The organism is Paenibacillus enshidis (assembly GCF_042136365.1).
GTDB classification, from domain to species: Bacteria; Bacillota; Bacilli; order Paenibacillales; family Paenibacillaceae; genus Paenibacillus; species Paenibacillus enshidis.
The window spans coordinates 1-461,373 of record NZ_JBHHMI010000001.1; the positions used below are offsets into that span (position 1 = coordinate 1).

Genomic DNA, 461,373 nt, shown 5'->3' on the forward strand with positions numbered 1-461,373 from the left:
AAAATGGGAATGGATGTCTTCTTTTTGGATGGGGCTTGCCGGCAAGGATGAAAAACGGCAAGTTCTTCAGTGGCCTCTGCCGGTGCCCAACCCTTTTTTGTTGATTCTCAATCTGAGCCATTAGAATCTGAGTTTGATCAGGGATCGAGATAGAAAGGTAACTTGGGCCGCAGACAGCCGTGAGTGCGAACCCCAAGCGCACATGAAATCCCCGGGAGATTCGCACCACCAGATTTCATGCAGCTTTTCACGGTTTTTCTGAAAAATGGCCTGCTTTAAACGGTACCTGATTCGGGGATTCGCACTTTTAAGCCCACGAGCCCTTACGGGGCAAGGGCCGAAACGGCCCGCTGTTACTCCCCTTGCGGGAGTATGGATTGAAACAAACGTCGGTGTGCTGGACACCAAAGGTACATTCAGTTACTCCCCTTGCGGGAGTATGGATTGAAACAGGAACAATTATTTCACTTACCAACCAATAAAGTGTTACTCCCCTTGCGGGAGTATGGATTGAAACGCAAATGCGGTCATAGAAACTTTGAAGTTCTTTAAGTTACTCCCCTTGCGGGAGTATGGATTGAAACGGCATGGCCGGCAAGACGATCGGCGCCCTGCGGCGAAGTTACTCCCTATACGGGAGTATGGATTGAAACGGTTTTGCTACACATCATTTGATGGGCCACATCAGTGTTACTCCCTATACGGGAGTATGGATTGAAACCTGGATATCAGCGAAAAGCTGGTGAGTACTGCTGGTTACTCCCTACACGGGAGTAACATGGAACTCCAAACGAGTGAAATAAATTAAAGGCTCCAATCACTACCTCCCCAAAAAAATTCTCTTCCACCTTCTTGCAGGTGAAAAATGACGGCCATTTGGCATTTATATAGAACTTAGCGATAACCCGCAGCATTCGCTGGTTTGCCCGCCTCCTGCACCTCTACAAGATAACGCCAGCAGTCCGGCTGGGAGCCATCGAGATCATAAAAACCATATACCTGTGCGAGCTGACCACTTGAAACCGAATGACCGTTCCAGCGTGCTGCTTCCGGATCTGCAGCTAGAGCGGCCACAGCACGTCCGACAAAGTGGGGTGTTTCCGAGATGATAAAATGAGGTTCCTTTGCCGTAGCATCACGCCAGTTTTCTTCTGTAACGCCAAAGTGATCAAGCATAATTTCAGACCGCATCCAGCCCGGAGTCAAAGCTACCGCGGTGCAGTTAAATGGCGCAAGCTCATGGGCTAAAGCCTTAGCCATTCGAATAACAGAGGACTTGGCCAGATCGTAGAACAGTGATGAACGGTAGTTTTGATCATTGTACTCTGCCGTGCCGTCAGTCATTTCAACGACCAGTCCGTTTTTGTTGCGGATTAACAGCGGCAGGGCAAAATGGCTTGTTATAATATGCGTGTCAACCGCAAGCCGCAGCATGCGCAAACCCCGTTCCAGCGAATGCTCCCATACAGGCACGTCCCATTCTGCCAAATATTCGGATCCCCACACATCGTTGACCAGAATGTCCAGTTTTCCCTGTTCATTTTCAATTCGTGCCATTAGAGCTTGAACCTGGTCAGGATTCAGATGGTCCACTTGAACTGCTATTCCCTGGCCGCCTGCGCTGCACACCAGTTCGGCGGTTTCTTCAATCGTTTCGGGGCGATTATACTCGGAGCGCTGCGTTCTTGTCGTGCGTCCTGTCACATATACCGTGGCACCGGCTGCTCCTAATTCGATGGCGATTCCGCGGCCTGCGCCGCGTGTTGCGCCTGCCACCAAAGCTACTTTTCCCTCTAGAGGTTTCATCATTTGTTGCTCCTTTCGTGTTCTGTCTCCTACATTATGGGCTTTAAATATGTCATCTAGTGTCATAATAAAATTGCCTGTCATCGATTCACTCTGGAACCCTTCCAGTACAGCAAGGTTGTATAAGCTGAGGGGAGAGGGTATAGTTTTGTATGTATTATATTTTGTATGAAAGAGGTTAATATGGCGACAATTCACGATGTGGCTTTAAAAGCGGGGGTATCTGTCACGACCGTATCCCGTGTTATGAATAACCGGGGATATATCAGCGAAACGACCCGCAAAAAAGTGTTCGACGCAATGGATGAGCTTAATTACCAACCGAATGAAATCGCACGTTCCCTGCTCCGCAAGCAGTCCAATATTATCGGCCTGATTATTCCGAATGTTGCGCATCCTTTTTTCAGCGAGCTTGCCAATCAGGTGGAGTATTATGCCTATCAGCATGATTGCAAGGTGCTGCTGTGCAATTCACATATGGACCCTGTTAAGGAAAAAGTATATATCGACATGCTGAAACGCAACCGGGTCGATGGCATCATTATGGGCAGCCATACGCTGGAAGTGGACGAGTATCGTCACCTGAATTCACCGATTGTGACATTTGACAGACAAATTGATCCGCATATTCCTTACATTTCTTCGGACAATTACCGTGGGGGCGAGCTGGCCACGGAGCTGCTTATTCGCAAGGGCTGCCGGAAAATTGCGCATATATGCGGAAATCTGGAGCTCAACATGCTGTCTAATCAGCGGACAGACGCATTCCGGGATGTTGTGAACAAGCATGGTGCAGAGCGTGTGATCGTGCAAACGGATTTGAACGTGTTCGCGCAGAAGGATTACGAACGCATCATCCGTCAGCTTGTTCAAGAACATCCGGATGTCGACGGAGTCTTCGCAACGAGTGATATCATCGCTGCAGTTGCGATGAAAGAATGTATGCGCACAGGTAGACGTGTGCCGCAAGATGTGCGCATTGTAGGCTTCGACGATGTAAGCGTTGCATCCTGGCTGACGCCGGAGCTGACATCGATAAGACAGCCGATCGCGGATATCGGCAGACTGGCGGTTGAGCTGATTCGTAAACAGGCGGAGGGAGAGAGGGTAGAGCCCATGAATCTGCTGCCGGTTGAGCTTATTGAGCGGGCTACCACCTAATTGCCTAATGAGATGGGAAAATCCCGGGAGGTTCATTGATTGGAGAGTTCCTTGTTGGTGTTCTGAGGCACTACGAGAACGAAGCATTCCTGCAATCGCTGTTGACCCTTCGGGCCAAAGGCGAACGCTCCGCTTTTCCGGAATTGCTGCGTGTATATCCATACTTGAAAATCGAAAGAAGCAGCCGTCAATCAAAGGAACCACTCGCGATTTCTGAAGAAACCTACCTCTCAGGCTTTTGTACGAAAAAACGTACAACTGAGGTCCTGAGGGGCCTCGGTCCCAGGCTTTTGTACGAAAAAACGTACAACTGAAGTCCTGAGGGGCCTCGGTCCCAGGTTTTTGTACGAAAAAACGTACAAATGAAAGCCCGAGCGGTCTCCATCCTACGCTATTGTACGAAAAAACGTACAAACGAGAACCTGAGCGAGCCCCGTCTAAACGTGGTCTGGCTTCTGTGAACATACGTCGATAGACGTCTTCCTAAAGAGTGTCAAAGGTTTAACATGTCAAACGATTGACATAAGTCAAACCTTTGACATATAATTCGTCTGTAAGCGCTTCACAATATACTCAGATCATTATGAAAATAGGGGGATAACAAGTGACGGCGAAATTCAAAAGGGTTCAATGGATGGTCATGCTGCTTCTTTTGGTAATAGTGGTGTCTGCTTGCGGCGGCTCTGCAGGAGAAAGTAATTCGGCGTCCGGAGGAGCAACAGGGGATTCGGGAAATGTGAAAATTACGCTGCTGAACTCCAAAGGTGAAATCCTTTCACAATTGGAGGATGCCGCCAAAGCATTTCAGGAGGACAATCCAGGCATTACGTTGGAAATCCAGCCGGTTGCGGCCGGTACATCTCCATTTGAGCGTGCTTCGGCATTATATGCGTCAGGCAACCCGCCAACGATGATGATGCTGGATACAAGTGATGTCGAGAAATTCAAGGACCGCATTCTCGATCTGAGCGGGGAGAAGTGGAATGCGGATACGCTTGAGAACGCTGCCAATGAAACTACGTTTGACGGTAAAAACTACGCTTTTCCGCTAGCTATAGAAGGCTACGGATTCATCTACAACAAGTCTGTTGTTGATAAAGCGGTGGGCGGAAGCTTTGATCCGGCCACAATCAAAACCAGAAATGATCTCGAAAAGCTGTTCCAGCAAATTGAGGCATCCGGGAAAAAAGCACTGGTGATCTCGCCGATGGACTGGTCGTTGGGCGCTCATTACTTGCCTTTGGCCTATGCCGGACAGAACAAAGACATGGTGGAAGTGGACAAATTCATAACTTCACTGAAGGCAGGCCAGGCCAACTTGGCCAACAATCCGGTATTCAACGGTCTGATGGATACCTTCGACGTGATGATGAAGTATAACATTGACCAGGCTTCTCCGCTGGCAGGAACGTATGAACGGGGACCGGAGCTGCTCGGCAAAGGGGAAGTCGGCATCTGGTTCATGGGCAACTGGGCATGGCCGCAAATTAGCAGTTTTGATACCGCAAACCAAGAATACGGTTTCCTGCCTGTACCGATCAGCAATCATGCCGATGATTACGGCAATCAGGAAATTTCGTCCGCCGTATCCAAACGTATTGTCATTGACAAGGAGAAAGCTACCCCGCAACAGCAGGAGGCGGCGAAGAAGTTCCTGAACTGGATCGTTTATGATGAAAAAGGTCAGGATTTCCTTGTGAATAAAGCAAACATTATCCCGGCGTTCAAAAATATTACACTGCCTGCGGCCGATCCGCTCGGCAAGTCCATTCAGGATTACATGGCAAGAGGCAAGTCAGAACCTTCGATGAGTATGCTGCCTGCCGACCATTGGGCAAAGACGGGAGCGTCCATGCAAAAATATTTGGCGAAACAGGGCGACCGCGCAACGCTGGCCAAAGAGATCGAAGACTACTGGAAAACCGTAAAATAAGATCTTTTCCAACCGCCTCAAATGGGAGAGAAAACCGGAATAAAGAGAGGGATCATCATGATTGCGGAAAAAGGAGTGTGGAACCGGCTGCGTTTACGGCTACTGTTTACCGGACCTACCTTGTTTGCCTTCACTACGGTAATGATCATTCCGTTTTTATATGGCATTTACCTGACGTTTACGAACTGGGATGGTATTTCGACAACACAATCATTGGTAGGTATGCAAAACTACCTGGCTGTTTTCCGGGATGCTGACTTTTGGAAATCGTTTGGTTTGACGCTGAAATATGTGTTTTATACCGTCGTGCTTATCAATGTCATCGCTTTTATGCTGGCATACGTACTCACCAAAGGGTTGAAGGGGCAGAGCATTTTCAGGGCAGGATTTTTCCTGCCCAACCTGGTCGGCGGTATTGTGCTCGGTTTTATCTGGCAGTTTATTTTCAACTTTGTGCTTGTTTATTTGGGTCAAAATGCCGGCATCCAGTCCCTTAGCGCAACTTGGCTGGCTGATCCTGATAAAGCGTTCTGGGCGCTCGTCATTGTAACGGTGTGGCAAAACGCTGGTTACATGATGGTCATTTACATCGCAGGCTTGACTGGTGTGCCGGATGATATTATGGAGGCTGCAAGCATAGATGGGGCGAGCGGCTGGATCAAACTACGGAAAATGGTGCTGCCCCTGATGGTCCCTTCATTCATCGTATGTATATTTTTGTCCCTGCAGCGGGGATTTATGGTCTATGATGTGAACCTCGCGCTCACGAAAGGCGGGCCGTTCGGCAGTACAAAAATGGTGTCGATGCATGTGTATGAAAAGGCATTCCTTTCCCGTGATTATGGTGTGGGCCAAGCCGAAGCATTCGTGCTTTTCCTGATGGTTGCCCTCATTACGCTGCTGCAGGTTTATTTTAGCAAGAAGCTGGAGGTGGAAGCGTAATGGCAAGCCAAAAAGCTGCCTTCAGTGTGCTTAAATTCATGGTGCTGACCGTCATGCTTATATTGTTTATCGTGCCGTTCGTTTTCCTGCTGATCAATTCGTTCAAGGAGAACACGGCCATCACCGCTAATCCGTTATCGCTTCCTGACAGCTTCAAAATGGCCAACTATACGTATGCGCTCGAGAAAATGAATTATATCGACGCTTTTACCAACTCATTGATGATAACGGTGTTAAGTGTCCTGTTGATCTCGCTGTTCGCGGCGATGACAGCTCATTATTTTGTCAGAAACAACAACAAAGTAAACCAATATACGTTTCTGCTGATGGTGGCTTCCATGATCATTCCGTTTCAGGCCATCATGATTCCATTGGTGAAAATTTATGGATCACTTGGTCTGCTGAACAGCAAGTGGTCATTGATTTACATGTACATCGGTTTTGGCAGCTCGTTGGCTGTCTTCATTTATCATGGGTTCGTAAAAGGGGTTCCGAAGGAACTGGAAGAAGCGGCTCTGATGGACGGCTGTACGCGGCTTCAGACCTTCTTCCGCATTGTGTTTCCGGTACTGATGCCGACGACAGCGACCATTTCCATTCTGAATGTGCTGTGGATTTGGAATGACTTTCTGCTGCCTTCACTTATTCTTGTCGATCCGGAGCAAAGGACGCTGCCGCTGTCCACATATAACTTTTACGGAACCTACACGGTGGATTACGGTCCGCTGATGGCCAGCCTGGTATTGACGATTTTTCCGGTCATTATCATCTACCTGTTCGCCCAGAAGTATATAATTCGGGGTGTGATGCAAGGTTCGATTAAATAAACGAAAAGGGTAGGATGCCTTATCAAACAGACTAGAAGGTATACGAGAGAGCAAGCTGATCAATTTATCGCCCAATCGGAGCATTTGCTTCGTCCAGATTACAGGCTGAACTACCATCTGATGGCCGAGTATGGCTGGATGAACGATCCGAACGGATTTATCCACTATAAAGAGCAGTATCACTTGTTCTACCAGCATTACCCGTATGAGCCGGTATGGGGACCGATGCACTGGGGGCATGCCGTCAGCCGTGATCTTATGAAATGGGATTACCTGCCGGTTGCCTTGGCTCCCGACGGTGTGTTCGACCGGGACGGCTGCTTCTCCGGCAGCGCCATCGAGCAGGACGGCAAGCTTGTCCTCATGTATACGGGGCATGTCGTGACCGGACCGGACAAAGATCAGGATTACAAGCAGTCACAGGGCATTGCCCTATCGGAGGACGGGGTGACGTTCGAAAAATGGGAAGGCAACCCGGTTATCGGTTATGATGCTGTTCCGTCGATGGTCAGCCGTAAAGATTTTCGTGACCCTAAAGTGTTCAGGCATAGCGATCAATATTACGCTGTTCTTGGGTCGAATGATGCCAAAGGAAACGGATTGGTATTGCTATACCGCTCAAATGACCTGCGCAGCTGGACATATGTCAATGTGCTTGCTAGGAGTGACGGGCGTTTCGGCGACAATTGGGAATGCCCGGACTTGTTTCCGCTTGGGGGCCGGCACGTATTTATGCTCTCCCCGCAGCGCATGCCAGCCCAGGGAGAAGCTTACCGCAACCTGCATTCGACCATGTACGGTATCGGTGATTTTGATCCGGTTGCCGGGACCTTTACGGCAGAGCGGTATGCGCCGGTAGATCACGGGTTTGATTTCTACGCCCCGCAGTCGACGGTGGATGACAAAGGACGGCGTATCATCATCGGTTGGATGGATATGTGGGAGTCGGACATGCCGACCCAGCAGGGGCATCATTGGGCTGGTGCGATGAGCCTGCCGCGTGAGGTGGTCATCGACGGCGGCCGGTTGCTGTTCCGCCCACTGGAAGAGACAGAGAAATACCGTTCCAATCTGTTCGAGCAGCCTGTTACGGTGCTGACAGGCGAGCAGACTCTGGAGACGGGGGGCGACAATTATGAACTGCAGGCCGTATTTGAATTTGAAGCCGGAAAAACCGAGGAATTCGGTTTAAAGCTGCGGGTGGGCGGCGGCGAGGAGACGGTGCTGTCGTACCGTCCCGGCGACGGCCTGTTCCGTTTCAACCGTGACCGTTCTGGGATCGGGCCTGGGGGCGAGCGGAGAGTGTACCTCGGACAGGATGATGGCCGTTTGGAGCTGCGCATTTTCGTCGATAAAAGCTCAGTGGAGGTATTTATCGGCGATGGCGAATATGTCCTTACCGGCCGGATTTATCCTGGCCCGAAATCGCTGGGCATTTGCGCTTTTGCCGAAGGAGCTTGTTCACTCGTCTTATTCCACAAGTGGGATATCGTCACATAATGTTATGGCGGCAGGAGCCTGGCGGAAAAGCCGTTGAAAATACGTATCTTACCCTTACGTTGCAAAAGGAATTGACACGTAAAACGTATTATGTAAAATGAGGATATGTTGAAGACGGCAGGTGCGAACCCCAAGCGCACATGAATTCCCTGGGAGATTCGCACCACCAGGTTTTACGCGGCTTTTCACGGTTTTAGCCTAAAATTGACCTGTGTAAAATCATATGAAATTCGGGATTCGCACTTTTGGGCCTCGGAGCCCTTATGGGACAAGGGCTGAAAAAGCCCGCTGTTACTCCCCCTGCGGGAGTATGGATTGAAATGAATGCCTCCAGTAGGTGGAATAGTAATGGATCGTGTTACTCCCCCTGCGGGAGTATGGATTGAAATCTATGCGGAGGGGGTTTATGTTTGGACGGCGACGTTACTCCCCCTGCGGGAGTATGGATTGAAATTCCAAAAATTTGGCGCTAACCAAAATGCCGGCAAGTTACTCCCCCTGCGGGAGTATGGATTGAAATTCCAAAAATTTGGCGCTAACCAAAATGCCGGCAGTTACTCCCCCTGCGGGAGTATGGATTGAAATCGCCCAGCAATCCCCCGACGCAAGCGAAACCGAAGTTACTCCCCCTGCGGGAGTATGGATTGAAATGCCGAATCCTCATATGAGGAAAAGGCTCGCGCCAGTTACTCCCCCTGCGGGAGTATGGATTGAAATAACGATCGATAAACAACTGCTGATCCATGACAAAGTTACTCCCCCTGCGGGAGTATGGATTGAAATGTAAAAAAGACACCCTCCTGTTCGTTGTACAGTTCGTTACTCCCCCTGCGGGAGTATGGATTGAAATTGCGTGTGCCAGTACCCTTGCCTTACGGAACGTCGTTACTCCCCCTGCGGGAGTATGGATTGAAATATGCACACAGCACCCAACCCTCATTAGGGTTTAGTTACTCCCCCTGTGGGAGTATGGATTGAAATTATGCTTAGATTCTGATTAGTAAAAAAATCCCGACTTTGCTAGAGCAAGAGGGCATTTCAGTGCACTTTAGTGCAGGGTGGTTTAGAGAGCAAGGCGCTTTCTAAGTCTCAATAATCAAACTGGTTATCCCAAGGCAGAGTAGAGATAGTAAATCAAAAGTAATAAAATGGTACAGAAAGGTGATAAGTATGGAAATAAAATTTGGTCCTTTCCTTGATGATAATGAAAATCTAAAAAGCTATTCAAAATTATCAACAATTTCATTCTTATTTATAGATGAGTTTTTAGAAAACGAAATTTTAAAAGAAAATCAATATGATGCATTATTATCGTCACTTTTATTTACGGCTAAACACATCAGCTACAGTATACGTTATCTTATCAGTTGGGGAATGCTCTATCCAGCTATAGCACTAGCAAGAGTACGTTTGGAGCAGACAATAGTGTTTTCATATCTACTCTATGAAGAGCCAGAAAAGGGTTTAATACCTTACATATCTCAATTTCCGATAAACCTCTATCATGGGGCAAAACGTGCAGTGAATGATGCGGATCTTTCAAAATATTTTAAAACAGATATGGATTTATTTAAAAAGGCTGCATATTATTCTCAAAAAAGAACAGTTCCTGATTTTGATGAAAATGGCGATAAATTCACGAGGAAATGGACTAAATTGGATTTGTTATCTATGGTAAAAAAGAGAGATGAGATGGCTAAAAACACTAGTATAATTTCGAGGCAACGATTAGAAATTAATTATCAGTCCATTTATTCTGATTTAAGTTCAATAATCCATTCCGATTGCAATTCAACAACAACATTTTTAAAGCATTTTTGGAATGAAACAACAGGTCAATTTGTGATTTACCAAGATTATGAATGGATAGATATAATTCTTACATTATGTGCGCGTCTTGATATATTACAGTCTTATGAATATTTAATATATCGAGAATGCCAGGCTGAGGAAGTTTTTCTTGATCTTCATAACCAATTAGTAGATTTAATAAAAGTCACTTATAAAAAATAGCCAAGCCATTTAGCTAGACGTAAAGCTGCTTCAGGTTCAAAGACTTCATATAGCGAAATTCATTTGAATGTGTATTCAAATTGTACATCACCAAACGAATTTTGGGTTTGCTTGGGTAATGAACGCTGTCGTGTCGCCAGCCTGCAAGCGATTAGGTGAACATAACTCTATGATTCGTAGAACTACATTAAGGGGTGAGTAAGATTCCTATAAACAAAAATGTTGATATAATTGCACAGTTTGCAGATCAAGCTTTTGACCAAAAAGATATTCAAACTTTAAAAAGCATAGCGGAAGATAGTCTTGAGAAATTCAACTCCCCTGAATATTCTAAATTAGATAGAGCAATTCTGGTGTATCATGGTGCAACTTCTTATGCCAACTATATTTCATTAGTTCATAACGGTGTAATGCAATATTCTGAAGAAAGTAATAATGAATCTGATTTTGAGTTCTGTATATATTTATACAGAAAAAGCTTAGATTTTTTTAGAGCTTTTAGAGAAAATAATGATTCATGGAATAAGGCTGATGCTATAGAAAAACAATATTATTCGAACTATTTGCAAATGCTATATGTCAATTATGCAAATGACCTAAATCAGTGTGGTAGATTATTACAATCTATTTCGCAATTACAGCATGGAGTTGCTAGTCACTTTTCGATGGCTGTTGGAAATATGGCAGCTAAATTGATCACTTATGGGCAATATGACTATGATATTGGGCATAGTCATATCTTTTTTAAAGAGGCTCACCACTTATTATTAGAGGCGCTAGAAGGGGATTTGCATGAAGATGCACGGCTCATTTTTTTAAGGCAAAAAGAATGGTTAGAGAAATACTTCCCTGAAGATTTCTTAGAGGAACCATATAGTTTGAAAGACATATCTTTGGGGGAGACAAATGAAGAGAAGAATTATAGGATGTGGTGTTTAGAGAACACATTTTTTTTAAATACCCTTAATGATGCTTTTTACTACCCATTGGTTGCTCATGATTGTATTCATCTTCCCGAAATTGTTACAGATATTCAAACGGGCTACAAATTTCATGGACTGTTCAATCAATTGAAGCAAGAATATGTTTCTGCTAGGTTTATGATTTATGATGGGTTACATAACCGGGGTGAACATTACTCAGACAAAGATGTTCTTATGTATAATACGCTTGACTATCCTATATATGGATTAAGTATTGAGATGGTTAAGTGTGCATTCAGGAGTTTGTATTCCTTATTCGACCGTATAGCATTTTTCATTAACGACTATTTTGAACTTGGAATTAAGGAACGAGACGTGTCTTATAAAAGTATATGGGAAGGAAGAAAAGGTGGAAAAGGTGGATATGAATATAGTTTAGATTTGAAGAAAGCAATGACAGGGACAGATACGTATAACCTTCCGCTCATAGGATTATATTGGCTGTTTAAAGATGTAGGGAAGAAAGAGATTAAACACGATTACCTAGAACCGGCTATCAAGCAGATTTCAGATATAAGGCATTCACTCGAACATCGTTATTTTAAATTACACGATTCACTGTTTGTTCCTCATGAAGAACCAGCATTAAGTGATACATTGGCTAAATCTGTGAAAATTGATGTTTTCAAAAGTACCTGTATGCAATTGTTACGGTACTCAAGGGAAGCAATTATACTTTTAGTCTTAGCTGTTCATCGAGAGGAACAGCTAAGAAATGAACAAAGAGATGCAAATAGATTGGTGGCACATATGTATTTGGATAAGTTTGAAGATACATGGAAGCAGATATTTTAGCAATAAAAATATCGGACATGAATGCTGCTAGGGCGCTTCTTTTAAAAGTAATCACATAATATTGATAACCAAGATAGAAAAGAGAGCAGAGAGAAAGAGAGCACCGAGGGGACGGTAAAATCTCTAAATCGTATTTATGATGAATTTGGAAATCTTATTCCATATGGTTTTTCTAACGTAAAACTACATAATGATTTTATAAAGTCTTTGAAAGAAGAGCTTCCAGAAGGGAAGCAAATTTTATTCCAAGGAAGTTCGGTGACTGGAGTGAATCACAAAAAAGGATGACCATTTGACCAAGGCAGAAAAAGCGATTTTGATATTGCATTGGTGAATGATGATTTATTCTTGGAAACGTTAGAGATTGGAAGAAGTGGTGGATTTAATTTCCAAATATGAGGTCTAACTTCATCGTCTTTAGACGGTATCCGCTTTTAGCCTTAAACGATCTGGACATACTTTTCGTAAGAGGTGAAAGTATGGAAGGATATCAGAAAAGCAGCCATGCGATTTATGATCTAAAGTATCACGTCATCTGGGTAACGAAATACTGATACAAAGTACTGAAAGCGCATTGGCCGTAAGAACACGGAATTAATTCGTCAGGGATGTGAAGCTAGAGGAACCGGAATCTTACAGGGAAGTGTGGGAAGGAGCATATCCATTTGTTGTTGTCCTGTTCACCATGCTGGCGCTGAGTAAAATGGTGCAATATCTGAAAGGTTGGTCATCTCGATTGCTGCAGGAAGATTTTCCTGAGTTGAAGAAGAAATATTGGGGACAACACTTGTGGGCACGGGGGAATTTTTGTGCAACGGTGGGAAGTGTTACGGAAGAAATGATACAGAACTATATCGCGAATCCGTTCACAGAAGAAAAGGACGAAATCTTCAGATTGAGGACGAGTTTTAGTCGGAGTTGCAAGGGGCTTTCAGAAGAGCTTTAGTCTTATGAAACGACTTTAGTCGTCGACATTTAGGGACTGTAGTGAAATAAACGCCCTAATAAAACACACGTAGAACTGGAAATGAGCGAAGCATGATTCAGCAATATCTGATAGACTGGGAGAAACAACGGTTTGGCAGGAGAATGCCCTCCAATCCGAAGGAGGAACCTCACATGCAGAATACGTTGAAGCAACGTTACGAACAATTGCGGCCCTTTCTGAATGAACTTCAAAGACGATTATTTGCGGCAACAGAAGCACTCGCCTACGGGCGTGGAGGGATCGCATTCGTCGAACGAGAATTGGGCATCAGTCATAAAGTCATCCAAGCGGGTATTCGGGAATTGAAGAACCCCGAGCAGATCGACCCTGAACGGATTCGGAAGTCGGGTGGTGGGCGTAAGCGTACCGTCGATACGGATCCAACGCTACGGAGCGATTTGGAGAAGTTGATTGATCCAGCTACACGGGGTGAACCCGATTCTCCGCTACGCTGGACAAACAAAAGTACGCGTAAACTCGCTGCTGCCTTGAACGAAATGGGACACAAAACAGACAACAAGATGATAGCCACGCTATTGCACGAACTCGGCTATAGTCTGCAAGCGAATCGAAAAACAGAAGAAGGCGGTCGTCATGAAGACCGTGATGCACAATTTCAGCATATTCACGATCAGGCGCAGGCCTTCCAAAACGAAGGAGAGCCGGTCATCTCGGTCGATACCAAGAAAAAAGAGCTGGTGGGCGACTTCAAAAACGGGGGTGTCGAGTGGCAGCCGAAAGGCAGTCCAGAGAGGGTACGCGTTCACGACTTTCAGATCCCCGAGCTCGGAAAAGTCAATCCCTACGGTGTCTACGATCTCAGTGCAAATGCCGGATGGGTGAGCGTAGGCACGGATCACGATACGGCGGCTTTTGCAGTGGAAAGCATCCGGCGCTGGTGGACGACGATGGGTCAAGCCACCTATCCCAACGCCACGAAACTCCTGATCACAGCAGATGGAGGCGGAAGCAACGGCTCTCGTGTACGGCTATGGAAGACGGAATTGCAGACGTTAGCAGACGAAACGGGATTGTCTATATCCGTCTGCCACTTTCCTCCGGGAACGAGCAAATGGAACAAGATTGAGCATCGTCTGTTTTCGTGCATCACCCAAAATTGGCGGGGAAAGCCGCTAACCAGTCATGAGGCCATCGTCCATTTGATTGCGTCTACAACGACAACAACCGGGCTGAAGGCGCAAGCCGAATTGGACACAACATCATATCCGAAAGGGATCAAAGTAACCGATGAAGCCCTGGCACAAGTGAACTTAGAAAAAAATGACTTTCATGGAGAATGGAACTACACAATTTCGCCTAAAAACAGGTAGTTTATTTTGCTACAATCCCTTATGTCAAAATCCATCTGCTTTGAGCAGGTAGTTGTTTAAGGATAAAAATAAGACACAGGAATAGGTTTTCTTACCCTTACGTTTCAACTCAATCAGTTGTTGATGCTAATCAATAACCCGATCCTGTTCCCGCATTTGGCTTATGTGAGATATTCAATTCAAACGTAAAACGTATTATGTAAAATGAGGATATGTTGAAGACGGCAGGTGCGGAACCCGAAGCGCATATGATTTCCCTGGGAGATTCGCATCACCAGGTTTGACGCGGCTTTTAGCGGTTTTACCCTAAAATTGGCCCATGTAAAATCATACAGAATTCGAGATTCACACTTTTGTGCCCCGGAACCCTTATGGGACAAGGGCTGAAAACGCCCCAGTTACTCATCCTGCGGGAGTATGGATTGAAATCGGCGCATAATCACACCGTTATGATCCTAGGTCAGTTTTCCCCTTGTGGAAGGAACCTATCCAGTGAAGAGAGGGGCGTCTTGAGTGTCCGGCAGATGTACGAGCCAGAAAGTGTATCTGGGCAATCAAACATAACCGGGATTCCGGCGCTTTCTGTTCCAATGCTTACAAAAAGCAAGTTTGGAGGTCGGCTGGCTTTGGTTTGTCCACAATCTGACGAAGAAACAGAAGTGGATGAAAAAATAAACGGATCGGCAATGATGAGTTCTTTGCCTGGTCCGTTTTTTTGATTTTGATTCCGCAGGCCGTCCTTTGACTTTTTTTCAACAGTAGAGCTCCCTACAGAACATTGACAGGGGACAGAAAAGTATTTAGAATAAAAATTGATTGATCGACCAAAATAAAAAATGAACAATCAAATAACAAAAAGGGAGATGAATAAATGGAAAACAAACAATCTTTGATAGCTGATGCGCGGAGAGAACAAATCATTAAAGCTGCTATAGAGGTTTTGACGGAAATTGGATATAACAGCACAAGCCTTTCCAAAATAGCAAATAAAGCGAGTATAAGTACAGGACTTATATCTTATCATTTCTCTGGTAAGGAAGATTTGATGAGAAATACTTTGATGTATTTGGTTGAGCAAGAGCGAGCCTTTATTAAGGGAAAAGTGGAACAGAAACAACCGTATATGGAGAAATTAATGACTTTTATAGAAGCAAGCTTGGCATATCAGGGTACAAACCGTGGATATAACAATGCGTTACTTGAAATTATTTTTAATGGTCGCACACCAGACAACGTCCCTTATTATCGGGCAGAAGTTCATGAGGAAGATGAATTAAATGTTTTGTTGAGAGAGATTCTTTATAAAGGACAAGAAGCTAAAGAATTTGGTGACTTCGACCCTCAAGTGATAGCAATTGTCATTCGAGGTGCCATATCAGGATCGATGTCATTGCCTCAATATGAAAATAAGCTAAACCTTGAAGATTACAGTGAAAAGATGATTAAGAGCGTTTTAAAAATGATCAAATAAAAAAACGAGAGTGAGATATATAACGTCGTTGTGAACCCAACGTTGGGGAGTGAGCAGCTGCAGTTAACCAAAGTTTTTGCGGCAGGCCTTTGTCACTGTTCTTCAGAATATTCCAGTTGAAAGGAGCCTAAAATGATCAAGAACCATAAGTGGCGCAAAGCTGCGCAACGAGTCAAGGCAGGGAACGGGCGTTCACTAAAGCCTTTTCGATGGTGGCAACCGCTCAACCGTGCCCTGTTTTACCTCACGTTGACCAACGATGATGGCCGACAAACGGTCTTCGCCGTTGACGTCCCGTATTGGCAACAGTTTCAGACGGACGACGGTAAGGGCAAGGCCCACCTGTACCTCGATGGCAAGCATCACGCCGAGTCCAAACTCCCCGCGGCCTTCCCCGTGCCGGGAGGAATGATTATCGTAGAGGGCTCAGTTTTCGGCCTTAAGCGTTGCGACTATGTTACCACCGAGGGAAGCAAGCAGCAGCTCTCCCCGGACGAGCGTTCCGCCGAAGGACGGCGCGCCCGTCTTGAACGCGAGCACCCGGCGTTGAGCCGCTGGATCGGATTTTTGTCGCTGATCATGCTCATTATCCCTATTCTTCTTGCTATCCCTCAGGTCATTGATGCAGTCTCTCAGGTGCCCCCGATAGCTGAGCGCTTCGGGAACTTCAACTCGCCCATTGCTCTGCCGATCTGGCTCAACATCACGCTCGGGCTCTGCGCCGTTGCAGCCAGTATGGAGCGCGCAACACGATTGCGATGGAACGCGTTGCTAGACGGTAGCTCTTAGTATGTAGCTGCCTATGCAATTCAATTTATCTGTACACCCCGGCATGTTTCATGGCTCAATTGAATTGGAGCGCCACGAGGTGCTGCATAGAAAGATTGATATGGCAAACAAACTTGATGAATTTTTTCAGAATGACGGTGGACAGACTTATTTTGTTATGGTCGGTTCCGCACATGTTGTGATTGATCCGAGTGTCCCAGGTGAACTCGAGAAAAAAGGATACAAAATCGAACGCATATATTAAGGCATGTGAGCCGGTATATGTTTACGGATTGGATTCGGCTAACAACGTTTATATGTGCTGTTATATCCGAACATTGAGGAGAGAATTAATCATGAACAATAAAAAGTGGTATTTTATAGGAATCGCACTGATCGTCTTGAGCTTCGCCGGAACGGCTTGTCAGTCGCTCGATGTTGTCGACAAGTTGCCCGCTCACGAGCAGAAATGGACGTTTGCGCAGGACGAGCTGAGTACGCTCGTCGTCGATAGCGAGTATGATGTGGACATGGAGTTTATCGCCAGCCCCGACGGCTCCAACTACGTGGAAGTCAGCGGCAATATGCAGCAAAACACGATCGATCAGTTGAAAGCGACAGAGATCACGGGCAATGGGCTGGAGCTGCCACTGCAGAGGGATGTGAAATTAGTCTCTCCCAACTACAAGTCCATTAAGCTGCGGATGATTGTAGCGCTGGCGGATGACGCCCGGCTGCAGCAGATCAGCTATACATCGGGCTCCGGCAAGACCAGCTTTACCGGCTTGAAGGCGGAAAATATCGACTTGTCCGTTTCTTCCGGCAATCTGCGCGCGGAAGCGATCACCGCCGGACGGTTGAGTCTAACTTCCAAATCCGGGGATATCACGGCGGAGCGGGTCCAGGGGGATACGGAAATCCAGCTGCACTCCGGCGATATCAAGGTGGAAGGCCTGAAGGGCGCCCTGAAGATGCAATCGACTTCCGGCAGCATTACCGCCGTTGATGTCGACGGCTCGGCCGATACCACGCTGCATTCGGGCAATATCAAGTTTGACCGGTTTACCGGAAAAGGTGTGTTTAAATCGACCTCCGGCAACATTACCTTGACAGGGCAACGTTCGGACAGCCTGGATATCTCCGTCCGTACGGGTGATGTGACTTTGTCGCCCGATCCGGAGTTCAAGGGATTCTTCGACTTGAAGACCACTTCCGGACATATCAAGGCACCGGATTCCCGGCAAGAGACGACGGATGTAATCAAAGTACGGGCAACTTCAGGTGATATTCGAATCCAGTGACGGGGGCTGCAGTGAAGACCCGGGTAAAAATTCTTCATGATGAGTGGTGCTGCAGAGCGTAGCCTTCGCCTTTTGTATGAGGTGAGGGCTCTTTTTGTGTTCATTTGCTTGAATGAGGTCCTGTTACGAATAACAGGAAATCGGTTTGCTTACCTTTACGTTTTAGCTCAATCAGTTGCTGATGCTGATCAATAAGCCGATCCTGTTCCCACATTTAGCTTACGTGAAGATGTTTAATTCAAATGGAATTGACACGTAAAACGTATTATGTAAAATAAGGATATGCTGAAGACGGCAGGTGCGAACCCCAAGCGCACATGATTTCCCTGGGAGATTCGCACCACCAGGTTTGACGCGGCTTTTAGCGGTTTTACCCTAAAATTGACCCATGTAAAATCATACGGAATTCGAGGTTCGCACTTTTGGGCCTCGGAGCCCTTATGGGATAAGGGCTGAAAACGCCTGCTGTTACTCCCCTTGCGGGAGTATGGATTGAAACTGACATCAGCTTGTACCTCCTTGGCCCGCTCGCTCGTTACTCCCCTTGCGGGAGTATGGATTGAAACCCCGGTACATTACCGGAATGCTCTCCATACGCTCACGTTACTCCCCTTGCGGGAGTATGGATTGAAACAAATAAATAAACTGTTTGACAAAGTAAAACAACAGTTACTCCCCTTGCGGGAGTATGGATTGAAACCTTAATAGGCGCACCATAGCATGCAATGTGAGTCGGGTTACTCCCCTTGCGGGAGTATGGATTGAAACATCTTCGAAACTGTAGCGGTTGGCACCCAACACAACGTTACTCCCCTTGCGGGAGTATGGATTGAAACCATAATGGATTGTTTTCTACAAAGGGATGCTCCGTTACTCCCCTTGCGGGAGTATGGATTGAAACTGCATACCGGGGATGACCCCATTCAGGATTTCGTCAAAGTTACTCCCCTTGCGGGAGTAAGGATTGAAACGCAAATGAAGTTGCGGATCGTTTCGATGTGGATGCTGGTTACTCCCCTTGCGGGAGTATGGATTGAAACAACCAGCGCAGATCTGATTCTTCGCGGCGATCCGCGTGTTACTCCCTTTGCGGGAGCATGGATTGAAACTTGTGCTCCAATCGTGCAAGTAAGCCTTCTTGAATCCCCGTTACTCCCCTTACGGGAGTATGGATTGAAACTTTCTGGATGAACAGTCATTTTATAACGCTGGGGTTACTCCCCCTGAGAGAGTTAGCAATTGTGCGACAAGTCAGGCTATGTAGAGTTATTCCTCGCATGGGCTGGCTGACTACTGTTATCAGTTACGAAGCGAAGAGTCCAGACAGGAACTCCTGCGGAGGGTTCCTGCAGAAGCAAGGCTTTCATCTCTTTATGAGGCGAAAGCTTTTTTATCTTGATTTGTCCATTTATAATATCCCACACAAGCTTCCTCAAACAATGTTATTTCGAGCCTGTTTTGCGAATTCAATAGCTCATTTTCTAGTTGAAAGATTTCAGTTGATTTTGACAATCATTATCAATTAATATATAGGGAAGTGATAACCATTATCAGTCAGCAGTGGATTTCAAGTCGTTTAGTTCCTCTGCCTAAGATCTGGTTTCGTCAGATGGGTTGATGGTCGCGAGTCAGCCCGCAGTTAATGCGAAGACATAAAGAAAAGTACAAAAAAGGCGATTACTTAATGAAATTGGGGGAAATGACAGAGATGAAAAAACAGCTTAGCGTAGTAATGCTCACTCTAGTAGTCATGCTAATTATGGCCGCATGTGGCAATTCAAGTGCCGGAAATACGAGCACAGCAAAAGATATAAATAATACAGCATCTGGAAATACAGTAGCAGCTGATGAGACTTCATCAGCAGGGCCTATTACAATTAAACATAACAAAGGTGAGACGATACTGGAGAAACCGGCACAACGTGTGGTTGTGCTGGAATGGATTTTTGCAGAGAACCTTATTGCGTTAGGTGTGCAACCTGTTGGAAATGCCGATAATGCAGAATATACGAAATGGGTCACTGCGGATGCGGCATTAGCTCCTGATGTTCAGGATGTTGGCTTGCGCTGGGAGCCCAATTTGGAGACGATTGCAGCTTTAAAGCCTGACTTAATTATTTCGAATACGGACAATAATGCTGCGATTTATGACCAGTTAAATGCGATCGCTCCAACGATTGAATTTGACCCTTATCCGAATGAGGGCGATGCCTATACCGAGATGGAAAATATCTTTAACAAGACCGCCCTTGCCGTAGGCAAGACTGCCGAAGCGGAAAAGGTGTGGGCAGACCTTGATCAGTATTATGCCGAAGCTAAGGAAAAGCTTGCTGCTGCAGGCAAAGCGGACTTGAATTATGTCATTGCCCAAGCATTCAGCAGTCAGGAGGCCGCAACTGTGCGTTTGTTTACCGACACATCTACGGTGTCTCAAACCTTAGATCGCATTGGACTTAAAAACGATTGGAAATCGGAAAAATTCGAAAAATACGGATTTACGGATTCAACGATTGAAGCGCTGCCTTCAGTAACAGACTCGAATTTTATTTATATCGTGCAGGACGATGATAATGTGTTTGGTGAACCGGTCAAAGATAACGCGGTTTGGAACGGGCTGAATTTCGTAAAAGAGAAACGGACTTACCAGATTGATGGAAGCACCTGGACTTTTGGCGGACCCCTCTCATCCAAAGCACTTGTAGAACGTGTTGTTGATTCTTTAACGAAATAATGGTGCACATGGATGAATGAGATGATGAATGAGAAAAAAATATTTCACGACCACATCGCCTGGAAAATCATCGGCGTATTCGGGGGCGGCATCGCCGCCCTTTTTATTCTATTTTTTGTTAGCTTATGTTTTGGAGAAGCAGAAATTGCTGTAAAGTCTGTCGTTGATGCGTTACTCCATCGGCAAGATGTGCCTAATCACAACATGATCTGGGATTTGCGAATCCCTAGAACTGTACTTGGTTTTTTGACCGGGGCAGGGCTGGCTGTGGCAGGTACGTTGCTGCAGACGATTACAAAGAACCCGCTTGCATCTACAGATACGCTTGGTATTAATTCTGGAGCTTATTTTGTAGTTGTGCTGGGAACGGCATTTTTCCCTTCCGTGCTTTCGTCTTCACCTCTCCTGTTTGCGGCGGCAGGTGGCATGTTAGCTGCTTCCATCGCTTATGTTCTCGGTGGGGGCAGAAAAGCGACTCCGATCCGTCTAGTGTTGGCAGGCATGATTGTTTCATTGGTCATTGAGTCGGTTACAAGAGCCATACATATTTTCAAAGCGACGGAAACACAGAATTTGTTTTTATGGGGCGCTGGCAGTTTAGTGCAGATGGATATGGATGGCGTTTATTATGTATGGCCATGGGTAGCAGGTATTTTGCTTGTGGCATCCGTGTTTGGCAGATTCTTTGATGTGCTTGATTTGGATGAAGCGACAGCGCGTTCGTTAGGTCATAAGGTGGATCTGACGAGATTTATAGGTCTTGCCCTGGCAGTGCTTGTTGCCGCTGTTGTTGTAAGTGTGGTCGGCCCGATTGGTTTTGTTGGTTTGGTTGCTCCGCATTTGGTTCGATTGGTCGGATTTCGGAAACATAGCTGGCTGCTTCCAGGCGCGGCTTTGTGGGGAGCGGTTTTAATTACAACAGCGGATGTATTATCCCGGGTTGTCAAAAGCAGCGTCGGGGAGATGCCTATTGGAGCGGTAATGGCGCTGATCGGAGCCCCGTGCTTAGTCTGGCTTGTGTTAAAAAAGATGAAAGGGGTAAGCGGTTCCGGAGGGCAGCATTCACTAGGGGCAGGCGTAAGGCCGATAAAAATAGGGTTCCCACCTCTGGTTGCTCTATCGTTCGTTCTTGTCATTGGTTTGATTTTAATCAGCATGACGATGGGAGGCACAACGATTCCGCTCGGACAATTGTTCCGCGGCCTCTTTGGAGCAGATGATGCGTCTTCTTACTCTGTGCTCTTGAATTTACGATTGCCTCGGACGTTCGTGGCTGCCGGAGCAGGCATAGCTTTGGCTGTAAGTGGAGTGCTTATCCAGGCTGCGGTACGAAATCCGCTGGCTGATACATCGATTGTTGGCATCACCTCGGGGGCAGGCTTCGGAGCCATGCTTATTTTAATTGCTTGGCCGCAAGTACCTATCCACTTCATGCCTGTAGCCGCTATAGCAGGAGGATTGGCTGCTGCTGCGATTGTCTTCATTTTCGCTTGGCATAAAGGACTGAATCCTTCTGTGCTGATTTTGCTCGGCATCGCGGTATCTGCTTTTGGATCTGCGGGCATTCAGGCTTTGATTATCCGGGGTTCGTTATGGGGCAGCTCAGGTTACATATGGTTAACGGGTTCTACGTATGCCCGCACATGGGAGCATGTCAAGCTGATCTCTGTGTTTTTAATTATATTGCTGCCCATTGCGTGGTACCTCGGCCGTAGATTTGATCTGCTTGCGTTTGGTGATGAGAGTGCTACCGGGATGGGCTTGTCGGTTCGCAACACGAGGTTGGCCGCTATGGTTGTTGGCGTTCTGCTGGCGGCGGGGGCTGTAGCAGTAGTCGGAACGGTCGGTTTCCTTGGCTTGATTGTTCCGCATGCGGTGCGAATGATTGTAGGTCATAATACGCGGAAGTCCATCATCCTGTCCAGTTTGTTCGGGGCTTTGTTGTTAGTCTTGACGGATACGATCGGACGAACGGTGCTCGCTCCAGTCGAGTTGCCATCTGGCATGTTAATAGCGTTGATCGGGGCACCTTATTTCTTGTTTTTAATGTTCAGATCCTTTAATCTGAAATCATGATGGATGGAAACTTGGGCCTATGTGAAAGAAATTCACATGTAAGACTTATGATGTAAAATGAGGACATATGAGGGCATGTTCCGAGGTGAGGATGGCTGGTGCGAACCCCAAGCGCACATGAATTTCCCGGGAGATTCGCACCACCAGGTTTTATACGGTTTTTCACGGTTTTAGCTTAAAATGGCTCTATGTAAAATCATACGGAATTCGAGGTTCGCACTTTTGGGCCCCTGAAGCCTTGTGGGACAAGGGCTGAAAACGCCCGCTGTTACTCCCCCTGCGGGAGTATGGATTGAAATTCGTCGGCATGGAAAAATTTTTTGGACAGTACTACGTTACTCCCCCTGCGGGAGTATGGATTGAAATCCACCAAAGCCGTCGGATATTGTGGGTAACTACTACGTTACTCCCCCTGCGGGAGTATGGATTGAAATAAGCCGGTGCGGCACCGGATGCAGCTCCTGGTGAATCATGTTACTCCCCCTGCGGGAGTATGGATTGAAATTGATTGATCGAAGCTGGCGTAAGATTGTGCAGATTGTTACTCCCCCTGCGGGAGTATGGATTGAAATCACTCGTGAAGGTGCATATAAAATAATCAAAACAGTTACTCCCCCTGCGGGAGTATGGATTGAAATACCGAGGCCCTTGGAGTGCACAACGGCGCGTCCGTGTAACTTCCCACACAAGACGCAGAAAAAAAATACGCTTGTGCTGCAAGCACAGAGTAAGTATAATAATGTAAATTTAACGTCCGTGAACGGGAGAGTAGTCGTATAAGTCCCATTGCAGCGAACCGGGGTGGTGGGAGCCGGTATGAGGCATATGGTGAAGCGCACCCTGGAGACGGCAGGTCCAATACGGGAGACCGTAGGCAGGCCTGTCCGGCCGACTGCCGTTATCAGTTGCGAGGGGGAGAGCCGTAATAACGGTTCTGCACGAAGAGTGGTACCGCGGAAGCGCAGCTTTCGTCTCTTTATGAGGCGAAGGCTTTTTGTTTTTCTTAGATATACTAGGCAAGAAAACAACCTCCCAGGTTGTTGTACGAAAAAACGTACAAATGAGAGTCCGAGCGAGCCCGTCTAAACACCGTCCGGGTTCTGTGAATGTACGTCGATAGACATTTTCCCTAACTCCAGAAAAAAAGGATGTGTACGCCCATGATTATGAACATTGCTGCCCGCGTGCTGAGCGGGCCTACAGGTTTATCCGAGCAGGAGCTGCTGCAACTGTTGGAGCAGCCCCCGAATCCCGAGTGGGGGGATGCGGCTCTGCCTTGTTTTGTGTTTGCCAAATCACGCCGCATGGCACCACAAAATGCAGCGGCCGAGATTGCCGAGGAACTTGCTCAGGTGCATGGTGTACAGGCGGAAGCAGCCGGACCTTATGTGAACCTGAAGCTTGATCCGGCTGTGTACGCCCCCGCGCTGCTGGAACAGATCGGTGCCGAAGATTTTGGCAGACTCAACCTCGGACAGGGCAAGCGGTTAGTCATCGATATGTCTTCCCCTAACATCGCCAAGCCCTTTGGAATCGGCCATCTGCGCTCCACTGTGATTGGCGCTGCCTTATACCGCCTGCTGGCCGAAACGGGTTATGAGACGGTAAGTGTCAATCATTTGGGCGATTGGGGGACACAGTTTGGCAAACAAATCACCGCCTACAAGCGGTGGGGCAAGGATGAGGAGCTGGCCGGTGACCCGATCGGCGAATCGCTGAAGTTATATGTCCGCTTCCACGAGGAAGCGGAGCAGGATGCTTCGCTTGAGACGGAGGCGCGTGACTGGTTCCGCAGGCTGGAGGAGGGAGATCCCGAGGCGCAGCGGCTGTGGCGTTATTTTGTGGACATTAGCATGCAGGAATTCAACCGGATGTACAAGCGGCTGGGCGTCACCTTTGACCATGCGCTGGGTGAAAGCTTTTATAACGATAAAATGAAGCCAGTCGTCGAAGAGCTGCGTGGCCTGGGTTTGCTGGAAGAAAGCGACGGAGCGATGGTGGTAAGGCTGGATGATCTGGACTTGCCGCCATGCCTTATTCTGAAAACGGACGGCACGACCATCTACCCGACACGGGATTTGGCTACAGCGATTTACCGCAAAAAGGAGATGGACGCCGAACGTCTGTTGTATGTCGTAGGGGCTGAGCAGAAATTGCATTTCCGTCAGGTATTTGCTGTGCTTGGCAAAATGGGAGCCAACTGGGCGTCACAATGCGAGCATGTGCCTTTTGGGCTGATGCGGTTTGAAGGCAAAAAGATGTCCACCCGGCGGGGCAAGGTCGTCATGTTGAATGAGGTGCTGGACGAAGCGGTGTCCCGGGCTTTGGCGGTCATCCAAGACAAGAATCCTGATCTCCCCGACAAACATATGGTCGCTGAGCAGGTAGGGATCGGAGCGGTCATTTTTGGCGATTTGAAAAACAACCGCAGCAACGAGGTCGATTTTTCACTGGAGGATGCGCTACGCTTTGACGGGGAGACCGGACCTTACGTTCAATACACACATGCCCGGATAAAAAGTGTACTGAACCGGTTGCAGGGACAGAAGACAGACGGTGAAGCTGGTCGGAATGCAGAGCCGGATACCGGGCCGCAGCAGCAAATAGCAGAAGGAGACACCAGCCTGCTGGGAGACGCTGGCTGGTCACTGCTCAAACAGCTCAGCCGTTACCGGGAGGCGCTGGAACGTGCGGTGGACCGGCTGGAGCCATCGGTCATGGCCCGTTTTGCCCTGGATACGGCCCAGTCCTTTAACCGGTTTTATCATCATGAAAGAATCGAGGACGGTGGACCTTTGCGGTTGCGGATCACCGAGCTGACGGCAGAGCTGCTGGCACGCTCGCTGTATCTGTTGGGACTTCATGCCCCGAATCAGATGTAAGAACAAGGGGCGCCGATTCATATAAAAAGATGTTTTTTTCCATCTGGTGAAACATTTTCACATCATGGCCCGTCTGAGAGTACAGAAGTTGATTAATTTTGGAGGTGTCGGTTGTGAAAAAACATAAAAACAAAGTGATCGGATTTATTGCCGTTGCTTGCTCGCTCGCGGCAGCGTCTTCCGCATTTGCTTTCAGCGACTTATCTGGTACACAGCAGCAGCAGGTGGATGCTCTCAAGTCTAAAGGTATCGTGAATGGAGTAACGAAGGACAAATTTGTCCCATCCCGCACACTGACCGTAGCCGAAGGAGTACAACTCGCTGTAAAAGCGATGGGATTAGAGGCAAAAGCGGGCGCTGTGGAAGCAACTTACGCCAACATTCCGGCTAATGCATGGTATGCGCAGGCCTTCCGCATCGCTGCCCAGAACGGGCTGCCAGTTTCCGGGGATGTGAACCCTGCCTCGTCCATGACAAGGGAGCAATTTGCGGACATGCTTTATGAAGCGATTAGTGCAACCGGACAGTATCCGGTCATCAAAATGTACATTGAAGTTGCGGATGAGAAGGACTTCGATGCAACCTCTCTTGAGGCTATCCAGTTTCTGCTGCTGACGAAGATTACGAGTCTGGATGAGCAGAGAAATTTCTATCCGGACCGGGAAATTACCCGAATCGAGGCGGCGGAAATGGTGTATAATGCCGTAAAATATGTAGAAGAAATGAAGGCCATTGAACCGGCAGAACCACTGCCTATACCGGAGCAACCAGAGCAGCCGAACCAACCTGAACAACCTGACCAGTCGGATAACGCACAGGATCAGGTGACGATGTCCACCGAACCAGTCAGCAGCACCAAGAACAAAGTCACCTTGACCCGTCATGAAGCCCCGAATCCGGGCTATGGCATCGCTGTAGACCGTGTGGATTATGTCAGCGATTCGGAAGCTGTCATCTATTACAAGCTGACGAGTCCGAAGCCAGGGGAAATGAACATCCAGGTGATTACGGATACGCAGACAAGCGTAGAGCTGGACAGCAAATATGAGAAGGTCAGCATCAAGCCTGCGGATAGCAGCGCAGATACATCTGCTCTTCATTTGCGCCAATAAGACAGGTCTGTTCTGAAATGTAATGGACCATGCTTCATTCATCAGTGTGCCGAAGTGACAAGAAAAGGTCGGGAACAGGAGGAACTTGCTCTTGTTCTCGACCTTTTTTAATACAAAAATCCAAGGCGGGGAGAAAAGCCTACCGACCCAGCCCCCGGAAAAACGTCTCAATGGTGAAGGAGATCAGCTCATCTCTGGATTCCATATCCGGACCATAAAAGCTAAGAAGAAGCGATGTCAGACCGTGCAGCATGCTCCAGATGCTTTGTGCGGTTAACCGCTCATCAGTAATAGTCAGATAACCTTCATCAACTGCTTTTCTGATACCGACCCCCAGCATTTCAAATCCTTTGGAGCGGTCATTTTCAATGATCGCAATGGAGCTTGCCCCCTCCAGATTGGTGGTGAACAGGATGTTGTAGTATCCCGGATGCTCAAGTCCGAAAAGGATGTACGACTTGCATACGGTTTTCAGCACATCCATGGCATGTAATCCCTCTGCCCTGGCTTCCTGCTCTCGCTGCTGAAGGGCCTGCAGGAACAAGGCATAACCTTCCTCGAGCAGTTCACGGACGACAGCTTCCTTATTTTCGAAATAGTGATAAATAGTGGTCGGTGAGTATTCAATCCGGTCCGCAATCTTGCGCATGGATACTTCCCCATAACCATGACTTAGAAAAAGATCACGAGCGGCCTCGATAATTTTACGGCGGATTTCATGGCTTTCACGTTCGCGGCGTTTGATATGCTTCATAAGTAGTTTGTTTTACCCTTTCTGCCTGCCCCAACTTGGCGGCGATGCGATCAGCTTCCATTATACCCGAGCTGATTGCTCCTTGAAAACCGCCTCCCGGCTGCGTCCAGGCGCCCACAAGAGACAGACGGTGCAGCGGCGCTGTCCGTTTCAGCCGTTTGATGCCCGACTGGCGGACAGTTTGCGCGAAGCCGTATACGGCACCCGCAGGATTGGCGGTATAACGTTGCATGGTACGGGGAGTTCCTAATTCAGCAACCGCCACTTTACTGGCCAGCCCCGGATAATGCTGCTCCAGCACCTCCAGCATATGGCGTGTGACTTCAGCCTTTTTGGTTCTGTATGCGGCACGGTCAGCAGGCCAATTCTCCATATTATCCGGGAAGGTAACGGCAATACAGCCTTTTCCCGGCTCATTAAGCGTAGAGTCCATGGCGTTGTAATTGGTAATGCTCCAGTTGCATTTGGTATATTCACCGCGCATGGCTGCTGCGTAATCCGTTTCAGAGTCTGGCTCATGATACAAAATCAAATCCTCCTGCGTGATGCCAAGCTCATGGGGTTCGCAGGTCAGTCCCAAGTATAGCTGAGTCAGCGAAGTCCCGATTTCAAGCGTGTTCAGCTTCTCCATTTCACGCTTGGCAGCAGGCTCGTGTTGCAGCAGACGGCCGTAAGTTAACAGTGGGCTGATGCCGGACACAATCCAGTTGGCGTCGTACAGCTCCCCTTTTTTCAATTTTACCCCGTTTGCTTTCCCATCTGTGACCACAATTTCCGACACCTCGCTGCGCAGATGCACCTGCCCGCCAGCAGATTGGATGACGTCAACCAGCGCGTTGGACAACGCTTGGCCGCCGCCCTGAATGTAATAGGTGCCCTCAAGATGATAACCGAGCCATGGAATAAAAAAATACAGAGCCGCCAGCCGTTTCGGAGGCAAACCATAATAGGGCCAGAGTGCGGTGAAAAATTCTGTGAATTTATCAGATAGTCCGAATTGTTTTACCGCTTCCCATGCTGTCATTTGCGTCCAGCGGAAGAAGGTGCCTGCCTTCATCAAGCCTGCAGCTTTCCGCCAAGGGGAGAGGGGGGAAGTGAAGGCGGAGAAGCCTGCCGCAAAACGGTGGATGCCTGCAAACAGCCTGTCAATGCCTTTCTGCTCGGCAGGGAACATTTTTTTGAGAAGCTGCACATACGCTTCGGCGTCGGACGGGATATCGATGATTTCCTCTTGCCAGCGGATGGAGTAGGGATGCTTTTTGCGTAAGGGCACGATGCCTTGATCTGCTCCGCATGCCTGCAGCATTTGGCCGAAGCTGCCATTTTCCAGCCCGCCCACACCGTGGAGAGCGACGTCGAAGACATAACCCTTGCGCCGGAATTCTGTTGCATAACCGCCAGCGAGAGTATGACTTTCGAATACTGCCGTCCGGTAGCCGAGCGTGGACAATCTTGCAGCACAGGACAAGCCGCCGAGACCTGCGCCAATGATAATAACATCATATTTACTCATTATTTCCACTCCTTTTTTCGTTAACATAGTTATTTAAATTAACGCTGTTAAGTTAATCGCATTATAGACCATATTTCATGAAAAAAGAAGCCTTTTATTAAAATCAAAACTCAACTTTCGTAGCATGGAATCATCAAATAGACCCTGAGATAACGGAGTAAAACGGAGATATACTGCTGGGGTTGACACTGGATCAAAGCAGACTGGTTTTTGCTAGTTTTCTTGCAAGAAGGAGATTCGACTCCCGCAGAGTCTAGTAGCCAGAGTGAGATAGGTGTCTATAGGGTGCGATGTGTGGCGTCCGGTATTTGGTATTTGGTGTCCGTTGTCTGCTGCCTCCATACAGCCTTGCACGATTATCCCTTTCGTTCAGAATGCAGGGGTTGAGGATTGGGGATCGGGGGGACTAGGGAAGGAAAGAGAAAAGAAATAAGAAAAAAGAAAAAAGAGGCAGCTCAAGTGGAATGTTTGGCTTGAAATAAGAACATATGTTTGGTACAATGAAACAAGAACTTATGTTCGATGATTATGGATTTGGGGGCGAGCAGACATGGAAGTCCAAGCAGAAACGGAACTTCAACCGTTTAGCAGTCGTTATCACAACGAGAAGACCTGCATGGAGGCGCTGATCGCGATGAAGTGGCCGAGCGGCTTCGTCTGCCCGCGTTGCGCCCATACCCGCTGCAGTCGTCTGACTTCCCGTCGCATCCCCTTGTTCGAGTGCGCAAGATGTGCGCACCAAACGTCAGCTTTGGTTGGCACGATGTTTGAACGAACGCATCTCCCCCTGACCAAGTGGTTCCAGGCGCTGGAGTTGTTCCTGCTGCCTGATGGCATCTCGGCAATGCGGCTGAGCCAGGTGATTCAGGTCACCTACAAGACCGCGTGGTTCATGCTCCAACGCATTCGCCATGCCATCGGGGAGTTCGACGCCCGGGAGCTGCTCCGCGGAGACGTGAAAGTGAACAGCGACCTGTATGGGCGTAATCCGTCCCGGCCTCAGTTTCCTCATCCGTATGCTTCGGCAGTCGTTGCCGGGTGCACAGTCACGGAGTCGGGCGAGCCGGAGCAGGTCAAAATCCGCCTGGTCCCGCAGATGAGGGGAGAGGGGAACAGAGCGAATCGTCACGAACTCGCTGCGTTCATCCGTGAACAGGTAGATGTCCGTGCATCGGAGGTACAATCGTTCCCTCAAGCCTATCGACTGTATATGCCCTTGCGGAAAGTGGTGAGAGAGGCGTGGAAATCGCTGAAGCGTACGTATGTAGCCTTGGGCCTGAAGCATCTGCAGGCGTATCTCAACGAGTACACCGGACGCCGCCGACTGCGCTTGACCGAAGGGGAAGAAACGATGTGGCAGAAGTTGCTGTACATGTGTGTGGCGATTCCGGCGATCCCTTACCGCCGACTGATCGCGCGCCAACCGGTTCAGCCTCTTGCGGCTGCGTCCTGATCGCGGGGCTTGAACGAGGAAAGGTGAGCATGATGTGTGTTGCTGGATCGGTGCGGGTCAGCATGAACGCGGACATCGGAACATTCGGGTTCAAGCCGCAACGAGGACCAGAGTCTTTTTATTTTTCCGATGCCTTGCTCCACTCTTTCCGTCTCTCTCGGTCGGTTTCACATCACCTAAACGCTCTGCTTTCTCCTAAGATCGTCTCATGACCTTGAACCGATCTGCTTCTCGATAAGGCACGATCAAAAAAATAATAGACCCATTCGATTATCCTGAATCGCGTAACCAAAGGCACTTTCGTGCTTCATTTGATCTGTTATTTTCTTTAACGTACCTAAAGTATTTTCGGCCGCGGGTCGCTGTTTTTTGCACCTGATCCAACGGGATAATCGTGCAAAGCTCCCGAACAGCGAGTTCATATGCCTTGCCGCGATCCGCTGGCGGCTTGACTGTCAAGCACGGATGATTAGGTTGAACTTAACTTTTGCAGCATGAAATCGGCAAATTTGCATGAAGAGGATTCGAATTCCTCAGAACCCAGTAATAAGAAAAAGCGCCCTTGGAGAGACACGGGAAACCTTAGATCGGTTATATCCATGTCAGGCTCCAAAGAGCGCATTTTTTGCGGGTGATTACGTTAGTTGTTCCGTGCCATGCTGCAGCTTCACGAGTTACGCCTGATTCCCCGGATAAGACACTTTTCCAGAGATACCTGCTGCACCTGCCGTCACGGGAAGCTGCTCTGTGGAAGCTGCAGGTTGTTCTGCAGCTGCCGCAGAGCCTTGCTGAAGCTGGTACATCTGATAATAACGGCCACGAAGCTGCATGAGCTGCTCGTGATTGCCTTTTTCTACAATCTGCCCGCGGTGCAGGACCAGAATCTGATCGGCGCTGCGGATCGTGGAGAGGCGATGGGCGATGATGAAGGTAGTGCGGCCTTTCTTGAGCACCTCCAGCGCGGATTGAATCAGCGCTTCCGTCTCTGTATCAATGTTGGCCGTCGCCTCATCCAGAATGAGAATAGCCGGATCAAACGCCAGGGCGCGGGCAAAGGAAATGAGCTGCCGCTGTCCGGCGGACAGGGTGCTGCCTTTCTCGATGACAGGCTCATCAAAACCCTGCGGCAGGTGAGAGAGCAGATGGTCTGCTCCTACATCGCGCAATGCCTTTTCCACCTGCTCACGGGAAATCCGGCTGTCCCCGAGACTGACGTTGCCCGCAATCGTGCCTGTAAACAGATAAGGGTCCTGCAGCACGATGCCCATATGGCGGCGAATCCACTGCTTCGGCAGCTCCCTGACGTTTTGGCCGTCAATCGTAATCGTTCCCTGCTGCGGATCATAGAAGCGGAACAGCAGGTTGATGATGGAGCTTTTGCCTGAGCCGGTATGGCCGACCAGCGCGACGGTCTGTCCTTGCTTGGCAGAGAAGGAGATATCCTTTAACACGAAATCCTTCTTGTACGCAAACGATACGTTTTTAAATTCAACGTTGCCTTTGTAACGGGGCATATCACCGTCCGTCACCGGCTCTCCCGTTTCATCCATTAGCTGAAAGACACGTCCGGCGGATACAATCGACGTATCCAGTGCGGCAAGCTGGTTGACCATGCCGGTGACAGGCTGGAAGAGTCTGCTTAGCACATCAACAAAAGCGTACAGCACGCCAAGCGAAATGGCAGTAGATCCGGTGATGGAGCCTGCGCCGAAATACCAGAGCACCACGGCAAAGGACAGATTTCTGAGCACATTGACCAGGTTGTGGGAGGTCAGGGCGTTCAGATTCAGCATTTTATTCTGATGCTTCATGTAATCATCGTTCAGATCCTCAAATTCCTGCATCGTCTTTTGCTGACGGCGGAAAATACGGATAATGGACATGCCCTGAATCGACTCGTTAATAATGGCGTTGATTTCGCTCAGGCGTGAACGAATGATCGTATTATAACGGGTTGCCACCTTGCGGTATAAAATGATCCACAGAATGAGGGCAGGAACCAGGAACAAGCAGATCAGCCCAAGCCGGACATCCAGCAGGAAGAGGGCGACATACACCCCGGCAATGGTGACGATGCCTGAACAGAAATTGGACAGTACGGCGACGAACAGATCCTTGACCGCCTCCGTGTCATTGGTTACCCGGGAGACGACCTTGCCTGCAGGCAAATTATCGAAGAAATAGACCGGCAGCCGCTGAATCTGCGCATACAGGTCCAGCCGCAGCCGCTGGATCACCCGGTTGGCTGACGACTGCAGCCAGTAGGTTTTGCCAAATTCCGCAATAATCGAGATGAACAGAAAAACAAAGTACAAGCCGATTAATTGCGTTATGCCGGGCAGCTCCGGCTTGTAAAAGCCGTACAGCTCATCCGAGCTTAATGGTTGCGCCGGATAGGAGGCAGCTTCCCCGCCGCGTGTGATGATCATCATGCCGTCCTGGTAACGGCGAACGCCGCCTGCTTCGGCAACGGGAGCGTCCACAAAGTAGAAGGACGTCCCCGCCTGCAAAATGCGCACTTCGCGCCCTTTGGCTTCCCCGGCAGCAAAGCGGTCCCCGTTTTTAAACAGTTCATTGTTATACTTTGCGGCTCCAGCCGGATCATTCGTTTGATAATAAGGCCGTTCAATGGCCAGCATATGTCCGTCAATCATCTGTTTGGCGATGAAGGGACCGGCCAGCTCGGCGGCCACGCCGATGGCAAGGGCAATCAGCGCTACGATAAAAGTGTATTTGGCTGTCATGGCGTATTGGAACAGCCGTTTGCCAATGTTCGGTTTCAAATCAGCTTACCTCCCCGGAGGAAAGGCCCGATTCCAGCTGCTGCCGCTCATACTGCTGGCGGTACCAGCCGTCCCGCTGCAGCAGCTCGCTGTGCGTGCCCTCCTCGATAATCCTACCCTGCTCCAGCACGACAATCCGGTCCGCATGCTCGACAGCGGAGAGGCGGTGGGTGGAGATCAGGGTCGTTTTGCCGGAGCGCTTGCTCCGGATGTTGTCAATAATGCGAGCTTCCGTCCTGGCGTCCACGGCGGAGAGCGCATCGTCCAGAATCAAAATGTCAGGATCGCCGATGAAGGCGCGGGCAAGGGACACCCGCTGCTTTTGTCCGCCCGACAGGGCAATACCCTTTTCACCAACGATGGTATCAAGACCGTCGGAGAGGGTGCCCAGATCGTTATCGAACGCGGCGGTGCGGATGGCCTCCATAATATCGGCATCCGTTGCGTCCGGTTTGCCGAAGCGGATGTTTTCACGTACGGATTTGGAGAACAGAATCTGCTCCTGCGGCACATAACCGATCCAGCTGTGCAGCCGCTCCGCAGCAATATGCTCAATCGGCGTACCAGAGATCAGAAGGCCGCCGCTGCCTGACGGGTATTCGCGCAGCTGCTGCTTCAGCAGCGTTGACTTGCCGCTGCCGGTACGGCCGACCACGCCCAGGGTTTCCCCGCGCCGCAGGCTGAGATGAATATGCTGCAGATTATCCGTTTGTGAGGTTGGATATCTGAAGGTGACGTCCTTCATCACGATGGACTCGGCAGCCGCGACCGCTTCGGGATGCTCAATATCCCGAACGTCCTGGGGGGAGGACAGCGTCTCATTGACACGATCAAGTGAGGCGCTGCCGCGCTGCATGATGTTGATCAGCTCGCCGATGGCAAACATCGGCCAGATCATCATCCCCAGGTACATATTGAACGATACGAGATCCCCCAGGGTGATTTCATTGCGGAACACAAGGATCATGCCATAACCGAGACCGATCACATAACTTAAACCGACGAAGAGACGAATGGTAGGCTCGAAGAGAGCATCCATACGCGCGACCGCCAAATTTTTGCGATAGACGTCATCCGTAATATCCGCGAACCGTTTTTCATCCAGACGCTCCTGGACATAAGCGCGGATCACCCGAATGCCGGCCACCGATTCCAGCACCTGATCGTTCATGTCACCGAAGGCGTCCTGCGCCAGTGTATAGCGCTGATGCACTGCTTTGCCGTATATGCTCATGGCCAGCGCAATAAAAGGCAGCGGAATGATCGCTGCAAGCGTTAATTTCCAGCTGATCAGAAAGCCCATCGCACCCAGCACGACGGCAAGATATATCGTTGAATCCGTCAGAGTAAGCATGCCGAAGCCCGCCGTGGCCGCAACGGAACGAAGATCGTTCGTGGCGCGGGCCATCAGGTCGCCTGTACGGTTGCGCTCAAAAAATGGCGGCGTCATGCTCAGCAGATGTCGCATAAAGCGGGAGCGGAGCAGCCGTTCCACGAGGTTGGCGCCGCCAAACAGCCTGTGCATCCATATGTAGGTGATGTAGTAAATGAGTACAAGCATCCCCAGGATGTACAGGATCGACCGCAGCAGCGAATTCCAGGTTACGGAGCCGCTCACAATCTGATCAATCGAATCTCCCAGCAGGCGGGGAGGCACAAGCTCCAGGAAACCGACCAGGATCAACATGGCCAGCCCGATGGTGTAGCGTTTCCGTTCCTGATGGAAGAACCAGCCCAAATCTTTTAAAACTGTAAACAAAGTATCCCTTCCTCTCGTAATCAAGACTCGGCCGCAAACTACGAACTGCTGAAGACAGCAAAAAGGACATACCGTCCGCAAACGATATGTCCTGTGTTCGACATCATATGGTATGCGCAGGTAAACTCGGCGGAAAACGCACAAGTCCTGCTGCATTTTCAAACAGGTACGCGGCTATAGCAGGGTCAGAAAGACTGACCGACCGGTATGCGGCAGATGTGGCTCCTCCGGTATGAAGTTGAATATTTGGTTTGCTTAAATACAATTGCTTTATCCAACACCGGAATCACCCTTTCTTGAGCATTGTAAGTAATTTCAAGTTTTGATCTCGTATGGTTGCATCTTACCATCCAGTTTTGCGAAATGTCAAACCTTTTTCAAATTTGCATGTTTCAGCAGGGATTGGGACGGGTTTGGTATTCTTTGGCGGGGATGCTATGATAGGATATGTTTAAGAGGTAGTTCAAAAAGTCATCTTTTGATCACGAAGTAAGTCAGGAAGCGGACTCGACATCGAATCTTGAATTCAGCCGGGCCTGAGCGGATGCTTCCGAAGCATGTTTCCTACGGAAACATTTCAGGTGCTCACGTACCTCACGTACCTCAAGTACGCTCCGCTCCTCAGTCCCTAGCTTCATCCAACTCCAGCGTTTTGAAAAAACGCACTTCGGAAGCATAAGCTTCGGTGCTGAAAACCTGACTTTTTGAACACGCATTGTAGGCTGAAGAATATGCATTTGGTTAAGGAGTTGAGCAGAATCGATGAGTATATATGTATCAGAACCTGCTGCTGAATGGTATAAAAAAGAGCTCGGCTTAAAATCCGGGGATCATGTCCGTTTTTTTGCGCGCTACAGCTCAGGCGGAGGGCTTCATCCCGGCTTTTCGCTCGGTATTTCCGTTGAGCCTCCTCAGCATGCGGCGCTGCGCACGGAATCTGGCGGTGTTGTTTTTTTCATGGAAGAGCAGGATGAATGGTATTTGAAAGGGTATAAAATCGAGGTCAAATACCTGCCAGAGCATGACGATATCATTTATGAGTATAGTCCTGAATAGACAAGCTTAGCTGCAGAGAAATTCAAAACGGCGGAGCTGCGGGCCACAGGCGTATGAAGAACACGCTGGGACCGGCAGTCCGCCGTTTTTATGCGTCATGGTAAATAAATGCCTTCCACGGCAAAATCAAAGTCCTCGATATCATAGACCTGCACCGGTACGGAAGCTTCAACAATACGCTCGATCCAATCCGTCTGGTCGGTCAGAATCGGCAAACTTTCCCGCTGCGCGGTCAACAGAAGCTCGGTTTCAATCGGGTCGAAATATTCTCCGTACTGGGCGTTATCCACCCCGTTAATGATGGTAAAGGCTACGGAATTGCCGAATAAAATGGGCAGGCTTTTGGCCCAGGGCACCTGAAGCGCCCGGTTGATTTTCTTCTTGTTCAGGGGCTCCTCCAGATATTCAATCAGTTCGGCCACTTTCTCTTTTACATGCTTGTCTTCGGCCGGATTGTCCATAAGCGGCTCATCGCTGGAACGAAATTCGTACAATTCCAATAGGGTGGTATAGGGCACAATGTATTCTACCGCTGCCGCCGGAGCCAGCAGTTGGCCGTAAATCGCTACCATGACGGCTTCAGTTACAAACTGTTGGGACATCGGCTTTCCTCCTGCGATGTGCAAATATGCGGTGTTAAATCGAATTGAGTATACCATAATGCTGTCCCAAAAACAGCATGGCAGCAGGCTATTCCTATTTTCAAGGCGTCAAAATGGACAAAAGACTTGCATCTCGGGTGATCTAGGACTTGCCAAGCAAAAGGGAAAGGATGCCGGCAGCGATCAAAGGACCGACCGGTACCCCTTTAAAAAAGGCAACGCCGAGCACAGTTCCGATCAGCAGTCCGTTGACAACGGCAGGCTGGGAGGACATCAGCGTCACTCCGCGCCCTCCCAGATAGGCGACCAGAACGCCAACCCCGATGGCCAGCAGCGATTTCCAGTGCAGGAAGGATGTTAATACCTCCTGCACGGTAATCCGCCCGCTTGCCAAAGGGGTCATAACGCCAATCGTCAGCAGCACGATGCCGACCGTCAGGCCGTATTTCTCCAGCCAGGGGAAGGTTTGATGCAAATTCATCACCCGCAGCAGCAGCAGGACAACCATGGCGATCGTTACGCTTGAGTTGCCGCTGAAAATGCCGAGGCCTGCAAGCACAAGCAGCAGCAGGGCACTGTAATCCATGGTAGCAACTCCTTTTCCGGCCTGCTTACGGGTGCTCATGACCGGCATCTGTCTGTACAATATGCTCCGCAATCATCCTGCCATGCCACCGTCCGGATTCGATGAACACTTCATTGGCGTTCCGTCCGGATGCGATTACGCCTGCGACATAAACGCCCGGTATGTTCGTCTCCATCGTTTCCGGGTTAAAAACGGGTTTATCCAAATCCTCAGCCAGCTGCACGCCGACCGATTCAAGCAGCTTGCGGTCCGGGCGGTAGCCGGTCATGGCAAGCACAAAGTCGTTGTCCAGCTTGAACTGGCTGCCATCATTGACGGTGACGGTAATATCGTGCGGGCTGATTTCTGTTACGCGAGAGCCAAGATGAAGGGTGATCTTTCCTTTGTTGACCAGGCTTTCAAACAGAGGTCTGACCCACGGTTTGATATGCTCGGATAAAACGACGCCCCTGTATACCATATCGATATGTGCACCTGCCTTGGTCAGTTCCATGGCTGCATCCACCGCGGAATTACTGCCGCCGATAATGGCGACACGGGTGCCTGTATACGGGTGTGCTTCCCTGAAATAGTGGGTTACCTTGTCCATATCCTCTCCGGGAATGCCGAGAACATTCGGATGGTCAAAATAACCTGTGGCCACAACGACATGGCGGGTCCGGTATTGGTTGGAATGCCCGCGTTTGTCTGCCGTATGCACAGTGAAGGTCCCGTCCGCTTCCTTGACGATGGAGCCAGCCTCCTCATAAGGACGAATGTCGAGCCCGTAATGTGCCGCTACCCTGCGGTAGTATGTAAGAGCTTCGTGCCGGAAAGGCTTGTCATTGGGGGAGCTGAAAGGGATGTCTCCGATTTCGAGCAGCTCGGCTGTGCTGAAAAACTGCATATTGGTCGGGTAAAGATAAATCGACTGCACAATATTGTGCTTCTCAATAATAAGCGGCTTCAACCCGCGCCGTCCGCATTCTATGGCCGCAGACAGACCGCAGGGGCCGCCGCCGATAATAATAATGTCTTCCACAGTATTACCTCCAAATAAAACAAAATTGCCCACGTTCGGCAAGCAATTTCATCCTACCTCATTCATAGAGCAAATGCCAGCCGGTTTCGCCCATTTAAGTTACAGAAAATGGTTGACAATGAACAAATGCTGTCATATTATTAGATATATATCTAATTAAAGGATCGTGAAAACAATACAGCTGGATAAAATCGTGAATTATCACAAGGCCCTGGCCGATCCGACAAGAATGCGCATTCTGCTGCTGCTGGCCGGAGAAGAGATGAACGGGCAGGCGCTCGCGGAGAAATTGAATCTGTCCCCGCCGACCGTCACGCATCATGCGGCGAAGCTGCGCGAAGCGGCGCTCGTCAAGGAGCGCAGGGACAAGAACACAGTATATTTTACGCTGAATGAGGATTTTATCAGACAAAATGCGGAAGCTTCCGTAAACTTCATATTCGGCAAAGGAGGCAGGGAAATGGAGAAAGAAGGAGTTCAAGAGCCGCTGGCCGCTTCCGTCATGCGTAATTTTTTCGCCAAGGATGGAAGGCTGCGCCAAATCCCGTCCCAGTACAAGAAGAAGCTGATCGTGCTGCAGCACCTGGCTGAACAGCTTGAACCGGGGCGAAAGTACAGTGAGCGTGAATTAAGCGATTGGATGAAAAATGTTCATGATGATTTTGCAACCCTGCGCCGTGAAATGATCATGCACCAGTTTATGTACAGGGAAAATGATATTTACGAACTGAACCCGCGGGAAATGTGGAGCAAATGGGAGGATGTCAGATAAACAAAATCAGCATTGACAAGAAAAGCCTGGAAGACGTATAATCAAGAAAATTTTGAAGGAGGCGATGTTATATGAGCAAGCACATCATCGGATTGGTTTTGCGTCGTAACGTCGTCTCCCTAACGGACACACTCGGGTAAGGCCGCAGTAGCGGTCTGCCCGCCGGTCGGTACCGACCGGACATCCGCAGGGAGCTATTCTCTGCGGATTTTTGCATTTTCCAGGCATCTTTATGCCTGTTTACAGGCCTATCAGGTCTTTTAATGCAGCCGCAGGAGCATCCCTGCGGTTTTTTTGTGCTTGTCCGCGAGGTTAGGGAGACGATAGCAGGAGCAGGAAATTGAACAGCAGCACGAAGTTGGAAAGCTAAAATGATCGGAGGACAAATATGCATTTGGAGAAATATGGCTGGTCGGAAACATGGCAGCAGCAATGGGAGCAGCTTGCGGCTGCGGCAGTTCGGGACATCGAACTAAAACCTGCCAGGGTAACCGCCGACTTTGGACAAAAAATGAAAATTATGACAAGTGAAGGCGAGCGCTGGGCGGCGCCTTCCGGTAAACTGCGCCATGATACGCTGGAAGCCGCCGAACTGCCGGCAGTCGGGGATTGGGTGGCGGCCGCTTATTCGGCTACGGCCGACGATGCCGTTATTCATGCCATGCTCCCGCGCAAGAGCCGCATATCGAGGCAGGCTGCGGGATTTGAGACGAAGGAACAGATTATCGCTGCCAATGTGGATACGCTGTTTTTGGTGCAGGCGCTGAACGGGGATTTTAATGTGCGGAGAATGGAGCGTTATCTCGTGATGGCCTGGAACAGCGGCGTTGATCCGGTCATCGTGTTGAGCAAAAGCGACCTTTGTCCAGACCCGGACGGATATGTGGCGCAGATGGAAATGGCGGCGCCGGGAGTTCCGGTGCTGATCGTATCAGCCTGGGACGGAAGAGGAAGAGATCAACTCGAAGCGTACTTGCGGAAGGGGCGGACGGTGGCTTTAACCGGCTCGTCAGGCTGCGGAAAATCGACGATCGTAAACTGGCTGTCAGGGGAAGAGCTTCAGGCAACCCAGGGCATAAGGGAGGATGACAGCAGGGGGCGGCATACGACGACACACCGGCAGCTGTTTCCGCTGCTGCATGATGCCGTCCTGGTCGATACGCCGGGGATGCGGGAGCTTAGCCTGTGGAGCGATGAGAGCAGTACGGAAGCTGCGTTTACCGATATTGAAAGCCTGGCGGCGCAATGCAGGTTTGCGGATTGCCGGCATATGCGTGAGGAAGGTTGTGCCGTGAAGGAAGCGGTCAGCAGTGGAGCGCTCTCCGCACCGAGGCTGGACAGCTACAGAAAGATGAAGCGGGAGCTGGAATATCAGAACCGCAAAGAGAAGGAAAAAGCCCGTAAAGCCAAAGCGGGGAAAGCCTCCCGTTCCTACGGCTCAACAGGCTGGCGGCACGACATGGAGTGGTAAGGACATTTGCGGTGATCTGTCATAGGATAAGGCAGAAGGGGGTAAGACCATGCCGAATTACAGCATTACTGTAGACCTGTCGGATCATCGCTTATATCTGATGGACGGAGGACGGGTCGTCAAAAGCTATCCGGTTGGAATCGGCAAAATAGCCACGCAGACCCCTCATGGACGATTTACCATTGTGAACAAACAGAAGAATCCGGGAGGCGCCTTTGGTGCCTTCTGGATGGGGCTTTCGGCTCCCCACTACGGCATACACGGCACCAATGCACCGTGGAGCATCGGACACTCGGTGTCTCACGGCTGCATCCGTATGCAGAACAGCGATGTATTGGAGCTGGCAGGAATGGTGGGGGTGGGCACACCTGTAGCCATCCGCCCGTAACAGATCATACAGCCTGTTTGGGCGCATAAGGGAGGTTACTTAAGACCATGCTATATGCAGAAAACGGGCAGGGGAGAATCCGGACGGATTCTCCCCTGTTTGCGTGATATAATTTTAGTAGAGTGACAGAGCCAGTGAGTCATTCTCGCTAACGCTGTGCAGAATGGCTTCGCCGCCAATGACTTCAATGCTGATCAGAGAGTTCAGGCATTTTTGCAGAGCGCGCTTGCCTGTCGCAATTTTGTTTTCCAGCGTGTTGGACAGCAATCTTAATGTCTTTTGGACAGGCTGTTTGTTTTCTTGATTAATATACACAGGAATTTTTTTGTTTTGGAAGATTATTAGTGTTCTCATAGAAATCACCTCACTGGAGTTATTTCATAGTACTGATTGTAGATTCTGTTGCTTAAAAATACCTTAAAAATACCTTATAAAAACATAAAGGTCAGAAAATTTTACAAACTGTTCACATTTAGCTTTGAAAATAAAGAAATAAAACTATAGTCTCTTCCAGTATTAAAAAATATACCATTAGTCTTATGATATATGCTTAAGTGGGTAGTTTGTAACAAATTGACAGAATGAAAGCGGTCATGTAAAGTTACATTAATAGTTTTTATCACCTGAAATAACGGGAGGGGAGTCTATGATCCTGACCGTGCTTGCGGGAAGACAGGAGACCGATTGGTTCGATATAGAAGTGGATGATGTATATGCCGTGCAGCATTTAAAGCTGATGCTCGGCCTGCGCATATTTGGAGAAGCGCCCGGAGAAGGCGTACAATATATTATGGAGGCCAAATTTCCCGAAGGGCTGTGGTTTCCGGTGGAGGATCACCAGCATCTGACCGGGGCAGGCCTGCGTGAGGGCTGCATGATCCGCATTCAGCGCGCTTTTTCTACTACTGAAGAAGAGGCGCCTGTATTTGGACGCAGATCCCTGTTTCAAAATGCGCAAAATGGGTAATATCACTGCAGATCAAGCTAAAACTGGGTACTGCTGATCAACTTTCAGGAACCTGAGAATGGAAAGGGGGACTTTTGACGTGAACGCTTTGTATCAACGATCCCCGCGAATCCGCCCCGCTCTGTATGATGAGAAGCTGGAAATTTTGCGGCCCCCGGCCGAACCGGGCAAGCCTACGTTTTCCATGATATCCCTCATTATTCCTTTAATAATGACCCTGGCTACAGTCGGTTTTTATATATATATGAGCAGAACAGGGAAAATGGGCAACAGCAATTATTTTATGTTTCAGATGCTGACACTCTTCATGATGGTTTCCTCTTATACCATTCCATTTTTTGTATACCTGCATAACAAAAAAGAATACCGGCTCAAGCTTGCGGAACGGGACCGCATGTACAGACAGCAGCTGCAGAAGCACCGGGAGCAGCTTGAGGAGAAGAAGAAGGAGCAGGTCCGCATTTTATATGAAATTCACGGCGATCCGCAAGGCTGCACCCAGATTGTGAAAAGCCGCAGCAGCTCGCTTTGGGAACGTTCGCCGGAGGATGATGATTTTTTGCAGGTGCGAATCGGAACGGGGGAGGTTCCTTTTCACATCAAGGTGCAGGTTCCCCGTGCGGAAGGATATGAACGTGAACCGCTGCTGGAAGCGGCCCATGAACTGGCTGATGATTTTCAGACGGTGGAGGATGCTTCGATTGCGCTTCCCCTGTATCAATCCAAAGTCATAGGCATTGTTGGCGAGCGTACAAATACGCTGGCTGCGCTGCGGGTTATCATGTCCCAGATCGCTGTCAGGCATTCGCCCGATGAGGTGAAGGTGGCGGCTTTTTATAATGAGCGCGAGCAGCAGGAGTGGAGCTGGATGCGCTGGCTGCCCCATGTGTGGGATGATGACCGCTCTCAGCGCATGATGTCAGATCGGAACAGCAGCGCTCACCAGCTGGCCGATGATCTGTTTTCACGTTTAAACCGCCGTAGGAACCGCAAGGATCGTGTGGGCAGAAATATGGAGATTCCATGTTATGTAGTCGTGCTCTCAGATGCACAGCTGATTGAGGAGGAACCGCTTCTTCCTCTGCTGCTGGAAGACGGGGCGTATGCGGACAGCTGCACCATCGTGCTTGCCTCACGCAAGGAGGCCTTGCCGATGCAGTGTCAGCTGATCGTCGAAGCAGGACCGGAAAACGGGGTGTATACCCTGAAGACGGAGTCGTCGAATATTACACAAAAGAGCTTCCGTATGGACTGGCTTACTGTGGACGAAGCCGGTGTCCTGGCCAGATACATGGCCCCGATCCGACTTAAGCGCTCTTCCGCTTCCGATATCCCACCCGTACTCACGCTGTTTGATATGATGGGGGTAGAACGGGTAGAAGAATTGAACGTGCTGTCCAGATGGCGGGAAATGAGACATCCGGATACGCTGCCTGTTCCTATGGGGGTTCGCGCAGGCGGCAAGAAAATTATGATTAATCTGCACGATAAGATTGAAAGGCAGGGGCACGGTCCGCACGGTCTGCTTGCCGGGACTACCGGTTCAGGCAAAAGCGAGGTGTTGCAGTCCGTCGTCGCATCCCTTGCCGCCGAGTTTCACCCTCATGATCTGGCTTTCATGCTTATCGACTATAAGGGTGGCGGCATGTCCAACACATTCGTTGATCTTCCTCATGTTGTCGGCACGATTACGAATCTGGACAGCAATCTGATCGAGCGGGCCAAGATTTCATTGAAGGCAGAGCTTGTGCGCAGGCAAAAAATACTGAATGAGGCAGGTAACCTGCAGCATATCGACGAGTACTACAGGCTTCTGCGCCAGCGCCATGCACAGCCGCTTCCGCATTTGGTCATTATCATTGATGAGTTTGCGCAGCTCAAAAAAGACCAGCCTGAATTTATGGATGAATTGATCAGCATTGCGGCCATTGGCCGGACCTTGGGGGTACATCTTATTTTGGCGACCCAGAAGCCGGCAGGCGTGATCGATGACAAAATATGGAGCAACTCGCGGTTCCGCATCTGCCTGCGTGTCCAGAGCGAAGGCGACAGCCGCGATATGATCAAAATTCCGAATGCCGCCTGGATTACGAAGCCAGGCAGAGGTTATTTCCAGGTGGGCAGCGATGAGGTATTTGAGGAGCTGCAGTTTGCATGGAGCGGCGCGCCCTACCGGGTCCATAACGGCAGCCCCAAGGTGCTGCCGGTGAATGAGGTCCGCCTGAACGGCAAGCGGGAGCCGTTGTTAACTGGCGATCGGGCGGCAACGGCTTTGCAGGGCGGTGAACCGCCCAAGCAGCTCCAGGTCATGATCGACTATATCGCTGCCCAGGCTGCAGCGGCGGGCATCGAACGGCTGCAGGGACCATGGCTGCCACCCCTGCCGGAAATGCTCGATTTGACGGCACTGCCCGCAAAGGGCGCCGAAAATGGCCTGTATGGGCCGGCAGAATTGCGGCCGGTCGCGGGTCTTGTGGACGATCTGCCCAACCAGCGGCAGGAGCCGCTTCATATTGCCATGGATCAGGGACATTGGGCGGTATACGGAATGCCCGGGATGGGCAAGACGACCTTTGTGCAAACCCTGCTTGTATCCATGGCGCGTGCTTATACGCCGGACCAATGGAACGGCTATATTATCGATATGGGACGTATGATGCGCGATTTTACGGACTTGCCGCACATAGGCGGGGTCATGATGGGCGAGGAGGAGGACCGCATCAAGCGGCTGTTCCGCTTCCTGTTCAAATTGTCTGCACAGCGTAAGGAACTTATCGCCGAGTCCGGCGTCAAAACAATAAACGCTTACCGGCGTTCCGCCGCAGGCACTGTGCCGCAAATTGTGGTCATTATTGACGGTTATTCGAGTTTCAGGAATGCATATCCAGAAGAAAACGAGCTTCTCGAGGCTGTTCTCCGTGAAGGAGGAAGTCTGGGGATTACGTTTGTCATTACGGCCAACCGCATCACCGACCTGTTCGAGAAATTCCGCAGCAACATTCCGAATGCTGTAAGCTATGAGCTGGCGGATCCAAGCGATTATTATTATGCTGTTGGCAGGCCTGCCAAAACACCGGGACCGCTTACTCCCGGCAGGGGGCTTATCAAGGGGCAGACGCCACCGCTGGAGTTCCAGACGGCGCTGCCTGCGGTTGGTGAAGATGAAGCCAAGCGTTCGGCCGAGCTGCGCCGGAGCATTGCCTATGCGGGACAGGCATGGAAGGGAGAAAGGGCGCCTGCCATTCTTCCTCTGCCCAACAAGGTTCCACTGTCCGGGCTCATCCGTTCATGGAAGCGCACCGAGGGAATGGAAAGGGAGTATCCGTTCCAGGTGCCTGTTGCGATACATATCGACGATCTCGCGCCATTTCTACTGAATTTGAAGGAAGGCCCGCATTTTATTGTGGGAAGTCCGATGGAGGGCGGGAAAACGTCATTCCTGCTCACCTGGATGCTGTCGCTGGCCTATTATAATTCCCCGGACAAGCTTGAGATGTATACGGTGGACACTAGGTACGGAGGAGGGGGGCTGTCCAGGCTCCGGCATCTCCCTCATGTGAAGGCGGCAGCGGAAAGCGAAGAGGAGCTTGCTCCTCTGGTGGCCATGCTTTATGAAGCCGTTCAGCGCAGGACGAAGGACGGGAGTGATCCCGAGTTGCTCCTCATCATTGACGATGCGGACCTGCTCAGTAAACAGTTAAATGATTTCACGGTCAAGGATCAGCTTACCTCTATCGTCCGTCTGGGACGGGACCGCAACGTGCATGTGGTGCTTTCCGGAGTGCCTCAGGATTTTCCAACGTTCGGTGTGGATTGGTTCAATGATGTGAAGGCAAGCCAGAGCGGGGTCCTTTTTGGAACCCTTGATCCCAACGATTTATCCTTCTTCCGCATCCCTTATTCAGAGTCCAATAACGGCTCGGGAGGGTTGAAAGTCCTGCCTCCGGGGCAGGGATATTACATCAGACGCAAATTCAGCAGGATTAAAGGGGCAATTCCTTTTGATGAGGGGCATAGCTGTGAGGATTGGATCGTTGAAATTCGTGACCGATGGCATGTTGTAGTTTGAAGGGAGGTGGCACATAATGTTAACGTTTCAGGTTTCCCAACAGAAACTGATTACGCTGAAGTCCAAAGAGTTGTTTTTTCTGGCCGGTGTATTGGGGTCCAACAGATTGCTTGGCGTTGAAGATCCATTTCAAGGATTTCTTGCGGAAGAATTGACGGCGGAGTGGGATTTGGTGAAAGCTTCCCTGATGGACAAGGGCTATCTTCGCCAGGTAGAGGACGGGGGAGAGCTTGCCATCCCGCCGACTGTTTTTTCCAGAGTTGCTATTGCGGGTCTTTCCAGCAGAGCATGCCGGTACAGATATACGAAGGATGGCGCACAGTTAGAAGGATATCTTCACTGTACCAACGAAAGAGTGGTTGAATTGTCACCCTCCGAGGAAATGGACGACGAATACCGGCTCAGCGATCTTGGAGACGTGACAGCGGCTTGTGACACACTGACGGATAAAATGGGATGGCGTGAACAGGCTCAGGAAGAAGTGCCTGCCCTTATGTTTTCCCAAAAAAAATTCCGCGAGATCTATGATCTTGCCGGAAAAGAAGATACACAATTTCTCGCTTCGAGCTTTTCGGAAGCAAGCGGTGATCCGGAAGGCTCGCTGAAGCTGGCGCAAACGCTAAATGCGAGAATTTCGGACGGAGAGCTGCAACTGCTGGTTTGGAATGGGCGGGAATGGGAGGCACAGCGGGCTGCTTTTGCCGTGAGTGAATCCATGAGCTGGCTGTTCCGAATGAGTTCGGGCGGTAACGGGGATTGGCTGATTGCCACATTAACGACACGTGCTCAGTTTGTTGATTTGCTTTTAAATTGGTTAAGACAGTCTGCAGGTGCAGAGGAAAGGTGATGTACATGCGCATTCGTGTGGAGCCGGATGTGCTTCGGACGCTGAGTGGCCAGCTACAGAACGCGGCGGAGCAGATTCAACAGATTACAGGCGGGCTGGAGCAAACGCTGCAGTCTTTGGAATGGGACATGTCTGCCCGTGAGGCAGTCATGGATCAGTGGAGACAGGGCAAACGTTTGTCCGAGCAAATTCATGTTTGCCTGCGGATGCTTGGTTCGCAGCTGAACAGCAAGGCGGATCAGTTTCAGGCGGCTGATCAGAGCTATAATACGATTTTGGGCAGCATGAATCTGGGCCGGCCGGCCGCTCTCTTTCAGCAGACCATTAGCGCTAGCCCTTCCATCCTGTCCGACTCGGATCAAAATGCAAGCCGCATCTCCGATCCACTGTCCGTGATCAGTGTTATTGGGGGAAAGGGAGCCGAATCGGATGCGCAGGTGAGCGACAGCATTCTTAAGATGGCTTCGTTGCAGCAACCGCAGGATTGGCGTTTTTCCGACCCAAGCAGCAATAGAAACGCACCTGAGGCTTCACTTTAGATTAACGTGAAGAAACAAAGTGCGAAATATCGGTCTTTGGTATGCATAATAACGACAAAAGTCGAGAAAATGACTCGAATCATGGGGGTAATTTGGATTAGGTCCTTCGCCATTTGTGACATGAAACAGTACTATAGTACAATTAAATCCATACATTACATTGCCAAACATTTTTTTTGAATTCTTAAGGAGGACTCATTACAATGGCAGGAGGCATTTTAATTACCCCGGAGCAGGTTGATCAGGTGGCAAACCAGTTTAAGCAGAGCAGTGAGCAAAGCCAGCAAATCGTTTCCAGCCTGAATCTGTCTATTCAAGGTATGGAAGGCCAATGGGATGGGATGACAAAGCAGCGCTTCTTCCAGGAGTTCCAGGAGGCCAGTAAGCAAATGCAGTCTTTTGTTCAAACACTGAACAGCATCAGCCAGGAACTGACGGCCATCGCCAATAAATTCCGTACGGTCGACCAAGCGAAATAATTATCGTTTCTCGGATTGCAAGAGAAGCTTTGAAGATATTGCTGTTTATTATATAATGCTAGTAATGAAGTTTAGCAAGAAAACCGGGCGCTCCTAGGACACCCGGTTTTCTTGCCATGCAGGATAATAATCTCGCTTCCGCATGAACCTGATTCAATCAAAAGAGAGGGATGTCGCATGTCTTTTCAACCCAATCCAGGAGACGAACTGATCATAAACGATGAGGTCTATGTTGTCGGCAGCCACCCGGCGGCACCCGGTCTTGCTTACGCACAGGCTGGCAGACAAGGCATTGTTTATCAGCTTCTGGATAAAAGCGGAGTGCCGCATAAGGCCAAAGCTTTGAAGGTATTTTTTCCGAAATTCCGAATTCCTGCTATGGTGTACCAATCCGAGTACATGGAATCTTATGGTGATATTCCAGGCTTGCAGGTCTGTAAACGCGACGTGCTCACTCCAGAAAGGAACGGAGATTTAATTGCGGAACAGCCGGATCTGCTGTACGCGGTGTTAATGCCATGGGTTTATGGGAAAACCTGGTTTGACTGCCTCACCGAGCAAAACCGGCTTGAACCGTCCGACAGTCTTGCGCTGGCCAAATCGCTTGCTGCCATTGGCTCTGCCATGGAGCAAAAAGGGGTGGCGCATTGTGATTTGTCCGCACCTAATGTAATGATTCCGTTTTTTTCTGAAGTTGAACTGCCTGAAGGAGTATCTCCGGTTGAGCTGGTGGATGTCGAGCAAATGTACAGCACGAAAATGGATCGGCCCGACACGCTGCTTGCAGGCTCGCCAGGATACGCCGCCCACAGAACGGTGCACAGCGGCTTGTGGAGCGCATATGCAGACCGCTTTGCAGGTGCCGTCATTATTGCTGAAATGCTGGGCTGGTCGGATCAAACCGTGGTGGACAGAGCCTGGGGGGAAAGCTATTTCGATCAGCTCGAAACGCAGACCCCGTGTGAGCGCTATTACATCCTGCGCAAATCGCTTGAATCCCGCTGGGGCAGCCGCTTGTCCGAGTTGTTCGTAAGAGCGTGGGAAAGTCAGGATCTCAGCAGCTGTCCTACCTTCGGTGAATGGCTTGTCGTCCTGAATTCGCTTTCGGCCGAGCAGATTCCATCCGTTATACCAGTTGAACCGGAACCGGAGAAGGAGGCACCCGTCTTAGCGGGGGCCGTGGCGTCCGCCGAAGTCTCTCCCGTTGTGGCATCGCCCGCAGTCCCGGAAGGCGCGCGTGGAGATAAAGAAATCATAGATCGTTTGTTCCGGCAGGCACGGGAGCTGGAGGAAGCCGGCAAGCCGGAAGCTGCTCTTGAGGTATATCGCTCGCTTTATCATTTTACCGAAGAAGGAAGCCCGCTTCAGGTGGAAGTGCAGGCCGCCATTCAGGGTCTGGAGCAGCAACTTGATCCGTCGCATCCGGCTGAACCGGTCAAGCCGGTCTGGCATCGCTCCAAGAAAGTGATGATTTCTGCAGCGGCAGCCATTGTTATATTGGCCGGAACCATTCCGACGGTACAAATTTTGGCCGATCGGGCAAATACGAAGCAACTGGAAGCGGCCAGGCTTGCCGAGGAACAGAAGAAGCAGGAGGCCCAGTGGCAGGCTGAGGAGGCGGTCAGGCTGAAGGCGGAGGAAGAGCGGAAGGCCAAGGAAGCCGAGGCGTTCGCGCTTGCCGAGAAGAAAGCCGCAGAAGAAAAGGCGCAGCAGGAGGCCGCTGCCGCCGAGCAGGCCAAAAATGAAGCTGAACTCGCAGCACAGGAGAAGCAGCAGCAGGAGGTTGCCAAGCAGGAGCTTCAATCCAAGTACGACCGGCAGGCCAAGTATGAGCAATATCTTGTCTGGAAGAAAGAGCGTGACGAGCGTCTGGCTGCCGAAGCTGCTGCTGAAGAGAAAAGAAAGGCCGAGGAGGCAACGGCTGCCGCCAAAGCAAACCAGGCTGCGGCCAAGGTAGCGGTTGAACGCAAAGAGAAGGTGCTGAACCTCATTTCCCTGTATAACAAAGCATACAGCTCGCAGGAAGGCGGCAGAGAGGATAAAGCGCGCAGCTTCGCCACCCAGTTCGCCAAGCTGTATGAAACGAATTCTTCTTATTTTCATACCGTTGGAGAAATGGGATACCGGGCCACATCTGTTTATAAATATTTAAGCGACAGTGATTTCAGGCTGCCGAAAATCTAGCAACGCTTGACCGAGGTGACAATAGTCGTATGAACTACAGTATTCAGGCATCCCAACGCACCCCTGCCTTAATTATTTATTTGGTAGATATCAGTGCCTCCATGAATATGCTTATGGATGGAAGGCGGCGTATGGACGTCGTCTATGAGGCGCTTTCTCTGGCGATACGCCAGATGGTTTTCCGGTCCACCAAGGGCAACAGGCTTACTCCAAGGTACCGGATCGCGCTTTTGGCATACAGTGATGACGTTTATGATTTGCTGAACGGAATTAAAGGCATTGACGAGATTGCCGCCATCGGTTCGCTGCCGGATTTGACGCCGAAGCGGTTCTCGGATTCCGCCAAGGCGTTTTTGCAGGCTGAACGGATTTTACAGGCTGAAATCCCCCATATGAAGGATTGTCCGGCACCCTTGGTATGTCATATGACGGACGGTGTATCCACGGGTGATGATCCGGAGCCGATTGCCAAAAGAATTATGAATATGAGCGTGCCTGACGGGAATGTGCTCGTGGAAAATATCTTCATATCCGACAAGCTGCTGGATGCCCCGATTCCGGAACCGCGCCGCTGGAAAGGTATTACGGCCGAAACGATGCTGCAGGACGAGCATGCGAACAAGCTGAGAAACATGTCCTCCGTCCTGCCTGAAAGCTACCGGGAAATGATGTTCGAAGCCGACTACCAACTCGGCAAAGGCGCAATGATGATGCTGCCGGGGACATGTGCCGAGCTGGTGTCCATCGGATTCCAGATGTCGGCTGCCACACCTGTAAGGTAAGGAGGTTATGGCATGAAGCCACTGCTGTCCCTGCTCTCCATGGTCAAAAAAAGAGGGGATTTGATGAAGCGAGACTGTTTTACTTATATAAGCTCCCAAACCTCAGAACAGCCGCTCAGCAGTTATGAAAGCAGATTCCGCTGCCGATACGGTTATGGCCGTTCGTCCGACTCTGCGAATGCAGGAGAAAGCGGTCAGGACTTTGCCGCCCTCCAAATGGAAGGTCCCGTGTGCACCTTTGTGTTATGCGACGGAGTGGGGATGAGCTACCGCGGGGAGTTCGCGGCTCGTTATCTGGGGCAATCCCTGCTGGATTGGCTTAATGCCGATACCGAGTTGAACCCTGCACGCCTGAACGAATGTCTTCGGCTGTGGGCTGTGTCTGCAGCGGAAGAGCTGGAGAAAGAACCGATCCCCCATAGGTCGGATCTGCTTCGCAATGTACTTGAAGAGAAACGCAGGCAGGGCAGCCAAACGATGTACATATGCGGTAGAATCGAGCTTCCGTCCCGTGGAAGGAAAGGGAAAATGACGCTGGCCTGGCAAGGGGATTCCCGGATCAGGCTGTGGAAGGGCACGGAGGAAGCTGGGGATATTTTCGGGGATACATTCCGCACCGCAGAGCGTTGGTCAACGGTCCGCGGGCCAGTAGGCGGGCAGCCGCACTGGTATGAGACCAGACTGTCGGCGGGGGAACAGATGAGACTACAGATTTATACGGACGGCTTGGCCGACCTCGACCCGATCCGGGAGCAGCTTCCGGATGACCAGATTCAAATTCTGCTTGATTCCAGACACACGGATGGTCTGGATGATGACGCTGCCTTTCTTGAGCTGCAGTGGAATGAATAACCTGAGTATGAGCTAACGCCGGCAGCATAAATCCGCTGCCGGCGTTTTTTGCACAAAGTTAAGTAGTGTAGTATACTTTTTATACTGAATAACGAAAAAAATTGTTATGGAGAAGGAGGAGTGCGGCGATATGCGAAATCGAAAAAGCGGTTATGGGTCCTGTCCTGCCGGTTGTCCGGTGGAGTCTACGCTCGATGTGATCGGCGGCAAATGGAAGGGGATTATTCTGTACCATCTGATGAGCGGCACAAAGAGATTTAATGAATTCCGGCGGTTAATGCCGGGTTTGACGCAGCGTATGCTGACACTGCAGCTGCGCGAGCTTGAGGAAGACGGAGTTGTGCACCGGGAAGTGTATCCTGTAGTCCCACCGAAGGTGGAGTATTCGCTGACTGAATTCGGAATGACCTTAAAGCCAATTATTATGCTGATGAAAGACTGGGGAACGCAGTATGAGCAAATAAATTCGCAAAAACTCACGGAAAGCCAAAATATTTAGCGGCTATGTTTCATTCAAACGGGTTCAGGAGAGTTTATATAGGGGTTCTTTTTGGGTAATCTTGAGAATACGGCTGTTCTCAGCATTATATATAAAAGGAGCGTGTACATATGAGCTACTCTGTGGCCGTTGGAGCCGCGTTTGAAGGGAAGACGGCCATCGTTACAGGTGCGGCTTCGGGAATTGGCAAGGCCGCTGCGCTGCGGCTGGCAAAAGAAGGAGCCAATGTTGCCCTGTTTGACTTGAACCATGACCGCACCAAGACAACCGAGAAGGAGATTAACAGCATCCGCACAGGGGCCGCGCGTGCCTTTGAAGTGGATATTTCCGATCCGCTCCGGGTGGAAAAAGCGGTGCTCGAAACGGTTGAGCTCTACGGAGGGCTGGATATTGTCTTCGCCAACGCCGGCATTAACGGTGTGGTCGCCCCTATTGAAGAGATCGGTATCGAGGACTGGCGCAGGACGCTGTCCACCAATTTGGACGGGACTTTCCTGACGATGAAATACACGGTCCCCCATTTGAAAAAGCAGGGCGGGGGCAGCATCATTATTACGAGCTCGATTAACGGAAATACACGTTTTACCAGCTTTGGCATGTCCGCATACAGCACATCCAAGGCCGGACAGACCGCATTTGCCAAAATGGCGGCTTTGGAGTTAGCGAAATTCCGCATCCGGGTTAATGTCATTTGTCCGGGGGCGATCTCCACCAATATCGATGATTCCACGATAAAGGCAGAAGATCTGAAAGAAATCGTCATTCCCGTTGAATTTCCGGAGGGAGGACAGCCTTTGGCGGGTGGCCCGGGCCAGCCGGAGCAGGTGGCTGATCTCGTGTGCTTCCTGGCATCGAGGCAATCCAGTCATATTACGGGGGCGCAGATTGTCATCGACGGAGCGGAGTCGCTGTTGTTTTAAGAGGAATAGGCCTGCAGCGCCCGCATGTTCTCCTCGGTCAGCCTTACCGGCTCTGCAGGCAGTCTGCTCATATCAAAGAGCGGTACCAGTTCTGCTGCCGTAATAGGAAGAGGCTCGGGAGCAAGGCCGCTCATGAAGGCAAGCCAGCCGACAACCGTCTCGGGACGGACGCCACGCTCGCGCATGGCCTGCAGGGCAATGCCTCCATGCCGTTTGGCGAGGCGGCGTCCGTCCGGGCCATATACGAGTGGTACATGCGCAAAGCTGGGCGGGGTATGCCCCAGCGCTTCATATAGCAGCAGCTGGCGCGGTGTGGAATCCAGCAGGTCGCTTCCCCGCAGGACATGAGTGATCTCCATCTCGGCGTCATCCACCACTACGGCAAGCTGATAGGAGTACATGCTGTCCGCGCGCTTCACAATAAAATCACCGCCAGCGGAGGCAGGGACGGATACGCTTCCTGCCACTTGATCGTAAAAAATGATGACACGCTCCGGTTCGTCCGGAACTTTCATCCGCAGAGAGGGCGTTTTATGCCTCTCTTTTTCTTTTCTTTCTTCTTTGCTGAGACAGCGGCAGGTTCCGGGATATGCCGGGCCTTCTCCGGCAAGCCCATGGGGCGCGCTGGCTGCCCCCAAAATATCCGCCCGGCTGCAAAAGCAGGGATAGAGCAGCCCTTGCTCATACAACTTGTTCAGAGCCGCCTCATATCGCTCCAGCCTTTCGCTTTGCGTATATGGCCCGAAAGGCCCCCCTTTATCAGGCCCTTCGTCCCAGTCCAGGCCCAGCCATTGCAAATCCTCCAGGATGGCCTTGACCAGATGGCTGCGCGAGCGGGTCATGTCGATATCTTCAATCCGCATAACATAGGCGCCTCCTGCGGCGCGAATCTGCAGCCAGGAGAGCAGCGCCGTCCTTGCGTTGCCAAAATGCATCACCCCCGATGGTGTGGGGGCGAAGCGGCCTCTGATCGTAGATGTGCAATCATTCATTTGTACACCCCGTTTCAAGATGTGAACTACATAACCCTATTATAAAGTGAGCGCCTCCGGATTGCATGCGGACAGGACAGGAAGGATAAGATGACATTGAAAAAAGAACTTCCCATTTATCATATACTGCCAGAAATAAAGGATACACTTCGGAAAAGGCCCTCCGCCGTGCTGGTCGCCGAGCCGGGCGCCGGCAAAACGACCGTGGTTCCACTGGCCCTGCTTGAAGAGACCTGGCTTGATGGCAGAAAAATCATTATGCTTGAGCCGCGGCGGCTGGCCGCCCGCTCGGCTGCAGCCCGTATGGCTGATGCCCTGGGAGAAAAAGTCGGGGAAACGGTCGGCTACAGGGTGCACATGGATACCAAAATCGGCCCGTCCACGCGTATCGAGGTTGTCACCGAGGGCATTCTGACCCGGATGCTGCAGGGAGATCCGGCGCTGGAAGAAGCGGGGGTGGTCATATTTGATGAATTTCACGAACGCAGCCTGCATGCCGATCTCGGTCTTGCCCTGGCCCTGCAGGCACAAAATCTGCTGCGGCCGGATTTGCGCCTGCTGGTCATGTCGGCTACGCTCGAGACGGAGCCGGTAAGCCGCCTGCTCGACGGAGCGCCTCTGCTGCAGAGCTCAGGCCGGACCTATCCGGTGGAGACAGTCTACGTCCCGAAGCCGAAGGCAGCTCCTTTGGAAAGCTTTGTGGTGGAGCAGATAACGAGGCTGCTTCCCAGGCATGAGGGAGATGTGCTCGTATTTCTGCCCGGAGCACGCGAGATTCACCGGACTGAAGCCGAGCTTATGGCCCGCGGTTTGCCGTCCGGCACCTATGTGCGCAAGCTGTACGGCGCTCTTTCGCTGGGAGAGCAGGATCAGGCGGTGCGCCCTTCACCGGCGGGACAGCGCAAAATCGTGCTCGCCACCTCTATTGCCGAGTCCAGTCTTACAATCGAGGGCGTGACGGTCGTCGTGGACAGCGGACTGCGGCGTGAGCCTGTATTTTCCCCGCGCACAGGCATGAACCGGCTCGAAACGGTCAAGGTGTCCAAGGCTTCGGCGGATCAGCGCCGGGGGCGAGCAGGGCGGCTGGGCCCCGGCACATGCTACCGGCTATGGAGCATGGAGGAGCACGGGGGGCTTACCGATGCCGGACGGCCGGAAATTTTGTCGGCTGATCTGGCTCCCCTCGTGCTTGAAGCAGCGTTGTGGGGAGCGGAGGATGCAACTGAGCTCGACTGGATCGATCCTCCCCCCGCGCCTGCGCTCAGACAGGCGGGGGAGCTGCTGGAACGGCTCGGCTGTCTTCGTGATGGAAAAATCACGGAGCATGGAAAAAGAGTAGCTTCCATGGCGGCTCATCCCCGGTTGGGCCACATGCTGCTCAAGGCCGCGGAGCTGGGATATGCGGGACAGGCGTGCTGCCTGGCGGCTTTGCTGCAGGAGCGCGATCCGTTCAAATCCGGGGCCGATCTGCGTCCCCGCATGGAGAGGATCTGGAGCAGCCTTGCCGACAGCCCGCGCAAACTGGAGGCCAATGCTTCCGTTGACCGGGAGCTGCTGAGCCGGATTGTGCAAAACAGCCGCCATTTGCTGTCAGGGCTTAAATCTGTTATAGGTGAGCGGAGCCAGGATCTGAAGCCTGCTTCCTGCGGGCTGCTGCTGTCCTTTGCTTATCCCGACCGGATCGGACGTTCCCGCAGCGGCGGCAAATATCTGCTGAGCAGCGGTCGCGGAGTCAGGCTTGCCGGTGAAGAAATGCTGTCCAGGTCGGAGTATTTGGTAGCTGCTTCGGTTGAGGATGCGGGCGCGGACGGGACCATCAGGCTTGCTGCGCCTGTCGAGGAACGGGAGCTGACGGAGCATCAGCCCGCGTTGATCAACGAGGAGACGGCGGTGTATTGGGACGCTGGCGCGGGAAGTGTACGGGCGCGCAAAACCGTCAGGCTTGGCGCCATCGTCCTGAAAGAGCTGGCGTACGAAAATTCCCCGCAGGACCAAATTGCCGCAGCGTGGATGGATGGGCTACGGGAGCGCGGACTTGAGCTGTTGACCTGGACGAAAGCGGCGCGGCAGCTGCAGCAGCGCCTCATTTTTATGCACCGCAAGCTGAATGACTGGCCTGCAGCGGAGGATGCCGATCTGTTGACTGCCCTGGAGGAGTGGCTGCTGCCATATGCGCAGGGGGTGCGGAGCTTGTCCGATCTGAAGAAGCTGCATGTGGAAGGCCTTCTGCTCGGCATGCTCAGCTGGGAGCGGAGGCAGGAGCTTGACCGTGAGGCTCCGACCCATATCCGTGTGCCAAGCGGCTCCAACATCCCCGTGGATTACAGCAATCCGGATGCCCCGGCGCTCTCTGTCCGGCTGCAGGAACTGTTCGGCATGAGTGCAACCCCCCGGCTCGGCAGAGGGCGTGTGCCGGTCGTTCTGCACCTGCTGTCCCCTGCGCAGCGTCCCGTGCAGGTGACCTCAGACCTTGCAAGCTTCTGGAAAGAGGCGTATTTTGAAGTGAAAAAAGATCTGAAGGGTAGATATCCGAAGCACTACTGGCCGGATGATCCTTTGCAGGCCGTTCCGACCAACAGGGTCAGACCGGGAAAATAGCTCAGAATCTCATAGCTTTCAAAAGGGGTCATCCCATTGGTCATGTCAACGACGGGGACGGCCCTTTTCTCGGTCACCTCATTTTGACCAAAATGTAACATGGAAAATGTTTTGTGCTTTTTCCGATGCTCATTTCATTTACGAAATACGAACAGCGATTATAATGAATGGGTAGACATCGAGAGAGTTGGGGGAAAACGATGAGCAAAAAGGAGAGAGTGCCGGAGATCGGAGTTTTGCGTGGCCTTGCGTTTGCAGCCGTGGTGCTGCAGCATTCCATAGCGCATTATTCTATTGTGCCGGGGGTTACCCTGACGGATGGGGTGCTGATGGCGATTTTGCTGCTTGCGGCGAAATTTGCGGTGCCTGTGTTTATTTTTATTACCGGGCTGGTGCTGTTTTACAACTACGATGGCAGATTTTCCTATGGAACATTTCTTGCCAAGCGTTTTAAAGATATTGTCGTGCCTTATATAATTTGGTCTGCGGTCTTTGAAGTCGGCAATGTGCTCGCCTCAGGAGGAGGCTGGGGCTGGGATGCGCTGCTGCTGTATGGCCAAAAGCTGCTGACCGGCAAAACAAGCTACCATTTATGGTACATCGTCATGATTATTCAATGTTATTTGCTATTTCCGCTGCTGCGGAAAGCGTTTCGTGTTATTGCAACCGCCATTCCGGCTAGAATGGGTCCGGCGGCCATTATCGTCGCGGGTCTGCTGTACACAGGACTTATGTTCTGCATTGGCCCGATTTCCCGTCTGTTCGAGGCGGCGGATATCCCGGTGCTGACACCGATGTTTACCGTTTATGCTGACCGGAACGTCCTGTATTTCCTGTTCTATTTCTTTCTTGGCGCGTCCGCCGGCATGAACATAAGCCGCTGGAACGAGTGGGTCCGTAAAATTGGATGGGTTTACTGGAGCCTCTTTGTGCTGTTGACCGGCATTCTGCTGTTCAGACTTATCGGAACCTTTCAGACCGATGAAGGACTGCTCATCGGCTTCAATTCGGTATCGCTGCTGCGTCCGTTGATGGCAGTGTACTGTATCGTTTTGATTTTTGCGGTATACCGGACAGCCATGGCTATCACTGCCACAGGCTCTAGTGTGGTGCGCTGGATTTCCTGGCTGGGCACGGTTTCTTATGGTGCATATCTGATGCATCCGTTAATGCTGAGGCTTACCTACCTGCCTGACCAGCAGTGGTTTGCTGGCTGGAATGTCACAGTCAGAGTATTGATTTCCTTTGTGCTCTGCACTCTGCTCTCAGCGGGAGGCGTCTGGCTGCTGTCCCGGCTGCCCTTGGGGCGCTGGACGGTGGGGCAGCAGACGCGGCGGCCATCCACAACGGCACGCAAGCCGACAGGCTTGCCGGGGCAAGCTTAACTGTTAGTACTGATTTCGATTTCGTCCCAAAAGTATAGTATGATGAACCTATACTATCTCTCTTTAATGGAAGGGGCCACAACATGATTCAATCCATTGTCCATGTCGCTATTGTCGTAAAGGATTATGATGAAGCCATCGAATTTTATACAAAGAAGCTGAACTTTACTTTAGTGGAAGATACATATCAACCCGAACAAGATAAAAGATGGGTTGTAATATCGCCGCCAGGTTCAGTGGGGACCACATTAGTGCTTGCAAAAGCATCGACTCCGGAACAGGAGGAGTTTATAGGAAACCAGACGGGTGGCAGAGTTTTTCTATTCTTGAACACCGATAATTTCTGGAGAGATTATGAGGATATGCGATCAAAGGGAATCGAATTTATTCGTGAGCCCATTGAACAGCCTTATGGTACGGTTGCCGTTTTTAAAGATCTATACGGGAATCAGTGGGATTTGTTGGAGTTAAGTAAAGACATGTGATTTCTGCAAAAATAAAATAGTCTTTTAAAAGATTGTGTTCACAATTGTACAAGGAGCAGATCAAGGCGGACTTGGAGAGATGTCTCGGCATATTGCACAAAGCTGAACAGGACAACTACTAAACCAATACGGGAAGGATGAGGAAGATGACCCGGAAATTGAAGTGGGGAGTTATCAGTACAGCGGATATTGCAAGAACAGCCGTGATTCCGGCCATACAGGAATCGGAGCGGGGAGAGGTCGTCGCCATTGCGTCCCGGAATGCGGATAAAGCGCTGGAGATGTCCAAGCAGTATAATATAGAAAAATCGTACGGAAGCTATGAGGAGCTGCTGCAGGACCCGGAGGTTGAGGCGGTTTATGTACCGCTGCCCAATCATCTGCATAAGGAATGGACAATCCGCTCGGCCCAGGCAGGCAAACATATACTGTGCGAGAAGCCTTCCTCTCTGAGCGCCGTCGACACCGCCGAAATGGTTGAAGCCTGTAAAAAGGCGGGTGTGCTCTTCGCCGAAGCATTCATGTACCGTTATCATCCGAAGCATCAGCGTATTAAAGACATCATCGCCAGCGGCGAGATTGGCGAGATTCGCAGCATCCACTGTACGTTCACCTTCAACAGCTCTGATCAGCAGGATAATGTCCGCTTTAACAAGGAGATGGGCGGCGGTTCTATTTACGATGTGGGGGTCTATCCGATTTCAGCTGCACGTATGTATTTGAAGAGCGAGCCGGAGGCCGTGAGTGTGCGTGCGCTGTATTCCGAGAAGCACGGCGGTGTCGATATGATGGCCTCCGGGCTAGTGGAGTTTCCGGGAGACATTACTCTTACTTTCGATTGCGGCATGTGGGCTGCAAGTCGTTCCAACATGGAAATCCTGGGAACGAAAGGCACGATCGCCATGCCGAAAATGTTCGGCTGGGAGAAGACGTCTGTCGTTCCGCAAATCTTCGTCCATGTGGGAACGATGACCCGCGAGGAAAGGCTGAAGGGCCATAACTCCTTCAAACTGCAGGCCGAAGCGTTCGCTGCTGCTGTATTGGATGGAACGCCGCTGCCTTATGAGCCGGAGGATTCCATTTTAAATATGAAGGTGATTGACGCCTGTCTTGAATCGGCTGGAAGCCGAAAGAGAATTGTTGTGGGCTGATCTGCCGATTGCCACTTTTCTTGGTTGTATCAGATAAAACAGAGGATGAAGAGCGAAAATAAGTGAGCTTAAACAGGCTGTCCGCTGGACAGCCTACTTTGTAAACTCAACGCTTCTACATATCATTATAGTCTTTCACATCCCGTAAGGCCAAGCGCTGCGGGAGAGGTTCGGTTTTATTCCCGTGTCGAAATATGTTATAAAAATAAAAGAAGCTAAGGAGGTCGTACTGATGGATGAATATATGAAACGCAGATTAGAAAAGCAAAAACAGCTTTTTAAGCAGCTTGGTATACAAATGGACGCGCTTTCCATTCACCAAAAGCAGTTTAAAACCAAAATGCGCGGCTATGATCCGGATGAAGTCGATGCCTTTTTGGATGAAGTCATTAAGGATTATGAACGCTTTTATGCCAATATCGCGGATTTGATGGATAAATGGCAGGAACAGCAGGCTTTAATCAAGGAAATGAAAAGCGCCCCCAAGCCGGCTTCCGATTTTAATACGATTGACCGCAAGCAGCTTGAGGAGGTTGTTATGCAAATGGAAAACAGCCTGCGGCTGCTGAAGGTACGCTTGCGGCCAGAAAATGACTACTTCCCGGAGTGAAAGGATATGATAATTATCGTAATTTCCGGTACACATATTTCGGCGGCGGCGCGGACTGCCTTCAGCTCTTGGCGGACTATTTGAAACGTTCAGAGATCCCACCCGTAAGCATTCATAAACTTTGATGCAGAGGAGTGCTTGCACATGAAAATCCGCAAGAGAAGAATCGGACAGGCGGCTGCAGCGGTCGTTATGGGAATCAGTCTTGCGCTGGCAGCTGGCTGCGGTGCTGTTGACAGTGTCAATCAATCCCTGAATTACGCGAATGAAGCAACCGGATTTGTTACGGATATCAGCACGGCTGGCACGGAGCTGCAAGGTTTAGCGGAACAGGCCGTATCCGACCCGCAGGCGCTCGCAGACCTGAAAAATCAGCTGCAGGCATTGCGTGACGAGGCACAGCAGTTTACACAGGTAGAGGCGCCCGAATATGCACAATCCATCCATGGGGAAATCAGCGGTTATGCCCAATCCCTGAGTGAAGCGGCAGATTCTTTCCTGCAGCGAATGGAGCAGCAGGGATTTACCATTGAAGCCTGGCAGCAAACCGAAATTGCGCAGCTGATTCAGCAAATTACGGAATTGAAGGGCCAGATTAATCAGCTGGGCGGTTGAGATTTTGTTGTATTTCATCAATACCACGATACCAGGGAGGCGAAAACGATGTCCCAATCCGAAAAACAAGCGGAAAAGCTGCAGCAACTGGGCAACCGCGATCATCCCGAGCAGTATCCGACCGATCAGCCAAGTTTGTTTGACCTTTATGAAAGCGAGCTAAATGTGGACCCGATTCCGATGGAAGACTTGACGATAGAGCAGCAGGAAGAAAATCGCCATGGGGAAACTAAGCATCAATCCTCCAGCGAGAACAAGTATAAGTGATTTTTCGAAACAAACCTTCTATGTATAAAAGACTCTCCCAGCCTGGAGAGTCTTTTCAATTTGCAACAACTGTCAGTACTTGTCAACAAGAGCGGATAAATTTAGAATATTGACAGTTAGAATTCTAAATGTTAGAATTCGACTAAAGATTTATGTTTTAAATAAAAACGGAAAGTTGGTAAAAAACACATGGATAAATTAAAAGGGAAAGTAGCGATTATTACTGGATCTTCCAGAGGAATTGGACGTGTCATAGCCGAGCAGTTATCCGATTTAGGTGCTAAAGTGATTGTCAATTATTCCAGTAGTCCAGATGAAGCAGCAGCGGTAGTGGAAGCTATTATTCAAAAGGGCGGTGATGCGATAGCGGTTCATGCTGATCTCGGTAAGGTTCATGAGATCGAGGAAATGTTCGCAAAAGCACTGGCCAGGTTCGGCAGAGTGGATATTCTAATCAATAATGCGGCAGTGATGATAACCAATCCCCTTGCCGAGGTAACAGAGGCTGAGTACGATAAACAATTCGCAGTAAATGTAAAAGGTATCTTCTTTGCTTGTCAACAAGCAATGAAACATATGGAGAACAACGGAAGAATCGTTAATATCTCCACAGCCGGAACAAAACTAATGTTTCCTGAAATGAGTGTATATACGGGCACAAAAGGGGCGGTTGAACAACTCACTCGTCAGCTCGCGAAGGAATTCGGCCCCAAGCAAATAACCATTAATGCAGTGGCGCCCGGTCCTGTTTTTACCGAACATTTTAAAGAAGGGAAGACGGAGGAAGAAATCGAGTTCATGAAAAGTATGAATGCATTTGGCCGTATCGGTATACCTAAGGATATTGCAAACGTTATTGAATTTCTAGTTAGTGATCAATCCCAATGGGTGACAGGTCAAACCTTGCATGTGAACGGAGGACTTAACTAAGGCTCTTCCTGAGTCCCCTCTTCCTTGGTTGTATAAGTAATGAGACCACCTATAAACGGCGGTCTCATTTTTTGAGTTCTAGTCAGCCGTGGCCTCAAAGGCATATTTCTCGCGAGCCTGTTTGGTGGCTTGCACCATGTTGCGCAGTGCAGCGATCGTTTCCTCTGCCTTTCGTGTCTTCAGGCCACAGTCCGGATTGATCCAGAACTGATCAGGGGACAGCACCCGCAGGGCACGGTCGATCATAACCGTCATTTCCTCGGGCCCCGGGACGCGGGGGCTATGGATGTCGTACACACCGAGGCCGATACCTTTCTCGTACGTTTGCTCCTCGAAGCTTTCAATCAGCTCTCCGTGGCTGCGTGAGGTTTCAATGGAGATCACGTCGGCGTCCAAGGCGCTTATCGCTTCAATGATGTCATGAAATTCGCTGTAGCACATATGTGTATGAATTTGCGTCTCTGGCTTCACCGTTGCGGTGGACAAGCGGAACGCACGAACGGCCCAATCCAGATAGGCTGGCCAATACTCCCGCTTGAGCGGCAGCCCTTCGCGCAGCGCCGGCTCATCCACCTGGATCATGCCAATCCCCGCAGCCTCGAGCGCCTCTACTTCTTCGCGCAGCGCCAGCGCAATCTGATAAGCAACCTCCTCCCGCGGCTTGTCATCCCGTACGAACGACCAGTTCAGAATGGTAACCGGACCGGTCAGCATTCCCTTTACCGGCGCATCCGTCAATGACTGGGCAAACACGGTCTCCGCGACGGTCATCGGCTCCGTAAGCTCAACGTCACCATATATGATCGGAGGTTTTACGCAGCGCGAGCCGTAGGATTGTACCCAGCCGTTCGCCGTAAAAGCGAAGCCGGCCAGTTTCTCGCCGAAAAACTCGACCATGTCGTTGCGTTCGAATTCGCCGTGCACGAACACGTCGAGCCCAAGCTCCGACTGCAGTCCGATCCAGATCTTGATTTCCGCTTGAATGAAAGCTTCATACTGCGCACCGCTCCATTCCCCCTTGCGCCACTTCCTGCGGGCGCTGCGAATCTCGGGTGTCTGCGGAAAGCTGCCGATGGTCGTCGTTGGCAGCAAGGGCAGGTTCCAGCGAATCCGCTGCGCCTCACGCCGTTCTGCGAAGCTTGCCGAACGGGATGCAGACTGCGAAGCCAGGCCGGCGGTTTGCTCATTCACCCGCTTGCTGTTGCGGGAAGGGGACCGCTGCAGCGCAATGCGACTCCGGCTGGCCGCTTCCAGCTCGGAGCGGATCGCATCCTGGCCCGAACGGCCCGCCTTTGCCAGCAGCGCAAGCTCTTCCAGCTTCTCGTCGGCGAAGGCAAGTGCTTCGCGCAGCGTTGGCTCAAGTGCCGCCTCCTGTTCGGCACTGACGGGCACATGCAGCAGGCTGCAGGATGGCTGCACGATGATGCGATCGGCGGCAACGAGGCCGGTCAGCGCTATTAGCGTCCCCAGCTTGCTCTCCAGGTCCGCCCGCCAAATGCCGCGTCCGTCGATCAGGCCCGCACCAAGCAGCTTATCGACAGGGAAGCCATAATCGCGTATGGCCTGCAGATTACGCCCGCCATCGTGCACGAAGTCCAGACCGATGCCGTGGACCGGCAACGCGGTGACCGACTCGTAATGGTCGACTGCTTCGAAGTACGTCTGCAGCATCAGCTTGATGCCGGGCGCCTCCGTTCTCAGCCTGTCGTAAATGTGGGAAACGTGCTTCAGCTCCTCCGCCTCGAGCGTCGTGGACAGGCTCGGCTCATCGATCTGCACCCATTCCGCTCCCGCTGCTTCCAACTCGCGCAGCACCTGCCCGTACAGCGGCAGCAGCCGGTCGATCCAGCTCCCAAGCTGCTCCGCTGCGTAGCCCTTGGACAGCTTTAGAAATGTGTACGGCCCGACAAGGACCGGCCTGCCCTCGATGCCAAGTTCTGCCTTCGCCTCGAGATAGGCGTTGAGCGGTTTGTTTTTGGTTAGTTTAGGCTCAGTGTCTTCAAGCTCTGGTACGATATAGTGATAATTCGTATTAAACCATTTCGTCATTTCACATGCTGTCGCTTCGCGGGTACCACGAGCCATAGCGAAATATACGGATAAATCCGGCTCGCCTCCGGCATAACCGAAGCGTTCGGGGATAAGACCGAACATGACGGCCGTATCCAGCACATGATCGTAATAAGTGAAATCACTGACCGGGATGACGTCGATACCCTTTTCCTTCTGGGTCTGCAGCCCCCGCAAACGGATCGCCCTCAGCTCCGCATGCAGCTCCTCTTCCTCCAGCCGGCCGGACCAATAGGCCTCCAGCGCCTTTTTCCATTTCCGGTCCTGCCCGATACGGGGATAGCCCAAGTTGCCGCTTTTCATATACGCTCTCTCCTCTGTCTTCCATGTTCGAATCGATAAGAGAAAGATAACATATCTTGTAAATCAACACGTAACTCCAAATAACTATAGCCGATCATAGCCGGAGGCTATAGTGAGAATGTACGCCTTTCTTTTTGCGGTTATTTCATGCCTGGGTAGGTGAAAATAAGTTTGAAAATGTGTGAACGGTGTACATAACCATTACAGGATTGTTCACAGAATGTGGTTTGCAGAGGAGGAAGGCAAAAAGTGAAATCATACGACACGATCATTATAGGAGGGGGTATCGCCGGACTGCAGGCTGCCATCCAGTTAGGCCGGTATTCCACCATTCGCACCCTGGTCGTTGATTCGGGTAATGGCAGGTCCACGTTATGCCGGAATTATCATAACCTGCTTGGTTTTCCAGACGGCATATCAGGCGAGGAATTAAGACAAAGAGGACAAGAAACGGCATCAGGCCTGGGTATTGAGTTTTTCTGGGGCAGGGCTGTTAATGCTTCCAACCAAGGCGGTGAATTTCAAATTACAGTGGAAGGAGGAGAGGTCTATCAAGCACCCACACTGCTGCTGGCAACCGGAGTGACGGACCGTTTTCCCGAGCTGCCCGGGCTGGTCCCTTGTCTGGGCAGCAGCATTTATATATGCCCTGATTGTGACGGCTATGAAGTTCAGAACCGCCTCACCGTCGTATTGGGGGCGGGAAAAGCTGGCGCGGATATGGCCGTTGTGTTGTCAGACCGGACGGAAAGATTGATTTACATTAATCACGAAATGATGGAGGTGCCTGCAATCCTGCTGGACAAGCTGCGGAGCAAAGGAATTCGCTATATTGAAGCCGCAGCAGCCGAAGTGGTTTGTCCAAGTGAGGGACAATTGTCAGGAATTAGGCTGGAAAACGGTGAATTGGTCGAGGCAGAGCGGGGCTTTATCGCCTTTGGCGGAAATCATGTCCATTCTGGGCTTGCCGAGCAACTGGGTGTCGAGCTTATCCATAACAGGCATGTAGTCACAGATGCCCGCACTAAAATGACCAATATCGAAAACGTGTGGGTCGCGGGTGATCTGGGGGCTCATTCGGAGCAGGCGGCGGTAGCGATGGGTGAGGGGTTGCTGTCCGCCATCTGGATTCATAAAGCGCTTGTAAAAATAAAGCAAAAATCCGCCGTATCTCTGTAAGCAGCAAAAAATAACCGTTCGCGCACCCATCGATTGCGGACGGTTATTTTTGGTGATGTATATCTAAATCCCGATCTGTCATGACAAATGGAATCTGCTGATGTGGTCGTGCAATCCGAACTTGCGCAAGATTTCGAGCTGCTTCTGTCCGAGAAGATCAAAATGTGGATAGCTTGCGCGTTTATGAATATAGCGGGGATTCAAGCCGTTCTCCCTGCACCATGTGCTGAGCCGTTTCTCATCCGAGCAGCCCACCTTGGTAACGGTTCGGATTTCCGGAAAACGGGGGTCCAGCCAGTAGTGGGTGAGAAAAGCAATTTCTCCGCGGCTGACAGCCTGCTTCCATTCATCGAGCTCCCCGCGGTTTATCCCAAAAGCCATGGATTGAATTCATCCTTTCAAAGCAACAATAATTCATCCTAGCATGCAGCCCCAAGCAAGCGCAACCTTGCGTCTGTTTTCCCGTATTTTTTGGTATGTATTTTTTTGTCGGGATCAATATAAAACAGAGCCGATGCACGTCTTTCTGGGCGAATGAATATATTTATCCCATCATCCACCCAGAAAGGCGGGATAGCGTGCGATCCGACAGTGTTATGACAGCCCTTCAATCTCCTTCTTTGAATCTGTCTTTTGACTTAAGAGCAAAGCCGTTTTTCGTGCAAAATCCGCAAAACTTCATTCTGCAGCAGTTCGCCGAACAGATGCCTGTGATGCAGAACCTTAGCCTGCTTGACATCTATCTGAGTAAAGGACACAGTGTGGAAGCTCATTGGCATCCGAACGCAGCCGAACTTGTGTATGTTATACAAGGGGAAGCAGATATCTCCGTTCTCAACCCTTTCACCCTGCAGATACTCAGTTACCGTGTCAAACCGCCGCAAACGGTGTACATTCCGATGGGGTGGTGGCATTGGGAAATCGCCACGATGGATCAGACACATCTGCTGGCTATTTTTGATAATCATGCAGCACAGGCGGTGTTCGGGTCTGATGTTTTGAGAAGGACTCCCCCTGAAGTATTCCAGAAAATATATGGTGTGAATGCTGCCTGGATGGCGGAGGTGCTGAAGCCCATCAATCAGACGGTAGTCATAGGAGCGCCAGCTTCACAAAATATTCAAGGGCGGATAGGTACGCAACAGGGTTAAAGACTAACTATGGTGTTCGTTTTATTAGGCCAGCCAGAAACTTCTGGTTGGCCTGTTTTTTTAGGTATGGACAAGCACGCAGCAGCGGAGAGAACGAAGCAATTCTGGATAAAGCGTCAGCGTCCGCCCTTGGCCCGGAGGGACAACAGCGGTTGGAGGAATGCTTCGTTCTCGGAGCGTCTTAGAAGAGCTGAAGTATTTCTACCCTATGCTTGAAGTTTTTCACCTTAAAAATTGAAAGCGGTGCCAATATAATTAAAATTACTAAATCAGGGGAGGTCAAATAATGAAAACGTCACTTTTCAGAAAAAGGCTTATACAGCTCACCGGTGTCGTTCTGTCCATCAGCCTGTTGGCCGGATGCGGGGGGCAGGCTGCCGAAGACGAAGGCGGTGCGGACGGCAAAGTAACGCTTACCGTATGGCATAACTGGACAGGGCAGGATGCGAAGGCGACAGCCATGCGCAAGCAGCTTGAGGATTTCCAGACCAATAATCCGGATATTGTGCTTGAAGAGGAGGGGCTGCCGACAGATGGACTGAGAACCCGGCTACGTACCGTGGCAGCCGCCGATGAAATGCCGGACCTGTTCGTTATGTTTCCCGATGCAATGACCAAGGAATTTGTCAAAGGCGACCTGCTTCAGCCCATCAATGAAGAGCTGGACAAGAACCCGGAATGGAAGAACGGTTTTATTCCCGGAGCTCTTGATGGTTTTACCGTTGACGGGAATATTTATTCGGTGCCGATGAATCTGGCGCCAAGCTCGTTTATTTACTACAACAAGGCTTTGTTTGATCAGCATGGAGTAAAAGTGCCGGAGACCTGGGATGAGCTGCTCACAGCCGTCCGCACCTTCAATGAAAAAGGTGTCATCCCTATTGCTCTGGGCAACAAGACCAACTGGGTAGCCCAATCGACCACGTTCAGTACGATCGCCGACCGGATTACAGGAACGGATTGGTTCCTCAAGGCTGTAGCGCAGGATGGGGCAAGCTTTACCGATCCACAGTTCATTGAAGCGCTGTCCAGGCTGCAGGAGCTGGGCAATGCCAAAGCGTTCCAGGATGGCTTCAACAGCATTGACGAAACACAAATGATGCAGCTCTACTTCCAGGGCAAAGCCGCGATGGTGATCAACGGCGGATGGGCCTTGGCCAACCTGGTGAACAATGCTCCGCCTGAGGTGCTGGATAATACGCACATCACGATTATCCCGCCAATTGAGGGTGGAAAGGGAGAACCTGCAACGACTTCGGGTGTGGTAGGAACCGGGATGGGTGTAAGCAAAAAGCTTACCGGTGCCCGCAAGGAAGCGGCCATGAAGCTGCTGTACGCTCTGTCAGGTCCTGAAGGGCAGCAGGTAACCTTGAACAGCAGCACGCTTGTCAGCTACGATATTGCACTGGATGAAAGCAAGGCGCACCCGCTGTTTGTCGAGCTGTACAATCTGATGAAAAACATCAAGATTGTCCCTGTGTATGATTCGAAGCTTGCATCGGCGACCGTAGAGGTGACCAACAACGGGCTGCAGGAGCTGCTGATGGGCGGAGATCCTAAAGCGATTGCCCAGAAAATCCAGGATGCACAGGCCGCGGCAGTGGCCCAGTAACAAAAACTAAAACGCCTCCTGCTTGAAATCCGATTTCGGCGGGGGGCCGCTTCATAAAGGACGTGGAAACGATGAATGCATTAAGCAACCGGAGATTTATTGCGCTCGGGCTGCTGCCCGCTCTCCTGATCTATGCGCTGTTTGTGTTTGTACCTGTCGTCTGGTCCGCTTATTACGGTTTTTTCAACTGGTCCGGGATAGGAGAAGCGAAGTATATCGGCCTGCAAAATTATACCGAGATTGTAAAAGATCCGATTTTCTGGCGAGCGTTGAAAAACAATATTATTTTCGTGCTCGCGTCGGTCTTCGGCCAGATCCCAATCGCTCTGGCGCTTGCCGTGCTGCTGCACAAAAGCAGCTTTCTTCAGCGCTTTCTCCGTTCCGCCATATTTCTGCCCATGGTGCTGTCCACAGTCGTAATCGGAATGGTATGGCAGTACATTTATCATCCCCAGATCGGTATTCTGAACTTTCTGCTGGATACGCTCGGACTGCAGAGCTGGAAGCTGCAATGGCTGTCCGATGCCGGCATTGCCATCTATGCTCTTATTCCGCCCCTGATCTGGAGCTTTGTAGGACTGTATCTCATTATATTTATATCGGCGTTGCAAAACATATCAAGCGACATTCATGATGCAGCCAAGCTGGACGGCGCCACCGGCCTGCGCAAGCTGGTGTCCATCTCCCTGCCCATGATCCGCGCGACCGTGCAGGTGGCCGTCATCCTGTGCATATCCGGCAGCCTGAAATCGTTTGATCTGGTCTATATTATGACGAAAGGCGGACCCGCTCACGCAACGGAACTGCTGGCCACCTATATGTATAACTCCACCTTTACAAGCTACCGCTACGGATTCGGCAGCGCTATATCAACCACCATTGTGATCGTAAGCCTGCTGCTGATTGGAACGAGTCAGTGGCTTGCAAGCCGCAAAAAAGAAGACTTGATTTGAATGGGAGAAAGGAGGACGCACAAATGAGCGATACTGCCGCTCCGCTCGGGACGTCAGCAGACCATCGCAGAGCAGGCCGGGCACGTCCCCGGTACGGGGCTGCCATTCTTTGGACTCTGCTGACGGTTTATGGTATTTTAACGTTGTATCCGTTTTTTTGGCTGGTCATCAGCTCATTTAAAACAAATACGGAGTTCTATGAACGCCCCTTTGCGCTTCCCGCTCAGTGGCAATTTGATAATTTCATCAACGCCTGGGAAAGCTCACGCCTCGGCAGTTCATTTATGAATTCTATTATAGTTTCTGCAGGATCACTGCTGCTGACCCTGTTTATTGCATCCCTGGCCTCATTCGTGCTGGCCCGCTTTCGCTTTAAAGCCAAGGCATGGGTGATGGCTTTCTTTGTCGTCGGCATGCTGATCCCGATTCACAGTACGCTTGTGCCGCTTTTTATTTTGATGAAGCCAATGTCGCTGCTTAACACCTATTGGGCCTTGATTCTTCCCTATACGGCATTTGCGCTGCCGACCGCCATTTTTATTTTGACAGCCTATCTGGTCTCCGTCCCCCGCGATATTGAAGAAGCCGCATTTATGGACGGAACGGGGGTATGGGGGCTGTTTCTGCGCATCATGCTGCCGATGTCCACCCCGGCGCTTGCGACCGTTACGATTTTAAGTTTTCTGCATGCCTGGAATGACTTTTCGTTTGCGCTGGTGTTCATCAGCAAAACGGATATGAAAACACTTCCGTTAAGCATTGCCAACTTCGCTGACGGATACCAGACGGATTACGGCTTGACGCTGGCGGCCATGACATTGGCGGTGATACCGACCGTCATTATGTATTTGCTGTTTCAGGAGCAGATCATGAAGGGCATGACGGCCGGAGCAGTGAAAGGCTGAATTCAAGATTCGATGTCGAGTCCGCCTCCTGATTTACTTCGTGATCAAAAGATGACTTTTTGAACAACCTCTATTAGATTTTCGTGCAGGAGGCTGAACAATGAAGGATTGGATCCGGTCTTCCCTGCACCGCAAGCTTTCCTTTTTGGTGGCTGTTTGTATTTTAGTACCGCTGCTTCTGCTTGGCATATTTGCCTATGTTATCTCTGCGGGATCGACAGAAGACAAGATGAAGCTGGCCGGGCTGGACGCGCTCCGGCAGATGAATGCCAATTTGCGGTTTATCAGCGGTGATGTTGAGAATATGTCTGTTTTTTTGACAGGCCAGCAGGAAATTCAGCAGTATATGGCCTCTGCTGCACAGGATCAGAAGAAGATCAGTGAGATCAACGGCATGCTGGCCAATCTGGCTGCATCAAAACGTTATATTCTTGACATTGCCATTGTTCCCGTGCGTTCCATCCCGGTATTATCCACAGGCCGGATTGAGCCGTCCCCGCAGCTTTCCGTACAGCGATTGGGGGCGGTGAAAAGCAAGACATGGACGGGGGTATATCATGTCCGTGGTTATGCCAAGGTGCAAAACGCCATTACCTTCATAAGGCCGCTGCGGAGCGTGCATGATTATAAGCTGCTGGGCTGGATATGCATCAGTCTCAATGAGCGCGAGCTGTCCAAGTACTGGTCATCTCCGCGGTTGGGGAGTGGCGGGAATGTGGTGCTTGTGGACCGGAACAGAACCGTCCTGTCGTCCACTGCCGAGACACACCTGGCGCAGCCGCTCGAGCTGATCTACCCTGGAAGCTCGTCCATGGAGTGGAGTTCCGTAAGCGGAACAGCCAAAATGAACACGGAGGGCGGACGCAAAACGCTATTATATCAGCGGAATGAGAACACGGGCTGGTCGCTTGTCGGGATGATCGACAGTGAGGATTATTTGTCTGAAAACCGTTATATTTTGATGCTGACGCTGGCAGCCGTGCTGGTGGCTTTCGGCCTTGGAGCCGGAATGATCTGGTTTGTCGTGCAGCGGATCACCCGGCCGCTCCGTTCGCTGGAGCTTCTGTTGTCACATCTGGATCCTGAACGGCCGCTGCCGGCTTTTCCGGTCATCGGGCAGGATGAAATTGCCCGGCTTGGCCGCAGCTACAACCGGCTGGGAAGGCATATTGATCGTCTGAAGGAAGAGCTTATTTTTCAGGAAACGCGTAAGAAAGAAGCGGATATCCGTGCTCTGCAATATCAAATCAACCCGCATTTTTTGTACAATACCCTGTCTTCTATCCACTGGATCGCCTTGATGTCGGGGGAACAAAAAATGGCGGATATGGTGGAATCATTGAGTGATTTTCTGCGCTTCAGCCTGAACAAGGGACGTGATTTTTGCCGTGTGGAGCAGGAATTGGCTCACATCAGGAGTTATGCCAAGGTGCAGTCCATCCGCTTTCCCGACCGCTTCAGGATCGAGATACTGGCTGATGCTTCCGTCATGAACCATTACATGCTCAAGCTGCTGCTGCAGCCCCTGGTTGAGAATGCGATAACGCACGGCCTGCGGGATCAGGGAACCCACGGGTTGATCGTGCTGAAAATAGATCAGCAGGGAGATGTTCTGCACTTTACGGTTGAGGATAACGGCAGAGGCATGAATGATGATCGTCTTATGGAAGTGATTGTCGGCATGCGCTCTGGCAAGCCCCCGGCGGAAACGGATATGGAAGCGCTATCTGGCTATGGCTTGCGCAACGTCAACGAACGCTTGCTTTTATACTACGGACCGGAATCAAGCTTGAGCATCATCAGTCGCGAAGGGACGGGAACAAAGGTGACTTTTGGCATCCCCTATGCAAGGAGTGGTTTACATGAAGGTTCTGATCGTTGATGATGAGGTCATTATACGTACAGGCCTGTCCAAGGTCATTCCGTGGCAGGAGCTTGGTTTTGAGCTGCTGACACCCGCAGGCTCGGCTGAGGAAGCGATAGAGGTCATCCGGCAGGAATGTCCTGACATCCTCCTGACAGATATCCGAATGTATGACATGAGTGGGCTGGAGCTTGCCGAGAAAGCAGTCAATATCCATCCGGATACAGAGGTTATCCTTCTCTCGGGTTATGATGACTTTCAGTATACCCGGCAGGCCATCAGACAAAGAGTATCCGACTATCTGCTTAAAACGAGCAGGACAGAGGATATTATCCGTACCGTTCTGGAGGCGAAAACAAGGATCAATCAAAAACGGCATTTCAGCAGCCAGGTTCATTTTGACAAGAAGAAGGAGCAAAGCCGTCAATTGCTGCAATGGCTTGCCTATGAGGATGTGCAGCTGCAGGAGGACGGCGTCGCCGCGATATTGCATGATTTTGAATTGCCCCTTGCGGGCAAGTACCGCGTCTGTCTGATCGAAGCGGAAGGCTGGGGAGAAAACAAGCAGGAAGAATCGCTGCTAGTGTTCGCCGCCGCTAACTTGCTTGGGGAATCACTGCCTGGCATCACCCTGCCGCACGGGCAGCAAATTGTCTTCATCATGGCAGAAGAAGCTGCAGACGGGAGAGAGGGAGAAGCGGCAGTCCCGTCATACCGGCTTGAACTGGACAAAACGGAACAAATGCTGAAATGCCGGCTGTACCTGGCACAGGGGGGCACAGTGGATCGGCCGGGTGAATTGTCGGCTTCTTATCGCATGGCCAAGCATACCTTACGCTGCCGGAACTGGATGAAAGGGAACGTCTGGTGCTGGGATGAGATGAGCCGGCGCAAGGGTGGACTGTCCATCTGTACGGCGGAAGAGGAACGCAGCCTGTCCGCCATTCTGTTGACCCGTAATGCTGGCAGCCTGCAGTCCTGGGCTGCCGGTTTTGTGGAGGCGAGACTGGCGGATCCCGGCACGACGGTGGATACACTGGAGGCTTCCGTAAGGTCGGCCGTTCTGGCTGCCTGCCGCTGGCTGCGCAGCGTCACTTCCGATCTTGGCTTCGAACAGGATAAAGGGCTTGTGCTTCCCGATATGGTCCGGCATGTTCCGCACTCCAAGGACCAGCTGTTTCGTCAGTTGTACACCATTATGGAGCAATACCATGAGATGGCTGCAGAAGGGCAGGAAAGCCATGTACGCAAGGCCATGGCCTATATCACCGAGCATGTGGGAGAAGGTATCAGCCTGCAGACGGTAGCGGGCCATATTCACGTGCACCCCCACTATTTGAGCGAAATATTCAGAAAAGAAACCGGGATGACCTTTGGCGATTTCGTAACCGGCTGCAAAATACGGCATGCCATGCATCTGCTGGCTTCTTCGCCAATAAAGGTTGGCGAGGTGGCCGTTCGTGTCGGCTTTGAGGATGTAAAATACTTCAGCAAGCTGTTCAAAAAGCATACGGGCGTGACGCCAAGCGTGTATCGGGACACCGTGCCCGGGCAGCCTGCCGGCAATACTTAGCAGCAGCATACAGGATGGAGAATGAATATCGCAACAGAAGCAGGGAGAACCTATTGCTGAATAGGCTCTCCCTGCTTCTTGCTGTTATAACCATTTCTCGGCCCAGGCTTCAATATAATTCAATGCATATCCCAATTCTTTCCCCTTGCGGGTTAAAGAATACTCAATTCGAACCGGTCTCTCAGCGATCACATGGCGGATGATGATGCCCGATTCCTCAAGCTCCTTAATGCGTTCCGTCAGCATACGTTTGCTGAGATCGGGAATGAAGGCTTGAATCTCACTGAAACGTTTTGGATGTTCCATTAACGTGTGAATGATGAGAGCAGCCCATTTTTTGCTGATCATTTGATAGGACTGTTCTACTTTGCCGCACAGCAGTTTCGGCTTTTGACTGTCCATCGTTATTGTCCCCTTTATTTCATTTAGGTTATTATACAATCCTGGGGTACAAATAGTAACCACAAGTTTTTTGCTTAAACTATGATAAATATGACAAGAAATTGAAGGTGTTACAGACAATTTATCAAAGAAAGCGCAATCATTCAAGGCATGTTATAAAATTCACAATTTCGACAAATTTTCGTTGACTCCATATTTTAATGGGTGTATTATGGTTACGTTAATTTAACGGGTAACTTTTAATAACCTTAACTCATGTTGGGAAGAAGGAATATCCATGGAATCAATGACATTTATCTTGTTTGGAGCCACAGGAGACCTGGCTAAACGCAAGATTTATCCTGCTTTATATAACCTGTTTGCAGATGGCAAATTCCCGTCTTCGTTCTCCGTCATCGGACTCGGGCGGCGCGAAGTGCCGGATGCCCAGTTCCAAAGCAATGTCGAACAGGCGGTGCAGACGTTCTCCAGACGCAAGCCGCAGGACAGCGCGCAGATGCAGCAGTTCCTGAGCGCTTTCCGTTACTGCTCTCTTAACGTCAACCATCCCGAAGATTACAAGAAGCTGCTGCAACTGGCCGAACAGCGTGAAGCTGAGCTTGGCATCAAGTCGAACCGCCTGTTTTATCTGTCGGTGGCGCCGGAATTTTTCGATGTGATTGCTTTGAATATTCAGAACAGCGGACTCGGTCATACGGAGGGCTGGAAGCGTCTGATCATTGAGAAGCCTTTCGGCCATGATCTTGAGTCTGCCCGCGAATTGAATGAGAAGTTGAGCAAAGCGTTTGCCGAGGATGAAATTTACCGTATTGACCATTACCTGGGCAAACCGATGGTTCAGAATCTCGAAGCCCTTAAATTCGCCAACCCGTTCTTGCAGGATGTGTGGAACCACGACTATGTAGCAAATGTGCAAATTACGGCTGCCGAGACCGTCGGCGTCGAAGAGCGTGCAGGATATTACGATCACTCCGGGGCGATCCGTGATATGGTGCAAAATCACATGCTGCAAATGCTGATGATGACTGCCATGGATAAACCGGCACAGGTGACGGCATCTGATATCCGCGCGGAGAAACGGAAAGTGATGGAGGCCCTTCGTCCACTGACAGCGGAGCAGGTTCAGAACGAGATTGTCCGCGCTCAATACGGACGTGGCGAGTTGAATGGCAAATCGCTGCCGGGTTATAAGGAAGAGCCTGACATCGGTCCTGATTCGCAAAATGATACCTTTATCGCCGCACGCGTCTGGATTGACAATGAGAAGTGGGCGGGAGTGCCATTTTATATTCGTACAGGCAAGCGGATGGCCGAAAAATCCACAAGAATCGTTGTTGAATTCAAGCGTGACGCTGCGGACCCTTATGCTGCTCAAGGACAACCAGCCACACCAAACCTGCTCGTCATCAGTGTGAACCCGCAGGAAGGGGCAACGCTGAGCATCAACAGCAAAAATCCGATGAACGGCAAGCTTGAAACCGTACATTTAACCTTTAATGAACAGAACAAGGAAGTTCCTGAAGCGTACGAACGTCTGATTTACGACGCGCTGCGTGGTGACTCCACATTCTTCGCTCACTGGGATGAGGTTGAGCTTTCCTGGAAATGGGTACAACCTGTATTGAATGCATTCCAGGCAGGCACAGTGCCGCTTCATACGTACGCAGCAGGCTCATACGGTCCGGAGGCATCGGCAAAACTGCTTGCCGAGCACGGATTTACCTGGTGGCTGGATGATGCATTGGAGCAGCCGGAGTCGGTAACAGCGCGTTAATCGCTGCAATTCCGGTCCGGTAATCTTACAGCCCAAATACGCACCACATGAAACTTAGCTGGGAGGCATTTATTTATGCAAGTCGGTCTTATTGGTCTTGGAAAAATGGGTTTGAATCTGGGAAGAAATCTGATTGATCACAAGCATGAATTGGTCGCTTTTGACGTAAATCCTGCGGCCGTAACAGAAATGAAGGAATATGGCGCAGTCGGCGCTGCTTCGATTGAAGAACTGGTGCAGTCCACCAAAGCGCCAAGAGTCATCTGGGTGATGGTACCGCATACGATTGTGGATTCCGTGCTGGACCAGCTTCAGCCTATGCTCTCTGAAGGAGATATCGTGATCGAGGGCGGCAATTCCCACTACAAAGAATCGATCGCAAGATATGAGCGCTTGAAAGAGAGCGGTATCCGCTTTATGGATGCAGGCACCTCCGGCGGTATGGAGGGCGCACGTAACGGTGCGTGCTACATGATCGGCGGCGATCCTGAAGCATGGGAAGTTGTTGAGCCGATTTTCCGTGATACGGCTGTTGATAACGGCTACCTTTATGCAGGCAAGGCCGGCAGCGGACACTTCCTCAAAATGGTGCACAACGGCATTGAGTACGGCATGATGGCAGCGATTGGTGAAGGCTTCGAGGTATTGGAGAAAAGCAATTTCGATTTCGATTATGAGCAGGTTGCCCGTGTATGGAACCATGGCTCCGTCATCCGTTCCTGGCTGATGGGCCTGACTGAGCGTGCCTTCTCCAAGGATGCCAATCTCGACGAAATCAAAGGAGTTATGCATTCTTCCGGCGAAGGAAAATGGACCATTGAAGAAGCCCTGGACCTGCAGGCTGCAACACCGGTCATTGCGCTTTCGCTTCTCATGCGCTACCGTTCCCTGGAAACCGACACATTTACAGGGAAAGTGGTGGCTGCGCTGCGCAGCGAATTCGGCGGCCATGCTGTAGAGAAGAAGTAATAAACGGATCCCCCGCGCTGACCGGCTGCGGGGGATTTACATAATCAGGAATAAGATGTCATCTCTTTTCGCACACTGTTAGGACAAAAGTGCAAAGGAGATGGCAGTATGTGCAGAAGATTTTCTTTATCCGCCGATCTGGATGAAGTCAGAGATTTTTTTGGTGTGAACAGAGTTATGTATTATTACAAGACCCGCTACAACATCAGTCCGACACAGCCAATTCCGATTGTTATGCATCATGACGGGGAGAAGGTGCTGGATGAATTCCGCTGGGGGATGGTTCCTTATTGGGGCAAGGATTGTGTCAATGCGGATTTGAATACGTTCAGCATCAATCCGGCATACCGGAAGCTTGTGGAAACCCAGCGCTGTATTATCCCCTGCAACGGGTTTTACTATTGGCGCAATATGGGCAAAAAAAGCTATGCCGTCCGGGTGATTCTGCCTGGGCAGCAAATGTTCGCCATCGCCGGGCTGTATGAAATCTGGCAGGATACGCGGAAGGAGCCCATGCGGACATGCACGATGGTGATGGCTCCGTCCAACCGGACAATCGCGGAGTTCAGTTCCCATATGCCGGCCATTTTAAGTTTGGATGAGGCAGACCGCTGGCTGGATCCGGAAATTAAGGATCTGAACGAGCTTCAGCATATGGTCCAAACCTTTGATGAAGAGGACATGCAGGCTTATCCCGTCACACCGCTGGTGGGCAATGATGGCCATGACCATGAAGAGTGCATTCGGGAGATGGATCTTAAGCTGGCCTGGGTTAAATCTTAGAGTATTTGATATATATCAGCATAACGGTATTCTTGCGCGCATATAGTTGTAGCGGGGAACCGGGTCTCATCCGGGGAGAGGGGAAACGGCCGAAGGAACATCTTATGAGATGGAGGCGATTGGACTTGAGTACAGACACGCTCATCCAACTGCTGGTGCTCATCGTGATGATCATCGGTTTGGGTTCCAGCCGGTAAGCCGTAGGTTCCGTATGACGGGAGAATGCCTTGAGGGGCATTCTTCTTTTTTTTGTTTTAGGGGTGTCTTGTCACCCCATATTGCGTTACAATAATGGACAGCTTTAAATAGAGAACAGAGGGAGAGTTAATGATGAGTGAATCTGTTTTAGCCCCGGCCAAGAAACGCAAGCTTCTGTTCAGCGCCGGTTTGAGCTGGATGTTCGATGCCATGGATGTGGGGCTGCTGTCCTTTATTTTGGCGGATATTGCGCATAAATGGCAGCTCGGCACCGGCCAGATGGGTATGATCACCGCGGTGAATTCCATCGGCATGGCGGTGGGGGCGGCCCTTGCCGGCATACTGGCCGACCGGTTTGGCCGCAAGGCCGTACTTGTCTGGACGCTGCTTATTTTCTCCATCGCAACAGGGCTGTCCGCCTTGGCGACGGGATATGCTGTTCTGTTAGCTTTGCGGTTTGTGGCAGGGATCGGCTTGGGCGGCGAGCTGCCGGTGGCCTCCACGCTCGTTTCGGAGTCGGTGCCTGCCCGTGAGCGCGGCCGCATGGTGGTGCTGCTGGAAAGCTTCTGGGCTGCGGGCTGGATCGTCTCCGCGCTAGTAGGGTATTTCATAATCCCATCCTTCGGCTGGCAGATGGCATTTGTAATCGGCGCCATTCCTGCGCTTTATGCTCTTTACCTGCGCAGAGCGATCCAGGACCCGCCGCGCTACGTAAGCAGACAGGCGAACAGGCTGCCGCTCGGCGAGCGGATCGCTTCGATCTGGTCGGGTCCCAACCGCAAATCGACGATTATGCTGTGGGTGCTCTGGTTCACTGTGGTATTCTCTTATTACGGCATGTTTTTGTGGCTGCCAAGTGTCATGGTGATGAAAGGATTTTCACTGGTGAAGAGCTTTGAATACGTGCTGATCATGACCCTTGCGCAGTTGCCGGGTTATTTCACCGCAGCTTATTTGATCGAGAAGCTTGGCCGCAAGTTCGTGCTTGTCGTGTATCTGCTGCTGACAGCGGTATCGGCCATCTGGTTCGGGACGGCGGAGAGCTCGGGCGTGCTGCTGGCTGCGGGCATCTGTCTGTCTTTCTTTAACCTGGGAGCCTGGGGTGGCATGTATGCTTATACGCCGGAGTTATATCCTACAGCCGTCCGTTCAACGGGGGTTGGTATGGCTGCCTCCTTCGGGCGGATCGGCGGTGTCATCGGACCTTTCCTGGTCGGTATGCTGCTTGCACAGGGAACAAGCATTACGACCGTCTTTGTTATTTTCTTCGTTGCGATCATCATCGGGGCGGTGGCAGTGCTAGTACTGGGGAAAGAGACGAAAGAACAAGAGTTACTGGAAGAAGTCTAAAGGAGGAAACCTGCAATGGAGCATACTTTTCTGCTAAAGGCCACCTGGAACGGGGGGCGCAACAGCGACGGCAGAATTGAAGCGGGGAACCTGCGTACACAGATTTCCATCCCTGCTGAAATGGGCGGGCCTGGTGTCGGCACCAATCCGGATGAAATGCTGCTCGGTGCCGCATCTACCTGCTACTTAATTACACTGGCGGCCATGATGGAGCGTGCGGGATTAAGCGTTCAGTCCTTGACGCTGGATTCGGAAGGCATCGTCGATGTAACGAATAATATCTTTACCTACCGCCGCATCATCCACCGGCCGCGCATTGTTTTGGCTCACGAAGCGTCTGAAGAAGATGTTGGCAAAGCGACGCTTCTTGCCGAAAAAGCCGAAAGCTCCTGCATGATTTCACGCGCCGTATCCGGAAATGTGGAGCTTTCGACCAAGCCTGTGATTGAACGGGCAGTTTAACATTTTACATCTATCTATACGTCATACCAATATTTTTGAAATATGAGGAGGAATTATTTATGCCAGAACAACGACTGCTCGTTTTTGCGGGCTCTTACGCCGAGGCTGAGGGAAACGGAGTGTACGTATACTCTTTTGATGAAAATACGGGGGAGCTGAGCCTGCTCGATGAATTCGCGGGCCTTAAAAACCCAACGTTCCTGAACGTCGATCCTGTGGCCCGCAAGCTGTATGCCATTGGGGAGACCGTATCTGCCTCTGGAGAAAAAGCGGGTGAGGCCGCTGCTTTTGACATCGATCCGGCGGCGGGAACGATCAAGCTGCTGAACCGTGTACAGACGGTTGCACCGACCTGCCATATCCAGCGCAACGCTGCCGGCGATCGTCTGACGGTGCCTAGTTACCATGGCGGTATGATTGGACTGCTGGCGATAGAGGAAGATGGCAAAATCGGCGAACTGCTTGACGTCATTCAGCACGAAGGCAAGAGCATTCATCCGGAGCGCCAGGACAGGCCGCATCCGCACTCGACCTTCTACAGCCCGGACGGAAAGCTTCTGTTCGTGCAGGATCTTGGTCTGGACCGGATTCGTGCTTATTCCCTGGACGGCGACAAGTTCAATCTCCACAGCGAGGCTGCAACCCATCCAGGAGCCGGGCCGCGTCATCTGGCATTTCATCCGAACGGCAAGTTTGCCTTTGTGATCAACGAAGTGGATTCGACGGTTACGTCGTTCGCCTACGATGCTGGAGCAGGCACGCTGACCGAAATTGAAACGGTGCCAACGCTGCCGGGAGGTTTTGAAGGTGAAAATACAACGGCCGAAATCGTCGTGTCCGAGGATGGCGCCTATGTATACGGCTCCAACCGTGGCCATGACAGCATCGTGGTGTATGCCGTTGACGTGAATACCGGCAAGCTGAGCCTCGTGGAGCATGTTCCGGTGCAGGGGCAGCATCCGCGCCACTTTGCGCTGACGCCAGGAGGCAATTATCTGATTGCCGCCAACCGCGATACCAACAACATCGTTACGTTCCGGGTGGATAAGGCCAGCGGACGCCTGGAGTATACCGGTCTCAGCGTTTCCGTATCCAAGCCGGTGTGTGTGCAGCCGTTTCACTTTGAAGTGTAGAGAATGAAAAAAGCAACACAGCGATGAAGGATATCGCTCTGTCGTAAATATATGCGAACAGAAGAAGGGGCTACTCAATGAATGGGTAGCCTACTTCGATTGCTTGTTGCTCAACAGAGTATGTCTGATAACTTCAAGCACTAACTTTGGTCTTGACCATTTTTCAAAAATAACGTTACGTAGCGTCAAAAATTAGATTCTGATACATCTTCTTTAATGTTCTTTATAGTAAATATGTTTCTTCCTTTCTAGTTTCAAGTTGAAAATTGAATAGTTAGGAGGGTTTAGAAATTACTAATATTATATTTATTATAGGTGTTGTTTTTATTGTTCTTGCAATTATCATAAGTGGCGTAGGTGTAAGTGGGGATAGAATGCGAGCAAACTACTATAATGAACGAGATGCTGATCCTATGGGTAAAGATAGAAAGACTAGATAGAAATGGACTTTAATCTTTTTTATGTGTGGTGTGATTTTTATTCTTCCAACTATAATAAGTAATTTTTTATGATGAAGAATTACTCAGGTACAATCATTAAACGTGAGTTTGTTCAAGCAGCGGTAGTCTGGAACTTTATTTGAGTCCCAGTCTGCTGCTGTTTCTTTTTTTAGGAAAAAAGTCAAAATGAGCGTGAAGATGATCAAAATACCGTCAAATGGAAAGCGCTTTTTTTCTTAAGATATAAGAAAGTAAATTCAAAACATGACTTTAAGCGAGGTGTTAAAATGGAGCAACCTTCCCGCGCTCTGGCTGGCAAACCTGTGGCCTGGAAAAAAAGGGGCTCCCTGCAGCGTGGAGAGACGTTAGCGGGCCTGCTGTTTGTGGGTCCCATGCTGCTTGGTGTCACCATCCTGGTGCTGCTGCCGATTATCGCCACCATTGTGCTCAGCTTTGCGGACTGGAATTTTGTCGCAGTCTGGAACGGCATCAAGTGGGTCGGCCTCGGCAATTTTGAGACGCTGCTCAAGGATGAGGCCTTTATTAAATCGGTGCGCAACAATATTGTTTTTCTGCTTACGGTGCCTGTCTACATGCTGATTTCGATGGTACTGGCCGTCATGATCAACAAAAATGTGTATTGGAAAGGATACTTCAAGGTCGCTTATTTCATGCCGTATATTTCCAGTATTGTGGCGGTCGCTGTCGTATGGCAGGTGCTGTTTCAGCCGTCGTACGGCCCGATTAACGAGTTCCTGAAAGCGATCGGCATCGCCAACCCGCCGAAGTGGATTGCGGACCCCAACTTTGCCCTCATTTCCATCATGATGATTTCCATCTGGACGTCCATCGGGTTCAATATGATTATCTACATTGCCGGTCTGCAGTCCATTCCGGAAGATCTGTACGAGGCGGCCGAAATTGACGGAGCGGGTGCATGGGTGAAGTTTACCCGCATTACGTTTCCGCTGCTGTCCCCGACATCGTTCTTTCTGCTCGTTACAGGCATGATCTCGACGTTCAAGGTGTTCGATGTCATTGCAGTGATGACACAAGGGGGGCCCATCGGCTCTACAAGCATGATGGTCTGGTATTTGTACGAGCAAGCTTTCGTGAACCTGAAGGTCGGTTACGCGTCGTCGGTGTCCGTGGTGCTGCTGCTCTTCGTGCTGCTGATTACGTTCGGACAATGGGCCGCCCAGAAAAAATGGGTCAATTACTAGCGAGAAAGGAGAGAATCGCATGAGAACGGCCGCAGCCAAATGGAATTGGCGCAAAATCATCATTACCGCAATCATGTTCGTGATCAGCCTGCTGTTTCTGCTTCCTTTTTTCTGGATGCTGATCACCTCCTTCAAGGTGGAGAAGGATGTATTCGTCTACCCCATTCAATGGATTCCGCGGGAGTGGAATGCAATCGAGAATTACAAGGAGGTGTGGTTCGGGGAATATCCGTTTTACCTGTACTATTGGAATTCAATCAAAGTCAGTGTGCTGACGACCTGCATTTCCTGTCTGGTGTCAAGCCTGGCGGCGTACGGTTTCTCCAAGGTGAATTTCAAGGCAGGCAAATGGCTGTTCATGATCGTCCTGGCTACGTATATGGTGCCTGGGCAGGCGACGCTCATTCCGCAGTTTATTTTGTACCGCAATATCGGCCTGTTCGACAGCCATCTGGGTTTGATTTTGCTTGGCAGCTTCAGCGTGCTTGGCACCTTCATGCTGCGCCAGTTTTTTATGGGTGTGCACCAGGAATTTATTGAATCCGCCAAAATTGACGGCGCCCACCATGGAAGAATCTTCTGGTCGATCGGGCTTCCGCTCGTTAAGCCAGCCGTTGCGACCTATGCGATTCTGCGCTTTATCTGGACGTGGAATGACTATCAGAATCCGCTGATCTTTCTGCGCTCCGACCACCTGTTCACGATCCAGCTTGCCATGCAGAAATTCACCTCTTTGAGCGGAGAGTTTTACTCCCTGATCATGGCTGCGGCTGTGTCGGCTATCTTTCCGCTGCTGATCGTCTTTATCATCGGACAAAGAAGCGTTATCAGCGGTATTGCGCTGGGTGGCGTTAAAGGATGATGTAAGCGTATTCAAATTAGTCAAAATAGTTCGGAAGAAGTAAAAATTGTTTCATGAGTCGCCGATTTCCCCCGGTTACAATGGGGTGGAATACAGCTATACTTCAATAAGGAGGGTCTTGCAGATGAAAAGGAAATGGATCGCCGGCTTCCTGGCCGCGGCTCTGATGGTGGGGTTGCTTGCGGGATGCGGCAGCAGCGGCACTGCCACGGACAGCAATTCGAGCGAAGCAGGAGTGAACCTGCGGTTGTACACGTACGGCACGGAGGAGGCCTATAATTGGAAGGAAACCATTGCCGCTTATGAGAAGGCGACTGCGGGCGTTACTGTGGAGGTTGTCAATCTGAGTGAGAAGGGTGATACGGCGGAAGCCTCCAAGAAGCTGGACCTGGCCGCAGCTTCCGGCGAACCGATGGACATTCTGATGTTCAGTGATGCCGCCGGATACGCACAGCGGGTAGCGCTTGGCATGGCAGAGCCGCTTGATGATTATATCGCCAAGGACGGCTACAAGGTGGAGGAAGACTACAAAATAGATACCCGTTTGAACGGCAAAGTGTATGCTCTTCCGGGCAAGTTCAATCCGTGGTATGTGCTGCTGAATAAGGATCAGCTGGATGAGGCTGGCCTGCCAGTGCCAACAGACTGGACATGGGACGAATATGCCGAATATGCCAAAAAGCTGACCAAAGGTGAAGGCGCTTCCAAAAGATACGGAACCTACTTTCACGGGCCACAGGGCGGCGGCTGGCTGGAATTTGTCAAGCTGATGATGATCAATCAGCCGCAAGGCTCCGATTTCCTGAAGCCGGACGGCTCCTCCAACCTGGACGACCCGAATTTCAAACGTACGCTGGAGCTGCGGGTGAAAATGGAGAAGGAGGACCAGTCCTCCGTCCCCTACTCGGACATGATCTCGCAAAAGCTGAATTACCGGACACAGTTTTTCAACCAGTCGGCGAGCATGATTACGATTGGAAGCTGGATGAACACGGAAATCGGCGGTACGGACAAGGTGCCTCTGACGTTCCATGTAGCCGTGGCTCCGTTTCCGAAGAACGACAAGGCTGATCCCATCGGCTATTCGCCGGTAACGACGGATTACGTCTCGGTAGCGGCAAGCTCCAAGCATAAGCAGGAGGCGTATAACTTTGTCCGCTGGTATACGACGGAAGGGCAGATTGTGCAAAACAAGAATGTCCCGGCCTGGAACCAGGTGAAGGAGGAGGAAGTGACCAAGATCATTGAGAAAATACTTGCCGGCACGAAAAATCCCGAGCTTGTTGACAAGCAATCGCTGGTAAGCACACTCCTCGCCTCGAAGGCGTCCGAGCTTGTTCCGCCCGCTTCCTACCAGGCAGAGGTCTACAAGGTGATCAACGAGGAATACGAGAAGCTGATTCTTGGCAACCAGGATATCGATACCACCGTCAAGAACAGCCAGGAGCGCACGCAGGAAATTATTGATTCCAACAAAAAATAAGATTTTGACCCTGTGCAGGGGCGTCGCCAAAAAACGCCCCTTTTTCCTATTATAAGGGGGGCATCACGAAATGCTTGGCAGATTACGGAAACATCTCTTGTCGCAATCGATCCGCAATAAGCTGCTTTTGACCGCCATTGCTTGCGTGCTGCTGCCTACGGCCATTACGCTGCTGACGTATAACGCCTTGACGCAGGAAGCGGTGCAGCGGCAGGCGGTGTCCAATGCGCAGGATTCTCTCCAGCTTGTGAACGGTTCTGTCACGGGCTTGTTCAAGAGCATGTTGAACATTGCCAATTACATACAGGTCAACGCGGATATGAACTCCTACTTTAAGATCGTCAACGCCGGCGGCGAGCTTTCCGCGAAGCCTTATGAGGCTTTTATCCGGGAAAATAACATTCTCGAACAGCTGGAAAGCCTGACGGTCATCGGCGACAAGAGTTATGTAACCGTACTGCTAACTAACGGAAAAAGCTACACCAACTATTCGACCAGCGATTACAATCCCGTCAACCTGAAGCATGAGCCCTGGTTCGGGGAGCTCGACAAGCTGCGGGGCTTCCAATCCTACTGGGTGGCGACGGGGCCCACCGTATTCAGCCTGGAGAAGCTTGATAACCCTTACCAGATTTCCGTAGCCCGCACGTTGCGCCTTGAGAATGGGGAAATCTACGGCTACATCATCGTTACCGTTATGGAAAATCAGGTTAATGCCATCTTTGACCGGTTGAACGCGGGTCAGGAGGTCATGCTGGTTGACGGCTCCGGCCGTATTCTCTCCCATAAAGACCGGACGCGGATCGGGCAGGAGCTGGACTTGCGCTTACGGGAGGCCGGAGCGCCCGCAGGCTCACCGGTTGTACAGACCGGGGAAGAGCGGTATTTGGTAGCTGGACAGACGATCTCCTTTAATGACTGGCGGCTGGTCTCCGTGCAGCCTTACAAGCGGGCGGAGGCCAACATTAGCTCGATATTCAAGCGCGTGTTTCTGTTTCAACTGGTTTCTTTTTTCTTCTTTCTGCTGCTGCTCATTGCGCTGCTGCGGGCGTTCACAAAACCGCTTGTCAAGCTGGGCAGGGTGACGGCTGCGGTCCAGCAGGGCAATCTGGACGTCCGTTCCGGCATTCGGGGGCAGGATGAGATCGGGCGGCTTGGTCTCCTGTTCGATCAAATGCTCGACCGGGTGAAGCAGATGCTGGCGGAGGTCTCCGAGACACAGGCACGCAAGCGCAGGGCGGAGCTGCGGATGCTGCAAGCGCAGATTAATCCGCATTTTCTGTTCAACGTCCTCAACTCGATTCGAATGAAGGCGATGCGGGGCGGGGACCGGGACAGCGCAAAGATGATCGGCTCGCTCTCCAGGCTGCTGCGGATGACGATTACGAACGAAAAGGACGATATTCATTTGCACGAGGAAATGGATCTGATCACCTGTTATGTGGAGCTGATGAATCTGCGGCAAAAAGAAGAGGTGCAGTTGCGGCTCGACATCGCTTCCGAAGCGTTCATGCTCCAGGTGCCCCGCTTTTTCCTGCAGCCGATTGTGGAGAATGCGATCATCCACGGATTGGGTCAACGGAAAGGGACGATCGTTATCCGTGCCGAAATGCGCGACGATGGAGCCATTGAATTATCCGTGGCGGATGACGGAGAAGGGATGAATGAAGAAGAGCTGGAGATGCTCCGTAATAGTATTCAAGTCCAATCTGACGGAACGATGCGCGGGCGGGAAGGGCAGCATAAAGGTTTTTCCGGCATCGGGCTGCCCAATGTCGTGGAACGGATGCGAATGGTTTTTGGAGACGGTTTCCACATGGATATACAAAGCGAGCCGGGAAAAGGAACAGAGATCAGAATGCGAATTCCGGAGAAGGGGGAGGCGCCTGATGTATAACGTTATGCTGGCAGATGACGATTATCCGGTGATTGAACTGCTGAGCGAGACGATTGAGTGGGAACGGCTCGGCTATCGGCTGATGGGAACACATGAGAACGGGCTGAGCGCATGGGAGCAAGCCGAGCGGCAGATGCCTGATGTGCTCATTACGGATATCGGGATGCCGAAGCTGGACGGACTGGAGCTGGCGGCACGCATAAGCGAGCGACGGGCAGGGGTGAGGATCGTCATTCTGTCCTGTCACAGCGAGTTTCAATTGGCACAGCAGGCGATGCGGCTGAATGTGCAGGAATATTTCCTGAAGGATGCGCTTGATCCCGAAGATTTGTCACGGCTGCTGCTGCGGTTGAAGGAGGGCTTGGATGAAGAACGGAGAATGAACTGGGAGCAGGAGCGGCTGCACAGGCTGCTGAACGAGACGAAGGAACTGCGCAGGGAGAAAGTGATCAAAAATTTCATTCATCAGCCTTTGCTGTCGCCGGAAGCCTGGAGGCGGGATGCCGAGGGTTATGGCTTGTTGTTAAGCGGCGAGCAATGTCTGCCCGTGATCGGCTTTGTCGACAACTATCGGCTGGTGAAGCACCGTTTTGCGTCAGATCAGACGCTGCTGTTTGCCGTAGGCAATGTGATGGACGAAGTGCTGCAGGCGGGGGAACTGCGAGGGTTGCATATCGGTTATGATGTCAAACGATCCCTGCTGCTGTTCTCCTGTAAACCTACGCTAAAGGTAAATGTTATGGATCAGCTCAAGGAGTCGCTGCGCCAAATTCAGAACACGCTGCTGCAGGTGCTGAAAATCCGCATGTCTTTTCTCATCGGTCCCTCCGCAGGCACGCCGGAGCTGCTAAAGGCAAGCCTTGTTGAACTGCTGGACAGCGAAGAGCAGCGGTTTTATTTGCGCGAAGGTGATTGCGCCAAGCGCTCTCCTTCAGCCCCGCAAGCGTCGCCACAGGATTTGTTCGACTATTACGATGAAGCGATCCAGCAGCTGCGGGCGGTGCTACTGGGGAAGAGCGTGCAGGAAGCGGGACATGCCGCGCAGCGATGGATTGAATTAATCCGTGTGCAGAAATATCCGTCCGAAATGGTGAAGGATTGGACGCTCAAGCTGCTGCTGGATCTGAAGCTGAAGCTGCATACGCTTCAGCCCGTCCGTTCGAGCCATACGGCTGATACGTTGCACCGTGAGATTTCCGAGTTGAATTCGCTTGATCAGCTTGGCGAATGGCTGGCGGATCATCTGTGTGCCTTCGTCTCGGCCAGGACAGGGAGCGTTGCGGCCAGCAAGCGGATGGAAATTACGGAGGCGTGCAGGTACGTGGCGCTGCATATTGGCCGCCGGATTTGCCTGGATGAGGTCGCTGAGCATTTGCATTTGAATGCCAGCTATTTCAGCAGGCTGTTCAAAAAGGAAATGGGCATGACCTTTATCGAGTATGTCACCCGCATGAAGGTGGAGAGGGCCAAAGAGCTGCTCGACCATACAGGGCATACGGTCGGGGAAATTTGCGAGCTGCTCGGATATGACAATCAGAGTTATTTTATCAAGACATTCAAGGTCCATACGGGAGCAACTCCCGTCGAGTACCGGGGATAAGAGGCGGGACATTAAGGCAAAGGGGGTGACCATCATGCTTGGCACTGAAGAAGTTCGTATGAATATGGAACAGCTGGCCCCGTTAAACCCGGATTTTTATTACAAGGGATGCAGTCAGCAGGAATTTTGGAAGAGGGTCGGTGCTGCGGAGGAATACGAAGCGATTGTTGCTGAAATCCGCCAGGAAGGGAAGAGACTTGCGGATTTGCCGATACCGGAGCTCACCTTCGGTTTGTTCACCATATTCGAAAAGCAGGGCTCGCGGCTGGAATATGAAAGCGTATACTTCGAGCGCAGGCGGCGTTTGAATACATATGCGCTTCTGTCTCTGCTGGAGCCGGACAACGAGACCTTTGCCAGCGAGCTGTATGAAACGATCAGGTTCATATGTAATGAATACACGTGGTGTCTTCCTGCTCATGTGCGGAGCACGGAGGTGCGCGGAGCTATCGATCTTTTTGCGGCAGAAACCGGTTTTACGCTGAGCGAGCTGCTGGTGCTTCTGGGAGAGAGGTTGCCCGTATTGCTGCGCGTACGGATCAGGGAGGAGGTGGAGGCCCGCCTTCTTGAGCCTTATTTGAAAGGCAGTCCGTTCGAATGGGAGACAGCTACCCATAATTGGGCAGCTGTCTGTGCCGGGTCGGTTGGCGCCGCGGCGCTGCTGCTGCTCGAGCCCTCCGAGAGGCTGACCGCCATCATGACTAAGGCACTCGGCTCGATGTCCTGTTATTTGGATGGCTTTGGAGATGACGGCGCCTGTCTGGAGGGGGTTGGTTATTGGAATTACGGCTTTGGCTATTTTGTTTATTTTGCGGACCTGCTCAAGCGCCGTACCGAAGGCCGCATCAACTTGTTTGAGCATCCGAAGGTTCGTCAGATCGCTTTGTTTCAACAAAAATGTTATTTGTATGGCAATTCCACGGTCAATTTCTCGGACTCGCTTGGCCGCGTGCCGGTGCAGATCGGGCTGACGCATTATTTATCGCGCCTTTACCCGGAAATGGAGCTGCCGCCTGCTTCCATCCGCGCTTTATATACCGACGATCACTGCAGCAGATGGGCCCCGGCTTTCCGCAATATCGTCTGGTTTGATTCGGAGAAACGGGACAGCTGCTGGCTGGACACCGATTATGATTTGCCTGATGCGGAGTGGATGATTTCACGTTATTCGACGGAGTACGGCAGCTTTGGTTTTGCCGCCAAGGGCGGATCGAATGACGAGCCGCATAATCATAACGATATCGGGGGTTTTATCCTTCATACTGACGGAATTGCGCTTGTGGCGGAACTGGGACCCGGGGAATACACGGCGGCTTACTTCGGTGAAGAGCGCTACAGCTACGACTGCAACGGTTCCCAGGGGCATTCCGTTCCGATTGTGGACGGCTGCTATCAACAAAGCGGTCCCGGCAGCAGGGCGAAGGTGCTGGAAGCGGTTAACCATGACAGGGAGGTCCGCTTTCGTCTGGACATCACGGCGGCTTATGCCGCTCCTCGGCTGTCTTCGCTGGTGCGTGAGCTCGTATGGCGCAAGTCAGGACTTCCATCCCTGAAGCTGACGGACGAATTTAACTTCACGTCTGTGCCGGGAAGCGTCGTCGAACGGATCGTGACCATGCACCCGCCAGTGATTTTGGAAGAGGAGGGAGTAGGGGAAAGGAAGCTTTCCGGAAGTCTGCTGCTGCGGGAAAGCGACAGCCGTCATGCGGCAAGAGTCATATACGATCCAGAGCAGGTAAAAGCAATCGTAACGGAACGGGTATACCGGAATCATTTTGGCAAAGAAACACCTTGGTATACGGTTGATTTTGAGCTTTTGCGTTTGGAATTATCCTTCCGTGTGGAGTTGGACATCGAACTGATAACTTTGGAATAGGGAGTGATTACATGTTGGAAAGAAAGACGCCTGAGTGGCTGGACGAAGCCTGGGAGAACACTGTTCGCAAAACGGTGCGGGTCAGCGGAAGGATCGGAGCGGGCTTTCCGCATGCAAGCGTGGGCGGCATCTATGTGCTGGAGGCGCCGCACTGGTGGACAGCAGGCTTCTGGCCTGGATTGCTCTGGCTGGTGTATGAGGAAAGCAGTAACGCGAGTTTACGTGAACTGGCGGAGCAGTGCGAGGTAAAACTTGATCCAGTGCTGCACGATTATACCCGGCTCGACCATGACTTGGGGTTTATGTGGTCGCTGACGAGCATCGCTTCCTATAAGCTGACCCAATCCGCCGCATCGCGGCGCCGGGCGCTGCAGGCGGCCAATTATTTGGCAGCCCGTTTTAATCTGCAAGGCCGGTACATCCGCGCCTGGAATCCGTGGAGGGAAGGGGAGAACAACGCGGGTATAGCCATCATCGACTGCTGTATGAATATGCCGCTGTTATATTGGGCCTCGAAGGAGAGCGGCGATCCTCGCTACAGGCATATTGCTGAGGCGCATATGGAAACGGTGCTGGAGCATTTTATCCGCCCTGACGGGTCAGTCTATCATATTGTGCAGTTCGACGCCTTCACCGGAGAATGTACGGGCAAACTCGGCGGACAGGGATATGCGCCGGAATCCGCCTGGTCGCGGGGCACGGCCTGGGCGCTGTATGGCTTGACGCTGGCCTATCATCATACCGGAGAGCGCAGGTACATTGACGCGGCGAAACGTGTGGCCCATTACTTCCTCGCCCAGCTGCCGGAGGACTCCGTACCGTATTGGGATTTCCGCATACCGCCGGAGGTCACGAAGTACCGGGATTCCTCTGCCGGGGCATGTGCGGCGAGCGGCCTGCTGCTGCTTGCGGATAAGGTTGGCGAGCTTGAGGCCGGTGTGTACCGTGAGGCGGGAGTACGCATGCTGGAATCCCTTTACCGCAATTATGGCGCCTGGCACGATTCCGGGGAGGAAGGGCTGATCAGGCATGGCACGAGCCACTATCCAGAGGGAAAAAACATAGATGTCCCGCTTATTTATGGCGATTATTTCTTTGTGGAAGGCCTTGCCCGCCTGCGCGGAGGGCGGACGATATTCTGGGAATAGTCGTCGGAAGAGGGAGGGACCGGATATTCATTCTACCAACGCAAGGAGGAGGTTGGCATGATCCAATCTGATGGTATCGCAGATAATCCGCTTGTTACGAGGCAAGACCTGCAGCAGGCGTTCGAACAGCTTGCCGCTCCGCTCAAGCGATTTTACAGCAAGGGCGGAGCCAGGCTGCGCCTCGGAGCGTCCGGTGCTGCGTATGATCCGGCCATAGCCGAGATGGAAGGCTTCTCCCGTGTCCTGTGGGGCATGGTGCCCTTGCTTGCCGGGGGCGGGGAATCGGAGCTGTGGGATATATATTTACGAGGGATAGAGAACGGTACGAATCCCTCCCACGAGGAATATTGGGGCGAGGTCCGCGATTATGACCAGCGGCTTGTCGAAATGGCGGCATTGGGCTTCGCCCTGCTGCTTGTGCCGGAACGGGTGTGGGAGCCGCTGTCCGAAGCCGCCCGGCAGAATCTGTACAATTGGCTGAACCAGATCAACCGTCATCCCTTGCATGATTGCAATTGGCTCTTCTTTCAGGTGCTCGTCAACCTGGGCTTCCGCAAGGTCGGGCTGCCTTATGCACGTGAGCAAGTGGAGGCCAATCTGCGCAGAATTGACGATTTTTATCTGGAAGAGGGATGGTACGCAGACGGGATCGGCGGGCATAGCGATTATTATGGCCCGTTCGCCCTGCATTTTTACGGCTTAATCTATGCACAGGTTATGGAAAAGGAGGATCCGGAGCGGGCACGCCTGTATAAGGATAGAGCGACTAAGTTTGCGGAACAGTTCATCTGCTGGTTCGCAGACGACGGGGCGGCCCTTCCCTACGGAAGAAGTCTTGCCTATCGTTTCGCACAGTCGGCGTTCTGGGGCGCGCTGGCTTATGCCGGTGTTGATACGTTCCCGCCGGGCGTGCTGAAAGGGCTGGTCATGCGTAATTTGCGCTGGTGGTTCAGCAGACCCATCTTTGACGCAAGCGGTCTGCTCACCGTCGGTTACGCCTATCCCAATCTGATTATGGCCGAAAATTATAATTCACCTGGCTCGCCGTACTGGGCGCTTAAAGCGTTTCTTCCCTTGGCTCTTCCTGAGGAGCATCCGTTCTGGAGGGAGGAAGAAAAGCCGCTCCCGCCTTTACCGGCCGTGTCAATGCAGCAGCCAGCCCATCTGGTGGTCTGCCGTGATCCGGATACGGACCATGTCGTTGCTTTTAATGCAGGGCATCCCGGCTCGAATGAACATACGCATACGTCGGCGAAGTATGAGAAATTTGCCTATTCCACCGGTTTTGCCTTCAGTGTTCCCCGGGCGGAATGGGGATTGTCCCAAGGTGCGTTTGATTCCATGCTGGTGTTGAGCGAAGGGGATAACTTATATCGGGTGAGAAGGAAAAATGAAGCGACAGAAATCCGCGGCAATGTGCTGTACGCCAAATGGAGGCCATGGCACGATGTTGAAGTGCAAACGTGGATCGTCGCCGGGCTGCCGTGGCATATCCGGATTCACAGCATAACATCTGCCCGTTCGCTTGACGCGGCAGAGGGTGGCTTTGCGCTGGGAATTGGGGCAGGAATGGAGGCGTCCGCGCATGGGCTGGCCGCCTCCGCCGTCAGCGAACACGGCTGTGCTGCGGTGATCGGAAGGCTCGGCTTTGACCATGCAGAAATCGTTTATCCTCATGCAAACACCAATCTGCTTCACCCCCGGACGGTTATTCCGACATTAAGAGCATCACTCACGCCGGGAACTCACTGGCTGGCTTCGGCCATATATGCCCGCCCCGGGGTGGGTGGCCTGCCTGTGGACTTGGAGGACATCGGCAGCGTGACGATTGAAAACAATACGATTCGCGTCGAGACAAGCGAAGGAGAGAGCGTTGTGCTGCCATTGATGTGAATTTTGCTGGAGTATGATATGGAGGTAGGGAGGTAGGCCGCCGTCGAAAAAAATTCGATAGCGGTCTTTTTCTCCGCGCATTTCCTTCGTATTTCGGGGTATACATAGGGTAACCCTATCTTACAGGAACTCAAAAGGAGGAAGGCATCGTGAAGGTCATCATTACGCAAAAGGAAGCCATGGAGCGGCATATTTGGGATGAAATTATGCTGATGTTTGGTGTATCGAAGGATGACGAGCTGTGGGAAAATGAAGAATTTATTCTGACGGAAGAGCAGGCCCGTAAGCTGAATTTGCTGAAATAAAAAAATTAGTACCAAGTCTTAAAAAAATGTAACTGTTTTATAGTCAATCTGATACTTTTTGGGACATTACATCGTTTAAGATATGAGCAGAAGGGTAATGAATCGTATAATGAAATGTCACAGCCCAGTTTGCAAGGGGAGATCTGATATGATAAAAACAGCTGTCAAGCTTTTTCTGCTCACATTTATTTTGGTAACCGCAACTGCAGGCGGAGCCGCCGCCAAGGGATATGAACCTGTATCTTCTTCAGAAATACAGGAAACTGTATTTATCGACCGCATGGATGTGCGCGATTCGGTGTATGTGGAAATCGATCCCATTCAGTGGTATGAAGGAGAAGCAGCCAACAAGGTCTTCCGCGAAAGGGAAGGCGATCCGGAAATGACAGAAGCCCCGGACGGTTATTATATCGTAAACGATAAAACAGATACCGAAGAAGTGCAAATTGCCGACAATGCCGAAGTTGTTCTTCAACTGTATGATAAAACCGGACGGATGGAAGACACCGAGATTAACTGGAACGAGCAAGTTTCACTGGGGACGCTGGAAAAAGCATTCAGCCGCTCAGATGTCCTTGATATGACGGCCTTTCCTTATCATATTACGATAAAGGACGGCAAGATCGTGAAAATCGTCCAGCAGTATATTCCATAATGAGCATAATTAATAAAGGAAGCAGCCGAAAGGCTTCAATCCGAGTTTGCATGTAATGCTCTTCGGTCTCGGGCCGGGAACTGAAAGTTCCCGGCTTCCTTGACATTTTGCCTGCTTGCAGCACTTCATACAAACAGATCCGAATATGATCTAATCTGAACTTTCAGAATCTTGTTGATTCTTCCCAAATGATGATCTTCTACAAACTTGACTACAGACTCCCGATCAAATCGTAAAGACTTTGAAAGAGCTTGCTTCTTGAAAGAAGTATTGAACGGTCTTGCCTTAACTTTCCTCATCGCGACATCTATAGGCATATTCTCGGGATAATCAATCAGATCGGACAACAAGCTTAATCCGTGGTCAAAGTAAGGACAAAGGCTATATTTTTCCCTGCCTTTTATAAAGGCTATATTATTCATATGCCGATCCTCATTCAAGACAACCGCATCGAAAGTCAACTGATCCTGCATGTAATGAAAAACGTCTAACCCCGTCAAGGACCTCACAATCTCAGAAACCGCAAACACCGCCTCTTCCGTGCTGCGTCCTTCAACAAGATTCTTGAAGGAATATCCATTAGATGTTAATAATCTGTCTAAGGTCACCAAAGTTTCGCCGGATTGTAAAAAATTCTTTGAATAACATCCGTCGTACTCTGTCCCATCTTCGTCAATGATTTTACAAATAGAATAAGGAACGATTAACTCTTTGTCTACGTTTGACATTCTTATTAACTCATAGGACACCCACTCAGACAAACCTTCATACCCGAATTTATCTGCTTTTATCCACAAATTATCTATGTTCCATTTCAGTTGATCACCTTTGCTGCTAGTGGGAAATTGAGCTAACTTACTCGCGTTCACGTGCATAACGGGGATGGACATCTTTACAGGTCAGCTCCTCTCCCTCGAACCTCAACCACACATAATCGTCGTACAAAACACCATGAGTTTTCTTCACAATCTCATTTGGATCATACTCAGACAGCCCTAAAGTTTTTAGCAGCTTATCCGCATGATGTCTTGTCCTTGGGAAGCACCTTGATTCAAAGTAGTCAACCACATCAGATAGAGTAATCGTCTCCTTGGTGGGAAATGGCAGGAAAATGGGGTCAACTTCCTTGTCCTGCCAGACGTCTACTTTTTTGCCCGTATAGTTAACCGTTACTTTTGCTATGACCTTATCCATCTCAAGAACTTCAAATTTCAGAAAAGAAGGACGTCTCAATAAATCAATATCCTTCAGACATTCCCAAGCAAAGACTTCCATGACACTCACACTACCTTTTCCCTTATATTTCGGTTTGAAGTCACGTGTATATGCACCTACTAAACACCTACTATTATACCCGATGATCAGATTGCGGGATACCGTTGGGGTGCATGTCGCCAAAATGCAGGGGCTAATAGACATTCGGTATTGAAATCGAGTTATATTTAACCGATCAGGCACGGGAATAAATTGCCAGCTTATCCCAATTGGGCGTAGGAATGCCCGCCTTTTGCTTTAAATCATTGAAGGCCTGCTGCAGTGCAGACACCTCATTCTGGGATACTGCCTTGTCACTCAGGAGATTTTTGACGACAGGGACTGTCAACATCAGCTTAAGCCCCATGTAGAGCAGCCTCCGTTTTTTTCGGGGCAAATCTTTTTGCAATTCAGGAGTAACGGTATACCCGAGCTTTTCCAATACCTGATGGCCTTCATCGATAGCATCAATAACCTGGTTGAGCAGACCGCTGTCTCTTGCAGCCTTGCGCAGGTCGCCGTCATAAGCGGCAGCAATGGAGTTCAGCGGCAGAATCAGCATGAAGTGACTTTTCAGCCATTCTTCCATATCGTTATAATATGTTACTTTAAATTTAGCACCCGTAAAAGCCTGGTCGATCACCGCTCGCCAGTCCAGCTCTTCGCCTAACCCCCCGATGGTCATTTGCCCCTTTGGACCATGCGTACTGACCACACGGCCTGTTTCCTTCCACCCACCGCCTGCGATAAAGGCAAAAGCAATCTTTTTCAGTACAGGGCTGTTCGCCTGCAAATAATCCTGCATCTCATGCGGGCTTGCATTATTGCCCACGATCACGACATGGCGGCTGTGATTAGCTGCCAGGGCAGGCAGTACCGCCCGAAAATCCGGATATTTCATCACCACAAAAATAAGATCATATACATCCTCCGGCTGCAGTTCGCTGATCACATTGACTTTATCCACCGTCGTGCGGAACTGCAAATAATGACGAAGTACATTACCGTCATCCCGCAGCTCATCCAGCCTCCGTCCTCTGGCCAACATCGTAACGTTATTGCCTCCACGAGCCAGCGCATGGGCCAAATAGCTTCCCAGAACTCCTGCACCGTAAATTAATATTTTCATAAAAGGAATCCTCCCTATCTTCCACAAAAGCGGATATATAATATTTTTTAAATATATGTCGTTATATTTAAAAACTATCGCAACATGAGTATAGCCGCAATGTCGGCTGATCGTCAATAAGTTTTTAAATTTTATTCGTGTAATTTAAAAACATTTCGATTTATGGTATAGTGAACTTAGCTAATGGATACGGGATGTGAAAACGATATGAACAAATTTGAGATCAGAACACAGAAGAAGAAGGATGCGATCGTGCAAGCGGCCCTGAAGCTTTTTAAAGAAAAGGGTTTTGTCCATGTCAGTGTCAAAGATATTGAGGCTGAATCCGGGGTATCGTCGGTCTCGCTTTATAACTATTTCGGCAGTAAAGAAGGAGTCGTCAAAGAATGTGCGAATGTCCTGATGGAAAATACTGTGCGAATGGCTAAGGAACTCCTTTACCAGGACATTGATTTTAAAGACAAGCTGATAAGGGCTTTTGAAATATGCGCCGAGCAGGATTACCAGTTGCTTAGTTCTCCGGGTGCGCTGGAAGATCAGACGTTATCAAGCCTGTACAGCGAAAATACAAATCAGATCAGAATCGGAATCCTGCAGCAGTTTATTGAACTGGGGAAAAGGGAAGGGGAAATTGCATCTTCTGTTTCGCTTGAAACCATATTGGAATTGCTGGATGCAATCGGGACACTTCAATCCAATTGGGCAAAAAGCGGAAACTATAATGAGAAAATGGCCGGGATTAGTCAGCTTCTCTTGTTTGGGTTGATCGGACGTCCATAGCTCAACAATTCAATTACGAAAAAGCCGGCAGACCGGATGAAAACCATCTGGTCTGCCGGCTTTTCGGCATGATATTTAAAAACAGGCCGGCCGTTATCGGCCAGCCTGGAGCGGTATGGATTGATTAGAAGCTTACAGCAGCATCAGCAGCATTTTTAACTGCTTTTTCAACAATTTCCTGAGCTTTATCAGGTGTAGCGTTATGTCCTTCGAGCACGATTTTGGTAATATCCTTCACGCCGAAGAAAGTCAGGATGTTGCTCACAAGGTTTACGGACATTTCCCAAGCAGCCATAGGGCCTTCGGAATATACTCCGCCTCTTGCGTTCAGCAGGGCAACCTTGGTGTCTGTTACGAGACCAACAGGACCTTCCGCAGTGTACTTGAACGTTTTGCCGGCCAGGTTCAGGTAGTCGATGTAAGTATGTAGTACCGCAGGTACAGTCAGGTTCCAGAGCGGGAAGGCAAACACGACTTTGTCGGCAGCCAGGAATTGATCCAGGTATTCGTTGGCGATGTTAGCCAGACGAGCTTCTTCAGCAGTTGTTTCCAAGCCGCTGGCAAGCTTGAAGCGGCCATTGATCATGGTAGCGTTCAGGTAAGGCAGATCGACATTGTGAAGATCCAGCACGGTGATTTCATCATCCGGATGGGATGCTTTGTAGCTCTCATAAAATGCGTTATAAAGTTTAACCGTTGCAGATTCTTCCGCTGTGCGGTCATTCGCTTTGACGAATAATACTTTGGACATGTTTATTTAGCCTCCATATAATAAAAGTATACTTGAATAATAAATGATAAACTTTATAGCTGTCAACAATAATTCATAATATAATTTTTTAAAAGTCACTTTCTTTTTTAAACTAAGTGAGATGGTTGTTAAAAGCGTTAAAGTGTGCCAAAAAAGCAATTGATTTATTGATCGAAGCTGAGGGGCGGAATATGTTAAAATGAAGTTTGCCTCATGGTGCTGCCGTGCCATATTGCAAAAAAACGGCGCTTGACTCAGAGGAAATATATGATGCAAGGTGACGAATATGACAATCGCATTTTTTGACTCGGGCATTGGCGGGATTACGGTGCTGTCCGAAGCGGTCGAACAACTGCCGCATGAAAATTTTTTGTATTTTGCCGATACCCTTCATGTGCCTTACGGCACGAAATCAAAAGATCAGGTTATGGAATATGTGCTTGAAGCAGCTGCCCGTATTACTCGTGAAGAGGTGCAAGCGCTGGTCATTGCCTGCAATACGGCGACCAGCATTGCGGCAGCGGAGCTCAGAAAGGCCTATAGCATCCCGATTATCGGGATGGAGCCGGCCGTGAAGCCTGCGGTGGAGATGAACCGGCACAGCGGGAAAAGAGTGCTGGTGTTCGCAACACCCTTGACCCTTTCGCAATCCAAATACAACGAGCTTGTAGCGCGGGTGGACGATCATGGAAGCGTCGATTCACTGCCACTGCCGGAACTGGTCGGTTACTGTGAAAATCTGAATTTTGACCGCGCCCAGATGGTGGATTATTTTGGGGCAAAATTAGCCCCTTTCGACCTGAACGCCTATGGAACGGTCGTTCTCGGCTGCACGCATTATCCTTTTTATAAGAAAATTTTACGGGAGCTGCTTCCCGGGCATATCCAGATCATTGACGGAAGCCGGGGAACGGTCAGCAGATTAAGAAGCGTGCTGGGCGTGACGAAAGTGCCTGGCAGCAAAGCACGGGGCCGGATTCAATTCATGTGCTCCAGCGATGACCCTGCCTATATGGTGAAAATGGAAAAAGCTTTCGATATTTTCAGCCGTCTGGAGAGCTGACGGGATATGACAGCACTTACCTACATCTCTGTATCCTTGAGAAAAGCAAGCAGCTCTTCGTTAAATTTATCCTGCTCGTCAAACATCAGCGCATGTCCGCTGTTTTCAAAGCAAACGATGCGCGATCCGCGAATGCCGAGGCAGGTCTTCTCCGCAAGTTTGGGCTCGCAGATCTTGTCTTTTTTACCTTGAAAGATGACTGTCGGTACGGTGATGCGGGCGAGATCTTGACGGAGGTCCTCGTCTCGCAGTGCGGCCGCCGCTTTTACTGTTCCGTGATGTGACGCCTGAAGACAAAGAGAGCCTAACCACACCATCAGCAGCGGACGGGCTCTGGCTTTGATCACTTTCAATCCAACCTTGGCCAGCATGGCGGGCCTGTCTTTCATTGCAGCTTCGATCAGTTGCCCGGTCAGAACATCCGGTTCTATGCCGTGCTGGAAATCATCCCGCCGTGTGAATGACGGTGTCGCCGGAACCGCGAGAAGAAGGCGCGAAATGCCGTGTTCATGATGGCGGGCCATATATCGGACCGCAACCGCTCCACCCATGGAGTAACCTACAAGCATGGCATTCTCCAGTTGAAGCTCATCTATAACCGCACGCAAATCATCGGCCATACGATCATAGCTGTAACCCTCCCAGGGAGCATCCGACTTGCCAAAGCCGCGCAGGTCCATGCCGATGCAGCGGTATCCCCTGGCAGCCAGAAAAGTGTACTGGTATTCAAATATAAGATGATTAAGGGGCCAGCCGTGCACAAAAATGACCGGTGTCCCCTGTCCGATATCTTCAACAAAAATTTTTACATCCTTTTCTGCCTGTATGTATCGTCCCATAATTTTCACCGCCCCGACAAGTTATTGTTCATAGTAAAGTGTGCTATGAATTGCCATGAATTAAACCTGTGGAGATGGATTACGGAATATCCATCCTTCTTCACATTCAGGGAGCCGGACGGCAATGTATTGATGATCTGTGAGGATAAGCGCGAGCTGTGAACATTTAGCACTGGGAGGCGAACATGCGTCTAATGTTACCAACACGGCAATTAATCGAGGAAATTGAACAGTCTGAAATCGATTATATGACGGACAGGATGCAAGCGATTCAGGAAAAGCCGGGCAATCCGGAGGGTGTGGAGATACATAAGTTCGGGAACGCTGTTGCCTATTACAGCCGGACAATGCACTGGCTTTCTTTTAATACGGTCAAAGGGTTAAGGGATCAGGATATTGATTTTCTGGACGATATCATCCATTTTTATCAAGGGAAGGACCGCAGGGTCCAGTTTGAGATTGTTCCTTCGCTGGTGAGTCAGGAGCTCCTTATGCAGCTTGCGGAGCGAGGATTCTATCACTCAGGGTTTCATACCTCTATGTACGCACAACCTTGTATATTTGAAGTGCAGACAGCCGAACGGGTCACTATTGAAAGAGTGCAGGAAGATGAATTTACAGATTACGCAACGATCCATTGCCGCTCAACAGGGCTGCCCGATGCAGGGATTGCACATGTAGCCGAGAACAACCGGGTGCTATACGACCGTCCGGGTTGGAGATTCTACTTGGCACGCTGCGAGGATGCTCCAGCTGCGGCCGCAGTCATGCATATAAAGGGGCGGGCAGCGTCGTTGACATTCGCGGGAACACTTCCTTCTTACCGTAATCAGGGGCTGCATCGTATGCTGTTGAAAAAGAGAATTGAGGAGGCAGCTTTGGCGGACTGCAGTCTCGTGGTCGCGCAGTGTGCTTTTTTATCACAAAGTCATCGCAATATGGAGCATGCCGGTATGAAAATAGGTTATGTCAAAGCGACATGGTCACAACGATCATAAAAACAGAAAACTGAAGTATTAAATGTGCTGCATTAAAAAGGAGATTCAACAATGAGGGAAGCGGTAACGAATGCTTGAAAAAGACCGGAATACGAGCGGGGATTACGGTAATACCGATTTTCAATTAAAACAAAGACTTATTTACGCTGCCGCAGTCCTCTTGACGATGCTTCTTGGCTTGGCTTCGCGGGTGTATGCAGAAGAGCTTCCGGATTTTGTGGCCAAGCATGCAGGAGACGCCTTGTGGGCAGCTATGATCTACTTTGGTTTTCGGGTGCTCTTCGTTCGCTGCAAGCTGTTCAGCATAATGCTGCTGAGTCTGCTGTTTTGTTATGGTATTGAGTTCAGCCAACTGATCCAGACCGATTGGTTGAATGGGCTAAGAGGCACGACATTAGGGGCTTTGGTGCTGGGAAGGGGATTCCTGGCAATGGACCTGCTCCGTTATACCGCAGGGATCGTTTTAGCGGTGTCGTTAGACCTGATGGCTAAAAGAAGATGAGACCGTGAAGAAAATTATGGCGCTTCTCTTGCTGGGGCTACGATTCGGACTAAAGAAGCATATGATTATAGCAAACTCTTTATATGAATATGTAAATTGTGACGATAGTCTCTGGAAGAATAGTTTATAGTTTGCTAAAATTTAGTAGAATCAAAAAATCTCACTACTTTCAGGAGGGATAAGATGCAGCGGACAATGAATGTCATTCCTTATCGGATTGTGGAGCAGCTGGAAGCTGTCAATGAAGTGCCAGCCGGGGTTGAGCTGATCCAGGCCCCCGAGGTTTGGGACAAGACCAAAGGAAAAGGCATCAAGATTGCCATTCTGGACACCGGCTGCGAAATTACTCATCCTGATTTGCAGGGCCGGATTGTGGGAGGTAAAAACTTCACCCACGATGATGGCGGCGATTCTGCTAATTACACCGATTATAACGGCCATGGCACCCACGTAGCTGGCACAATTGCTGCGGTGCAGAATGGAAGTGGTGTAGTTGGGGTGGCACCGGAGGCGGAGCTGCTGATCGTCAAAGTTTTGGACAAAGACGGTTCCGGTGCGTACGAGTGGATCATTGACGGGATCTATTACGCCATTGAGCAGCAGGCGGATATTATCTCCATGTCTCTCGGCGGCCCGGAGGATGTAGAAGAGCTGCATACTGCTATTAAAAAGGCGGTGGAATCCAACATTCTGGTCGTCTGCGCCGCAGGCAATGAAGGAGACGGCAGGGATGCAACCGACGAATTCGGCTATCCGGGCGCATACAACGAGGTTATAAGTGTAGGCGCGGTTAACTTTGACCGGGAATCCTCCGTATTTTCCAACTCCAACAATGAGGTTGATTTGGTTGCTCCAGGCGAGAAAATCTTGTCCACTTTCCTGGACGGCGAATATGCTGCGTTGAGTGGAACTTCGATGGCGACACCACATGTCAGCGGTGCACTGGCTCTGATTAAGGGGCTGGCGAATGCCGCTTTCGAGCGGGATTTAACCGAAGCCGAGCTGTACGGACAGTTGATCAAGCGGACCGTGCCGCTTGGATATTCGCCTAAACTTGAAGGCAACGGCTTGCTCTATTTGACCGTGACTGAAGAGCTGACTAAGATTTTTGAATCCAACGTCGTTTCGCAATTGATCACGCATGAGTCTTAACATCTAACAGCGCTATAACTATACCTTTTCAGTATACAGCGGCTCTCTTTCAACGGAGGGCCGCTTTTTTGGGAGAATGAGCATGTATGAAGCTTGTCTGTTTTGCTGGAAAACGTTAAGATTGTTTTAGGCAAAGGATTGGCGAGTGCTGAGCTGTCATTTACAAAGTGAGAGGAGTGCGTGAGGCTTATGAAAACGGCGTTATTGGTCATTGATGTGCAAAATGTGATGTTTTTACCGCAATACAACCTGTATCGTGGAGATGAGGTGCTGGATACAATTGACCGGTTAATCCAGAAAGCACGTGAAACAGGTACGGAGGTTATATACATACAGCATACGGAGCAGGGCGATCCTGAGTTTAGTATGGGTGAACCGACCTGGGAGATTCATGACAAGATCAAACCGCTGCCGACGGATACAGTGATTCAAAAATCAGCCTGTGATTCTTTTTATAAAACAGGACTGCAGGAGGCTCTGCTTGAGCGTGGGGTCGAAAAGTTGATCGTTGCAGGCATGCAGACTGAGTTTTGTGTGGATACGACCGTGCGCAGCGCTTTCAGTAAAGGGTATAAGGTGACTCTGGCCCAGGATGCCCATAGCACATTTGATAACGGGATAATACAGGCAGAACAAATTATCCGCCATCATAACAAGGTGCTGTCTCCTAGCTTCGCCGTCCTTAAACCTGCAGAAGAAATAGAGTTCTGATTGAGTCAAGCGTGAATGAAGTGCAGGCAGTATGGACAAAATCAGCAAAAATACGGCAGGGCACTACAACTGGGGCGCCGGGTGCGACGACGGTCTGTGATGAAGAGCTTACGGATCAATGAACTTCCCAATTTACAACCGAAAGGACCCCAAATTCCATTGTATAGTGGAGATTGAGGCCCTTTTTTTGAAGAAATTCAGTTCAAAGATGACAACCACACTACCGATGACCCACCTAAGAGGAGAGTTTGTGGCGGTACTCCTTGGGTGAGACACCTTCCTGCTTTTTGAACACCTTACTGAAGTATTTCACGTCGTGAATGCCGACCATTTCGGCGATTTGCGAAATTTTCAGGTTCGGGTTAAGCATGAGCAGCTTGGCCTTATCGATACGATATTTGGACAGATAGTCGGAGAAATTGATGCCGAATTCCTGCTTGAATTTGCGCGAGATGTACTCCCGGCTGACAAAAAAGCGGCCAGCGATGTCCTGCAGGGATAACTCCGACATGTAGTGCTGCTCGATGTATTTGATGATATCCCCAATCGTATGTTTTTCCTTGGCTTGCCGATCGCAAATGGATCGGGACAAACGGCTCATCAGATCAACGGCCCAATCACGCCAGGCAAAAAGCGAGAAGGAATAAGCGTTGCTGTTTGGCGGACGATGCTGCCGGTCGTCCTGCACCAGTGCAGCCAGCACCGGTCCGGCGTCACCGCCCAGCGTTTCCCGCAGCAGCCGTTCGCGGAAGGAAAGCGCGTCTGACCGCCATTGCTCAAGCATTTCCGGTGTTACAATGCCGCCGTGGCTGAGCGTGTCGATCCATTTCTGTGCTGCGGCGGCAATCCGCTGTTCATTGCCGCCGCTTAATACGGCCATTTTCCAATCCTCCTGCACATCGGCAAAGCGCAGACGCGACGTTTCTCCGGTACCGCTTCCATTATGCGATTTGGTCGGCAGGGTAGTGTGAAGATAACTCCCGCCGTGCAGCAAATTGCGGCACCGGATGGCTGCGCCGGCTTCTGCATATTGGCCGGGAAGGCTCTGCGGCAGCGTACCTGCGGCCGCAACGCCAAAATGCATCCGGCGCTGGAGCGTGTGGAATAAACCCTGATTGATCCTTTCAACCAGCTCCGCCACGGCCTCGTGCCCACTCCACAGCAAAAGGATAATTTCGCCCGCAGCGCCCCAATACTTGAAGGCAATGCCGCGGCGGTGCGGAAGCAGGAACTCGTTGCAAATGTTAATGATAGAAAAATATAGCAAATCGCTATTCTTACCAAAACGCTGGAGCAACGGCGCGTCTTCGGCATCCACCTGCAGCAGCAGCAAACGCACGGCAGTGGTATGCTCCGGGATGACCTGATCTGCCCGCAGCCGGCGGAGCGAAGATTCGGCCGTATTGGCGTCATCGATCAGTGAAGACAGCAGTTTTTCCCCGTACACCGGCCTGATTTCGTTAAGCTGAATATTTTGCTGCTGCTGCCCGACACGTTTGCGTTCCTCCGCCTGCCATTCCGCCACTGCCTTGGCTACCGCAGCGTTGATGGCGTCCGCCTCGATCGGCTTGAGAATGTAGTCGATTCCCCCGTGACGGACGGTGCTGCGCACCAATTCAAAATCGTTGTGTCCGCTGACAACGATAAATTTCACGCTTCCGGCGAACTCGCTGATCCATGCCATCAGCTCCAGACCGTTTCCGGAATCCATTAGCATATCCGTAATAACCAATTCCGGCTTGTTGTGCCGGATCAGTTCGATCGCTTCGTTCCCGCTGCCCGCTTCGCTTACTTCCTGTATCCCGTGTCCCTCCCAGTCTACGAGCAGACGGACCGCTTTCCTTACTCTTGCTTCGTCATCTACAATGAGCGCTTTCAATAATCTTCACTCTCCGTTATGTCTTTCTCCGCGATAAACAAGGTGACTTTCACACCGGCCGGATGCAAATTATCGATGCTCAGCGAAGCCAAGTCGCCGCTGAACAGCTTGAGCCGGGCGAGCACGTTGGTAAGTCCGATCGAAGGCCGCTTCGTATCTTGTCCCGTATCCAGCGGATGGTTGCCTGTGGGCGGCCATGCGACCAATTCCTGCTGCAAGCGCAGCAGCCTCGCTTCGGGGATGTGCATTCCGTTATTTTGTACCGTGATTTTGGCTCCTCCCTCCGCCGACGCGATAGCCAGCAGGGTGATTTCGCCGTTTACGGCTGACCGGTCGAATCCGTGCTTGAAGTAGTTCTCCACGATCGGCTGCAGGATCATTTTTGGCATCGGCAGATCAAGCAACTGCTCTTCCACATCGTAGCGGAAAATGAAACGGTTTTCAAACCGCTCCTTTTGCAGCTCGATATAAGCCTTGACATGCTCCAACTCATCACGCAGCGTGACGGTTTTGTCATCGTTATGCATGCTATAGTGCATCATTTTCGCCAATGCGGAGAGCAGGGCGTAAATGCGCGGAACGTTCAACTCCAGTGCCAGCGTGCCGATAATCTGCAGCGTATTGTTGAGAAAATGCGGGTTGATCTGCGCTTGCAGCGCTTTGAGCTGGTTCGTCTTGTTCGCCAGCTCCAGTCTGTATTCCCGCAGGATCAGATTGTTGATCGTATCCATCATTCCGCGAAACCGCAGCATTACCGCACCGATCTCATCATGTCCTGCCGGCTGGATATCGACATTCAGGTTACCGGACTGAATCTGGTCCATATAACGGCCCAGACGTTTGATCGGGGCGGTAATCCGCAGCGATATAGTAACCGTGGCGGCAACGATAATGATGAGCGATACCGCCAGCACCAGGATATTGATGAAAGCTGCGCGGTTCGCTTCTAGAGTCAGGTAAGAGACCGGAACCTGCTTGACCAGCGTCCAGCGGGTTGCGAGACTGGAAATCCGCTGGTAGACGAACACGTTTCCGTCCTGCTCGAAGTTTCCGCTGGAATTTGGCGAGCGGGCAATTTGCTCGGCATACCACGGCTCCCGGAGCGGCAGGCCCAGCATATTTTGATCATCAGAGTAAACGATGTTGCCATTGTCGTCGAGAATGTAGATTTTTTCGCGGTTTTGCTCATACAACTGCTCAACGATGTCACTCAAAGCCGACAGTTTGACATCGATGGACAAGTAACCGATGATGTCGCTTGATGGGACCTTCTCGATTTTACGATGCAGGGTGAACACAGGCTCCGAAGGATACCGTGGCTGAATGGAAGTCAGTCCGTACGTATGGCTCATATGGCTTTCCTGTACCCATACACTGTGCTGGTCGCTGCCCACTGAATCGACAAAAGGAGCAATATTATAGTTCCGCTGCGGTGTGTTCAGCGTAACGAGTGTTGCTTTACGGCTCTTATTTTCATATAGATACACTTGGAAAATATCCGGGACGGAGCGCGAAATGCCGGATAAGACGGCATACACCTGCGAATTGCTTTGGAGGTCTTCATAGCCGGCGAGCAGCAGATTGGAGATGCTGTACACGCCGGACGAACTGCGGTTCAGGTCGTCCAGCAGGCTTGTCAGGTTGCGTCCGCCTTGATATAGCAGATTGGCGTCTTCCTGGGCGACCCGTGTCCGCAGCGATTGCGTCGTGTATGAATAAGTAATGAACATAGTTATCGCAATAGGAAGAATCGTCGCGATCAGCATAAAGACGATCAGTTTGGTGCGGATACTGTTCCATTTCAAGTCGCTTCTCTCCCGATCAATAAATTGCACCTGACTGTTCACCTCAGTCGGTGTTTGCGCAGGCGTATTCCAATCATAATAACAATACAACAGTTATTTGACAGAAAGAAAGGGGGCTGCGCCATGAGTAGTAAAAGAGCGTCAAGATGGGGACTGCAAATGTTTTTCGTGGGACCTGTTTTTCTGTTTTTTCTAATCGTCATGGTAGTACCGTTCCTGCTCGGGATGTATTATGCGCTGACCGATTGGAATGGCGTGGCGAGCACGGTAAACTGGGTAGGACTGGACAATTTTAAAACGATATTTATCAATGATCCGGACTTTTGGTCATCCTTCTGGTTTACCACCAAATTTACGCTGGTCGGCATCGTGCTGACGAATATTGTCGGCTTTTTCCTCGCGTATTTTGTAACCAAGGGCTTGAAGACACGCAACATTTTGCGTACGATTTTCTTTATGCCAAACGTGATCGGCGGGCTGCTGCTCGGATTTATTTTTCAGTTCATATTCATCAAAGGTTTCAATACGATGTTTGAACTGACCGGCTGGTCCTTCTTCGGACTTCCCTGGCTTGGGGATGAAACCACCGGTTTCTGGGGAATCATGATCGTATTTGTATGGCACACGGCAGGTTATTTGATGGTCGTATATATCTCCTCGCTGAGCAACGTTTCTTCCGAAGTGATTGAAGCGGCAGAGATCGATGGGGCAAGCCGCTGGCAGATGCTGCGCAGCATCATCGTTCCGCTGATTATGCCGGCAGTGACGATCTGTCTGTTCCTGGCGATTTCCTGGGCGTTCAAAATGTTTGATCTCAACCTGTCGCTGACGAAAGGCGGACCGTTCAAATCGACGGAATCCGTAGCGATGAATATTTACAACGAGGCGTTCCAGAATAACCGTTACGGTCTGGGTACCGCCAAGGCTATTCTGTTCTTCGTGATCGTGGCCGTCATTACGATGCTTCAAGTGCGAGCGACGAAGAATAAGGAGGTTGAAGCCTGATGCTGAAAAGATATACCGGACGGACGCTGGTTGCGGAGATCATTATGGCGTTGATCGGATTGCTGTTCTTGTCTCCGTTCTATTTTCTCTTCGTGAACTCGGTCAAGCCCTTCGGTGAGATTATGTCCGATTCGGCAAGCTGGCCAAAGGTATTTCAATGGGAGAACTATTCGAAAGCCTGGGAATTAACGCAATTTCCGCAGGCATTCACAAACTCGCTCATGATTACTGTTGTTAGTGTGGCCGTTCTGGCGTTGATCAGTTCGATGGCTGCGTACCGGATGGTCCGTTCCAATACATGGTTTAACCGTGTCCTGTTCATGCTGCTCATTGCTTCCATGGTCATTCCGTTCCAGACGATCATGATGCCGCTGCTGCGGGTCGTTAACGAACTGGGGTTGAACAATACTCGTACCGGGCTGATCATGACTTATCTTGGTCTGGGAGCACCGATGGCGGTATTCTTGTTCCACGGGTTTGTCAAATCGATCCCACTGGAAATTGAAGAAGCTGCGACGGTGGATGGATGCACAGGCATCAGCGTTTTCTTCCGGATCGTGCTGCCGATGATGCGGCCGATGCTGATGACGATTATCGTGCTTAACTGTTTGTGGGTATGGAATGATTACTTGCTGCCATCGCTGATTTTGCAGCGGCCGGAAATGCGGACGATTCCGCTGGCTACCTTCGCATTTTTTGGACAGTATACGAAGCAGTGGGATATTGCACTGCCAGCGCTTGTACTGGGCATTGCGCCGATCGTTGTTTTCTTCTTGTTCTTGCAGCGTTATATTGTCGAGGGAATCGCAGCCGGGTCGGTCAAAGGCTAACGCCGACCGATCCGCTGTTCCAATAAACTACAATAGATTTAGGGGGGGCAAGGTTAAATGAAGAAGGCTAAGTATTCTATCATTTTGTCGGTTTTGTTAACGATGTCGGTTATACTTTCCGCTTGTGGCGGCGGCGGTAATCTTGTAAGCGATAACAATAGCAGCGGCGACAAACCAGGGCAAAAAACGGTAACGATTTTCCAATTCAAAACGGAAATCGTAGAAGGGCTTAACGAGCTGAAGGTCGAGTTTGAAAAAGAACATCCAGACATTAAACTGGACATTCAAACGGTGGGCGGCGGCGCAGACTATGACGCGGCTCTGAAAACGAAATTCGCTTCTGGCGATGCACCGGATATTTTCTCGAACAACGGTTATGCCAAGCTGGACATGTGGCAAGAGAAGTTGGAAGACTTGTCTGATCAGCCTTGGGTGAAGGATCTGGTGCCTCTCGCGGCGGAAGCGATCACCAAAGATGATAAAGTGTATGGATTGCCGCTTGATCTGGAAGGTTTTGGTTATGTCTACAATAAAGACTTGTTTGCAAAAGCAGGCATCACGACACTGCCAAAAACGTATTCCGAGCTGGAAGCAACAGCCAAGAAATTGCAGGCTGCAGGCATCACTCCATTTGCCAATGCTTATCAGGAATGGTGGCTGGTAGGCAGCCAAGGCATCAGCGTGGCCTTTGCTAACCAGGATAATGTGGATGGTTTCATCAAAGGAATGAATGAAGGCACGTCCTCGATTGTTGGCAATGAGCAATTCGCTAACTGGGCGAAATTGATGAAGCTGACATTGGATTATGGCAACAAAAATCCGTTGACCACCGACTATAACACCCAGGTAACGATGTTCGCCAATGGGGAAGCAGCGATGATGCAGGAAGGCAACTGGGCGCAAACGATGATCGACGGCATTACGCCGAACATGAATATCGGAATTCTGCCGATGCCGCTGAGCGACGATGCAGCCAAGACAGGTAAAGTAACGATTGGCGTACCGGTGAACCTGGTTGTCAATAAAGAATCCGACGCCAAAGAAGAAGCGAAAATTTTCCTGAACTGGCTCGTTACTTCAGATATCGGCAAGGAATATCTCGTGAAGAAATTCAAATTCATCCCGGCTATGACGACGATTCAAGCTACGCCGGAAGATATGGGACCGATTGCTACTGATCTGGTGAAATACGTCGAGGAAGGCAATATTTTCGCACATCAGGCCGGTAAGTTCCCGGATGGTGTGGCTCAGGAGTTTGGCAGCGCGATCCAGCAATATTTGGCAGGCAAAAGCGATGTGGAATCCTGGCAGAAAAATATGCAGGCCGCATGGGATAAGTTGAAATAATTGCAAGTTTGAATATTGAATGGTGAAAAGGCAGGCCGCCTCCAGGCACTTATCCTTGAAGGAGAAGAATGAGGCGGTCCCTGCCTTTTCCTAATTTAATCCGTTCGCGGTCAAAGGGGGAACAAACGTGGAGAATCAATATGCTGATGCTCATAACGTGCAAATCGGTGTCGTATATTATCCGGAGCATTGGGATCCTTCTCTGTGGGAGGAGGATATTCAACTGATGAAGCAAACGGGTGTCCGGGTGGTGCGGTTGGCGGAGTTTGCCTGGAGCCGGATGGAACCGTCGCCGGGACAATATACCTTTGAGTGGTTGGATCGGGCATTGGATTTGTTTGCCAAATACCAGATCCGCGTTGTCCTGTGCACGCCGACCAATACGCCGCCGCGCTGGCTTACCGAGTTGAAGCCGGATATTTTGCCGGTATTCGCCAATGGCGAGACGCATCATCCGGGAGTACGGGGCCATCGTTGTTATAACAGCGAATCGCTCCGCGATTATGGGGCACGAATCATCACACAGATGACTACTCGGTATGGTGACCATCCCGCCGTGATCGGTTGGCAGCTCGATAATGAGTATTGGGTCATCGATTGTCACTGCGACACCTGCAATCAACGCTTCCGGGAGTGGGTACAGGAGAAGTATGGCACGCTGGAGAGCGTGAACCGGGAGTGGGGAACGGTCGTATGGAGCGGGGAATACAGCGATTGGAGCCAGGTTGGTGTGCCTTATGGCGGCTCAAGACATCAGAATCCGTCCTATCTGCTGGATTTTGCCCGGTTTCAGTGGGATTCCATCGCTGGTTTTCAGCGTGATCAAATTCGTATCATTCGTGAAAATTGTCCCGGGCATTGGGTGACCCACAATTTTCATACCTATCCGCAGCGCCTGAACCTGTATCAGATCGGGGCCGATCTGGATGTGGCTGCCTTCGACTATTATCCGAATACCGATCCGGACAAGCAGGCGACAGGTCCCTACAGCGGCGCGTTGTCCCTCGATGTAACGCGTGGCATCAAGCGGCGCAACTTCTGGATCATGGAGCAGCTGAGCGGACCGCCGGGCTGCTGGTTTCCGATCTGGAGAGCGCCTTATCCCGGATTTATCCGCGCGTTCTCCTGGCAGGCGATCGCACGGGGCGCAGACACGGTCGTGCACTTCCGCTGGCGTTCGGCGGTTGCCGGTGCGGAGCAGTTCTGGCACGGGCTGATCGATCAGAGCAACGTGCCAGGGCGCCGGTTCCGCGAATTTGCCGAGCTGTGCGGGGAAGTCAATGCCTTGGCAAGCAAGCTCCAGGGGACCGAGCCAGCCAATGAGGCAGCTATCCTGTTTTCGCACGAGCACTTGGAGGCGTTGCGGATTCAACCGCAAGCGGAAGGTTTCGACTATTATGAAAATGTGAAGGATTACCACCGCGCCTTAACGAAGCTCGGAATTGGCTGTGATGTGATCGAGTGGACGCAGGCACTGGATGGCTACAAGCTTGTCGTAGCTCCGAGCTTTTATCTGCTGAACACGGAGGTAACCGACGCACTGGAGCGCTTTGCCGCGGCAGGGGGGACCGTCATCGTAACGAGCCGTTCCGGTGTAAAACATATGAACAATCAGCATGTGATGCTGCCGCTGCCGGGACTGCTGGCGGAATGCACCGGTGTGAACGTGGAGGAATACGATCCGCTTGGCCGGGCGACGATCCGCGTTGTCGATGATGCGGGACACTCCTACCTGGGTTCGCAATGGTGCGATGTGCTGAGCCTGCACGGTGCCGAGGCGATTCTATGGTATGACGAAGACTTTTACCAGGGCACGCCGGCGGCTACAGTGAACGAGTTCGGGCAGGGCAAAGTGTATTATCTTGGCACACATCTCGATGAAGCCTGCTTGAAGCACCTGTTCCGGGGCATTGCCGAAGAGCTGCGATTAATGATGGTGCCTGATCTGCCGGAGGGTGTGCAAATCGTCATCCGCGCCGGGATAACGGGGAGTTATTTGTTCGTGCTTAACTTAAGCCGCGAGCCGCATCAGGTGTCGCTGCCTGGCACGTATGCCAGTCTGTTGTACGGAACAGAGCGGGGCAATGTGCTTAGCCTCGCGCCTTACGGTGTCGATATTTTGCAATTGTCCTAGAGTTCAGGCAACATAAGAATTATTCAATTACCTATTCTGCGCGCAGGAGCGTGGATTGTAATCTTCAGGGCAGAATTGACGAGGCCGGAGCCTGGTGACAGGCTCCTCGTCATGCTTGTTTGGAGATTTCGCTGCGACGCGCGCGATCCATGCTTGAAATGGCTGGGTATCCCTGCACGATGTCTTTGCGCGATTATCCCTTTTGTTCAGGAGTAAGGAGTGGTGGCTAGGGTTAGCCATAAGCGGTGCGCAGTTGCTGCAAACGAAAGGTTCAGGCTGCAGCAAAATCACGGTCTTCCCTCGGTGCCTTGTCCTTCATCTCCCGTTCGGTTGGCTTTATGTCTCCTAAACTCGCTTCCTTCTCTTAAACCTGCTTCTTTGTCCTACACCCGTCTAATGATCTCGTACCTGTCCGTTTATCTACCGAAATATCCCTTTACCCCGGCTTGTCTGTTTCTCGGTGACCTGATCGAACGGGATAATGGTGCAAAGCGTCCGGATCGTGGTGTTAATCAACCTTTTCAAAACATTACTCCTCATGTCGGATTCAGAGAGTAAGCTTACAGGCTTTTGCTCCATTCGGCGACTCTGTGGTAGCTTTCTTCCTCCGAAAGATCCTCAATTCGGGTCATGATTGACCATCTGATGCCAAACGGGTCGAGAATGCTGCAGTACCGGTCTCCGGAAACAAAGTTTGTGACCGGCTCTCTGACCGTTGCTCCGTTGGCTATGGCCAGGGCAAAGGTCTGGTCAACATCGGGAACGTAAATCCCGAGCGAATAACATGCATTGCCGTCTCCCGGCGGCATAACCAACCGATACGCAGGGTTGGCGGCGCCCAGCTGCAGGAAACCGTTGCCAAGATCGATATCCGCATGAACGACGATTTTGTTGCCGTTATCGTTCATTTCTGTTATACTTTTCTTTTTGCCCCAAAAACAGTCTCGTAAAAGGCGATTGCTTCAGCCGGATTGTTCACCACGATAAACGGCGTAATCGCGGTATATCCGTTAGGCGTCCCGTTTCGGGTATAATCCCCGTTTGCCCTTGTATAGAGGGATTCGCACTTTTGTGGGGATAATCCCTTGCGCTACAAGGCCGCAATTGGGCCGCTGTCGCTCCTTGCATAGGAGCGTGGATAAAATAGGCACCAGTAGTTCCGAAGGTGAGGTACTCACTGAATTATATTGGGAATAACTAGAGATCTGAAGTGGGATGATTTCCGTCATAATATGATGAGTCTGATCTCGGGTTTGAAAATGGCGATCCGAAAGATATTTCCTCCACCATGGTCTTGATTCGAAACGGAACAGGTTTGGCCTCATAAGCCGAACGGTTTTGGTAGTTGACGGGTTAAACATTCACATTCATCTAACTGATGAGCTGGTACTTGAACGAGACGATGACACAACTGTTCAAATGTACTGAACTCTGCTTAAATGCACGTACAAGGGAAAACCTCCTGTGCTTGTAATCATTTGATTATTCGAAGTCCGATGCCTGCGAGACATCGAACCGGACAGTATATCTTGCTCTTGACTTGGAGTGTACTCCAAGTGCTAACATAATATTCAGCAAGTAATTCTACCTCTAAGGGGCGCGAAAATAATGGGAGTTCAAAAGCTGGAGCATGTAGGCGTTGTGGTGAGAAGCATTGATGAAAGTGCTGCATTTTACGGAAAAGTTCTTGGTATGGAGTTAAAGGAAATACGTCAACCTAATCCTGATATACGACTTGGATTTTTAGGTTTTCCTGAGGAAACGGATCTCATCATCGAATTGGTTGAACGAGCAAATTCAGAGCTGCCAAATGAGGGAATCGTGAATCATATGGCGTTCACTGTGGAAGATATTGAAGAAGAAGTCGCTCGCATTGCAGGGCTAGGTGTAACCTTTATTAATGAGAGCATTATAACTGTGGGAAATGGGACAAGATTCATTTTCTTTAAGGGGCCAGACGGAGAACATCTGGAATTGTATCAGCCAGCTTTGAAGACTCATGACTGATTCGTACTCGTACCGCAAATCGTTGATGACGTCAGGAGGTGCGGCAATGATCGACGATTCTGAAACCGTAAGCTCCATTAAACAGGCGGCTGGGTTCACGGGTTTGTCAGAAGATACGATCCGCTATTACGAGAAAATCGGCTTGCTCCCGCATGCTGACCGCACAGCAAGGGGGCACAGAACGTACAGCAAGCAACAATTGGAAGGCATGGTTTTTTTGACGAGACTCAAAGCAACCGGAATGACACTGGAAGAAATGAAGCATTTCCGCAAACTTTATGAGAAGGGTAAAATCTCAATCCCTCAGAGAGTCTCTATTCTAATTGAACACAAGAACAAAATTCAGAACGAGATTGACCGATTAATGGAGACACAAAGGATTATTGATTACAAAATTTCCAATTATAACGAGGTTCTTGTTAATCCGAACGTAAACAATACAGCCTGCGCCCCCGGATAAAATCAATTCTGATCGTTCTCAATATGTTATATTGATCCCGGGAAGGGCCCACCTATTTTCCCGTTGCGAAGACCTGGCTGTGGCGCAGGCGTACAAGCTGGCTGCATCGGGCGACACGGTGCTGCTGAGTCCTGCCTGCGCGGCGTTTGACCAATACCGTCACTTTGTAGAGCTGGTCGGGTCGCTGCGTCGGTCGGAAGGAAAGGTTTGAATAAGACATGGGCGTTTTCCGGGAAAACCTGATTGCCCGCATGTGTGACTAACGGGAACGATAGTTAAACATAAAATTTATGTCGGCAAAAGGGATGAATGTAGTTGTAGATACAGTAAATGATAATGATGAGAGGTTTAATACATGTCTAGATTTAATAATCGATCATCCTGTACTTTTTGTAGGAGTAACTTGCTCGAAAGAGGAACTGGAATGGTGACAAGAATATAATCAAGAAAAGAGGGATTCGCACTTTTGTGGGGATAATCCCTTGCGCTACAAGGCCGCAATTGGGTCGCTGTCGCTCCTTACATAGGAGCGTGGATTGAAATTCGGAGCGAGTTGAATGGGCAAAACGGTTGGAAGATGTCGCTCCTTATTCAGAAGCGTAGATGGAAATAGCTCCTCGGCGGATGCAGCAGCGGCCTTGGCAGTGTGCACATGTGAGTGTCAGCGTGTATGTACTTTTTTCTATCCCGTTTCACCGTCCAAATTAAAAAACAGCGTATCCGCTGTCTGTTATATTAGCCAGTATGTGACTGATATAGATTTTGCTCTGATATGGTTTTCACTTTCCTGGGGTCTCTGGTTATCACGCACAGGAAGGGAGACTTGAATATAAGCGTAGTGCAGAAAACTGCAGAGAGAAGTGAGAGTATGAAAGTGAAGCAAATTAACCATTTATGCTTTTCCGTATCGGATCTGGAGCGGTCTGTCCGGTTCTATGAGCAGGTATTCGATGGGAAGCTGTTGGTCAAAGGAAGAAAGTTGGCTTATTTCGACATTGGGGGGCTTTGGGTGGCCCTTAATCAGGAAGATATTCAGCGGGAGCCGGGGCCACGTTCCTATACCCATACAGCATTTACAGTCGACGAACAAGATTTTGATGACCTGTTGCAGCGTTTAACTGCGCTTGAAGTGGAGATACTGGAGGGCCGCGAACGGGACCTGCGTGACAAGAAGTCGATTTACTTTCTGGACCCGGACGGGCATTTGTTCGAATTTCATACAGGCACGCTTGAGGACCGGCTGGCATATTACCAGGCGGACAAAACGCATATGACATTTTATGATTAAAACTCATTCAGACCATCGGTCCATCGGCAAATATCTCTGGCGTAAAATGGCTTCTTTGCTTGCGGGCAGAGGCGGAGTGACCTGCAAGGCTCCAAATCAGGCGGAAGAGATCCGGCATCGGAACGGGCAGACTCTTGAATAGCTGTGATTCCACAATGACAACCCAATCTGGTTGAACGACACCCATATTCGTTTGCTCTTTCTCCAACGTGATATCGAACGGGGAAGTCAGGCGGTGTACAAGGTGTTCCTTTAAACCCATTGTAAAACGTGCCAATCAGTTCTTGTACGGTATGCTGGTGCTTGTGCGAAGGGAGGCGAGGTTATACACGATGCCGTCGGTAAGCTCAAAACGTTGTTCCGAAGCTTTTATCAGTTCCAGAAACTCCTGGTAGGTCACCCAACCGCTGCTGACTCCATATCTCGTTGCTTCCTCTCTAAGGATGGTTTTCGTCGCCATTGCCGAAAGCGCTTAATTTAGCTGCATCCTTGCCGTTTCTTGTTACGATGATGTCCTCATTGGCTTCCGAAAACTTTAAATCCCTTCCGAAATCGCCCTGCATATCAGTTGAAGTAACCCGCATTTTAATCACCTCAAATTAGCCACTACACAAAAATATTAGCCAACTCATTAGTGTTTCAACAGCTTTAGCTAAAGATTCAGATGTTTGCCGTGGGATGCAAAGATTACAGGTTTTGCATCTAAGTGGGTATGATGAGTTGAAGAGGGATGGATGCGTAAGAGTGCTCGGGGCGCTTGATGATGTCGTGTGTCTGCTTTATTTTTGCGCCGGGAACACCTCGTTTTTCTCAAACAGCTTCCACAGTTGGTCCGCCATAAACTCTGGCGGATGTGGCATGTTGTGCTGAATCCACCACTCGACGAGACCTACGAAAGCCGATGCCACGAACTGCGCGTTCAGCACATGGTCAATCTCCGAATGGGTGTTGCGCTGATCCAGTTTGTCTTGGACGTTGACCGACACGAACTCCAATAGGCGGTGGCGGAATACGACCGCTCTTGTCGTGGACAGCATAGCGCCAAAGAACAGGAAATGATCCCGAATGTACAAGAATACCGGCAAAAGCTCGCTGACGATAGGGGTATCACCGCTTGGGTCGCAGAAGGCAATGAGCTGGTTCAAATGGTCGTCGATCAGCTTATCCAGGAGGTCGTATTTATCGTTATAATGCAAGTAGACGGTCCCCCGGTTTACATTGGCCCGATCTGCGATGTCGTTGATGGTGATTTGCTCAAGGTTTTTTTCAGCAAAAAGCTCCAGGAACGCTTTGGTGATCGCTTCCTTGGTTCTGATGATACGTCGATCAATTCTCGGCACCGTCTTCATGTTTACACGGCCTCCTCTCAGTAATGGACAATTTCGCGCGGACTGTTGAGTATACCACAAACCCGCGTAGATTAACGATTGAACTCTGATTTGAGCTCAATATAATAATAATCAACGTACGCTATATAATCAACATGAGTTGAATAAAATGCGTGCTTATCTATACTGAGAAGGAGTGTATTACATTGGAAAATATAGCAGCGAAAGTCGTCATCATTACAGGTGCCTCCAGTGGCATCGGGGAAGCTACGGCGAAGTTATTGGCTGCGAACGGCGCAAAGGTTGTATTGGCAGCGAGAAGAGAAGAACGGCTGCAGCAAATCGTGGATGAAATTCGCGAGGCAGGGGGAGAAGCGGTTTCCTTTCAGGCGGATGTGGTTTCCGCAGAGGCGATGCGGAAGCTTGCGCAGTTTGCGATGGACCGATACGGCCGGGTGGACGTGCTGGTGAATAATGCTGGCATCATGCCAGTGTCACAGCTTAGCGAACTACGCGTCGAGGAATGGGACCGGATGATCGACGTGAACGTGAAAGGCGTGCTCTACGGCATCGCAGCGGTGTTGCCCACTATGCGGGAACAGAAATCGGGTCACATCATCAACGTGTCTTCGGTCGCCGGGCATGTAGTTAGCCCCACTTCGTCCGTCTACAGCGCGACCAAATTCGCCGTCCGGGCGATCGCGGAGGGGCTGCGTCAGGAGGAATCGCCAGAATCGGGGATCCGCTCCACCATTATTGCTCCGGGGATCGTGGATACGGAATTGGTGAACAGCGTCACCAGCCCCGGGGTGAAGCAATTAGGGGAAATGATGCGCGGCATGAGTATCTCTCCCGACCGGATCGCCAAAGCAATCATCTACGCCATCGATCAACCTGCCGATACCTCGGTGAATGAGATCGTGATTAGGCCTACCGTGCAGCCAATGTAGGGGAGAAGAAGCGAAGCCGGGGAACAGACGGTAATTTAGACATTATGCTTCGGTTGGTGGTAAAGATACCAATCTGTTGAGCAAGCGTGGGTTGAACCTGATAGATTTAAGGCCTTATTGGCCGCTGTATTTTATATGTGTTTTATAAATGAGAGCAGCAGTGACTTGATAGAGGCCCTGCTGCTTTTTTCACTGCTTATAACAATTACTGGACAGGCGGCATTCCGAAGGGGATGTGGGAGGGGTATGAGGACCGTGCGAACAAGTGGCTGGACTCCCCGGAGGATTTCGCGAACTGGGCGACTCTCGGTATTCACGGAACGATCCGTGAAGCGACGTTTCCCCAAAATGCCTGGTCAACCGAGCATTGGGTAAATATACTTGGATCAGCGGCACTGGTTGGCGGCAGCACGATTGCCTCGACCATTAAGCCGAAGAATTATTTTGGTGCGAGTCCAAAGGTGGTAACTGAGGGGACGCCAAAGGCTGGGGCAGACAATCTTATTAAGTATACAGCGGTCATTTTAAGTGGGTTTCACCCCAATCGTAAATGCTGTGCAGGATAGGCACAAAATCTCCTCCAAAGGAGGTTAGAGAGTACTCGACACGTGGGGGTACTTCTTTATAAATTTCACGATGAATAAAACCGTCTTCTTCCAGTTCCCGCAATTGTTTAGTCAGCATGGCTTGAGTGATGTCAGGGAATGCACGGTTTATTTCTCCAAATCTTTTAGGTCCGCGGGACAAATACCACAGTATCACCAATTTCCATTTACCACCAATGATTTTCTGAACCTTCGCAAGCGAACAGGTAGAAGTATATTCTTTCTCTTTCGGCATAAGCTGTGCCCTCCATGTTAAATGATTCAGCAGTTTTCCTAATAGTATGATTTTAGATAGTATATATCATGAAACATCGTACTTGTTATAATCGAACTTTAGGAATAACATTACATTAGTAATCTGATGCTGTCAAAAAATTAGCTATTGGAGGAAAAGAAACTATGAATATCACGATTCTTTACGGGCATCCGTTCAACAAAAGCTTTAACAAAGCCATTCTGGATCAAGTAACCTCTCATTTGAAGTCTCGTGGTGCCGATGTAAAAGTTAAGGATCTTATTGAAACATCATTTAATCCCACAATGGGGATTGACGATCTGGCCGCTAAGGTTACTAAGGTTTTACCGGAAGAAATTGTTAAAGAACAAGAAGATTTATTATGGACGGATGCTTTCGTTATCATTTCACCTTTATGGTGGGGAGGGTTCCCGGCTGTAATTAAGGGATACATTGACCGAGTTTTCACGACCGGCCTGCTGCGTTCTTCTCAGGGGGAATATGGTCTTAAGGGTAAGCGTGCATATACAATTTTCACAACGGGATCATCTGAGGATTATGTTCGTATTTCCCGTCAAATCGATATGATTTATGCGACAAATGATAACCTGTTCGGGTTCGCTGAATTTTCAGATGCGGAAATTCAAATTTTCTATGCGGTACCACGAATTACACAAGAAAGAAGAGAGGCATTATTGCTGGAGGCTAATAAATTTGTTGATCGGATTTTTGACTTGAAACCGGGCGAAGGAGGCAGCTTGATCAATAGCCCTGCTCGACAAGCACTAGCATTTGATTTGGCAAAACACTAACTAACATTAAGAAGATAACTGTCACACAACCCTGGATGAATACATTACGAACTGCAGTAAAAAAGCCAGTCAGACACTTTTTTCGTGTTTTGTCTGGTTTTTACTTATTCGCTGATTACCCTATTTCCTATCCTTGATGTGAACGCTAACATTTTTGTTGCAATCTCCCTTCCGGTGTGTCATATAATAAAAGTAAGAAATTTTATATTTAAAAATGTTCACGTTAACATTATCCGTGGGAGAGGATGAATTTTTGCATGGTTAAACCGTTTCTGGATGAGAAATTTCTGTTGAACTCGGATACCGCTGTACTGCTGTATGAGAAGTATGCGAAGGCTATGCCGATTATCGATTACCACTGCCATTTAAGCCCGAAGGAGATTCTGGAGAACAAAAGCTTCAAAAATCTGACCGAAGCCTGGCTGTACGGAGATCACTACAAATGGAGAATGATGCGGGCGCACGGGGTGGAAGAGCGGTTCATTACGGGGGACGCGGATGATTACGATAAATTTTTGGCCTGGGCGCGGACGGTTCCCTGCATGATCGGCAACCCCTTGTACGCTTGGACTCACTTGGAACTGCAGCGGTTCTTCGGGGTGTATGAACTGCTGAATGAGGAATCTGCTCCCGCAATCTGGGAAAAGGTCAACAGCCAGCTGCAAGGGGAAGGTTTCGGCGCCCGCGATTTGATCACCAAGTCCAAAGTGGAAGTCGTGTGCACGACCGACGATCCTTGCGATTCGCTGGAATACCACTTGGCTATTCAGGAGCTCCAGGATTTCCAGACCAAGGTGCTGCCGAGCTTCCGCCCGGATAAAGGGCTTGAGATCGCGAGAAGCACATTTGTTCCCTGGGTACAGAAGCTGGGAGAGGTATCCGAGTCGGCCATTTCCGATTACGGACAATTTTTGAAAGCGCTTGAGCAGCGGGCCCGCTATTTCCATGATATCGGCTGCGGCGTCTCGGACCACGCGCTGGATACCGTTGTGTTTGCAGAAACGACGCTTGAGGAGGCTTCCGCCATTTTTGCAAAAGCGGTGTCTGGAGAAAAAGTGACGGCGGAAGAGGAAGCGAAATACAAGTCTTATACGCTGGTGTTCCTGGGCAAGCTGTACGCCGAGCTGGATTGGGCGATGCAGTATCATATTCATGCCCTCCGCAACAACAATACGAGCGCCTTCCACAAGCTGGGGCCGGATACGGGATACGATGCGGTGAACGACGGTCCGATCGCCAATGCTCTTGTTGGGCTGCTTGACTCCATTGAACAGGAGGGCGGTCTGCCAAGAACCATTTTGTATTCACTGAATCCGAATGATTATCACGTGCTTGCAAGTCTTGCGGGCAGCTTCCAGTCCGGCGGGGTACGGGGCAAAATCCAGTTCGGCACCGCCTGGTGGTTCAACGATCATAAGGAAGGCATGCTGGAACAAATGAAGGTGCTGTCCAATCTGGGCATGCTGTCATGCTTTATCGGCATGCTGACCGATTCCCGCAGCTTTTTATCATATACAAGACATGAATATTTCCGCAGACTGCTGTGTGATCTGGTGGGCACCTGGGTGGAAGAAGGGGAAGCGCCCCAAGACGAAGCACTGCTGGGCCGCCTGATCCAGGGCATCTGTTATGACAATGCTGTCGCCTATTTTAAATTTCCGGCAACAGCAGTGCTAAAACGCTAAGCACCTTACTGGAGGGGAACAATGAGCATTTTAAGCAGACAGGGAAGGCAGGAAAGAACGAATTATCCGGTAAAGATCGTCCAGTTTGGGGACGGGAACTTCATGCGGGCGTTCGCGGACTGGCAGGTTCATATGATGAACGGCAAGCTTGGCTGGAATGCAGGGGTGGCGCTGCTGCAGAATCGGCCGGGGGGTGTGTCGGCACAGCAACTGCATGAACAGAACGGGCTGTTCACCGTCTGTGTGGAAGGCTTCCGTGACGGTCAGGCGGTAAGGGAGTACAGCCTTGTGGAGTCGGTAGTTCAGGGGATTAATCCTTATACAAACTATGAGGCTTATGCCGAACTGGCGGTTCTGCCTGACCTGCGTTTTGTTCTGTCCAATACGACGGAAGCAGGCATTATGTACGCGGAGGAAGACAGGCTGGAGGACCAGCCGCAGGGCAGCTTTCCCGGGAAATTAACCGCACTGCTGTACCGGAGATACCAGCATTTCAAGGGAGATCCTGCGAAGGGGCTCATTATCATTCCGTGTGAGCTGATTGAGCGCAATGGGGAGACGCTGAAGGGTATCGTGCAGCGGCATGCTGAAAAGTGGGGGCTGGAGCAGCAATTTATACAATGGCTTCGTGAACATAATCTCTTCTGCAGTAGCCTGGTTGACCGGATTGTGTCAGGCTATCCACAAGAGCGGGCGGCTGAAATGGAGGCCGAGCTGGGATACCAGGATCCATTTCTGACCGTGGCGGAGCCTTATCATTTGTGGGTAATCGAAGGGCCGGATTGGCTGCGGGCCGAGTTTCCGGCTCATGAGGCAGGCCTCAATGTGATCATAACCGATGACTTAAGCCCTTATCGGACCCGAAAGGTGCGCATTTTGAACGGCGCCCACACAGCGCTGACACCGGTGGCCTATTTAATGGGGCTGAATACGGTTGAGGAAGCTGTAAATCACGAAATAAGCGGAGCGTTTGTGGAAGATCTGATCCGCAAGGAAATTATACCTGTTCTGGACATCGACGAGCAGGATCTGCGCGATTATGCGGATTCGGTGCTGGAGCGGTTCAGGAATCCTTACCTCCGGCATCAGCTGCTGAGCATTGCGCTGAACTCATGGTCCAAGTTCGATGCGAGACTGAAGCCGACTTTGTTAAGCTCTGTGCAGCAACAGCAACGGCTGCCGGACAGAATGGTGTTCGCGCTCGCAGCACTAATCGTTTTGTATAAAGGGATTCGTGGTTCAGAGCAGATTCATTTGTCCGACGAACCCGCTGTCCTTGAGCTGTTCCGGGAAGAATGGGGACAATACGACGGAACACGCGCTGCGGCGGGCCAGCTTGTGAGCCGTATTCTGCAGGATACCGGGGTATGCGGCGGCGAGCTGGGGACGGTGGCAGGGCTGGTGGAGCGGATGGCAGATTATGTCCATGAGATTGAAGACTCCGGCATGTTCCAGGCTGTGGTCAAATTTTGCGGGCTCTCGGACCGTCTCATCTCTGCACAGGAAGGAGAAGGATGAAATGCTGGAAGTGATTCGCATCAACGAGCAGGACAATGTAGCGGTGGCGCTGCGTGAGTTTAGCCGGGATGAATCTATCCGGATTGGGGAAACGGAAATCAAGCTTGTGGAGGATATCCCGCGCGGGCACAAAATTGCGCTATCTGTCATTCAGGCAGGGGAGAATGTGCTTAAATATGGTTATCCGATCGGTCATGCTGTAGAGGAGATCGCTCCCGGCCGCCATGTGCACACCCATAATACGAAAACCAATCTGACCGGGGTGGAGCAGTACCATTATGAACCGAAGCTTGCGGTGAATGATTACAAGAATGAACAGTTGACCTTTGAGGGTTATGTCCGGAAAAACGGCCGTGTCGGCATCCGCAATGAATTGTGGATCGTGCCCACGGTAGGCTGTGTGAACGGGGTCGCTGAAATGATCATTAACCGCTTCAAGGAAGAAGCGGGGTCCATTGCACCCTTTGAACAAACGCTCGTGCTGAAGCATAATTACGGCTGCTCTCAGCTTGGCGATGATCATATCATGACGCGCACGATTCTGGCGGATGCCGTCAAGCATCCGAACGCCGGTGGTGTGCTCGTGCTGGGGCTCGGCTGCGAGAACAACAGCATGGATGAATTCCGGGAAGCTATTGGCGATTATGACGAGCAGAGGGTAAAATTTCTGCTGTCCCAGGAAGTAGGGGACGAGGTGGAGGCAGGCGTAAAGCTGCTGCACGAGATTCACCACAATGCCCAGGGGGACCGCAGGCAGACCGCTCCGTTGTCCGAGCTCAGCATCGGCTTGAAATGTGGGGGCTCGGACGGTCTGTCGGGCATTACGGCCAATCCGCTGGTGGGCAGACTGTCCGACTTTATGGCAGCCCAGGGTGGGACGACCGTGCTGACCGAGGTGCCGGAAATGTTCGGCGCCGAACGGATCTTGATGGAACGGGCCGCCGATGAGCAGGTATTTGAAAAGATCGTGGACCTCATTAATAATTTCAAACAGTATTTTCTTGACTATAATCAGCCTGTGTACGAAAATCCCTCACCTGGCAACAAGGCCGGAGGCATCACCACACTGGAGGATAAATCGCTTGGCTGTACGCAGAAATCCGGAATTTCTGCGGTGAATGATGTGATTCATTATGGAGAAAGGCTGCAGACGAAAGGGCTCAATCTGCTGAGCGCGCCGGGCAATGATCTGGTGGCCTCCTCGGCGCTTGCAGCGGCGGGCTGCCAGCTCGTTATTTTCACGACAGGGCGGGGGACCCCGTTCGGTTCCTTCGTGCCAACGATGAAGATGTCCACCAATACGCCGCTGTATCAGGCAAAGCCGCATTGGATCGATTTTAACGCCGGCGTGCTGCTGGAGGGAACGAGCATGGAGGAGATCGTGCGCGATCTGATTCAGTACATCATCGAGGTGGCTAGTGGCCGGCTCGTCAACAACGAGAAGAACCAGTTCAGGGAGCTGGCGATCTTTAAAAATGGAGTAACCTTATAAGCAAGTGATATCCAATGGGTCTTTAAACGGTTTGCGGTCTAACCGCCCGGAAACGATGCGACAGGTGCATTCAATTTTTCCATGAATGCGCCTGTTTTTTTGTCCGCTTTAGCCTGTAATTGTAACAGAGTGCGAATATTAAATGAACTGTATTATTTGCATGATAAATATCACATGCAATGGGTGCTAAAGCAATTACAATGTAAAATGTTCACGTTAACAAAAATGCATGAAATACGCGGAAAGGGATGGACAGGAAATGGCAAAACCGTTTTTGGATGAAAATTTTTTACTTGGCAATGACACGGCGGTGACCCTCTATCATCAGTATGCGAAAGGCATGCCGATTATGGATTATCACTGTCACTTGAGTCCCAAGGAGATTTACGAGAATAAAACGTTCAGCAACATTACGGAGGCATGGCTGTACGGAGACCACTACAAGTGGAGGCTGATGCGCGCTAATGGAGTGGACGAAGAGCTGATCACCGGCGGAGCCAGCGATTACGATAAATTTCTGGCCTGGGCACGGACGGTTCCTACGCTGATCGGCAACCCGCTGTACCACTGGACGCATCTGGAGCTGCAGCGGTTTTTCGGCGTTTACGAGCTGCTGAATGAGAAGAGCGCCCCTGCGATTTGGGAGAAGGTGAACAGTCTGCTGCAGGGAAGCGGCTTTGGAGCACGCGATCTGATTACCAAATTCAATGTAAAAGTGGTATGCACAACGGACGATCCGACCGATGATTTGCGTTACCATACCAAGATCGCGGAGCTTCAGGATTTCGGTACGGTTGTTCTTCCCAGCTTCCGACCCGACAAGGGGGTTGAAATCAACCGCGATACGTTCCGTCCCTGGGTTAAGAAACTGGGGGAAGTAAGTGGACAAAATACAGCAACATATGAAGGTTTTCTGAAAGCGCTTGAAAGCTGTGTGCATTATTTCCATTCCATTGGCGGCCGAGTATCCGACCATGCGCTTGATACGATGATGTATGCCCAAACGACGCTTGAAGAGACGTCGGCTATTTACGAAAAGGCTTTGGAGCAGGGACAGGTCGCCAAAGAAGAGGAAGCCAAATTCAAAACCTATACGCTGGTGTTCCTGGGCAAGCTGTATGCCGAACGCGGCTGGGCGATGCAGTATCATATTCATGCCCTGCGCAACAACAATAGCGCCATGTTCCGCCTGCTCGGCCCGGATACCGGGTACGATGCGGTCAACGAAGGGGAGATTGCCCGTCCGCTGCAGGGGCTGCTGGATGAGCTGGAAGCAGCAGGGACATTACCGCGAACCATTCTGTATTCCCTGAACCCGAACGACTATCCTGTACTGGCCACGCTTGCGGGCAGCTTCCAGGGCAAAGGGATTCCCGGAAAAATTCAATTTGGCACCTCCTGGTGGTTCAACGATCATATCGACGGTATGGTGGAGCATATGAAAATGCTGGCGAATGTCGGCGTGCTGTCGCGTTTTATCGGCATGCTGACCGATTCCCGCAGCTTCCTGTCCTATACAAGACATGAGTATTTCCGCCGCATTTTATGCAATCTGATCGGGACCTGGGCGGAAAACGGGGAAGCTCCGCACGATCTGGAGCTGCTTGGCGGCATTGTGCAGGACATTTGTTATAACAACGCGGAACAATATTTCGCTTTTCCGGTGGACATTTGAGCAATTAAGGGGTGGGTTACATGGGAGCGCCAATGCTGAACAGCACGATCGGCACCGGTAGCGGCACAAGCCAGCATATTCAATTAAAAGAGAAAATTTCGTATGGATTAGGGGATTTCGGGAACGGATTTATGTTTGATTTGGGCCAGTTGTATTTGCTCAAGTTTTTTACGGATGTGGCGGGCATTTCCGCCGCGGCGGCAGCCGGTATATTCCTGGTCAGCAAATTGTTTGCGGCGGTATGCGATCCGATTGTCGGCTCGTCGATTGACTACCGTAAAAATATCAGCAAACGCGGAAAGTTCAGGCCTTATTTGATTTACGGCAGCATTGTGCTGGCCATTTTGACCGTGTTTACGTTCATATCTCCCAATCTTTCACCGGCAGGCAAGCTGATTTACGCTTACGTCTCTTACATGATTTGGGGGATCGGTTATTCCTTCGTCAACATTCCTTACGGCTCGCTTGGCGCCTCCATTACGCAGGATACGGTTGAACGCGCTTCCTTGTCCTCGTTCCGGCAGGCAGGCTCGCTCGGCGCCTTGTTCGTTACGAGCGTGGTCGTGATGCCGCTCATTTTGCTCTTTCCGAACAGCCATGTGGGCTATCCGGTGGTGATGGCCATCATGTCATTGATCGGTATCATCTCCTTCATTTTCTGCTATCGCGGCACCACGGAGCGGATTATCAACCAATCGGGGCCAAAAGAAAAGCTGTCGGTCGGGGTCGTCGTCAAAACGTTTCTCGGCAACAAACCGCTGCTTGTACTTGTATTGATGACGATTTTCACCATTTCAGCCTACAACATCAAGTCGGCCATGCTGGTTTATTTCGCCGAGTACAACTTGGGGCATGTTGAATTAATGGCGTACATGAATTTCATCATTATCGGTTCTTCCTTTTTCGGCGTACTGTTCCTGCCCAAGCTGGTTAAAACCTTCGGCAAACGGAATACAGCACTGCTGGGCATGCTGGTGAGCGTCATTGCGGATACCCTAAATTTCCTGCTGCCGTCCAATGTGATTCTGTTCACAATTCTGGCCAGCGTGTCATTTATCGGCATTAGCATTCCGAACGGGGTTACCTGGGCTTTCGTATCCGACATCATCGATTTTGGCGAATGGAAATCCGGCGAACGCAAGGAAGGCACGACCTATTCACTATTTAATTTCTCTCGTAAATTGGCGCAGTCGCTATCCGGTTTCCTGTCCGGGATCGGTCTGGCGCTGGTCGGATATCAACCGAATGTTGTGCAGACGAACGGCACCCTGATCGGTATTAAAGCCTTGCTGTGCTTGTATCCTGCCGTTGCCCTGGCTATCGCCATGCTGGTGATCGGACTGTTGTATAAGCTGACGGACAGCAAGCATGAGGAGATTGTGCAGGAGCTGCAGGCACGCAATTCATAAGCAATGATATGTGATCTTTATCATGTATGTTAACGTGTGCATTAAGTTAAAATCACGGCAAAAAGAAAAGTAGGGAGGATAGCCCTTTATGGAAAGATTAAACAGAGATTTTCATAAATCGAAGGCTTATACCGAAAAAGTGCTGCAATTTGGCGAAGGAAATTTCCTGCGCGGTTTTGCGGACTGGCAAATTGACGTTATGAACAAAAAGGCGGGCTGGGACGCCGGAGTTGTCGTTGTGCAGCCGCTTCCGCAAGGAATGGCCGGCATGCTGAACGAGCAGGACGGGCTGTATACGGTGTACCTTGAAGGGATCAAACACGGAGAGGCGCTAAAGGAACACACGGTTGTCGAATGTGTGACACGCGTCATGAATCCGTATGAAAGCTATAACGAATACGAGGCACTTGTCCGCCAACCCGAGCTGCGCTTCATCATATCCAACACGACGGAGGCGGGCATCACCTTCGCGCCGGAGGACCGGCTGGAGGATGCGCCGCAAAGCAGTTTTCCCGGCAAGCTGACTGCGTTCCTGTACCGCCGTTACCAGTATTTCAAGGGTGATCCGGGGAAAGGTTTCATCATCATCCCGTGTGAGCTCATTGACCGCAATGGCGAGGAATTGAAAAAAATCGTCCTGCAATATACGAAGCTGTGGAATCTGGAAAGCGGTTTTTCCGCCTGGCTGGAGGAGGCCAATACCTTCTGCTGCAGCCTGGTGGACCGGATTGTGCCGGGATATCCGCAGGATCGGATGGAGGAAATTACAACGGAGCTTGGTTACGAGGACCGTTTGGTGGTGGTGGGCGAGCAATTTCATCTATGGGTCATCGAAGGTCCGCAATTCGTCAAGGATGAGCTGCCTGTAGAGCAGGCGGGCTTGAATGTGCTGGTCGTTGACGATATGACCCCGTACCGGACGAGAAAAGTAAGAATTTTGAACGGGGCGCACACCGCTCTGACCCCGGTAGCCTATTTGTACGGCCTGGAGACGGTGAAGGAGGCGGTCGAGCATGACACCGTCGGCGCTTTCGTGGATGCCTTGATTCGGGAAGAAATCATCCCCACGCTGGATTTGCCCGAGGCCGAACTGCGCTCATTCGCGGCGGCGGTGATGGAACGGTTCAAAAATCCGTTTGTACGGCATTACGTCATGAGCATCGCCCTGAACTCTGTGTCCAAATTTAAAACGAGAGATTTGCCTACACTGCTGCGGTATGTCGATAAGCAAGGCAAGCTTCCGGAAAAAATGGTATTTTCGCTGGCGGCGCTCATCGCTTTTTATAAAGGAAAAAGAGGCGAACAAACCATTGAACTGGCCGATGACCCCGACGTGCTCGACTGGTTTCGGGAGCATTGGGCGGCGTGCGACGGTGCGGAAGCGGGCGTCCGCAGGCTGACGGAGCAGGTTCTTGGCAATGAAGCTTTCTGGGGCAAGGATTTGAACGACGTGTCGGGATTGACGGACTTGACGGCGGGTTTTGTCGCGCAGATCGAAACGCAAGGCATGAAGGAAACGCTGAACCGTTTGGTTAGTGACAGCGTGCGGGCGAGTTAAATGTCGGAGGTAACGAAGATGATCGAAAGCATCAGAATCAATGAGAACGATAATGTGGCAGTGGCCTTGCGCGATTATCAAAAAGACGCTCCGCTCCGCATCGTGGACTGCGAGATTGTGCTTCGTGAGGACGTGGCAAGAGGTCATAAAATCGCGCTGTACGATATTGCCGCAGGCGGCCATGTGCTGAAATATGGCTATCCAATCGGCCACGCGACCAGGCCCATTCGAGCAGGCGAGCATGTGCATACGCATAATGTGAAAACGAATTTGACCGGGGTGGAAGAATACCGTTATGAGCCGCGTCTGCTTCCGAATCCTTACCGGCAGGAGGAGCGGACCTTTGGAGGTTTCAGAAGAAAGGACGGCAGTGTCGGCATTCGCAACGAGCTGTGGATTGTACCGACGGTTGGCTGTGTCAACGGCATTGCGGAAATGATTCTGAAGCGTTACCATGAGGAAGTCGGCGGCAGCGGACCTTTTGAAAATACCCTGGTGTTGAAGCATAATTACGGGTGCTCGCAGTTGGGGGACGATCATGCATATACGAAGACAATTTTGGCTGACACGGTGAAGCATCCGAACGCTGGCGGTGTATTGGTGCTGGGACTTGGGTGCGAGAACAACACGATGAAGGAGTTCAAGGAGGCGCTTGGCAACTACGATGCCGAGCGGGTGAAATTTCTGGTGGCGCAGGAAGTATCCGATGAAGTGGAAGAAGGCGTGCGACTGCTGAAGGAACTTCATGCCGCAGCACAGGAGGACCGCCGGGAAAGCGTGCTCTTGTCTGAATTAAAGATCGGCCTGAAATGCGGCGGTTCGGACGGCTTGTCAGGCATCACGGCCAACCCGCTGCTGGGACGGTTGTCCGATTATATGGCCGCGCAGGGCGGCACTACCGTGCTGACGGAAGTACCGGAAATGTTCGGAGCCGAAACGATCCTGATGGAGCGTGCGGTCGATGAGGCGGTTTTTGCGAAAATCGTGCATCTGATCAACGATTTCAAACAGTATTTTCTTGACTACAAGCAGCCGGTGTACGAAAATCCTTCGCCAGGCAACAAAGCAGGGGGCATTACGACACTGGAGGATAAATCTCTGGGCTGCACGCAAAAATCGGGTCTGTCGCCCGTCAATGATGTGCTGCAATACGGTGAGCGTCTGCACACGAAGGGCCTTAATTTGCTGAGCGCGCCCGGCAATGATCTCGTTGCGTCCTCGGCGCTGGCCGCAGCGGGCTGCCAGCTTGTCGTGTTCACGACAGGCCGGGGCACGCCGTTCGGCTCCTTTGTGCCGACTATGAAAGTCTCCACCAATACGCCTCTCTATCGGTCGAAGCCGCACTGGATTGATTACAATGCAGGCTCGCTGGTGGAAGACGTCAGTCCCGAAGAAGGGCTGCAGGACTTCATTCAATATATTATCGAGGTGGCGAGCGGCAAATGGGTCAATAACGAGAAAAACAATTTCCGGGAGCTTGCCATCTTCAAAAACGGCGTCACCTTGTGACAAGGGCAGCGTGACTTTGCAAAGCACAGCTTTATATCCCCTGAAAACACATTGGATCGGGTCGGTTATATCCAGTGAGTTTTCAGGGGATTATGCTTTTATTCCCCTCGAAATGCTCTTTCCAATTCCGCAAGGTTAATTGGTCAATGGGCTCTTCTCTGATAGTATAAACCGATCACACCGTTCTTCATAGTTGCGTCTTCCGGACGAGTGGTTCCTATTATAAAGTCTATTGTAGAATATAGCTTAAGCACACAGTCGATAACGAATCATACATAGTTAAATCGGCAGACGAGGGATTTGTATTTGAAGAATTGGAGGGGCAGAGATGGAAGAAAAGGCTGGGGAATCTATAAATATAGCCATTCTCGGCGCAGGAATCATGGCAAAAGGGATGATTCGGAACTTGCAGAAACATCATAATATTAATCTATTTTTGTATAATCGGACCCGAGAGGTACTGCATTCCATTGCGCAAGAAAGGGATACGATATGTTTTACCCCTAAGGACGCGGCTTTACAGTCAATGATCGTCATTTCCTGTGTAAGTGACGATTATGCGAGCAAGGAAGTGTGGTTTGGAGAGGAAGGGGCAGCTAAAGGTCTGGCGCCAGGAACATTTGCCATTGAAAGCTCTACGGTATCGGTAAACTATATGACGGATTGGATTCAACGTTTATTGGAGCTTGGTGTTACTCCAGTAGATTGCCCGCTTACCGGAAGTAAAATCGGCGCTGAAAACGGTGAGTTATCCGCTTTTTTTGGTGGGGAAATGGACACGCTGAACAGTTTGAGGCCGATCCTGTCTTTGTTTTGCAAAAAATATTTAGAATTGGCGGCACTGGGGACGGCTGCAAATTCAAGCTGGTGCACAACCTGCTGGGTGGGACGATTCTGACTGCTTATGCAGAGGCGCTGCATTTGGCTGGCCAATTACATGTAAGCGAAGAGCTAACGAACGATATTTTATCCCAAACCGGCTGGGGCTCGTTGGTTGGCTCAAGCAAAGGAAGCCAGATGGTGAAAGGGGATTATACGGATGTACACGGTTCACTTGATATTCTAAGCAAAGATTTGAAATATGGCATAGAGGCTGGTCCGGTAAGCTCGGACACCGTGTTTTACAGTGCCGCAAAACAATTCCTGAAATCTCAGGAAAAAGGGCTGGGACGGTTAGATATGGCAGCTATACGTGAGCTTTATCGATTGGAAGATTAAATCGGCCGCAAGGCCGATTTTTTTTACTTACCTTTAAGTGAAATACAGGCGGGGTGTCTATTACCTGAAAAATGAGCACCGAATCAAAAATTTGAACCCTAGGATTTGAATCAAGCAGCATATAAAATAGGAATGTAAGTGCTTACAAATGGAGAAGGGAGGTCATGACACATGGATCCCGAATTTAAGACTGCAGGCGCGCCGCAGGATGGTACCGCAGAGCCGGGAGCACTCGTTCAGCGCAAGAGAGGGGCGGCCTTCCTGTTCCGGAAGCTGTATGAGCAGCGATATCTGCAGGTGATGGCGCTGCTGGGGTTGATCTGGATGATGATTTTCAACTATTTTCCCATGTTCGGAATTGTGATCGCTTTCAAGGATTTCGATATTATCAGCACGATTCAGGATGCGCCCTGGGCGGGTCTGGAGCATTTCAAGGCCTTTCTGGAGGACGATAATTTCTGGAACATTGTGAAAAACACGCTTGGCATCAGTCTGCTCAAGCTGATCATCGGATTTCCGCTGCCGATTCTGTTCGCCCTCTTCCTGAATGAAGTCCGTTCCATACGCTTCAAGAAATCCATCCAGACCATCTCATACCTGCCTCACTTTCTATCATGGGTCATCCTCGGCGGCATTCTTGCCACCTGGCTGTCGGATACCGGGCTTGTAAACGAGCTGCTGCTTGGCTTGGGGTGGATCGACAAGCCGATCACTTATCTGGCCGAGCCGGACTACTTCTGGGGCATTGTCATCGCTTCGGATATCTGGAAGGAGCTCGGGTGGTCAGCCATTATTTATCTGGCAGCCATGGCGGGAGTTTCTCCGGATCTGTATGAGGCTTCGACAATTGACGGAGCCGGGCGGTTTCAGAAAATGTGGTATGTTACGCTGCCGTCCATTAAAGGCACAATTTCCATTCTGTTCATCCTTGCGGTCAGTGGTATTTTAAATTCGAATTTCGACCAGATCCTCGTATTGCGCAATTCACTGAATGAGAGCGCGAGCAGTGTAATCGACGTGTATGTGTATCAGGTTGGCATTCAGCAGGGCCGTTTCTCCTATTCTACCGCTGTAGGCCTGCTCAAGGCGGTCGTGGCGCTCATTCTGCTGCTATTGGCCAACGGTGTTACCAAACGGCTCAACAATACATCGCTGTTCTGAAAGGAGGATGGAATAGATGTCGTTTCTGCGGCGCAAGACGGCGGGAGAGGCTGTATTCGATGCGGTTAACAATGTGATGATGCTGATCATCTGTTTCCTGACCCTTTATCCGATCTGGTATGTGCTTGTGCATTCCTTTAATGATGGAGCGGATGCCATGCAAGGGGGCATCTTCTGGGTGCCGAGGGTATTCAGCCTGGACAACTACCGGGCGGTATTTGCCAGCAGCGGCATCATGACCGCCATGGGGGTTACAGTGGCGAAGACGCTGATCGGAACGGTGGTACATGTCTTTTTTACAGCTATGGTGGCCTATGCCTATTCACGCAAGGAGTTGATCGGGCGCAGGTTCTATATGATTGTGGGCACGATTACGCTGTTTTTTGGCGGCGGTCTCATTCCGACATACCTGCTGATCAGGGACCTCGGGCTGCTGGACAGCTTCTGGGTGTATATTATTCCGGCGATGTTCAGCTTTTTTGACCTGATTATTTTTGTTTCCTTCTTCCGTGAGCTGCCTGATGCTTTGGAGGAAGCGGCGAAGATGGACGGGGCGAATGATTTTAAAATTTTTCACAGCATCGTGCTGCCCTGCTCCATGCCAGTGGTGGCAACCATTGCACTGTTTCATGGCGTGTATCAATGGAATGACTATTTCACAGGCATGATCTATATAAACGATACCAATCTCCAGCCGATTCAGACATTTCTGTACCGGGTTGTAGCACAATCCAGCTCCAACCAGATGATGGCGGCGGTTCCGGGATTGGCTGCACAGACGGTGACCTCGCAGTCGATCAAGCTGGCGACCATGGTCGTGACGACGCTGCCGATCGTGCTGGCGTATCCTTTTTTGCAGAAGTATTTCGTGAAAGGCCTGATGATCGGTTCGATCAAAGGGTAAGCAGATCAGAAGGAGGATGTATAGATGTTCACACGCAAATGGCGGGCAGGCATTCTGGCATTGATTACAGTGTTCATGTTATCGGCTTGCACATCCAGAGGAGGAGGCAGCTCCACACCGGCAGCGCTGGATGAACCCAAAACACCGACGACGGCCGACGAGCCGGGCTGGAAAGCGGATACAGAGCCGATTACGTTCGACTGGTATTTGAACTTCTCCTGGTTTCCCAACAAGTGGGGAGCGGATGCCACCTCCCAGTACGTGACGAAGAAAACGGGTGTCAACATTAATTTCATCGTACCAGCCGGCAACGAAAATGAGAAGCTGAACACGATGATAGCTTCCGGCAAACTGCCGGACTTTATCACCCTGGGCTGGGGCGAGGATGCGGTCAAAAAAATGATCGAAGGCAAGATGGTGCTGCCACTCAATAAGCTGGCGGAAAAATACGACCCGTATTTCATGAAGGTGTCCGATCCGGCCAAGGTTTCATGGTACCAGCAGCCGGATGGCAACATCTACGGTTATCCAAACGCGTCCTCCTCGCCGCAGGATTATAAAAAATATGGTCAGAACTTTGTATCCAACCAAACGTTTATGGTGCGCAAGGACATCTATGAAGCTCTTGGCAAGCCGGACATGAGAACGCCGGACGGTTTCCTGAAAGCGCTTCAGGATGCAAAGGAGAAGTTTCCGGAGGTTAACGGACAGCCGTTGATCCCGCTTGGACTTCATGAATTCACGGACACAGGCAACTATTCCCTGAAAGATTACCTGCTGAATTTTCTTGCTGTTCCTTACGAAAAGGACGGCCAGCTCAACGACAGGATGACTGATCCGGAGTATATTGGATGGTTGAAAACGCTGCGGAAGGCCAATGAAATGGGCTTGCTGGCCAAAGACATCTTTATCGACAAGCGTCCGCAGATGGAGGAGAAAATCGCTCAGGGCCGTTATTTCGCCATGCTGTATCAGCGCTCCGATATGGGCAATCAGCAGATCTCCCGCTATGTCAACGATCCGGATTCCGTATATATTGCGGTGGACGGACCGGCCAACAGCAAGCTGGACCCTCCGACACTGGCAGGTCCAGGCATTTCGGGCTGGACGCTGACGCTCATCTCCAAAGACGTGAAAGACAAGGAGCGGGCAATCGAATTCCTGACGTATCTGATCAGCGAGGAAGGCAACAGGGATCTTTATATGGGTGAAGAAGGCGTAACCTGGGACATGGTGGACGGCAAGGAAACGTTCAAGCCTGAGGTGCTGGACCTGCTGAACAAGGACCGGACGGCATTTGATAAAAAATACGGAGCTTCCTTTACCTTCTGGATGCTGATGGATACGAATATGAATTTGAAATGGGCGCCGCCGAGCGTGGAGCCTGCCAAGCAGCCGGAGGACTGGACCAAAGGCAAAACACACAGCTTCTCGCAGTATGATAATACGAATCCTACCGGAACCTCCGAGGAAGGAATCGCCAACAGCAAAATCGATCAGGCCTGGGGCAGAACGCTGCCAAAGCTGCTGTTGGCTTCATCGGACAGCGAGTTTGACCAATTGTTCGCGGAGTTCCTGAAGGATCGCGACGAGGCGGGCTACGATAAAGTAAAAGCCTATCAGGCAAAGGCCTTCGCGGAAAATCAGAAAAAGATAGAGGCTTTTGCGCAATAACCATATATGTTAGGACGTGCAGCCTGCTGTTTTATACAGGTTGTACACCTTTTCGAAAAATCCCGCTATGTCGGGATTTTTCGAGTTGGTATGAGAGGATGTGCCTGCTGCCTGCTTTCCCTGGGTGGTTCCATAAATGAGATGCCGGAAGTGATGTCATGCGTGCTGTCATACGGAAAATGATCGGTAAGTTAGTCATCAGCGTGGGCGGATTGCCACTGCAGATCAAGCTGATCGCTGCATATATCGGTGTCATATTGGTTCCTGTCGTGCTTTTTTCCATCTACACCTTCCAGCAGCTGTACAATAATACGCTGCTGGAGATGACGAGAAAAAACGAGTTTGCTCTGGACAGCGAGTTGAAGGATATTCTGAATAACATGGAGATTATGGAGCGGACCGCCCAGCTCGCGGTTTCGGACCGCGCAGTGCTGAATTATTTAACCAGCAGCAGGGAGCTGGAGGCGGAAGAATTGGTTAATTTTAATATGAATACCTTTCCCAATCTTCAGCATTTGCTTTACAGCAACCCGAAAGTATCGCATATCCGGCTGTTTACGAACAATCCCCATGTCAAGGAAATATGGCCTGTCATTTTCCGGGAGGAGCGAATCTACGACAAGCACTGGTTGCCCAAGGTCAGTGCGCGGAACGGGATGACATGGTGGGAGATATACAGCGGCCCTGAGGATATTTTGCGGACTGGGGAGGCAGGTAGTCTGGAACAGGCATCCTATATTTCTTTGTTAAGAGAAGTACAGGCCGCGGAAGGAGTGAAGGGTGGTATCGTGCAGATCGATATGGAGCTGGAGGATTTTTCACCCAAAACCTTCGGCAGCCTGCAGAATGGGGAATCCCGGATGCTGGTCTTCAGCCGTGATGGGGAGGCTTACTTCCACCCGGACAGCATACTGCCCGGCAGCATCACGGCAGTGGCGGTCAGGGAACAGCTGCGGATGCACGCAGGGAGTAAGCGGGGAAGCATTCGCTTTTCCATCAAGGGCCAGCCATATCTCGGATTGTACAGAACGATCGACGGGCCTGACGTTTATCTGGTCAATGTCGTGTCGCTGGAGCCGGTCTTGTCCGACATTCGCGGCAGGCGCAATCAACTCGTCGTCATCGTTGTTGTGCTGATTGCCTTCCTGTCGCTGATTTCATATGGTCTGCATGCGCTTATATTAAGGCAGCTCACCACGCTTCGTGATTCCATGAAGCAGGCGCATGAAGGAAATTTTACGGTGCGTATTCCGGTCTACGGCCAAGGTGAAATCGCCGAACTGGCACGCCATTTTCGCCGAATGCTGAGTAAGATCAAGGAGCTAATCGCCGAGGCCGTCGAGAAACAGGCGGCAGCCAAAGAAGCCGAGCTTAATTCGCTCAAAAATCAGATCGACTCGCATTTTCTGTATAATACCTTGGAAAATCTGAAGATGATGGCTGAGGTGCAGGGCCAATACCCGCTGTCGGATGCGCTGACCTCCCTTGGCTCCATGATGCGCTACAGCTTTCAATGGTCTGCCGACTTCGTCACCCTGGCGGATGAACTCCGTCATATCCGCAACTACATGGCGCTGATGAACATCCGGTATGATGACAGGCTAAGGCTGGAAGTGAACGTACCGGAAGAGCTGCTTGCCCACAGCGTGCTCAAGATGTCGCTGCAGCCGATTGTGGAGAATGCTGTCAAGCATGGCTGGAAGCCCGAGCATGTTGGAAAGAAGCAATTTACGGTTCGTATTCAGGCAGGCAAGCATGACGGAAGCCTGCATATTCTGATCACAGATAACGGCACAGGCATGCCGGAATGGAGATTGAATGAAGTGAATGCGGCGCTCCGAACGGGAGATGAGGAGCTTCAGCGACCAATGGACGCTGCCAGCCGATCCTCGACCCAAGGAATCGGTCTGCGGAATGTGCAGAAAAGAATCCGTCTCCACTGCGGAGAAGACTACGGCATTCATGTTGACAGCCGGCAGGGAAGCTCGACAACCGTGCATATGGTGCTCCCTCAGAACATACTCGCCAAGGGAGGTGATCAGGATGATCAGGCTGCTGATTGCGGATGATGAGAAAAATATCCGGCTTGGCTTAAAGGCCATGGTCGAGCGGGAATTCCCTGGTGACTTCGAATGTTATACAGCCGAGGACGGACGGCAGGCATGGAATCAGGTCAATGAGCAACGTGTGGATATCGTCATTACAGATATCCGAATGCCGCAAATGGACGGCATTCAATTGATGCGCCAGCTGCGTAATTTACGCCCCAGGCCGCTCGTTGCCGTGCTTAGCGGTTATGGCGAATTCCAGTATGCCAAGGAGGCTATCCACTGCGGCGCCAAGGAGTATTTGCTCAAACCGGTCATCCGGGAGGACTTGTTCACCATGCTGAGGGAGATGGAGCACACGATACATGCAAGGGAGCTGCCGAGCAGGGAAAGGGAAGCGCCGCAGGCTGTGATCAGGCAGGGAAAAGAAGGCGGCCGGGGGAGGTCGTATGAGCTGGACCGGGCCGTCGAATATATTCATAAGCACTACAAGGAGAATTTGAATATGGCGGTCGTGTCCAACCTCATATCGTTAAATTACACCTATTTCAGCCATGCCTTTAAATCCTATACCGGGGTAAGCTTTGTCCAATATTTGAGAAATGTGCGGATTCATAAATCCAAAGAGCTGCTGGAGCGTACGGAGTTCAGGATTTATGAGGTCGCGGCAGCCGTCGGCTTTGAGAGCGCCAAGCATTTTAACAAGGTGTTCAGGGAAAAGGAGGGCATCACTCCGCAGGAATACCGGGTAAGGTATCATGCTTTGCGCAGGAGCGGAGATAGGTTCGGCTTCGGCGGTTTGCCTGAACGCTAGCACATAGTGGCATTTGACTGCAAGCCGTGGTTATAATGGAAGAGACAAATATCATGACAGGAGGTGCTGATATGATTGTATTCGAAACGGAAGATGCCTTTGTCATGACTGCACAGCATGACCATGGCCGCATTGCAGGTGAGCTGGCCTCCAGCTGGAAGGAGGAGCATCTCGGCTTTCCGGACAGCAGGGAGGAACTGGTGTATGCGGCCTTTCAGCATGACCAGGGCTGGATTCGGCTGGATGCCGCCCCGTTCTGGAACGATCATGCAGCGGCTCCGTATACGTTCAAGGATTTTCCGCTGAGTCCGCGTTTTGTGTTTTACAAATTGGGCATTGATGAAGTGGAGAAGGTGCACCCCTATGCCGCATTGCTGTGCAGCAGCATGTACAGCCAGCTGGTGGAGCGCAGCCGGGGCGAGCACGCTGGGGATATGCAGGTCATCAACGAATATCTTGCGGATGAAGAACAAAGAAGAGCTCGTCTCTATCATTCGCTTGGCGGCATCGATGCCTGGCATGACCGGTTGCAGTCCGATCTGCAAAGACTAATGTTCTGCGATGAGCTGAGCTTGTTCATCTGCATGCAGCCTCCCGGTACGCCAGCCTCACAGTATGAATGGTTTGATGACGGTCTGAGTACGGCAGGCCTCGGGCACGGAATGATCCGTGCCGAATGGACATCGAAGATTAGCGTTGGCCTCTCCTTCAGTCCGCTGGAGCACAATGCCCAGGTGACGCAGTTATACCGGACTGTGCCGAAGCGGAGCATCCGGGAGCAAGGTCTTGCGGAGGCTTACCGGCTAGCTCCAGTGCAGCAGCGTACTCTTTCTATTGAGAGATTATCTGGAGAACGGCCGCTTTATTAAGAAAATGGATAATTTTATCCATTCAAAGCATTTGGATTTAAGCCGATATAATCTCCTGAGAATACATATTCAAAGGGGACATCAAGGTGAAGCTGCATCTCTGCATACCTCAGTCCCCCCTGAACCAAGACAGGGGGACTGGGCAGCAGTGTAATGAACGATTTTTTAAATCCCTCCTATCTTTATAGTTTTATCTTCCCTGTTATACTCACTGTGCACCCTTTCTCGAAAGTCTGAACTTATTGAGTTTCTTAACAATTTCACAATGCTTACATACTACATTCATACGGCTTGTCCACAAATTTCTCCTGATTGGCCAGTACCTTCAGCACATGATCAGCTCTTTATCTCCCAAGTATTGATGCCAGACCGATTGAATATGTTGTTGCATAGATGTTCGTATCCAAAGCTGCAAAATGGTTCGCATTTTCGCACTGTTAAGGAGGAATTTTCATGCAGAGTAAAGAAGTGCTGGCTATGCTGCTCGCGGGCGGGCAGGGCAAACGGTTGAAAGGATTAACGAGAACCCTTGCCAAGCCTGCAGTCTATTTTGGCGGAACTTATAGAATTATCGACTTCCCCCTCAGCAATTGCGCCCATTCCGGTATCGATACGGTCGGTGTGCTGACACAATACGAGCCGCTTGTTCTTCATTCCTATATCGGTGTGGGGAGTGATTGGGATCTGGACCGCAGAAACGGCGGGGTCTATGTGCTGCCTCCTCATGAGAGGGAAGACGGCAACAGCTGGTACAGAGGCACGGCCGATGCGATCTTCCGGAATCTCAAATTTATTGAACAGTTTAACCCCGAGCATGTGCTCATTCTCTCCGGCGACCATATCTATAAAATGAATTATGCGGCCATGCTGAGTTTCCACAAAGAGAAGAACGCCGACTGCACGATTTCCGTCATTGATGTCACCATTGAAGAGGCCAGACGCTTCGGAATACTGAATACGGATGAAAGCCTCCAAATTTACGAATTTGAAGAAAAACCGCAGCAGCCGAAAAGCACGCTTGCCTCCATGGGCATTTACTTGTTTAAATGGAGTGTGCTCAGGGAGTATTTGATCACAGCCTCGCAAAACCTCGACAGCTCGCATGATTTCGGCAAGGATATCATACCGCTCATGCTCAGTCATGCCAAAACATTGTACGCCTACCCGTTTCAGGGATACTGGAAGGATGTAGGCACCATTCAAAGCCTGTGGGAAGCCAACATGGACCTGCTCGCCCAAGACCCTCCATTGAATCTGAACGATCCGGATTGGCGCATATTTACCAGAAGCCCGAATCAGCCTGCCCAATATGTCTCACCCAAAGCCGTTCTCAATAATTGCATCATCAATGAAGGCTGTGTAATCAGCGGCAGAGTCGAGCATTCGGTTCTCTTCTACGGGGTGGAAGTCGGAGAGGGCAGTCATATATCGGATTCCGTTATTATGCCTGGTGTGAAAATCGGACGCCATGTCCGCATTCATCGCGCGATTGTAAGCGAGAATGTGGTGATTGAAGATCATGCCGTGATCGGCGGTGATTCGGGGGAGATTGTGCTGATAGGCCGCGACATTGAAGTACAGACTGCGCAAAATTATTGAGGAACAGGACGGTGAAAACATGAATCGACTGATCGGCGTTATAAATCTGGACAATGAGCTGGATCATCTGAAGGAGCTGACCTACTTTCGTTGTGGAGCGGCCGTTCCCTTTGCGGGCCGTTACCGGATCATCGACTTCACACTGTCCAATATGATGTATGCGGGTATTTTGGATACGGCCCTCTTCATCCGCAGGAAGTACCGTTCCTTGCTGGATCATTTGGGGGATGGGCGCCCGTGGGACCTGGACCGCAAACGCGGCGGCCTGTTTGTGCTCCCTCCGGACTGGAATGATCCGACAGATACGTCCAAAGGGGATTTACAACATGTGCATAATAATCTGGACTTCTTTAAACGTGCCGCAGGAGAGGCCATCTTCCATTCGGGTACGCAGCATATCAACAAAGTCGATATCGGCGATGCTTATCGGTTTCATAGAGAGAAAGGGGCTGACGTTACGCTCGTATACCGGCAGGTGAAGCAGCTTGAACCGGAATATGCGGCCTGCACCCGTCTGGAGGTGAACGAGGACGGAAGAGTGACGGGGATTCATCAGGAACAGGGCCATCATAATATATACATGGAAATATTCATTATGGATAAAAAGCTGTATTTGCAGGAGGCAGAGCGCTGCATCGCGCACGGTGACAGCAACTTTTTTCGTGACGCTGTCCAGCGCAATCCGGACCGGCTTCATATTTATGCTTATCGTTATGACGGGTATCATGCTTTGATCAATTCAGTGGAGAGCTATTTCAAGCACAGTATGGGGCTGCTGGATCAAAAGCAATACCAGGCGTTATTTCAGAGCAGGCCGGCACATACCAAAATCAAGTATGAGGCCCCCACCAGATACCTGGACGGGGCTGAAATCGAAAATTGTTTGGTTGCCAACGGCTGCATCATCGGTGGAAGGGTGGAGAACAGCGTCATTTTCAGAGGGGTACAGGTCCAAAAAGGAGCGCGGATCAGCAATTCGATTATTATGCAAAAATGCGTCATTCGTGAAGGGACTGTCATCGAGAATGTCATTCTGGATAAGGATGTCAAATTATCCGAGGACACCACTTTGATCGGCAGTGTCAAAAGTCCCTATGTTATCGCCAAAAATACCAAGATGTAATTTAATACACTGGCTGATGTGCTGCACGAGAATCGGCTGATGATCAGGAGGTACTCACCTTTGTTCAGCAATAAGGAAGAATTCAAGAAAGCATTTCGGCTGCATCTTGTCAGACGTCTGGGAATCCCGCTGGCGGAAGCCAAGGCCGATGACGTGTACAAAATATTGGGCAATATGATCAGGGAATATGTCGGCAAAAACTGGGCCAGAACGAATTTGGCATATAAGGAGCGTGGCGAGAAGCATGTCTATTATTTCTCGCTGGAGTTTCTGATGGGTCGGCTGCTTGGAAATAATCTGCTGAATCTCGGCATTTTGAACATGGTCCGGGAAGGGCTGGGCGAACTGGGCTGGGAGCTCGAAGCGATCGAAGGGCAGGAATCGGACGCGGGCCTTGGCAATGGCGGTCTCGGGCGGCTGGCCGCCTGCTTTATGGATTCGCTGGCTTCGCTCGGCTATGCGGGACACGGCTGTGGCATCCGCTATAAATATGGCCTCTTCGAACAGCGGATTGTGGACGGCAATCAGGTGGAGCTGCCGGATGATTGGCTGCAGAAGGGCAATGTATGGGAAGTCCGCCGCCCTGAGAAGAGGGTCGAGGTTTTCTTCTGGGGCAGGGTGGAAAGCCGTGAGGAAAACGGCCGCCTTATTTTCGAAACGAAAAACGCCGAGAAAATCTGGGCAGTCCCGTATGATATTCCGTTGATCGGCTACAGGGGAGGCAATGTCAATACGCTGCGGATCTGGAGCGCCGAGTCGGCTTTGGACCCGCTGACTGGCTATTTTCCGAGCGGGGAGGGCTATTATAAATATTTGGAGTTCAGCAGGTCCATTGAGTCGATCTCGGAATTCCTGTATCCGGATGACTCGAATGAAGAGGGCAAGCGGCTGCGTTTGAAGCAGCAGTACTTTCTTTGCTCAGCCGGTCTGCAGAGCATCCTGCGCACCTATGACAAACAGCGGCTTGCCTATGACCAATTGCCCGCCAAAGTCGCCATTCATATCAATGATACACATCCGACGCTCGTCATTCCGGAATTGATGCGTATCCTGATCGATGTAAAAGGCATGGGGTGGGATGAGGCCTGGGATATTACAAGCAGAACCGTATCCTATACCAACCATACGATTCTCAGCGAAGCGCTGGAGAAATGGCCGGTTCCCATGGTCCGTGAGCTGTTGCCGCGTGTATATATGATCATCGAGGAGATCAACAAGCGATTTTGCGCTATGCTGCTTGAGCGATATCCGGGCGATGAACGGCGGATGGCGGAGATGGCGATCATCTATGGGGACCAGATCCGCATGGCCAATCTGGCCATTGTGGGCAGCTACAGTATAAACGGCGTGGCAGCGCTTCATACGGAAATATTAAAGCAGCGCGAGATGAAGGCGTTTCACGAACTGTACCCGGATCGCTTCAACAACAAGACGAACGGCATTACGCACAGGCGCTGGCTGATGCATGCCAATCCGGAGCTGGCGGAGCTGTACAAAGAAACGCTTGGCGAAGAATGGGTCCGCGATCCGCGTAAATTAACCGGGCTGCTGCCGTATAGGCAGGATTCTTCCTTTCAGCAGCGGGTTCAGGATATCAAGCAGGACAACAAGCGGAAGCTTTCAGGGTATATTTTGAGCAAACAGGGGATATCCATCGATCCCTTATCCATTTTTGACGTGCAGGTCAAGCGGCTTCATGGCTATAAACGGCAGCTTCTTAACATTATGCATATCATGCACTTGTACAATGAGCTTAAAGATAATCCGGCCAAGGACATGACTCCGCGCACTTTCATTTTTGGAGCCAAAGCTGCTCCGGGTTATTATTTGGCGAAGCAGATTATCAAGCTGATTAACAATGTGGCTGGCGCGGTCAACCATGATCCGCAGGTGAGAGATCGAATAAAGGTCGTTTTTCTGGAAAATTACTCTGTATCGCTGGCTGAGCTTATTATCCCCGCCGCTGACGTCAGCGAACAGATTTCCACTGCCGGCAAGGAAGCCTCTGGCACGGGAAATATGAAATTTATGATGAACGGGGCATTAACAATCGGCACGATGGATGGCGCCAATGTTGAAATGCATGAAATGGTGGGAGACCGGAATATGCTCATCTTCGGTCTGAGTGTGGAACAGGTGCTGGAGTATTACCGTACGGGCGGTTATTCCGCACGCCGCAAGAGCGAAGAGGATGAGCGCTTGCACAGACTGCTGATGCAGATGATCCAGACAGGTCCTTTTACGAGCCATGAATGGGAATTTGAAGCCGTCTACCGCTCGTTGATCGACCATAATGACGAATATTTTGTGCTGGAGGATTTTGCGGCTTATGCGGATACACAGGCCCAAATTGATCAGGTCTACCGCAATCCGTCGGACTGGACCGGGCGGGCGATCGTGAACATGGCGCATGCCGGGAAATTCGCAAGCGACTGTACCATCCGGCAGTATGCGAACGAAATCTGGCGAATCCGTCCTCTGAATGAGGACATTTCGAGCAGACAGGTGTATTAAGATATGGCTGAAAAAACTGCATCCCCAGAGGATTGGGAATGCAGTTTTTTTCGATGGACGAAATGCCCAATCTTAGCTAACCTTCAGCATCTCATTCGCTATTGTCATAAAATCTTCACGATTGATTTCAAATTGCCCGAAGCGAAATGAGTATCCCCAGTTGCGTCTCCCTTTGGTGAACGTCAGCTTGTCCAACAGATCGGCGATTTTTACGGACCGGCAAGGCAGATACCGCATATTCCGACGATGTGGAATAAAATCATCGTTTATTTTAAATGGATAGACGATATCGTCAGCGACCCGGCCGATAGCCGTGAATGCTTGCAAGACTTCTCCACTCTTCTTATCTGTTCGTGGGGAGTAGTAGATCAGCCAATCCCCTGATCGCATTCTTCCGAGTGGTCCGGCTTTTCCGCTGCAAGTCTGTGCGATCCCTTCTTCAACCGCAAGGCTAGTGTGGGATGCAGAGACGACCCCGATCCAAAAACGATTGCTCTCATTGATCACGAATTCAGGTGTGGTACCAGTCATCTTCTTATACCCTCCTTTCGTTTGATCTAACTCAACTATACAAAAACACTACTGACAGCATTATGTCAGTAGTGTTTCATCAGATGATGTCCAATATTCCGTAATGGTCTCGTAATTTCCGAATAATTCGGTTCAGCTTATCCTCTTAAAAAGAGTGTGACTTAATTGCGATATTTTAGGCAAATTTTCATCTGAAAAAAGCTAGAAAAATATATACATACGAACCAGAAAGTAGTATACTGATGCAGATAGGAATAAAATTCTAGGTTTGTTTACAACAGGTTTCCTAGATCATTTGATTGACTTTAGTTAATGTGAAGAATGTCAATCTATTGAGGGGTGGTTAATTTGGACAAGACAACCACGATACGCTCAGAAGTTGAAAAGTTTATGGAACGTAAAGAGCTGACGCTCAGTGATTTGGGGCGCAAGACCGGAATCAATGTAGGAAGTCTTAGCTCGATCATCACTGGCGGGAGGACGATGGCGGTGAATCAGCTTGACCGGATCACCGAACTGATGGGACTCCCGGAAGGCCATTATTACAATCTATACATACAAGATAACATGGCCGTGACTCAGCCGAATTGGAGACGGCTCAGACCTTTTATTTTCAGATGTGCCGAATTGAACAAGCTGGATTGCATTCAACAGGCCACAAGTTGGCTGCTGGACAATATCGTGTACTGTCCCGTGCTGTTTGATACGGCGGAAGAACTGCTGCAGGCAGGAAAAAAGGAGGCGGCCGCCATTTTATATGAAGGTGTGGCCGTAACAGAGCATTCCCAGCATTCCGAGCGCCTTGCTCTCTGCCAGTATCGTTTATTTACGATCAGATTAGGCGATGATCAGGCTCAAAACCTGGAGGTAGCAGCCCAATTCGAGCCATACATAGAACGATTGGATGAGGTGCTGCAACTGGATGCGCTTAAGGATATGGCGAATGTCTACCGTTCCCTGCGTAAGTGGGACAAAGTGGACAAGTTTGCCGAAATGATGGGGTTCAGGGCAAGAAGGCATTACTTTGCAGAGGGGCGGCAAAAACGTAGTGGGGAAGACCCGTATTCTAAACTGAGCAGACCGCTGTTTGTGTATGTTTCTTATAGTGATTTGCTTCGTGGCACTGTTTGCGAAGAACGGGGGAGATATGAGCAAGCCTTGGAGTTTGCTTCAAGATATGCTGATTTAAGTTGGGTAAAAGAGTACGACGCAGACACCGATCATTGGAAGGGACAATTTCAAGGGTGGGCAAAAGCAAATTTCTTTGTAGCTAAATTATTTTCGGGAGATCTCAGCGTACTTAACGATTATGTAAATTACTTTGAAATAAATAAGGATGAGATTCTTTTAGCATTATTGAATATTGTCGAGGTAGCTAACACTTATAAAGCGAATATTGATGATATCCTTTCTCGCTTTGATCCGGAAATCAAGTCTCTGGGCGAACAACTAGAGGGGACAATAATCTACGATAAGAGATTCAAAGCAGAACGCTATTCACGATTACTGAATGAATTGTCGGATTATTACTTGCAAAAAGGCGAGTATAAGGTTGGGTTTAAATATTTATTGGATAGTTTACAAAGGTCGTTTATCATTAATAACGAGTCCATTATTATAAAATGTGTTAGTCTGTTTGAAAGTTTTAGAGGGTACGCGGCTTCCGAAACACAGGCAGTATACCAAATCCTTTTTAGTGAGGTGTACCAAAATGAAAAAAATAATCGCTTTGTTTATAGTAGTCGTTAGCCTTATACTGGTTTACGATGTGCCAGGTTCGGGAACGATTTACAAACCATTTGAAAGCCACGGTGGAGCATAAAAGAGTCTACGTAAAGTACATTAGAAAGGCCAGTTCCTGTAGCTGGATGACTGTTTCAATTTCCGTGTCGGTCATTTCCTTTGGAACAGCTGTACCCTCGCGCTCTGCCGCAACCGGACTGGCGCTCAACGCATGACCGCTCGGGACAAGGGACGGTTTGCTCAAGCGGCCGCCATGATAAAGCTGCACAATCGCTTTGGCGCCATTTTCCTGAATAACAGCCGCTAGCTTTTTCAATCCGGGCTGCAGCGCATCGTTATCGAGAGCGAACCCGTAATCCGTCAGTTTCCCGTTTGGTGACACCAGTGCACTGGCGGTAATGACGGCGCCAACTCCCTGAGCACGTGCTTTATAATAAGCCAATTCTGCATCCGTCACTTCTCCATTTGGGCCGGATGCCACAATGGTCATGGGCGCCATAAGCACCCGGTTCTTCAATTGCACACCTGAAGGCAGTTGAAACGATGTGAACAATGGTTCGTATTTTTGATTCATTTTCTATTCCTCATTTCTGTATAATTTTATTAAGGACCTATTGGTCCGTAATAGATAAAAAAATAAATGGATCTACGTATGTTTTACGGAGAAAAATTAACGGCCTTGGTCTGAGTGGATTCCAGACCAAGGCCGCATTATTCTGCTGTATTCGTAGCGGCAGCGGTTCATTTTCCGCTACTGTGTATCCAAAGCTTGATTCTTCTGTAGCCTATGGCAAGCTATCTCAGAGTCGTAGTCGCCCGGTTCCCGGCATAGTCCTCAATGACAAGCTTCAGGGAGCTGGTCGTGGACGCAGGTGTGAAGGTGAGCTCGCTGAGCTTCGTTCTGCCTCGCACAATATACGGAAACTTCTTGCTGGTGTAGGTAACTCCGAATTCCCTCGGTACGTCATTCTCATACACATAGAGACGATGCCAGTCTGTCAGAGCAGGCAGAGCCAGCGTATAGGTTTTGCCTGTTACGGTGACCAACTCCTTGGCATAAGGAGCAATCTCCAGGTCTGCAAGTTGCCCCGTTATGGTGACCGGAGCCTGGCCGTCGCTGGAGAGATTCAGGACGTAATGCTGCCCGTTCTTCGGCAGACCGGTGATTACGGCCTGTTGTTCACCGGCGTCTGCTTGAACGCTGGTGGTGAACGGCTCGTTCGTATATTCGGTCTCCAATGTCAACTCGACTGGTCCGGCCGCTCCGGCTGGATTCTGCCATGTGACGGACGCATTTCCGTACACATCAAATGCGACCTCCACGTCCTTCACCCCGGCCGTCAGATCGTAAGGCAGCGTAGCTGGCTCGCTTTCTGTGCCGTCTGCTCCTACAGCCGTGATGCTCAGTTCCCCGCGCTGATGCTTCAGGGATTTGATATAGTACGTGGAATCGTAGATACCGCCGACGTAAGCACCGTTTTCATACAGATTGTATTGCTTCACTTTGTCATAATCCCCGATATCCCATGCGACCACCATTTCGTCAGTGTTTGTCAAAGCTTTAACGATCCGGAAGTTGGCCGGAGCTTCAGGTGTAGCTGCGGAACCGTCCGTGATACGCAGCTCACCGATATTCATCTGATACGTATTGATGGTGCTGTCGTTGTTATTAAATGACAGACCGAGCGCGGCGATGGTTTTGCCTGCATAACGGCTGAGGTCCAGGGACACGGTCTTCCAGCCGTCCGTCTTTTGACCGGAATCAGGCACCTCTACCTTAACTACTTCATCCGGCGCATCCGTAAAGATCAGTCCCAGGCTTAGGGAAGAAGAGTCCGCAGCTGTTGGTTTATTGTAAGTCAAAGTTGCCTTGGAGCGCTCATTGACCGTTAAATCCGTCTTGAACAGGCGCAGGAAGTTGTCGGCATCCAGCTTCCCGTTCACCACAAGGGAGCTGCCGCCGTTATAAGCACCGATGGACTTGTAATCATAACGCGGACCTTTCTCGTATTTCGGACCATAGTCGAAGTCCACATCAAGCGGTTCCCCTGTGGTGTCGAGCCACCATTGCCAGGTCACCGGAATGTCCTGAATGTTGATATTGGACCATTCTTGGTCACTGGATACAACGCCGTTTTTGACATAGTCCAGGCCATGCCCGGTGTTAAAGCTGGTGAAGAAATTGCCGCCCCGAATGACAGAGCGTTCGGCGATGTAGGCGGCAATGCCGTCCCAATTCGCGCCAGATGCGTATACATCGGACAGGTTGGCATTTGCGTTTCGGCGTGCCTCGCTCGGGTCCTGATTTGGTCCTGACCACCATGCCCGGTCACGAACGAAGGTCATCCACTGATATTCGCTGTCTGCACGGTGATTGGCGCTCGAATTGCCCATATCTTCATCCAGCCCGTTGTGGGTGAAGTCTGCGCCCAGCGTAGCAATGCTGTTCATCGGCTGGCCGTTCTCATCCAGGTTCCAGCGCAGGTCGTATTTCTGCTTCCAGCGTCCGAAGCTGTCGTTCCCGCCTTCGACACCGGCGAAGACGGTCTCCAGCGGATCCAGTCCCAGGCTTTCGGCATGGGAGCGGGATTTGGCCAGCATATTATTGTTCCACCAGTAGTTCAGGAAAATCGAATCCGACACCCGCCCTAACTGGGCATCCTTCACAAATGGGCTGTTCGCGGAGTTAAACTCATTCTGATACGCAATCTTTCCGGTCCCATCTACTGTAGAATCATACCATTGCACATACATCCCCTGATCTCTCAGGTATTTCATGAATTTTTTGTAGGTGGCAATATCCGCTGGAGCTACGCCCTTGGCGACCTCTTCCTGGTTAAAAAAGTATCCGTCATAACCGTAATACTCGGCCATTTCCACCAGCTTTTTGGCTACAGGGAACTCCCCGTTCTTATCCTGCACGAGCATTTGCTTGTAGGTCTGTGGTCCGCGGTCATTGTCTGAGAAAAAGATGTTGGCGATGGAGAGCACGCCGTTTTTGTGAGCAGCGTTCGTGTAAGCGGGATTGGGAATGTTCAGGATGCCAAACTCGAAGTAACGCTCGGTCCAGTCCTTTTTCGCATCATACAGCTCCTCTGGCACCCCTGCGGACGCCATCCCGTGCCAATAGCCGTAGTAGTCGGTATATTGCCAATAATTGTACAGATACTGGGCGAATTTATTGGTGTACGGGGTACTGTCGAAAAATGCGTTGCCATAATCCCCGCTCATGGTGAACATCTGTGTGTCCGGGCTCAGCTCAGGGGAGGCCTGGGTAGGGGCGAATGGAACATTACGCGGCTGCAGCGGCACACGTGCCCGCAGCAATTCGCCGTAGATATCACTTTCCGGGGTCCAATCCATAATCTGGGCACTGGTATAACCATGCTGATAGGGCTGATTTTCTCCCTTGGCGCTGATGCCCTCATAGGGCAGCGTATCTCCGGCGAGAACCGGTGCGGCAGAGAGCTGGCTCAGCAGCGCGGCCGACAGGGCAAGGGCCGTCATTTTGGGCATACGCTTGTTGGTTAACTTTTTGCGTGTCATGCAGTTCCTCCTTCATAATGGAATGGTATTTATGTATTCGCTTTCAATTGCACGAAAGCTTATGGATAACATACTGGAAGAAAGCCATTTCAAATAGGGTCAAATTAAAGATTTCAGGTGCAAACTAAAGAAAATATGGAAGTGGGAGATTCATGTGAGAGGCAGGATGATATACTTTTGAGTAACACAGGAAAGAGGTACAACAAAGTCACATGAGCTTATGTGTCTTCTGCAAGCAGCAGACGTACAGAGAGCTCGGCGGCTGGGAGGTAGAGTCGTATTTTTAAAATTGCGAACGTTTTCAACGATTATATAAAAAATAACATGTTCATGAGAATGCTGTTCATTTTTTCGTTCATCTCTATTATTACAATCATCACGCTGTCCTATATCGTCTTTAGATCGATTGCGGATGCAACGATCCGGCGTGAGCTTGAAGTGCAAAAAGCCGCTATGGAGAGCGTGGACCGCTATATCCGCCAGCAGTATGAGGCCGTGCAGGATATGGTGAGCGATCTGCACCGGAATGAGGCGCTGTCGGCGAATACCTCCTATTTCATGGAGCATGCTTATGCCGATTATGTGCAGCACCTGACGGAAGGCTTCTACACGAACAGGGATGATTATTCCACGGATACACAGACACATTTTCAGAACCTGGTGGAAGAACATGCGAATATCCGCCATGTGCTGTTGTACAGTGCGGAGCAGCAATATTTGTCGAACTTCAGCCGGAATATGGAATTCAAGCAGCGGCATGAGAATGCTGCCCATTCTTTTGTGCCTGACGTGATGGCGATGGAGACACCCAATATTAGCGCGCCAAACTACTGGGTTCGTAAAACCATTGATGAATGGGACCCTGCGCTCTATGCGATTCGTGTACCGATCAACAATAAGCAGACGCTCAAAAATGTCGGGCAGTTCATGGTATTCCTCGATTCGCAGTCGATCGGCCAAGCGCTGGCGAACTACAAGAACAGTCTCAAGGGAGATATCGTTGTGTTATCCGCGAAAGGCACGGTGCTCTTCGACTCCAGCGGACAATATTACGGGCGCAGTTATCCTTATGTGAATGTGGAGAATGCCTTGTTTGACAGCACGGGAGCGGGTGTGGTGAACAAGGTGCAGGAGAGGTATGTGAATCAGTTAATTGCTGCTGATGAGGGTTATGTCGTGATTGGGGCCGTCCCGGCAAGCGAAATTGCTGAGGCCTATGCGGGCATTCGTAATACGATTCTGCTGCTCAGCCTTCTGTGCCTTTTGTTTGCCATCCTGGTACCGGCGTTTTTCATTATGAATTTTGCCAAACGGACACGCAGAATTATCCGGTTCATGCATAAGGTGAAGAAAGGCGATCTGACCGCCCGTATCCATGATACACGTGAGGACGAGCTGGGGCAGATTGCAAGCAGCTTCAACGATATGCTCGTGGAAATGAATCATTATATAGATCGTGTGTACAAAGCAGAGATCCGGCAGAAGGAGACGGAGCTGGTGGCGCTGCAGGCGCGGATTAATCCGCATTTTCTGTACAATACGCTGGAGGTCATCCGCATGAGGGCGGTGTCGCAGGGGGCGAGGGACGTCGGGGATATGATCTACAGTCTGTCCGTTTTATTCAAAAGCCAGGTACAGCAGAAAAGCAACCATACCCTGAAGGATGAGCTGGAGGCCTGCCGCCTCTATCTGGAGCTGTTCCGTATTCGCTATAAGGATATCTTTATTTATAAGATCAAGGTGGATTCCAGGTTTTATGCCTGCCCGGCCGTTAAGCTGTCGCTGCAGCCGCTTGTCGAAAATTATGTCATTCACGGTATCCGCACCGAGCGCACGGACAACAGGCTAGAGATTGAAGTAAAGGAAGCGGGGGGCGTGCTGATGATTGAAGTGCGCGATAATGGCAAAGGAATAACGGCTGATCGTCTGGATGAAATCCGTCAGGAGCTGGCGTGCCAGGAGGAATCGGGGCGGATGTTCGGACTGCGCAGCGTGCATAGCCGATTGCGATTTCTCTATGGGCCGGATTACGGCATTACCATAGAGAGCAAGCCGGATGAAGGAACAACGATTCAGGTGCGCTATCCTGTTGAAGAGAGGACAGATGCTTAGATGTATAAAGTATTCATGGTAGATGACGAGCCATTCATCATTGAAGGGCTGTACGATATTGTGGACTGGGCCGCCTTCGGGCTGGAAATTGTGGGCCACGCGGGCAACGGGCAGCTTGCGCTGGAGCGCCTGTCGTCCCAGCCTGCGGATATCCTGATTACCGACATTTCCATGCCGGTGCTGGACGGTTTGCAATTAATACGTGAGATGAGACAAAGGCAGCCTGAGCTGAAGGTCATTATTCTTAGCGGGTACAATGATTTTGATTATCTGAAGCAAGGGCTGCAGCTCGGGATTGATAATTATCTGCTTAAGCCGATTAATATCGAGGAACTGGAGGCCACGCTGCGCAATATTGTGACCAATCTGGACAAGATGAGACCCACTGATGCCTATGGTATTCAGATTTTGAAGGATAATACGCTGCATCGGCTGTTAACCGGACAAATTGCATGCAGAGAATTCGAGGAGCGCGCCGAGTTCATGGGCATTACCCTGGATGGACCTTATATCGGGGTAGCCTCCATACGTGCGGATTCGGAGCAAATGCCCTTATTCGCAGCGGTGGAGCAGCGGGCGAGGGAGGCGGCCTGTCCCGTTCTTTTTCACGATGTGCACGGGGATACCGTGATGATTGCCAATCTGCCGGATCGAGACGAGAGCGCTCATGCTTTTAAAGACTGGCTTGCATCTCTCGCGGCGGAGCTTACAGAGGTGTATCCGTCGCTGCTGATCGGCATCGGGGGCATTGCGCAAGGACTGGAAGGTGCACCGGCAAGCTACCGTGAAGCGAAGAAAGCGATGGAGTATATCATGGTCTATCCTGAGCTGAAAATGATTGACTACGAACAGCTTGGAGCTGGCCGCGATCCGTCTGCGGCTTTTACGGTGTCGTGGACCGATTATGCAAAGCTGATGATGGCCCGAAATCAGGAGGGGCTTGCCAAGCGGGTACGGACGGATTTTGCGCAGCACAGTGATGGAATGACCCCTGCCGGACTTCAGCATGCCGCGCTAGAGCTGGTCATCCGCTTCAAGATGGAGCTGGAGCAGATTAAGCATACGGATGAATCGGCCATCTTCCAGACCGGGCTGCAGCGGGTGCTGTCCAGTACGACGTTGGAGGAGCTGGTGCTGGCTGTGCAGGAGGTAGGGGCGGCGACCGTGCAGTCCCTGCTGCAGGATATGAAAAATCCGACGGTCGGCCAGGTGCTGAATCATATTCACGCTCACTATGCGGATGAATTGTCCCTTAAGCTGCTGGGCGCGCAGTATCATCTGCATCCGGTATATCTGGGGCAATTGTTCCAAAAGGAAACAGGGGAGACCTTCGCGGAGTATATCAATAAATACCGTATTGAGCGGGCCAAGGAGCAGTTGAAAAATACCAGCCTCAAGGTTCATGAGATCGCCCGTAATGTGGGTTATTGGGAGACAGGCTATTTTTACAAGCAATTCCGCAAGTATGTGGGAATATCGCCTACCGACTTCAAAACGCTGGGTTAGCTCTGTGTCAGAAATCCAAGGGTTCTCTTTAATTTGTACCCGGATTTATTAAGTTTGTATTCTTTATGAAACGGCTTTCATTCGTTACAGTTAAAGGAGCAAACGATAGAGCTAAGGCATTTTGCAAAAGGGAGGATCATAATTCGATGAATAAGAAAAAAAGACGATTGTCCTTCGTGCTGGCGTCACTGATGTCGCTCGTGCTTGTCCTGAGTGCCTGTGGAGGCGGAGGAAGCAGCAATGGCAATGGCGCAGATGGCTCCAGTGGCGAAAAACCGGTCGAGCTCATCTGGTACACCATCGGTACTCCGCAAAAAGACGTGGACAGGGTTATGGAGGAAGTCAGCAAGTATACCCAGGAGAAAATCAATGCCACCGTCACCATGAAAATGGTGGATTGGGGCGACTATGCACAAAAGATGCAGGTCAATGTGGCCTCTGGCGAGCCGATGGATATTCTCTTTACTTCTTCCGGTGGATTTGATTATGTGCAGAATGCCCGCAAGGGGGCTTTTCTGGAGATGGATGAGCTGCTCGGACAATACGGTAAGGAGCTGACACAGGTCGTTGATCCAGCCTTCCTGAACGGCTCCAAGGTTGACGGACATAATTACGGCATCCCTGCCAATAAGGAGCTGCCGCAGCAGGAGGTATGGCGTTTCAATAAAACGCTGCTGGACAAATACAACCTGGATATCTCGAATGTACGCTCACTGGACAGTCTGGAGCCGCTGCTGAAGACGATCAAGGAAAAGGAGCCTACGATCACAGCTTTTGCCATGGATAAGCAGTATGTGCCTTATGTGCCGTATGACTATATTATCCAGAATCTGCCGATGGCCGTGAAGCTGGACACCAAGGATTACAAGATCGTCAACATTCTCGAAACAGACGAAATGAAAGCCGCGCTCAAGACGATGCACAAATATTACAAAGCAGGTTATGTATCGCCGGAAGCGGCCACGACGGGATCAACCAATGATCTGACCACTTCGGGCAACTGGTTCCTGGATCGTGCACAGACACAACCCCTGGCGGAAAATCTGTGGTCTGCAAGTTATGGCTATCCTGTCGTAACTACGCCGGCAAGTGATGCGATTATCACGAATATGTCGGTACAGGGCTCCATCATGGCCATCTCGGCCAATTCGGAATATCCGGAGAAAGCGATGCAATTCCTGAATCTGCTGAACACCGACCCTGTGTTGCGCAATATGGTGGATTCCGGTATTGAAGGAGTCCATTATAAAAAGGTTGATGACAAGTATATGGAGAACCTGCCGGAGTCCAAAAACTACGACATGCCGTCGTATTCACTCGGCAACAATATGCTGCTGAACCTGAATCCCAATGACCCTGATAACAAATGGGACGAATTCAAGAAATTCAATGCCGAAGGCGTCAATTCCCCGATCCTGGGCTTCAACTTCGATGCCAGCAAAGTGTCTACAGAGCTCGCAGCCGTGCAAAATGTGAAGGAGCAATTCTGGGCTGCCCTGATGACCGGCACACTGGATCCTGAGCAGAATCTGGATCAGGTGATCGAGAAGTTTAATGAGGCGGGTCTGCCGAAAGTGATGGCCGAAGCCCAAACCCAGCTTGATGCCTGGAGAGCGGAAAATAAGTAAGTCATAGGAAAGGATCGGGCGGTCGCATGTGTGCCCGGTCCTTTTATGCAATTCATCAACGCCATTACAGGAGGGATAACAAATGGCTGCATTTTTCAAGAACCTGCTCAAAAATAAAGTCATGCTGTTCATGGTGCTGCCTGGGGCCGTGTGGTTCTTCTTTTTCTCATATTTGCCCCTTGTAGGCACCGTCGCAGCCTTCAAACAGTACCGCTTCAGCCGTGAGGGCTTCTGGGCAAGCCTGGCCAAGAGTGATTGGGTTGGCTGGGATAACTTCAAATTTATTTTTAGCAACAATGACGCACTGCTGATTACACGTAACACACTGCTGTACAATCTGGCGATTATTTTTCTGGGCCTCGTATTTGCCGTGGGTTTGGCCATCCTGCTCTCCGAACTGATCAACAAACGGCTGGCCAAAATCTATCAGACGGGCATGTTCCTGCCTTACTTTCTGTCATGGGTCATCGTCGGTTATTTCGTATTCAGCTTCCTGAGCTTTGACCGGGGCATGCTGAATCAGATCATTGGCTGGTTTGGCTTCGAGCCGATCCAGTGGTACTCGGAGGCGAAGTATTGGCCGTATATCCTCGTATTCGTAGCTCTCTGGAAGACCATTGGCTACAACAGTATTGTTTATCTGGCCTCCATTCTCGGCATCGACAAGTCACTCTACGAAGCGGCCATGATCGACGGTGCCAGCAAGTGGCAGCAGATTCGCAACATTACGATTCCTTTGCTCTCGCCGATCATCATCATTATGACGCTGCTGGCTGTGGGACGGATTTTCTATGCCGATTTTGGCCTCTTTTATCAGGTTCCGCGCGATTCAGGCACGCTGTATGCGGCTACCAACGTTATTGATACCTATGTATACCGCGGTCTGAAAACGACGGGCGAGATCGGCATGAGCACCGCCGCAGGGCTGTATCAGTCTGTGGTCGGTTTTGTGCTTGTCCTCATTTCCAACTATGTTGTCCGCAGAATCGATAAAGACAGCAGTCTGTTCTAAATACAAGATGAGAGGAGCGAGCGGTATGGTGCAGGCTGCTGCCAAAAAAAGGGATTTTCATAACATATCCCGTGGATGGAACATCATTCTGAATATCATTGCAGGTTTGTTTGCTTGTATATGCGTGTTTCCTTTTTTGTTTGTGGTCATTATTTCCTTGACCGACGAGAAGGTATTGGCGCGGGACGGCTATCGGTTGATCCCGGCCGAATGGAGCTTCGCCGCTTATGAGTTTGTATGGCAGAGTGGAGATGCGCTGCTCCGTGCCTACGGGGTGACCATTCTGGTTACCGTACTGGGCACGATCATCAGCCTGATGCTGATGTCGCTTTATGCCTATGCAATTTCACGCAAAAGCTTCCGTTACAGACGGTTTTTCTCCGTTTTTGCCATTTTGACGATGCTGTTTAACGGTGGCATGATTCCTACGTACATGGTCGTATCGCAGTTGCTCGGTCTGAAGGATACGCTGTGGGCCTTGATTCTTCCGCTGGCCATGAATGCTTTTTATATCATGATTCTGCGGACCTTCTACTCCACGAGCGTGCCGGATGCCCTTATCGAGTCCGGGAAAATTGACGGGGCCGGGGAGTTCTATATTTTTCTGAAAATTGTAGTTCCGCTGTCGCTGCCGGGTCTCGCTACCATTGGTTTGTTCAGCACACTGGGCTACTGGAACGATTGGTTTAACGCACTCTTGTATATCGATAATCCCAAGCTAGTGCCGCTGCAGTCGATGCTGATGCGGATTGAGTCCAGCATCCAGTTCCTGCAGCAGAATTCGGCGGGCAGTGCCATGAGTTTGCAGGCCTTGCAATCCATTCCGCAGGATACGTCACGTATGGCGATGGTTGTGCTGGCCACATTGCCGATTATTTTTGCATATCCGTTCTTCCAGCGTTATTTCGTGCAGGGACTTACCGTCGGTGCTGTCAAGGAATAAGGAAGATCATAAAGCAGGAAGATTTCAAGGGGAAATGTAGGCAGACATGTGAACGAACCACAAGCTGTCGAGTTGCAGGTACGGGAGGTTTGACTTATGGAACGAATAAAAAGATTTATCCGCGAATTGTCCGAACGGCAGTGGCTGGAGCAGCAAGAGCTGCGCGGTTGGGACATTACGCGGGCTTACTATAATGTACCGGGTGATTACAGGCATATAGAGCCTTATCCGCAAGGACAAGGCCCGGACCATTATCCGAGCGAGCAGGGGACAACTTATTTCTTCAAAATGCGCATGGAGGTTCCTTCTGAATGGCAATCCGGCTCGTTTGGGCTTGTCTTTGAGTCGGGCGGGGAAGGACTGCTGCGTGTAAATGGACGCTCCTATCAGGGGCTGGACCGTAATCATACTTATGTAACGCTTGATCCAGCCAGTATAGGGATGACACCTGAGCTTGAGATTGAATTATTCGATCCGGTGCCTGAGCCTGTCGATCCTCTGAATCAGCAGGCGGTCATTCAGCCGCCCATTACTTCCATCCGCAGTCTCCTGGTCAGACCAAATACGGCGGTGCAGAGCTTGATGTATACCGTGACGGTTATACGGGATTCGGCTGTGCTGCTGCCTGAGGCAGACCTGCGGCGGGTGCGCTTGCTTGAAGCGCTGTATGCCGCCATGGATGCATTTGTCAATCTGAACGAAGAGGCTGTCTGCGTAGGCGAAAGCATACGTCTTATTGAAGAGAAGCTCATACAGGCTGTCCGTTCCATCGGAGGCCATGCCGAAGGCCTGGAGCATATGGTCGGCCAATCTCATATTGATATTGCCTGGCTGTGGCCGGTGCGGGAGACGGTGCGCAAGACGAGCCGCACGTTCTCTACCGTGGATGCTCTAATGAATGAGTACCCCGAATACAAATATACACAAAGTCAACCTCTGCTGTTCGCCTTTCTCAAGGAGCATGATCCCGAATTGTATTCACGGGTGAAGCAAAGAATTGCAGAGGGGCGGTGGGAACTGGTCGGAGGCATGTGGGTGGAGCCTGATCTGAATATTCCGAGCGGTGAATCCCTGATGCGCCAGATGTTGTACGGCCAGCGCTTTTATCAGGAGGAATTCGGTGTGACCTCCCGCATCGAGTGGTTGCCGGATACGTTCGGTTATTGCGCTTCGCTGCCGCAGATTCTGAAGCATGGCAAGGTGCAATATTTTATGACCACCAAGCTGGGCTGGAATGATACGAATGTGTTTCCGTATGATCTGTTCCATTGGGTGGGTATTGACGGCACGGCAATGCTGTCGTACCTCAATCATGGCGTGAACGAGCATACACTTCCGAAGGACATTCATGATCACTGGCAATCCTATCGTGAAAAAGCCGTGCATCCCGAGCAAATGCTGCTCTATGGGCACGGTGACGGCGGCGGCGGGGTTACGCGCGAGATGCTCGAATATATCGACCGCTCTGAGCTGATGGTGGGACAGCCTGCCAGCCGCTACAGCACGGCCGCCGAGTTCTTTGCAGGCATAGAGAGGCAGCAGCCGCGCATTCCCGAGTGGCACGGCGATCTGTATCTGGAACTGCATCGGGGCACCTATACGACACATGGACGCAACAAGCGGAACAACCGCAAGGCAGAGGTGCTGTACCGGGAAGCGGAGCTGTGGAATACGATCGCCTGGCCGGGCATGAGGCAGGAGCAGCGGGGCGAGGTCTATTCCATGCTGCACGAGGGCTGGAAGCTGATCCTGCTCAATCAGTTTCACGATATTATTCCTGGCTCGGCCATCACTGAATCTTACGTAACTTCGGATAAAGAGTATGAGCAAGTGTTCAGGCTGGGGCAGCAGGCTTTACAGGAAGGGCTAAAGGCGCTGGCACCATCCATTCGTACAGAAGAGGGACCGGCCAATTCAACGCCATACGTGGTCTTCAATGGTCTGGGCTGGAGCCGAAGCACGGTCATTCATATTCCGGCTGACGTAACGGCTGGTGCGGAGGCTGTGGATGCGGGAACTGCAAATGCAGATGCGGGAGTTGCAGATGTGGGAGCTGTAGATCCGCAGCCGCAGCAGACAAAGCAGTGGATCGTGTTAGATGACCAAGGACAGCGTCTGGCGGTGGATGTGGAGGAAGGCGGCGTCTCTGTGCTCGTGCCGGACATTCCTGCATTTGGTTATAAAACAATTTGGCTGCAGATGGAGCCTCCGGCTCCGGCTTCGGAGCGTAAGGAGGAAGTACCTCTGCCGCTGTCGGAACGGAGCTTCATGCATACCTGGGAGACGCCATGGTACGAAGTAGGCTTCAATGAACGGGGTGAGATGACCCGCCTGTTCGATAAAGCAGCTCAACGTGAGGTGTTGAAGCCGGGTGAGCGGGCGAATCGTTTTTATTTCTTCCACGACCGTCCGACACTGTGGGATGCCTGGGATATCGATCCACGGTATGAAGAGCAAGCGGCGGGTGAAGCTGAATTGCTGGAATCCCGGCTGCTGCTCTCCGGCACAACGAAGGATGTGCTGCGCTTCCGCTGGCGGCTGCATCGGTCTGAAATTACGCAGGACATTATTTTTTATCATTACCAGCGCCGCATTGATTTCAAGACTCATGTGAACTGGCATGAGGATCATAAGCTGTTGAAGGTTGGTTTTCCTATCGATGTGAGGACTGAGAAAGCCACCTATGAGATTCCCTTTGGCACGCTGGAGCGGCCGACGCACCGCAATACGAGCTGGGAGCAGGCCCAGTTTGAGGTGTGCGGGCACCGTTTTGTGGATGTATCTGAATATGGTTATGGAGTCAGTCTGCTAAATGATTGCAAATACGGCTACGATGTGCAGGGAAGCACAATTCGTCTGTCTCTGCTGCGTGCGCCTAAATGGCCGGACCAAACGGCAGACCAGGGCGAGCATGACTTCACCTATTCTTTATATCCGCATGAGGGAGATTGGCGTTATGCCCATACCGTGCGCCAGGCTGCGGAGTTGAATCATGAGGCTCCCGTGTTCGCTGTGGAGCGACAGGCGTCAGTCCATGCTGGAGACGCTCATATCCGGACTGCAAAATCCGGACGCTTGGGTGCAGGAGTAGGGGAAGGCACAAATACAGGTGCAGGTATAGCTACATCTACAGGTTCATGGCTTTCCTTCGACAGTGAGCATGTTGTGCTCGATGCGGTCAAGACGGCCGAGGAAGGGACAGGCACGATCCTGCGTTTTTACGAATCTTCCGGGAAGCGTGAGCGCATCTCACTGCAGTGGCCTTACCCCTACGAGCAGGCTTATATCTCGAATGCGCTGGAAGAGCCGGGAGAGCCAATCTCCATGCAGAACGGCCGGTTGGAGCTAAGCTTTGCCCCATACGAAATCAAAACGGTACTAATCCAATGAACTAATCTCGCCTAAACAGATGGATGAAAAGGAGTGCAAATTTTTTAGATATGGAACAATTCCGACTACCCCAGATCCCCATGCCTGCACTTGAGCTGCCCCGCGCTGTTCAGCAAGTGTTGGAAGAAGCTGAACAACAACTGCAGCACAGGCCAAAGCTGCTGCAATTATTCAAAAATTGTTTTCCGAGCACACTGGAGACGACCACCAAGCTGATGGAGGACGGGACAACCTTCGTCATTACCGGAGATATCCCGGCCTCCTGGCTGAGAGACTCTGTAGAGCAAGTGATTCATTATATCCCATTGGCCAAGGAAGACAAGGATCTGCAGCGCATCATCGGCGGTCTGATCAAACGGCATATTCAATATCTTCATATTGATCCTTATGCCAATGCCTTTAACGAGTCGGCAAACGACTGGCATTGGAATACAACGGACGAGACGGACATGTCTCCATGGGTATGGGAGCGCAAATTCGAAATTGACTCGCCATGTTTTGTCGTTCGTCTAGCCTATCTATATTGGAAGGAAACCGGATTAACGGATATTTTTGATGTCAGCTTTAAAGGCGCTCTGCGTAAAATCGTAGACCTGTTCAAAACCGAACAGCATCATGCGCAGTTATCTCCTTACCGCTTCACACGCAATAACGGCATCCCGACAGATTCTTTGCGTAACAAGGGGCTCGGCATGCCGGTGAACTATACGGGGTTGATCTGGTCCGGATTCCGTTCCAGCGATGATGCCTGTGATTTCCACTACAATATTCCGGGTAATATGTTCGCGGTCGTAGCCCTGCGGCAGATGCAGGAGTTTGCAGAATGGGTGTTCCGGGATATGGCTTTGCTGCAGGAGCTTAGGGCACTGGAGGAAGAGGTCGTGCACGGGATTCAGCTTTACGGGATCTACCGTCATCCGGAATTTGGCCCGATTTACGCCTATGAGACAGATGGCTTCGGCAACTATTGCCTGATGGATGATGCGGGCACCCCCGGACTGCTATCCATTCCTTATCTGGGTTATACGACAGCGGAGGATCCGATTTATCAGAACACGAGACGTTTTGCGCTCAGTAAAGAGAATCCCTTCTATTATGAAGGAAAAGTGGCGAAGGGGCTCGGCAGCCCGCATACACCGCCGGATTATATCTGGCATATGGGCTTATCCATGCAGGGCCTGACGGCCCAATCGGCTGAGGAGAAGCTGGAGATGATTCGCCTGCTGGAAGCGACGGACGGCGGCACAGGTTACATGCATGAAGGCTTTCACGCTGACGACCCGTCCGTCTTCACCCGCAAATGGTTCGCCTGGTCCAACAGTCTGTTTTCACAGTTGGTCTATAAGGCGATGAAGGAAGGTTTGTTATGAGTCAGATAAGCGCTGTGAATGGGCGCATTCTTATTTTCTGTGACGCGGGATTTCCGGGGATGTCCGCGCTGCCTGAGGCAGGCATTTGGGGAGAACTCGGACATGGGCAGGTCCGGGTAGTCGGAGCGGCGGAGCTGACGGAGGCTCTGGAGGGCATGTCAGCCGGGGATTGCTTCGTCAATCTGCATGCGCCTTATTTTCCTAAACCGTCCTGGACGGCCATTTTAACTTATTTGAAAAGGGGAGGAAGCCTGCTGAACGTCGGCGGAGCGCCCTTCAAACGGCCGGTCCGCCGCCAGGAACAGCAATGGGTCGTCGAGGCGGAGCAAACCGCCTATCATCAGGAGTTATTTATTCATGAGGCGTTAAAGGTAACGGCTGTTAAGGTAACGGCTCTGTCTGCCTCCGAGGCGATTCCTCTGTTCGTTGGTTATGAGGAGCTGCTGGAGTCGGCAGATACCTGGAATTTGGTGCCTCATACGACGAAAAGCAGTGATTTGCCGCATCAGATGGGCTCTTCCGGACCTATGAGCACCCAGATTTATCCGTTGCTTACCGGCGTGAGTAAGGATGGCAGGCATATCGCGGCCCCGGTCGTGCTGTGGGAAAATTCACGCGGCCCCTTTACGGGCTCACGATGGATGTTTGTGAATCAGCCGCTGACGGCTTCTTTTTGGGAGAAGGGCGGCGCTGCGGAGCTGTTGAAATGGGCGGAGTTCTGTGCGAACGGCGTGACGGAGATATCGCTTAAGTCTAACTATGCTTCCTACGAGCTTGGGGAACGGCCTGTATTGACGCTGCAAACGCAGATTTTGCAGCGGGGGGAGGAACGCCGCAGCCAATCTGAGCCCTGGACCTTTGCATTGCGGATCGAGCGTGAAGTTCAGGGTCAGCAGGACCACACCGAACTGGTATGGGAGCATACGCTTCGTGCCGATGTGACCGGAGAGCAGCGGTTTGAGCGTTTTTCATTGCCTTTTGATGTACAAAACGGACTGTACCGGGTCATCTGCCGTGCAGAGGGGCCGGGCGGTGAGACGCGTATGCTCCGTCAGGGCTTCTGGGGGCAGGATGCTGCGCTGCTGGCTGAAGGAGAGCTCTTGACACGCGGCCGGGATTATTTTATGAAAGGTGATCATGCCATGCCTGTTGTGGGCATGACCTATATGGCCTCGGATGTGGCGCGGAAGTTTCTGTTTTTGCCGAATCCGGATGTGTGGGACCGCGATATGGCACAGATGGCCCGCGCAGGCATTAACTGGATTCGGACAGGGGTATGGACAGCGTACCGCAATATGATGCAGGTCGATGGCCATGTCTCCGAGGAGGTACTGCGTGCGATTGATGCCTTCCTGCTTACGGCCAAACGTCACGGGCTGCAGGTTACGTTCACCTTTTTCTCGTTTACGCCGGAGACGTGGGAAGGAGTCAATCCTTATCTGGACCCGCAGAGCGTAGAGGCGCAAAAACGGTTTATTCGCAGCATCGTGAGCCGCCATCAGCATACGACGAATGTGGACTGGGATCTGATCAATGAGCCGTCCATGTTTGACCCTGCCCGCATTTTCTCCAATGGACCGCGCACGGCACGGGATATTTATGAGCAGGAGGCTTTTGTGGCCTGGCTGGAACAGCGGCACGGTACGATTGAAGCGCTGCAGGAGGCATGGAATATGTCGCCGCAGCAGCTCCCGGATTTTGCGGCTGCGGTCATTCCGGAGGCGGAGGACATCAACTTTGATGTGCAGGATATGCATCAGGCCAAAAAAGGCACCAGATGGCTGGATTACTGCCTGTTTTCCATGGATATGCACAATGTCTGGGCGAAGCAGCTCGTAGACGTCATCAAGGATTTGTGTCCGCAGCAGCTCGTTACCGTGGGACAGGACGAGGCACTCGGAGCACAGCGGCCTTCACCGTTCTTTTATCAGCAGGAAGTGGACTACACGACGGTGCATTCCTGGTGGCTGAATGATGATCTGGTGTGGGATGGCATTTTTGCCAAAACGCCGGATAAGCCTTGTCTCGTGCAGGAGACTGGCATCATGTATGTGGAGACGCCGGATGGACGCGCCAAGCGCACGGAAGAAGAGCTGCATAACCTGCTGGAGCGCAAGTATGCGTATGCCTTCGCCACCGGAGGTGCGGGAGCGGTACAGTGGATATGGAACACGAATTTCTATATGGATAATGCCAATGAATCGCATATTGGCGCTTTGCGTGCAGACGGCACGGAGAAGCCCGAAGCGGCGGTATCTTATGATTTTGGACGTTTTATGCAGCAAATTGCCCATTTGTTCACGGATCGCAGTTTGGAGGATATCACTGTGGTGTTCCCGTATTCCAACGACTTCTCGAACCGCGCATTGGCTTATGAGGCGACAACAAAATTGACCCGGGTCATGGCCTATGAACTCAAGCTGCCGTTCCGCGCGGCATCCGAGTATCATCTGGAATCCCTGCAGTCCCAACCTCCGAAGCTTATCATGGTGCCGAGTCCACATAATCTGGATAGCGGCGCATTGGAGCAGCTTCTCCAGCTGGTGCAGGACACAGGCAGCCATTTGCTGGTGACAGGGCCGTTTGGTCTGGATGCTTATTGGCGCATGACGGATCGGGCTGACGGCATACTGGGTGAACGCAGGCTGGGCAATGTGCAGCGTGAAGAAGTATTGGATATTCAAGGCGCCCTTCATCGTTTGACCTATGGCCGGCGCCGGATTGCAGAGGTAGCCAAGGAGGAACGGATACAGGAGCAGAATGACGGCCAGCCTGCAGGGGTGATGCAAGTGTTGTTCGGTAAAGGAAGCATTCTCTGGAGCCCGCTGCCAGTCGAATTGAACGGACGGGAGGAACCGCTGGCTGCTCTGTATCGTTATGCTGCCGAACTCGCAGGGGTAACAAGTGAGCTGGAGTGGCTTACGGGAGGCGAATGCGCGGGCGTATATGGCCGGAAGCTTGCTTTTGCAGCAGGCAATTTGTATATTTTTGTGTCCGAATACGCTATGCCTGTTCAAGTACATGCCAGAGATACGGTTACAGGTATCTCCTATGAATTTCTGCTGGAGAAGAATCGGTCTGTTTTGTTTGCTACCGATGCGGATGGCCAGCTCCTGGCCGTATATCGTCCTGAAGAAGTCGAGATTACACTACATGGGAGAGAGGTGGAGTAGGCTGATGAGCCATGCAAAAAGAGCGCACATTATCTCACACACGCATTGGGATCGGGAATGGTATCTTCCTTATGAGAAGCACCATATGCGTCTGGTCAGCCTGATGGACTCGCTGCTGGATCGTTTGGATCAGGGGCCGGATTTCAAAAGCTTTTACCTCGACGGGCAGACCATTATCATTGAGGATTATCTGCAGGTGCGGCCGGATCAAAAGGACCGCCTGGTGAAGCACATTCAGGATGGCCGGATTATCATCGGTCCCTGGTATATTTTGCAGGATGCTTTTCTTACGAGCGGTGAGGCGAATGTGCGGAATATGCAGGTGGGGCACAGAGATGCGAAGCGTTACGGGACACCTTCCAAGATTGGTTATTATCCTGACACCTTCGGTTTGGTGGGGCAGACACCGCAGCTGATGCGGCAAGCGGGCATCGATAATGTGTTTTTTGGACGGGGCGTGAAACCAACGGGCTTCAACAATACCGTATCGGACGGAAGTTATGAGTCCAGTTTTTCAGAGCTGCTGTGGGAAGGGTCTGACGGCTCACGGGTGCTCGGGATTCTGTTTGCCAATTGGTATTCCAATGGAAATGAGATCCCTGTTGATGTGGAGGAGGCCCGCAAGTATTGGGGGCGCAAGCTGGCGGATGCCGAGAAATACGCATCAACCCGCGAGCTGCTGTATATGAACGGCTGTGATCATCAGCCGATTCAGCTGGATTTGCCGGAAGCAATTCGTACGGCGCAGCAGCTGTTCCCGGATGTCGAGTTCGTTCATTCCAATTTTGCAGATTATCTTGCTGCTGTAGAGCAGTCCCTGGATCGTGAATTGTCCAAGGTTAAAGGCGAGCTGCGCAGTCAGCGCACGGATGGCTGGGGAACGCTGGTGAATACGGCTTCGGCCCGCGTCTATTTGAAGCAGATGAACCAGGCAGGTCAAGCATTGCTGGAAAAAGTGGCTGAGCCGCTGGCTTCCCTGGCTCACCTGCTCGGGCAGGAATACCCGCATGATCGCTTCACCTATGCCTGGAAGACGCTGATGCAGAATCATCCGCATGACAGTATATGTGGCTGCAGTGTCGATGAGGTACACCGGGAGATGGTCACCAGATTCGATAAGAGCCGCCATGTGGCAGAAACGATTATAGCAGATAGCGCACGCCGCATTGCCGATGAGGTGGACACCACAGGATTTGAACGGTGGGGAAAGGATGCCTGTCCGTTTGTGGTATTTAACACCTCCGGGTGGGAACGCAGCGATGTGCTCAGCGTGGAGCTGGATGCGGCCCGTCTTTATTTCCGCGAAGGGCTGCCGCTTGCCGAGACGACCCGGCGCATGAACGAGCTGGACTTGTCTGGACGTATATTGGTGGACAGTGAAGGGAAGGAAGTGGCTTGTACGGTAGAGGATCTGGGTCTGCAGTTCGGCTATGATCTGCCGGACGACTGTTTCCGTCAGCCTTACAGTTGCCGACGTGTACGGATTACTTTTGAAGCGGAGAATGTACCGGCGCTGGGTCTGCGAACGTATGCATGGGTGCGCAAGAGCGGAAGCGCGGCAACGTCCTTGGCTGCTTCGTCTTCGTTGCTTGCGGGCAAGCGGGGGATGGAGAATGAATGGCTAAAGGTGGACATCTCGAATAACGGTTCGTTCACGGTGACCGACAAACAGACCGGACGAATCTATAAGGAGCTTGGGATTTATGAGAATGTGGGGGACATCGGCAATGAGTATATGTTCAAGCAGCCGGATGGAACGGAAGCCCTGACCACGCGTGAGCTTCGTGCCGAGATTCGGGTGCTGGAGGACACACCGTACAGAGCAGCCTATGAAATTATTCATCACTGGGAAATCCCCGCATCCGCTGACGAGGTATTGGATCGGGAGCAGAGAGAGCTGATTTATTACCCACAGCGGACCGCACAGCGTTCCAAGCATACCGTTCCGCTGATCATTCGCACCGTGATCTCCTTAAGCCGCGGTGGCAAGGGAGTGGTTGTAGAAGCTTCCTTTAATAATGGGGCCAAGGACCACCGTCTGCGGGTTTTGTTTCCGACAGATATTGTATCAACGACGCACAAGGTGGATTCCATGTTCGAGGTTGTGGTTCGCGAAAATAAACCGGCCCCCGAGTGGGAAAATCCGAGCAATACGCAGCATCAGCAGGCCTTTGTGGATGTAAGCGACGCTGCTGCCGGTTTGACGGTGGCGAACCTGGGGCTGAATGAGTACGAAGTATTGCAGGATGGACGAAATACCATTGCGGTAACTCTGCTTCGTGCGGTGGGAGAGCTTGGCGATTGGGGGCTGTTCCCGACGCCTGAGGCCCAATGTCTTGGCGAGCACACGGTTCGTCTGGAGATTATCCCGCATAACGGGGACGGGATAACAAATGGAGCCTATGCGGAAGCCTATCAATTCCAGATTCCATGGACGGCGGAGCAGACCGGGATTCATGCAGGCGCTTGGGCGCCGGACACGGCAGTAGTGGCATGGAGCGGAGCAGGACTGGCATTCTCTTCGCTCAAGGTGAACCCGGATTCAGGTGATCTTATGCTGCGCTGGTACAATATGAGTGGTCATCAGTCTGAGTTGAACTGCAGTGCCGCTTCTTCTGCGGCTGGGGACCTGTTCTCCGGGGAGGCTTACTGGAGTAATATTCTGGAGGAGCGAATAGATGAGGGAAACCGCATCATCCTGAAGCACGCAATCGATTCATCGTCTGCCCCAGGGTGTTCTATCCACGCCGGGCCCTGCGAAATCGTTACGGTGGGTGTGTCCAAAAATAAATAGCCTTGTTCCTGTTTTGTTAGCTAAATGTAAACAAACACTTCCCATTCCACCGATAAGTGGTTTGGGAAGCGTCTTTGTTTTTATAGGTTTATTTGTTATTGGAATTAGACTATGAGGTCTAATGTTAGACTTGTATCCGTCAAATTAGCGTTTTTTTTTAACTTTCCACGTCAGCCTCCAGCTTTAACTGGCGACGGTTCAGAATATCTATGCTGTGTCCATGTGTAGTCAGCTCAGAGGTTACTTTTCGTTCAAAACTGGCTTGAGCTGATTCGACCTGCTTGGTCAAGGCTAAATTCTCCAATACAGCTTGCTTGATGGCTGGTATATCCTTGGTATGCTCCTTGATATCCTTAACATCCGCCTCCAAGCGATCAAATCGAGAATCAATCCCATTGAACCTTGAATCCATGCTATCCAACCGAGAGTCAACACCATCAAACCTTGAATCCATACTGTCCAATCGAGAGTCAACACCATCAAACCTTGAATCCATGCTATCCAATCGAGAGTCAACACCATCAAACCTTGAATCCATGCTGTCCAATCGAGAGTCAATTCTGTCTACCTGAGTATTCAGTGACTTAAGCTCATCTAAAATTTGGGTTAAAATTTGTTCGCTCAATGATTCCAACACCTTTTTTTGAATTTTGTCATGAAAAGATTGGAATGTTAATCTGGTTGTGAATCTCCTGATTCCCTTGAACATTTCTTTCGTATAATCAGATATGGTCCGCACATCACTTTTTTGCGATGCTTCACAAAGCTTAAGATGGTAATGCAACGGGAAAGCTGAATGCTGATTATTGGCTAAATTCAAGGGGGGCAGCGTTTCTTTTATATGAGTTGATTATAACATAACACGTAAAAAAGTGACAATCTAAAAATAAAGAGCTGCGCCTGCTGAAATACATCAAGCCTCTGGTGACTTGCTTCGGAGGTAAGTGAAATGATCCCGGCATACAGCTTTTGCGAACGTAACGCAAAAAAGACGCTTGCGATGCCGCAGATGCGGAAGCGTCTTCTGGTACGCGGTCTTCGAGAACAGATCACTGCTTCTCAATCTTGGAAGGACTATTGATTTTGTATGGAACCGGGTTCTTGACGAGCTTTTTCTTGATGATTTTGGCATCGAAGGTGAGGATGTCCCCTTCAATCAGCTCATGTTTCTTCATCGTGGCGCTGTAGCTGGACCAAGCTGTGCCGATCTCCGACACCTCCGGCTCAAGGATCTTCACTTGATCATAGATGATGACCTCATCGTCATTATCCGAGAAATGATTAGGTACTGTGGTGAATTCCTTGACAATAGCCGTCATTTTTACCTTGCCCTCGGGCAGATCAAGCTTCGGAGCTTTTGCCGCCTTGGTGCCGCTGGACTTCACCGGGCTGTTACGATTGGTTTTGTCTTTAGACGTGATGTCCTCTTCGTCCGGCTCATCCGAAATACGCTTAAGTTCGCTGCGGACTGGTCCTCCCAGGAGGGAGTCCGGGGAAATGCCTGCGGCTGTGGCATCAGGACCGGGAACAGAGCTATCTGCCTGCAGGCTTTTTTGTTTCTGAACATCGGTAGCAGTAAAACTGTCTGAATTGATCGGACTGACAGCAGGTGATTCCTCGTCTCCAGTCTGCTCACTTCTCGTGCCGCTTGTCTTGACGTTATAGCCGGATGCCTGCATTTCTTTCAGATAAGAGGGATGGATGCAGTGTTTTTGTCCATTGTCCAGCAGGATAACTGCTGTAAAGCCATCGACGTATCCCAGCAACTCACAGGTAATATTCAGACCGTTACCTTTGTAATAGAAGGTCTTCAGCTTTGTGGCTTTGTCCGACAGCAGCCCCCAGGTTTTGCATTTGTCCAGCAGTTCGTCTTCATTCTCAAACGTTATGTAGTGCACAGGTTCAATCCCGAAAGTATAACTCATGACGTTGGATTCCGCCCTTTCTCATCTTGTCTCATTTTTTCCCCTAGTTTAGCATATATGGCTGCTGACTTCATCGGCATAACAAATTGCATATGAAATGCAGTACATCATGTGTTTTTGTTGAAAATCATATAGGTCTGTGCTACCATGCGGGAGTTGGGAAAATATAAGAAAAACATCTATCGACGTACTTTCAAGGAAGCTAGACCGCGTTTAGTAGTAGTTTTTCTTGCGATATCAGGAAGTATATTCCGGGTAATTTATGATTTAGTATCTTAATAAATACCAGGTAAATTAAAAAGGGCAGCAGCATGATTGATTGTTGGATCTGCACTTGAAGGGAAGTCAGAGAGAAGCATGAAAAGATGGTATTATGCTGTGGGTAGCATTTGTGCAGCAATCGCTGCCGTACTGCTTATATTATGGGCAGCCCCATTCCAGACAGAGAAAACGGCAAGTGTAAGCAGTGTAAACCCTGCGGGCCCTGCAATTCATACGAGTCCTGCAAATCCTGTAAATCCTACAAGTTCCACGAGTCATACGAGTTCTACAGATCCATGTGCTGAGGGATGCGAGAAGTATGATATTGTGGTGATCGGCAGCGAGATCCAGGGGGTGCTTCTTGCCAGAGAAGCGCGGAATTCCGGACTCCGTGTGCTGATGCTTGACCCTAGAAGCAAACCGGGCGGCGAGCTTACGCTGGCACAGATGCAGTTTCTGGACGAGCCGAATGACAAGAACAAACATAGCCTGGTCCAAGGGGAGATCAAGCCCTTGTTTGATGATTACAAAAATGGAAAGATCCGCACAGCGGCTGAATTCGACCGGTATTACAACAAGATGGTGAAGGGTATTCCAATGGAAAGCGGGATTGAGATTCAATCCGTGGAGACGGACGCCTTGCAGCAGGGAAAGACCTTAACCACGCTGACCTATCAAACGCCGGACGCCGCGATACATAAGGTTCAGGCCAATTACTGGGTGGAGAATACCGATTTCGCGGCACTGACCAGTAAACTGGGGGCCAAGCGTATCCCTGGAATGGAGAGTCTGTATCCTGGGGATAATCATGACCCTGATTATATGGCAGCCACACTCATGCTCAAATTCAAGAAGGTCAACTGGAACAGGCTGCACCAGGCTGTACTGGAGGATTATCCGTTGACGAATGTGCGGCAGAAATACGGTCCTAATACCTATGTAGACTGGAACATTGCAACAGGCTTCAGCAATATTTTGAGCAATTACAAGCCGCAGGATCCGCAGCTGATTCTAAGGGGCATGAATACCGTGGACCAGAAGCACGGGGAAGTCATTATGAATGCGCTGCTGATCTACGACGTGGACCCCGCCGTTCCCGAGTCAGTTCAGGAGGCTGTACACAAAGGAATGGAGGAAGCGCCGTTCGTGCTGGAGTTCCTTCGCAAGAACATCCCGGGCTTTGAGAAGGCGGAGCTTAACGGTTTTCCGGAGTACTTGTATATCCGTGATTATAATCGGTATGAGACGGAATATGTTCTGCAGTATGATGACGTTAAAAATGGCCACATGTTCTGGGATAACGTAAGTATCGGCGGTTATTCGATTGATCTGCAGGGCACCCAAAAGATACCGAAAGGGATTGGCTTCGGGAAGACTGATCGGTACGGCATGCCGCTTCGTTCCTTCGAGCTTAAGGAATATGACAACGTACTCGTTGTAGGCAAAAACGTCGGCGCCTCCATCAAGGCTTACGGCAGCGCCCGGATCATGCCGAACACGGCCCTTGCAGCGCAGACGATAGGAATTATACTCGGCCGGGAGCATAATAAGCGCTTGAAGGAATTGACCCCGGATGATTTCACACGAATTTACGCTTACCTGCAGAAAGATTACGATATTGTGTTGAACCATTGATGCGGTATCGGCAACCCGGGGTTCTGCAAATAATCAATGAAACAGAAAAAGCCCGTTAGATCCCTTGAGAAAATCAAGGATTTAACGGGCTTTACGTATATTTGTGCGTTTATGGTAAACTTCCGATATGGTCAGGGACATTATGGGTTAAAATAAAATATGGTTAAGAAAGGAAAAGGAACGGATTAGCTTGCCAAGTGCAATTGCGACATAAATACATCTAAAGAAGGTGCCTTGCATGAGGAACATTTGGCAGATTTACATAAATGACTGGAAAAATGTATTCAAAGTGTCCACAGGTGTTCTGCTGGTTATCGCTATTATTTTTCTGCCTTCAGTGTATGCCTGGGTGAATTTAAAGGCGATGTGGGACCCGTATGCCAATACTTCCGGGATCAAGGTGGCTGTTACAAGCGAGGACCAAGGCGCGGAGGTTAACGGCACGAAGATTAATATCGGGGATGAAGTGATCAACAGCCTGAAAGACAATACCAAACTTGGGTGGACATTCGTGGACCGCGAGGAAGCCAGAAGAGGGATAGAGGAGGGGGATTATTATGCCAGCCTCCTGATCCCGCAGGATTTTTCCAGCAAGATTGCCAGCATATTGACCGCAAATCCGCAGAAACCGCAGATCATGTACACAGTCAACGAAAAGCTGAATGCGGTCGCAACGAAAATTACATCCTCCGGCGCAACCTCGCTGACCAATCAAATCAGCAGCAACTTTATTGAATCAGCAAGCGAGGCTGTACTGAGCAAGCTTAAGGAAGCCGGAATCAAGCTTGAAGAGGAACTGCCCACCATTAGAAACATCGAAAACCAGGTGCTGGAGCTGAACAACAGGCTGCCGGATATCGAGAAGCTTGGCAATCAGGCGTTGGAGCTGGAAGCAAAGCTGCCCGCGATCAAGCAGCAGGGACAGAAAATATTGGCCCTACGGGATCGTATTCCCGAAATTAACGAAGCGGGACAGCTTGTGCTGAAGATTGAGGAAAATCTGCCGCTGCTTGATGAAGCAGCCAAGGTCGTGCTGCTGGTCCAACAGCGGCTGCCTGAGATCCAAAACGCCGCAGACCGGATTGTAGAGCTTGATCAGAATTTCGGCAAGGTGGAGAGTACACTGGAAACAGCGCTGAAGGATCTGCAAACCGCGCTTGAAGTCATCGGGGCCGCACAGGAAGCGCTGCCGAAGCTGGAACAGGTGGCAGAAAGCGGCGGTAATTTTGCCGACAGCTTGTCCGGCTTTCTAACAGACAACCAGGCGGCATTTGATTCGCTGGCGCCGATCATTAAAGAGGATCTGATCCTTGCGCAGCAAATTGCCGGTGAAACCAGCCAGCTTACGGACATCATCAGAGGCACGGATTTTGATCCGGATGAAGCCGCCGCTCTGCTGAGCCGGGTGAGCGGGCGCATCGATACGGCAGGGGCGGTACTGGGGCGCATATCCGGGCTGTTGACCGAACTGAATTCCTATCTGCCGGGTCAACCGCTGAATTCCGCCATTTCCCGTATAGATGGGGTACAGGATCGTTTCGGGCGCCTGTCTACTGTCATGACAAGCATAGGCCAAGCCTTGCAACAGGGGAAAAAACCGGCGTCTGATCTGCTGGATAATGCCGACAAGCTGGCCGGAGAGATCAGCAATGCGACCGGGGATATTTTATCCCGCTATGATACGGAAATCGTTCCGGCTGTCCAGGATGCATTACAGCAGTTGCGGACCAGCGCTGCGAATGCTGCCGATGTGCTGAAGACGGCAGAGGAGCAACTGCCGAAAATCAGCACCATTCTTGCTGATGCGCAGCAGGCCGCCGAATTCGGACAGAAGGAACTGACCCTGCTGAAGAAGGACCTGCCTGCAGTACGAAACAGGCTTCATGAAGCGGCCGCCACCATCCAGGGCAACATGGACAATTTCACTTTGGCAGTGAATCAGGCGGCCGATTTTGTGAATAAAGATCTGCCTGGTGTGAAGCAAAAAATCCATGAGGCCGCCGATTTCGTACGCAACGATTTACCGCAGGCGGAGGCGCAGTTTAAACGGCTTGCAGATTTGATAGAAAATAAGTTTCCCGAGGTGGAGAACGCAATCCATCAGGTGGCGGGTTTTGTGCGTGAGGATCTTCCCGGTGCTGAGAGCTCTATCAGCCGCGCAGCGGCTGCAATCCGCCAGTACAGAGCGCAGAACGATCTCGGCCAATTCATCTCGATGCTGAAAGGAGATGTGCAGAAGGAGAGCGATTTCCTCGGCAGCCCGGTGGAGCTAAAGGAGCAGCGGCTCTATCCGATACCGAATTATGGTTCGGCGATGTCGCCGTTTTATACTACATTGTCCATCTGGGTCGGTGCCATGCTGCTTGTATCCCTGTTCAAGGTTGATGTCGAAGACACGCAAGGGAGCTACAAAAGCTATCAGGTCTACTTCGGACGTTATCTGACCTTTGCGACCATCGGCATTTTTCAGGCGTTAAGCGTGTCGCTGGGAGATTTGTTTTTGCTGGGAACCTACGTCAATGCCAAGCTGTTGTTCGTATTGTCGTCGGTGCTCATCAGCCTTGTTTTTGTTGCCATTACCTATACCTTAGTCTCGGTGTTTGGCAACATTGGCAAAGGGCTGGCGGTTATTTTCCTGGTGCTGCAGTTTTCTAGCTCCGGGGGAACGTTCCCGGTCAGCACCAGCACCGCCTTTTTCCAGATGCTGAATCCAATCGTGCCGTTCACGTATGCTGTCAGCCTGCTGCGTGAAATGGTCGGAGGCATTCTGCCGCGCACGGCCATCAAGGATGTGCTGATGCTGATCCTGTTCCTCGTCATCTGCTTCGTTGTTGCGCTGATCTTGAAAAAGCCGCTTGGCAAATACACAAAACGGATGGCCGAAAAGGCGAAAAAGACGGGGCTTATTCCGTAATTCTCTGTGATGAGATTATTTTTGTGAACAAGACAAGGCGGTTTGAAATTAAGGTGGGAACGTATGATATGATGGTTTTAAAATTTTAAAAAACAGGAAAAGAACAATTTGCTGAAAGGAGGCATCCCCTTGAAAATAAGCCAGCTTTCCAAAGTGACGGGGGTAAGCGCCCGCTCGATCCGGTATTATGAACAGAAAAAGCTGCTTGCTGCAAAACGGCTTGACAACGACTATCGGGAATTCGGCGAGGCCGATGTCAAGCGCATCAAGACGATCCAGATTTATTTGGAGCTTGGGATGTCAACAAAGGAAATTCTTGAAATTTTGAAATGCCATGATACTTATGATGCTTATTCCGACGATGACGGAGTCTGTGAAGAAATGCTTGGGGCTTATGAAGAAAAACGCGAAGAAATCGCCCAGCAAATTCAATCACTCACTGCCGTGCAGCAGCGGTTGGACCAACGCATCGAACAAATGAGAGCCCGGCGGTTACTGACTACCGCCACTGGCGGAGCTCCCGAATCATAAGCAATTCTTCAGCAGCAAAAGGTTAGAGGAAAGCCCGGTCCACCTAAAGATGGATCGGGCTTTTTGTTGCCGATTCGACAGATGTAGACATTACCCTTTAATTTGAGTCTGCGCTAACTCTGTTTCTCGTGGAGCAGCTCGGTCAGACGGGCAAAGCTGTCCATGCCGTGGCCGGCGTCGACGGCTCGCTTGGCAATAACATGTGCTGCAAGCAGAACGCTGGAATCAATGCCATGGGCTTGTGCGGCATGAACAATATGCTCAATGCCCGCGGCTGCCGATTGAAGGTTGGAGCCTTCTCCCGGATATTGTCCGCTATCAGCTTGCTCGGCCATTATAGTCATAATTTCCGGCAGAATGCTGCTGATGTTTTGAGCGAAGGGAAGCAATTCTTTCGCGCTTATGTTCTCCGCCCGCGCCAAAGCGAGGGCATGAATGTAACCGCTCATGGATGTCCAGAAAATATCCAGAAGCGATATATCGTATGCCGCAGCCCGGCCGGGGTCTTCGCCGAGATGCACGGAAGTACCGCCAATGCTTGCCAGGGTTTCGCGATAAGCTTCATAGACAGCCGCAGGTCCGCTGTAAAGGACAACGGCCGAGCTGTGGCCGATCGTCGTTGTTGGCGTCATAATCGCTCCGTCCAGGTAGGCGATTCCGTGTTCTGCAGCCCATTGTGCCATTTGGCGCGCGCGCTCCGGCGGGTTGCTCGTCAGATTCACCAAAGTCCTCCCCTGCAGGGCTTCGCCAAGTCCACCGATGATCGCCTGCACGGCACCGTAATCGAGGACACAAATAATCGTCAATGGACTTGCGGCAACGGCATCGGCGGCGCTCTCGGCAAGGATCGCTCCCTGCGCGGTTAGGGCAGCGGCTTTACCAGCAGACCGATTCCAGACGGTTGTCGGATGACCGGCTTTCAGGAAGGCCCCGGCCAGAGCTTGCCCCATCGGCCCCAGGCCGAGTATCGTTACCGGTGTACGATTCAGGGTTTGCGTTGCTTCGTTAAGGCCTGTTTGGTGAAACGGCTCGTTTATTGTCATTAGAAATAACCTCCAATCTAATCGAGTTCATATGTTAGTTTCAAATGTGCAAACCGCTTAAGCCAATTCCGGCTTTCGGAGCAGCTCGACCAATCGGGACAGGCCGTCGGTGCCGTAGCCTTCTGCGACCCCACGATTGATCAGCTCCTGAATTGGCGTCATGAGCTCGGTGCTTATTCCCAGATCACGGCAGGCGTCAATGAAATGGACAAATCCTGTCTGATTAATATGAAGACTGGATACCTTTGTTTGATGCTCGCCTGCATCCACTGCTTGTGCCAGGTGGGGCAGGGAGGCTGACATGGCCTGGAGCCAGGGAACGACAAGCGAGGTGAACGTCTCCGCTTGGAGCTGTGCCGAGCGAATCATGGCAACGGCATGGAAGAAGCCGCCGAACATTCCATACATAGCGCTCAATAACGCAAGGTCATGCAAAGGAGCAAGACCGGGATTCGGGCCAAGATACCTTGCGGACCCGAAGCTTTCCAGCGCCGGTCCATAGGCATCGAAAATCTTTTGCGAACCGCTGTACAGGAGCAGCGCTTCAGGGGAGCCAATCATTTGTGGAACAGCCATGATCCCGCCGTCCAAATATTCAACGCCCTGTTCGCTTGCCCAGGCAGCCGTCTGGTGTGCTTGCGCTGGCGTTCCGTTGGTCAGGTTTACAATCGCCCGGCCGTGCACTGTATCGCCCGCTTGTTCGAGAATCTCGCTCACTACCCTATAATCCAGCACGCAGATGATCACCAGCGGACTCGCCGAAATTGCTTCGGCCACTGTGCCCGCCACCACTGCTCCCTGTGCCGCAAGCTTATCAGCCTTGTCGGCCGTCCGATTCCAGACTGTCGTCTGATAACCTTGCTTTAATAATGCGTGAGCGAGAGCCGATCCCATCATGCCCAAGCCGATAACCGTTACTGGCGGGTGTTTGATGTTGCCAGTATTCGATTCATGATTTACCAAGTTTTCATTTTGTCTGATTTCTTTCATAAGAGTCTTCATCTCCTTTCTGCTTGATCTTAAAAGATTGACACAGTGTCAAAGTCAATATGTATTTTTCACACCGAATGAAGGCAATGGTTTTAAACATAGAAACAAACATGTAAAATAGTGGTTGGCAGCGTTCTCACTGCAAAGGACGAATACTGACCTCAGGCGGGAACGCGGAAGTTTACGCATTATTGCCAAATCCTAATCACATGAAAGGGCGGGAGGCTGGACATGCAGTATACTTACTTGGGCAAGTCGGGATTGAAGGTCAGCCAGCTGTGTCTGGGGACGATGAACTTCGGACCAGAGACGGAGGAGAAGGAAGCTTTCAAAATTATGGACGCCGCACTGGATGCGGGCATCAACTTCTTTGACACGGCAAACGTGTACGGCGGCGAAGCGCACAGGGGCTGGACGGAGGAAATTATCGGCCGCTGGTTCAAGCAGGGCGGCGGTCGGCGCGAGAAGGTTGTACTTGCAACCAAGGTGTACGGAGACATGAATGATGAGACAGACGGGCCTAATGCAGAACGGGGATTATCGGCTTACAAGATCCGCCGTCATCTGGAAGGCTCGCTGCAGCGGCTGCAGACCGATCATATTGAGCTTTACCAGATGCATCATGTGGACCGCAATGTATCGTGGGATGAGCTGTGGGGTGTGTTCGAAAATGCGGTGCAGCGAGGGCAGGTGGGTTATATCGGTTCCAGCAACTTTGCAGGTTGGCATATTGCCGTCGCCCAGGCTGAAGCCAAAGCGCGCCATTTTCTCGGACTGGTATCCGAGCAGCATTTATACAATTTGATGCAGCGCACCGCCGAGCTGGAGGTGCTTCCGGCTGCGGAAGCGCTTGGGCTGGGTGTTATTCCCTGGAGTCCGCTGGCAGGCGGGTTGCTCGGGCGTAACGCGCTGTCTGGTACAGGCGCACGCAGCACGCGCTCGCAGGAGCGGATTGAGCAGAACCGCAGCAAGTTGGAGCGGTTCTCCGCCGTATGCCGGGAGCTCGGGGAGAAGGAGGATGTCGTTGCGCTGGCGTGGGTGCTGTCCCATTCCGCCGTAACCGCGCCGATCATCGGACCGCGGACGCTGCAGCAGCTTGAGGACTCTCTCCACGTTCCGGAAGTGAGGCTGGAGGAGGACGTACTCAAGCAGCTTGACGAGATTTTCCCGGGTCCGGGCAAGCCGGCGCCGGAAGCCTATGCCTGGTAATTTAACATAGTGAACATATAGAAAAAGGAGTACCTGCGCGGTTTGAGTGTGAATCCGCACAGGTACTCCTTTTTTTTCATGACAGGCTTACAAGGAAGAGGGCTTGATCCATATTTTTGAAATATCGACAAAACCGAAGGCTTCCACCTGCAGACCGCGCAGTGAAGGGTGGAGCTGGCTTTTTTTGTTCACATGGCAGCCGTGCAACAGCCATTTTTCATCCCGGATCATTTGTTCCAACTGGTCAAGACGCTGCTCACGCTCTTTCGTTTGCACTTGGCTAAAGTCGCCAAGCAGGGCGTTTATCGCCTTTTTTTGCTCGTCCTGCAGCAGCAGATTAAGGTAATTTTCCGGATTAAGGTAGAAATTAAACAATCCCCATTGCACATCGCTTTCCAGCACTTCTTCAGCGAGAATCATATCCGCCACTTCCTTGAACATTTGCGGGTCAATCCGGTGTATCGGGTGAAGCTCAAGGTTTACACCGACGGAAGCGCAGCGCCGTTGTAGCCAATGCGCTTCTTCGGTCTCGTCCTTCTTCGGAAGGAAGTACAGCTTCAATGCTTCCCCATGATACCCGGCCTTGGTCAACAGATGCCCGGCTTCTTCGAGCGGTCTGTCCGGGAGGGGCGAATTGCGGCTCTTTTCCGGCAGAAGGCTGTTTGCCGCCAGAAGACGGTTGCCCTTCAATTCACGGAGCAGGGCATGGGGATTGTACAGAATACGCATTGCCTCACGAAACGGATACTGCCTGTGGCTCCCCTCCCTTGTCATATTGAACAGCAGGTAGCGACAGCCGGTAACGGCATAATCCAGCTCTGATGTCGCCTGCTGTTCATCCACTTTCGGCGTATTCGTCTGCGGAAGCGAGTAATTGCGGACATTGGACCGCTCGTTGGGTACGAACAGCAACTCAACGCGGTCAAGCAGTGGCCGTTCCCTGAAATGATCGCTAAACGCTTCCAGCACAATCAGATGTTCGGTTTGTTCAGCTATACGGAATGGGCCTGTACCGATAACCGGATGCTCGTTCAGGTTGGTTCCCACGGGAAGAATGGACATATGAATGGAGGCAATGGAATGCAGCAAAAAGGTATTCGGCTTCCGCATATAAAAAACAACAGTCCATCTGCCGCAGGCATCAACCCGCTCTACATCGGCAAACTGCCACAAAGCCGGAGAACGCTGCCCCCGCAGCCGGTTAAAGGTGAATACAACGTCCTCGGCAGCCAGTGTGCGGCCATGATGAAAGCGGACATCCTTGCGCAGATAGAATACCCAGCAGCGTTCCTCTTCACGGTACTCCCAGGTGTGTGACAAGGACGAAAGAAAGCTGCGGGAGACCGGATCATACACGATCAGCGTATTGCACAGCTGGCCAAGAAGGCTGCTTTCGATCGCCGTAAACACCATGGCGGGGTCCATTACGTGCAGGTGCCGGTTATAGGTGATGCGCAAAACTTCAGGACCGGCGGCATCCTGCTCCAGTGACTGCAGGCCAAACTCCCGGTCGAGCATATTTCGCAGCTTATCCTGCAAAAAAGGAGAGAGGGCGGGATTCAACATCAGCTCCACCGCTTCCCTGACCTTGCCGTCTTTGAGATAAGCCCTGAAGTGCTGCTCTACCATTTCATCCAGCCCGCGCAGCAGGGTGATGCGAGAGGTGCAGCCTCTGCCTTTTCCCGCCTGCCAGCGAATATAACCCGTTTCCTCCAGTTTGCGCAGAATAAATTTAACGTTCCTGGGCGTACAGCACAGCTCGTCCGCCAACTGCTGCACCGTGACAGGATGCTCCTGCCCCTGGCCACTTATGTTTCCGCACATCTGCAGAATTCTCGTATAATGTTGTTCCATCAAGTTCATGAGGCTTCCTCCGGTTGTTAACAACAAGTCTATAGTACATCATACACTCATTTTCCTGTTTTTTGGGTGGACATTTGAGGTACCTGATAAAGAGGCATCTCCGCGCCCGCCCGGAACCACAAAAAATGGGGAGGAATACAATGTGAAGAGAAGAATGAGAGAGGGGGGGAATATCATGCAGATGATTTACCCGCTGGAACAAGACGTATGCAAACAGCATATTGGCAAAAACGTATGTGTAGTCTTCCATGACGGCTCCTATATGACCGGTACGCTGAGTGAAGTGACAGATCAGGGACTTGTATTTGGCGAAGCACCCGTTGCATCTGTTAGATCGTCCAACATTTCCAAGGCAAAGCAGCGACGCAAAAAGGCGGGCGCCGTGAAGACCCAGGCTTTTGGCGGATATCCTTATGGTGGCTTTAGGCCATTTCGCAATTTTGCGCCTTTCGCAGCAATTTCCTTATTATTCCTGTTGCCTTTTCTTTTTATTTAGCAGACTGATCGGCAGACAAGTTCCGGGAGCGCGCACTGTCTGCCGGTTGTTCTACTGAACTTTACAGCGGGAACGACGACCCGATATAATGAACCATTATATACATAGGCAAGGATTAAAAGGAAGGTGTACTTCTTATGAAAACATATAATTGGAGTGCTTTTTCTCTAGCAATGATTTTGTTTATTTTAACTTTATACTCATTATATTCTTTTATTTATAATGAATGGATGATTTCTCCGCCCAATTATATAATTCTTATTTTTTCCTTTCTGGCCTTGATTCTGGGTATATTAGGCATTTTCGATAAATCAAGCTGGTTTGCGAAGCTGCGGAGTTGGATCTCAATAATTCTTTCCGCAGTACTTATGTTCACTATGCTCATTGCTGTATCATTTACAACTATGTTCTCGGGGGCAAAAGGGTTGCTCTCAACAGTGCATTCTCCAGATGATAAGTATACAATCCATTTCTATCGTACTAACGCGGGGGCCATGGGGACATTTGGTGTTTTGGGTGAGTTAAGAGGCCCACTTTGGTCTAAGAAAAAGATTTATGCTGAAAAGAGAGTAGATCAAGTTGATGTTGAATGGGAAAATAATCACATAATTTTGATTAATAATCATAAATTGGATTTAAAGAAAGGGGAATCATTATTTCAATAATAAGAAAGACTTGCTTCCTGATCTTAAGGAAAGCGAGTCTTTTTCTTGTGTTATCATCCTGTTTGATGAGGAGTTGAAGCGGAGAAAATATGACTGTACTCGGCAGGGCAGCCTAAATATTCAAAAGCTTTCCGCGCCGGCTCATCCACTGGCAGGAAAACTCCGATTCTTGGGTACATGCTGCTGCCGGCAGAAATATAAATTTGCTTGTAACGGATGGGAACCAGCTCGCCTGAGCTTTCCGTTCTGGCTAATATCGTTCTGGAGGAATTCTCTTGGAATTCCTGATACTTCGGCTCCATTTTCCAAATCTGGTCGGCATCGGCGTATTGATGGATTTTTTGCGTCAGATTCTGGTACCAGGCATCGTAGCGGGAGAGCAGATGATTCCTCTTGAAAGCATTGATTCCATGGATCGCGTGCGATTTCCACTGTTCCAAAGATGCTGTGTCAAAGCTGGAACGTGATCTGATGGGAAGTTCAGAATTAAAATGAAAGTCGAACAAATTCATAGGATTTTCGTAAAAAAAATCAAGAGATATTTCAAATAAGCGACGGAATGCTTCGTTAGAATCCTTTATATCTAAAGTATAGTTAACGACCATGGCAGGAAAGGGCAAATGAGTCATCAATTGATGTGCCTGCTCCAGCGCAAGCTCCAGGGTGCGTCCTTCCAATGGGGAATCCAGCGGAAGATAACCGGCAGCTACGAGCAGATCGTTGCGCTCATCAGAGGTGCACTCAAGATAGTCGGCAATATTTATTAACGTGTGTCGGTCCGGCAATCGATTTGAACGTCCGATCAGCAAATTTTTATACGTAGGGCAGACTTCGTCATTCAATTCCTCTTGGGTGAAACGTTTTAATGAAGGATGGGGTTGATCGGCATATTGACGCTGACGCTTCATGCGGAGCGCTTCGATTTCCCCTAGTGCAGCTTTCAGCAATTTAAGTTGTGGGCTCCGGTCTGTATACACGAAGTTTTCCCCCTTGTTTGTGCAAGTGTAATTTTACACTTGGGCCAAATATTTGGTTCAAGTATATTCGTTTATGAAAATCAATGTCAAAGAACAATCACTGGAAACATAAGATGGGGGGCAGCAGCATGAAAGCAATCATGATGATGGATTACGGGGTTTCAGAAGCTCTACAGGAACAGGAAATAGCCAAACCGGAGCTGAAAGAAAACGAGGCGCTTGTCGAAATGTACGTAACAACGCTTAACTCCGGGGATCATTTGATTCTTACTGGAGCTTTTCGCAATGTTGTTCCCCTCCGGCTGCCACATATTCTCGGTATAGAAATTGCTGGTATCGTGAGAGAGGTTGGAGAGAAGGTCACACGTGTGAAGCCTGGCGACCGGGTTATAGGGTTGCTGCCAACCGGTGGAGGTTATGCGGAATATGTGGCAGTAGATGAGACAGGGCTTGCTGTTATCCCGCCCACGCTCTCGTTTCAGGAAACGGCTGCGCTGTCTGCTGTTGGTCTGACCGCATGGCAGTCGCTGTTTCGATTCGGCAATCTGCAGTCGGGACAGCGCATTCTGATCCACGCAGGTGCAGGGGCAGTGGGGCATATCGCCGTTCAGCTTGCCAAACAGCACGGAGCATACGTAATTGCCACGGCTCGTGCCCATAATCATGAATTTGTGCGGCAATTGGGGGCTGACGAGGTGATTGATTACAATACAACCGATTTTGCGGAATCGGTCAGTCCGGTAGATATGGTACTTGATATGGTAAGAGACGGTGGAGAAACGGAACGAAAAAGTTACACGGTATTGAAGGATGGAGGCAAGCTTCTATCGCTTGTATCTCCTATGATCGGTCAGAACGAGCGCATACGCGGCATCGAAGCTCTATTTGTCCGGCCGCAGCCGAGTAACAGCGACTGGTCATCCCTTATCCGTTATGTTCAGGAACAAAAGCTTAAGGTCCATATTGATCGGATTTTTCCATTCACTGCAAAGGGAGTGGCGGAAGCGCACCAGGCAGGCGAAGCTAGTAAAAAAGGACAACTGCTGATTTGCAGGAATGTTTAACTGAATCTTAACAATTTTATCCCTCCATAACTAAATAGTGTGGTAAAATAGTGAAAATGGTAAATGGTGGGGGTCGAAATGTGTTCAAAAAGTACAATAGAAAATATTGGATTCTTCTTCCTCCTTTTTTGGCAGCTATAATACTTCTAGTAATTTATTTGCCTCAGGAATCCAGAAAGTTTGTAGTTGTTGTTCCTCTCTTATTTTGGGCTTCATATTATACTTGGGAATATATAGAGAGGAAAAACGAGGCAAAGAGAAGTCAGTAAGAGAGGGTGTCCACATTTTCGAAAAAGACTTTGCTTTCCTGATATTAAGGAAAGAAAGTCTTTTCTTTATTTAAAACGATACTTTGGATAATCTTTCTGCTCCGAATCACCATTGAAAGTAGCATATACGGAACGTCCTAAATAAAGAGGGATTTCTAACTTATTCATATTTGGCATAGTCCATCCATCCATTTCTATGAATTTTTCTTCATCTTTGTAAATAGTCTGGATTTCTTCTGTTACAAAGTCATGGCTTCCATAGGTTCTTGAATCTATTACCTTGCACTCATAAGCAAATAAGCTGCTTTTAATATGGGAACGTTCAGCTTCATACCATTGTCATACCCGATGTTATACGCAGAGAATTTATCTATATCCCTCCCACTTCTAGTTCCTACAATCTGAATTAGTTCAGCAAGGTTTGCCGGAACCTATTATTTTCTCTACTAAAACAACAGTCTAATCTTGATTCCGAAGCTTTAAAGGTGGGTGCAGTTATATTAAGTTTTGGAATTTACGCAGCATCAGTAGATTGGAAAAATAATGGGTCTTCCTCGGCAGAATAATATATAGAAAAAGCCTTACCGTTTATAGTGACCGAAATAGATAATCTAAATAATTGATCTGAGTAAGATTTGGTGGATGATGTTCTGATTGGAATCGGGGGCAATCCCTTAAGTCATGGATAATAGCTGAGGGGTTGCCTTTTTTAATGCACCGAGTGCTAAGACCGTTACACTTGACGAGAAAGACGCATGTGTTTATCATTAGAATGAGCGTTCAATCTGGCTGCTATACAAAAATTTCGGTGGGAGGAGTCTCTATGTTCGAGAACTATAACAAAGTGCAGAAAGCCGTGTTGGAGACGACTCTTGGCATTTTGATCGAGAAAGATCTACAGGCGACGTCGATGTCGCTCATAGCTAAACAGTCCGGTGTTTCGACAGGTAATATATACCATTATTTCAGCAGCAAGGAATCTATCATCAACGAGCTGTACAAAGCGATCGTCAGGTTCAACGGTGAGTTTGTGCTGAAAGGATTTTACGATACAGACGACATCCGGAAGCGCTTCGAGCAGGCTTGGGAGCGTTACGTCCGGCTCAGTCTGGAGCATCCGCAGGGCTTCCGGTTTATCGAGCAGTATTCCTTCTCCCCTTACATTTATCCAGAGTCGAAAGAAGAGGCTTACGAGGGCGGTTGGTGCGGACCGATGAACAAGCTGTACGCGGAGGCGATCAACCAGGGGCTTTTCGTCAAGGAGAATCCGCTTGCTTTGGTGCAGATGCATTCCGGTTCATTCGTCTACTTGATCAAAGGGCATCTGCAGGGGCGTTTTCAATTAACGGAAGAGACGATCCGTACGGCGATTCGCTCCTGCTGGAAGTCGGTATGCAGCGAATAAACGGTGTCCACCGATATAGCTTCATTTGACAAACAGATTATAGGGCATTATGATTAGAACGATCATTCGATCTAATCATTACAAGCTATAGAACGAACATTCAATCCAGTTGTTGCAAATTATAGAATGAACGTTCAATACAAAATTGGAGGTATTAAGGTGAGCAAAACGGTATTTATTACGGGAACCAGTTCGGGATTGGGTAAACAAACGGCGATTCGCTTCGCTCAAATGGGCTGGAATGTTGCGGCCACCATGCGCACGCCGGAGAAAGAAACAGAGCTGACGTCTTATGACAACATTAAAATATTCAAATTGGATGTTACCCGGGTGGATCAGGTTCAAACGGCTGTAGAGCAAGCCATAGCCGCATTCGGGAAAATTGATGTCGTCATCAATAATGCCGGAATGGGCACATATGGCCCGTTGGAGCTGGCCAAAGAGGACGCGATCGATTGGCAGTTTGCCGTTAATACGCGGGGACCGATCAATGTCATTCGTAAATTTCTCCCGCATTACCGGGCCAACGGCGGGGGGATGTTTATCAATATCAGTTCGTTCATGGGAATCACGACAGCGGTCCCGCTCGGATCACTCTACAACATGTCCAAGTTTGCTTTAGAAGGTTTGACGGAAGGTCTTTATTACGAACTGCGTCCATTTAATATCGAGCTTAGATTGATTGAGCAAGGCGGCTCTTCAGGAAATAATTTCAAGGAAAATATCAATTGGAACAAAGATGAGAATATTAAAGATTACGACGATATGATGATGAAGCTTCAAGAAATCATGAGTTCCGCTGAAACTCACGGCGAACTGGATGACCCGCAAATGATCGTGGATGCCATTGTCGCGCTGGCGACGGGGAAGAGCAAGAAATTCCGCACGGTTATCGGCGCGGCCGGCAACAATCTGATGGCCCTTAGAAACTCTGTGCCAATCGAAGAATATTTGGAGACAATGGTCAAAAACTATTGATCAGGATCAAGATAACAGCCACGGACACGAGTACAAAGTTTCAGATATCCTCCAAATTCAAAAGGACCGTCAGGGTGAACTTCCCTGACGGTTTTCCTTTTAAATAAACCGTTTACAAGGGGAGCCTCCTTGTTTGCATTTCGCCAGGCTCAAGTTTTACCGGTACAAGGGGGACAAGGACTTGCTGTATAATCTAATAATGATTAATCCGAAAATTTTCCTGGTCCTGCTACAAAACAAAAAAAGAGTTCGTCTTTCTAATAGCTGCAGCTGAAAGGAGGCAAAACAAAATGAGTATTCCGGAATCCTCGGCATTCCGTAACATATTTTATGAGCATTATCCAACTGTACACAGAAAACTGACCGCCTTGGTGCGGGATGAAGCCGCAGCCGATGATTTGGCACAGGAGGTATTCCTGAGGCTGTACAGGAACCCGCCCGACAACCCGGAGGCCATGGGGGCATGGCTGCACCGTGTACTGACTAGAATCGGATACGATTACCTGGAGAAAAAAGCTAGAGAGAGGAAGTTGCAAAATAAGCAGGAGATGATGTACGAGGGGGAAGCCACTCCTGAATCTGGAGAAGATGCGCTGATGCGCCAAATGGATCAGGAAGAAGTCCGGGCCTGGCTGGACAGACTTCCCGAGCGGGACCGCCAGGCGCTGCTTCTCCGCTATTCGGGCTACAGCTACGCGGAGATCGCACAGGAGCTCAATGTCAGGCAGCCGCTGATCGGCAGTCTGCTGCAAAGAGCGACACGCAAGCTGCAGGCCACAGCCACCAAGGCTATGGCCCGGCAGGATTAACAATCGGAAAGGATTGAAAATAGATGACGACCAATCCACAAAATTCTCAAGAGGATAAAAGAACACACGAAGCTTGGGAAAAGCTGCAAATGAGACTGGCATCGGAGCCGGTAAACGCAAAATGGGAGACATGGGGCACGGAGAGTAAGCAGCACGGTCTGAAGCTTGCCGATGTTCTTACGGTGCCAGAGGTTTCAGCCGCACCTTCCAATGAGTCATCTCAGCTGGCAACTGAAGCTCCGGCTCCGGCAAAAGCCTTCCGCCGCCGGGCAAGCAATGCCCGCAAGTGGACAGCGAGCGCAGTGGCAGTCGTGATCTTCGGCGCCGTTCTTGCAACCCCTATGGGCAATAATGCGCTTGCGGCGATTTTAAATCAGTTCCGCGTACAGGAGATCGCCACCGTTGACAGTGATACACTTGAAAGCATGTTTTATCAGATGGCTCCGGGCGAGTCGTTCAGCAAGGACAACTCGTTCGGGGAGTTTACAACCAAGGGTGGAACCTTACAGGGGGAATTTACCCGTGAACAGGCGGCTTCCCGGCTGGGATATCCGCTCCTGTCCACTGATCTGACAGACGACCAGGATACGGTCCACATTTCCCCTTCAAACGAAATTACAATGAAGATGAATATCGAAGAAGTGAACCAGGCCATGCAGCGTGTAGGCGCAACGAAGCTGCTGCCGGAATCGATTGACGGAAAACCGATCACTTTAACCCTACATGAAAGTGTAATGTACGATTTAAAAACTGATCAGGACCAATGGGCATCCTTGACACAGATGAAGGCGCCGGAAATTACGGTGGATCCGTCTGTTGATGTGGAAGAAGCACTTGAGGCTGTTCTTCAGCTTCCGATTTTGCCCAACGATCTGAAAAAACAGCTGCAGCGAAGCAGCATCCTTTCAGGATCTATTCCGATGCCGTATGTCGTTGATAAAAGCGCCAAAAGCGATGACATCACGATTGGAGGCACGAAGGTGCTCGTTGAAGAGCGCAAGTTCGACAGCATGACAGACCGCACCGCCATCTGGATTAAAGACGGACAGATGTTCTACTTTGAAGCAGGGTCTGCTTACGAAAAGGGAGCTGACTTCATGAACAAATTGAAGGAGCTGGTGGAGGCATGAGCGAGGCGGCCATCGACGCTAACGGATTGACCAAGGAATACAGCAACGGGCGCGGCTGCCGCAACGTCACCATCACGGTAGGGAAAGGGGAAGCCTTTGGCTTCCTCGGACCTAACGGTGCCGGAAAAAGCACGTTCGTGAAAATGCTGGTCGGACTGATTCACCCGACAGCCGGAAAGGCGAGCGTGATGGGCGCACCTATTGGCACGCTTGAAGCGAAACGGCAAATCGGGTATTTGCCCGAGCTGTACCGGTATCAGGAATGGCTGAGCGGCGAAGAGGTCGTCCGGCTGCACGCGCGCTTATGCGGCTTGGATAGGCGGGAAGCGGAGCGAAGAATCCCTGAGCTGTTGCACAGAGTGGGTGTGGGCAAACGAGGTAAGGACAGGGTTAAGCACTATTCCAAAGGCATGCAGCAGCGGCTTGGACTGGCTTGCGCTCTCGTGAACGATCCGGCTGTCGTTTTCCTGGACGAGCCCTCGTCTGCCATGGATCCCGTCGGCCGCATGCATGTGCGGGCGATCCTCGAAGAGCTGAAGCAGCAGGGAAAAACAATTTTCTTGAACTCCCATCTGCTGGAGGATGTGGAGGTGCTGTGCGACCGCATGGCACTCCTGAATAACGGACAGGTGCTCCGTCACGGACGGGTAGCCGAAGTGCTTCAGAAGCGAGTCTGCTGGCGTTTTAAAGTCGGCGGATTTTCGCCTTTTTTGCTGTCCTGGCTTCATGACACGACAGGCTTCAGCTTTCGGGTATCTGCCGATGAAAAAGGAGAAGACGGCATGACCGGCGCAGGAAGTGCGGATGATGCCGTTTGGCTTGAAGCGGAGCTGGAGAGCGAGGAGCAGGCAGGCTGGGTTAATGCGCTGCTGGTCGGACAGGGGATGACGCTGTATGAAGTCACCAAGGTCCGTGAACGGCTGGAGGAGTGGTTCATGGAAGCTGTGGCCGGGCTCAATCATAGGGGGGAACAGGAATGAGGATGATATGGTCCATGACCTGGAAGGAGCTGCTGCGCAAACGGGTCCTGCTGCTGACATTTTTGATGACAGTCGTATTTCTGATCGGCTTCTGGTTCATTGCTGGAGCTATCGGGGGCGACGTAAGCATAGATCCCAATAATAACGAAGGATTGATCCAGGAATTTACGGTCGGTATGTTCATTCTGATGCTCGGTTTTTTCTTCGCCAGCTTTGTGCTCGCCTTTTTGGCTATTTTCAGTTCATTTTCCGCCATTGCCGGCGAGGCCGAGCAGGGGGTTATGCAGGCGATGCTGCCGCGGCCGCTTCCGAGGTGGAAATGGTATATTGGCCGCTGGCTCGGATATGTTTCGCTAGGTATTATTTATGCTTTGATTTTATTTAGCCTGATCCTGTGGATCACAGATATCCATGCCGCAATTCCGCAGGACCCGGCCGTGCTGGTACAGTCTTTCCTGCTCTTTGCCTCCGTTGTTCCTTTGCTTGTTACCGTGTCTATGTTCGGCTCAGGTTATCTGACCAGCGTTGCGAACGGTGTGGTTATGACGATGCTCTATGGGGCAGGCTGGCTTGGCGGTATGATCGGTAAAATCGCCGGCGCAATCGGTCTGGAACCGAAGCCATTGCAAACCTTGAACAATGTGGCGGGAATCCTGCAGCTGATCATGCCGGCCGACGCACTGCAACGGAAAATGCAGGCGGTGCTGTTCAGCTTCGAGGATATCAGCGGACTTATACCGGTGAACGCGAGCGGACCGCTTGGCGTCGGTGACATTCCCTCGCCAGCTTTTTTGCTTTACACGTTATTTTACACGGTTGTCCTTTTTTGCCTGGGGCTGCGCCGTTTTATCCGCAAAGATTTATAACCGCTGTCCTATGGAACAGGCTTCTGCAGCCAGGCAAACATATTCTGGATTGCCATAGCATGCACGGCGGGAGGAAGATGGTGGCCGTATCCTTGAAACGTGTGAAAGGTCACGTCTTTTCCTGCTTCCTGCAGCCGTCTGAACATTCCTGCACCATGACTGTAATCTACCTGTATATCCTCTGTGCCATGCATGATCAGCACCGGGCAGTGGATGTCGTATACATAGGTTATCGGTGATCTCATATCATACGCTTCCGGAATTTTGCCGGTGGAGCCGCCGATCACCCGCTTCAGCATGCGGCGCAGATCGATTCGTTCTTCATAGGTTTGAGCAAGGTCCGATACGCCGCCCCATAATACCAGCTTGTACATTTGCTTCATCCGTACAGCTGCGGTTGTTGCATTGATCGAGCCTCTGGAAAAGCCCATGACCGAAATACGCCGTTCGTCAACAAAGGGAAGTCCTGCCAGAAATTGATAGGCACTGCACACGTCCTCGATATCGCTTCCCCCGAATTGGTCCCTTCCTTCACCGCCTTCAGTGCCGCGATAGGAAGGGGCAAAAATAATATGGCCATGGACGGAGAAGTCCTCTAGCCATGTTGTTTTGACTTGTCCCACTCGTCCGATGCCGCCGCGGCAGTAAATCAATACGGGCCATTTCCCTTCCGGCACCTCCGTACGTGTTACATGAATCGGGCAAGCAAGCTCCGTTACTTGAAGATCTTTTACCCGGTAATGGGACTGCAGCCATTCCTGCACTGCCGATATGGGCAATCTCCAGCCGTAAGGCAGGCACAGATATCCTTTGACGCGCAGTCCGTCTGACAAATAAGTGAGATGATACATGTAAAGGCTTCATTCCTTTTTGATGTCGGTTGTGTACATAATGTTATTTTACCATGAAGGACAACTCCCTCAAAAAAATGGTTAGACAGCGAAAAGCCGCTTTTGTGCAGATGCGACCCTGTTTAACTTGTTGCCATACGGCAGAAATTATACATTTCTTTCCTACACGAATGGAAAATGTTTATAATTAATTCAGGAAATGAAGCTGGAGGGTTGGTGTGAGATGGGGGATTTTCGATTCGTCAGTGTGGTTCATGTTTTTATGATCCAAGATGGTGAGCTGCTGCTCATGAGAAGATGGAATACGGGGCATGAAGACGGAAAATACGGCGTGCCTTCTGGCCGAATTGAGGGTGGTGAGGAAATCAGATCGGCGGCCGTCCGGGAAGTTAAGGAAGAATGCGGAGTGGACGTTCAGGAAGAGGATCTGAGCATGGTCGGTGTTATGCATATCAAATCGGAGGACGAGCGAATAGATTTTTTCTTCGTTACAAACCGATGGTCTGGAGAAATTACGAATGCTGAATCGCATAAATGTGATGATATGAGATGGTTCCGAACGGATCATTTCCCGGACAATATGATACCTTATGTACGAATGGCCTGGGATCAATACGGGAAGGGAACCTGGTTTTTGCCGTACGGATGGAATTAACTTTTGAGGGGAGCTGAGTTTATGTCACATTTTGAATATTTTGCTATTATTCCGATTTTGATGTATTTGATCTTATTTGGGTTAGGTGTTTATACGTTGGTGATGTTTATTATGCTGGCAAGAAGGGGGATTAAAGCACTGGATCTCTACATAGAGGAAAAAAGGAACCGGATGTGATAAGCTCAATGTGCAAGTGAGCAGAATCAAAAACAGCAGGGCTGATTTCTAATCTCCCTGTTGTTTTAATTGTCTCCAAGTGGAAAATTATCGTTAAATTAAATTTTGTCTTGATTTTTGTAAGTAAAGGGTGTAAAGTATTAAGAGTCAAAGAGATCATGGATTGTTAGCTCAGTTGGTAGAGCATCTGACTCTTAATCAGGCGGTCCAGGGTTCGAGTCCCTGACAATCCATAACTAGTAAGTTCAAAAAAGCTGATGCATTGTCCTAACGGACTTTATCAGATTCAAACTGCGACCGCTCTTCGGTTTTATCGGAGGGCGGTTGTCTTATTTTTAAGCAAATTGTGGCAACAATGAGGGGACAAATGTTACGATAAGCTTTATACATATAAGGCTATGCAAGAAATATGGTAACTGAAATGGTAAGCAACATTGATTATCGGGTAGCGAAAATGCCAAAAGAACAGCGTACGCAAGAGATCATGCATACGATCCAGACAGAAGACTTGAACCTGATTTCTTCCCCCGCCCTATAGGCTGGGGGTTCTTTATGCATGGACAAGGCTATATAAATAAAACGTGATTTTAACTGCAAGTCTAAGTTATAATCAAAGGATGGACTTTTAGAAAGATGTGGAGGCACAGCCGTAATTGACAACTTATCCATTTACCTTTGATCCTTCCCGGCCGTTTATGCAGCAGGCTGCGGACTGGATCGCTGACGTGTTCTATGAAATATTGCCTGATGCCGGATTTGAGGTTCGGGATGAGCAAATTTATATGGCTTTCCAACTGGAGCGGGCCTATTCCGAGAAGCAGACGATTTTTGCCGAAGCAGGGGTGGGAACGGGGAAGACACTCGTCTACCTGCTTTATGCCATCGCTTATGCCCGTTACACACGCAAGCCGGCCGTCATTGCCTGCGCCGACGAATCGCTGATCGAACAGCTGGTCAAGCCTGAAGGAGATATCGCCAAGCTGGCCCGCCATCTGGAGCTGACCATCGATGCGCGTATGGGCAAATCCCAGGACCAGTATATCTGCTTGAATAAACTGGATGATGCGCGGACAGGCTTGGAAGAGGGGGACTTGTACCGTGAAATCTACGAAGGGCTGCCGGAGTTTGTTCATTTTCCGGATACCATGCAGTCCTTCCTGCCGTATGGCAACCGCAAGGATTATCCTCAGCTGTCAGACGGGCAGTGGCATAAAATAGGCTGGGACGTGTTTCAGGACTGTCTCGTGTGCAGCCAGCGCCATCGCTGCGGGCAGACGATTTCCCGGGACTACTACCGCCGGGCCGCAGATTTGATTATCTGCTCGCACGACTTTTATATGGAGCATATCTGGACGTTCGAATCCAGAAAACGGGAAGGACAGCTGCCGCTGCTCCCGGAGCACAGCTCCGTCGTATTTGACGAAGGGCATCTGCTGGAGACAGCCGCGCAGAATGCGCTGACTTATCAGCTGAAGCACTCTCTGTATGAAAGCATTATTGTCAGATTGCTGGAGGGGGAAATCCGCGAATCCCTGGCGGTGACAATTGAGGAATCTATCATGCAGAGCGATAAGGTATTCCTGCTGCTCGAACAAATGAGCCAGCCTGTCCCGGGTTCGAATCGGAGAAGGTTCGACATGAACGATCGGCTGCTGCGTGAAATCGGCCGTTTTGGTGGGCTGCTTGCAACGATTGAGGAAGAGCTGGTTTTTGAGGGCGGCTTGTATACCATTGATGACTACCAGCTCAAGATCGTGGAAGAGCATCTGGATATGATGCAAAAGGCTTTGGCATTGTTCCGTCAGCCGGACAAGCTTATTTCCTGGGTCAGGGAAGACGGGGACGAATTGACGCTGGTGATCATGCCGAAGGGTGTTAAGGAAATTATGAGGGAGCGTGTATTTGCCAAGCAAATGCCGGTCGTGTTCTCCTCGGCAACGTTGTCGGTACAGGGCTCCTTTGATTATTCGGCCGAGATATTGGGGATTGACGACTATCTGTCCTTCTCCGTTGCATCGCCTTATGATTATGCCGAGCAGATGAAGTGCGTCTTGTATCCTGTAGAGGAAACGGGCGACAAAATAAAGCATGTGCTGAAATTTCTCCAGGACAGCGGCGGGAAGGCATTAATTCTCTTTCCGTCCCAGGACGAATTGGAGCATTTCAGAAGGGACGCCGCGCAGGCAGCGGGCTTTGAGCAGTTTCGCTTTCTGTACGAGGGGGAGGCTGAGATCAGCCATCTGATCTCCTTGTTTCAGAATGATGAAGACAGTGTACTCTGCGCTGTGACGCTGTGGGAAGGGCTGGATATTCCGGGTCCCTCCCTGTCACATGTCATCATCTGGTCGCTGCCGTTTCCGCCCAATGACCCCTTATTTGAGTCACGCAGGGCGGACGCGCAGGACGCATTGGCGGAAGTGGATATGCCGTATATGCTGCTGCGGCTGCGCCAGGGAATCGGGCGCTTGATCCGTTCCCGTGAAGACAAGGGCACAGTGTCGATTATGGGGGCCGAATTAAAGCAGGAGCGGGTTAGAGAGCAGGTCAGCAAGATTCTGCCCTAGACCGACTAGAGAGGAGATAAAGAGTGGAGATCACATCATTTTCGGTGCAAAAAGTGAAAGACCCGTTCGGCATCATTGCCGGTACACGGTATGAATATATTCTTGATCTTGAGGTTGACCAGGAAGACGAACTTTACAGCGAACAAGGCGTGTATTTACGGGTGATTTACAGTGTGGAAGAGGAGAAAACCCGCATTGTAAAGTATGAGCTGTACGAGCGATCCACGGACCGCTACCTGGAATTTGATCTTGAAGAGGATGAACTTGCCGAAGTGGACGCATTCTGCAGCGAGCATTTGAAAGAAGCTGAGGAGTAAAACCAAGAACAGCCGGGCCGGATAAGGTTAAGACCCTTGTCCGGCCCGGTTTTTAATTTTTGCATTCACTGACCATATTTACCGTATGTTTTTCGATATCACGACTTTCCCCCGTTTAAGATGTGCTTCGCTTTTGCGGTACGCCTGCAGCAGACCTTCAGCGGTAAAGGGATAGGTTTCCTCGATGTGGATATTCAGCTTGCCCTCTTGTATGTTGCCCACAATGGCTTCAAAATCGGCCCGGTTGGGTACTGCCTGGAAGAAACGTGCATCAATGCCGCGGACCTGCGGATGTTGATGGATCGCAAATGCCACCACTGAAACATAAGTGCCGCCATCCTTGATCACCGAGTAGTTCTTCTCTCCGATTTCTCCCGGCAACCCGGTACCGAAAGTGGCTGTGTCCTTGGCGGAATCCAGCACGATATCGACAGGCTCGGTTATTTGGGTGGCAAAGTCGATTTTCGTGTAGTCGATCACCTCGTCCGCACCGAGTCCTTTGACGAAATCGTGATTATAGTCTCTTGCGGTTGCGATAACATATGCTCCATGCTGCTTGGCCAACTGAACCGCGGCATGTCCCACACCTCCGGCACCGGCTTGAATAAGGATGCGTTGTCCCGGCTGCAGCTGCCCATGCTCAAATAGTGCTTGCCAAGCTGTCAGGGCGACCGTAGGCGCAGCGCCGGCCTCTTCGAAGGAAAGACTCTCCGGGATAACGGCCAGATGATCTTCCTCCACCGCAACATAATCCATGTAGGACCCCATTGGGACCATACCCATAACGCGATCCCCCGGCTTGAAATGACTCACCTTAGCGCCAACTTCTTTTATGACACCGGCCACATCAATACCAAGAACGAGCGGCAATTGTGCCGAAAATTTATCAGCCATCGAACTCTTGAGAATCGCGCCGCTGCGCAATTGAATATCTGCAGGGTTGATGGAAGAGGCGCGCATTTCGACGAGAACCTGTGTGTCGGTGAGAACGGGAACCGGCACTTCCAGTTCCTCCAGCGTTCCGGGGATTCCAAATCTTGTCAAAGCTATAGCTTTCATGATGATGCCTCCTATTAAATTGATCATATGTTGTTTTTTCAACATATGTTTTATATAGTGAATGTATCAGGGAAATTGATGGTGTTCAATGGTTAAAACAGGCGCGGATGTTGATTTTTCAACAGTGGGCTTTGAAATGTTCATTTTTAGATAAAAGGGGAGAACGATATGGACAGGCGTATTCAAAAATCGAAGCTAGCGATTATGGACGCTTTTATGAGGCTGATGTCGGAAAAGGATTTTGAAAGTATTACGATCAACCAAATTGCGGAAGAAGCGAATGTCAATCGCGGGACGGTGTATTTGCATTTCACGGACAAATACGATCTGCGGGACCAATGCATGGAAGTTCAATTCAATCAGCTGCTACGCAGTTGCATGCCGGAGGAGGGGATGGTTTTCACTTCCAGAACTGCGCTGCTGCGCACATTTGAACATTTGGAGCAGAACGCTTCTTTCTATTATGTGATGCTGACGAGTAAGGGGAACACGGTGTTCCGCGACCGTATGGAGACGGTGATTCAACAAAGCCTGAGTGATCACCTGGATTCAATTGGCCTTGATAAGGAGTTGAACAAGGACATTACGATGCAATTTTTAATTTCAGCAGGAGTGGGCCTGTTGGAATGGTGGATTACTCGCTCGATGCCCTTTCCGACATCGGTCATGGTTGAACAATTTTGGCAGCTGCTGGAGCGGCTTCAACTGCAGTCCGCGCAGTCTGATGAACTGCCCAATCGGACGGACGAATAAAGAATGGGTACATTTATTGACAAAACTAAGGGGCCGCCCATTAAGTCATCGAAGATGGCTTAATGGGATAGCCCCGTAATGTAAGGTGTCTTGACACTCGAACATTTGTATATCTCTATCAACCGAAGAACGTCTGATACAGCAGAAACAAGTTTAATGCGATGATCAATACGGCCACACACCAGCCAAGTATGGTTGTGATGCGTCGATTCACCAGGCTGCCCATCAATTGACGATTGCTTGTAAACATAATCAAAGGAATTAATGCAAACGCAATCCCGAATGACAGTACAACCTGACTCATCACCAGCGCATAAGAAGGATTAACACCAAGAGCAATGATGACAAGCGGCGGGATCATCGTAATGAAGCGTCTGAGATACAGAGGAATACGTCTCTGAATAAACCCTTGCATAATAACGTCGCCGGACATGGTACCTACCGATGAACTGGATAAACCGGAAGCAAGCAGACTGACCCCAAAAAGTATGGCCGAAACAGGACCGACTAAATTATGGAACCCCTGAAATGCCACATCAAGATCTTCAACATTTAATCCATTTTTGAAGAACAATGCGGCAGACACAATCAGCATGCTGGCATTGATAGCTCCGGCAATGAACATGGCGATCAGGATATCGATAAACTCAAAGCGGAAGATTTTGCGGCGGTCCGCTTCCGTTTTGCCCACGATTCTGCGCTGTGTCAGCGCGGAGTGCAGATAAATCGCATGCGGCATAACGGTTGCACCGAGAATACCTGCAGCAAGCAGGATACTGTCCACCCCTTGAAATTGAGGCACGAACAAGCCTTGCAGGATTGGCGCAATTTCCGGTTTGGCAAAAAAGATTTGGGCAACAAAGCCCAACACAACGATGAACAGCATGCCAGTGATGCCCGCTTCAAGCGAACGGAATCCCCGTCGCTGCAGCTCCAGGATAGCAAAGGAGCCTACAGCAGCAATTAATGCCGCTGGCAGCATGGGAATACCGAACAGTAAGTACAAACCTAGAGACGCACCGATAAACTCTGCAAGGTCCGTAGCCATAACGACCAGCTCAGCCTGGATCCAGAGTCCAAAGGAAACTGGCTTCGAAAATCGCTCACGAGCGACCTCAGGCAGATTTTTTCCGGTTGCAATCCCTAATTTGGCTGACATGGATTGAATTAAAATCGCCATCAAATTGGAAAGCAGCACGACCCACAGGAGAAGGTAACCGTACTTTGAACCGCCGGCGATATTGGTTGCGAAGTTTCCCGGATCAATGTAGGCAATGGCCGCAATAAAGGCCGGTCCGAGGAATGGCAATAATCTTTTTAATCCCTGAGTTTTGCCGCTTAAAGCAGCATGTGCAGATTGAACTGTTGCATGATTGGCAGAAGACTGCTGTTGTACAGCGACATTTTCATTCATAGTTTATCCCACCCTTGAAGATCATAATCTCTTTATTTTTCACCTTAAGCACATATGTTTCCTTAGAGCAAAATTCATTTTAAAAAAATGCACCGCCCAAATATTTTTGCCTCTACGCAAATTATATTCCCTAAACCACGTTTTAGGCAATACCTAAAATCAAAAAACCGTTACAGGCTCATAAAACAGCTCGTAACGGTTTTTGCGTTCTGATTTTTTTGAAAAAAATTTGATTTTATTTGCAGGGGAAAACCATTTCCGCTGCGTCTAGAGTTAGAAGGCCGCAGGCCTTCGTTCAATAGATCCCGTTCCTGTGCTCATAACGCAGACAGTAAATGTCTTTTACTTCATCGGCAAGATCGCCAAATGGCTCGTACGGGTTGGTTATGACTATCTTGTGCAGCCGCAGAAAGCGGTCTTCAGGCAGCTTGCGGGCATATCTGTAAATAAAATTGGCATGTGCCACTACATATTTCTTCAAGCGAACGGCAGCGCTGGCAACGGAGATCAGAATCTGTTCACCGCCGTTCATGTCCAGAATCCGGTTCTCGTAGAAGCTGATGTAGCGGAGCGTTTTCTCTTTGATCAGCTCCCGTTTGATTTTAGCGATTTCGCCGATATATTCGGCGAGCAGCGGCTCAAAGCTCTTCAGCAGCAGGGCGTCCAGGATCAGGTCCATGTCAGACCGCAGCACAAAGGATTGCAGCAGCGCGATCTGTTGCAGCTTCATCCGGTCGTCCCTGAGCAATACGCCGACCTCGCGCAGCATTTCGTAGCACAGTAGCTCATCGGTTTGCCTGTGGGCAACCGCTTCGGCGCGGTTGCGGGTCAAGCCTTCTTCAAGATCCTCGAAACGGTATTTGAAGAGCCGCCGCAGCTGCCGTCTCTGCTCGAAAGGCTTGATCCCACGCTGCACTGCCCAGAGAAGTAATAGCAGCGCGAGAGAGCCTGCTGCTACGAGCAGCGTCTGCTCTGTCGAGGTGCTGAAATAAATGGCCGCGCTGGCGATCACAAGGCCGATGAACAGATCTTTACCGAAATAGCGGAAGGTTTTGCGGTTCGCCATCTCCTGTACGGAGATGAGCGTGCTTCCTCCACAGGCTGAACATTGATCCTCCCATAAAGCGGTGAAGCTGCCGCAGTGTTTGCAAATGCGCAGCTTTTGAAAGGCGTAACGTGTTCTAACGAACGGTCGGAAGCGGACAGGCTGCTTCTGAGTCTTCATGGGCGCTCACTCCTGCGGTTCAAAGCGGTCACCAGCTCGGTGTCGATTTGTTCGAGCGAAGGCGACTTTTTTCTATGGAAATAGTAGTTTAGCAGCTTGATCATGACAAAAAGAAACAAAACGGCAAGACATCCGTAAGAGATCATATGCATTCCTTTCCAAATGAAATGGTGTCAGTTTTTTCATAATTTGCGGCATTGATTGCGCTATAATTATATCATTGCTGCTGTTTAATGGTAAAATGTCGGCATGTTTACAGAAGGCTTTCCGACAGAGGGAGGGTACTTTTCAGCTCATTTTCATTTTCATTTCATCAAAATTTAAGAGAAGCATAGTACAACTATAGAACTATGGGTAAAGGGGTACAGAGATGAGAAGTCGATTCAGGCATATAACATGCAGAATATTGTCGCTGCTGATGCTCGCGGCGGCTGTAGCAGGAATGCTGCCTTTGAAGGCTAACGCGGCAAGCTCCGCTTCACAGGTGGATGTGGTGCTCGCGGTTGATGTCAGCAATTCCATGAATACGAGCGATCCCGACAAAATCGGCAATGAAGCGATGAAAATGTTCATAGACATGCTGTCCCAACAGGACAATAAAGTAGGAATTGTAGCCTATACGGATGTCATCCAGCGGGAGAAGGCTTTGCTGACTGTAAAATCCCAGGAAGACAAGACCGGGCTGAAGGAATTTATTGACGGCTTGAACCGCGGCGCATATACGGATACCTCCGTTGGGATTAAAGAAGCGGTAAATCTGCTGCAGGACGGGGCGGAAGCCGGGCATGCGCCCATGATTGTGATGCTGGCTGACGGCAATAACGATTTGAATGAAAAAACAGGACGCACCGATGCGGATTCACAGCAGGATATGCAGCAGGCAGTTGCGGAGGCGAAGAAGAACGGCGTCCCGATCTATACGATCGGCCTCAATGCCGACGGCAAGCTCAACAAGGAGTCGCTGGCGAGCATCGCCAAAGAGACGGGCGGCAAGTCCTTCATTACCAGCAACGCGGACGATCTGCCCGGGATACTGAGTGAGATTTTCGCCAGCAATCTGGACCTGAACGTCGTTTCCCTGCAGTCCGTGACCGGGAACGGGCAGTACCAGGACGTAACCGTGAATGTGCCGAATGAAAATGTGCTGGAAGCCAATATTTCCATCATGTCCTCGAAGCCTGTCGATGCGCGGCTTGTAGATCCCGAGGGCAAGACACGACAAATTCCTGCAAACGATATTCTGCTCTCGAAGTCCAAAAGCTACTCGCTCATCAAGATGCTGAAGCCGCAGGCAGGGGATTGGAAGCTGCAGATTAAGGGTGTCAGCCAGGACAAGATCGATATCAATCTGGTATTTAACTATGATTTGGGCCTTTCCATGAACGAGATTCCCGATCAGGACTACGGGAAGGGCGACAGCATCAACATCAATGCCTACCTGACAAGCGGAGGGCAGCAGCTGCAGGACAGCTCGCTTTATGAAGGCATGAGCGCGGTGCTGAACATTACGGACCTGGATACAGGCAAGACAGACAAAATGGAGTTGGACAATCAGAATGGCATCTTCAGCGGTACCTTCAAAATTCCGGAGGATCACAACTATGAATTAAAGGTAAGAGCAGAGGATAAAAGCTTCTTCCGCGAAACGGACCCGGTGACGATCCGGGCAGGGGGGGCTGCATCAGGCAGCTCGTCAGCTTCGGCCGGAACGGATAACGGAAAAGTGGGTTTATGGCTTCCGGCGATCCTGATCGGAATTATTGTTATTATCCTGTTAGCTGCAGCCTTTTTCATCTGGAAGTACTTCAAGAAAGCAAACAGAGGTTTTGTGGGACAAATGGTCGTGGAAGTAAGAGATGAGAATACGGGCGAGAAATCGTATCCACAGTACAGGAAGCTGAGCGGCTTCCGCGGCAAATTCAACCTGCACCAGCTGCTGCAGCTGGCTCCCGAATTCACCGGAACGGAGAAGATTGTGTTTACTCCAGGCAGCAGCGACCGCCTGACGGTACGCAGCACGGGCGATCTGACGGTGGAGAAATCCGGCAGGGCCGTCGATGCATCACGCGGAGTCGAGCTGAAGAACGGCGACAGACTGACGATTCCGCTCGGCAGCGCAGGTAAAACGATATTGCTTGAGTATTTGTCGGTCAACAGCTGATAGACCATCTTTATTAAAGTAATTGATCTTAGCATTTATTCTATAAATATATCCAGGGGGTAGAGAAGATGAAACCAGTAGTAAGAGAGCATATCCAGCAGCTGGACGTATCGCTCGGCGGCGGTATCGTCAGCGAGAAGATCAGGGTAGATACGATCGACAATCCGATTTTGATCATCGGTCTGGGCGGCACGGGCATTGATGCCCTGCTGCGCCTGAAATACCAGATCAACCGCCGCTTCAAGCTGCCGGAGGATCCGGTTTCCAAGAAAAAGTTCGACAAGCCGGATAATGTTGAATTTCTCGCCTTTGAAACGAATGAGCAGGATCGGAACAAAAAGTACAAGGGCATCGGCCTCGATCCAATTAATGAATTCGTGCTGCTGTCCAATGCGGAGATCGGCGGTCTGCTGCAAAACCGCAGTATTCTCGAGCCGTACATAACGGAGTGGCTGTCGCCGGAGCTGAGCATTACCGACGGCATGAACGGTGCTGCCGGTGTGCGCCAAGCGGGACGGCTGCTGCTGTTCACCAAAATCAACCAGGTGGTGCAGAGCATCGACAAGAAGATCAAAACACTGTCCGTCGGCACGAACAAAAAGCTGATGGTGTTTCTGCTTTCCGGCTTGTCCGGAGGGACGGGCAGCGGCACATTCCTGGATATTTCGTACATCGTAAGAGGCATTATTGAACGGGATTACGGCTCCGCAGGCATTGACCGGGTGAACACCCTTGGTTATTTGTTCACGCCTGATGTCAATCTGGCGAACAAGAGCCTGAGTGAGCATACCCGCGAATATATCAAGAAGAACGGATACGCCGCATTAAAAGAGCTGGACTACTGGATGAATGTGGACAGCCGTGGAGAACGTTTCAGGCAGCAGTACGGGAACATTTTGACGGTGAACTCGCCTTTGCCACCGTTTAATCTTTGTCACCTGATTTCGGCCACGAATACGGAAGGCAAGCTGTTGGAGAACGCTTATGATTACTGCATGAACGTGACGGCGGAAAATATTACGAACTTCATGGCGAGCGAGGAAAAACAGTCCGGCGAAGAGTTCGCCATCCATGACTATATCAGCAATATCCGCACCAACATTGCGCAGATGAACCGGGCATATCCGGCCAACTATGAGTACAACATCATCGGCGCCTCGTCCGCTGTTCTGCCGGTGGAGGAAATGACGACATATCTCGCTTACCGTCTGTTTGGCAAGATGGAGAAAATGTTCGAGAAAGCTCCAGGCCAGGAGGAAGTGGAGAAATTTGCGCGCAAGCTGGGCGTGGACCTGGACAGCATGGTCAAAAATTTCGAGTCCCGCGTTCCCGAGCCGCTGCCAGGTTATGAGAACAGTGAGCGGCTCAGCTATAGCAATGTCATCAAAATGCAGGTCGTCAACATGGACACCGAGCTGGAGCAAAATTTCCTGACCCGGGCACGCGAGGAATACATCAAGGCAAAGAAGCAGCTGCCCGGCGAAATTGTCGGCCAGTTCACGGATCAGATCCGGCGTATGTTCCTGCATCCGGAGCAAGGACCGTTTTATGTATCCCGGCTTATCTATACCGAGAAAGGCTTCTGTCTGCTGAAAATGCTGCTGTCTTACATCGAAACGCTGCGCGAGAGCCTGCACCGGATTCCGCGCGATATCGAAGCTGCGCGCGAGCAGGCTGATGACAAAATGGGCGACGCCAAGAGCGCCTTTGTCTCCAAGGATAAGAAGAAAAACGCTTATATTGAAGCCAAAATCAATGAGTATTGGTTACGCGCTGATGTGGAGCGCACGGAGCAGCTGATTGAGTTTTACGAGGATTTGTACGATCTGCTGAATCAGGAGAACAGCCGCATTTATAATGTATATTCCGAAATTTTGAACGCTCTGAGCGCGATTTTCTCCAAGAACGGCGACATCCTCATTAACGGAGAGGAGCAGACCGACCATCGGGGCAACAAAACCTACTACTGGAATTTGGTCAGCGTGCCAGATATCGCAGCGGTAGTTTCCAAAATGATGGAGAAGCGCGACGGGGACGACCTGATCCGTGATTTCACCCAGGAGCTGCTCACACACTCCAATCAATGGGTCAAGGAACAGGAAATCGACATTGTCAGCTCCATCTCCGACTTTTTGACGGAAAAATTCGGCGATCTGATCACTCGCTCCATGGAGGACTTCCTGGTGATGAAATACGGGCAGGATGAAGCGGTGGAGAAGTTTGTGGAGCGCCATATCGCCAGCCGTCTGGATGAAGACGCCGTTCCGGTCTTCCATCTGAGCAACAGCTCCGGCAATCTGTATTTCCCTTCCTGGGGTTTTGTATCCGTTCCGGTGCAGGCGCCAGGCATTCTGAAGGGAATTCGCAATTATCAGAATAATGCGGTCGGCAAGTCCCATTTTACGATCAAGGAGAGTGAGGTCAAAAACCGTATCTTCTGGCTGAATACGCGCAACGGGGTGCCGCTGTTCGTGTACACGCCGCTCAAGGTGTATGAAGAAAGCTACGAAAAAACGATTCTCGACCGCGAAGGCATCGGACGCCATCTCGTGCAAACGGCCCGGAACAACTGGACGTTCCTGCCGTCCCCAATTCCGGAAAAATCCTGGGGGGATGTTTACGTTAATCCACGTGTTAAGGAATATAACGCACGTGTGCGGGAGGAATTTGCCCGCGCATCGGCGGCAGGCATCATCCGCCTGAAAGGGGAAGACAAGAACACAAGCAGCCGTTATGAAGTGGCGAAGACACGCCCGCTGGACCTGAATGCGCTGCTTGCGGCCTATGATATGCGTCTTCAGGAAGCGAAGCCGAATCTTGGCGAAGTGAAGCGTGCGTTTGATTCTCTAAAAAGGCTGCTGTCCGAAGGGCTGGAGACCGAATATGTGAAGGATATTTTCGGCAGCATCAACGAAGAGCTGGCACAGGAGAATCTGATTCGTTCCCCTGAGCTGTCGCGTGTTGTGCGCGACGAATTGGCGAAGCGCGAAAGCATTCAGGCGAAAGTGGCGGAACTGGGCGCAGTACTGGACAAATTCCAGGACGAGGAGAAGTGGCTGGACCAGTTCATCGAAGCGCTGTATACGGGCACCATCACCAAAAAAGGAGCGCTGTACGTGTATGACCGCGATCCGGAGGAGGATGCCTGGGAGCCGTTTGCCAATGTGCTGAAAAGTCGCAGCTATGTGGAGTATGAAGTGTTCAGCAATTTCCGCGCACTGGATGAGAAGCACCGTGCTGTGCTGCTGCGCAAAGCTTCACGCCGCGATGCCGAAATGACTTCCTCGGAGGATATCACGCCTCTCTTGGCAAAGCTCGACGAATTGGCCGCTGCATTTATAGAAGGGCGCGACCAACTGCAGTATGAGCGGGTAGAGCTTGCGAACGGCGAGGAGCTGTATGCCTTCTATAAAGAAATGGCGGGCAAGCTTAACGATATCCGCAGAAGGCTGAAGTAGGCCATGAGAGAGAAGCTGAACCAGTTTGCAGAGACTTACGCCCGTGCGGAAGAGCAACTGATCGGCAGTGGGGATGGGCGCAGCAGCATCCATTACCCCGCTGTGTTTCTCTTTATCGGGGACCGGTGCGGCCCGGCGCTGCAAACGGTGATGGAAATCAACAGCCGCAAATGGGATAACAGCGCGGGGGTTGCCTATATCCATGTGGTTGCGCAGGTTGAAGCCTTACATACATCCGGCGGGGTGCTCGGGCATTTGATTCCACCGTTTGACGGACTGGATGACAAAGCGAGGAGAAGTGGGTTATACCGGGCCTTTTACGACAATGAAGAACAGCTTGTACGGCTGAATGCCTTGCTGCGGCAGGCCAGCCGGCAACTGGCGGAATACGGGAAGCTGTATTCGTCCTTTGAGAGGGTGCACCTGTCCGTCATCACTTGCGCCGATGATCCGCTGAACGCCGTGGTGGCCGAAGTTACGCTGCTGGCGGATTATATTTTGGGCCAATCCTTCAAGTCGGTGCAGACGGATTTATATGCTCTGGTGAAGGAGAGCCCTGAAGAACAGTTCGGTTACAGCAGCGCCATCAACGTGGCGTTCCTGCGTGAGCTGGAATGGCTGCAGAGTCCCGGGTTCACGTTCTCCGCTTCCTTACACATGACGGAGGAGCGGCTCGCGATACAGGTGCAGCATGCACCGGCTCCGCTGTTCGATCTGGTCTACCTGCTTTCGGACAAAAATGAACGGGGTATGATCGTTCCTGATGAGCTGCGCCAGAACTGCGAAATGATTTGCCACATCCAGCTTCTCAAGAATCGTAGCAGGGTAGCGGAAGAATACAGGCCGCAGGACGGCGGGTACAACAATACATCGTTCAAGAACAACATCATGACTGACTCAGGCCGGGCCGGATATGTATCGGCAGGTTTTGCGCGGGTGAAGAGGCCCAATGAATCCATTGCCCTGACGGTGCTGTATCATTTCTACACACAGCTGTTGGAGCGAATGAAGAGCGGCCGGGACTGGAGCAGCCGCGATAAGCTGGCATATTTCGGCCTCGACGCCCCCGACCGGGCGGAACTGCTGAACAGCCTTGTGCCGGAGCCGTCAGCGATCAGGGATATGATGGGTCTTATGACTTCCGGCATCGGGTACGCGGCCCTGAAGAGAATGACGCTGCAGGAGGCGGAGGAAGCGCTGTTTGGTGAGGGCTGCCGCATGTTCTTCAGGCAAAATTTCGAGGCAGAGGCCGCCACGCAGCTCCGCTCCTTCGATGCGGAAGCGTGGCTGCGCAGCCGGACGTCTCTTTCCGTGGCAGGCGCGGAGGCGGGCATTTACGAGCTGCTGGAATGGACGGATGAGCAGGCTGCGGGCAGTGTACTCGGCGTGATTAGAAATCTGATCCGCGATACGGCGAATGATCTCGCTGTCAGCAGTGCGGAGCTGGAAGCCCTGTATGCCGCCTCCGTCGAGGATCAGTCTTTTCAGCGGTTGCCGCTGATGGATAAGCACAACACGCGGAATCTGATCCGTTACTTGACGGAGACGGTCTACAGCCACAAACTGCATTTGCTGCGGCTGCACACAGAGCTTGAGGCCCTCCGCCGCTGCGAGGCTGCGCTGGAGCGGCTGCACAAGCAGACGAAAGCGCAGGTCGCGCAGCTGGAGCAGGTGAAGCTGGAGCTGCGGACGGCTGCCGAGGACAGCATTCGCCTGGCAGATCAATATACCGGCCAGAATCTGTTCGAGTATTATGAACATGTGACTGCAGAGATGATGGCAGAAATTGAGAATAAGCGGGGCAAGCAGGTGCTTTTCGAGGAGCGGTTTATGGGTTCATCCGCGGAGCTGCTGGGCAGCGGAACGGATGGGCTGGTGGACAGACTCATCCTGACCTGCCGCAGCCTGATCCTGGGCGCGGAGCCGTTCAAGCAGACGTTCGAGGAAGAACTGCTGCGGCGCGCCAACGTCGCCTCGGATTACGACAATCGTCAAATTGTGCCTCAGGATGAGCTGTTCAAGCGGCTGTACCGCACGCTTGAAGACAATGCGGTGATCAATGTAAGGCTGCTGGACTACACGCATGAGCACAGGTACGAGGAAAGGTATTTTTTCGGTGATTATGAAGGTGAATTTCTGCCTTACGCCCTGGGCGCGGATGACTCATCCCGCCTCTACAAGACAGGCTTCGTGCATGAAAAACGCAGCAGCGGAGTGGAGAAGCTGCAGTTGATGGGCGGTTTTCATATGGAGGATTTGATGGTGTACAGGAACGGAAAGACGTATTACGAGACGTACTCCGCGAATGGATATGAGCTGCACGGAATCGCTGCGGAGCGGCTGCCTGAACTACGCTAAGCAGGCACGAAGCTTGATCTAATAGAAAAGGGGTTAGGGGTTATGATGCAGAGAAAAATAAATCTTCTTATGCTGCTGTTCAGTCTGATCGGGGGAGCGGCAGGATTTCTGATCGGTGAAATTGTGCTGCTGCGCTTTCTGGATGAGTGGCCGCATTGGCTGGTCATCGGTGTATATTTCGGAATCATGGCATTCTGTATCGGATTGTTCTGTCTGATCGCCGAGCTGATCAGCCCGAAGCTGAACGGGATGTCATGGAAGCAGCGCTATTCAGGGCTATCGTGGAAGCTACTGGTGCCTGCCACGCTTGTTCTGCTTTTTGCGGCAGGATCACTGCTTGAGTTGGGGTATCAGATCAACCCTGCGGGAGCCAAAAAGGTGAACGATCTGGTTCTCGTCATCGACAACTCGGGCAGTATGGCACAAAACGATCCGAACAATGACCGCATCACGGCGGCTAAAAATATGATCGCCCAAATGAACGGGGACAAACGTGTGTCCGTCGTCCTGTTCGGTGACGAGGCCGAGGTGCTGCAGCCGTTCACACCAGTCGGGACGAATGCCGAAAAGCAGGCCGTATATGACAAGCTGGACCACATTCCAGGCACGGATGCGGGGACCAATTTCGATCTGGCCTTGAGCGAGACGCTGCGCCAGATCCAGGACCAAGGGGAAAGCAATAATGGCGCCATGGTCATCCTGCTATCTGACGGATATAGCGATCTGGATACGGCAGCTGCTCTTGCTCCTTATACTGAGCGGAATATTGCGGTCAATACGGTGGGCCTCAGCGTGACGGATGCAGGTGGGGTCGGACTGCTGCAGGCGATTGCACAGATGACCGGCGGCACCTACTATGACGTAACAGATGCAGGCCAGCTTTCGCTCGTGTTCGGTGAGATTTACAACAGCCTTGGTGACCGGACGCTGCTGACGGAGCGCACCGGCATGTACGCGGACAGTACCTATCTGGCCATCTACCGTGCAGTGGCTTTGGTCATCATCGGGGCGCTGATCGGGCTTGGGCTCGGATTAATATTCGATAACCGTTATCTGGCGCGCAATTTTGCCATCGGCGGCATCCCGGCAGGGCTGCTGGCCGGCCTCTTGCTGGAGAACGGGTTACATGGCTCCATTTGGCTGGACCCGGTCGTGCGGCTACTGGCGGCGCTGCTGTTGGCAGGCATTATCGCTCTCTTTTCTTTTGTGCTGCCGATTCGTGATCATGGCAAATCGTCCGGCGGTACCGGCCGCAGAGCATCAACCCGGCCGGGCAGAGGCAGGGAAGGGTTCGACCATGCGCGCCGCAACAGCAGCAGTAAAGGATTTTAGGAACGGAAACGGGGGCATAAACAATGCAGTATAGAGAAGCTCAGCCGGGCATGCCCGCCATATCCGAGCTGTCGTGCAGGCTGGATGACAACCATGTGGTGCTCCGCTGGCGGTGGCCTGAAGGCGTGCAGGCGGTATACATTGAAAAGCGGGACGCAGAGACGACGGATGGTCCTCCTACTTCGGCGGCAGGGGGGCTGAAGCTGTGTACTCGTGAAGAATATAAGGCGGCAGGCAGCTTCCGGGACCGGATTGAAGGCATCGGCCGTCTTTGCTATACGGTATACGCCAGCATTACCGAAGACGGGCAGATGCTGCTTATCCGGCAGAGCGATGGCCGCAACTGCGCGGAAATCAGTACAGGCAAAGCCAAGATCCGTTACGCGGCGGATCACAAGAAGAGTCTGTTCAGCCGCCGCAAGACGGTTAGGATCACCGTCACCGCCGAAATTCCGGTTCCCCAGGAGGCGCTCTGTTACGTGAAGAAGGAGGGCGGGTATCCGCTTGACAAGGAGGACGGAACCGTATATCCGTTCACAAGGCCTTTTGCGGCAGGCAGAAATATACTTCCGCCCATTGAGGTGGGAGGCAACGAGTATGTGCGTCTTTTTTTCACAGACGGCCGTAAGTATGGAAGCACGTTCGAACTGATCCCTGAGTGAGAGGAGGAGGAAGTAGTGGGCTTTTTTCAACAATTTTTTAAAAAGAAACTGCAGCCTGAGCCCAGGCCGCTGTTCTATGATATCGTCTGCCCGTATTGCTTCAGCAAATTTTCGCCGGAGGATGTAGTCTTCCGGGCTGCGCATCACCGTGAGGATGATGAGGATTTCGCGCTTGGCGAGGACGAGCTGCTGAATAAATACCGGGAGCGCTTCGGCCTCGACCAGGTGTACGAGATGGAGGCGGTGATTCATCCGCATGATGTGCCGGAGGAGCATCACATGTATTCCGATCATGTGCTGATCGGTCTGACGGACCGTTACGGGGAACTGACCCGGCGCCGTCTGTGTCCGCACTGCCATAACGAGCTGCCGGTCACGGCCGGCAAGGTGCCGAGCAACATCATTTCCATTATCGGGGCATCGCAGGCGGGCAAGTCAGTCTACATGACCTCGCTGATTCATACGCTGCAGCATTATACCGCCGATCATTTCGGCGCTGCATGCATGCCGCTGAACGCCGAGATCAGCCGAAAATTCCGTACCCTGTACGAGGAGCCGCTGTTTGAGCGGGGCGATTTGCTCTCGTCCACACAAAAGGAGAAGATGCAGGAGCCTTTCATTTTTCAGTTTGTGTTCAAGGATGAGGAGAAGGCGCCGCTGACCTTGGTCTTTTTTGACGTGGCCGGTGAAGGCATGGTAGATCAGGATTATCTCGGTCTGCACGGCCAGCATATCAAAAATTCGGCAGGCATTCTGTTCATGGTCGACCCGCTGCAGATTCGCTCCATTCGTGAGCGCATCAAGCTGAGTATTGGCGACAAGCCCGGAGAATTTGTCTCCCAGTATGATGAGCCGCGTGATGTGGTGCTGACCCTGTTCGGTGATTTCATCGCTTATCAGGATAAAACGAAAACGGACATTCCGACCGCCGTGGTGCTGACCAAGAGTGACATGCTGACGGCGCTTGCCGATGAGGAAGGCACTTATATCAAGAGCAACAGCAATATTTTTAACCCGATGGAGCACCGCAATTATCTGGATCTGACCGAGATTGCCAATATTGACGGTGAAATCCGGCGTTTCATCGAGAAGGTGGACAGGCCGTTCAAAGGCACGATGGATGTCTATTTTTCCAACACCGCTTATTTTGCCGTATCCGCGCTTGGCAGCAATCCGGTGGATCAGAAGCTGCAGGGGCTGGTCAGCCCGATCCGGGTGGATGAGCCTTTCATCTGGCTGCTGTATAAACTGAAGTATGTTGAGGGGAGAGAATTGCATTGAGCAGTTTGAAGCCCATTCAGCAGCAGATGTATACCCGTGAAAGGCAAGGCATTTTCCGGTCCGCTGAAGGGTTTGATACGATTGCCAAATCGCAGGGGCTGGAGAGCAACTGGATCAAGAAAGTGCTGCATCCTTTGTGTATATATGATGCGCCGACAGAGCTGACTTCGCGTGGGGAGAAGGACGAGAAGGCTTATCCAGATGCCGTTCACCTCGTGCGGACAGAGAACGGAGATATCGTGCTGGGGCGCAGCCTCTATAAGGCTGCCGATTTTACGGGCCTAAGAAGCGCATTCTTTACGCATAATTTTGTCATTCCTGCCGGTCACGGGGAAGGGGCTGCAGATTACAAGCTGTGGCTGAATACAGCATTTGCGGACTCCTACGACATCGAACAGGGAATGGAACTGCCTGAACTGGACACTCTGCCTGCGGAAAAGATATATCCCGCCGTTGCACCGGCATCCGTGCTTTCCGAGCTGAATATTGATGAGCAGACTTTCAAAAGACTATTGTATGCGGTCATGATGTCGCTGTCTGGCCGCAAAAAGGTATATGTCTCGCTGAATGTCCCGGCTGAGGAAACCTCTACCGCTGCTCAAAAGCTGCTGTTTGTTTTGTACGGCTATATGCCTTACGCATTCAGAAAGAAGCTTGGTTTCCTGACCTATGCCGCGGAGCCTGCCAGCAGGAAAGGCATTCAATTGACGTTTGTGGTGCAGGGCGGCCTGCGTCCGGGAGACCGGAATATTGAGAAGGAATTTGTGTTTGACCTTCCGCAGGGACGAATTCTGAACGCAGAGGCCGAAGAGGCTGAAAGGCCATTTCTGGAGTTGATGTGGGAGCATGTAAAAAGCGGAGAATCCCCTGAAGCATTCTTCAAGTTCGCGGATCAGATGCTGAACGGAATGGAAGCCGGGCGCGGGCTCAGCCTGCAGGGCTACGATGAGCTGAGCGTCTTTTACCGGATGGAACGGGGCGAGAACGAGTGGTATCAACGGAATAAAGCGTCGGTACTTCAAGGGCTGAACGCATACCTGACCAGCCCGGAAGCAATGCGTCGGCGGATGAGGCTGAATGATCTGTTTCTGGCCGCGTTCGACCGTGAGTTTGACGCCGTCAGACAAGGAGCGTTGCCAGACCCGGACGTGGTCAAGTGCTTCAAGGATTACTACAACGCCGATTCCTCGTATCTCGGCAACAAGCTGATCGAGTTCCTGATCCGCTCTTTGAACAATTTGCATTCCGCCACAAGAACGGACATGGCAGCGCGGATCTGCCAAATTATCGACAGCAGCCAGGCGCTTCTCGCTGCATTTTTACATAAGGTGCTCAGCACAGGCGCCTTGACGAACGCGCTGTTCCTTCCTTATGCACAAGAGAAGCTTGCGAGGGCTGCTGACGTACAGGATATGCTTGACCTATTCCGGGACTGGGGCAGGGTTCAGCCTGAGCTGCTGAATCGTCCGGAGTTCCAGAAGCTGGCGGAAGCAGTGGTCATGGATCGGCTGCGTTCCATGCCGCAGCGACATGAAGCAACGGTGCATTTTCAGCAAAGTGTGTTGAACATGATGCATGAAAGGCTCGGCACGCCTGCAGAAGAAGCGATGCTGGACAGGCTCTTTGAAGCGGGGGAGCGTTTCCTGCTGACAGAGGTTAAGCTGCAGGAGATCACGCCAGCCCAACTGAAGCAATTGGGCTTCTGCACCCGCCCCGATCTTGGCCCATGGGTAGCCCAGCTCCCGCCGAGGCTGCAGTCGCTGGCTGTTGAATTTGTGGCGGCTTATGATTGGTTCATAACAGAGAAGCCGGAGCCTTCTTTGCTTATGGAGCTTTCGGAGCAGGAACGGGAGCATGTGCGGGGCTGGGCCATGCGCTGGCTGTCGGCTGAGCTGCAAAACGGAAATTATGCCCGGCTGCTTCCTGCTTATATCGAGCTGTCGGAGAAAGGGAGCAGGGTATTGAATTTCGGCGCGCTGCTGAAGGATGTGCGGAGTTGGGCAGGAGACACTGAGCTCGTCTGCCGCTTTATCCGCTGGAGCGAGCAGCATACGGAATTCGGCAACCCGCGTACAGGCTTCCATCCGGATTATCAGAAGAGCCTGATGGTGTTCTTCAAGGAGGAAGGAAAAGAGGGCCTGCACAAGAAATCGCTGTGGCGGCGTCATTTCGAGCCGGCGCAAGGCCCTTATCTGGCATTCTATAATAAGGCGAAACGGGCAACCGATCCGCCACTGCTGCAAACGATGCGTAAGCTGCGCAAGGGCAGAGCGCTGCTGGTATTGCTTGCCACGGGCGCTCTGGTTGCGGCAGTGGTCGTATTCGCCTCCGGTCTGTTAAGCCCGGAACCGGAAGGCACTCCTCTGCAGAAGGCCCAGAGGAATGATACGTCGACCGTCGCTATAACGCAAACGGAGCCGGCCTCGCCGCAGAAGGAGGCTCCGGCAGTACAAGTGACTTTGCTGGCGAAAGAGGAAGGCTCAACAGCGAAAGGGTTAAAACTTTTGTTTGCATTCACAGACGTCGTACGGCAGGAGACATTTGAACCGGAGTCGATCAACATTACAGACCCGGAGGGGAACCGGCATGAATTCAAAGACTTTACGCTTGAGCCGGTGACACCGGATGCTGTACCTACAGCGAAGCAGCCTTCCTATTCTTATAAGGTATTGGTTACAATCAATGAAGACTATTCCATTCAGGAAGGCAGCACGGTTGAAGTGGACGGGGAAGAGTATCCGATCTCTTCAGCAGTTGATTCCGATAAGGGAAATGCAGGCGAACGTTAGGAGAATTCGTTAAGTATGTCGAAAGATAAGGCGGAGGCAGCCTTGGACTTCAATGAGTCCATAGGATGTCCCCGCCTTTATTTGTTGAGCGCATTAATTTTATACTAATCGATCCAGAAGGCGAAATTAAAAAACCTCCGGATCAGAGGTGTTTGCTATTCATTTCTGCAATGAAGGAGCCGATAAATAATTATATTTGTCTCTTTGGATCCAGAAAGAAGAGGAGAATGTCACCATGATTCATTCCAATAATAATGAACTGAATGCATCCCTGCTGGTCGCGCTGAATGCCAGAAACCGCGTGATCGCGAACAATGTCGCTAATGCCGATACGCCGTATTACAAGGCCCAGTCTGTTGAGTTTGAAGCAGAGCTGAAGCGCAAGCTGGAAAGCGGATCGAGCGGCCAGCTTGTCCTGAAGCGTACCGATCCGAGACATCTGCCCATGCCGAGCGCCTCCAATCAGGTGGAATTTAAGGTTGTTGAAGATCAGAACACAACGATGAACAACAACAAGAACAATGTGGACATTGACAAGGAGATGTCTGCGCTGGCGGAGAACCAGCTACTGTACAACTACACGGTTGACCGGGTGAGCGGTTATTATTCCAAAATGAAAAATCTGCTTTCCGATTTGAAATAGTTAAATCGAATATTTTAAAACAGGAAATCCGCGCGCGGCGCGGATTTTTTGTTCATCGATAGACTTTTTTGTTACAGTAGAGTTCAAATAGGACACTATATAGATAGCTGGTTATTTCGCAAGAACTGCTGCAGAGGAGGAGAAGGGATGGCAAGACAAAACATAAGAGTTCCTTACGGATATGAACCGCCTGAAGAGACCCGGAAGGGAACGCTGATTTTTTATGACGCTTTTGAAGAAGTAACGGATGCTGAGCTGGAGCGCGCTTACACAGCTTTTGAGCAACGCGCTTTTGCCAAGCTGGTCCTGTACCCGCTGCATGAAGATACGGTCCGGCGAATGTGGAAGGAGCCGGTTAGCGCTTTTCATAAACGGCAAAAACGTCTGGAAGAATGGAAGCTCGATTCCGGTCATTCCATGGTTAGCATTCAGAATTGGGATGGTAAACGAAAAAAATACACACCGATCGATACCGCTTTGCGCTATTTGACCGAGGCGTATCCGGCCCCGTATTTTCTCTATATGACTCCAGAAATGGCCCATTTATTCGCTTCTTTTTCCACGTTTGAGGAGTGGATTGTTCAGCTTAGATTGCTCTTATCCGCTGAGCCGGAAATCGTCCATCCACGGCTTGAAAAATTTCGGCATAGATGGGATGTATTTGCCGGGGAATAAAAAATGCAGGGAGCCAGGAATAGGAGGGTCACTGCAGATTATCGGCCGACAGCCACTTAGCCAGCGAACACGTATCTTGTGTCCGCTGGCTTTTTGCTTTTTTGTGTAAAGTCAAAACGGAACAATTAACAATGAATTCACTTGTATTTTATATTGACTTGAGTTTTCGGCTTTAAGCTAGAAACAGATGTCTAGGAATCTTCCTAAACAACTACGAGAATATTACAACGACCTGAAAGGGAGGGAAACATACTGTGTCCCAAGTGAAATCATTATTTAGTCGTCTGATATGCGCCATGCTTGCAGTCGTCCTTGGTATGCCAATGCTAGGTCTATTTGCGCAAGAGGCTCATGCGGCCGATTATACAATGGCTACGAACAAGTCGGTTTACTGGCAGGGTGAAAGCGTTGAGGTAACCTATTCAGGGGCGGTTAATGAAAAAGATTGGATCGCTTTATATGAAGCTTCCAATGATAATCTGAAAAACTACCTGGAGTGGCACTACACGGGGACTGGAGAAGGTACCTTAACATTCAATACTTCCTCCTTGAAGCCGGGGGACTATACCCTTCATTTTTTGGTTAACGACGGGTATCAAGTTGAGGCAAGCGTCTCGTTTGCCATTGAAGCGTTGCCGGCGCCTTCCGGTATGTCTCTGGACGCAGCAATAGACGGTGATAAAACCATTACTGGTGATGTCACGATTACACCGCCTGCAGATAATGAGATCATTCAAAATTATAAATTGTATTGGGGCGGAACGAGCGGTATGCTCTCTGACGTGCCGGAAGTGGCCACGGTAACGAGCGCTGCTTATCAGGAGGATGTCGTGTTCTCGTTTCAACCGGGAACCGTCGTGCCTGATGGAGCTACTTCCCTCCTGGTCTATTCCGAACACGAAGGACTACAATCGCAATCCTTCGCGAGAGCGCTGCTTCCAGGATATGTGGCCCCGGACGAGGTGGATTTAACCGTGATGAGTTTTAATATTTGGCAAGGACCGGTCAAATCCAAATACGGCGTTGACGGTGCAGCGCAGCATATTGCAAACGCCATCCGTGAAAGCAGAGCCGATGTGACGGGCATTCAGGAAACGGACAGGGATATCGTCGTCAAAGCAGCGCAATTGCTCGGGTTTCATGCCGCCGTCAAAGCAAACAGCGACCTCAGTCTGATCAGCAAATATCCAATCATCGAGGTTGATGAAGCGAATGACTATTATCTGATCGAAGTCGTGCCGGACAAGGCGGTGGCCATCGGTAATGTCCATTTGTCTTCTTCACCTTATGGTCCATACGATATCCAAGAGGGTAAAACGGTCGAAGCCGTTTTGCAGAACGAGAATATATATCATATGACAGAAATGAAGAGTACGTTCAACAAGCTTCCGGCTTTGGCCGCCCAAGGAATGCCGGTATTCCTCACTGGCGATTTCAACGTTCCGTCGCACTTGGACTGGGTCGAAGGTAATAAAGATCGCCATAATGGTCAGGTCGTTGAATGGCCGGTATCCAAGAAGCTGGAGGAGCTTGGTTTCCAGGATTCCTATCGTGTCATGCATCCCGATTCTGTAGCGGAGCCTACCATTACTTGGGCCGCTGAAGGAACGGAATGGAAGAACCCGGAAATGTATGATCGGATCGATTATGTATACAGTCACGGTCCCGCTGTTGTAAAGAACAGCCAGGTCTATGGCGAGAAGCAGGTGGTTGGAGGAAACTCCAATTCTTTTACGAAATCCGATGTAGAATTGGATACCTGGGTATCCGACCACAGAGCTGTGGTTTCGACTTTCACCGTAACTCCGCGCAGTTACAATGACTTGGAGCTGCCCAAAGATCCGGAAATTGAAAAAGCGACGATAAGTCTGGAAAAAACCGTTTTCGCTCATGGCGAACCGATTACAGTCAGCTATAAAGGCGCCCAAAGCCTGACGGATTGGATCGGGATTTATAAGAAGGATGAAAGTCCAGGCGGTCCTGCTTCACAAAAATGGGACTATGTGCCGAGTCTGCCTGACGGTAAATTGATATTGGATGACAACAGCGAGGGCAAAGTAGCCACTATGGCGGATATTGCGCCGGGCGAATATTATGTTGCACTGCTGCTCAACGGCGGTTATCAGGAAAATGCCGAGCGGATATACTTTAAAATTACCGCCAAGACAACGCCAGAAATACCGGGAACACCAGGAACGCCAGAAACTCCAGAAACTCCAGGGACGCCGACAACGCCGAAACCGCATGATTCGGATGATGATGACGACGATTCGGATGATTCATCCTCGGGTGGCAGTTCGAACAATGGTTCAGTTTCAAAACCGGGACAGGAACAATCAAAGCCTGGCACCGAGCCTGAAACCAGGCCGGAAAATACACCGGCGGATGAAGATGAGCAGCCAGCAAAACCAAGCACACCGGTGGAATCGGTCTTTACCGACATCGACTCTTCATTCAAAGCGATCGGTGCGGTTCAATCCATGTTTGACAAAGGTGTCATCAAAGGTGTAGGCGGAAACAAGTTTAACGGCGAAGCTAAATTAAACCGTGCGGATTCCGTGATCATGTTGAACCGGTTGTTCAACATTGCCGGCCAATCCGGGACCAGCTTTGCCGATGTGAAACCAACTGGATAAACAATTTTTGACTGAATAAAGTCGCCTCCTTCAATACTGGGATTAGAAAAAGGTTTCCGCTAGCCAAGGCAAGCGGAAACCTTTCTATTCTAAAGCCGGTGATTCGGAGAATTAGCGTGCCATCCAGCCGCCGTCAACGCACAGGACATGCCCGTTCATATAGTCGGAGGCAGCGGAAGCGAGGAATACGGCTGGTCCCTTGAGATCCTCTGGCGTGCCCCAGCGCCCTGCCGGAATGCGCTCAGTAATGGAACGTGTTCGGTCAGGGTCCTGCAGAATCGGCGCCGTATTGTTCGTATCAATGTAGCCCGGAGCGATAGCGTTAACCTGGATGCCTTTTTGCGCCCATTCGTTGGCCAGCGCTTTCGTTAGACCGGCAATGCCATGCTTGCTCGCCGTATATCCGGGAACGTTGATGCCGCCCTGGAAGGAGAGCATGGAGGCGATATTGATGATTTTGCCGCTGCTGCGGCTGATCATATGCCGTCCGGCGAGCTGTGACAGGATAAAAATGGAGTTGAGGTTCAAATTGATGACATCGTTCCAGTCCTGCAAACTGTGCTCTGCCGCTGGAGCTCTGCGAATCGTGCCTGCGTTATTGACGAGAATATCAATGTTTCCCGTTAAGCTCAGGGCATCAGTGAGCACCTGCTCGATACCGTCGGTCATGCCTAGATCGGCCTTGAGATCAAGCGCCTGTCTTCCCAAAGCACGAATGGAGGAGACCGCTTGCTCACTGCCTGATCTGGATACGGTCACGACGTCGGCTCCGGCTTCAGCAAGACCAATCGCGATGCTTTCCCCGATTCCGCCGGAGCTGCCTGTGACAAGCGCCGTTTTTCCTTCAAGCTGAAACCATTGCATATAATAATGACACTCCTTTATATAGATGTCGGATGGATAGAATCAGGTGTTACTGATTAAACGGACGCCTGTCTCCCTGATACGCTGGCCCTGCTCGCTATCCGGAATCCGGTCCGTGATAATGGCCGTCAGATCCGACAGAGGGGCAAATGTGCGCAGGGCGGTCTGTCCAAATTTGTGATGATCGACAGCGGCGTACACCTCTTTGGAGACCGCGATCAGCGCCCGTTTGAAATCGATAAGATCGCTTGTATACACGGACAAGCCGTTCTCCGGGTGGAGGGCGGTAGAAGAGATGAATGCTTTCCGGATATTCAGGCCGTGTATGAAGGCCACTGCTTCCGGCCCTGCAAGCACATTACGGACACGGTAGCCGCCTGGCACGACAAGGCGAATATGATCTTTTGGAGCCAGCTCGCTGATGATATATACATCATTGGTAATGACCGTGATGGGTTCCGGTCCCAGCTGCTTTGCAATTTCCTGGGTCGTGCTGCCGCCGTCCAGGGCAATAATATCGTTCTCGACGATGAGCGATGCTGCTGCAGCGGCAATTTGCTTTTTTTCGGACAGGTGCTTGATTTGCGATTCATGCTCGGGCAGAATCCCGTATTGCTCGCGGCTAGCCAGCATGGCTCCGCCATGAACACGTACGACGAAGCCCTGCTCCTCCAGCTTGGTAAGATCCTCGCGGATCGTTTTGCCGGTGACATTCAGGCGCTCGCTGAGCTCATTGACCGTCACTTCTTTGTCACGCAGCAGGACCTCCATAATTATTTCATATCTACGAAGAGGGTTCATAAAGCAGTCATCCGTTCTGTGAATGTACGTCGATAGACGTTTTTCTTATCTTAACTCGCCCATGGCCACGCCGTCCATATCCTCGAAAATCTGGTTTTCTCCGGCCATTCCCCATATGAATGTGTAATTATGAGTGCCTACGCCGCTATGAATGGACCAGCTTGGGGAAATGACAGCCTGTTCATTACGCATGACGACATGGCGTGTCTCTTGCGGTTCGCCCATAAGGTGGAATACCACAGCATCGTCCGGAAGGTTAAAATACAGGTATACCTCGGAACGGCGGTTATGGGTATGCGCCGGCATCGTATTCCACATATTGCCTGGTTCCAGTATCGTCATGCCCATCACAAGCTGGCAGCTTTGAATGCCTTTATCATGGATATAACGGTAAATCGTCCGTTCATTGGAATGTTCAATGGAGCCGAGATGAACGTTAAAGGCATCGGAAGGACCTGTTTTCACGGTCGGGTAGGTTTTATGGGCCGGTGTCGAATTTAAATAAAATTTGGCCGGATTGGCGGAATCACTGCTCTTGAACAGCACTTCTTTAGCTCCCAGTCCCACATACAGGCACTCCCGCGTGTCCAATTTGTAATCGCTGCCGTCTACGGTTACCGTTCCGGGGCCGCCGATGTTGATGATTCCCACTTCGCGGCGCTCCAGAAAGGTATCTGCACCAATGGTTTTAGAATCCGCTTTCAATTCTATTGCTTCCTGAACCGGAACGGCGGCTCCAATGATATAGCGGTCCACATGGGAATAGACCAGCTTCAGTTCACCAGGCACGAATAAAGACTCGATCACATACTCACGGCGAAGGCGCTCCGTGTCGAAAGCTTTCACTTCATTGGGATGAGAGGCGTGGCGGTTTTCCATAATTACTGTCTCCTTCATGTTCGTTTTAGTTAAAATAGGGTTTATATAAGTTTAAATTAATCCAATTCGGTTCGTTTGGCAAGTAAATAAATGAAATTTTATGTACGGCTTTAGCCATGAACGGTCAGAGCGTTCATGGCTGGTAAGGGAGTCTATTCTTCAAACGTTCCTGGTCAATGGGCTTTATCCGCGTCAGTCCAGGCTGGCGGAGATATGGTCCTGGCGCAGATCCAGCCATTCGAGCTGCTCGCGGGACAGCTGAATCGTGGCGCCTTCAGCACAGGAATCCAGCTCCGCAGGGTTGCGGGCGCCAATGACCGCACTGGTTGGGAACGGCTGATTCAGCACATACGCAAGGGCGATCTGAATCGTGCTGGCATTCTTCGCTTCTGCAAGCTGTTCTGCACGGCGAAGGCGTTCCCAGTTCTCATCGCTGTAAAATACGCGCACCAAATCCTCGTTATCCCGCCGCTCCGGTGTGAATTGCCCGGTAAAAAAACCTCTGGCCTGCGAGGACCAGGATAACAGTGGAAGCTGCTGCCGTTCATGCCAGTTGCAGGTTGCCTCGTCTGCGGAGACACAGCCGGGCCAGAAGGGCTCGTTGGCTTTGGCCAGGCTGTGATTGGGGCTGCTGAAGGAGAAGCCGCGCAGTCCGTGTGCTGCTGCGTATTCATTCGCTTCCTGCAGCCGCTGCCAGGTCCAGTTGGAGGCGCCGATCGCTTCAATCGTTCCGGCCTCAATGTGACGGTTCAGGACTTCAAGGATTTCCCCGACAGGGACAGAGGGGTCATCCCGGTGAAGGGCATAAAGCTCTACCGAGGACGTCTGCAGCCTCTCCAGGCTGCGGGCCAAATCCGCATCAATGGCTTCGCGGTTCACACGCGGTCCGTTTTGATCATGATGCGCCCCTTTGGTCAGAATCACCCACTGATCCCGATTCCCCTTTTCCTGCATATATCTGCCGATGACCTCTTCACTTTGGCCTCCGGTATAGATATAAGCCGTATCCAGCGTATTGCCGCCTGCCGCCAGAAAAGCATCCAGATTGCGTACGGCTGTGTCATAAGTTTCATGGGTGAAATAATCGGAGCCTTTAATCAGACGAGATACCGGTTTACTGGCTCCTTCAATCCGAATATAATCCATAATTGCTGTTCGCCTCCCTGATTACTTTAATTCTTTCTGAAGGGTGACCGGCTGCTGCCGTCAGGGTTATATTAACATTAGAAAGAAAACGGTTCCATATAAGAAATACGAAGCAGAAGTGCGGAATATCACTTCTTTTTTGTTATATCAGGAGTCTCACAGCATACGAAAGGGGTGCCCCAGGTCGTAGGACCTTGAAGGACACCCCGGATATCCGGATATTAAAAATGCGTGTTCAAAAAGTCAGGTTTTCAGCATCAAGAAGGTTGAATGAAGCTAGGGACTGAGGAGCGGAGCGTACGTTTGGGTACGTGAGCACCTGAAATGTTTCCGCAGGAAACATGCTTCGGAAGCATCTGCTTAGTCTCGGCTGAATTCAAGATTCGATGTCGAGTCCGCCTCCTGACTTCCTTCGTGATCAAAAGATGACTTTTTGAACAACCTCTAAAAGTGTCGTCCAGTGATATAGCGGCTGCCCCAGTAGCCTGTATTAATACTGGCGATGCCAACACCCTTGTTCGGCATGTTGCTGATCATTTTGCCGTTTCCAACATAAATGCCAACATGGTCGATCCGACCGGGCTTGTTCACGCTGAACATAACAAGATCACCGACGGACAGCTTGCTCTTGCTGTTCACTGCCTTCCCTCGTTTAGCCTGGGCTTTGGACCCCCAAGGTATGTTTATCCCGTTCTTCTTGAACACAAATTGAGTAAAGGAGGAGCAATCAAAGATGAGCCTGGAAGGATTGCGAACACCAAACTTGTATGTAACTTTGCCCTGATAGGACTTGGCGGTATTGACGATTTTGCTTCCGCTGGTTGCATAAAATTCCTGGGCAGAATCGGAGGCAGAAGCGGAGCTTGGAATTATGGTGCTTGCAGCAGAGAAAAGCATTGAGAGAGCTAGAGTAGCAGTAGCTAGTTTTTTCATGGGTCATCTCACTTCCTTGATTGGTAGATATATCAGTTACAGGTGTACATTAGCATAGGAGCTAACAAAAATTCCTTAGTGGATGTTTGGGTATGGAGGAAATTTCGGCCAAAGACACATGAAAATCGACTTGCGTGCCGATAAAAAAATAGAACATCGGGAAGGTCGGGTGAAGGTGAATGAAAGTTAATGGACGTAGAAAAAATGGAGCATTATGGATGAACATGTCTAGCGGATTTCACAAATTAGGTGATTACAGAGAGGAATTTGACGTCAGTACAGGGGACAGGCTTATGTCCAGTCTGACACGCCGAGTGTATTCCATCGTGCTGATTCAAATCGGGGAGGAGAGTTTTGCCGAGATTGAGCTATTTGTGAAGGGAGAAGCTGGTCTTGACGCCTGGAAGAACACATAAAACCTCAAACAGCCGGCCTCAAGTTCGAAGCCGGTTATTTGAGGTCTATTCAACGTTTCATCGTTACTCGCTCACTACTTTACGCTCGCCCAAGGGCTGTACCGGACGATGATTGTCAGGAAAAATGGCTGCAAATTGATCAATTTGCGCTTGCGACATCTCAATCGGGTTGTCCAGCACAATCCAGCTTACCCCCTCAGTGCATGATGGAGTTGTAAGCGAGCCGTTGTAACGGATGGAATGCAGGTTTTCCGGAAGCATGGATGCGAGATTAATGGTGCCTTCCAATTCAACCGTTTCTTCTGTTTCCTTGGCAGGCATGCTGCTCCATATGCTCTCGAACGCCTTGTTTTCAGCGCCATTGTTGATCAGAACACCAAGCACCGCAGTTTTACCGTCCTCGCTTTGATGGACAAAATGCAGCTCCATGTCCGCATTTTGTCCGTTAATCTGATGTTCGCTCGGGTGATGGAAATGGAACTGGGCAAGCGTAAATCTGCTTCCGTCCAGCATGATGTAAGGGTTGGCATCTTTCAGACTGACCTGGATCGTATGTCCGTTGTTTTGTATATTTGCTTCCGCAATGCCGTAATGGATCTCTATCGGCTGAATGGCATCCGAGGACGTTAGCTGGGAGCGTTTAATGTTGATGGGGGACTGCTGTGTTCCGTATTTGCATGCCAGGAAATCTTCATTCAGATCCCCCCAGTGCTCTGGTCCGGTGTCGCCTTCATATGACCAGTGAGCGGGGGAGACTACGGGAACAGAGCCTGTCTGAATGCCGGGAGTATCGGTGCCCGTTTCAGTTTCCGCGGCCTGGTTTGGCCGCTGGGTGCATCCAGCCATAAACACAAGGACAAGCAGCACAGTTATCCATGCGATTTGCAATCTGTTTTTCAGCGGCGTTTCCTTCTTTCTTGATGTGTATATAACTTATAATATTGTAATTTATTTCATATATATGCTCAAGGGCCGTCCCATTTTTCATGCAGCGGGACGGCCCTTGAGTGTAATATATTATGGGATGAATTTCCTTAAAAGGATGGCGGAATTATGCCCGCCAAAGCCGAAGGAATTGGACATGCTGATCATCAGCTCAGCCGGCCGTGCCTGATTCGGCACGTAGTCAAGGTCGCATTCCGGATCAGGCGTCTCCAGGTTGATGGTCGGCGGGACGATGCCATCCTGCAGAGATTTCACCAACGCAACCGCTTCGACGGCGCCTGATGCCCCCAGCATATGACCGGTCATGGACTTGTTCGCTGTGACCGGCATACGGTACGCATGGTCTCCGAACACTTGCTTGAGCGCGGCGGTCTCTGAGCGGTCCCCGATCATCGTGCTCGTGGCATGGGCGCTGATGACGTCCACCTGTTCCGGAGAGATACCGGCTTCGGACAATGCAGCAACCATCGCCCGAGCTGCCCCGTGTCCGTCCGGCGGGGTGGCTACCATATGGTAGGCGTCTGAACTCGCCCCGTAACCGATCACCTCTGCCAGAATGGTGGCTCCTCTGTTTTGCGCATGGGAGAGGGATTCCAGAACGAGGATGCCGGCCCCCTCCGCCATGACGAATCCATCCCGTTCCGCGTCAAACGGGCGGCTTGCCCGCTCAGGCTGTGCATTGCGGGTGGAGAGGGCAGTCGCATTGGCAAAGCTGGCCAGGGCAATATCCGTTAGGGCCGCCTCTGTGCCGCCCGCGATCATGATGTCCGAACGCCCGGCCTGGATATTGAAAAAAGCTTCTCCAATAGCAGTGTTTCCAATGGAGCAGGCGGTCACCGGCGACATGGAGGGGCCAAGCGCGCCATACCTGATGCTGATCATGGCGGCTGCCATATTGGAAATCATCATGGGCACCAGAACCGGACTGATCCGTTCCGGTCCGCGTGCGGCGAGAACGGCGCTCTGGTTCAACAGGCTTTGAATACCTCCTGTACCGGAGCCGACATACACCCCGAACCGCTCCCTATTTATCTCTTCAAGCTTGAGTTCTGATTGCTGTAGGGCCTCATCCGCAGCCGCCAGAGCGAACTGGCAGAAGCGGTCCATTTTGCGGGCTTCTTTAGTGCCAAAAAGCGCATTTGCATCGAAATCATGTACAATCCCCGCCATTTTCACCTTCTGCTTTGATGTATCCAGCGAATCTATTTGCGAAATTCCGGATTTCCCGCGTACAAGGCCGGACCAGAACGTCTCCACATTATTGCCCAGCGGCGTAATAACGCCCATGCCTGTGATTACGACTCTTTCTTTCTCCATAAAAGGAACCTCCCTTGAACTGAACAAATTCTGTTATCAGGGATAGAATGTCATGAAATTTATCCTATTACAAGATATAGTTTATGCTAGTATAATTAGTACCATAATAATTTAATGAATCGTTGTGAAAAAGGAGAGACCAATGAATTCGCAAACGAGGCTGCAGGTTTTATCCGCTTTTTTAAAGGCGCAGCGTGCCAAGCTTTCTCCCGAAGTAGCCGGGTTTCCGGGAGGCGCGAGACGGAGAACTCCGGGGCTGCGCAGGGAGGAGGTGGCACAGCTGGCAGGGGTGAGCACCACCTGGTATACATGGCTGGAGCAGGGACGCGACATCAAGGTGTCTCCGTCTGTACTGGATTGTGTAGCCACAGCGCTCCAGCTGACGGCTGACGAGCGAAAATACCTGTTCTCGCTCGCTCTGGAAAGCGGGTTGTCAGCATCCTATCCGGCAAAACAAGAAGTGCCGCTCATGACTCCCTCACTGGAAAAAATCATCACCGAGCTGCGCTATTGTCCGGCGATTATTTCAGACCGGACCTGTCATATTGTGGGCTGGAACCTGGCGGCTGCTTATGTATTTCTTGATTTTGAGCTGATTCCCCGGGAAGAACGCAATATGATCGAATTGCTCTTTTCACGCAGGGAATTCAAAAGGCTGGCAGTGAATTGGGAGCATTTCGCGAGCGGTTACCTTGCGATGTTCCGTTCGTACTATGGTCAGTACATGGAAGATGAATGGTATGATCATTTTCTGGAGGAGATGAAAAATCGTTATCCGGATTTTGAACAGATGTGGGAGCAGAGCCAGGTGAGCTACGCGCCGGATGTTCATCTCGAATTCAGGCATGCCAAGGCGGGCAAGATGGTGTTTGAGCTTACGTCTTTGCAGGTTTATGGTGAGCATGATCTGCGCTGCAGTATCTATACACCGAATACAGGCACGGAAGAGAAGCTAAAAAAATTGATGAATGAGCGGGGGGCATTGCAGGAGGAGCCGTATTCCTGACCGTCTTCAAGGGGAGGGGGACTCCTTTCTGTTCTCGACCGTTTTGCCAATCAGCGCAATTCGAAAAAACTTCTTTCTAAAATGCCTCAAATAGGGACAATTGATTGTCGCATTATGTCATACTTGATAGAAAGGTCCTATTCCCAAACGATAAAACGGCATATATATTATACTATATAATTAAAAATTTATTGTTCGTACGACAATAGCAAACCCACTGAAAGGTGGTGACGCAAAGCTACAGGGGCTAAGGTGAAACCTAGATTACTATGCCAGCCAGTTGCCGAATACGACGGAGCCTCCGTCTATTTTGTTATGGCTATCAAAATATGGACGGGGCTTTTTTCATTTTTGCGAATGGCTGCCGGATTCGGCAGTGGCGATGATTAGGAGATCGATTTCATTATTAGTCACTTATTCTTAAAGGGGAGAAGGGAGAATAATGGACCACAGAATATTACTTGAAGTAAACGATCATTTTCCTAATATTCTCAGTATGTCTGAAATAAAAGAGAGGTTGATTGAACGAAAAGAAATTCTGCATTTACTGCAAGAAGAAACTCGGAATATGAATGAGATGCTGTCGATACCCTATTTGTTTGTGATTACGGATACGGATGGAACCGTTATCGATTATTGCGGTACCGATTCGTTAAAAGGTTATTTTGAAAGAAATAATATAAGAAACGGTACATCATTCGCCATGAAAAACGCGGGAATCAATGCCATTTCATTATCTATGGAGCATCGAGCGGTGTCTGTCGTCATTGGAGACGAGCATAGCAACAAATTGTTCGCCGAATTGTCTTCTGTTTGTACACCTATTCGAATAAAAAATATAACTATAGGCTATCTAAGCCTTTGTTTTCATTATTTTCATGAGGTTACATTCGCACTGCCCCTCATTGAACATCTGGCAAGGAATATTGAAGACAAATTGCCTCAAAAGGACTCCCTTCTACAAAAAGAGCTGACCTATTCTCTCTTTGATCGATATGCATTAACCAATCGTGAAAAAGAAATAGCCTATGGGTGGCTGGAAAATAAAAACGTACCTGAAATTGCGGATATTTGTGGGATTAGTCAAAGTACGGTTCGTACGTTTATCAAAAAAATCTATGCCAAAACGAGTGTCAATCATAAAGGGGCATTTCTTAAGAAATTTTCATAGCGCTTAGGAGGAGGGGAGCTATCAGTTCTACATACACCAAAACAACAGCACTCCTATTTAAAGGAGGCATATCCGTCGTCAAGCATGACAACACTCCCGTTAATAGCTCTGGCTTCCTCCAATGAAATCATATATACAGCATCAGCTATTTGCTTTGGATCAATCAATTTGTTGCTCATACTTTTGGCTTTAATCTGATCTATGATTCCCAAGTCTCTGAATTCCTGGAGTAGGTCCGTATCAACGAAGCCTGGTGCTACTGCAACGACTCTGATCCCGTAAGGGGTGTATTCGAGCGCCACAGATTTTATCATCATGTTGACTGCTCCTTTGCTCACGTGATAAGGAAAGGTTCCGGGGCTAGCCAAATATCCGAGTACAGATGGGTTGTTAATGATGATGCCCCTCTTGTTCAGTTCAATCATTTTCTTGCCTGCTGCGAGAATTTCATAAGCCACAGCATGCTGATTTATACTAATCGTTTTATGGTATTCCTCCAGTGATAACAGCCACTCTCTTCCTACTCATCATGAATGGCCTCCCTTAAATATTCTGACAGACATCTCCATGATTCCTCAATTAGTGAATAAAAGAAATACCCAATTTTGGGGACTTCTTTTATTTCAGTAGAATTTTATAATTCTATGTAACAGAATATTGAAAAGCAGCTTAGAGCTTCGTATTACACATTGTTTGGTAATTGCCTGCACGGCTATTTATTAAGAAATGAGGGATATGCAATGCCATTCCATGGGGAAAGAACAGTTATCGTCACAGGCGCCGCTCGCGGCATTGGCTATTCTATTGCCGAAGCATTTGTTAAAAATGGTGACTTCGTCGCGATCGGTGATTTGAACGCGGAAAGTGCGGTTGGCCGTGCGAAAGATATTGGAGACCGGGCAAAAGGTTACGAAGTAAACGTTGGAGACCCGGAATCAGTACAGCTTTTTGTCCAACAGGTGATCGCAGAGCGGGGAAATGTCCATGTTCTGGTCAACAATGCAGGCTTGCAGCATATTGACAAGGTAGAGGATTTCCCTTTGGAAAAATGGAACCAACTGATTAATGTCATGCTGACCGGCCCCTTCTTGTTAACGAAGTACGTGGTCCCTTTTATGAAAAAACAACAGTATGGAAGAATTATTAATATTTCTTCTGTTCATGGTAAAAAGGGTGCCCCTTATAAATCCGCATATGTCTCTGCAAAACACGGCGTTGTGGGTCTCACGCGTACAGTAGCACTTGAAACTGTGAACGAGGGTATTACAGTTAATGCTATTTTGCCAAGTGCTGTGAAAACTGAATTGGTCATGCAACAAATAGCACAGGTAGCCAGAGCAGACGGGATCACCGAGGAGGAGGTTCTCCATAAGCATCTTTGGAGTAAGCAACCTCTGAAACGTTTTATAGATTCGTCTGAGATTGCAGCAGCTGCCATCTATCTTGCTTCCGATGCCGCCGCCGCTATAACTGGTGAAACGCTGGGCGTATCCGGGGGTATGTAATGCCAGGGGAAATGGGACATTCGAAAACCGTTGAAAGCTCTCTTGGAGGTTTAACCACAATATGGATCAACTGAATAAAAACAATTTACTGAATCAAGTAAAAATTAAAATCAATCAAGGCCAATTCTCTGATGCGTGTAGTACCCTTTATGATGGATTAAGCCACATACGCAGCCATTCTTCAGCAGAAGAATGGAAACAATTTGTCCCCCAATATCGTGAACATGCCGTAAGCCAGTTTTTCTTACAAGATCCGCTAACCCGTCGGGCATTTGAAAAACCGCGCGGCTATGCGGGTGATCCCGTAGTGATCGACTTTATATATAACCATGATAAAGCAGCGCCACCTTGCGCTAGCTCATCCGAAATTCCGCAAATTCTAAATTGCGAGCTTAACCGTATAAGTCATGCATGTCATGCTGTTCGTGAAAGAAAACGTATTTTATCCAGAAAGATTAATCAAACTGCAGAACGGGTTGCGAATCCATATATTCTCTCAGTCGCTTGTGGCTATTTGAGAGAAGCATTAGATAGTGTGGCGATTCAAAACAGAAATATTGGGAAATTTGTAGCTATTGATCAGGATAAGGAATCACTTGCTGTTGCCGCAGAAATAATAAAGGGCTTTGGAGAAACAATTCATGCCTCTCTAATTGAAATTATTAGTAACACAGTGCCTCTTCCTACCTTCGATTTTATTTATACCGCTGGTTTATATGACTATCTGCCAGAGAGTCTTGCGAAAAAATTAACCAGCAATTTATTTAATTTACTCAATCCTGGAGGTCGATTGCTAATAGCTAACTATCTTCCGGATACCCCCTCTATTGGTTATATGGAGGCTGTGATGGATTGGTGGCTCATTTATCGAGATAAGGAGCAGATGCAAGAGTTAACACAACAAATACCGCAAGAAAAAATTAATGATGTGGATATGTTTGTGGAAAAAAACCAGGTTATTATTTTTATGGAAATTGAGAAAGTGGGTGGTGGTTAGTATGTTAGATCAGCAAAAACCTTGTAATATCGCAGTCGTTGGAGTTAGTGCTCTGTTCCCTGGGTCGACGGATCTTGGCGGTTTTTGGAAGGACATACTTGCTGGAACAGACATGATTCAGGAAGTTCCCCCTACACACTGGCTGGTCGAGGATTATTATGATCCTGATCCTTCTGCTATTGATAAAACCTATTCCAAAAGGGGAGCATTTTTGGGGGATGTTGACTTTGATACCTTGGAGTATGCCCTTCCTCCCCTTAATCTTCCAGCCACCGATCCGAGTCAGCTATTAGCCTTGATTGTGGCCAATCAGGTATTGCACGATGCTGCACGCGGACAGTTCCGGCATATGGACCGCGAGCGCATCAGCGTCATCCTTGGTACTTGGACGGCCTCATTGGTATCCGACATGGCTTCCAGGCTGCAACGTCCGATCTGGGCCAAGGCATTGCGTGAGAGCGGATTGCCGGAGTCCCAGATCGAAGAGATCTGCGAACGCATTTCGGCTTCTTATGTGCCGTGGCAGGAAAATACATTCCCTGGCTTACTTGGTAACGTTGTTGCCGGCCGCATCGCAAATCGGCTCAATTTGGGCGGAACCAACTGTGTAGTCGATGCTGCCTGTGCCAGCTCCTTATCAGCGCTTTCCATGTCGATTATGGAGCTGGCCACAGGAAAATCGGATATGGTGATCACAGGCGGCGTTGATGCGATGAACAATATTTTTGCATATGTATGCTTCAGCAAGACCCCTGCACTATCGCCTACCGGGGATTGCCGTCCATTTTCGGATGCGGCGGACGGCACAATCCTTGGAGAAGGAGTCGGGATGGTTGCACTCAAGCGGTTGGCCGATGCGGAGCGTGACGGGGATAAAATTTATGCCGTTATCAAAGGGGTAGGCACATCTTCCGATGGGAATGCCAAAAGTATATATGCTCCTGTAGCAGAAGGTCAGGCGAAGGCATTGCGGCGGGCTTATAAAGAGGCTGGCTATTCCCCGCAAACCGTAGAATTAATAGAAGCGCACGGAACCGGAACGAAAGCCGGCGATGTTTCAGAATTCGAGGGGTTGAAGCTTGCTTTTATGCAGCAGGAGGCGGTTTCGGCACCCTGGTGTGCTCTCGGATCGGTCAAGTCCCAGATTGGCCACACGAAAGGTGCTGCAGGTGCCGCAGGTTTGATAAAAGCGGTTATGGCTTTGCATCATAAAGTTCTGCCGCCAACGATCAAGGTCGAACGTCCCAATCCTAAGCTGGGGATTGAAACAAGTCCATTTTATTTAAATACGACGGCCCGGCCCTGGATTCGGGACGGATTGCATCCACGACGGGCATCTGTGAGCTCCTTTGGGTTTGGCGGAACTAATTTTCATGTTGCTCTAGAGGAATATACCGGTCCTGGGAAGGGTGCTGAGAAGGTGAGGTCTTTTCCGACAGAGTTGCTCCTGTTTAGTGCTGATCTGCTAGAGGAGCTTAAGTCAGAATGCCGAAAGGCGGCCGAGCTTTCTCCCAGCGGAAAGACATGGGTGGCTGCGGCCCGTCAATCGCAGAAGAATTTTGACCCCGGCAAGCGGCTAAGGTTGGCTGTCATTTCCGCAGGCGGCAGCGATTTAAGCACTAAGCTCCACAAGGCAGTTACACTCATGGATACGAACAGCAGTTTTTCAATCGAGGGTGTCCACTTCGCAACTGGGATTCCTTCATACGGCCGTATCGCCTTCTTGTTCCCGGGGCAAGGCAGCCAATATGTCAACATGGGAGCAGATCTGGCCATGGGATTTGACCAGGCACGATTGGTCTGGGACCGTTCGGCCAATATCTCTTTTGCCGGTACTGATAATAGGCTTCACCATGTCGTTTATCCGATCCCAAGGTTTACCGATGAAGAGCGCAAAGCGCAATCAGATGTGTTGATGCAAACGGAGTGGGCGCAGCCTGCCCTTGGTACAGCATCCTTGGCAGCACTTGGCGTGCTGCAGGCTGTGGGACTCAAAGCCGATGCTGTGGGCGGTCATAGCTTTGGCGAGCTGACTGCTTTGTGTGCAGCCGGTGTTATGGACGAAACTGCACTCATTGAAATTGCACGCACGCGGGGAGAGCTCATGGCGCAGGCCGCTACAATTCCGGGTGCCATGAGTGCTGTGTTCAGTGATAAAGCAACCGTGGCAGCGCTGATTCAGAACAACCATTTGAATGTTGTCATCGCCAATTATAATAGCCCGCAACAGCTCGTGGTGTCCGGCCGGACAGATGAGGTAGAGCGGCTGGAATTGCACTTGACAGAGAAGCAAATTCAGTTCAGACGTTTACATGTGGCAACTGCGTTCCATTCTTCTGTTGTGGAAGCATCCGTTGCACCGTTCCTGGAAAGCTTACGCAAATATCCGTTTAAAAAACCTGTTGCCAAAGTATATTCGAACATGACAGGAGAACCATTCTCCTCAGATTCAGAGGTGATCCGTGAAACGATCGCGCGGCAAATTGCCAAACCGGTATTATTTGAGCAGCAGCTGCAGTCTATGTATGAAGATGGCGTCCGAACCTTTATCGAAGTAGGGCCGGGCGGTGTGCTAACAGGATTGGTCGAACAAACTTTCAAGGACCGGCAGATCACGGCAGTATGTATGGACCGCAGGGGCCAGCATGGAGTGACCATGTTGTGGAACGCACTGGGGAAATTGGCCGCTGCCGGATTGACATTAGATTATGATGCACTCTGGGAGGAGGCGGCACCCGAAGAAACGGAACCGGAAACGAAGAAGAAGCCGCGTATGGCTGTGAAAATTAACGGTTCAGGCTACAAAAAACCATATCCTCCTCTTGGGGGTGCAGCCAGCGGTACTAAAGCCTAATCCAGAAAAGTGAAGAATACCCGCAGTGATTCGAATCTTGACCCCAAACAGCAGTATGAAAATGTTATTGAATCTAGGAGGAATACCTATGACAAACCCATCGGGAAATCACATGTCGGCCCAAGTCAATTCTGATTTCACAGCCTTGCTCCATACCTTTGAGGAGCTTCAAAAGCAAACCGCAGAAGCCCATACTGCACATCAACAATTCATGGCGGCCGGACATGCTGCGTTTCTTCGCGCAGCCGAGGCAACATTTACAAACCTGAGCAGATTAATCTCAGGAGAATTGTCCGCAAGTTATCAACACTCGGCTGTGGGAGAAGCAGTAATTGATGAGCAGCCCCTGCAAAGCCCTAAAATTATTGAATTTCCTCAACCAAACGTGCTAAATGAGTTGGACAGAGTCCATCATATTGCTCCCGCCCCTGAACTGGAGCAGGTTGCTGCGGTACAGCCTGTCATGCAACCTACGGAGCAGCCCGCCACATATTCTGAGGTTGTTCCATCCAGCCTACAATCCGATGAATCGGTCATCAGTAAGCTGCCATCCCAAATTGATCTTCAACAGCTCCTTTTTCAAATTGTTGCCGATAAAACCGGTTATCCACTGGAGATGCTCGAATTTGACATGGACCTAGAGGCTGGCTTAGGCATTGATTCGATTAAGCGCGTTGAAATATTATCAGCTCTGCAAGAGCAGCTTCCATCCTCAATAAATCTAAATCCAACTGAAATGACCACTCTTCACACGTTAGGTGAAATTGTTGATTATTTGAGAAAAAATAATCCAAATGCATCTACGGAAAGCCTAATTCTGGATTCGGACATGAAAGATTCTGCTTCGATCACTTCGTCTACGAAGTTAGATGCAGCACAATTATTAATTGATATCGTTTCCGATAAAACCGGATACCCCATTGAAATGATTGATCCATCGATGGAATTGGAATCTGAGCTTGGCATTGATTCTATTAAACGTGTGGAGATTCTTTCTGCCCTTCAGGATCAACTGCCAAAGGACATCAAAATAAATGCCAATGAATTGGCTGTCCGCCGGACCCTGGGAGAAATTGCAGACTATGTGGAGCGCAGCTCTGAAAAAAAGTCGTAACGGTTGAATCGTCAGTTTCGGATTCTCCGGTTCAGCCGCTTGCACGTTTTTGTTTACGCCTGCAAAAGGCACCAGCAACAGGCTTTGCGATGAAGGCCTTAAGTTCCATGGGGGAGGGTGTCTTGGCCATCACGGACGATGAAACAGGCATCGCCCCTTTACTCGCTGATAAACTTAAGACTCATGGTATTCAGGCGGAGGTTGTTCGCAGCGTATCAAATCATGCGTCTGGGGTTGTGTTCCTCGGAGGTTTGCGAAGCCTGACCACAGAGTCGGAGGCGTTAGCTGTTAATTATGAAGCTTTTGCCGCAGCCAAGTCAGTAGCTCAGCAACTCACGGCTCGTGGCGGACTTTTCGTAACCGTGCAGAGTACAGGCGGAGCCTTTGGCCTGCGCGGTATGGAGTCACAACAAGCCTGGACAAGCGGGCTGTCAGGATTAGTAAAGACAGCTGCTTTGGAATGGCCGAAAGCTTCGGTTAAAGCTATTGACTTGGAAATGACCGGTCTTACCAAGGAACAGGCAGCTGATGCGATTACGGCTGAGTTACTTTGGGGTGGGCTGGAAGTCGAGGTAGGATTACGGATGAATGAACCACGTGTGACCGTTCATGCCGAGCCTGCTTCGCTCTCCCAATCCATATCCAAGCGGGTTATAAATCAAAAGGGTGTAATCGTTGTCACGGGTGGAGCCCGCGGTGTTACAGCTGCTGCATTGCAGGCGCTTGCTGAAGCCGTACCTCTGCAATTTGTATTACTGGGCCGTACAGCTTTGACAGAGGAGCCGGCAATCTTTACACATGCCAATACGGAAGCCGAGCTTAGACAAATCCTGTTTGATTCATATAAGGCGAACGGGCAGAAAATGACACCGAGAGAACTGTCAACGCGTGTCCAAGCAATCCTTGCCAATCGAGAAATCAAAGAGACCTTGCATACCCTAAAACAATCAGGCTCTCATGCAAGTTATTATGCAGTTGATATTCAGGATCAGCAAGCACTGGCACATACTTTATCGGAAGTACGCCGGGAATGGGGGCAGATTACAGGCATTATTCACGGTGCGGGCGTTCTGGCTGATAAAAGGATTGCAGACAAAACACCCGAAAATTTCGATCTGGTGTTTCGCACCAAGGTAGAAGGGCTGCGCAATTTATTGGCTGCAACCCAACAGGACCCGTTGGATATGCTTGTCTTATTTTCATCTATTGCTGCGAGAGCAGGTAATATTGGGCAATGTGATTATGCGATGGCGAACGAGATTTTGAATAAAGTCGCGGCAGCCCAGGCATCACAACGCGGAGTAGGCTGTCTGGTCAAATCTTTCAACTGGGGAGCCTGGGATGGGGGGATGGTTACCCCAAGTTTGCGAACTCATTTTACAGAAAGGGGAGTCAACCTTATTCCGATTGAACAGGGGGCTCGTGCCTTTGCTGATGAGCTGTTATTCGGCAATCGTGAGCAAATTGAAGTGGTTATTACCGGAGATCGAGTCGGCCAAGGCCTGATGGGAGGACAGACATGAACTTTCAGCGAACTGTTATGAATTATCACAATCAACTTGTTCAAACACATAGGGACTATCAAACACAGCAAGGGGAGCTTCATCAGCAGTTTTTACAGCAGAGGGAACTGGCTCTCAAAGAAATGACCGCTGTTTTGTCTAGAAAACCGCTGGTTTTGGGTCAAACAAGTGAGCCTTTACATCCATTTCGACCTGTGGGACCTTCATTTTCCCGTGCTGAACTTGAGGTGCTGGCGTCTGGCAAGGTTTCCGATGTATTCGGAAGCCGATTCGAATCACAGGACAAGTATGCTCATCAAGTGCGAATGCCCAAACCCCCGCTGTTATTCGCTGATCGGGTTCTCGGAATAGAAGGTGAGCCGGGCTCACTTGGATTGGGCAAGGTCTGGTTTGAAATGGATGTTACAGGGGATTCATGGTATTTACATGATGGTTGTATGCCAGCAGGTCTCATGCTTGAATCGGTGGTAAACCTTAGTCCACTGCTCATGAGCTGGCTGGGCATCGATACACAAAGTAATGGCGAACGATTTACAAGGTTTTTAGGTTGTGAGTTCATGTTTCATGAATCGCTTATTAAGCGTAATACTACGCTAACTTCTGAACTTACTGTGGATGGCCAAGCTCATCATGACGAAACATGGCTGACCTTTCACCACATTGACAGTTACGCCGACGGACAGAAACGATTGACAGTGCGAAAAGCAGTGGTGGGTTTTTTAACTGAAGCTAAATTGCTTGAAGCTAGTGGTGTGAACTGGGCTGCTGAAACCGCAGAGTTTAATACAGATGCCAGACGGGATGCTCCTGTTGTGGCTTGCGAACATCGTTCATTCACCAAGGAACAAGTGAGCTTATTCTCTAAAGGGCGTACTGCCGAATGCTTTGGAACCGGATATGAAAAGGCTTTTACGCACATAAGGTCACCGCGTATTCAATCGGGAAAAATGCTTATGATTGATGAAGTGGAATGCTTTGATCCGCAGGGGGGACCATGGGGCTCAGGGTACTTAAAGGCCAAAAAAGCGCTTCAACCCGATGAATGGTTTTTCTTATGTCATTTCCATAACGATCCCGTGATGCCGGGTATGCTGCAACTTGAAGGCTGCCTGCAAGCGATGGCATTCTATCTCGCTGGACTTGGGTTTACATTGAATAAAGATGGGTATCGCTTTGATCCTATTCCTGAAGTGTTATATGAGATGCAATTTCGGGGACAAGCGCCTCCTACCGCCAGGGAATTGATCTATGAGATATTTGTCCAAGAAGTTCATGGCGGGGATGAACCCAAGTTATATGCAGATTTATTGGTCACTGTGGACGGATTAAAAGTTTGTTATTGCCAAAGGATGGGATTGCGGCTTGTCAAAATGGAAGGCGAAAGAGAGGGGTGAGCGGATGGAGCAGCAATCTGCAGGAGTTTGGAATGCAGACGGTGTAATTGGAGGCTGGCAAAGCGGCGGCGAATCCCCGCACTTTGATACAGAAGGCATAAAAAGCTCAATCTCCAGAATTCGTGAACCGATCCATATCGTGAGCGGCGGCCCAAACGGATCGCGGGGGTTAGCCTTCGGAGGAACCATACACCATAGTTCACAAATGGCTCAGCAAGGGAACTATCCGCTGCTTTCCTCCTTACCGGCGATTTATCCGGAATGGCTGGGGGATCGTTCCTTTCTGCAAACCCATGGTTTGCGCTTTCCGTATGTAATCGGTGAAATGGCTAACGGGATTGCAACCACTGCCATGGTTATCGCCGCAGCCAAAGCAGGGATGCTCGGATTTTTCGGATCTGCCGGGTTATCTCCACAACGTGTCGCGCAAGCTATTGACGAATTGAAAGCCGGGCTTGAACCGCTTGGACTGCCATGGGGTGTGAATTTGATTCATAGCCCGAGCGAGACAGATCGGGAAGAAACGAATGTCGATCTGTATCTTGAGCGGGGGGTTACCCGTATGTCAGCGTCGGCATTTATGAGTCTGACACCGAGTATCGTCCGATATGCATGCAGCGGATTGTATCTGGATGAAAACGGACGTATTGTTCGACAGAATCATGTGTTTGCGAAAATTTCTCGTCCCGAAATTGCGAAGCTGTTCATGTCGCCGGCACCTGAGGATATGCTGCTGAATCTTGTCAGGAGTGGAAAACTCACAGCCGGGGAAGCCCGGCTGGCCAGTCGTATTCCTCTGTCTGAAGACATCACGGTCGAATCCGATTCGGGCGGACATACGGATAACAGGCCCCTGGGCTCATTATTCTCAACCATTACAGCTTTACGGGACGAATTAACGGCTCTTTATAGATACGATCGGCCCATACGGGTGGGTGCAGCCGGAGGGATTGGCACCCCTGCCGCTGCGGCGGCGGCTTTTGCTTTAGGCGCTGCATATATTGTAACAGGCACTATTAATCAAGCGTCGCTGGAATCGGGCTTATCCGATGCGGGCAAGCAAATGTTGGCCAAGGCGGATCTGGCCGATGTCACCATGGCTCCGTCGGCGGATATGTTTGAGATGGGAGTCAAGGTGCAGGTGCTTAAGCGAGGGACCATGTTCAGTGTGCGGGCGCATCGGCTTTTCGAAGTCTACCGGCAGTTTGATTCTCTTGATTCCATACCTATGGACCAGCGGGCTAAATTGGAGAAGGAAATTTTTCAAGACTCCCTGGAACATATCTGGGATGAGACGGAACGCTTTTTTCAGAATAGGGATCCCCAGCAGTTAGTCAGAGCGAAAAAAGATGCCAAGCATCGGATGGCGCTTGTCTTTCGTTGGTATTTAGGAAATGCGAGCAGGTGGGCCATTCAGGGAACAGCAGAACGCAGACTGGATTATCAAATCTGGTGCGGCCCAGCTATCGGGGCGTTTAATGCCTGGACAGCAGGTTCGTTTTTGGAACATCCGGCGAACCGCAGTGTCGTCCAAATCGCATTGAATATTATGGAGGGAGCTGCTGTAATCACACGAGTCCATCAATTACGTACGTATGGCGTTGCCGTAGTTCCAGAAGCATTTAAAATTTCCCCAAGGCCGATGTCAGTATGAGTCCAGGATGTCAATGAATATAGGAGCTATTCGACTTTCTTCTCCGATATCCGATTCTGATTTTCAACAGGCCTATGCAAGAGCGGATCTATCCAGACAAAGAAAAATCGATGCCTATCTGCATCGGGAAGATAAAGAGCGTTCGCTGGTAGGGGATATGCTTACCCGTCTGATGCTCTTTCGCCAATTCGGATATGTTAGCTTGAAAGTACCTTTTACAGCAGATCGCTTTGGTAAACCATATTTGGAGAGTCAAAGCGGTATTCACTTTAATATCTCACATGCAGGTGATTGGATCGTCAGTGCTGTGGACTCAAGCCCAATTGGAATCGATGTAGAACGAATCCGAAGCATAGATATGGCAGTTGCCAATCATTATTTTTCAGATGCGGAGCAAGAAAGATTAAAGGCTGTTCCCCCTGAAAATAAACTTTCCTATTTTTTTGACTTATGGACTCTGAAAGAAAGCTATATTAAGGCAATTGGCAAAGGATTAAACGAACCGCTCCGTCTTTTTACTATTGATCTTTCAGTTAATGAAATTAAACTTATCTCGACAAAAAAGAAAGATGCCGCATGGAAGTTCCGTCAATATGAGATTGACCGAGCATACAAACTATCCATATGTGCAGCAAATGACAGCTTTCCTAATCAAGTCACAGAAGTGGTTTGGGATGAATTGCTTACTTTTTACATGGAGGAAAGGTGATGGAAAATTGAAAATACATGAGGTGCGAAAGCAATTGACGACCCCGTTAGGGGCTCCTGCTTATCCTTGGGGCCCTTATAATTTTCGTAATCGGGAGTACCTGAACATTCTGTATCGTACCGATATGGAAGCCCTTAGACGTGTAGTTCCCGAGCCGCTTGCAATTGATGAGCCTCTAGTCAAATTTGAGGTCATGTACATGCCGGATGCTCCTGGTTTAGGGGCCTATACAGAGGCTGGTCAGGTGATACCGGTATCCTTCAATGGCGAGAAGGGCGAATATCTGCATGCTATGTACGTGGACAATCATCCTGCTATAGCAGTTGGACGAGAGGTGAGTGCATACCCGAAAAAACTTGGTGCTCCTAGATTGTATATTGACTCGGACACATTAGTCGGTACCCTGGATTACGGATCGTTACGTGTTGCCACAGCTACAATGGGTTATAAACATCAACCTATGGACTTAGCTCTCGCTCGTCAAGAGCTTAGCCAGCCAACATTCATGCTCAAAATTGTGCCAAACACTGATGGAAGTCAGAAGGTATGCCAACTAATGCGTACTCAGATTAACAATCCGACTATTCATGGTGCCTGGACTGCCCCAGCCCGGCTGCAATTGTTTGCCCATGCTCTGGCGCCGATGGCAGACCTCCCAGTGCTTGAAGTAATATCAGCTTCACATATTATTACTGATTTGACGCTATCAAAGCCGGACGTAATTTATGACTATCTGGCAGAACATTAGGACAACCAAACAGACTAGGAGGAAGTGCAGCGATGACATTCGAACCGATCGCGATCGTCGGACAAGGCTGCGTGCTGCCCGGCGCGTTACATCCAGAGGAACTGTGGAACGGCGTATTGGCCGGTCGCAGCTTGTTGTCGGAGCCAGAAACGGACCGTTGGCGGGTGAGCCGCGAGCAGGCCGAAGCCAATCGAGGGGGGGAGCGCTGGTCGCTGCGGGCCGGCTATGTGCATGGGTTCGAGCAGCGGTTTGATCCGAGCGAATACGCCGTCGACCGGGATGAATGGCTGCGAATGGACCGGATGGTGCACTGGATGCTGCAGGCCGCGGGAGAAGCGATCCGCACTTCCGGAACCGGCGGCTTTGCCGAGCGTGAGCGAACGGGCGTGATCGTCGGCAACTTGTCGCTGCCGACCGTTTCGCTGGCGCAATACGCCGAATCGGCATGGCTTCGACGCCAAGGACTGTCCGCAAGCGAGGCCGCCCGCATCGTCGGCGCGCCGACGCAAGCGATCGACCGCTTCATGTCGGGTTATCCAGCGTTTGCGCTGGCCAAAGCGCTCGGGCTTGGCGGGGAAGCGTATTGCCTGGATGCGGCGTGCGCTTCGTCGCTCTACGCGATCAAGCTTGCTTGCGACAGCCTGCACGACGGCCGTGCCGATCTGATGTTAGCCGGCGCGGTGAACGGCGCCGAGCCGCTTTTTCTACATACCGCTTTCCGAGCGCTGAAGGCAATCAGCAAAACGGGGCAAAGCCGGCCGTTCCACCCGCAAGCGGACGGCCTCGTTCCCGCCGAAGGCTGCGGCTTCGTCGCGCTGAAACGGTTGCCCGACGCCGTCCGCGACGGCAATCGCGTGCTCGGTGTCATCCGCGCCGTCGGATTGTCCAACGATGGCGGCCGCAGCGGGCTGCTGGCGCCGTCGGCTGCCGGACAGGCGGAGGCGATGCGCCAGGCGTATCGGCAGTCGGGCTTGTCGCCAAGCGACGTTTCGCTGATCGAATGCCACGCGACAGGCACGCTGCTGGGCGACGCGACAGAAATCGGCAGCATGAGCGACGTATTCGCCGGCTTGCGCGACGTGCCGATCGGCAGCATCAAAAGCAATATTGGGCACCTGCTCACCGCCGCCGGCATCGCCGGGCTGATCAAGGTGCTCGGCTCGCTGAACAGCGGCATGCTGCCGCCGTCGTTATTCGGCGAAGAGGAGATCGAAGTGCTGCGCGAGTCGCCGTTCCGGCTGCTGCGGAAGGCGGAGCCGTGGCGATACAACGGGAGGCGCCGTGCGGCGATCAACAGCTTCGGCTTCGGCGGCAATAACGCGCACCTGATCGTCGAGCAATATGAGCCGGTGCCGGAGCGATCCGCCGCGGGGACAGTGGTGCGTTTGTCGCCGATGGAACGGGCTGTTGCTTGTGAGGAAGGAAGACGCGCCCCCGCCGGCGGCGACGGCCGGCTGGCGATTGTCGGCATCGGCGCAATCGTGGCGGACGGCGGCGGCACGGATGATTTTGCCGCCGCGTTGTTTGGCCTGGACCAGCGGCCGCGGTCGACGAAAGCGGAGACGGTGGAGTTGCCGCTGGCCGGCCTCGCCGCGCCGCCCAACGATTTGAAGCGCGCGCTGCCGCAGCAGCTGCAAATGCTGAAAGCGGCCAAGGCGGCCGCGGCCGAAGCGGGCGAGCTGCCGTCCGAGCGCACCGGCATTTATATCGGCATGCAATGCGACGCCGAAATCACCAGGCATTGCGCGCGGCTGCGGCTTGCCGAACAGCAGCCGGTCCAATCGGCGGCAGCGGGGGACGGAGTGCAGCTGGAAGCCGCCTGCGAGCGGATTTTCCCACAGCTCGACGCGCCGACGGTCGTCGGTTTGCTGCCGAACATACCGGCTAACCGGCTTAACAAGATGTTGAACATGAGCGGCCCGGGCTTCACTGTGTCCAGCGAGGAGCTGTCGGGCATAACCGCGCTGGCGATTGCCGCCCGCGCACTGCGCGAAGGCGAGCTTGACGCAGCGATTGTCGGCGCCGTCGATTTCAGCGGCGAGTACGTGCATGAGACGGCCGTCGCCGAATGGGCCGGCCCGGATGCGGCGACGGCCGGCGATGCGGCGGTGGCGATCGTCGTGAAACGGCTGGCCGATGCGGAGCGGGACCGTAACGTTATTTACGCGGTGCTGCCGGTGGATGTTGAGGGGATGGAACCGGGAGCGGAGCAACCGGGGCTGCTGCTGGGCGACGGGGAAGACGAAGCCGTCGGCGGCGTGATAAATCGTGGCGCGCTTGGCGATGCCGGCAACGCGCGCAAAAGGGACGTAAGCGCCGTAAGGCTGGAGCGGCGCTTCGGCAAGGCGCATGCCGCACATGGCTTGCTGCATGTAGCGGCAGGCGCGCTTTCGCTGCGCTACGGCTTGCGTCCGGCGTTTGACGGAGGCGGGCCGCAGCCGTGGCCGGCTTCGGCTCCTCGCACGGCGCGCGTGTCGATCGCCGCGCTCGGCGGCGTAAAAGCGCGCGTAGCGCTGGCATCACACGACGCTGAAGGCGCGGAGATCGCCGGCGACGGCCGCGAGCAGCGCTTGCGGCTGGACGCGTTGCTTGCGCGCGTTGCGGAAGCGGGGCGCGATCGCGATGCTTCGCCTTCGATTGCAGTGGCGGCGCATCGGCCGCCGGTCGAGCTGCCAGCCATCGCGCAAGCGTTGCCGCACGCGGCCCCGGCCATCACGGCCGCTGCGCCGCGACATGCCGCTCCTCCGATCGCTGGCCCGATGCGACGGCCAACCGGCCCGGCCTTTTCGCGGGCGCAACTGGAGCAGCTGGCGTCTGGCGCGATCTCCGTGGTGTTCGGCCCGGCGTTTGCCGACCAGATCGGCTATCGCCGCCAAGTCCGCCTGCCGGAGCCGCCGCTGCTGCTGGTCGACCGCGTCACCGGCATTGATGCCGCGCCGCATAGCATGGGTGCCGGTACGATCTGGACCGAGACGGACGTCGATCGGTCGCGAGACTATATACACAAAGGCCGCATGCCGCTTGGCTACATGGTCGAAGCGGGCCAGGCCGATTTGCTGCTTATCTCGTGGCTCGGCATCGACCGCTATAACAAAGGCGACCGCGTGTACCGGCTGCTCGGCTGCGAGCTTACGTTCCACGGCTCGCTGCCGCGGCACGGCGAGACGCTGACCTATCAAATCGTGGTCGACTCCCACGCGAAGTCCGGGGATATGCGGCTGTTTTTTTTCCATTACGATTGCTATGCGGGAGCTGAGCGGCGGCTGACGATGCGCGGCGGTCAAGCCGGTTTTTTCACCGACGAAGAGCTGGCTAACTCCGGCGGCGTCCTCTGGGACCCGGCAAAAGCCGAGCCTCGGGCGGGCGCGCGGCTCGATCTGCCGGAAGCCGATTGTACGCACAGCCGGTTTACTCCGGAGCAAGTGAACAGCTTTGCCCAAGGCAGGCCGTACGATTGCTTCGGGCCTGGTTTCGAACGGGCGGCGTCCCATACGAGCAGTCCGTCGATCCAGCACGGCGAAAGGCTGTTTTTTCAGGAAGTAACGAGCTTTGATCCGCGCGGCGGTCCGCTCGGCAGAGGGTACTTGCGCGCCGAAGCGGCGCTGGATGGCACGGAATGGTTTTTCCCATGCCATTTCAACGCCGATCCGGTCATGCCGGGAACGCTGATGCTCGAAGGCTGTGTGCAGGCGATGTCGTTCTATATGGCGGCAACGGGCTTTACGCTGAAAAAAGACGGCTGGCGATTCGAGCCGGTTCCGGACGTGCCTTACCGGATGGTGTGCCGCGGCCAAGTGACGCCGGCATCGCGCAAGCTTATTTATGAAGTGTACGTCCAGGAGGTAGCGGGCGGTATGATGCCGACGCTATTTGCCGACGTGCTGGTTACGGTCGACGGGCTCAAAGCGTTCCATTGCGCCGGGCTCGGCATCCGGCTCGTCCCCTGAGCATGTTGACGCAGGGTTTCATATTATCGGTGGTTGAATCATAAGCCTTCTTCTAAAAGGTGTGATAAAAGCAGTGGCTAAAAAAGCGGGTGCCGGTGGACGATTTCCACCAACACCCGCTTTTTTTCCTGCACTTTGTCCTATGAGCGGCACCGGACCCAAACGGTCATTTCTCCTGGAGTCCGGTTGCTCCAGGCATAATACGGAACGGCTTTGATCTGAACCGGTACCCGCGCTGCAGGGCTTGTGGCGTATAACTCCTCCGCAGATGCCGCCGAGGTATCGGACCGGGTTGCGGCACCGCTCACGACGACCACACCTCCCAGCAGATTTTCGTCGAATTCGGCTTTCAGCCCGGCGGCGTCTGCCGTAAGCTCAATATCCTGCAGGTTGGCGCCGTTGTCGGCTTCTTCGAGGCAGTAGACGACCGGTCCGCGCTGCAGAGCGGCTTTACCCGCATTTTCCCGCAGCGCCGGATGGGCAAATATGAATTCGACCGGCATGCTCAATTCCAGCGTGATGCGGTCTCCCGGCTGCCAGGTTCTGCGCAGGGAAGCATAACCGCTGTTCGTTGCAGCGTCTGTTACTTCCTCGCTGTTGACGGCGATTTTGGCTTCCTTGCACCAGCCCGGAATGCGCAGGGAAACACCGAATTCAGCCGCCTGGTCCATGTCCAGCTCCAATTCAACTGACCCATCCCATGGATAGTTGGTTTTCTGAATCAACCGTACCTGCTGGCCGGCAAGTTCAACTTCTGCCTTGCTGCCGATATACAGGTGCACGTACAGCTCCTTACGCTCATCATTTTGCGAGTAGATGTACTGGCCGAGCGAAGCGATCAAGCGCGCGATATTGGGCGGGCAGCAGGCGCAGCCGAACCACGGCTGGCGGGTGACCTTGACCGTCGACATATCGTGGCGGTGATTGGCGATATCCGGCCACACTTCCAGCGGGTTGACGTAGAAATAGCTTTTGCCGTCAAGGGAAATGCCGCTCAATACACCGTTGTACAGTGCCCGTTCCATAACGTCGGCATACTCCCGGTCCGCCTCAATCTGCAGCATCCGGTGCGCCCAGAACATCAGACCGATAGCCGCGCAGGTTTCCGCATAGGCACGGTCGTTGGGCAGGTCATAAGGCACGGTGAATCTTTCTTCATATTCGGAGGAGCCGATGCCGCCGGTGATGTACATTTTGCGGCGTGTCGTATCCCTCCACAGCTGATTGCACGCATCAAGCAGCTGCTGATCTCCATTCTTCACGGCCAGATCGGCCATGGCACTATAGAGATAGACAGCACGCACGGAGTGACCTTCCGCCGTTTGCTGCTCACGTACTGGGGCATGGGCCTGGAAATAGTCATAGCTGCGCTTCCGGGAAGCATTCTCCTGCCGCTTCTCTGCTTCCAGGTCAAAGAAATGCGGCTGCTGTCCGCGCTGGTCAACGAAAAAGCTGCTCAGCTCCAGATATTTGGCCTCTCCGGTGGCCTCATATAGTTTCACCAGCGCCAGCTCGATTTCCGGATGCCCGTCGTAACCCCGGATTTGCTCAGGCCCCGGACCGAAGACGGTGGCAATATAGTCGGCATATCTGGACATGATGTCGAGGAATTTTCTTTTGCCTGTTGCCTGGTAATACGATACGGCGGCTTCCATCAGATGGCCCGCACAGTACAGCTCGTGATTGTCGCGCAGGTTGGTCCAGCGCTCTCCGGGTTTTTTGACCGTGTAATACGTATTCAGGTAGCCGTCCGGCTGCTGGGCTCTTTCCAGCAGTTCAATGACCTCATCGGCCGTTTTTTCCAGCTCGGGGTCCCGTTCCCTGGACAGGATGAAACCAACGGTTTCCAGCCATTTGCCGAGGTCGCTGTCCTGAAACACCATGCCGTAATATTCGCCTTCGGTTTCACCCGCAGCAAGACGGAAGTTCTCAATCGTATGGCTGGGCTCCGCGCCAGGGATATTGTCGTTCAAGGCATCCCATTGATAGGGGACAACCGTCTCGGTAACATTTTGCTCCCGCGAGCTCCAGAAAGGGTCCTGAATCGTCACCTGCTGCAGAGTTAGCGGATTCATCTTTTTCTGTACCTGATTATTCATCGTGCTCATGGACATACTCCCTTCGAATGGAAATTTTTGATTCTATACATAGTTTATTCACCCTTCAAACCGGACAGCGTAATGCCTTTGATGAAAAAGTCCTGGGCCAGCAGGAACACAACAATCAGCGGAATGATCGTAATAACGGTGCCAGCCATCAGAACAGGCCAATCCGTCGAATACATGCCCTGCATGGAGGCGAGGCCAAGCGGCAGTGTCATCATTTCCTGTGAATTGATGTACACGAGCGGAGAGAGAAAATCATTCCACATGCCCATGAAGACAAACACGCCGAGCGTGGCCATGGCCGGTTTGGAAAGAGGTATGAAAATGCGCCAGTACACCCCAAAAGGCGTGCATCCGTCGATCTTGGCCGCATCCTCCAGGGAGGCGGGAATGGTGAGGAAAAACTGGCGCAGCAGGAACGTGCCGAAAGCGGATACAAGGGCGGGCAGAATTAGCGCCCAATGCGTATCCACCAGGTTGTAAAACCGCATGATGATAAAGTTGGGAATCATCGTCACCTGGGCCGGGATCATCATCGTAGCCAGATATAGTCCAAACAGCAGCTCCCTGTATTTGAACTTGAGTCTTGCAAATACGTACCCGGCCATGGAGCTGGTGATCAATTGGGCCACCACCGCGATCACGGTGATTTTAACACTGTTCAGCAGATAAGTCATGAACGGGAAACGGTCTGATATGCGCAAATAATTTTCCCATTGAATGGACTCCCCGAACAGCGTGGGCGGGAATACAAACACTTCACTGATATTTTTCAGCGAGGTGCTGACAGACCAGAGAAAGGGCAAAATCATCGTGATGGCACCTGCAAGCAGCACGGCGTGTGCGGCAATTTTCAGCCCCAGATTCGTTTTCACGGTTCACCCTCCTCAATAAATGCTCCATTTTTTTTGACGCCAGAACTGGAACAGGGTAATCAGCAGCACCAGGAAAAACAGAATATAGGCCATGGCGCTTGCATATCCCATATTGAAATACTTAAATGCCGTCTCATAGAGGTAATGCACGATGACGGAAGTGGAACGTGCCGGCCCGCCCTGGGTCATGAGGAACACGGTGTCGAACACCTGAAACGAGCTGATCACGGACATGACGGTTACAAAAAATGTCGTCGGTGACAGCAGTGGAACGGTAATATAGCGGAACTTGTGGTACCAGCGGGCACCGTCCATGTCCGCGGCCTCGTAATAGCTTTCGGAGATCGATTGCAGGCCGGCCAGGAACAGCAGCATGTTAAAGCCGATGTTTTTCCACACACTTGTGATGATGACTGCTGGCATGGCCCACACCGTACTGGTCAGCCAATCCGGCCCCTTGATGCCGAAAAAGCCGAGGAAGTAGTTCAAAATGCCGTATTCGGGATTGTAAATCCACTGCCACACGACCGCGACGGCCACCATGGAGGAAATGACCGGCAGAAAGTAGGCGGCCCGGTAAAACTTCTTGAACTTGATGTTCTGATCCAGGGCGACAGCCAGAAACAGCGCCAGTACAATGCCCAATGGAACGGAAACGGCCGAGAAATAAAGGGTGTTCCAGAATACCTTGATGAAGGTCTCATCATGTATCAATCCAGCATAATTATCCATACCGACCCATTGAATGGGACTCAGCATATCCCAGGATGTGAAGCTCAGCAAAAAGGATGCAATCACCGGCAGAAACGTAAACGCAAGAAAGCCGAGCAGGTTGGGCAGCAGCAGCAGAAACGCCCAGGTGCCGTCTTTATAAAATAACCGCTTAAGCCTGCTTCTTCGGCCCGGCGTGTGCGGTTCCGCGGATGCCATGCCAGGGTCGGCCAAACCTTGATTCGGAGTCATACAGGGTCACCTCCGTAACGGGGCCCGGCATGCCGTACCGGGCGTGCCCGTCAGAATATGTGCTGGTGGGCCGGGGAATCATTGGGCAAGCTCAACGTTGGCCCTTGTCTCGATATTGGCGAGCGTGTCATCCACCGACTGGCCGGAATACCACAGCTTATCCGTCTCTTCGGTAATAATATCGTTCACTTTATTTTGCCGGATCAGGGAGAAAGGATAAGCTTCCGCATCTTGGAAGAAAGGAACCAGCTCTTTGAAGCCTGCGGGATGAACCTTGTCGTTATACCATTTGGCAATGCCCTCTTCGGTGTACAGATCCGTGCGGTTCGGCATCCATAAGCCTTCTTTCACCAGCCCGATCTGATATTCCTCGGAGGATAAAAATTTCACGAGCTCCCAGGCTTCCTGCGGATGCTTCGTATTGCCTGCGGCCGAGTGCAGATGCGCCTGTCCCTGAGTGATTGCACGCTCAAATTTGGGCAAAGCCGCCACGCCTACAGGAAAGTCCATGCTCGCCAGCTCCTGCAGCGCCCATGAACCGTCGACCATCATCGCCACCTTGCCTGTCTGCAGCATCTGGGCAGGCTTCATGCCGATGCTCTCCAATGTCTTCGCGGTGGGGGAGGCGCCGTCGACGAGCCGCAGATCGAGGACGGATTGCAGCACCTTTTTCGTTTCCGGTGTATTGATGGCCATTTTTGTGCCGTCCTCATTAAATATCGTTCCGTTGTTGGATAAAATTTCGGCGGTCGTATTGGCGAAGGCTTCCAGACCAAATGCCCCATACTGCGTAACCTTGTCGCCATCTTTAATAGTCAGCTGCTTGGCGGTATCGCGGAACTGTTCCCAAGTCCATGCCTTGGCCGGATCGCTTGGCGGATAGGCGATGCCCGCCTTGTCAAAAAGTTGCTTGTTATAGTAGAGTACAGGGGAAACCGTACAGCTGCTTACTCCATATATTTTTCCGTCAATCTGCATAATGCTTGCCGACGAAGGAATAAATTCATCGAGCGAAAGATCTGCCTTGAAGTGGTCCGTTAAATCCAGCAATACCCCCCGTTTCTGAAAAGACCGGTATTCCGCCGAGCCGAGAAAAAAGACGTCTGGTGCGGAATTGCCGGCCAGCATCGTCAGCAGCTTCTGTACGTACTGCGCCTGCGGCACGGGCTGATATTCAACTTTGATGTTGGGATGCTCCTTCATGAAGACTTCCAGACCTTGCTTGACGCTTTGCGTTTCGAGGGGACTGGCTTCCCAGCCCATAAACTTGAGGGTGACGACTCCGTCCGTCTTGTTGCTGTCTGCCGCGCTGTCGCCTGGAGATGTACCTCCGGAGCAGCCTGAGGCAAACAGTGCGCACACCAGGACAATGATTAACAGTTGTAGCTTTCTCACAAAATGACCCTCCTTCAATGAACGCAGATAGGATGGTACAGTACGAAAAAAGTATTTTCATTAGTTGCAAGCGCTTGCACGAAAAATCATAACATGATTGCATTTTGATGTAAGTAGCTGTTGTAACAGAAAAGGTGGATTATACTGACCAATGGAATGGCGGACGCGGATCAAAGGTTCGAGGAGCTGAGATTATGAAATTTCTAAAGACAGACATCAGAAATCCGGTCGAATTCATATCATGCGGACATTTTATTTCCAGTGTTCCCTGGACCCACAGCAAACGGAGTATCGAATCTTATGAAGTGCTGATCGGGGTTCACAAAACGCTGTATATTACGCAAAATGAGGCAGAGTACGAGCTGCAGCCGGGACAGGTGCTGCTTCTGCAGCCCGGACTTGTTCACTACGGACATAAACCGTGTGAGGAGGGCGTTTCTTTTTACTGGCTGCACTTTATCCCGTCAGCACAGGCAGAGTGGCTGGATGAGCAGGAGATGGCCCGTGTATGGCAGGTTTTGAACGAGCCGGATGCGGATCGTAATTGTACGGATATTTATCTCCCCTTGATGTGCACGCCCCAGGCGGTGGAGCGGATTAACATCCTGTTTCAGCAGCTTCAGCATGTCGTGCATTCCAATTACTATTCCCTGCAAAGCGCCCACTATTTGACGACTTCCCTGCTGATTGAGCTGACCGAGCAAACGATTACGGACGTGTACCGCAGCTCCCAGCAAAATAAAGGGGACCGTAATATTGCGGAAATTATAGAATGGGTGCGCATCCATGCGGCGCAGGACATTTCGGCAGCCGATGTGGCGCGCAGGTTCAATTATAACCGTGACTATCTGTCGCGTTTTTTCAAGAAAAAGACCGGGTATAACTTGCAGGAATACATTCATCTGCTAAAAATCGCCAAAGCCAAGGATCTCCTGTCCCGCAGCTCTGTAAGCGTTAAACTGGTTTCCGCCACAGTGGGGATTGAGGATGAAAAATATTTTATGCGTCTCTTCAAAAAATACGTGCAGATGACGCCTACAGATTACCGGAAGGCCTATTATAAAATTCACCTGAACAATCACTGAAAGGTGGCGGGATGCGAAGATTTGGTGGATAATACTGACAAACGGGGAGAGGTGAAAGAATGAAAGAACAGCTGGAAAAGGCCCTGCAGCTCAGAAGCGAGGGCCAGCTTGAAGTATCAAACCAAATATTAGTGGATCTGGTGCAGCTGTACCCGCAGGATGCCTTGATGAATTATCAGTGCGCCTGGAGCTTTGATGTACTGGGACGGGAAAGGGAGGCCATACCTTTTTATGAAAAGGCTGTGTCGCTGGGACTGGCGGAGAGGCAAGAATAACTGCAAGAGAGGATTTCAGCCGCAAGGCGGAGGAGACGATTCATTTTTTGCCCAGCTTATGGGAAGTGACGGACACTATCATAGCTGCAAATCCGGATATTAAAAAGTAACTTCAAAACACAGCGACAGCTTAGGACTTTTCCAGGCTGCCGCTGTCTTCCTTTTAAGAAAAAGTTGCATCAATGCACGAGCAAGTTCGAAGAAGTTTGGATATATTCTGCATATCTCTTGGCCTCTTGAGAGAAATAGGCATCGGTACCATGAGTAGTATTATAGGTAACAAAAGCCGGAAGATAAGTACCTTTGCATCTGGTAATGGTACTTTGGATCGGTCTGAACATTTCGCTGATCGTAAACCAATTGTCCCCGCCCGCTCGATAGCTTTGTTCCGTTCCTCCCGTCGTAGTTGCAAGTATAAATTCTTTTCCTTTCAAATGGTTTCCTTCAGGTCCAAACGCCCATCCGTACGTAAATACATCGTCGAACCATTTTTTTAATAACGGGGGACAGCTGTACCAATAAAAAGGGAATTGAAAAACAATCCGGTCGTACGACAAGAGCATTTGCTGTTCTTTTTCCACATCAATATTCCAATTGGGATAAATACTGTAGAGGTCTCTTACGTCGATGTTTGAATGATTATGAATCTCGCGCATAAAAGCCCGATTGACACGGGATGCCCCTAGGTCCGGATGTGCAACGATTACCACAGTTTTCATTTTGTTTCCCTCCTGTTTTTTAAACCAGCTTATTTGCACCTCCAATTATTAAAGCGAAAGATATTTTTGAAAAGTACGCTTTTTTTTCATACATAGTCTCAAAAACAGTACGATTGATGCCATCTGGGATAAAGGTAGTACGCTGAACCGTACTATGTACGAAAATAAGTAGTACTATTTAAAATCAGGATGCTTTGGTAAAGTAGAGGTATGTACTTGAATCGGGTCAAAATCAGGGGGAGAGAATATGGACACCGGGAACGACGCGGAGAACAACCCGTTGTACAGAAAACAGGGGATATTGACCACCTTGCAGGTCATAGGGGGCAAATGGAAACCGCTCATCCTGTTTATTTTACTGAAGGAAGGAACCAAGCGATTCGGTGAATTAAAACGGCTGCTGCCCCATGTGACACAGGGTATGCTGACCAATCAGCTGCGGGAGCTGGAGCGGGATGGACTTATCATTCGCAAAGTGTACCAAACCATCCCTCCAAAGGTCGAATACTCGCTATCCGAACATGGGAAAACACTGGGTTCTGTTTTGACTGATATGTGCGGATGGGGATTTAAGCATCTTGATTTTAAGAATAGCATTGGCACCTCCGACAGTGTACGGGAAGTTGAAGGTTCAGGAGCTGCATCTCATCTGTCATAACATAAACACCAGAGATCTATTGTTTTATACCAGAATGGATTTCAAGCCATACGAGATTAGCAACCGAACGGGACACCAAGGCTCGACGATCGCCGGAATACATATGAGAATCACTGTTTAATCGAGTGATGTATGCACGGGGATTTATCGGGGAAAATCGTGTATCAAAGGCTTGGCATATGGACATGCATCAGGTGGAATTTTATTTTCGCTGTACGCTGACAACAGACTACGGCAATCCAATGGAACAGAATTAAGAAGCCGGATTCTGTGCAGGACCCGGCTTTGTTTCGCGATTGCATTATTTGTCCATTATTGGTTGATATCACATTTGTTCATAATGAACGAAATCTGATTTTCCAGCCGGTTAATGGTTTCACGGGTTTCCTTGTCATCAGCGCCCTGTGAACGGAGTGAAGCGAGCTGCTGCTTTAATTGCTGCAGATCCTCACTGGCGTTCGCACAGTCATAATTGCTTTCCAGATTATCGAGCATGCAAAATCCTCCATTGTTCAAGTGTCCCTGTTATTATGCTCCAAAGGTAATGTGCATACGCAATAGTTGAGTAAATCAACATCAAAGACTTACAATAAGGAAGAAGGGGATCATACAAATCCCCAATCCGGTTCATCTGGGAGGATTTTACAATGAAGACCGTATATGATTTTGAAGTGAACAAGCCAAATGGTGAAAAAAGATCGTTAAAAGATTACGAAGGCAAAATTTTAATCATTGTGAATACGGCAAGCAAATGCGGTTTTACACCTCAATTCAAAGAATTGCAGGAGCTGTATGAAAAATACCAAGCTGAAGGGCTGGAGATTCTTGGCTTCCCCTGTGATCAATTCAATAATCAGGAATTTAGCAATATAGAAGAAACCACTCAATTTTGCCAGCTGAATTATGGAGTGAAGTTCCCCATGTATGCGAAAATTGATGTAAATGGAGAGCACGCAGATCCTCTTTTTGCATTTTTGAAGGAGCAGAAAAAAGGAGTTCTCTCCAACAGAATCAAATGGAATTTCACGAAGTTCCTTGTCGATCGGAAGGGGAAAGTTGTAAAGCGATATGCCCCTACCACGGCTCCGGGAAAAATAGAAGGGGATCTTATAGCCTTAATCTAGTGGGTTGATCCCGAAAAACGTGAACGTTGGTGACGGCAGATCAGATCGTATGAAGCTAACGGACCTGAATGACCTTATTTGCCTGTAAAGCCGCCGTTTTCATTTTTAACGGACGGGAGAGCCGCTATTTGCTTGAAAAAGGTCGGATATGTGTACATCAATGCACAATAAGGTTTGTGGTGTCCGTTACAGCACTGAAAGCTGCTGATTTCGCAAAATAACGGCGCTGTGGTCCGTTAGGATGTTAGGATTGTCTTGGCGGTACGAACGGCTTGATCTCCTGCCGAATTCTCTTTAGGATGTACATATCCGCTATTACTTAGCTTATTTGGACAGGAGGATTTCAAGCTTGACACCATTTACAGCCCGGGTCATTGAAGTGATTCAACAGATTCCGGAAGGAAAAGTAATGACTTACGGACAAATCGCGAGAGAAGCGGGAAGCAGCCGTGCCGCAAGGCAGGTCGTCCGGATTCTTCATTCCATGAGCCGGAAACATCAACTGCCATGGCATCGTGTGGTTAATGCCAAGGGCGAAATTGCGGTCCAGGATGACGAATCGGCTGAACTGCAATGCCTGTTTCTGCAATCTGAAGGAGTTGAACTGCTGGGCAACCGCAGAATTGATCTGGAAACATTTCAGCATCACCCTAATGCCGATTAAAATGGCAGGTAAGGGTGATGCTGAACTTGCTTATTTGCCGGCCGGAGGCTGATCGGATAGCGGTGTGCGAGTGCGCCCGCTTTTTTGCTGTCTCAGCAGACCTGCAGCCCAGCACACGACGAGAATGGCACAGGGATAGAGCATCGCCCAGCCCGTAAACGGAAAGACCGCAGCCGTGCATATAAAAGAAATCCAGCTTACAGCGAGTGCGCGTCTGTCTTCCTTCAGCAGACGGATCCCCGCAGCGCATCCGCACAGGTAAGTCAGAATAAAGGCGGCATTCGGCAGCTGTATCAGTGTTGTCAGCGAAACCAGCCGAGTTCCGTACAGCGTCATGACCAGGACAAATGAAACGCCCAGAAAGAGCAGTCCACCCGCAGGAGAATGGTAAGTACCGGACACCCGGCCCATCCATGCCGGAGCATGTCCTTCGCGTGCCAAGGCGTATGCCACGCGTGAAGCGGCGCCGGCATAAGCGATAATGGTGGCTGTACAGATAAAAATGCCCATAACCCCAACCATCAAGGCTCCCAGATGTCCAAGTGGAGCGCTGATCAGATGAACCAGCGCTGTGTCCGCGCCCGCAAGATAGCTTCCCGTGCCGACGACAGCCAGCGCGGACAGGAAGTAAAGGATGCCGACGATAACGGCAGCGATCATTACTCCTTTTACCGCCGCCCGCTGCGGATTTTTAAATTCCTCCGACATATGAGACACAGCTTCCCAACCGATAAAACACCAGAACAAAATAGCCGCCGCCTGACCGACGCTGAGCCAGCCGTGCGGAAGAAAGGGCGCAAAATGCGTTGTCTCCATTTGCGGCACAGAAACGGCAAATGCGAATAAAAGCACGGCTGCAATGGCGATGACCACGGCAATTTGAATGCCGCCGGCAAGCTTCATTCCGAACCAGTTGACCAGCAAACCACAGACCAGAATTAGGGACGCGATGACAATGCGCGCATGCTCACCCCAGCCCAACGCGGCTGTCAAATAACCGGCGCCGGTAAGTGCGGCGACAGGAGCCCCGATCGGCACGGACATCAGAAAGAACCATCCGACAACAGCCCCGGCACGGGGGCCGAAAGCAAGGGTGACGAAGTGGGATACACCGCCGGCATTGGGGTATTTGGCCGAAAGCAGTCCCATGGAAAGGGCCATCGGCAAAATAAGCAGGGTCATAAATCCCCAGGCCAGCAGCGAGGCAGGACCGGCCATTTCCGCCGCGAGCCCGGGTACGATCAGTACGCCTGAACCAATGACCGCTCCGATATAGAGAGCCACGGCCTGAGGTGTTCCGATTGTTTTTTTCAGTTGTTGTTGAGATGTGTTAGATTCCATGTGGTCTTTCCTCTTTCCTTGAATTTGAATCCAGCTTAACAGATAATAGGTTCATCGGAAAAACGGAATTATTAAATCATTTGCATCGGTATTATCGATGGAAGAGGAGGAGCTATGGAATCCCGCAATTTATTTACATTCCTTGTCGTCGTGGAAGAGGGAGGCTTTACGCGTGCCGCCCAGCGGCTCGATTATGCGCAATCCAGCATAACGGCGCAGATTCAGGTGCTTGAAACGGAACTGGGCACACCGCTGTTTGATAGAATAGGCAAGAAAATTGTACTGACAGATGCGGGCAGAAAGCTTCTGCCCTATGCCCAGGAAATTGCCAAAATGCATGCTTTGGCCAAAGACGCTGTCCATTCGGTTACAGAAATGGGCGGCACACTGATGATCGGTGCACCGGAATCGCTGGCCGTGTACCGTCTGCCTGCCGTGCTGCGGGAATACCGTGACCGTTATCCTAATGTAAAAATCACCCTGAAACCCGGCTTATGCCGGGAGCTGAAGGACCAGGTCCGGTCGGGACAGCTGGATCTGGCTTTTTTGCTGCAGCCGGAAGCAGAGGATAAGGAGCTCCATACCGAGCTGCTTGTTGAAGAGGAGATGGCGCTGATCGCTCCGCCGGGTCACCCGCTTGCAGGGCTGGAGCGAGTAGAGCCCGCTCAGCTCAGACAGGAAACGATTCTGCATACCGAAGCCGGCTGCACTTACAGAGCCCTTTTTGAGCAGCATCTGAACAGCTGCGGAATTTTCCCGGATCCGAGTCTTGAATTTTGGAACATTGAGGCCATCAAGCAGTGTGTTATGACAGGGCTCGGTCTGTCATTATTGCCGCTCGTAACCGTACAGAATGAGCTGAAGGAGGGCAAGCTGCTGCGGCTGAACTGGGATGACAGCTTGCAGCGTGTCTCGACACAGGTTGTGTATCATACAAAAAAGTGGCAGTCACCCGCTTTAAGCGAGCTGCTGCAGATCATATCGAAGCATGCTGCGGGATGGCGGCAAATTCCTGCACCAGCAGTTGATACTCATGCTTATCTAACTCGATAACGAAATAAATAAAAACTTTTATAAAAATTGCAGGGGGAACTGCAGGCTGTTGCGTCTATAGGTTTGGGAAGGAGGAGACAGTCATTGAAACGGACATGTTAATCGCACGGATCCGGCGCGGGGAACAGAGCGCTTTTCGCGAACTGGTGGACCGGTACAGCAGGCATGTATACCAGACGGCCTATTCGGTTCTTCAGGATGCAAAGGAAGCGGAGGATGTCTCCCAGGAAACGTTCGTACAGGTGTACACTTCTCTTTCCCAGTACCGCAATGAAGGTTTTAAGTCATGGCTGACTAGAATAGCGGTCCGTAAAGCCATCGATGCCAAACGAAGGCGCAGTCGCAGAACGGCTGATATGACCGTGGGGGACGAGGCTTTGTTAGTCCTTCCTTCCCGGGAAGAGGATATACTGGGCAGACTGATCCGACAGGAGAGGCGCAAGGAACTGGCGGACAAGATCGAATCGCTGCCCGAGCAGCACAAGGAAATGGTTACCGCCTTTTACTTGCAGGGCAAAAGCTACGAGCAAATGTCGGAAGAGATGCAGGTCGCTTTAAAAACGGTCGAATCCCGATTGTATAGGGCAAGGCAGTGGATTCGGCGCCACTGGAAGGAGGAAGAATGGCGATGAACGGCGGCAGCGGCATATCAGCACAGGACATAAGGACTTATATGAATGGCGGTTGCACCGCAGAGCAGGCGGATTACATAGAACAGCTGCTGCTTGAGGATGAAGCCATTTTTGCGGAATACATGAAAGAGCTTGAGCGGCTGCAGGATCGTCTGCCGCAGTTGGACAATCCGGTCTCGTTTGCCGAGCGGGTTATGGCCAGTTTGCCGGTCAGCAATAACGCAGCAGCGTCCGGCAAGAAGGCTGGGCAGCGCTGGTATGAGCACGCCTTTTTCCATTATGCGTTGGCTGCGAGCATTACGCTCCTGATTCTGTTTTCGGGCGCTTTCGACAAGCTGACCGCTGAGCGGTCGCTGCTGCTGGAGCAAGGCTCTGCCCCTTCGTACAGCGCTGAGGCAATGAAAGCGGCCACCGGCTGGCTGGACAGGATGAAGCAGTAGCGGACCGCACCGCTTCAGACCTTGGATTTGAATGATAATACAGAAAGGATGAAACAAACATGCCGGATGATCCACAGCGGAGCAGGCTGTTGGCGCTGCTTTTGAATATGGTGCCTGGTCTCGGGTTCTTTTATTGGAACAGGAAAGCGGCCGGATTTTTGTATATGTTATTGTTTTTTGGTGGTATAGCAGGAGGACTGCTGCTGTTCGCAATCTCCAGTGATGATACCTTTATATTGCTAACTATGTTGGGGGCGGTGGCGGTATGGGGCATCAGCATGCTGCATCTCCTGCTCAGGCTGCTCAGCAGTCAGAATGCTTATTATCCGCCTGCGGGTTACCCCTATGGGCCTCCCGGGGAAGGCGGCGGTGCTTACCCGGGTACATTCCCGGATTATGAGCAGCATATCCCGCAGCCGGTATCCAGGAAGAGTGAAAAGCTCAATACCATTCTGCTTTCGTTCATCCCGGGGTTGGGTCATTTATACATGGGCCTGATGCAGCGGGGGCTGTCGTTTCTGATCACCTTTTTCGGCATTGGTGTTGTGACCTTTTTTGCTGCTGTCATCACGGGCACAGAGAGCTTTCTGGTGTTTCTCGGTATTCTGCCTGTCATCTGGCTTTACTGTGTGTTTGATGCCCTTCGATACATTGAGCACAGGCAGGCCGGAGACATTCTGGGCGACCGCACCCTGTTCGAGGAATTTGAGCTCGGAAGAGTCGGAGGCCGGCGCAGCAAGGTATTGGCCATGATTCTGTCCGCCTTTCCGGGGGCTGGTCAAATGTATCTCGGACTGCAAAAGCGCGGGCTGCAGCTCATGTTATTGTTTGTCGGAGGAATTTATATCCTTGATGTCCTTAGACTGAGCGTGTTTTTGTTTCTGATTCCCGTGATCTGGTTCTACAGCTTCTTTGACGGACTGCAGCAGGCAAGCCGCTATGAGCGGGAGCCGCTTGAGGACAGACCGATTCTGGAAATGTTTGCGCAGCACCAGAAGCTGCTCGGGCTGATTCTGCTTTGCATGGGTGTGTACTTTGTGATGATGAACATGGTTGTGCCGTTTATTGATGTGCGTTTACCGGAGCTGCGCCTGCAGGAGCGGATTGATACTCACCTGCGTACAGTAATCGTTTCGTTGGTGCTGATCGGAGGGGGGACCAAGCTGCTTATGGGCAGCAGGAGGAGAGCAAGCTGAGCACACAACACGGCTATATCCCGGACAAAAAGCGCTGAACGCGGTCATCCAGCCTGGCGGCAATGTTTACACCAAGCTGGATGGATGCTTTACCTTTTAACGTCCAATGGAGCAAAACCGCTCAACGAGAACTTCGTTGAGCGGTTTTTGTTGTATCGTCTTCTTCTTTAAAATGTGGCCGCCAGCTTTTTCGCCTGCTCTATTGCTTTCTCTTTGATGGCCTGCGCCCGGTCTGGCTGGGCGTTCATGCCTTCGACGAACAGCGCCTCAAATGAGGAAATGCCCCAGAAGCCGCTCAAGATCCGCAAATAACGGCTCCCGGACTCCAGCTCCTTGGCCGGTCCTTCGGAATAAATTCCACCATTGGCCTGGATATGAAGCATCTTTTTATCGGTCAGCAGACCTACCGGCCCTTCAGCGGTATAGCGGAACGTTTTGCCTGCCACGCAGACGGCGTCCGTATAAGCCTTCAAAATCGGAGGGAACGAAAAGTTCCACATCGGGTTCACAAAAACATATTTGTCGGCGCTGACGAACTGATCGACGATTTCATTCAGACGGTTCACCTTCGTCTGTTCGTCCGGGCTTAACTGCGAAAACTCCGTGCCTGAAGCGAGCTTGCCCCAGCCGCTGAATACGTCGGCATCAATATGCGGCACATGAATCTTGTATAGATCCAGATGCTCTACCTTGTCCTGCGGATTCGCTTGCTGATAGGCTGTGCGAAAGGCTTCTCCCACAGCCATGCTGTAAGAGCTGTGATGGTCATGCGGATGGGCTGTAATGTATAGAACTGTTGCCAATCGGATTCGCTCCCTTGTTCAATTTTTGGTCTCCATGCTAGTGTGAGCCATGAAAGGAATTTTTATAATGTCCCGGCCCGGTTTCTTGAGATAGGGAGCGTCCGGGCAGTGAAGAGGTGAAGGATGTTCAACGGTTAAAGTAGTGACCCTGTTCGAGATCCGGGATCAGTGCAGGGTGCACTGGCCGCCATCCCAAACGTTCCTGGGTCAATGCGCTCGATGTTTGTTCGCCGACGGACGCGAAGTGGCTGATCCAGCCGAAGTGGCCGTCTGCCTCTGCGCGGGAAATACTGACCACTGGCAGGTTCAGATGGTGGCCGATGATGCCAGCGATATCCCGGAATGGCACGCCCTCATCAGCAACCCCGTGATATCTGGCTCCGGCCTCCCCCTTCTCAAGCGCCAGTCTGAAGAGACGTGCGGCATCAAGCTGGTGCACTGCAGGCCAGTGGTTCAAGCCGTCACCCACATAGGCTGACACGCCTTTTTCACGCGCGATGCCAATCAGAGTCGGAACAAAGCCGTGATCCCCATTGCCATGGACCGACGGTGCAAGCCGCACCACTGACGCGCGCACCCCGCGCGAAGCCAGCGAAAGCGTCGCTTCCTCGGAGCTCCGCGGCCCTCCTGGGGCGGGTTCGACCTCTTCCGTCCCGATACGTCCCGGCGGGAGCATGAGCGTCCCCGAGGTACCCACGAATGGTTTGCCAGAGCCTTCGAGCACTGCTCCAATCGCTTCAATCGCGAGCCTGTCTGCCTCACAAGCGGCCGCAAAGTTCAAGAAGTCATGGATGAAAGCAAGGTGAATGACGCCGTCCGCAGCGGCAGCACCACTGCGAAGGCTGTCGAGGTCGTCGAGGGCACCGCGATGTACCTCGGCCCCGGCTGCAATCAGCGATGCGGCGGCCTTGTCTGAACGGGCAAGGCCGACGACCTGATGCCCTGCATCGATAAGCTCGCGGACGACGGCGGAGCCAACAAAGCCCGTCGCGCCTGTTACAAAAATACGCATACTTTTTAGTCCTCCTCTAATGGTTCAGGTATGGGATGTCCGGTTACAGAGTGATTATATAACAGGGAATTAACTAAGTAAACTATTTTTATTATTTTGGTTAACTTAATTAAATTTATAAATAGTGTTTGTGGTGCTGAAAATTTGGTATAATATCGTTTATGAGTGTCGAAGGAGGCTTCAAATTCGTGAGAAAACCCGCAGGTACAAATAAATATATCGCCAAAATAAAACCTGTTATTCGCAACACCAAATTCAGCCAATTAAAAATAGACGATATCGCAAAATATATGGATATTAGCAAAGTGACGCTTTATAAGTATTTTTCATCCAAGGATGAAATCATCCAGCAGGTTGTAGAGTACTCGGTCAGCTTCCTGCAAGAGGTTGATGCTGTTGTACAGGATGACTCTGTATCTTTTGTTGAGCGCTTTCAAAAAACGTTTCTGCAATCGTTGATAAGCGTCATTTATATATCTGATGTGTTTTTACAGGATCTCAAAGAATTTTATCCGCATCTTTTTGAAAATCTGGCCATTGCCCAAATAAATAGAAATCAAAATTTACAAGCTTTTTTTGAATCCGGGATGGAGCAGAACATTTTTAACAGAATGAATGCAGTGCTGTTTATGGTTCAAGATGATGCTGTGCTGCGGCGTATGATGGAGCCATCCTTTTCCATCCAGTATGATGTCACCCTGAAACAAGCAATTATTGATTTTTATAACATGAAAAAGTATCAATTGCTTACACCTGAATATCTGGATTCTATAGACGATTCCGTGGTTGAAAATGAGATTGCGAAAATCTTACAAACTATTTCTTAGATATTTTGTTGAGAGCGGAGTGTCTCAGAACATGAAAAAGGAGAGCCCAGGATCAACAGACCTTTTGGGACATCTCCTTTACTCGAACTGTCAGGTGCCTTACATGACGAGCATTATTTGTTCAGCAGCAAAGATCTGTAGACCGTCTCAAACATAAACTCAAAGGCTTCCAGATGCTTCTTGGCCTCAAACGTGTCACGGCCCCACGCGTAGATACCGTGATTACGCAGCAGAATGCCGGGAACCTGCTCATTTAATACACCAGGTACCAGCTTGGCGATGGCGGAAATATCGGCGTAGTTGGGCAATACAGGAACGGCAATCGCCGCATTTTCCTCCCAGATGTTGAAAGCCTTGATCAGCTCAATGCCCTGAAGTGGTACGGCGCCTTGTTCCCCGTAATACTCGGAAATCAGATTGTTAAACACGGTATGGACGTGGAACACGGCACCGCAGCCTGTCAGGCGGTAAATTTCGCAGTGAATCAGCGTCTCCGCGCTTGGCTTCAGACCGGTGGTCTCCGCCGGACGGCCTTCCTGATCCACGATCAAAAAATCCTCCGGTGTGCGTTTGCTTTTGTCTTTCCCGCTCGCGGTAATGGCAAAGTGGAACCGGTCGCCATCCATTTCACCTACCCGCAGCGACAGATTGCCGCTTGTGCCGGGAAACCAGTTGCGGGCAGCGAACAGTTCCTTTACGTCTGCCAATTCTTCGAGTACACGCCGTTTTTCCTCGGCAGGAATATGGACCAGGCTCACTTACAGCACTCCTTCTTCAAACTTAAATTCCAGATCAGAGACGATATCGTCAAACGTTGCAAACGGAACATGGGACACGCCCAGCTCCGCGCATTTGTCGGTCAGTATGGAGCGGGAGTAGACGAAATCGGCAATTTTCGCACCTTCAAAATCGGTCAGGCTGTCCCCGATCAGTATCCGGCGGTAGCTATCGGCAGGAAAACGCCGCATAACGGTCGTCTTGCACATGCCGCAGCCGCTGTCAAACATGTTGCTGCACTGGTCATCACAAGGATGGGGCCAAGTGATTTCGATGTGATCTCTCGAAAAATCGGCACCGTTGCAAAAAATATGATCATGCGGGATGCCGAAAGGCTTCAGCAACGGATCGATAAAAAAGTCCATGCCGCCGCTGGTCACATAAAATTCGATACCTTGCTCCTGCAAATAGTCAAGGAAGCGTCCAAAACCTTCGCGGATGCCGGCTTGTCCAAGCACAAATTGCACAATCTCCTCCTTCCGCGACGAGGGGAGCAGGGCGAACATCGCGCTGACACCCTCACGGACGGAGATTCGCTGCTGAATGATATCATCCAGAATCGGTTCATAACCCGGCGGGCGGAAATGCTTCATAATGGCGACAATATTGTCGCTCACAGTGATCGTGCCGTCAAAATCACAAAAGATGACGGGTTTTTTCACTGCTGTCATCGTTCTCCACCCCATAATTGCAAAGCAGACTGCAGTTCAGGATGGGAGGCAGCGTATTCGGCGAGCGGAATGTTCTGTCCCGCAGCTTCGATGGCCTGCATGAAAGCGCGGCCGCCAGCTTCCGTGCCCATCGGATGGCCGTGGATACCGCCGCCGGCGTTGATCACGACATCCTGGCCGAAATCGCGCAAAATCAAGGGGACAAGCCCCGGATGAATTCCTGCCGAAGGTACGGGCAGACTCGTTTTTATAGGCAAATTCGTACGCAGCAGCTCATCCCGGATGGCCATGTTCTCTTCGCGCGGCATCGTAACCGACCCGTAAGGGGAAGGGAAGAGCACCAGGTCCGCCCCGGCCAGGCGCATGAGCTGTCCGAGCAGCACGGATGCTGAAATGCCATAGTAAGGGGAAGGGTAAAAGGCCCCCGCCAGCGCCGGGTGGGCTGCAATCGGTACATTGATGTCCGGGTCGGAGCTGAGCTCATGCAGGACATCGTAGCCGTAAGCCAGCACATTGAACAGAAGCGCATTCGCCCCGGCCTGCACCGCTTTGATCGCCTGGCTTCTGAGCCGGGAGGTCGGTCCGGTCAGGTTGGCGGCGTAAAGCAGCTTTTTGCCTGTCTCGCGGCCAGCTTCCTCAGCCGCCTTGAGACAAGCCTCCACGCGCTTTTCGATCGGAGTCAGTTCGTTCTCAAACAGAATTTCGTCATCCTTGATCAGAACGACGCCGCCCAGCGCCTGCTTCACAAACTGCTCCTTCAGCTCATCCAGATTCAATCCGATGACGGATTTGAAGATGCTCATAAACAGAGGGCGGTCATGCACATTCAGCAGCTCGCGCACCCCTTGAATGCCGAAACGCGGGCCGGGGAAGGCGGACAGAAATCGCTCCGAGAAATCGAGCTTCGTCAGCTTGATGCGCCCGTCCATCGATATTTTACCAAACACCGTGACAAGCAGTGCGGGAATGTCTGCGCTGAAATTGACATCAGGATAGGCGATGGTCAGATCGGCATAGCGCTGTCCGGGACCATTGTCCACCACTTCCACGCTGGTGACCTGACCGAGATGCTTTTGCATGGCTTCACGTTTCGTCTGTGGCAGCTCTGTCCAGCTTCCGACAGTCATGCCTACCGCGATTGACTCGGCTTTTTTGTTAAAATCTGCTTTGTCGTCGTATACGCGGTAGGTTGCCTGGCAATAGCTCATTCAATTCCCTCCTTTAACGCATCTCCCATCTCACGGGAGCGCTCTGCGCTGCGATAGACTGCGCTGATGACGGTTTCGAAGAAATCCCCTTCATCCAGCTTTTGCAGCGCGGCAATGGTTGAGCCGTTTGGCGACATGATTTTTGCGCGGAGCGCGGACGGCTCTTCTTCAGTCTGCTGTACCATCCGGGCTGCTCCAAGGACGGTTTGCACGGTCAGCTCCCGGCACTGCTCTGCTGTCAACCCCCCGCGGATACCGGCGGCCATCATGGCTTCCATCAAGTAATAGACATAAGCCGGGCCGCTGCCTGAAATGCCGGTGAGGATTTCCATTTTATCCTCGTCAACGATAGTGACGGTGCCAACGGATTCGAACATCTGCAGCACGCTGGTCCGCTGCTCCGGAGAAATCTCCTTCGAAAAGGTAATGCCTGTGGCGCCAAGCCCGATCGAACTTGAGGTGTTCGGCATCGTACGGGCAATCGGCTGGTTGCGGCCAAGCAACTGCTGCATCGTACGAATGGACAGTCCGGCGATCACGGAGATGAGCAGCTGATTTTCAGACAACAGAGGACCCATAGCTTTCAGCGCCGCTCCTGCGTCCTTCGGTTTCATGGCGAGCACGATGATGGGCGCGCGGCGCAGCAGTTCTTCTTTGTCGGCCTTATCATTCTGGGTCAATACCCCGTAGCGTGTTTTAAGCTCCAGCAGTCTTGCCGCATTGCTGCGGTTGGTTACAGTAATCCCTTCAGGCCATACTACATGGCGGGCAATCATGCCTTTGATCAGGGATTCGGCAAGCGAGCCGGCACCCGAGAAAACGATTTGCTGTGAAATTAAGGTCTTTGGTGCAGATTCACACATAATTGAATTTTACCTCCTGGATATCTTTAATATTGACGCTAACCCTCTCAGGGGTGATTTATTCGCGGATTTGTCCGCCACCGCGGACGATATATTTGACGGAAGTAAGGGCAGGCAGACCCATCGGTCCGCGTGCATGCAGCTTCTGGGTGCTGATGCCGATCTCCGCCCCGAAGCCGAATTCAAAGCCGTCGGTAAAGCGGGTGGAAGCATTGTGATAGACCGCTGCCGCATCAACCTCCTGCAGAAAACGCGCGGCATTTGCCTCGTCTTCGGTAATAATGCATTCGGAATGCATCGTGCCAAAGCGGGCAATGTGCTCCAGAGCTTCATCCAGACCGCCTACAACCTTCACGTTCAGAATGTAGTCGTTGTACTCGGTGGCGTAGTCTTCTTTGGTGACTTGCAAAGCAAAAGGCGCCAGCTCCCGTGTTCTGTCACATCCGCGCAGCTCCACACCCGCTTCCCGGAAGCGCTCTGCAAGTCGGGCCAGATGGGCAGACGCAAAATCCTCATGAACGAGCAGCGTCTCCATCGAGTTGCAGACAGACGGGCGTTGTACCTTCGCGTTGAGCGCAATCTGTTCCGCCATCGCCGGATCAGCCGAAGCGTCCAGATACGTGTGGCACACCCCGGCGCCGGTCTCAATCACAGGCACGGTGGCGTTCTGCACGACAGTCTGGATCAGAGATCTGCCTCCGCGCGGAATAATAACGTCGATCAGTCCGTTCAGCTTCAGCATTTCGTCTACAGAAGCTCTGTCTGCGTCCTCAATAATCTGCAGCGCATTCCGTGGAATGGCTGTAGTGTCGAGCGCCTCATGCAATATTTCCGCCAGCTTCCGGTTGGAGGACAGGGCGGCTGAGCCGCCGCGCAGCACGACCGGGTTGCCGGTCTTCAGGCACAGTCCGGCGGCGTCCACCGTTACATTGGGACGGGCCTCATAGATGATGCCGATTACGCCGAGCGGCACCCGAATCTTTTCGATATGCAGCCCGTTCGGTCTGTCCAGCACCTCCAGCGTATCACCGACCGGATCGGGCAGGGCGGCAATTTGCCGCAAACCTTCGGCAATACCTTCAATCCGCGCTTCCGTAAGCTTGAGCCGGTCGAGCAGCGACTCCGAGGTACCGTTTGTACGACCACGCTGCAAATCGTCATCATTCGCCGCAATCAGCTCGTCACGGTGCTGAACAAGAGCTTCGGCCATAACGAGCAGCGCCTCATTTTTTTGCTGTGTGCTGAGTTTGTTTAACGCCCCGGCCGTAGCTCTTGCCAACGACGTCTTATCCTTTACTTCACTCATTTCGTTCTACCTCCTCAAGTAATGTCCTGCAAGGCCGGCTTGGCCTTCACAATGTAATCCACTCATCCCGATGAATGACCTCAAGCCTGTGAATGGTCCCGATTTTTCGGATAACGTCTCCGCTGGGGAGTCCCAAAATCGACCGGAGCTGCTCATCGTCATAATTGACGATGCCTCTTCCCAGAATGCGCTTTTTCGGCCCCACGACTTCAACGACATCGCCGGCACTGAACGTTCCTTCCACGTTAAAGACTCCGACAGGCAGCAGACTGTGGCCGTCGTGAAGCAACGCTTTTTCGGCCCCGGCATCGACATGCACGGTTCCAAGAGGCGTGGACATAAAGCCGAGCCACTGCTTTTTCACGGGCAGGGAAGAGAGATGGGTATCAAAATAAGTGCCCCGTCCCGTGCCTTCAACGCTGCGCAGCAGATCCCCCGGTTCAGCTACCCTGCCCACAAATACCGGCACACCGCCGCGCACGGCCACTTTGGCGGCCTCCACCTTGGAGCGCATGCCGCCCGTACCCACGGAAGAGCCGGAGCCGCCGGCAAGCTCGTAAATTTCCTCCGTAATTTCGGAAATTCTGTCAAAGCGGACCGCCTGTGGATGCTTGCGCGGATCCGCGGTGTACAGGCCGTCCATATCCGTAATAATACTCAAGTGAGCAGCTTTGGACAGGTTGGCGACGAGGGCGGACAACATGTCGTTGTCGCCGAATTTCAGCTCATCGACCGAAACGGTATCGTTTTCGTTGAAAATAGGGATCACCCGCTGCTCCAGAAGTTCTTCCATCGTGCGGCGCGCATTATTCATCCGCTTGCGGATGAGGAAGTCACTGCGTGTCAGCAGAATCTGGGCTGTTGTAATCCCGTGGCTGCCAAAGGCCTGCTGGTAAGCCTGCATGAGCAGGGCCTGACCTACAGCGGCAGCGGCCTGCTTCTCATGCAGCTGCTTCGGGCGAAAGCGGTAGCCGATCTCCCTGAAGCCTGCCGCCACAGCGCCTGAGGTTACGAGCAGCAGCTCGTGGCCCTCGGCATGCATGGCCGCCATTTCCGCCGCAAAGAACGAAATTGCATCCCTGTTCAGCCCCCCTTCATCCCCGGTCAGCGAGCTGCTGCCGATTTTGACAACAATACGTGAAGACATGGGTTCCACTTCCTTTAATGGCATAGACTCATTTGTAAAAAGACAACAAAAAAACTTTCATCCTTAGCAAAGGACGAAAGTTTGAGCTTCCGCGGTACCACCTTTATTGATGATTGGCATCATCCGACTTCATTCCTGTAACGTCAGAGGACGTCCTGCAGATGCAGGCCGCTCGGGGGTAGGGTTCGGAGAGGGTCAACGGTAAATTCTCACAGCCTGTCGGAATTTACTCTCTGGTCGCCACCGCTTCTCTTACTGGCCCCGTCATTGCGTTTATTGTTTTGTTATGGTTTTAGAATTTATAAGTTTTCAGCGGAGCTGAACAATTCTATAACCTCAAGAAAAGCTTCCGCTAAACGCGGTCTGTCTTCTGTGAAAGTACGTCGATAGATGTTTTTCTTATCACCAAGAATATCACGGCCGCCGCATTTTGGCAAAAGGATTAACATCCCGCTATCAGCGGAACAGGTTTAAACGGCCGATCCGCTGCGCGGCCTCCACCAGCCGTTCCTCTGTGCTCAGCAACCCGACACGCACGTAGCCCTCGCCGTGGCTGCCGAAGCCGATGCCGGGAGCCACGGCAACCTTGGCCTCTCGCAGGAGCAAATCCGCGAAGGAAGCGGATGTAAACCCTTCCGGCACCGGCAGCCAGCTGAAAAACGAGCCCTGTGGTGCCTCTGCTTTCCAGCCGATGTCCGCAAGCGCCTGGAAGAAGGCGTTGCGGCGCGATTCATACCGGCCAACCAGCTCGGCTACACAATCCTGCGATGAGGTCAGTGCCACTGCAGCCGCCTCCTGAATGCCGCCGAACAGGCTGACATACATATGGTCCTGCAGCAGATTGATGCGGGAGATGATCTCCGCGTTGCCAAGCGCGAAGCCTACGCGCCAGCCTGCCATGTTATAAGTTTTGGACAAAGTATAAAACTCTATGCCGACCTCTTTGGCGCCTGCGGCCTGCAGAAAGCTGACCGGACGCTCGCCGTCATAGCCGATCGCCCCGTAGGCAAAATCGCTGGCCACCACAATTTGATGGCGTCCGGCAAACTCCACGGTCTCTTCATAGAAGGAGAGCGGTGCCGTCGCCGAGGTCGGATTATTCGGATAATTCAGGAACATCAGCTTTGCTCTGTCCCGGTCTGAATCCGGGATATTCGCATAGTCCGGAAGATATCCGTTCCGCTCCAGCAAGGGCATGAAGGACATTTCCGCTTTGGCCAGCGCGACGCCTGACCAGTAATCCGGGTAGCCCGGATCAGGCACGAGGCAGACATCCCCGGGATTCAGCAAAATCTGGGGCAGCTCCACGAGCCCTGTCTTGCCGCCGAAGAGGATGGCGACTTCCGTATCCGGGTCAAGCCCCACTCCGTAATCCTCGAGATAGCGCTGCGCGACAGCTTCCTTGAGGAAACGGTAGCCCGTAAACGGCGAATATTTATGATAGAGCGGATTGGCGGCCGCCTGCTGCAGCGCCTTGACGATATGCACCGGTGTCGGTGTATCCGGGTTGCCCTGGCCGAGATTAATGACATCATGGCCTGCGGCAATCTCACGGTTGACATTCTGGACGAGTGTCGCAAAAAACTGTGTCGGAAGCTGTGTCATCACATCTGCTACAGGTATGGAAAAAGCGGCATATTTGCTGTTGGAGACCTCATTGTTCATGGAACTGTACACGACCTTTATCTTCAATTTCAATTAAAGCTAATCTATCACTATATTCCCGAGTTGTATAGAGGGAATTAAGCACATCCTGTTGCGTGCAGGCCCAGACCGGGATATGATGATACAAATGTTGAGATGCAGGCGGACGCGGTCAACTCTAACGGCGTCTGCGGAGGAGGGAAACCATGTCTACCGATTCAAGCCAATCTGTAAATATTGCTTTATTGCAGGCCGATATCACGCTTGGCGAGCCGGACGTCAACCGTCTTCATATGGAGCAACTGATGGAACAGGCTGTGATGGCTGCCGTCAAACCGGATGTGATCGTGCTTCCGGAAATGTGGAATACCGGTTATGCCCTGGAACAGATTCATGAACTGGCTGATGTGGAAGGAAAGGAAACAAGAGAATGGGTGTCCGCCTTCGCGCGCAGGCATCAGGTGAATGTCGTGGCAGGCTCGATCGCGGAGAAAAAAGCGGACGGAGGCATCTACAACACAACCTATATATTCGACCGAAGCGGTAATACGGCTGCTTCATACTCGAAAATTCATCTGTTCCGTCTAATGGATGAGGAGAAGTATTTGCAGGCCGGCAGTGAGCCTGTGCTGTTCGAGCTCGACGGTGCCATGAAGGCCGGGGCATCGATTTGCTACGACATCCGCTTTCCGGAGCTTGGACGCAGGCTGGCGCTGGCGGGAGCCGACATGCTGATCGTGCCAGCGGAATGGCCGCATCCGCGGCTGCATCACTGGCGGACATTGCTGATGGCAAGAGCAATTGAAAATCAGATGTATGTGCTTGCCTGCAATCGGGTGGGAACAGGAGGCACAACAGAATTTTTCGGCCATTCGATGCTTATCGACCCGTGGGGAGAGGTGATCGCTGAGGGAGGCGAGCAGGAGGAAATCGTCACCGGGACGATCCGGCCGGAGCTTGTCAAAGAGGTACGGGGCCGGATTCCGGTGTTCGAAGACCGCCGTCCGTCTTTGTATCTGTAATTGCCCGGGTCAAGCGCCGGAATGGGGCGATGACAGCCCACCCGACAATTGGCTCACCGTTTCCTTGAAAGTATCGATAAACGCTTCAGCCGCTTTTGAGAGATAACGCCCGCTCCGGTAGGCGATCACCAGAGTACGGCTTGGAGCCGGATTGGCGAGCTTCAGGTAGACCGGCACGAATTCGCTGCTGGCGGCGCGGGCGATGAAGCGTGGCACGAGGGTGATGCCCATGCCTGTGGCGACAAGGGACTGCACCGTTTCCATATTGTTGCTTTCAAACACAACCCGCGGTTCAAAGCCGGCCTGATGGCATAAATCCATCGTCAGCTTCCGGAAGCCCTGTCCTTTCTTAAGCACGACGAACGGCTCATCCGCAAGCTCCTCCAGCCTGACTGACTGCAGCTGCTTCTCATCGGCACGCTTGGCCAGCCGGTGCCCTGGCGGTACGGCGAGGTCAATGATCTCTTCCCCGATCGGGACATAGGACAGGGACGGCTCGACAAGCGGGAGGGAGAGCAGGCTCAAGTCGGTCTGCCCGTTTGCTGTTTTCTTCTCCAGATTCATAGAGGAGTCCTCAAGCAGCGCAATTTCGATATCGGGGTGCAAATGCTTGAAGGCAGGCAGCACGTGCGGCAGCAGGTGGGAGCCGGTGATCGGCATGCTGCCGACGACAACCTTGCCTTTGCGCAGCTGGGAGATGTCATCCATTTCCTGCCGCAGCACCTCCACGGCGTCGACAATTTTCTGGGCTTTTTCCACAAACACCTCGCCGGCATGGGTGAGCTCAACCGCGCTCGTATTGCGCTGAAACAAAAGCACACCCAGCTCCTTCTCCAGCTTGGAAAGCTGCTGGCTCAGCGAAGGCTGCGCGATATGGAGCTTTTCGGCCGCCCTGGAGAAATTCCGTTCGGAGGCGATCTGAAGCGCGTATTGAAGCTGTCTGAATTCCATGGAGCAATCATCCTTTTTAGACCTTGATATACTTGCTTTCAATATTATATCTAAATTCAATTAGTTCGACTACAGAGGTTATAGTTTCAGCCTATCACTCCTATAGATATTATATCTTGGAGGAATGAAGACAAGAATGATATATTCATGTCAACAAGAGAGGCGCTTCTGCCTGCTCACAATGTACGAACCAAACAGGGGTGAATAGAATGAGCAAAAAGACAATGTTTGAGAAAATTTGGGATAATCACGTCATTCATCAGGAAGAGGGCAAGCCGAGCATTTTATACATCGATCTGCATCTTGTGCACGAGGTGACCTCGCCGCAGGCTTTTGAAGGGCTGCGCCTGAGCGGCCGCAAGGTGCGCCGTCCTGAGCGTACGTTTGCGACGATGGACCACAATGTGCCGACGAAGGACCGCTTTAACATTGCGGACCCGATCTCCAAGCAGCAAATCGACACATTGACCCAGAACTGCCACGATTTCGGTGTAACCCTGTACGATCTGAACACGCTCGACCAGGGTGTGGTGCACGTCATGGGACCGGAGCTCGGCCTGACACATCCGGGTAAAACGATCGTCTGCGGCGACAGCCATACCTCCACACATGGCGCCTTCGGCGCACTCGCTTTCGGGATCGGAACGAGCGAGGTTGAGCACGTGCTTGCGACTCAGTGTCTGCAGCAGGCCAAGGCCAAAACGATGGAGGTCCGCTTCGTTGGCAAGCGCAAGCCTGGCGTGACGGCAAAAGACATGATTCTTGGTGTAATCGCCAAATACGGCACTGACTTTGCCACAGGTTATGTTATCGAGTACACCGGCGAGGCCATTCGCGAGTTGAGCATGGAAGAGCGCATGACGATCTGCAACATGTCCATTGAAGGCGGTGCCCGTGCAGGCATGATCGCTCCGGATGAGACGACCTTCGAATACCTGCGCGGACGCGAGCATGTACCGCAGGGAGCTGCATTTAACCAGGCCGTGGCAGAATGGAAGAAGCTCGTGACCGATGAAGGGGCACAATTCGACACGGTTGCGGAATTTGATATGGAAACCCTCATCCCGCAGGTAACCTGGGGAACGAGCCCTGGCATGGGTACGGACATCACAGCCAAGGTTCCCGATCCTGCCGCGATGGCTACGGAAAACGAACGCAAAGCCGCCGAGAAGGCGCTTGAATATATGGACCTGACTCCGGGAACGCCGATGACGGATATTGCAATTGACTATGTGTTTATCGGTTCCTGCACGAACGGCCGGATTGAGGATCTGCGCGCCGCGGCCGAGGTGGCGAAGGGCTACAAGGTTTCTGATAAAGTAACGGCGATTGTCGTTCCGGGCTCCGGGCGTGTCAAGCAGCAGGCGGAGCAGGAAGGCCTGGATGTTATCTTCAAGGAAGCCGGCTTCGAATGGCGCGACGCGGGCTGCAGCATGTGTCTGGCGATGAACCCGGACGTATTGCAGCCGGGACAGCGCTGCGCTTCGACTTCCAACCGCAACTTTGAAGGCCGTCAGGGACGCGGCGGACGCACGCATCTCGTTTCGCCTGCCATGGCTGTCGCCGCAGCGGTCCACGGACGTTTCTATGATGTGCGCGGCTGGGAATTCAAGCAGGAAGTTGTCAGCTAGGACACGGGAGGAGAGAGATTATGGAAGCATTTAAAACTTTAAACGGTATTGTAGCCCCGGTTGACCGGGTCAATGTGGATACAGACGCTATTATTCCAAAACAGTTTCTGAAGCGGATTGAACGTACCGGATTCGGACAGTTTCTGTTCTATGAATGGCGCTTTGATGAGCAGGGCAACGTAAACCCTGATTTCGAGCCGAACAAGGAGCGCTATCAGGGAGCATCTATCCTCATTTCCCGTGCCAATTTCGGCTGCGGCTCCTCCCGTGAGCACGCGCCTTGGGCTATTATGGATTACGGGTTCAGATGTGTCATTGCTCCGTCGTATGCCGATATTTTCTATAATAACTGCTTCAAAAACGGAATTCTTCCGATCAAATTGTCGGAGGAGCAGGTCGAGGAGCTTTTCCAGCGGACTGCGGCTCATGACGGCTACCGTTTGAACGTGGACCTGGAAAATAAAACGATCACGGACGAACATGGCCTGCATATCGAGTTTGAGCTGGATGAGCATCGCAGACAGTTCCTGCTGCAGGGTCTGGACGACATCGGGCTGACGCTTCAGCATGAAGATAAAATAGCTCTTTATGAACAGCAGATCGCCAATAAAGCATTCGTATAATTGTTTTTGGTAAATACCTGTGGTGCCGCAAGTGCAGTAAAATCTGCGCTTGCGGTTTTTTTGTCAAAAAAAATGATAAAGGTACATATTTATGCGCAACATTTGGCAGCATTTGGCGTCTAAGAGGTTATGAGGGTAGCTCTAACTGCAGCGAAGGGCTTCAAGAGCATATTAATAAGGAGAATCAGGATGAAAAAATACGGATGGCTGCTTTTTTTGGCATTTTGGCTATGTTTGATCCCTTCTTTTCACAAGGCTGAGGCGGCAGGTGTGGGCCTGTTTTTGGACGGCGAGCGGCTGAACATGTCCGGGGACGCGACGGGGGAAATGGTGAACGGAAAAGTGATGGTTCCGCTGCGCGTCATCGGTGAGGAATTGGGCTACAAGTTTGAGTGGGAACCCAAGGAGTACAAGGTGACGGTACATAAGAGCAACACCGACATTTCCATGTATGTTGGCCGGACGATGGCGTATGTGGGGAAAGAGGAAGTACAACTGGATTCTCCACCTCTGCTGCGGGGAAGCTCAACCCTGGTACCGCTGCGGTTTGTGGGGGAGCAGCTCGGTTTAAGTGTCAAGTGGGATAATGCCGGCAAAGCGGTGTATCTGCAGAAGCTTGCTGCTGATGCGGACAAGGACAGTGACAGCGACAGTAAGGCGGACGAGCCTGGAACAGACCCGGACACGGACAATGACACGAATACGGATTCAGGTGCGGTGGACAATGTGTCTGAGATATACGGAATCAGCTTCGAAGACGGCCGTCTCACTGTATCTGCGGACGAGGCAAGCGAGCCGAAGCTGTCTGCATTGACAGGTCCTGACCGGATAGTTATCGACTTTCAGAATGCGAAATTTGCTGAAAAACTGAAAGAGCAGTACCTTGAGGACAGCGACGGAACCAGAGTGATTGAGGTGGACGCCAACGATGATGTGCAGTTTATCCGCTTCGCACAGTTTGATGATGGTGAATCGGCAGCCCGGATTGTACTTGTACTGAATAGTGCGAAGGGATACACCGTGGCTCAGGAGAACGGGGAATATGTCATTGTCCTGAACGACTCCCCGGGTGAACCCGCGGATGAAACCGTGAACACACCGGCCAAGCCATCCAATCCGGCAATACCATCTGGCCAGGATGGACGATGGCTGGTGGTGCTTGATGCGGGACATGGCGGCAAAGACCCTGGAGCGTCCAGCATTACAGGACGGACGGAAAAGGAATTCAACCTGGCAGTGGCTTTAAAGGTGCAGGAGAGGCTGCAGGGCGACCCGGATATCGAGCTTGTATTGACACGGGACGGAGATAATTATCCAGAGCTGGAGGAGCGGTCCTCACTCGCGAATGGCCTGAATGCGAATGTGTTTGTGTCCATTCATGCCAACAGCATGCCAAAGACGGCGACCGGTATGCTGGCGAACGGCTCTGAGACCTACTATACGAGGAATGACAGCAAGGAGCTTGCCCTTGTAATGCAAAAATATTTGGCCGAGGCGACAGGCCTCAAGGATAACGGTATCAAGGTGCAGAATTTGCATGTAACCCGTGAGACGAAGATGCCGGCCGTGCTGCTGGAGGCAGGTTATTTGAGCAACGCCGGCGACGAGGCCGCCCTGTACTCGGAAGAGACCCAGAACCGGATCGCAGAGGGGATTGTAAATGCTTTGCGCGAATATTTGGACTTATAGAAAATGAGGAAATGAAGTGAACATAAGAACGGTTATGTCAAGCGGTAACACGTTTGGATATAATCGTTTTTTTTGTTGTGAGGTAAATGATTCCAAATCACCAAGTCTCCAGGCCTAAACCAAGAAAATGAATCGGATTTCCCGACGGCAACAAGGGCTGAAAAGTACATTAATTTAGTTATCTTGGCATTTATACGCAACTTTTGACGATGCCAAACGTCTAATAAGGTTGTCCGGCATTGCGTAAGCATGCACAACGAAGGCTGCGCTGAAGCATGGCAAAAATTTTGGAATGGAAGGGTGAAGAATGAAGAAGTTAGGCTTTTTATTGTTTTTATTTGTCTTCATGTGGGCGGCCCCGAATTATGGACACGCAGCGTCGGCCGGTGCGCACATCGTTCTGGATGGAAAGCAGATTAATGTTTCCGGCTCAGCACAGCCGGGGATCATTAACGGGACGACGATGGTGCCGTTTCGGGTCATTTCGGAAAATTTGGGTTACAAGGTAGACTGGAAGCAGGAGAACAAGACCGTTCAGGTATTCAGTGGCGGCACGGAGATTCAACTCGTAATTGGCAGCAAATCTGCAACCGTCAACGGAAAGCGGGTGACATTAAACGTTGCTCCTGTTATACGTTCCGGAAGCGCTCTGGTTCCGCTTCGGTTCATTGGAGAACAGATGGGCGTGGACGTCGACTGGGACGGTTCCACCAAAACCGTAACATTGGTTACCCGGAACAGCGGCCCAGGGAACGAAGGAAGCACTCCTCCTGCTTCGGGAAACGACAGCACGGATGGCAACGCACCATCGAAAGGTCTTGCACTGGTGAATGGAATCAGCTTCAGTGATAACCGGATGCTTATCACAACCACTGGTACTGTAAAGCCGAACACGTTCACGATGGCAGGACCGGACCGGCTCGTCATTGACCTGCCCAATGCGGCATTCTCGGATACGTTTGGAGACAGCCTGCCTCTCAACGCGGATCACAACGGGGAACTGGCGGTGACGGACAGCGATAATGTCTCCAAAATACGTTATGCGCTATTCAGTGACAGCCCTTCTACCGTGCGTGTCGTCATTGATTTGAATAAAGTGATGGGCTACAAGGCATACAATGAGGGCGTTGATCTCGTCATCGTTGATCTGACGGAGAACAGCAGCGAAGTGACACCACCGGTGGGGGGCGACGGCAAAAAAGTCGTTGTCATCGACGCAGGGCATGGTGCCAAAGATCCGGGTGCTTCTGCCGGCGGCGGGAACAATGAAAAGACCTTCAACCTGGCAATGGCCCTGAAGGTAGAGCAAATTTTGAAGCAAAATCCTGATCTGGACGTTGTCATGACCCGCAGTGATGATACCTTCCTGGAGTTGAAGGAGCGGGTCAAGGTTGCCGAGAACGTGAATGCCGATGTGTTTGTTTCCATTCATGCCAATTCGGCCGGCTCTTCGGCGGCAAGCGGCACGGAAACGTATTATCAGCGCAGCAGCAGCAAAAATCTGGCCAATACGGTTCACAAGCATTTGGTTGCAGCGACCCAGCTCACCAACCGCGGCGTCCGTTATGGCAATTTCCATGTCATCCGTGAAACGAGCATGCCGGCGGTTCTGCTGGAGGTAGGGTATTTGAGCAACAGCAATGATGCTGCGGCTTTATTCTCGGAGGACTTCCAGAATCGGGTGGCCCAGGGGATTGCAGATGGAATTGAAGAGTATCTCGGGGTGAATTGACACCTTTTCTCGTGAACAGGAGGCTGAGGGATGAAAAAGATAGCTTGGACCGCTTGTCAGCTCGCGCTAATCATCGCCGTTACGGCAGGCTGTGCAGGCAAACAGGCTGCACCGGCCGCCGCTCCGCCAGCGGAGGAACAGCCTGTGCAGGAGGCTCCCGCCGGGCAAGACGCAGCGGCTTCCGAGGGAGAGCCTGCGGGAACTCCTCCGCAAAATCAGGAGGCTGAACGGCCTGCCGGGGTGCCGGATAAGCCTGCGACCGAAGAGACGGAGCCAGATAAAGCTGAAACAGGCAGCATGAGCATTAAAGTGTATTATACGGATGCCAACCAGGCAGAGCTGTTGGAGTCCACGCAGGAGATCAGCTATCCGAGCGAGCTGCAAAAGTATAAGTTGGCATTTCAGGCATTACAGCGCAGTGGCAGCGACAATCAGGCGCCGCTGTGGTCGGAGTCCATAGAGATTCAGCAGATCAGGTTTGAAAACGGGGCGTTGACCTTGAATATCAGCCTGCCTGACGCCGCACGGCTTGGCGCCGGAGGAGAAGCGCTGGCGCTGGAGGCACTGACCAAGACGATGTTTCAGTTCCCCGAGGTGAACACACTCGATCTTCTCGTTGACGGGGAAGCGGTAGAATCGCTGATGGGCCATGTGGATCTTGAGCACCCGATCAAGCGAAATATTTGAGCTTCGTTGTTCTTTTATGTACTTAAGGGGTGCATTCTGGCGCAGATAATGATAAACTAAGAAAGTATTTAAGCCCCTTGGCGGCTAGAATACCCAAACAATAGTCGTTTCTTTTTCCGGATGATTATTTAGAGTGATCGTCTTGATACGGGGCAGGCCCCTGTATCAGGACGTTTTTTTGTGTAGGAGGTAGGATTCCGTGAATGCAGCAACCGCGCGCCATATTCTCGACACGATCGGCAATATGTTTCCTGACGCCCATTGTGAGCTGAACCATAGCAACGCTTTTGAACTGACGATTGCCGTACTGCTGTCAGCCCAGTGCACGGATGAAACGGTCAATAAGGTAACAGCCGACTTATTCCAAAAATACAAGACGCCGGAGGATTATTTGGCTGTACCGCTGGAAGAACTAGAGCAGGATATACGGAGGATCGGCCTGTACCGGAACAAAGCCAAGCACATTCAAAGCCTGTGCCGGATTCTGCTTGAACAGTACGGGGGCGAGGTGCCGGATTCGCATGACAAGCTTGTGCAGCTTCCTGGAGTAGGGCGGAAAACGGCCAACGTCGTTGTATCCAACGCTTTTGGTGTCCCCGCCATCGCGGTGGACACTCACGTCGAACGGGTCTCCAAGCGCCTTGGCCTGGCAGGCTGGGACGACAGTGTGCTGGAAGTGGAAAAAAAGCTGATGAAGCGGGTACCCCGCGAAGAATGGACGATCACCCATCACAGGCTGATTTTTTTCGGACGGTATCATTGCAAGGCCCAGAATCCCCAGTGCCAGGTGTGCCCGTTGCTTGATGTTTGCCGTGAAGGCAAAAAGCGTATGAAAACGTCCCGAATCAGGAAGGATAAGGAACAGGAAACGTCTGCCAAGCGTCAGGTTGCCAAGAAAAGACTACAATTATAAGAGTAGAAAAGGATGAAACTAAAATGAAGTGCATTTCGGTCTATACGGATAATTTTGGAGCGTTCTCCGATATTTTTGAAGAGGTGCTCAGCAGTGAGCTCTCCGAAAATGAGGAGCGTGAAATGGAAGGGATCACGGTGAGCCATTCCGGCGACGTTCCCGAACACTATCTGGAACGCATGTCGCAAAAGCCGGAGGTTGTTGTCATGAAGGACAAACAGCGCGGCATCACCATTTTGCAGCACGGACAGGTATTTGAAATTTTGCTGCCTGTCCTGGAAGAGGCTGTGAACTGAAGCGCTCCGTTTCAAGCATAAGCTGTCCGCCGGTCTTCGGGCCGGGGCGGCTTTTTTGTGCTTCCAGGTCTGTGTGGAAGATTGGCTGCGGTTCTCAGCGAGTGTGTTCAGTGCTACAATGGTTCCAGAGAGAAGCAATCAAATTGAAGGAGTGGAACCGGACAGATGGTGAAAACGGTTACCGAAAAGATGGAGAGCAAGTCCGGGTCCATGGAACGGATACGGCTATTTTTACAGAATGCCGAGGATTCCGCCGGAGCAGCCTCGGCTGCAGATCTGCTGCAGAAAGCGGCTACCGGTGAGCTGACCATTGCGTTTTGCGGTCATTTTTCAGCCGGGAAATCGAGTCTTATCAACAGCCTGTGCGGTAAAAAGGTGCTGCCGTCCAGCCCTGTGCCAACCAGTGCAAATGTCGTTTCCATCCGGTCGGGGGAGCCGGGGGCGCTCATATACCGCAACGGGACGAACGAATCGCCTCTTAAGGTCAGCCTCGCCGATCTGGCGGAATACTGCGTAAATGGGGGAGAGTATTCCGCTGTGGAGGTATGGGACGACGTGCCAGTCCTGAAGGACGGAGGCGTGCTGCTGGATACTCCGGGGGTGGATTCGACGGACAGGGGCCATGCGCTCGCTACGGATTCGGCGCTGCATCTGGCGGATGTCGTCTTTTATGTGATGGATTACAACCATGTCCAGTCGGAGAACAACTTAACCTTTGCCAAGAGCTTGTCCGACTGGGGCAAGCCGCTTTATCTGATCGTCAACCAGATTGACAAGCACAGGGAGCGCGAGCTGTCCTTTGCCGATTACCGCAAAGCGGTAGAGGAGAGCTTCAAGGCCTGGGAAGTCCGCTATGCGGATATTTTGTTTACATCGCTGACGGACAGGCATCATCCGCTGAACCAGCGGGCTTCGCTGGATCAACTGATCCGCTCCCTGATTGGCATGAAGGAGACGCTGGTCAGCCATAGCGTGTGTTCCTCGCTGCATCATTTGGCGGAAAGGCATATTCAGTCCCGTGAGGCGGAACTGGAAGAGGAGCTTGACCGGCTGCTGGAGGACGCCGGGGGAGCCGCAGAGGCGGAAAGGCAACAGGCGGAATATGCGAGACTGAAGCAAGAGGCTGAGGTCCTGGGGAAGCTCCCGGAAGTGGAGCAGGACCGGCTGCGCCGTGAGCTGGAACATCTGATCGAGCAGGCGAACCTGACACCAGCCGTCCTGCGGGATGCCGCTGCCGAATATTTGGAAAGCCGCAGAAGCGGCTTTAAGGCCGGGCTCTTCTTCGCCGGCGGCCGCACGGAGAAGGAGCGGCAGCGCCGTCTGGAAAGGCTGACGACCATGCTGCAGGAGCAGACGGACGGGCAGCTGCTGCCCCATGTCAGAAGCCAGCTCCGAACCTTCGGCGAGTTGCATCAATTATGGGATAGCTCGTATGAGGAGGAGTTGGGCCGGCTGCATCCCGGGATCACGGAGAAGCTGGTGGCGGATACGGTGCAGGAAGCGGCCTTATCGCCTGAATATACGCTGAACTATTGCAGGGATTTACGCGCCGGCGTGGCGTCGCTGTACCGCAGCGCCGTGCGTGGGTTGACCGAGCGGCTGCTGGAGCAGCTCGGCGCGCGCGCAGCCGAACGGCGCACCGCGCTGGCGGAGCGCATCGCCGCTGCCGCGGCCCGCGCGCAGGCTGCGCTGCGGGCGGACGCGGTGCGCACGGCGGCCGCAGACCACGCTGCTGCGCTGCGGGCCTTGCTGCCGCCTGCGGGCGGCCTGCCCGCGCCGCTGCCGCGCGCCACGGCGCCTGCCGCCGCCGGGGCTGCGCCTGCTGCACGGCCCGCGCCGGCGGCCGTGCCTGTCCCGGCCGCGCGCCGCCGGGACGCTGCTGCGCAGCCGGCCGCCGCCGGACGGCAGCGGCGGCTCGCGGATGCGGCGGCCCGGCTCGAAGCCGCCGCCGCGCTGGCAGCCCCTTACCCCGCCATGCAGGCGGCGGTGAGGGGGCTGCGGGACCGTGCGCACAGCCTGCTGCACGGTCGGTTCACGCTGGCGCTGTTCGGCGCCTTCAGCGCGGGCAAGTCCTCCTTCGCCAACGCCCTGCTTGGCGAAGCGGTGCTGCCTGTCTCGCCGCATCCGACGACGGCGGCGATCAACCGCATCATGGCGCCGGAAGGAGAGCGGCGCCACCGGACGGCAGCAGTCCACATGAAGTCTGCCGCCGCGCTGCGGGAGGATCTGGAGTATTCGTTCAGACTGCTCGGCGTCGACATGCCGGATGGTGAGCAGTGGCTGCGCACGGCGGAGCAGCTAAGGCCTGAGGGAATCCATCCGGCCGGACGGCCGCACTACAGCTTTATCAAGGCTGCGGCGGCCGGCTGGATGGACGCGGAAGCGCAGCTCGGTCAGGTGCTGACCGTTGGCATGGAGGAATACAAGGGTTTTGTGGCCGCCGAGTCGAAGTCCTGCTTTGTAGACCGGATTGACCTGTATTACGATTGTGCCCTCACCCGCCAGGGCATTGTGCTGGTGGATACGCCGGGGGCGGATTCGGTCAATGCCCGTCATACCGGGGTTACCTTCAATTATATGAAGCATGCGGATGCGCTCGTATTTGTCACCTACTACAACCATGCCTTCACCCAGGGCGACCGCCAGTTTCTGGCCCAGCTTGGACGGGTGAAGGACGCGCTTGTGCTGGATCAGACCTTCTTTATTGTGAATGCGGCGGATCTGGCCTCCTCGGAGGAGGAGCTGCAGGCGGTTGTCGGGCATGTATCCGCGGAGCTGCAGTCGAACGGCATTCGCAAGCCGCGCATCTTCCCTGTGTCCAGTCTGCTTGCGCTTGATGGCCGGGAGAAGGACGAGGCCGCGCTTTATGATGCCTCCAGGTTTGTCGAGTTTGAACAGTCTTTCCATGCTTTCGCAGGCGAAGAGCTGGCAGGTTTGTCCATCCGGGCAGCGGGCAGCGATATTCAAAGGGTGCGTGCCCGGATGGAGCAGTGGGCCAAAGAAGCGATGGCAGGACAAGAGCAGCGTGAGCTTCGCCTGCGTCAGGTAGAAGCTGCCCTCACCCGTTCCACCGTCATCACCGGAGCACTGGCCTCTGCTGCTCTGGCTCCGGGCATGGCGGCGGAAGTGGAAGAGCTGCTCTATCATGTCCGGCAGCGCATAACCTACCGCACGGGAGAGTTTATGGCGGAAGCCTTCCATCCATCCGCGCTGCGGGAAGGCGAGGGAGACCTGCGCTCCGTGTTTGCGGCCTGCGGCAGAGAGCTGCTGCGCCTGCTCGAAATCGAGCTGAGCCAGGAGCTGCTTGCCACCACGCTGAGGCTGGAGAAGGCGGGCCAAGCGATCGTGCTGAAGGAAAGCTCCCGCTGCTGTGAGGAGATCAACGCGCTGCTGGACGGTCTGGACAGCAAGCCGGCAGCATCGCAGGAGTGGAAGGTGCCTGAGCTGGAGGAGGCCTCCTTCCAGGGAAAGGTCGAGTGGAAAAGCTACTGGAGCTTTTTCAAAAATCCGAAGCATTTCTTCGAAGGCGCCGGCCGGCGCCTGCTGCAGGAGAAGCTTGAGCCGCTGCTCAGAGAGCTCGTTGCGGAAGAAGCGGCCCGTGTCGGCGGCCCTCTCGCCGATTATTATACGGAATGCATCCGTCAGGAAAGACAGCACCATGCCGGGTATATCCAGGAGCAGACGGAAGAGGTGCTGGAGGGCATGAAGCAATCTTTGGCCGGCAGCGAAGGTCCGGAGCAGTGGACGGCACTGGCAGAGCGGCTGGCGGAATTGGAGCAGGAAAGCGCGTAACAGATCGCAAGCCGGTCAGCCCGTGATTTTTCCTGTGCTGTTTGCAGCATGCCCGCTCATTTTTTCAGCCTTTATACCACAATGCCCAAAGGCAGCCTTATCCTATGAGGAAAGGCTGCCTTTTATGTATGCCTGAACGTTGAAAAAAGGAAGCAAACGGGAGTTATTTTCCCTATTTCATTAAAATAATACGTTTTCAAAACACCGTTGGTTAAATGTGGGGATTCCTGCCCGAATACAGCGGGTAATCCTCTTTGCCGCTCTGTAAAGCGGGTGATAAACTTCATAATTGTCATTACAAATTATGAACAGTTAATGGAGGGAAAAACTCATGGATGTTCTCAGGCAGCTGCAGGGCTTCTTCAAGGAGAGAAGGCACTACTTGCTCTTTTCAATCCTATGCCTTGCCATAGCCACCGCGCTCGGGCTTGTGTACCCGACACTGCTTCGGCGGTTGATTGACGACGTAATTGTGCCTCGCAATTTTGAAGACGTTCCCATGCTTGCCCTGACGGCTCTGGGAGTCGTGATCCTCAAATCCTTTATGCAATTTCTCCACGGATTTTTCGGCGGCAGGCTGGGGAACTTTTTGGCCTACCGTCTTCGCAATGCCTGTTACGAGAAGCTTCAGTTTCTATCTTTCCGCTATTATGATACCGCCAAAACCGGAGACCTCATGTCCCGCCTTACCGGGGACCTGGAAGCAATCCGCAATTTCATCGGCTTCGGGTTCGCCCAGCTGCTCAACTTGCTGCTGATGCTCGTTTTCGGCGCAGTGGTCATGCTGACCATTAACTGGCAGCTGACGCTGATTACGCTCATCAGCATGCCGCTCCTCACCTTTGTCGCTCTCAAATTCGAATCCAAGATTCACCCGACCTTTCAAGATATGCGTCAGGCCCTGAGCTCTTTGACAACAGCTGTACAGGAGAACATCACCGGTGTGCGTACGGTGAAGTCCTTTGCGCGTGAGGCCCATGAAGTGGGTAAATTTACGGTGCGCAATGAGTATTACAAGAGAAACCAGCTGAACGCGGCAGAGCTGTGGAGCCGCTATTTTCCGGTCATGGAGCTGCTGGCCTCGGTCAGTGTTGTGCTGCTTATGGGCGTGGGCGGTTACCTGGTCATCCGCCAATCCTTGACGCTGGGCGAGCTGGTCGCTTTTTTCAGCCTGATCTGGTATATCATCGGGCCGATGTGGAGCATCGGGTTCCATATCAACAACTATACGCAATCCAAAGCCTCCGGGGAACGGGTGCTTGAACTGCTGCACCAGCGGGTGGACGTCAAGGATGAAGATGGTGTGATCAGGCTCGATCCCGCCAAGGTCCGGGGTCATATTACCTTCGAAAATGTAACGTTTGCTTACGGGAACAAAATGCCCGCCGTCGTCGACATCAATATCGATGCGCCTCCCGGCTCCGTAATCGGGCTGCTCGGGGGTACGGGCTCCGGGAAATCGACTATTATTCAGCTGCTGATGCGCGCCTACAACGTGAATGAAGGCAGCATCAAGCTGGACGGCATGGATATCCGCCATATCAAAATCAAGGATTTGCGCTCCCAGATCGCGTCCGTGTTTCAGGAGACTTTTCTATTCTCTTCCTCCATCCGCAACAACATTTCCTACGGGATGAACAATGTGAGCATGGAAGAGATCATTCGTGTTTCGAAGCTGGCCCAAGCGCATGATTTCATCAGCGAGCTGCCGGATGGCTACGACACCGTCGTGGGCGAACGGGGGTTGGGTCTGTCTGGCGGACAGAAGCAGCGCATCGCCATCGCTCGTGCCCTGCTGAAGAACCCGAAAATACTCGTCCTGGACGACGCGACGAGCGCTGTCGATATGGAAACCGAGCACGAGATTCAGGCTGGCTTTAAAGAGGTTATGAAGGGAAGAACGACCTTTATTATCGCGCACCGCATCTCCTCGCTCCGGCATGCCGATGAAATTCTGGTGCTGGAGGAGGGCAGGGTCGTGCAGCGGGGAACCCACGAGGGGCTGACGTCCACGCCGGGGGTATACCAGGACGTCTATCAAATTCAATATGCAGACCATATTGCGCAGACGGCCAGCGCAGCGGAGAAGGTGAATCCATGAATATGAACATGCAGAGAAGCGAAAATTCCGTTTTCAAGAGGCGTAAACGGCAGGAAGAATCACAGGCTAAGCCGATGAATGAACGCTTTGTTTATCAGGATGACGAAGTGATCGACAAGCCGTTTAACTGGGTGGAATTCAGGCGGCTGTTCGCTTATATGAAGCCTTACGCGAGACAAATGCTTCCCCTGATTGCGCTGATGATGGTGCTGGGCACGATGACAAAGCTTGCCGTGCCGTATTTGACCAGCCAGGCTATTGACAAGGCGATCACGGTTCCCAATCTCAAGCTGCTGCTGACCCTGACCGGAATGGTTCTGGTGCTTTACATCATTCAGTGGGGCGCGAATGTGTACCGGATCAAATATACGAATATTATCGGCCAGCGCGTCATTTATGATCTCAGAGCCGACCTCTTCAAGCATATCCAGAAGCTGTCGTTCAACTTTTTTGACAAACGGCCGGCAGGCTCCGTGCTCGTCCGTGTCACGAATGATATCAATTCGCTGCAGGATCTGTTTACGAACGGCGCGGTGAACGTGCTCATCGATTGCGTGCAGCTGTCAGGCATCATCGTCATTCTGCTGCTGATCAACTGGAAGCTGGCACTGGCGGTCATGCTGACCGTGCCGTTGATGTTCATCATCTCCACCAGGCTGCGGGTGCGGATACGCCGCGCCTGGCAGGATGTCAGAATGAAAAACTCCCGCATCAACTCCCATCTGAATGAATCCATTCAGGGGATTCGCGTAACCCAGGCGTATACGCAGGAGCATGAAAACATGGCCTTCTTTGATCGCATGAACCTTTCCAGCAAAAATTCCTGGGACAAGGCGTCCGCGATGAACCAGGGGTTCGGGCCGCTGATTGAAATTACCGGGGGCCTGGGGACGCTCGTGCTGTTCTGGTTCGGCTCATATCTGATCGAGAGCAATCAACTGACCATCGGGTATCTGGTGGCCTTTGCCACCTATGTCGGCAATTTCTGGGACCCCATTAACCGGCTCGGGCAAATGTACAACCAGCTGCTCGTGGCGATGGCATCCTCAGAGCGCATTTTTGAGTTTATGGACGAGAAACCGGCCATTTCCGATAAACCGGGGGCCGTGCCGCTGCCGCCGATCCGCGGGGATATCGAGCTGGAGAATATCGTGTTTGAGTATGAGAAAGGGCGGCAGGCTTTGAAGGGCATCAGCTTATCCGTCAAGGCCGGGGAGTCCATTGCGCTCGTCGGTCATACCGGCTCCGGCAAGAGTACCATCATTAACCTGTTGAGCCGTTTTTACGACATTACTTCAGGCAAATTGACGATTGACGGCTACGACATCCGGGATGTCCAGGTGGAGAGCCTGCGCAGCCAGATCAGTATCGTGCTGCAGGACACGTTCATTTTCTCCGGCACCATCCGCGAAAATATAAGGTTCGGCCGCCTCGAAGCCACAGATGAGGAGATTGAGGCCGCTGCCAAAGCTGTGCACGCTCATGAATTTATTACACAGCTGCCTGGCGGATATGAGACAGAGGTCGAGGAGCGGGGAACGGTGCTTTCGATGGGGCAAAGACAGCTGCTGTCTTTCGCCCGCTCCCTGCTGGCGAACCCGCGCATCCTCATTCTGGATGAGGCCACGGCAAGCATCGACACCGAGACGGAGGTGAAAATCCAGGATGCCCTGAAGGTGCTGCTGAAAGGCAGGACTTCTTTCATGGTTGCACACCGGCTGTCGACGATCCGAAACGCCGACAACATCATCGTGCTGGATCATGGCGAGATCGTGGAGTCAGGAAATCATGACCAGTTAATGAAAAAACAAGGGGTTTATCGTGGGCTTGTTGAAGCACAATTCAGATTTTTGTAAAAAAATTATCGCAAAATCACGTTTTTTGTAAAGAAAATTGCGGAGCACTATTGCATTATTGGCCGTGAACCCTGAAAATAAAGATGAACGAGCTATATCGTCTGAGGGGGAAGGAACAAAATGTGGGGTGCTCCTTTTTCCGCTGGAGCGAAAAAAATGCTGCTGCTTGGCAGCGGCGAACTCGGAAAAGAAGTCATTATTGAGGCACAGCGATACGGTGTGGAATGCATTGCCGTGGACCGTTATGAGCATGCGCCAGCGATGCAGGTAGCCCATCGGTCCTATTGTATCGATATGCAAGACCCTGAAGCCTTGAAATCGCTGATCCGCAAGGAGCAGCCTGATCTGATCGTCCCCGAAATTGAGGCGATTGCAACCCATGCGCTGGAAGAGTTGGAGCAGGAGGGCTTCAAGGTAGTGCCAACCGCCCGCGCTGCGCGTCTTACGATGGATCGCGAAGGGATTCGCCGGCTGGCAGCCGAACAGCTGGGACTGCCTACAGCAGCGTACCGCTTTGCCGATAACCTGGAGCAGCTGCAGCATGCGGTGGCCGAGCTTGGTACGCCATGTGTGGTGAAGCCGCTGATGAGCTCCTCGGGCAAGGGACAATCTGTCTGCCGGACACCCGAAGAAGCGCCTGCCTGCTGGAATGCGGCTCTGAAAGGGGCACGTGGCCGTACGGCTCGCGTCATTGTCGAGGCCTTTGTTCCGTTTGAAAGCGAAATCACGCTTCTTACCGTACGTTCGGCAAGCGGGACAACCTTTTGCCCGCCAATCGGGCATATTCAGAAGGACGGGGATTATGTTGAATCATGGCAGCCCCATCAGATGACAGACGGCCAACTGGAGCAGGCACAGGACATAGCGCGCCGTATTACGGATGAGCTGGGAGGATACGGGATCTTCGGTGTCGAGCTGTTTCTGACATCCACCGGTGTCGTCTTCAGCGAAGTATCTCCCCGTCCTCATGATACCGGGATGGTGACGATGGCAACGCAGGATTTATCCGAATTTGCTCTGCATGTGCGGGCTATTCTCGGGCTGCCAGTACACGAGGTACAACTGCTCGTCCCAGGGGCTTCCGCCACGCTTAAAGCGAATACTGCCGCTGAGGATTATGCGGTGGCCGGAATAGAGGAAGCGCTGAAGCTGCCTCGTACTCAGGTAAGAATATTTGGCAAGCCGGAGACGAAAGTGGGCCGGCGGATGGCTGTAGCATTAAGCACGGCCGATGAAGTGGAAACAGCCCGTAAAATTGCAAATGAAGCTGCTAATAAGCTTAAAGTGGAGGTTAACGTAAACCATGTCAAATAACGTTTTGGCTCCGGAGCTGACGCTTCGGACCGGTGAGCTCAGTGACTGCGAATGCGTTACAGGTTTGATGCGGGAAATCAATTATCCGATGACCTGCGCCGTCATGCGCGAACGTATGGAATCCATTGAAGCTGATCCTAATGCCTGCATCATGATGGCAGAGGTTGACGGAAAGGTAGCCGGCGCCATCGGCGTTCAGATCGTGCAAAGCCACGCCTATCCCGAGCCTGCCGCACAGATCATGCTGCTGATTGTCAGCAATGAATACCGTCGCGAGGGAATCGGCAGAAGGCTTGTTGCACAGGCGGAGACGTGGGGCAGTGAGCACGGAGGCGTGCATATGGTAGTCACAGGCGCAAATCGTGAACGGAATGCGGTCGCGCTCGATTTTTACGAACACATCGGGTTTGAAAAACATGGTTATCGACTGATCAAAAAGCTCAAATAGCAGATAAAAATAGTGATGAACCTGATCCGGCACGGAAGTGGCCGGCTCTTTTTTTCTGCCCTATTTACTTCCTGCACAGGATATAATACAATACCAAAGTGATTTTTGGGAAACGCTTTCACGAAACGGCGACTCAAGGACATTCACTTGTTTCAAAGTTTTAGGATATGAGGGATGATGCAATGTACAAACTAATTCTGGTAGATGATGAGCAGGACGTCCGTGAGGGACTGCTGGAGCAAATTGATTGGAAGGGACACGGCTTTGAAGTCATCGCCACGGCCGAGAACGGCAGGGAGGCATGCGAGCTTGTAGAGAAACATCAGCCTGACGTCATCGTCACCGATATTCAGATGCCTTTTATGGATGGTCTGCAGCTGGCAGAATGGGTGCGGCTTCATGCGCCGACAGCCAAAATTATTATTTTGACAGGCTTCGACGAATTTGAGTATGCCCAGCGGGCCATCAAGCTGCATATCGACGAATATGTGCTCAAGCCATTTTCGGCGGGTGAGCTGGTGGATGTACTGCTGAAGGTGAAAAGCCGCATTGAAAGTGAAATTGCGGATAAAGAAAATCTGCAGGTGCTTCAGGATCATTACAAACGGAGCTTGCCGCTGCTGCGCGAGCTTTTTCTGATTTCGCTCATTTCAAGACGCCTGCCGCAGACGGAAATAACAGAGAAATCGCGGCTGTACGATCTGGATCTGTCTGGAGAAGGTTATATGGCAGCGGTGATTTCGATAGACCGGCTTCACGGGAATCACTGGTCCGGGCCAGCAGACAGCAGTAACGGCATTTCGCTGCGCAGTTCGGGCAACCGGCAGCTGCAGCTGTTTGCGGTGCTGAATATCGCAGAGGAAATCATGGGCAGGAAGGGAAGCGGCCTTGTGTTCATGCATCAGGATCATATCGTGCTGCTGTCTGTCCGCCGCGGGCAGGAGAGCGAGCAATTTACCCGCAATGTCCTGAACGGGCTGGATGAAATCCGGGTCAGTGTGGAGAAATATTTAAAGCTCACCGTTACGATCGGAGCCGGGACCGAGTTCAGGGAAGCTGAAAACACTTATATCTCCTATGAAAGCGCCTGCGGAGCGTTGAACTACAGGTTTGTGCTTGGCAACAATCGCATTATTTTAATTGATGATGTGGAGTCAGGCAGAGCCGATCTGCTCCGTTTTGACGACCTGAAGGAGCAGGCGCTCATACGGACATTGAAGGTGGGCACCTCCGCCGAACTGGCTGAACTGATGGACAGCCTGTTTACTGATCTGGAGCCTGTCGCAGTATCTGTCCAGGACTACCAGGTATACCTTTTGGAAATTTTGACGGTAATCCTTAAAGTGACACGTGAGGCCGGCATCGGGATCGAGTCCGTGTTCGGCGCGGCTTCCAATCCGGTTGCGGAGGTATACCGGCTGAACAATTTGCCCGAGGTAAAGCAGTGGTTTACGTATGCCTGCAATACGCTGATCCGTCTGATTTCCAGCCGTCGTGAAACTGGGTACAGCAAGCTCGTGGAGGAAGCCAAGGCGTTTATGCGCGAGCATTTCAGCGACAGCGACCTGTCCATCGCCAAGGTATGCAGCCATCTTCATATCAGCGCAGGTTACTTCAGCAGTATTTTCAAAAAAGAGATGAAGATGACCTTTGTCGGTTACCTGATGCAGCTGCGTATGGAAGAGGCCAAGGAGCTGTTGCGCGCTACCGATCTGAAGGCGTTTGAAATTGCGGAGAAAACCGGCTTTTCGGACTCCAACTATTTCAGCTACTGCTTCCGGAAGACGTTCAACATCACACCTAAAGAATACCGCAACAGCTCCCGAGGAGGCTGAACCGACAGCATGAAAATAACATCTTTGGCAGGACTGCTCGGCCGTCTTCGTGCAATGCTCGGGTCATTGCCATGGAGAAGCATCCGCTTCTTAATCGGCTTGTCTTTTATGCTGCTGACCGTTTTTATCGTTTTGGTCGTCAGCGGTTTGTTGTACAACAAATTTTCGAACACGGCGGAGGAGAACGCTTTTCTTAACATTCAGCAGATTATCGGGCAGGTGAGCTATAATCTGGAAATATATGTGGAGGGCATGATGGGCATCTACGAGGTGGCCGGTGAGCGAATCGCCGCGGCGGAGGACATCTCGGACAGCAAGCTGCATGAGCAGCTGTCGGCCGTGCTCGGAACGAGACAGGATGTCGTTTCCTTCGCGCTGTTCACCCCCGGGGGAGACATGGTGCTGGACATGCCGGACCGGAAGCTGCAGCGGAACACGAATCTGATTTCGCAAAGCTGGTTCGAGAGCGCGCTGCGGGGAGAGGGGGGAATGACCTTTTCTCCTCCCCACATCCAGAATCTGTTCCCGGGTCAGTACAAATGGGTTGTTTCCATGAGCGGACAGGTTGCTTACCGCCAGGGGGGAGAGGTCAAGAAAGGCATTCTGCTGGTGGACGTTAATTTCAGGACGATTGATGAGCTTTCGAAAAGGGTCAGTCTGGGCAAGCGGGGTTATGTGTACATTATTGATTCACAAGGCAACATCGTATACCATCCACAGCAGCAGCTTATATACGCCGGCTTGAAATATGAGAATATCGAGCCAGTCCTGAGCTACTCCTATGGCAGGTATATCGATCAATCCACAGGGGAAGAACGGCTCATTACTGTCAAGACGGTCAATCCGATCGGCTGGAAAATTGTTGGTGTTGCTTTTCCGGAGGAAATATTGACGACCAAACAGGAGCTGAACAGTTTTATCGTCTGGTTTCTGGCGGAGGTCCTCATGGTGGTGCTCATTTTATCCGTCCTCGTTTCGGCAAGCATATCCAAGCCGATACAGCGGCTGGAAAAAGCGGTGCGCAAAGTGGAAAAGGGAGATCTGTATACGCCAATTCAGGTGCGGGGAGCGGACGAAATCGAGCAGCTGTCCGGCAGCTTCAACCGGATGCTGGCCCGCATCCGCGAGCTGATGGAGCAAAGCATCCGCGAGCAGGAGGCAAAACGCAAGAGCGAACTTGACGTGCTGCAGGCCCAGATCAATCCGCATTTTCTGTACAATACGCTGAACACGGTGATTCGTCTGGCGGAGAGAGGGCAAAATGACGAAGTGGTTAAAGCAATCACCTCATTATCCAAGTTCTTTCGCATCAGTCTCAGCAAGGGCAAGCAGATTATTTCGCTGGGGGATGAGCTGGAGCATGTACGCCATTATCTGATCATTCAGAAGGTGCGTTACAAGGAACGTTTTGATTATATCATTGAGGCGGATGAAGGGCTGCGGCACTTCCAATGTCTGAAGCTGATTTTGCAGCCTATCGTGGAGAACGCCATTGTGCATGGCATCGAGGAAATGGCGGACAAGGGCTTGATCCGCATCAGCACACGGGCTGACGGCGGGGATATCCTGATCACCGTCACCGACAACGGACTGGGGATGAGAGAGGAGACGCTGGAACGAATTCTGACCGGAGAACACAGATCCGAAAAAGGGTCCGGCGTAGGAGTTGCCAATGTGCATAAGCGGATCAAGCTCTATTACGGAGACGGGTATGGACTTCATTTTGAAAGTGAGCTGGAAGAAGGGACGACGGTCACGATCAGGATACCAGCCTTGCCGTATGAAGATGGCGCACCGGGGAGGGGTGGAGCATGAGACGCTTTAAATGGAATGCGCTGATTGGACTTTGCCTGTTCATCGGGCTGCTGTCCGGCTGCGGGGAGCAGAACGTAGAGCCAACAGCCGTCACTACACCGCTGCAGATCGATATGATCGTCAAACAGAAGGACAGCGAGTATTGGAATACAGTAAAATTGGGAGCAGAGGTTGCCGCCAAGGAGTTTAATGTAAAGCTGAATTTTCGCGGCCCAAACCGTGAAACGGATATCGAGGGACAAATCAAACTGATGGAAGCCTCTATCCAAGCGGACCCGGATGCTATCATTCTGGCGGCGGGCGATTATATGGCTCTGGCTCAGGTAACGGATCGGGCCATTGGCATCCCGGTCATCACGATGGATGCGGAGGTCGCGTCAGCTCGTCCAGTTGCCTTTATTGGCGCAAACAATTACGCATCCGGACAGCTTGCGGCCGAACGGTTGAGCACGCTTACCGGACCGGAAGCGGAAATCGGGATCATTAATTTTGTGAAGGGAGCGCGTAATGCGGACCAGCGGCTAGAAGGTTTGATGGATTATTTGGCACGCTTTCCCGACATCTCAATTGTGGAGACAGCGTACTGCGGCTCCGATCAGGAACTGGCATATCAGGAGGCTGCCGCAATGTTGAAGAGGTACCCGGAGCTGGATGCCATTGTGGGCCTCAGCGGGGAGGCGGGACTGGGCGTCGGGCGGGCGGTCCGCGAGGCCGGTCTCGTCCCGAAGGTCAAGATTGTAACGTTCGACAGCCCGCCTGCGGTGATGGAAATGCTGCAGGAGGGCACCGTGCAGGCGACGGTCATCCAAAACCCGTTCAGTAACGGCTATCTCGCCGTGAAGCAGGCGGTGGAGTACATCCAGGGCATGGACGTCCCCGACCGGACGGACACGGGCACCAAGCTGATCGATTTAAACAACATGATGTGGCCGGAAAATCAAAAGCAGCTGTTCCCGTTTGTCAGATGATTTTTACAAAGCGTCTCTCGGCATGTATACGTAGCGCCCCGGCTCGCCCACATAGAGAAAGGACTATTTACCCATGAAAATCCTCACACATTGATGAGGATTTTCATATTTTTGATGAGGATTTTGTATTACAATACGGCGTTTTTTCAAGGATAATGAAAGCGTAAACAAAAGAGAAAGCGGCTACAGAGCCGTACCAGGAGGTCTAATCATTGATGAAAAAAGTTACTTTTGTACTCCTTGCAGGTGCCTTGGTCAGCGGAGCGCTGGCAGGCTGTTCTTCTTCCGGAAGCAAATCTGCCTCAGGTGGCGCCGGAGGCGGAGGCGGTGATCTTCCGCAAGTGGGGGCAGCGATCTACAAATTTGACGATACATTTATGTCCGGTGTCCGCAGCGCTATCGAAAAAAATGCGGCCGGAAAAGCAGAAGTGGATATCGTGGACAGCCAAAACTCCCAACCAACACAAAACGATAAAGTGGATCTGTTTATCACCAAGAAAAAAGACGCTTTGATCGTGAATCCGGTTGACCGCACAGCAGCGGGTGTCATCATCGACAAGGCGAAGACAGCGGATATTCCTGTCGTATTCCTGAACCGCGAGCCGCTGCCGGAAGATATGAAGAAGTGGGATAAAGTGTATTATGTCGGTGCCAAAGCCGAAGAATCCGGAACGATGGAAGGTCAGCTGGTTGCGGATTATTTCAAAAACAATCCTGAAGCGGACAAAAACAAGGACGGCGTTCTCCAGTATGTCATGCTGAAAGGCGAGCCAGGCCACCAGGACGCCGAGTTGCGTACACAATACTCGGTTAAAGCAATTGAAGATGCAGGCATCAAGGTTGAGAAGCTTGCTGAAGATACTGCGATGTGGGACCGTGTAAAAGGACAGGAAAAAATGGCCGCATTCCTGGGCGCTAATGGCGACAAGATCGAAGCTGTGTTGGCCAATAACGACGATATGGCACTTGGTGCTGTAGAAGCTCTTAAAGCAGCAGGTTATTTCACGGGCGACAAATATATGCCGGTTGTAGGTGTCGATGCGACTGAACCAGCACTGCAGGCGTTGAAAGACGGCACATTGCTGGGGACCGTATTGAATGATGCTGGCAGCCAAGGCAAAGCAGCCGTTAACCTGAGCTCAACACTTGCCAAAGGCGAAACGCCTAGCAAAGAAAATGTAGGCTTCGACATTACAGACAATCAGTATGTGTGGATTTCCTACAAAAAAATCACTAAGGATAATATCGCTGACGCATCCGTTGAGTAACAATCTCAGTTACAAATTCAGGGCGGGTGAGCATTCACCCGCTCCGCTTTTATCCGGATAGGAACCAGGAGTGCTGTGCCTCTCCATTAAAGACAAATACGCAGGGGGCGTAACAGATGACTCAACATGAGTATGTTTTGGAAATGAACGACATTACCAAGGAATTCCCTGGTGTCAAGGCGCTGGACGGGCTGACCCTGAAGGTGCGGCCGGGTACGGTTCATGCCCTGATGGGTGAGAACGGGGCCGGCAAATCGACATTGATGAAATGCCTTTTCGGCATTTATAAGCCTGACGGCGGAGAAATCCTGCTGAATGGTGTCAAAACGGAAATCAACAATTCGAAGGATGCCCTGAATCATGGAATCTCCATGATTCACCAGGAGCTGCATCCGGTGCCGCACCGGAATGTGATGGAAAACATCTGGCTGGGCCGTTTTCCCACCAAGGGCATTGGTCCCTTGCAATTTGTTGACCACAAAAAAATGAAAGCCGATACGGAAGATTTGTTCCGTCAGCTTGATATCGATCTTGAGCCTGAGACCCTTGTCGGCAAGCTGTCCGTATCCAAAATCCAATCGATCGAAATCGCCAAGGCGGTGTCATTCCATTCGCGAATTATCGTCATGGATGAACCGACCTCATCCCTGACAGGTGTCGAGGTGGAGCATTTGTTCCGCATCATTCGGGACCTGCAAAAGCAGGGGGTGGCAATCATATATATTTCGCACAAAATGGAAGAAATTTTGCAAATTTCGGACGATGTCACCATTATGCGTGACGGTAAGAAAATAGGAACCTGGCCTGCGGCCGAGCTGACCACGGATCTGATCATTTCAAGAATGGTCGGGCGGGATCTGACCTCACGTTTCCCGGAGCGTGAGAATGTGCCGGGCGAAGTGGTGCTGAGTGTAAAAAAATTAACTTCCCCGCTGCCAAAATCGTTCAAGGATGTAAGCTTTGAGCTGCGTAAGGGCGAAGTGCTAGGGATTGGGGGATTGGTCGGAGCACAGCGTACGGAGGTTATTGAGGCGCTCTTCGGCTTAAGGGCCATCGAATCCGGGACGATTGAAATGAACGGAAAACCGGTCAAAATCAAATCACCGGAGGATGCCAAAAAGTTGGGCTTCGCGCTGTTGACCGAGGAACGGCGCGTTACGGGGATTTTTCCCGTGCTGCCGGTGCATGAGAACGCGGCCATCGCCAACCTGGACCGTTACCAGAAGCCGTACCTGCTGCTTGATGAGAAACGGAAGCGGAGCGAATCGGACAAAATGGTCGAGAAGCTGCGCACGAAGACGCCGAATACGAAAGCGCTCATCATGAACCTGTCCGGCGGCAATCAGCAAAAGGTGCTGCTCGCCCGCTGGCTGCTGACCGAGCCTGACATTCTTTTATTGGATGAGCCGACACGCGGCATCGACGTTGGCGCCAAATTTGAAATTTACAGCATTATTTCCGATTTGGCGAAGCAGGGGAAAAGCATTATCATGATTTCCTCCGAAATGCCGGAGCTGCTGGGTATGTCCGATCGGATTATGGTGATGTCGGAAGGGCGCCTTACAGGAATGCTGGAAGGCGAACTGGCCACAGAAGAAGAGATTATGAGGCTGGCTGCCCAGCACTAGGGAGAATCAGAGGGGGAAACATTCATTATGAATACTGTAAAAATGAAGGGACTTTTGTCTCAAAATGCAATCTATATCGTATTATTCGTACTCATCGTAGGCATTGCCGTTTATGATCCGAGCTTTATAGCCGTAAATACACTGCGTGATGTGCTCATACAGTCGTCAACCCGTATTATCATTGCACTCGGTATGGCATTTATTTTGATTACAGCCGGAACGGACCTGTCTGCCGGACGGATCGTCGGACTATCTGCCGTCATCTCGGCTTCCATGCTGCAGGTATCCGATTATCCGCGCCGCTTCTTCCCGGATATGCCGGAGCTGAACGTCATCATCCCGATTGCGCTGGCTGTCATTATCGGTCTGGTGTGCGGTATGATCAATGGCTGGGTTGTAGCCAAGCTGAATGTGCCGCCGTTTATCGCCACACTCGGCACCATGGTTGCTGTATACGGCTTGAACTCCTTGTATTTTGATATGGAACCGAACGTATCCCAGCCGATTGGCGGTCTGCGTCCTGATTTCACGACTATCGGCTCCGGATTCATCGGCAGCGGGGAATTTTCCATCCCGTACATCGTCATCATTGCCATTGTTGTGTCTGTCATCGTATGGGTCGTGTTTAACAAAACAAAGCTTGGTAAAAACATGTATGCTATCGGCGGCAATATTCAGGCTGCAAAGGTATCCGGCATCAATGTATCCAAAAACCTGATCTGGATCTATGCGATTGCCGGCGCACTGTACGGCCTGGCCGGGGTGCTGGAAGCTGCACGTACAGGCGGTGCCACGAACAACTACGGTAACATGTATGAGCTTGACGCCATCGCGGCATGTGTCGTGGGCGGGGTATCCACTTCCGGCGGTATCGGAACTGTGCCAGGTGTACTCGTAGGGGTATTCATTTTCACCATTATCAACTATGGTTTGACATTTATCGGGGTCAGCCCTTACTGGCAGCTGATTATTAAAGGTCTCATCATCGTGGCTGCAATCGCCATCGATATGAGAAAATATGCAACCAAAAAGTAAGACATAACTAGAAGCAACAAAGCCGCGGTTCTGCCGCGGCTTTTTCTGTGATTCCGAAGGTGAATTTCCATAAATTTGGGTTAGAAACCTCGTGTCGAATCATGTTATACTGTCAATGTGTTGATGACAAGTTTGTAACCTTTTTGTAAATTTTAAAATTGGGAGATGAGATCTTTGAAACATACGTGGAAAAAGATTTTGACAACAGGAACCCTGACAGCAGCATTGTCCGCAGTATTGGTTGTGCCTGCATCGGCAGCGGCAGCGCCTTCTTCAACGGACTTGTCTTCCTATATTCAACAATGGCTCAACGATAACGGTTATGCCGGAGATACAGTAAACTTGCCGGAAAGCGGACAAACCGCATCCAAGCCGGCGGCTCCAACACAGCCGGTGTCCAATCCGGACACTACTACAACTAAGCCATCAACAGATAAGTCGCAGTTTACAGCGCAAGTTATCGCCCTCGTAAATCAGGAACGCAGCAAAGCAGGTTTGAAACCGTTGACCAGCCATACGAACCTTTCCAACATGGCGCTGGAAAAAGCGAAGGATATGAGCAAGAACAACTACTTTGATCATAACTCGCCAACCTACGGTTCACCATTTGATATGATGAAGAAATTCGGCATTTCCTATTCCTATGCCGGTGAGAATATTGCCATGGGGCAACAGACGCCTGAAGAGGTCATGAAAGACTGGATGAACAGTGAGGGACACCGTAAAAATATTATGAGCCCGAACTTCACGCTGATCGGTATCGGCTATTATAACGGCTACTGGGTGCAGGAATTTGTCGGAAAATAAACGAAATAGGAAAAAGCAGATCGGGAATACTGAGATTCCTGATCTGCTTTTTTGCGTTCTTTACAAAATCACTTTCCGGCGCCCGCAGCAAAGGGGAAATTTGCAAATCGGAAAAAGAAGCTTTATCTTTAGGTAGATTAGGGCATTCGGGAGGTATGCAAGTTGAATTCAACGAGCTGGATCTGGAGAATAACAAGCACCTTGTCCATTGCAGCCACATTGCTTCTTATATATGGTTTTGCAGCTGCTGTTGCCGGGAATCTTTCGCCAGCGCCAGTGTCTCCGCCCGCTGCCGCGCCGGAAAGCGGACAGGCTCCGTCTCCTGCATCCGGGAATGAGATCAGAGCCATCGCTATCGGAGATTCGCTTGCCAGAGGAACGGGGGACGACTCGGGAAGCGGATTCGTGCGAAGAGCGGTGGATCTGCTGGATAAAAACGGGATACATGCCAAGCTGATTAATAATCTTGGGAATAACGGGCTTACGACGGACGCCCTCTTGACCAGACTTGACGAGACAGGTGTACAATATGTTCTCAAGGAAGCCAACGTGATCATGCTCTCCATCGGCGGGAACGATCTGTTTGCAGGCGGACAGGCTCTCCAGAGCGGCTCGGAGCCCCCGACGGCAGAGCAGTTGAGGACAACCTTGCCGGCTGCCTCGGCACGCCTGCAGAAGATACTGGACAGGCTGCATGCCATCAATCCGGATGCGCGAATATTGTATCTCGGCCTGTACAATCCTTTCAGCGATCTGGCGGAGTTGAAAGTTCCCGGCAATACCGTAGTTAGCGAATGGAATGAGGCGGCGCTCACGATTACGAACAAAAACGATAACATGAGTGTGATTCCGACGTTCGACCTGTTTGAACAAAACCTGACTGCCTACCTTTCTTCAGACCATTTTCACCCGAACGGCGCAGGGTATCAGGCCATTGCGGAACGGATCGTTCAGGGTTTCGCCACGGCATCGCCGGGCGGGGAGGCGGATGAATAATGGGCACACATGAGCGGGAAACGGTATTATCCGTACAGCATGTAAAGAAAAAGATAGGACGCCGCTGGATCATCCAGGATGTAACGTTTGATGTATACGCAGGGGAGATTTTTGGTTTCCTCGGGCCAAACGGGGCCGGCAAAACGACCACCATCCGCATGCTGGTGGATTTGATCAAGCCGACGGAGGGAACGATCAGCGTCTGCGGATACAATGTAAACCGGGACCCTGAGCGCGCGCTCACTTATGTCGGCTCAATTGTGGAAAATCCCGAAATGTACGGCTATCTCACAGGTTGGGAAAACCTGGAGCACTTTGCGCGCATGCAGTCGGGTATCGACGCGTCACGAATCCTGGAGGTCGTTAATCTCGTTCGGCTGGACCGCAGAATTCACGACAAGGTCAGTACATATTCTCTGGGCATGCGGCAGCGGCTCGGCATTGCTCAAGCGCTGCTGGGCAGACCGAAGCTGTTGATTCTTGATGAGCCAACGAACGGGCTGGACCCCAAGGGTATCAAGGAAATGCGGGCTTTCATCAGGGCGCTTGCCGAGCAGGGTATGGCCGTATTCGTATCCAGCCACCTGCTGAGCGAAATTCAGCTGCTGTGCGATCGGGTGGCGATTATCAGCCACGGCAACGTGCTTGCGGTAGGCGGAGTTAAGGAACTGGTCGCGGATCATTCGCGGCTCGCGGTCTGGCAGCTGCACCCGCGTGAGCAAGGGATGGCTCTGCTTCTAAGCTCGCCGTTCGTCAAGGTGCTTGAGCGGCCGGACGAGCAGGTGGATGACAGCATCATTGCCTCTGCGGGTGAAGGGGCGATATTCACCGAAATGGAGGAAAGGCATATATCTGAACTGGTTGCCCTTCTCGCAGGGGCTGGCATCGAGGTGCACCGTGTAAGCCCGATCAATCCTACTCTGGAGCAGCTATTCCTGAAGATGACAGAGGGTGAAGTACTTGAATAACATACTGCCTTTAGTGAAGAACGAGACGATCAAAATTATGAAAAGAAAAAGATTTTATATCATTCTGCTCATTTTGCTCGTCCTCGTGCCTATATTTACGTATGCCCAGCTTAAAGCCGCGGAGAGAAACCGCGAGAAATTTGGCGGCGACTGGCGGCTTGAGCTTCAGCAGGCGATCACGGACAACCAGAACTCGCTTGGCAGCGACCGGGTCCCAGAGGAATGGAAAAGGTACCGAAGTGTTTTTATTCAGCAAATGCAGTATTATTTAGAGCATGACATCAATCCCAATGAGCCGGGAGCGGTTACCTTCACCCGTGAATTTATGGACAATTCCGTCAATCTGTTCATCCCGCTGCTCATAATGGCGATCGCATCGGATCTCGTATCCGGGGAGCGGACGGCAGGCACCATCAAGATGCTGCTTACAAGGCCAGTCCGCAGGTGGAAGGTGCTGTTGAGCAAGCTGCTGGCGCTCTTTATGTTTGTCTCGCTCATAGTGGTATCCACTTTTGCAATGAGCTATTTCATTTCCGGGCTTTTCTTCGGTTACAGAGGTTTTGGGGTGCCGGTATTCACCGGTTTCCGGATTGTCGGCTCGAATGTGGATATGTCAGCCGTTCAGGCGGTTCCGCAGTGGAAATACATGCTGCTGCAGTGCGGGCTGATCTGGTTTGTGAGCATGATTGTTGCCATGCTGGCGTTTATGGTTTCCGTCCTTCTCCGCAGTACGGCGGCGAGCATAGTGGTCATGATGGCGGCATTGATCGCAGGCACGATTCTGACCAATATGGCTTCTTCCTGGGAAAGCGCAAAATATCTGTTTATGGTGAATCTCGGATTGACAGCATATCTGGCTGGAAACCCCGCGCCGATTGAGGGGATGACATTGCCGTTTTCCCTGACTGTGCTGTCTGTTTGGGGTATATCAGCGCTGATCGTTTCATTCGCCGTCTTTACGAAACGGGATATATTGAATTAAAATGGACAAAGTATAAAAGAAAACATCTGTTTGCATTTTTGGTTTAAACAAGGTCATGATTAGACAAAGGGGGAGCATGAATGGTCGACCAAATCGACTTGTTCGCCAGGGGAACTGACGGGAATGACCGTCAGGCTTCGGATTACGGGGCGGACGACATTCAAGTTCTCGAAGGGCTTGTGGCGGTACGGAAACGGCCGGGCATGTACATCGGGAGCACCAGTTCTTCGGGGCTGCATCATTTGGTATGGGAAATAGTAGACAATGCGGTTGACGAGCATCTCGCCAAATTTTGCTCCCGAATCGAAATTACGCTGCATAAGGACGGTTCTGTTACTGTATTGGACAACGGACGGGGCATTCCAACGGGAATGCATAAGACGGGGATACCGACTCCCCAGGTTGTATTTACGATTTTGCACGCTGGTGGTAAATTCGGCGGTTCCGGGTATAAAAAATCGGGCGGTCTGCACGGCGTAGGGGCGTCCGTAACCAACGCGCTTTCCGAGTGGCTGGAAGTAGAGATTTACCGGGAAGGCAAAATTCACCGCCAGCGGTTTGAATATTGGCAGGATGAGCAGGGGGTTGAGCATGTCGGAGAACCCGTTACCGGGCTTGAGACCTTTGGGAATACGAACAAAACCGGCAGCAAAATCACGTTCAAACCCGATATTCGTGTCTTTCAGAACGGCATTAATCTGAATTATGATACGCTTGCCGAGCGGCTGCAGGAGATTGCTTTCCTCAACTCCGGCCTCCGCGTAGTCCTAAAGGATGAGCCCAATGGCAAAAGCGATGAATTTTATTATGAGGGCGGGGCCAGCCAATTCGTTGCCTTCTTGAATGAGGGCAAGGACGTCCTGCACGATGTGATTCACTTCACCGGTGAAAAGGAAGAGATTGAGGTGGAAGTGGCTATTCAGTATAATGCGGGTTATACGGAGACGCTCGCTTCCTTCGTGAACTCCATTCCGACCCGCGGCGGCGGTACACATGAGACCGGATTCAAAACAGCCTATACGCGTGTGATGAACGATTACGCCCGCCGTACCGGAATGCTAAAGGAGAAGGAAAAAAATCTCGAAGGCAATGACCTGCGTGAAGGCATGATGGCCGTCATTAGTGTCAAAATGTCTGAGGTGGAATTTGTCGGACAGACCAAGGATCAGTTGGGAAGCGCTTCGGCGCGCAGTACTGTGGATGCGATTGTGGCCGAGAACATGCAGCGTTTTCTGGAGGAGAATCCGCAGGTAGCCCAAACTTTGATCAAGAAATCGATTCAGGCTTCCAAGGCGCGTGAGGCGGCAAGAAAAGCAAGGGATGAAATGCGCTCAGGCAAAAAGCGCAGCGAGAGCTCCAATCTGAACGGCAAGCTGTCTCCTGCGCAGTCCAAGGACTTTACGCGCAACGAACTGTTTATCGTTGAAGGAGATTCGGCTGGGGGCTCGGCCAAGCAGGGACGGGACTCCAAGATTCAGGCGATTTTGCCGCTGAAGGGCAAACCGATGAATCCCGAGAAAGCGAAGCTGGCCGACATTCTGAAGAATGAGGAGTATCGCGCCATCACTTCCGCGATCGGAGCGGGGATCGGTACGGAATTCTCCGTTGAAGACAGCAATTATTCGAAAATTATCATCATGACGGATGCGGATACGGACGGCGCTCATATTCAAGTGCTTCTGCTCACGTTCTTCTATCGTTATATGAAGCCGTTGATCGATGCCGGGAAGGTCTATATCGCACAGCCGCCGCTGTACAAAATCACACGCAAATCAGGCAAGCTGGAAACGGTCAGATATGCCTGGAGCGATGAGCAGCTGCAAAACTATCTGAAGGAATTCGGGAAGAACTTCGAGCTGCAGCGGTATAAAGGACTCGGTGAGATGAACCCGGATCAGCTGTGGGAAACGACGATGAATCCGGAGTCGCGCATTCTTTTACAGGTGCAGATTGAGGATGCGGCCAAGGCGGAGCGCAGGGTGTCAACGTTAATGGGTGATAAGGTGGATCCGCGCAAAAGATGGATTGTTGAAAATGTGGATTTTACCGAATATGAAGAGTAAACGACATTCATGCATGGCATCAACGATGAACGGTTATTTTTAAAAAGAGGTGCTTAGATGAGCATATCAGAACAGTTTTTGCCAGCTTTTCTGGAAGAGGTTGTTGGCGACCGGTTTGGCCGATATTCCAAGTATATTATTCAGGACCGGGCGATTCCTGACGTGCGCGATGGTCTGAAGCCTGTACAGCGCCGCATTTTATACGCCATGTACGATTCGGGCAATACCCCGGATAAACCGTACCGGAAGGCGGCGAAGACCGTCGGCGATGTCATGGGTAATTATCATCCCCATGGCGACGCACCGATTTACGAGGGGATGGTCCGGATGGCCCAGCCATGGAAAATGGCGCATGTGCTTGTTGATGGCCATGGCAACTGGGGCTCGCGGGATGACGATCCGGCTGCGGCCATGCGTTATACGGAAGCCAGGCTTTCGCCGATCGCGATGGAAATGCTGCGCGATATCGAGAAGCGGACGGTTCTGTTCAAGGACAATTTTGATAATACGGCCAAAGAACCTGTTGTACTGCCTTCACGTTATCCGAATCTGCTGGTCAACGGGGTCAGCGGCATTTCTTCGGGTTTTGCTACTGAAATCCCTACTCATAATCTGCGTGAGGTGATCGATGCCTGCATCGCCGTGATGGAGAAGCCTTCCATTGAACTGGAAGAGATCATGACCTTTATCAAGGGTCCCGACTTCCCGACAGGCGGCCTGATTATGGGCGGGGACGGTATTCTGGAAGCGTACAGAACAGGCAAGGGACGCATCTATATCCGCTCCAAGACGGAAATTGAATCGTTGCGGGGTGGCAAACAGCAGATTGTCATTACCGAAATTCCTTATCAGGTGGTCAAATCCCGCCTGGTTACCGCCATGGAAAATATCCGTCTGGAGAAAAAGGTCGAGGGCATCGCCGAGGTTCGTGACGAAAGCGGCCGTGAAGGATTGCGGATTGTGGTTGAACTGAAGAAAGACGCCGATGCAGAAGGCATACTGGCTTATTTTTTAAAGAAGACGGATCTTCAGGTAGCCTATAACTTTAATATGGTGGCCATCGTGAACAAGGCTCCGCATCAGCTGGGGCTGAAAGCAATCCTGGAGGCCTACATTGCGCATCAGCGCGAAGTCGTTACCAACCGCATTCAATTTGAACTGGAGAAGGCGGAGGACCGTGCTCATGTGCTCGAAGGTCTGGTTAAAGCGCTTAATATTCTGGATGAGGTGATCGCGGCGATCAAGGCATCCAAAAACCGTCAGGATGCGCAGAACAATTTGCAGTGGATGTTCGGCTTCAGCGAGCGCCAGGCGGACTCTATCCTGACCCTGCAGCTGTACAGGCTGACCAATCTGGAGATTACTTCTCTGGAAAAAGAGCTGGCTGACATCCAAAAGAAAATTGCCCAGCTGCGCGCCATTCTGGACAGCGACCGCAAGCTGATCAATGTCATCCGCAAGGAGCTGCTGGAAATCCGCGAGCGCTTCGGCATCGACCGCCGTTCCGCGATTCAGGAGGAAGTAGAAGAAATCAAGGTGAACCTTGAGGTCATGGTCAGCTCGGAGGATGTGCTCGTAACCCTGTCCAGGCAGGGCTATGTAAAAAGGATCAGCCTGTTGTCCTTTACCCGCTCCGGGGGAGAGCGCTACGGCTCCGGAGTTAAGGAAGGCGATTATATTACAGAGCTGCTGGATGTGAATACTCTGGACTCGCTGCTCGTCTTCACACAGAGGGGGCAATACTTCCTGCTGCCTGTGCATCAGATTCCTGAATACAAGTGGAAGGAGCCGGGCACGGCGATAGTCAATGTCATTCCTTTATCGAAGGAAGACCGGATTGTCAGCATCATTCCGGTGAAGAACATGGAAGAAGAGGGCAAAAGTCTTGTTTTTGTCACCCGCAAGGGCCAGGTCAAACGAACAGAGCTGAAGGATTACGCCACCAAGCGCTCCAGCGCGGTAGCCGCAGCCAAGGTGGCTGCGGATGATGAAGTGCTGTCGGTCGCGCTGAGCGACAATAAGCAGGACCTGCTGCTGGTCACCCGCGCCGGAATGAGCATTCGCTTCCGTGAGAATGAGGTGAATGCGATGGGACGTGTCTCTGCAGGTGTTCGTGGTATCCAACTGGCGGATGATGACGAGGTCATTGCCGCGCTGTGGGTTCAGGAAGATGAAGGAGAGATTTTGGTAGTGTCCGATCTCGGATACGGAAAAAGAACGCTGTTGCTTGATTATCCGGTTCAGGGCCGTGGTGGCAAAGGCATCGCCACCTTCGAATTCAAGGAAGGCAAGCGGGTGCGTCCGAACGGCTCCAGGCTGATGGCCGCCTTCCACATTACGGAAGCTGTGCAGTTGAGTGCTGTTACCAGCGAAGGGCAATCTGTAGCCTTCCTTTCCGAGAAAGTGCCGTTAATGGGCCGCAAGGACACGGGAAAACTGCTTGTTCCTTTGGAGAAGAAGGACCTTGTGGCGGACGTGCGGCTCCGGACGGAGCCTCAGAGCTCGTCAGAGGCTGAGTAAGGGAGCGTACCCGGAGTTAGGCGTGCCCGGATTGTCCTTCCGATCGCTGTTATCCCCGTATTTCCTGAATTGAAGCAGGCAGCGGAAGAAATCCGGGGATAAAGGCGAACGCTCCGCTTCTTCAGGACAATTCCGGGCGATGAGGAGAATAAAAAATCTTTTTACTTCACAAAGGTCGAGAACGGGGTTTCACTTGTTCTCGACCTTTCTTGTTATTTTAGGAATCGCGTAAGCTTGGCGATTCCTTTTAAGCAGGCCGCGCACGAAGCAACGGAAAGGACGAAGCAATTCCGGAAAAGCGGCAGCGCTCGCCTTTGTCTCCGAATTTCTACCGCTCAAAAAATCATTGAGAAATTTGGGGGCAACAGCGATTGGAGGAATGCTTCGTTCTTGGAGCGTCTCAGAACGTATAAAGGATCGCCGAGTCTTATGGGGCTTCCGGTTCGCCTTTTCCGCTTATTGTCGGGCTCTGTCTGTCAAGATGGAAAGGTTTTTAATGACGGCTGTCGAAATGCAGGATACCCCTTGGGTGTATGTATGACTTATTTCCTGTTTTGGCTGTCTTAGGGTTAACAGGGCAGGAAAAGAAGGCGCCGTGGCGAAATTTAACAGCATGAATAAGTTGCTTGTATAACGTGCTTACAGATGACTGCTGAGAGGAGATGAAAGAGTGCAAACGTCTGAATTTGCCAAGCTGTGGTTTAAGTTGACTAAAGATTATAAAGCATATATGGAACAACACTTGGCGCCATCGTTGACCGAGTCGCAGCTGACAGTACTGGAATTGCTTCAGGAGAACGGCCGGATGAAACCCTCCCAGCTTATCCCGTACCTTGCCACGACACCTGCTGCAGTCACTATGCTACTGGACAGAATGGAAAAAAACGAGCTTGTCACCCGTGTGAGAGATCAGGAGGACCGCAGAATCGTGTGGATCCTGATCACAAACCACGGCATGGAGGAAGCAGACCGGGGCATTCAAATTCGCAATGATTTTCTATCCTCGGCGCTTGGCCGAATCTCCATGCATAACCAGAATCTGCTCGTTTATCTATTGGGTAAAATTACAGCAGCCGGACAAGTATAATAAATGATGGAATCAGACAGTTCATTTCTGGCTTTCAGAAAACTGTCTTTTATTTTGTTGATTTACAGAAAAAAAGCATGTGTTATGTTGACTATTACATAAATGAAGGGTTAAACTATATAGTTGACCATCCTGCACAAACGGCCTGAGATCGCCCTCGCCAAACTGAAAAAAAGGATAATATAGGAAGTAGTACGATGAGCGGAGTTGTGGATATCCCGAGAGCGGATCTTGATTTTACATTGCAGATCCATCAGCAAATCGTACAGAAGCTTCACGAGAAAGGAATGACACAACGTGAACAATCCCCAAACTGCTGACACAGGGGAAATACGCAAAGCGCCGATTATTGCAGCATTGCTGCTCGGCGCGTTTGTAGCTTTGCTGAATCAGACGTTAATTAATATTGCATTACCGAAAATGATGGCTGACCTGGCCATCGAAACGGCCACGGCCCAGTGGCTGACGACCGGCTTTATGCTGGTCAATGGTGTGCTGATTCCGGTGACCGCTTTTCTGATTGCCAGGTTCAGCACAAGGCAGCTCTTTTTAAGCTCGATGGTTTTATTTACGATTGGGACGCTGCTGTGCGCTATTGCTCCGAGCTTTACGGTTGTCCTGATCGGAAGGCTGATCCAGGCTGCCGGGGCCGGTATTACGATGCCGCTGATGACGGTCGTGTTCCTGAACATTTTCCCGATTGAGAAACGGGGGCAGGCGATGGGCATGATGGGCATTGCGATGACCTTTGCACCGGCTGTCGGTCCGACGCTTTCCGGTTATATTGTTGAGCATTATGACTGGCGTGTGCTGTTCTGGATTATCCTGCCGATTGCTGTGATCGCTACGTTAATCGGTGTGTTTTTCCTGAAAAATGTGACGAAACTATCCAATCCGAAATTGGACATTCCGGCTGTCATTTTGTCCACCCTGGGCTTTGGCGGTCTGCTGTATGGCTTCAGTGAGGCGGCCAATTCCGGCTGGAGCAGCGTAGTTGTGCTTTCAACACTCATCATCGGTGCCATTTCCTTGGTGCTTTTCATTATTCGGCAGTTTAAAACCGATGAACCGATGCTTGAATTCCGTATTTTTAACTACAACATGTACAGCCTGACCACCATTATTAACGTGATTGTCACGATGGCTTTGTATGCGGGCATGATCTTGCTTCCGCTGTATTTGCAAAATATCCGGGGTTTTACGCCTCTGCAGTCAGGTTTGCTGCTGCTGCCTGGTGCGATTCTCATGGGCATCATGTCGCCGATTACGGGAACCATCTTCGATAAAGTCGGGGCTCGCTGGCTGACCGTCATCGGATTAACCATTATGAGCATCACGACCTGGGAGTTTACGCGCCTTACTGACACCACATCGTATATGGAACTGATGATTGTTTATACGGCCCGTATGTTCGGCATGTCGATGATTATGATGCCGATTCAGACGGCAGGCCTGAACCAGCTTCCCCAGCGTTTGAACGCCCATGGTACGGCGATGAGCAATACGCTGCGCATGATTTCAGGTTCGATCGGAACGGCGCTGCTCGTGACGGTCATGACGATGAAAACGGAGAGCCGCACGCTGGAGCTGGCCGCCACACAAGGAGTATCCTTGACGGACAGCGCAGGTCTGGCGGACATTACCAACCATGCAATGACCTATGGCATCAATTATGCGTTCATGATTGCCACAGGAATGAGCATTGCCGCCCTGATCTTGTCCTTCTTTATTCAAAATACAAATCCGCAGAAGCAGCATGAAGCGGTGGAGAAAAAGAGACGGACGGCGGTTTCTTCGTAAACAAAACTCTATACAATACAAAAACCCTGCATTAAGCTATTAAGCTGCAGGTTTTTTGTGTTCGGCAAGCGCAAAACAATATCCTCAGTATTAATGGAACTTGAAATTTCCCATACGATTTCGCAAAACGATGGATTTTCATGTGCTGCAGGTCAAGCTATAATAAGAGCTTGGACACGATGTTACAAAACAAGGAGATCAACGTATGGCAGAATGGTATAAAATTGATCATGCCGGGAAGCTGTTTCCGGCAGTTGCGGGCCCGGAGAACTCTTCAACTTATCGGTTGTCGATGATACTCACAAGTCCGGTAAATCCGTCGCTCTTGCAGCAGGCTTTGGACGGAGTGATGACGAGGTTCCCGCTCTTGAAGATGGAACTGAGCAATGGCCTGTCTAGCAGAAGGGCGTAACTCTCACGGCTTATCTGACAGCGATTCTGATCATGGCGGTTCATACTCCCACATTGCCTTTCAATAACGAGAAGCTGCCCATTGTCATAAGCATCCCGGTGAATCTGCGAAAAATATTCCCTTCCAGCAGTCTGAGGAACTTTTTTGCAGTGATTAACGTTGGCGTGGAGATGAATGATGACATGACATTCGAGCAAGTGCTCGAAATTGTACATGCCCAGATGAAAGAAAAAACAACCAAGCCCTATTTAAGTCAAGTAATGGCTGCCAGCATGAAATACGAGAAAAACCTGTTGTCCAGATTTACACCGCTCAAGCTGAAGAACATGGCGATCCGGTATGGCTTCGACCATTACGGTGAAGAAGCCAAAACGCTTACGCTCACCAATCTGGGCAAAATTGCTATTCCGTCCAGTATGGCAGCGCATGTAGAGGCCATGGAGGCCACCTTGTACCCAACAGCAAAAAGCCCGATAAATTGTGCCGTATGCTCCATCAATGAGGAACTCACGATCACCTTTGCACGTAATATTGTCGAAAGCGATGTGATCATGCATTTTTTTCGCCAGCTCGCCAGTTTAAGCGGACTGGATTTGAGGATTGTCAGCAATGATTGGGGGATGGGAGCATGAGGTGTATGAGCTGTGGCGTATCCGTAGATCCAGCGCATGCCGTATGTCCCTTATGTCGAAGAAACTTAAGCAGCAGGGGGGCAACACAAGCAGTCGGCAATCGCTGGTACCCTGTTTATACATTTACACAGGAGCAGCGTGTCAGCAATCTTTTTTCCAAGTGGCTTGCCTTTATCGTATTAGTCGTGATCAGCCTCTCCATTCTCATCAACACGCTCGGAAAAAATGATGCCTGGTGGAGCCTGTATGTGATACCCTGTGTACTGTACGTCTGGCTGTCCATAAGGCATACTCTGATATCCCGATCACATCTCGGCGCTAAAGTTATCGTTCAATTGCTCGGGCTGTCTGGTTTATTATTGTGGATCAATGTGGCGGCAGGCACGAATTATTGGTCGACAGGGTACGTCATTCCGTTCCTGATGATGGCGGCAACCTTTCTGGTTACCGTTATGTGCAGTATGTGGTGGCGGGAGTTTACAGGATACTTGTTAACTCTGATTCTCCTTGGGTTTATCCCTTTGCTGTTATATGCCGTAGGCATGTCACAAGTATTATGGACAGCTATTGCGGCTGGGCTATATGCCCTGTTAACATTTTTCGGGATGTGGCTGCTCACTGATAAGGGATTCCGTAAGGAAATGAAGCGCAGATTGCATTTTTAACAGAAGGCACGAATAGTAAGTTCAATCCTAATTGGTTACTCCTGAAAAAGTCGACTTTGACTGGGGGCAGGCGTACAGTGTAAAAGAGCGCTAAAAAAAGTCTAACGGTTGTGTGCGACGCTATTTTGGCAAAACAAGAGGCTATACAATGTAACGGTTGCCGGCGAGCCTATTTCCTGTGTTTCGGCGGTAAAGAGACGGTTTCCCAAAAATAAGTGCGCCGACAACCGTTAGCCTAGAAAGAGTTTGAGGTCGATTGATCATTCCTGGCCCACCCGTCATTCTTTAGGAGGAGCCTTAATTTGAAGGAAGCCTCTCTTTAAATATCTAATTCCTCTCCTGATGTTATATCCATCTTGGAAGGTTTGCCCGTGTATTTGTCTACATAGAAGAAGCCATACGTTGCAATATGATCCGGGAAGTCTTCGAAGACCCTAATAGAATACTTAGTACCTTCCATTTCTTCTACCATAAATTTCAGTTTATGTTTATCAACATCGGCTTTTATCTTATTATATATAATGTCTATAGCTTCATCTTCTGTAACTCTTGCTTCGGGCTGATCGCTAAAATATAGAGTTTCATTCTTTAAAACAACGTTCTGGTCTAATGCAGAACTGACGTTTTTAATGGGAACATATGTAATGTTATTGATGATATAGGCATTGGTAGACCCTTTGCCTTCACCGTTTACATTTATCCCCAGGTACTTTGGTACACCTTTCATTGTATAACCCGAGGCTGCCATTGCCGTTGCTCCTGTAATCATGGAACCAATGGTAATGCCGATGACTAAGCCCTTTACTTTATCTTTCATTCTTTTGCCCCCTTTTTGTATTAATGATAATATCCTAAAAACCTCCAGAATTAAAGTAATAAAATACCAATTGAATAGAGAAAGAGTATGTATTTGATTTGTAAAGTGAAAATGCTCTCCATCAAATAAATCTGTCTATTTGACGGAGAGCATACTACTTGCCAGGATTCCATTATTAAAATTCGTGGGGCAAAGCCTCTTCATAAACCTCCTCCGGCCATTCGCTCCACGGAAACTGGCGGGGTGGAACCGACCTGAACGACAGCGGCTCCTTGCTGACAGGGTGAGGAGCGCCGGCCAGGAGGGACCAAAGGGCGAGCTGCTGGCCCGGGCGGTTCACCGTGGCCCCGTATTTCTGATCCCCGTACAGTGGACAGCCGATGCTTTGCAACTGCACGCGGATTTGATGGGGACGGCCGGTGTGCAACTCGACCAGGATCAGGCTTAATCCGTCCTTTTCCCCTACAACCTTATAGTCCAGCAAGGCTTGCTTGGCTCCCGGCGTGCCCGGCTTGACCGCCCGCACCGTATTGGTGCGCGGGTCCTTGAGCAGATCATGCTCAAGCCTGCCGCTCTGCGCTCCCGGGGAGCCATGTACCACAGCCGCGTACAGCTTGCGAAAGCTGCGGCTGCGGACGGCCTCGGACAGCCTGGATGCGGCTTTGGAGGTTTTGGCGAAGATCATGGCGCCGCCAACAGGTCTGTCCAGTCTGTGAACCAGCCCCAAAAATACATTGCCCGGCTTTTGATGCCTGATCTTCAAATCCTGCTTCAGCAGGGTCAGCATGTCGGGGTCTCCGCTCGCGTCCTCTTGAGTAGGGATGTTGACGGGCTTTTCAACCGCCAGCACATGGTTATCCTCATACAATACCTTAATCCCGGATTCCTCATTTGGTACATGTGACATGGGGGCTACGCCTCCCAGCGTCCGAGAATGCCGCAGGGCAGAGTGAGCCCGGAGCGGGTGATCGGAAGCCCGATCTCACCTGCGGTGATGCGTCCGCCGTATCTGGGCTGCATCGTCATGCTGAGCATATTTTTTAATACGGTAGGCGAAATGCCGGTCGTATAGGAGTTGATGAGCATAAACAAAGGGTTGTCCGATATGATGCTCATACACGATTCCAGGAAAGGATAGAGGCTCTGCTCCAGCTTCCACGTTTCGCCGCTCGGTCCGCGCCCATACGAAGGCGGGTCCATGATGATAGCGTCGTATTTGTTGCCACGCCGTTGCTCCCGTTGCACAAACTTGAATACATCGTCCATAATAAAACGCACCGGTCTGTCGGCGAGTCCGGACAGCTGCACATTTTCCTTGGCCCACTGCACCATGCCTTTGGCTGCATCGACATGAACGACGCTGGCTCCGGCGTAAGCCGCCGCAACCGTCGCTCCGCCTGTATAAGCGAACAGATTCAGCACCGAGATCGGTCTGCCTGCCGAGGCAATTTTATCCATCATCCAGCTCCAGTTGGCCGCCTGCTCGGGGAAGAGGCCGGTATGCTTGAAGCTGGTCGGGCGAATATGGAACTTGAGGTTTTCATAGTTAATCGTCCAGCGCTCGGGAACTGGCTTCTTCATCTCCCAGCTGCCACCGCCAGACGAGCTGCGGTGGTAATGGCCGTGCGTGCTGCGCCACTCCGCAGTTTCCTTCGCCAAAGGCCAAATGATTTGCGGATCGGGGCGCCGCAAAATAACATCTCCCCAGCGTTCGAGCTTTTCGCCGCCACCGGTATCAATCACTTCATAATCATTCCACTTGTCAGCTACATACATGTTATAATCCATCCTTCAAAAAGTCGTATGCACACTATTGTACACAATTGCAGCTTGCGCCGCCAGCAGGGCGAGGAAGTCCTGTCGAACGAATATTGCATAATATATTTGACATTGAGAATCATTATCATTTATATTCATGTTAACAAGAAGACAATAAAGTGAGGGATGTATTTTGGCCAAGATTTTGATTGCTTACGCGTCGATGACAGGAAATACCGAAGAAATTGCCGAATTGATCGCAGAAGGTATCAGGCAGACAGGACATTCGGCGGTGCTTAAGGAAGCTTATGAATGCAATGCGGCGGAGCTGCTTGAATATGACGGATACCTGCTTGGTGTCTATACATGGGGAGACGGCGAGCTGCCTGATGAGTTTCTCGATTTTTATGAAGAATTGGAAGAGCTTGAGCTGGAGGGAAGCAAAACAGCGGTTTTTGGCAGCGGGGATACGTCCTACGCGCAATTTTGCGGTGCAGTCGATCTGCTGGAGCAGAAGCTGAAGGAGCGGGGGGCAATATTGGTGCAAGACAGCCTCAAGATTGAATTCAATCCACAGGACTCGGAAAAAGAAGCATGCCGTGAGTTTGGCCGCAGGTTTTTGCAGGCAGGCATTGCGGTATCCTGACCGGAAAGGACCGGATTAATGATGAGAGATGAGCAGCGCGGCAGCTCCATGCCAGTACTTTACGATTATCAAATTGAATATATGTGGGGCAGCCGCAAGCCTCAGCAGTCCCGGAAGAGCGACAAGCTGAAGCCGGGCGCGGGCTGGCGTGAATATGTGCAGCATGCGGTCTCTCATGCTTTGCATGAATATTACAGCACCCCATATGATGTCAGATGTGAAATTCCGCTGCAGTACATGCTTGAAAAATGGTGGCCGAAGCAGCACACTGGCTTTGAGTCCTATTCCCATTATTGGGAGGTTAAAGACAAGGTGACTGGTGGGATTTGTAAAATCGGGGCGGCTAACCGGCAGCTCCATGAGCCCGCGATATTGTTTGAGCAATTTCAAATTCCGGCAGCGGAGCTGAATGTGGAGCTATCGTTGATCATAGAGGCAGCCTGGATGATGGGGCCGCATGTGGATTCGCTGCTCGTTCAGAAATACATGGTTTCCTACGACCCTTATTTGGTTAACGCATATATGCATCTGATTACCGTGTTCAGCCATTATGCCTTTGGCTCTGTACCCCAAATGATTGAAGTTTACTGTCTGCTGGAAGGCAAGAAGGTATCTTATGTAAACGGCCCGTCTTCTTTGGGCAGATCATTGGATTATGTGACCCTGCTGCGTGACACCTTGCAAGAAGCTGGCTATATGACGGATCGATGCCTCTGTCCGAATTGCGCGAAGCGGCGCGAAACCAATCTGCTTCCGGGGGCGGAGAAAAAAAACAGCAGACTTCACATTTCTTAATGCGCAAAATGCACTAAGGGCGCCCCAATAAGTCTATGACTCGGGGCGTTCTTTTGCATGCTGAAAGACATAAAATTTCTAAAATAGTCCAAAAGAACTACTTGCCAATTTGATAAATTTAACTATAATTAATTTTTGTGAGCTTGATATGAAACTTTTTAAATATAATTAGTTACATTAGTTGTTGATCGCTTTTGTATCGGTAAGCGCATGGCTTAAAAGTCATGCTTTTCTTTATTCAGCATAGCTGTGTCTATTGATTTGACCGCGTATATTTTAAATTTAAAATATCAGCGTTGAATAATAATTTTTATAGTAACAGGGGTGGAAGAAGTGAGTAAGAAGACTGTACTGCCGATTCTCATTGTAATTTTGATCTTAAGCGGTGGCACGCTTGGCTATTATTACTGGTACCAGGGGAGCCATTTTATCACCAGTGACGACGCCCGCATTACGGTGGACCAGTATAAGGTAATGCCGCAGATCACAGGGGAAATTACCCATATTGATGTGGAGGAAGGCGATATGCTCAAGCAAAATGAGCCGGTTGCCGAACAGGATGTTGCGAATCTTGACGCCTCTTCCGTCAGCAAGTCCGTCTTGCGGGCGCCGATTGATGGCACCGTGATCAAAGTGTATTCCAAGGTGCATGAGATCGGATCGCCCAGCGCCGCTGTTGCGGTCATGGCTAATATGAGCAACGCTTATGTGACGACCAATATTGAAGAAACCGACATCAGCCGCGTGAAGCCTGGACAGCTAGTGGACATTACGCTTGACGCCTCTAGCAACCGAACCATCCAGGGCAAGGTGCGCAAGGTGGGGCAGGCCTCCAATTCGGTATTTGCTGCCATTGCGGCCACGAACACCAGCGGAAACTTCAATAAAGTAACCCAACGCATCCCGGTGGAAATCGTACTTAATACGCCGGATGACCTGAAGCTGATTCCGGGAACCAATGTCGAAGTTAAAATTCATACCAAATAAAAAGGGGGAGTCGATGTGTCTTCTACGGATACTGCCGCTGCTCCTTCCGCAGGCTCGGTCAGAGAACGCTGGCTTGCCTTTTTAGCTATTATCCTGGGGGCTTTTGTCGCTATTCTCAATAACAGCCTGATCAACGTGGCCATCCCGAGTCTGACCACAGACCTCAGCTCGACCACGGCGAAGATTCAATGGGTTATCACAGGATACACTCTCGCATCCGGAGTGATCGTCCCGATTACAGGTTTTATGGAGCAGCGCATTGGTTACAAAAAGTTTCTCATTTTAGCGCTTAGCGTTTTTTCGCTGGGTACGGGGTTATGTATATTCGCCTGGAGCGACACCTCGCTCATCGCGGCGCGCATTATTGCCGGTCTCGGGGGCGGTGTCATCATGCCGCTCAGTATGACGATCGTGTATAAAATTATGCCGCGGGAGCAGGTTGGTATGGCTCTTGGTATTTGGGGCATTTCCGCGATGGCGGCCCCGGCCATTGGTCCAACGCTCAGCGGTTATTTGATCGAATGGTTCAACTGGCGTTTTCTGTTTATCATCAGTCTTCCGTTTGCTTTGTTTGCCATTCTGATGGCCATTGTTTTGATCAAGGAACCACCAAAAGGGGAACCGCGAAAATTTGATTTGCCCGGTTTTTTATTGGCAGCGACATGTGCAGGCACCCTGCTGTACGCATTGTCGAACGGTTCATCCGACGGCTGGACTTCTTTTAAAATTGTGGGGTTGTTATTCATTGCATTCTGGGCGCTGGTGTTCCTTATTTACGTTGAAGCCGGTAAAGACAACGCGGTGATCGAAATTTCCTTGTTTAAAAATTACAGGTTTACGCTCAGCGTTATTGCTTCCAGTTTCGTGATGATGGGGATGTATGGCGGAATGTTTCTTACGCCGCTGTTTTTGCAAAATATTCAGTCCGTGTCTCCGATAGACACCGGTATTTTACTCATTCCGCAGGCGCTCGCGATGGGGGTCATGATGCCGATCGCTGGCAAGCTGTTCGATAAATTCGGGATCGTGCCCTTGGGCTTGGTCGGTCTCACGTTGACCGGCTTTATGACGTACCATTTGCATCAGCTTACTCCGGACACGCCTCACCAGTGGCTGGAAATCGTAATGGCTTTGCGTGGTCTCGGCATCGGGATCTGTATGATGCCATTATCCACGGTCGGGATGAACGCAGTGCCGGCGAGCAAGGTGGGCAACGCCTCCACGGCATCGAATCTGGTGCGGACGGTTGCAGCTTCGATGGCGATTGCCGTATTTACTTCCATTATGCAGACACGAACGGCCATGCATTCCCAGCATATTGCTGAATCGATCACGCCTGATTCCGCCAGATCGTTCCAGGCTCTGCTTGGCAGCTCCTGGCAGTCTACGGTCTCTGGTATGATATCGCTGGATGCTTATTCGAGAGGCATCGGGGACACTTTCCTGGTATCTTCGGTACCGCTGTTCTGTTCTATCCCGCTTATTTTTCTGTTTATCCGCAAGAAAAAGACGGAGAAAGCAGCCGCTTCAGTTGAAAGAAAGGGAACATAGTCATCAACTCATGACTCAAGTCACGAGCTTGTCTCTGCCTACTTCGTAGACAGTGCTTGCGCTTCGCACAAGCTTTTAGACTTATTCCTAACCAGTAGTGCAAACGCACCTTATCGTGCTCCTACCTTAGCGTGTTGGAACATCAGGGCGGTTGACCTCGCCCCTACAACAAGAGGTATACTCATGTTGCACTGTACCCAATGTACTTGATTCCTTTGCGGTACAGGTATGGTGAACGTTAAAGCAATAGTGATAGATAGGGTTTGTTTCAGCGAGTGCCTTGGTTACTTGGTGATTAACATCCAGAAATTAACGGTTTTCTCTTGAATTATCTTTTCACTTGAATTAAGTATAGCGTGGATCTAGTAATCCATGGTTAAATTTTCATGACGGAAGGGGGAAGCATGGAGATTTCGGCTTGCGAGCTACCGATGGTAGCCCTTATGCCGAGCGCAATTTCTCACACGGCTAAAGCCGCGTGTCTCCATGCGCGTTTGATGAAGATAACAAAATTGGAAACTACGTTAGCCGTGGTTCTGCTCGGAACAGCTGTATTAGCCGGTTGCTCGGGCAGCGGAGCGGCGTCCCAGGATATGGTTGTGCCGGTGAAGGTAAGTCAGGCCCAGGAAGGCATTTTGGGTGAAGGCAAAATTTATACCGGGGTCGTTACTCCGACCGAGACGGTAAACATCGTTTCGAAGATGGCGGGCAAGGTCGTCGAGCTTCCGGTGGATGTCGGCTCTGAGGTGAAAAAGGGGCAGATGCTGTTCAAGCTGGAGGACAACGATCTCCGCAATAATCTGGCCAAGGCCAAGGCCGCGGCATCTGCAGCCGGAGCCGCCGTCAGCACGGCAGAGGCCTCTCACGAGTCCGGGGTCGTATCGGCAACCTCCGGTATAGTCAACTCGAAGAGCGGCGTCATTTCCTCCAAGAGTGCTATTAATCAGGCGCAGGGGAGCGTTAATCAGGCGAAAACGGCGGTGGAGCAGGCGAAGAACGGTCTGTCCAGCGCAGCCAATAGTGTAAAGCAGACGGAACAGGCTTTGGCTGACGCCAAAAAGGCGCTTACGCGAACACAGGCTTTGTTCAGTGAAGGCTCCGTTTCGCAGGCCCAGCTTGAACAGGCTCAAACCGCAGTGGTAAGCGCCCAGGCGGCACACGATAATGCAGTAAATGCCAAGTCAAATGCAGAGAATCAGCGGGATGCAGCCCAAAAAGCCTTGGCCGTTGCACAGGAAGCCTATAAAAATGCAACCAGCAGTTATGAGAATGCGAACAGCGGATACAGCAATGCGCAGCGGCAGCTGGAGGTTTCGCAAAGCACCGCAACGATTGAATCAAGCCGCGAGTCCCTCAAGCAGGCCCAGCTCAATGTTTCCATCGCACAGGACGCACTGGAGGATTCCATGGTCACTTCTCCGATTAACGGTATTGTAGGCGTTAAAAATACGGAGGTCGGGGAAATGGTATCCGCCTCATCGCCCGCTCTGGTCATCGCAAATCTGAGCACAGTAAATACACTGATCTATGTTCCTGCGGATCAGATTAACCAGATCAAGGTCGGGGACAAGGTTCAGGTACGGGTGACAGCTTCCGATTTGATTACGACCGGAACGGTTAAAAATGTAAGCCCGCTGGATTCGAGCGGCAAAGGATATCCGGTAAAAGTTTCGGTTGCCAATCCGGACATGAAGCTGAAATCAGGCATGCTGGCGGACATCAGCTTCGTGAATAACGATGCACAGCAGGGCATGATTGTACCTTCCGGCGCCGTGCTGGAGCAAGACAGCAAAACATATGTTTTCGTCGTGAATGAGGATCATGTTGTCCGCAAAGAAGTAACCGTTGCAAGCAAGTCCGGATCTCAGGCATTGATCACAAGCGGCATTGAAAAAGGGGAGACGATAGCCGTAAATAATCTGGCACTGCTCGAAGACAATTCAACAGTTAAAATCACCCCATAAGTAAGGAACAGTTCTGAAAACGCGAAAGGACCTCAAAATCCACATTGAAGTGGGTCATGAGGTCCTTTTTCATACTAAATGTAATACTAAAATGGAGCACCTAAAAGTAAATATGAGACTGTTATACGCGTACGTGAGCGGTTATTTCCTCATCCAGCTCCAATACAACATCTTCCCGATAGGCACGAATGCCATGCTCGGAATGAAGATACCGCAAAATCGCTTCAATAATATTGGATTCCACGAGATACTGGCTTCTCTCATGAACCCACACTTCCGCAGAATAGCCGGTTTCCTCGTCCCACAAGAGCTCGACCGTTACGTCGGTGGGCTTTACGTCCTTGCGGGCAGCTATATGGAGACAGATGGCGTTGATGATTTCATCCATACCCAGAACCATGGATTAGTAACGTCCTTCGCGGGATTCTTTCTGCTTGCGGCGATTTTTGATGCTGCGGTAGATGGCAAAGCCGATGACTACAAGCAGGTAAATGCCAAGCAGGTTGATGGCGAGTCCGAGCAGGCTTCCGAGCATGCCCATATTCGCGAAGAGGCCGCCGAACAGCATTCCTGCCAGACCCCCGATCAGCATGCCGCGCATAAATCCGCCACCGAAAAATCCGCCGCCGGTTCTGTTGCCGGCTACCGAATTATTATTTGTTCTTGTCTCGCTGCGGTTCACGTTGTTGTTGTTGGAGCTGTCATTCGGTCTGCTTGGTGTTGTGGACTGCTGATAGGATTTCTTGCCTGAGCTGAATCCTCCGCCACGGCGTGCATCCGCGTCTGACGGCGCAACTACAGCGAACAGCAATGTGAAAGCCATCATGATCATAGTGAATTTCTTGAAAGAAAATGCTTTCATGATAAGTTGTTACCCCCTGTAAAATAATTATTGTAAAATGATTGTTCTCCAGCCGCTATCCCTATATACGATGAATATGGAGCATGGTTTCAAAACGGAATAAATTAATTTTTAAGCATAAACGGATTTTGCTGCTCCTGCACATCTCCGGCGAGCATCTTCAACACCATATTGCACCAGTCCAGTCCGGCTTTGGCGTTCAGCAGCCCTTTTTGCACGAGGATGTAATCGCCGAAGGCCTGGCTGCCGAAGCTCAAGTTCTCTGCGGGAATGGTTCCCAGGTAGTCCTCCAAGTGAGCAATACGATGATTAAAATGACGCTTTCTCTCCTCGAACATACGGATGGCGCTTCCTTTATCCGCGAGCCACAGGCAGAAAAGCCGCAGGCTCATCTCGTCGCGGGTAACCGGCGGAGATACTGATTCATGAGTCCATTGCTGAAGTGCATGAGTCCCTTTGTCCGTAATCATGTAGATTTTCTTGTCCGGTTTATCCGATTGCTGAATCCAGCGGGAGGAGAGCAGGCCGTTCTTCTCCATGCGGGCCAGCAAAGGATAGATCTGGCTGTGCTTGGCCTGCCAGAAAGGCTGAATACGCAGCATCAGATCATACCCCGAGGATTCATGCCGGGCCAAAAGACCCAACAAACCGTAGGACAATAAATTCATAAGCGTATCTCCTTCTTCCATTAATACAAGTATTTAATAGCGGCTGGAACCTGCAGCACTCTGCTGCTGTTATAAGGAAAGTGTACACTAGAACTGTATGGTATTCAACTTTACCTCCGGAAAGCCTGGTTTTTCCCGCTGCAAAGCCGCACAAAAAGGCACGGATTCGGAATCCGTGCCCAAATATAGAGAGATGTTTAATTTTCATATCCGTCAACAACGAGATCAAGCGCCCCGGTTTCAGGGTGGATAATCATGCCGTGAACAGGTACTCGGGGGGGAAGTAATGGATGATTCTTAATGATCTTCACAGTACTTTTCACCCCTTCCTCCACGTTGTCAAATCCGCGCAGCCATTTTTTTAGCTTGATCCCCGAATTCTCCAGTGTATCCAGTACCTTCTGATCTATTCCCCGCTCAAGCATGTGCTGGACCATAACCTCTGAGTTGAGAGCCGCCATGCCGCACTCGTGATGGCCGACAACGACGACCTCATCGGCTTCGAGCTCATACAGGGCGACGAGCACACTGCGCATGACGCTGCCGAAGGGCTGCGAAATGATGGCGCCGGCATTTTTGATCACCTTCACATCGCCGTTGCGCAGATTCATGGCACGCGGCAGAAGCTCCACCAGACGGGTATCCATGCAGGTGATGATCACCATTCTTTTGTTCGGAAACTTGCCTGTCCGATAAGCTTCATACTCTTTGTTCGCCACAAACTGTGTATTATGCTCCAAAATGGCCTGAATATGGTTCATCTCTCCATCTCCTCACTTTAGACACTTTCCTTGAAGTTTCTTTGCGTTCTGATCCCTTAACATTTGATTATACGGCGAATAATTATTATCATCAAGATGTATGGCACAAACCGGGAGCGCTGAAAAACCGGAATTAAATTTAAGTTGAGGTGAGTGAAATGGAGCAGCAGCAGTTAACGGACCGTTTGCAGCAGTTCAAGGAGCTGATGCACAAGATCAAAAGCTATGGCGAGGCGATCGGACTTCTCCATTGGGATATGCGGACAGGAGCACCGCGAAAGGGAATTGAAATCCGTTCGGAAACTGTAGGCATGCTGTCAACGGAGGTATTCAAGCTTCAGGTCTCGGATGAAATGAAGGAGCTGCTGGAGGTTTTGTCGACACCGGAAGCCGCCGCGCAGCTCGCAGACAACGACCGCCGGCTGGTCGAGGAATGCCGCAAGGAATATGAGCTGAACAAGTCAGTGCCTGCCGAAAAAATCAAGCAATACGCGGTGCTGGCTGCCCAATCGGAAAGCTATTGGGAAAAGGCGAAGGGCGATAATGATTTTGCGGGCTTTGAGCCTTATCTGACCAGGATTGTGGCGATGAAGCAGGAGTTTATAGATTATTGGGGAGTTGAACATACCCGCTACGATACGCTGCTGGATATGTATGAACCGGACATGACGGTGGAGAAGCTGGATCTGGTGTTCGACCGGCTCAAAAAAAGGCTCGTTCCGTTGCTGGAGAAAATACAAGCTTCCCCGCACAAGCCTGACGCTTCATTTTTGAAGGATGTGTACGATGTCGGCCAGCAGGAGAAGTTCGGGCTGTATTTGCTGGAGCAAATGGGCTATGATTTTGAGGCAGGCCGCCTGGACGAAAGCGTGCACCCGTTTGCTACCGGCTTAAATCCGGGGGATGTGCGCATTACGACACATTACGTCCAGGACGAGGTGTTGAGCGCGATCTTTAGCTCCCTGCACGAAGGCGGCCATGCGCTGTATGAACAGAACATCAGCCCCGAACTGGCCGGAACGCTGCTGGCGGAAGGCACTTCGATGGGCATTCATGAGTCGCAGTCCCGTTTGTGGGAGAATATGATCGGCCGCAGCAAGCCGTTCTGGCAGCGGTACTACAAGGAGCTGCAGAAGCATTTTCCGGATAAGCTTGCCGGGGTTTCACTGGAGCAGTTCTACCTGGCGGTGAACCGGGTGGAGAATTCGCTGATCCGGATTGAAGCCGATGAGCTTACATATAACCTGCACATTATCGTCAGGTATGAAATTGAAAAGATGCTATTTAATGAAGGACTTGAAGTGAAAAAGCTGCCTGAAGTGTGGAATGCCAAATATCAAGACTATTTGGGCATTACGCCGCCGAATGATTCGCTGGGTGTTCTGCAGGATGTGCATTGGTCGGGAGGCGATTTCGGCTATTTTGCCTCTTATTCGCTCGGCAATATGTATGCCGCACAGATGATGGCGACGATGCGTAAGCAGATACCGGATTTTGACCAGTTCATCGGACAGGGCAATCTGTTGCCGATCAAGGAATGGCTTACGGACAAAATTTATGTTTACGGCAAGAGCCGTACACCGTCCGAGCTGATCCTGTCCATTACCGGCGAGGAGCTGAATCCGGACTATCTGGCGGATTATCTGGAAGCGAAATATACCGAAATCTACAAGCTGTAACTTGACGCAAAAGGTCGGGAACCGAGCTGGCACGCTCTGGTTCCCGGCTTTTTTTCTTTGCTAAAGTTTGGGGACAACAGGGGCTGGAGGAATGGTTCGTTATCGGAGCGGCTTTGGTGAGATCCACTTTGACCAACCATCTTAACTGTGCATATACATATTTTAGATTTGCCCAGTGAAATGGAGGAAAGGCTTATGGAAGCAGCAGGTTGGATGAAGGCCGCGGCAGCGGCAGCGCTGTGCGGATTGCTGCTGCTGGGGGGATGTTCGCCAGAGCAGGGCGGGACGAAGGTCAGGCTGGCCGAGGTGGCGCGCACTATTTTTTATGCGCCTCAGTATGTAGCGTTAAGTCAGGGCTTTTTTGCGGAGGAAGGACTGGATGTGGAACTGACGACGATTCCCGGCGGGGATAAGTCCATGACGGCGCTCTTGTCCAACCAGGCGGATATTGCGCTGATTGGGTCGGAAACATCCATTTATGTCGTTCAGCAGGGGACTCAGGATCCGGTCATTAACTTTGCCCAGTTGACACAGACCGATGGCACCTTTCTGTTTGCAAGGAGCAGCGAAGGGAAGTTCGACTGGGAAGCCCTTAAGGGCAGTGAATTTCTCGGACAGCGCAAAGGCGGAATGCCGCAGATGGCCGGGGAATTTGCCTTGCTCAAGCATAACATTGACCCGCATCAGGATATGCAGCTGATTCAGAATATAGATTTTGCCAACATCACATCCGCATTTGCGTCAGGCACCGGGGATTATGTGCAGTTGTTCGAGCCGCAGGCTTCCATTTTTGAGAAAGAGGGGCGCGGGCGTGTCGTTGCTTCCTTCGGTACGGAAAGCGGGCTGCTTCCATATACGGTTTATATGGCGAAACAAAGCTATCTGCAGCAGAACGGCGAGACCGCTCAAAAATTCACGAATGCGCTGCAGAAGGCCCAACAGTGGGTGAAAGAGCATTCTCCCGAAGAAATCGCCGCAGCGATTCTCCCTTATTTCAAGGACACGGATAAGGATATTGTGATCAGCAGTATCAAGCGCTACAAGGAACAGGACACTTATGCGGAAAATCCGGTGATTGATGACAAGGAATGGACTAATCTTCAGGACGTAATGGATAGTGCAGGCGAGCTGCAGCGCAAGGTTCCGCTGGAAGAGATTGTGAACAACCAGTTTGCGGAAAAGGCGGCAGGATCTCTGGAGGAATCGGATTGATGCCTCTGGTGGAACTGCAAAATATAAAACATGTCTACGTTACGGAAAAAGAAGCCGCGCTTGCTGTCGATAACGTAAGCTTTACGGTTGCGCCCGGTGAATTCATCAGTCTTGTCGGTCCGAGCGGCTGTGGCAAAACGACCATTCTGTCCATGATCGCAGGCCTGCTTCAGCCGGCAGCCGGCCAGGTGTTGCTTCAGGGCAAGCAGGTAGCGGGACCGGACCGCAGAGTGGGTTATATGCTGCAGCAGGACTACTTGTTTCCCTGGCGTACTATACTGGAAAACACGATGCTGGGTTTTGAGCTGACCCGGACCGTTAGGGAGGATTCACAAGCACGGGTGCTGCGGCTGCTGGAAGACATGGGGCTTAAGGGCACCGAAAATCTGTACCCCTCCCAGCTGTCTGGCGGAATGCGGCAGCGCGTGGCCCTCGTTCGGACGCTGGCGACGGACCCCGAGCTGCTGCTGCTGGATGAGCCGTTCTCCGCGTTGGACTATCAGACGAAGCTGCAGCTTGAGGATTTGATCGCGGAGACGCTGCACGTCCACGGCAAAACGGCTGTCCTCGTTACACATGATCTGGCTGAGGCCATTGCAGTCAGCGACCGGATTCTCGTGCTGGACCGCAATCCCGGACGTATCCGCAGCTCATTTACGGTTCCTGAACCGATTCGGAAGGTACAGCCCTTTTATGCAAGGGAGCAGGAGGGCTTCAACGAGCTTTTTCGTGATATTTGGGCTGAACTCGAAGCCTCCGGCGCAAAGGAGTGACACAGCTATGAACACTGGCACGGAAGCGGAAACGCAGGTGTGGATGCAGGACATTCATCTGGAATACAAGCGGCGCAATCGGGCCGCCAAATGGCGGGTGCGTGCGGTTCAGCTGGCGATTCTGATCGTTTCTTTTCTGTTTTGGGAGCTGGCAGGAAGGCTCGGCTGGATCGATGTGCTGCTCTTCAGCTATCCGAGCAAGGTTTTCGGGCAAATTTACGGAGATGCCGTCAGCGGGGAATTATGGGGCCATCTGGCGATTACCGTCGGCGAGACGATTGCCGGATTTGTATTGGGGACGCTGCTTGGAACGGCACTGGCCATTCTGATCTGGTGGTTTCCGTTTCTCTCCAGGGTGCTGGATCCCTATATGGTCGTGTTCAACAGCATGCCCAAGGTGGCGCTTGGCCCCATTTTCATCGTAATGTTCGGGGCCGGCTTTACCGCGATTCTGATGACAACCTTGTCCATTATTATCATCATTACGACACTGGTGGTTTATAACAGCTTCCGCGAGGTGGACGCCAATTATATTAAAGTGGTCCGTTCCTTTGGGGGAAGCAAACGGGACGAATTCCGAAAGGTGGTGCTGCCCGCCTCTTTTGCGGCCATCATCTCCACGTTGAAGGTCAATGTCGGCATGGCCTGGATCGGGGTTATTGTCGGCGAGTTTCTCGCAGCCCGCGCCGGTCTGGGATATTTGATTATTTACGGCTTTCAGGTGTTCAACTTTACGCTCGTCATGTCGAGCCTGCTGCTGATTTCCATCATTGCGGCCATTATGTATCAGGGGGTTGCTTATATGGAGCGGAGGCTTTTGACAGGCAGACAGCACTAAAAGAGGTAGTTCAAAAAAAGACTGAGGCAAACAGCGGCCGGAACAGGGGCGAGAGCTTCTGAACACCGGCCGTTTTTTTGTTTTGGCGGAAAAATAGGTGTAGGATCGATTTCGGCTAACAAGCTATTTCCATTCTTGTTGCTTTCCAAGTTTACGTTAGCGTATAAAGTAAGGTATCATGAAAACAATCAATTAGTTTTCAAGGAAGGGCGAATTTTTTTCATGGGTTTTCGTGTGATTAAGACGGCGATTGCAGCGCTGACGGCTGTCCTTATCGCGGACGGGCTCGGTGTTCCCGGAGCCACGTCGGCAGGGCTGCTTGCGATTCTTGGCGTGGATGTCACGCGTAAAAGGAGTATTCGCACCATATCGGCGCGCTTTTTTGCCTCTGTGGTGGGACTGCTTTTTGCCAGCGTATTATTCGATGTGTTCGGCTTTCATTATTGGGTGCTGGCTCTGTATATTTTAACGGCTTTTCCGGTCATTGTCAGGGTTGGCTTCAAGGAAGGGATTGTAACGGGATCGGTTGTCGTTTTTCGGGTGTTCAGCGGTGGGGTGGTCGATGCAGAGGTGCTGTTGACCCAACTGTGGCTGCTGCTGATCGGGCTTGGCTCCGCAATGGTGGTTAATTTGGCTTACATGCCGCGGACGGATAATACGATGCTGGAGATTCGCCAGCGTATCGATCAGACTTTTTCCGTTATATTTACACGGATTGCGCAAACGCTGCGGAATCCGGATTATGATTGGGATGGCAGTGAAATGATTGCGGCAGATCAGGCCATAGCGAAGGGGATCAGCGAAGCGGGCCGCTCGCTGGAGAATCAGGTGCTACACCCGCGCGAGGACTGGAAAGTGTATTTCTACATGCGCAGACAGCAGCTGGATTCCATTCAGAACATGATGCAGCTGATCTCGCAGATGTACCTTCATATGCCGCAGGCTGAGCTTGTAGCTGAGCTTTTTGAGCAGCTGAGCGTCGATGTCGTTACAGAACACTACACAGGCCGTACGGAGAAACTGCTGCAGCAAGTGGATGAAAAATTCAGGGAGATGGACCTGCCTGCCACGCGCGAGGAGTTCGAAGTCAGATCGGCCATCCTGCAGCTCAGCAGAGAGCTGTCGCAATACTTGAAAATCGCTAAAAAGGACAAGGCCCCTGCTCCGGTGGATTTGAAGCAGGCAGAAGCTTAAGGCACAAGACACATCATAAAAGACCGTTTCTCAATTTGAGATTCGGTCTTTTTGTTCATGTTACTGCCCATCGCCAGCGAATCATATTTATGACCGTTAATCTGTATAATGTAGCAAAGCGATTGCGGTGCATAAAAATGGGCTTTTACAAATAATATTTATTCCCCTTGTCCCATTCACTCAACTTTAGCCCACGCCCTGCATACACATGTAGTGAATGATTGTATGGAGGAGGTTCAAAATGTCATTGGGTCATAAACCGAAATGTAGAGAAGTCATAACCAAAGCGGTTTGTGGTAAAGGCCGCAAATTCTCTACCGTAACTCATACCGTGACTCCGCCAAATAATCCGACAAGCATCCTGGGGGCCTGGGTTATCAACCACCAGTATGAAGCGGTTTTTGCCGGTGAAGGAATTGAGGTTGTTGGAACTTACCATATTAACATCTGGTACTCCTACGATAACAATTCCCAAACCGACGTGGCTAAAGAATCGGTATCTTATGTCGAGCAGGTGGGCCTCTCTTATCTGGATGCGAAGCACAGGAAATCAACAGTGGAGGTTGCTGCGGAGGCAACGCAGGAACCCAGCTGTGTTGAAGCCAGTGTCTCTCCTGGTGGAGGCAGCGTCATCATCCGCGTTGAGCGCGAGTTCGCAGTAGAAATGGTTGCTGAAACCAAAGTGTGCGTACTGGTGTGCGACAGCTGCGGAGATGCTGAGGAAAAAGATTATGAGTATATCTCGGGAGAAGAAGATTTTGAGGATCTTGATCTCGATCTGGCTGATGACGAATTGTAAACATGGTTGCTTTGGATTTATGCAGCATCATATGCGCGGGCTGCAGCAAAGTAGAGGGCGGATGCCCTCTTTTTTTAATGTTTTGGGTGAATGCTCGTACAGGAGGCTCAGGAGGCATGCAGGAATTGGATCGTTTACCGGATGTGTTCAGAAATATGCCTGTCCGTGAGCAATGCCGCAGATTGACCCGGACCGGGATTGCCGAAATGCTGACCGCGCGGTCCGCTCCGGAGACATTTGCGCTGGGTTACGCTGTACAGGTGCAGCGGCTGCAGGTACTGGAAATCCGCAGCATGGGAACAGGCCTTGCATCGCCAGCGAAAATAAGCAGTCTGCCAGCCGCGGGCCCTCTCCTTTATACCCGGCTGGGGAGGCTTGCGGTGCGCAGTCTGTATACCCTCGGGATGGATTCCGGAGAAATTGTGCTGATGCCTGCCCGGAACGGATATGGAGTGGCCCGTGTGCGGCCCGAGCCATGGCGAAACGACAGCCGTTTGAGGGAGCTCTACCAAGCCGGATTATCTTCTGCTGCCTCTGCCACAGAGAAGGAACTGCATCATGCCGGAGAAACGCCGCTCATCGGCATGGATCCCGAGTTTTTGCTGGTCAGGCTGCCCGAGAAAAGGGTCGTTCCCGCCTCGAGGTATCTTGACAGGCATGGGGAAGCGGGCTGTGATGCCGTATCACGGCACGGGCGGACGCTCTTCCCGGTGGCGGAGCTGCGCCCTGCTCCGAGTCCTGAGCCATCACGGCTGCTGCGCCACTTGCGGAAGGCGATGGCGTCTGCCTCGCGGCGCATTACGGACAGGACGCTGATCTGGCAGGCCGGTGGGATGCCGCAGCGCGGGCTGCCCTTGGGTGGCCATCTGCATTTCAGCGGAATTGCGCTTACCGGTGAGCTGCTGCGGGTGCTGGACAATTATCTTGCGCTTCCGGTGGCGCTGCTTGAGGATCAGCGGACCCATGTGCGGCGTCCGCGCTACGGCACACTGGGGGATTTCCGCCGCAAGCCGCACGGGGGCTTCGAATACCGCACGCTCCCCAGCTTTCTCGTCTCTCCGCTGCTTGCCAAAGGTGTCATCGGCTTTGCTTATCTGATCGCCCGCCATTACAGGGAGCTGCCACAGCGCCCATTGCAGAAGGATGCCATCCACGAGGCCTTTTATAATGGAGATAAGCCCAGATTGTATAAAGCATTGGGGCCGCTCCTGGACGAGATCGAATGCCTGCCTTCTTTTCAGGAATACAGGCATTTTGCAGATCCGTTTATCCGCTGCCTCCGCGGCGGGGAGGTGTGGGATGAGACGCGGGATATTCGCCCGCTGTGGGGCCTCCCGTGCCCCCCATGATCCGGGAGGCCTTTTTTGGTATAATAAAGACTCAGGAACTAAGTTACAATCAACAGGACTGACTGATTCTATAATAGAGTAAGTTTGGCGGGGGTAGTTATGGCAAAGTACACACCGATGATCGAGCAATATTTAAAGGTAAAAGAACAGGCACAGGACGCGTTTTTGTTTTTCAGGCTCGGCGATTTTTACGAGATGTTTTTTGACGATGCGGTGCTGGCGGCGAAGGAATTGGAAATTACGCTGACCGGACGGGACGGGGGAATCGGTGAAAAAATCCCGATGTGCGGCGTTCCTTATCATTCGGCCGAGAACTATATCCAGCGGCTGATTGAAAAAGGCTACAAGGTTGCGATTTGCGAGCAGATGGAAGACCCGACCGTCACCAAAGGCATGGTAAGACGTGAAATTGTGCGGGTGGTGACGCCGGGCACCGTGATGGAAGGCAAAGCGCTGGGCGAGCGCTCCAACAATTATATGGTGTGTGTGACGGAGAGCGGCGGCATGCTGGCCCTTGCTGCCTGCGATTTGTCCACAGGGGAGCTTTATCTGACCTCCGCGCCTTATTCCGAGGAATGGCTGATGGATGAAGTCAACATTTATGAACCCTCCGAAATGATCGGGGACGGAAAGCTGCTTGATCTTATCGCCGCAAGAAGCACGGTTGCGGGCCGCAAGGTTGTCTATACATCATGGGACAAGGAGAAGGACGATCTCGTGCGGCAGCAGTTCGGCGAAGCCGAATGGGCGCGGACGACCACGGAGCGGCGTGTCTGTGTCTCCAGGCTGCTGGCCTACCTACATGAAACACAGAAGCGTTCGCTTGGACAGCTTACGAGCATTTCGGCCTACGAGCCGAATCATTTCATGATTCTGGACCCGTTCACCCGCCGCAATCTGGAACTGGTGGAGACTGTGCGGGAAAGATCGAAAAAAGGCTCCCTGCTGTGGCTGCTGGACCGCACAGAGACCTCCATGGGCTCACGGCTGCTGCGGCGATGGATTGACAAGCCCTTGCTGTCGCGCAGCACTATTGAAGAACGTCTGGAAGCCGTGGACAAGCTGTATCACCAGTTCATTTTGCGGGAGGATGTGCGCGGGCAGCTGAAGGACATCTATGATCTGGAGCGGCTCGTCGGACGCATCGCCTTCGGCAACGCGAATGCGCGCGACCTGATTGCGCTCAAGCTGTCCTTGGCACGCATCCCGGAGCTGAAGCAGATCTGCAGCGAGTCGCCCTCGGCAACCCTGCGCAGCATTGCGGACACCATGGATGAGTGCGCCGATTTAGGAGACGTGATCGACAAGGCCATAGCCGATGAGCCGCCTGTATCGGTGCGGGAAGGCGGCATTATCAAGATCGGTTATCATCAACGGCTGGATGAACTGCGGGAAGCGAGCGTGAACGGCAAGCGCTGGATTGCCGAGCTGGAAGCGAAGGAACGTGAGGCGACGGGCATCAGGTCCCTGAAAATCGGCTACAACAAGGTTTTCGGCTACTATATTGAGGTTACCAAATCGAACCTTTCCGCACTGCCGACAGGCAGATATGAGCGCAAGCAGACTTTGGCCAATGCGGAGCGGTACATAACTCCAGAATTGAAGGAAAAGGAGACGCTGATCCTGGAGGCAGAGGACCAGATGGTTGATCTGGAATACAGCCTCTTCAGCGAATTACGGGCAAAGCTGAATGGGGAAATCCAGCGGCTGCAGAAGCTGGCGGAGCAGGTGGCCGAGATCGATGTCTACCAGTCGCTCGCTTCCGTCAGCGCGGAGCGCGGGTTTGTGAAGCCGGAGATGACGGACGGGTATGATTTCAGGGTGGAGCAGGGCCGGCATCCGGTCGTGGAGGCGGTCGTGAAGGACGGAGGTTTTATCGCCAACGCCACTGGACTGGAAAAGTCAGCCGCTCGCATCCTGCTGATTACCGGGCCTAACATGGCTGGCAAGAGCACCTATATGCGCCAGGTTGCGCTGATCGCCATCATGGCGCAGATTGGCTGTTTTGTTCCTGCCACAAGGGCCGAGGTACCGATCCTGGACCGCATCTTTACCCGCATCGGAGCGGCGGACGACCTGATCGGAGGGCAAAGCACCTTTATGGTGGAGATGGCGGATATCCAGGTCATGACGGAGAAAGCGACCGCACGCAGCCTCATTATTATCGATGAGCTTGGCAGAGGCACGTCCACCAGCGAAGGAATGGCCATTGCCCAGGCGGTCATCGAATATGTGCATGACAAAATCGGCTGCAAGGCGCTTGTATCCACCCACTTTCACGAGCTGGCCCATCTGGAGGAAAGTCTGCACTCATTGCGCAATTACTCGATGGCTGTACAGGAAAGCGGAGACAAGGTGAATTTCCTGCGCAAGCTTATTCCCGGGGCGGCCGGCAGCAGCTATGGCATTTATTGCGCCCGGCTTGCCGGTCTGCCTGACGTGATCATTAACCGGGCCAACGGGCTGCTGTCCGGCTTCGGGCAGGCTGCTGCGCAGGTGACCGCGGGCGTGGAGGCGGCTGCAGGCTCCGCTGCCGGGCAGGTGCCGGAAGCGCAGGAAATGCCTGTTGCCGGTTTGCAGTCTGATACCGATAGCAAGAATCATCAGGATGACCGGAACAGTCAGATTAAGGAAACGGTTGTCCAGCTGTCCATGTTCGGTGAAGAAGAGGCGACGGCCGAACCGAAGGCAGATCCCGTGCAGTCAGCAGCAGCCGTGGAGCCTGCGGTGATGGACATTATCCTCAAGGTGAAACAGGCAGATATCATGAATATGACACCGCTGCAGGCGATGCAGCTGCTGAACGAACTGAAGCATAATGCGGTTGATTTGTAACCGCCTATTACATTCGGACGGGGAGGGAGAAGGTTATGGCGAAAATCAAGGTGCTGGACGAGCACATCGCCAACCAGATCGCGGCGGGCGAGGTTGTTGAACGGCCCGCTTCCGTCGTGAAGGAACTGCTTGAAAACTCGGTTGACGCGGGCAGCTCGCGCATCGATGTCATGGTTGAAGAAGGCGGGCTGGCAAGCATTCGCGTGTTGGACAACGGCGGCGGCATTGAGCCCGACGATGTCGAGACGGCGTTTTACAGGCATGCCACCAGCAAAATTGCACACGGCCGCGATCTGTTCCAGATTACAAGCCTTGGCTTCCGGGGAGAAGCTCTTCCCAGCATCGCGGCGGTTGCCAAGGTCGAGGTACTGACCTCCGCCAGTGATGACGGGCGCGCGCGGCGTATCGTCATTGAAGGCGGAAGGCTTGTGGCGCATGAAGATGCGGCCGCACAGCAGGGCACCGATTTTACGGTCCGTGAATTGTTTTACAATACACCTGCAAGGCTTAAATATATGAAAACGATCCAGACAGAGCTGGGCCACATTTCGGACGTGCTCTACCGGATGGCGCTGTCTCATCCGGAGATTGCTTTTACGCTGCGCCACAACGGCAATGTGCTGCTGCAGACGTTGGGCAACGGCGATTTGTTGCAGGTCATCGCTGCCGTATACGGCACATCGGCCGCCAAGGCGATGCTCGTCCTGGAAGGCGAAAGCCTGGACTACCGGGTCAGCGGCTTCATCAGCAAGCCGGAATGGACCCGTTCCAGCCGCAGCGCCATTTCCACGGTGGTCAACGGACGTTTTGTCCGCAGCTTTGGCTTGAATCAGGCGCTCCTGAAGGCTTATCATACGCTGCTGCCAATCAATCGTTATCCGCTGACCGTGCTCCGGCTGGAGATGCACCCGTCGCTGGTGGATGTAAACGTGCATCCGGCCAAGCTTGAGGTGAGGTTCAGCAAGGAAGCGGAGCTTTATCAATTCGTGGAGGAAACGGTCCGGGCCGCCCTGCAGCAGCAGGTGCTGATCCCGAAGGCGGTCAAGCGTGAGCCTGGCAGCAAGGAGAGCAAATCGATCATTCAGGAGCAGTTTCATTTTTCAAAAGATCAGGCAGTTGCTGAACCGCAAGAGCGGGCGGTCCATGCTGCCAGGGAGGACCTGGATGCTCCGGCAACCATTTTACCAGAGCATGGGACTTCTTCCGGGTATCGTCCTGCAGCGGCGGATGAAGCACTGTCTGCCGTTTCACGAACGGATGAGCGCGATGAGCGGACTGCGAGACAGGGCGGGGCGGGTTTCACCGGGCAGCAGTCTGGCATCCGCGAGGCAGCGGCTTCAACCTACAAGCTGGAGGTAGAGGAACGGAGGACACCCTACCAGCAGGAGGCGGAGCGGAAGGCACAGCAGCTTGCAGCAGAGCAGGCACTTCAAGGAGCCGCGCCTGAAATACCGCGTTTTCCGGAGCTGACCCTGATCGGGCAGCATCATGGAACATATCTGATTGCGCAGAACGACAGCGGCTTGTACCTGATCGACCAGCATGCAGCCCATGAGCGAATCAACTATGAATATTATTACGGGAAATTCGGCAATCCGGCGGCAGCCTCTCAGGAACTGCTGCTTCCCATTACGCTCGAATTTACACCATCCGATGCGGAAAAGCTGAAGAGCAGGCTGCATTGGTTCGAGCAGGCAGGTGTACATCTGGAGCATTTCGGAGGACAGACATTCCGCGTCACCTCTTACCCCTATTGGCTGCCCAAGGGGGAGGAGTCTGATGTGATAGAAGAGATGGCCGAGTGGGTGCTGCAGGAGAAAACGATTGATCTGGCCAAGCTGCGCGAGGCTTCGTCCATCATGTGCTCCTGCCGTGCATCCATCAAAGCCAATCAGAAGCTTACCGAGCGGGAAGCGAGTGTGCTGCTGCAGCGGCTCGGCCAGTGCAAGCAGCCTTATACCTGCCCGCACGGCCGTCCGATTGTCGTCTCCTTCTCAACCTACGATCTGGAGAAGCTGTTCAAACGAGTGATGTAATATAAATGCGAGTTCAAAAAGTCAGGTTTTCAGCACCGAGAAGGTTGAATGAAGCCAGGGACTGAGGAGCGGAGCGTACGTTTTGTGTACGTGAGCACCTGAAATGTTTCCGTAGGAAACATGCTTCGGAAGCATCCACTTAGGCCCGGCTGAATTCAAGATTCGATGTCGAGTCCGCTCCCTGACTTCCTTCGTGATCAAAAGATGACTTTTTGAACTACCTCTATAAGGAGCCATAAAACCAAGTGTCTTTACAACATCTTAGCAACAGCTTTATCATAACAACAGGCGATTCTCCCGGTACAGCGACACTGGAGCGGGCAGCGCGGCTGTCAGCCGCCACTGGGGCACCATACATCCCGCGCGGCCGACTATCTGTAGCCATGCTGGCGAAGCGGCACGGCGCCTCCGACGTGCTGGTGCTTGTACAGGACGGCGTACGACTGATCCGTCCGGGACAGCCCACGCTGGATTATCACCCCAGCATGGGATATATCCGCGCGCGACGGGTATTAAAGGGCGAGGCAGACCCGATGCTGACCGCCGCGAGGCTGGAGGCGGGGGATACCGTGCTGGACTGCACGGCAGGCATGGGGGCCGATTCCCTGGTGTTTTCCGTCGCTTCAGGACCAGGCGGTCAAGTGACAGCCGTCGAAAGCTCAAGGCCCGTATGTGCGCTCCTCATGGAAGGGATGAAATATTACCGATCCGGTTTTCCCGAAGTGGATGAGGCCCTCAAGCGCATTCATGTCACGAGCGCCAATCATCTGGACGTGCTCCGCAGCCTTCCCGACCGCAGCGTGGATATCGTCTATTTTGATCCGATGTTCCGTGACCCTGTTGCGGATTCAAGCGCCATCGGGCCGCTGCGGACCTATGCCAATCCGGCTCCCCTGGAGGCGGAGAGCATCCGTGAGGCATGCAGGGTGGCAAGAAAGACCGTGCTCATGAAAGAAAAACGGAAGAGCAGTGAATTCAGCCGGCTCGGATTCCAGGTTGAACAGCGCGGACAAACGAAAACAGTGTACGGAGTGATTCAGATTGACAGTACTTCCTAAGCCGAAGCTGCTTGTGTTGGTGGGACCTACCGCAATCGGCAAAACACAGCTAAGCATTGAAATAGCCCGATCATTTCATTGCGAAATCATTTCCGGTGATTCCATGCAGGTCTACAGGCATATGGACATTGGCACCGCGAAAATAAAAAAAGAGGAAATGGGAGGCATTCCTCACCATTTAATTGATATACATGATCCGGAATACCCCTATTCGGTTGCGGAGTTTCAGGAGGACTGCCGCAGGCTGATTCCGGAGATTCATGGCAGAAACCGGCTGCCTTTTATTGTGGGGGGGACAGGTTTGTACGTGGAGTCTGTCTGTTATGAATACCGCTTTTCCGAGGTTGGTGCGGATGATGCTTTCCGGCAGGAGCAATTTGCCTATGCCGAACGCGAGGGCAACGAGGCTCTGCATGCGAAGTTGGCTGCGGTGGATCCTGAAAGCGCGGTGAAGCTGCATCCGAACGACCGCCGCCGGATCATTCGCGCGCTTGAGGTATACCATGTCAGCGGCAGGCCCCTCAGCTCCCTTGCAGCCGCTCAAAAAAGGGAATCTCCCTATGATTTGTGCATCGTGGGTTTGACAATGGATAGGCAAATGCTATATAACCGTATTGAAGACCGTATTGATGGCATGCTGCGGCAAGGGCTTGTTGAGGAAGTGGCGTCCTTGATGGAGCGTGGAGTCAGTGGTGATGCCATCTCGATGCAAGGCCTGGGCTACAAGGAAATTTCATCCTATCTGCGGGGGGAAGCAACGCTTGAAGACGCAGTCGCTTTATTGAAGAGAGATACCCGCCATTTTGCTAAACGGCAGCTTTCCTGGTTCCGGCACATGAAGGATATCCGGTGGATGGATGTGACGAATGCTGCACATTTTTCAGAAACTGTCGACGAATTGAAGAAGATTGCAGCAGGAAAGTTCAGGATAGATCTTGAATATATTTCAGAATAACTCAAATGATTATTGGGGGTACGGCTAATGAACAAGTCCATCAACATCCAAGATACGTTCTTAAACCAGCTTCGCAAAGAAAGCATTCCAGTCACCGTTTATTTAGTGAACGGGTTCCAGGTACGGGGGACCATTAAAGCTTTTGACAACTTCACAATTGTGATTGATTCCGATGGACGGCAGCAAATGATTTACAAGCATGCCATTTCCACATTTACACCGCAGCGGAATGTTTCGCTAATGCAGCAGCAGGAAGGCGGCAGCGAGAGCTGAGTCCCTCAGGATGTAACTTTTGGGTATTAAATTTCGTCTAATTGAATAGAAATGGATACGGGAGCAACCTGACAGAGGTTGTTCTTTTCATTAGTGGTCTCATCGGTTCGAAAACAGAGAGAGAATAACTACGCAACACCGAAAGGGAGTCAGAGGAATGCCAAACGATTCATTGTCCAGATCCGGTAATCGCAATCGGCAGAATGCCGCGGGCAAGCCGCAGGGCAAGAAGAAGAAAATTACGGCAAAGCGTGTCGGCTGGACGCTCTTCTTTACGGCGGCACTTGCGATTATCGTAGCGCTGGCAGGTTATTTGTACGTCATGGTTAATGGAGAAAAGTTGTATCAGGCGAATTTGGACAAAATTTCGGTTAACGAGCCTTCCCGGATTTATGACCGCAACGGCAAGCTGATGGGAGAACTTTCAATCCAGAAGAGCGAGCCGGTTGAAGGCGAAGAGATCCCCAAACTGTTAAAGGATGCTTTCGTTGCGACTGAGGACAAGCGTTTCTACGAGCATCAGGGCGTTGACATATGGGCGATTGGGCGCGCAGCGGTTCGTGACGTGATCGCCCGGGCGGCTGTGGAAGGCGGCAGCACGATCACCCAGCAGTTGGCCAAAAACCTGTTTTTGACGAGAGATAAGACGTTTTTCCGCAAAGCGACGGAAGTGTCCATCGCAACGGCTCTCGAACGCAACATGACCAAAGACGAAATTTTGACGCTGTACCTGAACCGGATTTTCTTCGGCCATCAGCGTTATGGGATTAAAGCCGCTGCCGAATATTATTTCGGAGAGAGCGATTTAAACAAGCTGGAACTGTGGGAAATGGCTACTCTGGCGGCGTTGCCGAAAGGTCCGTCCAAATATAACCCGCTCTCCAATCCGGAGAGCTCCAAGGAGCGGCGGGGGGTTGTGCTGCAGCTCATGTATGAGCAGGGCTATATTTCGAAGTTACAGATGGAAGAAGCGAAGGCTGTGGACTATGGCTACGAGCCGCCAGCTTCGGAAACCAAGTATACGGCATTTATCGACTATGTAATGGATGAAGCCGAGGAAGTAACCCATTTAACCAGTGATGACTTAAACGTTGGCGGGTACAAGATTTATACGACGATGGATGAAAAGGCGCAGAATGCGCTTGAGCAGGCTTTCGAGGACGATGATATGTTCGAGAAAAGCCCTGACGACAAGCCGGTGCAGGGCTCCATGGTCATTATGAACAACCAGAACGGCAGCATCGCGGCCCTTATGGGCGGGCGGGATTACCAGCGCCAGGGCTTTAACCGGGTAAATGCCAGCCGCAGACAGCCCGGATCGGCGCTGAAACCGATCGTTACCTATGCGCCTGCTTTGGAGACAGGCAACTTCACATCCGATTCACGGTTAAGCAATGAGAAGCAGTGCTTTGGCAACTATTGCCCGACGAACCTGCACGGTTACTCTTCAACCATCAGCATGCAGGATGCCATTACGAAATCGGAAAACATTCCTGCGGTATGGCTGCTCAACCAAATCGGCGTAAACACAGGCTACGAATTTGCGCAAAAGCTCGGCATTACGATGACCGAGGAAGACAAGTCGCTGGCCATTGCGCTCGGCGGCATGAGTAAAGGAACAAACACGCTGGAAATGGCGCAGGCCTACAGCGCATTTGCCAACAAGGGCCAATTCCAGTCCGCCTTTTCGATCAAACAGATCGAGAACAGTGAAGGAAGTGTCGTGTATGAGCATAAATCCGATGCAAGAGAAGTCATGAGTGAGCAAACGGCTTACCAGATGACGGATATGATGCGGGAGGTTGTTAACAGCGGTACTGGCAGACGTGCGGACATCGGCAGACCGCTGGCAGGCAAGACCGGTACGACCCAAAGCGGTATTGAAGGCAACAGCGGCAACCGTGACGTCTGGTTTGTGGGTTATACCCCTCAATATACGGGTGCCATTTGGATGGGATATGATCAGCCTGACAACACTCATATGCTGAAGAACAGCTCAAGCCTCACGGCGGCGTTCTTTGCCAAGGTGATGGGCCAGGCGCTGGAAGGCGAACCGGTGCAGGATTTTGAAAAACCTGAAGGATTGCCGGAGACTGAAGCTCCGCCAGAGTCGCCGCAAAAGTTATCCGCTCCTGCGGGATTGTCCGCATCCTACAACCCGGGTACGCAGATCGTATCCCTTACCTGGAATACGGTGGATGGAGAGAACGCCCAGTATCGGGTATATAGAAAGGAAGCTTCCGAGGGCAGCTTTACGCCTGTGATCGAAGGTCTGTCTGTGACCAATACGGAAGATATCGATGCGCCTGAAGGCCACACATATGACTACTATGTGACAGCCTACAATGCGGAAGGAGAATCGGATCCGTCCGGTACGGTTCAAATATCCATTGAAGCGCAGGCTCCGCCGGAAAACTCTACGGATGATCCGTCTGGTGAGGGCGAGACGGTGCCTCCGGACAATAACACAGGGACGGTTGATCCGGGCAACACAGTTCCAGATAACGGAACCGGCTCCGGGGAGAACAGCGGCCTTCCTGAAGATACCGCACCGCCAGGGCAGAGTAACGGTGACGGTTCAGGTACAGACGCCGGCACAGACACCGGAACCGGCGTTCCTGATGGGCAAGCTGATCCCAACATTCAGGATCAGCCTGCAGGGGAAGGAGAGCTTGACAACAGCACCACTCAGGATGGTGAGCTGAATCCCGGGACTGTGAATACACAAGACAATAATTCGGACATAGGCAATGGTGCAGTGAATGGCAATGGGGACGGAAATGGAGAAAATAGATAACGTATGAAAAATTATGTTAACCTGCGGCTGAAAAGCCGCAGGTTTGATTCATTTTTGAGTGTAATCTGCAAATATGGTAAGCTGAATTTACCAATGTTGGAGAGGACAGTCTACAATGAAACGGAAATTCGGAGACAGGGCCAATTGGAGGCGGATAACAAACCGGAAATTTGCCTGCAAATATGTGCAAAGCGAGTCTTTTACCGGATATGTAACACTGTACACGATGCTGGGGCTGAAAGAACCGTTGTGGAAAACTTACGGCAGCCACACCTTTTGCATTGCAGACAAGGGATATTCCTGGCTGCAGTATTATCCGAAAGCTGCACACTATGTAGTGACCGCCATGTTTAATGACAAACAGCAAATTGTGGAGTGGTATATCGATACATGCCGCAGTCAGGGCGTAACCGATCAGGGTGTGCCGTGGTTCGATGATTTGTATCTGGACATTGTGGTTCTCGGCAATGGCGAAGTGTTTCTGGTGGATGAGGATGAACTGCAGGAAGCTCTTCAGAAAGGACATATTACGGCTGGCGAAGCACAATTGGCTAACAGAACGGCTGCAGAGCTGCTGCGGCAGATTGATGCGCATATGTTTCCTTATTTTCAGATGTCGCTCCGTCATCGCGCGGAGTGGTTTCACAACGGAGAGTTCAAGCGCAAATGAAAGGTGCTTCGAGGTGCTGGCGTATGTGAAATGGCAGCTTGACCGGAGCAGCTTGAATCAAAATACTAATAAGAACAAGCTGCGCTGAATACATTTGGTAAGGGACCGAAGTCCGAACAAATATCGAGGTGATGGATGCATGAACGGACGGGGAGCAGCCGCCGGTAAGCGGCCGGAGGAGAGACCTTCCAGACAGATTAATGTCGTAATCCGCAGCCAGGAGCCTCCAAGCACACCTGAAGTCGATACAGCCGGGGCTGTCAAAGAGATGCCTTACGATAGCTTGTACCAGGAGATTCAAAAAGAGCTGGACCAACTGGTCGGACTGGACAGCATTAAAGAGCTGGTATTCGAGATTTACGCTTTCCTGCAGATTGCAAAAATGCGTTCGGATGCCGGGCTGCAGAGCAGCTCGCACGTATATCATATGATCTTTAAAGGAAATCCCGGCACTGGCAAAACGACGGTGGCGCGGATTGTGGCCAAAATGCTGCAAAGAATGGGCGTGCTGAGCAAAGGGCATTTGATTGAAGCGGAGCGCGCCGATCTGGTGGGCGAGTATATCGGTCATACAGCGCAGAAGACAAGGGATCTCGTTAAAAAGGCGCTCGGCGGAATATTATTCGTCGATGAGGCTTACAGCCTGGCAAGAGGCGGGGAAAAGGATTTTGGCAAAGAAGCGATTGACACGCTTGTAAAGGCGATGGAGGATCAGAAAAACCAGTTTATTCTGATCCTGGCCGGGTACAGCGATGAGATGGACTTTTTTCTGAATACCAATCCCGGCCTGCCTTCACGTTTCCCGCTGCAGCTTGAATTTCCCGATTATACGATTGATCAGCTCATTCAAATCAGTGAGCTGATGGCCAAGGAACGGGATTATATTTTAATGCCACAGACGATTTTTAAAATGAAGCAGCATCTCATCGCCGCCAAGGAGGAAAGCCTCGATAATTTCAGCAATGCCCGTTATGTGCGCAATGTGATCGAAAGGTCGATCCGCCACCAGGCCGTGCGGCTGCTGAATCAATACAGCAGCGGACAGCCGGGCAGGCTGGAACTGATGACACTGCGGCCAGAGGATTTGAAAATCGGGAAAAAATAGACGATAATAGGGTTCTCCATGGAAGTTTTATCAAAGCCGGCCTGGTTTCAGGTCGGTTTCTGCACGAAATGAGATCTGTTGACAATAAAGGAGCTGACGTTCATGGCGAATTCTACATATGATACGCAAACCGAGGTTCAGGATCGTGCCGTTCTGGTCAGTCTTGTAACGGAGCAAGTGAAGCGCAGCGGGATTGATCCCCAATATTCGCTTGATGAATTGGTCAAGTTGGCGGAGACCGCTGGTGTGGAGGTTCTGAGCGTGCTCAGCCAGAACCGGGAAACGCCGGATTCCAAATGGTTTATCGGCAAGGGCAAAGTGGAGGAGCTGCGCGCTATTGGCGAAACGCTTGGGGCGAACACCGCTATTTTTGACCAGGAGCTGTCCGGCGCCCAGGTGCGCAACCTTGAGATGAGCCTGGATATGAAAATAATCGACCGCACCCAGCTTATTCTGGATATCTTTGCACAGCGGGCCAAAACGAGAGAAGGAATCATCCAGGTGGAGCTGGCACAGCTCTCCTATCTGCTGCCCCGGCTCTCCGGGCAAGGGAAAAATTTATCACGTCTCGGCGGCGGCATCGGCACGCGTGGCCCGGGGGAAAGTAAGCTCGAAACGGACCGCCGTCATATCCGCGACCGTATCGGCGAGCTCAAGCGGCAGCTGGAAGAGGTGACCCGCCATCGGCGGCTGCACCGGGAGCGCAGGCAGAAGAGCGGGATTGTACAGGTGGCCCTGATCGGCTATACCAATGCAGGCAAATCCACACTGTTGAAATCGCTAACGGCGGCGGACGTATACATTGAAAATCAGCTGTTTGCGACGCTTGATCCAACGTCACGGACGATGGAGCTGCCAAGCGGCAAAGAGGTTGTTGTGACCGATACGGTCGGTTTTATCCAGAATCTGCCCCATGATCTGGTTGCTGCTTTTCGGGCGACACTCGAAGAAGTGAACGAGGCGGACCTCGTGCTGCATGTGGTGGACGCCTCCTCGGATATGCGTGAGGATCATATGAAGGTGGTGCAAAATATTCTGGAGGAGCTTGGCGCTGCCGATAAGCGGCAATTGGTCCTGTTCAACAAAAAGGATGCCTGCACGCCGGAGCAGCTGCAAATGCTGCCTTCCGGTGAGGGCTACCTGAAAATCAGCGCCTTTGATGAAGGGGATCTGCTCCGGATCAGGGAGGCGGTGCAGAACGCCGTAACCGGTGAAACGAGACGCTTCCGGATTCCGGCGGAGCGCGGCGACCTGACCCCTGTCCTGTATCGGATCGGTGATGTGATCGCCACCGAATACGACGGCAATGATGTGCTGTATGAGGTGCGCATCCAAACAGGGGAGTTCGAAAAATACGGCCACGCACTGGAAAACTTTACAGAGGGTTAACATTGCGTGGCGTGTCCAGGTTATTTTAAGAGCAGCTTTATGATAGGCTTGAAGAGGAGACAAGAGAAGCAATGGCTTTATTTTCAGAGGAAATTGAACACATCAGGGAAGAAGCGGAAGCGAAGATTAAAGACAGGCTGCAGCTCGTTGACCGGATTGTAGACCACAATCAATGGAAGGTCATTGAGGCGTTCCAGAGCCGCCAGGTGAGCGATTTTCATTTTGCCGGCTCTACCGGATATGCTTATAACGACCGCGGCAGAGAAGTGCTGGATGAAGTGTACGCCTTGGTATTTGGCGCGGAAGCGGCGCTGGTCCGCCCGCATTTTGCGTCAGGCACGCATACGATCGCAACGGCGCTGTTCGGCGTGCTGCGTCCGGGGGATGAACTGCTGTATATTACAGGGCGGCCGTATGATACGCTGCATAAGGTGATCGGGAAGCCGGGGGACGGAACAGGCTCGCTCCAGGATTTTGGCGTGAGCTACCGCGAGACATCGTTGACGGCGGATGGACAAGTCGATTGGGAGCAGGTCGAGTCGTCTATTACGGTGGCAACCAAGGTCATCGGCATCCAGCGTTCCCGCGGCTACGACTGGCGCTCCTCGTTCTCCGTTGCCAGTATTGGGGAAATGGTGCGGCGGATCAAAGCGATCCGCAGTGATCTGATCGTCTTCGTGGACAACTGTTACGGGGAGTTTACGGAAGAGCTGGAGCCTACGGAGGTTGGTGCCGATTTGATCGCAGGCTCTTTAATCAAAAATCCGGGCGGAGGCATTGCCGAAACCGGCGGTTACATATGTGGACGCAAAAGGTATGTCGATTTGGCTGCATACCGCCTCACGGCGCCGGGAATCGGCGCTGAGGTTGGCGCAATGCTGGGGACGACGCGCAGCATCTATCAAGGCTTGTTTCTGGCTCCGACACTCGTGGGACAGGCGGTGAAGGGGAGTATTTTTGCTGCCGCCGTATTTGAGACCATCGGATTTACAAGCAAGCCGGCCTGGGACGAGCATCGGACCGATCTGATTCAAGCCGTATCCTTTGCGGGGCCTGAGCATCTGATTGCGTTTGTACAGGGAATTCAAAAGGCTGCTGCGGTTGACAGTCATGTGGTGCCAGAGCCGTGGGATATGCCCGGATACGAACATCCTGTCATTATGGCGGCAGGTACTTTTATCCAGGGGGGCAGCCTTGAATTGTCGGCAGACGCGCCCATCCGGGAGCCGTATATCGGCTATATGCAGGGCGGATTAACGTATTCCCACGTCAAATTTGGCGTATTGAAAGCACTGCAAACGATGAAGGATCGTAATTTACTGTGAGTTTACCTAACACGCCGTTGACATTTTACATCAGGAAAATGTACAATGGGGTGAGTAGAATAGATCACTGGAAGGTTGATGAACGATGGGTGACGAAATTCGCAGAAATATGGCCTTATTCCCGATTGGAATCGTGATGAAGCTTACTGATTTGTCTGCCAGGCAGATTCGTTATTATGAGCAGCACAGTCTGATTGTTCCGGCGCGGACCTCAGGCAACCAGCGGTTGTTCTCCTTTAATGATGTGGAACGGCTGCTTGAAATAAAGGCTTTAATTGAAAAAGGTGTAAATATAGCAGGGATCAAGCAGGTGATGAACCCTGTCAGCAAGGAATCCGAGGAAGCGACAGTCATTACGGCCGATACGGAAGTCAAACGCCGTGAGCTGTCCGATACGCAGCTGCACCGTTTGCTGAAACAGCAGCTGGTGGCAGGCAAACGCCCGGGACAGGTATCGCTCATTCAAGGGGAGCTCTCGCGCTTTTTTAATAATAAGTGAGATATTTCTCAGATTTGTAAAATTCTTTTGGATACCGTCCACAGATAACAGATAAAAGGAGAGGTTACATTGAGTTATACAAAAGAAGACATTCTCCGCATTGCGCAGGAAGAGAATGTACGCTTTATCCGCCTGCAGTTTACGGATTTGCTCGGCACGATCAAGAACGTGGAAATTCCGGTGAGCCAGCTTGTGAAAGCACTGGATAACAAAATGATGTTTGACGGCTCTTCGATCGAAGGTTATGTGCGTATCGAAGAATCCGATATGTATCTATACCCTGATCTGGATACCTGGGTCATTTTCCCTTGGGTTACCCAGGATCGCGTGGCGCGTCTGATTTGTGACGTTTACATGCCTGACGGCACTCCTTTCGCTGGCGACCCGCGTGGCATTCTGAAGAGAGTGCTGAAGGAAGCGGAGCAAATGGGCTTTTCGTCCATGAACGTGGGACCTGAGCCGGAATTTTTCCTGTTCAAAACCGATGAAAAAGGTAATCCGACCGAAGAGCTGAATGATAGAGGCGGCTACTTTGATCTTGCCCCTACAGATCTGGGTGAAAACTGCCGACGTGAAATCGTACTGACCTTGGAGGAGATGGGCTTTGAGATCGAAGCCTCCCACCACGAGGTGGCGCCGGGACAGCATGAGATTGACTTCAAATATGCCGATGCGATTAAAGCGGCCGACCAGATTCAAACGTTCAAGCTCGTAGTGAAAACGATCGCTAGACAGCATGGCCTGCATGCAACGTTCATGCCGAAGCCGCTGTTTGGTGTGAACGGTTCCGGCATGCACTGCCACCAATCGTTGTTCCAGGGCGACGAGAACGCTTTTTATGATGAAAATGACCAGCTCGGCCTGAGCTGGACAGCCCGCCATTACATGGCCGGTATTTTGAAGCATGCCCGCGCGATGGCGGCGATTACGAACCCGACCGTGAATTCGTACAAACGTCTTGTGCCTGGTTATGAAGCTCCGTCTTACGTGGCCTGGTCTGCAAGCAACCGCAGTCCGATGATCCGTATACCGGCTTCGCGCGGTTTGAGCACCCGCGTCGAAGTCCGCAATCCGGACCCTGCCGCGAATCCTTATCTTGCGCTGGCCGTTATGCTTAAAGCAGGTCTGGACGGCATCAAACGCGAGCTTTCACTGCCTGCTCCAATTGACCGTAACATTTATGTCATGACAGAAGAGGAACTGGTGGAAGAAGGAATCGCCAGCCTGCCGGCTGATCTGAAAGAGGCGCTTGGCGAACTGCTGCGCAGCGAAGTCATTGCTGACGCGCTTGGCGACCACGCTCTTGCCTACTTCTATGAGCTCAAGGAAATCGAATGGGATATGTACCGCACACAGGTTCACCAATGGGAGAGGGATCAGTATTTGTCCCTTTACTAAGGGGGAGAGTCCTTGGCGCATCAGCGCTGAGGGCTTTATTTATTTGGACGATGGAAATATAACGTGCAAATGAAGTTCGGACGGAAAAGCCTTGGACACTCCAAGGCTTTTGGTTGTAAATAGTCACATTTGGATAAGGGGGGGCTGTTTAGCGGCCTCTTCTTTTTTTGCCTACAGAGCAGATGTAGCAGCTTGGGTCGTTTTTCACGATTACAGGGTACATATGATGCGGTATAGGAACCGGATGGCATTTGTTGATCACTTCAATGGGGTGAACTACCGGAACGACCGTTGGATAGTAGCGATCATTGATGATTCGAATCGGAGGGCAGACGATAGGCGCTGCTGCCGGATAATAAGTCATTCTGACAACTCCTTTCGGATATGTTGATATAACATATGCCATTTAGCCGTGCTTGATTGGACAATTGCCTGACGGCAGACATTCCTCAGCATTAGCACAGAAACAGAATCATTCATCACATGAACTTCGGATGGAACAGGAACACCCCTGCATTTTATGCAAGATAGCACAAAATGCAGGGGTGTGTTCGGTCTAAGCTGATTTAGTGGAAATCTCTGAACAAACCGACTACCTTGCCCAGTATGCTGACTTTGGTCAAGCGCAGCGGTTCATATTTCGGGTTCTCGGGTTGAAGCCGGACATGATCTTTCTCTTTGTAGAAGGTCTTCACGGTCGCTTCGTCCTCTTCCGTCATCGCCACAACAATATCTCCGTTATTAGCTGTTTGCTGCTGTCTTACAATAACAAAGTCTCCATTACTGATGCCTGCTTCGATCATACTGTCTCCTACAACAGACAGCATAAATATCTTGTCATCGCCGACAAATTGCTGAGGCAGTGGAAAATAATCCTCGATATTCTCTGTGGCCGTGATCGGAATGCCTGCGGTTACCTTGCCGACCACCGGGACCCGGGTTACCGTATAGCTGAACATATGTGTCTGATCCGAATCCTCCTGGCCGAGCAGCTCGATTGCCCGCGGCTTGGTGGGATCCCGGCGGATTAGCCCTTTCTTCTCAAGCCTGTCCAGATGTCCATGGACAGTAGAGCTGGAGGCGAGTCCGACCGCCTCCCCGATCTCTCTTACAGAGGGAGGGTATCCCTTTAAGCGAACCTCATTACGTATGAATTCCAAAATTGCCTGCTGTCTACTGGAAATCTTAGACATATCCCATCAACCCCATTTAAGTAACGTTTGGGAAAATTATAGCATAGAACTGTCGTTCGTACAAACATAAGTTCTGAAAGTCGGCAAACAAATTTTTGCTGATGAAAAGTTATTGTTCAGCAGGCTCCGCAGCCGCAAACCGTGCTTGAACAGATGCGGTTTTACAGATGAAATCAGAAAGAAAATAAAAGGGAACATGCGTTCTAATTCGCACTTGTGCAAAACATGTGTTCGTGTTATATTGGTTTCGAGATAAACAAGAACACATGTTTGGAGGTTGTTGACATGTTAAAATACAGCTCCTATCAAAGCATATATCATACGGCCACGGTACAGGGCGGACACACGGACGTGAGAACCGCCGCGCAGAAGGAAAACTCACTGGTCGGCCTGCTTCGTTTAATCGTTGTCGTAATCGTGCTCTGGATTTCTTTTGCCGGCCTGTTTACAGTATTTGCAGGTTCGTCCGGTTTGCATGCATCCGGGGAGAAGGTAGTCGTACTTTCAGGGGATACGTTGTGGGCAATCGCACAGGAACACAAACCCGACCATATGGATACAAGAGTTTATATGGAAGGAATTATTCGGATCAACGGGCTTAAGAGCTCCGGAATCAGGGCGGGGGATGTGCTGCACCTGCCAGAATTTTGAGAACAAGCCTGTTGCGGAGCTTGCAGGGGAACCTTGACAAGCTCTTTTTAACGTGTCAAAGTGTATAGTATCTTTGCTTATTTGGAGGGGACAAAAATTGGATATTGACAGCTTGGTAGCGCGCATCAATGAGCTCGCGCGCAAAGCAAAAGGAGAGGGCCTGACTGAAGCCGAAATAAAGGAAAGAGCCGAGCTTCGCGAAATTTATCTGGGCAACATCCGCAAAAATTTCCGCCAGCAGCTGGAATCCATCGAATTTGTGGATGACGAGCCGGACCAAGACAAAGGACTAAAGCATTAATTACATTATATAGCGATATACAGCCGGTGTTATGGTCCGGTCCGCTTGTCGGCGGCCCGTGCAGATGCGCCGTCACTATTTAGAGGAAGGAAATGTGCATATGGCTGGTTCATTTGAAAGAAAAATTCGCAAAAACATGGAGAAAGTGAACAAACAGCGCAGAAAGCAGGGGGGACAACCGATCGGCAGCAGCACAGGCAATGCCGGCGATACATATTATGGGCGCAATTTGACAGTCCCGATCATGCTGATGGGCCTGTCTGTCCTGTATCTGGTCTTGACCATGTTCTGGACACAGATAGGCATGAGGGGCATGGATTGGCTTGTATTCGGACTCTATATACTGCTTGCAGTTGTATTTTTTCTTCGCCGTCCGTACCTGCGGGTTGGCAAAAACGCTCTGTATACGTTAAAAGGCGGCAGAGAGCGTTCCATGCCAGCGGATCAGATCAAGGGGATCAAGGTTCAATCCGGATATGTTATCGTTGAAAAGCAGGGCAAAGGTGGCAACTGGATTTTTAACAAAACGCTGGGCCGGTATGATACCGGTGCCATCGCAGAACGGCTCGAGAAATTTGCAGCTTCCAACCAAATCGCGTTTCAATCGGAAGGGTCCGAGTCATAATCGTACACACGGAACAGGCTTTAACAGCCATCGGGTGAATTAAATGAAGGAGTGGGACTAGCAGGATGACGATTCAAGCGGTAATGTTTGATCTGGATGATACACTGTTGTGGGATGAGCGCAGTGTTGAAGAAGCGTTTGCAGCCGTATGTCAGACGGCCTCCGAGGCAACCGGGGTGGATCCGGTCAAGCTGGAAGATGCGGTAAGGGCAGAGGCCAGATTACTTTATGAATCCTATGAGACCTTCCCTTTTACGAAAATGATAGGCATTAATCCTTTTGAAGGCTTGTGGGCAACTTTTACTGGCGGAGATCAGCCCGAATTCCGGCAGCTGGAACAGTTGGCGCCCGTATACCGCAAGGAATCCTGGAGAAGAGGACTCGAACAAGTTGGGGTATCCGATGACGGGCTGGCTGGCAGACTTGCCGAACAGTTCGGGACCGAACGGAGAGCTCGGCCATATGTATATGAAGAAACCTTCCAGGTGCTTGATGACCTCAAGGGCAGATATAAGCTATTGCTGCTGACGAACGGATCTCCTTCGCTGCAGCAGGAGAAGCTGGACGGAGTGCCGCGGCTGATTCCTTATTTTGATCATATCGTCATTTCGGGTACGTTTGGCAAAGGCAAGCCGGATCCGTCCATTTTTGGACATGCTCTGGGATTGCTCGGCATTGAATCGCAGCTGGCGGTCATGGTTGGCGACAAGCTGACGACGGACATTAAAGGTGCGCTCGCAGCGGGGGTTCATGCAGTCTGGGTGAACCGGAACAGCAAGACCAATACGGAGAACATTCAGCCGGATTTTGAAATCAGGCATCTTGCGGAGTTGGAGAATGTAATTAACTCAATATCTTGATCATAGACCGTCCGGACGGGAAAGGTGCGTCGGGCGGTTTTGTCGTACCCGCTACCTAACAAAACAACCCCGTTATCGGCCGGGACGGGCAGCAACAGGGTTGTTTATAAGTGGTTTGCATCGATAGACGTTTTTCTCAAGCTTTAACGAAAGTCGGATCATCATAGTTGTGTGCCACCCATCCGTTTTCTTCGATAAAGAGACGGACAGCCACGATCTTCTGATTTTCCATCAAAGTGAAAAAGTGCGGGGTGTTTTCCGGTACGGAAATGACATCGCCAGGCGACAATTCCACATTAAAGTAGCCGCCGTCAGCGCTTTTAATGATAAAAATCCCTTTACCGCTTACAATGGCCCGAATTTCGTCTTCCGTATGGGTGTGGATATTTTCAAATTTGGCCAGCAGCTCTTCAAGGTTCGGAGTCGCTTCGGACAATGTGATGACATCCCAGATTTTATAGCCACGGCGGGCGGCCAGGTCTTTGATTTCGCTGTCAAAGGTGCTGATAACCCGGGCTTTTTGTTCATCTGTTAAAGTAAAGTTCTCTTTAAGCTCGTCAGGGAGCTTGTTTGCGTCCCATTTCTCGTACAGTACTTCCTGCTTGGCCAGGAACTCCTGTACAGCAGCTTCGTCGCTGAAGCGTTCATTGGTGTTGCGGATTACGATCGCAGCCATCTTATCCCTCTTTTCCACTTGGAATTATTATATTAATTATGAATTATAACGAATATCAGGTCACGTGTCGATGTTAATTTTTTTGTCCACTATAAGGGGGCAATTTTTTTCTTCCGGTTATAGAATTGTTCAGTTTTGTTGAATACTATAGATTCTATATTTCGACAGTTGTGTGTATTCAAGTAGAAGCGTTTCTGCTAAACTAAGATTTAACGTTTTGCGAGGAGGAACAAGGGCAATGAAAGAAAGTTTGCAGCTTGCAATACAGCAGCGGATACTTATTCTCGACGGTGCCATGGGCACGATGATACAGCAGGAGGATTTGACTGCGGCGGATTTTGGGGGCGAGGAGCTTGAAGGCTGTAATGAAATGCTCGTGCTGACGAGACCGGACGTCATTCAACGGATCCATGAGTTATACCTGGAGGCCGGGGCGGATCTGATTGAAACCAATACGTTCGGCGCTACTTCGGTTGTCCTTGCCGAATATGACATTGCAGATAAAGCCCGTGAGATCAATCTCGCTGCAGCCCATCTGGCCCGCGCGGCGGCGGATGCCTTCCAGACACCGGGCAAACCCCGGTTTGTGGTCGGGGCCATGGGACCAACAACGAAAACGCTGTCCGTTACAGGCGGTGTAACTTTTGCCGAGCTTGTTGACAGCTATGAGGAGCAAGCCATAGCCCTCATCGAGGGTGGAGTAGACCTGCTGCTGCTTGAAACGTCACAGGATACATTGAATGTGAAAGCAGGCAGCATAGGAATCCGGCAGGCATATGCAAAAAGCGGCATCGAACTGCCTTTGATGATTTCCGGCACGATTGAGCCTATGGGCACAACGCTTGCCGGTCAAAATATCGAGTCTTTCTATATATCACTGGAGCATCTGCGTCCCATTTCCGTCGGATTGAACTGTGCGACAGGCCCGGAATTCATGAGGGACCATATCCGCTCTCTGGCGGCCATGTCGTCATCTGCGGTCAGCTGTTATCCAAACGCAGGCCTCCCGGATGAAAACGGCCAGTATCATGAGTCTCCGGAGTCGCTGGCGAGAAAGATGGGGGGCTTTGCGGAAAAGGGCTGGCTCAATATAGCCGGAGGCTGCTGCGGTACCACGCCCGCGCATATTCGGGCCATGGCCGAGGAAATGGCAAAATACCCGCCACGACCTCTGCACGGGCAGCATCCGCCAGCGATTACGGGCATTGAAACGGTCTACATCGAGCAGGACAACCGCCCTTATATGGTAGGGGAACGGACGAACGTCCTCGGCTCACGCAAATTTAAACGGCTTATCGTTGAAGGCAAATACGAGGAAGCGTCGGAGATTGCCCGTGCGCAGGTGAAGAACGGAGCACATATTGTGGATGTGTGCCTCCAGGACCCTGACCGTGATGAGACGTCCGATATGGAAGCTTTTCTGAAGCTCGTTGTCAACAAGGTGAAAGTTCCTTTAATGATCGATACGACGGACCCGTCTGTTGTTGATTTGTCGCTGCAATACACACAAGGGAAAGGGATTATTAACTCCATTAACCTTGAGGATGGGGAAGAAAAATTTGAACAGGTCGTGCCCTTGATTCATAAATATGGAGCGGCTGTCGTGGTCGGAACGATTGATGAGCGGGGGCAAGCCATTAAAAGGGAGGATAAGCTGGAGGTAGCCAAACGGTCTTACGATCTGTTGGTGCATAAATACGGCCTCTCCCCTGAAGACCTGATCTTCGATACGCTTGTGTTCCCGGTCGGAACGGGAGATGAGCAGTATATCGGCTCGGCCGAGGAGACCATTGAAGGAATCCGTCTCATTAAAGAGGCGCTTCCGGGTGTGCACACGATTCTCGGCATCAGCAACGTATCCTTCGGCTTGCCAGAAGCAGGCCGCGAGGTGCTTAATTCCGTGTTTCTCTATGAATGCACCAAAGCCGGGCTGGACTATGCGATCGTCAATACGGAGAAGCTGGAACGTTATGCCTCCATCCCTGCACATGAGCGAAAGCTGGCGGAGGACCTCATTTACAATACGAATGATGAGACGCTGGCGCTGTTCGTGGCGGCTTTCCGGGACAAAAAGATAGAAAAGAAGCAGCAGATCTCGAATCTGACGCTCGAAGAACGGCTGGCTGCTTATGTGGTGGAAGGCAGCAAAGAGGGGCTTGTTCCGGATCTGGATGAGGCTTTAACGAAATATGCGCCGCTGAAAATCATCAATGGTCCGCTGATGGCCGGCATGGAAGAGGTTGGGCGGCTGTTTAACAATAATGAGCTGATTGTTGCTGAAGTTCTGCAAAGCGCTGAAGTGATGAAGACTTCGGTGGCGCATCTTGAGCAATTTATGGAGAAGACTGAGACCTCGGTAAAGGGTAAAATTATTCTCGCCACCGTTAAAGGGGACGTTCACGATATCGGAAAGAACCTGGTTGAAATCATTCTCTCCAATAACGGTTACCGTATCATTAATCTGGGTATAAAAGTACCACCGGAACGGATTATTGAAGCTTACCGTGAGGAAAAGGCGGATGCCATTGGTCTCTCCGGCCTGCTGGTGAAATCCGCGCAGCAGATGGTCGTGACCGCCCAGGATTTGAAGACGGCGGGCATTGATGCTCCAATCATGGTTGGCGGAGCGGCGTTAACCCGCAAATTTACTAAAAACCGGATCAGGCCGGAATACAACGGTCTTGTCTTGTATGCCAAGGATGCCATGGACGGTCTGGACCTGGCCAATAAATTAATGAATCCCGACACGCGCCGATTGATGGTGGAAGAGGCGGAGAATGAAAAAGAAACGGAAACAGCCGCCGAGCCGAAGTCTCTGCCCCAACTGAGCCGCGTCGAACGCTCCAATATCTCGACAGATGTGCCTGTCTATATTCCGCCTGATCTTGAGCGCCATGTGCTCCGCAATTACCCGATTGGCCACATTTTGCCTTATGTGAATATGCAAATGCTGCTTGGACACCATCTGGGTCTGAAGGGCAATGTGGAGCAACTGCTGGCGGCAGGCGACCCCAAAGCGGTCAGTCTGAAGGAGACGGTGGACGGGATTTTGAAAAGCGCTGTACAGGATTCGATCATGCAGGCACATGCGATGTACCGCTTCTTCCCGGCCCAATCGGAGGGCAATGATATTTTGATCTATGATCCTGCTGATGTCGGCAAGGTGCTGCACCGCTTCTCCTTCCCGCGGCAGCAAGTCGAGCCTTACCTGTGTCTGGCCGATTTCCTTAAACCGTTAAGTTCAGGTACAATGGATTATGTCGGTTTTCTGGTCGTTACAGCCGGCCATGGAATCCGTGAGCTGTCCACGGCTTGGAAGGATCAAGGGGATTATTTGCGCTCACATGCACTGCAGGCGGTTGCCCTTGAGGTGGCCGAAGGGCTTGCCGAACGGATTCATCATATGATGAGGGACAACTGGGGCTTCCCTGATCCGCCGGATATGACGATGAAACAGCGGCTTGGGGCAAGATATCAGGGGATCCGTGTCTCATTCGGCTACCCGGCTTGTCCGGATCTTGAGGATCAGGAGCCGCTTTTCCACCTTATGAAGCCGGAGGATATCGGGGTTGCCTTGACGGAGGGGTACATGATGGAGCCAGAAGCTTCTGTTTCTGCCATGGTCTTCGCCCATCCGCAGGCTCAATATTTTAATGTGGATAAAGCCTAGGCGGTCTGCGGTATAACAGGAGGAGTGCTGCCTCTTCCCGGTTTGTGCGCGCGTATAGAAGCAGAAGAGGTTGGCAGCAGAATCCTCCGGGCTTCGGAGGTTTTTTGCTGCCTAGCAGGAAGAAGGTTGGATAAGTATGGACATTTATTTTTTGGGCACAAACGCCGGCGTTCCGACGCTCCAGCGCAATGTGACTTCACTAGCGCTGCGGCTGCTGGAGGAGCGTAGAACGATGTGGCTGTTTGACTGCGGAGAAGGAACACAGCAGCAGGTTCTGCGATCGCCCCTGAAGCTGAGCAAGCTTGAGAAAATATTCATAACACATCTTCACGGAGACCATCTGTTCGGATTGCCCGGATTGTTATCCAGCAGGGCGTACCAGGGGGGAACATCTCCGCTGGCCGTATACGGACCAGCCGGGCTGAAGCGATATATCGAGATGTCTCTGGAGCTTAGCCAGTCGCGCATCAATTATGAGCTGGACGTTGTTGAGCACAACGGGGGACTGATTTTTGAGGATGAGCAGTTCATGGTGGAGGCCGCACTGCTGGAGCACCGGATCGATAGCTATGGCTACCGGGTGACTGAGAAGGATAAACCGGGCAAGCTGGACGCAGAGGCGATGGCGAAATACGGTATCCGCCCTGGCCCCTTGTATGGCAAGCTTAAGCGGGGGGAGCCGGTTGAACTGGAGGATGGCCGTGTGGTGCAGCCGCAGGAGGTGCTCGGAATTCCGAAGAAGGGCCGCATCGTTACCGTTTTGGGGGATACCCGTCCTTGCCAGAATGCGTTGCTGTTGTCCAAAGGGGCGAACCTGGTGATCCATGAAGCTACATTTCTTCATGAGCTGGCGGAAACAGCCCATGAATACCATCACAGCACTGCGCTGCAGGCAGCAGAGACGGCCAAGGCTGCCGCCGCGGGCGGGCTGATCATGACTCACTTCAGCTCAAGATACAAGGATATGGAGCAACTGCAGGAACTGCTGGACGAGGCAAAGTCGGTCTTTCCAAACAGCATGCTGGCGGAAGAGCATATGTTGTTCCAGGTGCCTTGCAGAGCCTGAAGCTAAGCTTGTATGGTCTCCAAGAAAAAGGTGCCGGAGCTATTTCGGTACCTTTTATTTTCGAAAAGCTGCCCAGGAGTGGCTGATTATTTTCCGGGAAAGCGCAGAAACTGACAAAGGTACAGCGAAAAAGTTTCCTTAAAAAAACAGCTGTCGATAGTTTTCGACGCAGATCAGGCTTGAAGAAGGGTTTACATAACAATTTTTTGACAATCTCATTAACCTTGCTTCTAAAATACAAGGGAAATTATTGGACGTACGGCACTGATTTCCTTAAGATAGATAGGTGAGGCCGAAGCATTGCAGGTAAATGACTTATGCCCTGAATATTTAATGAAATGAATTAGGGCTTTGGCAGGGAGGAAGGCAGTTTGACAGCGCTACTGATTGATCTTGACGGAACAATGGTTCATGGCAATCGTATGATCGAAGGAGCGGATCAATTTATCCGTATGTGCCGTGACCGGCAAATTCCTTTTCTATTCGTGACGAACAATTCTTCACGCACGCCAGAGGCGATCGCGGATATGCTGAGCGGGATGGGAATCAAGACAGCGGGAGAAGAAATCTGCACCTCCGCGCAGGCGGCTGCACAGTATGTATCCCGGAAACGTCCTGGAGCCAAGGTGTACTGTGTTGGAGAAGAAGGGCTGCAGCAGGCGCTTGTTAGCGCAGGCCTGCAACTGGTTGAGGAGCAGCCGGATTATGTGATACAGGGAATAGACCGCCATTTTACATATGCCAAGCTGTCCGCCGCCATGCAATGGATTATGCAGGGCGCGGCTTTTATCATAACCAATCCGGATGTTCAGCTTCCAACGCATGAAGGGCTCATCCCGGGGGCGGGAACGATCGGGGCGGCCATAGAAGCTGCTTCGCAGACCAGGCCTGTTGTCATCGGCAAGCCGTCCGGCATCCTGATGGATTACGCGCTTAACCGGTTGGGCATCAAGGCGGAGCAAGCTGTCGTAATCGGGGATAATATGCTTACGGATATTGCTGCCGGCGCAGCCGCAGGCTGCAGGACAGCACTTGTGATGACCGGGGTGACAACTTCCTCCAATATGGAACAGCACATTCAGACAGCCGGAATCCGGCCTGATTATGTATGCAGCAGGCTGAATGAGCTTTGGGGCGACTGTCTGTCGCCGGGAAAATGACGATCTGTTGAAGAGACAAAAATATACAGCCTAGAAAGGGTAGATAACACATGCCGGAACTTCCTGAAATGGAGAATTACCGGGTACTATTATCCGGACGCATACTGGATAAGCCGATGACCGGAATCACGGTCAATCGGGAAAAATCAATCAATCTGGAGGCGGCGGACTTTCGCTCGCAATTGCTCGGCAGCTCGATTGTGTACATTGAGCGGCGCGGCAAGCATCTGATTTTTCATTTGAACACAGGCAAGCGGCTGCTGCTGCACCTGATGCTGGGAGGCATGATGTATCTGGCCGCTCCCGGCGAGTCCATCGGTCGCTCAACCCAGGTTGAAATAGAATTTGACGGACAAAGGCTGCTGTTCATCGGGCTCAGACTGGGATTCCTGCATCTGCTCAATGCCAAGGAGACCAATGAAGCTTTGGCGGACCTGGGCCCCGAGCCGCTGGACCCCCGTATGACCTTGGAAAGCTTTTCCGCTTTGCTGAAAGGAAGACGCAGCTCGCTGAAAAGCACCCTGATCAACCAGCATGTCATAGCCGGCATCGGCAATTGTTATGCCGATGAAATCGCCTTCGCGGCAGGGCTTGCACCGGCCTCGAAAATGCAAAATATTGCTGCGTCCGCAGAGCAGGTCGGAAAGCTGTATGAAGCGGCCCGGTCCGTGCTTAGGGAGGCTTATATGTATGGCGGTTATATGGAGATGCCGCTGTTTGCAGGGGATACCAAGACGGGCGGCTTTGATGAAAGATGCCAGGTGTATGACCGTGAAGGCGAGGCCTGTCCACGGTGTGGGGGAACGATTCGCAGGCTGGAGCAGGCCGGACGCAAGGTCTTTTACTGCCCGGATTGCCAGCATGAAGCCTGATTGGTATCTGGGCGCGCATGTCAGCACGCGCGGAGGCTTTTACAAGGCGGCGCAACGGGCAAGGGAAGCCGGGGCGCTGTCCTTTCAGTATTTTCCGAAAAACCCGCGCAGCCTGGCTTTGAAGATGCCGGATGCTTCCGATGCAGAGGCCTGCAGGGACTACTGTGCGGACCATCATTTAATATCCATTGCCCATTCGCCATATCCGGTCAATCCTGCGGCGGGCACCTCCCGGGGAGAGGCAGCGTATGCGCTCATGGTGGCTTCGCTGCTGAATGACCTGGAGATTGCAGAAGCGTGCGGCTCCGTGGGGATTGTGGTTCATTTTGGCCATCTGCGCAGCAGCGATCCTCTGGAGGGGTATAAAAATATTATCGGTTGCCTGGATGCCGTATTGGACCGCTGGACAGGAAAAGCCAAAATTCTGCTTGAAAACCAGGCCGGCGATCATGGCTCGATGGGAACGACGCTGGAGGAAATGGTGCAGATCCGGAGCTTGAGTAAATTTCCTGAACGAGTCGGTTTTTGCCTGGATACCTGCCATGCATTTGCTGCGGGACTCTGGAATGGGGGCATGGATGAAATCCTGCTGGACAAGGGGGTACAGCTTGGATACTGGGACGCTCTCTGCGCGGTTCATCTGAATGATTCACGTTATCCGGGCGGGCAAAGAAAAGACCGTCATACCAGAGTCGGAACCGGATATATTGGCGAGTTGGGCTTTCGCTGGCTGCTGGGGCAGCGGCCTTTTCAGCATATTCCGTTGATAATGGAGACTGAGCCGGGATCGGACGGAACACACCGGGCAGATATTCGCAAAGTGCGGGAATGGGCAGAAGCAAGCAGATGAAATAAAGCCGGAAGGAGATGCAGAATGAATTTATACATGGATGATTACCGGCGCTGTCCGCAGGGCTTTACGCTGGCCCGCAATGCGGAGGAGTGCCTGCTGCTGCTTCAGGAATACAAGGTTGAAATCCTTTCGCTGGACTATGACCTGGGGCCAGGTGAGCCGACAGGGCTGGAGGTAGCTGCGGCGATCGTCAGAGAGGGATTATTTCCGGAGCAGATCTACCTTCACTCGTCCAGTCTTTCAGGCAGAAGGCAGATGTATGAAATGCTGTACGGCAGCCTGCCGGAGGGTGTGCAGCTGTTTAATCATCCGGTTCCTCCGGAGCTGCTGAGCCAGCTTGAAAAGAAGGAACAGCGATGAAGGAGCGCAATCAGCAGGAGCTGCGCAGGGATATTTGGGAAGGCTGCAGGCTTGCTGTATTTGTGTATACGCCGATGTGCGGCACCTGTGCCGTAGCCAGAAAGATGCTTGAGATTGTCGGCCATATGCTGCCGGAGGATATGATCGTGCAAAGCAACATTAACACCATACCTGATCTGGTTCAGGAATACCGGATATCCAGCGTGCCTGCACTGTTGTTGTTCAATGGCGAGAGCCCCAGGCCGAAAATAATATACAAGATGGAATCCGTGCAAAATTTACTGGAACAGATAAGGGGAGTAAGCCGGTGATTAAAATGGAGCATATTACGCGAAAGAAACGATAATGCATACGTATGAGATTCCGGTCGAGCTGCAGTGGGATGATGAGCGCCCGTGGATCAAGGTATGTGCTGGAGGTTAACGTAATTTTGAATTCAATGGATAAAGATATGCAGGAAAATGAGGAAAAGTCAGGCGTGGCGTCGCGCTTTATATGTACGGCCAATCACGGCTTTGCGCCATATGCCCAGGAAGAGCTGCGGCGGTTGTTTGGCTCGGTCAAATCGACGGTGCTGATTCCAGGCGAGGTACTGCTCGTAACGCTTTCAGAGGAGACCACGGCTGTAGTTGAGAGAATTCAGGCGCAGGCACCGATGTTTCTGCGCCATCTGTTTCCCGTCCAGTTTCAGGAGGAGAGCGGCAGCCTGGATACGGTGCTGACCCGGTTGGCGGCCTTCGTCATGAACCGGAGCGAGCTGCAAGGGCAGATTCTGTCCGTGCAGGTCCGCAAAAGCACGGACAGCCAATGGGAGGACAGCACGGGAGCGTTGAAGCAGGCCATCACGGACAAGCTGGCGGAAGCGCCGCTCGATTTTGCCGTGCGCGGAGCGGATTACGTCCTGTCCGTTTTTGCCGGCCAACAATTCTGGTATGCAGGCATTTCCAGACCTGATGACAACCTGTCCGACTGGAATGGAGGGGCTGTGCGCTTCCAGAAGGAAGAGGGCCAGGTGTCACGCGCCAAATTCAAGCTGCTGGAGGCGGAAGCGGCCTTCGGGATTGATTTTACGGCATTCAGGAAAGCTCTGGACATCGGAGCGGCTCCGGGAGGCTGGACTTCGTTCCTGCTGGAACGGGGGTTAGAGGTTACGGCAGTGGACCCGGCGCGCATGGACCCGTCCGTTCTGCAATCCCCACGTCTCACGTTTCTCCGTAAAAATGCGGGGGAGGTCAAGTTTCGGGACAGCGAGTTTGATGTGCTGGTATGTGATATGAGCTGGAGTCCGAAGCAGATGGCAAAGCTCGTTACGGGACTGTTATACAGCCTCGCGAGCGGGGGCACGGCCATCGTGACGGTGAAGCTGATGCACAAAAAGCCGCTCGCGCTCATTCAGGATGTCATCTCCTCCTTCGAGCAGGCGGGAATGCAGGTGCAGCATGCAAAGCAGCTGTTCCATAACCGTGATGAAATAACACTTTATATGATTAAATATACTTAAAAATAGCATTGCAGAAATGCTCAGGATACACTATAATTAATCCAAATTGTGTAAATCAAATCGTTTGATAAGCAGGGAAAGCATCCTGTAAAGAGATCTCTTGTGTTGAGGTCATTTACGGTGATGGCTTTCCTTTTTTGTTTTTCAAGGAGGGAAGAGCAGTGATGAAGCAACAGCGGCAGCATGAGCCCGGTTATGTATTGGGCGGAAGATACCGCATATGCCGGCTGATCGGCAGAGGTGGCATGAGCCGGGTTTATATGGCAGAGGACCTGAAGCTGACGGGCAAAATATGGGCAGTTAAAGAGACGGTCGCCGACAGGGAGCTGATGGGGGCGTGGAGAGCGGAAGCGGAGCTGCTGAGCGCGCTTAATCATCCGCGGCTGCCGCGGATCGTTGATTTTTTCGATTTCAGCAACGAAGGCAACGTATATCTTGTCATGGATTATATCGGAGGTATGACGCTTGAAGCTTACATGCAGAACAACGGTGGGATCGTGGAAGGCGGAAAAGTCGTATCGTTTGCCCTGCAACTGCTTGATGTGCTCGATTATCTGCACAGTCACAAGCCGTCCATCATCTACCGCGATCTGAAGCCGTCCAACATTATGATCACTCCGGGACTTGAGCTGAAGCTGATCGACTTTGGTACGGCGCGGAATTACAGTACCGGCAGCAGCCAGGACACCGTCAAGCTGGGCACGGTCGGTTTTGCGGCACCCGAGCAGTATGGAGGAGGGCAAACCGATGCGCGCTCCGATCTGTATGGTCTTGGTGCGCTTATGCTGTATTTATGTACAGACGGAAGACAAAGCGAATGGACACCTGGCGTAGAGGAAGTCATCCGCTCAGGGCTGCCGCGTGATTTGGCCAGAGTGATTCGCAGGCTGCTAAAGATCGATCCAGGGGAAAGATACCAGACCGCCAGGGAGGTTATACATGAGTTAAGGCTGTTGTCCGTGCCGCCCGCTGACAGGCCGGTACCAGCGGTGGAGGCGAAATATTCCGGCACCCGGGTGATTGCACTGCTCGGGGTATCCCCGGGCTGCGGGGTTACACATACGGCCATTGCCATCAGCCATTATCTTTCGCGGCAGGGCGGCAGGGTGGCTGTAGCCGAACTGAATGGACGATCACAGTCCTTTTCCAGAATACAAACGCTGCTGGAGGGGGAAGAACGCGCGCGGGCGGAGGGGACGAAGCGCTTTTCCTTTGAGGGGGTGCAGTACTGCCGTCAAATGTCGCCGGAAGACATCATTCCTCTCTTGAGCGGAGGTTTTGATTTTATTGTTTTTGACCTGGGCAGTGGTGGGAATCATGAAAGGCTGGAGGAATTTTTGCGGGCCGATTATCCGCTGATTGTCGGGTCCGGGGCGGAGTGGAGGCTGCCGGATACAGTGATGTTTGCGAGTGCTCTGGCCAGGTATCCGCAGCAGAAGTGGAGCTTCTGCCTTCCTTTGGCAACGAGCGAAGCAGTCCGCAGGCTTGGAAAAGATCTGGGTACAGGAAAGGTGTATACGCTGCCTCTCCATCTGGACCCCTTTGAGCCATGTGAAGAAATGGATACGGTTTTGCAAGCCTTGTTCAAGGATGCTCTGCCTGGACCGAGGCGGAAAAAGCCGTTGTTTGCTTCCCTCCGGAGACAGTGAGTCCGTGTCGTGCAGGTATATAATTTCATTTTCGTTATGGCGGGCAGTTCCGGTAAGGCTGCCTCTTGTGCTACAATAAGGCTTTGAAAGCAAACCTGAAGTCATATTGAAGTTTAATGAAAAATAAGGAGCCAGTTAACGGAAATGAGTTTATTAACAGTTGAAGAAGTTTCCCACAATTTCGGGGACAGAACATTATTCAGAAATGTATCGTTCCGCCTGCTGCCGGGAGAGCACGTCGGTCTGGTAGGGGCCAACGGTGTCGGCAAATCGACGCTGATGAATATTTTGACAGGCCAGCAGCTGCGTGACAACGGCAAAGTCGAGTGGACACCGAAGGTCCGTTACGGTTATCTGGACCAGCACACGAAGCTGACTCCGGGCAAGACCGTGCGGGATGTGCTCAAGGATGCATTTCTCCCCCTGCTTGAGCTTGAACAGGAACTGAATGTGATTACGGATAGTATGGCCGAAGCCACACCGGAGGAGCTTGAGGTGCTACTGGAGCAGATGGGGGAAATCCAGGAGCAGCTGGAGATCGGCGATTTTTATCTGATTGATGTGAAAGTGGAGGAAATGGCCAACGGGCTTGGACTTGCTGCCATCGGACTGGACCGCGATGTAGCTTCTTTAAGCGGGGGGCAGCGCACGAAGGTGCTTCTTGCCAAGCTGTTGCTGGAGAAGCCGAATGTGCTGCTGCTGGACGAGCCGACGAACTACCTGGACGTTGAGCATATCGAATGGCTTACACGTTATTTGAAGGACTACCCTTATGCTTTTATGCTGATTTCCCATGATACTGAGTTTATGAATCAGGTCGTCAACGTCATTTATCATCTGGAGTTTGGCAAGCTGAACCGCTATACCGCCAACTATGAGAAGTTCCTTGAAATGGCTGACATTCAGAAGACGCAGCATATCGATGCTTATGAAAAGCAGCAGGAGTATATCAAGAAGCAGGAGGACTTCATCCAGCGCAACAAGGCGCGTGCCTCCACTTCCGGACGGGCCAAGAGCCGTGAAAAGCAGCTTGATAAGATTGATCGGATCGACAAGCCGGAAGAAGCGGCCAAACCGACGTTCCAGTTCAAGGAAGCGCGGGCCAGCGGCAAAACGGTCTTTGAAGGCATTGACTTTGAGATCGGCTACAGCCATCCCCTGCTGCCGAAAATGTCCATTACGATTGAACGGGGCGAGAAGATTGCCATCGTCGGTTATAACGGTGTCGGTAAATCGACGCTGCTCAAAACGATTCTCGGGAAAATCCCTCCGCTGAGCGGAAAAATCTATACCGGAGACTTTCTTTATCCCGCTTATTTCGAGCAGGAGGTGCGCCCTGAGCGGATCACACCGCTTGACGATGTGTGGAACGAGTATCCGCATTTGAACCAGCATGAGGTTCGTGCCCATCTTGCCCGCTGCGGACTGAAAAATGATCACATTACCCGTCCGCTGTCCGCCTTAAGCGGGGGAGAGCAGGCCAAGGTTCGCCTCTGCAAGCTGCTGATGCGTGAAAGCAACTGGGTGCTGTTTGACGAACCGACCAACCACCTGGATGTGGTGGCGAAGGATGAACTGAAGCGTGCGCTGAAGGAATACAAAGGCACGGTGCTGCTCGTATCCCACGAACCTGATTTTTATAAGGATTGGGTAACGAGAGTATGGAATGTCGAAGAGTGGTCGGCCAAAGCCTGATGTGCAGGAGAAGCACAGCTTTGGACTTTTCGTACTGAAATCTGATGTACGTCTAGGCAAGTGAAACGGATTGTGCTACCATGAAAAGGGAAAACAAAATATATAGTAATACAGGCGATTGAACAGGCCTGTATCACACTGGGGGAGCCGCGGCTGGCGGCTGAGACGGAATAAACGCATTCCGGACCCTTTGCACCTGATCTGGATCATACCAGCGTAGGGAAGTGGACATTAGCCGAACGGGAATCAAATGCGGCCTTGCTTATGAGCAGGGAGGCAGTTCCATGTAAATTCGGTGAACCTGTAAATTCAGCCGCTTCCTGACCGGGAAGCGGCTTCTTGGCGTTCCCGAATAACGGTCCATGGAGGCAAAAGCAATGGAGCTTCATCTTATTACGGACGGCTGCCAAAGCGCTGAACGCACGGCAGACATCTTGCGGCTGATCGAACCGGATATTGACGTGCTGCACATCAGGGAGAAACATCTGAGCGCAGCGGAGCTGTACGAATTTATGTTTACGGTGTCGGAGCGCGGCTGCTGCTCGCCAGCCAAGCTCGCGGTCAATGACCGTGTAGACGCAGCACTTCTGTTCGGTGCAGGGACGGTGCAGCTCACCTCAAACAGCCTGCCGCTGCAGCTTGTGAAGCGGACGTTCCCGGAGCTGCGCTGCGGGGCATCCGTACACTCGCTGCAGGAAGCGCAGGTTGCGGAGCAGGCGGGGGCTGATTATGTGCTGTACGGTCATATTTACGATTCCGCCTCCAAGCCTGGGCTGCCACCGCGGGGGCTGAGCAGTCTGGAGGAGCTATGCTGTGCAGTCTCCATTCCGGTTATCGCGCTTGGCGGCATCCAGCCTCGGCATGTGCGGGGCATCAGGCGGGCAGGTGCATCAGGAATCGCTGTGATGTCAGGCATCTGGAAGGCGGATGATCCGGCCGAAGCGGCAAAGGAATACAGGAGAATGTGAGGAGGAAAAGATATGAGCTATTCGGCAGACTGTACGGTGATCGGCGCGGGAGCGATCGGCAGTTCCATCGCTTATCAGCTGGCGAAAAGAGGCTTCAAAACGATTCTGATCGAAAAATCGGTCCCTGCACAAGGGACCACACGAGCGGCGGCCGGAATGCTGGCGGCAGAATGTGAGGCCTTTGCCCACCCTCAGTTGGCCGCATTTGCCCTGCGCAGCCGCAATCTGTTCGGGGAGCTGGTGCGGGAGCTTGAAGGCCTGGCAGGACTGGTAACAGGTTATACCAGCACAGGCTTCGTTCTCCCTGCCCGGACAGTGGAGGAAGTTGAACGCTTGTCGGGCATGGCAGGGAACAAGGATGGATCAGCCGCAGAATGGTGGGAAGCCGCAGAGATAGCCAGAAGGATTCCTGGCCTGACAGGACAGGTGCTCGGAGGCTTGTTCCGCGAGCGGGAAACGCAGCTGCTCCCGCAGCGACTTGTACAGGCATTGGTGGCAGGCGCGGAAAAGCACGGGGCGGAACTGCTGACAAATACAATCGCAGAGGACATCCGGATCGTGGACGGTATGGTGCGTGGTGTAAAAATGAGCAGGGGATATATTGCTTGTCCAAATGTTGTGATCGCAGGGGGAATTGAAGCGGGCAAGCTGCTTAACCATTTCGGCATCCATACGGAGATGTATCCTGTCAAGGGAGAGATCGCTGCCGTTACCATGCCAGTACGTGCACTGGAGTATACCATTTACGCCGAGGATGTGTATCTGGTGCCAAAGCCGGAAGGGGAGCTGTGGATTGGGGCTACCAGCAGACCGCATGAATGGGGAGCGGATGTATCCGCAGGCGGGCTGCGCCAGCTTTTGGAGCGCGCCTCAGCCTGGCTGCCGGACATCGGGGAGTCGTCTTTTCTGAGAGCGTGGTCGGGATTAAGGCCGCAAACGGAAGATGGCTTTCCCATTATAGGCCCCGTACCTGATGCTGCCGGCTTATACGCTGCTTGTGGACATTACCGCAACGGAATATTACTGAGTGCGGCTACAGGGGAAGCGATAGCGAAGATGCTGGCAGGCAATACAGTGGAGCAACTTAATTTGACGGCCTTGTCACCGGCAAGAATGAAAAGACAGCCTGCACCAGCAGTCAAGGGGGATAAGTGATGAGGCTTGTTATTAACGGCCAGGAAATGACTTTTGAAACAGAAATTCACAATGTGGACCAGTTGCTCAATGCATTGGACCTGCAGGTCAAAACGGTTGTCGTCGAGTTGAACCGGCGCATATTGACCAAGGATATTCACAGCGTAACCGATTTGAAGAACGGGGATCATCTTGAAATTGTACATTTTGTGGGGGGCGGATAATATGCTGCATATTGGAGATAAAGCCTTTAAATCAAGACTGCTGCTGGGGACAGGGAAGTTTCCGGATCTTGAAACGCAAATGAAAGCTGTTCAGGCATCGGAAAGCCAGATCCTTACCTTTGCCGTACGGCGTTTGAACCTGGAGGAGAAGGGGCAGGGGAACTTCCTGGATATGCTGGATCTGTCCAGCTTCATCCTGCTTCCCAATACGGCCGGGGCGGCTACCGCCGAAGAAGCTGTCCGTATCGCCCAACTGGCCAAGGCGTCCGGTTTATGTGATATGATAAAGGTTGAAGTGATCGGGGATGACAGAACGCTGCTTCCCGATCCGTTTGAGACTTTAAAAGCCTGTGAAATGCTGCTTGCCGAAGGCTTTATCGTGCTGCCTTACATTTCCGACGATGTCATCCTGGCCAAAAGACTGGAGCAGCTCGGCGTTCACGCCGTCATGCCGGGGGCTTCCCCTATCGGGTCGGGCCGGGGCATCCTCAATCCTTACACCTTGGAGCTCATTATAGAACAGGCTTCGGTTCCTGTCATTGTGGACGCCGGCATCCGTTCACCTGCCGATGCGGCGCGCGCGATGGAACTGGGTGCGGACGGGGTACTGCTGAATACGGCGGTGTCCGGCGCGGGGGACCCAGTCGCCATGGCGGAGGCGATGAAGCTCGCGGTAAAAGCGGGCAGACAAGCGTTCAAGGCGGGCATGATTCCCGTTAAACGATATGCTGCGGCAAGCAGCCCCACAGAAGGGATGGTTACATCATAATGACTGAACGCAAGACAGCGGTTCCGGCAGATTCAGCTGAAGGAGCCGCCAAGGCAGCGGTTGACCGCTACTCGCGCCAGGAGCGCTTTGCGCCGTTCGGCCGGGAGGGGCAGCGCAAGCTGCGTGCTTCCCATGCGCTCATTATCGGGGCGGGAGCACTCGGTACAGGCATAGCCGAAACGCTCGTCCGCTCAGGCATCGGCACGATCACGATCGCTGACCGCGATTATGTCGAGTGGAGCAATCTGCAGCGGCAGCAGCTTTTTGCCGAGTCGGATGCGGTACAGCGAACACCCAAAGCGATCGCGGCCAAGCGCCGTCTGGAAGAGATTAATTCCGAATGCCTCATCCATGCCTATGTGCTTGATATTGATGGTGAAGCGTTGGAAGAGCTGGCTGCAGATGTGGATATTATCATGGATGCAACCGATAATTTTGACACAAGACTGATCATTAACGATGTGGCGCAAAAGCTCGGCGTGCCGTGGATATACGGCGGCTGTGTGGGCAGCTACGGGATTACCTTCACCATTATTCCCGGAGAAACGCCGTGCCTGAACTGTCTGCTGGGCACGATTCCGGGTGGAGGAGATACCTGCGACACGGCCGGCATTCTTCCCCAGGCTGTGCAGATGGTGACCGCCCATCAGACGGCGGAAGCCTTCAAGCTGTTAAGCGGCCACAAGGAGGCACTGCGGGGCAAGCTGTTGTCCTTTGATGTGTGGCGCAATGAAACCGTATCGATCTCCGTGGCCGGCGCCAAAAAGGAGGATTGTCCTTCCTGCGGAAAGAACAGGGTGTATCCGTATCTGCTGGCCGCTAATCGGCAAAAGGCGGATGTGCTGTGCGGCAGGGACACGGTGCAGATCCGACCTGCCCGTCGCACCAAGCTCGATCTGGAAGCGACAGCCGCCCGTCTTGCCGCCACCGGGGACGGTCTGGTGGAGAGCAATCCTTTTCTGGTTTCCTTTGCTGCGGGCAAACAGCGAATGGTCATTTTTGAAGATGGCCGTACGCTGATTCACGGCACGAGTGATATAGCGGAAGCCCGTGTGTTGTATCATCGTTATTTTGGATAAAATATTTTAATTCCCTCTTTGTCCTGATACATGTATTCCTTGCGAATTTCCCAAACTATGAACAGGATCACAGATATCACCAGGCTGCTCAGGGCGGCAGAAATCAGGTGACGCATGGAAGAATGTATATTGCTCGTTGGCGGAGAGAGCCGGGAATGTGTGGGGGAAGGTTTGCGGAAGGCGGGGTATGATGTAATCCATCTGCACAGCGCGCTGGAAGCTGCTGATCGTGTGGAAAACCTGGAATTCGGACTGCTGCTGCTCGACGCGGAGCTTCCTTCTTTGGAGACGGACCGGCTGCTGCTCGGCATCCATGATGAAAAGAGGCGGATTCCGGTCATCATGATTACAGATTCCGAGGATGCCGATAAGATGGTTGAATGCTTTGACCGGGGGGCGCATGACGTTGTAGCTGCAGAAGTGCCGGAAAAGGTGCTGCTAGCCCGTATCAAAAATTTGCTTTTTATTTTCCGCGGTGCCGTTCAAACGAACAGCCGGATCAAGGTGGCGGATTTGACGATTGACAGGGAAGTGAGGATAGTCCAGCGGGGAGAAGAGCAAATCGGGCTGACAGCGAAGGAGTTCGACCTCCTGTGGTATCTTGCGCTGCACGTCAATCAGGCCTGCAGCAGACAGCGAATCCTGAAGCATGTTTGGAGGCATGAATTTATAGCGGACACTAATGTAGTGGATGTATATATACGGCATCTTCGTGTCAAAATTGACTATGGTCAAAAATACAAACTCATCCGGACGGTACGTGGTGTGGGTTACCAGCTTCAGGAGCCGCGTACGGATACTTCCGGCCAGACAACGTAATATTCCGCATAACGAAAAACAAACCGGAGCTGAGGGCTTCCGGTTTGCTTCATTTATGATGATATCAATTCATTACAGTACACGGCGTGCGAACAGGTAGGTTTTCTTCCATGTGCCTGAATTCAAATTGGAGATGGTTACGCCTGGAGAACCGTAAGTGTGTAGAATTTTGCCGTTTCCTGCATATACACCAACATGCGTTACATTTCTGCCGTTAGCGCGGCTGCCGCTGGAAAAGAACAGCAGATCCCCGACCTTGATGTTGGATTTGGAAACATATTTGCCTTTCCGCGCTTGATCCTCGGAAGTGCGGGGAAGATTCACTCCATATTTGTCAAAGATGTACTTCGTGAAGGACGAGCAGTCAAATCTTCTCGTCGTGCTGGTATTAGCTCCGAAATCATAAGGAGTTCCTATGTACTTTTTGCCAAAATCAACAATTTGTTGACCTTTAGTCGATGTGGCGGTAGCCGCATGCGCGGATGGAGCTTCTATAGTTGCGATTGCTCCAAAGCCGATAGAAGCAGCCAGTCCGACAGAGATGACTTTCTTAAACAAGTTGTTGAACTTCATGATGTAGTTGTACCTCCAAAAGTATTAGTCATTCGAAAGGAATGCTTGAATGCTTGCCCTCTTGCAGGACTGAGTATAACAGTTTTGTTACCTCCCAGAATTTAGGTGAATCTGGTTTATTCCTTGTGCGTCAAGGCCTTGAACCGGATTATTAAAAAACGGTTAAAATTGCTGTAAAAGGCTGGAATGCTGCGGAAACCGGCAAGCAAAAAGGCTAAGACCGTTGAATTATCAACGGTTTTAGCCTTTTTTGACTCTTTTGCAAATGTTAAAATAAGATTACAAAAATGTAATCAATCCTTGCTTTGGATGATGAGCAGTATGCCGCTCTCGATCGAAACTTTGCCAGCAGCAGCGGTCAGACGGTTGCTGACGCCCCTGGATTGTCCCATTTTAAGGGTTGCATTCATCAGCGGGTACATAAATCCTTCAAGATTGATGCCTGTTACTTCATTCGTCATGGGGAGCAGGGAGGTATAGGTATATCCCCTGTCCTCTACAACAGCTTCCGTGCCTGTCAGCATGATCCGGTTGTGCGCATCCTGGATGATACAGTGGATATGATGTTGCATGGCGCGCAGCAGCATTTGCAAATTGGCGAGTGTATGATCCATTCTGGTGCCGGTAGCGCCGAGCAGCAGCACCTCGCCGATCTGCTCCTCAATCGCCAGTTCAAGCGCAAGCTCGGTGTCGGTAAGATCCTTGTGAACGGGGTCACAGCTGAGAAGACGTTTGCTGCATGCCTCAACCTTGTCCCGCTGTTCCGGCAGCACGGAATCGAAATCGCCTACGGCGATATCGGGGCGAATTCCGTGCTCCACCAGATATAACGCTCCGCGATCCGCCCCAATAATCAGGTCTCCGTCCCTGATCTCTGACCAGTCATCCGAAGACAGGACTCCGCCGGAAAATATGATTGCTCTCCTGATGCTCATCCGCTACATCTCCTCTAAAAAAATGCACTATGTATAAGTATAACCTGGATAATTATCGCTTGCACAATTTCCTCCGGTTTCGCTACAATGAGAAGGTGGAAAGTTGACAGGGGAAGTAAGGGATTTCAAGAAAGCAGGCAGTCAGAAGAGAAAGGGAGAGAAACAAGCTGTTGGAATTACACATCTTTGATTGGTTCAGCATTGTCGGGACGATTGCCTTCGCCATGTCCGGGGCTATCGTGGCGATGGAGGAAGAATACGATATTGTGGGAGTGCTTGTACTTGGGCTGGTGACGGCATTCGGGGGAGGAGTGATCCGCAACATTCTCATCGGTGTTCCGGTGACTACGCTCTGGAGTCAGGGGATGCTAATTACGCTGGCCGTTATTTCCATAGTCATTGCATTTATGCTGCCTTACGAATGGATCAAGCATTGGAAGCGGACAGAAGCGCTGTTCGATGCGGTCGGTCTGGCTGCATTTGCAATTCAGGGGGCGCTGTATGCCACACAGATGAACCATCCTGTCATTGCCGCCGTGGTCGCCGCTTTCTTGACAGGCACGGGCGGCGGCATGATCCGTGACCTGCTGGCCGGGCGCAAGCCGCTTGTGCTGAGGGACGAGATTTATGCCGTATGGGCCATGCTGGCTGGACTTGCGGTAGGTACCGGGCTCACAGCCCGCCCGGCAGAGCTGATCGTGCTCTTTATAAGTGTCGTAGTATTTCGTATGCTTTCCGTGTATTATAAATGGAAACTCCCGCGGCGATCGCTGCGCCGTCCGTCGCAGGCAGATCCGGGAGCGGTTGACTGGCGGGTTCAGAAAGGATAAGGATCATGATTCGAGTATTATTTGTATGTTTGGGCAATATTTGCCGATCGCCGATGGCAGAGGCTGTGTTACGGCATAAGGCTGCGCTGCGGGGGCTGCAGGGTGCCATTGCAACCGATTCGGCCGGGACGGGCAACTGGCATATCGGCAAGCCGCCGCATGAAGGAACGCTCGGGCAGCTCAAGCTGCACGGGATCAGCAGCGAAGGGTTGATTGCCCGGCAGATGCAGGCGCAGGATTTTGAACAATTTGACTATATCGTGTGCATGGACGACTCCAATGAGCAAAATTTGCGCAGGCTTCAGGGAGGAAAGGATGCGGAAATCCTGAAATTGATGGATTTGCTTCCCGACGAGCCGCTCCGCGAGGTTCCTGACCCGTATTTTACAGGTAACTTCGAAGAAACCTACAGATTAATTGATCTGGGGTGCGAGGTCCTTCTGGACAAGATTGTAAGCGAAAAGCTATAATATGGTCGTATGATGACGAAAAGGATAAACGGCAGCAGTGCCGTTTTTTCTGTTGTTTGGATGAAAGCGCAACCACAGGCTGAACGGCGGAGAAAGCAAAATCCCGGCCAGTAGGCCGGGACAGGGGGGCTGCCGAAATTTTTTTTGATTTATGTCTGTAAAATTTGGCGTTAAGGCAGGCTGTGCAGCGGGTATTGGTGGGTGGGGACGTTTTTCTTAAGCCAGTCCGAGAAAATAGCTCAGCGCATCAGGCAGCTCGTTTTGCCAAAAGCCCCAGATATGCCTGCCGTCCTTCTCGCGATAAGAAACCGTGGCTCCACGCTCTCTGAGCAGGTCTGCTGTCTTGCGGTTAATTTCAACAAAGTCATAGGTTCCGGTATCGCTTTGAAACTCCGTTTCCTGCAGGCCGACCGTCATCCAGACCTCCAGATAGGACAGGTCCTGTTCACGGTCGATAAGCTCGCGTGATTTCTCGTAGTAGGCGCCGGACAGGCTGATGACCCTTGTGAACAGCTCGGGGTACATCAGGGCCAGATGCAGCGAGACGCTGCCGCCAAGGGAATCCCCGGCCAGCACTCGTTCGGAGGCCTCTTGTCTGACAGGATACTTGCCTTCAATATAAGGGACGATTTCCTTGGCAAAGCAGGAGGTATAGGCCTCAAACAGGCTGCCAAAGGGGGCGTACTCCTGTGTTCGGATGGAAGTATCGACCTCTACACCTACAATGATGAATGGCTCCAGCCCTTCATCGAGAATGAGTTGGTTGGCATGGGTGGCGATTCGCCCGAAGTTGAAAAACTCTTCGCCGTCCTGGCAGTAAACGACAGGATAACTCAAAATTTCGTTATAGCCAGGTGGCAGGTAGATCCGGAGATTGCGTTTTGCGTTCAAAAAACGGCTCTGAATTTCGTCTTTGAGAATCGTTCTTTTCAGGTAGCGGGAATCCGTCATGCTTCGTCACCTTTCGCGGGTAATTTTTTGCATTCATGATCACAATAAGTTAAGATAACCGTGGTTGCATAGACTGGTTAAATTTTAAAAGATGTACTATGCTGTTATAATGAATTGTGAAACCTGTTATACATACACGATTTGCACAAAACAAATAAAAATGGCGGATATCTTTGACTCAAGAGGTAGAACAGGTGTATAATAATTCTATAACAGCGGAACTTGATATTCAAATTTTTTGTTGAGGTGAAGAAAATGAGCAAGGTTCCTTACGAAGTGTACACGGAGGAAGTGGAAGCTCTTTCCGTGCTTTCCCCGGAAGGTGAAATTATTAATGAGAATATGCTGCCTGAGCTTACCGACGATCAATTGAAAGAAATTATGTACCGCATGGTATTTACCCGCACCTGGGACGACCGTGCCGTTAACCTTGGACGTCAGGGCCGCCTTGGCTTCTATGCTCCGGTATCCGGTCAGGAAGCAACGATGGTCGGCAGTGAGTTCGCTTTGGAGAAAGAGGACTTTATCGCACCAGGCTATCGTGATATGCCACAAATCGTATGGCATGGTCTTCCGCTGTATCAAGCATTCCTGTACTCCCGCGGTCATCAGCATGGCGGCCAAATTCCTGAAGGTGTTAACGTATTGATGCCGCAGATTATTATCGGGGCACAAATTTTGCATGCGATGGGCATTGCGATGGGCTTCAAGCTCAAGAAACAAAAACAAGTGGTCATTACTTACACGGGTGACGGTGGTTCCTCCGAAGGCGATTTCTACGAAGGTCTGAACTATGCTGGGGTTTACAAGCTTCCGGTTATTTTCTTTGTGCAAAATAACGGTTACGCCATTACTACGCCATTCTCCAAACAGACAGCCGCCCTGTCCATCGCTCATAAAGCGGTTGCGGCCGGTATCAAAGGCGTAAAAATTGACGGCATGGACGTGCTTGCTGTTATCAAAGCGGTTCAGGAAGCTGCTGAACGTGGACGCAACGGCGAAGGCGCTACACTGATCGAAGCGGTCACTTACCGTTTCCGTCCGCATTCCCTTTCTGACGATGCCAGCAAATATCGTACGAAAGAAGAAGAAGGACAATGGAGCGAGAAGGATCCGATTGCTCGTCTGGCCAAATACCTTGAGAAAAAAGGACTGTGGACGGAAGCGGACACCGAGCGCGTGAAAGAAGAAGCGAAAGCGAAAGTCAACGAAGAGATCAAGAAAGCTGAGAAAACCGAAAAAATGACGGTTCCAGGCCTGATTGACAGCATGTTCGAGCATACGCCGAAGCATCTTGAAGAACAAAAAGCGGATTTTCAATAAAACATAGGTATGAAGCCTGAGACCGGTTCAGGTTCATGATGGATAAGGTACGAATGTGATCTGTTAATGTTTAAGGAGGAAATGAAGCAATGGCACAAATGAACATGAAAGAAGCGATTCGCGACGCGCTGCGCGTTGAATTGAAGCGTGATCCGAACGTCATTCTTTTCGGTGAAGACGTAGGTAATGTAGGCGGCGTATTCCGCGCCACAGAAGGTTTGCAGAAGGAATTTGGCGAAGAGCGCGTGTTTGATACACCGCTTGCCGAATCCGCGATTGGCGGCCTCGCAGTTGGTCTGGGTATTCAGGGCTTCCGTCCTGTTGCGGAGATTCAGTTCGTAGGCTTTATTTTTGAAGCGCTGGATCAAATGGCTATTCAAGCGGCACGTATGCGCTACCGCTCTGGCGGACGCTACAATTCCCCGATCGTATTCCGTACACCGTACGGCGGCGGCGTAAAAGCGGCTGAATTGCATACAGACGCGCTGGAAGGTCTGCTGGCTCAGACACCGGGCATCAAGGTTGTTATTCCATCCAATCCTTACGATGCCAAAGGTCTGATGATCGCAGCGATTCGCGATAACGATCCTGTATTCTTCATGGAGCACCTGAATCTCTACCATGCATTCCGTGATGAAGTGCCAGAAGGAGATTACACGGTTGAACTGGGCAAAGCGAAAGTAGTTCGTGAAGGCTCTGATGTTACGATTATTACTTACGGCATGATGGTTCACACATCCGTTAAAGCCGCTGAAGAGCTTGAAAAAATGAAGGGAATCAAAGTAGAAGTCATCGACCTGCGTACTGTTAGCCCGATCGATATCGATACCATCGTAGCTTCGGTTAAGAAAACGAACCGTGCCATTGTGGTGCAGGAAGCTCAGAAGAGTTCCGGTGTTGGTGCCGAGGTTGTTGCCCAAATCAATGAAAAAGCCATTCTTCATCTCGAAGCTCCTGTGCTGCGTATTGCACCGCCAGACACGATCTATCCTTTCGCGCAAATTGAGGATACATGGCTTCCAACCCCAGCCCGCATCATTGACGGGGTTAACAAAGTGCTGGAATTTTAATTAGAGCTCACAGTAGAGGGTTCCGGCCATTCGGCAACGAGAGCAGGAAAGGGCTGGACCCTGATTAAATTGGGAGGTTTTGAACGTGGCAAATTTTGAATACAAATTCCCGGAGCTTGGTGAAGGCCTGCACGAAGGCGAAATCATCAAGATGCATATCAAACCCGGCGATAAGGTGACAGACGACGACATCATTATGGAAGTGCAAAATGACAAAGCTGTCGTAGAAGTTCCTTGTCCGGTAAACGGTACAGTGAAAGAAGTGTTCGCGAAGGACGGCGACGTATTCAACGTTGGTCAGGTAGTAGCGATCATCGACGCGGAAGGTGATGTGCCTGAACAGGAAGAAGCAACCGCAGGCAGCCACGCAGTACAGGAAAAGGGTGCAGCTCAAGGCGGAGCTGACACGACTTCTTCGCCTGCAACAGCAAATCCGGCTGCTTCCGGAAGCTCCAAGTTTGAATACAAGTTCCCTGAATTGGGCGAAGGTCTGCATGAAGGTGAAATCATCAAAATGCACATCAAGCCAGGGGACAAAGTGACAGACGACGACATCATTATGGAAGTACAGAACGACAAGGCTGTTGTGGAAGTTCCTTGCCCTGTAAATGGAACCGTCGCTGAAGTGTTCGCGAAAGACGGCGATGTATTCCATGTAGGCCAAGTCGTAGCAATCATCGACGCAGAGGGCGAGCTTCCTGAACAGGAAGGCGGCGCGTCCGCTCCAGCCGCTGCTGAAACACCTGTAGCTGTCAATGCAGCTCCTGTGCCTGCGGCAGCTTCCAACAAAGAAGTGCTTGCTACACCTAGTGTTCGTAAATTTGCCCGTGAGCAAGGCGTGGATATTTCCCTGGTGAACGGAACCGGCAAAAACGGCAAAGTAACCAAAGAAGACGTTCAGGCCTTCAAAAACGGCGGCGTTCAAGCAGCCCCTGCCCCTGCCCCTGCGGCAGCTCCTGCAGCACAGGCAGCAGCACCTGCGGAAACGAAACCTGCAGCTCAGAAAGCGGCGGCGGCTCCTGCAACAGCAGACCAGCAGCTTGAAGAAGAGCGTGTGCCATTCAAAGGCATCCGCAAAGCCATCGCCAATGCAATGGTTAAGTCGGCTTATACCGCGCCACACGTTACGATTATGGACGAGGTGGACGTAACCGAGCTGGTAGCATTCCGTACCCGTATGAAGCCGATCGCCGAGAAGAAAGGCGTAAAAGTAACGTACCTGCCATTCATCGTGAAGGCGCTCGTTGCCGCTAGCCGTCAGTTCCCGGCTCTGAATGCCATGATCGACGAAGAAGCAAATGAAATTGTGTACAAAAAATACTACAACATCGGTATTGCGACAGATACGGATAACGGTCTGATCGTGCCGGTCATTAAAGATGCAGACCGCAAGAGCATCTGGATGATTGCGGACTCGATTCGCGATCTCGCTTCCCGCGGCCGTGAAGGCAAGCTGACTCCTGCCGAAATGAGAGGCAGCACCATTTCCATCACCAACATTGGTTCTGCAGGCGGCATGTTCTTTACACCAATCATCAACTTCCCTGAAGTGGCCATCCTCGGAACTGGCCGCATCAGTGAAAAACCTGTCGTGAAAAACGGTGAAATTGTGGCAGCTCCTGTCATGGCACTGTCCCTGAGCTTCGATCACCGTATTATCGATGGAGCAACAGCCCAAAACTTCATGAATTATATCAAACAGCTGCTCGCCAACCCTGAGCTGCTTGTTATGGAGGTGTAATCAATGGTAGTAGGAGACGCTTCTCTGGATATTGATACATTGGTCATCGGTGCGGGTCCGGGCGGTTATGTAGCCGCCATCCGCGCTGCGCAACTGGGTCAAAAAGTGTTGATCGTGGATAAATCGGAACTCGGCGGCGTGTGCTTGAACCGCGGCTGTATTCCGTCCAAGGCCCTGATCTCCGCAGCCCATCAATACGAAAACGCACTGCACGCCGATTTCTTCGGCGTGTCGGTGGGTGATGTTAAAGTGGACTTCACCAAAACACAGGAGTTCAAGGAAAGTGTTGTTAAGAAAATGACCAGCGGTGTAAGCGCGCTGCTCAAAGGCAATAAAGTGGAAATCTTCAACGGCGAGTGCATGTTCATTAACCAAAACGAAGCGCGTGTATTCAATGATCATGAATCTCCGCGTTACCGTTTCAAAAACTGCATCATCGCTACCGGCTCCCGTCCAATCGAGCTGAAGCCGTTCCCGTTTGGCGGCCGCATTCTGTCCTCGACAGAAGCGTTGAACCTGCCTGAAGTACCGAAGAGCATGATCGTCATCGGCGGCGGCTATATTGGTGCTGAGTTGGGTCAAATGTACTCCAAATTTGGTACAAAAGTGACTATCATCGAAGGCTTGGATACTGTTCTCCCTGGCTTTGATAAAGATATGACTTCGCTCGTTGCGAAGAACATGAAGAAAACAAACATCGAAATCGTCACAGGCGCCAAAGCCGAAAGCGCTGAGCAAACAGACAAAGACGTTACGGTGAAATTCTCCGTAAACGGCGAGAGCAAAGAAGTAACGGCTGAATACCTGCTCGTTACAGTTGGACGCCGTCCAAATACGGATGGTGAGCTGGGGCTTGATCTGATTGAAGTAGAATTGGATGAGCGCGGTTTTGTAAAAGTGGATCATCAAGGTCGCACTAATCATAAGCATATTTTCGCTATCGGTGATATCGTTGCAGGCCCTGCACTGGCGCACAAAGCTTCTTATGAAGGTAAAGTGGCGGCTGAAGTCATTGCCGGCATGCCTTCCGTAGTGGACTACAAATGCATTCCTGCTGTAGTATTTACAGATCCTGAATGTGCAAGTGTAGGTTACAGCGAGCAGCAAGCGAAAGATAAAGGCCACAAAGTAAAAACAGGCAAATTCTCTTATGCTGCGAACGGCCGCGCTGTTTCCCTTAATGGTACTGAAGGCTTCGTGAAAATCGTGGCTGATGAAGAAACCGGTCTTGTACTGGGGGCGCAAATCGTAGGTATCGAAGCATCCAATCTGATTGCCGAGCTGGGTCTGGCTATTGAAATGGGAGCTACACTCGAAGATATCGCTCTTACGATCCATGCGCATCCTACGCTGGGTGAACTGGTTTCCGAGTCAGCTGAAGTGGTATTGGGTCACCCCATCCATACGATGGTTCCCCGCCGCTAATTCTTTTGCAGCAATATATATTTTGTACAGAGCAGAGAACGCCAAGCGCGTTCTCTGTCTTTTTTTAACAAAAGCAAGTATTATCCATCTGAACAGACGTTTTTTTCATCTGGAGAGAGTTGGCCGCTCATGGTACACTAAGATTCAGAATGTTTATAAAAGATGACGTGATCTGGTGAATTCGGACGAATGCTGTCATGTACAATGCTTGTATGAAGAGGGGAATGTGCAGTGAAAAATTATTTGGATTTGCTGAAGGATATTTTGGAGCATGGAACCGACAAGGACGACCGCACTGGCACCGGCACTCGTTCCGTCTTCGGCAGACAGCTCCGTTTTGATCTGACGGAGGGATTTCCGCTCGTAACGACAAAAAGAGTCCATCTGAAATCGGTCATTCATGAGCTGCTCTGGTTTTTGCGCGGCGATACCAATATCGCTTATCTTAAGGAGCATGGAGTCACCATCTGGGACGAGTGGGCGGATGAGAACGGTGATCTTGGTCCTGTATACGGCTCGCAATGGCGCGCCTGGGAAACGCCGGACGGAAGAACGATCGACCAGATTACCAATGTTATCGATTCGATCAAGAACAATCCGGATTCGCGCAGACATATGGTGAGTGCATGGAATGTGGCTGAAATTGACCGGATGAAGCTGCCGCCATGTCATTTTGTATTTCAATTTTACGTTGCCGACGGCAAGCTGTCCTGCATGCTGACGATGCGCTCGGTGGATACCTTCCTGGGACTGCCTTTTAACATCGCAAGTTATGCTTTGCTTACGCATATGGTTGCCCAGCAGTGCGGCCTTGAAGTGGGCGAGTTCATCTGGTCCGGCGGAGATGTCCATATTTATTCAAACCATTTCGAGCAAGTTCGCACCCAGTTGCAGCGTGAGCCTTATCCGTTGCCGAAGCTGATGATCAAGCGGAAGCCGGATACCATTTTCGATTATACATTTGAAGACTTTGAATTTGTGAACTATCAACATCATCCTGCGATTAAGGCGCCGGTAGCGATTTAAAGACGGCAGAACTGCCGGACACGAGCCTTTGGGTACGTGAAGGGGGGATTTACATGAGTATTTCCATGATATGGGCGATGGATAAGAATGGAACGATCGGCAACAACAATTCTCTCCCATGGAGACTGCCGCGGGATATGGCATTTTTTAAAGAACAGACAATTAATAAAACGGTGCTGATGGGCCGCAAAACGTGGGAATCCTTTGGAGGGAAAAGCCTGCCGCAGCGCAAAAATGTCGTTTTGACCCGTGATCCTGATTATATCGCGGACGGAGCGGATGTGATTCACCGTCTTGAAGAAGGAATGAAGCTGGCCGAGCAGGAGCAGCTTATGATTATCGGAGGAGCGGAAATCTATAAGCTGTTCTGGCCCTATGCCGACGAACTGATCGTAACCCGTATTGAAGAAGCGTTCGAAGGAGATACGGTCTTTCCGGATCTGGACTGGAGCGGCTGGAAACCCGTGCGCGAAATTCAGGGAATAACAGACGAGAAGAACCCTTACTGCTACCGTTTTGTATTTTATGAAAGAGTCTGACTGCTGCCAAATAAAGCACATAATCAAATAAATATACGATTTTCCTGTTTATTATTCATATCTGTGTATGGTATGCTATTTGAAATATTTATTGATATGATTGAAAATACATTTCGCTTTTCGCTAAAAAGTTGCACAGTATTTCAACACTTTTCTGCTTTATTGTGTTACAATGAATCAAATTTGATTCAATTGAGGGTTACCGTTTCATATTCCTGAGCTCCCTTCATGGAGAGGGAGTTGTGGAATGTTTGCGAAGCGGGCACAGATAAGAGGAGATGGGGGAACGTAAGATGTCTACACCAACAGGGTTTATGGAGTATAAGAGACAGCTTCCTGCAGACCGCGACCCGCTGGAACGGGTTAAGGACTGGGAGGAGTTCCATAAGCATTTGAGCGAAGAAGAATTACGCACACAGGGTGCCCGTTGCATGGACTGCGGAACCCCTTATTGCCATACAGGCTTGGATATGGCCGGCAGCACCTATGGGTGCCCTGTTCACAATCTCATCCCTGAGTGGAACAATCTTGTATACCGTGGACTCTGGAAAGAGGCCCTGGACCGTCTGCACAAGACGAACAACTTTCCGGAGTTCACCGGGCGCGTCTGTCCCGCTCCGTGCGAGGGTTCATGTACCGTCGGTCTGATCGGACAGCCCGTGACGATCAAGACCATTGAAGAAGCGATCATCGAGAAAGGCTTTGAAGAGGGCTGGGTCGTTCCCGATCCCCCGGAGAAGCGTACAGGCAAGCGCGTAGCTGTCGTCGGGTCCGGCCCGGCGGGGTTGGCAGCGGCTGCCCAGCTGAACAAAGCAGGCCACAGTGTAACTGTATACGAACGTGCCGACCGTGTCGGGGGACTGCTGATGTACGGTATTCCAAGCATGAAGCTGGATAAGAAAGTGGTTGAGCGGCGTGTGGAGCTGCTTGAAGCGGAAGGAATACAGTTCATTACCGGTACGGAAATCGGCAAGGACATTCCGGCACAGCAGCTTGTTGATGAGTTTGATGCGGTCGTTTTGTGCGGAGGAGCAACCAAGCCGAGAGAGTTCAGCATTGAGGGAAGCGATTTGAACGGAGTTCATTATGCGATGGACTACCTGAATGGAACGATCAAGAGCTTCCTGGATTCCGGTCTGGAGGATGGTCAATTCATTAATGCTGAAGGCAAGGATGTTATTGTCATTGGCGGGGGCGACACCGGCTCGGACTGTGTTGCTACAGCGCTGCGTCATGGCTGCCGCAGCGTGACCCAATTCGGTACTCACAGCAAGGCCCCGCTGGAACGGGATCCTGTCGCCAATCCGTGGCCGCAATTCCCGAATGTGTATCAGCTCGATTACGCTCAGGAAGAGGCAAAGGCGATTTTCGGCGATGATCCGCGCGAGTTCTCCATCATGACCACGAAATTTGTCGGGGATGACAACGGAAACCTGAAAGAGCTGCATACGGTTCAAATTCAGCGTATTGTTGATGAAACAGGACGCAAGATCTATCAACCGGTCCCTGGAACAGAGCGTGTATTCCCTGCGCAAATGGCCCTGATTGCGATCGGATTTGACGGTCCTGAGCAAACCATTGTTGAGCAGATGGGCCTGGAAACCGACCGCCGTTCGAACGTCAAAGCCCGTTACGGCAAATATGTAACCAATGTGGATAAAGTGTTCGCTGCCGGGGACATGCGCCGTGGTCAGAGCCTGGTTGTTTGGGCTATTCACGAAGGCAGAGAAGTGGCCCGTGAAGTGGATAAATATTTGATGGGCTCCTCAGTATTGGTTTAAACTTTTATCAATAGCTATGATCCTATTTTTCGAGACTCTGCTTAAGCGGAGTCTTTTTTTCGCACCTCTATCGTCATTAAATATAACATATAACTTCTGTCTTAGCCACAACATATATGCGAAAATTGAAAAATAATTCGAAGATTAAAAGTTATTCCGTAGTTTCGTACTTTATGTGACATGAAAATTAACATATACATAACTTTTGTGTGATTTGTTTTTCCTTTAGAAGAATCGGCTTCTGTGGTATAATAGACTGTAATCATGGCATAAAGCTTTCTTAGACGAAAGCTTTTTTTGCTTCTAAACGGACTAGGATCAAGCTTGCTAAGCTGCAGGCGCCAGGGAGGAAGAAATGGATGAAGACGCTGGTGATCGCTGAGAAACCCGACATGGGACGGACGATAGCGGCGGTGATCGAGCCCCGCGCGAAGAACAACCGCAGTTATTTGGAAGGTGAACGTTATATTGTAACCTGGGCCATTGGCCATTTGCTCGGGCTTGCCGAGCCGGATGCCTATGATCCGAAGTACAAGCGCTGGAACATCAATGATCTGCCTATTATACCGGAGCATTTCAGAATTGTTCCCAATCCGAAGACCAAGGATCAGCTGAAAACGATCGGAGAGCTGGCCAAACGCTGCGATTCCATCATCAATGCCTGTGACGCAGGGCGTGAAGGGCAGTATATCTTTGCTTTGATCCAGCAGCAGCTGAAATTGCGGCAGCCTGTAAAGCGGTTGTGGATTTCGGATCTGACGGCCGAAAGCATTTCGCGGGGCTTCGCGAATATGAAGGATGCCTCGGAGTATGAAAATCTGACCCTGGCCGCCCGGGCACGAAGTGAAGCCGATTGGCTGATCGGCATGAATGCCTCGCGTGCTTTTACGACCAGACACAACGCACTGCTATCTGTTGGCAGGGTGCAAACTCCTGTGCTGGCCCTGATCCATGACCGGGAGAAGGAGATTGCGGCGTTTGAAAGCCAGACCTTTTACGAGGTGCTGGGCTTTTTTAAGCAGGGACAAACCAAATATAAAGGGGTATGGCAGGGAGACCGGCTGACCGAGCAGGGGAAGGCGGCTGACATTGCCACCGCGGTCAAAGGCAAAACAGGCAGCATTGCCAAATATGAAATGAAGCCGACCAAGGAATATCCCTTCAAGCTGTATGATTTAACCTTGCTGCAGCGCGAGGCGAACGCCAGGTACGGATATTCGGCCAAGAAAACGCTGGATGTGGCGCAGGCCTTGTATGAGCGTCATAAGGTCATTTCTTATCCGCGAACGAACTCCAACTATGTAACAGAGCAAAATATTGAAGGCATGCACAAAGTGCTTCATATGCTGCAATCCGGTCCATATGCGGAGCTTGCGCAAAATGCGGATAGCAGGCTGGTTCACAAACAAAATAAATCGGTCTGCAATCCGGCAAGGGTTGAAGATCACCATGCGATCCTGCCCACCTTGAAAAGAACGGGTACGCTTAGCAAAGAAGAGCAGAACATCTATGATCTGGTAGTGCGCCGCTTTTTGTCCCACTTTTATCCGCCGGCGGAGTACAAGCTGCATACGGTGCTGACACAAGTGGAGCAGCATATCTTCAAAACAGGCATTAAGGAGCTCGTTTCGCTGGGCTGGAAGGTCGTGCTTGAAGCTGCGTCTGACACTGAGAAGAAATCAGGCAAGCGCGGCAAGAAGGATGAAGAGGAAGAGACGGAGGAGTGGACGGAGGGACATTTCGAGCTCGACCCAGTCCAGCCTGCCTATTGCGTCAAGTCGGAGGTAAAGGAGAAAGCGACCCAGCCTCCTAAAAGCTATACGGAGGGCACCTTGCTGAAGGCGATGGAAAGCGCAGGCAAGCAGATGGAGGATGAGGAACTGCGCGAAGTGATGAAGGATGCCGGCCTGGGCACACCCGCCACCCGCGCCGCCACTATTGAGCGGCTCAAGCAGGTCGGCTACATCGAGATGAAGGGCAAGCGCGTTCTCGTTACAGAAAAAGGAAAGACAGCCATCGAGCTTATTCGTCATGCCGGGGTCGAGCTGCTGGCGAGCCCGGAAATGACCGGACAATGGGAACGCAGATTGAACCAGATTTCCAAGGGTGAGGCTGCGCAGGAAAAGTTCATGGAAAATGTAAAAAAGTTCACTTTCTCCGTCATTGAAAAGGTTAGAAAACAGACGCCTGCGGCGGCGGACTCCTTCGGCACGGACGGCGGCAGCCGGACGCGTAAGGGACGTGCGGGACGCTCCGGGAACGGAAAAGCCGGGAGCAGCACGGGAAGCGATCAAAGCGCCTCCGCATCAGCGACTCTTGTGGCGGAGCGGACGAAATTTGGGAACTGCCCCCGTCCGGGCTGCGGCGGCTCGATCATTGAAGGCAGGAAAGGCTATGGATGCACCCATTTCAAACAGGGCTGCGGGTTTGTCATCTGGAAGGAATACAAGGGCAAAACGCTGTCAGCAGCAATGCTGAAATCACTGCTGGGCAAAGGCCAGACCCAGTTGTTGACATTCAAGCGCAGCGACGGTTCAGCTGTTAAAGCGAGAATTGTGCTTGAGGATGCGCCGACGGGCAAACTGGGAGTCAGAATGGAATGACGTGCAGCAAAAACGGACCCTAACCGAGGGTCCGTTTTTGCTGGTGGATTTGAATGCTTTCATGAATGACACGGGGAACTTCCGTAAGGGTTCTGATCGTATACATCACAGAGGCAGGCTTCTGCTGCAGCTCCACCATGTTATACACCCATTCCTTTTCCTGCTGCAAATAGATCGCATGGATTCCCGCTTCAAGCGCCGGCGATACGTCTGTGCGCAGTGAATTGCCAATCATCCAGGTCACGCTGCGGTCAAACCGGTTCGCCCGCAAAATTTCCTCCAGTGCCTGCACATTTTTGTGCTGGCGGATGAAAATACGGTCTTCAAAGTATGTGGACAGCTTCATTTGATCGATCTTCCGCTGCTGGATTGCGACTTCCCCGCCGGTGTACAGGTGCAGGGTATGACCGGCCTTACGCAGGGATTCAAGGGTTTCCACCATGCCGGGATAAGGTTCCACCTCCTGATCATATACGCTTCTTCCCAGCAGCAGGAGCTGTTCCTCTTCCGTTTTAACGTATTCGCGCTGGTAAGCATTGCAGAAATAATGGTATGTTTCAACCAGTGAGCGGGGGAAATGCTCGCTGGCAAAGCCAAGCTTTTTCACGCCGGCGACATCAATTTCGATCTGCTTGTCGCGGATTTCCCCGGTCGTCAGAGCTTCATCCGCAAACCATTCCTGCAGTGTCTCAAAAAACTGGTCAAGAATCATATCAAAGTATTTGTTACAGTATACTAGCGTATCATCCAAATCAAATATAATTTGCTGCCGTGTGATCATAAACTGTTGATTTCCTCCCTGACGTCCGGATATGCACGCTGGTCAAATCCGGACGTATGATTCCAAAAACATTTGCAGATCCGAAGTGCCCTCGGGGCGGATGCTGAATTTTTCCTTGCCGTAACGGCCGATGTGAATGCGCAGCAGCCCGGCCACCCGCAAAATCATCAAGTCAGACATCAGCTCTTCATCCGCTTGCTTTAAATCCCGGCGCATGTCGGACAACGATCGCGGCTCGCCGGCAAAATAGCGGAGCAGCCGCAGACGCTGCGGATCCGCAACAGCCCGGGTCAGTCTCAGTAAAATGGTAGGAGGCGCATCCTCGTCTTCTTCGGGAATATCCACCGGATACTGGATGAGCAGCATCCGGCTATAAAAGCAGTACGTATTGATCGGCCGATTGTGTACGCTCGGGAAGAGCACGACCGTATCGAGATCCTGCAGCGGGGGAACTACCAATCCTGCCGTAGCGTATTCTACAAGCGCATCAGGATCCATTTTGCCAAGCAGCATTTTTTTCTCCTCGGCATCCTCAAAGGCGATGGCCCGGAGCTCCCCTTCCTGCTGGCGGAAATACTCCTTGTCCCAGGCGCGGAGCAGAGGGACATAGGTGCGGCGGATTCTGATGGATTCCTCTGGAGTCAGGAAAGGAAGATGATGGAAGATCCGCTCATGCAGCGACCGGTCATCACTGCTCTCCAGATAGGCGAGAAAATCTGCGATTTCATCAAAGCCCGGCCTTGTAAAGGCCCATGCATACAAAACATCGTAATCATTAAAGGGCAGATCTTTGGCTGTGTCGATGGCTTGTTTTGCTTCAGAAGATAGTTTGTTATCAACTTGCTCAATCCATGCGGTTCCTACATCCAGATCCCGAACCCATTTTTTGGTGACGTATACCATAAAGCTTCCGAGCAGCTCATAAATCGGAGATGCGTCAATTTTGACCTCGTAGCTCATGCGACAAAATGCCTCCTGTCAGACAGCATGCTATTGCAACCTTGAAATAATTGCGTCAACATTCATTATCGCTTGTTTTGCCGGGCGTTGTCCACTATAATGTGAACTAGTCTGTCTAGAACGTTTGTTTGCATAGAAATTATTCTTTTATTACAATAAACTTAAGTAATTAAGAAGGTTTCAAAATATGTTGGTGCGGACAAGAAGGGGAATATCCGATGATCAGAATAAGGCAGCTGACCAAACATGTCGGAGCAGACAGAATTCCGGTGCTCCGCAATATAAGCGCAGATATCCAGCAGGGCGAATTTATTGCGCTTGTTGGACCGAGCGGCAGCGGCAAGAGCACATTGCTGCGCTGTCTGGCGCTGAAGGAATCGTGGGACGGCGGCAGTTTCATGATAAACGGGGAAGACGTCCTGAAGAACGGCATTTCGGGGAAACTGAAGCAAAGACGGGAATGGGCTTTTCTGGAGCAGAATCCTTATGTGAATCTGAACCGGAGCGCACTTAAAAACGTATTGATCGGAAGAGCGGGACAAACTCCTGTCTGGCGAATGATTACGGGCATGGTCCGTTCCGATGATTATATGGGAGCGATGGATACGCTTGAGGAGCTGGGCTTGCTGGATAAAGCTCATGCCAAATGCGAGAAACTAAGCGGAGGAGAACGGCAGCGGGTAGCTATAGCCCGTGCGCTGGTGCATGGCGCCAAGGTTATTCTGGCCGATGAGCCGGTGAACGGCCTGGATCCTGCTGCGGCGGACAAGGTGCTGGAAACGCTGCGGGGGCTGTGCAAACAGGAGCGGATCACCGTCATCAGCGTGCTTCCACTGGAGATAGCCGAGCGTTTTGCATCCCGGATCTGGGGGCTTCAGGGAGGCGAGATCGTCTTCGACGTTCATGGACGGAGGTTAACTTACGGGGAGAAAAATATGCTTTGAACGGAAGTGAATGCATGTTAACAAGACTGCGCGCTCTGGGCTTCGCGGGGCTTCTGCTGGTTGCGGTGTTTCTGCTGGCCGGCTGCGGCATTGGCAACGAAACAGACCCGGTTTCCTTGATGAGAGAGCCGATGATGTCAGACGGAAACCAGAAGCTGCATAGTGTGATTACCTCACAGCTGGCCGGGAATCAAATTGTCAGTCCGCGTGATCCGGAGGATACCAGCTCGATTCGAGTGGGGGATTTAAATAACGACGGGATACAGGAAGCCGTTTTATTCTACGAGACTCCAGAGGATGAAAATGTGCGCATTCACGGTATGCTGCTGGAGAATCAGGGCGGCACATGGGTAAAGAAGCTGACGTTTAACGGAGCGGGTCTTGTGCTGGAATCGTTCAAGCTCGTGGATGTGACGAATGATGGAACACTGGATATTGTGGCCGGTTTCTCGCGCGGGGAAGAGGATTCCGAGAACACCCTGATCGTATACTCCTATACCGGAGGCACATTGGAGGTCGTCTGGCAGATGCCGTATTCCCATTTTGTGGTGGACGATAGCAGGCAAAAACCGATGGATATGAATGGCGACAAGTTAACGGATATTACCATTATATCTTTTTTGCGCAATGAGTATTTTACGGTCACAACTTATCAGTATAATAACGGCTTCCGGGAAATCGGACGGCTTGATATGGAGAGCCAGATATCCGGTGTGTACAACGTGGCAGCTGGTCAGGTGGCGGAGAACACGACCGGCCTGATTATCGATACGATGATCACCCAGTCTGCTTCGGTGTCCAATATTATTATCATGAAGGGTGGCCGAATGCAGCGGCTCGATCTTGTGGACCACACGTACAGGGATGCGGTTATTTTGAGTGAAGATGTGGACAACGACGGAATTCTCGAATTCGGACTGCTTGAAAGGCCGGCAGGCTGGGAGAATGCCGATCCGACCGAGGTGCCTTTCTTTGTCTCCTTTTACCAGTGGGACGGTGAGCAGGGCACGATTTTCAAGCTGCAGCAGTATCGGGACAACCAGAACCTCTTTATTCTGAATATCCCGAAGGATTTGCACGGCAAAGTGACGATTAACCGCAACTCGGATAAAAAACGTTATCTGCGCTTCGTAAGGATTGAAAATGATGAGGTGCTTGCGGAAATCAAGTTTTTCCCGCTCTCACAATGGGATAATGTCAGCAGCGGCTGGGAGGAACTGGTGCGTACAAGCGGTCAGGTGGTTGGCATCAAAGAGTCGGGAGCATTTAAACGCAAAATGGGAAATATGTTAAATACAGCGGTGGAAAGGGAGGAGAGCAGTGAGTAAAGTTTTGATTCTTGAGGATGAAGAATCCATTCGCAGTTTTATTGTTATTAATTTGAAGCGCAACGGATTTGAAGTATTGGAAGCAGGAGATGGACATGAGGCTCTCCATTTGCTGAATTCGGTCCCGGATATTGATATCGCGCTGCTGGACGTGATGGTGCCTGGCATCGACGGCTTTGAAGTATGCCGCAGGGTCCGTGAAACCAATGAACGGCTCGGTATTATTTTTCTGACAGCGAAGGTTCAGGAGCAGGATAAGGTATACGCTCTGTCCGTAGGTGCAGACGACCATGTTAGTAAGCCGTTCAGCCCCACGGAGCTGATCGCCCGCATCCATTCGCTGTTAAGAAGGGTCAATGTGCACCGCGAGACGGCTGCCAAGGTGTCATTCCATTCCGGACCGTTTACACTCGATCTGATTTCCAAGCAGTTCAAAAAGAACGGTCAGGCGATCGAACTGACACCGACCGAATTTTCGCTGATCCAGTTTTTTCTGGAAAAAGAAAACACGCCGCTCAGCAGGGATGTATTGCTTGATCACGTCTGGGGCAAGGAATATATGGGGGATCCGAAAATTGTAGACGTGAATATCCGGCGCCTTCGCCAGAAGATCGAGACTAATCCGTCAGAGCCCGCCTATTTGCAGACAGTATGGGGCCACGGATATAAATGGAAGGGTCAGGGTCAATGATTAAGAAAGGGATCCGCAGGCAGATTGTCCTGCATTACTTTTTTGTGGTATTTCTGGCTCTGCTGCTGGTGGAGATCATTTTCTTATTTGCGATCAGATCCTATTATTATGATACCATCTATCGGCACATTGAACTGCATGCCGATTACGTGGCCGATCTCTCTCAGCCTCTGCGCATGCCGGGACAATCGCTGAACGCGAATTTGATCAACAATTTCAAAATAGAAAGAACGCTTCTGGAAGTGCTTGATGAGCAAGGAAATGTTATTATCAATTCCACCGGCTTTGAATCAGACCGGAAAATCCAAACCAGTGACGTTGCCCAGGCCTTGGCCGGAGGCAATGGACGGTGGGTAGGCAAACAACCGGAAACCGGCCAGCAGGTGATGGCTATATCCAAAAAGCTGTCAGGCATTGGCGGGGATAATATTTATATCCTTCGTTACGTAACCTCGCTTGATGTAGTAAACGATCGACTCTTTTATATTACGCTGCTGTCCATCAGTGTAGGAGCGGCGGTGTTGACGATCGTCCTTATTTTCAGCATCGGTCTGGCAAACTCCATTGTGAGGCCGCTTAATGAAATCACCGAAGTGTCGGCCCAGATGGCTGAAGGGAAATTTGATGTCCGTATCAGGGGGAACCACCCGCATGAGCTTGGCGAGCTTGCAGCCACCCTGAACTATATGGCCCAAGAGGTTGTGCATACGAACCAGGTGAAGGATGATTTCATTTCTTCCATTTCCCATGAGCTGCGCACCCCCTTGACCAGCATCAAGGGCTGGAGTGAGACGCTGAACTCAGGGGGCTATGATCCGGAGGAGACAAAAATCGGGATGCAAATTATTTCCAAAGAGACGGACAGACTGATCGGGCTTGTGGAAGAAATCCTCGATTTCTCCAAGTTGCAGAGCAATGAGATGAAGCTGGTGATGGGAACCGTCGATCTGCGGGAACTGTTGCAGGAGATTATGCTGAATGTGTGGGCCAAAGCGGAGATGAAGAAGATCAAGCTCAATCTGGATGCTGAAGAGCAGCCCTATCTGGTTCATGGGGACGGTAACCGGCTCAAGCAGGTATTTCTCAATATTGTTGACAATGCAATCAAGTTTTCAAGTGAGAACTCCTATATTTTCATTAGCTTAAGAAAAGCGGACCAGCAAATAGCCGTGTCTGTTCAGGATACGGGAATTGGAATAAGTGAGGAGAATTTGCAAAAAGTACGGGATCGTTTCTTCCAGGTGGATCATCAGAATGGGGGAACAGGCTTGGGGCTTACCATTTCCCAGCAATTTGTCGAACGGCACGGGGGAGAAATGCTGATGGACAGTGTGCTTGGGCAAGGAACCACCGTTACGGTGAAGCTTCCCGCTCTGGAAGAACCGGGCGTTCCGTCTGATTTTGTTGAAGCTGAAACGAAAGCGGGGGCTCATAAATGAATGATGCCAAAGTCATAGACACTGTATCTACCAATCTGGGCTTATTAAAAATCACGGAAGCGGCCCTGCCGCAAACCGGCATCGTCACGGCTCTGCTGCAGGAAGCGGCGGGCTGGCTGTCAGAGCAACAAATCAAACAATGGGACCGCTCCCTGTTTACCGAGCAGCTTGTCGCCGAATATTTTGCGGATAGAAAGGTGTTTGTCGCCTACATCAACGACGAGCCTGCCGGCATGTTTACAATGCAGGATGAAGACCCTGCTTATTGGAAGGAGCGGAATGACAGCAGCTTCGGCTATCTCCACCGGCTTACCGTCCGCCGGCGCTACAGCGGGGCAGGCATTGGAGAACATTTGCTGCGCACGGCAGAAAACCTTGTGGAAAAACTGGGGAAGAGGGGGCTCCGGCTCGACTGCACCGCGGACAATCCGAAGCTGAACATCGTGTATCAAAAACAAGGCTACCGTTTCATGGGCATCTCGGATATGGGCGGACGTTTTGTCACTCTTTATGAAAAGCAGCCGCAGCAGCATAGCGACAGGGATATCCGGTTCGTGTACATGCTGGACAAAGATTTACCGCTCATGCAGCAGTGGGCCAGTACCCCCGAGTTTCAGCTGCAGTGGGCCGGCGCTTTGTGGGATCATCCGTTGCAATTGGATGCACTGAGCCAGTACATGGAGAATGCAAACGATCCTGCCGCCGGCGGAAAACTCGTGTACAAAGTACTGCATGCTTTGTCCGGGGACATCATTGGCACGCTGTCCATCGCGCTGGACAGACGCAATCTGTCGGGCCGCATCGGCAAGGTCGTGATCGGGAACCCGGAATATAGAGGGAAAGGTTGCGGAGGCCGCATGATCCATGAAGCGCTTCGCATTGGCTTTGACGTGCTGCAGCTGCATCGTATGACCTTGGGCGTTTTTGATTTTAATGAATCGGCTATCCGTACGTATGAACGCGCAGGTTTTAAGCAGGAAGGCTTGATGAGGGAATGCGCCCGGATTGGCGATCAGTATTGGAGCCTTTTTGAAATGGGGATTCTGCGCAGCGAGTGGGAGGAGAGAAGAGTGTCCGATCCTGAGAAAATCTCCTTGTCATGAAAAAATGGGATGTACAAAGTTGCCAAACTTTGCACATCCCATTATCATATTAGGAAGAAAGGCCTTCTGCACGCAGACGGGCATTTTTCTCGTAAGCATCCTTCAGCAAACGGGCGGCCTGAGGTCGAACGGCAGGCTTGCCGAGAACCGTTTCATACGGACCGATGACTACAATTTCGTTGGCGGATCCCTTAATGACGGCGCCATCTTTGATGACGGCACCTTCCCCGATAATGGCGCGCTCAATGACGACGTTGCGGCCGATTTTCACATTTGGCATGACGACGCTGTCTACAATTCGGGTCGATTTGCCAACCTCTACACCGCAGAACACAACGGACCCGTCCGCGGTTCCTTCCATATTGCAGCTTTCATGCACCAGGCAGTTGTTCAGCTGCGGCAGTGAATTGCTGCGTGCGCTGAGCTTTGGCCGCCATTCACGGGTAAACATCGGCCAGTCCTGGCGGTTTAAATCAATTTCACATTCTGCCGTCAACAAGTCCATATGGGAATCCCACAGGCTTTGCACCGTACCCACGTCCTTCCAGTAGCCCTGAAATTCATAGGCACATACTGGCTCCCTATCGGTAATCATTTTGGGAATGATGTCCTTGCCAAAATCATGACTAGAGCTGTCGTCCGCTGCATCCGCGATTAAAAGCTGTTTAAGGTAGCTCCATTTGAACACATAAATGCCCATGGAAGCAAGGTTGCTTTCCGGCTGCTCCGGTTTCTCGTCAAAACGGGTGACATGCTTATGCTCATCTGTGCTCAGAACGCCGAAGCGGCTAGCCTCCTCCCAAGGCACCTCCATCACGGAAATGGTGGCTGCTGCTTTTTTCGTTTTATGAGCTTCCAGCATTTCACGATAATCCATATAATAAATATGATCGCCAGAAAGAATCAGTACATGCTCCGGATTTTGCTGATCGATATACTCCAGATTTTTATAAATGGCATCAGCTGTTCCTAAATATTCGGAAATGCCTGTATTATATGAAGGAAGCAGCGTAATCCCTTTATCCGTCGTACTGTTTAATCCCCATGGTTCACCTTCGCCGATATGCTGGTGAAGCGACTCTGCTTCGTACTGAGTCAAGACACCGACCGTATCGATTCCAGAGTTTACGCAATTGCTGAGAGGAAAATCGATAATCCGGTAACTGCCGCCGAATGGAACGGCGGGTTTGGCTATGATTGAAGTCAGCGGTGCCAAGCGGCGTCCTTCTCCGCCAGCGAGCAACATGGCAATGCATTCTTTATTGTACATCTCGATTCCCTCCCGAATTTTGTCAATGTAGTACATACATAAACGAAAACAGACACTCTTGAAACGATCCAGGGCTGTGAATGAATGGAAATCATGCAAATAATATAAGCAGCCGCAAAATTCCTTTTCAAACTGGGAACAATGGGGTAATAAGTTAAGTAAAGTTTAACTATGTAAAGCAGGTGATCATTTGAGAGAGCAAGCTCAACCCATCCATAATTCGGCCGTTTTACGGGCAACTGGTGCGGTTTCGAGTCAGGACATTTATCTATTCCATGAAGGAACCCATTATAACGCCTATCGTTTCATGGGCTCGCACCTCACGGAAGAAAACGGCGAAAAAGGTGTCCGTTTCACTGTATGGGCACCGAATGCACTGCATGTAGGGCTTGCGGCGGACATGAATCATTGGAGCGGCCAAACCCATTCCTTATATAAGATACCCGAATCAGGATTGTGGAGCCGCTTTTTTGCGGGGATCACGGAAGGAACTTTTTACAAATATGACATTACAGGTCCTGATGGCACGCGATTCCTTAAAGCTGATCCCTTCGCAGTCCGGGCTGAACTGAGACCCGCTACGGCTTCCATCGTAGGCAGCCTGAACGGGTATAAATGGTCAGACTCGACATGGCGCCGCAAAAAGCGGGAGCCATACAACAGGCCGATAAACATCTACGAAATTCACCTGGGCACATGGCGGCAGAAAGAAGACGGAAGCTTCTATACATACAGGGAAATCGCAGATTTGCTGGTACCTTATATTCAGGAAATGGGGTATACACATATTGAAATTATGCCCCTAAGCGAACATCCTTATGATCTTTCCTGGGGATATCAACTGACAGGTTATTTTGCGCTGACAAGCAGATACGGATGCCCACAGGATTTCATGTATTTTGTGGATCAATGCCATCAAGCCGGAATTGGTGTCATTCTGGACTGGGTTCCGGCTCATTTTGCCAAGGATGCGCATGGACTTCGTATGTTCGATGGATCACCTCTTTTCGAGTATGCCGATCCTCTAACGGCCGAGAAGCCGGGATGGGGGACGCTTACCTTTGACTTCGGCAAACCGGAAGTCCGCTCTTTCCTGATTTCCAACGCGCTTTTCTGGATGGATGTGTATCACATTGATGGTCTGCGGGTCGATGCGGTGACAAGTATGCTGCGATTGGACTTTGAAAAGGAAGAGGGCAGCTTCAACCGCAACGCCAAGGGGGGGATCGAGAATGAGGAAGCGATTTCTTTGTTACAGCAACTGAACGAGACGATATTCAACGATTATCCCTATGCTCTGATGATGGCCGAGGAATCGAGTGCCTGGCCGGGAATTACCCGGATGACGAATGAAGGGGGACTGGGATTTAACTATAAATGGAATATGGGCTGGATGAACGACACGCTCAAGTACATGGAGACAGACTTTTCCGAACGGCCCCGGCAGCATAATCTGCTGACATTTCCTATATATTATGCATACTCCGAAAATTTTACGCTCCCTTTATCGCATGATGAGGTTGTACATGGCAAAAAATCTTTACTGGATAAAATGCCAGGCAGCTATGAGCAGAAATTTGCCGGATTAAGAGCGCTGCTCGGCTACCAAATGACATCACCGGGCAAAAAGCTGCTTTTTATGGGCGGGGAATTTGGCCAGTTTATAGAGTGGAAGGATGAGGAAGCGCTGGACTGGTTTCTGCTCGATTATGACAGCCACCGCAAGCTGCACAGGTATACCGCTGCCCTGAATCATTTGTATCTGCGGGAAAAAGCGCTCTGGGAGCAGGATCATACGTGGGAGGGTTATCAATGGATCAGTCCGGAGGATGATGCACAGAGTGTCATTAGCTTTGTGCGCAAGGGCAGAAAAGGAAATGGCTTGATCGTTCTGATCAATTTTCAGCCGGTGCAGCGAATGAATTACCGGATTGGAGTGGAACGACCGGGCAGCTATATGGAAATTTTTAATAGTGATCAGGAAGAATTCGGGGGAAGCGGCTTAGTCCATACGGAAGTGCTGCGCACGGTCAAGGTGCCCTGGCATGGACAGAAGCAAAGCCTCGAATTGACACTTCCGCCGCTTGGCATGGTTATACTGAAAAAGATAACTGCGCGCCGGACTGCCGCAGCGCCGCAGACTGCTGTCGCGGAAAGTTCCGTGAAAGAGAAAAAAACAGCTACCAAACCGAGAAGGAGGAAACCGCAATGAATATTTTATTTGCCGCCGCTGAAGTGCATCCTTTTATCAAAACCGGAGGACTGGCTGACGTCCTGGGAGCTCTGCCGAAGGCACTCGTGAGGGCAGGCAACGATGTCCGCGTCATTTTGCCCAAATATGCCGGCATTCCGGAGCAGTACAAGAAAAGTATGAAGTCTGTCGGTGTGAAACACGTGCAGATAGGCTGGCGGAATCAATATTGCGGTATCGAGCAGCTGACGCTGGATGGGATCAAGTTCTATTTTGTGGACAATGAATACTATTTTTCCAGAGAAGGCATTTATGGATATATGGATGATGGCGAGCGTTTTTCCTTCCTGAATAGGGCCGTATTGGAAGTACTTCCAGAGCTGGGCTTCAAGCCGGATATTCTGCACTGTCATGACTGGCATACGGCGATGATTCCTTTGCTGCTGCGTGACCAATACAGCCACCACAAATTTTATCACGGGATCAAAACGGTGTTCACCATACATAATCTGCTGTACCAAGGGGATTTCCCTTATGAAGTTCTAACAGATCTGCTCGGCCTGGACAGCAGCCACTTTCATGTCGATGGTGTGGAGCATTACGGCAGGGTGAACTTTATGAAGGCAGGCCTTGTATATTCCGATCACGTGACGACAGTTAGCCCGACCTATGCCGCGGAGATTCAGACGGAATATTACGGATACGGTCTGGACGGTTTGCTGCGCAAATTGGGGGATGAAGGGCGCTTGAGCGGTATTGTTAACGGGATAGACGTAAAAAGCTATAATCCGTCGATCGATCCGCTTATTTATGTCAAGTACCGCAGCAGTTCGGGCAAGAAACGGGACAATAAAATCGGGCTGCAGCAGGAGCTCGGCCTGCCCGTACGCCCGAATGTTCCGCTGATCGCAATGGTAACCCGGCTGGTCAGCATGAAGGGGTTGGATCTGGTCACCCGGGTGCTGGATGAGATGATGTATTACGACGATTTCCAGTTCGTCGTTCTTGGTACCGGAGATCCATCTTATGAGCGCTGGTTCAGCGAAGCAGCCGGGCGTTATCCGCTGAAAATGTCCGCCCAGATCCGTTTCAGCGAGGAGCTTTCCCGCAAAATCTATGCGGCCAGCGATATGTATCTGATGCCATCACGTTTTGAACCGTGTGGCATCAGCCAGTTACTGGCGCTTCGTTACGGAAGCATCCCGATCGTCCGCGAAACAGGCGGTTTGAAGGATACAGTTCATGCTTATAACGAGCTTACAGGGGAAGGGAACGGTTTCAGCTTTGAGCATTACAATGCGCATGATATGATGCATACGATTCGCAGGGCCATGTCCTTTTTTCGTCAGCCGGAGCATTGGCAGCAGATCGTGCAGTCCGCATTCAAGGGAGACTACAGTTGGAATGTATCGGCAGAAGCTTATATGGAGATTTACTACAGCCTCAAGGGTTACCTGGCCAAGAGCGCCTTTGTGGCAGCGGTCGACAAGCCGGATGATGGTGATGAGAACTTGGGGCTGTAGTGTTGGATAGAAGAAAGCGGAGCTGCCGGGGCAAGTGGTCAGCTCCGAAATTTTGTATCACGGTCCGTAAATGGTAACATTTCCATAAAGAAAAGGTTACAAAGTTGTGATAATATGCAGAAGGTAGTAACCTGAACAAGCAAAGTACGGAAGACGAAATCCGGTAAATTTTCTGAAAATGATTCTGCGTGAATTCATCCTGGGAGGTACATACAATGATAAAATGGAAGAAATTATTCAAAGCGGCCTTTATTGCGGCAGGAATCGGCCTGGTCGTGAATACGGTGCCGGTCCATGCGGAGGCGGTTTATACGGCGAAGGAGGGGGACACGTATTTCAAGATTGCCAGGCAATACGATGTCAACCTCCAGGCATTGATGAAGGAGAATCCGGATATTGAGGCGAATAACATCTATGTTGGCAGACAGATCAAGCTCCCTGGCAGCGGAGTAAACGGGGGATTGGTTAAAGCGGCTACCCTGAACCAAGATCCGAACGCTGTGGCGCAAAAGTCGGCCAACGAAGTAACCGCTTGGGGCAAAACCTTTACTTATTCCAAAGAAATCAATGTCAAAGCCTCAGCCTATTCAGCAGTGGCCGATGAGCACGGCAAGTGGGGGGCTGTCGATTATTTTGGCAATTCGTTAAAGCTGGGCACCATTGCGGTGGACCCAGACGTCATTCCGCTGGGCACCAAGGTGCTGGTTACAGGTTACTCCCATTCGGGGCTGCCGGATCACGCCTTTGTGGCAACAGCCAGCGATAAGGGCGGCGCGATCAAAGGTAATAGAATCGATATTTTTATCCCTGGAAGCAAGTCCCTTGTCAGCAAGTTCGGCTATCAAAATGTTAAATTGTATGTCATTGAATAGACATGAATGAAAGAACCTTCTATCCTTTCAATAGGCTGGAAGGTTCTTTGGTTTCAAATACACATTGCCATGCTCATTTATGAGCCTGAATATCGAGCTGCTGTGGAACGGTAACAAAAATGTAGCCTTTTTGCTGCAATGTGTGGATGAGCGAGGGCAGGGATTCTATCGTTCCTGTCAGGTTGGAGGTCGTACCTCCTCCTGCATGCATCAGTATAATCGAGCCTGGCCCGGTGGTCGTTAGCACATTGCGGCGGATTTGCTCCTTATCAATCCCTTTCCAGTCCAGGGAGTCGACATTCCAGTTGACGACGGTGTATCCGCTGCGGCGGGCCCAGCGCAGCTGGGATTCTGTGATTTCACCATAGGGCGGTCTAATCAGAAGCGGCTTATAGCCGGTGCTTTTTTGTATAGCAAGTCCGGTTTTGATAGTCTGCCGCTGAAATTGTCTGAGCGAAATTTTATTGAAATTGGGGTGATTAAAGGAATGATTTCCCACAATATGTCCCTCTCTCACCATGCGTTTTACGAGCTCAGGGTATTTTTCCGCTTTATCACCGACAACAAAAAAGGTGGCCTTGATATGATTCTGCTTTAAAGCGTCCAGAATATAAGGAGTAAACCTCGGATCCGGGGCATCGTCAAAGGTGAGGGCGATTTGCCTTGTGCGCGGGCCCTGCATTTTGAACGTATCGGCGTATTTTTTACGCAGTCTGCTCAGCTTGTTCTCGTCTGCTGCTGTGATGACGACTGTGTCCGTGGCGGCTTTAAGCATCTGCGGCGGAGAAGAAGAAGGCGAATGGCCGAAGGCCATATGCAGTACGATCAGTATGCTGGGCAGCAAAAAAGAACGGAACATGGATTGCATCCTCTCTCGGTAGATTCGTCGGATTATAGTATCCTTCTCCAATTGGATAATATTTATTCCTGCCAGTTTCAAGCGGGATTTGCCCGGATGGAGCAGGATGATATAAAATAAGTGACATAAGGATTCGTGAAAATGAAACCTGGAGTATTTGTCTACGTAAATGTAAGCATAATGAGTTTTTAACAGCTAAAAATTTAAGGAGGAAATCCCAATGTCTCTTTTCAAACGGCTTCGCGATCTTACCATGTCCAATATCAATGCAATCATCGATAAGGCGGAAGATCCGATCAAAATGACGGAACAATATATTCGCGATATGCAGGAGGATCTTGAAGATGCAGAGAAAGCGGTGGCAACTCAAATCGCCATCGAGAAGAGATTCAAGCAGCTTTATGAAGAACAGGAAGCGTTGGTGAAAAAACGCGATGAACAGGCGCACACTGCCGCCAAAGCCCAAAATGTAGAGCTTGCGCGGCGGGCGCTTGAGGAGAAAAAAGCGGCCGAAGCCAAAATGAGCGAGTACAAAGCAAGCTATGATCAGAACAAAGCTTCCGCAGACAATCTCCGCGGCAAGCTGGAGGAAATGCGCAAACAGCTTACGGAGATGAAGAACAAGCGTGACACATTGATTGCGCGCTACAACGCCGCTAAAGCGCAAACGGAAATCAATAATGCGATGAGTGGCTTCAGCTCCGACTCCGCAGCAGCGGGTATGAGAAGAATGGAAGAGAAGATGCTGCAGATGGAGGCTAGAGCCGAAGCCAGCAACGAGATGTCTAACAAAGGCAAATCACTGGACGATGAATTCAAGGAGCTTGAGAAGAAGGGCGCGGTGGACGACGAACTGGCCGCATTATTAAAGCAGTACGAAAATAAATAATGCTGAACCACTAAAGACGCTGCGGCGTCTTTATAAGGAAGCGAAGGGGGACCAATGTGACGTTTCCCTTCGCTTTTCACTGCAAACCAGGACAATGTTGGAGGATGAAGCTGATGGATCTGCAAACCTTGACGGCTATGTTCGTTTGGACGGTGGCCGGTGCGGTACTTTTGTTTGTATTGATGTTTGTTGACTCGCTGTTCACGAAATACAAAGATTTTGAAGAGGTCAAGAACGGAAATATGGCTGTGACGTCACGAATGATTTTGAAGCTGATCGCGCAGGGGTATATTTTGTCAGGCTCGATCGCAACTGCTTACAGTCTTGGCACTGCGCTTCTGTATTCCGTGGTGGCATTTGTCATTCTGCTGATCATGGAAGCGGTGGTCCGCGTTTTGCTGCGCCGATGGGCACACTTTGACCTTGATGAAGGAACACAGCAGGGCAAGCTGGGCTATGGTCTTTTTTCCGGTACACTGCACCTGGTCGGTGCATTCATTATTACAGCTTGCTTTTAACAAAAGAAAGGCGGGAACATAGCGATGGGCATGTGGAAACGAATTTCCAACCTGTTTGCCAAGCCGGAGCCCCCTAAGCGGGAGAGAAGCATGCTTGAGCTGATGCCGGGCGACATATGCGAGGTGTCGCTTACCACCTATGAGGTGGCCGGAAGGGTACATAACCGTGCCCGGAATGCGGTCATGCTGACGCTGCAGGATGGAAGCCATATTGATTATTTATATATTGAAGAACGGGAAATGCTGAAGTTTGTAATGTATCAGCCCATTGACGGGCGTCCGGATACCCCGGACGAACTGCCGACCGTCATGGAACTGGACGGGCTGGACTATCACCTTGAGGAGCAGTTCGGAGGCACGGTATCCGCCGTGGGCAGGACCCCCTTCCCGAACAGCGGCGAACAGCATGTATGGCAGTATCAGGCGGACAACAACCGTATGCTGCGCATTGAGTGGCAGGACGGGCGTTTTATGCTGTATGAAGGAGAACAAGCCATTCCGGGAGACGTGAAGGTCATCCGGGCAAGCTAGGAGAGGATACCTATGAATACACGCGCTGCCTGGCAGAGGAATTTAAAAATCATTTTGGCTTTATGCCTTTTTATGTCCGTGCTGAGCGGGTGTGGTGCACCGTCGGTCAAGGATACGTATCCGCTTGAATCGGTAAGCGGCAGCGGCAATGCTACCTCGTACGTATATCGGGCAGCCGGCAAAACGGTGCCGGAGGTGGCACAGGAGCTGGCCAACAGCCGTACTCCGGATCAAATGTCGCCTGAAAGTACGGAGCGCATGTTTCTCGTATATTCGGATGAATGGTACCATTTGCAGCAGGACCCCAAGAAGTCTTCGGATACGCTGATTGAAGTGGATACAAAACAGTATGTGCAGCAGAATTACAGCTCAAGCTTTCTGCAGGGATATCTGGTCGCCAGTCTGCTGAACGACCTTTTTGATACCGTACGAGGGGGCTCATACAGAGGTTATACCAGCCGGGATGTCTACAAGCCGCCTGCTGGGGGCCAATACCACAAGCCTACAACCAGCGAGAAAAAAGCAATTCCGCCCATTACGGTTGACCGCAGCGGATCGGTTATCCGCCGTGGCGGCACAGGATCTGCCGTAGGCAGCGGCGGAAGCATATTTGACCGCGGTGGTCAAAGCTCGCCAAGCAGAGGCTCGATTAATCGGAATAAGGGCGGCAGCATCTTTGATTCTCCGCGCAAATCCATCACCAAGCCCAAGACACGTATCGGCTCCGGCAAAATCAGCAGGCGAGGGCGACGATAAGAAAAACGTCTATCGACGTAATTCACAGAAGACAGACCGCGTTTAGCAGTAGTTTTTCTTGCGATTCCAGGAAGCCTATACCAGGAAGTTTATACTTTCTGGAATTTTAAGATAAGGAAATCCCGATCATTCAGCCGGGATTTCCTTTTTTAGATTTCAAGCACGATACATACCTGATATAATCGAGTTAGTTAATCAGATTTTGAGTCAGACTTCTGGGGAGGTTACTTTGAAACTTCACTCGAAGTGTGACTCAAAGTTGAAATAAAATAGGAAAGGCGGTGTGAATATGAAATCTATGTCCAGCTTCGGAGAAAAGGACATTGTAAGGATTATCCGTGGAGACCATGAGTATCTGCAAAGTATACTCGTAAGGTCTGTGTACAACTCAGCAGCCATCGAGGGAAATAGCATTAGCATAGATGAAACGCAGGTTCTTTTGGTAGATGGATTTGTACCAGCTTTTAAAAGAGCTGTGACTACAAGAGAACTTTATGAGCTAACAAATCTGTCTTCTGTCTGGAATTACATCTTGAATCATTGCACAGCAGAGTTGACTATTTCTGTTATGCATGAGGTACACCAGTTGACTATGTTTAACATAGACGATAATTCAGGTAGGTTTAAACGGACTCAGAATATGGTTGGAGGCAGATTAACTACTAAGCCAGAGAACGTTTCAACTGAAATTCTATATGCCTTGGATGATTTGATGAATGCAAAATTCATATATTCAAAGACAGAAGAGGATATTGTTGAAGCGGTAGCTTGGTTCCATCTTACTTACGAGAAGATTCATCCATATGAAGACGGAAACGGCAGAACGGGAAGGGCTTTAGTGAATTATCTCCTGCTACAAAACAACCTTCCCCCAGTAGTTGTTAAGGTGGAGGACAGGGCTGAATATTATTCTTATCTGAGAACGGACGATTATTTGGGATTAGCGAAGTATTTCATGAAGTCCATGGAAGAAGAAAAAGCTTTTCTAAATCGGAAAGGGAAGGTGGTGTGAATCTCACAGAAAGCCAAAATTTTTGTATGAGTGGTGAAGCGGCATGGGTTTTAAAGGCAGACGTAGAGAAAGAGAGCTGGAGAGCGTATAAGCGTTGATGAAAAGGGTGGGTTTATGAAGCATAGTGATGACTATTCCAACGAAAAATTTAAACGGCGTGCTATCTCTGTTGAAGAAGCACAGAAGCGAGTAATGCAGTATGGCAAACCGGGGGCAGCCGAGTTTGTGCTGCTGTCGGAAGCGCATGGCCGCTTTCTGGCCGAGTCGCTGCATGCGCCGCATCCGTTTCCGCACTTTCGCCGTTCGGGTATGGACGGATATGCGGTTGTAAGTGCGGATACGAAGAACTGCGCGGAGGATGAAATCGTATGGCTGCGTGTTGTAGATGAAATCCCCTGTGGACAGGTATCTGACCACATCATTGCCTCCGGACTGGCTGCCAGAATCATGACGGGGGCTCAGGTTCCCGAAGGAGCGGATGCCGTTGTCATGCTTGAGGCGACGAGACAACGCGAGGAAAGAGGCGATGTATACGTCGGACTGAAGAAAAAGGTGGAGCCGGGGAATAATGTCACTCCTGTCGGCTACGAACTAAAGGAGGGCCAACTGCTGCTGGAACAGGGGAGGCAGCTTGGAGCTGGTGAAATTTCCGTGCTGGCCTCGTTTGGCATCCACAGCGTACCCGTTGTTCGCAAGCCGCGGGTAGCCGTCATTTCAACAGGATCGGAGCTGCTGGCCGTGGACGAGCCCTTGCAGCCGGGACGGATCCGCAACAGCAACAGCTTTATGCTGGCTGTGCAAATTCGGGAAGCGGGAGGCGAGCCTTATATTCTGGATTCCGTACAGGATGATGTGGAGGCAGCCCGCAGAACAGTGTTGGATGCGCTCTCGGGTTTTGATTATGTGGTGACGAGCGGCGGGGTTTCCGTTGGGGACTATGACATTATGGGTGATCTGGTCAGACAGGAAGGCGTTAATTTGCTGTTCAATAAAATAACGATGCGGCCTGGTAGTGTCACGACGGCAGCGGTCATCGATGAGGGTCTCCTCTTTGCCCTGTCAGGCAATCCGGGCGCATGCTTTGTCGGCTGTGAGCTGTTGGTCAGACCCGTGATCAGAACGATGCTGGGTGCGCAGCAGCCATTCCTCCCGCGCTGGGAGGTTCTGCTGGGCGCGGACTATCACCGGGTGAACAATTTTACGAGGTTTGTGCGGGCGCGGACCGAAATCCGGGATGGTAGAATTTATGCCGTACCTGCGGCGGTTGACGAATCCAGCGTCATGATTTCGATCAAAGACAGTGACTGCCTTATTGTCATTCCTCCCGGAACGGGTCAGCTGAGAACAGGAGACAAGATAGAGATAATCAAGCTGGAAGGAGGAGGGTCATGAAGCTCGATCGTAAAGGGAAGCTGCCGTTTATTTGTCAGATTGTCGGGTATAAAAATACGGGGAAAACAACCTTGCTCACTTCAATTTTGAGCATTCTCAAAGCCGGAGGGCATCGGGTGGCCGTCATTAAGCATGATGCGCACGGCTTTGAAATGGACCATCCAGGGACAGATACATACAAGCACCGCGAGGCGGGAGCGGAGAGCATCGCCATCGTTTCAGCCAGCCGTACGGCGGTTCTGGAGGAAAGAGCCGCCGGGCTGTATGAGCTGATCGGACGTTTTGACGCCTATGATTGTATTTTGATCGAGGGCTTCAAGGAGGCACCTTTCCCGAAGCTGGTCATGATCAAGGAAGCCGGGGACACCGGGCTGCTCGATAGGCTGCCGTGTGTGGCGGGTGCCGTCTGCTGGCCGGGCATGAAGGAACAGGTGCAGCAGCAGATTGCGGGCTTGATGGTGTATAGCACGGAGGAAGTGGAGCACGCCGCACGCTGGATTGAAGAACAGATCCAAGGCTGAGCCTAGGAATCCGCACGGCGTTCAATCGCTTCAGACATCGTTTTATCGGTAAGATGGGCGTATACCTCTGTCGTTTCTGTGGAGGCGTGGCCAAGCTGCTCCTTAGTCTTGTAAATATCATTTTGCAAATAATAGTCTGTTGCAAAGGAATGCCGCAGCTTATGAACGGTTAACGACGGTTTGCCGTACCTTTTGGCATATTTGATAATCATCGCCTGTATGGCCCGTTTGGTCATCCGTTTTCCTTCATTGCTCCCATTCGGCAGGGTCACGAACAAGGCCTTCTCCCGTTTGGTCACACGGTATCGCTGCTGCCGGATGGACAGATACAAGGCTAGCTCATCTTTGGCCTGTTCCCTGAAGTAGACGGGAGCTTTAAAAGTTTCATCATTGTTTCCTTTGCGATAGACATACAGGAGCCTGTTGGCCAGGTCCAGATCATCCAGATTCAGGTTGATCACCTCGGATACACGCAGCCCCGAATTGAGAATGAGGCTGGCGATGCATGCGTCGCGCTCCTTGTTCTGTTCATAGGCATATAGCGCCTGCTTGTTATTTTCCACATCATGGCCATAGCCTTCGTGAATATAGGCGATAAATTCAAGCAGCTCGTCGTCTTCAAGAATTTTACCCTTGAGCTTGGCGGCTGTATCCTTTGGCTTATGTATACGCTTGATTTCGACCTTGGCCATAATATTGCGCTTCAGCAGGGGATAAAAGTTTTCGTCCTCCGCGATCTGGCTGAGGTAATGGAATAAGGAGCGCAAGGACGACAGCTTGCGGGATACGGTAATTCTGGAGTTGGCCCCATCCCTTTTTGTTGTTAAAAAAAGACGAAATCCGGTAATACTGTCCATATGCAGCTTTTCCAGCTCCTCCAGGGTCACACCGCTGTTCGTGCCAGCCGCGGAGAGTCCCTCCGCCCGCAGCCAGGAAAAGAAGATCTCATAATCCCTGATATACTCCAGCAGGGTGGAGGGGGACAGATCAGGCAGCTTGTAATCAATAAATTTCTGCACATACCATGGCATAGCCGGCAGCTTTTCGTCCAGCTTGACCCGGTCGATTCCTTTTTGAATGTTCATCGTCTGCACCTCTGATTTCGTGGTTCATGAATATTTTAACACAAAAAGTAACCGGCGGCGGGCGGAACTGCGGCAATACCGATGACTGAACAGGAAGGAGTTCAGCAGAAGCGTGGAAGGTGATCGAATGAAAACGATGTTAAAGCTGGCAAGTTGGGAGCAGCGGCCGATCATGATGCGGCTTATGCAGTTTTATCTGTATGATTTCACCGAGTTTATCGAGATTGACCTTTCAGTTGACGGCAGGTTTCCCGAGTATCCGGATCTGGACCAATACTGGACAAGCGGGGATCGCAAAATGGCCTTTATTATGTGGCATAAGGGCAAGCCGGCCGGCTTTGCCCTGGTGGACAGGCTTGATGACAAGCTCGAAGGGGATTATTATATGGCCGAATTTTTTGTCATGCGCCCTTTTCGCAGATACGGCATTGGCTCCTGGGCCGCACGCGAATTGTTCAGCAGGCTGAGAGGGAACTGGAAGGTAACGCAGGTGAAAAACAATGCGCCCGCGCGTGCTTTTTGGCGCAAGGTGATCGGTGAATATACGGGCGGGAATTTTACGGAAAAAATTCACCCCTGGAGAGGCAGTCCCAGCCAGTATTTTAGCACATGAGAAAAAGCAGCTGCAGCCTCCGGAAGCAAGGCGGCGATAGCCGTATTATCCCAAATGATTGGCTAATGTAATCAGAACTGTCATCGTAAGCACGTTAACAATCGTGGAAAGCAGTACCGTCTGTGCCGCAAAGTCCGGCTCATTCTTATATTCCTCTGCCAGAATGGACGTATTTACGCCTGTGGGCATCCCGGAGGCGATCAGCAGTGCCTGTGCAGGGATGCCTTTCAGCCCCAGCAGCATAATGATGGCGAAGCCAACAGCCGGACCGGCCAGCAGCCGCAGAATCATGCTGAGATAAATAGCCGTCCGGCGCAGCCGGAACGGGTACTGTACAATCTGTGCGCCAAGGGTCAGAAGGGCAATGGCGACCATGGAACGGCTTATGTATCCCAAGGGCTCGGTCAGCATAGCGGGCAGCGGCGTGTGCAGCACATTTAAAAGCAGTCCGAGGATGAGCGCGTAGGGCACCGGCATTTTCAGAAAATTCAACAAAATTTTTTTGGCATTGGAGGCGCCGTTCTGAACGACGAAGGTGCCGTAGGTGAACGTAATAAAGGTTTGAAAAGTCATAATGAGCGCCTGCACGGAAGCGGCTACTGGTTCCCCTTTAAATACTAGCTCATTGATCGGCATCCCGTAATTACCCGAGTTGTCCAGCATCACGCTGTTGGTAAATGCTCCCCGCATGCCGGGAGAGTATTTCAACGAGCGTGCCACCGTCCAGCTGATGAGGAAAAGGATGAATACATAAATAGCATAAAAAAGGGCCACTTCCCCAAGCAGCACCAGCGAAACGTTCGATTGGTACAAACTAAAAAATATGACTGCCGGCGTTATGTAGTAAAAATTGATTTTGGCAAGCGTGTACAGATCAAGCCGGAAGGAATACTGCATGATGCAGCCGAAGCTGATCAGCACCACAATAGGCAGGACAACATTGAGCAAAATAGACAAAATCATGGAAGTCATCTTCTTTCTGTCTCGTTCGTTAGAGCTGTAAAGCACAGCATGCTTCTCATTATACTGCGAAACGAGGCTGAAAAGAGTGATAATTTCTGAAAAAATTAAATTGTAACCATGAGGAGAGGGATTATGAATATATCTCGGCATATACAAGCCGCAGCTTTAAAGACTTCATGTATGAATGCAATGGCGGAAACGATATTTTTTTCTTGCAGACCGAACAACAAGCGATTGAAAAGTTAAGCATGGTGAATCGATAGCTCAATAAAATAGCGTCAGCCCAGGATCTTATTGTGTAGTCGTAGGCTGACGCTCTTCATTTGCTTATTCTTTTCCGTTTCCTGGCGGGATTTCACAGCCTTCCTCTGTACATACAGCAGCGTCAGGCTTGTCTTCGGCCTCCATCATCGTAAAAGGAGAGCGCTCGCTCCAGGCTCGCTGCAGCGCGTCGGCAAATACTTCATCCGGCTGGGCCCCCGAGATCGCGAACTTTCCGTTTAACACAAAAAAGGGAACACCGGTAATGCCGAGTTGCTGTGCCTGCGCTTCGTCTCTGCGCACTTCGGCTGTAAATTGATCGCCTGTAAGCACGGAAAGTGCCTCGGAACGGTCGAGGCCTGCTTCCCCGGCCAGATCAGCAAGCACTTCAATGTTTCCAATATGCTTGGCTTGCTCAAGCGTAGCCTTGAATAACCGTTCACTCAGCTCCGCCATCTTACCCTGAGTGTCTGCCCAGTGAGCCAGACGGTGCGCGTCAAACGAGTTGGTAGGGACGATTGCATTGAGGTTGTAATTGAGGCCTACAGTCCGTGCCTGAGCCTCCAGATTTTTATTCATCGCTTCGGCTTGCTGCACGCTTACGCCATATTTCGCCGCCAGCTCCTCAGGCATGGTATGTCCGGAGTCCCTGGCAGCGGCAGGGTCCAGCTCAAAGCTGCGGAATTGCACCTTAACCTGATCCTTATGCTCAAACTGTGCCAAAGCATTTTCCAGCCGCCGCTTGCCAATAAAGCAAAAAGGGCACATAAAATCAGACCAAACTTCAATGATCATGAGGAAACCTCCATTATTTCGGATAGCTATAACTACATTAGTTACAACTATCTCATTATAAAAGATCATTACGTATTACGCAATTTGCAACTTCCAGCAAAAAACAAATTGTCAAACAGAAAAAAATATGATATTTTAGATCTGTAACCGGTTACACATTGAGGTGAACATAACATGGCAACAATTAAAGATGTAGCTGTTCTGGCTGGCGTATCGGTAGCCACCGTGTCACGGGTCATTAATGAAAGAGGCTATGTGCACGCCGATACACGCAAGAAGGTAGAGGAAGCCGTCAAGCAGCTTAACTTTTCGCCAAATGAGGTGGCGCGTTCCTTATATAAACGCAAGTCCAAGCTGATTGGCCTGCTGCTGCCGGACATCGCCAACCCTTATTTTCCACAGCTGGCCCGCGGCGTTGAGGACCGGATGCAGGAGCAGGATTTCAGGCTGATTTTCGGAAACAGCGATGAGGATGAAGAGAAGGAACAGGATTACATCCAGACCTTTATTCAGAATAATGTGGTCGGTGTCATCTCTTCAACGAACTATCCTCACTCTCCAATATATGAAAACTTGAAAATCCCGGTCGTGTTCCTTGACAGAACACCACTGGATAGCCCGTCCGTATATGCGGACGGCAGAGAAGGCGGCCGCCTGGCTGCCAGAGAAATCATCAGGCGCGGCAGCCAACGTATCGCAGTCATGCAGGGTCCGGTACATATCAGACCTGCACAGGACCGTTTTGAGGGCGCGGTTGAAATGATCCGCCAGGCCGGACTTGATTATCATGTGGTACAGACGACGTCCTTTTCCTTTAACGAAGCCGCATTATGGGCGGAAGAGCTGTTCAGCAAGCACAGCGAGACCGATGGCGTCATTGCCAGTAATGACATCGCGGCGACTGCAGTGCTGCATGAAGCGCTGCGGATCGGAAGAAAGGTTCCCGAAGAGCTGCAGATTATCGGCTTTGACGATATTCCCCTGAGCAGCCTGCTGTCGCCGGCATTGTCAACCATCCGCCAGCCGGCGTACGAGATGGGCAGGGAAGCGGCCGGGCTGCTTATCAAGCTTATTGAACAGGCTCCAATCGATCAAAAAAATATACAGATGCCTGTCGAGTTTATCGAACGGGGCACGACAAGAAAGGTGAATGCGAATGGCTAAAATTTGCGTAATCGGCAGCAGCTCCATGGATTTGGTGGTCACCTCCCAAAAACGCCCAGGGGCCGGAGAAACAGTCCTGGGTGAAAGCTTCAAAACCGTTCCTGGCGGCAAGGGAGCCAATCAGGCCGTGGCCGCGGCAAGACTTGGAGCGGAGGTTACGATGATCGGACGGGTAGGCGACGATCATTTTGGCAAGGCCATTTTGGACAATTTTAAAGCCAATTCTGTAAATACACGGTATGTGGAACCGGTTACAGATATGGAAAGCGGAACAGCTCATATCATTTTGGCGGAAGGTGACAACAGCATTGTCGTCGTCAAAGGAGCTAATGACGAGGTTACGCCCGTATATGTGGACAAAGCGGCCGATGCGATCCGCAGCGCCGATATTGTGCTGATCCAGCAGGAAATTCCTGAGGAAACGGTTGTGCATGTGAGCGCCCTTTGCGCCGAGAGCGGAACCCCGCTGCTGCTGAATCCGGCACCGGCAAGAAACGTACCGGAAGAGGTCATTAGCAATGCCGCTTATCTCACACCTAACGAGCATGAAGCCGCAGTATTGTTTGGGGGTTTGACTCCGGCGGAAGCGTTGCGCAAATATCCCAACAAGCTGTTCATTACGGAGGGCAGCAAGGGAGTCCGCTATTTTGACGGGGAGCAGGAGATCCTGGTACCGGCTTACAAAGTGGAAGTAGTAGATACTACAGGCGCGGGAGACACATTTAACGCCGCATTTGCCGTCGCTCTGGCGGAAGGCAAGCCGCTGCAGGAAAGCATACGTTTCGCCAACCGGGCCGCATCGCTGTCAGTTACCAAATTCGGGGCACAGGGTGGCATGCCGGCACGCCGTGAAGTGGAGGAGAGCCTGTAATGAAGAGACACGGGATACTAAATAGCCATATTTCCAAGGTGCTGTCTGATCTTGGCCATACGGACATCATTGTCATTTCCGATATTGGCCTGCCCGTGCCTGATGGTGTACCCAAAATCGATTTGGCCTTAAAGCCGGGTACTCCCGGCTTCCGGGAGGTTGTGGAACTGGTTGCGGAGGATATGGTCATTGAAAAGATCATTCTGGCCAAAGAAATCAGGGACGAGAATCCGGAGGTTATGCAATTTATGACTGAAAAATTCGGAAACGACACCGTTGATGCTTCTATAAGCCACGAGCAATTTAAAGCGCTTACCCGGGATGCCAAAGCGGTAATCCGCACGGGAGAAGCGACGCCTTATGCCAATTGCATTTTACAGGCGGGTGTCCATTTTGGTTAAAAGGAGGGCTGCATCATGCATATTCAGATGAAAGGCATTCATAAAGCGTTTGGAACGAATCAGGTGCTGAGCGGAGTGGATTTTGAACTGAAGGAAGGCGAAGTCCATGCCTTGATGGGCGAAAACGGAGCTGGTAAATCGACATTGATGAACATTCTGATCGGTTTGCATCAGAGAGATCAAGGCACCATCGAGCTTGACGGAAAGGAAACCTATTTTGGCAGCCCGAAGGAAGCGGAGCAGCAGGGAATCGCCTTCATACATCAAGAGCTGAACGTTTGGCCGGAAATGACGGTGCTTGAGAACCTGTTCATCGGCAAGGAGCTGACCTCAAGCCTGGGGCTGCTGAATACGAAGCAGATGAAAGCGCTCGCTCAAGAGCAATTTGCCAAGCTGTCGGTTCAAATTCCGCTGGAACGTCCTGCAGGAGAATGCTCTGTCGGGCAGCAGCAGATGATTGAAATCGCCAAAGCTTTGATGACGGATGCCAAGGTAATCATCATGGATGAGCCGACCGCAGCGCTTACGGAACGCGAGATTCAGAAGCTGTTTGATGTCATCACCTCACTCAGGAAAAACGGAGTATCCATCGTCTATATCTCGCACCGCATGGAGGAAATCTTCACCATCTGTGACCGCATTACCGTGATGCGTGACGGCAAAACTGTGGATACCAAGCCGATCCCGGAGACAGGCTTTGACGAAGTCGTCCGTAAAATGGTCGGCCGCGAGTTGACGGAACGGTATCCTGCCCGGAACCCTTCATATGGAGAAGTTGTGCTGGAAGTGCGCAATGCAAGCCGCAAGGGACTGTTTGAGAATGTCAGTTTCTCTGTCAGAGCAGGCGAGATTCTCGGCTTCTCCGGCCTCATGGGCTCAGGGCGCACCGAGATCATGCGCGCCATCTTTGGACTCGATGGTTTGGACAGCGGGGACATTGTGCTCCGCGGCAAAAAAGTTCATATCCGGAAGCCGGACGATGCGGTCAGACACGGAATCGGTTTTATTACGGAAGACCGCAAGGATGAAGGGCTGGTACTGGATTTCTCGATTCGTGAGAACATGGCCTTGCCGAATCTGTTCAGCTTTTCAGCCAAAGGATTCATATCCGCCAAGAAAGAGCAGGATTTTGTCGATACGCTGATCAAACGGCTGCAAATCAAAACCCAGTCCTCGGAGACGGCGGCCCGGAACCTGTCCGGGGGTAACCAGCAAAAGGTCGTTATCGCCAAGTGGGTCGGCATCGGTCCAAGCGTGCTCATCCTGGATGAGCCGACACGCGGCGTCGACGTGGGGGCCAAACGGGAAATTTATCAGCTGATGAATGAACTGACAGACCGCGGCGTCGCCATCATCATGGTTTCATCTGAGCTTCCCGAGGTGCTGGGCATGAGCGACCGGATCGCGGTGGTGCACGAAGGACGCATTACCGGTGAGCTGTCAAAAGAAGAGGCAACACAGGAAAACATTATGACATTGGCCACAGGGGGGCAATGAGATGACAACTTTGCAGAACAACAACACGGCAAAAGGCGGCTTCCGCCTTGGGAATCTGACACAAAAATTGGGACCGTTGCTCGGTTTGATCATTCTGATCGTCATTGTTTCGGTATTAAATCCGAGCTTTTTGGAACCACTTAACATTTTGAATCTGCTGCGCCAGGTCTCCATTAACGCGCTGATTGCCTTTGGCATGACGTTTGTGATTCTGACCGGCGGGATTGACCTGTCGGTAGGCTCCATTCTTGCATTATCGAGCGCCTTTGTGGCCAATATGATGCTATCCGGAGTAGATCCGCTTCTGTCCATCATCATCGGCGTAGCGCTCGGCGGTGTCATGGGTATGGTGAACGGCCTCATGATCACCAAGGGCAAAATGGCTCCTTTTATTGCCACATTGGCTACAATGACCGTATTCAGAGGTTTGACGCTTGTGTATACGGACGGCAACCCGATCACAGGACTGGGCGATAGCCTGCTGTTCCAATTGTTTGGACGCGGTTACCTGTTCGGTATTCCTGTTCCGGCCGTCACGATGCTGATTACCTTTTTGATTCTGTGGATAATTTTGCATAAAACAGCCTTTGGCCGTAAAACTTACGCTATCGGAGGTAATGAGAAAGCCTCCATTATTTCCGGGATTAAAGTGTCGCGTGTCAAAATCATGATTTACTCTTTGGCAGGCATGCTGTCGGCACTGGCCGGCGCGATTCTCACCTCCCGTCTGAACTCGGCACAGCCAACGGCCGGAACGTCTTATGAACTGGATGCCATCGCTGCCGTCGTGCTGGGCGGAACAAGCCTGTCAGGCGGACGCGGCCGGATTGTGGGTACACTTATCGGTGTGCTGATCATCGGTGTTCTGAACAACGGCTTGAACCTGCTGGGGGTTAACTCCTTCTATCAAATGGTTGTCAAAGGTGTCGTTATTGCTATTGCAGTCCTGCTGGACCGCAAGAAAACGGCTTAAGGGGAGAGACGAACATGAAAAAACTAAGCATATTCCTTCTTGTAAGTGCATTGATGATTGTTTTGGCCGGATGCTCCCTGGAGCCTCCGGGATGGGCCAAGCCTAGCTCCGGCGGAAGCCAGGAGCAAATCAAAATCGGTCTGTCAATTTCAACCCTGAACAATCCGTTCTTCGTATCCCTTAAGGATGGGGTAGTTGCAGAAGCAGAAAAACTGGGCATGCAGGTGATTGTTGTTGATGCCCAAAACGATTCGGCCAAGCAGACCAACGATGTGGATGATTTGATCCAGCAGGGAGTGAACGCGCTGCTTATCAATCCGGCCGATTCTGCGGCCATTTCCACTGTCGTCCAATCTGCTAACAGCATTGGCATTCCGGTCATTACACTGGACCGTTCCGCCGATAAAGGCGAGGTTGCGGCATTGGTGGCATCTGATAACGTTAAAGGCGGACGCATGGCAGCCCAATACTTCGTTGATCAGCTTGGCGAGGGAGCGAAGGTGATTGAGCTGGAAGGTGTGCCGGGTGCATCCGCAACCCGCGAGCGGGGCAAAGGCTTCCACGAAATTGCTGACAAGCAGCTCACTGTTGTGGCCAAGCAAGCGGCTGACTTTGACCGCTCCAAGGGGCTGAATGTGATGGAAAACCTGCTCCAGGGCAACCCGGATGTGCAGGCGGTATTTGCCCATAACGACGAAATGGCGCTCGGTGCTATCGAGGCGATCCAAAGCTCCGGTAAGGATATTCCGGTCATCGGCTTTGACGGCAACGATGATGCGATCAAGTCGATTCAGGAAGGAAAATTGACGGCGACGGTTGCACAGCAACCGCAACTGATCGGACAACTGTCGGTACAGGCAGCACGTGATGTGCTGGACGGCAAGAAGATCGAGAAGTCCATCCCTGCTGAATTGAAGTTGATTACGAAAGAAAACGCAGACCAGTAAATGCGATGAACGAATCCCGTCCTGGGTCCAAGTGACCGGGGCGGGATTTTTTTGCTTTGCAATCTGGAAAAAAGTTCGTTTCCGTACAGTACATGGATGGTTAGAGAGCGGGGAAAATAAGCAGAGAACTGCTGCGGCATCATCGGGAGAGTGAGCATATCATGAACAATGCCAAAAAGAAGATAAGGAGACGCACGCTCGGAATCCTTGCTGTCACTGCCTTGGCCGGTCTGGCCGTGTTCGCTGGCATTGCTCATCATGAAAGGGTCCCGCCAGCAAAGAAGCAGACCAGCACGATGAATACGGGCCTGCAGTCCACCGTCCAGGCCATTCAGCAAATGGAGGAGACTTATCCTTACCGAAAGTATAAAAAAGCGGGGGCGCCAGCCTATTTTGGGGCAGGAAAGGGCTGCAATCTGATCGTCGTTCAGCTTGAGTCTTTTCAAAATTTTCTGTTAAACACCTCTGTAGATGGTAAAGAGCTGACGCCGGTCATGAACCGGCTGGCCGCGGAAAGCCTGTATTTCCCTTACATATTTCAGCAAATGGGCCGGGGCAACACCTCGGATGCCGAGTTTTTGAGCAATACCTCCGTGTATCCGGTAGGCAATAAGCCGATGTCCTATGCTTACAGCGAAAAAAAGCTGCCCAGTTTGGCCCGGCTGATGCACAAGCAAGGGTATACAGCCAGCACTTTTCACGTCAACAATATTACGTTCTGGAATCGTGACGAGCTGTATAAGGCTCTGAATTTCGATAAGTATTATGACAAGCCTTATTTCCACAAGCAAAACTTCAACCGCTTCGGCGCTTCCGATGAAGAGCTTTTCCGGGTGGGCTTGAACAAGCTGGAAGCTCTGCAGTACAGTTGGAAACCATTTTATGCCCAGCTCATTACCGCCTCCAGCCATGCCCCCTTCACGATACCTGATGCAAGCAAACGGCTAAAGCTGCCAGAGCGTCTGAAAGGCCAGCCGCTTGGAGACTACCTGACGGCTGTGAACTATGCGGATTATGCGTTAGGTACTTTTATCGACGGTCTGAAAAAGAACGGTTTATGGGAGAAAAGTGTTGTCGTCGTGTACGGAGACCATTTCGGCCTGAACCGCAAAAAATTCAAGCCTACGGAGGTCAGCCAGGCGCTTGGCATTCCGTACCACCGTCATATCACCAGGTTCAACGTACCCCTGATGATCCATCTTCCCGGCCAATCCGGGCGGGTGATTGAACAGGTAGGTGGACAGGTGGATATTTTGCCAACCGTGGCGAACATTATGGGCATTGACCTGGCACAGGAAGGGTTTACCGCCTTTGGGCATGATCTGATGAACATAGACCACAATATTATCGGTATCCGTTATTATTTGCCTACAGGATCGTTTTTTAACAATGAGATTTTGTTCATCGCAGGCAAAAAAGGTTTTACGGACGGTAAGGCGGTATCGCTCCGAACGCTGCAGCCGGTCAAGGATTTGTCGCCTTACCAGTCCGAGTATAAATATATCAGGAAATGGATGAAGCTTTCGGACAAGTATGTCAAGGAGCTTCCCGAGCGCATCGAATTTTGATAGACGTTTTCTTATGATATACCGTTATTTATAGAGCTGTTGCTTGTTCAGCGGCAGCTTGTTCACGTCTGACCAAACGCCGGTGTGCGGTATACAGGAAAGGAAGACCAGCGATGGTCATGATCGTCAGTGGAATAAATACGGTCAGGCCGTTCGTGGTGCCAAAATGATCAAGCAGCAATCCGCCCAAAATCGGGGCCAATACGTTGCCGAAGTGGTTGAAGCCGATGGTGCCGAAATACGTTCCCTTCAACTCCGGCTTGGCAATCCGGTCCACCAGCATGTCCATCATCGTAAAGAGCATCACTTCTCCGACCGTAAACACCACAACACCGATCATCATCAATGCGATGCCTTCCGCGATGCCAAAAAGCAGAAAGCTCACTGCAACACATAGATTGCCAAGCATCAGCGGAACAAGCGGAGGCAGATTGCGCATCAGCCGCACGATCGGAAACTGCACAACCAGCACGGTTACCGCATTCAAAGAAAGCATATAAGAGAACACTTTCGCTCCGTCGGCAAAGTCGGTGTTCAAGATCAGATACTGCGCCAGCGTTGATTCGAAATGCCCATAACCCAGCACGCAAAAAACGGTGCCGATCAGTACAGGCAAAAAGACGCGGTCGCTGCCCGTAATCCGCAAAGCCTCAACCAGCTTCGGAGGACTTGTGTCCGTACGACGGGTCAGGGCGGAACGGTGCAGGGAGAATTGGAAAAACAGGACAGCTCCATAAGCCGTATATACGAGCGCGGCGACCAGAAAAGGGAATGTCGATTGTGCCGTACCCAGCTGCAGTCCGATCAGCGGACCAAACACGACCCCCATGTTGATCGCGGCATAGCGCAGGTTAAATACAAGCAACTTGTGCTCCGGCGGTGTAATGTCGGACAGCATGGCCCGTGCCGTCGGCTCAAAAAAAGCGCGGGCCAGTCCGTTCAAAGTATTGAAGATAAAAAACATCACAAGGTGCTCCGCCGTGGAGAAGCCGACAAACACGGCTGCCCACCCGAATATGGAGACCAGCATAACGATCTTGCGTCCAATACGGTCAGATATGTAGCCGCCGTAAAAGCTGACAAGCACTCCGGCGAGCGAGCTGACGGCAACCGTGACACCAGTCTGCGAAGGTGTGGCCCCCAGAACCTGCGTTAAATAAATGGAGAGAAAGGGAATGCTCATGGACGTTACAAGTCTGCCGAACAAGGTGCCGATAATGATCGTCCAAGCGAGAGGATGAATCTGTCGAATCGTGTGTGCCATCTTTTAGTTCTCCTTTTAATGTATACTTGCCGCGATGCTTCTTTGATCGGTCGTGGAACGATGTTCTCATTCTAGGGCAAGAAAAGGAGAAGAAAAAGTGTAAGTTTCAATTGCTGGATTTCATCTTTTCCCCGGATCTGATTTGACTGCGGAGCAGCCGGTTAATCGTTTCCCTGCGCAGGCCGATAAATTGACCGATTTCATCCTGGGTCAGAACATCCGTCAATGTGGACGGTGCAATATAAGGCTGAATCCACGCTTGCAGCTTCAGCAGCCTTTCAGCGGGAGATACCTCGGTTAACTGATCAATGCGCTGCTGCATCATGCGCAGCTTGTCCTGTAATTGCAGGGCGATGGCGCGGCAGCGCTCCGGGTTCTCTTCAAGCTCACGATACCAGTCTGAGCGGGGAAGGACGTCCACCTCGCTTTTCACTAGCGCGATTGCCGAACCAAAATACGGGTTAGGGCTGATCAGGGAATGATGAGGAATAGTTTCGCTCGGCACAATGACGTTTACCAGCAATTGCGTACCGTCGGGGTGAATGCGCACAATTTTTAACATACCGCTTTTCAGATGATACAGAGACCCCGATTCACCTTGTCTGAACAGAGTCTCGCCTTTTTGTAAAATCATAATTATACCTCCACATGTACCCCAACGAAATGCTGAGATTTCCGTACTGCGTTTTATGGGATCAGAATTATTATAGCAGTCCTCACTTTCCGCCTCCAAGTGACAGATTTGGGTCGCGGCACTTAACCCCTCCCATACGTCATGTTGTGACTGAAATCACAATGTGCGGTTCGTGCAGCTTTTACAATACTCTTAACAGATGAAAACCATTCTCAAAAGGAGGGTGCAGATTTCCTGAATCTTATTTGGGACGGGGTGAATACTCGTATGTTCAAGCTTCCTTTTTCTTTTATTGTTACGGGTATGATCAGCTTTGTGCTGTATCATGTTTTGACACTGCTGGACTTTGCAGGCTGGATTACTGACTATCCCCGGACTCCGGACGGCTGGTATATGGTGCATCTGCTGGTTCTCGGTTGGGCGACCATGATCGCGATGGGGGCAGTTTATCAGCTGGTCCCGGTTGTTCTTCAATCAGCTATTTATAGTGAAAAGCTTGGTTTTGTCCAGTACGGGCTCTTTACTTTGGGTACGGCAGGGCTGCTGTTCGCATTTCGTACAGCCCATGCCGGGTGGATTGCCATATGCGCAACGGCGGCATTTCTGGGCATTATGCTGTTTTTGTGGAATATTGGAGTCACTTTATGGAAGAGACGCCGCTGGAATCCAGTTACCCTATGTGCAGCCAGCGCAGTCATTTATTTGGGACTTACAGGGATGAGTGGCATGCTGCTGGGCATGGATTTTCATTTCAATTGGCTCGGGATATACCACGACCGTTTGTTCGGAGCCCATGTATGGCTTGGCATGACCGGATGGTTCGGGCTGCTGATCGTTGGTTTCAGCTACAAGCTGCTGCCCATGTTTTTATTGGCCCATCATTATTCTGAGCGGTTGCAAAAGGAAGTTATCCTGTTGTGGAATGCGGCTGTGTGGTGTGGTGTTCTCGGTTTTATGACGGACTGGGGCTTCGTCAAATCCATTGCCTTTCTTTTGCTGGCAGGGGCATTGGTTCTGTATTGCTGTCATGTGCAGCAGATGTATGCCGTCCGCCATAAGCCCGATCCCGGCGCGGGAGTTACCTGGGCGGTATGGGCTGCAAGGATGCTGGCGGCCGAGGCAGTCATTGCGTCCGTATGCTATCTGCTTATCCCGGATCAACTTCCTCATTCCTTCATTGTAATGATGGTTTGGAGTTATTTATACGGATGGGTTGGAATCACCATTATGGGTTATTTGTCCAAAATCGTTCCTTTTTTGTGGTGGACACACAAGTATGGCCCGCAGGTGGGCAAGATCAAAGTTCCGACCATGGGTCAGCTTCTGCTGGAGCGGCCGGTTCATTCAAGCCTGGCAGTGTTGGCATTTTGTTTGCTGCTGCTCTTGGTTGGAATGGGTTCGGGACAAGGGGGATTGGTGGGAGCGGCCGGGAGTGCGCTGTCCATTGCGGCCTTGATCTATATGAGTGTAATAGCGCGTGTGTTTACAAAATAACGGAAGGCAAGGGAGGAATAACATCATGGGTTTGCATGAAAAAACGGAAATATCAGCAGAAATCATGGCTATGTTGGAGGAGGTATATGATCCGGAGCTTGGCATCAACATCGTGGATTTGGGATTGATTTACGGTGTGCAGTGTACAGAAGGGACCGCAAAAATCACCATGACCCTGACCACACCCGGCTGCCCGATGCATGACATGCTGGTTGGCGGGGTAAAACGGGCAGTTGCCGGACTTCCAGGAATACGTGACGTTCAGGTGCAGGTCGTATGGGAGCCACAGTGGAGTCCGGAGCAAATGTCCGACGAAGCCAAGGAATGGCTGGGCTATCTTTAAATCAGGGAGGATAAGGATATGGAGAAGATGAGCAAAAAGGAATATCAGTAGTTTAATGAAGAGCATTTTATGAAAAAAATCTTGTTCAGGCATGGTCAAAGCGTCGTGTTTACGCTCAGCTTCCGGCCCGGACAGCAGCTTCCACCTCACCGTCATCCCGGCAGCCATTTGTACCTGACCGTGCAGGAAGGGAGAGGAACGCTAACCATCGACGGCAGCGATACAGACATTGTAAAAGGTGACGTTGTCCATTGCGAAGGAGAAGAAGAGTTCTCGTTTCACAACACGGGAGCCGAATCAGCGGTCCTCTACGTTATGCTGAATCATATACCGGATGAACGGTATGCGCAGAATATTTGAACACGCATTTGAAGAAAGCAGTGCTCCGTACGAAAGGAAGATGCCCATGTTCAGGCACTGGTTCAATATATTCATCATGATTGCGGTGTTCGCTGTCCTGGCTATGACCGGTTGTGAATCCGGCCCATCACAAGAATCGTCTGCACCAAAGGAGACCGCTCAACCAGCACTGCCGGAGGAAAAACTTGATCAGCCTCCGGTAAAGCCGGATATCCGAACAGAAGGCGATCAGGTGTATGTTGACCTGACCGCCCAGGTAACCGCTATCGAAATTGCCAAAGGTTACACCTATCATGCATGGACGTTCAACGGCACCGTGCCCGGACCGGTATTGCGGGTGAAGGAAGGGGATACAATTCATCTGACCCTGCGCAATCTGGACCCGAATCTGCCGCATTCCATGGATATGCATGCCGTTCAAGCAGCACCCTCCAAGCATTTTATTGACGTGAACCCGGGAGAGGATGGGATCTTTAAATATAAAGCAGACCATCCCGGCGTATTTATGTATCATTGCGGCACCAAACCGGTGCTGCAGCACCTGGCCAACGGCATGTATGGTATGATTATCGTTGAATCGGCGGAGGGATATCCGACCGATAAGATCGTTGATCGGGAGTATACGATCGTACAAAGCGAATTTTACAAGGAAAATGATCTGCAAGCCTTTAGTGAAGGGGAACCGACACATGTAGTGTTCAACGGCAGCACGGAAGCGATGAAGGATCAGCCTTTTACGGCCAAAGCAGGGGACAGAGTGCGTTTTTATGTGGTCAATGCAGGGCCGAACCGTGTCAGCTCGTTTCATATCGTAGGGGCCATCATGGATCAGGTATATCTGGATGGAAATCCGCAGAATGTACTGCAAGGGATGCAAACCGTGCTTCTACCGGCAGGCGGCGGGGCGATCATTGAGATCGAGGTGAATGAAGAAGGAGAGTACATGATTGTTACTCACCAATTCAACGATGCGGATCGTGGAGCAACAGCAACTTTGTCGGTTACCCGGTAGCTTCAAGATAGAGCGTTTGCGCAAGCGGAGGTTGTTATGTTTGTAATCAAAAGAATATATGACCTGCCTGGCCCGGATGATCAGATCCGGGTGCTGGTGGATCGGCTGTGGCCGCGCGGAATCGATAAACAGCGGGCACAGCTTACGACATGGATGAAGGAATTGGCTCCAAGCGGCGATCTGCGCAGATGGTTTGGACATGATCCCGCTAAGTACATGGAATTCAGCAGCCGTTATAGGGAAGAATTGCGGGACGAGCCTGCTCAGCCTTATCTGCAGCAGCTGCGTGCTTGGGCCGATCAGCAAACGGTGACCTTGCTTTATGCGGCAAAAGATGAGAAGTGCAATCATGCGCTGGTTCTCAAACAAGTGCTTGAGGATACCAAACCGGAGCTTTAATGACTGTTCGCCTAAAAAGAACTGTACCGCGCCATCTGGCTCGGGTACAGTTCTTTTTAGGTTTGAATAGGGGTCCTGGAACATTTTGATGAAAATATACGCTAAGACCTCAATCTTGTAGGGTCCGGGATGCTTTACCCGGACAAGCCGAGTCGCAGGCTTTCACTAAAGCGGATACTATCGTACTCAAGGAGATGATAATAAATTCTTTACTGTTCGTTCCCAATATGTTATATTGAAATGGTGAATTCGGCGGTGGAATTGGCAGCGCGCGATGCCGATGTTGATATAAAGTCTACCAAAGCGTTCACAATAGCAGAGCAGCTGCTCTCTTGTATGGGTGAGTCTCCCTTTCGCCTAAGGCTATGCTCACTCAGGGAGTAATAACTTGTGCACATTTTAGAATAGTCGTTCTCGATTATCGTCGCTTAACCCTTTAAATATGAGGCAGGGATTTTGAAAAAACTAAAGCACGATCGGAAAAATCGTATTAGAAGAATTTGAATAAAAGCCTTTGGCAGACGGCATCCGGCTTCATCAATCGTTTGAGGGAGGTGTGTGACTAATTTAGAATTCTAATTACTTAAAACAAAGAAGGGATTGAGTGAACATGGAATATCGTGTATTAGGTCGTACGGGTCTTAAAGTAAGCAGTTTTGTATTAGGTACTGGTACATTTGGTTTTTGGGGGAACAATACGGCGAAAGAGGCTGCACCCATTCTGGATGAAGCTCTTGCTGGAGGAATTAACCTAATCGATACTGCGGATGTTTATTCAAGTGGTGAATCAGAAGTAATTCTAGGTGAAATTCTAAAAGGTCGTAGGCAGGATGTCATTCTGGCCACTAAGGGCGGACATCCCATGGGCAGTGGACAAAATCAATCCGGAAATTCAAAATATTGGATAAAACGAGCAGTAGAAGATAGTTTGAGAAGGCTGCAAACCGATTATATCGATCTGTATCAACTACATCTGCCTGACCTTAATACCGATATTGAAGAAACGCTTGGTGTACTTACGGATCTGGTCAGTGAAGGGAAGATTCGCTACATTGGCACATCCAATTTTCAGGCCTGGCAAGTCACAGAGGCTCAATGGGCCAGCGAACGCAAAAATGTAGCACGTTTTGTCTCTGAACAATCCCCGTATTCCATTTTAAACCGCAGTATCGAATTCGATTTGCTTGCTGCCACAGCGAAATACGGAATGGGCGTTTTGGTTTGGAGCCCACTTTCGGGTGGTCTATTAACTGGTAAATACCGTTTTGGGGAATCAGTCTCCTCCGATTCAAGAGCAGCCACCTTTGCAGGAAGCTTGCAATCCATTGTTGACCCTAATCGGGAAGAAAATCGGTCCAAGTTTGAAGCCATAGCCAAACTTCAAACACTTGCAGATGAAGCGGGATTGACTTTACCACATCTTGCCATGGCATTCACGCAAGCTCATCCTTCCATTACTTCAGCAATTGTTGGGGCTAGGACGATCGAGCAGCTCCGGGAAACATTAAAGGGTAGTGACATCCGATTAAGCACGGATATACTGGATGCGATCGATACGATTGTTCCACCAGGAGTAACCCTGGATGCGATGGAAAAAGGATGGACTCCCGGTTGGTTACAAGCAGAGAAGCGAAGAATCCTTCGTTAAACCTTTAAGATGGAGGCTTCACCTCAAAACCTTTCCTTTGAGGAAGCAGCGTCAATCCCATTGGTTGGGCTTACATCAAAAACAAAACAATAAAAGGAGCACATAAAAATGAAAATTTCTGAACAAGTCGCATTTGTCACCGGAGCAAACCGAGGTTTTGGCCGCCATCTTACCCTTGAACTTCTATCCAGAGGGGCTAAGGTGTATGCTGGTGCAAGAAATCCGGAGTCCGTTGACATTCCCGGTGCAATTCCTGTAAAGCTTGATATTACTAACCCTCAAGAGGTAGCTGCAGCTGCTACAGCAGCTAAAGATGTTACGCTTCTGATCAACAATGCAGGATTGACTACAGGCGTTTCTTTGCTTGACGGTGATCTCGATAAAATACATTTGGAGTTTAATACGCACTTTTTTGGCACACTTTCCATGGTTCGCACTTTCGCACCTATTCTTATAAATAATGGGGGAGGATCAATACTGAATATTCTTTCCGCATTATCATGGTTCAGTATGGGGGGGAGTGAAGGCGCTTATTCGGCTGCAAAGGCGGCAGAGTGGGCAATGACGAACGAGTTGCGCTTAAATCTGTATCCTCAAAATGTAAAAGTAGCTGGCTTACATGTGGGCTATATGGAGACAGACATGACGTCAGGCGTTGAAGCTCCCAAGTCCAACCCTGCGGAAATCGCAAAAATTGCTATTGATGGAATAGAGTCTGACAGCTTTGAAATTCTTGCTGATGAAGTGAGCCGCAAGCTCCAAAGTGCTCTCGCCGGTGGTGTAGCTGCGATATACCCACAGCTTACAAAATGAGCAAAACTGTACTTATCACCGAAGCATCGGGCGGGATTGGTAAAACGCTAAGCCGGTCACATCTGAAGGCTTAGCGTATGTTTTCGCTAAAATGTTGGCGGGACCCCGAATAGAGGAACAGCAATCCGTCCCTGATGCGGTTTTACCATTTCATAATTTTCACCTTTGCCGTGCCATCTGCCTGTTCTTCCACCGTATAGGAATAACCCAGATTAGTGAGTTCCTCCATCAAGAACACCGGCACACGGTCATTATGAATCCAGATCTCATCCCCTGGACGGCTTCGTTCCAAGGCGGACAGTGTTCTAACCATGGGTTGTGGGGGCTCCAGCCCCCGGTTATCCAGCTCAATGATATGCGGAATTGTCTCGGTATCCCATGATTCTTGTCTCGGAGCCTTTTCTGTATCAATATTCATTGCCATGCTGTGGTCGGCTTCATTAAGCCATTGCCTGTTCTCTTTCCGGACAAGGGTGACCACCCAATGATTCTCCGCTTTTCTCTCTGTTTTACTCACAAAACCCTTCATCTTTAGAAGCGTGATCAATGGAGCGGGTTTGATTGTAGCGTGGAGAATAAACATGTCGTCTTTATCCAGTTTTTTGACTGCGTCCATGATGATGTGAAACGGATCGCTTTTATTGCGCAAATGCGCTCTTACATCCAACTCTACGATGTTAAATTGTTCCTGTTTCATACCATTTATCCCTCCCGGTCGGCTTGGGGGCTTTAACGAAACTCACGAAGCTCCTCACAGGCTTTTTAGATTTTGCCGATTTTGACCTGAAAAACGTCAGGCCCCTCTTCGATGTACTCCCATGTAAATTCATTGGGGTGCATCGCTTCAAACTGATAGCGGAGAGGGAGTGGATCGTGGTCGTTCACCAGCAGCATCGCTTTGGACGGCGGCAGCGCAGAAAATGTATCAAAAATGACCTTGTGCTTGAATTTCGGCGGGTACTCTGTAGCGTTAATCATTGCGGCATATTGATCCATGATTGATTCCTCCTGGTTATTTGTAATTTCATTCACAACCTGATTATAAAATTGGCGGAGATTCAACCCTGTGATTAGACTCACTAAATGCAAAGTCAATGTCAGGCGCAGAAAGGAAGATGCTTTAACCTCTTTATTGATACAGAGGATTGCGGTTAAGGGATGTGCGCGCATAGGCGATTTCTTTTTGCCATGACCATACAAAAAAGAGGTCGACCAGTAAGTTCTGGTGACCTCATCGTACGATCGGGCGGGAAAGTTAATGCAAGTGAGAAATGAGGCTCTGTTTGAGATTGAGCTGCAGGCTGTTGTCCGGGAAGGCTTGCGATACTAAAAATTAAGGCTTCTGACTTTTATAGCTGGTCAAAAATTGCTGCACCTTTGCCGGGTCGGCAGTCAGCTCATTTCCCGTCTTCACCAGCGGGCTGACCGTCGATGCGGCTTTGATTTTGTTTCCCTCATAAAACTGGAGGATTTCATCCTGATTGATCGAATACAGGACCGCCTTTCGCAAATCCTCGCTTTTGCTTACCTCACGGTTGCCGGTAACATTGAAAAGCAGATAAGTGACGCCGTTGCTTTCCAAAGTCTGCAGCTTCAGTTTTGAATCGCTTTTCACAATTTCATATTTGGTTTCCGGAACGCCGTAATAGGCGTAAATTTCACCGCTTCTGAGTGCCGACAGTGCGCTGTCCGCATCCGCGATAAAGCGGAGCGAGATGTTTGCGATTTTCGGTTCATTTTCCGTACCTGGCATATAAGCCGGGTTTTTCTCAAAAACCGCCTCATAGTCATTTTTATAGATCAGGACATATGGACCGCTGGCATACAGCGTATTATTGTATTTTCCGCCTTCGGTCACTGTGTTTTGATCGCCGTAGGGTATGTCTTTGTTAACATCAAAGGTGGACACATCGTAGGTGTTGATGCTTTTGACCTGTTTTTCAGATACAATGCCAGCGGATTGATGGCCCAAATAGTTCAGCACCTGCGGGAATGGCTCTGTGGTTGTCAGCTTAACCACTTGATATTTGCCTTGTGCATTGTTCGCCTTGGTCTTATCCGCAACCAGGGAAGCGATGGGGGCACCCAGCCCTTTTTCCAGCGCTTCGCGGACAGTTCCGCCGTCGGCAGAGTGGATAGAGTCCAAAGCATTCAGATCCGTAACGGCTTCAACCGTCTTTATATGCTCATGGAGTGAATACGTGCGGTGATCCGGTACGGAATTTTGGTCTTTGGCGCGGTTCAAGGAGAAAATGACGTCTTCCGCACCGACTCGCTCACCGGAATCGGCCGCTTTTTTATTTTCTACCTTCGCGAAGTTAATGTCATCTCTCAAAATAAAGTAGTACTCCGAATTGCCTTCGGCGATGGTGAAGTTGCGGGAGAGAGATCCGTCGGCCGTAATTTTGTCGTCATCTGTCAAATTGATCAGGCGCACGTACATATTTGTGTTGATCGTATTGATGGAGCCGTCATTTCCCTTGATTGGATCCAGTGATGTCAGGGTTGAAATCGATTGGGTCAGGACGAGGGGATCTGATGCATTACGGGAAGAATCGTTAAATTCGATATCCTCCCAGGCCAGCGCACGGGATTTGGACAACCGCACGGATTCCGGCTTCAAGATGTCCTTATTGACTGCCTGGCTCTTCAGCGAGATATACAGGGGAGCGATGTAAGCTTTGTCAAAAACGAGACGCTGCTCCAGCTGCTTGTAGGTCTCCGTATATTTCTCAGGTGATTCAGAAGCAGCCTGATCAATCAGCTTGTCGATCTCCGGATCGGACAGGATGCTGTAGTCACCCCCGGTTTTGAACAGGGAACGGACGGCATAGTCCGGGTTGCCTGTCACCGTCGTCCAGCTGGACAAGGCAATGTCATAATTGCCGGCGTCCTTTTGTGCGCTGAAGCTGCCGAAGTCAGGCTGCAAGTTAAGCTTGACGTTAAACCCGTTTTTGGTGAGCTGATCGCGGATGATGTTGACATCGGATTCCTGTGAGGTTTGCGCGAGCAGTTCTACATCTACCCCATTGGAAGTATTCTCAGATGTCTCCTCCGCAGCGGATTTTGCTGTTGGATTGGCAGTGTCAGATTTGGTCGTTATGGAGCAGCCGCTTAAAACCAGTAAAAAAGCAAGTATAATGACGGCAAACGATTTCTTGTTCATCCTTTATTTCCTCCTTGTCTATAGTTTCATATATAAGACTGATGTAATTCCCCGGAATGCATGGAGCATTGGCTAAGCCATTTTCGGATCAAGGGCATCCCGCAAACCATCTCCCAGAAAATTAAAGGAAAGCACAAGTGCGATGATGGCCAAGCCTGGATAAACGGCCAGATAGGAGTTGGTTTCCAGATAGGTGCTGCCCAGCTTCAAAATATTTCCCCACTCCGGAATATGCGGCTCCACACCAAGCCCCAGATAACTTAAGCTGCTGGTGGCGATAACAGCCGATCCGATCGTCAAGGTTGCCTTGACGATCATGGGCGCCATCGAGTTCGGCACAATGTGCTTGAACAGAATGGACAGATTTCCCGAGCCAAGTGCCCGGGCGGCATCGACAAACTCATACGTGGACACCATCATGACGCTGGCCCGCATTGTACGGGCGTAGGTCGGGATGGCTCCGATACTGAGGGCCACAATCAGGTTGACCGTACTGGCGCCAAAAGCGGCGATAATGGCAATGGCCAGCAGAATGCCCGGGATGGAGTAGAGAATATCGAGTGTTCTCATGATGATGTTATCGGAATGGCGGCCATAATATCCGGAGACCGCTCCGAGGATACCACCTGCCAGGAACGGGATCAGGGTAGATATCGTTCCGACAACAAGCGAAATTCTGGCTCCGAAGATGATTCTGGCAAACAGGTCTCTGCCGAAGTTGTCAGTCCCCAGCGGATATGCCAGGCTTGGAGGCTGCAAAATAGCGCTGTAATTGTTTTCCACCGCCATGCTGTAGTCAAAGGTGAATATGCTGCAGATGGAAATGGAGAATAGAAAAACGATAAAAAGCAAACCCAGCATGGGGGCACTGTTCTGCGTGATTCGTTCTGCAATATCCTCCCATTTGGGTGCGGCCGGATCGTTTCTGCTTCGTAGTTTCGCCAGTAAAATGATGCCGAGCAGCAGGGAGAACAGATTGCCTGTTATCGTTGTCAGGATCAGCGGTACCGCAAGCCACACCAGCCCTGGGGCAATATCATTTTTTCCTACAGCCTTCGCAATGATGAGCAGTGCTGCGAGATCAAACAGGGCAACAGCGCACAGGATGAGCATGGCGGCAGGGAAGGCATCCGCCACATAAGGCTTGAACATATTCAAGGCCGATACAGCAATCACGAAAAGCTGTGTGAGCAGCATATACACAGCCAGCGTATACTCGGCTGTCTTTTGTTTTTTTACAAGTCCAAATGCCGCAGTCACAATAAAAATATTGCCTGTGGCGATGCTTAGAAGCTGGATGTAACCGAGCGCTCTTGTGCGGCGGCGGATGGCCCCGTAACGAAGGAGATCCGTGCGAACCATTACCGTAACGACAGCCTGCAGCAGGGTGAAGAAGGCATAGAGCATACATACCGTAAACACCAGCGGCTTTAGCGAACGGCTGTCATAGCTGAAGCTGTTGAACAGCAGAATCAGTGTAACCACGAGCGAGCTGATCCAGGTAAAGACGGCCTGGTTGTACTCTGTGGATGTTTTAAGCTTGTGCCCATCTTCGTGACGGGCGAAACGTCTTTTGGACAATGGACTTCACCTGCTTTAATAATGTTTCATTTTTGTGCGGATTCTCGGATCAATAAAGGCATACATCACATCCACGATGACGTTGACGAGTGATATGGTAATCGCTGTGTACACCACTCCGCCCATAATGGCTGGAATATCGGGGATAAACTGCTTATCCACGATATAGCTGCCGAGCCCGCTGATATTGAATACCTTCTCCGTCACGGCCGCTCCTCCCAGCATGGCGCCGAACTGCAGCCCAACCACGGTGATGATCGGGATAAGGGCGTTGCGGACCGCATGCTTCATCAGCACTTGCGACCGGTTAAGCCCTTTGGCCCTGGCCGTCAGAATATAATCCTCATGGATCACCTCCAGCGTGGAAGACCGGGTCATTCTTGCGACCGCAGCCGTCAAGCCGGTTCCCAGCACAAGGACTGGCATCACGAAGGACAATGCGTTTTGCGGGTTATAGGTTGCGGGAAGCCATCCCAGATGAATCGAAAAATTCAGGATGAGCACCAGTCCCTGCCAAAAGTTCGGGATGGACAAGCCCAGCAGAGCGACGAACATAAAGCTGTGATCGAACAAGGAATTCGGCCTTACCGCCGAAAGGATGCCGATCGGCAGAGCGATCACCAGCGCCAGCAAAAGCGAGATGGTTGCAAGCATGAATGTGACCGGAAACTTTCTGGCAATTGTGGGAACGACCTCTTCATTGCCGGTGAACGAGCTGCCGAGATTAAAGGTCATGATGCCTTTTAAGCTGTTCCACAGCTGTGTGAGATAAGGCTGATCCAGCCCATACAATGAATTAAATGACTGAATTTGTGCAGGCGTCGCTGTTTCGCCAAGAATGTTGGCGGCCGGATTGAATGGTGACAGATACAGGATGGTAAATACCATCAGCGCCACACCAAGGATGACGAAGAGCGTCATGACCAGCCGTTCGAATACGAACTTCACATAAGGATTGCTGTACATCAGCATCAGGCTATACATCAGCAGACCGGGAATGATGGATAACAAAAGAAACAACGGATGCTTTGCAAGCGAGCGGAACGTGTCTGTAAAGCTGTGCTCTCCTGCTTGGTTATCCTGTGCCCGCTGAGCAACCTCTTCGTTGACGATTTCCCGAAACCGCGCTTCCGCCCGCTGAACCACTTCCCGGTACGTTTCACGCTTGTTTGGCTGCTGCCCGAAAAAAAGCTGTTTATGTATAAGCTGCTGCTCAAACTCAGCCGTGAGCCTGTCATAATGCCCTGCAGCCCGCAGCTCTGTTTCCACCTGCGCCTGCAGGGTGAGTGCGGGGGAGGTTCTTCTGCGGTGCAGATGCACCAGCAGGACAACGAGATTTACCGGGGCGCCGGTCAGCAACAGCCAGAAGCGGTATGCAGGATGGAGCATCATCTGCCCGTAAGCTTCGGCAACAGCGTGGGAATAGCCTGAAGAAGCTTTGGTGGCTGCGGATAGTTCCAACAGATTTCACCTCCTTACAAAATTAAATTGTACTAATCCGATGAATATAGTACATTTTATTTGGGCATTTGTGGTTAGTCAAGACAATTCAGAAACGGATGGTACTTTTAACTTGGCAGGTGATTCGTGTGGAACCTATTTTAAAAATCAGAGATTTACGCGTAACCTTTGCCTCACGCAGCCTGGAGGTCGAAGCTGTGCGGGGAGTGAGCTTTGAGCTTTATCCGGGGGAAACGCTTGGAATTGTTGGGGAATCAGGCAGTGGTAAAAGTATTACCGCACGGTCGATCATGCGGCTGCTGCCGTCACCGCCAGCATCGATCAGGGGCGGAAAGATTGTTTTTCTGGGTGACGATTTGGTGCAAAAAACGCAGCCAGAAATGGAGAGCATCCGCGGCAAGGATATCGGCATGATCTTTCAGGACCCGATGACCTCACTCAATCCGACGATCCGGATCGGTGAGCAGATTGCGGAAACTTTAATCAAGCATCAAAAGCTGTCTCACAGGCAGGCAAAGGAGCAGGCCATTGAGATGCTGAAGCTTGTGGGCATCCGGGAGCCGGAAAGGAGATACGAGCAATATCCGCATGAATTTTCGGGAGGAATGCGCCAGCGGGCGATGATCGCCATTGCGCTTGCCTGCCGCCCGGCCCTGCTGATCGCGGATGAACCGACGACCGCGCTTGATGTGACGATCCAGGCGCAAATTTTGCAGGTGATGAAGCATATGCAGCAGCAATTTGGCACGTCCATCATCCTGATTACACATGACCTGGGCATCGTGGCAGGTATGTGCGACCGGGTAGCGGTCATGAAGGAGGGCGAGATTGTCGAGTCGGGAACGGTTGCGGACATCTTCGAAAATGCGAAGCATCCCTACACACGCAAGCTGCTGAACGCTCTTCCGCGATTACATGAAAGCAAGAAGCCTAAGAGGCAGGAGCAGGCCAGTTTAAGTGAAAAAAGCGAACGTCCACTGGTCGAGGTGCGTGCACTCAAGCAATTTTTTGATATGGGGAAAGGTCAGGTGGTGCGGGCGGTTAACGATATCAGTTTTTATATCAGAGAAGGAGAGACGCTCGGGCTGGTGGGGGAGTCGGGCAGCGGGAAATCCACAACGGGACGTTCCATTCTGCGGCTTCATGAGCCCACAGGCGGAGAGGTGCTCTATAAGGGCATGGCGCTCGGACGCCTGTCAGCCAAGGAAATGAAACAGATGCGGCGGTACATGCAAATCATTTTCCAGGACCCGTATGCCTCTTTGAACCCACGTAAAAAAGTGCGGGACATTATTGGAGAGGCTCTGGATATACATAAGCTTTACGGCAGCAAGCCGCAGCGTGGAAAAAGAGTGGAAGAGCTGCTGGACATGGTCGGGCTTGACTCTTCATTCGCCAACCGCTATCCGCATGAATTCTCAGGTGGACAGCGGCAGCGGATCGGGATTGCCCGCGCGCTGGCTGTTGAACCCCGATTCATTGTCTGTGACGAACCTCTCTCGGCGCTTGACGTTTCAATCCAGTCACAAATTGTGAAGCTGCTCGAAGATCTTCAGCGGCGATTGAATCTCACTTATCTTTTTATCGCCCACGACCTCGCCATGGTCAAGCATATCAGTGACAGGGTGGCCGTGATGTATGCAGGTAAAATTGTTGAGCTCGCGGAAAGCGAAGAGCTGTATGCCAATCCGCAGCATGAATACACGAAATCGCTCCTTTCCGCGATTCCTGTGCCTGACCCGAAAGCAGGGAAAACGAAAAAGGAACAGATTATTGAAGAGGAGCAGGGAGCAGATAAATACCAGTTGGAGAGCTCCCGCATGATTGAAGTTTCCAAAGGCCATTGGGTGGCGGTCCCCTCTTAGCAGCAAATGCCTATTGCTAAGGACAAAAGTAATTGACAGTGGCGATCAAGTCCATTTATACTCTAAAAAAATCCAAGCGGAATGATAGGCATGCAGACTGGACCAACCGGATGCGTATGTTCCCCGTTAGTTGAATATCGTTTCAGGGAAATGTTATATGAGTGAGTGTTTTGGTCATTATAAAATCTATTTGTTCATCATCACCCATATAGAAAGAGTGGGCTCCTGTTTGCACAAACCCCATCTTTTTATAAAAAGCAATGGCATTTTGATTTTTTTCCCATACGCCCAGCCAGATTTTCTTTTTATTATGTTCCAGCGCAATTTCCGCAGCTTTATTTAACAGAATTTTACCAAGCCCGTGTTTTTGAAAAGTGTTCCTTATATAAATTCTCTCGATCTCAAGAGACTCATCACCCATGTTTTCGGATTGGGCATCATTCATATTTACCTTTAAATATCCTGCAAGCTCTTCATTGGAACAAATGAAAAAGAATTCCGAAGTGTTATTGGACAATTCCTTTTCCAACTGTTTAGAGTTAAACGCTCTTTCCAAATAGGCTCTCATATGATCAGGTGAATTCTGATCTTTAAATGTATCGTTGAATGTTTCTATACTTATTTCTTGGAGTAATTGTAAATCTTCATGGCTGCACTTTTTTATTGTTATGGTCATTAGAATAGGTCTCTCCTTTAATAATCAATACGTTCTCTTATTTCCTTTTTTTACAAATTCCCAATCTTTTTCTATGTTTTTTCTTACTCTTTGCAGAAGAATGAAAATGGTTTCTGCTTCACTTTCGGATAATCCCGCTAATGCGACACGATTTGAGTGCTCATTTTCTCTTTTTATATAGGGAAACACATGTTTCCCTTTTTCTGTTGGAAAGAGCTTATTAATTTTTTTGTTATGTTCATCATCTTTCTTTTCGATAAAATCATTCATTTCAAGTTTTTTTATGGCCCGGGCTGCGGTTGTCCGGTCTACTTTAATCATTTCAGCCAACTTTTCCTGAATGATTCCTGGATGTTCACAGATTCGGACAAGATACAAGTACTGCCCTTTGGTAAGGTCATGTTCTTTAAATTCTATATTGCTTATAGAATCCAATGCCCTTGCGATCATTCCAATTTCACGCAGAATTTCCCTCATAAGTTAACCTCATTAACACGTATTTTGTTGCAAATGCAATAAAAATAACATACTTTAACTTTAACCTAACTTTGTTGAGTTTGCAACAAAAAAGAATAACGAGACCCAATAAAGTGAGATATGTTTTTTAGATGTCGGTTTGTAGAAGAATACATGATGATGTTGATCCCCATTTACCTTGACCTGGTGTTGGCTCCAGGTTGTAAAATAGCCCTATAATTTCAGCAAAGAGGAGATCGGTATTGGAATGAACAGTTATACAATGAAAGAGATGATGTACTTATGCGATACGACCGAAGATGCTTTGCGATATTATGAAAAAATCGGGCTGCTCACCCAGATCCAAAGAAAGAAAAACAGGCACCGTATCTACAACGATCGGGATAAAGAAATTATTTTAGTCATCAAATGTTTAAGAAAAACCGGAATGTCTCTTGAGGAAATCCGTCCTTTTTTGGGGCTTTACAGAGACAATAACATGGAGATGGATGAGGAAATGAGAGAGATGCTGCGCAGCTATCAGGAGAAAATCAAAAGGCAGCAAAGCGATTTGCAGAAAATTTGGGAGACGATCGAATACAAGCTGCAAAGCGGAGAGCCTCTATCGGTCATTCCAGCTTCCGAGAGATAATCCGAACATTACTTTTATGCTCCTGATCAGGTTGACCTGGTGTTCAGACAAGGTTGCAGGCAATACGATGATGTACCCGAAGGTTACGGAGGAAATGGGGAGAGAGCTTGTACAAGCAGCGCTCGGGCTGGGCATTAAGACTCGCGGTTTGCAAATCGTGGCACAGGACTGAAAAGAGGACGCAGGAACACGGAAAGTCCATACAAGATAGCGGAATAAAGTAAAACAATGGCCAGAACGCGCATATCATCGTTCCGGCCATTGTTATTACGGCAATACAGCGCCCATTTCAAGGGAAAACAGCAATAAATAATTGCGTATAACATAAATTATACGCTGTTTTTGTTTATTTCGACTTTATTTGTTAAGGAAGACCACTTACCCGAATAAAGGCCATTAAGTCCGAAAAATTAAAATGAAAGTCTGAGAGATTAAAAATACGTAACTATAATTATGTAAACTTAAAACTTGCATTATTATCCCAACTTCCTATACACTGTGTGGGTAGAAACAGTTTCCAATAGATGAAAGGGAGAAAAAAGTTGCCGAAATCAAAAACAGATCACTCCATCATCGAAGAAATCTATGAAGAAGAGCTGCAGGCCTTCCGAATTTGGATGAAGGATAGCGGCTTTACGGCCCATACGCAAAAAAATTATATAAGCGATGTGTACCAGTTCCTCCATTCCTTGAATGAAAAGCCTTTACAGCTGGTGAAAAAGATTCATGTCATGGCGTATCTGTCACAAGCGAGAGAGAACGGGGCGGGGGACAGCACACGCAACCGGAAGCATGCTGCCGTCAACAGCTTCTTCAAAGCTTTGCAGGAATTCGAGCTAAGCACGAACAACCCGGCGGCTGGCATCAAGAAGGCCAAGACAGAAAAGAACAGATCGCCCGTCTATTTGGATGAAAAAGACATTCAGCCGTTTCTATTATCTGTAACCGGGAAATATGCGAGCCGGAATCAGGCCATATTTTTGCTGATGGTGTATATGGGGCTGCGTGTCGGTGAAGTTCATGCGCTTAATGTAGGAGATTTTAATCCGGAACGCCGGGAGCTGAGCGTATTTGGCAAAGGGCGCAAATGGCGGACCCTGCCTGTTCCGGCCGAGGTGGCCCGCTTGTTGCAGGAGGCGGTGAATACCCGGCTTCAGCCCTGGCGCAGCAAGGAACAAGCCTTGTTCGTCTCGCAAAAAGGGCGGCGGCTGGCGATTCGTACCATTCAGCAAATCGCGTATGAAACGTTCGAGCAGTACCAGGTGAAAAAAGGAACTGTTCAGCGAACAACTTTTTCGAGCCATAAGCTGCGGCATACGTTTGCCACCATGCTCCTGCGCAAAGGGGCCGATCTGAGAACGGTGCAAGAGCTGCTTGGACATTCGTCGATCCAGACAACGACTATTTACACACATGTGACCAACCGGGAGAAAGAAACAGCAATGAATTTGTTGGATGTGCAACTCCCTTCATAATGGTTTCATAAATATTATTATGTAAACCAAAGAAGTAATACAAGATGTATTGGAAAACAAACGAAGAAGCGCCGCTACCTCTGATAGGTACGCGGCGCTTTTATAGTTCAACCTCGCGTGAGAAGTCCTTGTTTCCTTCCAAATCAAGTTCGAGATCATGAAGAGGAGAGTTTTTAAAAAAATCCGTCAATTGCATAAATCATCCCTCCCTTCAGCTAGACTGGCAGCTATATTAAAGCATAAGCTGCTTGTATTTAATCGCCCAATTTACTTGTTAGAAAAATCAATATGCGATATATTGGTTTTATGGATAAATTACATATTGCCAAAGTGAATCGTATGTCGTTAAGAGATCAGGTGTATATGTTGTTAAAAGAAGCTATCATCTCGCTTGAGCTTGCTCCAGAGGAGCGCATTCATGATGCCAAGCTGGCCGATTCCTTCGGCGTCAGTCGGACGCCTGTACGTGAAGCTTTGAAGCGGCTGGAGGATGAAGGACTGATCCAGTCCTTTCCAGGATCGGTAACTAAGGTAGCGCCGCTCCGTGAGGAGGATGCGGCCCATGCCTTCGTTGTTGTGGCTTCGCTGTTTGGCCTTGCCGCCAGATTGGGCTGCAAGCATCTGGACCAGAAGCATCTTGAGCGTTTGGAGGCTGCCAATGAAAGGCTGCTTACGGCTTTACAGCAGCAGGACACCACAGCAGCATTGGAGGAGGATACTCGTTTTCACTCCATTTTTATTGAAGCGGCTGCCAATCCGGAGCTGCAGGATGCGCTGGAACGGATTCTTCCGAAGGTGCGGCGCATCTCGCTGGCGAAATTTTCATCCATTAGCGGCTTTCACTCGGTGGAGGAGCATAGAGAGATTATTTCAGCGGCCAGGGAAGGCAACGCACAGAAGGCCGGGGAACTGACGGAACGGAATTGGTTAACACTGGGGGCGCTGCTGGCCGGGCAGAAGGGGGGGAGCAAATGAAGCCGCTGTGGATCGGGATTTTAGCAGCCTTTTTCTTTGCGTTTACTTTTATTCTGAACCGGATAATGAATCTGGAAGGGGGCAGCTGGGCCTGGAGCGCTTCCTTACGATATGAGATGATGCTTCCGCTGCTGCTGGGGCTCGTGGCCTTGCGCGGCGGGATTGCTCCTGTTTTTAGAGAAATCAGAAGCAATCCGGGGGCATGGATGCTGTGGAGCTTTATCGGGTTCGTGCTGTTCTATGCGCCTATCTGCTTTGCTTCCGTATATGGCCCAGGGTGGCTGGTGGCGGCCACATGGCAGCTTACAATCGTCATCGGCTTGATGATTGCCCCCGTACTTGAGGAAAACTGGAGGAAGCAGGGACTGACCGTCGTCTTTAAATCCTCTATCCCCGTTGCCGCTTTATGCACATCTCTCATCATCTTATCGGGTATAGTTCTTGTTCAGGCGGGTCATGCGGCAAGCATTACCGGCCGTGAATTGCTGCTGGGAGTGCTGCCGATTATCATCGCCTGTGCCGCATACCCCGCAGGGAACCGAAAGCTGATGCAAATCAGCGGCGGACGTCTTGATGCTCCCCAGCGCGTGCTGGCCATGACGTTATGCAGCCTGCCGTTCTGGCTGCTGCTGTCCCTGTATGCATGGATGACGTCCGGACCTCCAAGTGCAAGCCAGCTGTATAACTCGTTGCTTGTTGCCGTTTTCTCCGGTGTGGCGGCGACGGTGCTGTTTTTTCAGGCAACCCAAATGGTCCGCAGCAGCCCGCAGCGGCTGGCCGGTGTGGAAGCGACACAATCGCTGGAAGTAGTCTTTGCCTTGATCGCGGAGGTGATTGTACTATCTGCGCCTTTGCCTGGCTTAACAGGCTGGACTGGTTTATTACTTGTTGTTGGGGGCATGGTCATTCACTCTTTCGCCACACTGCCTAAAGCTGCTGAGAAGGCCCGATCCGTCCGGACGGAATCGACAGGACCGTGATATGGACTTTGAATTAAGCCCAAGGCTCCTTCTCTGAACGCTGTTCCTTTTTCCCGCCGGGTGATATAATTACGCGGTACATGCCTGAAAAAGGAGCTTAGTTGACGTTATGAACTTTACAGTTGAATTTTTATCTTTTTTTGTCATTCAGGTTGACGGCAAGGATGGACAGGGCGGCAAAACATACAAGCATTACGCCACGATGGACGATTATGATTACGAAGAGAGCGATGTCAAGAAATTTCTTGACGGAGAATTCGCACGGATCAGCAAACGCAAGGTGGAGAAAAATCCGAGCACAGAGCAGGCTCCGACCAAAATCGGCCGCTTTATCGTAGAGCCGGAGCATGATTTGAGCAGCAACCCCAACTTTAACATGTTCGCCCGTCTGCGTGCGGCAGGGGACAAGGAAGATTTTAAGAATGCCTGCGATGATCTGGTCCGTATGTACCTTGATACAAGCGCTGTACGGGGCGGGGCGCTGATTGTCGTGCAGACCATCATGAACACCCATTCAGATGATCCGTTTATTTTCGTGTTGAAATGCGACTTTGAACCGAAAATTGCGCGTATTTCCGAGAGCAGCCTCATCAGCGAGGTGGAAATGGCCATTTCCGCCCGCAACATGAAATCTATTATGTATCCTTATATGATAGAAGAAGGCATGGTAGATGAGTGGGAGCTCAAGATTCACCAATCCTCCCATGCACGCTATTTTGAGGATTTCCTGAAATTTGTGACCTATGAGCAGTCCATGCCAGAGATTGTCAATGAGCATGTCATGAGCTTTGTACAGGACTATGTCGAGACCAAGTGGCCGGATGCGGAGAGTGAGGCGAGACAGCAGGAGGAGCGGGATTTGGAGCTATGGGCGTCCAGTGAGAAGCGTGATTTGCAGGAAAAATGGGAGCCTGTTCAGGTTGCCGAGGCGGCCCAGCGCATCGTGGAACTCAAGCCGGAGATTGAAATTCGCTTCAAGCTTGACGATACAACCGTGCGTGGTCTGCTGTCCGACTTCGGCGGCAAGTTGCATATTGCGAAGCTGCATGACCGGTATGCGCTCATTATTGAGGGGGACTCCTTTACGTTTGACAAAGGCTTTTCGCCGGTCGAGCTGCTGCAGCCGGAGTCGTTTGCGGAAGTGGCTGAGCGGCTGCTGCAGAAGAGGGAAGAGGAAGCGGAGGTCATGTAAAAAGCTGATTGGCCCGTACACCATTTGCAGTCCGGGCCAGTTTTGTTCCATGCTCCTTTTTCGTAATGTAGAATGCATGTTTTATTTTTAAAGGAGGAAACCCGTTGTTCTCATTATCTGCCATGATGCTCTTTATCGGCGCGTCGGTATTATTGATTCTGGTTCCGGGTCCTGACCTGATTTTCACGGTTACACAGGGCATAACGAACGGACGCAAGGCAGGGGTCATGACGGCCATTGGCCTCAGTCTTGGCAATACTGTACATACGCTGGCAGCCGCATTGGGTTTATCGATTATTGTACAGACCTCGGCCACCGTGTTTACCGTATTTAAAGTAGCCGGGGCATGTTATCTCTTTTATCTGGCCTATCAATCTTTTATTCACCGCAAGGATCGGAGTGTCTTGTCGAGCGCTTCCAATCAGCAGGGCTTCAGGCTCCTGTTCAAAGGCATGACCATGAATGTTCTGAATCCGAAGGTTGCCATTTTCTTTCTTGCTTTTCTGCCCCAGTTTGTCAATTACAGCTATGGATATGTACCTCTGCAGATGATTGTACTCGGCGTTGTGTTTATGGTGCTTACCGCTATCATCTTCGGGTTGCTCGGGTATTTTGCCGGCGTATTTCACCGCAGACTGCTGCACAGCGAGCGATTTAACGAATGGCTTGCCTGCGGGGCATCCGCTATTTTTGTGCTTCTTGGGATTAAACTGATTACTACGAAAGCATAACAGTCAATCCGGGCAGCGTCCACAAGAAGTCCGGCGGATGAGATTGCGTGTTTGTTATGATATAATAGTAGATTCAGAAACACCAATCTTGTATTTGCAGTTTTAAAACCGGCGGCAACTGGAGGGACTAATGAAATGAAAATGCGTTGGTGCAGGCCGCTTGCCGGGCTCCTGCTGACCAGCATGATGCTGATCTCCTGCACGTCAGAGCCGGCTGAAGAAAAGGATAAGCCAGCGATAATGGATGTGCAGGATGTTGAAGATGGACAGACGATTACTGTCGTACCGGCTGTGCCGGCCAAGACAGGAGAAGATACGACCAAATATCAAATTCAAACGAGATTGACGGATTTTCATTTGTTTGACAGCACCAGCGGCATTGCCTGGGGCGTGACACGCAATGCACTGCGCATCTACTATACCCATGACCAGGGAGAAACGTGGACGAATATCTCTCCATCCGAGAATATTCCTTTTCCCGGAGAGCTGGAATACGGCAAGGAGATTTGGTTTACGGACGCAAGCCATGGATGGATCGTACGCCAAACCTGGGACCGGACTTCAACGATTGTACTGCGCACGAATAACGGGGGGGCCACCTGGAATCTCACCGCATTGCCGAGCGGCGGAACCGTAAGCGCCCTGTTTTTTACGAACCCGTCTACCGGCTGGATTATGGCGTCTGACTTCGCCAACGAAACCAGGGAACAGAAAATTTTGTATCACACGAAGGACAGCGGCGCAACCTGGGCCATGTATATGCAGAATTCTGGCGATTTGGCCGAAGACAGCCGTCTTCCCGTGCTGCCTCTGACCGGCAAGGTAACCGGAATTCGCTTCAGGCAAAACGGTGAAGGGATGGTTACCTTGAATTTTGAAGGATCACCGGCCCTGTATGTGACAAAGGATGAAGGAAAGACCTGGTCCTCCTCCTCTGATCTGGACACACCTGCGGCGTGCAGTGCAGATGCCGGCAGCAAGCCGCAGTTTGCGGATGCGATCGATCTTTCCGGCTGGCTGCCGCTAAAATGCTCTACATCCGGGAAAACACGATATAGCGGCTATTTCACATCGGACAGTGGCTTGACCTGGGACTTTTCCTTCATGCCTTTGGCTGTGCCCGAGCATCCGGAGAGCGCAGCCGTCCCAACCTTTCTGAACCGAAGGGAAGGCTGGATTCTGCTGAATGGGGCGGTTCACTATACGGCGAATGGAGGCCGTACCTGGACGCGCTTTGCGCCTAACAGAATTTTGTCGGACATGCTGGCCAAGTATCCTGAGCCGGTAAAAATCAGATTTGCCTCATCCAGAGTGGGTTGGCTATTGATTGAAAAAGCGGAGGACCGTAAATCGCTGCTGATGCAGACGACAGACGGCGGCCGTACCTGGAGAGTTTTATAGCAGACACGAGGACAAGCAGCGGTGATTGCCGTCTGCTTGTTTTTCAATTTTTAGTGCTTCAATTTTTGTTTTATATGTGAAAATAATCACAATTTTATTAAGTTTCTCTTGTTATAATGGGTACATAAAGAACCTAGGAGTGATCCCCTTGAAAGCTAATCCGAATGTCGAGCCGAATATGACCGCATATTTGCTTCAATTCTGCTACACCTGTATCGATGCAAGTGAATGTACGACTGAAGATGATTGCAGACGCTGTGCTGAGCATTATGCAGAGCAAAACCGGATGGAAGCAGAAAGCGATGAAACCCGATGGTATCTGCGGCAGGTTCACGCTTAAGGGGCTATAACATGAGCTGCATGTCCCCATTTCAATACAAATTCGGCTGAAGCCTCCCGAACGCTGTTTCGGCGAGGCTTTTACTGTTGCCGGTAAAAGTCGGGGGCCAGGCGTGGTCAAGTATTTGCGGCTCGGGCATATACATGGGGAGAAGAAAGAACAGCTCTCTACTTCGTAAAGGGGGATCATTCTGTGGGGTTCGAATCACTATGGATGTTTGATTTGATGGGAACCGTATTTCCTGTCTTTTTTGTCATGATACTTGGAATTATCATTTTGTCGGCCGGGAAGGAAATTTTGGGCTGGAAGCGGAACCGGACGGAGCCGGTGCTGACGGTAAGCTCCCGCATCGCCTCCAGACGAATGTATATACAGCAAAGACAGCTGGACGATTCGTCCCCTGCTACGACTACATTGTATTACTTAACCTTTGAAGTGGAGAGCGGGGACAGACTCGAGTTTAAAGTGAACGGGGAGCAGTATGGGATGTGCTCGGAGGGGGATTCGGGCAGGCTGACCTTCCAGGGGACCAGGTATATCGGGTTTGAGCGTGACCATCGTCCCCATTCCATGGGCACCGGAGGCATGGTCTCCGGGTGAGTACAGCAGGAAGATGCGTGCCATTCTCCAATCGTGTTTCTGCAGCTGCCTAAATGGTTTCATATAATAGAAAGGAGTTGTTATACTGGGGTAAATCCCTCAAGGAGGAAAATGGATATGAGGTTTGAAGAGCAGGTTGTGATCGTTACAGGGGCAGCCCAGGGGATCGGCAGCGCAGTCGCTGCCGCGTACGCAGGTGAAGGGGCCCGCGTCGTGCTTGCCGATCATGATGCGGAAAAAGGAGCGGCAGCGGCGGCGGCTTTACGCAGCGAGGGACATGAAGCCATGTTTGTTGCATGCGACATGCGCAGCGAGGAGGACATTCTCAGACTGGTTCATACAGCCAAGGAGCAATACGGCACCATACATATACTCATCAACAACGCGGGTAAAGGTGTATGGAAATCCCCCTATGAGCTGACGGCTGCCGAATGGGACGATGTGATGAACACGAATGCGCGCAGCTGCTTTCTGGCCAGCCGGGAAACGGCGAAGGTGATGAAAAGCAATGCAGAGGGCGGTTCTATCGTTAACATCGCCTCCACCCGTGCTGCCATGTCCGAGTCTGACACGGAAGCATATGCCGCTTCCAAAGGCGCGATCACCGCACTGACGCATGCGCTGGCCGTTTCGCTCGGACGTGATGGCATCCGTGTCAACTGTATCAGCCCGGGCTGGATTGAGACAGGGGATTATGGGCAGCTTCGCCCGGAGGACCACAGCCAGCATCCCTCGGGGCGTGTGGGAAAACCGGAGGATATTGCCAGGGCCTGCCTGTATTTGACGGAGCCAGGCAATGACTTCATTACAGGTGAAAATTTGGTGATTGACGGCGGAATGACACGCAAAATGATCTATATTCCCTGAGCGTAAGGCTGTGTACTATACCTTTCCGGAACGAAATGCTTCGGAAAGGTATTTTTTTGTATCCGAACAAGTCACCTAATAGGCGGATGCACAATACGATATAGTATGTAATCAGGAGCAAGGAGGGGATTGGGTGGCTGTCATCAAATCCAATTCAGAGGACGTCAAGCTGCTGGGCCGTCTGATGAGAGCGGAAGCCGAGGGCGAAGGGGAGCAGGGAATGCTGATGGTCGGCAATGTCGGCGTGAACCGCATTCTCGGCAACTGCCTCGATTTCAGGGATATCCGGCAGATGAAGCAGATGGTTTTTCAGAGCCCTGGCGGCTTTGAAGCAACACAGAAGGGGTATTTTTATCAAAGGGCTCGTGAGCGGGATATCCGGCTTGCCCGGCGGGTCATCAACGGAGAAAAAATTTGGCCGGCCTCCAACGCTTTATGGTTTTTCAGGCCTGCTGGCGGATGTCCCGGAACGTGGTATAACCAAAGCCACTCAGGCCGTTTTAAAGCTCATTGCTTCTATAACCCGTCAGCAGCTGACTGTCCTGCAGTTTACTAGAGAAGAAGAAACATATTCAGGGAGGGTATTCAATGATGTCTCAATTTTATCCGCCATATGCATATGAGGGGGGGTTCACGGATCCGTACAGATTTGCATCCAATGCCGCACCCGTGCAGATGATGCCCCAAGCCGGGATGATGCCGATGGGAACGAACATGGGCATGAACGTTACAGGTCAAGGCATGGTTCCGCCACAGGTTAACAGCGGAAGCATGATGACCCCGACAGGAACCGTCGTACAGGCGCCGCAGTTTGAACAATCCTACATCGAGAACATTTTGCGTTTGAATCTTGGTAAAACGGGTACCTTTTATATGACCTATGAGAACAATAAAGACTGGAACGCCAAAATTTTCAAAGGAAAAGTGGAAGCCGCCGGCCGTGATCATATTATTATCAGCGACCCGTCAGGCATGCGGATTATGCTATTAATGGTGAACCTTGACTATGCCACCTTTAACGAGCCGCTCGTCTATCAGTATCCCGGAGTCATGGGCAATCCTCCGACAACGTCGAGATAAATCGCTTTTTCCTCTCATATGATGTACGAACCCTCTGCTCAGCAGAGGGTTAACTGTCGTTTGGGGCCAAAATCGGGCTTTTCGGCCTCAAAATACCGGATATCAGCTAAAATCTGCATAAAATCGGGTTATCTTCCGTGTTTGCAGTCATAGCCGGCTATTTCGTTGTGTAGTCTATAACTATATAATGTAATATAAGAATTTACTTATGAGAAGAGGAGTGAGCCCGTTGGGAAGTTGAAGCTGAGTCTTGGATTCAATCACAGTACAGTACAAACCAATCGAAGGAGGTGCTCCTGTCTGTCTGCAACGAGGACGGATAGGGAAATTTATTGAGTAGTGATCCTTTACCCATAATTTTAAATTTGGTGGCAGTTCTCTTTTTGGTACTGCTTAACGGCTTTTTTGTATCCGCTGAGTTTGCCATGGTCAAGGTCAGGGGAAGTCGGATCGATATGCTGATGGATACCGGCAACAAGAGGGCTGCCTATGCTTCAAACATGATTCATAACCTGGACGCTTATTTATCCGCTTGTCAGTTGGGCATCACCCTGGCATCCCTGGGATTGGGATGGATCGGCGAACCCGCCATTGCTGGCCTGATTGAGCCGCTGTTTGCGTCCGCGGGTCTTGGACCCGTCTATGTACACGGAACCGCCGTTGTCATTGCTTTTATCCTGATTACCATTCTCCATATTGTGCTTGGTGAATTGGCGCCAAAGACGATCGCCATCCGCAATGCAGAAAAGATTACATTATACTCGGCCGCCTTGATGACATGGTTTTATAAGATCATGTATCCATTTATCTGGGTACTGAACGGCCTGGCCAACCGATTGCTGCGGTTATTCCGGATCGAGCCGGTATCTGAATATGATGGATCCGCTCATACCGAAGAGGAAATCCGCATACTGATGAAGGAAAGCAATAAAAGCGGACTAATTGATAACACAGAATTGGCGCTTGTTGATAATATATTTGATTTTTCGACAACCACGGCGCGTGAGATTATGATTCCGCGAACGGAAATGATCTGTCTGTATAGTCATTTTTCGACAGAAGAGAACCTGACCATCGCTCTGGACAGCATGCGAACCCGCTATCCGATCTGCGGGGAAGACAAGGATCATATTATCGGGTTCATTCATATCAAGGATCTGCTGCGGGCGGATACTTTGGATACCCGGACGATGATCAGGCCGATTCTGGCTGTTCCCGAGTCGACACAGATCAGCGATTTGCTGAAAAAGATGCAGCGCAGCAAGACGCAAATTGCGATCCTGATCGACGAATATGGCGGAACCTCCGGCCTCGTCACCCTTGAAGACATTATGGAAGAAATCGTGGGTGAAATTCAGGATGAATTTGATCAGGAGCGGCCAGTGCTGGAGCAGATCGGAGAAGAAGAATTCTCCATCGACGGCATGATGCTGATTGAAGAGTTCAACGACCATTTCGGTCTTGAACTGAGCAGCGAGGATCTCGATACGGTCGGAGGGTGGATGTACTCGCAAATTGAAGCCATTCCTCCCCAGCCGGGACAATCTGTTGCCCATAATGGCTTCCTGATTATGGTGGAAGAGACGGAGAATAAACGGATCTCACGTGTCCGGCTTATGAAAGAAGAGCTTATTATTGAAGAAGCGGGGGCCTGATCGGCCTCCGCAGAAAAGGAGTACCCTGCAGCCGTATCAAATGACGCAGGGTACTCCTTTTTGGTTGTTCAATTTACTTTGTTGAGTTAAAATGCCCAGTTGCCCTTGCGGAAAACAGGCTCACGTTGTCCGTCATGTGTAATGCCATCGATGTCCATGTCTGCAGAGCCGATCATAAAATCGACATGGGTCAGACTGTGGTTCAGGCCGTGCTCGGCCAGCTGCTCCTGCGTCATGTCCTTGCCACCCTTCAGACAGAAGGAATACGCAGTGCCGATCGCAAGATGATTGGAGGCATTTTCATCAAACAGGGTGTTGTAAAACAAAATGTTGCTCTCCGAGATGGGGGAGTGGTGCGGCACCAGGGCCACCTCGCCTAAATAATGGGCGCCCTCATCCATTTCAATCAGGTGCTGCAGTGTTTCCAGCCCGGTTTGTGCCTGCACGTCCACAATGCGGCCATTCTCAAAGGTGAGAGTGAAATTGTCGATAATATTGCCCCCGTAGCTGAGCGGTTTGGTGCTGTGGACTTTGCCGTTTACGCCGGTTTTGAGCGGAGCTGTAAATACCTCCTCTGTCGGCATGTTGGCTACATAACTATGTCCCTGTGCGTTAATGCTGTCCCCTTGCGCCCATATATGACCTTCAGGCAGCTCGATGGTCAGGTCCGTGCCGGGCGCGGTATAGTGCAGCTTATGATAGTTCTTGCTGTTAAGCACATCCGACTTGGATTGCAGGTTTTGCAGATGATCGTTCCAAGCCGCCACCGGATCAGGCTCACTCAGACGCACGGTATTAAAAATGGCATCCCACAGCTTGTCCATCTGCTCTGCGGCTGGAGCGTCCGGGAACACCTTCGCGGCCCATGCGGCGGAAGGCACGGCAACAATCGACCAACTGAACTTGTCCGCCATCTGATAGGCGCGGTATTTGGCCAATGCGGTAGCCCGGACACGTTGCGACGCCTGAATGCGGCCGGAAGGGATTCCTGCCAGCAGATCAGGATCTTCTGCAAGCACATGCAGCACGGCTCCCCCGTTTTCGACCAGCTCGGTCATTTCTGCGGCATACCATTTTGGCGGAATCTCGAACGTCTCATCAGGTGCCATTTCATACTGCAGGCGTGTAACCGTCTCGTCACTCCAATTCACCTTGACCAGGCTGGAGCCGGCTGTGTATGCTTCCTTCACGATAAGCCGGACAAATTCGGCCGCCGAGATCGGCGCATGGACTACTAACGTCTGGCCTTGCTGCACATTGACTCCAATGCGGACAGCCAGCTCGGCATATTTTTGCAGCTTTTGCTGAAAGTCTGACATGTTCATTCCTCCATTTTTAAAAAGATGATACGGGGATCATACGCATTCGCCGTATCGTATGTATCGTTTCTATTGTACAATGGAACGATAAGGTTCACAAATCAGCTTGCCTTGATCCATGGACAAGCATCTGAGAAACAGACCAATATACATAAAAGGAGAGGATTCTCATGGCCGAATTGGCACAAGAGGTTCAAATTAAACAGGCAGAGCTGAAAAAGGGAGAGGATGGTACATACACAGGTCACGTTATTTTTTCGCTCGAAGGCAATCAGTCCTCATATGAGGTTCTGCTGTACAGCAAAAAGGGCAAGAAATGGGATTATAGTATCCATTTTGCAGAAGGGCGGCGGAGCGAGGAGGAAATGCTGGCAGTTGATGCGAGGCTGGAGGAAGACGACAATCTGTTCGATCTGCTGCTGGAGGCGGCTCAAGCCTCTCTCCAGGAATAAAGCAAGTCTATGCAGGCAGATTGTTGGACTATCTTTAGGATGGACATCATATGATGACAAGGGTACGGGAACACTATTAGGCATTTAACTGAGATATTTCCGTGTATACTGGAGGTTCCTTGCATATGACAGATTCCCTGTTCTTCGATGGATTGACAGCAACGGAAGAGGCTGCTCCAGACATTCTGAAGCTGCGAACATTATTTGTAAATACGGTGTTTATAGGTGAGCCGGGCCGCCGTGGCTGGGTATTGGTGGATACCGGTATGCCCGGATTTCAAGACGCCATTATCGCGGTTGCTGAAGCCAGGTACCCCGGCCCGCCGTCGGCAATCATCCTGACACACGGCCATTTTGACCATGTAGGCACAGTAATCGGCCTGATCCAGCATTGGGGTTCTCCGGTGTACGCACATCCGTTGGAGCTTCCTTATCTTACGGGGTGGCAGGATTATCTTCCCGCAGACCCCTCCGTAGGCGGCGGCCTGCTGGCAGGGGTATCCTTTCTGTACCCGAATGAAGCGATCGATCTGGATGATCGTGTGGAGCCGCTCCCTGCCGACGGCACCGTACCGGGGGCCCCAGGCTGGAGCTGGCTTCATACCCCTGGGCATACGCCCGGACATGTATCTCTTCTCCGGCCGGCGGATCGGATGCTTGTTTCCGGGGATGCCATGATCAGTGTGAAACAGGAATCGGCACTGGCCGTCGTACAGCAGGTAGGGGAGATCCATGGCCCGCCGACTTATTTTACTACCGATTGGACTGCCGCCAGGCGTTCGGTTGAACTGATTGCGAAGCATCGCCCTGCCACTGTTGTAACAGGTCACGGTCCTGTCATGAAGGGGGCCGAGCTGGATCGCCAGCTACAGCAGATGGCAGAGCATTTCGAGGAAATGGCGGTGCCGAAGGAAGGAAAATATGTCTGAATCAAGCGGCCTTGGAGGGCCGTTTTCTTTTTGTAATGGAATTTTTGCACAGAGCGTGGTATAGTCTTGCCGACAGGCATATTAGCGTTTTCATAAGCTTAAGAAACAGGATACATATTTTCAAGGAGGTTTCACATGTCTATCGAGCACACTGTTTATCAAGAGCCGTTTAATGGCCTGGACGCAATTTGGTTGAAGTTCGGAACGTACGAGGCCGCGTTGATTCCGGAATATGGCGGAAATCTGGTGGCATTCCGGGATACGGAGCGAGGATACCGCTTTTTGCGGGAGCCGGACGAAAATGCAATGAATGACTTCACCGCCAATCCTTCGGTGTACGGAATTCCTTTTCTCTTTCCACCAAACCGTTACGAGGACGGCAATTTCCCTTGGAAAGAAACTGTGTACGAGCTGCCGATCAATGAGCAAGCGACACATAATCACCTGCACGGCTTTCTGCATAACGTGCCATGGAAAGTCGTCGCCTGCGGCACGACCGATGTGGAAAGCTATGTATTGATCAGCCAAAAGGTAGATGAGCAGCATCCGATGCACCAGTACCTTCCTTTCAAATTTACAGTCTATCTGCGTTACAGGCTGGACGGCACAGGCCTGCACCAACAGTGTTCTATTGTGAATGAGGGAACGGAAGCGATGCCTAACCTGTTTGCGTTTCATACTGCCATTAACGCACCCTTTGCTGCCGGCAGCACGCCTGACGATTACCGGATCAAGGTAACCATTGGCGAACGTATTGAGCTGAATGAGCGCTCTTTGCCAACCGGCAGGCTGCTGCCGCTGTCTGAAGAAGAACAGGCCATGAAGACGGAAGGTGTTAACCCGTATTTTGCGGCTATGGATAACCATTACACGGCTGTTCCGCAAAATGGCCGTAATTATATGGAGCTCACGGATCTCCGGACAGGGGTCAAGCTGGTGTATGATGTCGGGACTTCCTATAAGCATTGGATGATCTGGAATAACGGCGCAAACCGTTCATTTATCTGCCCTGAACCGCAAATGAACCGGGTCAACGCTCCTAACCTGAGCAACATTGCACCAGAGGAAGCTGGCTTGATTCAACTGCTGCCAGGCGAACGGTTCGAGCAAAGCGCCAGCCTGTACTGCATTTACCCGGATTAAGATGCTGCAAGCCTTGCTTGGGGCAGCCCATATATTTTGCGCTTAATCTGTCAGCATATTAACTATTTTTGATGTATAGATGATAGACCAGCAGATTCCTATCGAGGGGGGAGACCATGTATGGATTGTTTCCAGAAGCCGTCCAGAGACGCTGCAGCTTGATGATGGAGTCAACAGATATTGGATCAAAGCGGATCTGGCGTCGGTCGAAGCCGGTAATAAGATTGCCGATGCATTCAATGACACTGCTCTAGATGTACTTATTTATAACGTGGGGATCTGGGAGAGCAGTGGCTTCAGGGAAGACTATGACTTTGAGCAGGATGATCCCGCTGAAATCGCTAATATTCTAAATGTCAATGTCGTTTCCGCCATTACCTGTATCCAAAGGCTGCTTCCCAATCTGAAAAAATCGGATAACGCCAAAATCATTTTGATCGGTTCGACGGCCGGGCTTGAGAACAATCATTTCACCCAGGTGTCATTTGCGGCTTCCAAGTTTGGACTGCGTGGTATTGGCAATTCTTTAAGGGAACATGTGAAGCTTGCAAAAGACGTTCCAAGTCCAACGATGTATAAAGTTGATTTGGAACGTCTTTGCAATGTAACCTTAAGGACGATGAAGTATATTACTGGGACAAACCGTTCCAGAATAGTACATCATCAATCGGCAACCGGGTGGTCGGATGTCCTGGCTGTGATGCTTTGCCGATGGCAATGAGAATGGTAGGGACGTAACGTTCAGGAATGTTGAAGGTTTCTTTGAACTTATTTTTATCGTAACCAGCCATGGCAACCGTATCATATCCGCGTGCTTTAGCGACAAGCATCAGTTGCATGGAGACGAGACCGGTGTCAAATAACACACCACTTTCGATATCATGGTGATCCATAGTCGCCAGCGTACTCTCTATATGGGAGACCAGCGTTTCTTTAACCTCCTTGGTCATGTAGCCGGCTTCAACCGCCGAATCATAAATTTGCTCGGTTTGCTTGATATATTCGAGATCACCCAGCACTGCGATTACAGCCGAGGCGTCCACTACCTGCTGCTGGTTGTTTGCAATCGGAAACAGTTGCTGCTTCAAAGCTTGATCATTGAAGACAATGAACTTCCAGGGCTGAAAATTAGCGCCTGACGGCGCAAGGGTCGCTTCGGTCAAAATCTCTTTCAGCTCCTGCTCTGAAATCTTGAACGCAGGATCGTAATGCCGTACAGAACGTCTTTCCTTAATGACACTGCTGAAATCTTGTAATTGTTGTGTATTCTCCATCTCATCTAGCCTCCTGGCTTCTTTTTGTTAATTGTGCTGAAATTAGCACAGTAAAAATCAAAACTTATAACTGTGCATCATACGTACACAGTATATAAACTAAACGATGCGTTGTCAACAAAACTATTTAATTGCGACCATAATAACATATTAATAATTATGTAAACTTAATTATTCATTAAAAAAAGCGCTTGCAAAAAACGGTGAAGATTCATCTTATATGCGGTATAATATGACAGGAAGTCATAAATTTTGAGAGAACATGCAGTACATATGATGAAGGAGGAATTACAGTGGAATACCGGATTGAAAAAGATACCATTGGTGAAATCAAAGTTCCTGCGGACCGTCTTTGGGGTGCTCAAACCCAACGCAGCAAGGAGAACTTCCCGATCGGCACGGAAAGAATGCCCATAGAGGTCATTTATGCCTTTGCAGTGCTCAAGAAGAGCGCAGCGATTAGCAATCACCAATTGGGCAAGCTATCGGCGGACAAGAAGGATGCGATCGTATATGCTGCAGATGAAATTTTGACTGGCAAGCTGAATGATCATTTTCCTCTGGTCGTATGGCAGACCGGAAGCGGCACACAGTCGAATATGAACGTGAACGAAGTCATTGCCCGCCTTGGCAGCCAGTGGCTGGAACAGAACGGCAAAGAAGAGCGTCTGCATCCCAATGATGATGTGAATATGTCGCAAAGCTCCAACGATACGTTCCCGACGGCGCTGCATGTTGCAGGTGTGCTCGCTGTAGAGGACCATCTGCTGCCTGCCATAACCAAGCTGAAAGAGACGTTCCGCAGCAAGTCGGAGCAGTTTAAGGACATCATCAAAATCGGCCGCACGCACCTGCAGGATGCCACCCCGTTAACCCTCGGTCAGGAAATCAGTGGCTGGGAGGCGATGCTGGACAAGAGTGCCCGCATGATCACCGCTACGGTCGAATACATGAAAGAACTGGCCATTGGCGGAACGGCTGTGGGCACCGGAATTAACGCCCATCCGGAGTTCGGTGCGATGACATCCGCCGAGATTTCCGGTTTCACAGGCAAAACGTTCACTTCGGCGCCGAACAAGTTTCATGCGCTCACCAGCCATGATGAGGTCGTAGCGGTTCATGGGGCCGTGAAGGCACTGGCCGCCGATTTGATGAAAATCGCCAACGATGTGCGCTGGCTCGCAAGCGGACCGCGCAGCGGTCTTGGCGAAATCACGATTCCGGCCAATGAACCGGGAAGCTCCATTATGCCGGGCAAAGTTAACCCTACTCAAAGTGAAGCGTTAACGATGGTCGTTACGCAGGTGATGGGCAATGATGCGGCGATCGGCTTTGCGGCTAGCCAAGGCAATTTTGAACTCAATGTGTTCAAGCCTGTCATTATTTACAATTTCCTGCAATCGGTGTATCTGCTGGCCGATTCCATCATTGCCTTTAATGACAACTGCGCGGTTGGCATTGAGCCGAATATGGCGAAAATCGAGCATAACCTGCATAACTCGCTCATGCTTGTCACCGCATTGAATCCTTACATCGGATATGAAAATGCGGCCAAGATCGCGAAGCTTGCTCATGCAGAGGGACTGTCATTGAAGGAAGCCGCTCTTAAGACAGGATTGTTAACCGAAGAGCAGTTTGATCAGTATGTCGATCCGGCCAAAATGATTCACCCGAAAGCCTGATAGCCATTGAATATGAAGAATTGATTTCACGTATGAAGCTCTGGCTCGGACGAGGGCCAAGCATATGACGAAGAAGCTAAAAACCGTGCACCCGTAAGAGGTGACACGGTTTTTTTTATGTGAAAAAAATTCAAGAGCTCATGTCAGTTTTTTCTTGAAAGGGGATGTTATAATAACTAACAAAATAAAAATATATATATAACATAACATGATAATTAAAAGGGAGGTATCATCATGCGACTGACGGTAAAAGAGGCTTTAAGCATTTATCCCCTCTCCGAAGCGAAGCTGGTAGCCGGCTCCGAGGGAACAATGAGAATGATGAAGTCGGTCAATGTTATGGATGCACCCGATATAGCGGACTGGATAAAAAACGGTGAAATGCTGTTTACAACAGGCTTCATTTTTAAAGATAGCCAGGAAGGGGTCATGCGGCTGCTGCAGCGGCTGGACGAACGGGGCTGTGCGGGACTTGGCGTCAAGCTGGGCCGCTTCTGGCAGCATATTCCCGAGCAGGTCATTGAGGAAGCGGACCGGCTGAAGTTTCCGCTGCTTGAACTTCCTTTTCAATTTACGTTTTCCGATCAGATGGATGCCCTGTTTCGCGCCGAGTATGAACGCAGCACCAAGGCCTTGCAGTCCATTGTCGACAGGCAAAAGCGATTGATGCAATTCGCCCTGAGAAAAGGCACGGATCCCAACGTGTTCGCGGGGCTTTCTGAGGTGCTTGGATGCCGCCTCGCGGTGATCGGATCAAGAGGGCATGTCCTGTTCGCCAACACCGATGAAGGTGCGCAGCCCGGTCTGATGCAGGGGTGGCCGTGGAAGCCGATGTATTCCAAGACCAAATGGCGTGCCGGTCTCTGTCACCGCATGCCCATCAGACAGCAGGAGGAGGAGTACGGTTTTCTGCTTGTGTTCACGGAATCCCCCCATTCACCCAGATCTGAGGAAGGGCTGTACCAGCAGGCTGCGGAGGTGCTGGCTTATTACATGGATTTGACCTACAGAGAGCACATTCACCCGACAGTTCAGGATGAGATGAAGACGGTCATGATGCAGTATTTGAACAGCAAAATCAGCTCCTCCGATCTCGTCAGCTATACTGCGGGCAAAGGAGTCTCCCTTGCGGAGGGAGCTTACCAATGTGTGCTTACCACCCTGGAGCCTGCGGCTTTTTCCTCTCAAAAGCTGCTGAAGCAAATTCACAGGGAGCTGCAATACAATCCGCTTATGCAACTGAGCTCTGCCCATCATTTTCATGTCGATCAAGGAATATTATCCATCTATAGCTGCCCGACGGGCAAAGACAGCGGGGAGCGGCTGGTGAAATTTCTGTCCAGCAGGTTCAGTGATATTATCGAAAGCCAGCGTGCCAAAAATGAACCCGAGCCCCGGTTCTGGATCAGCAAGATGAAGCCCGGGCTTGCCCAGCTCCGGGAAGCGTACCAGGAATGTCTGGAGACACGCAAGCTCGCGATCAGGTTCGGCATGGAGGATACGGCGCTGCAATTTGATACGCTGGAGTTTGCATACGTGTATCAGCATGTGCCTGCGGAGGTGATGTCCAATTACTGCGACAAGCTGCTGGAACCGCTGCTGCGCGACGGGGAAGCAAATCATATGCTGATGCTTACGCTGGAAGCTTTTATAGAGCATGACGGGCTCATCAATGAAGCGGCCAAACGCCTCTACGTGCACAGGAATACGGTAACTTACCGGATGGATAAGATCGCTGGCTTGCTGCAGATGGATTTCAAGAAGAACAACGACCTTTTGAAATTGAAGATGGCATTCACATTTCGCAAATTCCTGCAATCGGCTGATCAAAAGCGGGGCGAATAACATGGCTTCATGCACGATGACCAAATTTTTTTCATAATGTTAGTTTAAGTGACAATAATGCGTTATTAACATTGTCGTGTCAGAGAGCGGGTTTTACAATTACGTTTAATCAAGCAGCATGGGAGGCAGGACAATGAGCGATACGGCGGTGACGGAGTACATGAACAGCCTTGATCTTGCACAGTTTGCAGTTGCTTTCGGCACTCTTTTTGAGCATTCGCCGTGGATTGCGGAGCAAGCATGGGAGAAGAGGCCCTTCATGTCTCCTTCACATATGTTCGAAGAGATGAAGACGATTGTGGAACAGGCGGAGCCTGAAGCGGTGCTGCGGCTGCTGCGCAGCCATCCCGATCTGGGGACCAGAATGGCGATGAGTTCCGATTCGGTGAAGGAGCAGGCAGGGGCGGGGCTGGATTCCCTGTCTCCGGCGCAATATGAGGAGCTGACAGAGCTGAATCGGCGTTATACCGAGAAGTTTGCTTTTCCATTCATTCTGGCTGTAAAAGGGCACACACCGGCAACCATTATCGAGGCGGCCAAGCGGCGCATCCATCATTCCGAAGAGGAAGAACGGAAAACGGCTGTAGAGCAGGTATTACGGATTGCCGGCTTCAGGCTGGAGGATTGGCTCAATAAGCATCAAGGGGTGAATGGGTCTTGATGGCGGGACGGATTACAACCCATGTACTGGATACCGGGCGGGGAAAGCCGGCAGCAGGGATGAAAATTGAGCTGTACCGCATAACCGGGGATAGCACGTGGGAGCTGGTGGCTGAAAGCTTGACGAACGAAAACGGGCGCACAACAGCTCCTCTGCTGGAAAGCTCGGGAGTTGTGCCAGGGGTTTACGAGCTGAGATTCGGGGCAGGAGCTTATCTGAAACAGGTCTATAATTCCGGGCTCTCAGAACAGCCGTTGTGGGATATCATCCCGATCCGGTTCCACATTGCCGATGCAGAGCAGCATTATCATATTCCGCTGCTCATTGCGCCGGGAGGCTACAGTACTTATCGAGGAAGCTGACTTTTTGAACACGTTACTATAAGGGGGAGAACGGATGTCTCCGAAATATGATCTCATTATCAAGGGAGGTACCGTCGTCCTGCCTGACGGCTGCAAGGAGACGGATATCGCCGTAAAAGACGGAGTAATCACAGCCATCGGCACCATTCCTGACACGGATGCGGGGCAGGTGTATGAAGCGGCCGGGCTAACCGTGATGCCAGGGGCGATCGACATTCATGTACATTTTAATGAACCGGGCTTGGGCTCCTGGGAGGGTTTTGCCACCGGCTCTGCCTCACTCGCAGCCGGAGGGGTCACGACCTGCGTGGATATGCCGCTGAACGGAGTTCCGCCGACCGTCAGCGCCAAAGCTTTCGATCTCAAGCTGGAGCATGCGGAGAGCTCCTCTTATGTTGATTATGCCTTGTGGGGAGGGCTTGTTCCCGGCAACAAGGATGAGCTGGCCGCGTTGGCCGCAAGAGGAGCGGTTGGCTTCAAGGCTTTCATGTCCGAGCCGGGCGGTGAGGGGGAAGACATTTTTACAAGAGCTGACGATCTGACCCTGCTGGAAGGCATGCGTGAAATCGCCGGACTGGGCGGGCTGCTGGCGCTTCATGCAGAGAGTGACGCCATTACGCAGGAGATGGCTGCACGCCTTCGTTCCCAGGGCAGTATAGATATGCGGGCATATCTTGCTTCCAGGCCGGTGATTGCTGAAGTGGAGGCGGTAAACCGGGCTTTGCTGTATGCAAGGCAAACAGGATGTGCCCTGCATTTTGTGCATATCAGCAGTGTGCAGGCGCTTGAGCTTATCGATGCCGCCAAGGCGGAAGGCTTGGATGTCACGGCGGAAACCTGCCCCCACTATCTAAGCCTTACCGATGAGGATGCGGTGTGTATCGGTGCGGTGGCCAAATGTGCTCCTCCACTGCGGGACCGGGACAATAGAGAGGGGATGTGGGAAGCTTTTCGCCGGGGCTCCATTGATATCATTGCCTCAGATCATTCGCCATGTCCGCCTGAAATGAAGCTGTCGGACAATTATTTCGAGATATGGGGCGGAATTTCGGGCGCACAAAGCACGCTGAACATGATGATCGAGGAAGGATATATCAAGCGTGGAGTTGATTTGCAGCGTATTGCTGAAGCTACTGCTGCCACACCAGCTCGCAGAACGGGGCTTGCTTACCGCAAGGGCTCGATTGAGGTTGGTAAGGATGCGGATTTTGCATTGATTGATTTCAGCAGCGGGTTTGTATTGCAGCCTGAGAACCTGCTGTATCGTCACAAGCAGAGTCCTTATATCGGGTATGCATTTTCTCACTCGATAGCTGCAACCTTCTGCAGAGGGCATCAAGTATATGAACACGGCACAGGTGTGGCTCAAGCTCAAGGGTGCAAGGGGATCTTCATTCCTGGTAAGCAAAGCGGTGTTTACGAGCGGGGAACGGCATATGCATGACATGGTGAGGCCTGCTGAAGAGGCTGCGCAATTGCTGGAGCAATACTGTGATCGATTGCCGGAAATGCTGGATTGGCTTTCGCAGTTCGGGAGAACTCCAGAAGGAGGAGTTACCCGCCTGCTGTACAGCGATGCGTGGCTGGAGGCTCAGCAGGCGCTAAGGCAATGGATGGAGCAGGAAGGGCTTGAGGCAGACTTTGACCAGACCGGCAATCTTGCAGGCAGGCTGCAGGGAACCGATCCTTCGCTTCCGCTGGTCGCCGCAGGCTCGCATATCGATACCGTCGTCAACGGCGGAAGGTTCGACGGAGCCCTCGGGGTGGTGGCGGCGGCTTTGACTTTATCGTATTTGCGTACGGCGTATGGTCCGCCAAAGCGGACATTGCTCGCCCTGTCCCTCTGCGAGGAAGAGGGAAGCCGCTTCCCCACAGCCTATTGGGGCTCGGGCAGCATTGCTGGGTTGCGCAGCTGGGAAGCTGACGGACAGCATGCCGACAAGGATGGCGTCACGCTGCTGGAGGCCGCAAAACGATGTGGATTCGGTCCGGACTGCTTGTACAGAGCCCCTTCGCTGGAGCTGCAGGCTTATGTGGAGCTTCATATTGAACAGGGCTTTGTACTGGAAAGAACAGGCTTGCAGGCGGGGATTGTATCCGCCATCGTGGGACAGCACCGCTATGAGATTCAATTGCAGGGTGAAGCGAATCATGCGGGCACCACCCCGATGCGGTGGCGGAAGGATGCAATGGCTGCTGCCGGGCAGATGATCGCCTTGACGAGGGAAGCGGCGCTGCGGGAAGGAGACCCGCTCGTGGCGACGGTTGGCTCGCTGTATGCTTCTCCGGGAGTATCCAATGTTGTTGCAGGGAGCGTTACCTTTACACTGGATATCCGCCATCCGGATGATGCTGTCCTGCAGCGGTTTGCGGATAAGCTTTTGCAGCGCTTCGCCCAGGTTGCGGATACCGAGGGAGTCCAGTTTACCGCTGTGGAAAGACTGCGGGCGGCGGCTGTGCCGATGCATGACCGGATTGTGCGGGAGCTGGAGCACATATGCCGGGAGCGCGGGCTGGCCAGCAACATGATGCCGAGCGGGGCAGGCCATGATGCGCAGATGTTGAGCGCTATTTGTCCGACAGGCATGATTTTTGTTCCGAGCCGTCACGGAATCAGCCACAACCCTGCAGAATATACAGAGCCTGAAGCTTTAAAGAACGGTTTTAAAATCCTTGCAGATATCCTATATCAATTCGGCTACGGGAGTGTAGATTTATGAGTGCTTACAGAGAACTGTCCCCTTCATTGCGAACGATAATGACGCCCGGCCCCGTGGAGGCGGACCCGCGCGTGCTAAGAGCGATGTCCTTTCCGGTGCTGGGCCAATTCGACCCGGAGTTCACAGATTTGATGAACGAGACAATGTCTATGCTAAGGGAAGTGTTCCGCACCGGCAATGAGTGGTGTTTTCCCGTGGACGGCACCTCCAGATCGGGGCTTGAAGCCGTGCTTGTCAGCCTGATCCGGCCAGGGGACAGGGTGCTGGTGCCAATCTTCGGGCGCTTCGGTCATCTGCTGGCGGAAATTGCGGAGCGCTGCGGGGCCGAAGTCAGCGTCATTGAGACGGAGTGGGGAACGGTATTTGATCCGGAAATCATCATTCAGGCCATCCACCGGCATAAGCCGCAGCTTGTTGCTATCGTGCACGGGGAGACGTCCACGGGACAGGTGCAGCCTCTGGGGGAGATCGGCAAAGCTTGCAGGGAGCTGGACATTCTGCTCGTCGTTGATGCTGTGGCTACGATCGGAGGTACACCGGTAGAAACGGACCAATGGATGCTGGACGCGGTGATCGGAGGCACACAGAAATGCCTTTCCGTTCCTTCCGGGATGGCGCCAATTACTTATAACAGTCGTGTGGAGCAGCAGCTGCTGAGCCGGAAACGGATTGAACGTGGGCTGGCTGATCCGGCGGTTAGCGAAGCTGCTGCACGTCCGGTGTCTGATTCGATCCGCAGCAACTATTTTGATCTCAGCCAGCTGCAGGATTATTGGGGTCCGATGCGCCTGAATCATCATACCGAGGCGACCAGCATGCTGTACGCGCTTCATGAAGGGCTTCGCATTGTGCTGGCGGAGGGGTTGGAGGAGCGCTTTGCCAGGCATCGCATCAATGAGCTTGCGCTGACAGCTGGTCTGCAGGCGATGGGGCTGCAGTTGTACGGAAGCCAGGCCAGCAAGCTGCCAGTCGTAACGTGCCCGCTCATTCCCGAAGGCATTGACGGTGAGCAGGTGCGTTCCATGCTGCTGCATCAATTCGGCATCGAGATTGCCAGCTCGTTCGGGCCGCTCAAGGGACGGATCTGGCGGATTGGCACGATGGGCTTCAGCTGCCGTCAAACGAATGTGCTGCAAGTGCTCGGCGCGCTGGAGGCTGTTCTGCTGCGCTGCGGCTTCCGGCTTCCGGCCGGGGAAGCGGTGCAGGCGGCACTGGATGTGTACACAGGGAAATGATGGACGCCGCTGGCAATTTATAAGGGGGACAACAGCATGGCAAGTATTTTGATTAAAGGCGCACAAATCGTTTCCATGAACGCGGATGAAGATATTTTTGTCGGGGACCTGTATGTTGAAAACGGCTTGATTACGGAGATCGGGACGGAGCTTCAGCAGGAAGCCGACCGTGTCATCGATGCGAAAGGAAAGGTTTTGCTGCCAGGCTTTGTGCAGACGCATATTCACCTCTGCCAAACCCTGTTTCGCGGGCGTGCCGATGATATGGAGCTGATGGATTGGCTGCGCAAAAGAATCTGGCCGCTCGAGGCGGCCCACGACGAGGAATCGGTCTACTATTCCGCTTTGCTGGGTATCGGGGAACTGCTCGCCAGCGGAACGACAACCGTGCTTGATATGGAGACGGTGCATCACACGGAATCAGCCTTTCAGGCGATTGCCCAGAGCGGGATTCGCGCCATTTCAGGCAAGGTGATGATGGATCACGGAGACGAAGTTCCCGAACCGCTGCGTGAGAAAACGGAGGATTCCATCCGTGAGAGCGTCGATCTGCTGGAGAAATGGAACGGCTTCGGCGGCGGCAGAATCCAGTATGCGTTCAGCCCGCGCTTTGTCGTGTCCTGTACAGAGTCACTGCTGAAGCAGGTGCGGGACCTGTCGGCCAAGTACCATGTCAGAGTGCATACACACGCCTCGGAAAATCGCGGCGAAATCGCGCTGGTGGAAGCGGAGCGGGGGATGCGCAATATCGTGTACCTCGATCATATCGGGCTGGCGCATTCCAGACTCATTTTGGCCCATTGCATCTGGCTTAGCGAGGAAGAGAAGGAGATCATTCGCAAACGGGGCGTCAAGGTTACCCATTGTCCGGGCTCAAATTTGAAGCTGGCGTCAGGCATTGCCGAGATTCCGGATCTGTTAAATCGGCAGATTCATGTTGGCATCGGCGCTGACGGGGCTCCCTGCAATAATAATCTCGACATGTTTCAGGAAATGCGGCTGACGGCGCTCATTCAGAAGGTGCCGCAAGGACCGATGGCAATGGATGCGCGCACCGTGCTGCGCATGGCGACCATGGGAGGGGCAGAGGTGCTGGGCATGAGCCGCGAGATCGGCAGCCTGGAGGTCGGCAAGAAGGCCGACATGGTACTGCTTGACCTGGAGGACTACCATACGTACCCATCCTATGAGGTGGATGTTTATTCCCGTGTTGTGTATTCCGCGACCAGAAGCAATGTAGATACGGTCATGGTCGACGGGAATATCGTTTTTGAGAACCGCAAAGTCATGACGATGGACCGTTCTGTTGTATTGAAGGAAGCGGATAAATCAATCGCGCGTTTGGTGAAAACCATGTAGCAGAGAGCAAGCCCGAACTGGCAGAGGAGGAGTATGCGATGGAAATGGCAGACTTATGTGCAGCGGCAGCGAACAGTGAGGAACGCAAGGTGCTGGCTACCGTCGTATACGTTGACGGGCATGCTTACCGCAAAGAGGGAGCTTTGATGCTGCTGGGCGAGCAGGGCTCCATCTGGGGCAGTATCAGCCCGGGATGTTTGGAGAGTGACCTCTTGGCATGCGGGGAAACGGTGCTCCGCTCCGGAAAAATCGAACGTGTCCCTTATGACATGCGGCCGGAGGATGACTTTTCCTGGGGTGAAAATATCGGCTGCGGAGGCTTGCTGCATATTGTGCTGGAGCCTGTAACCGGAGAGCTTGAGCAGGTGATGCATGAGATGCATCTCCGCTTCCTTGCAGGAGAGCGTGTCATGCTGACACGCCGTTATGACTGGGACTCCGGAACGGCGGAATATGAGCTGGACGGAATGGCAGAGCTGCAGGAGGCCTCCCCTTGGCCGGAGGTATATTCACGGGCTTACGAAGGGAAGCCGCGCCTCATCCTGTTTGGCGCCGGAGAAGACGCGATGCCGGTATGCCGTCTCGCCGCAGGCATCGGATTTCGGGTTACGGTTGCGGACTGGCGGAAGGCGATGCTGACTGCGGACCGGTTTCCGGGAGCGGAGCTGGTTTACGGATTTCCGGCTGAACTCTTCGCCCTGCTGGACATCACCAGCAGCGATTATGTGTTGCTGATGAGCCACCAATTCCAGCGGGAGAAAGAATTTCTCGCTCTGCTGCAGGATGCCGAGTGCGCCTATCTCGGCATTATGGGCTCCAGGGACCGCACGGCACGGCTGACCCAGGAACTGGCCATGCCTATGGCACTGTACTCGCCGGTTGGCCTCGCCATTGGCGCGGACGGACCGGAGGAGATCGCCGTCAGTATTGCGGCCGAGCTGATCGCCGTACGGCGGGAAAAGCAGCTTGTGCAGCCGAAAGGAGCAGCACGCTATGAAGTCAGCCGGAATAGTGCTCGCAGCCGGACGCAGTACGCGCATGGGATGTGACAAGCTTGCCCTGCCGCTGGCGGACGGAAGCAGTCTGGCCGCCCGGGTGCTGCAAGCGGCGCTGGATTCCCGGCTTGATGCCATCCTGGTCGTCGGGCGAACGGAGCAGCTGCCAATATGGCTGCAACCGACACATGGCGTCAAGACTGCGCCGGAACGAATCCGTTACATCGTTTGTCCCGATGCGGACAAAGGGCTCGCTCACTCGCTGAGATGCGGCATCCGGACTGCGGAAGCTCTCCAGTGTGACGCTGCGATGATCCTGCTTGCCGACCAGCCTTTCGTAAGGAGCGGGCATATCAACACACTGCTGGAGCGTTTTGCATCGAATCGGCAGCTGGATTATGTCGCTGCCTCCGATCAAGGAAAGGCGAAACCGCCTGTGCTGCTTGCCAGCAGTTTATTTAGCAGGCTGCAATCTTTGGAAGGGGACCAAGGGGCAGGTGCTTTGATTAACGGCTCCTCCTTGCAGGGAATCAGGATTTCAATACACTCCCATGTATTCCTCGACGCAGATACGCCTGAGGATTTTAATTTCATTAGAAAGAAGGAGGCTGAAGGAACATGAGCAATGGAAATTTTGCAATTCGCCCTCTACCCGTTGTTCGGCTTCCTGCAGCCGTCGAGGAAGCGATGTATTGGAAAAATGGCTCGGAGGTTACCTCTTGCTACGTTGCGGGCGGAACCCTTTTGCGCACCCAATGGGAGGGAGAAACTGCTCCTTTGCCGCAGCAAATCGTATCGCTGCATGGCATTCGTGATATGTACGGAATAAGCCAGGAAGACGGCATACTGTCCATCGGGGCGATGACAAGTCTGGCCGAATGCTGCCGCAGCCCGCTTGTGGCTGCAAACGCCCCGCTGCTGGCGGAAGCGGCACGGCAGATCGGTGCTCCTTCGATTCGGACGACCGCCACTCTCGGAGGCAATATTGCGTCAGGTGTCGGAGATTCCATTCCTGCCCTGCTCGTCTTGCGGGCACAGCTTGAGTGGCATACCGAAGACGGAACTGTCCGGATCGCCATCGAAGATTGGCTGCAAATGGTCCGTCAGGGCACACACTGTCAGGGGCTCATTCTTCAGCGGGTGCTTATCCCCTCACCATCCGGTGATGAAGTCGCGTTTTTTCGTAAAATCGGCAGACGTGAAGCGTTCACTCCTTCGTTGGTGACCGTCGCGTTTATGGGCAGGCCTGACAGTATCGGGGGCTGGAGCAATGTACATGTAGCGGCAGGTGGAGGATCAGGCATCGCCATGAGACTTGCCTGTTCCGAGGTTTTGCTGCACAAGGGGCTCACGGATCTTTCGCTTCTCGCCAAGACAGTGAAAGATGAATTTGTAACCTTCACAGACGCATTTGCTACGGCGGAATACCGCGCCATGACAGCAGGCAATCTGCTGGCCGCAGAGCTGTATAAGCTTGCAAGCCATGATTAGGGAAAGGAAGTGAACACATGCTGCTGAATCGTGAAAACAGCGGTAAGCGCTGGTATCAACGCCCGGACGGTCCGGATAAGGTGGCGGGAAAGCTGCAGTATTTAACAGACCTGTCTCTTCCCGGCATGTTATACGGACGCGTGCTGCGCAGCATGTATCCGCATGCGCGCATTCTTTCACTGGACACTTCGGCTGCGGAGCAGCTTGAAGGAGTGCACGCTGTCCTGGCCCACTGCGATGTGCCAGGGATGAATCTGTTCGGCATCGCCACGCCGGATCAGCCGGTGTTCTGCGATACCGTCGTGCGCTACACGGGGGATGCCATTGCTGCCGTTGCTGCGGAAACTCCGCAAATCGCCGCAGCCGCGCTGCAACTGATCGCTGTGGAATACGAAGAGCTGCCGGTGATGGATTCCCCCGAAGCGGCGCTCGCGCCGGATGCGGTCCTCCTGCATCCGCAGGGTAATGTCCTCCATCGGACGGAAGTGAAAAGGGGCTCGGCGGAAGAGGCTTTTCGCACCTGTGCTTACATTGTGGAGGAGACTTATTGCACTCCGCGCCAGATGCATACGTATATGGAAACCGAGGGTGGCCTGTTCGTACCGGAAGCGGATGGCCGCCTGACTGTATATGCCGCCACACAGCACGGCTATAAAGACAGAATGCAGCTGTCCCGGATTCTTGACATGCCAGAGGAGTCGATCCGTGTTGTCTCCAGCCCCATCGGCGGCTCGTTTGGCGGCAAGGATGAGTTGAATGTGCAGCCTTACGGCTCATTGCTGGCGCTCCGCTGCAAACGTCCGGTCAAAATGCACAACTCGCGCAAGGAATCCGTTCGGGCAGGGTTAAAACGCCATCCCATGAAAATCGAGATGCGGACGGGAACCGACGCTGACGGCAGGCTGATTGCGCACCAGGTCAGGATTACGGCGGATACCGGAGCCTATGCCACCCTGGGTGCGCCGGTGCTGAATTTTGCGACAGAGCACAGCATGGGCCCCTATAATATCCCGCATGTGGATGTTGAAGGGATATCCGTCTATACGAACAACGGGGTATCCGGGGAATTCAGGGGCTTCGGCGGCAATCAGGCGATTTTCGCGATGGAAGGGCAGATGGACCGGCTGGCAGAAAAGCTGGGCATGGATCCATGGGAATTCCGCCGCATCAATCTACGCGCAAGCTCGGACCCCGGTCCGCTCGGACAGCGCATCCTGCAGACTGAAGGATTGGCACAGGTATGGGAAGCAGTCGAGAAATCGGAGCTTTGGCAGCGCAAACACAGCCTGAAGCTACAAGATACTCCGCCTTGGATCAAAAAAGGAGTTGGAGCCGCGATCGCCATGCACGGCGCGGGGCTCGGCTACGGTATACCCGATCCGGCCGGAGGCAGGCTGTCGCTGACAGCGGTGGGCAAAATTGAAGCAGCCTTCAGCTACGAGGAGTTCGGACAAGGGCTTGTCGCTACGCTTGAAATGATGCTGCTGGACATTTTCGCCTGTTCGGCAGCGGATCTCAGCATTGTCATCGGGGATACGGACAAGGTGCCTCACAGTGGCTCCAGCACAGCCTCCAGATCCACGACGATGGCATGGATGGCGCTGCAAAGACTGAAAGCTCCCTTTATAAGCAAAATCAAGACCATCGCCTCCGCACTCAGCGGCGTTCCGGAGGAACGTCTGGTTACCGGGTCGGGGGGAGTATGGGAAATGCCTACGGAACATGGAACGGATGGCAGCTTCAACAAGGAACCCGGCGGCAATCCGCTTGTCACCTATGCCCAAATTGCAGCTGCGGCCGATGAAGAGCTTATTTTTGATACCAAATTTGATTATCCGACCACACCGGATAACATCGTCGGTGGCCATTATTTATATACCTACGCAGCCATAATTACCGAAGTGGAGGTGAACATGCTGAGCGGGGAGGTCAAGCTGCTTGATACGAAGCATGTGGTGGCAGCGGGTCCGGTCATCAATCCGATGGGCTACCTTGGGCAAATTGAAGGGGGCAGCGTTATGGCGCTCGGCTTCACGCTGACCGAAGATGCGGTTATGGCAGGGGGCCGTTACCTGACACCGAATCTGGATACGTATATCATTCCGACGATCTGCGATATCCACACTTCACTGGAGGTTGAAGCGATCCAGGAACTGCCCGAGGGGGACCCGTACGGACCGCGGGGCATCGGTGAGGTGGGCTCCGTCGCGCTGGCCCCGGCCATGGCAGCCGCCATTCATCAGGCGACAGGAGTGTGGGTCAACAGGCTGCCGATAAATCGGGAGCAGCTGATTCGTCCGGTTGAACTGGCAGTCAGGGAAGGAGCGGAGCGCTGATGAATGATCAAACCTATACGTGGCATGCCGTGATTAACGGCACGCCCATCGAGCTGCAGGTCCCTCTGGCAAGAAGGCTGCTGGATATTTTACGGATGGATTTGAACATGACGGGCACAAAAATTTCCTGTGAGGTGGGGCGCTGCGGAGCCTGCATGGTGCTGCTTGACGGTGAGCCGGCCAACGCCTGTCTGCTGATGGCCTATCAATGCGAAGGGCGCTGTATTACGACCATTGAAGGCTTGAACGCGGATGGAGAGCAACTGCAAGAAGGAGCGATGGGCAACCTTCACCCGATCCAGCAGGCGTTTGTGGAAGAGGGGGGCTTCCAATGCGGCTACTGTACCCCAGGCATGATCATGTCGACCAAAGCGCTGCTGGACCGCAATCCCTCGCCTTCGCAGGAAGAGATTGAGGCGGCGCTGTGCGGCAATCTGTGCCGCTGCACAGGTTACGGTGGCATCGTTCGTTCCGTGCGGAAGGCTGCTGAGATGTGCAGCAGGCGAACTGAGCCAAGCGTGAAATCATAGAGCTAAGCAGAAGAGCCGGCAGCGGCTCTTTTTTTCATAACGCACGGTTATACATTCACTTGTCCAACCAAAAAACAATTGACTTTCTAATAGTAAGGTGGTAATTTTGTCACACAGAGATACTTTATGTATTGTTGTGAAAAAGTTTGCGAGTTTGAATT

General features: G+C 51.2%; 397 protein-coding genes, 1 tRNA gene, 4 pseudogenes, 4 CRISPR repeat arrays, 2 riboswitches and 2 other annotated features. Of the genes and pseudogenes, 308 read left to right on the top strand and 94 right to left on the bottom strand.

Annotation, left to right across the window (positions count from 1 at the left end):
• Nucleotides 1–352 precede the first annotated feature (352 nt).
• A CRISPR array of direct repeats spans nt 353–721; the repeat unit is 32 nt; unit sequence GTTACTCCCCTTGCGGGAGTATGGATTGAAAC.
• Between the two features lie 173 nt (nt 722–894).
• Nucleotides 895–1,806, bottom strand: a complete 912-nt coding sequence (locus ACE41H_RS00005; protein ID WP_375353121.1) for an SDR family oxidoreductase — start codon at nt 1,804–1,806, stop codon at nt 895–897.
• A 183-nt stretch (nt 1,807–1,989) separates the two neighbouring features.
• Between ACE41H_RS00005 and ACE41H_RS00010 the strand changes: the two genes are divergently transcribed.
• The 18 genes and pseudogenes from ACE41H_RS00010 to ACE41H_RS00095 all read left to right on the top strand — a co-directional run bounded on the left by ACE41H_RS00010 (nt 1,990) and on the right by ACE41H_RS00095 (nt 26,620).
• Nucleotides 1,990–2,967 carry a LacI family DNA-binding transcriptional regulator gene (locus ACE41H_RS00010; RefSeq protein ID WP_375352365.1) on the top strand — a complete coding sequence of 326 codons (978 nt, stop codon included), beginning with the start codon at nt 1,990–1,992 and terminating at the stop codon, nt 2,965–2,967.
• A 634-nt stretch (nt 2,968–3,601) separates the two neighbouring features.
• On the top strand, nt 3,602–4,900 hold the full coding sequence (locus ACE41H_RS00015; protein WP_375353123.1) for an ABC transporter substrate-binding protein: 1,299 nt from the start codon (nt 3,602–3,604) through the stop codon (nt 4,898–4,900).
• A gap of 57 nt (nt 4,901–4,957) precedes the next feature.
• Nucleotides 4,958–5,842: a carbohydrate ABC transporter permease gene (locus ACE41H_RS00020; protein ID WP_375352366.1), complete on the top strand. Its 885-nt coding sequence runs from the start codon at nt 4,958–4,960 to the stop codon at nt 5,840–5,842.
• A complete protein-coding gene (locus ACE41H_RS00025) occupies nt 5,842–6,669 on the top strand; it encodes a carbohydrate ABC transporter permease (RefSeq protein WP_375352368.1) in 828 nt (275 codons plus the stop codon). The genes ACE41H_RS00020 and ACE41H_RS00025 overlap by 1 nt, the downstream gene beginning before the upstream one ends.
• 84 nt (nt 6,670–6,753) lie before the next feature.
• Complete coding sequence (locus tag ACE41H_RS00030; protein ID WP_375352369.1) at nt 6,754–8,169, top strand: glycoside hydrolase family 32 protein; 1,416 nt, start codon at nt 6,754–6,756, stop codon at nt 8,167–8,169.
• Between the two features lie 290 nt (nt 8,170–8,459).
• A CRISPR array of direct repeats spans nt 8,460–9,150; the repeat unit is 32 nt; unit sequence GTTACTCCCCCTGCGGGAGTATGGATTGAAAT.
• Nucleotides 9,151–9,339: 189 nt separating this feature from the next.
• A complete protein-coding gene (locus ACE41H_RS00035) occupies nt 9,340–10,182 on the top strand; it encodes a DUF5677 domain-containing protein (protein ID WP_375352371.1) in 843 nt (280 codons plus the stop codon).
• Between the two features lie 194 nt (nt 10,183–10,376).
• The gene (locus ACE41H_RS00040; RefSeq protein WP_375352372.1) at nt 10,377–11,960 is read left to right on the top strand and encodes an LA2681 family HEPN domain-containing protein; all 1,584 of its coding nucleotides are present in this window, start codon (nt 10,377–10,379) and stop codon (nt 11,958–11,960) included.
• Nucleotides 11,961–12,439: 479 nt separating this feature from the next.
• A pseudogene (tnpA, locus tag ACE41H_RS00045) lies at nt 12,440–12,906 on the top strand (IS200/IS605 family transposase).
• A gap of 173 nt (nt 12,907–13,079) precedes the next feature.
• Nucleotides 13,080–14,279, top strand: a complete 1,200-nt coding sequence (locus ACE41H_RS00050; RefSeq protein ID WP_375352373.1) for an ISAzo13 family transposase — start codon at nt 13,080–13,082, stop codon at nt 14,277–14,279.
• 509 nt (nt 14,280–14,788) lie between these two features.
• The gene (locus ACE41H_RS00055) at nt 14,789–14,998 is read left to right on the top strand and encodes a hypothetical protein (protein ID WP_375352374.1); all 210 of its coding nucleotides are present in this window, start codon (nt 14,789–14,791) and stop codon (nt 14,996–14,998) included.
• Between the two features lie 152 nt (nt 14,999–15,150).
• Nucleotides 15,151–15,750, top strand: a complete 600-nt coding sequence (locus tag ACE41H_RS00060) for a TetR/AcrR family transcriptional regulator (RefSeq protein ID WP_375352376.1) — start codon at nt 15,151–15,153, stop codon at nt 15,748–15,750.
• 132 nt (nt 15,751–15,882) lie between these two features.
• Entirely contained in the window at nt 15,883–16,539 is a 657-nt protein-coding gene (locus ACE41H_RS00065) for a hypothetical protein (RefSeq protein WP_375352377.1), read from the top strand.
• Nucleotides 16,540–16,552: 13 nt separating this feature from the next.
• Entirely contained in the window at nt 16,553–16,783 is a 231-nt protein-coding gene (locus ACE41H_RS00070) for a TraB/GumN family protein (RefSeq protein WP_375352378.1), read from the top strand.
• A 91-nt stretch (nt 16,784–16,874) separates the two neighbouring features.
• Complete coding sequence (locus ACE41H_RS00075) at nt 16,875–17,819, top strand: DUF4097 family beta strand repeat-containing protein (RefSeq protein WP_375352380.1); 945 nt, start codon at nt 16,875–16,877, stop codon at nt 17,817–17,819.
• Nucleotides 17,820–18,286: 467 nt separating this feature from the next.
• A CRISPR array of direct repeats spans nt 18,287–18,999; the repeat unit is 32 nt; unit sequence GTTACTCCCCTTGCGGGAGTATGGATTGAAAC.
• Between the two features lie 528 nt (nt 19,000–19,527).
• Complete coding sequence (locus ACE41H_RS00080) at nt 19,528–20,550, top strand: ABC transporter substrate-binding protein (protein WP_375353124.1); 1,023 nt, start codon at nt 19,528–19,530, stop codon at nt 20,548–20,550.
• A 24-nt stretch (nt 20,551–20,574) separates the two neighbouring features.
• Nucleotides 20,575–22,626 carry an iron ABC transporter permease gene (locus ACE41H_RS00085; protein ID WP_375353125.1) on the top strand — a complete coding sequence of 684 codons (2,052 nt, stop codon included), beginning with the start codon at nt 20,575–20,577 and terminating at the stop codon, nt 22,624–22,626.
• A 267-nt stretch (nt 22,627–22,893) separates the two neighbouring features.
• A CRISPR array of direct repeats spans nt 22,894–23,264; the repeat unit is 32 nt; unit sequence GTTACTCCCCCTGCGGGAGTATGGATTGAAAT.
• A gap of 109 nt (nt 23,265–23,373) precedes the next feature.
• Nucleotides 23,374–23,605 (top strand) — a binding site (T-box leader).
• A gap of 181 nt (nt 23,606–23,786) precedes the next feature.
• A complete protein-coding gene (gene argS / locus ACE41H_RS00090) occupies nt 23,787–25,508 on the top strand; it encodes an arginine--tRNA ligase (protein WP_375352381.1) in 1,722 nt (573 codons plus the stop codon).
• Nucleotides 25,509–25,621: 113 nt separating this feature from the next.
• Nucleotides 25,622–26,620, top strand: a complete 999-nt coding sequence (locus ACE41H_RS00095) for a protease complex subunit PrcB family protein (protein WP_375352382.1) — start codon at nt 25,622–25,624, stop codon at nt 26,618–26,620.
• A gap of 139 nt (nt 26,621–26,759) precedes the next feature.
• On the opposite strand, the gene ACE41H_RS00100 is transcribed toward ACE41H_RS00095, so the two are convergent.
• Entirely contained in the window at nt 26,760–27,374 is a 615-nt protein-coding gene (locus ACE41H_RS00100) for a TetR/AcrR family transcriptional regulator (RefSeq protein WP_375352383.1), read from the bottom strand.
• Nucleotides 27,346–28,887 (bottom strand): phytoene desaturase family protein, encoded by a 1,542-nt coding sequence (locus tag ACE41H_RS00105; protein ID WP_375352384.1) that lies wholly within the window; start codon nt 28,885–28,887, stop codon nt 27,346–27,348. Before ACE41H_RS00105 ends, ACE41H_RS00100 begins: the two co-directional genes overlap by 29 nt.
• A gap of 550 nt (nt 28,888–29,437) precedes the next feature.
• Here ACE41H_RS00105 and ACE41H_RS00110 point away from each other — a divergent pair.
• Nucleotides 29,438–30,340, top strand: coding sequence for a transposase (locus tag ACE41H_RS00110; RefSeq protein ID WP_375352386.1), 903 nt, complete (start codon nt 29,438–29,440; stop codon nt 30,338–30,340).
• Between the two features lie 674 nt (nt 30,341–31,014).
• On the opposite strand, the gene ACE41H_RS00115 is transcribed toward ACE41H_RS00110, so the two are convergent.
• On the bottom strand, nt 31,015–33,123 hold the full coding sequence (locus ACE41H_RS00115) for an ABC transporter ATP-binding protein (protein ID WP_375352388.1): 2,109 nt from the start codon (nt 33,121–33,123) through the stop codon (nt 31,015–31,017).
• A 1-nt stretch (nt 33,124) separates the two neighbouring features.
• A complete protein-coding gene (locus tag ACE41H_RS00120) occupies nt 33,125–34,882 on the bottom strand; it encodes an ABC transporter ATP-binding protein (protein ID WP_375352390.1) in 1,758 nt (585 codons plus the stop codon).
• A gap of 762 nt (nt 34,883–35,644) precedes the next feature.
• On the opposite strand from ACE41H_RS00120, the gene ACE41H_RS00125 reads away from it, so the two are divergent.
• Complete coding sequence (locus tag ACE41H_RS00125) at nt 35,645–35,938, top strand: HesB/YadR/YfhF family protein (protein WP_375352392.1); 294 nt, start codon at nt 35,645–35,647, stop codon at nt 35,936–35,938.
• Between the two features lie 95 nt (nt 35,939–36,033).
• Here ACE41H_RS00125 and ACE41H_RS00130 read toward each other — a convergent pair whose 3' ends face one another.
• From ACE41H_RS00130 to ACE41H_RS00140, 3 genes are all read right to left on the bottom strand, one after another.
• Nucleotides 36,034–36,540, bottom strand: a complete 507-nt coding sequence (locus ACE41H_RS00130) for an ADP-heptose synthase (protein WP_375352394.1) — start codon at nt 36,538–36,540, stop codon at nt 36,034–36,036.
• A 142-nt stretch (nt 36,541–36,682) separates the two neighbouring features.
• Entirely contained in the window at nt 36,683–37,126 is a 444-nt protein-coding gene (locus ACE41H_RS00135; protein ID WP_375352396.1) for a DUF441 domain-containing protein, read from the bottom strand.
• 25 nt (nt 37,127–37,151) lie between these two features.
• Nucleotides 37,152–38,147: a YpdA family putative bacillithiol disulfide reductase gene (locus ACE41H_RS00140; RefSeq protein ID WP_375352398.1), complete on the bottom strand. Its 996-nt coding sequence runs from the start codon at nt 38,145–38,147 to the stop codon at nt 37,152–37,154.
• Nucleotides 38,148–38,322: 175 nt separating this feature from the next.
• On the opposite strand from ACE41H_RS00140, the gene ACE41H_RS00145 reads away from it, so the two are divergent.
• The 3 genes from ACE41H_RS00145 (at nt 38,323) to ACE41H_RS00155 (ending at nt 40,778) form a co-directional block, all read left to right on the top strand.
• Nucleotides 38,323–38,919 (top strand): DUF2087 domain-containing protein, encoded by a 597-nt coding sequence (locus tag ACE41H_RS00145; protein WP_375353127.1) that lies wholly within the window; start codon nt 38,323–38,325, stop codon nt 38,917–38,919.
• A gap of 388 nt (nt 38,920–39,307) precedes the next feature.
• A complete protein-coding gene (gene rsgA / locus ACE41H_RS00150; protein ID WP_375352400.1) occupies nt 39,308–40,390 on the top strand; it encodes a ribosome small subunit-dependent GTPase A in 1,083 nt (360 codons plus the stop codon).
• A 49-nt stretch (nt 40,391–40,439) separates the two neighbouring features.
• Nucleotides 40,440–40,778, top strand: a complete 339-nt coding sequence (locus tag ACE41H_RS00155) for a L,D-transpeptidase (protein WP_375352402.1) — start codon at nt 40,440–40,442, stop codon at nt 40,776–40,778.
• A gap of 114 nt (nt 40,779–40,892) precedes the next feature.
• Here ACE41H_RS00155 and ACE41H_RS00160 read toward each other — a convergent pair whose 3' ends face one another.
• Nucleotides 40,893–41,132: a hypothetical protein gene (locus tag ACE41H_RS00160; protein WP_375352403.1), complete on the bottom strand. Its 240-nt coding sequence runs from the start codon at nt 41,130–41,132 to the stop codon at nt 40,893–40,895.
• 292 nt (nt 41,133–41,424) lie between these two features.
• On the opposite strand from ACE41H_RS00160, the gene ACE41H_RS00165 reads away from it, so the two are divergent.
• The 10 genes from ACE41H_RS00165 to ACE41H_RS00210 all read left to right on the top strand — a co-directional run bounded on the left by ACE41H_RS00165 (nt 41,425) and on the right by ACE41H_RS00210 (nt 52,916).
• Nucleotides 41,425–41,745: a hypothetical protein gene (locus tag ACE41H_RS00165; protein ID WP_375352405.1), complete on the top strand. Its 321-nt coding sequence runs from the start codon at nt 41,425–41,427 to the stop codon at nt 41,743–41,745.
• Nucleotides 41,746–41,824: 79 nt separating this feature from the next.
• Complete coding sequence (essC, locus tag ACE41H_RS00170) at nt 41,825–45,814, top strand: type VII secretion protein EssC (protein ID WP_375352406.1); 3,990 nt, start codon at nt 41,825–41,827, stop codon at nt 45,812–45,814.
• Between the two features lie 16 nt (nt 45,815–45,830).
• Nucleotides 45,831–46,661, top strand: a complete 831-nt coding sequence (locus ACE41H_RS00175) for a hypothetical protein (protein ID WP_375352407.1) — start codon at nt 45,831–45,833, stop codon at nt 46,659–46,661.
• A complete protein-coding gene (locus tag ACE41H_RS00180; protein ID WP_375353128.1) occupies nt 46,661–47,200 on the top strand; it encodes a WXG100 family type VII secretion target in 540 nt (179 codons plus the stop codon). Before ACE41H_RS00175 ends, ACE41H_RS00180 begins: the two co-directional genes overlap by 1 nt.
• Before the next feature lie 203 nt (nt 47,201–47,403).
• A complete protein-coding gene (locus tag ACE41H_RS00185) occupies nt 47,404–47,679 on the top strand; it encodes a WXG100 family type VII secretion target (RefSeq protein ID WP_375352409.1) in 276 nt (91 codons plus the stop codon).
• 177 nt (nt 47,680–47,856) lie between these two features.
• Nucleotides 47,857–49,863 carry a serine/threonine-protein kinase gene (locus ACE41H_RS00190; protein ID WP_375352411.1) on the top strand — a complete coding sequence of 669 codons (2,007 nt, stop codon included), beginning with the start codon at nt 47,857–47,859 and terminating at the stop codon, nt 49,861–49,863.
• A 29-nt stretch (nt 49,864–49,892) separates the two neighbouring features.
• On the top strand, nt 49,893–50,645 hold the full coding sequence (locus ACE41H_RS00195) for a vWA domain-containing protein (protein WP_375352413.1): 753 nt from the start codon (nt 49,893–49,895) through the stop codon (nt 50,643–50,645).
• Between the two features lie 12 nt (nt 50,646–50,657).
• On the top strand, nt 50,658–51,497 hold the full coding sequence (locus ACE41H_RS00200) for a hypothetical protein (protein ID WP_375352414.1): 840 nt from the start codon (nt 50,658–50,660) through the stop codon (nt 51,495–51,497).
• Between the two features lie 130 nt (nt 51,498–51,627).
• Complete coding sequence (locus ACE41H_RS00205) at nt 51,628–51,996, top strand: winged helix-turn-helix transcriptional regulator (RefSeq protein ID WP_375352416.1); 369 nt, start codon at nt 51,628–51,630, stop codon at nt 51,994–51,996.
• Nucleotides 51,997–52,106: 110 nt separating this feature from the next.
• Nucleotides 52,107–52,916: an SDR family oxidoreductase gene (locus tag ACE41H_RS00210; protein WP_375352417.1), complete on the top strand. Its 810-nt coding sequence runs from the start codon at nt 52,107–52,109 to the stop codon at nt 52,914–52,916.
• Here ACE41H_RS00210 and gluQRS read toward each other — a convergent pair.
• Nucleotides 52,913–53,908: a tRNA glutamyl-Q(34) synthetase GluQRS gene (gene gluQRS / locus ACE41H_RS00215; RefSeq protein WP_375352419.1), complete on the bottom strand. Its 996-nt coding sequence runs from the start codon at nt 53,906–53,908 to the stop codon at nt 52,913–52,915. The genes ACE41H_RS00210 and gluQRS overlap by 4 nt on opposite strands.
• Before the next feature lie 90 nt (nt 53,909–53,998).
• On the opposite strand from gluQRS, the gene hrpB reads away from it, so the two are divergent.
• The 9 genes from hrpB (at nt 53,999) to ACE41H_RS00260 (ending at nt 61,949) form a co-directional block, all read left to right on the top strand.
• A complete protein-coding gene (gene hrpB / locus ACE41H_RS00220) occupies nt 53,999–56,506 on the top strand; it encodes an ATP-dependent helicase HrpB (RefSeq protein ID WP_375352421.1) in 2,508 nt (835 codons plus the stop codon).
• A 200-nt stretch (nt 56,507–56,706) separates the two neighbouring features.
• On the top strand, nt 56,707–57,891 hold the full coding sequence (locus ACE41H_RS00225) for an acyltransferase (protein ID WP_375352423.1): 1,185 nt from the start codon (nt 56,707–56,709) through the stop codon (nt 57,889–57,891).
• An 83-nt stretch (nt 57,892–57,974) separates the two neighbouring features.
• Nucleotides 57,975–58,376, top strand: coding sequence for a VOC family protein (locus ACE41H_RS00230; RefSeq protein WP_375352425.1), 402 nt, complete (start codon nt 57,975–57,977; stop codon nt 58,374–58,376).
• Between the two features lie 44 nt (nt 58,377–58,420).
• Nucleotides 58,421–58,498 carry a hypothetical protein gene (locus tag ACE41H_RS00235; RefSeq protein ID WP_375353129.1) on the top strand — a complete coding sequence of 26 codons (78 nt, stop codon included), beginning with the start codon at nt 58,421–58,423 and terminating at the stop codon, nt 58,496–58,498.
• Between the two features lie 24 nt (nt 58,499–58,522).
• Nucleotides 58,523–59,527: a Gfo/Idh/MocA family protein gene (locus ACE41H_RS00240; RefSeq protein ID WP_375352426.1), complete on the top strand. Its 1,005-nt coding sequence runs from the start codon at nt 58,523–58,525 to the stop codon at nt 59,525–59,527.
• A 232-nt stretch (nt 59,528–59,759) separates the two neighbouring features.
• A complete protein-coding gene (locus tag ACE41H_RS00245) occupies nt 59,760–60,137 on the top strand; it encodes a DivIVA domain-containing protein (protein WP_375352428.1) in 378 nt (125 codons plus the stop codon).
• A gap of 144 nt (nt 60,138–60,281) precedes the next feature.
• On the top strand, nt 60,282–60,752 hold the full coding sequence (locus tag ACE41H_RS00250; RefSeq protein ID WP_375352430.1) for a DUF6376 family protein: 471 nt from the start codon (nt 60,282–60,284) through the stop codon (nt 60,750–60,752).
• Nucleotides 60,753–60,800: 48 nt separating this feature from the next.
• Nucleotides 60,801–61,019: a YczO family protein gene (locus ACE41H_RS00255; protein WP_375352431.1), complete on the top strand. Its 219-nt coding sequence runs from the start codon at nt 60,801–60,803 to the stop codon at nt 61,017–61,019.
• A gap of 189 nt (nt 61,020–61,208) precedes the next feature.
• Nucleotides 61,209–61,949, top strand: coding sequence for an SDR family oxidoreductase (locus ACE41H_RS00260; RefSeq protein ID WP_375352433.1), 741 nt, complete (start codon nt 61,209–61,211; stop codon nt 61,947–61,949).
• A 78-nt stretch (nt 61,950–62,027) separates the two neighbouring features.
• On the opposite strand, the gene metE is transcribed toward ACE41H_RS00260, so the two are convergent.
• The gene (metE, locus tag ACE41H_RS00265; RefSeq protein ID WP_375352435.1) at nt 62,028–64,322 is read right to left on the bottom strand and encodes a 5-methyltetrahydropteroyltriglutamate--homocysteine S-methyltransferase; all 2,295 of its coding nucleotides are present in this window, start codon (nt 64,320–64,322) and stop codon (nt 62,028–62,030) included.
• A 249-nt stretch (nt 64,323–64,571) separates the two neighbouring features.
• On the opposite strand from metE, the gene ACE41H_RS00270 reads away from it, so the two are divergent.
• Nucleotides 64,572–65,501: an NAD(P)/FAD-dependent oxidoreductase gene (locus ACE41H_RS00270; protein ID WP_375352437.1), complete on the top strand. Its 930-nt coding sequence runs from the start codon at nt 64,572–64,574 to the stop codon at nt 65,499–65,501.
• Nucleotides 65,502–65,579: 78 nt separating this feature from the next.
• On the opposite strand, the gene ACE41H_RS00275 is transcribed toward ACE41H_RS00270, so the two are convergent.
• The gene (locus ACE41H_RS00275; RefSeq protein ID WP_375352439.1) at nt 65,580–65,882 is read right to left on the bottom strand and encodes a hypothetical protein; all 303 of its coding nucleotides are present in this window, start codon (nt 65,880–65,882) and stop codon (nt 65,580–65,582) included.
• Nucleotides 65,883–66,079: 197 nt separating this feature from the next.
• Between ACE41H_RS00275 and ACE41H_RS00280 the strand changes: the two genes are divergently transcribed.
• The 6 genes from ACE41H_RS00280 (at nt 66,080) to ACE41H_RS00305 (ending at nt 73,559) form a co-directional block, all read left to right on the top strand.
• The gene (locus ACE41H_RS00280) at nt 66,080–66,652 is read left to right on the top strand and encodes a cupin domain-containing protein (protein ID WP_375352441.1); all 573 of its coding nucleotides are present in this window, start codon (nt 66,080–66,082) and stop codon (nt 66,650–66,652) included.
• A 286-nt stretch (nt 66,653–66,938) separates the two neighbouring features.
• Nucleotides 66,939–68,264, top strand: a complete 1,326-nt coding sequence (locus ACE41H_RS00285; protein WP_375352443.1) for an extracellular solute-binding protein — start codon at nt 66,939–66,941, stop codon at nt 68,262–68,264.
• Nucleotides 68,265–68,335: 71 nt separating this feature from the next.
• Nucleotides 68,336–69,217 (top strand): carbohydrate ABC transporter permease, encoded by an 882-nt coding sequence (locus ACE41H_RS00290; RefSeq protein WP_375352444.1) that lies wholly within the window; start codon nt 68,336–68,338, stop codon nt 69,215–69,217.
• A gap of 23 nt (nt 69,218–69,240) precedes the next feature.
• Entirely contained in the window at nt 69,241–70,122 is an 882-nt protein-coding gene (locus ACE41H_RS00295; protein ID WP_375352446.1) for a carbohydrate ABC transporter permease, read from the top strand.
• Between the two features lie 100 nt (nt 70,123–70,222).
• Nucleotides 70,223–72,004 carry a cache domain-containing sensor histidine kinase gene (locus ACE41H_RS00300; protein ID WP_375352448.1) on the top strand — a complete coding sequence of 594 codons (1,782 nt, stop codon included), beginning with the start codon at nt 70,223–70,225 and terminating at the stop codon, nt 72,002–72,004.
• The gene (locus ACE41H_RS00305) at nt 71,985–73,559 is read left to right on the top strand and encodes a helix-turn-helix domain-containing protein (RefSeq protein WP_375352450.1); all 1,575 of its coding nucleotides are present in this window, start codon (nt 71,985–71,987) and stop codon (nt 73,557–73,559) included. Before ACE41H_RS00300 ends, ACE41H_RS00305 begins: the two co-directional genes overlap by 20 nt.
• 84 nt (nt 73,560–73,643) lie before the next feature.
• Here ACE41H_RS00305 and ACE41H_RS00310 read toward each other — a convergent pair whose 3' ends face one another.
• Nucleotides 73,644–73,961: a winged helix-turn-helix transcriptional regulator gene (locus ACE41H_RS00310; protein WP_375352451.1), complete on the bottom strand. Its 318-nt coding sequence runs from the start codon at nt 73,959–73,961 to the stop codon at nt 73,644–73,646.
• A 277-nt stretch (nt 73,962–74,238) separates the two neighbouring features.
• Here ACE41H_RS00310 and zwf point away from each other — a divergent pair, with 277 nt between their 5' ends.
• From zwf to ACE41H_RS00395, 17 genes are all read left to right on the top strand, one after another.
• Entirely contained in the window at nt 74,239–75,735 is a 1,497-nt protein-coding gene (zwf, locus tag ACE41H_RS00315) for a glucose-6-phosphate dehydrogenase (protein WP_375352453.1), read from the top strand.
• A gap of 75 nt (nt 75,736–75,810) precedes the next feature.
• Nucleotides 75,811–76,704: a phosphogluconate dehydrogenase (NAD(+)-dependent, decarboxylating) gene (gnd, locus tag ACE41H_RS00320; protein ID WP_375352454.1), complete on the top strand. Its 894-nt coding sequence runs from the start codon at nt 75,811–75,813 to the stop codon at nt 76,702–76,704.
• Nucleotides 76,705–76,812: 108 nt separating this feature from the next.
• Complete coding sequence (locus ACE41H_RS00325; RefSeq protein ID WP_375352456.1) at nt 76,813–77,487, top strand: SOS response-associated peptidase; 675 nt, start codon at nt 76,813–76,815, stop codon at nt 77,485–77,487.
• A gap of 330 nt (nt 77,488–77,817) precedes the next feature.
• Entirely contained in the window at nt 77,818–79,035 is a 1,218-nt protein-coding gene (gene niaP / locus ACE41H_RS00330; protein ID WP_375352457.1) for a niacin permease NiaP, read from the top strand.
• Between the two features lie 15 nt (nt 79,036–79,050).
• A complete protein-coding gene (locus tag ACE41H_RS00335; protein WP_375352458.1) occupies nt 79,051–79,497 on the top strand; it encodes an OsmC family protein in 447 nt (148 codons plus the stop codon).
• Nucleotides 79,498–79,556: 59 nt separating this feature from the next.
• Nucleotides 79,557–80,630 carry a lactonase family protein gene (locus tag ACE41H_RS00340; RefSeq protein ID WP_375352459.1) on the top strand — a complete coding sequence of 358 codons (1,074 nt, stop codon included), beginning with the start codon at nt 79,557–79,559 and terminating at the stop codon, nt 80,628–80,630.
• Nucleotides 80,631–80,941: 311 nt separating this feature from the next.
• Complete coding sequence (locus ACE41H_RS00345) at nt 80,942–81,070, top strand: DUF5316 family protein (RefSeq protein WP_375353131.1); 129 nt, start codon at nt 80,942–80,944, stop codon at nt 81,068–81,070.
• A gap of 287 nt (nt 81,071–81,357) precedes the next feature.
• A complete protein-coding gene (locus ACE41H_RS00350; protein WP_375352461.1) occupies nt 81,358–82,293 on the top strand; it encodes a carbohydrate ABC transporter permease in 936 nt (311 codons plus the stop codon).
• Between the two features lie 19 nt (nt 82,294–82,312).
• Complete coding sequence (locus ACE41H_RS00355; RefSeq protein ID WP_375352462.1) at nt 82,313–83,155, top strand: carbohydrate ABC transporter permease; 843 nt, start codon at nt 82,313–82,315, stop codon at nt 83,153–83,155.
• 124 nt (nt 83,156–83,279) lie between these two features.
• Nucleotides 83,280–84,638 carry an ABC transporter substrate-binding protein gene (locus ACE41H_RS00360; RefSeq protein WP_375352463.1) on the top strand — a complete coding sequence of 453 codons (1,359 nt, stop codon included), beginning with the start codon at nt 83,280–83,282 and terminating at the stop codon, nt 84,636–84,638.
• Between the two features lie 70 nt (nt 84,639–84,708).
• On the top strand, nt 84,709–86,535 hold the full coding sequence (locus ACE41H_RS00365) for a cache domain-containing sensor histidine kinase (protein ID WP_375352464.1): 1,827 nt from the start codon (nt 84,709–84,711) through the stop codon (nt 86,533–86,535).
• On the top strand, nt 86,528–88,135 hold the full coding sequence (locus ACE41H_RS00370) for a response regulator transcription factor (RefSeq protein WP_375352466.1): 1,608 nt from the start codon (nt 86,528–86,530) through the stop codon (nt 88,133–88,135). The genes ACE41H_RS00365 and ACE41H_RS00370 overlap by 8 nt, the downstream gene beginning before the upstream one ends.
• A gap of 34 nt (nt 88,136–88,169) precedes the next feature.
• Nucleotides 88,170–90,011, top strand: coding sequence for a heparinase II/III family protein (locus ACE41H_RS00375; RefSeq protein ID WP_375352468.1), 1,842 nt, complete (start codon nt 88,170–88,172; stop codon nt 90,009–90,011).
• A gap of 11 nt (nt 90,012–90,022) precedes the next feature.
• Nucleotides 90,023–91,159 carry a glycosyl hydrolase gene (locus tag ACE41H_RS00380; RefSeq protein WP_375352470.1) on the top strand — a complete coding sequence of 379 codons (1,137 nt, stop codon included), beginning with the start codon at nt 90,023–90,025 and terminating at the stop codon, nt 91,157–91,159.
• Between the two features lie 57 nt (nt 91,160–91,216).
• Complete coding sequence (locus ACE41H_RS00385) at nt 91,217–93,052, top strand: DUF2264 domain-containing protein (protein WP_375352472.1); 1,836 nt, start codon at nt 91,217–91,219, stop codon at nt 93,050–93,052.
• 149 nt (nt 93,053–93,201) lie between these two features.
• Nucleotides 93,202–93,357: a hypothetical protein gene (locus ACE41H_RS00390; protein ID WP_375352473.1), complete on the top strand. Its 156-nt coding sequence runs from the start codon at nt 93,202–93,204 to the stop codon at nt 93,355–93,357.
• Nucleotides 93,358–93,505: 148 nt separating this feature from the next.
• On the top strand, nt 93,506–94,012 hold the full coding sequence (locus ACE41H_RS00395; protein WP_375352475.1) for a hypothetical protein: 507 nt from the start codon (nt 93,506–93,508) through the stop codon (nt 94,010–94,012).
• 125 nt (nt 94,013–94,137) lie between these two features.
• On the opposite strand, the gene ACE41H_RS00400 is transcribed toward ACE41H_RS00395, so the two are convergent.
• The 3 genes from ACE41H_RS00400 to ACE41H_RS00410 all read right to left on the bottom strand — a co-directional run bounded on the left by ACE41H_RS00400 (nt 94,138) and on the right by ACE41H_RS00410 (nt 96,395).
• Nucleotides 94,138–94,902: a HipA domain-containing protein gene (locus ACE41H_RS00400; RefSeq protein ID WP_375352476.1), complete on the bottom strand. Its 765-nt coding sequence runs from the start codon at nt 94,900–94,902 to the stop codon at nt 94,138–94,140.
• Entirely contained in the window at nt 94,868–95,296 is a 429-nt protein-coding gene (locus ACE41H_RS00405; protein WP_375352478.1) for a hypothetical protein, read from the bottom strand. The genes ACE41H_RS00400 and ACE41H_RS00405 overlap by 35 nt, the downstream gene beginning before the upstream one ends.
• Before the next feature lie 166 nt (nt 95,297–95,462).
• On the bottom strand, nt 95,463–96,395 hold the full coding sequence (locus tag ACE41H_RS00410; RefSeq protein ID WP_375352480.1) for a ketopantoate reductase family protein: 933 nt from the start codon (nt 96,393–96,395) through the stop codon (nt 95,463–95,465).
• A gap of 207 nt (nt 96,396–96,602) precedes the next feature.
• On the opposite strand from ACE41H_RS00410, the gene ACE41H_RS00415 reads away from it, so the two are divergent.
• Nucleotides 96,603–97,175: a TetR/AcrR family transcriptional regulator gene (locus tag ACE41H_RS00415; protein WP_375352482.1), complete on the top strand. Its 573-nt coding sequence runs from the start codon at nt 96,603–96,605 to the stop codon at nt 97,173–97,175.
• A 124-nt stretch (nt 97,176–97,299) separates the two neighbouring features.
• Here the strand turns inward: ACE41H_RS00415 and ACE41H_RS00420 are convergent, their stop codons facing one another.
• Nucleotides 97,300–97,926, bottom strand: coding sequence for an FMN-dependent NADH-azoreductase (locus ACE41H_RS00420; protein WP_375352484.1), 627 nt, complete (start codon nt 97,924–97,926; stop codon nt 97,300–97,302).
• Between the two features lie 286 nt (nt 97,927–98,212).
• On the opposite strand from ACE41H_RS00420, the gene murI reads away from it, so the two are divergent.
• Nucleotides 98,213–98,989, top strand: a complete 777-nt coding sequence (gene murI, locus ACE41H_RS00425; protein ID WP_375352486.1) for a glutamate racemase — start codon at nt 98,213–98,215, stop codon at nt 98,987–98,989.
• A gap of 20 nt (nt 98,990–99,009) precedes the next feature.
• Here murI and ACE41H_RS00430 read toward each other — a convergent pair whose 3' ends face one another.
• Nucleotides 99,010–99,828 (bottom strand): alpha/beta fold hydrolase, encoded by an 819-nt coding sequence (locus ACE41H_RS00430; RefSeq protein ID WP_375352489.1) that lies wholly within the window; start codon nt 99,826–99,828, stop codon nt 99,010–99,012.
• A gap of 185 nt (nt 99,829–100,013) precedes the next feature.
• Here ACE41H_RS00430 and ACE41H_RS00435 point away from each other — a divergent pair, with 185 nt between their 5' ends.
• The 4 genes from ACE41H_RS00435 to ACE41H_RS00450 all read left to right on the top strand — a co-directional run bounded on the left by ACE41H_RS00435 (nt 100,014) and on the right by ACE41H_RS00450 (nt 103,191).
• Complete coding sequence (locus tag ACE41H_RS00435; protein WP_375352490.1) at nt 100,014–100,826, top strand: GNAT family N-acetyltransferase; 813 nt, start codon at nt 100,014–100,016, stop codon at nt 100,824–100,826.
• Nucleotides 100,827–100,896: 70 nt separating this feature from the next.
• Nucleotides 100,897–101,328 carry a ribosomal maturation YjgA family protein gene (locus tag ACE41H_RS00440; protein ID WP_375352492.1) on the top strand — a complete coding sequence of 144 codons (432 nt, stop codon included), beginning with the start codon at nt 100,897–100,899 and terminating at the stop codon, nt 101,326–101,328.
• Between the two features lie 183 nt (nt 101,329–101,511).
• Nucleotides 101,512–102,480 (top strand): S8 family peptidase, encoded by a 969-nt coding sequence (locus ACE41H_RS00445; protein WP_375352493.1) that lies wholly within the window; start codon nt 101,512–101,514, stop codon nt 102,478–102,480.
• 189 nt (nt 102,481–102,669) lie between these two features.
• The gene (locus ACE41H_RS00450; protein WP_375352495.1) at nt 102,670–103,191 is read left to right on the top strand and encodes a cysteine hydrolase family protein; all 522 of its coding nucleotides are present in this window, start codon (nt 102,670–102,672) and stop codon (nt 103,189–103,191) included.
• Nucleotides 103,192–103,426: 235 nt separating this feature from the next.
• On the opposite strand, the gene ACE41H_RS00455 is transcribed toward ACE41H_RS00450, so the two are convergent.
• Together ACE41H_RS00455 and ACE41H_RS00460 are read right to left on the bottom strand one after the other, a co-directional pair.
• A complete protein-coding gene (locus tag ACE41H_RS00455; protein WP_375352496.1) occupies nt 103,427–105,070 on the bottom strand; it encodes a response regulator transcription factor in 1,644 nt (547 codons plus the stop codon).
• Entirely contained in the window at nt 105,067–106,875 is a 1,809-nt protein-coding gene (locus tag ACE41H_RS00460; RefSeq protein ID WP_375352497.1) for a cache domain-containing sensor histidine kinase, read from the bottom strand. Before ACE41H_RS00460 ends, ACE41H_RS00455 begins: the two co-directional genes overlap by 4 nt.
• Nucleotides 106,876–106,998: 123 nt before the next feature.
• Here ACE41H_RS00460 and ACE41H_RS00465 point away from each other — a divergent pair, with 123 nt between their 5' ends.
• The 4 genes from ACE41H_RS00465 to ACE41H_RS00480 all read left to right on the top strand — a co-directional run bounded on the left by ACE41H_RS00465 (nt 106,999) and on the right by ACE41H_RS00480 (nt 112,191).
• Nucleotides 106,999–107,880 (top strand): carbohydrate ABC transporter permease, encoded by an 882-nt coding sequence (locus ACE41H_RS00465; RefSeq protein WP_375352498.1) that lies wholly within the window; start codon nt 106,999–107,001, stop codon nt 107,878–107,880.
• Nucleotides 107,880–108,710, top strand: coding sequence for a carbohydrate ABC transporter permease (locus ACE41H_RS00470; protein WP_375352499.1), 831 nt, complete (start codon nt 107,880–107,882; stop codon nt 108,708–108,710). Before ACE41H_RS00465 ends, ACE41H_RS00470 begins: the two co-directional genes overlap by 1 nt.
• Nucleotides 108,711–108,767: 57 nt before the next feature.
• Entirely contained in the window at nt 108,768–110,057 is a 1,290-nt protein-coding gene (locus tag ACE41H_RS00475; RefSeq protein WP_375352500.1) for an ABC transporter substrate-binding protein, read from the top strand.
• Between the two features lie 127 nt (nt 110,058–110,184).
• Nucleotides 110,185–112,191: a beta-galactosidase gene (locus ACE41H_RS00480; protein ID WP_375352502.1), complete on the top strand. Its 2,007-nt coding sequence runs from the start codon at nt 110,185–110,187 to the stop codon at nt 112,189–112,191.
• 560 nt (nt 112,192–112,751) lie between these two features.
• Here ACE41H_RS00480 and ACE41H_RS00485 read toward each other — a convergent pair.
• Nucleotides 112,752–113,230, bottom strand: a pseudogene (locus ACE41H_RS00485) (VOC family protein); the annotation flags it as partial.
• A 569-nt stretch (nt 113,231–113,799) separates the two neighbouring features.
• Between ACE41H_RS00485 and ACE41H_RS00490 the strand changes: the two are divergent.
• From ACE41H_RS00490 to fosB, 4 genes are all read left to right on the top strand, one after another.
• A complete protein-coding gene (locus tag ACE41H_RS00490) occupies nt 113,800–114,198 on the top strand; it encodes a VOC family protein (protein WP_375352503.1) in 399 nt (132 codons plus the stop codon).
• A 46-nt stretch (nt 114,199–114,244) separates the two neighbouring features.
• Nucleotides 114,245–114,658 carry a MerR family transcriptional regulator gene (locus tag ACE41H_RS00495; RefSeq protein WP_375352505.1) on the top strand — a complete coding sequence of 138 codons (414 nt, stop codon included), beginning with the start codon at nt 114,245–114,247 and terminating at the stop codon, nt 114,656–114,658.
• Nucleotides 114,659–114,948: 290 nt separating this feature from the next.
• Entirely contained in the window at nt 114,949–115,089 is a 141-nt protein-coding gene (locus ACE41H_RS00500) for a phosphotransferase-like protein (protein WP_375352507.1), read from the top strand.
• Between the two features lie 437 nt (nt 115,090–115,526).
• Nucleotides 115,527–115,946, top strand: a complete 420-nt coding sequence (gene fosB / locus ACE41H_RS00505; protein WP_375352509.1) for a metallothiol transferase FosB — start codon at nt 115,527–115,529, stop codon at nt 115,944–115,946.
• 7 nt (nt 115,947–115,953) lie between these two features.
• On the opposite strand, the gene ACE41H_RS00510 is transcribed toward fosB, so the two are convergent.
• The 3 genes from ACE41H_RS00510 to ACE41H_RS00520 form a co-directional block, all read right to left on the bottom strand.
• A complete protein-coding gene (locus tag ACE41H_RS00510; RefSeq protein WP_375352510.1) occupies nt 115,954–116,208 on the bottom strand; it encodes a hypothetical protein in 255 nt (84 codons plus the stop codon).
• A 15-nt stretch (nt 116,209–116,223) separates the two neighbouring features.
• On the bottom strand, nt 116,224–116,406 hold the full coding sequence (locus ACE41H_RS00515; RefSeq protein ID WP_375352512.1) for a hypothetical protein: 183 nt from the start codon (nt 116,404–116,406) through the stop codon (nt 116,224–116,226).
• 319 nt (nt 116,407–116,725) lie between these two features.
• Nucleotides 116,726–117,295 carry a TetR/AcrR family transcriptional regulator gene (locus tag ACE41H_RS00520; RefSeq protein ID WP_375352514.1) on the bottom strand — a complete coding sequence of 190 codons (570 nt, stop codon included), beginning with the start codon at nt 117,293–117,295 and terminating at the stop codon, nt 116,726–116,728.
• A 185-nt stretch (nt 117,296–117,480) separates the two neighbouring features.
• Between ACE41H_RS00520 and ACE41H_RS00525 the strand changes: the two genes are divergently transcribed.
• A complete protein-coding gene (locus ACE41H_RS00525) occupies nt 117,481–118,224 on the top strand; it encodes an SDR family oxidoreductase (protein ID WP_375352516.1) in 744 nt (247 codons plus the stop codon).
• A gap of 233 nt (nt 118,225–118,457) precedes the next feature.
• The gene (locus ACE41H_RS00530) at nt 118,458–118,790 is read left to right on the top strand and encodes a hypothetical protein (protein WP_375352518.1); all 333 of its coding nucleotides are present in this window, start codon (nt 118,458–118,460) and stop codon (nt 118,788–118,790) included.
• Here ACE41H_RS00530 and ACE41H_RS00535 read toward each other — a convergent pair.
• A complete protein-coding gene (locus ACE41H_RS00535; protein WP_375352520.1) occupies nt 118,744–119,064 on the bottom strand; it encodes a winged helix-turn-helix transcriptional regulator in 321 nt (106 codons plus the stop codon). The two genes, ACE41H_RS00530 and ACE41H_RS00535, sit on opposite strands and share 47 nt — an antisense overlap.
• A gap of 164 nt (nt 119,065–119,228) precedes the next feature.
• On the opposite strand from ACE41H_RS00535, the gene ACE41H_RS00540 reads away from it, so the two are divergent.
• From ACE41H_RS00540 to ACE41H_RS00630, 19 genes are all read left to right on the top strand, one after another.
• Nucleotides 119,229–119,876, top strand: a complete 648-nt coding sequence (locus ACE41H_RS00540; protein ID WP_375352521.1) for an NAD(P)H-dependent oxidoreductase — start codon at nt 119,229–119,231, stop codon at nt 119,874–119,876.
• A 257-nt stretch (nt 119,877–120,133) separates the two neighbouring features.
• The gene (gene uxaC, locus ACE41H_RS00545) at nt 120,134–121,561 is read left to right on the top strand and encodes a glucuronate isomerase (RefSeq protein WP_375352522.1); all 1,428 of its coding nucleotides are present in this window, start codon (nt 120,134–120,136) and stop codon (nt 121,559–121,561) included.
• Between the two features lie 21 nt (nt 121,562–121,582).
• Entirely contained in the window at nt 121,583–123,079 is a 1,497-nt protein-coding gene (locus ACE41H_RS00550) for a tagaturonate reductase (protein ID WP_375352524.1), read from the top strand.
• A gap of 1 nt (nt 123,080) precedes the next feature.
• A complete protein-coding gene (locus tag ACE41H_RS00555; RefSeq protein ID WP_375352526.1) occupies nt 123,081–124,571 on the top strand; it encodes a UxaA family hydrolase in 1,491 nt (496 codons plus the stop codon).
• A 259-nt stretch (nt 124,572–124,830) separates the two neighbouring features.
• Entirely contained in the window at nt 124,831–126,246 is a 1,416-nt protein-coding gene (gene uxaC / locus ACE41H_RS00560) for a glucuronate isomerase (RefSeq protein ID WP_375352527.1), read from the top strand.
• Nucleotides 126,247–126,278: 32 nt separating this feature from the next.
• The gene (locus ACE41H_RS00565) at nt 126,279–127,655 is read left to right on the top strand and encodes a glycoside-pentoside-hexuronide (GPH):cation symporter (protein WP_375353132.1); all 1,377 of its coding nucleotides are present in this window, start codon (nt 126,279–126,281) and stop codon (nt 127,653–127,655) included.
• 88 nt (nt 127,656–127,743) lie between these two features.
• Nucleotides 127,744–129,213, top strand: a complete 1,470-nt coding sequence (locus ACE41H_RS00570) for a tagaturonate reductase (RefSeq protein ID WP_375352529.1) — start codon at nt 127,744–127,746, stop codon at nt 129,211–129,213.
• Between the two features lie 18 nt (nt 129,214–129,231).
• Nucleotides 129,232–130,722 (top strand): UxaA family hydrolase, encoded by a 1,491-nt coding sequence (locus ACE41H_RS00575; protein ID WP_375352530.1) that lies wholly within the window; start codon nt 129,232–129,234, stop codon nt 130,720–130,722.
• Nucleotides 130,723–131,050: 328 nt separating this feature from the next.
• Nucleotides 131,051–131,620, top strand: a complete 570-nt coding sequence (locus tag ACE41H_RS00580; protein WP_375352531.1) for an NAD(P)-dependent oxidoreductase — start codon at nt 131,051–131,053, stop codon at nt 131,618–131,620.
• On the top strand, nt 131,590–131,940 hold the full coding sequence (locus tag ACE41H_RS00585; protein WP_375352532.1) for a hypothetical protein: 351 nt from the start codon (nt 131,590–131,592) through the stop codon (nt 131,938–131,940). The genes ACE41H_RS00580 and ACE41H_RS00585 overlap by 31 nt, the downstream gene beginning before the upstream one ends.
• A gap of 171 nt (nt 131,941–132,111) precedes the next feature.
• The gene (locus tag ACE41H_RS00590) at nt 132,112–133,101 is read left to right on the top strand and encodes an ABC transporter permease (protein WP_375352533.1); all 990 of its coding nucleotides are present in this window, start codon (nt 132,112–132,114) and stop codon (nt 133,099–133,101) included.
• A gap of 16 nt (nt 133,102–133,117) precedes the next feature.
• A complete protein-coding gene (locus ACE41H_RS00595) occupies nt 133,118–134,005 on the top strand; it encodes a carbohydrate ABC transporter permease (protein WP_375352535.1) in 888 nt (295 codons plus the stop codon).
• 24 nt (nt 134,006–134,029) lie between these two features.
• Nucleotides 134,030–135,679 carry a type 2 periplasmic-binding domain-containing protein gene (locus ACE41H_RS00600; protein WP_375352536.1) on the top strand — a complete coding sequence of 550 codons (1,650 nt, stop codon included), beginning with the start codon at nt 134,030–134,032 and terminating at the stop codon, nt 135,677–135,679.
• Between the two features lie 158 nt (nt 135,680–135,837).
• Nucleotides 135,838–137,748, top strand: coding sequence for a cache domain-containing sensor histidine kinase (locus ACE41H_RS00605; protein WP_375352538.1), 1,911 nt, complete (start codon nt 135,838–135,840; stop codon nt 137,746–137,748).
• Entirely contained in the window at nt 137,723–138,541 is an 819-nt protein-coding gene (locus ACE41H_RS00610; RefSeq protein WP_375352540.1) for a response regulator transcription factor, read from the top strand. Before ACE41H_RS00605 ends, ACE41H_RS00610 begins: the two co-directional genes overlap by 26 nt.
• Nucleotides 138,542–138,612: 71 nt before the next feature.
• Complete coding sequence (locus ACE41H_RS00615) at nt 138,613–139,410, top strand: DUF3891 family protein (RefSeq protein ID WP_375352542.1); 798 nt, start codon at nt 138,613–138,615, stop codon at nt 139,408–139,410.
• A gap of 453 nt (nt 139,411–139,863) precedes the next feature.
• Nucleotides 139,864–141,009, top strand: a complete 1,146-nt coding sequence (locus tag ACE41H_RS00620) for a glucose-1-phosphate adenylyltransferase (RefSeq protein ID WP_375352543.1) — start codon at nt 139,864–139,866, stop codon at nt 141,007–141,009.
• Nucleotides 141,010–141,028: 19 nt separating this feature from the next.
• Nucleotides 141,029–142,132: a glucose-1-phosphate adenylyltransferase subunit GlgD gene (gene glgD / locus ACE41H_RS00625; RefSeq protein WP_375352545.1), complete on the top strand. Its 1,104-nt coding sequence runs from the start codon at nt 141,029–141,031 to the stop codon at nt 142,130–142,132.
• A gap of 60 nt (nt 142,133–142,192) precedes the next feature.
• Nucleotides 142,193–144,646 carry a glycogen/starch/alpha-glucan phosphorylase gene (locus ACE41H_RS00630; RefSeq protein ID WP_375352547.1) on the top strand — a complete coding sequence of 818 codons (2,454 nt, stop codon included), beginning with the start codon at nt 142,193–142,195 and terminating at the stop codon, nt 144,644–144,646.
• A 72-nt stretch (nt 144,647–144,718) separates the two neighbouring features.
• Here ACE41H_RS00630 and ACE41H_RS00635 read toward each other — a convergent pair whose 3' ends face one another.
• A complete protein-coding gene (locus ACE41H_RS00635; RefSeq protein ID WP_375352549.1) occupies nt 144,719–145,177 on the bottom strand; it encodes an EVE domain-containing protein in 459 nt (152 codons plus the stop codon).
• A gap of 348 nt (nt 145,178–145,525) precedes the next feature.
• On the opposite strand from ACE41H_RS00635, the gene ACE41H_RS00640 reads away from it, so the two are divergent.
• A complete protein-coding gene (locus tag ACE41H_RS00640) occupies nt 145,526–146,926 on the top strand; it encodes a helix-turn-helix domain-containing protein (protein WP_375352551.1) in 1,401 nt (466 codons plus the stop codon).
• Between the two features lie 79 nt (nt 146,927–147,005).
• Here ACE41H_RS00640 and ACE41H_RS00645 read toward each other — a convergent pair whose 3' ends face one another.
• Both ACE41H_RS00645 and ACE41H_RS00650 read right to left on the bottom strand, forming a co-directional pair.
• Entirely contained in the window at nt 147,006–147,494 is a 489-nt protein-coding gene (locus ACE41H_RS00645; protein WP_375352552.1) for an oxidoreductase, read from the bottom strand.
• A 221-nt stretch (nt 147,495–147,715) separates the two neighbouring features.
• The gene (locus ACE41H_RS00650) at nt 147,716–150,466 is read right to left on the bottom strand and encodes an endo-beta-N-acetylglucosaminidase (protein WP_375352553.1); all 2,751 of its coding nucleotides are present in this window, start codon (nt 150,464–150,466) and stop codon (nt 147,716–147,718) included.
• Nucleotides 150,467–150,796: 330 nt separating this feature from the next.
• On the opposite strand from ACE41H_RS00650, the gene ACE41H_RS00655 reads away from it, so the two are divergent.
• The 9 genes from ACE41H_RS00655 (at nt 150,797) to ACE41H_RS00695 (ending at nt 168,394) form a co-directional block, all read left to right on the top strand.
• A complete protein-coding gene (locus ACE41H_RS00655; protein ID WP_375352554.1) occupies nt 150,797–152,578 on the top strand; it encodes a sensor histidine kinase in 1,782 nt (593 codons plus the stop codon).
• On the top strand, nt 152,579–154,084 hold the full coding sequence (locus ACE41H_RS00660) for a response regulator (RefSeq protein ID WP_375352555.1): 1,506 nt from the start codon (nt 152,579–152,581) through the stop codon (nt 154,082–154,084).
• Nucleotides 154,085–154,230: 146 nt separating this feature from the next.
• Nucleotides 154,231–155,712 (top strand): ABC transporter substrate-binding protein, encoded by a 1,482-nt coding sequence (locus ACE41H_RS00665; RefSeq protein WP_375352557.1) that lies wholly within the window; start codon nt 154,231–154,233, stop codon nt 155,710–155,712.
• A gap of 82 nt (nt 155,713–155,794) precedes the next feature.
• Entirely contained in the window at nt 155,795–156,724 is a 930-nt protein-coding gene (locus ACE41H_RS00670; protein WP_375352558.1) for an ABC transporter permease, read from the top strand.
• A 25-nt stretch (nt 156,725–156,749) separates the two neighbouring features.
• A complete protein-coding gene (locus ACE41H_RS00675; protein ID WP_375352560.1) occupies nt 156,750–157,667 on the top strand; it encodes a carbohydrate ABC transporter permease in 918 nt (305 codons plus the stop codon).
• 96 nt (nt 157,668–157,763) lie between these two features.
• Complete coding sequence (locus tag ACE41H_RS00680) at nt 157,764–161,057, top strand: alpha-mannosidase (RefSeq protein ID WP_375352562.1); 3,294 nt, start codon at nt 157,764–157,766, stop codon at nt 161,055–161,057.
• 50 nt (nt 161,058–161,107) lie between these two features.
• Nucleotides 161,108–162,427, top strand: coding sequence for a glycoside hydrolase family 125 protein (locus ACE41H_RS00685; RefSeq protein ID WP_375352563.1), 1,320 nt, complete (start codon nt 161,108–161,110; stop codon nt 162,425–162,427).
• Nucleotides 162,424–165,600 carry a beta-galactosidase gene (locus ACE41H_RS00690; protein WP_375352564.1) on the top strand — a complete coding sequence of 1,059 codons (3,177 nt, stop codon included), beginning with the start codon at nt 162,424–162,426 and terminating at the stop codon, nt 165,598–165,600. Before ACE41H_RS00685 ends, ACE41H_RS00690 begins: the two co-directional genes overlap by 4 nt.
• 4 nt (nt 165,601–165,604) lie before the next feature.
• Nucleotides 165,605–168,394 (top strand): alpha-mannosidase, encoded by a 2,790-nt coding sequence (locus ACE41H_RS00695; protein WP_375352565.1) that lies wholly within the window; start codon nt 165,605–165,607, stop codon nt 168,392–168,394.
• 157 nt (nt 168,395–168,551) lie between these two features.
• Here ACE41H_RS00695 and ACE41H_RS00700 read toward each other — a convergent pair whose 3' ends face one another.
• Nucleotides 168,552–169,214, bottom strand: coding sequence for a hypothetical protein (locus ACE41H_RS00700; protein WP_375352566.1), 663 nt, complete (start codon nt 169,212–169,214; stop codon nt 168,552–168,554).
• A gap of 229 nt (nt 169,215–169,443) precedes the next feature.
• On the bottom strand, nt 169,444–170,319 hold the full coding sequence (locus ACE41H_RS00705; protein ID WP_375352568.1) for a hypothetical protein: 876 nt from the start codon (nt 170,317–170,319) through the stop codon (nt 169,444–169,446).
• Nucleotides 170,320–170,676: 357 nt separating this feature from the next.
• On the opposite strand from ACE41H_RS00705, the gene ACE41H_RS00710 reads away from it, so the two are divergent.
• The 3 genes from ACE41H_RS00710 to ACE41H_RS00720 all read left to right on the top strand — a co-directional run bounded on the left by ACE41H_RS00710 (nt 170,677) and on the right by ACE41H_RS00720 (nt 175,660).
• A complete protein-coding gene (locus tag ACE41H_RS00710) occupies nt 170,677–172,215 on the top strand; it encodes an FAD-dependent oxidoreductase (protein WP_375352570.1) in 1,539 nt (512 codons plus the stop codon).
• Nucleotides 172,216–172,453: 238 nt separating this feature from the next.
• Nucleotides 172,454–175,129, top strand: coding sequence for a YhgE/Pip family protein (locus ACE41H_RS00715; protein ID WP_375352571.1), 2,676 nt, complete (start codon nt 172,454–172,456; stop codon nt 175,127–175,129).
• 129 nt (nt 175,130–175,258) lie between these two features.
• Nucleotides 175,259–175,660 carry a MerR family transcriptional regulator gene (locus ACE41H_RS00720; protein ID WP_375352573.1) on the top strand — a complete coding sequence of 134 codons (402 nt, stop codon included), beginning with the start codon at nt 175,259–175,261 and terminating at the stop codon, nt 175,658–175,660.
• Between the two features lie 113 nt (nt 175,661–175,773).
• Here the strand turns inward: ACE41H_RS00720 and ACE41H_RS00725 are convergent, their stop codons facing one another.
• Together ACE41H_RS00725 and ACE41H_RS00730 are read right to left on the bottom strand one after the other, a co-directional pair.
• Complete coding sequence (locus ACE41H_RS00725; protein WP_375352574.1) at nt 175,774–176,703, bottom strand: NAD(P)-dependent oxidoreductase; 930 nt, start codon at nt 176,701–176,703, stop codon at nt 175,774–175,776.
• 57 nt (nt 176,704–176,760) lie between these two features.
• Nucleotides 176,761–177,693 carry an NAD(P)-dependent oxidoreductase gene (locus tag ACE41H_RS00730; RefSeq protein WP_375352575.1) on the bottom strand — a complete coding sequence of 311 codons (933 nt, stop codon included), beginning with the start codon at nt 177,691–177,693 and terminating at the stop codon, nt 176,761–176,763.
• Nucleotides 177,694–177,924: 231 nt separating this feature from the next.
• Between ACE41H_RS00730 and ACE41H_RS00735 the strand changes: the two genes are divergently transcribed.
• Nucleotides 177,925–178,902 carry an aldo/keto reductase gene (locus ACE41H_RS00735; RefSeq protein ID WP_375352576.1) on the top strand — a complete coding sequence of 326 codons (978 nt, stop codon included), beginning with the start codon at nt 177,925–177,927 and terminating at the stop codon, nt 178,900–178,902.
• A gap of 87 nt (nt 178,903–178,989) precedes the next feature.
• Here ACE41H_RS00735 and ACE41H_RS00740 read toward each other — a convergent pair whose 3' ends face one another.
• Nucleotides 178,990–180,765 carry an ABC transporter substrate-binding protein gene (locus ACE41H_RS00740; protein WP_375352577.1) on the bottom strand — a complete coding sequence of 592 codons (1,776 nt, stop codon included), beginning with the start codon at nt 180,763–180,765 and terminating at the stop codon, nt 178,990–178,992.
• 175 nt (nt 180,766–180,940) lie between these two features.
• On the opposite strand from ACE41H_RS00740, the gene ACE41H_RS00745 reads away from it, so the two are divergent.
• Entirely contained in the window at nt 180,941–181,261 is a 321-nt protein-coding gene (locus ACE41H_RS00745; protein WP_375352578.1) for a hypothetical protein, read from the top strand.
• 137 nt (nt 181,262–181,398) lie between these two features.
• Nucleotides 181,399–181,926, top strand: a complete 528-nt coding sequence (locus tag ACE41H_RS00750; RefSeq protein WP_375352580.1) for a DUF5412 family protein — start codon at nt 181,399–181,401, stop codon at nt 181,924–181,926.
• A gap of 53 nt (nt 181,927–181,979) precedes the next feature.
• Here the strand turns inward: ACE41H_RS00750 and ACE41H_RS00755 are convergent, their stop codons facing one another.
• Nucleotides 181,980–182,834, bottom strand: a complete 855-nt coding sequence (locus ACE41H_RS00755; protein WP_375353134.1) for an MmyB family transcriptional regulator — start codon at nt 182,832–182,834, stop codon at nt 181,980–181,982.
• Nucleotides 182,835–183,031: 197 nt separating this feature from the next.
• Between ACE41H_RS00755 and ACE41H_RS00760 the strand changes: the two genes are divergently transcribed.
• The 7 genes from ACE41H_RS00760 to ACE41H_RS00790 all read left to right on the top strand — a co-directional run bounded on the left by ACE41H_RS00760 (nt 183,032) and on the right by ACE41H_RS00790 (nt 190,404).
• Nucleotides 183,032–183,967, top strand: coding sequence for an NADP-dependent oxidoreductase (locus ACE41H_RS00760; RefSeq protein ID WP_375352581.1), 936 nt, complete (start codon nt 183,032–183,034; stop codon nt 183,965–183,967).
• Nucleotides 183,968–185,059: 1,092 nt separating this feature from the next.
• Nucleotides 185,060–185,641 (top strand): TetR/AcrR family transcriptional regulator, encoded by a 582-nt coding sequence (locus tag ACE41H_RS00765; protein WP_375352582.1) that lies wholly within the window; start codon nt 185,060–185,062, stop codon nt 185,639–185,641.
• A gap of 159 nt (nt 185,642–185,800) precedes the next feature.
• Nucleotides 185,801–186,619 (top strand): SDR family oxidoreductase, encoded by an 819-nt coding sequence (locus ACE41H_RS00770; RefSeq protein WP_375352583.1) that lies wholly within the window; start codon nt 185,801–185,803, stop codon nt 186,617–186,619.
• A gap of 290 nt (nt 186,620–186,909) precedes the next feature.
• Complete coding sequence (locus ACE41H_RS00775) at nt 186,910–187,428, top strand: sigma-70 family RNA polymerase sigma factor (protein ID WP_375352584.1); 519 nt, start codon at nt 186,910–186,912, stop codon at nt 187,426–187,428.
• Nucleotides 187,429–187,517: 89 nt separating this feature from the next.
• A complete protein-coding gene (locus tag ACE41H_RS00780; RefSeq protein ID WP_375352586.1) occupies nt 187,518–188,558 on the top strand; it encodes a hypothetical protein in 1,041 nt (346 codons plus the stop codon).
• Nucleotides 188,555–189,538, top strand: coding sequence for an ABC transporter ATP-binding protein (locus tag ACE41H_RS00785; protein ID WP_375352588.1), 984 nt, complete (start codon nt 188,555–188,557; stop codon nt 189,536–189,538). The genes ACE41H_RS00780 and ACE41H_RS00785 overlap by 4 nt, the downstream gene beginning before the upstream one ends.
• Nucleotides 189,535–190,404 carry an ABC transporter permease subunit gene (locus ACE41H_RS00790; RefSeq protein WP_375352589.1) on the top strand — a complete coding sequence of 290 codons (870 nt, stop codon included), beginning with the start codon at nt 189,535–189,537 and terminating at the stop codon, nt 190,402–190,404. Before ACE41H_RS00785 ends, ACE41H_RS00790 begins: the two co-directional genes overlap by 4 nt.
• An 8-nt stretch (nt 190,405–190,412) precedes the next feature.
• On the opposite strand, the gene ACE41H_RS00795 is transcribed toward ACE41H_RS00790, so the two are convergent.
• Nucleotides 190,413–191,255, bottom strand: a complete 843-nt coding sequence (locus tag ACE41H_RS00795; RefSeq protein WP_375352590.1) for an alpha/beta hydrolase family protein — start codon at nt 191,253–191,255, stop codon at nt 190,413–190,415.
• Nucleotides 191,256–191,478: 223 nt separating this feature from the next.
• Between ACE41H_RS00795 and ACE41H_RS00800 the strand changes: the two genes are divergently transcribed.
• The 4 genes from ACE41H_RS00800 to ACE41H_RS00820 all read left to right on the top strand — a co-directional run bounded on the left by ACE41H_RS00800 (nt 191,479) and on the right by ACE41H_RS00820 (nt 194,968).
• Nucleotides 191,479–191,910, top strand: a complete 432-nt coding sequence (locus ACE41H_RS00800) for an NUDIX hydrolase (RefSeq protein ID WP_375352591.1) — start codon at nt 191,479–191,481, stop codon at nt 191,908–191,910.
• 337 nt (nt 191,911–192,247) lie between these two features.
• Nucleotides 192,248–192,320 (top strand) — tRNA-Lys (locus tag ACE41H_RS00805).
• 420 nt (nt 192,321–192,740) lie between these two features.
• Entirely contained in the window at nt 192,741–194,651 is a 1,911-nt protein-coding gene (locus tag ACE41H_RS00815) for an ATP-dependent DNA helicase (RefSeq protein WP_375352593.1), read from the top strand.
• A 23-nt stretch (nt 194,652–194,674) separates the two neighbouring features.
• Complete coding sequence (locus ACE41H_RS00820) at nt 194,675–194,968, top strand: DUF6509 family protein (RefSeq protein WP_375352595.1); 294 nt, start codon at nt 194,675–194,677, stop codon at nt 194,966–194,968.
• Between the two features lie 78 nt (nt 194,969–195,046).
• Here the strand turns inward: ACE41H_RS00820 and ACE41H_RS00825 are convergent, their stop codons facing one another.
• Complete coding sequence (locus ACE41H_RS00825) at nt 195,047–196,027, bottom strand: NADP-dependent oxidoreductase (RefSeq protein ID WP_375352597.1); 981 nt, start codon at nt 196,025–196,027, stop codon at nt 195,047–195,049.
• Nucleotides 196,028–196,195: 168 nt separating this feature from the next.
• Here ACE41H_RS00825 and ACE41H_RS00830 point away from each other — a divergent pair, with 168 nt between their 5' ends.
• Complete coding sequence (locus tag ACE41H_RS00830; protein WP_375352599.1) at nt 196,196–196,780, top strand: TetR/AcrR family transcriptional regulator; 585 nt, start codon at nt 196,196–196,198, stop codon at nt 196,778–196,780.
• 118 nt (nt 196,781–196,898) lie between these two features.
• Here ACE41H_RS00830 and ACE41H_RS00835 read toward each other — a convergent pair whose 3' ends face one another.
• Both ACE41H_RS00835 and ACE41H_RS00840 read right to left on the bottom strand, forming a co-directional pair.
• Complete coding sequence (locus ACE41H_RS00835) at nt 196,899–198,194, bottom strand: Nramp family divalent metal transporter (protein WP_375352601.1); 1,296 nt, start codon at nt 198,192–198,194, stop codon at nt 196,899–196,901.
• A 295-nt stretch (nt 198,195–198,489) separates the two neighbouring features.
• On the bottom strand, nt 198,490–199,419 hold the full coding sequence (locus ACE41H_RS00840) for a hypothetical protein (protein ID WP_375352603.1): 930 nt from the start codon (nt 199,417–199,419) through the stop codon (nt 198,490–198,492).
• A 418-nt stretch (nt 199,420–199,837) separates the two neighbouring features.
• On the opposite strand from ACE41H_RS00840, the gene ACE41H_RS00845 reads away from it, so the two are divergent.
• The 10 genes from ACE41H_RS00845 to ACE41H_RS00890 all read left to right on the top strand — a co-directional run bounded on the left by ACE41H_RS00845 (nt 199,838) and on the right by ACE41H_RS00890 (nt 217,414).
• On the top strand, nt 199,838–201,580 hold the full coding sequence (locus ACE41H_RS00845) for a VWA domain-containing protein (RefSeq protein WP_375353136.1): 1,743 nt from the start codon (nt 199,838–199,840) through the stop codon (nt 201,578–201,580).
• A gap of 68 nt (nt 201,581–201,648) precedes the next feature.
• A complete protein-coding gene (locus tag ACE41H_RS00850; protein ID WP_375352605.1) occupies nt 201,649–205,038 on the top strand; it encodes a tubulin-like doman-containing protein in 3,390 nt (1,129 codons plus the stop codon).
• 3 nt (nt 205,039–205,041) lie between these two features.
• Complete coding sequence (locus ACE41H_RS00855) at nt 205,042–207,396, top strand: transcription initiation factor TFIID (protein ID WP_375352606.1); 2,355 nt, start codon at nt 205,042–205,044, stop codon at nt 207,394–207,396.
• A gap of 42 nt (nt 207,397–207,438) precedes the next feature.
• A complete protein-coding gene (locus ACE41H_RS00860; RefSeq protein ID WP_375352607.1) occupies nt 207,439–208,728 on the top strand; it encodes a vWA domain-containing protein in 1,290 nt (429 codons plus the stop codon).
• 23 nt (nt 208,729–208,751) lie between these two features.
• The gene (locus ACE41H_RS00865) at nt 208,752–209,390 is read left to right on the top strand and encodes a beta-mannanase (RefSeq protein WP_375352609.1); all 639 of its coding nucleotides are present in this window, start codon (nt 208,752–208,754) and stop codon (nt 209,388–209,390) included.
• 15 nt (nt 209,391–209,405) lie between these two features.
• A complete protein-coding gene (locus tag ACE41H_RS00870; RefSeq protein WP_375352611.1) occupies nt 209,406–210,671 on the top strand; it encodes a TRAFAC clade GTPase domain-containing protein in 1,266 nt (421 codons plus the stop codon).
• Entirely contained in the window at nt 210,668–213,460 is a 2,793-nt protein-coding gene (locus tag ACE41H_RS00875; RefSeq protein ID WP_375352613.1) for a GAP1-N2 domain-containing protein, read from the top strand. The genes ACE41H_RS00870 and ACE41H_RS00875 overlap by 4 nt, the downstream gene beginning before the upstream one ends.
• A 235-nt stretch (nt 213,461–213,695) precedes the next feature.
• Nucleotides 213,696–214,103, top strand: coding sequence for a flagellar basal body rod protein FlgB (gene flgB / locus ACE41H_RS00880; RefSeq protein ID WP_375352615.1), 408 nt, complete (start codon nt 213,696–213,698; stop codon nt 214,101–214,103).
• Between the two features lie 147 nt (nt 214,104–214,250).
• Nucleotides 214,251–214,778: a hypothetical protein gene (locus ACE41H_RS00885; protein WP_375352617.1), complete on the top strand. Its 528-nt coding sequence runs from the start codon at nt 214,251–214,253 to the stop codon at nt 214,776–214,778.
• A gap of 254 nt (nt 214,779–215,032) precedes the next feature.
• Complete coding sequence (locus ACE41H_RS00890; protein WP_375352619.1) at nt 215,033–217,414, top strand: endonuclease/exonuclease/phosphatase family protein; 2,382 nt, start codon at nt 215,033–215,035, stop codon at nt 217,412–217,414.
• 111 nt (nt 217,415–217,525) lie between these two features.
• Here the strand turns inward: ACE41H_RS00890 and kduD are convergent, their stop codons facing one another.
• The 5 genes from kduD to ACE41H_RS00915 form a co-directional block, all read right to left on the bottom strand.
• Nucleotides 217,526–218,278, bottom strand: coding sequence for a 2-dehydro-3-deoxy-D-gluconate 5-dehydrogenase KduD (gene kduD / locus ACE41H_RS00895; RefSeq protein WP_375352621.1), 753 nt, complete (start codon nt 218,276–218,278; stop codon nt 217,526–217,528).
• A gap of 42 nt (nt 218,279–218,320) precedes the next feature.
• Entirely contained in the window at nt 218,321–219,079 is a 759-nt protein-coding gene (locus ACE41H_RS00900) for a DeoR/GlpR family DNA-binding transcription regulator (RefSeq protein WP_375352623.1), read from the bottom strand.
• Nucleotides 219,080–219,124: 45 nt separating this feature from the next.
• Complete coding sequence (gene kduI, locus ACE41H_RS00905; protein WP_375352625.1) at nt 219,125–219,958, bottom strand: 5-dehydro-4-deoxy-D-glucuronate isomerase; 834 nt, start codon at nt 219,956–219,958, stop codon at nt 219,125–219,127.
• 192 nt (nt 219,959–220,150) lie between these two features.
• Nucleotides 220,151–221,104, bottom strand: coding sequence for an aldo/keto reductase (locus ACE41H_RS00910; RefSeq protein ID WP_375352626.1), 954 nt, complete (start codon nt 221,102–221,104; stop codon nt 220,151–220,153).
• 444 nt (nt 221,105–221,548) lie between these two features.
• Entirely contained in the window at nt 221,549–222,037 is a 489-nt protein-coding gene (locus tag ACE41H_RS00915; protein WP_375352627.1) for a C40 family peptidase, read from the bottom strand.
• Between the two features lie 218 nt (nt 222,038–222,255).
• Between ACE41H_RS00915 and ACE41H_RS00920 the strand changes: the two genes are divergently transcribed.
• Entirely contained in the window at nt 222,256–222,453 is a 198-nt protein-coding gene (locus ACE41H_RS00920) for a hypothetical protein (protein WP_375352629.1), read from the top strand.
• Nucleotides 222,454–222,516: 63 nt separating this feature from the next.
• Here ACE41H_RS00920 and ACE41H_RS00925 read toward each other — a convergent pair whose 3' ends face one another.
• Together ACE41H_RS00925 and fabF are read right to left on the bottom strand one after the other, a co-directional pair.
• Nucleotides 222,517–223,341, bottom strand: coding sequence for a carbonic anhydrase (locus ACE41H_RS00925; RefSeq protein WP_375352631.1), 825 nt, complete (start codon nt 223,339–223,341; stop codon nt 222,517–222,519).
• A 129-nt stretch (nt 223,342–223,470) separates the two neighbouring features.
• Nucleotides 223,471–224,715, bottom strand: coding sequence for a beta-ketoacyl-ACP synthase II (gene fabF / locus ACE41H_RS00930; protein WP_375352632.1), 1,245 nt, complete (start codon nt 224,713–224,715; stop codon nt 223,471–223,473).
• Nucleotides 224,716–224,857: 142 nt separating this feature from the next.
• Here fabF and ACE41H_RS00935 point away from each other — a divergent pair, with 142 nt between their 5' ends.
• The gene (locus ACE41H_RS00935) at nt 224,858–225,721 is read left to right on the top strand and encodes a helix-turn-helix transcriptional regulator (RefSeq protein WP_375352633.1); all 864 of its coding nucleotides are present in this window, start codon (nt 224,858–224,860) and stop codon (nt 225,719–225,721) included.
• A 197-nt stretch (nt 225,722–225,918) separates the two neighbouring features.
• Nucleotides 225,919–226,009: riboswitch (cyclic di-GMP riboswitch) on the top strand.
• A 154-nt stretch (nt 226,010–226,163) separates the two neighbouring features.
• Nucleotides 226,164–226,892, top strand: a complete 729-nt coding sequence (locus ACE41H_RS00940) for a helix-turn-helix transcriptional regulator (RefSeq protein ID WP_375352635.1) — start codon at nt 226,164–226,166, stop codon at nt 226,890–226,892.
• Between the two features lie 53 nt (nt 226,893–226,945).
• On the opposite strand, the pseudogene ACE41H_RS00945 reads toward ACE41H_RS00940, so the two are convergent.
• Nucleotides 226,946–227,395, bottom strand: a pseudogene (locus tag ACE41H_RS00945) (SDR family NAD(P)-dependent oxidoreductase); the annotation flags it as partial.
• A gap of 237 nt (nt 227,396–227,632) precedes the next feature.
• Here ACE41H_RS00945 and ACE41H_RS00950 point away from each other — a divergent pair.
• The 10 genes from ACE41H_RS00950 (at nt 227,633) to ACE41H_RS00995 (ending at nt 243,337) form a co-directional block, all read left to right on the top strand.
• Nucleotides 227,633–228,397: a 3-hydroxybutyrate dehydrogenase gene (locus ACE41H_RS00950; protein WP_375352637.1), complete on the top strand. Its 765-nt coding sequence runs from the start codon at nt 227,633–227,635 to the stop codon at nt 228,395–228,397.
• 61 nt (nt 228,398–228,458) lie between these two features.
• Complete coding sequence (locus ACE41H_RS00955) at nt 228,459–229,394, top strand: class I SAM-dependent methyltransferase (RefSeq protein ID WP_375352638.1); 936 nt, start codon at nt 228,459–228,461, stop codon at nt 229,392–229,394.
• Nucleotide 229,395: 1 nt separating this feature from the next.
• On the top strand, nt 229,396–232,248 hold the full coding sequence (locus ACE41H_RS00960; RefSeq protein ID WP_375352639.1) for a beta-ketoacyl synthase N-terminal-like domain-containing protein: 2,853 nt from the start codon (nt 229,396–229,398) through the stop codon (nt 232,246–232,248).
• An 88-nt stretch (nt 232,249–232,336) separates the two neighbouring features.
• Entirely contained in the window at nt 232,337–233,362 is a 1,026-nt protein-coding gene (locus ACE41H_RS00965) for a phosphopantetheine-binding protein (protein ID WP_375352640.1), read from the top strand.
• 122 nt (nt 233,363–233,484) lie between these two features.
• Nucleotides 233,485–234,885 (top strand): SDR family oxidoreductase, encoded by a 1,401-nt coding sequence (locus tag ACE41H_RS00970; RefSeq protein ID WP_375352642.1) that lies wholly within the window; start codon nt 233,485–233,487, stop codon nt 234,883–234,885.
• Nucleotides 234,882–236,279 carry a hotdog family protein gene (locus ACE41H_RS00975; RefSeq protein ID WP_375352644.1) on the top strand — a complete coding sequence of 466 codons (1,398 nt, stop codon included), beginning with the start codon at nt 234,882–234,884 and terminating at the stop codon, nt 236,277–236,279. The genes ACE41H_RS00970 and ACE41H_RS00975 overlap by 4 nt, the downstream gene beginning before the upstream one ends.
• Entirely contained in the window at nt 236,248–237,933 is a 1,686-nt protein-coding gene (locus ACE41H_RS00980; protein ID WP_375352646.1) for a PfaD family polyunsaturated fatty acid/polyketide biosynthesis protein, read from the top strand. The genes ACE41H_RS00975 and ACE41H_RS00980 overlap by 32 nt, the downstream gene beginning before the upstream one ends.
• 13 nt (nt 237,934–237,946) lie before the next feature.
• On the top strand, nt 237,947–238,642 hold the full coding sequence (locus ACE41H_RS00985) for a 4'-phosphopantetheinyl transferase family protein (RefSeq protein ID WP_375352648.1): 696 nt from the start codon (nt 237,947–237,949) through the stop codon (nt 238,640–238,642).
• Nucleotides 238,608–239,390, top strand: coding sequence for an acetoacetate decarboxylase (locus ACE41H_RS00990; protein ID WP_375352650.1), 783 nt, complete (start codon nt 238,608–238,610; stop codon nt 239,388–239,390). The genes ACE41H_RS00985 and ACE41H_RS00990 overlap by 35 nt, the downstream gene beginning before the upstream one ends.
• Before the next feature lie 32 nt (nt 239,391–239,422).
• Entirely contained in the window at nt 239,423–243,337 is a 3,915-nt protein-coding gene (locus ACE41H_RS00995) for a beta-ketoacyl synthase N-terminal-like domain-containing protein (RefSeq protein WP_375352651.1), read from the top strand.
• 140 nt (nt 243,338–243,477) lie between these two features.
• Here ACE41H_RS00995 and ACE41H_RS01000 read toward each other — a convergent pair whose 3' ends face one another.
• The 4 genes from ACE41H_RS01000 to ACE41H_RS01015 form a co-directional block, all read right to left on the bottom strand.
• Entirely contained in the window at nt 243,478–245,445 is a 1,968-nt protein-coding gene (locus ACE41H_RS01000) for a glycoside hydrolase family 127 protein (RefSeq protein ID WP_375352652.1), read from the bottom strand.
• 44 nt (nt 245,446–245,489) lie between these two features.
• Nucleotides 245,490–246,317 carry a carbohydrate ABC transporter permease gene (locus tag ACE41H_RS01005; RefSeq protein WP_375352654.1) on the bottom strand — a complete coding sequence of 276 codons (828 nt, stop codon included), beginning with the start codon at nt 246,315–246,317 and terminating at the stop codon, nt 245,490–245,492.
• Nucleotides 246,318–246,329: 12 nt separating this feature from the next.
• Nucleotides 246,330–247,247, bottom strand: coding sequence for a carbohydrate ABC transporter permease (locus ACE41H_RS01010; RefSeq protein WP_375353138.1), 918 nt, complete (start codon nt 247,245–247,247; stop codon nt 246,330–246,332).
• 111 nt (nt 247,248–247,358) lie between these two features.
• Nucleotides 247,359–248,675: an ABC transporter substrate-binding protein gene (locus ACE41H_RS01015; protein WP_375352656.1), complete on the bottom strand. Its 1,317-nt coding sequence runs from the start codon at nt 248,673–248,675 to the stop codon at nt 247,359–247,361.
• A gap of 194 nt (nt 248,676–248,869) precedes the next feature.
• Here ACE41H_RS01015 and ACE41H_RS01020 point away from each other — a divergent pair, with 194 nt between their 5' ends.
• Nucleotides 248,870–249,760, top strand: a complete 891-nt coding sequence (locus tag ACE41H_RS01020) for a helix-turn-helix domain-containing protein (RefSeq protein WP_375352658.1) — start codon at nt 248,870–248,872, stop codon at nt 249,758–249,760.
• 59 nt (nt 249,761–249,819) lie between these two features.
• Nucleotides 249,820–250,035: a hypothetical protein gene (locus ACE41H_RS01025; RefSeq protein WP_375352660.1), complete on the top strand. Its 216-nt coding sequence runs from the start codon at nt 249,820–249,822 to the stop codon at nt 250,033–250,035.
• 179 nt (nt 250,036–250,214) lie between these two features.
• Here the strand turns inward: ACE41H_RS01025 and ACE41H_RS01030 are convergent, their stop codons facing one another.
• Complete coding sequence (locus ACE41H_RS01030; RefSeq protein ID WP_375352662.1) at nt 250,215–250,754, bottom strand: NAD(P)H-dependent oxidoreductase; 540 nt, start codon at nt 250,752–250,754, stop codon at nt 250,215–250,217.
• Nucleotides 250,755–251,001: 247 nt separating this feature from the next.
• Here ACE41H_RS01030 and ACE41H_RS01035 point away from each other — a divergent pair, with 247 nt between their 5' ends.
• Complete coding sequence (locus ACE41H_RS01035; protein ID WP_375352664.1) at nt 251,002–251,412, top strand: winged helix-turn-helix transcriptional regulator; 411 nt, start codon at nt 251,002–251,004, stop codon at nt 251,410–251,412.
• Between the two features lie 312 nt (nt 251,413–251,724).
• Here ACE41H_RS01035 and ACE41H_RS01040 read toward each other — a convergent pair whose 3' ends face one another.
• Nucleotides 251,725–251,907, bottom strand: coding sequence for a DUF2524 domain-containing protein (locus tag ACE41H_RS01040; protein WP_375352666.1), 183 nt, complete (start codon nt 251,905–251,907; stop codon nt 251,725–251,727).
• A 152-nt stretch (nt 251,908–252,059) separates the two neighbouring features.
• Between ACE41H_RS01040 and ACE41H_RS01045 the strand changes: the two genes are divergently transcribed.
• Together ACE41H_RS01045 and ACE41H_RS01050 are read left to right on the top strand one after the other, a co-directional pair.
• A complete protein-coding gene (locus ACE41H_RS01045) occupies nt 252,060–252,536 on the top strand; it encodes a glutathione peroxidase (RefSeq protein WP_375352668.1) in 477 nt (158 codons plus the stop codon).
• 349 nt (nt 252,537–252,885) lie between these two features.
• A complete protein-coding gene (locus ACE41H_RS01050; protein WP_375352670.1) occupies nt 252,886–253,200 on the top strand; it encodes an MGMT family protein in 315 nt (104 codons plus the stop codon).
• A 30-nt stretch (nt 253,201–253,230) separates the two neighbouring features.
• Here the strand turns inward: ACE41H_RS01050 and ACE41H_RS01055 are convergent, their stop codons facing one another.
• Nucleotides 253,231–254,541, bottom strand: a complete 1,311-nt coding sequence (locus ACE41H_RS01055; protein ID WP_375352672.1) for an APC family permease — start codon at nt 254,539–254,541, stop codon at nt 253,231–253,233.
• Nucleotides 254,542–254,655: 114 nt separating this feature from the next.
• Between ACE41H_RS01055 and ACE41H_RS01060 the strand changes: the two genes are divergently transcribed.
• From ACE41H_RS01060 to ACE41H_RS01075, 4 genes are all read left to right on the top strand, one after another.
• Nucleotides 254,656–255,594 (top strand): LysR family transcriptional regulator, encoded by a 939-nt coding sequence (locus tag ACE41H_RS01060; RefSeq protein ID WP_375352674.1) that lies wholly within the window; start codon nt 254,656–254,658, stop codon nt 255,592–255,594.
• A 95-nt stretch (nt 255,595–255,689) separates the two neighbouring features.
• Complete coding sequence (locus ACE41H_RS01065) at nt 255,690–256,226, top strand: RNA polymerase sigma factor (protein WP_375352676.1); 537 nt, start codon at nt 255,690–255,692, stop codon at nt 256,224–256,226.
• A complete protein-coding gene (locus ACE41H_RS01070) occupies nt 256,217–256,666 on the top strand; it encodes a hypothetical protein (RefSeq protein ID WP_375352678.1) in 450 nt (149 codons plus the stop codon). The genes ACE41H_RS01065 and ACE41H_RS01070 overlap by 10 nt, the downstream gene beginning before the upstream one ends.
• 59 nt (nt 256,667–256,725) lie before the next feature.
• A complete protein-coding gene (locus tag ACE41H_RS01075; RefSeq protein WP_375352680.1) occupies nt 256,726–257,862 on the top strand; it encodes a hypothetical protein in 1,137 nt (378 codons plus the stop codon).
• A gap of 167 nt (nt 257,863–258,029) precedes the next feature.
• Here the strand turns inward: ACE41H_RS01075 and ACE41H_RS01080 are convergent, their stop codons facing one another.
• Together ACE41H_RS01080 and ACE41H_RS01085 are read right to left on the bottom strand one after the other, a co-directional pair.
• Nucleotides 258,030–258,665: an FMN-dependent NADH-azoreductase gene (locus ACE41H_RS01080; RefSeq protein WP_375352682.1), complete on the bottom strand. Its 636-nt coding sequence runs from the start codon at nt 258,663–258,665 to the stop codon at nt 258,030–258,032.
• Between the two features lie 127 nt (nt 258,666–258,792).
• Entirely contained in the window at nt 258,793–259,677 is an 885-nt protein-coding gene (locus ACE41H_RS01085; protein WP_375352684.1) for an SDR family oxidoreductase, read from the bottom strand.
• A gap of 188 nt (nt 259,678–259,865) precedes the next feature.
• Between ACE41H_RS01085 and ACE41H_RS01090 the strand changes: the two genes are divergently transcribed.
• Nucleotides 259,866–260,504: a TetR/AcrR family transcriptional regulator gene (locus tag ACE41H_RS01090; protein WP_375352686.1), complete on the top strand. Its 639-nt coding sequence runs from the start codon at nt 259,866–259,868 to the stop codon at nt 260,502–260,504.
• Between the two features lie 113 nt (nt 260,505–260,617).
• On the opposite strand, the gene mtnB is transcribed toward ACE41H_RS01090, so the two are convergent.
• The 7 genes from mtnB to ACE41H_RS01125 form a co-directional block, all read right to left on the bottom strand.
• Complete coding sequence (gene mtnB / locus ACE41H_RS01095) at nt 260,618–261,262, bottom strand: methylthioribulose 1-phosphate dehydratase (RefSeq protein ID WP_375352688.1); 645 nt, start codon at nt 261,260–261,262, stop codon at nt 260,618–260,620.
• Complete coding sequence (locus ACE41H_RS01100; protein WP_375352690.1) at nt 261,263–261,952, bottom strand: 2-hydroxy-3-keto-5-methylthiopentenyl-1-phosphate phosphatase; 690 nt, start codon at nt 261,950–261,952, stop codon at nt 261,263–261,265.
• The gene (locus tag ACE41H_RS01105; protein ID WP_375352692.1) at nt 261,949–263,160 is read right to left on the bottom strand and encodes a 2,3-diketo-5-methylthiopentyl-1-phosphate enolase; all 1,212 of its coding nucleotides are present in this window, start codon (nt 263,158–263,160) and stop codon (nt 261,949–261,951) included. Before ACE41H_RS01105 ends, ACE41H_RS01100 begins: the two co-directional genes overlap by 4 nt.
• Complete coding sequence (proC, locus tag ACE41H_RS01110; protein ID WP_375352694.1) at nt 263,157–264,023, bottom strand: pyrroline-5-carboxylate reductase; 867 nt, start codon at nt 264,021–264,023, stop codon at nt 263,157–263,159. The genes ACE41H_RS01105 and proC overlap by 4 nt, the downstream gene beginning before the upstream one ends.
• A gap of 58 nt (nt 264,024–264,081) precedes the next feature.
• Nucleotides 264,082–265,329 carry a glutamate-5-semialdehyde dehydrogenase gene (locus ACE41H_RS01115; RefSeq protein WP_375352696.1) on the bottom strand — a complete coding sequence of 416 codons (1,248 nt, stop codon included), beginning with the start codon at nt 265,327–265,329 and terminating at the stop codon, nt 264,082–264,084.
• A 46-nt stretch (nt 265,330–265,375) separates the two neighbouring features.
• Nucleotides 265,376–266,476 (bottom strand): glutamate 5-kinase, encoded by a 1,101-nt coding sequence (proB, locus tag ACE41H_RS01120; RefSeq protein ID WP_375352698.1) that lies wholly within the window; start codon nt 266,474–266,476, stop codon nt 265,376–265,378.
• 66 nt (nt 266,477–266,542) lie between these two features.
• Nucleotides 266,543–266,753: a binding site (T-box leader), on the bottom strand.
• Nucleotides 266,754–266,932: 179 nt separating this feature from the next.
• Nucleotides 266,933–268,141 carry a pyridoxal phosphate-dependent aminotransferase gene (locus ACE41H_RS01125; protein WP_375353139.1) on the bottom strand — a complete coding sequence of 403 codons (1,209 nt, stop codon included), beginning with the start codon at nt 268,139–268,141 and terminating at the stop codon, nt 266,933–266,935.
• 185 nt (nt 268,142–268,326) lie between these two features.
• Here ACE41H_RS01125 and ACE41H_RS01130 point away from each other — a divergent pair, with 185 nt between their 5' ends.
• On the top strand, nt 268,327–269,142 hold the full coding sequence (locus ACE41H_RS01130; RefSeq protein ID WP_375352700.1) for a carbon-nitrogen family hydrolase: 816 nt from the start codon (nt 268,327–268,329) through the stop codon (nt 269,140–269,142).
• A gap of 9 nt (nt 269,143–269,151) precedes the next feature.
• Here the strand turns inward: ACE41H_RS01130 and ACE41H_RS01135 are convergent, their stop codons facing one another.
• Nucleotides 269,152–270,093, bottom strand: coding sequence for a LysR family transcriptional regulator (locus ACE41H_RS01135; RefSeq protein WP_375352702.1), 942 nt, complete (start codon nt 270,091–270,093; stop codon nt 269,152–269,154).
• Nucleotides 270,094–270,302: 209 nt separating this feature from the next.
• Here ACE41H_RS01135 and leuC point away from each other — a divergent pair, with 209 nt between their 5' ends.
• The 29 genes from leuC to ACE41H_RS01280 all read left to right on the top strand — a co-directional run bounded on the left by leuC (nt 270,303) and on the right by ACE41H_RS01280 (nt 308,656).
• Complete coding sequence (gene leuC / locus ACE41H_RS01140; RefSeq protein WP_375352704.1) at nt 270,303–271,724, top strand: 3-isopropylmalate dehydratase large subunit; 1,422 nt, start codon at nt 270,303–270,305, stop codon at nt 271,722–271,724.
• Between the two features lie 20 nt (nt 271,725–271,744).
• Entirely contained in the window at nt 271,745–272,347 is a 603-nt protein-coding gene (gene leuD / locus ACE41H_RS01145; RefSeq protein ID WP_375352706.1) for a 3-isopropylmalate dehydratase small subunit, read from the top strand.
• A gap of 189 nt (nt 272,348–272,536) precedes the next feature.
• Nucleotides 272,537–274,036, top strand: coding sequence for an N-acetylmuramoyl-L-alanine amidase family protein (locus ACE41H_RS01150; protein ID WP_375352708.1), 1,500 nt, complete (start codon nt 272,537–272,539; stop codon nt 274,034–274,036).
• Nucleotides 274,037–274,343: 307 nt separating this feature from the next.
• Nucleotides 274,344–275,768, top strand: coding sequence for an N-acetylmuramoyl-L-alanine amidase family protein (locus ACE41H_RS01155; RefSeq protein WP_375352710.1), 1,425 nt, complete (start codon nt 274,344–274,346; stop codon nt 275,766–275,768).
• Nucleotides 275,769–275,798: 30 nt separating this feature from the next.
• Nucleotides 275,799–276,455 carry a GerMN domain-containing protein gene (locus ACE41H_RS01160; RefSeq protein ID WP_375352712.1) on the top strand — a complete coding sequence of 219 codons (657 nt, stop codon included), beginning with the start codon at nt 275,799–275,801 and terminating at the stop codon, nt 276,453–276,455.
• A 199-nt stretch (nt 276,456–276,654) separates the two neighbouring features.
• Complete coding sequence (gene nth, locus ACE41H_RS01165) at nt 276,655–277,368, top strand: endonuclease III (protein WP_375352714.1); 714 nt, start codon at nt 276,655–276,657, stop codon at nt 277,366–277,368.
• 23 nt (nt 277,369–277,391) lie between these two features.
• Entirely contained in the window at nt 277,392–277,664 is a 273-nt protein-coding gene (locus ACE41H_RS01170; protein ID WP_375352716.1) for an NAD/NADP transhydrogenase alpha subunit, read from the top strand.
• Between the two features lie 165 nt (nt 277,665–277,829).
• A complete protein-coding gene (locus ACE41H_RS01175; RefSeq protein WP_375352718.1) occupies nt 277,830–281,456 on the top strand; it encodes a dynamin family protein in 3,627 nt (1,208 codons plus the stop codon).
• Between the two features lie 331 nt (nt 281,457–281,787).
• Nucleotides 281,788–283,557, top strand: a complete 1,770-nt coding sequence (locus ACE41H_RS01180) for an ABC transporter ATP-binding protein (RefSeq protein ID WP_375352720.1) — start codon at nt 281,788–281,790, stop codon at nt 283,555–283,557.
• 8 nt (nt 283,558–283,565) lie between these two features.
• The gene (locus ACE41H_RS01185; protein WP_375353140.1) at nt 283,566–285,413 is read left to right on the top strand and encodes an ABC transporter ATP-binding protein; all 1,848 of its coding nucleotides are present in this window, start codon (nt 283,566–283,568) and stop codon (nt 285,411–285,413) included.
• A 120-nt stretch (nt 285,414–285,533) separates the two neighbouring features.
• Nucleotides 285,534–286,727 carry a formate-dependent phosphoribosylglycinamide formyltransferase gene (gene purT / locus ACE41H_RS01190; protein ID WP_375352722.1) on the top strand — a complete coding sequence of 398 codons (1,194 nt, stop codon included), beginning with the start codon at nt 285,534–285,536 and terminating at the stop codon, nt 286,725–286,727.
• Nucleotides 286,717–287,175: a GNAT family N-acetyltransferase gene (locus ACE41H_RS01195; RefSeq protein WP_375352724.1), complete on the top strand. Its 459-nt coding sequence runs from the start codon at nt 286,717–286,719 to the stop codon at nt 287,173–287,175. The genes purT and ACE41H_RS01195 overlap by 11 nt, the downstream gene beginning before the upstream one ends.
• 182 nt (nt 287,176–287,357) lie before the next feature.
• Nucleotides 287,358–289,010: a response regulator transcription factor gene (locus tag ACE41H_RS01200; RefSeq protein WP_375352726.1), complete on the top strand. Its 1,653-nt coding sequence runs from the start codon at nt 287,358–287,360 to the stop codon at nt 289,008–289,010.
• 9 nt (nt 289,011–289,019) lie between these two features.
• A complete protein-coding gene (locus ACE41H_RS01205) occupies nt 289,020–290,825 on the top strand; it encodes a sensor histidine kinase family protein (RefSeq protein ID WP_375352728.1) in 1,806 nt (601 codons plus the stop codon).
• A complete protein-coding gene (locus ACE41H_RS01210; RefSeq protein WP_375352730.1) occupies nt 290,822–291,793 on the top strand; it encodes a substrate-binding domain-containing protein in 972 nt (323 codons plus the stop codon). The genes ACE41H_RS01205 and ACE41H_RS01210 overlap by 4 nt, the downstream gene beginning before the upstream one ends.
• 215 nt (nt 291,794–292,008) lie before the next feature.
• Nucleotides 292,009–293,061 carry a galactose ABC transporter substrate-binding protein gene (locus ACE41H_RS01215; protein WP_375353142.1) on the top strand — a complete coding sequence of 351 codons (1,053 nt, stop codon included), beginning with the start codon at nt 292,009–292,011 and terminating at the stop codon, nt 293,059–293,061.
• A 116-nt stretch (nt 293,062–293,177) separates the two neighbouring features.
• On the top strand, nt 293,178–294,689 hold the full coding sequence (locus ACE41H_RS01220; RefSeq protein ID WP_375352731.1) for a sugar ABC transporter ATP-binding protein: 1,512 nt from the start codon (nt 293,178–293,180) through the stop codon (nt 294,687–294,689).
• Nucleotides 294,690–294,716: 27 nt separating this feature from the next.
• Nucleotides 294,717–295,724, top strand: a complete 1,008-nt coding sequence (gene mglC, locus ACE41H_RS01225; protein ID WP_375352733.1) for a galactose/methyl galactoside ABC transporter permease MglC — start codon at nt 294,717–294,719, stop codon at nt 295,722–295,724.
• A 174-nt stretch (nt 295,725–295,898) separates the two neighbouring features.
• Nucleotides 295,899–296,531 carry a CAP domain-containing protein gene (locus ACE41H_RS01230; RefSeq protein WP_375352734.1) on the top strand — a complete coding sequence of 211 codons (633 nt, stop codon included), beginning with the start codon at nt 295,899–295,901 and terminating at the stop codon, nt 296,529–296,531.
• Between the two features lie 162 nt (nt 296,532–296,693).
• Nucleotides 296,694–297,527, top strand: a complete 834-nt coding sequence (locus ACE41H_RS01235) for a GDSL-type esterase/lipase family protein (protein WP_375352735.1) — start codon at nt 296,694–296,696, stop codon at nt 297,525–297,527.
• A complete protein-coding gene (locus ACE41H_RS01240) occupies nt 297,527–298,495 on the top strand; it encodes an ABC transporter ATP-binding protein (protein WP_375352737.1) in 969 nt (322 codons plus the stop codon). Before ACE41H_RS01235 ends, ACE41H_RS01240 begins: the two co-directional genes overlap by 1 nt.
• Nucleotides 298,488–299,477, top strand: a complete 990-nt coding sequence (locus tag ACE41H_RS01245) for an ABC transporter permease (protein ID WP_375352738.1) — start codon at nt 298,488–298,490, stop codon at nt 299,475–299,477. Before ACE41H_RS01240 ends, ACE41H_RS01245 begins: the two co-directional genes overlap by 8 nt.
• An 80-nt stretch (nt 299,478–299,557) precedes the next feature.
• Entirely contained in the window at nt 299,558–301,540 is a 1,983-nt protein-coding gene (gene parE / locus ACE41H_RS01250; RefSeq protein WP_375352739.1) for a DNA topoisomerase IV subunit B, read from the top strand.
• A gap of 57 nt (nt 301,541–301,597) precedes the next feature.
• Entirely contained in the window at nt 301,598–304,060 is a 2,463-nt protein-coding gene (gyrA, locus tag ACE41H_RS01255) for a DNA gyrase subunit A (RefSeq protein ID WP_375352741.1), read from the top strand.
• A gap of 670 nt (nt 304,061–304,730) precedes the next feature.
• Nucleotides 304,731–305,147 carry a MarR family winged helix-turn-helix transcriptional regulator gene (locus ACE41H_RS01260; protein ID WP_375352742.1) on the top strand — a complete coding sequence of 139 codons (417 nt, stop codon included), beginning with the start codon at nt 304,731–304,733 and terminating at the stop codon, nt 305,145–305,147.
• A 297-nt stretch (nt 305,148–305,444) separates the two neighbouring features.
• Nucleotides 305,445–306,947, top strand: coding sequence for a DHA2 family efflux MFS transporter permease subunit (locus ACE41H_RS01265; RefSeq protein ID WP_375352744.1), 1,503 nt, complete (start codon nt 305,445–305,447; stop codon nt 306,945–306,947).
• A gap of 205 nt (nt 306,948–307,152) precedes the next feature.
• Nucleotides 307,153–307,359: a hypothetical protein gene (locus tag ACE41H_RS01270; RefSeq protein ID WP_375352745.1), complete on the top strand. Its 207-nt coding sequence runs from the start codon at nt 307,153–307,155 to the stop codon at nt 307,357–307,359.
• A gap of 149 nt (nt 307,360–307,508) precedes the next feature.
• Nucleotides 307,509–307,991: a hypothetical protein gene (locus ACE41H_RS01275; RefSeq protein WP_375352747.1), complete on the top strand. Its 483-nt coding sequence runs from the start codon at nt 307,509–307,511 to the stop codon at nt 307,989–307,991.
• Nucleotides 307,992–307,996: 5 nt separating this feature from the next.
• The gene (locus tag ACE41H_RS01280) at nt 307,997–308,656 is read left to right on the top strand and encodes a DUF6320 domain-containing protein (RefSeq protein WP_375352749.1); all 660 of its coding nucleotides are present in this window, start codon (nt 307,997–307,999) and stop codon (nt 308,654–308,656) included.
• A gap of 319 nt (nt 308,657–308,975) precedes the next feature.
• Here ACE41H_RS01280 and ACE41H_RS01285 read toward each other — a convergent pair whose 3' ends face one another.
• The 3 genes from ACE41H_RS01285 to ACE41H_RS01295 all read right to left on the bottom strand — a co-directional run bounded on the left by ACE41H_RS01285 (nt 308,976) and on the right by ACE41H_RS01295 (nt 311,249).
• Nucleotides 308,976–309,473: a hypothetical protein gene (locus ACE41H_RS01285; RefSeq protein ID WP_375352750.1), complete on the bottom strand. Its 498-nt coding sequence runs from the start codon at nt 309,471–309,473 to the stop codon at nt 308,976–308,978.
• Nucleotides 309,474–309,648: 175 nt separating this feature from the next.
• On the bottom strand, nt 309,649–310,380 hold the full coding sequence (locus ACE41H_RS01290; protein WP_375352751.1) for an RluA family pseudouridine synthase: 732 nt from the start codon (nt 310,378–310,380) through the stop codon (nt 309,649–309,651).
• Nucleotides 310,381–310,385: 5 nt separating this feature from the next.
• Nucleotides 310,386–311,249 (bottom strand): class I SAM-dependent methyltransferase, encoded by an 864-nt coding sequence (locus ACE41H_RS01295; RefSeq protein ID WP_375352753.1) that lies wholly within the window; start codon nt 311,247–311,249, stop codon nt 310,386–310,388.
• Nucleotides 311,250–311,424: 175 nt separating this feature from the next.
• On the opposite strand from ACE41H_RS01295, the gene ACE41H_RS01300 reads away from it, so the two are divergent.
• The 5 genes from ACE41H_RS01300 to ACE41H_RS01320 all read left to right on the top strand — a co-directional run bounded on the left by ACE41H_RS01300 (nt 311,425) and on the right by ACE41H_RS01320 (nt 317,174).
• Nucleotides 311,425–311,877, top strand: a complete 453-nt coding sequence (locus ACE41H_RS01300) for a flavodoxin (RefSeq protein ID WP_375352755.1) — start codon at nt 311,425–311,427, stop codon at nt 311,875–311,877.
• Nucleotides 311,878–311,895: 18 nt separating this feature from the next.
• Nucleotides 311,896–312,672, top strand: a complete 777-nt coding sequence (locus ACE41H_RS01305; protein ID WP_375352756.1) for a hypothetical protein — start codon at nt 311,896–311,898, stop codon at nt 312,670–312,672.
• A gap of 333 nt (nt 312,673–313,005) precedes the next feature.
• Nucleotides 313,006–313,659, top strand: a complete 654-nt coding sequence (locus ACE41H_RS01310; RefSeq protein ID WP_375352758.1) for an HlyD family secretion protein — start codon at nt 313,006–313,008, stop codon at nt 313,657–313,659.
• Between the two features lie 15 nt (nt 313,660–313,674).
• Nucleotides 313,675–315,210: a DHA2 family efflux MFS transporter permease subunit gene (locus ACE41H_RS01315; RefSeq protein ID WP_375352759.1), complete on the top strand. Its 1,536-nt coding sequence runs from the start codon at nt 313,675–313,677 to the stop codon at nt 315,208–315,210.
• Between the two features lie 497 nt (nt 315,211–315,707).
• Nucleotides 315,708–317,174 carry an efflux RND transporter periplasmic adaptor subunit gene (locus tag ACE41H_RS01320; RefSeq protein ID WP_375353144.1) on the top strand — a complete coding sequence of 489 codons (1,467 nt, stop codon included), beginning with the start codon at nt 315,708–315,710 and terminating at the stop codon, nt 317,172–317,174.
• 121 nt (nt 317,175–317,295) lie between these two features.
• Here the strand turns inward: ACE41H_RS01320 and ACE41H_RS01325 are convergent, their stop codons facing one another.
• The 4 genes from ACE41H_RS01325 to ACE41H_RS01340 form a co-directional block, all read right to left on the bottom strand.
• Complete coding sequence (locus ACE41H_RS01325; RefSeq protein ID WP_375352760.1) at nt 317,296–317,574, bottom strand: YxcD family protein; 279 nt, start codon at nt 317,572–317,574, stop codon at nt 317,296–317,298.
• 3 nt (nt 317,575–317,577) lie between these two features.
• The gene (locus ACE41H_RS01330; RefSeq protein WP_375353145.1) at nt 317,578–318,039 is read right to left on the bottom strand and encodes a hypothetical protein; all 462 of its coding nucleotides are present in this window, start codon (nt 318,037–318,039) and stop codon (nt 317,578–317,580) included.
• Between the two features lie 101 nt (nt 318,040–318,140).
• The gene (locus ACE41H_RS01335) at nt 318,141–318,704 is read right to left on the bottom strand and encodes a PadR family transcriptional regulator (RefSeq protein WP_375352761.1); all 564 of its coding nucleotides are present in this window, start codon (nt 318,702–318,704) and stop codon (nt 318,141–318,143) included.
• Between the two features lie 197 nt (nt 318,705–318,901).
• Complete coding sequence (locus tag ACE41H_RS01340; protein ID WP_375352763.1) at nt 318,902–319,465, bottom strand: beta-class carbonic anhydrase; 564 nt, start codon at nt 319,463–319,465, stop codon at nt 318,902–318,904.
• Between the two features lie 158 nt (nt 319,466–319,623).
• Here ACE41H_RS01340 and ACE41H_RS01345 point away from each other — a divergent pair, with 158 nt between their 5' ends.
• The 19 genes from ACE41H_RS01345 to glnA all read left to right on the top strand — a co-directional run bounded on the left by ACE41H_RS01345 (nt 319,624) and on the right by glnA (nt 343,649).
• A complete protein-coding gene (locus ACE41H_RS01345) occupies nt 319,624–321,144 on the top strand; it encodes a carboxypeptidase M32 (RefSeq protein ID WP_375352764.1) in 1,521 nt (506 codons plus the stop codon).
• A 195-nt stretch (nt 321,145–321,339) separates the two neighbouring features.
• Complete coding sequence (locus ACE41H_RS01350; protein ID WP_375352766.1) at nt 321,340–322,356, top strand: ABC transporter substrate-binding protein; 1,017 nt, start codon at nt 321,340–321,342, stop codon at nt 322,354–322,356.
• Entirely contained in the window at nt 322,356–323,129 is a 774-nt protein-coding gene (locus ACE41H_RS01355; protein ID WP_375352767.1) for an ABC transporter ATP-binding protein, read from the top strand. The genes ACE41H_RS01350 and ACE41H_RS01355 overlap by 1 nt, the downstream gene beginning before the upstream one ends.
• A gap of 43 nt (nt 323,130–323,172) precedes the next feature.
• Nucleotides 323,173–323,967 carry an ABC transporter permease gene (locus ACE41H_RS01360; protein ID WP_375353146.1) on the top strand — a complete coding sequence of 265 codons (795 nt, stop codon included), beginning with the start codon at nt 323,173–323,175 and terminating at the stop codon, nt 323,965–323,967.
• A gap of 222 nt (nt 323,968–324,189) precedes the next feature.
• Entirely contained in the window at nt 324,190–325,161 is a 972-nt protein-coding gene (locus ACE41H_RS01365) for an aromatic acid exporter family protein (RefSeq protein ID WP_375352769.1), read from the top strand.
• A 241-nt stretch (nt 325,162–325,402) separates the two neighbouring features.
• A complete protein-coding gene (cotE, locus tag ACE41H_RS01370; protein ID WP_375352771.1) occupies nt 325,403–325,960 on the top strand; it encodes an outer spore coat protein CotE in 558 nt (185 codons plus the stop codon).
• 116 nt (nt 325,961–326,076) lie between these two features.
• Nucleotides 326,077–327,309, top strand: coding sequence for a putative amidoligase domain-containing protein (locus tag ACE41H_RS01375; RefSeq protein WP_375352773.1), 1,233 nt, complete (start codon nt 326,077–326,079; stop codon nt 327,307–327,309).
• 99 nt (nt 327,310–327,408) lie between these two features.
• Nucleotides 327,409–330,144: a DNA mismatch repair protein MutS gene (gene mutS / locus ACE41H_RS01380; protein ID WP_375352774.1), complete on the top strand. Its 2,736-nt coding sequence runs from the start codon at nt 327,409–327,411 to the stop codon at nt 330,142–330,144.
• Between the two features lie 35 nt (nt 330,145–330,179).
• A complete protein-coding gene (mutL, locus tag ACE41H_RS01385; protein ID WP_375352776.1) occupies nt 330,180–332,180 on the top strand; it encodes a DNA mismatch repair endonuclease MutL in 2,001 nt (666 codons plus the stop codon).
• Between the two features lie 245 nt (nt 332,181–332,425).
• Complete coding sequence (locus ACE41H_RS01390) at nt 332,426–333,238, top strand: class I SAM-dependent methyltransferase (RefSeq protein ID WP_375352777.1); 813 nt, start codon at nt 332,426–332,428, stop codon at nt 333,236–333,238.
• Nucleotides 333,222–334,193, top strand: a complete 972-nt coding sequence (gene miaA / locus ACE41H_RS01395) for a tRNA (adenosine(37)-N6)-dimethylallyltransferase MiaA (RefSeq protein WP_375352778.1) — start codon at nt 333,222–333,224, stop codon at nt 334,191–334,193. Before ACE41H_RS01390 ends, miaA begins: the two co-directional genes overlap by 17 nt.
• Nucleotides 334,194–334,220: 27 nt before the next feature.
• A complete protein-coding gene (gene hfq, locus ACE41H_RS01400; protein WP_305754165.1) occupies nt 334,221–334,466 on the top strand; it encodes an RNA chaperone Hfq in 246 nt (81 codons plus the stop codon).
• Nucleotides 334,467–334,623: 157 nt separating this feature from the next.
• Entirely contained in the window at nt 334,624–337,263 is a 2,640-nt protein-coding gene (locus tag ACE41H_RS01405) for a PBP1A family penicillin-binding protein (RefSeq protein ID WP_375352779.1), read from the top strand.
• A 115-nt stretch (nt 337,264–337,378) separates the two neighbouring features.
• On the top strand, nt 337,379–337,933 hold the full coding sequence (locus tag ACE41H_RS01410; RefSeq protein WP_375352781.1) for a ribonuclease FAU-1 family protein: 555 nt from the start codon (nt 337,379–337,381) through the stop codon (nt 337,931–337,933).
• Nucleotides 337,934–338,072: 139 nt separating this feature from the next.
• Nucleotides 338,073–339,038: an AAA family ATPase gene (locus tag ACE41H_RS01415; protein WP_375352782.1), complete on the top strand. Its 966-nt coding sequence runs from the start codon at nt 338,073–338,075 to the stop codon at nt 339,036–339,038.
• Nucleotides 339,039–339,140: 102 nt separating this feature from the next.
• Nucleotides 339,141–340,427: a GTPase HflX gene (gene hflX / locus ACE41H_RS01420; RefSeq protein ID WP_375352783.1), complete on the top strand. Its 1,287-nt coding sequence runs from the start codon at nt 339,141–339,143 to the stop codon at nt 340,425–340,427.
• Nucleotides 340,428–340,498: 71 nt separating this feature from the next.
• A complete protein-coding gene (locus ACE41H_RS01425; protein ID WP_375352785.1) occupies nt 340,499–341,752 on the top strand; it encodes a methionine gamma-lyase family protein in 1,254 nt (417 codons plus the stop codon).
• A gap of 85 nt (nt 341,753–341,837) precedes the next feature.
• Nucleotides 341,838–342,251, top strand: coding sequence for a MerR family transcriptional regulator (locus tag ACE41H_RS01430; RefSeq protein ID WP_305754158.1), 414 nt, complete (start codon nt 341,838–341,840; stop codon nt 342,249–342,251).
• Nucleotides 342,252–342,320: 69 nt separating this feature from the next.
• Nucleotides 342,321–343,649, top strand: coding sequence for a type I glutamate--ammonia ligase (gene glnA / locus ACE41H_RS01435; RefSeq protein ID WP_375352786.1), 1,329 nt, complete (start codon nt 342,321–342,323; stop codon nt 343,647–343,649).
• Between the two features lie 148 nt (nt 343,650–343,797).
• On the opposite strand, the gene ACE41H_RS01440 is transcribed toward glnA, so the two are convergent.
• A complete protein-coding gene (locus ACE41H_RS01440) occupies nt 343,798–344,013 on the bottom strand; it encodes a hypothetical protein (RefSeq protein ID WP_375352788.1) in 216 nt (71 codons plus the stop codon).
• A gap of 202 nt (nt 344,014–344,215) precedes the next feature.
• A complete protein-coding gene (lexA, locus tag ACE41H_RS01445) occupies nt 344,216–344,842 on the bottom strand; it encodes a transcriptional repressor LexA (protein ID WP_375352790.1) in 627 nt (208 codons plus the stop codon).
• Nucleotides 344,843–345,127: 285 nt separating this feature from the next.
• Between lexA and ACE41H_RS01450 the strand changes: the two genes are divergently transcribed.
• From ACE41H_RS01450 to ACE41H_RS01465, 4 genes are all read left to right on the top strand, one after another.
• Complete coding sequence (locus ACE41H_RS01450) at nt 345,128–345,493, top strand: LysM peptidoglycan-binding domain-containing protein (protein ID WP_375352792.1); 366 nt, start codon at nt 345,128–345,130, stop codon at nt 345,491–345,493.
• 97 nt (nt 345,494–345,590) lie between these two features.
• Nucleotides 345,591–345,794, top strand: a complete 204-nt coding sequence (locus tag ACE41H_RS01455; protein ID WP_375352794.1) for a DUF896 domain-containing protein — start codon at nt 345,591–345,593, stop codon at nt 345,792–345,794.
• A gap of 100 nt (nt 345,795–345,894) precedes the next feature.
• Complete coding sequence (locus tag ACE41H_RS01460; RefSeq protein WP_375352796.1) at nt 345,895–346,419, top strand: hypothetical protein; 525 nt, start codon at nt 345,895–345,897, stop codon at nt 346,417–346,419.
• A 65-nt stretch (nt 346,420–346,484) separates the two neighbouring features.
• Entirely contained in the window at nt 346,485–347,279 is a 795-nt protein-coding gene (locus tag ACE41H_RS01465; RefSeq protein WP_375352797.1) for an HAD family hydrolase, read from the top strand.
• A gap of 136 nt (nt 347,280–347,415) precedes the next feature.
• Here ACE41H_RS01465 and mtnD read toward each other — a convergent pair whose 3' ends face one another.
• Nucleotides 347,416–347,955 (bottom strand): acireductone dioxygenase, encoded by a 540-nt coding sequence (gene mtnD, locus ACE41H_RS01470; RefSeq protein WP_375352798.1) that lies wholly within the window; start codon nt 347,953–347,955, stop codon nt 347,416–347,418.
• 238 nt (nt 347,956–348,193) lie between these two features.
• Between mtnD and metH the strand changes: the two genes are divergently transcribed.
• The 16 genes from metH (at nt 348,194) to ACE41H_RS01550 (ending at nt 365,774) form a co-directional block, all read left to right on the top strand.
• Nucleotides 348,194–351,625 (top strand): methionine synthase, encoded by a 3,432-nt coding sequence (gene metH, locus ACE41H_RS01475; RefSeq protein ID WP_375352800.1) that lies wholly within the window; start codon nt 348,194–348,196, stop codon nt 351,623–351,625.
• Between the two features lie 136 nt (nt 351,626–351,761).
• The gene (gene rnz / locus ACE41H_RS01480; protein ID WP_375352801.1) at nt 351,762–352,691 is read left to right on the top strand and encodes a ribonuclease Z; all 930 of its coding nucleotides are present in this window, start codon (nt 351,762–351,764) and stop codon (nt 352,689–352,691) included.
• 371 nt (nt 352,692–353,062) lie between these two features.
• On the top strand, nt 353,063–353,851 hold the full coding sequence (gene nucF, locus ACE41H_RS01485; protein ID WP_375352803.1) for a 5' nucleotidase NucF: 789 nt from the start codon (nt 353,063–353,065) through the stop codon (nt 353,849–353,851).
• 50 nt (nt 353,852–353,901) lie between these two features.
• Nucleotides 353,902–354,723 carry an Fpg/Nei family DNA glycosylase gene (locus ACE41H_RS01490; RefSeq protein WP_375352804.1) on the top strand — a complete coding sequence of 274 codons (822 nt, stop codon included), beginning with the start codon at nt 353,902–353,904 and terminating at the stop codon, nt 354,721–354,723.
• Complete coding sequence (locus ACE41H_RS01495; protein ID WP_511055444.1) at nt 354,617–355,573, top strand: deoxyribonuclease IV; 957 nt, start codon at nt 354,617–354,619, stop codon at nt 355,571–355,573. Before ACE41H_RS01490 ends, ACE41H_RS01495 begins: the two co-directional genes overlap by 107 nt.
• Nucleotides 355,574–355,597: 24 nt before the next feature.
• A complete protein-coding gene (locus ACE41H_RS01500; RefSeq protein WP_375352806.1) occupies nt 355,598–355,936 on the top strand; it encodes a cyclic-phosphate processing receiver domain-containing protein in 339 nt (112 codons plus the stop codon).
• A complete protein-coding gene (locus ACE41H_RS01505; protein ID WP_375352807.1) occupies nt 355,933–356,247 on the top strand; it encodes a thioredoxin family protein in 315 nt (104 codons plus the stop codon). Before ACE41H_RS01500 ends, ACE41H_RS01505 begins: the two co-directional genes overlap by 4 nt.
• Nucleotides 356,248–356,375: 128 nt before the next feature.
• Nucleotides 356,376–357,437 (top strand): 23S rRNA (cytidine(2498)-2'-O)-methyltransferase RlmM, encoded by a 1,062-nt coding sequence (locus tag ACE41H_RS01510; protein ID WP_375353149.1) that lies wholly within the window; start codon nt 356,376–356,378, stop codon nt 357,435–357,437.
• 164 nt (nt 357,438–357,601) lie between these two features.
• A complete protein-coding gene (locus ACE41H_RS01515; protein WP_375353150.1) occupies nt 357,602–359,086 on the top strand; it encodes a protein kinase domain-containing protein in 1,485 nt (494 codons plus the stop codon).
• Between the two features lie 144 nt (nt 359,087–359,230).
• Nucleotides 359,231–360,781 (top strand): ABC-F family ATP-binding cassette domain-containing protein, encoded by a 1,551-nt coding sequence (locus ACE41H_RS01520; protein ID WP_375352808.1) that lies wholly within the window; start codon nt 359,231–359,233, stop codon nt 360,779–360,781.
• A gap of 130 nt (nt 360,782–360,911) precedes the next feature.
• Nucleotides 360,912–361,021: riboswitch (TPP riboswitch) on the top strand.
• 137 nt (nt 361,022–361,158) lie between these two features.
• A complete protein-coding gene (locus ACE41H_RS01525; protein WP_375352809.1) occupies nt 361,159–361,749 on the top strand; it encodes a thiamine phosphate synthase in 591 nt (196 codons plus the stop codon).
• Nucleotides 361,750–361,761: 12 nt separating this feature from the next.
• Nucleotides 361,762–362,904 (top strand): glycine oxidase ThiO, encoded by a 1,143-nt coding sequence (thiO, locus tag ACE41H_RS01530; protein ID WP_375352811.1) that lies wholly within the window; start codon nt 361,762–361,764, stop codon nt 362,902–362,904.
• Nucleotides 362,904–363,107, top strand: a complete 204-nt coding sequence (gene thiS, locus ACE41H_RS01535; protein ID WP_375352813.1) for a sulfur carrier protein ThiS — start codon at nt 362,904–362,906, stop codon at nt 363,105–363,107. Before thiO ends, thiS begins: the two co-directional genes overlap by 1 nt.
• Before the next feature lies 1 nt (nt 363,108).
• Nucleotides 363,109–363,876 (top strand): thiazole synthase, encoded by a 768-nt coding sequence (locus tag ACE41H_RS01540; protein WP_375352814.1) that lies wholly within the window; start codon nt 363,109–363,111, stop codon nt 363,874–363,876.
• A complete protein-coding gene (locus ACE41H_RS01545; RefSeq protein ID WP_375352816.1) occupies nt 363,876–364,955 on the top strand; it encodes a ThiF family adenylyltransferase in 1,080 nt (359 codons plus the stop codon). Before ACE41H_RS01540 ends, ACE41H_RS01545 begins: the two co-directional genes overlap by 1 nt.
• Before the next feature lie 114 nt (nt 364,956–365,069).
• Nucleotides 365,070–365,774 carry a response regulator transcription factor gene (locus ACE41H_RS01550; RefSeq protein ID WP_375352817.1) on the top strand — a complete coding sequence of 235 codons (705 nt, stop codon included), beginning with the start codon at nt 365,070–365,072 and terminating at the stop codon, nt 365,772–365,774.
• A gap of 72 nt (nt 365,775–365,846) precedes the next feature.
• Here ACE41H_RS01550 and ACE41H_RS01555 read toward each other — a convergent pair whose 3' ends face one another.
• Both ACE41H_RS01555 and ACE41H_RS01560 read right to left on the bottom strand, forming a co-directional pair.
• Nucleotides 365,847–366,347, bottom strand: a complete 501-nt coding sequence (locus ACE41H_RS01555) for a C40 family peptidase (RefSeq protein ID WP_375352818.1) — start codon at nt 366,345–366,347, stop codon at nt 365,847–365,849.
• Between the two features lie 293 nt (nt 366,348–366,640).
• A complete protein-coding gene (locus ACE41H_RS01560) occupies nt 366,641–367,282 on the bottom strand; it encodes a thiamine diphosphokinase (protein ID WP_375352820.1) in 642 nt (213 codons plus the stop codon).
• Between the two features lie 170 nt (nt 367,283–367,452).
• On the opposite strand from ACE41H_RS01560, the gene ACE41H_RS01565 reads away from it, so the two are divergent.
• Nucleotides 367,453–368,112, top strand: coding sequence for a trimeric intracellular cation channel family protein (locus tag ACE41H_RS01565; protein WP_375352822.1), 660 nt, complete (start codon nt 367,453–367,455; stop codon nt 368,110–368,112).
• A gap of 5 nt (nt 368,113–368,117) precedes the next feature.
• The gene (locus ACE41H_RS01570; protein ID WP_375352824.1) at nt 368,118–368,582 is read left to right on the top strand and encodes a low molecular weight protein-tyrosine-phosphatase; all 465 of its coding nucleotides are present in this window, start codon (nt 368,118–368,120) and stop codon (nt 368,580–368,582) included.
• A gap of 216 nt (nt 368,583–368,798) precedes the next feature.
• On the opposite strand, the gene ACE41H_RS01575 is transcribed toward ACE41H_RS01570, so the two are convergent.
• On the bottom strand, nt 368,799–369,533 hold the full coding sequence (locus tag ACE41H_RS01575; protein WP_375352826.1) for an alpha/beta hydrolase: 735 nt from the start codon (nt 369,531–369,533) through the stop codon (nt 368,799–368,801).
• Nucleotides 369,534–369,788: 255 nt separating this feature from the next.
• Here ACE41H_RS01575 and pdhA point away from each other — a divergent pair, with 255 nt between their 5' ends.
• The 8 genes from pdhA to ACE41H_RS01615 all read left to right on the top strand — a co-directional run bounded on the left by pdhA (nt 369,789) and on the right by ACE41H_RS01615 (nt 381,041).
• Nucleotides 369,789–370,856: a pyruvate dehydrogenase (acetyl-transferring) E1 component subunit alpha gene (gene pdhA / locus ACE41H_RS01580; RefSeq protein WP_375352827.1), complete on the top strand. Its 1,068-nt coding sequence runs from the start codon at nt 369,789–369,791 to the stop codon at nt 370,854–370,856.
• An 89-nt stretch (nt 370,857–370,945) separates the two neighbouring features.
• Complete coding sequence (locus tag ACE41H_RS01585) at nt 370,946–371,926, top strand: alpha-ketoacid dehydrogenase subunit beta (RefSeq protein ID WP_375352828.1); 981 nt, start codon at nt 370,946–370,948, stop codon at nt 371,924–371,926.
• A gap of 85 nt (nt 371,927–372,011) precedes the next feature.
• Entirely contained in the window at nt 372,012–373,667 is a 1,656-nt protein-coding gene (locus ACE41H_RS01590; protein ID WP_375352829.1) for a 2-oxo acid dehydrogenase subunit E2, read from the top strand.
• Nucleotides 373,668–373,670: 3 nt separating this feature from the next.
• Nucleotides 373,671–375,092, top strand: coding sequence for a dihydrolipoyl dehydrogenase (gene lpdA / locus ACE41H_RS01595; RefSeq protein WP_375352830.1), 1,422 nt, complete (start codon nt 373,671–373,673; stop codon nt 375,090–375,092).
• A 231-nt stretch (nt 375,093–375,323) separates the two neighbouring features.
• Complete coding sequence (gene thyA, locus ACE41H_RS01600; protein ID WP_375352832.1) at nt 375,324–376,118, top strand: thymidylate synthase; 795 nt, start codon at nt 375,324–375,326, stop codon at nt 376,116–376,118.
• A gap of 53 nt (nt 376,119–376,171) precedes the next feature.
• Nucleotides 376,172–376,657, top strand: coding sequence for a dihydrofolate reductase (locus ACE41H_RS01605; protein ID WP_375352834.1), 486 nt, complete (start codon nt 376,172–376,174; stop codon nt 376,655–376,657).
• Between the two features lie 293 nt (nt 376,658–376,950).
• Nucleotides 376,951–378,438, top strand: a complete 1,488-nt coding sequence (locus ACE41H_RS01610) for a glutamate synthase subunit beta (protein WP_375352835.1) — start codon at nt 376,951–376,953, stop codon at nt 378,436–378,438.
• Between the two features lie 359 nt (nt 378,439–378,797).
• The gene (locus ACE41H_RS01615) at nt 378,798–381,041 is read left to right on the top strand and encodes a type IA DNA topoisomerase (protein WP_375352837.1); all 2,244 of its coding nucleotides are present in this window, start codon (nt 378,798–378,800) and stop codon (nt 381,039–381,041) included.
• Nucleotides 381,042–381,060: 19 nt separating this feature from the next.
• Here the strand turns inward: ACE41H_RS01615 and ACE41H_RS01620 are convergent, their stop codons facing one another.
• Both ACE41H_RS01620 and ACE41H_RS01625 read right to left on the bottom strand, forming a co-directional pair.
• Nucleotides 381,061–381,822 carry an HAD family hydrolase gene (locus tag ACE41H_RS01620; RefSeq protein WP_375352838.1) on the bottom strand — a complete coding sequence of 254 codons (762 nt, stop codon included), beginning with the start codon at nt 381,820–381,822 and terminating at the stop codon, nt 381,061–381,063.
• Nucleotides 381,823–381,864: 42 nt separating this feature from the next.
• Nucleotides 381,865–382,782: an ArsR family transcriptional regulator gene (locus ACE41H_RS01625; RefSeq protein ID WP_375352839.1), complete on the bottom strand. Its 918-nt coding sequence runs from the start codon at nt 382,780–382,782 to the stop codon at nt 381,865–381,867.
• A gap of 218 nt (nt 382,783–383,000) precedes the next feature.
• Here ACE41H_RS01625 and ACE41H_RS01630 point away from each other — a divergent pair, with 218 nt between their 5' ends.
• Genes ACE41H_RS01630 through ACE41H_RS01650 form a run of 5 tightly spaced genes read left to right on the top strand, consistent with a single transcriptional unit; the run spans nt 383,001 to nt 388,287 of the window.
• Nucleotides 383,001–383,726, top strand: coding sequence for a phosphonate ABC transporter ATP-binding protein (locus ACE41H_RS01630; RefSeq protein ID WP_375352840.1), 726 nt, complete (start codon nt 383,001–383,003; stop codon nt 383,724–383,726).
• A 14-nt stretch (nt 383,727–383,740) separates the two neighbouring features.
• Nucleotides 383,741–385,054 carry a hypothetical protein gene (locus ACE41H_RS01635; RefSeq protein ID WP_375352842.1) on the top strand — a complete coding sequence of 438 codons (1,314 nt, stop codon included), beginning with the start codon at nt 383,741–383,743 and terminating at the stop codon, nt 385,052–385,054.
• Nucleotides 385,047–385,745, top strand: coding sequence for a response regulator transcription factor (locus ACE41H_RS01640; protein ID WP_375352843.1), 699 nt, complete (start codon nt 385,047–385,049; stop codon nt 385,743–385,745). Before ACE41H_RS01635 ends, ACE41H_RS01640 begins: the two co-directional genes overlap by 8 nt.
• Nucleotides 385,742–387,184, top strand: coding sequence for a sensor histidine kinase (locus tag ACE41H_RS01645; RefSeq protein WP_375352844.1), 1,443 nt, complete (start codon nt 385,742–385,744; stop codon nt 387,182–387,184). Before ACE41H_RS01640 ends, ACE41H_RS01645 begins: the two co-directional genes overlap by 4 nt.
• Nucleotides 387,181–388,287 (top strand): GNAT family N-acetyltransferase, encoded by a 1,107-nt coding sequence (locus ACE41H_RS01650; protein ID WP_375352846.1) that lies wholly within the window; start codon nt 387,181–387,183, stop codon nt 388,285–388,287. The genes ACE41H_RS01645 and ACE41H_RS01650 overlap by 4 nt, the downstream gene beginning before the upstream one ends.
• A gap of 49 nt (nt 388,288–388,336) precedes the next feature.
• On the opposite strand, the gene ACE41H_RS01655 is transcribed toward ACE41H_RS01650, so the two are convergent.
• Nucleotides 388,337–389,557 (bottom strand): glucose-1-phosphate adenylyltransferase, encoded by a 1,221-nt coding sequence (locus ACE41H_RS01655; RefSeq protein ID WP_375352848.1) that lies wholly within the window; start codon nt 389,555–389,557, stop codon nt 388,337–388,339.
• Nucleotides 389,558–389,747: 190 nt separating this feature from the next.
• Here ACE41H_RS01655 and glgB point away from each other — a divergent pair, with 190 nt between their 5' ends.
• The 3 genes from glgB (at nt 389,748) to ACE41H_RS01670 (ending at nt 394,143) form a co-directional block, all read left to right on the top strand.
• The gene (glgB, locus tag ACE41H_RS01660) at nt 389,748–391,769 is read left to right on the top strand and encodes a 1,4-alpha-glucan branching protein GlgB (protein ID WP_375352849.1); all 2,022 of its coding nucleotides are present in this window, start codon (nt 389,748–389,750) and stop codon (nt 391,767–391,769) included.
• Nucleotides 391,766–393,271, top strand: coding sequence for a glycogen synthase GlgA (gene glgA / locus ACE41H_RS01665; protein WP_375352851.1), 1,506 nt, complete (start codon nt 391,766–391,768; stop codon nt 393,269–393,271). Before glgB ends, glgA begins: the two co-directional genes overlap by 4 nt.
• Before the next feature lie 215 nt (nt 393,272–393,486).
• Nucleotides 393,487–394,143 carry a 3D domain-containing protein gene (locus ACE41H_RS01670; protein WP_375352852.1) on the top strand — a complete coding sequence of 219 codons (657 nt, stop codon included), beginning with the start codon at nt 393,487–393,489 and terminating at the stop codon, nt 394,141–394,143.
• Between the two features lie 73 nt (nt 394,144–394,216).
• On the opposite strand, the gene ACE41H_RS01675 is transcribed toward ACE41H_RS01670, so the two are convergent.
• Nucleotides 394,217–395,002 (bottom strand): polysaccharide deacetylase family protein, encoded by a 786-nt coding sequence (locus ACE41H_RS01675; protein WP_375352853.1) that lies wholly within the window; start codon nt 395,000–395,002, stop codon nt 394,217–394,219.
• Nucleotides 395,003–395,222: 220 nt separating this feature from the next.
• Between ACE41H_RS01675 and ACE41H_RS01680 the strand changes: the two genes are divergently transcribed.
• The 7 genes from ACE41H_RS01680 (at nt 395,223) to mobB (ending at nt 400,621) form a co-directional block, all read left to right on the top strand.
• On the top strand, nt 395,223–395,891 hold the full coding sequence (locus ACE41H_RS01680) for a PspA/IM30 family protein (RefSeq protein WP_375352854.1): 669 nt from the start codon (nt 395,223–395,225) through the stop codon (nt 395,889–395,891).
• Between the two features lie 113 nt (nt 395,892–396,004).
• Nucleotides 396,005–396,409 carry a DUF350 domain-containing protein gene (locus tag ACE41H_RS01685; RefSeq protein WP_375352855.1) on the top strand — a complete coding sequence of 135 codons (405 nt, stop codon included), beginning with the start codon at nt 396,005–396,007 and terminating at the stop codon, nt 396,407–396,409.
• 24 nt (nt 396,410–396,433) lie between these two features.
• Entirely contained in the window at nt 396,434–396,940 is a 507-nt protein-coding gene (locus tag ACE41H_RS01690; protein ID WP_375352857.1) for a DUF4178 domain-containing protein, read from the top strand.
• Nucleotides 396,941–396,952: 12 nt separating this feature from the next.
• Nucleotides 396,953–397,696 (top strand): DUF4247 domain-containing protein, encoded by a 744-nt coding sequence (locus ACE41H_RS01695; RefSeq protein ID WP_375352859.1) that lies wholly within the window; start codon nt 396,953–396,955, stop codon nt 397,694–397,696.
• Nucleotides 397,697–397,985: 289 nt separating this feature from the next.
• Entirely contained in the window at nt 397,986–398,708 is a 723-nt protein-coding gene (locus tag ACE41H_RS01700; protein WP_375352860.1) for a Fic family protein, read from the top strand.
• A 114-nt stretch (nt 398,709–398,822) separates the two neighbouring features.
• Nucleotides 398,823–400,100, top strand: coding sequence for a molybdopterin molybdotransferase MoeA (locus ACE41H_RS01705; protein WP_375352862.1), 1,278 nt, complete (start codon nt 398,823–398,825; stop codon nt 400,098–400,100).
• Complete coding sequence (gene mobB / locus ACE41H_RS01710; RefSeq protein ID WP_375352864.1) at nt 400,097–400,621, top strand: molybdopterin-guanine dinucleotide biosynthesis protein B; 525 nt, start codon at nt 400,097–400,099, stop codon at nt 400,619–400,621. The genes ACE41H_RS01705 and mobB overlap by 4 nt, the downstream gene beginning before the upstream one ends.
• Nucleotides 400,622–400,623: 2 nt before the next feature.
• Here the strand turns inward: mobB and xerS are convergent, their stop codons facing one another.
• Nucleotides 400,624–401,706, bottom strand: a complete 1,083-nt coding sequence (gene xerS, locus ACE41H_RS01715; protein ID WP_375352865.1) for a tyrosine recombinase XerS — start codon at nt 401,704–401,706, stop codon at nt 400,624–400,626.
• A gap of 127 nt (nt 401,707–401,833) precedes the next feature.
• Here xerS and ACE41H_RS01720 point away from each other — a divergent pair, with 127 nt between their 5' ends.
• Nucleotides 401,834–402,319: a GNAT family N-acetyltransferase gene (locus ACE41H_RS01720; protein ID WP_375352867.1), complete on the top strand. Its 486-nt coding sequence runs from the start codon at nt 401,834–401,836 to the stop codon at nt 402,317–402,319.
• A gap of 45 nt (nt 402,320–402,364) precedes the next feature.
• On the opposite strand, the gene ACE41H_RS01725 is transcribed toward ACE41H_RS01720, so the two are convergent.
• On the bottom strand, nt 402,365–403,282 hold the full coding sequence (locus ACE41H_RS01725) for an AEC family transporter (protein ID WP_375352868.1): 918 nt from the start codon (nt 403,280–403,282) through the stop codon (nt 402,365–402,367).
• 143 nt (nt 403,283–403,425) lie between these two features.
• On the opposite strand from ACE41H_RS01725, the pseudogene ACE41H_RS01730 reads away from it, so the two are divergent.
• Nucleotides 403,426–403,545, top strand: a pseudogene (locus tag ACE41H_RS01730) (DUF4180 domain-containing protein); the annotation flags it as partial.
• 64 nt (nt 403,546–403,609) lie between these two features.
• Here the strand turns inward: ACE41H_RS01730 and ACE41H_RS01735 are convergent.
• Nucleotides 403,610–404,338 (bottom strand): DsbA family oxidoreductase, encoded by a 729-nt coding sequence (locus ACE41H_RS01735; RefSeq protein WP_375352869.1) that lies wholly within the window; start codon nt 404,336–404,338, stop codon nt 403,610–403,612.
• Between the two features lie 174 nt (nt 404,339–404,512).
• Here ACE41H_RS01735 and ACE41H_RS01740 point away from each other — a divergent pair, with 174 nt between their 5' ends.
• From ACE41H_RS01740 to ACE41H_RS01770, 7 genes are all read left to right on the top strand, one after another.
• Nucleotides 404,513–405,502, top strand: a complete 990-nt coding sequence (locus ACE41H_RS01740; RefSeq protein WP_375352871.1) for a LacI family DNA-binding transcriptional regulator — start codon at nt 404,513–404,515, stop codon at nt 405,500–405,502.
• A complete protein-coding gene (rbsK, locus tag ACE41H_RS01745; RefSeq protein ID WP_375352872.1) occupies nt 405,495–406,373 on the top strand; it encodes a ribokinase in 879 nt (292 codons plus the stop codon). Before ACE41H_RS01740 ends, rbsK begins: the two co-directional genes overlap by 8 nt.
• Complete coding sequence (gene rbsD / locus ACE41H_RS01750; RefSeq protein ID WP_375352873.1) at nt 406,373–406,774, top strand: D-ribose pyranase; 402 nt, start codon at nt 406,373–406,375, stop codon at nt 406,772–406,774. The genes rbsK and rbsD overlap by 1 nt, the downstream gene beginning before the upstream one ends.
• A 15-nt stretch (nt 406,775–406,789) precedes the next feature.
• Entirely contained in the window at nt 406,790–408,271 is a 1,482-nt protein-coding gene (locus ACE41H_RS01755) for a sugar ABC transporter ATP-binding protein (RefSeq protein WP_375352875.1), read from the top strand.
• Nucleotide 408,272: 1 nt separating this feature from the next.
• Complete coding sequence (rbsC, locus tag ACE41H_RS01760) at nt 408,273–409,244, top strand: ribose ABC transporter permease RbsC (protein ID WP_375352877.1); 972 nt, start codon at nt 408,273–408,275, stop codon at nt 409,242–409,244.
• A gap of 14 nt (nt 409,245–409,258) precedes the next feature.
• Nucleotides 409,259–410,191 carry a ribose ABC transporter substrate-binding protein RbsB gene (gene rbsB, locus ACE41H_RS01765; RefSeq protein ID WP_375352878.1) on the top strand — a complete coding sequence of 311 codons (933 nt, stop codon included), beginning with the start codon at nt 409,259–409,261 and terminating at the stop codon, nt 410,189–410,191.
• Between the two features lie 161 nt (nt 410,192–410,352).
• On the top strand, nt 410,353–411,759 hold the full coding sequence (locus ACE41H_RS01770) for an LTA synthase family protein (RefSeq protein ID WP_375352880.1): 1,407 nt from the start codon (nt 410,353–410,355) through the stop codon (nt 411,757–411,759).
• A gap of 28 nt (nt 411,760–411,787) precedes the next feature.
• Here the strand turns inward: ACE41H_RS01770 and ACE41H_RS01775 are convergent, their stop codons facing one another.
• Entirely contained in the window at nt 411,788–413,023 is a 1,236-nt protein-coding gene (locus tag ACE41H_RS01775; protein WP_375352881.1) for an MDR family MFS transporter, read from the bottom strand.
• 106 nt (nt 413,024–413,129) lie between these two features.
• Nucleotides 413,130–413,657, bottom strand: a complete 528-nt coding sequence (locus ACE41H_RS01780) for a Crp/Fnr family transcriptional regulator (protein ID WP_375352882.1) — start codon at nt 413,655–413,657, stop codon at nt 413,130–413,132.
• A 267-nt stretch (nt 413,658–413,924) separates the two neighbouring features.
• Between ACE41H_RS01780 and ACE41H_RS01785 the strand changes: the two genes are divergently transcribed.
• From ACE41H_RS01785 to ACE41H_RS01815, 7 genes are all read left to right on the top strand, one after another.
• On the top strand, nt 413,925–415,151 hold the full coding sequence (locus ACE41H_RS01785; RefSeq protein WP_375352884.1) for a hypothetical protein: 1,227 nt from the start codon (nt 413,925–413,927) through the stop codon (nt 415,149–415,151).
• A gap of 25 nt (nt 415,152–415,176) precedes the next feature.
• Entirely contained in the window at nt 415,177–415,494 is a 318-nt protein-coding gene (locus tag ACE41H_RS01790) for a metal-sulfur cluster assembly factor (protein ID WP_375352885.1), read from the top strand.
• 69 nt (nt 415,495–415,563) lie between these two features.
• Complete coding sequence (locus tag ACE41H_RS01795) at nt 415,564–415,854, top strand: cupin domain-containing protein (RefSeq protein WP_375352887.1); 291 nt, start codon at nt 415,564–415,566, stop codon at nt 415,852–415,854.
• A 46-nt stretch (nt 415,855–415,900) separates the two neighbouring features.
• The gene (locus ACE41H_RS01800; protein WP_375352888.1) at nt 415,901–416,866 is read left to right on the top strand and encodes a multicopper oxidase domain-containing protein; all 966 of its coding nucleotides are present in this window, start codon (nt 415,901–415,903) and stop codon (nt 416,864–416,866) included.
• Between the two features lie 36 nt (nt 416,867–416,902).
• Nucleotides 416,903–417,265 (top strand): DUF488 domain-containing protein, encoded by a 363-nt coding sequence (locus tag ACE41H_RS01805; protein ID WP_375352889.1) that lies wholly within the window; start codon nt 416,903–416,905, stop codon nt 417,263–417,265.
• Between the two features lie 610 nt (nt 417,266–417,875).
• A complete protein-coding gene (locus tag ACE41H_RS01810; protein ID WP_375352891.1) occupies nt 417,876–418,913 on the top strand; it encodes an aldo/keto reductase in 1,038 nt (345 codons plus the stop codon).
• Between the two features lie 108 nt (nt 418,914–419,021).
• Entirely contained in the window at nt 419,022–419,726 is a 705-nt protein-coding gene (locus ACE41H_RS01815) for an SDR family oxidoreductase (RefSeq protein WP_375352893.1), read from the top strand.
• Between the two features lie 142 nt (nt 419,727–419,868).
• Here the strand turns inward: ACE41H_RS01815 and ACE41H_RS01820 are convergent, their stop codons facing one another.
• The 5 genes from ACE41H_RS01820 to ACE41H_RS01840 all read right to left on the bottom strand — a co-directional run bounded on the left by ACE41H_RS01820 (nt 419,869) and on the right by ACE41H_RS01840 (nt 425,934).
• Complete coding sequence (locus ACE41H_RS01820; RefSeq protein WP_375352895.1) at nt 419,869–420,423, bottom strand: DUF2249 domain-containing protein; 555 nt, start codon at nt 420,421–420,423, stop codon at nt 419,869–419,871.
• 65 nt (nt 420,424–420,488) lie between these two features.
• Nucleotides 420,489–420,722, bottom strand: a complete 234-nt coding sequence (locus tag ACE41H_RS01825; protein WP_375352897.1) for a DUF2249 domain-containing protein — start codon at nt 420,720–420,722, stop codon at nt 420,489–420,491.
• A gap of 337 nt (nt 420,723–421,059) precedes the next feature.
• Nucleotides 421,060–422,892 carry an ABC transporter substrate-binding protein gene (locus tag ACE41H_RS01830; protein ID WP_375352898.1) on the bottom strand — a complete coding sequence of 611 codons (1,833 nt, stop codon included), beginning with the start codon at nt 422,890–422,892 and terminating at the stop codon, nt 421,060–421,062.
• Between the two features lie 72 nt (nt 422,893–422,964).
• Nucleotides 422,965–424,473 (bottom strand): ABC transporter permease, encoded by a 1,509-nt coding sequence (locus ACE41H_RS01835; protein WP_375352900.1) that lies wholly within the window; start codon nt 424,471–424,473, stop codon nt 422,965–422,967.
• 15 nt (nt 424,474–424,488) lie between these two features.
• Nucleotides 424,489–425,934: an ABC transporter permease gene (locus ACE41H_RS01840; protein ID WP_375352902.1), complete on the bottom strand. Its 1,446-nt coding sequence runs from the start codon at nt 425,932–425,934 to the stop codon at nt 424,489–424,491.
• 128 nt (nt 425,935–426,062) lie between these two features.
• Between ACE41H_RS01840 and ACE41H_RS01845 the strand changes: the two genes are divergently transcribed.
• On the top strand, nt 426,063–427,799 hold the full coding sequence (locus ACE41H_RS01845; protein WP_375352904.1) for an ABC transporter ATP-binding protein: 1,737 nt from the start codon (nt 426,063–426,065) through the stop codon (nt 427,797–427,799).
• A gap of 142 nt (nt 427,800–427,941) precedes the next feature.
• On the opposite strand, the gene paiA is transcribed toward ACE41H_RS01845, so the two are convergent.
• On the bottom strand, nt 427,942–428,475 hold the full coding sequence (paiA, locus tag ACE41H_RS01850; protein WP_375352906.1) for a spermidine/spermine N(1)-acetyltransferase: 534 nt from the start codon (nt 428,473–428,475) through the stop codon (nt 427,942–427,944).
• A gap of 24 nt (nt 428,476–428,499) precedes the next feature.
• Entirely contained in the window at nt 428,500–428,952 is a 453-nt protein-coding gene (locus ACE41H_RS01855) for a MarR family winged helix-turn-helix transcriptional regulator (RefSeq protein ID WP_375352908.1), read from the bottom strand.
• Between the two features lie 247 nt (nt 428,953–429,199).
• On the opposite strand from ACE41H_RS01855, the gene ACE41H_RS01860 reads away from it, so the two are divergent.
• The 13 genes from ACE41H_RS01860 (at nt 429,200) to ACE41H_RS01920 (ending at nt 440,879) form a co-directional block, all read left to right on the top strand.
• Nucleotides 429,200–429,583 (top strand): MerR family transcriptional regulator, encoded by a 384-nt coding sequence (locus ACE41H_RS01860; protein ID WP_375352910.1) that lies wholly within the window; start codon nt 429,200–429,202, stop codon nt 429,581–429,583.
• A 542-nt stretch (nt 429,584–430,125) separates the two neighbouring features.
• A complete protein-coding gene (locus ACE41H_RS01865) occupies nt 430,126–431,058 on the top strand; it encodes a tyrosine-type recombinase/integrase (RefSeq protein ID WP_375352912.1) in 933 nt (310 codons plus the stop codon).
• Nucleotides 431,059–431,364: 306 nt separating this feature from the next.
• Entirely contained in the window at nt 431,365–432,033 is a 669-nt protein-coding gene (locus tag ACE41H_RS01870) for a GntR family transcriptional regulator (protein ID WP_375352914.1), read from the top strand.
• Nucleotides 432,030–433,013: a DMT family transporter gene (locus tag ACE41H_RS01875; protein ID WP_375352916.1), complete on the top strand. Its 984-nt coding sequence runs from the start codon at nt 432,030–432,032 to the stop codon at nt 433,011–433,013. Before ACE41H_RS01870 ends, ACE41H_RS01875 begins: the two co-directional genes overlap by 4 nt.
• 109 nt (nt 433,014–433,122) lie before the next feature.
• Nucleotides 433,123–434,205, top strand: coding sequence for a DUF3900 domain-containing protein (locus ACE41H_RS01880; RefSeq protein ID WP_375352918.1), 1,083 nt, complete (start codon nt 433,123–433,125; stop codon nt 434,203–434,205).
• A gap of 104 nt (nt 434,206–434,309) precedes the next feature.
• Nucleotides 434,310–434,936, top strand: coding sequence for a LysE family translocator (locus ACE41H_RS01885; RefSeq protein ID WP_375352920.1), 627 nt, complete (start codon nt 434,310–434,312; stop codon nt 434,934–434,936).
• A 135-nt stretch (nt 434,937–435,071) separates the two neighbouring features.
• On the top strand, nt 435,072–436,337 hold the full coding sequence (locus tag ACE41H_RS01890; RefSeq protein WP_375352922.1) for a WD40/YVTN/BNR-like repeat-containing protein: 1,266 nt from the start codon (nt 435,072–435,074) through the stop codon (nt 436,335–436,337).
• A gap of 148 nt (nt 436,338–436,485) precedes the next feature.
• Nucleotides 436,486–436,677, top strand: coding sequence for a hypothetical protein (locus tag ACE41H_RS01895; RefSeq protein WP_375352924.1), 192 nt, complete (start codon nt 436,486–436,488; stop codon nt 436,675–436,677).
• Between the two features lie 192 nt (nt 436,678–436,869).
• Entirely contained in the window at nt 436,870–437,277 is a 408-nt protein-coding gene (locus ACE41H_RS01900) for a DUF2500 domain-containing protein (RefSeq protein ID WP_375352926.1), read from the top strand.
• A 117-nt stretch (nt 437,278–437,394) separates the two neighbouring features.
• Entirely contained in the window at nt 437,395–438,144 is a 750-nt protein-coding gene (locus tag ACE41H_RS01905; protein WP_375352928.1) for an SDR family NAD(P)-dependent oxidoreductase, read from the top strand.
• A 133-nt stretch (nt 438,145–438,277) separates the two neighbouring features.
• On the top strand, nt 438,278–438,700 hold the full coding sequence (locus tag ACE41H_RS01910; RefSeq protein ID WP_375352930.1) for a cell wall hydrolase: 423 nt from the start codon (nt 438,278–438,280) through the stop codon (nt 438,698–438,700).
• Between the two features lie 137 nt (nt 438,701–438,837).
• On the top strand, nt 438,838–439,224 hold the full coding sequence (gene gerQ / locus ACE41H_RS01915; protein ID WP_375353151.1) for a spore coat protein GerQ: 387 nt from the start codon (nt 438,838–438,840) through the stop codon (nt 439,222–439,224).
• Nucleotides 439,225–439,580: 356 nt separating this feature from the next.
• Nucleotides 439,581–440,879 (top strand): hemolysin family protein, encoded by a 1,299-nt coding sequence (locus ACE41H_RS01920; protein ID WP_375353153.1) that lies wholly within the window; start codon nt 439,581–439,583, stop codon nt 440,877–440,879.
• An 86-nt stretch (nt 440,880–440,965) separates the two neighbouring features.
• Here the strand turns inward: ACE41H_RS01920 and ACE41H_RS01925 are convergent, their stop codons facing one another.
• Nucleotides 440,966–442,198 carry an aminopeptidase gene (locus ACE41H_RS01925; RefSeq protein ID WP_375352932.1) on the bottom strand — a complete coding sequence of 411 codons (1,233 nt, stop codon included), beginning with the start codon at nt 442,196–442,198 and terminating at the stop codon, nt 440,966–440,968.
• Nucleotides 442,199–442,368: 170 nt separating this feature from the next.
• Between ACE41H_RS01925 and ACE41H_RS01930 the strand changes: the two genes are divergently transcribed.
• The 4 genes from ACE41H_RS01930 to ACE41H_RS01945 all read left to right on the top strand — a co-directional run bounded on the left by ACE41H_RS01930 (nt 442,369) and on the right by ACE41H_RS01945 (nt 445,443).
• The gene (locus tag ACE41H_RS01930; RefSeq protein ID WP_375352934.1) at nt 442,369–442,650 is read left to right on the top strand and encodes a hypothetical protein; all 282 of its coding nucleotides are present in this window, start codon (nt 442,369–442,371) and stop codon (nt 442,648–442,650) included.
• Between the two features lie 125 nt (nt 442,651–442,775).
• Entirely contained in the window at nt 442,776–443,579 is an 804-nt protein-coding gene (locus ACE41H_RS01935; protein ID WP_375352936.1) for an MBL fold metallo-hydrolase, read from the top strand.
• Nucleotides 443,580–443,714: 135 nt separating this feature from the next.
• Nucleotides 443,715–444,722, top strand: coding sequence for an aldose 1-epimerase (locus tag ACE41H_RS01940; RefSeq protein ID WP_375352938.1), 1,008 nt, complete (start codon nt 443,715–443,717; stop codon nt 444,720–444,722).
• A gap of 79 nt (nt 444,723–444,801) precedes the next feature.
• Nucleotides 444,802–445,443 (top strand): SDR family NAD(P)-dependent oxidoreductase, encoded by a 642-nt coding sequence (locus ACE41H_RS01945; protein WP_375352940.1) that lies wholly within the window; start codon nt 444,802–444,804, stop codon nt 445,441–445,443.
• On the opposite strand, the gene ACE41H_RS01950 is transcribed toward ACE41H_RS01945, so the two are convergent.
• Complete coding sequence (locus ACE41H_RS01950; protein ID WP_375352943.1) at nt 445,352–445,996, bottom strand: nitroreductase family protein; 645 nt, start codon at nt 445,994–445,996, stop codon at nt 445,352–445,354. The genes ACE41H_RS01945 and ACE41H_RS01950 overlap by 92 nt on opposite strands.
• A 293-nt stretch (nt 445,997–446,289) precedes the next feature.
• On the opposite strand from ACE41H_RS01950, the gene fumC reads away from it, so the two are divergent.
• From fumC to ACE41H_RS02015, 13 genes are all read left to right on the top strand, one after another.
• Nucleotides 446,290–447,678 (top strand): class II fumarate hydratase, encoded by a 1,389-nt coding sequence (gene fumC / locus ACE41H_RS01955; protein ID WP_375352945.1) that lies wholly within the window; start codon nt 446,290–446,292, stop codon nt 447,676–447,678.
• 234 nt (nt 447,679–447,912) lie between these two features.
• Nucleotides 447,913–449,523: a PucR family transcriptional regulator gene (locus tag ACE41H_RS01960; protein WP_375352947.1), complete on the top strand. Its 1,611-nt coding sequence runs from the start codon at nt 447,913–447,915 to the stop codon at nt 449,521–449,523.
• A gap of 133 nt (nt 449,524–449,656) precedes the next feature.
• Entirely contained in the window at nt 449,657–450,184 is a 528-nt protein-coding gene (gene uraD / locus ACE41H_RS01965) for a 2-oxo-4-hydroxy-4-carboxy-5-ureidoimidazoline decarboxylase (protein WP_375352949.1), read from the top strand.
• Nucleotides 450,184–450,546 carry a hydroxyisourate hydrolase gene (gene uraH / locus ACE41H_RS01970; protein WP_375353155.1) on the top strand — a complete coding sequence of 121 codons (363 nt, stop codon included), beginning with the start codon at nt 450,184–450,186 and terminating at the stop codon, nt 450,544–450,546. Before uraD ends, uraH begins: the two co-directional genes overlap by 1 nt.
• Before the next feature lie 34 nt (nt 450,547–450,580).
• Nucleotides 450,581–451,990 carry an allantoinase AllB gene (gene allB, locus ACE41H_RS01975; protein ID WP_375352951.1) on the top strand — a complete coding sequence of 470 codons (1,410 nt, stop codon included), beginning with the start codon at nt 450,581–450,583 and terminating at the stop codon, nt 451,988–451,990.
• Nucleotides 451,983–453,266, top strand: coding sequence for a M20 family metallo-hydrolase (locus tag ACE41H_RS01980; RefSeq protein WP_375352953.1), 1,284 nt, complete (start codon nt 451,983–451,985; stop codon nt 453,264–453,266). Before allB ends, ACE41H_RS01980 begins: the two co-directional genes overlap by 8 nt.
• On the top strand, nt 453,263–454,501 hold the full coding sequence (pucG, locus tag ACE41H_RS01985) for a (S)-ureidoglycine--glyoxylate transaminase (RefSeq protein ID WP_375352955.1): 1,239 nt from the start codon (nt 453,263–453,265) through the stop codon (nt 454,499–454,501). The genes ACE41H_RS01980 and pucG overlap by 4 nt, the downstream gene beginning before the upstream one ends.
• Before the next feature lie 36 nt (nt 454,502–454,537).
• Entirely contained in the window at nt 454,538–455,860 is a 1,323-nt protein-coding gene (locus ACE41H_RS01990; RefSeq protein ID WP_375352957.1) for a 5'-deoxyadenosine deaminase, read from the top strand.
• Nucleotides 455,861–455,898: 38 nt separating this feature from the next.
• The gene (locus tag ACE41H_RS01995; RefSeq protein WP_375352959.1) at nt 455,899–456,909 is read left to right on the top strand and encodes an XdhC family protein; all 1,011 of its coding nucleotides are present in this window, start codon (nt 455,899–455,901) and stop codon (nt 456,907–456,909) included.
• Complete coding sequence (locus tag ACE41H_RS02000; protein ID WP_375352960.1) at nt 456,854–457,477, top strand: nucleotidyltransferase family protein; 624 nt, start codon at nt 456,854–456,856, stop codon at nt 457,475–457,477. The genes ACE41H_RS01995 and ACE41H_RS02000 overlap by 56 nt, the downstream gene beginning before the upstream one ends.
• A complete protein-coding gene (locus tag ACE41H_RS02005; RefSeq protein WP_375352962.1) occupies nt 457,474–458,346 on the top strand; it encodes an FAD binding domain-containing protein in 873 nt (290 codons plus the stop codon). The genes ACE41H_RS02000 and ACE41H_RS02005 overlap by 4 nt, the downstream gene beginning before the upstream one ends.
• Before the next feature lie 17 nt (nt 458,347–458,363).
• Complete coding sequence (pucD, locus tag ACE41H_RS02010; RefSeq protein WP_375352963.1) at nt 458,364–460,682, top strand: xanthine dehydrogenase subunit D; 2,319 nt, start codon at nt 458,364–458,366, stop codon at nt 460,680–460,682.
• Complete coding sequence (locus tag ACE41H_RS02015) at nt 460,682–461,212, top strand: (2Fe-2S)-binding protein (RefSeq protein ID WP_375352964.1); 531 nt, start codon at nt 460,682–460,684, stop codon at nt 461,210–461,212. The genes pucD and ACE41H_RS02015 overlap by 1 nt, the downstream gene beginning before the upstream one ends.
• The last annotated feature ends 161 nt before the right edge of the window (nt 461,213–461,373 follow it).

Coding starts and splice junctions, on each gene's coding strand:
- ACE41H_RS00260 (WP_375352433.1), top strand. CDS start 61,209: ATGGATAAATTAAAAGGGAAAGTAGCGATTATTACTGGATCTTCCAGA.
- ACE41H_RS00395 (WP_375352475.1), top strand. CDS start 93,506: ATGATAAAAACAGCTGTCAAGCTTTTTCTGCTCACATTTATTTTGGTA.
- ACE41H_RS02005 (WP_375352962.1), top strand. CDS start 457,474: ATGAGCAATGGAAATTTTGCAATTCGCCCTCTACCCGTTGTTCGGCTT.
- zwf (WP_375352453.1), top strand. CDS start 74,239: ATGGAATCAATGACATTTATCTTGTTTGGAGCCACAGGAGACCTGGCT.
- ACE41H_RS00635 (WP_375352549.1), bottom strand. CDS start 145,177: ATGACTGGTACCACACCTGAATTCGTGATCAATGAGAGCAATCGTTTT.
- ACE41H_RS00190 (WP_375352411.1), top strand. CDS start 47,857: ATGTCTTTTCAACCCAATCCAGGAGACGAACTGATCATAAACGATGAG.
- ACE41H_RS01450 (WP_375352792.1), top strand. CDS start 345,128: ATGTTAAAATACAGCTCCTATCAAAGCATATATCATACGGCCACGGTA.
- ACE41H_RS00510 (WP_375352510.1), bottom strand. CDS start 116,208: ATGGGTTTAAAGGAACACCTTGTACACCGCCTGACTTCCCCGTTCGAT.
- ACE41H_RS00255 (WP_375352431.1), top strand. CDS start 60,801: ATGTCCCAATCCGAAAAACAAGCGGAAAAGCTGCAGCAACTGGGCAAC.
- ACE41H_RS01060 (WP_375352674.1), top strand. CDS start 254,656: ATGGAATCCCGCAATTTATTTACATTCCTTGTCGTCGTGGAAGAGGGA.
- ACE41H_RS00650 (WP_375352553.1), bottom strand. CDS start 150,466: ATGACACGCAAAAAGTTAACCAACAAGCGTATGCCCAAAATGACGGCC.
- ACE41H_RS00360 (WP_375352463.1), top strand. CDS start 83,280: ATGAAAAGGAAATGGATCGCCGGCTTCCTGGCCGCGGCTCTGATGGTG.
- ACE41H_RS00340 (WP_375352459.1), top strand. CDS start 79,557: ATGCCAGAACAACGACTGCTCGTTTTTGCGGGCTCTTACGCCGAGGCT.
- ACE41H_RS01810 (WP_375352891.1), top strand. CDS start 417,876: ATGGAATATCGTGTATTAGGTCGTACGGGTCTTAAAGTAAGCAGTTTT.
- ACE41H_RS00075 (WP_375352380.1), top strand. CDS start 16,875: ATGAACAATAAAAAGTGGTATTTTATAGGAATCGCACTGATCGTCTTG.
- ACE41H_RS00010 (WP_375352365.1), top strand. CDS start 1,990: ATGGCGACAATTCACGATGTGGCTTTAAAAGCGGGGGTATCTGTCACG.
- pucG (WP_375352955.1), top strand. CDS start 453,263: ATGAGTGCTTACAGAGAACTGTCCCCTTCATTGCGAACGATAATGACG.
- ACE41H_RS01860 (WP_375352910.1), top strand. CDS start 429,200: ATGAACAGTTATACAATGAAAGAGATGATGTACTTATGCGATACGACC.
- ACE41H_RS00375 (WP_375352468.1), top strand. CDS start 88,170: ATGCTTGGCACTGAAGAAGTTCGTATGAATATGGAACAGCTGGCCCCG.
- proC (WP_375352694.1), bottom strand. CDS start 264,023: ATGTGTGAATCTGCACCAAAGACCTTAATTTCACAGCAAATCGTTTTC.
- ACE41H_RS00530 (WP_375352518.1), top strand. CDS start 118,458: ATGTGGGAGGGGTATGAGGACCGTGCGAACAAGTGGCTGGACTCCCCG.
- ACE41H_RS00440 (WP_375352492.1), top strand. CDS start 100,897: ATGCTTGAAAAAGACCGGAATACGAGCGGGGATTACGGTAATACCGAT.
- ACE41H_RS00710 (WP_375352570.1), top strand. CDS start 170,677: ATGAAAAGATGGTATTATGCTGTGGGTAGCATTTGTGCAGCAATCGCT.
- ACE41H_RS00845 (WP_375353136.1), top strand. CDS start 199,838: ATGCTCGCGGCGGCTGTAGCAGGAATGCTGCCTTTGAAGGCTAACGCG.
- ACE41H_RS00400 (WP_375352476.1), bottom strand. CDS start 94,902: ATGTCCATCCCCGTTATGCACGTGAACGCGAGTAAGTTAGCTCAATTT.
- ACE41H_RS00590 (WP_375352533.1), top strand. CDS start 132,112: ATGGATCCCGAATTTAAGACTGCAGGCGCGCCGCAGGATGGTACCGCA.
- ACE41H_RS01075 (WP_375352680.1), top strand. CDS start 256,726: ATGCCGGATGATCCACAGCGGAGCAGGCTGTTGGCGCTGCTTTTGAAT.
- ACE41H_RS01405 (WP_375352779.1), top strand. CDS start 334,624: ATGCCAAACGATTCATTGTCCAGATCCGGTAATCGCAATCGGCAGAAT.
- ACE41H_RS01705 (WP_375352862.1), top strand. CDS start 398,823: ATGAAGCATAGTGATGACTATTCCAACGAAAAATTTAAACGGCGTGCT.
- ACE41H_RS00690 (WP_375352564.1), top strand. CDS start 162,424: ATGAGTCAGATAAGCGCTGTGAATGGGCGCATTCTTATTTTCTGTGAC.
- ACE41H_RS00730 (WP_375352575.1), bottom strand. CDS start 177,693: ATGAAAGAAATCAGACAAAATGAAAACTTGGTAAATCATGAATCGAAT.
- ACE41H_RS00475 (WP_375352500.1), top strand. CDS start 108,768: ATGAAGAAGGCTAAGTATTCTATCATTTTGTCGGTTTTGTTAACGATG.
- ACE41H_RS00535 (WP_375352520.1), bottom strand. CDS start 119,064: ATGCCGAAAGAGAAAGAATATACTTCTACCTGTTCGCTTGCGAAGGTT.
- gluQRS (WP_375352419.1), bottom strand. CDS start 53,908: ATGAATGATTGCACATCTACGATCAGAGGCCGCTTCGCCCCCACACCA.
- mobB (WP_375352864.1), top strand. CDS start 400,097: ATGAAGCTCGATCGTAAAGGGAAGCTGCCGTTTATTTGTCAGATTGTC.
- ACE41H_RS01280 (WP_375352749.1), top strand. CDS start 307,997: ATGAGCTGTGGCGTATCCGTAGATCCAGCGCATGCCGTATGTCCCTTA.
- ACE41H_RS00005 (WP_375353121.1), bottom strand. CDS start 1,806: ATGAAACCTCTAGAGGGAAAAGTAGCTTTGGTGGCAGGCGCAACACGC.
- ACE41H_RS01995 (WP_375352959.1), top strand. CDS start 455,899: ATGGAAATGGCAGACTTATGTGCAGCGGCAGCGAACAGTGAGGAACGC.
- ACE41H_RS00695 (WP_375352565.1), top strand. CDS start 165,605: ATGAGCCATGCAAAAAGAGCGCACATTATCTCACACACGCATTGGGAT.
- ACE41H_RS01605 (WP_375352834.1), top strand. CDS start 376,172: ATGAGTATTTCCATGATATGGGCGATGGATAAGAATGGAACGATCGGC.
- ACE41H_RS00990 (WP_375352650.1), top strand. CDS start 238,608: ATGAATTGCTTACTTTTTACATGGAGGAAAGGTGATGGAAAATTGAAA.
- ACE41H_RS00680 (WP_375352562.1), top strand. CDS start 157,764: ATGGAACGAATAAAAAGATTTATCCGCGAATTGTCCGAACGGCAGTGG.
- ACE41H_RS01325 (WP_375352760.1), bottom strand. CDS start 317,574: ATGGTTCTGGGTATGGATGAAATCATCAACGCCATCTGTCTCCATATA.
- ACE41H_RS00355 (WP_375352462.1), top strand. CDS start 82,313: ATGAGAACGGCCGCAGCCAAATGGAATTGGCGCAAAATCATCATTACC.
- niaP (WP_375352457.1), top strand. CDS start 77,818: ATGAGTGAATCTGTTTTAGCCCCGGCCAAGAAACGCAAGCTTCTGTTC.
- ACE41H_RS01690 (WP_375352857.1), top strand. CDS start 396,434: ATGGGCATGTGGAAACGAATTTCCAACCTGTTTGCCAAGCCGGAGCCC.
- ACE41H_RS01085 (WP_375352684.1), bottom strand. CDS start 259,677: ATGCGTATTTTTGTAACAGGCGCGACGGGCTTTGTTGGCTCCGCCGTC.
- ACE41H_RS01725 (WP_375352868.1), bottom strand. CDS start 403,282: ATGATTTTGTCTATTTTGCTCAATGTTGTCCTGCCTATTGTGGTGCTG.
- ACE41H_RS01210 (WP_375352730.1), top strand. CDS start 290,822: ATGAGACGCTTTAAATGGAATGCGCTGATTGGACTTTGCCTGTTCATC.
- ACE41H_RS00660 (WP_375352555.1), top strand. CDS start 152,579: ATGTATAAAGTATTCATGGTAGATGACGAGCCATTCATCATTGAAGGG.
- ACE41H_RS01070 (WP_375352678.1), top strand. CDS start 256,217: ATGGCGATGAACGGCGGCAGCGGCATATCAGCACAGGACATAAGGACT.
- ACE41H_RS01115 (WP_375352696.1), bottom strand. CDS start 265,329: ATGAGTGAAGTAAAGGATAAGACGTCGTTGGCAAGAGCTACGGCCGGG.
- ACE41H_RS01465 (WP_375352797.1), top strand. CDS start 346,485: ATGACGATTCAAGCGGTAATGTTTGATCTGGATGATACACTGTTGTGG.
- gnd (WP_375352454.1), top strand. CDS start 75,811: ATGCAAGTCGGTCTTATTGGTCTTGGAAAAATGGGTTTGAATCTGGGA.
- ACE41H_RS01030 (WP_375352662.1), bottom strand. CDS start 250,754: ATGAAAACTGTGGTAATCGTTGCACATCCGGACCTAGGGGCATCCCGT.
- ACE41H_RS00130 (WP_375352394.1), bottom strand. CDS start 36,540: ATGTCCCAACAGTTTGTAACTGAAGCCGTCATGGTAGCGATTTACGGC.
- ACE41H_RS01575 (WP_375352826.1), bottom strand. CDS start 369,533: ATGACGGATTCCCGCTACCTGAAAAGAACGATTCTCAAAGACGAAATT.
- ACE41H_RS01195 (WP_375352724.1), top strand. CDS start 286,717: ATGTCAAATAACGTTTTGGCTCCGGAGCTGACGCTTCGGACCGGTGAG.
- ACE41H_RS01340 (WP_375352763.1), bottom strand. CDS start 319,465: ATGAACCATATTCAGGCCATTTTGGAGCATAATACACAGTTTGTGGCG.
- ACE41H_RS01175 (WP_375352718.1), top strand. CDS start 277,830: ATGGTGAAAACGGTTACCGAAAAGATGGAGAGCAAGTCCGGGTCCATG.
- parE (WP_375352739.1), top strand. CDS start 299,558: ATGGTCGACCAAATCGACTTGTTCGCCAGGGGAACTGACGGGAATGAC.
- ACE41H_RS00655 (WP_375352554.1), top strand. CDS start 150,797: ATGAGAATGCTGTTCATTTTTTCGTTCATCTCTATTATTACAATCATC.
- gyrA (WP_375352741.1), top strand. CDS start 301,598: ATGAGCATATCAGAACAGTTTTTGCCAGCTTTTCTGGAAGAGGTTGTT.
- ACE41H_RS01630 (WP_375352840.1), top strand. CDS start 383,001: ATGATCAGAATAAGGCAGCTGACCAAACATGTCGGAGCAGACAGAATT.
- ACE41H_RS01055 (WP_375352672.1), bottom strand. CDS start 254,541: ATGGAATCTAACACATCTCAACAACAACTGAAAAAAACAATCGGAACA.
- ACE41H_RS01040 (WP_375352666.1), bottom strand. CDS start 251,907: ATGCTCGATAATCTGGAAAGCAATTATGACTGTGCGAACGCCAGTGAG.
- ACE41H_RS00740 (WP_375352577.1), bottom strand. CDS start 180,765: ATGAACTTGATGGAACAACATTATACGAGAATTCTGCAGATGTGCGGA.
- ACE41H_RS01655 (WP_375352848.1), bottom strand. CDS start 389,557: ATGTACAATAAAGAATGCATTGCCATGTTGCTCGCTGGCGGAGAAGGA.
- ACE41H_RS01625 (WP_375352839.1), bottom strand. CDS start 382,782: ATGAGCTACGAGGTCAAAATTGACGCATCTCCGATTTATGAGCTGCTC.
- allB (WP_375352951.1), top strand. CDS start 450,581: ATGTCTCCGAAATATGATCTCATTATCAAGGGAGGTACCGTCGTCCTG.
- lexA (WP_375352790.1), bottom strand. CDS start 344,842: ATGTCTAAGATTTCCAGTAGACAGCAGGCAATTTTGGAATTCATACGT.
- ACE41H_RS01200 (WP_375352726.1), top strand. CDS start 287,358: ATGTACAAACTAATTCTGGTAGATGATGAGCAGGACGTCCGTGAGGGA.
- ACE41H_RS01505 (WP_375352807.1), top strand. CDS start 355,933: ATGAAGGAGCGCAATCAGCAGGAGCTGCGCAGGGATATTTGGGAAGGC.
- paiA (WP_375352906.1), bottom strand. CDS start 428,475: ATGACCATAACAATAAAAAAGTGCAGCCATGAAGATTTACAATTACTC.
- ACE41H_RS01360 (WP_375353146.1), top strand. CDS start 323,173: ATGCAGGACATTCATCTGGAATACAAGCGGCGCAATCGGGCCGCCAAA.
- ACE41H_RS01870 (WP_375352914.1), top strand. CDS start 431,365: ATGGATAAATTACATATTGCCAAAGTGAATCGTATGTCGTTAAGAGAT.
- ACE41H_RS00070 (WP_375352378.1), top strand. CDS start 16,553: ATGCAATTCAATTTATCTGTACACCCCGGCATGTTTCATGGCTCAATT.
- ACE41H_RS00445 (WP_375352493.1), top strand. CDS start 101,512: ATGCAGCGGACAATGAATGTCATTCCTTATCGGATTGTGGAGCAGCTG.
- ACE41H_RS00780 (WP_375352586.1), top strand. CDS start 187,518: ATGAGACTGGCATCGGAGCCGGTAAACGCAAAATGGGAGACATGGGGC.
- ACE41H_RS01675 (WP_375352853.1), bottom strand. CDS start 395,002: ATGTTCCGTTCTTTTTTGCTGCCCAGCATACTGATCGTACTGCATATG.
- mutS (WP_375352774.1), top strand. CDS start 327,409: ATGGCAAAGTACACACCGATGATCGAGCAATATTTAAAGGTAAAAGAA.
- ACE41H_RS00675 (WP_375352560.1), top strand. CDS start 156,750: ATGGTGCAGGCTGCTGCCAAAAAAAGGGATTTTCATAACATATCCCGT.
- ACE41H_RS00555 (WP_375352526.1), top strand. CDS start 123,081: ATGCTGGAAGTGATTCGCATCAACGAGCAGGACAATGTAGCGGTGGCG.
- ACE41H_RS00595 (WP_375352535.1), top strand. CDS start 133,118: ATGTCGTTTCTGCGGCGCAAGACGGCGGGAGAGGCTGTATTCGATGCG.
- ACE41H_RS00960 (WP_375352639.1), top strand. CDS start 229,396: ATGTTAGATCAGCAAAAACCTTGTAATATCGCAGTCGTTGGAGTTAGT.
- ACE41H_RS00420 (WP_375352484.1), bottom strand. CDS start 97,926: ATGTCCAAAGTATTATTCGTCAAAGCGAATGACCGCACAGCGGAAGAA.
- ACE41H_RS00725 (WP_375352574.1), bottom strand. CDS start 176,703: ATGACAATAAACGAGCCGTTTCACCAAACAGGCCTTAACGAAGCAACG.
- pdhA (WP_375352827.1), top strand. CDS start 369,789: ATGAGCAAGGTTCCTTACGAAGTGTACACGGAGGAAGTGGAAGCTCTT.
- ACE41H_RS01980 (WP_375352953.1), top strand. CDS start 451,983: ATGCATGACATGGTGAGGCCTGCTGAAGAGGCTGCGCAATTGCTGGAG.
- ACE41H_RS00800 (WP_375352591.1), top strand. CDS start 191,479: ATGGGGGATTTTCGATTCGTCAGTGTGGTTCATGTTTTTATGATCCAA.
- ACE41H_RS01430 (WP_305754158.1), top strand. CDS start 341,838: ATGGGTGACGAAATTCGCAGAAATATGGCCTTATTCCCGATTGGAATC.
- cotE (WP_375352771.1), top strand. CDS start 325,403: ATGTCATTGGGTCATAAACCGAAATGTAGAGAAGTCATAACCAAAGCG.
- ACE41H_RS01940 (WP_375352938.1), top strand. CDS start 443,715: ATGTCTATCGAGCACACTGTTTATCAAGAGCCGTTTAATGGCCTGGAC.
- ACE41H_RS01950 (WP_375352943.1), bottom strand. CDS start 445,996: ATGGAGAATACACAACAATTACAAGATTTCAGCAGTGTCATTAAGGAA.
- ACE41H_RS01305 (WP_375352756.1), top strand. CDS start 311,896: ATGATGAGAGATGAGCAGCGCGGCAGCTCCATGCCAGTACTTTACGAT.
- ACE41H_RS01680 (WP_375352854.1), top strand. CDS start 395,223: ATGTCTCTTTTCAAACGGCTTCGCGATCTTACCATGTCCAATATCAAT.
- ACE41H_RS01510 (WP_375353149.1), top strand. CDS start 356,376: ATGGATAAAGATATGCAGGAAAATGAGGAAAAGTCAGGCGTGGCGTCG.
- ACE41H_RS00520 (WP_375352514.1), bottom strand. CDS start 117,295: ATGAAGACGGTGCCGAGAATTGATCGACGTATCATCAGAACCAAGGAA.
- ACE41H_RS00025 (WP_375352368.1), top strand. CDS start 5,842: ATGGCAAGCCAAAAAGCTGCCTTCAGTGTGCTTAAATTCATGGTGCTG.
- ACE41H_RS01025 (WP_375352660.1), top strand. CDS start 249,820: ATGAAAGAACAGCTGGAAAAGGCCCTGCAGCTCAGAAGCGAGGGCCAG.
- ACE41H_RS00410 (WP_375352480.1), bottom strand. CDS start 96,395: ATGAAAATATTAATTTACGGTGCAGGAGTTCTGGGAAGCTATTTGGCC.
- ACE41H_RS00435 (WP_375352490.1), top strand. CDS start 100,014: ATGCGTCTAATGTTACCAACACGGCAATTAATCGAGGAAATTGAACAG.
- ACE41H_RS01620 (WP_375352838.1), bottom strand. CDS start 381,822: ATGATCACACGGCAGCAAATTATATTTGATTTGGATGATACGCTAGTA.
- ACE41H_RS01890 (WP_375352922.1), top strand. CDS start 435,072: ATGAAAATGCGTTGGTGCAGGCCGCTTGCCGGGCTCCTGCTGACCAGC.
- ACE41H_RS00240 (WP_375352426.1), top strand. CDS start 58,523: ATGACCCGGAAATTGAAGTGGGGAGTTATCAGTACAGCGGATATTGCA.
- ACE41H_RS00515 (WP_375352512.1), bottom strand. CDS start 116,406: ATGGCGACGAAAACCATCCTTAGAGAGGAAGCAACGAGATATGGAGTC.
- ACE41H_RS00850 (WP_375352605.1), top strand. CDS start 201,649: ATGAAACCAGTAGTAAGAGAGCATATCCAGCAGCTGGACGTATCGCTC.
- ACE41H_RS00380 (WP_375352470.1), top strand. CDS start 90,023: ATGTTGGAAAGAAAGACGCCTGAGTGGCTGGACGAAGCCTGGGAGAAC.
- hrpB (WP_375352421.1), top strand. CDS start 53,999: ATGACATTGAAAAAAGAACTTCCCATTTATCATATACTGCCAGAAATA.
- ACE41H_RS00290 (WP_375352444.1), top strand. CDS start 68,336: ATGAATGCATTAAGCAACCGGAGATTTATTGCGCTCGGGCTGCTGCCC.
- ACE41H_RS01010 (WP_375353138.1), bottom strand. CDS start 247,247: ATGGCATCCGCGGAACCGCACACGCCGGGCCGAAGAAGCAGGCTTAAG.
- ACE41H_RS00580 (WP_375352531.1), top strand. CDS start 131,051: ATGGAAGAAAAGGCTGGGGAATCTATAAATATAGCCATTCTCGGCGCA.
- murI (WP_375352486.1), top strand. CDS start 98,213: ATGACAATCGCATTTTTTGACTCGGGCATTGGCGGGATTACGGTGCTG.
- ACE41H_RS01990 (WP_375352957.1), top strand. CDS start 454,538: ATGGCAAGTATTTTGATTAAAGGCGCACAAATCGTTTCCATGAACGCG.
- kduI (WP_375352625.1), bottom strand. CDS start 219,958: ATGGAAAACCGCCACGCCTCTCATCCCAATGAAGTGAAAGCTTTCGAC.
- ACE41H_RS00605 (WP_375352538.1), top strand. CDS start 135,838: ATGCGTGCTGTCATACGGAAAATGATCGGTAAGTTAGTCATCAGCGTG.
- ACE41H_RS00775 (WP_375352584.1), top strand. CDS start 186,910: ATGAGTATTCCGGAATCCTCGGCATTCCGTAACATATTTTATGAGCAT.
- ACE41H_RS00495 (WP_375352505.1), top strand. CDS start 114,245: ATGATCGACGATTCTGAAACCGTAAGCTCCATTAAACAGGCGGCTGGG.
- ACE41H_RS00015 (WP_375353123.1), top strand. CDS start 3,602: ATGGTCATGCTGCTTCTTTTGGTAATAGTGGTGTCTGCTTGCGGCGGC.
- ACE41H_RS01875 (WP_375352916.1), top strand. CDS start 432,030: ATGAAGCCGCTGTGGATCGGGATTTTAGCAGCCTTTTTCTTTGCGTTT.
- ACE41H_RS00855 (WP_375352606.1), top strand. CDS start 205,042: ATGAGAGAGAAGCTGAACCAGTTTGCAGAGACTTACGCCCGTGCGGAA.
- ACE41H_RS00175 (WP_375352407.1), top strand. CDS start 45,831: ATGTTAACGTTTCAGGTTTCCCAACAGAAACTGATTACGCTGAAGTCC.
- kduD (WP_375352621.1), bottom strand. CDS start 218,278: ATGCAATGGTTTCAGCTTGAAGGAAAAACGGCGCTTGTCACAGGCAGC.
- ACE41H_RS01775 (WP_375352881.1), bottom strand. CDS start 413,023: ATGGCACACACGATTCGACAGATTCATCCTCTCGCTTGGACGATCATT.
- ACE41H_RS00950 (WP_375352637.1), top strand. CDS start 227,633: ATGCCATTCCATGGGGAAAGAACAGTTATCGTCACAGGCGCCGCTCGC.
- ACE41H_RS00465 (WP_375352498.1), top strand. CDS start 106,999: ATGAGTAGTAAAAGAGCGTCAAGATGGGGACTGCAAATGTTTTTCGTG.
- hflX (WP_375352783.1), top strand. CDS start 339,141: ATGGCGAATTCTACATATGATACGCAAACCGAGGTTCAGGATCGTGCC.
- ACE41H_RS00715 (WP_375352571.1), top strand. CDS start 172,454: ATGAGGAACATTTGGCAGATTTACATAAATGACTGGAAAAATGTATTC.
- rsgA (WP_375352400.1), top strand. CDS start 39,308: ATGCATTTGGAGAAATATGGCTGGTCGGAAACATGGCAGCAGCAATGG.
- ACE41H_RS01780 (WP_375352882.1), bottom strand. CDS start 413,657: ATGATTTTACAAAAAGGCGAGACTCTGTTCAGACAAGGTGAATCGGGG.
- ACE41H_RS01645 (WP_375352844.1), top strand. CDS start 385,742: ATGATTAAGAAAGGGATCCGCAGGCAGATTGTCCTGCATTACTTTTTT.
- ACE41H_RS01035 (WP_375352664.1), top strand. CDS start 251,002: ATGGACACCGGGAACGACGCGGAGAACAACCCGTTGTACAGAAAACAG.
- ACE41H_RS01490 (WP_375352804.1), top strand. CDS start 353,902: ATGCCGGAACTTCCTGAAATGGAGAATTACCGGGTACTATTATCCGGA.
- ACE41H_RS00415 (WP_375352482.1), top strand. CDS start 96,603: ATGAACAAATTTGAGATCAGAACACAGAAGAAGAAGGATGCGATCGTG.
- ACE41H_RS01065 (WP_375352676.1), top strand. CDS start 255,690: ATGTTAATCGCACGGATCCGGCGCGGGGAACAGAGCGCTTTTCGCGAA.
- fabF (WP_375352632.1), bottom strand. CDS start 224,715: ATGGAGAAAGAAAGAGTCGTAATCACAGGCATGGGCGTTATTACGCCG.
- ACE41H_RS01415 (WP_375352782.1), top strand. CDS start 338,073: ATGAACGGACGGGGAGCAGCCGCCGGTAAGCGGCCGGAGGAGAGACCT.
- ACE41H_RS00060 (WP_375352376.1), top strand. CDS start 15,151: ATGGAAAACAAACAATCTTTGATAGCTGATGCGCGGAGAGAACAAATC.
- ACE41H_RS01545 (WP_375352816.1), top strand. CDS start 363,876: ATGACTGAACGCAAGACAGCGGTTCCGGCAGATTCAGCTGAAGGAGCC.
- ACE41H_RS00310 (WP_375352451.1), bottom strand. CDS start 73,961: ATGGACAGTCAAAAGCCGAAACTGCTGTGCGGCAAAGTAGAACAGTCC.
- ACE41H_RS00300 (WP_375352448.1), top strand. CDS start 70,223: ATGAAGGATTGGATCCGGTCTTCCCTGCACCGCAAGCTTTCCTTTTTG.
- ACE41H_RS01355 (WP_375352767.1), top strand. CDS start 322,356: ATGCCTCTGGTGGAACTGCAAAATATAAAACATGTCTACGTTACGGAA.
- leuD (WP_375352706.1), top strand. CDS start 271,745: ATGGAAGCATTTAAAACTTTAAACGGTATTGTAGCCCCGGTTGACCGG.
- ACE41H_RS00745 (WP_375352578.1), top strand. CDS start 180,941: ATGCAGATGATTTACCCGCTGGAACAAGACGTATGCAAACAGCATATT.
- ACE41H_RS01100 (WP_375352690.1), bottom strand. CDS start 261,952: ATGACAGCAGTGAAAAAACCCGTCATCTTTTGTGATTTTGACGGCACG.
- ACE41H_RS01350 (WP_375352766.1), top strand. CDS start 321,340: ATGGAAGCAGCAGGTTGGATGAAGGCCGCGGCAGCGGCAGCGCTGTGC.
- ACE41H_RS00620 (WP_375352543.1), top strand. CDS start 139,864: ATGCAGAGTAAAGAAGTGCTGGCTATGCTGCTCGCGGGCGGGCAGGGC.
- ACE41H_RS00885 (WP_375352617.1), top strand. CDS start 214,251: ATGGCAAGACAAAACATAAGAGTTCCTTACGGATATGAACCGCCTGAA.
- ACE41H_RS00600 (WP_375352536.1), top strand. CDS start 134,030: ATGTTCACACGCAAATGGCGGGCAGGCATTCTGGCATTGATTACAGTG.
- ACE41H_RS01515 (WP_375353150.1), top strand. CDS start 357,602: ATGAAGCAACAGCGGCAGCATGAGCCCGGTTATGTATTGGGCGGAAGA.
- argS (WP_375352381.1), top strand. CDS start 23,787: ATGATTATGAACATTGCTGCCCGCGTGCTGAGCGGGCCTACAGGTTTA.
- ACE41H_RS01500 (WP_375352806.1), top strand. CDS start 355,598: ATGAATTTATACATGGATGATTACCGGCGCTGTCCGCAGGGCTTTACG.
- ACE41H_RS00450 (WP_375352495.1), top strand. CDS start 102,670: ATGAAAACGGCGTTATTGGTCATTGATGTGCAAAATGTGATGTTTTTA.
- ACE41H_RS01180 (WP_375352720.1), top strand. CDS start 281,788: ATGGATGTTCTCAGGCAGCTGCAGGGCTTCTTCAAGGAGAGAAGGCAC.
- xerS (WP_375352865.1), bottom strand. CDS start 401,706: ATGAACATTCAAAAAGGAATCGACCGGGTCAAGCTGGACGAAAAGCTG.
- rbsD (WP_375352873.1), top strand. CDS start 406,373: ATGAAGAGACACGGGATACTAAATAGCCATATTTCCAAGGTGCTGTCT.
- ACE41H_RS00935 (WP_375352633.1), top strand. CDS start 224,858: ATGAATTCGCAAACGAGGCTGCAGGTTTTATCCGCTTTTTTAAAGGCG.
- ACE41H_RS01830 (WP_375352898.1), bottom strand. CDS start 422,892: ATGAACAAGAAATCGTTTGCCGTCATTATACTTGCTTTTTTACTGGTT.
- ACE41H_RS00670 (WP_375352558.1), top strand. CDS start 155,795: ATGGCTGCATTTTTCAAGAACCTGCTCAAAAATAAAGTCATGCTGTTC.
- uraD (WP_375352949.1), top strand. CDS start 449,657: ATGAGCGATACGGCGGTGACGGAGTACATGAACAGCCTTGATCTTGCA.
- ACE41H_RS01220 (WP_375352731.1), top strand. CDS start 293,178: ATGACTCAACATGAGTATGTTTTGGAAATGAACGACATTACCAAGGAA.
- ACE41H_RS00750 (WP_375352580.1), top strand. CDS start 181,399: ATGAAAACATATAATTGGAGTGCTTTTTCTCTAGCAATGATTTTGTTT.
- ACE41H_RS00225 (WP_375352423.1), top strand. CDS start 56,707: ATGAGCAAAAAGGAGAGAGTGCCGGAGATCGGAGTTTTGCGTGGCCTT.
- ACE41H_RS01570 (WP_375352824.1), top strand. CDS start 368,118: ATGATTCGAGTATTATTTGTATGTTTGGGCAATATTTGCCGATCGCCG.
- leuC (WP_375352704.1), top strand. CDS start 270,303: ATGAGCAAAAAGACAATGTTTGAGAAAATTTGGGATAATCACGTCATT.
- ACE41H_RS00995 (WP_375352651.1), top strand. CDS start 239,423: ATGACATTCGAACCGATCGCGATCGTCGGACAAGGCTGCGTGCTGCCC.
- flgB (WP_375352615.1), top strand. CDS start 213,696: ATGATTCATTCCAATAATAATGAACTGAATGCATCCCTGCTGGTCGCG.
- ACE41H_RS01585 (WP_375352828.1), top strand. CDS start 370,946: ATGGCACAAATGAACATGAAAGAAGCGATTCGCGACGCGCTGCGCGTT.
- ACE41H_RS01155 (WP_375352710.1), top strand. CDS start 274,344: ATGAAGAAGTTAGGCTTTTTATTGTTTTTATTTGTCTTCATGTGGGCG.
- ACE41H_RS00165 (WP_375352405.1), top strand. CDS start 41,425: ATGATCCTGACCGTGCTTGCGGGAAGACAGGAGACCGATTGGTTCGAT.
- ACE41H_RS00210 (WP_375352417.1), top strand. CDS start 52,107: ATGAGCTACTCTGTGGCCGTTGGAGCCGCGTTTGAAGGGAAGACGGCC.
- ACE41H_RS00825 (WP_375352597.1), bottom strand. CDS start 196,027: ATGAAAGCTATAGCTTTGACAAGATTTGGAATCCCCGGAACGCTGGAG.
- rbsB (WP_375352878.1), top strand. CDS start 409,259: ATGAAAAAACTAAGCATATTCCTTCTTGTAAGTGCATTGATGATTGTT.
- ACE41H_RS00470 (WP_375352499.1), top strand. CDS start 107,880: ATGCTGAAAAGATATACCGGACGGACGCTGGTTGCGGAGATCATTATG.
- ACE41H_RS01735 (WP_375352869.1), bottom strand. CDS start 404,338: ATGATCATTGAAGTTTGGTCTGATTTTATGTGCCCTTTTTGCTTTATT.
- ACE41H_RS00920 (WP_375352629.1), top strand. CDS start 222,256: ATGAACATGTCTAGCGGATTTCACAAATTAGGTGATTACAGAGAGGAA.
- lpdA (WP_375352830.1), top strand. CDS start 373,671: ATGGTAGTAGGAGACGCTTCTCTGGATATTGATACATTGGTCATCGGT.
- ACE41H_RS00645 (WP_375352552.1), bottom strand. CDS start 147,494: ATGAATCAAAAATACGAACCATTGTTCACATCGTTTCAACTGCCTTCA.
- glgD (WP_375352545.1), top strand. CDS start 141,029: ATGAATCGACTGATCGGCGTTATAAATCTGGACAATGAGCTGGATCAT.
- ACE41H_RS00230 (WP_375352425.1), top strand. CDS start 57,975: ATGATTCAATCCATTGTCCATGTCGCTATTGTCGTAAAGGATTATGAT.
- ACE41H_RS01925 (WP_375352932.1), bottom strand. CDS start 442,198: ATGTCAGACTTTCAGCAAAAGCTGCAAAAATATGCCGAGCTGGCTGTC.
- ACE41H_RS01135 (WP_375352702.1), bottom strand. CDS start 270,093: ATGGAATTCAGACAGCTTCAATACGCGCTTCAGATCGCCTCCGAACGG.
- ACE41H_RS01700 (WP_375352860.1), top strand. CDS start 397,986: ATGAAATCTATGTCCAGCTTCGGAGAAAAGGACATTGTAAGGATTATC.
- rbsC (WP_375352877.1), top strand. CDS start 408,273: ATGACAACTTTGCAGAACAACAACACGGCAAAAGGCGGCTTCCGCCTT.
- proB (WP_375352698.1), bottom strand. CDS start 266,476: ATGTCTTCACGTATTGTTGTCAAAATCGGCAGCAGCTCGCTGACCGGG.
- ACE41H_RS00790 (WP_375352589.1), top strand. CDS start 189,535: ATGAGGATGATATGGTCCATGACCTGGAAGGAGCTGCTGCGCAAACGG.
- ACE41H_RS00795 (WP_375352590.1), bottom strand. CDS start 191,255: ATGTATCATCTCACTTATTTGTCAGACGGACTGCGCGTCAAAGGATAT.
- ACE41H_RS00785 (WP_375352588.1), top strand. CDS start 188,555: ATGAGCGAGGCGGCCATCGACGCTAACGGATTGACCAAGGAATACAGC.
- ACE41H_RS01650 (WP_375352846.1), top strand. CDS start 387,181: ATGAATGATGCCAAAGTCATAGACACTGTATCTACCAATCTGGGCTTA.
- ACE41H_RS01770 (WP_375352880.1), top strand. CDS start 410,353: ATGAACAATGCCAAAAAGAAGATAAGGAGACGCACGCTCGGAATCCTT.
- ACE41H_RS01410 (WP_375352781.1), top strand. CDS start 337,379: ATGAAACGGAAATTCGGAGACAGGGCCAATTGGAGGCGGATAACAAAC.
- ACE41H_RS01495 (WP_511055444.1), top strand. CDS start 354,617: ATGACCGTGAAGGCGAGGCCTGTCCACGGTGTGGGGGAACGATTCGCA.
- ACE41H_RS01815 (WP_375352893.1), top strand. CDS start 419,022: ATGAAAATTTCTGAACAAGTCGCATTTGTCACCGGAGCAAACCGAGGT.
- ACE41H_RS01945 (WP_375352940.1), top strand. CDS start 444,802: ATGATAGACCAGCAGATTCCTATCGAGGGGGGAGACCATGTATGGATT.
- ACE41H_RS00840 (WP_375352603.1), bottom strand. CDS start 199,419: ATGAAGACTCAGAAGCAGCCTGTCCGCTTCCGACCGTTCGTTAGAACA.
- ACE41H_RS00685 (WP_375352563.1), top strand. CDS start 161,108: ATGGAACAATTCCGACTACCCCAGATCCCCATGCCTGCACTTGAGCTG.
- ACE41H_RS01790 (WP_375352885.1), top strand. CDS start 415,177: ATGGGTTTGCATGAAAAAACGGAAATATCAGCAGAAATCATGGCTATG.
- ACE41H_RS00200 (WP_375352414.1), top strand. CDS start 50,658: ATGAAGCCACTGCTGTCCCTGCTCTCCATGGTCAAAAAAAGAGGGGAT.
- ACE41H_RS01825 (WP_375352897.1), bottom strand. CDS start 420,722: ATGGATCAATATGCCGCAATGATTAACGCTACAGAGTACCCGCCGAAA.
- ACE41H_RS01615 (WP_375352837.1), top strand. CDS start 378,798: ATGAAGACGCTGGTGATCGCTGAGAAACCCGACATGGGACGGACGATA.
- ACE41H_RS01045 (WP_375352668.1), top strand. CDS start 252,060: ATGAAGACCGTATATGATTTTGAAGTGAACAAGCCAAATGGTGAAAAA.
- ACE41H_RS00335 (WP_375352458.1), top strand. CDS start 79,051: ATGGAGCATACTTTTCTGCTAAAGGCCACCTGGAACGGGGGGCGCAAC.
- ACE41H_RS01540 (WP_375352814.1), top strand. CDS start 363,109: ATGCTGCATATTGGAGATAAAGCCTTTAAATCAAGACTGCTGCTGGGG.
- ACE41H_RS01740 (WP_375352871.1), top strand. CDS start 404,513: ATGGCAACAATTAAAGATGTAGCTGTTCTGGCTGGCGTATCGGTAGCC.
- ACE41H_RS01170 (WP_375352716.1), top strand. CDS start 277,392: ATGAAGTGCATTTCGGTCTATACGGATAATTTTGGAGCGTTCTCCGAT.
- ACE41H_RS00765 (WP_375352582.1), top strand. CDS start 185,060: ATGTTCGAGAACTATAACAAAGTGCAGAAAGCCGTGTTGGAGACGACT.
- ACE41H_RS00370 (WP_375352466.1), top strand. CDS start 86,528: ATGTATAACGTTATGCTGGCAGATGACGATTATCCGGTGATTGAACTG.
- ACE41H_RS01440 (WP_375352788.1), bottom strand. CDS start 344,013: ATGACTTATTATCCGGCAGCAGCGCCTATCGTCTGCCCTCCGATTCGA.
- ACE41H_RS00100 (WP_375352383.1), bottom strand. CDS start 27,374: ATGAAGCATATCAAACGCCGCGAACGTGAAAGCCATGAAATCCGCCGT.
- ACE41H_RS00365 (WP_375352464.1), top strand. CDS start 84,709: ATGCTTGGCAGATTACGGAAACATCTCTTGTCGCAATCGATCCGCAAT.
- ACE41H_RS01215 (WP_375353142.1), top strand. CDS start 292,009: ATGAAAAAAGTTACTTTTGTACTCCTTGCAGGTGCCTTGGTCAGCGGA.
- ACE41H_RS01755 (WP_375352875.1), top strand. CDS start 406,790: ATGCATATTCAGATGAAAGGCATTCATAAAGCGTTTGGAACGAATCAG.
- ACE41H_RS00135 (WP_375352396.1), bottom strand. CDS start 37,126: ATGGATTACAGTGCCCTGCTGCTGCTTGTGCTTGCAGGCCTCGGCATT.
- ACE41H_RS01685 (WP_375352855.1), top strand. CDS start 396,005: ATGGATCTGCAAACCTTGACGGCTATGTTCGTTTGGACGGTGGCCGGT.
- ACE41H_RS01880 (WP_375352918.1), top strand. CDS start 433,123: ATGAACTTTACAGTTGAATTTTTATCTTTTTTTGTCATTCAGGTTGAC.
- uxaC (WP_375352527.1), top strand. CDS start 124,831: ATGGCAAAACCGTTTTTGGATGAAAATTTTTTACTTGGCAATGACACG.
- ACE41H_RS01020 (WP_375352658.1), top strand. CDS start 248,870: ATGAAATTTCTAAAGACAGACATCAGAAATCCGGTCGAATTCATATCA.
- ACE41H_RS00020 (WP_375352366.1), top strand. CDS start 4,958: ATGATTGCGGAAAAAGGAGTGTGGAACCGGCTGCGTTTACGGCTACTG.
- ACE41H_RS01785 (WP_375352884.1), top strand. CDS start 413,925: ATGTTCAAGCTTCCTTTTTCTTTTATTGTTACGGGTATGATCAGCTTT.
- ACE41H_RS00295 (WP_375352446.1), top strand. CDS start 69,241: ATGAGCGATACTGCCGCTCCGCTCGGGACGTCAGCAGACCATCGCAGA.
- ACE41H_RS01635 (WP_375352842.1), top strand. CDS start 383,741: ATGTTAACAAGACTGCGCGCTCTGGGCTTCGCGGGGCTTCTGCTGGTT.
- ACE41H_RS00205 (WP_375352416.1), top strand. CDS start 51,628: ATGCGAAATCGAAAAAGCGGTTATGGGTCCTGTCCTGCCGGTTGTCCG.
- ACE41H_RS01960 (WP_375352947.1), top strand. CDS start 447,913: ATGCGACTGACGGTAAAAGAGGCTTTAAGCATTTATCCCCTCTCCGAA.
- ACE41H_RS00160 (WP_375352403.1), bottom strand. CDS start 41,132: ATGAGAACACTAATAATCTTCCAAAACAAAAAAATTCCTGTGTATATT.
- ACE41H_RS01905 (WP_375352928.1), top strand. CDS start 437,395: ATGAGGTTTGAAGAGCAGGTTGTGATCGTTACAGGGGCAGCCCAGGGG.
- ACE41H_RS01525 (WP_375352809.1), top strand. CDS start 361,159: ATGGAGCTTCATCTTATTACGGACGGCTGCCAAAGCGCTGAACGCACG.
- ACE41H_RS00830 (WP_375352599.1), top strand. CDS start 196,196: ATGGACAGGCGTATTCAAAAATCGAAGCTAGCGATTATGGACGCTTTT.
- glgA (WP_375352851.1), top strand. CDS start 391,766: ATGAATATTTTATTTGCCGCCGCTGAAGTGCATCCTTTTATCAAAACC.
- pucD (WP_375352963.1), top strand. CDS start 458,364: ATGCTGCTGAATCGTGAAAACAGCGGTAAGCGCTGGTATCAACGCCCG.
- ACE41H_RS00940 (WP_375352635.1), top strand. CDS start 226,164: ATGGACCACAGAATATTACTTGAAGTAAACGATCATTTTCCTAATATT.
- rnz (WP_375352801.1), top strand. CDS start 351,762: ATGGACATTTATTTTTTGGGCACAAACGCCGGCGTTCCGACGCTCCAG.
- ACE41H_RS01205 (WP_375352728.1), top strand. CDS start 289,020: ATGAAAATAACATCTTTGGCAGGACTGCTCGGCCGTCTTCGTGCAATG.
- ACE41H_RS01855 (WP_375352908.1), bottom strand. CDS start 428,952: ATGAGGGAAATTCTGCGTGAAATTGGAATGATCGCAAGGGCATTGGAT.
- ACE41H_RS00275 (WP_375352439.1), bottom strand. CDS start 65,882: ATGGCTTTTGGGATAAACCGCGGGGAGCTCGATGAATGGAAGCAGGCT.
- ACE41H_RS00305 (WP_375352450.1), top strand. CDS start 71,985: ATGAAGGTTCTGATCGTTGATGATGAGGTCATTATACGTACAGGCCTG.
- thiS (WP_375352813.1), top strand. CDS start 362,904: ATGAGGCTTGTTATTAACGGCCAGGAAATGACTTTTGAAACAGAAATT.
- ACE41H_RS00105 (WP_375352384.1), bottom strand. CDS start 28,887: ATGAGTAAATATGATGTTATTATCATTGGCGCAGGTCTCGGCGGCTTG.
- mglC (WP_375352733.1), top strand. CDS start 294,717: ATGAATACTGTAAAAATGAAGGGACTTTTGTCTCAAAATGCAATCTAT.
- ACE41H_RS00665 (WP_375352557.1), top strand. CDS start 154,231: ATGAATAAGAAAAAAAGACGATTGTCCTTCGTGCTGGCGTCACTGATG.
- ACE41H_RS01365 (WP_375352769.1), top strand. CDS start 324,190: ATGGGTTTTCGTGTGATTAAGACGGCGATTGCAGCGCTGACGGCTGTC.
- metH (WP_375352800.1), top strand. CDS start 348,194: ATGAAAGAAAGTTTGCAGCTTGCAATACAGCAGCGGATACTTATTCTC.
- uxaC (WP_375352522.1), top strand. CDS start 120,134: ATGGTTAAACCGTTTCTGGATGAGAAATTTCTGTTGAACTCGGATACC.
- ACE41H_RS00570 (WP_375352529.1), top strand. CDS start 127,744: ATGGAAAGATTAAACAGAGATTTTCATAAATCGAAGGCTTATACCGAA.
- fosB (WP_375352509.1), top strand. CDS start 115,527: ATGAAAGTGAAGCAAATTAACCATTTATGCTTTTCCGTATCGGATCTG.
- ACE41H_RS00500 (WP_375352507.1), top strand. CDS start 114,949: ATGTCGGCAAAAGGGATGAATGTAGTTGTAGATACAGTAAATGATAAT.
- ACE41H_RS02000 (WP_375352960.1), top strand. CDS start 456,854: ATGAAGTCAGCCGGAATAGTGCTCGCAGCCGGACGCAGTACGCGCATG.
- ACE41H_RS01375 (WP_375352773.1), top strand. CDS start 326,077: ATGCAGGAATTGGATCGTTTACCGGATGTGTTCAGAAATATGCCTGTC.
- ACE41H_RS01160 (WP_375352712.1), top strand. CDS start 275,799: ATGAAAAAGATAGCTTGGACCGCTTGTCAGCTCGCGCTAATCATCGCC.
- ACE41H_RS01820 (WP_375352895.1), bottom strand. CDS start 420,423: ATGAAACAGGAACAATTTAACATCGTAGAGTTGGATGTAAGAGCGCAT.
- ACE41H_RS01285 (WP_375352750.1), bottom strand. CDS start 309,473: ATGAAAGATAAAGTAAAGGGCTTAGTCATCGGCATTACCATTGGTTCC.
- ACE41H_RS00565 (WP_375353132.1), top strand. CDS start 126,279: ATGCTGAACAGCACGATCGGCACCGGTAGCGGCACAAGCCAGCATATT.
- ACE41H_RS00250 (WP_375352430.1), top strand. CDS start 60,282: ATGAAAATCCGCAAGAGAAGAATCGGACAGGCGGCTGCAGCGGTCGTT.
- ACE41H_RS01720 (WP_375352867.1), top strand. CDS start 401,834: ATGAAAACGATGTTAAAGCTGGCAAGTTGGGAGCAGCGGCCGATCATG.
- purT (WP_375352722.1), top strand. CDS start 285,534: ATGTGGGGTGCTCCTTTTTCCGCTGGAGCGAAAAAAATGCTGCTGCTT.
- ACE41H_RS01105 (WP_375352692.1), bottom strand. CDS start 263,160: ATGAGCTATTGCCAGGCAACCTACCGCGTATACGACGACAAAGCAGAT.
- thiO (WP_375352811.1), top strand. CDS start 361,762: ATGAGCTATTCGGCAGACTGTACGGTGATCGGCGCGGGAGCGATCGGC.
- ACE41H_RS01295 (WP_375352753.1), bottom strand. CDS start 311,249: ATGTATGTAGCTGACAAGTGGAATGATTATGAAGTGATTGATACCGGT.
- ACE41H_RS00985 (WP_375352648.1), top strand. CDS start 237,947: ATGAATATAGGAGCTATTCGACTTTCTTCTCCGATATCCGATTCTGAT.
- ACE41H_RS01695 (WP_375352859.1), top strand. CDS start 396,953: ATGAATACACGCGCTGCCTGGCAGAGGAATTTAAAAATCATTTTGGCT.
- ACE41H_RS00050 (WP_375352373.1), top strand. CDS start 13,080: ATGCAGAATACGTTGAAGCAACGTTACGAACAATTGCGGCCCTTTCTG.
- ACE41H_RS00155 (WP_375352402.1), top strand. CDS start 40,440: ATGCCGAATTACAGCATTACTGTAGACCTGTCGGATCATCGCTTATAT.
- ACE41H_RS01185 (WP_375353140.1), top strand. CDS start 283,566: ATGCAGAGAAGCGAAAATTCCGTTTTCAAGAGGCGTAAACGGCAGGAA.
- ACE41H_RS00735 (WP_375352576.1), top strand. CDS start 177,925: ATGCAGTATACTTACTTGGGCAAGTCGGGATTGAAGGTCAGCCAGCTG.
- ACE41H_RS00245 (WP_375352428.1), top strand. CDS start 59,760: ATGGATGAATATATGAAACGCAGATTAGAAAAGCAAAAACAGCTTTTT.
- ACE41H_RS00185 (WP_375352409.1), top strand. CDS start 47,404: ATGGCAGGAGGCATTTTAATTACCCCGGAGCAGGTTGATCAGGTGGCA.
- ACE41H_RS01345 (WP_375352764.1), top strand. CDS start 319,624: ATGGAGCAGCAGCAGTTAACGGACCGTTTGCAGCAGTTCAAGGAGCTG.
- ACE41H_RS00975 (WP_375352644.1), top strand. CDS start 234,882: ATGAACTTTCAGCGAACTGTTATGAATTATCACAATCAACTTGTTCAA.
- ACE41H_RS02015 (WP_375352964.1), top strand. CDS start 460,682: ATGAATGATCAAACCTATACGTGGCATGCCGTGATTAACGGCACGCCC.
- ACE41H_RS01670 (WP_375352852.1), top strand. CDS start 393,487: ATGATAAAATGGAAGAAATTATTCAAAGCGGCCTTTATTGCGGCAGGA.
- hfq (WP_305754165.1), top strand. CDS start 334,221: ATGAACAAGTCCATCAACATCCAAGATACGTTCTTAAACCAGCTTCGC.
- gerQ (WP_375353151.1), top strand. CDS start 438,838: ATGATGCCGATGGGAACGAACATGGGCATGAACGTTACAGGTCAAGGC.
- ACE41H_RS01130 (WP_375352700.1), top strand. CDS start 268,327: ATGTCTACCGATTCAAGCCAATCTGTAAATATTGCTTTATTGCAGGCC.
- ACE41H_RS00085 (WP_375353125.1), top strand. CDS start 20,575: ATGAATGAGAAAAAAATATTTCACGACCACATCGCCTGGAAAATCATC.
- ACE41H_RS01805 (WP_375352889.1), top strand. CDS start 416,903: ATGTTTGTAATCAAAAGAATATATGACCTGCCTGGCCCGGATGATCAG.
- ACE41H_RS01240 (WP_375352737.1), top strand. CDS start 297,527: ATGGGCACACATGAGCGGGAAACGGTATTATCCGTACAGCATGTAAAG.
- ACE41H_RS00705 (WP_375352568.1), bottom strand. CDS start 170,319: ATGAGTTATACTTTCGGGATTGAACCTGTGCACTACATAACGTTTGAG.
- ACE41H_RS00900 (WP_375352623.1), bottom strand. CDS start 219,079: ATGAACCCTCTTCGTAGATATGAAATAATTATGGAGGTCCTGCTGCGT.
- ACE41H_RS00860 (WP_375352607.1), top strand. CDS start 207,439: ATGATGCAGAGAAAAATAAATCTTCTTATGCTGCTGTTCAGTCTGATC.
- ACE41H_RS01150 (WP_375352708.1), top strand. CDS start 272,537: ATGAAAAAATACGGATGGCTGCTTTTTTTGGCATTTTGGCTATGTTTG.
- ACE41H_RS01935 (WP_375352936.1), top strand. CDS start 442,776: ATGACAGATTCCCTGTTCTTCGATGGATTGACAGCAACGGAAGAGGCT.
- ACE41H_RS00965 (WP_375352640.1), top strand. CDS start 232,337: ATGACAAACCCATCGGGAAATCACATGTCGGCCCAAGTCAATTCTGAT.
- uraH (WP_375353155.1), top strand. CDS start 450,184: ATGGCGGGACGGATTACAACCCATGTACTGGATACCGGGCGGGGAAAG.
- ACE41H_RS00550 (WP_375352524.1), top strand. CDS start 121,583: ATGAGCATTTTAAGCAGACAGGGAAGGCAGGAAAGAACGAATTATCCG.
- ACE41H_RS00910 (WP_375352626.1), bottom strand. CDS start 221,104: ATGGATTATATTCGGATTGAAGGAGCCAGTAAACCGGTATCTCGTCTG.
- ACE41H_RS00080 (WP_375353124.1), top strand. CDS start 19,528: ATGAAAAAACAGCTTAGCGTAGTAATGCTCACTCTAGTAGTCATGCTA.
- ACE41H_RS01460 (WP_375352796.1), top strand. CDS start 345,895: ATGGCTGGTTCATTTGAAAGAAAAATTCGCAAAAACATGGAGAAAGTG.
- ACE41H_RS00180 (WP_375353128.1), top strand. CDS start 46,661: ATGTACATGCGCATTCGTGTGGAGCCGGATGTGCTTCGGACGCTGAGT.
- ACE41H_RS00540 (WP_375352521.1), top strand. CDS start 119,229: ATGAATATCACGATTCTTTACGGGCATCCGTTCAACAAAAGCTTTAAC.
- mutL (WP_375352776.1), top strand. CDS start 330,180: ATGGCGAAAATCAAGGTGCTGGACGAGCACATCGCCAACCAGATCGCG.
- ACE41H_RS01555 (WP_375352818.1), bottom strand. CDS start 366,347: ATGAAGTTCAACAACTTGTTTAAGAAAGTCATCTCTGTCGGACTGGCT.
- ACE41H_RS00610 (WP_375352540.1), top strand. CDS start 137,723: ATGATCAGGCTGCTGATTGCGGATGATGAGAAAAATATCCGGCTTGGC.
- ACE41H_RS01270 (WP_375352745.1), top strand. CDS start 307,153: ATGGCAGAATGGTATAAAATTGATCATGCCGGGAAGCTGTTTCCGGCA.
- ACE41H_RS00490 (WP_375352503.1), top strand. CDS start 113,800: ATGGGAGTTCAAAAGCTGGAGCATGTAGGCGTTGTGGTGAGAAGCATT.
- ACE41H_RS01125 (WP_375353139.1), bottom strand. CDS start 268,141: ATGAACAATGAGGTCTCCAACAGCAAATATGCCGCTTTTTCCATACCT.
- ACE41H_RS00430 (WP_375352489.1), bottom strand. CDS start 99,828: ATGGGACGATACATACAGGCAGAAAAGGATGTAAAAATTTTTGTTGAA.
- ACE41H_RS00350 (WP_375352461.1), top strand. CDS start 81,358: ATGGAGCAACCTTCCCGCGCTCTGGCTGGCAAACCTGTGGCCTGGAAA.
- ACE41H_RS00035 (WP_375352371.1), top strand. CDS start 9,340: ATGGAAATAAAATTTGGTCCTTTCCTTGATGATAATGAAAATCTAAAA.
- ACE41H_RS00385 (WP_375352472.1), top strand. CDS start 91,217: ATGATCCAATCTGATGGTATCGCAGATAATCCGCTTGTTACGAGGCAA.
- ACE41H_RS00110 (WP_375352386.1), top strand. CDS start 29,438: ATGGAAGTCCAAGCAGAAACGGAACTTCAACCGTTTAGCAGTCGTTAT.
- ACE41H_RS00065 (WP_375352377.1), top strand. CDS start 15,883: ATGATCAAGAACCATAAGTGGCGCAAAGCTGCGCAACGAGTCAAGGCA.
- ACE41H_RS01800 (WP_375352888.1), top strand. CDS start 415,901: ATGTTCAGGCACTGGTTCAATATATTCATCATGATTGCGGTGTTCGCT.
- ACE41H_RS00835 (WP_375352601.1), bottom strand. CDS start 198,194: ATGAATGAAAATGTCGCTGTACAACAGCAGTCTTCTGCCAATCATGCA.
- ACE41H_RS00915 (WP_375352627.1), bottom strand. CDS start 222,037: ATGAAAAAACTAGCTACTGCTACTCTAGCTCTCTCAATGCTTTTCTCT.
- ACE41H_RS00615 (WP_375352542.1), top strand. CDS start 138,613: ATGATTGTATTCGAAACGGAAGATGCCTTTGTCATGACTGCACAGCAT.
- ACE41H_RS00195 (WP_375352413.1), top strand. CDS start 49,893: ATGAACTACAGTATTCAGGCATCCCAACGCACCCCTGCCTTAATTATT.
- ACE41H_RS00125 (WP_375352392.1), top strand. CDS start 35,645: ATGAGTATATATGTATCAGAACCTGCTGCTGAATGGTATAAAAAAGAG.
- ACE41H_RS00760 (WP_375352581.1), top strand. CDS start 183,032: ATGAAAGCAATCATGATGATGGATTACGGGGTTTCAGAAGCTCTACAG.
- ACE41H_RS00325 (WP_375352456.1), top strand. CDS start 76,813: ATGTGCAGAAGATTTTCTTTATCCGCCGATCTGGATGAAGTCAGAGAT.
- rbsK (WP_375352872.1), top strand. CDS start 405,495: ATGGCTAAAATTTGCGTAATCGGCAGCAGCTCCATGGATTTGGTGGTC.
- ACE41H_RS01520 (WP_375352808.1), top strand. CDS start 359,231: ATGAGTTTATTAACAGTTGAAGAAGTTTCCCACAATTTCGGGGACAGA.
- ACE41H_RS01000 (WP_375352652.1), bottom strand. CDS start 245,445: ATGAGCACGATGAATAATCAGGTACAGAAAAAGATGAATCCGCTAACT.
- ACE41H_RS01320 (WP_375353144.1), top strand. CDS start 315,708: ATGAAGATAACAAAATTGGAAACTACGTTAGCCGTGGTTCTGCTCGGA.
- ACE41H_RS01425 (WP_375352785.1), top strand. CDS start 340,499: ATGGCTTTATTTTCAGAGGAAATTGAACACATCAGGGAAGAAGCGGAA.
- ACE41H_RS01550 (WP_375352817.1), top strand. CDS start 365,070: ATGGAAGAATGTATATTGCTCGTTGGCGGAGAGAGCCGGGAATGTGTG.
- ACE41H_RS01795 (WP_375352887.1), top strand. CDS start 415,564: ATGAAAAAAATCTTGTTCAGGCATGGTCAAAGCGTCGTGTTTACGCTC.
- ACE41H_RS00755 (WP_375353134.1), bottom strand. CDS start 182,834: ATGAAGCGTCAGCGTCAATATGCCGATCAACCCCATCCTTCATTAAAA.
- ACE41H_RS00575 (WP_375352530.1), top strand. CDS start 129,232: ATGATCGAAAGCATCAGAATCAATGAGAACGATAATGTGGCAGTGGCC.
- mtnD (WP_375352798.1), bottom strand. CDS start 347,955: ATGGCTGCGATCGTAATCCGCAACACCAATGAACGCTTCAGCGACGAA.
- ACE41H_RS01610 (WP_375352835.1), top strand. CDS start 376,951: ATGTCTACACCAACAGGGTTTATGGAGTATAAGAGACAGCTTCCTGCA.
- ACE41H_RS00865 (WP_375352609.1), top strand. CDS start 208,752: ATGCAGTATAGAGAAGCTCAGCCGGGCATGCCCGCCATATCCGAGCTG.
- ACE41H_RS01290 (WP_375352751.1), bottom strand. CDS start 310,380: ATGTCACATGTACCAAATGAGGAATCCGGGATTAAGGTATTGTATGAG.
- ACE41H_RS01930 (WP_375352934.1), top strand. CDS start 442,369: ATGGCCGAATTGGCACAAGAGGTTCAAATTAAACAGGCAGAGCTGAAA.
- ACE41H_RS01335 (WP_375352761.1), bottom strand. CDS start 318,704: ATGAATTTATTGTCCTACGGTTTGTTGGGTCTTTTGGCCCGGCATGAA.
- ACE41H_RS00285 (WP_375352443.1), top strand. CDS start 66,939: ATGAAAACGTCACTTTTCAGAAAAAGGCTTATACAGCTCACCGGTGTC.
- ACE41H_RS01560 (WP_375352820.1), bottom strand. CDS start 367,282: ATGAGCATCAGGAGAGCAATCATATTTTCCGGCGGAGTCCTGTCTTCG.
- ACE41H_RS00955 (WP_375352638.1), top strand. CDS start 228,459: ATGGATCAACTGAATAAAAACAATTTACTGAATCAAGTAAAAATTAAA.
- metE (WP_375352435.1), bottom strand. CDS start 64,322: ATGAAAAGCGGCAACTTGGGCTATCCCCGTATCGGGCAGGACCGGAAA.